Source organism: Bacteroides sp. AM10-21B, assembly GCF_003472565.1.
Classification (GTDB): domain Bacteria; phylum Bacteroidota; class Bacteroidia; order Bacteroidales; family Bacteroidaceae; genus Bacteroides; species Bacteroides propionicigenes.
The window spans coordinates 56,443-462,530 of the sequence record NZ_QRME01000002.1 but is presented as its reverse complement, the minus strand read 5'-3'; the positions used below and the strand labels follow the sequence as shown (position 1 = coordinate 462,530).

At 43.8% G+C, this 406,088-nt stretch carries 323 protein-coding genes, 10 tRNA genes and 1 pseudogene (1 of these 334 running past the window's edge); 192 read left to right on the top strand and 142 right to left on the bottom strand.

Annotated features, from left to right (window positions below):
* Positions 1-1,294: 1,294 nt before the first annotated feature.
* Positions 1,295-1,999, bottom strand: a complete 705-nt coding sequence (locus DW121_RS04010; RefSeq protein WP_117713391.1) for a SprT family zinc-dependent metalloprotease — start codon at positions 1,997-1,999, stop codon at positions 1,295-1,297.
* Between the two features lie 265 nt (positions 2,000-2,264).
* On the opposite strand from DW121_RS04010, the gene DW121_RS04005 reads away from it, so the two are divergent.
* The gene (locus DW121_RS04005; protein WP_118323109.1) at positions 2,265-3,131 is read left to right on the top strand and encodes a head GIN domain-containing protein; all 867 of its coding nucleotides are present in this window, start codon (positions 2,265-2,267) and stop codon (positions 3,129-3,131) included.
* Between the two features lie 194 nt (positions 3,132-3,325).
* On the opposite strand, the gene DW121_RS04000 is transcribed toward DW121_RS04005, so the two are convergent.
* From DW121_RS04000 to DW121_RS03980, 5 genes are all read right to left on the bottom strand, one after another.
* A complete protein-coding gene (locus DW121_RS04000; protein ID WP_117713392.1) occupies positions 3,326-3,808 on the bottom strand; it encodes a hypothetical protein in 483 nt (160 codons plus the stop codon).
* A complete protein-coding gene (locus DW121_RS03995) occupies positions 3,798-4,307 on the bottom strand; it encodes an RNA polymerase sigma factor (protein ID WP_117713393.1) in 510 nt (169 codons plus the stop codon). The genes DW121_RS04000 and DW121_RS03995 overlap by 11 nt, the downstream gene beginning before the upstream one ends.
* A 61-nt stretch (positions 4,308-4,368) precedes the next feature.
* The gene (gene argB / locus DW121_RS03990; protein WP_187120004.1) at positions 4,369-5,142 is read right to left on the bottom strand and encodes an acetylglutamate kinase; all 774 of its coding nucleotides are present in this window, start codon (positions 5,140-5,142) and stop codon (positions 4,369-4,371) included.
* Positions 5,142-7,034 (bottom strand): biosynthetic arginine decarboxylase, encoded by a 1,893-nt coding sequence (speA, locus tag DW121_RS03985; protein WP_118323091.1) that lies wholly within the window; start codon positions 7,032-7,034, stop codon positions 5,142-5,144. The genes argB and speA overlap by 1 nt, the downstream gene beginning before the upstream one ends.
* A 135-nt stretch (positions 7,035-7,169) precedes the next feature.
* Positions 7,170-7,697: a shikimate kinase gene (locus DW121_RS03980; RefSeq protein WP_118323090.1), complete on the bottom strand. Its 528-nt coding sequence runs from the start codon at positions 7,695-7,697 to the stop codon at positions 7,170-7,172.
* A 515-nt stretch (positions 7,698-8,212) separates the two neighbouring features.
* Between DW121_RS03980 and DW121_RS03975 the strand changes: the two genes are divergently transcribed.
* Together DW121_RS03975 and DW121_RS03970 are read left to right on the top strand one after the other, a co-directional pair.
* Entirely contained in the window at positions 8,213-8,602 is a 390-nt protein-coding gene (locus DW121_RS03975; protein WP_158573914.1) for a lipocalin family protein, read from the top strand.
* 53 nt (positions 8,603-8,655) lie between these two features.
* Positions 8,656-9,477: a hypothetical protein gene (locus tag DW121_RS03970; protein ID WP_118323088.1), complete on the top strand. Its 822-nt coding sequence runs from the start codon at positions 8,656-8,658 to the stop codon at positions 9,475-9,477.
* 126 nt (positions 9,478-9,603) lie between these two features.
* Here DW121_RS03970 and DW121_RS03965 read toward each other — a convergent pair whose 3' ends face one another.
* Positions 9,604-10,206: a nitroreductase family protein gene (locus DW121_RS03965; RefSeq protein ID WP_118323087.1), complete on the bottom strand. Its 603-nt coding sequence runs from the start codon at positions 10,204-10,206 to the stop codon at positions 9,604-9,606.
* A 99-nt stretch (positions 10,207-10,305) separates the two neighbouring features.
* Here DW121_RS03965 and DW121_RS03960 point away from each other — a divergent pair, with 99 nt between their 5' ends.
* Complete coding sequence (locus tag DW121_RS03960) at positions 10,306-10,950, top strand: viroplasmin family protein (protein WP_118323086.1); 645 nt, start codon at positions 10,306-10,308, stop codon at positions 10,948-10,950.
* Positions 10,951-11,481: 531 nt separating this feature from the next.
* Here DW121_RS03960 and DW121_RS03950 read toward each other — a convergent pair.
* Complete coding sequence (locus DW121_RS03950; protein WP_118323084.1) at positions 11,482-13,320, bottom strand: ABC transporter ATP-binding protein; 1,839 nt, start codon at positions 13,318-13,320, stop codon at positions 11,482-11,484.
* A 138-nt stretch (positions 13,321-13,458) separates the two neighbouring features.
* Between DW121_RS03950 and DW121_RS03945 the strand changes: the two genes are divergently transcribed.
* A complete protein-coding gene (locus DW121_RS03945) occupies positions 13,459-14,064 on the top strand; it encodes a DUF4254 domain-containing protein (protein ID WP_117713401.1) in 606 nt (201 codons plus the stop codon).
* Positions 14,061-15,164 (top strand): glycosyltransferase family 9 protein, encoded by a 1,104-nt coding sequence (locus tag DW121_RS03940; protein ID WP_118323083.1) that lies wholly within the window; start codon positions 14,061-14,063, stop codon positions 15,162-15,164. Before DW121_RS03945 ends, DW121_RS03940 begins: the two co-directional genes overlap by 4 nt.
* On the opposite strand, the gene DW121_RS03935 is transcribed toward DW121_RS03940, so the two are convergent.
* The 3 genes from DW121_RS03935 to DW121_RS03925 are packed head-to-tail and all read right to left on the bottom strand — an operon-like array spanning position 15,082 to position 17,784.
* Positions 15,082-16,080 carry a glycosyltransferase family 2 protein gene (locus DW121_RS03935; protein WP_118323082.1) on the bottom strand — a complete coding sequence of 333 codons (999 nt, stop codon included), beginning with the start codon at positions 16,078-16,080 and terminating at the stop codon, positions 15,082-15,084. The genes DW121_RS03940 and DW121_RS03935 overlap by 83 nt on opposite strands.
* Position 16,081: 1 nt before the next feature.
* A complete protein-coding gene (locus tag DW121_RS03930) occupies positions 16,082-16,867 on the bottom strand; it encodes a glycosyltransferase family 2 protein (protein ID WP_117710566.1) in 786 nt (261 codons plus the stop codon).
* 5 nt (positions 16,868-16,872) lie between these two features.
* Positions 16,873-17,784, bottom strand: coding sequence for a glycosyltransferase family 8 protein (locus tag DW121_RS03925; protein ID WP_117710565.1), 912 nt, complete (start codon positions 17,782-17,784; stop codon positions 16,873-16,875).
* A gap of 210 nt (positions 17,785-17,994) precedes the next feature.
* On the opposite strand from DW121_RS03925, the gene DW121_RS15800 reads away from it, so the two are divergent.
* Positions 17,995-19,557 carry a DUF5672 family protein gene (locus DW121_RS15800; protein ID WP_233555766.1) on the top strand — a complete coding sequence of 521 codons (1,563 nt, stop codon included), beginning with the start codon at positions 17,995-17,997 and terminating at the stop codon, positions 19,555-19,557.
* Here the strand turns inward: DW121_RS15800 and DW121_RS03910 are convergent, their stop codons facing one another.
* Together DW121_RS03910 and DW121_RS03905 are read right to left on the bottom strand one after the other, a co-directional pair.
* Positions 19,558-20,310, bottom strand: a complete 753-nt coding sequence (locus DW121_RS03910; protein ID WP_118323107.1) for a phosphotransferase — start codon at positions 20,308-20,310, stop codon at positions 19,558-19,560.
* Between the two features lie 70 nt (positions 20,311-20,380).
* Complete coding sequence (locus DW121_RS03905; RefSeq protein WP_117710564.1) at positions 20,381-20,932, bottom strand: ORF6N domain-containing protein; 552 nt, start codon at positions 20,930-20,932, stop codon at positions 20,381-20,383.
* Positions 20,933-21,043: 111 nt separating this feature from the next.
* Here DW121_RS03905 and pdxB point away from each other — a divergent pair, with 111 nt between their 5' ends.
* Positions 21,044-22,093, top strand: a complete 1,050-nt coding sequence (gene pdxB, locus DW121_RS03900; RefSeq protein WP_118323081.1) for a 4-phosphoerythronate dehydrogenase PdxB — start codon at positions 21,044-21,046, stop codon at positions 22,091-22,093.
* Positions 22,094-22,132: 39 nt separating this feature from the next.
* On the opposite strand, the gene DW121_RS03895 is transcribed toward pdxB, so the two are convergent.
* Positions 22,133-22,759, bottom strand: coding sequence for a phosphoribosylglycinamide formyltransferase (locus DW121_RS03895; RefSeq protein ID WP_117710562.1), 627 nt, complete (start codon positions 22,757-22,759; stop codon positions 22,133-22,135).
* Positions 22,760-22,857: 98 nt separating this feature from the next.
* On the opposite strand from DW121_RS03895, the gene DW121_RS03890 reads away from it, so the two are divergent.
* From DW121_RS03890 to rnc, 3 genes are read left to right on the top strand one after another with little or no spacing between them, the layout of a single operon-like run.
* The gene (locus DW121_RS03890) at positions 22,858-23,094 is read left to right on the top strand and encodes an acyl carrier protein (protein ID WP_004291965.1); all 237 of its coding nucleotides are present in this window, start codon (positions 22,858-22,860) and stop codon (positions 23,092-23,094) included.
* A 23-nt stretch (positions 23,095-23,117) separates the two neighbouring features.
* Positions 23,118-24,380, top strand: a complete 1,263-nt coding sequence (fabF, locus tag DW121_RS03885; protein WP_117710561.1) for a beta-ketoacyl-ACP synthase II — start codon at positions 23,118-23,120, stop codon at positions 24,378-24,380.
* Between the two features lie 7 nt (positions 24,381-24,387).
* Entirely contained in the window at positions 24,388-25,254 is an 867-nt protein-coding gene (gene rnc, locus DW121_RS03880) for a ribonuclease III (protein WP_118323106.1), read from the top strand.
* Here rnc and DW121_RS03875 read toward each other — a convergent pair.
* Complete coding sequence (locus tag DW121_RS03875) at positions 25,213-26,223, bottom strand: ATP-dependent 6-phosphofructokinase (protein ID WP_118323080.1); 1,011 nt, start codon at positions 26,221-26,223, stop codon at positions 25,213-25,215. The genes rnc and DW121_RS03875 overlap by 42 nt on opposite strands.
* A 129-nt stretch (positions 26,224-26,352) precedes the next feature.
* Between DW121_RS03875 and DW121_RS03870 the strand changes: the two genes are divergently transcribed.
* Positions 26,353-27,870, top strand: coding sequence for a GH3 auxin-responsive promoter family protein (locus tag DW121_RS03870; RefSeq protein ID WP_118323079.1), 1,518 nt, complete (start codon positions 26,353-26,355; stop codon positions 27,868-27,870).
* Here the strand turns inward: DW121_RS03870 and mnmA are convergent.
* On the bottom strand, positions 27,860-28,912 hold the full coding sequence (mnmA, locus tag DW121_RS03865; protein WP_117710603.1) for a tRNA 2-thiouridine(34) synthase MnmA: 1,053 nt from the start codon (positions 28,910-28,912) through the stop codon (positions 27,860-27,862). The genes DW121_RS03870 and mnmA overlap by 11 nt on opposite strands.
* 73 nt (positions 28,913-28,985) lie before the next feature.
* On the opposite strand from mnmA, the gene DW121_RS03860 reads away from it, so the two are divergent.
* The 3 genes from DW121_RS03860 to cysS all read left to right on the top strand — a co-directional run bounded on the left by DW121_RS03860 (position 28,986) and on the right by cysS (position 32,111).
* Positions 28,986-29,801: a Cof-type HAD-IIB family hydrolase gene (locus DW121_RS03860; RefSeq protein WP_117710558.1), complete on the top strand. Its 816-nt coding sequence runs from the start codon at positions 28,986-28,988 to the stop codon at positions 29,799-29,801.
* A gap of 24 nt (positions 29,802-29,825) precedes the next feature.
* Positions 29,826-30,293 (top strand): DUF6078 family protein, encoded by a 468-nt coding sequence (locus DW121_RS03855; RefSeq protein ID WP_118323078.1) that lies wholly within the window; start codon positions 29,826-29,828, stop codon positions 30,291-30,293.
* A 342-nt stretch (positions 30,294-30,635) separates the two neighbouring features.
* On the top strand, positions 30,636-32,111 hold the full coding sequence (cysS, locus tag DW121_RS03850; RefSeq protein WP_118323077.1) for a cysteine--tRNA ligase: 1,476 nt from the start codon (positions 30,636-30,638) through the stop codon (positions 32,109-32,111).
* 86 nt (positions 32,112-32,197) lie between these two features.
* On the opposite strand, the gene DW121_RS03845 is transcribed toward cysS, so the two are convergent.
* Together DW121_RS03845 and DW121_RS03840 are read right to left on the bottom strand one after the other, a co-directional pair.
* Entirely contained in the window at positions 32,198-33,748 is a 1,551-nt protein-coding gene (locus tag DW121_RS03845) for a sulfatase (RefSeq protein ID WP_117710555.1), read from the bottom strand.
* Positions 33,745-34,944 (bottom strand): glycoside hydrolase family 88 protein, encoded by a 1,200-nt coding sequence (locus tag DW121_RS03840; RefSeq protein ID WP_118323076.1) that lies wholly within the window; start codon positions 34,942-34,944, stop codon positions 33,745-33,747. Before DW121_RS03840 ends, DW121_RS03845 begins: the two co-directional genes overlap by 4 nt.
* Positions 34,945-35,121: 177 nt before the next feature.
* Here DW121_RS03840 and DW121_RS03835 point away from each other — a divergent pair, with 177 nt between their 5' ends.
* Positions 35,122-35,526, top strand: a complete 405-nt coding sequence (locus tag DW121_RS03835; RefSeq protein WP_117710553.1) for a hotdog fold thioesterase — start codon at positions 35,122-35,124, stop codon at positions 35,524-35,526.
* Here DW121_RS03835 and DW121_RS03830 read toward each other — a convergent pair.
* A complete protein-coding gene (locus DW121_RS03830; protein WP_117710552.1) occupies positions 35,516-36,427 on the bottom strand; it encodes a DUF3108 domain-containing protein in 912 nt (303 codons plus the stop codon). The genes DW121_RS03835 and DW121_RS03830 overlap by 11 nt on opposite strands.
* Positions 36,345-38,312: an Ig-like domain-containing protein gene (locus DW121_RS03825; RefSeq protein ID WP_118323075.1), complete on the bottom strand. Its 1,968-nt coding sequence runs from the start codon at positions 38,310-38,312 to the stop codon at positions 36,345-36,347. The genes DW121_RS03830 and DW121_RS03825 overlap by 83 nt, the downstream gene beginning before the upstream one ends.
* Before the next feature lie 260 nt (positions 38,313-38,572).
* Here DW121_RS03825 and DW121_RS03820 point away from each other — a divergent pair, with 260 nt between their 5' ends.
* From DW121_RS03820 to lpxA, 4 genes are all read left to right on the top strand, one after another.
* Complete coding sequence (locus DW121_RS03820; protein WP_117710550.1) at positions 38,573-39,748, top strand: efflux RND transporter periplasmic adaptor subunit; 1,176 nt, start codon at positions 38,573-38,575, stop codon at positions 39,746-39,748.
* 29 nt (positions 39,749-39,777) lie between these two features.
* Positions 39,778-43,194: an efflux RND transporter permease subunit gene (locus DW121_RS03815; protein WP_117710549.1), complete on the top strand. Its 3,417-nt coding sequence runs from the start codon at positions 39,778-39,780 to the stop codon at positions 43,192-43,194.
* 110 nt (positions 43,195-43,304) lie between these two features.
* Complete coding sequence (locus DW121_RS03810; protein ID WP_117710548.1) at positions 43,305-44,690, top strand: TolC family protein; 1,386 nt, start codon at positions 43,305-43,307, stop codon at positions 44,688-44,690.
* A 61-nt stretch (positions 44,691-44,751) separates the two neighbouring features.
* Positions 44,752-45,519, top strand: coding sequence for an acyl-ACP--UDP-N-acetylglucosamine O-acyltransferase (lpxA, locus tag DW121_RS03805; protein ID WP_118323074.1), 768 nt, complete (start codon positions 44,752-44,754; stop codon positions 45,517-45,519).
* An 85-nt stretch (positions 45,520-45,604) separates the two neighbouring features.
* Here the strand turns inward: lpxA and DW121_RS03800 are convergent, their stop codons facing one another.
* Positions 45,605-46,246, bottom strand: a complete 642-nt coding sequence (locus DW121_RS03800) for a carbohydrate-binding family 9-like protein (RefSeq protein WP_233555769.1) — start codon at positions 46,244-46,246, stop codon at positions 45,605-45,607.
* Positions 46,247-46,329: 83 nt separating this feature from the next.
* Positions 46,330-47,412: a phosphotransferase enzyme family protein gene (locus DW121_RS03795; RefSeq protein WP_117710545.1), complete on the bottom strand. Its 1,083-nt coding sequence runs from the start codon at positions 47,410-47,412 to the stop codon at positions 46,330-46,332.
* Positions 47,413-47,600: 188 nt separating this feature from the next.
* On the opposite strand from DW121_RS03795, the gene DW121_RS03790 reads away from it, so the two are divergent.
* From DW121_RS03790 to DW121_RS03765, 6 genes are all read left to right on the top strand, one after another.
* Positions 47,601-51,662, top strand: a complete 4,062-nt coding sequence (locus DW121_RS03790) for a hybrid sensor histidine kinase/response regulator transcription factor (RefSeq protein ID WP_118323072.1) — start codon at positions 47,601-47,603, stop codon at positions 51,660-51,662.
* Between the two features lie 113 nt (positions 51,663-51,775).
* The gene (locus DW121_RS03785) at positions 51,776-53,347 is read left to right on the top strand and encodes a sulfatase-like hydrolase/transferase (RefSeq protein WP_118323071.1); all 1,572 of its coding nucleotides are present in this window, start codon (positions 51,776-51,778) and stop codon (positions 53,345-53,347) included.
* A gap of 170 nt (positions 53,348-53,517) precedes the next feature.
* Positions 53,518-54,468 (top strand): tRNA-dihydrouridine synthase family protein, encoded by a 951-nt coding sequence (locus DW121_RS03780; RefSeq protein WP_118323070.1) that lies wholly within the window; start codon positions 53,518-53,520, stop codon positions 54,466-54,468.
* A 306-nt stretch (positions 54,469-54,774) separates the two neighbouring features.
* Positions 54,775-57,960 carry a SusC/RagA family TonB-linked outer membrane protein gene (locus tag DW121_RS03775; RefSeq protein WP_118323069.1) on the top strand — a complete coding sequence of 1,062 codons (3,186 nt, stop codon included), beginning with the start codon at positions 54,775-54,777 and terminating at the stop codon, positions 57,958-57,960.
* 29 nt (positions 57,961-57,989) lie between these two features.
* Positions 57,990-59,609: a RagB/SusD family nutrient uptake outer membrane protein gene (locus tag DW121_RS03770; RefSeq protein ID WP_118323068.1), complete on the top strand. Its 1,620-nt coding sequence runs from the start codon at positions 57,990-57,992 to the stop codon at positions 59,607-59,609.
* 196 nt (positions 59,610-59,805) lie between these two features.
* Positions 59,806-62,688: a chondroitinase family polysaccharide lyase gene (locus tag DW121_RS03765; RefSeq protein ID WP_118323067.1), complete on the top strand. Its 2,883-nt coding sequence runs from the start codon at positions 59,806-59,808 to the stop codon at positions 62,686-62,688.
* 103 nt (positions 62,689-62,791) lie between these two features.
* On the opposite strand, the gene DW121_RS03760 is transcribed toward DW121_RS03765, so the two are convergent.
* From DW121_RS03760 to DW121_RS03745, 4 genes are all read right to left on the bottom strand, one after another.
* Positions 62,792-64,150, bottom strand: coding sequence for a sulfatase (locus tag DW121_RS03760; protein ID WP_118323066.1), 1,359 nt, complete (start codon positions 64,148-64,150; stop codon positions 62,792-62,794).
* Positions 64,151-64,172: 22 nt separating this feature from the next.
* Positions 64,173-67,259 (bottom strand): chondroitinase family polysaccharide lyase, encoded by a 3,087-nt coding sequence (locus DW121_RS03755; RefSeq protein ID WP_118323105.1) that lies wholly within the window; start codon positions 67,257-67,259, stop codon positions 64,173-64,175.
* Positions 67,260-67,446: 187 nt separating this feature from the next.
* The gene (locus DW121_RS03750; RefSeq protein WP_118323065.1) at positions 67,447-67,956 is read right to left on the bottom strand and encodes a DUF4348 domain-containing protein; all 510 of its coding nucleotides are present in this window, start codon (positions 67,954-67,956) and stop codon (positions 67,447-67,449) included.
* Positions 67,957-68,038: 82 nt separating this feature from the next.
* On the bottom strand, positions 68,039-69,316 hold the full coding sequence (locus DW121_RS03745) for a DUF2851 family protein (RefSeq protein WP_118323064.1): 1,278 nt from the start codon (positions 69,314-69,316) through the stop codon (positions 68,039-68,041).
* Between the two features lie 96 nt (positions 69,317-69,412).
* On the opposite strand from DW121_RS03745, the gene dapB reads away from it, so the two are divergent.
* The 7 genes from dapB to DW121_RS03710 are packed head-to-tail and all read left to right on the top strand — an operon-like array spanning position 69,413 to position 76,006.
* Positions 69,413-70,174, top strand: coding sequence for a 4-hydroxy-tetrahydrodipicolinate reductase (gene dapB / locus DW121_RS03740; RefSeq protein WP_118323063.1), 762 nt, complete (start codon positions 69,413-69,415; stop codon positions 70,172-70,174).
* 6 nt (positions 70,175-70,180) lie between these two features.
* The gene (locus tag DW121_RS03735) at positions 70,181-71,665 is read left to right on the top strand and encodes a S26 family signal peptidase (RefSeq protein WP_118323062.1); all 1,485 of its coding nucleotides are present in this window, start codon (positions 70,181-70,183) and stop codon (positions 71,663-71,665) included.
* 34 nt (positions 71,666-71,699) lie between these two features.
* The gene (gene lepB, locus DW121_RS03730; RefSeq protein WP_117710534.1) at positions 71,700-72,638 is read left to right on the top strand and encodes a signal peptidase I; all 939 of its coding nucleotides are present in this window, start codon (positions 71,700-71,702) and stop codon (positions 72,636-72,638) included.
* Positions 72,639-72,672: 34 nt separating this feature from the next.
* On the top strand, positions 72,673-73,317 hold the full coding sequence (locus DW121_RS03725; protein ID WP_117710533.1) for a WbqC family protein: 645 nt from the start codon (positions 72,673-72,675) through the stop codon (positions 73,315-73,317).
* 49 nt (positions 73,318-73,366) lie between these two features.
* Positions 73,367-74,176, top strand: a complete 810-nt coding sequence (locus DW121_RS03720) for an SDR family oxidoreductase (RefSeq protein ID WP_118323061.1) — start codon at positions 73,367-73,369, stop codon at positions 74,174-74,176.
* Between the two features lie 42 nt (positions 74,177-74,218).
* Positions 74,219-75,388 (top strand): mannonate dehydratase, encoded by a 1,170-nt coding sequence (gene uxuA / locus DW121_RS03715; RefSeq protein WP_117710531.1) that lies wholly within the window; start codon positions 74,219-74,221, stop codon positions 75,386-75,388.
* Between the two features lie 27 nt (positions 75,389-75,415).
* On the top strand, positions 75,416-76,006 hold the full coding sequence (locus DW121_RS03710; RefSeq protein WP_117710530.1) for an epoxyqueuosine reductase QueH: 591 nt from the start codon (positions 75,416-75,418) through the stop codon (positions 76,004-76,006).
* Between the two features lie 9 nt (positions 76,007-76,015).
* On the opposite strand, the gene DW121_RS03705 is transcribed toward DW121_RS03710, so the two are convergent.
* Positions 76,016-77,263, bottom strand: coding sequence for a M16 family metallopeptidase (locus DW121_RS03705; protein ID WP_117710529.1), 1,248 nt, complete (start codon positions 77,261-77,263; stop codon positions 76,016-76,018).
* Positions 77,264-77,373: 110 nt separating this feature from the next.
* On the opposite strand from DW121_RS03705, the gene DW121_RS03700 reads away from it, so the two are divergent.
* From DW121_RS03700 to DW121_RS03680, 5 genes are all read left to right on the top strand, one after another.
* On the top strand, positions 77,374-77,979 hold the full coding sequence (locus tag DW121_RS03700) for an SIS domain-containing protein (RefSeq protein WP_117710528.1): 606 nt from the start codon (positions 77,374-77,376) through the stop codon (positions 77,977-77,979).
* On the top strand, positions 77,967-78,890 hold the full coding sequence (locus DW121_RS03695; RefSeq protein WP_118323060.1) for a carbohydrate kinase family protein: 924 nt from the start codon (positions 77,967-77,969) through the stop codon (positions 78,888-78,890). Before DW121_RS03700 ends, DW121_RS03695 begins: the two co-directional genes overlap by 13 nt.
* A gap of 129 nt (positions 78,891-79,019) precedes the next feature.
* Positions 79,020-80,081: a tyrosine-protein phosphatase gene (locus DW121_RS03690; protein WP_118323059.1), complete on the top strand. Its 1,062-nt coding sequence runs from the start codon at positions 79,020-79,022 to the stop codon at positions 80,079-80,081.
* 60 nt (positions 80,082-80,141) lie between these two features.
* Positions 80,142-82,076 carry a DEAD/DEAH box helicase gene (locus tag DW121_RS03685; protein WP_118323058.1) on the top strand — a complete coding sequence of 645 codons (1,935 nt, stop codon included), beginning with the start codon at positions 80,142-80,144 and terminating at the stop codon, positions 82,074-82,076.
* Positions 82,077-82,085: 9 nt separating this feature from the next.
* Positions 82,086-82,952, top strand: coding sequence for a DMT family transporter (locus tag DW121_RS03680; protein ID WP_118323057.1), 867 nt, complete (start codon positions 82,086-82,088; stop codon positions 82,950-82,952).
* Between the two features lie 79 nt (positions 82,953-83,031).
* Here the strand turns inward: DW121_RS03680 and DW121_RS03675 are convergent, their stop codons facing one another.
* Complete coding sequence (locus tag DW121_RS03675) at positions 83,032-83,520, bottom strand: Dps family protein (protein ID WP_118323056.1); 489 nt, start codon at positions 83,518-83,520, stop codon at positions 83,032-83,034.
* Positions 83,521-83,661: 141 nt separating this feature from the next.
* Between DW121_RS03675 and DW121_RS03670 the strand changes: the two genes are divergently transcribed.
* The 3 genes and pseudogenes from DW121_RS03670 to DW121_RS03660 all read left to right on the top strand — a co-directional run.
* Complete coding sequence (locus tag DW121_RS03670; protein ID WP_117710522.1) at positions 83,662-84,588, top strand: hydrogen peroxide-inducible genes activator; 927 nt, start codon at positions 83,662-83,664, stop codon at positions 84,586-84,588.
* Between the two features lie 114 nt (positions 84,589-84,702).
* Positions 84,703-85,269, top strand: a complete 567-nt coding sequence (gene ahpC, locus DW121_RS03665) for an alkyl hydroperoxide reductase subunit C (protein WP_117710521.1) — start codon at positions 84,703-84,705, stop codon at positions 85,267-85,269.
* 63 nt (positions 85,270-85,332) lie between these two features.
* Positions 85,333-85,614, top strand: a pseudogene (locus DW121_RS03660) (FAD-dependent oxidoreductase); the annotation flags it as partial.
* Between the two features lie 4 nt (positions 85,615-85,618).
* Here DW121_RS03660 and DW121_RS03655 read toward each other — a convergent pair.
* The 5 genes from DW121_RS03655 to DW121_RS03635 all read right to left on the bottom strand — a co-directional run bounded on the left by DW121_RS03655 (position 85,619) and on the right by DW121_RS03635 (position 92,476).
* Positions 85,619-87,760 carry a S46 family peptidase gene (locus DW121_RS03655; protein WP_118323055.1) on the bottom strand — a complete coding sequence of 714 codons (2,142 nt, stop codon included), beginning with the start codon at positions 87,758-87,760 and terminating at the stop codon, positions 85,619-85,621.
* A 65-nt stretch (positions 87,761-87,825) separates the two neighbouring features.
* Complete coding sequence (locus DW121_RS03650; RefSeq protein WP_118323054.1) at positions 87,826-89,196, bottom strand: TIGR00341 family protein; 1,371 nt, start codon at positions 89,194-89,196, stop codon at positions 87,826-87,828.
* Between the two features lie 9 nt (positions 89,197-89,205).
* Positions 89,206-90,651 (bottom strand): lipopolysaccharide biosynthesis protein, encoded by a 1,446-nt coding sequence (locus DW121_RS03645; protein ID WP_118323053.1) that lies wholly within the window; start codon positions 90,649-90,651, stop codon positions 89,206-89,208.
* 48 nt (positions 90,652-90,699) lie between these two features.
* Positions 90,700-91,731, bottom strand: a complete 1,032-nt coding sequence (ruvB, locus tag DW121_RS03640) for a Holliday junction branch migration DNA helicase RuvB (RefSeq protein ID WP_117710517.1) — start codon at positions 91,729-91,731, stop codon at positions 90,700-90,702.
* A 40-nt stretch (positions 91,732-91,771) separates the two neighbouring features.
* Positions 91,772-92,476 carry a DNA alkylation repair protein gene (locus tag DW121_RS03635; RefSeq protein ID WP_118323052.1) on the bottom strand — a complete coding sequence of 235 codons (705 nt, stop codon included), beginning with the start codon at positions 92,474-92,476 and terminating at the stop codon, positions 91,772-91,774.
* Between the two features lie 99 nt (positions 92,477-92,575).
* Between DW121_RS03635 and DW121_RS03630 the strand changes: the two genes are divergently transcribed.
* The 8 genes from DW121_RS03630 to deoC all read left to right on the top strand — a co-directional run bounded on the left by DW121_RS03630 (position 92,576) and on the right by deoC (position 100,854).
* Positions 92,576-93,808 carry a nucleoside recognition domain-containing protein gene (locus DW121_RS03630; protein WP_117710515.1) on the top strand — a complete coding sequence of 411 codons (1,233 nt, stop codon included), beginning with the start codon at positions 92,576-92,578 and terminating at the stop codon, positions 93,806-93,808.
* A gap of 12 nt (positions 93,809-93,820) precedes the next feature.
* Complete coding sequence (gene ybeY / locus DW121_RS03625; RefSeq protein ID WP_117710514.1) at positions 93,821-94,234, top strand: rRNA maturation RNase YbeY; 414 nt, start codon at positions 93,821-93,823, stop codon at positions 94,232-94,234.
* A 562-nt stretch (positions 94,235-94,796) separates the two neighbouring features.
* A complete protein-coding gene (gene mnmG, locus DW121_RS03620; RefSeq protein ID WP_117710513.1) occupies positions 94,797-96,671 on the top strand; it encodes a tRNA uridine-5-carboxymethylaminomethyl(34) synthesis enzyme MnmG in 1,875 nt (624 codons plus the stop codon).
* Between the two features lie 56 nt (positions 96,672-96,727).
* Positions 96,728-97,252, top strand: coding sequence for an adenine phosphoribosyltransferase (locus DW121_RS03615; protein WP_187120003.1), 525 nt, complete (start codon positions 96,728-96,730; stop codon positions 97,250-97,252).
* Positions 97,253-97,278: 26 nt separating this feature from the next.
* Complete coding sequence (gene uvrC / locus DW121_RS03610) at positions 97,279-99,099, top strand: excinuclease ABC subunit UvrC (protein WP_117710512.1); 1,821 nt, start codon at positions 97,279-97,281, stop codon at positions 99,097-99,099.
* 75 nt (positions 99,100-99,174) lie between these two features.
* The gene (gene dtd, locus DW121_RS03605) at positions 99,175-99,627 is read left to right on the top strand and encodes a D-aminoacyl-tRNA deacylase (RefSeq protein ID WP_118323051.1); all 453 of its coding nucleotides are present in this window, start codon (positions 99,175-99,177) and stop codon (positions 99,625-99,627) included.
* Positions 99,627-99,962 carry a nucleotide pyrophosphohydrolase gene (locus DW121_RS03600; RefSeq protein WP_117710510.1) on the top strand — a complete coding sequence of 112 codons (336 nt, stop codon included), beginning with the start codon at positions 99,627-99,629 and terminating at the stop codon, positions 99,960-99,962. The genes dtd and DW121_RS03600 overlap by 1 nt, the downstream gene beginning before the upstream one ends.
* The gene (deoC, locus tag DW121_RS03595; protein WP_117710509.1) at positions 99,952-100,854 is read left to right on the top strand and encodes a deoxyribose-phosphate aldolase; all 903 of its coding nucleotides are present in this window, start codon (positions 99,952-99,954) and stop codon (positions 100,852-100,854) included. The genes DW121_RS03600 and deoC overlap by 11 nt, the downstream gene beginning before the upstream one ends.
* Before the next feature lie 88 nt (positions 100,855-100,942).
* Here deoC and DW121_RS03590 read toward each other — a convergent pair whose 3' ends face one another.
* On the bottom strand, positions 100,943-101,917 hold the full coding sequence (locus tag DW121_RS03590) for a polyprenyl synthetase family protein (RefSeq protein ID WP_117710508.1): 975 nt from the start codon (positions 101,915-101,917) through the stop codon (positions 100,943-100,945).
* Positions 101,918-102,003: 86 nt separating this feature from the next.
* Between DW121_RS03590 and polA the strand changes: the two genes are divergently transcribed.
* The 3 genes from polA to DW121_RS03575 all read left to right on the top strand — a co-directional run bounded on the left by polA (position 102,004) and on the right by DW121_RS03575 (position 106,402).
* Entirely contained in the window at positions 102,004-104,862 is a 2,859-nt protein-coding gene (gene polA, locus DW121_RS03585) for a DNA polymerase I (protein ID WP_118323050.1), read from the top strand.
* A gap of 276 nt (positions 104,863-105,138) precedes the next feature.
* Positions 105,139-105,522: a DUF3836 domain-containing protein gene (locus DW121_RS03580; RefSeq protein WP_117710507.1), complete on the top strand. Its 384-nt coding sequence runs from the start codon at positions 105,139-105,141 to the stop codon at positions 105,520-105,522.
* Positions 105,523-105,775: 253 nt separating this feature from the next.
* Complete coding sequence (locus DW121_RS03575) at positions 105,776-106,402, top strand: HD domain-containing protein (protein WP_117710506.1); 627 nt, start codon at positions 105,776-105,778, stop codon at positions 106,400-106,402.
* 53 nt (positions 106,403-106,455) lie between these two features.
* On the opposite strand, the gene DW121_RS03570 is transcribed toward DW121_RS03575, so the two are convergent.
* On the bottom strand, positions 106,456-107,538 hold the full coding sequence (locus DW121_RS03570; RefSeq protein WP_199677358.1) for an alpha/beta hydrolase: 1,083 nt from the start codon (positions 107,536-107,538) through the stop codon (positions 106,456-106,458).
* Positions 107,539-107,540: 2 nt separating this feature from the next.
* Positions 107,541-108,119 carry a DapH/DapD/GlmU-related protein gene (locus DW121_RS03565; RefSeq protein ID WP_118323049.1) on the bottom strand — a complete coding sequence of 193 codons (579 nt, stop codon included), beginning with the start codon at positions 108,117-108,119 and terminating at the stop codon, positions 107,541-107,543.
* 334 nt (positions 108,120-108,453) lie between these two features.
* Here DW121_RS03565 and ychF point away from each other — a divergent pair, with 334 nt between their 5' ends.
* From ychF to lgt, 3 genes are all read left to right on the top strand, one after another.
* Positions 108,454-109,557: a redox-regulated ATPase YchF gene (gene ychF / locus DW121_RS03560; RefSeq protein WP_009121956.1), complete on the top strand. Its 1,104-nt coding sequence runs from the start codon at positions 108,454-108,456 to the stop codon at positions 109,555-109,557.
* Between the two features lie 30 nt (positions 109,558-109,587).
* The gene (locus tag DW121_RS03555; RefSeq protein ID WP_118323048.1) at positions 109,588-110,532 is read left to right on the top strand and encodes a ketopantoate reductase family protein; all 945 of its coding nucleotides are present in this window, start codon (positions 109,588-109,590) and stop codon (positions 110,530-110,532) included.
* A gap of 232 nt (positions 110,533-110,764) precedes the next feature.
* Entirely contained in the window at positions 110,765-111,673 is a 909-nt protein-coding gene (gene lgt / locus DW121_RS03550; RefSeq protein ID WP_117710598.1) for a prolipoprotein diacylglyceryl transferase, read from the top strand.
* On the opposite strand, the gene mutS is transcribed toward lgt, so the two are convergent.
* The 3 genes from mutS to DW121_RS03535 form a co-directional block, all read right to left on the bottom strand.
* Entirely contained in the window at positions 111,674-114,289 is a 2,616-nt protein-coding gene (gene mutS / locus DW121_RS03545) for a DNA mismatch repair protein MutS (RefSeq protein WP_118323047.1), read from the bottom strand.
* Positions 114,290-114,554: 265 nt separating this feature from the next.
* The gene (locus tag DW121_RS03540; protein ID WP_117710503.1) at positions 114,555-114,980 is read right to left on the bottom strand and encodes a DUF3836 domain-containing protein; all 426 of its coding nucleotides are present in this window, start codon (positions 114,978-114,980) and stop codon (positions 114,555-114,557) included.
* Between the two features lie 193 nt (positions 114,981-115,173).
* On the bottom strand, positions 115,174-116,055 hold the full coding sequence (locus DW121_RS03535) for a DMT family transporter (protein ID WP_118323046.1): 882 nt from the start codon (positions 116,053-116,055) through the stop codon (positions 115,174-115,176).
* 543 nt (positions 116,056-116,598) lie between these two features.
* On the opposite strand from DW121_RS03535, the gene leuS reads away from it, so the two are divergent.
* The 3 genes from leuS to DW121_RS03520 are packed head-to-tail and all read left to right on the top strand — an operon-like array spanning position 116,599 to position 120,919.
* Complete coding sequence (gene leuS / locus DW121_RS03530; RefSeq protein ID WP_118323045.1) at positions 116,599-119,436, top strand: leucine--tRNA ligase; 2,838 nt, start codon at positions 116,599-116,601, stop codon at positions 119,434-119,436.
* Between the two features lie 5 nt (positions 119,437-119,441).
* Positions 119,442-120,344 carry a YitT family protein gene (locus DW121_RS03525; protein ID WP_187120002.1) on the top strand — a complete coding sequence of 301 codons (903 nt, stop codon included), beginning with the start codon at positions 119,442-119,444 and terminating at the stop codon, positions 120,342-120,344.
* Complete coding sequence (locus DW121_RS03520) at positions 120,341-120,919, top strand: non-canonical purine NTP diphosphatase (protein WP_118323044.1); 579 nt, start codon at positions 120,341-120,343, stop codon at positions 120,917-120,919. The genes DW121_RS03525 and DW121_RS03520 overlap by 4 nt, the downstream gene beginning before the upstream one ends.
* A gap of 187 nt (positions 120,920-121,106) precedes the next feature.
* Here DW121_RS03520 and DW121_RS03515 read toward each other — a convergent pair whose 3' ends face one another.
* Complete coding sequence (locus tag DW121_RS03515) at positions 121,107-121,403, bottom strand: GIY-YIG nuclease family protein (RefSeq protein WP_117710499.1); 297 nt, start codon at positions 121,401-121,403, stop codon at positions 121,107-121,109.
* A gap of 207 nt (positions 121,404-121,610) precedes the next feature.
* On the bottom strand, positions 121,611-122,648 hold the full coding sequence (gene nadA, locus DW121_RS03510; protein WP_118323043.1) for a quinolinate synthase NadA: 1,038 nt from the start codon (positions 122,646-122,648) through the stop codon (positions 121,611-121,613).
* A 401-nt stretch (positions 122,649-123,049) separates the two neighbouring features.
* On the opposite strand from nadA, the gene DW121_RS03505 reads away from it, so the two are divergent.
* Positions 123,050-123,580: an RNA methyltransferase gene (locus DW121_RS03505; protein ID WP_117710596.1), complete on the top strand. Its 531-nt coding sequence runs from the start codon at positions 123,050-123,052 to the stop codon at positions 123,578-123,580.
* A 44-nt stretch (positions 123,581-123,624) separates the two neighbouring features.
* Here DW121_RS03505 and DW121_RS03500 read toward each other — a convergent pair whose 3' ends face one another.
* Positions 123,625-124,257 carry a DUF4294 domain-containing protein gene (locus DW121_RS03500; protein WP_117710497.1) on the bottom strand — a complete coding sequence of 211 codons (633 nt, stop codon included), beginning with the start codon at positions 124,255-124,257 and terminating at the stop codon, positions 123,625-123,627.
* A gap of 98 nt (positions 124,258-124,355) precedes the next feature.
* Here DW121_RS03500 and DW121_RS03495 point away from each other — a divergent pair, with 98 nt between their 5' ends.
* Both DW121_RS03495 and DW121_RS03490 read left to right on the top strand, forming a co-directional pair.
* A complete protein-coding gene (locus DW121_RS03495) occupies positions 124,356-126,380 on the top strand; it encodes a helix-hairpin-helix domain-containing protein (protein WP_118323042.1) in 2,025 nt (674 codons plus the stop codon).
* 293 nt (positions 126,381-126,673) lie between these two features.
* Entirely contained in the window at positions 126,674-127,447 is a 774-nt protein-coding gene (locus tag DW121_RS03490) for a radical SAM protein (RefSeq protein WP_118323041.1), read from the top strand.
* Positions 127,448-127,451: 4 nt separating this feature from the next.
* Here the strand turns inward: DW121_RS03490 and DW121_RS03485 are convergent, their stop codons facing one another.
* Together DW121_RS03485 and DW121_RS03480 are read right to left on the bottom strand one after the other, a co-directional pair.
* Positions 127,452-128,276 (bottom strand): DNA/RNA non-specific endonuclease, encoded by an 825-nt coding sequence (locus DW121_RS03485; protein ID WP_118323040.1) that lies wholly within the window; start codon positions 128,274-128,276, stop codon positions 127,452-127,454.
* A 25-nt stretch (positions 128,277-128,301) separates the two neighbouring features.
* Complete coding sequence (locus DW121_RS03480) at positions 128,302-129,978, bottom strand: SulP family inorganic anion transporter (protein WP_118323039.1); 1,677 nt, start codon at positions 129,976-129,978, stop codon at positions 128,302-128,304.
* Between the two features lie 328 nt (positions 129,979-130,306).
* On the opposite strand from DW121_RS03480, the gene rbr reads away from it, so the two are divergent.
* Complete coding sequence (rbr, locus tag DW121_RS03475; RefSeq protein ID WP_117710595.1) at positions 130,307-130,885, top strand: rubrerythrin; 579 nt, start codon at positions 130,307-130,309, stop codon at positions 130,883-130,885.
* A 181-nt stretch (positions 130,886-131,066) separates the two neighbouring features.
* Here rbr and nadB read toward each other — a convergent pair whose 3' ends face one another.
* Positions 131,067-132,641 (bottom strand): L-aspartate oxidase, encoded by a 1,575-nt coding sequence (nadB, locus tag DW121_RS03470; RefSeq protein WP_117710492.1) that lies wholly within the window; start codon positions 132,639-132,641, stop codon positions 131,067-131,069.
* Positions 132,642-132,749: 108 nt separating this feature from the next.
* Here nadB and DW121_RS03465 point away from each other — a divergent pair, with 108 nt between their 5' ends.
* The 4 genes from DW121_RS03465 (at position 132,750) to dacB (ending at position 136,549) form a co-directional block, all read left to right on the top strand.
* Positions 132,750-133,157: a PH domain-containing protein gene (locus DW121_RS03465; RefSeq protein ID WP_117710491.1), complete on the top strand. Its 408-nt coding sequence runs from the start codon at positions 132,750-132,752 to the stop codon at positions 133,155-133,157.
* Between the two features lie 71 nt (positions 133,158-133,228).
* On the top strand, positions 133,229-134,587 hold the full coding sequence (gene lpdA, locus DW121_RS03460) for a dihydrolipoyl dehydrogenase (protein ID WP_118323102.1): 1,359 nt from the start codon (positions 133,229-133,231) through the stop codon (positions 134,585-134,587).
* Between the two features lie 79 nt (positions 134,588-134,666).
* Complete coding sequence (locus tag DW121_RS03455; protein ID WP_117710490.1) at positions 134,667-135,104, top strand: DUF2007 domain-containing protein; 438 nt, start codon at positions 134,667-134,669, stop codon at positions 135,102-135,104.
* Entirely contained in the window at positions 135,101-136,549 is a 1,449-nt protein-coding gene (gene dacB, locus DW121_RS03450) for a D-alanyl-D-alanine carboxypeptidase/D-alanyl-D-alanine-endopeptidase (protein WP_118323038.1), read from the top strand. The genes DW121_RS03455 and dacB overlap by 4 nt, the downstream gene beginning before the upstream one ends.
* Positions 136,550-136,720: 171 nt before the next feature.
* Here dacB and DW121_RS03445 read toward each other — a convergent pair whose 3' ends face one another.
* Both DW121_RS03445 and DW121_RS03440 read right to left on the bottom strand, forming a co-directional pair.
* Positions 136,721-138,217, bottom strand: a complete 1,497-nt coding sequence (locus tag DW121_RS03445) for an acetyl-CoA hydrolase/transferase family protein (protein WP_117710488.1) — start codon at positions 138,215-138,217, stop codon at positions 136,721-136,723.
* A gap of 51 nt (positions 138,218-138,268) precedes the next feature.
* A complete protein-coding gene (locus tag DW121_RS03440; protein WP_117710487.1) occupies positions 138,269-138,649 on the bottom strand; it encodes a hypothetical protein in 381 nt (126 codons plus the stop codon).
* A 450-nt stretch (positions 138,650-139,099) separates the two neighbouring features.
* On the opposite strand from DW121_RS03440, the gene miaB reads away from it, so the two are divergent.
* Positions 139,100-140,467 (top strand): tRNA (N6-isopentenyl adenosine(37)-C2)-methylthiotransferase MiaB, encoded by a 1,368-nt coding sequence (miaB, locus tag DW121_RS03435; RefSeq protein WP_117710486.1) that lies wholly within the window; start codon positions 139,100-139,102, stop codon positions 140,465-140,467.
* A 342-nt stretch (positions 140,468-140,809) separates the two neighbouring features.
* Here miaB and DW121_RS03430 read toward each other — a convergent pair whose 3' ends face one another.
* Complete coding sequence (locus DW121_RS03430) at positions 140,810-141,214, bottom strand: DUF3836 domain-containing protein (RefSeq protein WP_118323037.1); 405 nt, start codon at positions 141,212-141,214, stop codon at positions 140,810-140,812.
* Positions 141,215-141,618: 404 nt separating this feature from the next.
* On the opposite strand from DW121_RS03430, the gene DW121_RS03425 reads away from it, so the two are divergent.
* The 23 genes from DW121_RS03425 (at position 141,619) to DW121_RS03310 (ending at position 162,079) form a co-directional block, all read left to right on the top strand.
* Entirely contained in the window at positions 141,619-143,331 is a 1,713-nt protein-coding gene (locus DW121_RS03425) for a tetratricopeptide repeat protein (protein ID WP_118323036.1), read from the top strand.
* A 522-nt stretch (positions 143,332-143,853) separates the two neighbouring features.
* Positions 143,854-144,462, top strand: coding sequence for a hypothetical protein (locus DW121_RS03415; protein ID WP_147331357.1), 609 nt, complete (start codon positions 143,854-143,856; stop codon positions 144,460-144,462).
* A 19-nt stretch (positions 144,463-144,481) separates the two neighbouring features.
* Complete coding sequence (locus DW121_RS03410; RefSeq protein WP_147331356.1) at positions 144,482-145,051, top strand: hypothetical protein; 570 nt, start codon at positions 144,482-144,484, stop codon at positions 145,049-145,051.
* A 220-nt stretch (positions 145,052-145,271) separates the two neighbouring features.
* On the top strand, positions 145,272-146,696 hold the full coding sequence (locus tag DW121_RS03405) for an MAC/perforin domain-containing protein (RefSeq protein ID WP_118323034.1): 1,425 nt from the start codon (positions 145,272-145,274) through the stop codon (positions 146,694-146,696).
* Positions 146,697-146,823: 127 nt separating this feature from the next.
* A complete protein-coding gene (locus DW121_RS03400) occupies positions 146,824-147,723 on the top strand; it encodes a class I SAM-dependent methyltransferase (protein WP_118323033.1) in 900 nt (299 codons plus the stop codon).
* Between the two features lie 4 nt (positions 147,724-147,727).
* A complete protein-coding gene (locus tag DW121_RS03395) occupies positions 147,728-148,603 on the top strand; it encodes a cell division protein FtsX (RefSeq protein ID WP_117710477.1) in 876 nt (291 codons plus the stop codon).
* A gap of 24 nt (positions 148,604-148,627) precedes the next feature.
* Positions 148,628-148,870 (top strand): DUF3098 domain-containing protein, encoded by a 243-nt coding sequence (locus tag DW121_RS03390; RefSeq protein ID WP_117710476.1) that lies wholly within the window; start codon positions 148,628-148,630, stop codon positions 148,868-148,870.
* Between the two features lie 2 nt (positions 148,871-148,872).
* Positions 148,873-149,727 (top strand): undecaprenyl-diphosphate phosphatase, encoded by an 855-nt coding sequence (locus DW121_RS03385; protein ID WP_117710593.1) that lies wholly within the window; start codon positions 148,873-148,875, stop codon positions 149,725-149,727.
* Positions 149,727-150,434 carry a tRNA pseudouridine(55) synthase TruB gene (gene truB / locus DW121_RS03380; protein WP_118323032.1) on the top strand — a complete coding sequence of 236 codons (708 nt, stop codon included), beginning with the start codon at positions 149,727-149,729 and terminating at the stop codon, positions 150,432-150,434. Before DW121_RS03385 ends, truB begins: the two co-directional genes overlap by 1 nt.
* A 72-nt stretch (positions 150,435-150,506) precedes the next feature.
* Positions 150,507-151,565 carry a tRNA preQ1(34) S-adenosylmethionine ribosyltransferase-isomerase QueA gene (queA, locus tag DW121_RS03375; RefSeq protein ID WP_117710474.1) on the top strand — a complete coding sequence of 353 codons (1,059 nt, stop codon included), beginning with the start codon at positions 150,507-150,509 and terminating at the stop codon, positions 151,563-151,565.
* Between the two features lie 7 nt (positions 151,566-151,572).
* Complete coding sequence (folK, locus tag DW121_RS03370; protein WP_117710473.1) at positions 151,573-152,067, top strand: 2-amino-4-hydroxy-6-hydroxymethyldihydropteridine diphosphokinase; 495 nt, start codon at positions 151,573-151,575, stop codon at positions 152,065-152,067.
* Positions 152,068-152,300: 233 nt separating this feature from the next.
* Positions 152,301-153,593: a methionine adenosyltransferase gene (gene metK, locus DW121_RS03365; protein WP_118323031.1), complete on the top strand. Its 1,293-nt coding sequence runs from the start codon at positions 152,301-152,303 to the stop codon at positions 153,591-153,593.
* Positions 153,594-153,778: 185 nt separating this feature from the next.
* Positions 153,779-154,366 carry a TIGR00730 family Rossman fold protein gene (locus tag DW121_RS03360; protein ID WP_117710471.1) on the top strand — a complete coding sequence of 196 codons (588 nt, stop codon included), beginning with the start codon at positions 153,779-153,781 and terminating at the stop codon, positions 154,364-154,366.
* Entirely contained in the window at positions 154,363-155,094 is a 732-nt protein-coding gene (locus DW121_RS03355) for a DUF4271 domain-containing protein (RefSeq protein WP_117710470.1), read from the top strand. The genes DW121_RS03360 and DW121_RS03355 overlap by 4 nt, the downstream gene beginning before the upstream one ends.
* 4 nt (positions 155,095-155,098) lie before the next feature.
* Positions 155,099-155,851, top strand: coding sequence for a uroporphyrinogen-III synthase (locus DW121_RS03350; protein ID WP_118323030.1), 753 nt, complete (start codon positions 155,099-155,101; stop codon positions 155,849-155,851).
* Between the two features lie 166 nt (positions 155,852-156,017).
* Positions 156,018-156,437 carry a ribonuclease P protein component gene (gene rnpA, locus DW121_RS03345; RefSeq protein ID WP_117710468.1) on the top strand — a complete coding sequence of 140 codons (420 nt, stop codon included), beginning with the start codon at positions 156,018-156,020 and terminating at the stop codon, positions 156,435-156,437.
* Positions 156,434-156,655 carry a membrane protein insertion efficiency factor YidD gene (yidD, locus tag DW121_RS03340; protein ID WP_009122051.1) on the top strand — a complete coding sequence of 74 codons (222 nt, stop codon included), beginning with the start codon at positions 156,434-156,436 and terminating at the stop codon, positions 156,653-156,655. Before rnpA ends, yidD begins: the two co-directional genes overlap by 4 nt.
* Positions 156,652-157,299, top strand: coding sequence for a TatD family hydrolase (locus DW121_RS03335; protein ID WP_117710467.1), 648 nt, complete (start codon positions 156,652-156,654; stop codon positions 157,297-157,299). Before yidD ends, DW121_RS03335 begins: the two co-directional genes overlap by 4 nt.
* Before the next feature lie 78 nt (positions 157,300-157,377).
* A complete protein-coding gene (gene tyrS / locus DW121_RS03330) occupies positions 157,378-158,670 on the top strand; it encodes a tyrosine--tRNA ligase (protein WP_117710466.1) in 1,293 nt (430 codons plus the stop codon).
* A 92-nt stretch (positions 158,671-158,762) separates the two neighbouring features.
* Positions 158,763-158,833 (top strand) — tRNA-Gln (locus DW121_RS03325).
* Between the two features lie 241 nt (positions 158,834-159,074).
* Positions 159,075-159,917, top strand: coding sequence for a 5-dehydro-4-deoxy-D-glucuronate isomerase (kduI, locus tag DW121_RS03320; protein ID WP_117710465.1), 843 nt, complete (start codon positions 159,075-159,077; stop codon positions 159,915-159,917).
* A gap of 47 nt (positions 159,918-159,964) precedes the next feature.
* A complete protein-coding gene (locus DW121_RS03315; RefSeq protein WP_117710464.1) occupies positions 159,965-160,768 on the top strand; it encodes a gluconate 5-dehydrogenase in 804 nt (267 codons plus the stop codon).
* Between the two features lie 78 nt (positions 160,769-160,846).
* A complete protein-coding gene (locus DW121_RS03310) occupies positions 160,847-162,079 on the top strand; it encodes a DUF4861 domain-containing protein (protein ID WP_117710463.1) in 1,233 nt (410 codons plus the stop codon).
* A gap of 104 nt (positions 162,080-162,183) precedes the next feature.
* Here DW121_RS03310 and DW121_RS03305 read toward each other — a convergent pair whose 3' ends face one another.
* The 11 genes from DW121_RS03305 to epsC all read right to left on the bottom strand — a co-directional run bounded on the left by DW121_RS03305 (position 162,184) and on the right by epsC (position 176,322).
* Positions 162,184-162,798 carry a polysaccharide deacetylase family protein gene (locus DW121_RS03305; protein ID WP_117710462.1) on the bottom strand — a complete coding sequence of 205 codons (615 nt, stop codon included), beginning with the start codon at positions 162,796-162,798 and terminating at the stop codon, positions 162,184-162,186.
* Between the two features lie 95 nt (positions 162,799-162,893).
* A complete protein-coding gene (locus DW121_RS03300; protein WP_118323029.1) occupies positions 162,894-166,241 on the bottom strand; it encodes a DUF2723 domain-containing protein in 3,348 nt (1,115 codons plus the stop codon).
* 163 nt (positions 166,242-166,404) lie between these two features.
* Positions 166,405-167,172: a metal ABC transporter ATP-binding protein gene (locus tag DW121_RS03295; RefSeq protein WP_118323028.1), complete on the bottom strand. Its 768-nt coding sequence runs from the start codon at positions 167,170-167,172 to the stop codon at positions 166,405-166,407.
* Positions 167,173-167,282: 110 nt separating this feature from the next.
* Entirely contained in the window at positions 167,283-168,203 is a 921-nt protein-coding gene (locus DW121_RS03290) for a metal ABC transporter solute-binding protein, Zn/Mn family (protein WP_118323027.1), read from the bottom strand.
* Between the two features lie 70 nt (positions 168,204-168,273).
* Positions 168,274-168,960, bottom strand: coding sequence for a tRNA (5-methylaminomethyl-2-thiouridine)(34)-methyltransferase MnmD (gene mnmD, locus DW121_RS03285; RefSeq protein ID WP_117710458.1), 687 nt, complete (start codon positions 168,958-168,960; stop codon positions 168,274-168,276).
* Between the two features lie 4 nt (positions 168,961-168,964).
* Complete coding sequence (locus DW121_RS03280) at positions 168,965-169,444, bottom strand: YqaA family protein (protein WP_117710457.1); 480 nt, start codon at positions 169,442-169,444, stop codon at positions 168,965-168,967.
* Positions 169,429-170,424, bottom strand: coding sequence for a hypothetical protein (locus DW121_RS03275; protein WP_118323026.1), 996 nt, complete (start codon positions 170,422-170,424; stop codon positions 169,429-169,431). Before DW121_RS03275 ends, DW121_RS03280 begins: the two co-directional genes overlap by 16 nt.
* A gap of 6 nt (positions 170,425-170,430) precedes the next feature.
* A complete protein-coding gene (gene purD, locus DW121_RS03270; protein WP_118323025.1) occupies positions 170,431-171,705 on the bottom strand; it encodes a phosphoribosylamine--glycine ligase in 1,275 nt (424 codons plus the stop codon).
* Positions 171,706-171,749: 44 nt separating this feature from the next.
* The gene (locus DW121_RS03265) at positions 171,750-173,942 is read right to left on the bottom strand and encodes a S9 family peptidase (RefSeq protein ID WP_118323024.1); all 2,193 of its coding nucleotides are present in this window, start codon (positions 173,940-173,942) and stop codon (positions 171,750-171,752) included.
* A complete protein-coding gene (locus DW121_RS03260) occupies positions 173,920-175,314 on the bottom strand; it encodes a class I SAM-dependent RNA methyltransferase (protein ID WP_117710453.1) in 1,395 nt (464 codons plus the stop codon). The genes DW121_RS03265 and DW121_RS03260 overlap by 23 nt, the downstream gene beginning before the upstream one ends.
* A 108-nt stretch (positions 175,315-175,422) precedes the next feature.
* Positions 175,423-176,322, bottom strand: coding sequence for a serine O-acetyltransferase EpsC (gene epsC, locus DW121_RS03255; RefSeq protein WP_117710452.1), 900 nt, complete (start codon positions 176,320-176,322; stop codon positions 175,423-175,425).
* Between the two features lie 158 nt (positions 176,323-176,480).
* Here epsC and cysK point away from each other — a divergent pair, with 158 nt between their 5' ends.
* The gene (cysK, locus tag DW121_RS03250) at positions 176,481-177,428 is read left to right on the top strand and encodes a cysteine synthase A (RefSeq protein ID WP_117710451.1); all 948 of its coding nucleotides are present in this window, start codon (positions 176,481-176,483) and stop codon (positions 177,426-177,428) included.
* Positions 177,429-177,592: 164 nt separating this feature from the next.
* On the opposite strand, the gene DW121_RS03245 is transcribed toward cysK, so the two are convergent.
* Positions 177,593-178,072, bottom strand: coding sequence for a pyridoxamine 5'-phosphate oxidase family protein (locus DW121_RS03245; RefSeq protein WP_118323023.1), 480 nt, complete (start codon positions 178,070-178,072; stop codon positions 177,593-177,595).
* Between the two features lie 37 nt (positions 178,073-178,109).
* Entirely contained in the window at positions 178,110-180,269 is a 2,160-nt protein-coding gene (rnr, locus tag DW121_RS03240; protein ID WP_117710449.1) for a ribonuclease R, read from the bottom strand.
* Positions 180,270-180,429: 160 nt separating this feature from the next.
* Here rnr and DW121_RS03235 point away from each other — a divergent pair, with 160 nt between their 5' ends.
* From DW121_RS03235 to DW121_RS03220, 5 genes are all read left to right on the top strand, one after another.
* Complete coding sequence (locus tag DW121_RS03235; RefSeq protein ID WP_410492037.1) at positions 180,430-181,344, top strand: cation diffusion facilitator family transporter; 915 nt, start codon at positions 180,430-180,432, stop codon at positions 181,342-181,344.
* A gap of 46 nt (positions 181,345-181,390) precedes the next feature.
* Entirely contained in the window at positions 181,391-182,398 is a 1,008-nt protein-coding gene (locus tag DW121_RS03230; protein WP_118323022.1) for an NAD-dependent epimerase/dehydratase family protein, read from the top strand.
* The gene (locus DW121_RS03225; protein ID WP_118323021.1) at positions 182,389-183,354 is read left to right on the top strand and encodes a phosphatase PAP2 family protein; all 966 of its coding nucleotides are present in this window, start codon (positions 182,389-182,391) and stop codon (positions 183,352-183,354) included. The genes DW121_RS03230 and DW121_RS03225 overlap by 10 nt, the downstream gene beginning before the upstream one ends.
* A gap of 207 nt (positions 183,355-183,561) precedes the next feature.
* Entirely contained in the window at positions 183,562-183,714 is a 153-nt protein-coding gene (locus DW121_RS15585) for a hypothetical protein (RefSeq protein ID WP_158573913.1), read from the top strand.
* 9 nt (positions 183,715-183,723) lie between these two features.
* Complete coding sequence (locus DW121_RS03220; RefSeq protein ID WP_118323020.1) at positions 183,724-184,233, top strand: hypothetical protein; 510 nt, start codon at positions 183,724-183,726, stop codon at positions 184,231-184,233.
* Between the two features lie 760 nt (positions 184,234-184,993).
* Here DW121_RS03220 and dusB read toward each other — a convergent pair.
* Positions 184,994-185,974, bottom strand: a complete 981-nt coding sequence (gene dusB, locus DW121_RS03215) for a tRNA dihydrouridine synthase DusB (protein WP_117710445.1) — start codon at positions 185,972-185,974, stop codon at positions 184,994-184,996.
* A 90-nt stretch (positions 185,975-186,064) separates the two neighbouring features.
* Between dusB and DW121_RS03210 the strand changes: the two genes are divergently transcribed.
* The 7 genes from DW121_RS03210 to DW121_RS03180 all read left to right on the top strand — a co-directional run bounded on the left by DW121_RS03210 (position 186,065) and on the right by DW121_RS03180 (position 193,318).
* Positions 186,065-187,351, top strand: coding sequence for a peptidase U32 family protein (locus DW121_RS03210; protein WP_118323100.1), 1,287 nt, complete (start codon positions 186,065-186,067; stop codon positions 187,349-187,351).
* A gap of 44 nt (positions 187,352-187,395) precedes the next feature.
* Positions 187,396-187,803: an acyl-CoA thioesterase gene (locus DW121_RS03205; protein WP_005655620.1), complete on the top strand. Its 408-nt coding sequence runs from the start codon at positions 187,396-187,398 to the stop codon at positions 187,801-187,803.
* Positions 187,796-188,914 (top strand): DNA-processing protein DprA, encoded by a 1,119-nt coding sequence (gene dprA / locus DW121_RS03200; protein ID WP_118323019.1) that lies wholly within the window; start codon positions 187,796-187,798, stop codon positions 188,912-188,914. Before DW121_RS03205 ends, dprA begins: the two co-directional genes overlap by 8 nt.
* A gap of 408 nt (positions 188,915-189,322) precedes the next feature.
* The gene (locus DW121_RS03195) at positions 189,323-190,291 is read left to right on the top strand and encodes a DUF3575 domain-containing protein (RefSeq protein ID WP_118323018.1); all 969 of its coding nucleotides are present in this window, start codon (positions 189,323-189,325) and stop codon (positions 190,289-190,291) included.
* Positions 190,288-191,253, top strand: coding sequence for a DUF5119 domain-containing protein (locus DW121_RS03190; RefSeq protein WP_118323017.1), 966 nt, complete (start codon positions 190,288-190,290; stop codon positions 191,251-191,253). The genes DW121_RS03195 and DW121_RS03190 overlap by 4 nt, the downstream gene beginning before the upstream one ends.
* A 45-nt stretch (positions 191,254-191,298) precedes the next feature.
* On the top strand, positions 191,299-192,279 hold the full coding sequence (locus tag DW121_RS03185; protein WP_118323016.1) for a fimbrillin family protein: 981 nt from the start codon (positions 191,299-191,301) through the stop codon (positions 192,277-192,279).
* A gap of 148 nt (positions 192,280-192,427) precedes the next feature.
* Positions 192,428-193,318, top strand: coding sequence for a helix-turn-helix transcriptional regulator (locus tag DW121_RS03180; RefSeq protein ID WP_117710440.1), 891 nt, complete (start codon positions 192,428-192,430; stop codon positions 193,316-193,318).
* Between the two features lie 116 nt (positions 193,319-193,434).
* On the opposite strand, the gene DW121_RS03175 is transcribed toward DW121_RS03180, so the two are convergent.
* The 4 genes from DW121_RS03175 to DW121_RS03160 form a co-directional block, all read right to left on the bottom strand.
* Positions 193,435-194,190, bottom strand: coding sequence for a succinate dehydrogenase/fumarate reductase iron-sulfur subunit (locus DW121_RS03175; RefSeq protein ID WP_005830925.1), 756 nt, complete (start codon positions 194,188-194,190; stop codon positions 193,435-193,437).
* Between the two features lie 33 nt (positions 194,191-194,223).
* Entirely contained in the window at positions 194,224-196,170 is a 1,947-nt protein-coding gene (locus tag DW121_RS03170) for a fumarate reductase/succinate dehydrogenase flavoprotein subunit (RefSeq protein ID WP_117710439.1), read from the bottom strand.
* Positions 196,171-196,205: 35 nt separating this feature from the next.
* Positions 196,206-196,910, bottom strand: coding sequence for a succinate dehydrogenase/fumarate reductase cytochrome b subunit (locus DW121_RS03165; protein WP_117710438.1), 705 nt, complete (start codon positions 196,908-196,910; stop codon positions 196,206-196,208).
* Positions 196,911-197,072: 162 nt separating this feature from the next.
* Positions 197,073-197,975 (bottom strand): helix-turn-helix domain-containing protein, encoded by a 903-nt coding sequence (locus tag DW121_RS03160; RefSeq protein ID WP_187120001.1) that lies wholly within the window; start codon positions 197,973-197,975, stop codon positions 197,073-197,075.
* Between the two features lie 113 nt (positions 197,976-198,088).
* On the opposite strand from DW121_RS03160, the gene DW121_RS03155 reads away from it, so the two are divergent.
* Positions 198,089-198,691 (top strand): phosphatase PAP2 family protein, encoded by a 603-nt coding sequence (locus DW121_RS03155; protein ID WP_117710437.1) that lies wholly within the window; start codon positions 198,089-198,091, stop codon positions 198,689-198,691.
* Between the two features lie 8 nt (positions 198,692-198,699).
* Here the strand turns inward: DW121_RS03155 and DW121_RS03150 are convergent, their stop codons facing one another.
* The 5 genes from DW121_RS03150 to DW121_RS03125 all read right to left on the bottom strand — a co-directional run bounded on the left by DW121_RS03150 (position 198,700) and on the right by DW121_RS03125 (position 205,237).
* Positions 198,700-200,313 (bottom strand): S41 family peptidase, encoded by a 1,614-nt coding sequence (locus tag DW121_RS03150; protein WP_118323015.1) that lies wholly within the window; start codon positions 200,311-200,313, stop codon positions 198,700-198,702.
* Positions 200,314-200,324: 11 nt separating this feature from the next.
* Complete coding sequence (gene coaD, locus DW121_RS03145) at positions 200,325-200,798, bottom strand: pantetheine-phosphate adenylyltransferase (protein WP_117710435.1); 474 nt, start codon at positions 200,796-200,798, stop codon at positions 200,325-200,327.
* The gene (locus DW121_RS03140; protein ID WP_369834365.1) at positions 200,795-202,702 is read right to left on the bottom strand and encodes a DNA topoisomerase IV subunit B; all 1,908 of its coding nucleotides are present in this window, start codon (positions 202,700-202,702) and stop codon (positions 200,795-200,797) included. Before DW121_RS03140 ends, coaD begins: the two co-directional genes overlap by 4 nt.
* Positions 202,703-203,083: 381 nt before the next feature.
* Positions 203,084-204,217 carry an N-acetyltransferase gene (locus DW121_RS03130; RefSeq protein WP_117710433.1) on the bottom strand — a complete coding sequence of 378 codons (1,134 nt, stop codon included), beginning with the start codon at positions 204,215-204,217 and terminating at the stop codon, positions 203,084-203,086.
* Between the two features lie 57 nt (positions 204,218-204,274).
* Positions 204,275-205,237 (bottom strand): calcium/sodium antiporter, encoded by a 963-nt coding sequence (locus tag DW121_RS03125; RefSeq protein ID WP_118323013.1) that lies wholly within the window; start codon positions 205,235-205,237, stop codon positions 204,275-204,277.
* Between the two features lie 153 nt (positions 205,238-205,390).
* Here DW121_RS03125 and DW121_RS03120 point away from each other — a divergent pair, with 153 nt between their 5' ends.
* Positions 205,391-207,196 (top strand): mechanosensitive ion channel family protein, encoded by a 1,806-nt coding sequence (locus DW121_RS03120; RefSeq protein WP_118323012.1) that lies wholly within the window; start codon positions 205,391-205,393, stop codon positions 207,194-207,196.
* A gap of 170 nt (positions 207,197-207,366) precedes the next feature.
* On the opposite strand, the gene DW121_RS03115 is transcribed toward DW121_RS03120, so the two are convergent.
* From DW121_RS03115 to DW121_RS03100, 4 genes are all read right to left on the bottom strand, one after another.
* Complete coding sequence (locus DW121_RS03115) at positions 207,367-208,299, bottom strand: metallophosphoesterase (protein ID WP_117710430.1); 933 nt, start codon at positions 208,297-208,299, stop codon at positions 207,367-207,369.
* 32 nt (positions 208,300-208,331) lie between these two features.
* On the bottom strand, positions 208,332-211,136 hold the full coding sequence (locus tag DW121_RS03110; RefSeq protein WP_118323011.1) for a TonB-dependent receptor: 2,805 nt from the start codon (positions 211,134-211,136) through the stop codon (positions 208,332-208,334).
* Between the two features lie 142 nt (positions 211,137-211,278).
* On the bottom strand, positions 211,279-212,487 hold the full coding sequence (locus DW121_RS03105) for a class I SAM-dependent methyltransferase (RefSeq protein WP_117710428.1): 1,209 nt from the start codon (positions 212,485-212,487) through the stop codon (positions 211,279-211,281).
* 37 nt (positions 212,488-212,524) lie between these two features.
* Entirely contained in the window at positions 212,525-213,277 is a 753-nt protein-coding gene (locus DW121_RS03100) for a M15 family metallopeptidase (RefSeq protein ID WP_118323010.1), read from the bottom strand.
* Positions 213,278-214,555: 1,278 nt separating this feature from the next.
* Here DW121_RS03100 and DW121_RS03090 point away from each other — a divergent pair.
* From DW121_RS03090 to DW121_RS03040, 11 genes are all read left to right on the top strand, one after another.
* On the top strand, positions 214,556-217,720 hold the full coding sequence (locus DW121_RS03090) for a SusC/RagA family TonB-linked outer membrane protein (protein WP_233514839.1): 3,165 nt from the start codon (positions 214,556-214,558) through the stop codon (positions 217,718-217,720).
* Between the two features lie 16 nt (positions 217,721-217,736).
* On the top strand, positions 217,737-219,809 hold the full coding sequence (locus DW121_RS03085; RefSeq protein ID WP_117710426.1) for a RagB/SusD family nutrient uptake outer membrane protein: 2,073 nt from the start codon (positions 217,737-217,739) through the stop codon (positions 219,807-219,809).
* Positions 219,810-220,322: 513 nt separating this feature from the next.
* The gene (locus DW121_RS03080; RefSeq protein WP_117710425.1) at positions 220,323-221,606 is read left to right on the top strand and encodes a Gfo/Idh/MocA family protein; all 1,284 of its coding nucleotides are present in this window, start codon (positions 220,323-220,325) and stop codon (positions 221,604-221,606) included.
* A 6-nt stretch (positions 221,607-221,612) separates the two neighbouring features.
* Positions 221,613-221,873, top strand: a complete 261-nt coding sequence (locus DW121_RS15795; protein ID WP_117710424.1) for a hypothetical protein — start codon at positions 221,613-221,615, stop codon at positions 221,871-221,873.
* Between the two features lie 20 nt (positions 221,874-221,893).
* On the top strand, positions 221,894-223,312 hold the full coding sequence (locus DW121_RS03070) for a Gfo/Idh/MocA family oxidoreductase (RefSeq protein WP_118323008.1): 1,419 nt from the start codon (positions 221,894-221,896) through the stop codon (positions 223,310-223,312).
* Between the two features lie 26 nt (positions 223,313-223,338).
* Positions 223,339-224,679: a DUF1080 domain-containing protein gene (locus DW121_RS03065; RefSeq protein ID WP_117710422.1), complete on the top strand. Its 1,341-nt coding sequence runs from the start codon at positions 223,339-223,341 to the stop codon at positions 224,677-224,679.
* 81 nt (positions 224,680-224,760) lie between these two features.
* Entirely contained in the window at positions 224,761-225,618 is an 858-nt protein-coding gene (locus tag DW121_RS03060) for an FAD:protein FMN transferase (protein ID WP_117710421.1), read from the top strand.
* A 145-nt stretch (positions 225,619-225,763) separates the two neighbouring features.
* A complete protein-coding gene (locus tag DW121_RS03055; protein WP_117710420.1) occupies positions 225,764-229,726 on the top strand; it encodes a hybrid sensor histidine kinase/response regulator transcription factor in 3,963 nt (1,320 codons plus the stop codon).
* A gap of 121 nt (positions 229,727-229,847) precedes the next feature.
* Positions 229,848-232,916 carry a SusC/RagA family TonB-linked outer membrane protein gene (locus DW121_RS03050; protein ID WP_118323007.1) on the top strand — a complete coding sequence of 1,023 codons (3,069 nt, stop codon included), beginning with the start codon at positions 229,848-229,850 and terminating at the stop codon, positions 232,914-232,916.
* A 20-nt stretch (positions 232,917-232,936) separates the two neighbouring features.
* Positions 232,937-234,646, top strand: coding sequence for a RagB/SusD family nutrient uptake outer membrane protein (locus tag DW121_RS03045; RefSeq protein WP_117710418.1), 1,710 nt, complete (start codon positions 232,937-232,939; stop codon positions 234,644-234,646).
* A 101-nt stretch (positions 234,647-234,747) separates the two neighbouring features.
* Positions 234,748-237,108, top strand: coding sequence for a sugar-binding domain-containing protein (locus DW121_RS03040; RefSeq protein ID WP_118323006.1), 2,361 nt, complete (start codon positions 234,748-234,750; stop codon positions 237,106-237,108).
* A gap of 162 nt (positions 237,109-237,270) precedes the next feature.
* On the opposite strand, the gene DW121_RS03035 is transcribed toward DW121_RS03040, so the two are convergent.
* The 3 genes from DW121_RS03035 to DW121_RS03025 all read right to left on the bottom strand — a co-directional run bounded on the left by DW121_RS03035 (position 237,271) and on the right by DW121_RS03025 (position 243,533).
* On the bottom strand, positions 237,271-238,431 hold the full coding sequence (locus DW121_RS03035) for a site-2 protease family protein (RefSeq protein WP_117710416.1): 1,161 nt from the start codon (positions 238,429-238,431) through the stop codon (positions 237,271-237,273).
* 613 nt (positions 238,432-239,044) lie between these two features.
* Complete coding sequence (locus DW121_RS03030) at positions 239,045-242,203, bottom strand: metallophosphoesterase (protein WP_158573912.1); 3,159 nt, start codon at positions 242,201-242,203, stop codon at positions 239,045-239,047.
* A 355-nt stretch (positions 242,204-242,558) separates the two neighbouring features.
* Positions 242,559-243,533 carry an Abi family protein gene (locus DW121_RS03025; protein WP_115502228.1) on the bottom strand — a complete coding sequence of 325 codons (975 nt, stop codon included), beginning with the start codon at positions 243,531-243,533 and terminating at the stop codon, positions 242,559-242,561.
* Between the two features lie 618 nt (positions 243,534-244,151).
* Between DW121_RS03025 and DW121_RS03020 the strand changes: the two genes are divergently transcribed.
* The 4 genes from DW121_RS03020 (at position 244,152) to DW121_RS03005 (ending at position 248,425) form a co-directional block, all read left to right on the top strand.
* Entirely contained in the window at positions 244,152-245,375 is a 1,224-nt protein-coding gene (locus DW121_RS03020) for a site-specific integrase (protein ID WP_115502227.1), read from the top strand.
* A 226-nt stretch (positions 245,376-245,601) separates the two neighbouring features.
* The gene (locus DW121_RS03015) at positions 245,602-246,108 is read left to right on the top strand and encodes a hypothetical protein (RefSeq protein ID WP_115502226.1); all 507 of its coding nucleotides are present in this window, start codon (positions 245,602-245,604) and stop codon (positions 246,106-246,108) included.
* 352 nt (positions 246,109-246,460) lie between these two features.
* Positions 246,461-247,699, top strand: a complete 1,239-nt coding sequence (locus DW121_RS03010) for a hypothetical protein (protein ID WP_118323005.1) — start codon at positions 246,461-246,463, stop codon at positions 247,697-247,699.
* Between the two features lie 72 nt (positions 247,700-247,771).
* The gene (locus DW121_RS03005) at positions 247,772-248,425 is read left to right on the top strand and encodes a hypothetical protein (RefSeq protein WP_115502224.1); all 654 of its coding nucleotides are present in this window, start codon (positions 247,772-247,774) and stop codon (positions 248,423-248,425) included.
* 277 nt (positions 248,426-248,702) lie between these two features.
* On the opposite strand, the gene DW121_RS03000 is transcribed toward DW121_RS03005, so the two are convergent.
* Positions 248,703-249,380: a hypothetical protein gene (locus DW121_RS03000; protein WP_115502223.1), complete on the bottom strand. Its 678-nt coding sequence runs from the start codon at positions 249,378-249,380 to the stop codon at positions 248,703-248,705.
* 218 nt (positions 249,381-249,598) lie between these two features.
* Between DW121_RS03000 and DW121_RS02995 the strand changes: the two genes are divergently transcribed.
* From DW121_RS02995 to DW121_RS02985, 3 genes are read left to right on the top strand one after another with little or no spacing between them, the layout of a single operon-like run.
* Positions 249,599-249,967: a helix-turn-helix domain-containing protein gene (locus tag DW121_RS02995; RefSeq protein WP_115502222.1), complete on the top strand. Its 369-nt coding sequence runs from the start codon at positions 249,599-249,601 to the stop codon at positions 249,965-249,967.
* Between the two features lie 12 nt (positions 249,968-249,979).
* Complete coding sequence (locus DW121_RS02990) at positions 249,980-251,587, top strand: phage/plasmid primase, P4 family (protein ID WP_115502221.1); 1,608 nt, start codon at positions 249,980-249,982, stop codon at positions 251,585-251,587.
* Between the two features lie 13 nt (positions 251,588-251,600).
* Positions 251,601-252,587 (top strand): BT4734/BF3469 family protein, encoded by a 987-nt coding sequence (locus tag DW121_RS02985; RefSeq protein ID WP_158573911.1) that lies wholly within the window; start codon positions 251,601-251,603, stop codon positions 252,585-252,587.
* A gap of 291 nt (positions 252,588-252,878) precedes the next feature.
* On the opposite strand, the gene DW121_RS02980 is transcribed toward DW121_RS02985, so the two are convergent.
* From DW121_RS02980 to DW121_RS02960, 5 genes are all read right to left on the bottom strand, one after another.
* Positions 252,879-252,952: transfer RNA gene (locus DW121_RS02980), tRNA-Ile, on the bottom strand.
* Between the two features lie 91 nt (positions 252,953-253,043).
* Entirely contained in the window at positions 253,044-253,355 is a 312-nt protein-coding gene (locus DW121_RS02975) for a DUF4491 family protein (protein WP_117710588.1), read from the bottom strand.
* Between the two features lie 118 nt (positions 253,356-253,473).
* A complete protein-coding gene (locus DW121_RS02970) occupies positions 253,474-253,938 on the bottom strand; it encodes an Lrp/AsnC family transcriptional regulator (protein ID WP_004291634.1) in 465 nt (154 codons plus the stop codon).
* 198 nt (positions 253,939-254,136) lie between these two features.
* Complete coding sequence (locus DW121_RS02965) at positions 254,137-255,000, bottom strand: FKBP-type peptidyl-prolyl cis-trans isomerase (protein WP_117710415.1); 864 nt, start codon at positions 254,998-255,000, stop codon at positions 254,137-254,139.
* A 13-nt stretch (positions 255,001-255,013) separates the two neighbouring features.
* Complete coding sequence (locus DW121_RS02960; RefSeq protein WP_117710414.1) at positions 255,014-255,607, bottom strand: FKBP-type peptidyl-prolyl cis-trans isomerase; 594 nt, start codon at positions 255,605-255,607, stop codon at positions 255,014-255,016.
* A gap of 196 nt (positions 255,608-255,803) precedes the next feature.
* Here DW121_RS02960 and DW121_RS02955 point away from each other — a divergent pair, with 196 nt between their 5' ends.
* The gene (locus DW121_RS02955; protein WP_117710413.1) at positions 255,804-256,514 is read left to right on the top strand and encodes an SIR2 family NAD-dependent protein deacylase; all 711 of its coding nucleotides are present in this window, start codon (positions 255,804-255,806) and stop codon (positions 256,512-256,514) included.
* A 187-nt stretch (positions 256,515-256,701) separates the two neighbouring features.
* On the opposite strand, the gene DW121_RS02950 is transcribed toward DW121_RS02955, so the two are convergent.
* Together DW121_RS02950 and DW121_RS02945 are read right to left on the bottom strand one after the other, a co-directional pair.
* A complete protein-coding gene (locus tag DW121_RS02950) occupies positions 256,702-257,448 on the bottom strand; it encodes a glycosyltransferase family 2 protein (RefSeq protein ID WP_118323004.1) in 747 nt (248 codons plus the stop codon).
* Entirely contained in the window at positions 257,441-258,706 is a 1,266-nt protein-coding gene (locus DW121_RS02945; protein WP_118323003.1) for a glycosyltransferase family 4 protein, read from the bottom strand. Before DW121_RS02945 ends, DW121_RS02950 begins: the two co-directional genes overlap by 8 nt.
* A 204-nt stretch (positions 258,707-258,910) precedes the next feature.
* On the opposite strand from DW121_RS02945, the gene DW121_RS02940 reads away from it, so the two are divergent.
* Genes DW121_RS02940 through DW121_RS02925 form a run of 4 tightly spaced genes read left to right on the top strand, consistent with a single transcriptional unit; the run spans position 258,911 to position 262,084 of the window.
* Positions 258,911-259,762 carry a hypothetical protein gene (locus tag DW121_RS02940; RefSeq protein ID WP_117710587.1) on the top strand — a complete coding sequence of 284 codons (852 nt, stop codon included), beginning with the start codon at positions 258,911-258,913 and terminating at the stop codon, positions 259,760-259,762.
* Entirely contained in the window at positions 259,759-260,511 is a 753-nt protein-coding gene (locus DW121_RS02935) for a cytidylyltransferase domain-containing protein (protein ID WP_117710410.1), read from the top strand. The genes DW121_RS02940 and DW121_RS02935 overlap by 4 nt, the downstream gene beginning before the upstream one ends.
* 20 nt (positions 260,512-260,531) lie before the next feature.
* A complete protein-coding gene (locus DW121_RS02930; RefSeq protein WP_117710409.1) occupies positions 260,532-261,572 on the top strand; it encodes an N-acetylneuraminate synthase family protein in 1,041 nt (346 codons plus the stop codon).
* A 14-nt stretch (positions 261,573-261,586) separates the two neighbouring features.
* A complete protein-coding gene (locus tag DW121_RS02925) occupies positions 261,587-262,084 on the top strand; it encodes a KdsC family phosphatase (RefSeq protein WP_118323002.1) in 498 nt (165 codons plus the stop codon).
* Between the two features lie 38 nt (positions 262,085-262,122).
* Here DW121_RS02925 and DW121_RS02920 read toward each other — a convergent pair whose 3' ends face one another.
* From DW121_RS02920 to metG, 4 genes are read right to left on the bottom strand one after another with little or no spacing between them, the layout of a single operon-like run.
* Positions 262,123-263,124, bottom strand: coding sequence for a glycosyltransferase (locus tag DW121_RS02920; RefSeq protein WP_118323001.1), 1,002 nt, complete (start codon positions 263,122-263,124; stop codon positions 262,123-262,125).
* Positions 263,125-263,131: 7 nt separating this feature from the next.
* Positions 263,132-264,034, bottom strand: coding sequence for an alpha-1,2-fucosyltransferase (locus DW121_RS02915; protein ID WP_118323000.1), 903 nt, complete (start codon positions 264,032-264,034; stop codon positions 263,132-263,134).
* Complete coding sequence (locus DW121_RS02910) at positions 264,031-265,488, bottom strand: lipopolysaccharide biosynthesis protein (RefSeq protein WP_118322999.1); 1,458 nt, start codon at positions 265,486-265,488, stop codon at positions 264,031-264,033. The genes DW121_RS02915 and DW121_RS02910 overlap by 4 nt, the downstream gene beginning before the upstream one ends.
* 48 nt (positions 265,489-265,536) lie before the next feature.
* Positions 265,537-267,579 (bottom strand): methionine--tRNA ligase, encoded by a 2,043-nt coding sequence (gene metG, locus DW121_RS02905; protein WP_117710404.1) that lies wholly within the window; start codon positions 267,577-267,579, stop codon positions 265,537-265,539.
* 237 nt (positions 267,580-267,816) lie between these two features.
* Between metG and DW121_RS02900 the strand changes: the two genes are divergently transcribed.
* The 3 genes from DW121_RS02900 (at position 267,817) to DW121_RS02890 (ending at position 271,252) form a co-directional block, all read left to right on the top strand.
* Positions 267,817-269,880, top strand: coding sequence for an acetate--CoA ligase family protein (locus DW121_RS02900; RefSeq protein WP_118322998.1), 2,064 nt, complete (start codon positions 267,817-267,819; stop codon positions 269,878-269,880).
* A gap of 82 nt (positions 269,881-269,962) precedes the next feature.
* Positions 269,963-270,154, top strand: coding sequence for a radical SAM-associated putative lipoprotein (locus tag DW121_RS02895; RefSeq protein ID WP_233514838.1), 192 nt, complete (start codon positions 269,963-269,965; stop codon positions 270,152-270,154).
* Positions 270,155-270,181: 27 nt separating this feature from the next.
* Complete coding sequence (locus DW121_RS02890; RefSeq protein WP_117710402.1) at positions 270,182-271,252, top strand: TIGR04133 family radical SAM/SPASM protein; 1,071 nt, start codon at positions 270,182-270,184, stop codon at positions 271,250-271,252.
* A gap of 39 nt (positions 271,253-271,291) precedes the next feature.
* On the opposite strand, the gene DW121_RS02885 is transcribed toward DW121_RS02890, so the two are convergent.
* The 4 genes from DW121_RS02885 to xerD form a co-directional block, all read right to left on the bottom strand.
* Positions 271,292-272,830: a YifB family Mg chelatase-like AAA ATPase gene (locus DW121_RS02885; RefSeq protein ID WP_117710401.1), complete on the bottom strand. Its 1,539-nt coding sequence runs from the start codon at positions 272,828-272,830 to the stop codon at positions 271,292-271,294.
* Positions 272,831-272,870: 40 nt separating this feature from the next.
* Positions 272,871-273,902 (bottom strand): thioredoxin-like domain-containing protein, encoded by a 1,032-nt coding sequence (locus DW121_RS02880; protein ID WP_187120000.1) that lies wholly within the window; start codon positions 273,900-273,902, stop codon positions 272,871-272,873.
* Between the two features lie 113 nt (positions 273,903-274,015).
* A complete protein-coding gene (locus DW121_RS02875) occupies positions 274,016-275,707 on the bottom strand; it encodes a tetratricopeptide repeat protein (RefSeq protein ID WP_117710399.1) in 1,692 nt (563 codons plus the stop codon).
* Positions 275,708-275,842: 135 nt separating this feature from the next.
* Positions 275,843-276,793: a site-specific tyrosine recombinase XerD gene (gene xerD, locus DW121_RS02870; protein ID WP_118323099.1), complete on the bottom strand. Its 951-nt coding sequence runs from the start codon at positions 276,791-276,793 to the stop codon at positions 275,843-275,845.
* A 66-nt stretch (positions 276,794-276,859) separates the two neighbouring features.
* Between xerD and aroQ the strand changes: the two genes are divergently transcribed.
* The 3 genes from aroQ to DW121_RS02855 all read left to right on the top strand — a co-directional run bounded on the left by aroQ (position 276,860) and on the right by DW121_RS02855 (position 279,565).
* Entirely contained in the window at positions 276,860-277,285 is a 426-nt protein-coding gene (gene aroQ, locus DW121_RS02865; RefSeq protein ID WP_117710585.1) for a type II 3-dehydroquinate dehydratase, read from the top strand.
* A gap of 100 nt (positions 277,286-277,385) precedes the next feature.
* The gene (pyk, locus tag DW121_RS02860; RefSeq protein WP_117710398.1) at positions 277,386-278,843 is read left to right on the top strand and encodes a pyruvate kinase; all 1,458 of its coding nucleotides are present in this window, start codon (positions 277,386-277,388) and stop codon (positions 278,841-278,843) included.
* Between the two features lie 89 nt (positions 278,844-278,932).
* Complete coding sequence (locus DW121_RS02855) at positions 278,933-279,565, top strand: O-methyltransferase (protein WP_117710397.1); 633 nt, start codon at positions 278,933-278,935, stop codon at positions 279,563-279,565.
* Positions 279,566-279,594: 29 nt separating this feature from the next.
* On the opposite strand, the gene DW121_RS02850 is transcribed toward DW121_RS02855, so the two are convergent.
* The 3 genes from DW121_RS02850 to DW121_RS02840 all read right to left on the bottom strand — a co-directional run bounded on the left by DW121_RS02850 (position 279,595) and on the right by DW121_RS02840 (position 284,095).
* Positions 279,595-280,827: an FtsX-like permease family protein gene (locus DW121_RS02850; RefSeq protein WP_117710396.1), complete on the bottom strand. Its 1,233-nt coding sequence runs from the start codon at positions 280,825-280,827 to the stop codon at positions 279,595-279,597.
* A gap of 24 nt (positions 280,828-280,851) precedes the next feature.
* The gene (gene rbfA / locus DW121_RS02845; RefSeq protein WP_117710395.1) at positions 280,852-281,184 is read right to left on the bottom strand and encodes a 30S ribosome-binding factor RbfA; all 333 of its coding nucleotides are present in this window, start codon (positions 281,182-281,184) and stop codon (positions 280,852-280,854) included.
* Positions 281,185-281,587: 403 nt separating this feature from the next.
* Positions 281,588-284,095, bottom strand: coding sequence for a YfhO family protein (locus DW121_RS02840; protein WP_118322996.1), 2,508 nt, complete (start codon positions 284,093-284,095; stop codon positions 281,588-281,590).
* Between the two features lie 180 nt (positions 284,096-284,275).
* On the opposite strand from DW121_RS02840, the gene DW121_RS02835 reads away from it, so the two are divergent.
* Complete coding sequence (locus tag DW121_RS02835; RefSeq protein ID WP_118322995.1) at positions 284,276-284,980, top strand: 5'-methylthioadenosine/adenosylhomocysteine nucleosidase; 705 nt, start codon at positions 284,276-284,278, stop codon at positions 284,978-284,980.
* A 24-nt stretch (positions 284,981-285,004) separates the two neighbouring features.
* Complete coding sequence (locus tag DW121_RS02830; protein WP_118322994.1) at positions 285,005-285,487, top strand: S-ribosylhomocysteine lyase; 483 nt, start codon at positions 285,005-285,007, stop codon at positions 285,485-285,487.
* Between the two features lie 162 nt (positions 285,488-285,649).
* Here DW121_RS02830 and DW121_RS02825 read toward each other — a convergent pair whose 3' ends face one another.
* Positions 285,650-287,296, bottom strand: a complete 1,647-nt coding sequence (locus DW121_RS02825) for an AMP-binding protein (protein WP_117710391.1) — start codon at positions 287,294-287,296, stop codon at positions 285,650-285,652.
* Between the two features lie 24 nt (positions 287,297-287,320).
* A complete protein-coding gene (locus DW121_RS02820) occupies positions 287,321-287,896 on the bottom strand; it encodes a helix-turn-helix domain-containing protein (RefSeq protein WP_004291603.1) in 576 nt (191 codons plus the stop codon).
* A gap of 249 nt (positions 287,897-288,145) precedes the next feature.
* On the opposite strand from DW121_RS02820, the gene DW121_RS02815 reads away from it, so the two are divergent.
* Positions 288,146-288,673: a GNAT family N-acetyltransferase gene (locus tag DW121_RS02815; RefSeq protein ID WP_118322993.1), complete on the top strand. Its 528-nt coding sequence runs from the start codon at positions 288,146-288,148 to the stop codon at positions 288,671-288,673.
* A gap of 75 nt (positions 288,674-288,748) precedes the next feature.
* Here DW121_RS02815 and rpsO read toward each other — a convergent pair whose 3' ends face one another.
* Positions 288,749-289,018, bottom strand: a complete 270-nt coding sequence (gene rpsO, locus DW121_RS02810; RefSeq protein ID WP_117710389.1) for a 30S ribosomal protein S15 — start codon at positions 289,016-289,018, stop codon at positions 288,749-288,751.
* Between the two features lie 156 nt (positions 289,019-289,174).
* Here rpsO and typA point away from each other — a divergent pair, with 156 nt between their 5' ends.
* On the top strand, positions 289,175-290,974 hold the full coding sequence (typA, locus tag DW121_RS02805) for a translational GTPase TypA (protein WP_118322992.1): 1,800 nt from the start codon (positions 289,175-289,177) through the stop codon (positions 290,972-290,974).
* A gap of 68 nt (positions 290,975-291,042) precedes the next feature.
* On the opposite strand, the gene DW121_RS02800 is transcribed toward typA, so the two are convergent.
* Together DW121_RS02800 and pckA are read right to left on the bottom strand one after the other, a co-directional pair.
* Positions 291,043-291,690 (bottom strand): nitroreductase family protein, encoded by a 648-nt coding sequence (locus DW121_RS02800; RefSeq protein WP_117710387.1) that lies wholly within the window; start codon positions 291,688-291,690, stop codon positions 291,043-291,045.
* A gap of 98 nt (positions 291,691-291,788) precedes the next feature.
* Positions 291,789-293,396 carry a phosphoenolpyruvate carboxykinase (ATP) gene (pckA, locus tag DW121_RS02795; protein WP_117710386.1) on the bottom strand — a complete coding sequence of 536 codons (1,608 nt, stop codon included), beginning with the start codon at positions 293,394-293,396 and terminating at the stop codon, positions 291,789-291,791.
* Between the two features lie 306 nt (positions 293,397-293,702).
* Here pckA and upp point away from each other — a divergent pair, with 306 nt between their 5' ends.
* On the top strand, positions 293,703-294,362 hold the full coding sequence (gene upp / locus DW121_RS02790) for a uracil phosphoribosyltransferase (protein WP_009122161.1): 660 nt from the start codon (positions 293,703-293,705) through the stop codon (positions 294,360-294,362).
* An 11-nt stretch (positions 294,363-294,373) separates the two neighbouring features.
* Here the strand turns inward: upp and DW121_RS02785 are convergent, their stop codons facing one another.
* The 4 genes from DW121_RS02785 to DW121_RS02770 form a co-directional block, all read right to left on the bottom strand.
* Positions 294,374-296,068, bottom strand: coding sequence for a SusD/RagB family nutrient-binding outer membrane lipoprotein (locus DW121_RS02785; protein ID WP_117710385.1), 1,695 nt, complete (start codon positions 296,066-296,068; stop codon positions 294,374-294,376).
* 36 nt (positions 296,069-296,104) lie between these two features.
* Positions 296,105-299,488 (bottom strand): SusC/RagA family TonB-linked outer membrane protein, encoded by a 3,384-nt coding sequence (locus DW121_RS02780; RefSeq protein WP_118322991.1) that lies wholly within the window; start codon positions 299,486-299,488, stop codon positions 296,105-296,107.
* Positions 299,489-300,073: 585 nt separating this feature from the next.
* Complete coding sequence (locus DW121_RS02775; RefSeq protein WP_009122165.1) at positions 300,074-301,078, bottom strand: 2-oxoacid:ferredoxin oxidoreductase subunit beta; 1,005 nt, start codon at positions 301,076-301,078, stop codon at positions 300,074-300,076.
* 14 nt (positions 301,079-301,092) lie between these two features.
* Complete coding sequence (locus DW121_RS02770; RefSeq protein ID WP_118322990.1) at positions 301,093-302,940, bottom strand: 2-oxoacid:acceptor oxidoreductase subunit alpha; 1,848 nt, start codon at positions 302,938-302,940, stop codon at positions 301,093-301,095.
* 166 nt (positions 302,941-303,106) lie between these two features.
* On the opposite strand from DW121_RS02770, the gene DW121_RS02765 reads away from it, so the two are divergent.
* Positions 303,107-303,178, top strand: a tRNA-Arg gene (locus tag DW121_RS02765).
* Positions 303,179-303,250: 72 nt separating this feature from the next.
* On the opposite strand, the gene secDF is transcribed toward DW121_RS02765, so the two are convergent.
* From secDF to DW121_RS02740, 5 genes are all read right to left on the bottom strand, one after another.
* Positions 303,251-306,259 carry a protein translocase subunit SecDF gene (secDF, locus tag DW121_RS02760; RefSeq protein ID WP_117710382.1) on the bottom strand — a complete coding sequence of 1,003 codons (3,009 nt, stop codon included), beginning with the start codon at positions 306,257-306,259 and terminating at the stop codon, positions 303,251-303,253.
* An 83-nt stretch (positions 306,260-306,342) separates the two neighbouring features.
* The gene (locus tag DW121_RS02755) at positions 306,343-308,427 is read right to left on the bottom strand and encodes a M3 family metallopeptidase (RefSeq protein ID WP_118322989.1); all 2,085 of its coding nucleotides are present in this window, start codon (positions 308,425-308,427) and stop codon (positions 306,343-306,345) included.
* A gap of 58 nt (positions 308,428-308,485) precedes the next feature.
* Positions 308,486-309,586, bottom strand: coding sequence for an endonuclease/exonuclease/phosphatase family protein (locus tag DW121_RS02750; RefSeq protein WP_117710380.1), 1,101 nt, complete (start codon positions 309,584-309,586; stop codon positions 308,486-308,488).
* A 9-nt stretch (positions 309,587-309,595) separates the two neighbouring features.
* Positions 309,596-310,486 carry a rhomboid family intramembrane serine protease gene (locus DW121_RS02745; protein WP_117710379.1) on the bottom strand — a complete coding sequence of 297 codons (891 nt, stop codon included), beginning with the start codon at positions 310,484-310,486 and terminating at the stop codon, positions 309,596-309,598.
* Positions 310,467-311,150, bottom strand: a complete 684-nt coding sequence (locus DW121_RS02740; protein WP_187119999.1) for a rhomboid family intramembrane serine protease — start codon at positions 311,148-311,150, stop codon at positions 310,467-310,469. The genes DW121_RS02745 and DW121_RS02740 overlap by 20 nt, the downstream gene beginning before the upstream one ends.
* 203 nt (positions 311,151-311,353) lie before the next feature.
* On the opposite strand from DW121_RS02740, the gene DW121_RS02735 reads away from it, so the two are divergent.
* Positions 311,354-311,620: an HU family DNA-binding protein gene (locus tag DW121_RS02735; RefSeq protein ID WP_118322988.1), complete on the top strand. Its 267-nt coding sequence runs from the start codon at positions 311,354-311,356 to the stop codon at positions 311,618-311,620.
* A 105-nt stretch (positions 311,621-311,725) separates the two neighbouring features.
* A complete protein-coding gene (gene argS, locus DW121_RS02730; protein WP_118322987.1) occupies positions 311,726-313,543 on the top strand; it encodes an arginine--tRNA ligase in 1,818 nt (605 codons plus the stop codon).
* 75 nt (positions 313,544-313,618) lie between these two features.
* On the opposite strand, the gene topA is transcribed toward argS, so the two are convergent.
* The 5 genes from topA to hepB form a co-directional block, all read right to left on the bottom strand.
* Positions 313,619-315,967 (bottom strand): type I DNA topoisomerase, encoded by a 2,349-nt coding sequence (topA, locus tag DW121_RS02725; protein ID WP_118323097.1) that lies wholly within the window; start codon positions 315,965-315,967, stop codon positions 313,619-313,621.
* Positions 315,968-316,102: 135 nt separating this feature from the next.
* The gene (locus DW121_RS02720) at positions 316,103-317,767 is read right to left on the bottom strand and encodes a TonB-dependent receptor (RefSeq protein WP_118322986.1); all 1,665 of its coding nucleotides are present in this window, start codon (positions 317,765-317,767) and stop codon (positions 316,103-316,105) included.
* A gap of 9 nt (positions 317,768-317,776) precedes the next feature.
* On the bottom strand, positions 317,777-320,809 hold the full coding sequence (locus DW121_RS02715; RefSeq protein ID WP_118322985.1) for a tetratricopeptide repeat protein: 3,033 nt from the start codon (positions 320,807-320,809) through the stop codon (positions 317,777-317,779).
* Positions 320,810-320,881: 72 nt separating this feature from the next.
* Positions 320,882-321,406, bottom strand: coding sequence for an NUDIX domain-containing protein (locus tag DW121_RS02710; protein WP_118322984.1), 525 nt, complete (start codon positions 321,404-321,406; stop codon positions 320,882-320,884).
* A 256-nt stretch (positions 321,407-321,662) separates the two neighbouring features.
* Positions 321,663-323,984, bottom strand: coding sequence for a heparin/heparin-sulfate lyase HepB (hepB, locus tag DW121_RS02705; protein ID WP_118322983.1), 2,322 nt, complete (start codon positions 323,982-323,984; stop codon positions 321,663-321,665).
* A 304-nt stretch (positions 323,985-324,288) separates the two neighbouring features.
* On the opposite strand from hepB, the gene DW121_RS02700 reads away from it, so the two are divergent.
* Positions 324,289-324,753 carry a hypothetical protein gene (locus DW121_RS02700; protein ID WP_118322982.1) on the top strand — a complete coding sequence of 155 codons (465 nt, stop codon included), beginning with the start codon at positions 324,289-324,291 and terminating at the stop codon, positions 324,751-324,753.
* Between the two features lie 99 nt (positions 324,754-324,852).
* Positions 324,853-325,557 (top strand): ComF family protein, encoded by a 705-nt coding sequence (locus DW121_RS02695; RefSeq protein WP_118322981.1) that lies wholly within the window; start codon positions 324,853-324,855, stop codon positions 325,555-325,557.
* Between the two features lie 54 nt (positions 325,558-325,611).
* On the opposite strand, the gene DW121_RS02690 is transcribed toward DW121_RS02695, so the two are convergent.
* Both DW121_RS02690 and DW121_RS02685 read right to left on the bottom strand, forming a co-directional pair.
* Positions 325,612-325,685, bottom strand: a tRNA-Asn gene (locus DW121_RS02690).
* Between the two features lie 25 nt (positions 325,686-325,710).
* Positions 325,711-325,784 (bottom strand) — tRNA-Asn (locus DW121_RS02685).
* Positions 325,785-325,865: 81 nt separating this feature from the next.
* Between DW121_RS02685 and DW121_RS02680 the strand changes: the two genes are divergently transcribed.
* Positions 325,866-326,849 carry an adenosine kinase gene (locus tag DW121_RS02680; protein WP_118322980.1) on the top strand — a complete coding sequence of 328 codons (984 nt, stop codon included), beginning with the start codon at positions 325,866-325,868 and terminating at the stop codon, positions 326,847-326,849.
* A gap of 7 nt (positions 326,850-326,856) precedes the next feature.
* Positions 326,857-328,554, top strand: a complete 1,698-nt coding sequence (locus tag DW121_RS02675) for a S41 family peptidase (RefSeq protein ID WP_118322979.1) — start codon at positions 326,857-326,859, stop codon at positions 328,552-328,554.
* Positions 328,555-328,674: 120 nt separating this feature from the next.
* On the opposite strand, the gene DW121_RS02670 is transcribed toward DW121_RS02675, so the two are convergent.
* The 5 genes from DW121_RS02670 to rpoN are packed head-to-tail and all read right to left on the bottom strand — an operon-like array spanning position 328,675 to position 333,690.
* Positions 328,675-330,534 (bottom strand): 4-hydroxy-3-methylbut-2-en-1-yl diphosphate synthase, encoded by a 1,860-nt coding sequence (locus DW121_RS02670; RefSeq protein WP_118322978.1) that lies wholly within the window; start codon positions 330,532-330,534, stop codon positions 328,675-328,677.
* A gap of 11 nt (positions 330,535-330,545) precedes the next feature.
* The gene (gene purE / locus DW121_RS02665) at positions 330,546-331,055 is read right to left on the bottom strand and encodes a 5-(carboxyamino)imidazole ribonucleotide mutase (protein ID WP_117710359.1); all 510 of its coding nucleotides are present in this window, start codon (positions 331,053-331,055) and stop codon (positions 330,546-330,548) included.
* 13 nt (positions 331,056-331,068) lie between these two features.
* Positions 331,069-331,449, bottom strand: a complete 381-nt coding sequence (gene gcvH / locus DW121_RS02660; RefSeq protein ID WP_118322977.1) for a glycine cleavage system protein GcvH — start codon at positions 331,447-331,449, stop codon at positions 331,069-331,071.
* Between the two features lie 25 nt (positions 331,450-331,474).
* The gene (locus DW121_RS02655) at positions 331,475-332,152 is read right to left on the bottom strand and encodes a hypothetical protein (RefSeq protein ID WP_118322976.1); all 678 of its coding nucleotides are present in this window, start codon (positions 332,150-332,152) and stop codon (positions 331,475-331,477) included.
* Between the two features lie 47 nt (positions 332,153-332,199).
* Complete coding sequence (gene rpoN, locus DW121_RS02650; protein ID WP_118322975.1) at positions 332,200-333,690, bottom strand: RNA polymerase factor sigma-54; 1,491 nt, start codon at positions 333,688-333,690, stop codon at positions 332,200-332,202.
* A 172-nt stretch (positions 333,691-333,862) separates the two neighbouring features.
* Between rpoN and DW121_RS02645 the strand changes: the two genes are divergently transcribed.
* On the top strand, positions 333,863-335,236 hold the full coding sequence (locus tag DW121_RS02645; protein WP_118322974.1) for an aminopeptidase P family protein: 1,374 nt from the start codon (positions 333,863-333,865) through the stop codon (positions 335,234-335,236).
* A gap of 74 nt (positions 335,237-335,310) precedes the next feature.
* On the opposite strand, the gene DW121_RS02640 is transcribed toward DW121_RS02645, so the two are convergent.
* Complete coding sequence (locus tag DW121_RS02640; RefSeq protein WP_118322973.1) at positions 335,311-336,816, bottom strand: sensor histidine kinase; 1,506 nt, start codon at positions 336,814-336,816, stop codon at positions 335,311-335,313.
* 93 nt (positions 336,817-336,909) lie between these two features.
* Complete coding sequence (locus tag DW121_RS02635; RefSeq protein WP_118323096.1) at positions 336,910-338,583, bottom strand: nucleoside kinase; 1,674 nt, start codon at positions 338,581-338,583, stop codon at positions 336,910-336,912.
* A gap of 83 nt (positions 338,584-338,666) precedes the next feature.
* On the opposite strand from DW121_RS02635, the gene DW121_RS02630 reads away from it, so the two are divergent.
* The gene (locus tag DW121_RS02630; RefSeq protein ID WP_117710353.1) at positions 338,667-340,364 is read left to right on the top strand and encodes a Na/Pi cotransporter family protein; all 1,698 of its coding nucleotides are present in this window, start codon (positions 338,667-338,669) and stop codon (positions 340,362-340,364) included.
* Here the strand turns inward: DW121_RS02630 and rd are convergent.
* A complete protein-coding gene (gene rd / locus DW121_RS02625; protein ID WP_117710352.1) occupies positions 340,361-340,522 on the bottom strand; it encodes a rubredoxin in 162 nt (53 codons plus the stop codon). The two genes, DW121_RS02630 and rd, sit on opposite strands and share 4 nt — an antisense overlap.
* A gap of 109 nt (positions 340,523-340,631) precedes the next feature.
* Here rd and DW121_RS02620 point away from each other — a divergent pair, with 109 nt between their 5' ends.
* The 7 genes from DW121_RS02620 to DW121_RS02590 all read left to right on the top strand — a co-directional run bounded on the left by DW121_RS02620 (position 340,632) and on the right by DW121_RS02590 (position 348,147).
* On the top strand, positions 340,632-341,762 hold the full coding sequence (locus tag DW121_RS02620; protein WP_118322972.1) for a sensor histidine kinase: 1,131 nt from the start codon (positions 340,632-340,634) through the stop codon (positions 341,760-341,762).
* A gap of 107 nt (positions 341,763-341,869) precedes the next feature.
* Complete coding sequence (locus tag DW121_RS02615; RefSeq protein ID WP_118322971.1) at positions 341,870-344,554, top strand: calcium-translocating P-type ATPase, PMCA-type; 2,685 nt, start codon at positions 341,870-341,872, stop codon at positions 344,552-344,554.
* A 4-nt stretch (positions 344,555-344,558) separates the two neighbouring features.
* Entirely contained in the window at positions 344,559-345,176 is a 618-nt protein-coding gene (locus DW121_RS02610; protein WP_118322970.1) for an HAD family hydrolase, read from the top strand.
* A 20-nt stretch (positions 345,177-345,196) separates the two neighbouring features.
* Positions 345,197-346,117 carry a bifunctional riboflavin kinase/FAD synthetase gene (locus DW121_RS02605; RefSeq protein WP_118322969.1) on the top strand — a complete coding sequence of 307 codons (921 nt, stop codon included), beginning with the start codon at positions 345,197-345,199 and terminating at the stop codon, positions 346,115-346,117.
* A 351-nt stretch (positions 346,118-346,468) separates the two neighbouring features.
* On the top strand, positions 346,469-347,254 hold the full coding sequence (locus tag DW121_RS02600; RefSeq protein WP_118322968.1) for a CPBP family intramembrane glutamic endopeptidase: 786 nt from the start codon (positions 346,469-346,471) through the stop codon (positions 347,252-347,254).
* On the top strand, positions 347,251-347,919 hold the full coding sequence (locus DW121_RS02595) for a DUF2975 domain-containing protein (protein WP_118322967.1): 669 nt from the start codon (positions 347,251-347,253) through the stop codon (positions 347,917-347,919). The genes DW121_RS02600 and DW121_RS02595 overlap by 4 nt, the downstream gene beginning before the upstream one ends.
* A gap of 21 nt (positions 347,920-347,940) precedes the next feature.
* A complete protein-coding gene (locus DW121_RS02590) occupies positions 347,941-348,147 on the top strand; it encodes a helix-turn-helix domain-containing protein (protein WP_117710345.1) in 207 nt (68 codons plus the stop codon).
* Positions 348,148-348,176: 29 nt separating this feature from the next.
* Here DW121_RS02590 and DW121_RS02585 read toward each other — a convergent pair whose 3' ends face one another.
* The 3 genes from DW121_RS02585 to DW121_RS02575 are packed head-to-tail and all read right to left on the bottom strand — an operon-like array spanning position 348,177 to position 350,555.
* On the bottom strand, positions 348,177-348,602 hold the full coding sequence (locus DW121_RS02585; RefSeq protein WP_118322966.1) for a SufE family protein: 426 nt from the start codon (positions 348,600-348,602) through the stop codon (positions 348,177-348,179).
* A gap of 19 nt (positions 348,603-348,621) precedes the next feature.
* Positions 348,622-349,620, bottom strand: a complete 999-nt coding sequence (locus DW121_RS02580; protein ID WP_117710343.1) for a M20 family metallopeptidase — start codon at positions 349,618-349,620, stop codon at positions 348,622-348,624.
* Positions 349,617-350,555 carry an LD-carboxypeptidase gene (locus tag DW121_RS02575; RefSeq protein ID WP_118322965.1) on the bottom strand — a complete coding sequence of 313 codons (939 nt, stop codon included), beginning with the start codon at positions 350,553-350,555 and terminating at the stop codon, positions 349,617-349,619. The genes DW121_RS02580 and DW121_RS02575 overlap by 4 nt, the downstream gene beginning before the upstream one ends.
* A gap of 225 nt (positions 350,556-350,780) precedes the next feature.
* Here DW121_RS02575 and DW121_RS02570 point away from each other — a divergent pair, with 225 nt between their 5' ends.
* Both DW121_RS02570 and buk read left to right on the top strand, forming a co-directional pair.
* The gene (locus DW121_RS02570) at positions 350,781-351,689 is read left to right on the top strand and encodes a phosphate acyltransferase (protein WP_117710341.1); all 909 of its coding nucleotides are present in this window, start codon (positions 350,781-350,783) and stop codon (positions 351,687-351,689) included.
* Between the two features lie 11 nt (positions 351,690-351,700).
* The gene (buk, locus tag DW121_RS02565) at positions 351,701-352,762 is read left to right on the top strand and encodes a butyrate kinase (RefSeq protein ID WP_118322964.1); all 1,062 of its coding nucleotides are present in this window, start codon (positions 351,701-351,703) and stop codon (positions 352,760-352,762) included.
* Between the two features lie 46 nt (positions 352,763-352,808).
* Here the strand turns inward: buk and DW121_RS15580 are convergent, their stop codons facing one another.
* The 6 genes from DW121_RS15580 to pnp all read right to left on the bottom strand — a co-directional run bounded on the left by DW121_RS15580 (position 352,809) and on the right by pnp (position 362,291).
* Entirely contained in the window at positions 352,809-352,949 is a 141-nt protein-coding gene (locus DW121_RS15580; protein WP_158573910.1) for a hypothetical protein, read from the bottom strand.
* 137 nt (positions 352,950-353,086) lie between these two features.
* Positions 353,087-354,712: a SusD/RagB family nutrient-binding outer membrane lipoprotein gene (locus DW121_RS02560; protein ID WP_118322963.1), complete on the bottom strand. Its 1,626-nt coding sequence runs from the start codon at positions 354,710-354,712 to the stop codon at positions 353,087-353,089.
* Between the two features lie 13 nt (positions 354,713-354,725).
* Positions 354,726-358,163, bottom strand: a complete 3,438-nt coding sequence (locus DW121_RS02555; protein ID WP_118322962.1) for a TonB-dependent receptor — start codon at positions 358,161-358,163, stop codon at positions 354,726-354,728.
* Positions 358,164-358,352: 189 nt separating this feature from the next.
* Complete coding sequence (locus DW121_RS02550; RefSeq protein WP_187120005.1) at positions 358,353-359,285, bottom strand: FecR family protein; 933 nt, start codon at positions 359,283-359,285, stop codon at positions 358,353-358,355.
* Positions 359,286-359,407: 122 nt separating this feature from the next.
* Positions 359,408-359,968, bottom strand: a complete 561-nt coding sequence (locus tag DW121_RS02545; RefSeq protein WP_117710336.1) for an RNA polymerase sigma-70 factor — start codon at positions 359,966-359,968, stop codon at positions 359,408-359,410.
* Between the two features lie 172 nt (positions 359,969-360,140).
* A complete protein-coding gene (gene pnp / locus DW121_RS02540) occupies positions 360,141-362,291 on the bottom strand; it encodes a polyribonucleotide nucleotidyltransferase (RefSeq protein ID WP_118322961.1) in 2,151 nt (716 codons plus the stop codon).
* 199 nt (positions 362,292-362,490) lie between these two features.
* On the opposite strand from pnp, the gene DW121_RS02535 reads away from it, so the two are divergent.
* The 3 genes from DW121_RS02535 (at position 362,491) to DW121_RS02525 (ending at position 364,743) form a co-directional block, all read left to right on the top strand.
* The gene (locus DW121_RS02535) at positions 362,491-363,642 is read left to right on the top strand and encodes a TlpA disulfide reductase family protein (protein WP_117710334.1); all 1,152 of its coding nucleotides are present in this window, start codon (positions 362,491-362,493) and stop codon (positions 363,640-363,642) included.
* A gap of 189 nt (positions 363,643-363,831) precedes the next feature.
* A complete protein-coding gene (gene greA / locus DW121_RS02530) occupies positions 363,832-364,296 on the top strand; it encodes a transcription elongation factor GreA (RefSeq protein ID WP_009122218.1) in 465 nt (154 codons plus the stop codon).
* A 54-nt stretch (positions 364,297-364,350) separates the two neighbouring features.
* Complete coding sequence (locus tag DW121_RS02525; protein WP_117710333.1) at positions 364,351-364,743, top strand: HIT family protein; 393 nt, start codon at positions 364,351-364,353, stop codon at positions 364,741-364,743.
* A gap of 90 nt (positions 364,744-364,833) precedes the next feature.
* On the opposite strand, the gene DW121_RS02520 is transcribed toward DW121_RS02525, so the two are convergent.
* Complete coding sequence (locus DW121_RS02520) at positions 364,834-365,919, bottom strand: mannose-1-phosphate guanylyltransferase (protein WP_187119998.1); 1,086 nt, start codon at positions 365,917-365,919, stop codon at positions 364,834-364,836.
* A gap of 156 nt (positions 365,920-366,075) precedes the next feature.
* Here DW121_RS02520 and DW121_RS02515 point away from each other — a divergent pair.
* Positions 366,076-366,159: transfer RNA gene (locus tag DW121_RS02515), tRNA-Leu, on the top strand.
* 355 nt (positions 366,160-366,514) lie between these two features.
* On the opposite strand, the gene DW121_RS02510 is transcribed toward DW121_RS02515, so the two are convergent.
* Positions 366,515-369,040 carry a cellulase N-terminal Ig-like domain-containing protein gene (locus DW121_RS02510; protein WP_118322960.1) on the bottom strand — a complete coding sequence of 842 codons (2,526 nt, stop codon included), beginning with the start codon at positions 369,038-369,040 and terminating at the stop codon, positions 366,515-366,517.
* 486 nt (positions 369,041-369,526) lie between these two features.
* On the opposite strand from DW121_RS02510, the gene DW121_RS02505 reads away from it, so the two are divergent.
* The 4 genes from DW121_RS02505 to DW121_RS02490 all read left to right on the top strand — a co-directional run bounded on the left by DW121_RS02505 (position 369,527) and on the right by DW121_RS02490 (position 373,616).
* A complete protein-coding gene (locus tag DW121_RS02505; protein ID WP_117710331.1) occupies positions 369,527-370,159 on the top strand; it encodes a hypothetical protein in 633 nt (210 codons plus the stop codon).
* 38 nt (positions 370,160-370,197) lie between these two features.
* The gene (locus DW121_RS02500; RefSeq protein ID WP_117710330.1) at positions 370,198-370,761 is read left to right on the top strand and encodes a cob(I)yrinic acid a,c-diamide adenosyltransferase; all 564 of its coding nucleotides are present in this window, start codon (positions 370,198-370,200) and stop codon (positions 370,759-370,761) included.
* Positions 370,762-370,833: 72 nt separating this feature from the next.
* Positions 370,834-371,055: a DUF2795 domain-containing protein gene (locus DW121_RS02495; RefSeq protein ID WP_002558131.1), complete on the top strand. Its 222-nt coding sequence runs from the start codon at positions 370,834-370,836 to the stop codon at positions 371,053-371,055.
* Between the two features lie 125 nt (positions 371,056-371,180).
* Entirely contained in the window at positions 371,181-373,616 is a 2,436-nt protein-coding gene (locus DW121_RS02490; RefSeq protein WP_118322959.1) for a DEAD/DEAH box helicase, read from the top strand.
* Between the two features lie 61 nt (positions 373,617-373,677).
* Here the strand turns inward: DW121_RS02490 and DW121_RS02485 are convergent, their stop codons facing one another.
* Entirely contained in the window at positions 373,678-374,169 is a 492-nt protein-coding gene (locus tag DW121_RS02485; RefSeq protein ID WP_117710328.1) for a GNAT family N-acetyltransferase, read from the bottom strand.
* A gap of 257 nt (positions 374,170-374,426) precedes the next feature.
* Here DW121_RS02485 and DW121_RS02480 point away from each other — a divergent pair, with 257 nt between their 5' ends.
* The 3 genes from DW121_RS02480 (at position 374,427) to DW121_RS02470 (ending at position 378,136) form a co-directional block, all read left to right on the top strand.
* Positions 374,427-375,011, top strand: a complete 585-nt coding sequence (locus DW121_RS02480; protein ID WP_118322958.1) for a porin family protein — start codon at positions 374,427-374,429, stop codon at positions 375,009-375,011.
* A 110-nt stretch (positions 375,012-375,121) separates the two neighbouring features.
* Positions 375,122-377,584, top strand: a complete 2,463-nt coding sequence (gene priA / locus DW121_RS02475) for a primosomal protein N' (protein WP_118323095.1) — start codon at positions 375,122-375,124, stop codon at positions 377,582-377,584.
* Positions 377,585-377,653: 69 nt separating this feature from the next.
* Complete coding sequence (locus tag DW121_RS02470) at positions 377,654-378,136, top strand: low molecular weight protein-tyrosine-phosphatase (RefSeq protein WP_118322957.1); 483 nt, start codon at positions 377,654-377,656, stop codon at positions 378,134-378,136.
* A 22-nt stretch (positions 378,137-378,158) separates the two neighbouring features.
* Here the strand turns inward: DW121_RS02470 and DW121_RS02465 are convergent, their stop codons facing one another.
* Both DW121_RS02465 and DW121_RS02460 read right to left on the bottom strand, forming a co-directional pair.
* Positions 378,159-378,926 carry a hypothetical protein gene (locus tag DW121_RS02465; RefSeq protein WP_117710324.1) on the bottom strand — a complete coding sequence of 256 codons (768 nt, stop codon included), beginning with the start codon at positions 378,924-378,926 and terminating at the stop codon, positions 378,159-378,161.
* A gap of 5 nt (positions 378,927-378,931) precedes the next feature.
* Positions 378,932-380,995 carry an HD family phosphohydrolase gene (locus DW121_RS02460; RefSeq protein WP_118322956.1) on the bottom strand — a complete coding sequence of 688 codons (2,064 nt, stop codon included), beginning with the start codon at positions 380,993-380,995 and terminating at the stop codon, positions 378,932-378,934.
* A 97-nt stretch (positions 380,996-381,092) separates the two neighbouring features.
* Here DW121_RS02460 and gltX point away from each other — a divergent pair, with 97 nt between their 5' ends.
* Both gltX and DW121_RS02450 read left to right on the top strand, forming a co-directional pair.
* Positions 381,093-382,619 (top strand): glutamate--tRNA ligase, encoded by a 1,527-nt coding sequence (gltX, locus tag DW121_RS02455; RefSeq protein ID WP_117710322.1) that lies wholly within the window; start codon positions 381,093-381,095, stop codon positions 382,617-382,619.
* A 77-nt stretch (positions 382,620-382,696) separates the two neighbouring features.
* A complete protein-coding gene (locus tag DW121_RS02450; RefSeq protein WP_118322955.1) occupies positions 382,697-383,917 on the top strand; it encodes a 3-deoxy-D-manno-octulosonic acid transferase in 1,221 nt (406 codons plus the stop codon).
* Between the two features lie 168 nt (positions 383,918-384,085).
* On the opposite strand, the gene DW121_RS02445 is transcribed toward DW121_RS02450, so the two are convergent.
* Positions 384,086-384,601, bottom strand: coding sequence for a gamma carbonic anhydrase family protein (locus DW121_RS02445; protein WP_117710320.1), 516 nt, complete (start codon positions 384,599-384,601; stop codon positions 384,086-384,088).
* Positions 384,602-384,613: 12 nt separating this feature from the next.
* On the bottom strand, positions 384,614-386,407 hold the full coding sequence (locus tag DW121_RS02440; RefSeq protein ID WP_118322954.1) for an aminopeptidase P family protein: 1,794 nt from the start codon (positions 386,405-386,407) through the stop codon (positions 384,614-384,616).
* Positions 386,408-386,610: 203 nt separating this feature from the next.
* On the opposite strand from DW121_RS02440, the gene rpsU reads away from it, so the two are divergent.
* The 22 genes from rpsU to rplC form a co-directional block, all read left to right on the top strand.
* Entirely contained in the window at positions 386,611-386,802 is a 192-nt protein-coding gene (gene rpsU / locus DW121_RS02435) for a 30S ribosomal protein S21 (protein ID WP_002558090.1), read from the top strand.
* A gap of 70 nt (positions 386,803-386,872) precedes the next feature.
* On the top strand, positions 386,873-387,757 hold the full coding sequence (gene xerA / locus DW121_RS02430; protein WP_118322953.1) for a site-specific tyrosine recombinase/integron integrase: 885 nt from the start codon (positions 386,873-386,875) through the stop codon (positions 387,755-387,757).
* Between the two features lie 16 nt (positions 387,758-387,773).
* On the top strand, positions 387,774-388,073 hold the full coding sequence (gene hpf, locus DW121_RS02425; RefSeq protein WP_005656567.1) for a ribosome hibernation-promoting factor, HPF/YfiA family: 300 nt from the start codon (positions 387,774-387,776) through the stop codon (positions 388,071-388,073).
* Positions 388,074-388,166: 93 nt separating this feature from the next.
* A tRNA-Thr gene (locus tag DW121_RS02420) sits at positions 388,167-388,240 on the top strand.
* 83 nt (positions 388,241-388,323) lie between these two features.
* A tRNA-Tyr gene (locus DW121_RS02415) sits at positions 388,324-388,406 on the top strand.
* Between the two features lie 16 nt (positions 388,407-388,422).
* Positions 388,423-388,494: transfer RNA gene (locus DW121_RS02410), tRNA-Thr, on the top strand.
* 50 nt (positions 388,495-388,544) lie between these two features.
* Positions 388,545-389,729, top strand: coding sequence for an elongation factor Tu (tuf, locus tag DW121_RS02405; protein ID WP_117710317.1), 1,185 nt, complete (start codon positions 388,545-388,547; stop codon positions 389,727-389,729).
* Between the two features lie 53 nt (positions 389,730-389,782).
* Positions 389,783-389,855, top strand: a tRNA-Trp gene (locus DW121_RS02400).
* A gap of 14 nt (positions 389,856-389,869) precedes the next feature.
* Entirely contained in the window at positions 389,870-390,058 is a 189-nt protein-coding gene (gene secE / locus DW121_RS02395) for a preprotein translocase subunit SecE (protein ID WP_117710316.1), read from the top strand.
* A 12-nt stretch (positions 390,059-390,070) separates the two neighbouring features.
* Positions 390,071-390,613, top strand: coding sequence for a transcription termination/antitermination protein NusG (gene nusG / locus DW121_RS02390; protein WP_004291287.1), 543 nt, complete (start codon positions 390,071-390,073; stop codon positions 390,611-390,613).
* A gap of 57 nt (positions 390,614-390,670) precedes the next feature.
* A complete protein-coding gene (rplK, locus tag DW121_RS02385) occupies positions 390,671-391,114 on the top strand; it encodes a 50S ribosomal protein L11 (protein ID WP_004291286.1) in 444 nt (147 codons plus the stop codon).
* A 15-nt stretch (positions 391,115-391,129) separates the two neighbouring features.
* Positions 391,130-391,828, top strand: coding sequence for a 50S ribosomal protein L1 (gene rplA / locus DW121_RS02380; RefSeq protein WP_005656564.1), 699 nt, complete (start codon positions 391,130-391,132; stop codon positions 391,826-391,828).
* A 15-nt stretch (positions 391,829-391,843) separates the two neighbouring features.
* Entirely contained in the window at positions 391,844-392,365 is a 522-nt protein-coding gene (gene rplJ, locus DW121_RS02375) for a 50S ribosomal protein L10 (RefSeq protein ID WP_009122244.1), read from the top strand.
* Positions 392,366-392,425: 60 nt separating this feature from the next.
* Positions 392,426-392,803, top strand: coding sequence for a 50S ribosomal protein L7/L12 (rplL, locus tag DW121_RS02370; protein ID WP_117710315.1), 378 nt, complete (start codon positions 392,426-392,428; stop codon positions 392,801-392,803).
* Between the two features lie 105 nt (positions 392,804-392,908).
* Positions 392,909-396,721 carry a DNA-directed RNA polymerase subunit beta gene (gene rpoB / locus DW121_RS02365; RefSeq protein WP_118322952.1) on the top strand — a complete coding sequence of 1,271 codons (3,813 nt, stop codon included), beginning with the start codon at positions 392,909-392,911 and terminating at the stop codon, positions 396,719-396,721.
* 114 nt (positions 396,722-396,835) lie between these two features.
* On the top strand, positions 396,836-401,131 hold the full coding sequence (rpoC, locus tag DW121_RS02360; protein ID WP_117710313.1) for a DNA-directed RNA polymerase subunit beta': 4,296 nt from the start codon (positions 396,836-396,838) through the stop codon (positions 401,129-401,131).
* Between the two features lie 596 nt (positions 401,132-401,727).
* Positions 401,728-402,039 (top strand): DUF3467 domain-containing protein, encoded by a 312-nt coding sequence (locus DW121_RS02355; RefSeq protein ID WP_117710580.1) that lies wholly within the window; start codon positions 401,728-401,730, stop codon positions 402,037-402,039.
* Positions 402,040-402,156: 117 nt separating this feature from the next.
* The gene (gene rpsL, locus DW121_RS02350; protein ID WP_004291249.1) at positions 402,157-402,558 is read left to right on the top strand and encodes a 30S ribosomal protein S12; all 402 of its coding nucleotides are present in this window, start codon (positions 402,157-402,159) and stop codon (positions 402,556-402,558) included.
* 156 nt (positions 402,559-402,714) lie between these two features.
* Entirely contained in the window at positions 402,715-403,191 is a 477-nt protein-coding gene (gene rpsG / locus DW121_RS02345; protein ID WP_005656559.1) for a 30S ribosomal protein S7, read from the top strand.
* Positions 403,192-403,248: 57 nt separating this feature from the next.
* Complete coding sequence (gene fusA, locus DW121_RS02340) at positions 403,249-405,366, top strand: elongation factor G (protein WP_117710312.1); 2,118 nt, start codon at positions 403,249-403,251, stop codon at positions 405,364-405,366.
* A gap of 88 nt (positions 405,367-405,454) precedes the next feature.
* Positions 405,455-405,760, top strand: a complete 306-nt coding sequence (rpsJ, locus tag DW121_RS02335) for a 30S ribosomal protein S10 (protein ID WP_004291244.1) — start codon at positions 405,455-405,457, stop codon at positions 405,758-405,760.
* A 19-nt stretch (positions 405,761-405,779) separates the two neighbouring features.
* Positions 405,780-406,088 carry the 5' end (the start) of a 50S ribosomal protein L3 gene (rplC, locus tag DW121_RS02330; protein ID WP_117710311.1) on the top strand. Its footprint extends 309 nt past the window's final position, so 309 of the gene's 618 nt are visible here — the first part of the coding sequence; its start codon is at positions 405,780-405,782; the stop codon falls past the right edge of the window.

Sequence of the window (406,088 nt, the reverse complement as noted above, 5' to 3'; positions counted from 1 at the left end):
CCATTGGCAGAATTAAGTATGCACTAAATTAATTCCGCCAACAGGTTAAAAATATATTTTCAATAGTATCATCAAACAATCTACGTCTAATAGATTATAGTACGTAAATCTTATATGTTTTTTTGTGTGTTTAATATTTTTCCATAGGCATTTTTTTACAGTTTAACAAATTCGATAATTAATAAAAAATATATTTTATTGCAAAGGACTACAATATTTTAATTTTCATGTTATATTTTTAAATAAAATACTTACACTTTTAGATATTAGTCACAAATAATTAAATGCAAAAATAGTAAAACTTTGTTTTTCATATCATAGCAAAATGCATTTTGTATATGAACAATGAATTACAACAAATATAAACTAAGATTAATATTTAAGTATATCATCATATTAAATTATCAACGTGAAGCACTACGTGTGTTTTGATTATTATTAACACAATATGGCTATAGTGAGAAAAATAATGCTAACCAGCATACGATTAAAAGCCGTCTGTACGACTACAACCTTGATAGGAATTTCCTTCTTGCCAAATTTGATTTTGTCGATTTGATAAACGCGGAAGAATAAGAGTCCGGGCATCGGGATAAAAACGGTATTCGATGAAAAAACAGCTATCTTTGTTTTTTCAAAAAAAGCAACTAGAACTTGGAAATTGATATGGGAAAAGAGAATATTGAAAATCACGATAAAATAGAACTTCGTTCAGAAAAAGTCAGGAAAATACTTGAAACAATACCCAATAGATTGGTACATTGAAGAATTGTTATCATAACAGCTATATTCATTGACTTTGATTGGAATTATACTTTGTATTGAATTTCCGCATGGTAATGGAGAAACGATTTTTGAACACATCTTTTACTGATGGAGTATATTATTCGCAGAAATAGCAATGCGGAATAGATTAAAAATCAAATCTAAATTTGTATCTTTACATTCAGAAAAAGCGTTCTTCCCATTTATGCAAGATTAAGTAATATGTAGAAAATTGCTCGTTTCTAAATCGCTACGTGTCAAGTCGGATATTTCTGTAATTCATTGAATTTCACCGATTAAGAAAGAAAATGCAATACCTTCCCAATGGCAAAGCTGTGCCAACTGACTGGCACAACATCCCGTCTCTATACCTCTCCGATAAGTAAATGTGCATAATTAGTTTATACTATCTGTCATTCAGAGCGAAGCGAAGAATCTCTTTTCTGTGTATACATAAAGAGAGTAGATTCTTCGCTTCGCTCTGAATGACAGATGCTCTTGATATAAGTTAAAATTCTATTGACCTGCCTCAGAATTCCGTCTTATACTTTCTCAGTTCGCTACGCAGAAGTTGCGCTTTACCGTCCGTCATGCCATCAAGCAACGCCCAAAAGCTCTCACCGTGATTCATTTCACGGGTGTGCGCCAACTCGTGCAGCAGCACGTAATCAATCAAATGCTTGGGCAACAGGACAAGGAAATAGGAAAGATTGATGCTTCCGCGGGCGGAACAACTTCCCCAACGCCCGCTACTGGAATTTATCTTCACACTCTTATAAGACAGATTGTGCTGCAGCGAGAGTGCATAAAGCCGGGGCGGAAGAATAATCTTGGCATTACGGCGCAAAGCCTCTTCAATTACTTTACGCAGCCAGGCTTGCAGTTCTTTATTGGAGAAATCCGCATTCGGCGGGCAGATAATCTGCATTTCTCCCAACTCCGAGCGCGAAAGGAAACGGTCACGCTCTCCACTCACCAAACTCAGCTTAAAGAATTCCGTATCAATCCGATAGTTCAAGTCAATCAACGGACGGCTTTGCTTTTGCCGCGCCACCCGCAATCGGGAACGCAATTGTTCAACGGCGTTCTTGACTTCCGCAACCGTTGTACCCGGCGGAACAGTTACATGAATAGCATCCTCGCGCGTACGAAAAGTCAAACGTCGGGCCCGGGTATTTACCCGTACCAGCAAACGTCCCAACTCCTCATCCTCCAAAACACGTTCCGCTACCATTTGTACTTCCTTTCTTAAAATATGGGCAAAAGAACGAAGAATCGCCCGAAAAAACAAACGATTATCTATCAAAAACGAACAAAGTGTTCAAAAACGGACACTGCATCTTTCCTATTATATACTAATAAACAATGACTTATGTTTATGGCATAGAATTTGAACAAGAGTTGGCAACAAAAAGTTCCCGGCAAAAAAAATCACAAGCCCCGCAACTTTTCGAGAAAAGACTGCGTCTAACAAACAAGAAAACTTAAAATAAATGAGTATGAAAAATTTAGCAACATTCCTTTCAGTCATTCTTTTGACATTCAGTACCACAGCTTGCTCTCAGTTCCGCCATACAGAACACACGGGAGCTTTCGGCGGAAAAACGGTAAAAGCCAGCAAGAACTACGTAACCAAAAGCATCAAAGTAGACAACTTCACCGGTCTGAACTTGGCGGGAAGCCCGGATGTGACCTACACCCAAAAGGCAGGAAAACCCACAGTAGAAGTATATACTTCCGACAATATCGTAGACCTTTTAGACATCAAGGTAAATAATAAGACGCTGAATATCAAATTCAAAAAAGGTGTCAATGTTTCTTTTAACAAACTGGAAATCCGCATTTCTTCCGAAACTCTCAATAATATCTCCGTGGCAGGCTCAGGAAATGTAGAACTGGCCAACGGCTTGAAAACAGATTACTTAAAGATATCCGTAGCCGGTTCGGGAAATATCAAAGCGGACAATATCACTTGCACTAACGATGTCAGTGTATCCATTGCCGGTTCCGGTGACATACAGGGCAGCAACATCACTTGCGCCAATCTTAAAACATCCGTTGCAGGCTCGGGAGACTTGAAACTCAACAATGTATCGGCTACCAATACCGAAGCATCCGTTGCAGGGTCGGGTACGGCAATATTGACAGGAACAACCCAAGAAGCCAGCTACCGTGTAGCAGGTTCAGGAGATTTGTTCGCTTCCGACTTGCAGGCGAAACGTGTCTCAGCAAGCGTAGCCGGTTCGGGAGACATCAAATGCCATGCCACCGAATTCTTGAAGGCACGCACCAGCGGAAGTGGAGACATCGGTTATAAAGGTAACCCGGAATTGGATTTTCCCAAGAAAGGATTATATAAACTCTGATTCGGTGATTCATTACAAAGGATACATAAAAGGGACGCTGCATCACGCGGCGTCCCATCTATCTTAGTTAGTTTTTATAAAATTTTGAGAGAATTGAAACTTCACAGCCTCTGTCTTGTTTTAATAAAAGCACACTAACTATATTATATTTAAAGCAAATGAAAATGTTATTTTAAAAAAGCAAATGAAAACATCTATTCCTTGATTTCCTTCCCCTTGTTTACACGATGCAGACTGTCCAAAATCTGTTTCTCGTGCGTCGCGGTCATATCCCCCGAAAGGGCAACCGACGGAGCGGAAATCTGTTTACCGATAGTATCGGCTGCGGCTACTTCCTTTACATCGGCAAAGAACGAATGTTGCATCATATTGCCCAGCGAAAGTATCACCGCCACTACTGCGGCGGCTTTGAACAACGGCATGAAACGTGCGGTCAATGTCATGCGTTTGGCTTTCACAACCGGAGCTTCAATCTCGGCAAGCACCCGTGCATCAAAATCCGCACCCAAATGTTCTTCTTGCTGAAGTTGCTGATATACAAACAAATCTTTGTAACGAAGCAAGTGTTCGGGAACATCCTCTTCCGTAAAGAAAGCACGCAACTGCGCTTCTTCCTTAAGGGAAGTCTCACACTGCCAATAGCGTTCTAAAAGTTGTTCTATATATTTAAAGTCCATAACCTTCTATATCAATAAACCGTTGTTTAACTTTTTGCCGCGCCCTGAAAAGATTCACTTTAACTTGCTCCTCTGTCAGACTCAAGACAACCGCAATTTCTTTATAGCTCTTACCTTCAACATCCCTCAGCTGCATAATCAACCGCTGTTTTTCGGGAAGCTCATTCATCAGGCGGTGTATCAAAGCCATTCGTTCTTTGCTCACCAACCTTTCGTAAGGGCTTGACGCATCGGAAGTTTCTTCCATATCGGGCGTAAGTTCCACCGTTTGAGCATCTTTCCTTTCGCTGCGGTCTATCGCCAAATTCCTTGCCACTGTCAGGCAATAGGCTTCGACAGAACCGAACTGCGTCCACTCATCACGCTTGTTCCATACCCTAATCAGTGTTTCCTGCACAACATCTTCCGCTTCCGCCCGGTCGAATGTAATTCTTAGGGCCAACCGAAAGAGCTTGTCTTTCAGAGGGAGAATGTCATTACGAAAACTGATTTCTTGCATCTCTAATTAATTGACGGTTCAGCAAACCGAAAGTTACAGTCTGCCACCACTTTTTTTTGAATTATTTTTTGATACGGGTTCCTCCGTTACTGTTTATAGCTGAAGCTAAGGTGATTACGACTTCCGCAACCCCGGCGTTCAAAGCCTCAAAAGAGTTCTCCAGCTTAGGAATCATGCCGCCTTGAATAACTCCTTCGGCAACATATCGCTTAAACTCTTCCGGGGTAATCTGAGGAATCACACTGTCGTCGTCATTCTCGTCACGCAGTACGCCTTTCTTCTCAAAGCAATACACCAGCGTCACATCAAATTGCCCGGACAATGCCTTAGCCGTTTCTCCGGCAATCGTGTCGGCATTCGTATTCAGCATATGCCCCTCGCCGTCGTGCGTCAACGGAGCCATCACCGGCACAACTCCCTTATGAATAAGGTCGCTCAAGAAAGTGCCGTTCACTTGCTTTACATCGCCTACAAAGCCATAGTCCACCTCTTTTACCGGACGCTTCACGGAACGGATTACATCCATGTCCGCACCCGTCAGACCGAGTGCATTGGCACCGCGCGCCTGCAGGCCTGCCACTATGTTTTTGTTCACCAATCCGCCATAGACCATTGTCACCACCTTCAAAGTTTCGGCATCGGTGATACGGCGTCCGTTTACCATTTCGCTTTCAATGCCCAGCCGGGCTGCGATTTTCGTTGCCGAACGTCCGCCGCCATGTACCAACACTTTGTAGCCCTCGATAGCGGCAAAATCATCCAACAACTTGCAGAGGGTGGCCTCTTCTTCCACAATTTTGCCACCCACCTTGATTACTGTCAGTTTCTCTCTCATTATTCCAAATATGTATATCCGTACAAACCGGAACGATAATTAGACAAAAATTCCTTTCCTTCCTCCAAAGAGATACGCCCTTCCTTTACCGACTGGGTTACCCATGTCTCCAGGGTACGTACCAGCTTCTTCGGGCTGTATTGCACATAATCCAAAACTTCCGCCACTGTCTCACCGTCGATGACCTGCTCTATTGTATAGCCCTTATCGCTTACAGACACGTGTACCGCATTCGTATCGCCAAACAAGTTGTGCATATCACCGAGAATTTCCTGATACGCCCCCACGAGGAATACACCCACATAATAGGGTTCCTTGCTCTTCAGAGAATGTACCGGCAAGTAATGCGAAACATTCTTGGTAGAGATGAAGTTGGCAATCTTGCCATCCGAATCGCAGGTAATATCCTGCAACGTGGCTGTCCGGTCCGGTTTCTCGTCCAAACGCTGGATAGGCATGATAGGGAATATCTGGTCTATCGCCCAAGAGTCCGGCAAAGACTGGAAAAGCGAGAAATTACAGAAGTATTTATCCGCCAGCAACTTGGGAAGTCCGCGGAATTCATCGGGCGCATGCTTCAAGCCGCCGGCTATCTGATTTACCTCACGCATGATAGACCAATACAACCGTTCAATCTTGGCACGGGTCTGCAAGTCTACAATGCCGTGGCTGAACAGGTCGAGCGTCTCTTCGCGTATCTGCTGCGCATCGTGCCAGGCTTCCAGCATCTTGTTCTGGTTCAATGTATCCCAAATGCCGTAAAGTTCCCGCAACAATTCATGGTCGTTTTCGGTTACCTCTTCATCATCGTCCCATTCGGGAAGATTGGTTGTCTCCAGCACCTCGAAAATGAGCACGGAATGATGCGCCGTCAAAGCGCGTCCGCTCTCCGTTATTATATTGGGATGAGGAATGCCGTTCTTATCGCTGGCATCCACCAAAGTAGATATAGAGTCGTTCACATACTCCTGAATGGAATAGTTCACGCTACCCTCACTGTTGGAAGAACGCGTTCCGTCATAATCCACGCCCAAGCCGCCGCCGATGTCCACAAACTCGACTTTGAATCCCATGCTGTGCAACTGCACATAGAACTGAGACGCCTCACGCAAGGCTGTCTTAATGCGGCGAATCTTCGTAACTTGGCTTCCAATATGAAAATGTATCAATTTCAGACAATCCTGCATACCCTTATCCGCCATAAAGTCGAGCGCTTCGAGCAATTCACTGGAAGACAACCCGAATTTGCTTGCATCGCCGCCAGAATCCTCCCATTTGCCACTTCCCGATGAAGCCAGCTTAATGCGAATGCCAATATTGGGTTTTACGTTCAATTGCTTCGCCATTTTGGCTATCAACTTCAGTTCGTTCAGCTTTTCTACTACGAGGAAGATGCGTTTCCCCATCTTCTGCGCCAGCAAAGCAAGCTCAATGTAGCTCTCATCCTTATATCCGTTGCAGATAATCAGCGAGTCGGAATCCATATTGATGGCAATCACCGCGTGCAATTCGGGCTTGGAACCGGCTTCCAGTCCAAGATTGAACTTCTTGCCGTGGCTGATAATCTCCTCAACCACCGGGCGCATCTGATTCACTTTAATAGGGTAGATAATAAAATTCTCTGCCTTATAGCCATATTCGTCCGCCGCCTGCCTGAAACAACAGGAAATCTTTTCAATCCGGTTGTCAAGAATGTCAGGAAAGCGGACCAGCATGGGAGCCGTCACGTCACGCAGTTGCAATTCGTCGACCAAATCTTTTAAATCAACGCCAACTCCGTCTTTACGCGGTGTTACTACAACATGACCTTTGTCATTGATACCAAAGTACGAAGTGCCCCAACCTGTAATGTTGTACAGCTCTTCTGAATCTTCAATACGCCATTTTCTCATCAGTTCGTTTACAATTTGACTATTTACAATTTACTATTTACAATCCTAATTATCACTCTAATTAAGGGGTACAAAAATACACATAAATCTGAAAAATCTTGCCTTTTCGGGCGAAAAACACACATTTACAAGGGATTAAACGTCCAACAGGCTGCGTAACTGTTGCACAGACTCTGTTATTTGGCGTCTGCTTTCCAGACGGCCGGCATCGAAACGGTAGCGGGCTTGCGAGTAAAAAGGCGTACGTTTGTCCAATGCTTCCACAATAAAAGCACGCAATTCTTCATCCGTCTTTCCTTGCAGGATAGGGCGCTGTTGGGTTGCCACGCGCAGGCGATTGAACAAAATATCGGGATGCACATCCAGAAAAACGGTTTGCCCATGTCCGTTCATGTAGTCCATATTATCAAAAAAACAGGGAGTACCGCCACCGGTCGAGATAATGACATCCTCAAACTCGGCAACCTCGTGCAGCATGTTTCGCTCCAGTTCACGAAAAGAGGCCTCTCCCCGCTCAACGAACAATTCACGAATAGATTTGTGAAAACGTTCTTCTATGTACCAGTCCAAGTCAATAAAAGGTACATTCAATGTGCGGGCAAAAGCCTTTCCCAATGTTGTCTTACCGGCTCCCATGTAACCGGTCAAAAAAATACGTATCATAATTGCTTACCGTTTGCGGGCAAAGATATGAATAATAATTGGAAATGAGCGCTGAGCATCAGAACAAAGCTGTATTAAAGCAATTTAGGATGTATCTGTGTATGATAAAAGCTATGATAAATACAAATAAAAATCACTTATACACCGTTGTTTACTAAAATCTTACTACCTTTGCAATTGGATTGAGGCGACTCTTTCCAAGACATATTAAAAAATCGAGGCGTTATGTCTTCTGCTTGTATGTGAAAAGCGTAGGAAACTAATCACTGGAAACAAGAGAGGTCGTAATGGTCTCTACGCATATGCGTGGGGCTGTTATTTCCACATCTGTTTCCAAGGTATTCCTACCACCTTCACATAGAGACGTGGATATACAGTTCCACGCTTTGTGGTTTAATAAAAAAGGTCTTTGAGGAGCTGGAAAGACAGGAGGAATAACGATGAAAAAGTTATCTTTTTTTGCGAATACACTTCAGAGAGGTGTATTATGCTTAGTTCTTTTAATGTCAACCTGTATGGTTGGTTTTACTTCTTGTAGTGACGACGACGAGGAAGACAATACTTCCACAGATATTGTCGGTACTTGGCAGTCTGTAAATATTGACAGTTGGGAAGAAGTTGACGGCGAACGCTCTGAATTTAAAGGACCGTACACCAAAATGACTTTTATTTTCACTGCCGATGGTAAACTTACTATCAAAGATGATGGAGAGACAGACTCCGGCACTTATAAACTCGCAGGTGATAAACTGACTGTTAAGTCAGAAGGCGGAATCGGTGAAATGAAAGTATTGGCACTGAACGGTGATAAATTGATAATAGAATCAGAAGGCAGTGAAATCATTGAAGATGGAATGACATATAAAGAATATATGAAGATAGAGTTTAGAAGAGTAAAGAAATGAAAGTCGAAAAATCTTATTTCTTCGTGAAACACTAATCTCATAAAATATATACGATGAAAAGAATTCTGTATATCTTCTTTGCCTGCGCCTTTTCCATGGGAATGTATGCACAGGAAACAGTAGTCACCAGCGATAACACAGACAAGACAGACTCCTTGGCACAAGTGGTCAGCAAACTTTCTGCCAAAGTACAGAAAGTAGAAGATGACAAACGCAACGAATCCATTTGGAAAAAGCGGAGTAAGTACTTTCATATCGGTTATATAAACCAAACTCTTACACATCAAGACATTTCCAGTTTGAAATGGAAGAGCGACTTCGGAGTTTCTCTGGGTTTTGGGCATACGTATTACCTGCATAGGAGAGCTTTGTTTAATATGCTGAAATTCGGATTAGACATCACATGGCTGGACATCTCCTACGCCAAATATTCACAGCCCAAAGAATGGACAGAACCATCTGAGTCTACTTATCCCGATGAAGACAGTGAAGATTTTGATTTGGGTGTGCACCAGGTGGAACTCGGGCTCCATATCGGTCCATCCATTACTCTCAATCCGATAGACTATCTCAAATTGAGCGGCTATTTCCACTTTATACCTTCGGGTTCTATCGTTATAATGAATGATGAAGCCAATGCAAGCTATGTGTCTAATTTTGCTGTAGGCGGTGCGATAGCATACAAAGCCATTTCTTTGGGCATAGAGTCACGCTGGGGAAAAGCCAAATATAATTCGTTCGCTGTAGATGAAGATGCAGTAGATACGGATGATATAGGAGGCGGTTCTGATGTAGATATAGACAATGTATTGGTTTCCGGCAAAAACCGTTTAAAAACCAAGTCACTCCGTTTCTATCTGATTTTCCGATTCTGATTCATCACAAGAAAATCAACATGAAAGGCATTCAAGGAAAAGCCCATTAAAAATGGAACTTTTTCCTTGAATGCCTTTTTATGTAAACCTCGTTTTTTCACTTTTCATAATGAAACTTCCCCTCAATCAGCGGAAAATTTTAATCCGCTCACTCAACTCCCGGAATTCCTTTTCTCCGGGGTCGGCGGTCGGCGTGCCAAAAGGCATTTCTGCTATGAGCATCCAGCTTTCGGGCAAATTCCAAGTGCGGCGCACCTCATCATCAATCAGTGGGTTATAGTGTTGCAGCGAAGCCCCCAAACCTGCATCTTCCAGCATCGTCCAGACAGCTAATTGGTGCATGGCCGATGTATGCTGTGACCAAGTCGGGAAGTTCTCGCTGTAGGAAGGGAATGCCTCCTGCAACTCCTTTACAACCGCAGTGTCCTCAAAATAGAGCACAGTGCCATGTCCGGCAGCGAAACAGCCGTCAATCTTGGCTTCTGTCTTTGCGAAGGCCTCGGGCGAGATACGCTGTTTCAAGGTATTCTTTACGATATCCCACAGTTTCGTATGCTCATCGCCCAATAACAGTACAATTCTTGTGGACTGCGAATTAAAAGCCGACGGCACATTCTTCACTGCCGTACGGATAATATGTACTACTTCCTCGTCCAAGACGGGAGAATCACTGCCAATGGAATAATAGCTGCGCCGGTGCTCCAACGCTTCTGCAAATGTTCTTTTCATATATCTTTCTTTTATTGTTAGTTTGTTATAGCAAAACAACAAGCGAAAGAGACCTATTGTTCGGATTTGTGAAATATATTTGTACCTTTGCCACAAGTTATGAAGAAAGAAAAATTCTACGTTGTATGGGCGGGCGGCACTCCGGGCATTTATACCTCTTGGACGGACTGCCAATTACAAACCAAAGGCTATGAAGGAGCGAAGTACAAATCCTTCGACTCTCGCGAAGAAGCGAAAAAAGCCTTCGCCGCTTCACCGTACGACTACATCAAGCGCAATACATCCGCAGGTAGCAAGCCGCCCAAACAATCTCAGGACATCGACGCCCCTTATCCGGCTGCCGTCCTCGAGAACAGCCTTGCCGTAGATGCCGCATGCAGCGGCAACCCCGGAGCAATGGAATATCGGGGAGTACACGTTGCCAGCCGCCAACAGATTTTTCACTTCGGCCCTATGTACGGCACTAACAACATCGGAGAATTTCTTGCCATAGTCCACGGCCTTGCCTTGCTGAAACAGAAAGGTCTCGATATGCCTATTTACAGCGACAGCGTCAATGCCATCAGTTGGATAAAACAAAAGAAATGCAAAACCAAGCTTCCCCGCAACTCCAAGACCGAGGAGCTTTTCCAACTGATAGAACGCGCCGAGAAATGGTTGCGCCAAAACACCTACTCCACCCCCATCCTCAAATGGGACACCCGGCAGTGGGGAGAAATACCCGCAGACTTCGGAAGAAAATGACAGGACGGAACACGCCCATGTTTCCATAGCAGAATACCCGAATATTCAGTGCATAATGCCGTTACGCCTGTACGAAAACAGAACTACACATTAAGCAAAACTTCGTCCCGCAGTTGCGGGCCCGACAGCCCGCAGTTGGCAACCGTGCGGCCCGCAACCGGCAACCGCAGAGCCCGCAGTTGGAAAACAAGGTTTTGCTTATAGGTTTCCCGCATTATAGCTGTATCAAAAGTGGAAAACCAACAAGGAATGCTCTTATTATATTGCATAGCCGGGGACAATACGCCCCCAATAACAGGAGATTTTAACCGCTATTAACAAGTTTCGTATCAGAGAGGTTTTATTGCTGAATATAAGGAGATTATCACGATTCAAGGCCTCTAAAAAGGAGAAAATAGAGTGTTGACAAATCTTTGTCAACACCGTCAACACGACTTGTCATCACACGCTCTATCCCTTTCCGGCAAAGGGATAGGGAACGATTAGTGACGAGTGACGACAAAAAACGCAAAAACCGACTGTCGTCTGTCCTTATCCCAAAGATTGCATATCATTCAGCTTCTTGTAGTAGCCGTCTTTAGCGAGAAGTTCCTCATGCTTGCCGCGTTCCACAATCTCTCCCTCATAGAGCACACAGATTTCATCCGCATTCTTGATTGTGGAAAGACGGTGCGCAATGGCGATAGTGGTGCGGGTTTTCATCAACCGCTCCAAAGCCTCTTGCACCAAGCGTTCCGACTCCGTATCGAGTGCGGAAGTAGCCTCATCCAAAATCAGTATAGGCGGATTCTTGAGGATGGCACGGGCAATACTGATACGCTGGCGCTGGCCTCCGGACAGCTTGCCGCCACGGTCGCCGATATTGGTATCGTAACCTTTCTCGGTATCCATGATGAAGTCGTGCGCATTGGCTATCTTGGCAGCTTCGATAACCTGCTCCATAGTGGCATTCTCTACACCGAAAGCTATGTTATTGAAGAAAGTGTCATTAAAAAGAATAGCCTCCTGATTGACGTTCCCTATCAGACCGCGCAAATCGGAAATGCGTGCATCTTTGATGTTCAAGCCGTCTATCCGTATCTCACCCGACTGCACATCGTGATAGCGGGGCAGCAAATCGACCAGCGTGGATTTTCCTGAACCGGACTGGCCTACCAATGCGATAGTTTTACCTTTGGGCACAGTCAGATTGATATGCTTCAGCACCTGACGCGAACCGTCGTAGCTGAAACTGATGTCCTTGAATTCCACTTTATCATTCAGTGAAGAAAGCGGCTTCGGCAAGGCAGGCTCCTTGATAGGGTTCTCGGCAAAGAGTATCTTGTCGATGCGTTCCATAGAGGCAAGACCTTTGGGAATATTATATCCGGCTTTGGAAAATTCCTTCAACGGATTGATAACGCTGTACAGTATCACCAAATAGTAGATGAACGAAGGGGCATCAATCGTCGCACTGTTGCTGAGAATCAATGTACCGCCAAACCACAGCACGATAACGATAACGCACGTCCCCAAGAACTCACTCATGGGATGCGCCAATGCCTGGCGGGTGGCTACCCGGTTGATGGCATCGCGGTATTCGTTGCTGCATTTATTGAAACGGTCCATCATCTTGTTCTCGGCAATAAAGGCTTTTATAATGCGCAACCCGCCCAAAGTTTCTTCCAGCTGAGACATGGTATCACTCCACTTTGCCTGAGCATCCAGCGACTGTCGCTTCAGCTTCTTGCCTACCGTACCCATTACCCAGCCCATGCCCGGAAGTACCAGCAAAGTAAACAACGTCAGTTGCCAGCTGATGGCTATCAATGTTCCGAAATAGGCTATAATCAGTATCGGGTTCTTTATCAGCATATCCAGTGAACTGGTCACGGATGTCTCAACCTCGGTAACATCACCGCTCATACGGGCAATAATATCTCCCTTCCGTTCTTCGGAGAAGAAACTCAGCGGCAAATGCAGCACTTTGTTATACACCTGCGCCCTGATGTCGCGTACCACTCCCGTACGAAGCGGAATCATCACAGCCGAAGAAGCGAAATAGGAAAATGCTTTCAACAGCGTCATCACCGCCAGGAAGACACCCAGAATCAGCAAGGTCAGCGACCCTCCCTGCGAGGCTATCATCTCGGTAACATAGTAATAGAAATTATTGGCTACTATATCTTTCAGACCCACTCCGGCAGTATCCCAAGGAATAAACTCATAGGTCTTGGTATCCATCTTGAAAAGTATCTGAAGGATAGGTATAATCAGAGCGAAAGAGAATATATTCAGAATTGCCGATAACAAGTTCAGGAACAATGCCCATATCAAATATTTCTTATAAGGCGGAACAAAACGCCGCAGGAGTCGGAGGAATTCTTTCATTCGGTCAAGCAGTTAATTCATTACATTCGTATCGGGAGGCAAAGATAGGGATAAAAAGTGAAAATTGCCCTAAATTTGGAATCATAAGAAAAATTACATAACTTTGTAAATCTAATAATAACCATACAACAGCTCATTATGAACTTTACAGAATTAAGCAACCAGATTTTCAAACGGTCTATTTTTGATTATCACAAAGCAGATCACGTTGATACGCCTATACAGAATCCATACCCTGTTAGAAGTATCGAATATTACTTATACCTGAAAAACTGGATTGACACAGTTCAATGGCATTTGGAAGACATTATCCGTGACCCGAATATCGATCCTATAGAAGCACTGAAAATTAAAAGAAGAATAGACAAGTCCAACCAAGACCGTACGGACTTGGTAGAGTTAATAGACAGCTATTTCCTTGACAAGTACAAGAGCATACAGACCCTACCCGATGCCGTCATTAATACAGAAAGCCCCTCATGGGCCATTGACCGCCTGTCTATCCTTGCACTGAAGATTTATCATATGCAACAGGAAGTAGAGCGCACTGATACCGCTCCGGAACATCACGCCCAATGTGAAACGAAATTAAACATCTTGCTGGAACAACAGCAAGACCTTTCGACCGCTATCGAACAACTGATTGCAGACATTGAAAGCGGAAAAAAATATATGAAAGTATATAAGCAGATGAAAATGTATAACGACCCGGCTCTGAATCCTGTTCTTTACGGCAAGAAATGAGACTGCTCGTCATACGCTTATCCGCACTTGGCGATGTGGCAATGACGGTACCCGTCCTTACTACATTGGCACGACAATACCCGGAAATAGACATCACAGTATTGAGCAGACCTTCCATGCAACCTCTATTTGCAGAAATGCCCTGCAATGTACACTTCCGGGGAGTTGACGTAAGCAGATACAAAGGAATCGGAGGTTTGTTCCGTCTCTTCCGCGAACTGACGAAAAAAGAACATTACGATGTTGTTGCCGACTTGCACAATGTGCTGCGTAGCAAAATACTGCGGATGTTCTTCATGCTTGCAAGCGCAAAAGTAGCACATATCGACAAAGGTCGTAAAGAAAAAAAAGCCTTAGTCCGTCCCCGGCATAAAATAATGAAACAGCTTCCCTCCTCATTTACACGATATGAAGATGTATTCAAGGAGTTGGGATATCCGATAAAGACGACTTTTCACTCTATCTTCGGGGAAGATAAAGGAGATATCGCTTTGTTTCAACAGATAACCGGAACACCGGACAACAAGCACTGGATAGGTATAGCCCCCTTTGCCGCACATAAGGGGAAAACGCTACCTCAAGAAATAACCAAAGCTCTAATACAAGAGTTATCCGCACATACTGACCGGAGGATATTCCTCTTTGGTGGAGGGAAAACAGAAAAAGAGTTGCTGGAAGAATGGGCTGCTATGGGAAGTAACATACTGTCTTTGGCAGGCAAACTAAAACTGAACGAGGAACTTGCACTGATGAGCCATCTGAAAGTAATGATTTGCATGGATTCCGGCAATATGCACCTTGCCTCCCTGACAGGTACGCCCGTTATCTCAATCTGGGGTGCCACGCATCCCTTTGCCGGTTTCATGGGGTGGAACCAAAGCATGGACAATGCCATACAAATTGACTTACCTTGCCGCCCTTGTTCCATCTTTGGAAACAAGACTTGCCTAAGAAAGGATTATGCGTGCCTAAATGGCATTACTTCCGAAAAGATTATACAACATATAGAACGAATACTTAGAACGGCCACCAACCCGTCCGGCATCTGTTCATTCGCTGGCGATTCAAGCAAAAAAGAAACAAACTCAAGTATTTATTAATCCGTTCTATCCTATAGGCATACCTGCCATCTCCCCAATAATCGGAGAACTTGGCAAATAAATCTTTCTCTACACCATGGGACACATGAGTCCTCAAAAGACGTTTGAAGAAGGAGCCATGGCGTATCAGCCTGTCATAAGCATTCAACGGAACGGCACTTTCAATATATTTAATCACATCCATCTCCTCAGAAATAGCTGTTCCGAAACGGCGTCCCTCAATAGTAGCGCTACTGCCATGCTTCCTGTAATAGTTAAGCTTCTTATAGACTTCTATCACATCTCCCGTCAAAGCTAATTGCGTCCAAAAGAGCCAGTCTCCTGTGTACCGCATTCCAAATACCGGAGATGTTTCTGACAAATCCGCACACTTCTTTCTGAAAACAGTTCCGCTTGCATTATAGACGTAGTTTTTCCAGTATAAATTACCCGCTACATACTTCTTCCCCGGGAAAACTCCATAGCCCTTACTCGAATGCCGTTGCATCCATGTCCAACGGTCGTACTCTTTCTTAAGCTTATTACCATGCCCATCAACCAACCAAGCTCCAATAAAACACAAAGCGGCATCAGGATAGGCGTCCAATAATTCTACTGCCGTTTCCAGAAAATGTTCATCGGCAAAATCATCACTCTCCGCTATCCAAATATACTTTCCTTGAGACAAGGTAACGCCCTTTTTCCATTGCAGAAAAGGCGAACCGGTATTTTTGGCATTAATATCACAGATTGTCACTTTATCACAATTCTGATAATATTCCAATATTTCTGCACTGTTGTCCGTAGATGCATCATCCAACAAGATAAGTTCAAAATCCTGATAAGTTTGTGCCAAAATGGATTCTATGCGGGTTCTTAAATATCCGGCATAGTTATAGTTAGGGACAATAATGCTAACAGTAGGTCTACACTCCATATCACAAATACTGCGCAACACCTTTCTCACACCATGTCGAGGCGCTGTTTTCTACAGCATGATAGTGTGAAAAGTTCTTGTCCTGATTATCCATATACAAGTCATTGTGCCACAAATGGAAGACAATTCCCGCAAATTTCAATGATTTCTTCTGCAGACCGGAATGGAGCATACGAATGGCAAAATCATAATCTTCGCCTCCCCAACCCACATAGAATTCATCGTAACCATTCACTTTGATAGCGTCTTCACGCCAGAAGCCCATATTGCATCCTAATCCCGGAGCCGTCTTTCTACGTACAGCCAAATATCTTGCCAGAGGCAAGCAATGAATGGCATTTATCCTGCGCATCAATCCCCTACTGAAAAAGCCAAGACGAACATAGCGCCTTTCCGAGCACAAACGGGTAGTCAGCCGATTGTCTATATTGACCCTCCCCCCTTTTACATAATATCCTCTCTCGGCGAAAAGCAAATGATCTTCAATGAAATGCTCATGCAAAACCAAGTCCCCATCCACTTGAACGATATACTCGTAACAGGCACGCGCAATACATTTATTGCGGGCCTTAGCCAACTGAAAGCCGTTATCTTCCTGCCAAATATGTATCAAAGGAACCGGTGATTTCTTTTGATATTCCCGGATAACATCAACGGTTTCCTGTTTTGATCCGTCATCACCAATGATAATCTCACCCGGCAATACAGTTTGTCGAAATATACTTTCAAGGCACAAGACCAAAGCATCCGGCCTGTTGTAGGTTGAAACAATCAGCGTAACCTTCATATAAATTAAATTTTTCTATATACATTCTTCCATCCAAATACTCCCTGAATCGAATCAAACAGCTTGGTAAACCGGAACATATAGTTGACAGGAGGACGTTCACCACTCCACTGTGTGAGATCCAGATACTTGAGGTATTCTTTCTTATAAGGATGTACGGATTTATCATGCCACGGTTTTTTCCCACCGGTAAAATGCACAATCGCAGCCTCGGGCATTTCCGCTTCCAATGCAGGGATAGAACCCGGACGAAGCTTCCTCTTCTTCCGGAAAAAACCATCTTGCATATTCCAACGGAAAGGAATAAACAGCCTGCGTGTATATAAGACCGCATTCAATACATCCTGATCATTATACAATAAACGTTCCGGATAGTCGGATATATATTCCGTTATTTCCTTCTCTATATCATGTTGCCTCCAATAATCCAAATTCACCAGCAACACTCCTGCATTAAAGTATGAATATTTTTCGGAATAATGTAAACGGGCATAATGGCTCTCTTTGGCACTCCACATATCTTCCACTGCTCCCACAGCATAACCGTCCAAATTAATATTGAACAGTGTACCAAGCGGTTTGCACACAATCAAGTCACAATCCAAATATAAAACTTTCGATATATCCGAAGGAAGAATCGTGGTCAGGAAACAACGGTAATAAGTAGAAATTGAAATATAATTATTCGTATCGATGGGACACTTCGAAAGCAAGTCTTTTCCAACCAAATAGAATGATAAGCGTTGTTTATACCGCCTCTCTACCACATCGGACAAAATATGTTGCGACTCCTCCGAAAGATTATCTGCAATAATATGGATATGCAAATTCTCATCTTTATTATTAACAAACAAGGAGGTCAGCATCACAACGCAATACTTTACATAACCGTTATCTATATTACAAACAATATCCATAAATTCTATCAGTTGTATATTATTTACTTACGCGCAAAATCTTATTTTATGCTAAACGGAGCTACAAGACGGCTACAAATGTAAACAAAAGAATTAAGAACGACCTACATAGCAATCAAATATTTCTCCATTCAACTTATTTGCAGTATCTTTGTAGACACAACATATGTAAATAGCTTTTAAACCTGAAACAAAGAAGAGAAAGCACCTATGAATATCCAACATACAGTAAAAGTCATCATTCCCGTATACAAGACTAAACTAAACGAACTTGAAAAAGTATCTTTAGACAGAATCTATCAGGTTTTACAAAAACATCCTTTAGTCGTTATCAAGCCCCAAAGCCTGAATATCACCCCTCTATTAGAGGAATACCCTCAACTGACGGTGGAAGAATTTGATGACAACTACTTCAAAAGCATCAGCGGTTACAATCGTTTAATGCTGTCGTCCGAATTCTACCAACGCTTTTCCGACTGCCAATATATTCTTATCTGCCAGTTAGACGCTTATGTATTTACAGACGAATTGATAAAATGGTGCAACAAAGGTTACGACTACATAGGTGCTCCCTGGCTTGTGCGCCCCATATACAATTTTCCGCTTTTAGCATTGGCTTCATGGATTAAAAAGCAATACTGCAATCTTTTCCATCGCCCCAACTCTCAAATCACCAACTTCAAGGTGGGTAACGGAGGTTTCTCCCTACGCAAAGTAAGCAGCCATCTGCAAGCCACTTCAAAACTAAAGCATATAATTGAAGAATATCTTGCCCATACAAAAAACCATATATTCAACGAAGATGTTTTTTTCTCTGTCGAGGTCAACCGACATGGACTATGCTTCACCTACCCCACATATTCGGAAGCTCTGCAGTTCAGTTTTGATAAATATCCGGCTCTATGCTATGAATTAAACAACAGCCGCCTGCCATTCGGTTGCCATTCATGGTATAAAAGAAGAATGAAAAAGTTTTGGTTTCCCATTATCCGGAACTATTCCGACTTACCGCAGTCCATATCTATCAGTAAAAGGTTTACCGCCTACATCAAATCACGCTACTTTCGACTGATGGAGTTATGCTTCCCATCACAGATACAGGAAGCTGTAGCCATTCCAATTATTATCAATAATTTTAACCGCCTTACGACCCTCAAACAACTTATTGCATCATTGGAGAAGCGGGGATATACCAATATCCATATCTTGGATAACGGCAGTTGCTATCCCCCGCTACTGGAATATTACAAGACTTGCCGTTACGAAGTGATATATCTACACCGGAACATAGGCTTCAAAGCTTTATGGAAAGATCGGAAAACCAGAAACAGATTTTGTTCGGACTACTACATCTATACAGATGCAGATGTAATGCTGGATGAAAGCTGCCCTAAAGACACAATCAACCATCTATACCAACTCTTAAAGAAAAACTACAAATATGCAGCCAAGATAGGTTTGTCCTTACGGATTGATGACTTGCCCGACCATTACGACCAAAAGCAAAAAGTAATTCAATGGGAAAGCCGGTACTACAAGAATCTTAATAACGACCGACTGTATCCGGCACCGGTAGATACAACTTTCGCTCTCTACCGCCCACGTGTAGGTCTTAGCCGTAGCAGAGCCGTAGAAGCCTACCGCACAAGCGCGCCTTATCAGCTAAAGCACCTGCCGTGGTATGTAGATTCCGCAAATATCTCAGAGGAAGAAAAGTTCTATATACAACATTGCAAACGAGTCACCAGCTGGAGTTCACTATCCAAAGGCTAATCAGAGTTCCAAATGAAATTTAAGCTCATGCCTTTTCTGATATCTGCTCCAAAAGACTTTGCGGTAAAAAAGTACCCGTTCCACGCAATACGCTTCATCCCAATGACGGGCGGCAGCGTAGGCCTTAGCTAATTGCACGAAGAATTGCTTTTGCCCCCATAAACGGGCAAAATTAGCACAACCGGCCTCCACACTTACTTCTCCGAAAGTCATGCGATTAAGATCGACCAAAGAAAAGTGATAGCTGTCACCAACCTTATCAAACAAGATATTTCCGGGAGAATAGTCACGATGCAGAATACCATTCTCGTGTAAGGAAGCCGTATAACACGCAAAAGCCTGGATTACATCGGCACACTCATCAGAAGTTGGATCCGCATTGCCAAACTCATAAAAATTCCTCTGATAAGGGCACTGCATACTGACGAAATAAGAATATTCTATAAGTCCGCTTTTTCTGAATTCAATATAAGCAATCGGTTCAGGCGTTTCAAACCCTTTCTGTAACAATATCTGAGGATATACAAAAGCCCTTTCCCCCTTTGGCTTCCTAAAAAAAGAATAGGCAATTCGATTAATCAGCCCCGGAATTCCATAACGCTTCACATTAATTAAAAGAGAATCTTCCAAAACCATCTCTTTAATCAAGTTTCTACGAGCATAAAGCACTCTGCCTTGCCCCTCAAACAAATCCGGTATCTGCCTTATAGATTCTTCTAAATGATTATATTTGGGATTTATAATTACTTTCATCATCACTCTATATATAGAAAGAAAACAAAACTATATAATATTTTGCAGACAGCCAAACAGTTCACTGCATTTATTCCTTATCTGTTTTCCGCTTAACCGTATGCTTTACTTTCAATACAGCAAGATTTAATTCGATAGTTGTTTCCGAATCCGTCGCCTGAAGATTGTTATCCAATAAATCGGAAAACAACTCACCGCTTTTCTCCAATAAGGATTTCTGCTGTTCCTCAGAAGCATCCGGCAAACCGTTTATTGTACGGGAAAGTTCACGCAATTTGGCAAAAGTTTCAATTATCGTAAACGTCGCATTAGTGGCACGGGAACTTTTCAAGATAGTGGCAAGCATATAAAGGCCTTTTTCGGTAAAAGCCTTAGGTTCAACTGTAGAATGTTTTAGTGCTGAGAACCGGTCGATCTTTTCGACCAGTTGCTGTTTTTCAGACACTTGCAAAGCAAAGCAATAATCCTCTGGAAATTTATCCAAGTTATTTCTAAGAGCTTCGTTTATACGCTTCGTTTCTACTCCATATAACGCAGCAACATCCCTATCCAAAAGAACTTTCTGTCCGCGAAGGGTAATTATCTTATCTTCTATTTCTTCAAAACCGGCAAGTGCATTCATCAATACATAAATTTATGATTTAAACAATTGGGCAAAGGTATGCATTATTACACCAAGAATATCTGTTCTCACGAATTATTTCTAACTTTGCCTGCAATAAACAAAAGCATTATGAAAGTAATTGTCGATAATAAAATACCTTTTATAAAAGAAGCCATTGAAAAGATAGCCGATGAAGTGGTCTACACACCGGGAAAAGATTTCACTCCTTCTTTGGTAAAAGATGCGGATGCACTCATTATCCGCACACGCACTCATTGCAACCGGGAATTGTTAGAGGGTAGTAAGGTAAAGTTTATCGCTACTGCAACAATCGGCTTCGACCATATTGATACGGAATACTGCCGTAAAGCCGGCATTACGTGGACTAATGCTCCCGGCTGCAACTCCGCTTCCGTAGCTCAATACCTGCACTCATCTTTAATTTTACTGCAGAAACAGAAAGGCATGAACTTGTCTAACTCCACTATTGGGATTATCGGAGTAGGCAATGTAGGCAGTAAAGTGGCAAAAGTGGCAAAAGAGTTGGGAATGCGCGTTCTGTTAAACGACCTACCACGTGAAGAAAAAGAAGGAAAACAAGATTTTTCCCCGTTACAATTACTTGCAGAAGAATGTGATGTGCTCACATTTCACGTACCTTTATATAGAGAAGGCAAATACAAGACCTTTCATCTTGCCGATACCGCCTTTTTCCAATCATTAAAACGACAACCCGTCATTATTAACACCTCACGTGGAGAAGTTATCAGAACCGACGCATTGTTGGGTGCATTGGAAACAGGAATGATTTCAGACGCTATCATTGACGTTTGGGAAAACGAACCGACCGTAAACCTTACCTTGTTAAAGAAGGTGTTCCTCGGTACACCACATATTGCCGGTTATTCGGCAGACGGCAAAGCCAATGCAACCCGTATGTCACTGGATGCCTTATGCCGGTATTTCAATATACAGGCAGACTACCGGATTATCCCTCCTGCCCCAAGCCAACCGCAAATTACAGCAGACAGCCTATCGGATGCCTATTTGCAAATGTATGACCCTCGACAAGACAGTGAGGCACTCAAAGCACACCCTGAGTTGTTCGAAAAGTTACGAGGAGATTATCCCCTACGAAGGGAAAAAGAGGCATATACAATTCTGAATCATTCAAAATAGTATATCAATTTTTAGGAAAAACGGCCACCCTAAAGATTATTAGTGGAGGTCAGTCAATAAACGGTCTATAACTTTCGGGTAATATTCGTACTCCAGCGCATGTACTTTCTTTGCCACATCTGCTGCTGTATCCTGCGGAAGAACAGGACATTTGTACTGTACCACAATCTCGCCCTCATCGAAGCGTTCATTCAAATAATGTATAGTAATTCCGGTTTCCGCCTCACCGGCAGCCACTACCGCTTCGTGCACGCGATCACCGTACATACCTTTACCACCAAACTTGGGCAATAAGGAAGGATGAATATTTATAATTTTATTGGGATAAGCATGCAAGATACAGTCCGGTACGCGCGCCAAAAATCCGGCAAGGACAATAAAGTCTATTTTCCGGCCTTCCAGCAACGACAACACTGCCGTCCCTTCCGTCCATTCAGCCTTGCCCATATAAGCAAACGGAACATTCAGGCTGCGTGCACGTTCCAAAACAAATGCAGTCTCCTTATTAGCCAAAACCAGCTCTACATTCACCAATTCGCTATTTTGGAAATAACGGATAATATTTTCTGCGTTTGTTCCGTTGCCGGAAGCAAAAATAGCAATGTTTTTACTCATAAACCCTCCAATCTCTGCACAAAACCGTGAAAAATGTGCAAAAAGGTACATTTAATTCATCAAATATTTGCGAGGAACGATAAATATTTATTCCTTTGCACCGCAAATTTAAAGAAATAAAACTAATTATTAATTAAAAACTTAAAGTTATGTCTGAAATTGCATCAAGAGTGAAAGCGATTATCGTCGACAAATTAGGCGTTGAAGAATCAGAAGTTACTAACGAAGCTAGCTTCACTAACGATTTGGGAGCAGATTCTCTTGACACTGTAGAACTTATCATGGAATTCGAAAAAGAATTCGGTATCTCTATTCCTGATGACCAAGCTGAGAAGATTGGTACTGTAGGTGATGCTGTATCTTACATCGAAGAACACGCTAAGTAATCTTAATCCATTCATTTCTTAGTATGGAATTAAAAAGAGTTGTAGTAACAGGTCTTGGCGCCATTACTCCCATTGGCAACACAGTACCCGAATTTTGGGAAAATCTCGTGAATGGGGTTAGTGGAGCGGGACCTATTACTCATTTCGACGCATCGCTTTTCAAGACCCAATTCGCATGCGAAGTGAAGAACTTTGATGCCAATCAATATATCGACCGTAAAGAGGCTCGCAAGATGGACTTGTATACTCAATATGCCATCGGTGTAGCCAAGCAAGCGGTAGAAGATTCCGGTCTTGATGTCGAAAATGAGGATTTGAACAAAATCGGTGTCATCTTTGGAGCCGGTATTGGTGGAATCCGTACATTTGAAGAAGAAGCAGGTAACTATGCCCTCCATAAAGAAAACGGTCCCAAGTTCAATCCGTTCTTCATCCCCAAGATGATTTCGGACATCGCTGCCGGACAAATTTCTATCTTGTACGGTTTTCATGGTCCTAACTATGCTACTTGTTCTGCATGCGCCACTTCTACCAATGCTATTGCTGATGCATTCAACCTCATCCGTTTAGGTAAGGCTAATGCTATTATCAGCGGTGGTTCGGAAGCTGCTATTGCCGCTTGTGGTGTAGGTGGTTTCAATGCTATGCACGCTCTATCTACCCGTAACGACTCTCCGGAGACTGCATCTCGTCCGTTCAGTGCAAGCCGCGACGGTTTCATCATGGGCGAAGGCGGCGGATGTCTGGTTCTTGAGGAACTGGAACACGCTAAAGCACGTGGCGCCAAGATTTATGCAGAAGTTGCCGGTGTAGGTATGTCTGCCGACGCTCATCACTTGACAGCTTCTCATCCGGAAGGTTTGGGAGCCAAGTTGGTAATGAGAAATGCGTTGGAAGATGCAGAAATGAAGCCCGAAGAAGTAGATTACATCAATGTTCACGGTACATCTACTCCTGTTGGTGATATCTCGGAAGTGAAAGCTATCCAAGAGGTATTCGGAAAGCATGCTTATGAATTGAACATCAGTTCAACCAAATCCATGACAGGCCACTTGTTGGGTGCTGCCGGTGCGGTAGAAGCTATTGCAAGTATCCTTGCTATCCAGAATGGCATTGTTCCTCCGACTATCAACCACGAAGAGGGTGATAACGACGAAAACATCGACTATGACCTGAACTTTACGTTCAACAAGGCTCAGAAGCGTGAAGTGAATGTAGCTTTGTCCAATACTTTTGGATTCGGCGGTCATAACGCATGTGTTATTTTCAAGAAATACGCAGAATAATACGGTCGTGTTACGTAACCAAATAGACAAAATAAGGCTCTTATTCCATAAGGATAGAGAGTCTTATTTTTGTTTTTATAAGATACTCGGTTTTTTCCCCCGTAATATCCGGTTCTATCAGCAGGCTTTACTGCACAAATCCACCTCAGTCCGTTCTGAGAAAGGGCGTCCGTTAAACAACGAACGGTTGGAATTCCTCGGTGACGCCATTCTGGACGCTATCGTAGGAGACATTGTATACAAACATTTTGAAGGCCGTCGGGAAGGCTTTCTCACCAATACCCGTTCTAAAATCGTACAGCGGGAAACCCTGAACAAACTGGCCGTAGAAATAGGGCTGGACAAACTCGTCAAGTACTCCACCCGCTCCTCCTCACACAACAGCTATATGTACGGAAATGCTTTCGAAGCATTTATCGGAGCTATCTATCTGGACCAAGGCTACGAACGCTGCAAGCAGTTTATGGAAGAGAAAATCCTCAAGAACTACATTGACCTCGACAAGATGTCGCGCAAGGAGGTCAACTTTAAATCCAAACTCATCGAATGGAGCCAGAAGAACAAAATGGAAGTCTCCTTTGAGTTAATAGAGCAATTTCTCGACCAAGACTACAATCCGATGTTCCATACGGAAGTCCGCATAGAGGGACTTTCTGCCGGTACAGGCACAGGCTACTCCAAGAAAGAATCGCAACAAAATGCCGCACAAATGGCATTGAAGAAAATCAAGAGCGACGAAGCCTTCAAGGAAGCCATTGAAATAGCCAAAATACAGAACCACACTGCAGAAGAAGTCATTGTGGCGGAGGAAACCGAAGCCGCCACAGAAGAATCAGCCGAAACAGATTCCCATACGCTTGCCTTGGACAACTAAGTCATGGTCTTCAGTCACTAATTTCAACTTTCCGGCTATCTCCTCCAAGGGGGCGGAAGCTATCTCATTCCCTTTCAGAGTCACCATGCGTCCAAACTGTCCTCCGGCAATCAATTCCGTAGCATGACCGCCCATACGGGTGGACAGATTACGGTCGAAAGGTGTAGGCGAACCGCCTCGCTGGATATAGCCCAAAACAGTTTCACGTGTTTCAATGCCCGTTTCATATTCTATTTCCTGTGCAATATATTCGGCAGCACGCTTCCTGCCATCCGTCTGAATTCCCTCGGCAACCACCACGATAGAATAAGGTTTTCCTTTCTTCAAACGGTTCAGGATCGTATCACCGATGTTATGGATATTATAAGAAAGCTCCGGAATTAAAATCACATCACCGCCGCCCGCCATACCGGAGTACAGCGCAATCCATCCGGCTTTATGTCCCATAACCTCTATCACCATTACCCGTTTGTGCGAGCTGGCAGTAGAATGCAGCCTGTCTATAGCATCCGTGGCGATACTGACAGCAGAATCAAAGCCGAAAGAGAAATCCGTTCCCCAAATATCATTATCAATGGTCTTAGGCACAGAAACGATATTCAGCCCCATAGCAGCCAGCTTAGCAGCCGTTTTCTGCGTGCCGTTACCGCCGATACAGACAATGCAGTCCAGTCCCAACTCTTTCACATTCTGTTCTATCAGGGCCGGCTTGTCTACATCGGACACCACCCCATTCTTCTTGAACGGTTTTTCACGGGAAGTACCCAGCATTGTACCGCCCAAATTCAGCAGGCCCGACAGAGACTTGTCCGTGAACGACTCCACATCTTTTGTCAACAACCCCTGAAAACCGCTGTGAATACCTATCACTTCCATTCCGTAGTGGTTAATAGCAGTTTTGCAAACGCCGCGAATAGTTGCATTGATACCGGGACAGTCTCCCCCTGAAGTCAGAATACCGATTCTCATAATGTTTTAGTTTAAATTACGGTTCTTTTCATCTATACGGACGTAAAGATAGAAAAAAAAGAGAAAAAAGATAGAGATGCCGATAAATAAGATTATTTTTGCGCACTTAAACAGATTTCAATAAGAACGATGAATATTACAAAATTTCTGAATAAAGTATACTTCACCCCCCGCTTGAAAGAAATCGAATTGTATACCGACCATGCGAGTGAACTGCAAGCAGGTGTCATGCGACGTCTGGTACATATGGCTGCCAATACGGAATGGGGCAAGCAATATGGTTATGCTTCTATTCGTACTTATGAAGATTTTAAAACACGCCTTCCCATACAAACTTATGAAGAAGTTAAACCTTACGTAGCCCGTATGCGTGCCGGTGAGCAAAACTTGCTATGGCCCTCGGAGATACGCTGGTTTGCCAAATCTTCGGGAACAACCAATGATAAAAGCAAATTCCTGCCGGTCAGCAAAGAATCCCTGCAGGACACCCACTATCAAGGCGGAAAAGATGCCGTCGCCATCTATCTGGGACAAAATCCCGAAAGTCGTTTTTTCTCAGGAAAAGGATTGATTCTCGGCGGCAGCCACAGTCCTAATCTGAACTCCAACCATAGTCTGGTGGGCGACTTATCGGCTATACTGATACAGAACGTACATCCATTGGTCAACTATATCCGCGTACCAAGCAAAGAGATCGCCCTGATGAGTGAATTCGAACCTAAAATGGAAGCCATAGCCAACAGTACGCTCCACGCCAATGTCACCAATCTTTCCGGAGTACCCTCCTGGATGCTGGTACTTATCAAGCATATACTTGAGAAAACCGGCAAACAATCACTGGAAGAAGTATGGCCCAATCTGGAGGTATTCTTCCATGGCGGAGTGGCTTTCACTCCCTACCGGGAACAATATAAGCAAATTATCAAAAGTTCCAAGATGCACTATGTAGAAACGTACAATGCATCCGAAGGGTATTTCGGTACTCAAAATGACCCGAACGACCCGGCTATGCTACTGATGATTGATTACGGCATTTTCTATGAATTCATCCCTTTGGAGGATGTCGGCAAGGAGAATCCGCGTATCTGTTGTCTGGAAGAAGTGGAACTGAACAAGAACTACGCAATGGTTATCTCCACCTCCGCCGGACTGTGGCGTTACATGATTGGAGACACCGTGAAGTTCACTAATAACCGTCCGTACAAATTCGTCATTACCGGACGTACAAAGCATTTCATCAATGCTTTTGGCGAGGAACTGATAGTAGACAATGCGGAGAAAGGTCTAACCAAAGCCTGTGCCGCTACCGGAGCACAGATTATAGACTATTCCGCAGCTCCCGTATTTATGGACGAGCACGCCAAATGCCGCCATCAATGGCTGATTGAATTTGCTCAAATGCCGGACAGCCTGGAGAAATTCGCCAAGATACTGGATGATACCCTCAAAGAAGTAAATTCAGACTATGAAGCCAAACGGCAAAACGACTTGGCTTTACAGCCACTGGAGGTTATTATTGCCCGTAAGGACTTGTTTCACGACTGGCTGAATAATAAAGGCAAACTTGGCGGACAGCATAAAATACCGCGTCTCAGCAATACAAGAGAGTATATTGAGGAAATGCTTGAACTGAATTCTAAAGAATAATACCGCCCCCCAACAGCAAGCCGTCTGCATCATAGAAAGCGGCGGCTTGCCCCGGAGCGATAGCCTCCAACGGCTCCAACAGCGACACCCTCAGATGTCCGTCCTCTCCTAAAGTAACTTGGCAGCGGTTGGCCTGTTTACGATAGCGTATCTTCACGATGACCGTTTCAGCATCCAATACCCGTTGTTCATTGACCAAGTTCCAGTCCTTAAGGTACATCTCGTCTTTATACAGAGAAGCGAGCGGTGCGAGCACCACCTCATTCGTTTCCATTCTGACCTCTTTCACAAATACGGCACGGTTCAGATGGATGCCCAGCCCGCGCCGCTGACCTATCGTATAGAAAGGATACCCTTCATGCCATCCTACTATTTCTCCCTTTTCATCGACAAAGCGCCCTCTTCCCGGCAAGCGGTCCGCAGGAACTTCACGTTTCAGGAAAGAACGGTAATCCAATGGACAAAAACAGACTCCTATACTGTCCTTCTTGGTGGCAACACGTGTAAACCCGCGTTTGGCGGCATAAGCACGCGCCTCCTCTTTTGCCATATCTCCCATCGGGAGCAACATCCGTTGCAAGATGTCCTGCTTCAAGCCCCACAAGAAGAAAGTCTGGTCTTTATCTCTGTCCACCGCAGGAGCGATATAGTATCGGTCCTCTGAGAATACTTTACGCACATAGTGCCCGGTAGAAATCCGATAAATTCCCTTTTCATCGGCTATTTTTGCCAAAAGCATCCACTTCAATTCATTGTTGCAGAGGGTACAGGGAACGGGAGTATGCCCTGTGAGATATTCATCGATAAAGTAACGGATGATACGCTCGCGAAAGACTTCACGCGCGTCATAAGTGATATGCTCAACTCCCAACCTCGCAGCCAATGCACGGGCATCTTCCAGATATTCCGTCCTACCGTCCACCTCATAGAAGCGGAAGGTCACTCCCGTTACTTCATAGCCGGCTTCCTGCAATTTCATGGCAGCCACAGAGCTGTCCGTACCGCCACTCATTCCCAATAACACACGTTCTTTTGACTTCATGCTGCAAAAATAGTATTTCATCCTGAGAAAACTCTATCTTTGTCACCGTCAAAAAAATAATAGATTTCAAACCATGAGACAAAACTATCGCCTGCTTGTCCTCGACTTGGACGGCACTCTGACCAATTCAAAGAAAGAAATCTCACCACGTAACCTCCGCACCCTATTGCGCCTGCAACAAAGCGGCGTACGGCTGGTACTGGCTTCCGGCCGCCCCACCTACGGCATCGCCCCGCTGGCAGAGCAACTGCAAATGAAGGAGCACAACGGGTACATTCTCTCCTACAATGGCGGAGAAATCATAGACTGGAATACCGGTGAGCTGCTATATAAGAACCTGCTGCCCGACGATGTACTGCCTATTCTCTATCAAACGGCTACCGATAGCGAACAGACCATTCTCACTTACGACAACGAGTCCATCCTCACCGAGCATCCCGATGACGAGTATGTACAGAAAGAAGCGTTCCTCAACAAAATGCAGGTACGCCGTATAGACAACTTCCTGCGGGAAACGCCTCGTCCTTTACCCAAATGTCTCATTGTAGGCAATCCGGAGCAACTCATAAAGACGGAAGCCGAACTGAGCCTGCGTCTGCAAAGACAAATCAGCGTGTACCGTTCGGAACCTTATTTCTTGGAACTCGTCCCCTTGGGTATAGACAAGGCACGCTCACTCGCCGTACTACTGGAGAAACTGGGCATGACCCGCGAAGAAATGGCAGCGATGGGCGACGGTTACAATGACCTCAGCATGATAAAATTCGCCGGACTGGGCATAGCCATGGAAAACGCGCAAGAACCCGTAAAAGCGGCAGCGGACTGCATTGCCCCAAGCAACGATGAAGACGGAGTAGCCATAGCCATAGAACAGCACTTCGTCCTTTGAATCTGACATACAAAAGAAAACATCATGGAAAATTTCAACTACAATTCCGTTCCTTTCAACTATCTGCACTGTCTCAACCCTGCCTGCTCCCGGAGTTCAAACTGCCTGCACCACCTTGCCGCACAGCATGTTCCCGCCGAAGTGGCACGCATCATGGCAGTGAACCCCGCCAACTATCCCTCGGAAGCCGAGCGGTGCATCTACTTCCGAAGCACCGAAAAGCAACGCTATGCGTGGGGCATCAGTGCCCTATTCGACAATATCCCCTACAAAAAAGCAATCTATCTGAAACGGGAGATTCACGACCTCTATCCCCGAACCACTTATTACCGTATCCTGCACCAAGAGCGCGGCCTATCTCCCGCCGAACAGGAAAGAATCAGCGGACTGTTCACACAGATAGGCATCGGCGAAGCACCCGCCTTCGACAGATACACCGAAGAGTACGAATGGGATGAGCAACATACGCCCAAAGGCTGCGTTGCACCGTAACTTGCTGACCGGATGAATGGTTGATGTCCCACCACCTTCAGTCATAGTGGGACATCCTTTCAGTCGTAATGGGAGCATGCCTCTGTCGTAATGAGAGCATACTTCAGTCGTAGCGGGAATATACCTCTGCCGTAGTGAGAATACATCTCCGTCGTAGTGTCATGCCTGAAAACAGAGGTCTCTATTGCAGTTTCATGCGTTTGCAATGTTCTGTCTGTAAAAGGCAGTACCACTTCTGAAATCTCTTTGACAGGTTGAACAACAATATTTCATACACGACACCATATATTCACAGAAATTCTGTAACTTTGTGCCTTTAACGAGAATTAAAAGACAAATGTCATGGAACAACAGCTGACCATTTACAACACCTTAGATAGAAAAAAGGAGTTATTCGTACCTCTTCATGCACCTCATGTAGGTATGTACGTTTGCGGACCGACCGTCTACGGAGACCCGCACTTGGGACACGCACGTCCGGCCATAACTTTCGACCTACTTTTCCGTTACCTCACCCACATAGGCTACAAGGTGCGTTACGTACGCAATATCACCGACGTAGGCCATTTGGAACATGATGCGGATGACGGCGAAGACAAAATCGCAAAGAAAGCCCGTCTGGAGCAACTCGAACCTATGGAAGTGGCACAGTACTACATCAACCGCTACCACAAGGCAATGGAAGCATTGAACGTGCTTTCTCCGAGCATCGAACCACATGCCAGCGGACACATCATTGAACAAATAGAACTGGTAAAGGAAATCATGAAGAACGGATATGCTTACGAAAGTGAAGGCTCCGTTTACTTCGATGTGGCCAAATACAATAAAGACCATCATTACGGCAAACTTTCCGGCCGGAACTTGGATGATGTACTGAACACCACCCGCGAACTGGACGGACAAAGCGAAAAGCACAACCCCGCCGATTTCGCTTTGTGGAAATGCGCACAGCCGGAACACATCATGCGCTGGCCCAGCCCGTGGAGCGACGGTTTCCCCGGCTGGCACGCAGAATGTACCGCTATGGGAAGAAAGTACCTGGGCGAGCACTTCGACATCCACGGTGGCGGCATGGACCTCGTCTTCCCACACCATGAATGCGAGATAGCGCAGTCTGTAGCCTCGCAAGGAGACGACATGGTACGCTACTGGATGCACAATAATATGCTGACCATAAACGGTCAGAAAATGGGTAAGAGCTACGGCAACTTCATCACATTGGAACAGCTGTTCACCGGCACGCATCCCATACTGGAGCAAGCCTATAGCCCCATGACCATCCGCTTCTTCACCCTGCAGGCACACTACCGCAGTACGGTGGACTTCAGCAACGAAGCCCTGCAAGCTGCCGAGAAGGGATTGGCAAGACTAATGGATGCCGTACACGGACTGGACAAGATAACTCCGACAGCAACTTCTACGGTGGATGTAAAAGACCTGCGCTCCAAGTGCTACGAAGCCATGAACGACGACCTGAACTCGCCGATTGTCATCGCCCACCTATTCGACGGCACCAAAATGGTGAACAATATCCTTGCCGGAAACGACACCATCACAGCTGAAGACCTGAAAGAGCTGAAAGAGACATTCCACATATTCTGTTTCGACATTCTCGGGCTGAAAGAGGATAACGCCTCCAATGCCGAACGTGAAGCCGCCTTCGGCAAGGTAGTAGATATGCTATTGGAAGAGCGTATGAAAGCTAAAGCCAACAAAGACTGGGCCACCAGCGACAAGATACGCAACGAACTGACTGCCTTGGGATTTGAAATCAAGGACGGCAAGGACAGATGTGAGTGGAAACTGAACAAATAAGAGCCTGACTAAAAAACAAGAGAGTATGCCAATCAAAGTTTTGACATACTCTCTTTTTTTACAACTTCGTACAACCGGTTATAGCTTTATTTATCGTACGGTATCATATCAGACAAAATACGCTCCCTATACCAAGGGTCATCAATCTCTTTCAATACTTTTCCCATCTCCATACACAGTTCGCTTACAATCTCCTTGTTCTCTTCCAATGGAAGATTGTTCATCTGGTAGGGGTCTTTCTCATCATCAAACAACAAACTCTTTACAAGTTTATGATTATCACGGTCTATATAGAGTGCCAGCGTATAATGAGCCGACTTAAAACCGCGTGATGAAGGGAAATAAGAACGGACTTTACCGTCCGTATCTTTCTCTCCGTCCAAATTCTGAATATAAAGCGCACCGGTAGGGCGTACAATATCCGCCTTTTCATCGAAGAACAGCGGAGCATAATTACGCCCCTGCACAGATGTAGGAATAGAGTCGGACAAGCCCGCCAAACCCAGCAAGGTAGGCATAATATCCGGAGAAGAAAGCATCAAATCATCCAAACGAGGTTGAATCTTGTCAGGAAAACGAACGATGAAAGGCACACTCATAGACTCGGAGAACGGAGAGTTCTTCGGATCATCCGTATGCTGGCTGCACATGGTTTCACCGTGGTCGGAAGAAAAGACTACAATTGTATTCTTGTCCAGTCCCAATTCTTTCAAGGCATCGAGTATCTGTCCGAAAGCGCGGTCGACACCCGTAACCGATGCGAAATAATAACGTGCGCTTTCCGCTTTTTCCATTTTGGAATCAGCATTAGGACGAACCAACAAGCTGTCCAGCGGTTGGTCTTTATATAGGTTGAAGTCCTCCTCCATGCAATCGTCCAACGAACGGTAAGGACTATGCGGCGGGTTCATACCTACCATGATAAAGAACGGTTTCTTCGGATTACGTACATTCCCCTCATTCTTCAGGTAAGAAACAACCTTGCCCGACTCGTGCAGCGGCGACCATTCATGCGGATCGTGCCGCTTACCGTCCGTATCCCAGTAATGCGGGTTCTTATGCTCATCGAATGTGCCGTAAGAGTACCAATAGTTAAATCCATGGCGGCGTTCTTTCGGTGTGTAAGCGTCCCATGCAGGTATACGGTCTTCCACATATTTACCCGGACGTTCAGGGTCATTAGGAGTTGGAAAATCGGTGTGCAGTTTGCCAAAATAAGCGCAGTCGTAACCTGCATTGCTGAATACATCGCTCACACAGTCCACATCCTCGCGCAGGGAACTGATAGGGCGGTTCGAATTACAGTTCAAAGGAACACCGCTTTTGTTTGGATACATACCCGTCAGCAATGAACCCCGGTGAGGGCTGCTCAACGGACAGTTGCTCATGGCGGATGTCAATACCAGAGATTCTCTCGCAAAGTCGTTCAGACGGGGAGTATGCACCGGGTCATTTCTAAAGTTCACTTTCTCCCGAAAGCCTTCCTGCCCCCAAAACTCCATGGCTTGGTTGCGGTACTGGTCGGGAAAGACATAAATGACATTCGGCTGTTGGGCCTGTTCAGCCTGCGGAGCTTTACAGCCCTGCAAAGCGAACAAGCCTAAACCACCTAACAATATATTCAATTGATTTTTCATTTCTCTAAGTCTCTTTTACGCATTAATGCTTCCAAGAAATAATAATCGGCATAATTCAGGGGAACATCAATTTCCGCACCATGAGGAATGCTTCCTACGGAATGCATCAGGATGAAATTGCCATTGGTTCCTACCTCTGCACGGTAAGCCGGAGAAGCAAGGCTTTCCATAATTCTGTCCGCAACTTCCTTATAATTCTTGTCAGAGATGTAAGTGCTCAACTCATAGAGCGCAGAAGCCGTACATGCTGCGGCAGAAGCATCACGAGGCTCGTTCGGAATATTAGGAGCGTCGAAATCCCAGTAAGGAACCAAATCTTCGGGAAGATTCTTGTTATTGAAGATAAAGTTATAAACCTTTTCGGCTTGTTCCAGATACTTAGAATCGTGAGTATAGCGGTAGCACATTGTATAGCCATACAAAGCCCATGCTTGTCCGCGGGCCCAAGACGATTCGTCTGCATAACCCTGTGCGGTCTGTTTCTTGCGAACCTCACCGGTCACGGGATCATAATCCACCACATGATAACAGCTGTTATCTGCACGGAAATGGTTTGCCATAGTAGTATCCGCATGCTTCTTGGCTACATTATAGAAAGTAGAGTCGCCTGAAAGCTTGGTAGCTTCGAACAACAGTTCCAAATTCATCATATTATCTATGATAACCGGACATTTCCATCCACGTTCTGCCTGCCAGCCTTTATCGGCATCCCAAGACTGGATGACGCCCGCACCCGGACGAAAGCGGGTAGATAATGATTTTGCGGTCTGAATAATTACAGGCTTGTATTCTTCCTTATTGGCGAAACGGTATCCGTTCAGATAACTGGAACCAATCATAAAGCCAACATCATGGTGCCAAGTCAGGTATTGTACCGAGTCCAACGCTTCCGTATATTTCTCTGCCAGTGGCAACCATTTCTTGTCGCCGGTCAGTTCGTATGTGTACCAGATGTTACCGGGAAAAAATCCTGAACACCAGTCATCGATAGGGACATAACGAATGCTGCCATCCTTATTGATAGTGCGCGGATTAAGGATTTTACCTGATTTCTCGATAATGTCTGTTTGAAGCGTTTCCTGTGCCACTGCATTATCAATATTTTCCTGAATGAAATCGTTTGCAGTTTGCTTTTGTCCTGCACAACCTGCCAAAACAAGAAGGGAAATACCCAATGTGGTAAGAACTGTTTTCATAATAAGGGATTTATTTATTAATATTGTCGATTTTTCGAAGGCAAATGTAGTGCGGATACAGTGAAATGACCCACCTAAATCATCCAATTAAAAGCTAAAATTGTTACATTTGCATCGGAAAGCATATATTTTTCCTTATGCCGACCGCTTATCATGAATCATTAATCGCTAAACCACATGACTCCACAAGAGTTTTTCAAAAAAGACCTGTTTGCCTGCAAGGCCGGGGTAGAACTGATTGAAATAAAAGAAGGATACAGTAAGACACGTCTCGTAATTACGGAAGAACATCTCAATGCCGGACATCGCACCCAAGGCGGAGCACTCTTCACATTGGCCGATCTGGCTTTGGCCGCAGCTGCCAATTCGCACGGCGCACTGGCTTTCTCACTGTCTTCCAATATCACATTCCTGCGCAGTAGCGGTCCGGGTGACACATTATACGCCGAAGCCCGCGAGCGATACATAGGACGCACTACCGGATATTATCAGATTGACGTCACCAACCAGAAAGGAGAACTGATAGCCACATTCGAGTCCAGCGTCTTCAGAAAGGGAGATTCGCTGCCATTTACTTTGTAACGACGGAAGTCATCGGGTAACGATTGCCCCTTACACTTTTAAGGAACGCTTTTGCCGAACCGAAATTCAGGTACATATCCAAACGTATGGGAAGGTGGTTCTTATCATCGGAAACAAAGAAAGTGATAACCTCTTTCTCTTTCCCTTTCTTGTATTCCACAAAAGAAAATACAAGGCAACGATAGATTGTATCGTTATTTGCCTCTATCTCTTCCTTTCCGCGGTAAATCAGGGTTTGTTCTTCTACCCTGCGCCCCGTTGCCATAGGAAAGAGTATTTTCTCTCCTATCTTATAGTCTCCGGGGTCGTAAGACCGTGCCTGTGCCAAAATGCTCAGCATATCAAAGATACAACGGCTGTCGCTGTATTCCATTTCCTGCGGTTCGCGTACCGGATTGTGCCAAGTGCGCCTCTGCTTTACGGTGGACACACCGTCATTGTACGAAAACCATGCCTCATCTACCGTATAGCGTTTTCCCTCCTCGGCCGCCTTACGGAAATAAAGCGGTTCGAGCTTATCGCTGACATAGCAAGTCAGCGTATCACGCATTTTAAAGAAAAAGTCCGTCTTCTTGCTGCCCACAGAAAGGAGATTGAAACGATAGGCTGGCTGGGAATGATAAGTAGTGGCATTTGTTGTCAAACTTGCCAACCCCACTTTCTTCCAGATAAACTTCCAGTTAAAATACAAGTCATACATAACGTGTTCACCTGATTGAAACGCTTCATTCTTAGCCGCACATTGTGCCTGCACAGGCATCATGCCGCCTAAGCACAAAAGTCCGGCCAGCAAGAAGATACCCAATATCCGCTTTCTCTTAATAACCATATCCCCTGCCGCTATTGCGGTTGCTGCTGTTGTTACGATTATTCTGGTTATTTTTCCTTTTCTTGTCTTCATCTGGTTTTTGTTTTTTTAATTCATCCGGTTTCTGCTTATCCAACGGTTTTCCTTTGACATTCCAATCCTGAATCAAATCAAAATTAGCTTTGAATTCTAATACCTGCGGATAGTAGTAGACCATTTCCGGCTGGCGTTTGGTAGTATAGTCGCCGGTATCCCATACGCCATTTCCATTTGTATCGTTAATGAGCCGGGCGCCATACTTACCCGGAGTCAAATAATAGAAATCAGCTTTTCCCTCTACGACCGGTACCGTCCGCACCACCTTATCCTGGGCATCCAGTAATTCTACAAACGCCAAAGAATCCGCTCCGGTAATATTGAAAAAGATCTGTCCGTATTCTTCCAACTTCTTTACGGTAAACTCTTTCTTCACTTTATCCGTAAACAGACCGTATAATCCATGAAAAGCGGTCGAATCCACTTCAAAAGCGTAACTTTCACCCGGTTGCCAGTCTGCATACAGATTGTAACGCTTCAAGTCCAGCGAATCCTGCATAAAATCGAACGGTACATCCTGCCACAACGTATCCACCTTCTGCCTTACGCGCAAGGCGGTATCATTAAAACCGGCTATCGGTTCTGTAAAGCTCAGTGTAATATAGTCGTACACATCCATTGATGAAGGAGCATACACATCCATTGCCAGAAAAGGGGTCGGTTCGGGTTCTTCCTCGCCCTTCTTCTTCCTTTTCTTCCTTTCCTTCTCGGCCTTTTCTTTCTCTTCCTGTTTCTTCTCCTGCAATTTCTTCCAACTTACCTTCGACACCATTCTCAAAGTATCTGTCCGGGGAACTAACTGATTCAGGGTATCTGTATATAAATAAGTCAGACTCATTCTCAACGTATCTTGCTGATAGAGCAAAGAATCCTTTATCCAATAATGAATCGTATCATTCCGTCCGGTTGTCTGTTCTATGACAAAAGCATCCCTTTCATCAAAATTCAACCCTTTCATCAGAGGCAAGCTATCTGCCGGAGCCGTAAAATAGAAAGAGAACTTCTCCGGAGTAAGGCGTTCCGTTTTCATCAAACGCTGGGAGAAGGCTTTCTGTTTAAAACTGCGCAATAAAACATCATCCGGCAAGAAATGAGTATATTGTCTCTCTATAATCGTATCTACGGTTAAAGTATCCTTCCAAAGGGTATCCTGACGCATGCGCTCTTCCATAGAAGGAATAATTACAGAGTCATTGAAAGCTATAACCTCTGTAGGTTGGGAGAACTTGAAGTTCTGGTCGGCATCCATCAGAGCATAAATACGGTACTTGCCCGGCGCAACTCCACGAATGGAGAACCTTCCCCGGCTGTCCGTACGTCCCACCCGGTCAAAAGGCAGTGTAGTAAAAGCGGAGTCAGCCAAATTGGCATGCAAACCCACCAACGCTCCTTTTACCGGTTCCAAATTTGACGCATCGAGCAGTGTGCCGGCAATAGCCATCGAATCGAGTTCCGCACCGGTAGAAAACGTATAAGTAAAACTTTGCATCGGATTTCCTTCATTATTATCCTGAATGGCGTCGGCAAAGTCAATGGTATATGTAGTATTTGCCTTTAATGTATCCTGCAAGTTAATCATCACTCTTTTACCGTTTGCTTTTATCTCCGGCTGCTGAACCTGAGGCGGTGAAATGACAACTTTCTCATTTGCCTTCTCCAGCTTGATAAATTCATCAAATTCGATTGATATTTTTTTCTTCTTATTATGGAGAGTACCCGGCAGCGGAGAACTCGTAACAAAACGAGGCGGTTCTTCGTCAATTGATCCACCCTCCAAGCGGCCTATGCTGGCACAAGAATATAAGACAGCCGCACCTGCCACTGCCCCTAACAACCGACGTATAAACGGTTTCATTTTATTATGATGCTTGCAATCTAACATGTTGCAAAAATAACGGTTATCCGGCAATTAGCAGTATGCTTTACAGTATTTTAATCAAAAAACGAATATTTCGCTCAACTATATATAAAACATAGTTAAAAAACAAGGATGTTCACACCTTATATACAGAGAAAAGAATAATTTTGCGACCGAAAACTAAACAAGAGTATTCAGTTTTCATCGCTATCCTTTTTTCTTCTATGATTTACACACAAAAGCTACAGATTAACCAGAACATATTATACAGAGAATAAAAGAGTATGAAGAGTAGATTAGTATTATTGGCATGTTGCCTGGCGCTGCTCAGCAGTTGCGGACAAGGCGACAAAAGCACGGGCAAAGCACCCGAATTTGCAGTGATTGCAGTAGAAACTACCACTGCCAACTTGACAAACAGTTATCCGGCTACTATTAAAGGTAAACAAGATGTGGAAATTCGCCCGATGGTGAGCGGTTTTATCACCAAGTTACATGTGGACGAAGGTTCCGTTGTACGTAAAGGACAAGTTTTGTTCAGTATCGACCCTGTGCAGTACCAAGCTGCTGTAAACTCTGCCAAAGCTGCGGTTGAGACAGCAAAGGCTGCTGTAAACACACAAGAACTTACAGTAAACAACAAGCGTACACTGAATAAAAAGAATATCATCAGTGACTACGACTTGCAAATGGCTGAAAACCAACTGGCACAAACCAAAGCACAACTGGCACAAGCAGAAGCACAATTAGTCAATGCCAAAAATAACTTGTCGTATACCAGTGTAACAAGTCCCAGCGACGGTATTGTAGGTACTATCCCTTACCGTGTAGGAAGCTTGGTAAGTCCCTCTATGGCTACTCCGTTGACTACGGTTGCCGATATCTCTGAAATGTTCGCTTATTTCTCTATGACCGAAAGACAACTTCTGGAGCTGATACGTGAGGGTGGCAGCATTAAGGACATTTTGGCAAAGATGCCTCAGGTGCAACTGCAACTGATTGACGGCACCATGTATGCCGACAGCGGACGTGTGGAAACCATCAGCGGTGTCATCGACCAGACTACGGGTGCGGTGAATATGCGCGCCCTCTTCCCCAACAAACACAATATCCTGCGCAGCGGCGGCACGGGAAATGTAGTATTTCCCAATCCCATGGAGAACGTGATTATGATTCCGCAGTCGGCTACCACAGAGATACAAGACAAGAAGTTCGTATTCGTAGCGCAACCCGACAATACACTGAAAAATACCGAAATCAAGGTGTTCAGCTTGAATGACGGCAAGTACTACTACGTTACCGATGGTTTGAAGACAGGTGATAAGATTGTGATAGAAGGTGTACAAAACTTGAAAGACGGACAAAGCATTACTCCTATCACTCCCGAAGAGAAAGAGGCTGAATATCAAAAAGCCCTCAAAGACCAGAAAGAAGGTAATATCCAAACTGCGTTCAATTAACGTTTAACGCCCCTAATCACTAAAATAACATGAAATTAGATAGATTTATTAATCGTCCGGTACTATCTACGGTAATCTCTATCCTGATAGTAATCCTGGGACTTATTGGTTTGGCAACACTGCCTATCACCCAATATCCGGACATTGCACCCCCAACGGTGTCGGTACGCGCCACCTATACCGGTGCCAACGCCCAAACGGTGTTGAATTCTGTCATTGCACCGCTGGAAGACCAGATTAACGGTGTGGAGAACATGATGTACATGACCTCCAACGCCTCCAATAACGGTTCCGCCGATATTTCCATTTACTTCAAACAAGGTACTGACCCGGATATGGCGGCCGTCAACGTACAGAACCGTGTTTCCATGGCTCAGGGTCTGCTGCCTGCCGAAGTAACCAAAGTCGGTGTAACCACGCAGAAACGACAAACCTCCATGCTAATGGTATTCTCTATTTACGACGAGAAAGACCAGTACAGCATCGAATTCCTTGAAAACTACGCTAATATCAACCTTATACCGGAAGTAAAACGCGTAAACGGTGTGGGTGACGCCAACGTACTCGGTATGGACTACTCCATGCGCATCTGGCTGAAACCAGACGTAATGGCGCAGTATAAGCTGATTCCCAACGATGTAGCTGCAGCATTGGCTGAACAAAATATCGAAGCCGCTCCCGGTCAGTTCGGCGAACGCGGCAACCAGAGTTTCCAATACACTATCCGTTATAAAGGACGCCTCCAACAACCGGAAGAGTTTGAGAATATCGTTATCAAAGCTCTTGAAAACGGTGAAGTGCTCCGTATGAAAGACATTGCTGACATAGAACTCGGTCGTCTGTCTTACAACTTCAACAATACGGTAAACGGGCATAAGGCAGTATCCTGTATCGTATATCAGATGGCAGGAACCAATGCAACACAAACCATCAGCGACTTGGAAAAAGTACTCGATGAAGCATCCGAAACATTGCCTTCAGGCTTGAAAATCAATATCGCACAAAGTGCAAACGACTTCTTGTTCGCTTCTATTCATGAAGTAGTCAAGACTTTGATTGAGGCGTTTATTCTTGTGTTCATCGTAGTGTATATCTTCCTGCAAGATATGCGTTCTACATTGATTCCCGCCATTGCCATTCCGGTAGCGTTGATTGCAACATTCTTCGTATTAAAACTAATTGGATTCAGTATTAACTTGCTGACGCTTTCGGCCATGGTGCTTGCCATTGCGATTGTGGTGGATGATGCCATAGTCGTCGTCGAGGGAGTCCATGCCAAGCTCGACCAAGGATATAAATCGGCAAGGACCGCATCCATCGACGCCATGAGCGAGTTGGGCGGCGCCATCATCTCCATCACATTGGTAATGATGTCAGTGTTTGTGCCGGTGAGCTTTATGGGCGGTACTGCCGGTACGTTCTACCGACAGTTCGGTCTTACAATGGCTATCGCTATCGGTTTCTCCGCATTGAATGCTTTGACGCTGAGTCCGGCCTTGTGTGCCATCTTCTTGAAACCGCACAACAGTGATGCCGGCGTAAAAGAGCGCATAGGCGTCGCAACCAAAGAAGCCCGCAAAATCATGTTGGCGCGTTATGCCGACTCTATGGGTAAAATGATGCGTCCCGGTCTGACGTTGCTCTTTACTACAATTGCCATTTTAGGCATGATATTCGGCTTGTTCAGCTTTGAAAACCACCCGGTACTTTGTCTCGTTATGATTGTAATCAGCGTATTGGCATTGGCGGGTATGACTACCGACAAGTTCAAAAACTCTTTCAATGCCTCTTATGACTCCATTCTGGGCAAGTACAAGAAGCAAGTGCTCCGTTTCATCCAGAAGAAATGGCTGTCCGGCGGTATTGTTGCAGGTTCCATTGTCCTGTTGATAGTCTTTATGAACATCACCCCGACGGGTATGGTTCCCAATGAAGATACCGGTACTATCATGGGTGTGGTAACACTTCCCCCGGGCACATCGCAAGAACGTGCCATGGAGGTACTGAACCGTGTGGACAGTCTGGTTGCGGCCGACCCGGCAGTAGAATCACGTACCGTAATCTCCGGCTTCAGTTTCATCGGCGGTCAGGGACCTTCTTACGGTTCGCTCATTATCAAGCTGAAAAACTGGGAAGAGCGCTCCACTATGCAAAATTCAACGGTCGTTTACGCTACCCTCTATATGCGTGCACAGAAAATTATCAAAGAAGCACAGGTATTGTTCTTTGCTCCGCCTATGATTCCGGGTTATTCGGCATCCAGCGACATCGAATTGAATATGCAGGATAAAACCGGTGGTGACCTCAATCACTTCTTCGAGGTGGTCAATAAATATACCGCCGCATTGGAAGAACGCCCGGAAATCAACTCTGCCAAGACCAGCTTCAACCCTAACTTCCCGCAATATATGCTGGATATTGATGCGGCAGCCTGTAAGAAAGCCGGCCTCAGCCCAAGCGACATTCTCAGCACCATGCAGGGATACTTCGGAGGTCTTTATGCTTCCAACTTCAATAGCTTCGGTAAGATGTACCGTGTCATGATTCAAGCCGAGCCGAACGCAACCAAGAATCTGGAGTCACTCTCCAGCATCAAGGTACGTAACGGTAACGAAATGGCCCCCATTACGCAGTTTGTCTCCATCAAGAAGGTATATGGTCCTGACATCATCAGCCGTTTCAACCTTTATACATCCATGAAGGTGATGGTGGCTCCCGCCAGCGGCTACACTTCCGGTCAGGCTCTGGCGGCTATTGCGGAAGTTGCCAAAGAAAGTCTGCCGACAGGTTTCGCTTACGAACTTGGCGGTATGGCACGTGAAGAGGCCGAAACCAGCGGTAGCACAACCGGTCTGATTTTTGTGCTCTGCTTCGTATTCGTTTACCTGTTGTTGAGTGCGCAATATGAAAGTTATATCCTTCCGCTTTCCGTATTGCTCTCCGTACCGTTCGGTTTGTTGGGCAGCTTCCTTTTCGTCAGCGGTATAGGCTCGTTGGGAAATATCCCTGCACTGAAAATGATTTTGGGTACGATGTCCAATGATATTTATATGCAAATTGCCCTCATCATGTTGATGGGTCTGTTGGCCAAGAATGCTATCTTGATTGTAGAGTTTGCCCTCGACCGCCGTAAGATGGGTATGAGTATCACTTGGGCCGCCGTGCTGGGTGCAGGAGCCCGTCTGCGTCCTATCTTGATGACATCTTTGGCTATGATTGTCGGTCTGCTTCCGCTGATGTTCGCTTCCGGTGCAGGCGCCAACGGTAACCGCACATTGGGTACTTCCGCCATCGGTGGTATGTTGATTGGTATGATATTGCAGATATTCATTGTTCCCGCCCTGTTCGTTGTTTTCCAATACTTACAGGAGAAGATTAAACCTATGGAATGGGAAGATGTGGACAACTCGGATGCAGAGCCCGAAATTGAACAATACACAAAATAAATGAAGGATGAAGGATGATGAATGAAGAATTTACCTTGCGAGATAGCTGTATGGCGCAACTCATTCATTCATCATTCTTCATTCTTCATTCATCATTAAAAAGAACGATTATGAAGAAAGAAATAATAACTCTGATGTGCGCAACTGCTTTATTGAGCAGTTGCCATATCTACAAATCATATGACAGACCCGAAGATATTACTGTGGAAGGTCTGTATCGCGACACCGTTGCCGGGGGCGATACGCTTGCCGCAGATACCGCCAACTTCGGTAATCTGCCGTGGAAGGAAGTGTTTACAGACGCTAAGTTGCAGACGCTTATCGAGCAGGCATTGACCAATAATGCCGACCTGCGTAGCGCTGCACTGACTGTAAAACAAGCTCAGGCAGCGTTAATGTCCGCACGTTTGGCTTATGCCCCGATGCTGGCTCTCTCCCCGCAAGGCACAGTAAGCAGTTGGGACAAAGGCAAGGCTACACAGACTTACTCGCTCCCGGTAACAGCAAGCTGGCAGATAGACCTGTTCGGCCAATTGCTGAACCCCAAACGCAAAGCGCAGGTTTCTCTGAAACAGACGCAGTTCTATGAGCAAGCCGTACAGACACAAGTGATTGCCAATGTAGCCAATATGTACTACACATTGCTGATGCTCGACCGTCAGCTGCAAATCAGTGAAGGCACTTGTGACATTTTGAGACGTAACCTCGAAACCGTAGAAGCGATGAAAGATGCCGCTATGGCAAACAGTGCGGCTGTAGAGCAAAGCCGTACCGCCTATGCGCAAGTAATGGCTTCCCTGCCCGACATACGCCAAAGTATTCGCGAAACGGAAAACGCATTGTGCCTGATGCTGAACCAACCGGCACAAAGCATTGCCCGCGGCACTTTGGAGGAACAGCAGTTACCGTCTGAATTCTCCACAGGCATTCCTTTGCAACTGCTATCAAACCGTCCTGATGTGAAAGCCGCTGAAATGTCGTTGGCCGCAAGCTATTACGATACCAACAGCGCACGCGCCGCATTCTATCCGCAGATTACATTAAGCGGTTCTGCCGGATGGACCAACAGTGCCGGTTCTGCTATCGTCAACCCGGGCAAGTTACTGGCATCCGCTATCGGTTCGCTGACACAGCCGTTATTCTACCGCGGTGCTAACATAGCCCGTCTGAAACAGGCAAAAGCACAGGAAGAACAAGCCAAAATTCAGTTCCAAACCACCTTGCTCCAAGCTGGAAACGAAGTAAGCAACGCCTTATATCAATACCAAATGACTTCAGACAAAGCGGTTTCACGCGAAATTCAAGTGAATTCTGCCCGTAAAGCAGCGGAAGATACAAAAGAATTGTTTAACTTAGGCACGTCAACCTATCTGGAAGTCTTATCTGCCGAGCAGTCTTACCTCAGTGCACAGCTTTCGGAAGTGGCCGACACCTTCGACCGTATGCAGTCCGTAATAAGCCTGTACCAAGCGTTGGGCGGAGGAAGAGAGAAGTAACATAAATGAAGAATGAAGAAGAATGAATTCTTCATTAAAAAGTCATTCAAAATTGGAAAACATGATTAGTCCATTAGCATCGGTAGATTCTACCGCAAAAATCGGTAAGAACGTAACCATTCAGCCTTTCGCTTACATCGAGGGAGATGTGGAAATCGGTGATGACTGTGTGATTATGTCAAATGCAAGTATCCTCAAGGGTACTCGTTTAGGTAAAGGAAACAAGGTACATCATGGCGCCGTACTGGGTAGTGAGCCACAAGATTTTCATTATACGGGCGAAGCAAGCCGGTTGATAATCGGTGACAACAACGATATTCGTGAAAACGTTGTTATCAGCCGCGCCACGCACGAAAGCGGATGTACGCGCATTGGCGATAACAACTATCTAATGGACGGTGTGCATCTCTGCCACGACGTACAGATAGGCAATCACTGCGTATTGGGCATCAAGAGTACGGTAGCGGGCGACTGCCGCATAGATGACTGCACAATTCTGAGCAGTAACGTCATCCTGCATCAGAATTGCCACATAGGCAGTTGGGTGCTGATTCAGGCAGGTTGCCGCATCTCAAAAGATGTACCGCCATATGTCATCATGAACGGTAATCCGGCAGAATACCACGGCATCAATGCAGTGGTACTTCAACACAAGCATGAGGTTACCGAGCGTGTCTTGCGCCATATCGTAAATGCTTACCGTCTGGTATATCAAGGAAACTTCAGCATACAGGATGCTTTGCAGAAGATTGAGGATCAGGTTCCGATGAGTGATGAGATACACAACATCATCAACTTTATCCGTGACTCGAAAGGGATTGTTAAGTAAGATTCAATAACAAACTTTTTTTTAATAGAAGACGCATTATCTGTTCTGCCCGAACAGATAATGCGTTATATATAAATACATCCTCCTACTCGAAACGCAACGCCCCGAAGAACTCCGGACAATGGAAATTCGGTTTCTCCAAACCGATAGGGTTCCACGACAGGAAGTGGGGAGTCTGCAACTTATCACCGCACTTATAGAAGTTGGCACGGATAGCCTTACCATCCAGCGAGGTAATATTGTGCAAGAAGAAAGCGGAATAAGGTATCACCAATGCCACCTCCCAATTACACTCTCCTACCCGTTCCTCAAAATCCTCACGACCCAAGGAAGACCAACGTTGCACTTTATCGAGTATTTCCTGTGACGCATGCTGGCGGTTGGAACGTTCCGCCCCAGCACCGATAAGCAATCGGCCCGCACAGTTACATTCCATATTATAATACACCCCGTCTCCGGCAGGAACAGAGAAAAACTCCACACAGGCATCTTCCCAAACCGGGCCGTTGTCTTTGCCTGCTACCGCACGCACACTGGCTTCTTTCACTTTAAAGTGAAGCAAAATGGCATCATCCGTATGGGCTATACGGAACTTCACGTCCGGGCAATATGGAAACGCCGTCCAGTTCACTGTATTGATTGGCTGAAAAGCCACTTTTTCTTCATCCAAAAGAGCCGGAACCGATTCTACCGGTATGCTTGCCATGCTCACTTTCTTGACATCCAATTCTTTCATTGTCTTATTTTTAGGAGTTAATGCAAATAAGGGCAAAGCGCAGCAGCCTATTACTGCCGCCGTCAGACACCTTTTTAAATGCATGAAGCTATGAATTTCTGCATTTCCGGAGTATGTTTCTCTACGCTCTGCAGCAATTTGAATTGTGCTTTTGTGCGTACCAGATTATGTTCCGGATACTGAATCTTATAATATGTATCGCCATTAATGTAGTCCGCAAGGAAACGCACACACTGCATATAGGGGAACAAAGCGGCTGCATAGGGCAAGTTCTCTATCTCTATCGGCAGCAGGAAAGATTTGGCCGACTCCAGATAGCCTTTTGTGAAAGCCTTAAATATTTCCATATTGAAATTCACATTGGCAAGTTCCTTGTCATCTTCCAATCCGGTATTGGCTCCCGAACGCAGGAAGTCACCGAAATCGGAGAATACAAAACTGGGCATCACTGTGTCAAGGTCGATGACACAAAGCACATTGCCGTTTTCATCAAACATCATATTGTTGACTTTCGTATCGCAGTGGCAAACACGCTTGGGCAACTTGCCTTCGCGGTGCAAACGTTCCGCCTTGCACATTTCATCGGCACGGCGTTCTATCTCATCCAGAAAATACTGAACTTCCTTTACACGTCCGGCAGCGTCAGCCGCAACGGCATCACGAAGCTGCTTCAAACGGAACTCCATATTATGGAAATCGGGAATCGTCTCACCCAATTTATCGGGAATATCGGCAAGCATGGCTTGGAAATTACCGAAAGCCACACCGGCATAGTAGGAATATTCGGGATTGACTGTCTCGTATGTCTTGGCATTGGGAATAAACACCATGACACGCCAATAGTTCTCTCCGTCAAACCAGTAAGTCTTTCCGGTATCGGCAGGAAGGAAATGAAGCACTTTGCGCTCAATGTCCTTCTCGCCTTTTTCTTCCAGTTTCTTGCGGATATGGGTCGTTACAGCATTGATATTGGCCTGCAACATTTCCACATCTTGAAAAATGGCATGGTTGATACGCTGCAATACACAGTCGGGAACATCGGCTTCAAGAGTGGTTACTCTATACGTGTCATTAATGAGTCCGGAACCTAAAGGTTTGATTTCTTGAACCGTACCCTTTAATTGGAAATGAGATACGATAGATAAAAGGTCTTTCATGATAATTATAGATTAATTTAATGGTACAAATATACGTTCTTTATCACATACAATCCGTTTATAATTGTTCGATGAATATCCAAAAATATACATTTAAACAAATATAACCGCAAAAACCAAATAATAAATGAGATTATTTGTACAAAATATTTATATATTTGTGACTGAAACCTTAAAAATAACTCAACGTGCAAAAGCTTGTCATCAGATTATTCCTCATTTTAGCGAGCGTAGCTTTCGTAAATGTACATGGACAGAATATCACCTTTAATCATCTTACCACCGACGACGGACTATCACAATTTTCCGTAAACAGCCTGTATGTCGATGAGAACGGTATATTATGGATTGGTACGCGCGAAGGGCTGAACCGCTACAACGGAGAAGACATAAAGACCTACAAACTGCAGAAGAATGACCCTAACAGCCTTTTTTGCAACACAGTACTGCGTATTGTGGGTAATCATAATGAAAAGATTTACCTGCTATGCACCGAAGGAGTAGCCGAATTCGACCTTGCCTCTCAAAAGTTCACCACTCTGCTGCAAGGCAATATCAACAGCATCTACTACAATAACGGCCTTTTCATCGGCAAAAAGAACGAAGTATACCGCTACAATGAAGAAACTGGAAACTTCGACCTATATTATCAACTGTCCGCCGGAAATCTGGAAATCTTTTGTATGCACATTGATAAAGGTTACCTTTGGATGGGTACTACCACCAACGGTGTGTATCGCCTGAACATTGATAAAAAAGAATTGACACACCCCATCCGGAAAGGGAACATCACCAGCTTCTATCGGGACAGTGAAGGAGAGTTATGGATTGGCAGCTGGGAAGAGGGTTTGTTCCACGTAAAGGCAGACGGAAAAATCGAAAACTTCAAGTACGACGCCAAGAACCCGCACAGTCTTTCCTCAAACTTCGTAAGGGCATGCTGTGAGGATAATCTGGGCAACATATGGATAGGAACTTTCAACGGATTGAACCGTTACAACAAAAGCACCGGCTTGTTCCAGAACCATACCGCCAATGACATACAGGCCGACGGCCTTACCCACTCTTCCATCTGGTGTATTGTAAAGGACAACCAAGGTACGCTATGGCTGGGAACTTATTTCGGCGGCGTCAACTATTTCAATCCCGAGTATGAAATCTACACCCGTCACGCCTACTCTTCCAATGAAAAGAAAGGCTTGAGCAATCCGGTCGTGGGACGTACCATCGAAGATAAAGACGGCAACCTATGGATTGGAACTGAAGGCGGCGGCCTGAACTACTATAATCGTCGTACGCGCGAATTCAAGTGGTATCGCCCGCAGGAAGGACGAAACAGCATATCACATAACAATGTGAAAGCGCTCTACTACGATGCCGACAAAGAAATTATATGGATAGGCACTCACTTGGGCGGCCTCAACAAGCTGGATATACGATCGGGACATTTTACCCATTACCGCATGGAAGAGAACAACCCGCAAGCTCTCCCGTCAGACATCATCCGCGACATCACTCCCTACAAGAACCGCCTGATTATAGCAACCCAGAACGGAGTATGTCTCTTTGACCCTGCCAACGGAAAGTGCCAACAACTGTTCAAAGACAGTAAAGAGGGAAAATCTATTAAAATGGTAGCGGATGTCCTGCTCGACTCGAAAGGTACGCTATGGATTGCCGCCACCGGAGAGGGCGTCTTCAGTTACCGTTTCGACACCCACAAACTGACAAACTACCGCCATGATTCCGCCAACCCGAACAGTCTCAGCAATAATAATGTAAACAACATAATGCAGGATAGCAAGGGTAACCTCTGGTTCTCTACTTCGGGCAGCGGTCTGGACCTCTATCGCCCTGCAAGCAATGACTTCGAGAACTTCGACAAAGAGAAAAACAACCTTGCCACCGACTGTATCTATGAGACACAGGAGTCCACCACCAGCGGCAAATTACTGCTCATCACCAATCAGGGCTTCTCCATCTTTGACTATCGGAACAAGGATTTCAAGAATTACAGTGCCGAAAACGGCTTCCCGCTGACAGCCGTCAATGAAAATGCACTCTGCGTGACCCGTGACGGCGAGATTTTTCTGGGTGGCGTGCAGGGTATGATTTCCTTCCATGAGATGGAACTGAATTTTACTCCGAAGCCTTATAAGATTGTCCTTTCACGTCTCATCGTAAACGGACAGGAAATACACGTAGGAGATGAAACCGGGATATTGCAACGCTCTCTGTGCCATACCAAAGAGATTACACTCAACGCAAACCAGAGTATGTTCAGCATAGAGTTTGCCACCTCCAACTACATACCTGCCAACAAAGACGACATCATCTATAAACTGGAAGGATTCTCCCATGAATGGACCAACACGCGCGGACTGCGTTCCATCACCTATACCAACCTGAACGCAGGTACTTACACCCTGCTCATCAAACCGGAAGGAAAAGACGAAAGCCTTTGCCCGCAAGTGCAACTCATCATCCACGTATTGCCGCCATATTACAAGACAACGCTTGCTTACTTTATATACCTTATTATAATAATAGCCGTTTTGTGGTATCTGGTACGTACCTATAAATCGAGAATTAAACTGCGTGAATCTCTGAAATATGAACAGAAACATATTCAGGACGTAGAAGCGCTGAACCAATCCAAACTGCGCTTCTTCACCAACATCTCGCACGAATTCCGTACTCCGCTGACTCTTATCGTGGGTCAAGTGGAGACTTTGCTGCAATTACAGAATTTCACACCTGCCGTTTATAACAAGATATTAGGTATTTACAAAAACAGTATCCAATTGCGCGAACTGATTACCGAATTGCTCGACTTCCGCAAACAGGAACAAGGCCATATGAAAATTAAGGTCAGTCCGCACAACATCGTAAACTTCTTGTACGAGAACTATCTATTGTTCCTCGAATATGCCAGTTCAAAACGGATTAACTTCAATTTCGAAAAAGAGACTGATGAATTGGAAGTGTGGTACGATCAGAAACAGATGCAGAAGGTTATCAACAACCTTCTATCCAATGCCATCAAGCACACAGAAGAGGAAGACACCATAACCCTTAGCGTAAAGAAAGAGGAGAATAACGTCATAATCCGCGTAAAAGATACGGGAAGCGGTATCGACGCAAAAGAAATAGACAAGATATTCGACCGCTTCTATCAGATAGATCCGGTAAACTCCACAAGCGCCGGTAAGAGCGGTACAGGTATCGGGCTGGCCCTGACCAAAGGTATCGTAGAGTTACATCACGGCAATATCCGCGTAGAAAGTGAACTTGGTAAAGGTACAAGCTTCATCGTGACCCTGCGATTGGGCAATGACTTCTTTGACGAAGAGCAAATCAACCAAAATCCGGACTGCGTACACCAGATTGAAGTGCCCAAACCGGAAACAGATGCTTTCCTGAAAACCGAACTGGAAGAGAATGCGCCTATCAAGCGTATTCCGGACGCCAAGATGCTGATTGTAGAGGACAATGACTCCATTCGCGAAATGCTTGCCAATATCTTCAGACCATTCTACCAAATACTGACGGCTTCCAACGGAGAAGAAGGTTGGGAAACGGTACGCAGTGAAATGCCCTGCATCGTGGTGAGTGATGTGGTTATGCCCAAGATGTCGGGAACAGAATTGTGCAAACTCATAAAAACCGACTTCAACACCTGCCACATTCCCGTAGTATTGCTAACCGCACGTACTGCCATTGAACTGAACATTGAAGGCCTGCGCATCGGTGCGGACGATTATATCACCAAACCATTCAATACAAACCTGCTGATATCCCGCTGCAACAACTTGGTAAACTCACGCATCCTCTTGCAGGAGAAGTTCAGCAAACAGCCACAAACGGCCGCACAGATGCTCGCCACCAACCCGATAGACAAGGATATTCTGGATAGAGCCATGACTATCATAGAAGAACATCTGGACGATACGGAATTCAATGTCAATGTCTTTGCGAGGGAAATGGCAATGGCACGCACCAACCTGTTCACCAAGCTAAAGGCTATCACCGGACAAACTCCGAATGATTTCATACTGACTATCCGCCTAAAGAAAGGCGCCCTGATGCTGCGCAACAATCTCGAACTGAACATCACCGAGATTTCCGACAAGATAGGATTCAGTTCTTCACGCTATTTCAGCAAGTGTTTCAAAGACATCTATCATGTCAGCCCGCTCGCCTACCGCAAAGGAGAAGAATCCGACAAAGAGGAAGAAGGAGAAGAATAGACAATACATCTTTTGGACTTTTTCATGCTTCTGTGTGTACTATTCTATACACAGAAGTCGAAAAAGAGCCCATATCTTTGGACACAGAAATCAAACTTTAAAGTCCAAAGACTATGAAACATTTATCTAACCTTTTACCGTATCTTCCAAGCGCGGTACTTTTGATAGGCTGTGGAAGCTCCTCTAAACAGGAAGCCCGGAATGATTCATCGCAGAAGCCGAATGTAATCTATCTCATCGCCGATGACTTGGGTATTGGTGACCTTAGCTGCTATGGCGCCACTAAAGTAAGCACTCCGAATATCGACCGCCTTGCCGGCCAGGGTATGCAGTTTACTAATGCTTACGCCACTTCCTCCACAAGTACCCCCTCCCGCTTTGGACTGCTGACAGGTATGTATCCATGGAGACAAGAGAACACCGGTATCGCGCCGGGTAACTCTGAACTGATTATCGATACAGCTTGCGTTACGATGGCAGATATGTTCAAAGAAGAAGGCTATTACACCGGAGCCGTCGGCAAATGGCATCTGGGACTGGGTCCCAAAGGCGGAACAGACTTCAACCGTGAAATCAGACCAAATACACAGGATATAGGCTTCAACTACGAGTTCATCATTCCCGCCACAGTAGACCGTGTGCCTTGTGTTTTCGTAGAGAATGCTCATGTTGTAGGTCTTGACCCTAAAGACCCTATCACCGTCAATTACGACCACAAGGTAGGCGACTGGCCCACGGGGCTTGAAAATCCCGAATTAGTGAAAATGAAACCCAGCCAAGGGCATAATAACACCATTATCAACGGTATTCCCCGCATTGGCTGGATGACCGGCGGCAAATCCGCTCTTTGGGTGGACGAGGACATCGCAGATGTCATTACCGACAAGGCTAAAGACTTCATCGTTTCACACAAAAACGAACCTTTCTTCCTATATATGGGTACGCAGGATGTTCATGTTCCCCGCGTTCCTCATCCACGTTTTGCAGGGAAGAGCGGCTTAGGCCCGCGTGGTGACGTTATTTTACAGTTGGACTGGACGGTTGGTGAAATTATGCACACCCTCGACAGCCTGAATATTGCCGATAATACAATCTTCGTATTATGTAGCGACAACGGCCCTGTCATTGACGACGGTTATCAAGACCAAGCCTTTGAACTACTGAACGGGCACACTCCGATGAAACATTATCGCGGGGGCAAATATAGCGCATTTGATGCCGGAACCCGCATTCCATTCATTGTCCGCTGGCCGGACGGAATCAAACCGGGTAAGCAGCAGGCTCTGTTCTCCATGATTGACGTATATGCCTCATTCGCAACTTTACTGAATCACCAACTTCCCGCAGGTGTTGCTCCCGACAGCCGCGACCAACTCAGTAACTTCCTCGGTACAGACACCATCGGATGCGACTATGTGGTACAACAGAATTTGAATAATACCTTATCTATCATTCAAAATAACTGGAAGTACATTGAACCAAGCGACAAACCCGCATTGGAATATTGGACTAAAATGGAAATGGGAAATAATCCCGAACCCCAACTTTATAACTTATCTATCGATCCTTCGGAAAAAAACAATATTGCCGAAGCCCATCCTGATAAAGTAAAGGCACTGTCCACCCTGCTGGAAGAAGTAAAAAACGCAAATAATCAGAAAGTTATAAAGGATGATAAGAAATAGTCAACTGAATCAATAATACAAATCTAATATGCACAATACTTCTAACCTTATTTTTATTATTAAGTAATCAAATAGACCTTAATCAATTTGATTTATGCAAGGGAGAGTGACCGTGAGGTTCCTCTTCCTTTTTTTCATACCTTTGCACTCTAATACAAAACAATAATAATATGAGTTATACACTCCCAATTCATTTCGCTCCACTTCAAGGCTACACAGATGCAACCTACCGACGAGCACATGCCCACATCTTTGGTGGAATCGACACCTATTATACCCCTTTTGTACGCATGGAACATGGTGAGATTCGTCGTAAAGACATACGTGACACAAATAGAGAATATAACTTAGGAGTACACTTAATCCCCCAACTGATTGCATCAAAACCAGATAAATTAAAGCAAATAATGTCCTTTTTCATAGAGAATAGATATAAAGATATAAATATAAATTTAGGATGTCCTTTCCCCATGTTAGTCAAAAGACATAACGGTGCAGGAATGTTACCATATCCCGAAGAAGTAAAAAATTTGCTAACTACCATAATAGAGAACTACCCCCAAATTCGCTTCTCTATCAAACTTAGGTTAGGTTGGGAGAATACAAACGAATGCCTTACACTCCTACCATTACTAAATACACTTCCATTAACGCACATCATCTTGCATCCACGTTTAGGGAAACAGCAATATAAAGGAGAAGTAAATTTAAGCGGATTTGAAAACTTTTATAATGAATGTGACAAACCATTACTATACAATGGAGATTTGCACACTATAGAAGATATACAAACTGTTACCGAACGATTTCCTAAACTAGCTGGCCTTATGATAGGACGCGGTTTACTCTCTAACCCTGCTTTAGCTTGGGAATATCAGCAGGGGGAAAAGTTACCTCTCAAAGAAATTATAGAAAAAGTTAGACTATTGCATACAGAAGTATACAACCACTATAAAGAACAGCTCGAAGGCGGAGAAAAGCAACTATTAATGAAAATGAAAGTTTTCTGGGAGTACTTATTACCAGACAGCAACCACAAAGCCAAAAAGACGATACACAAAGCTACCAAACTGACTGATTACTGGATAGCAATAAATAACCTATTTTCCTCATACAAATAAAACAATTCTCACACACGCAAACACGAATATCCATTTTTTCATATGCAAACGAGTATAATGTCAAATCTCTATTCAAAACGAAACAAGTATCTAATAAAAGACAAATTAAAGAGACTGATATTCAAGTATCTCTTTCATTAATATTACAGCTTTATAAGATGTTCACCCACAAACTGCATGTACAAAATTAGACTATTTACGAACGATTAGATTACATATTTATACTATTAGCTTAATACATTTGCAACGTTAATTTTACACGATGACGTAAAATATAACCTTAATTTATTAATTAAACTAATATTTATGAAAAAGGAACTAATCTTTCTAAAGACATTAAGTATAATATTGCTTTTTGTCTTTTCTGTAACGCGAGTTAATGCACAGGGATTAACTATTACAGGTACCGTAAATGACAACTTTGGTCCTGTAATTGGCGCATCAGTCCTTGTAAAAGGTACAAACAATGGTTGTATAACTGACCTTGATGGAAATTTCACATTATCTAATGTACCTTCCAAAGCAACATTGGTCATTTCATTTATTGGTTATCAGACGCAGGAAATCCCCGTAAATAATCAGAAAAAATTTACAATAAACCTACAAGAGGACGCTCAACAATTACAAGAAGTTGTTGTTGTTGCTGTGGGATATGGTGACGTCCGCCGCAAAGACTTAACAGGTTCTATTGCAAAAGCAGACATCAAAGAATTGACCAAAACTCCTGTTAATAATGTTGCAGAATCTTTAGGGGGACGTATTGCTGGTGTACAGGTTTCATCAACGGATGGCGGTTTAGGAGACAACTTTAATATTGTTATCCGTGGTGCTGGCTCTTTAACACAAAGTACAGCTCCCTTATATGTGATTGATGGTTTTCCGCAAGAAACATCCAATATGGGGTCTTTGAATCCTAACGACATTGAGTCCATTGATGTACTAAAAGATGCTTCTGCCACTGCCATTTACGGCTCCCGTGGTGCCAATGGTGTAGTTATTATTACAACAAAGAAAGGTAAAACTGGAAAACCGACCATCTCTTACAATGGAAGCTTCACTGTAGGTCTTGTAAACAATACTCCTGAAATGATGAATGGATATGAGTTCGTCAAGCTTCAACAAGAAATCATGGGTACAGAAGACTTTACGAATATGTATCTAAAAGATGGTATTACTTTGGAGGATTACCGTAATTTTAAATCCTACGATTGGCAGAAAGAAATTTATCGTACAGCATTAAGTCACAACCATCATGTACTTCTGAATGGTAATGCAGGTGATCTGAAATATTCTACATCAGTTTCTTATAACAATCAACAAGGTGTTATTATCAATTCAGATTTAAGCAGATATCAAGCACGTGTCAATCTGAGCCAACAATTTAATGAGAAATTGAAAATCGATGCTAATGCAAACTTTGCCAGTACGGTACAAAATGGACCTAACCCCTCAACAAATACTTCGTCCATGTCTACAGCATTCATGTACAGTGTATGGGCATATCGTCCTGTATCACCCTCTGGTGCCGATTTGATGGATGAAATCTATGACACTGATATTGATATGGCAGAAGACTACCGTTTTAATCCTGTACTATCAGCCAAAAATGAATATCGCAGAAACATCACTAATACACTACAAGCCAATCTTAGTGCAGAATACGAAATTATTAAAAACTTAAAATTCAAAATAGCTGCAGGTTATTCCAGTCGTGACATAAAAAAAGAAGAGTTTAACGGTCCCAATACACGCACTGGTAACTCTCATCCTTCAAACACACAAAGTAAGGGTATTAATGCCAAACTATATCAATATGAATTCAGAAGCTACCTAAATGAAAATACCTTAACTTATCAATTCAATAAGAACCGCCACAGTATGAATGCGCTAGTCGGTTTAAGCTTACAAAAGAACAGTGACTATGCTCATTCCGTGGCAACCGAACATATAAGTAATGAATCTTTTGGTATGGCAGGTTTAGATAAAGGTACTAACCAAACAATAGAAAGTAATCAAGGAGAAAACAAAATGATGTCCTATTTTGGACGTATTAATTATAATTTTGATTCAAGATATTACATTACTGCTTCCATACGTGCAGATGGTTCTTCTAAATTTCCAAAAAATAACCGCTGGGGCTACTTCCCATCTGGATCTGTAGCATGGGCTTTTGGTCGTGAAGCTTTCATCTCTGAAAACGCATCTTGGTTATCCAATGGTAAGTTACGTATTAGCTACGGTCAAACAGGTAATAACCGTGTAGGAGATTTCGATTACATGGCCCAATTAATAACTAGTGATGATGTATACAAATATCCATGGAATAGCTCTTTTACCCCTGGTTTTCATATCGCCAATAAAGCTAATTCACAGCTAAAATGGGAAACTACTGAACAATTTGACTTCGGTATAGACCTAGGTTTTTTTAACGGACGCATAAATCTAACTGCTGATTATTATATAAAAACAACTAAGGACTTACTTCTCCAAGCTGATGTTCCAGGGAGTTCTGGATTTACAAGTGCAACACTTAATGTCGGAAAACTTGAGAATAAAGGTTTTGAAGTTACTTTGGAAACAATCAATATGAAAAATAAAAAATTCTCTTGGAGTTCCAACTTCAACATAGCATTTAATTCTAATAAGATAACTGCTTTGACAGAAGGGAAAGGAGAAATTACCAGCTATGTAAGTTGGGATAATAAATACAAAACAATGCCTGCCTATATCAGTCGCATAGGAGAATCAGCAGGAAAAATGTATGGCTTCATTTACGAAGGTACATACAAAGAGTCTGACTTTGATATAACAACTGGAGAAAATGGAAAGATGATATATACTCTCAAAGAAGGAATTCCCTCTTATGTAAAGAACTGTCAACCTGGTGATCCCAAATATAAGGATATGCCAACTATAGATACCAATGGTGACGGTATTCCGGACACTGGTGATGGTGTTATCACTGATGATGATCGTACTACTATCGGCAACGGACTCCCTAAATGTACTGGTGGTTTTACTAATAGTCTTACCTATAAAAATTGGGACCTCAGTATTTTCTTACAATGGAGTTTAGGAAATGACATCTTAAATGCCAACCGTATGGTCTTTGAGAATCCAGCTAAAAAGAAGAATACTAACATGTTTGCGTCTTATGCAGGGCGTTGGACCCCCGAAAATTCCAATAGCAATATGCCACGCGCTGGAGCTCTTGGTTCTAATGAATACAGTTCTTTATATATAGAAGACGGTTCATTTTTAAAACTAAAAACAATCTCTTTAGGCTATAATTTCCCTACAGAAATGTTAAAGAAGGCACATATCAGTTCCGCTAGAGTATTTGTTTCCGCAGAAAACATAGCAACTATTACAGGATATTCAGGCTCCGATCCAGAAGTTTCCACACGTAATTCCGTATTAACACCTGGATTTGACTGGTCAGCATATCCCCGCTCATTTAACGCATCTATCGGAGTAAACCTTACTTTCTAACTACAAACGTATAAAATAAAAAAACAATTATGGGAAAATTCTATAATATTTTAAAAAAATCCCTTGTAATCATAGGATTATTTTCTATGGCTTCATGTGACTACCTTGAAACTGAACCTTTCGATTTCGTTTCACCCACTACATTCTATAGAAATGAGTCTGAATGCACAATGGCACTAGCCTCAGTGTATTATCCAATGGCTACCGTTTCTCTTTATGGAAATTTCTATTCAACAGAAATGACCAATATTGATGACTTAAGTTATTATACTCGCAATACAAATTTTGCAGGAAAACTATGGGCAAATGACTATACCAGCAGTACCAAAGAGATTTGGGATATTTGGGCTGAATTATACACTGGAATTAAAAATGCTAATGGACTTCTTGAAAATATAGATGGAGCAGATTTTGATGAAACTAGCAAAAACAGAATTAAAGGTGAAGCGAAGTTTCTTCGCGCTTATTATCATTTCTTACTTGTTCAAGCATTTTATGAGGTTCCTATCCGTAAACAATCTTTAGATGATATCAATGCGGCTAGTATAGCAGCTACTTCTCATACAGAAGCCCTAGATTGGATCATAGAAGAAATGGAAGACTGCCTACCTTTAGTTGACAATAAAGAATATGATAAAAGTCCATCTCACGTAAAAGAAAATACTGTATTTGGTATTCTGGCTCGCGTATGCTTATGGAGAGCTGGAGCTACATCTAACGGAGGAGAACCCTTCTACAAAAAAGCGGCTCAATACGCCAATGAAGTCTATAAGTCAAAAAAACATGATTTAAATCCTGACGTGTATGCCATGTGGAAGTGTATGGCAACAGATAAGTATGATACCAAATATAACGAATCTATTTGGGAGGTAGAATTTATAGGTACTCGCCTTGATAATAACTACACCGAGGGTCGTATTGGTAATACTATTGGCAATGCGCAAAGGAATGGAAATGCAACGGGTAAGGGTTACACCTATGCTTTTTATGCAGGTTCACTGGTTCTTTGGGATTTATTTGAAAAAAATAGTACAGATAAACGTCGTGATCTTTCTATGGCACCTTATTATTTAAATGCAAAAGACGTACAAGTAAAATGGAAAGATCATGAAATCACCATGCGCCGTTGTGGTAAGTTCCGTCGCGAATGGGAAACTGCTGAGACTAAAAACAAAAATTGGACTCCGGAAAACTATCCACTTTTACGTTATGCCGACGTATTACTAATGTTGGCAGAAGCAGAAAACGAAGCAAACAAGCAACCTACAGAGTTAGCTTATACAGCCTTAAATTTAGTACGTAAACGTGCCGGTATTCCTGAAGTAGAAAATCTATCTTATAACCAGTTCCAACAAGAAATCCGTGACGAACGTGCACGCGAACTCTGCTTCGAATCTATACGTAAATTCGACTTGGTACGTTGGGGTATTTATACAAATAGAATGCAGAACGTATTAGGAGCTGCAGCAGCTGACAAACGTTGGAATTCACAAACTCAAGATGATGTTAAAGCGGATAAGACAGGTGGTAAATACAACTTTGCTGGAACCGTTGCAGCCAAAACCGAAGAAAAACATCAATTTTATCCCATTCCCAACAAAGAATTATCAGTGAATACAAAACTAGAACAGAACAAATGGTGGAAATAGCAATAAGGAGTTTATTTTTAAACTCTATTATTGCTTAAGCAAATAGACCTTAATCAATTCAAGTGGTGAGGAATCCTTATGATTCCTCACCACATTTCTACCTAAATGGTTTTATTTCTGTTTTTGAACAATCTACTGTCTGTAACAGTACCCCACTATAATTCTTTATATTATATAAATTAACACTACTATAACTATGATACACAGAAGTTATCTATTTTTCTTAATCTTATTTTACTTTAGTTTATCAACTTTTGCACAGTTCATAGGTTTCGAAGAGAAAATTCCGCATAATTTCAAGAGTTCCAAAGAACAAGAGCTAGCTTTATCGTCATTGTATTATAAAGAAGGAAGTAAAAGCCTGGAATGGAAATTTTCCCCGAACAGCATATTGAATATCCCATCCGAATCTGTTTTTACCTTAAATGATAATAGCGGGATTACATTATGGATTTATAATGAGAAACCTCAATCAGATACCCTACGTTTTGAATTCTACTCTCCTATAGGGCAAGTTTCCTATCATTTTGGTTTTCGACTGTATGCAACAGGCTGGCGTGCTTGTTGGATAAGTTTCAAACATATGCAAGGAAACAAAAAAGAAAAAGAAATAGCCGGATACCGTATCGTTGCCCCAAACCGTACCGGACGTATTTTTATAGATCGCTTGACCTTTCCTGTAAAAAAAATTAATGACCGTACTACTCCAGATTTACAGATGCCAACTAATAACTCACTTTCCTACAGAGATCTATGGCATTGGTGCCGTGTTTGGCAATGGGAACAATATCAATACGACCTGCCTCTGAGTAATGCATTAGCCACACCTGAAAAGCAAGAGTTAGCAATCGTAGAAGCACGACTGACAGCAGCACTTGATATAAAAAAAACGTCTCAAAAAGATATAACAAAAGCTTACAGCACATTCAAAACAGCTAATATCCGTCCTTCCGGCAATGGTTTTACAGGTGCTCCTATTGTTGTTCTTGATGAGATAGATCGCCAAAAAGGCGAAATATCTTTAAATGATTTGGAAGATATGTTATCAGGTTTTGCCTACGACTCTTATTACAATCATTCAATCCAATCTACAAAAAATTATTTCCGTGTTTGGGACTACGCCATCAATCAAGGCTTTGCTTTTGGAAGTGGCATGGGTACCAATCATCACTATGGTTACCAAATAAGGAAAATATATACCACAGCATGGCTAATGCGTGATGCTATTTGGAAAAGCCCTAACAGAGATAATATTCTTGCTGCACTTACCTTTTGGTCTGCATTACAAGAAACAAGAATACCTTATCAATATGGAAGAGATGAACTATTAGACACTTGGCACACTCTATTAATGGCAAAAACCATATCGGCTCTTATGTTTGTAGATGAAAAAGAAAGAGCACGTGCCTTAGCCGGACTTTCAAGATGGTTGAGCGGTTCCTTGCAATACAGTCCCGGTACTATAGGCGGTATCAAAGTAGATGGAACAACCTTTCATCATGGAGGTTTTTATCCAGCTTATACAACTGGAGTACTTGCTATGATAGGACAATTTATTGCACTCACCAGCCATACCCGATATGTTCCCACATTAAAAGCTCGTCAAGTGCTTAAATCCGCATTTGTAGCTATGCGAAATTATTGCAACAGTTATGAATGGGGAATTGGTATTAGTGGAAGACATCCTTTCAGAGGTTCCATGAAGGATGATGATATACAAGCATTTGCTTACCTAGCACTTGCAGGTGACTTATCAGAAGAAAATAATACATTCGATCACCATTTAGCTGCCGACTATTTACGACTTTGCAACAAAGTTACTCCAGAAACAGAATATTTCAAAAAAGAGGGTATAACTCCAGCAAAAGCTCCACAAGGTTTTTTTGTATATAATTATGGATCAGCAGGTATTTTTCGTCGTAATAACTGGATGGTAACCTTGAAAGGTTACACTACTGACGTATGGGGAGCTGAAATCTACAAAAAGGATAATAGATACGGACGTTATCAAAGTTACGGTTCCGTTCAAATCATGGGATATCCATCACGCATAGCCAGCGGTTATGATGAAAACGGTTGGGACTGGAACCGCTTGCCGGGGACTACCACTATACATTTACCATTCGACTTATTGGATAGCCCTTTGCCAGGAACCACAATGGCACATTCCAAAGAGAATTTCTCCGGAAGCAGTTCATTGGAAGGGAAAAATGGTATGTTTGCAATGAAACTTATGGAACGTGATCTGAAAAACTTCACACCAGATTTTACAGCTCTAAAATCTGTTTTCTGTTTCGATAACCGTATAATATGCTTAGGTACAAATATCAATAATAGCAATACCAAATTCCCTACTGAGACAACTCTTTTTCAAAGTACCTTTCAGAAAGGAAAAACAGATATCTACGTGAACGGAAAACTGAAAAACAATTCATTCCATCAAGAATTAAACGACGGAAAATACCATTGTATTCAAGACGGATATAATAATTATTATTTAGTCAACGGGCACAATGTACATGTCCAAATAGCTCATCAAATATCACGTCATGAGAAAACCCGGATCCAAACACAAGGAAATTTTGCTTCTGCATATATTAATCATGGAGTAGCTCCGCAGGACGCTCAATATGAATATATGGTATTAATACAACCTACTCCAGAAGAGCTGAATGTTGCCTGTCAAAAAGACGCTTATCAAATACTCCGTAAGGATAGTGTCGCACACATAGTTATGGATAATCAAACTGGTATTACCGCTTATGCAGTCTTTGAAACTTATTGTCCACAAAAAGATAAAATATTCTTTTCTATCCCAGCAGAAACAATGGTTATGCAAAAACAATCAGGAAACAAACTTTTACTTAGTGTATGCGACCCTAACTTAAATATTTCTGAAAAAGCTTATACGACCAAGAAACCAAGCAGACCTATTGAAAAGACATTAATTCTAAAAGGAAAATGGAGAAGTGCAACACCACATGAGAAAGTAACCATACGTTCCAATTTAACAGAAACTGTTCTTTCTGTAAGCTGCCAACATGGACAACCCGTAGAATTTACGTTATCATGCGAGTGATTTCTTTCAGATATTCATTCAATAGGACATCACCTTTATAAAAAGAAAGCATACTTGTCTCTTAATTAAAAGACAAGTATGCTTTCTTTTTATAAAGGTGATATTACATACCCGGAATCAAATGTACTTCAGGGCGTATCTGACTTACATGGTGCAGTTTCATCCACTCATTCAGATAAGTACGATGTTGTAAGAGAATATTCTGATACTTCTTCTCTATGGCTAAATTCCGCATTTCCCCACGATCATTCACCATATCATACAGTTGCTCACGATAAAGTCCTTTGTCATACAACACATATTTATAACGTGAAGTACGCAAAGCCCAACCACGGGCAATTCCTTTATCAAATGTGGTTTCAGTAACAACATAAGGTTGATGTACCTGTTGGGAGTCGGCATTTTCCACTAAGGATTTGAAAGAGACGCCATGCAGACCTTCGGGAAGAGAAACTCCCGCCCAATCGCATACAGAAGCAAAGAAATCAACGCCTTCATTAATAAGTTGGGGCATTTCTTTACCGGCATTCTTCTTGCCGGGAAGAGTAACTATCAGAGGAACATTCACAACTTCTTCGTATAGAGCCGACTTCTGATTCCAATGATGCGCTCCTACACCGTCACCATGATCACTCGTAAAAATAACCACTGTATTTTTCCACAAATCCTTTCTGTCAATGACATCAATAACTTTACCAATCTCGGCATCTACTTTTTCAACCAACCGAAAATAAAGGCTGCGATAACGCCGCCAATCATCGGGAGAATAATGACGGGTAGGATAAGCGGAATAATTCAACGTTTGCTCATAGTCGATTACATCGGCATCATAAGGATTGCGAGCAAAATTCAAAGGCAAACCGGGCCATTCATCCTGAGGAAGTTCGGGCAAATTACCGAACGGAAGATTCTGGCTGCGTGCATACTCACAAATGTTGTGAGGATTGTCAAAACCCACCACAAGAAAGAAAGGCTTGGAATGCTTCCGCTCAAGAAAAGAGACGGAAGCCTCAGCCAGTCCGTTATCATTATGCGGATAAATAGTAGAGAAGCCGAACTCTTTATCAGGCATGGAAGGGGTATGCACATGCCATTTTCCGGCATAAGCGCACTCATAACCGGCACGCTGCATCAACCAACCCAAACTGGCGGTACGCAAAGAATCGGCCATAGGCACATTGTTTCGGGAAAGTCCGATTTCGTGAGAAGTATATCCCGTAAACATGGATGCCCTGGAAGGACCGCTTAACGGAGCGGAGCAATAAGCATTTCTAAACAAGATTCCCGCCTGTGCCAAGCGATCCATATTCGGGGTATGCAAATCCGCATTCCCCATACAGCTCATGGCGGAAGCTGTTTGTTGGTCGGTTACAATATAAATAATATTCGGCAAGTCCTTCGCTCCCAGCAAGGAAGGAGTAAAGGCAGTGGCACACAACATGATATTTTTTAGCTCTACCATAACAAAGAGATTTGATTGAAGTTTATTTACGTAATAACTCTACATCGAAGCTTGCAGCATCCTTGCACGTAAAACGGAGTACCGTTTGCTTTTTATCGGCTGAAATAAGTTTGCAGTAAGGTGTTTCCGCAACTTTCCACAAGCCTTTCAATGTAACGGTTACGGGAATTTCCCCACTATCATTATCAATCCACGGACGGGAGTAGATACTCCGCTCAATCCGTTTACCGTCTTTATCAAAAGCCTCATCACTCGGACCGCGATATAAAGCCAAGTCCGGTTGGGAAACGGTCAGTAACAGTTTATCTTTATTGTCACGAATCATTACCAGACAGGAAGTATCCGCCTTTTGCAGCAAACCGTCCGAAGGAAGCGTTTGCGGAGTCTCAAACAATACATAAGAAGTGAGATTATCCGTCAGCGAACGGACAATATGGGCATTCCGGTCTTGTTGAAGAACCTTATAGGAAGGCTTTTTTGCAAATGATTTTAAGGAAGCGGCATCTGTATGGGGCAATACGGCATATTCGTAAGAAGCGCCTTGCGGAGCCTTGCCATGTTGAAGCGTCAAAGAAACCCAATCACCCGAAGTTGGCTTCGTACTGCGTTCACCCACCGTAATCTGCGGGAAATTCTTTTCATATTTGGCACTTGCCATAGAGGCTTTGGAAAGATAATACCCCACCCCGTTCGGGTCGATATAAGTCCGTCCGTCACTTTTGTAGGCATCCCAGTATTTATGGTTTTCAGGAGTGACAGCCGCCAACTGGAAAACGGTGGTCTCCGTAGGAAATTCCGCATTCGTATTTTCAATGTCCGTACCCAGACACACTATCGTGCCATCAAAGAAATGGAAGGACTTACGGGCACGATGCGAACCGTTGTACTTGTCGTGCTCATGCAGTTTCATGCCGAAATTTCCATTCAGGCGTGCCTGAGACAATCCTCCGGCAAAAGCCTCGTCAGAATAAAGCATTTCTTCCATACCGGAGAAAACATCCACATTCAGTACTTTGGCACGCAACTGTTCAAAAGGCAGATGAATGCCGGTCCCTCCCGGAATACGGTTCCAGTCAAAACCGTTCTCCTGCCAGCCGCTCGTAGCAAAAGTTACCATTTCATCGGGTTTTCCCGTTAATATCTGCATACTTCCATGCGCCAGATAACGGCCATAGAAATTGGCTGGAAGATAATGTTCGGCAGCCCACAGATAGCGGGAATGTCCACGTACTACGGCCGCCCAATTATCCCTACGTTGTACAGAAATACAACCATAGCCTAATGCAAGATTACCTTGCGGATCGGGTTCGGGACGGAATCCCTGTGCTTCAAGCAATTCCTTCATTTTCAATTCCTGCCGGGTAGAAGCCTTCGGCAGATAATCAGGAGCATCTTCATCCGGTGTGTTGGCATAAGCTACCAAACGCAGATAGGCAGCAGCCATGTCAGCATCATATTTCTGTTTGCCGTCCGGCGTACCAGCAATAGCCATAGTGGCATACTGGATAGGTATCAACTCCCCTTTGCCGTTGGGATGGCGGCCGGACATGGAAAGCGACCATTGTTTCAAGTTACAATAGAAACGCATGGTAAGCAACACATTCTTTACCGTTTCATGTGCCAGTTCGGACAACTTGAACTCAGTACCGCTCAGTAAATAAATCATACTGGTAGCCCCGTCCAAGCCTCCTACCGCATAGGCCGGATAATTGTTGCGATGATGAAAACAAGCTCCGTCTTTCTTGAAAGAGCCCGCCAGTCCCGGTGCCGGACGGCAACCGTAGTCCAGCCAGCGGGAGAAAGAACGCAGATATTGCAGTTTTTCCGGGGTATCCTCCATTATCAGAATACTGGCAATACGTCCTTGCAGTTTAGTATTGAAAGTATCTATATCGATACCCGTTTCCGTAGGTTTGGGATATACCTCGTTTGTAATGGCGTACCAATTCAGTGTGCGTTCGGCATCCTCCAACTTACCGGCCTCACGCAGTACATCCTTCATCAGGAAATAAGACACAAAGAGCCCGCGCATACTGTAACCATAATGGTGGATATTTCCCCAGCAACTGCCATATGCAACACCTTGGTCGGTAATATGGTCGTACATAGCAAGAAACTTCTGTTTCAGTTCATCCCTTACGGCAGTATCCAAAGCATTGTTGTAAGCTATGGCAATACGCTTCATCAGGTTAAAATATTCACTCATTTCCATACCCAATCGGGTAAACATATCCTTGTCCCAATTAGGTATCATGCGTTCATAAGCCTCTGCCTGACGAACCATAAAGATAGGTAAACCGGTTACTTTCCCATCCTTATAGGCAATCTTATAGAAATCAAATTTCTTACGAATACCCTCCAACTCTTTATCGGTAAATTTGGAAGGCGTATAAAGCATATCTCTGAAACGTTTCTCTATGACCCGTATTTCCTGTTTCTGCGTATCGCTCACGGGAGCCAAAGCGATATCCGGCTTCCACAAAGAATGCTCGTAAATGACAAGCCAGTGGTTGGTAGTCCCTTTATTGACGAAAGGCACTTGCACATCGGCGGTCTGTTGGCGGGCATCCACTTTGCTGGCAGGTATGATATGGTCCAGATATAACTTGCCTTCAGTATCGGGAGCAATGATACGTATTTCATTCATTCCCTCTTCCGGTGTTCCTTCCATATCACGTTCATAGCACACCCATGCCGCACGCCAACCGGTAAAATTGATTCCGAATGGGAAAGAAGTGCATTTCTTCCCGTCCTTCAAGAACTCAAATTCTATCTTTTTGTCTTGTGCCTCTTCATTGTACACCCATACAATGAAAGCGGAAAGATATGTGTCTTTCCCGGTAGAATCTTTCTTCTCGAACTTCAGGTCTTTCTTGATAGACAACACAGCACCCGGATTAAAAGTCCAGCTCAAGCTGTGCAGCCCGTCTTTATAATGTTCCTCACTGATATCCAAACGGGATTTCGTTCCCGAAATAAACGCCGGTATTTGTTGGTCTTCAAAAGAAAGCAGTTTTTCGTTTTTTACTACTTGAGCTTCCGTATGTACCGGTAACAAAGTTCCGAGGAGTACTCCTACTCCCATTGTCCATTTACTAAATTGCATCATGTTCATTCATTTAAGGTTACTATACCGTTTACAAAGAAAGCCCTCTTTCGGGAAACAAAGAGACATAAATCGTACAGAAGAGGTCTAAAAATGTCATAGTATACGGAGTACAAAGGAATGACAGGATAATAATGAAAAATGTGCGTGTTGACACATTCATTCTCTTTTAATATAGAAACCGGCTAAGCTAAGGGTGAAGTTCTTCGAAAGTTTTATTTTCTTCCTGCATCGTGCGGACGGTCTCCTCCAATTCACTGATAGGTAAATCAAAATTATACCAATCATTATAACAATCGGTGACATACCATTTGCCGTCTACCAACTCGAAAACCACGCGAAGCGACGGTTCCGACTCATCGTATCCCGCTTCAAACTCTTTATGCGCCGGTTCATTACGGGTAAAGCGGGAAATATAGATTCCCCCTTCCTCTTCCGTAATCCGCCCTTCTTTCAGAGTTTCACTATCCAGCAATGCCCATTTATCGCGGGTAAAGGGAAATGTTTGCTCCGTTTCGCCATCGTCTTTCAACAGGACAATGGGAGATTTCAAAGGGAATTTGATACGGGAATACTGAAATGAAGCACTGGACGTGAATTTCTGGAGAAACGTCTTGAAATCCTCCCCGGCTGCCAGACTGTTAAAAGTCGATAGCATAAGCGCCGTACACAGACAAAAAACAAAGTAAATTGCCTTCATATAGATACGAATTATTTCGATTCAGAATGCAAATATACAACAAGTCAAGAATTTACAATGAAAAGCTGACAGGAATTTATACCTACTGTCGCTTACTCCGCAAATACTCATATCCGAAGCGGCAACGCAGGCAATCTTTCTTGTCGCAATACTCCTTCTGAAGCTGGAGCAAGGCTTGTGAATCTGCCGCTGTATAGACGGGCAACCCTGCACCGCTCCATAAGCGGGTAACATGATTATTCTCGGCTTTCAACGCTTCAAGAAAACGGGTGGCACGATCACAAAGCTCCTCATCTGCCTTATGCATTCCGTAAGCATAAAGAAAAGGAATGACGGTGTTGATGAGAATCAGATTCAAAGCATTCTCTCCCAACCGTTTTTCTTGGTGAGGAGAGGACTTTTTAAATGTAAAATGCTCTTCCCAATAAGTTGAGGTCTGTGCCGACAATATTTTCTTTACACTCTCCGGTGTTTCGGCCGCCATGACGCGTGAAAATAAAGACTGTTCTTTATGATACAGCCAGGCAAGCTGGGCCAAACGCACATGAGGGAAATTGCCGGGACGCAGGCGCAGAAAACGCCACAGACTATCGGACATGGGATCAGGCAATGCAAACTTATGCCGCAAATAATGAAATTCTTTCCGAAGTTTCTGATAGTAATCATCCTCTTGCCATTCTTCTTCCAAAAGTCCCGCCTGCCCTAAGAAGAACGCCTCTACCTGAAAAAGGCTGTCCCGATGTTTGTCCACCGCACGGAACGGCAAATGATTGGCCCATGCTTCAAAAGCATCGCCATTCAATCCGAAGCCAAAATTACGGGCAAGAGTAATAAAGAATACGTCCTCCCAATGGTTATTGCAACACTCCAAACGGGCGGCAATGGCCTGTGCTTTCTGTTCAAAACGTTCTACCTGCAAAGCCGACAGCCAAGAATGAACAGTCAGTTTCGGCAGGGAATCAAGGACGGAGTAGCAAGGAGGGTATATTTCTGCCTGTTGCAACTCATTATAACGCTGACGGACATTGTCCGGACAGTGCAATAATAGCTGAGGGACAATATCACCGTTGGCATGATGTACCTCGCAATCCGAATCGCCCACCACATGCAGGATAACATTATCATAGGCTCTATCCCGTTCGTGTCCATGACGAAACCAGTCCGATGCCCGCGTATGTAACTCGACGTTACCTACCCAAAGCGTACCGTCTATTTTTAATTTCGCGTTAAAGAAGTCGGGGCCTGCATTCATATTCGGCAAACCGGGATCTATCACTTCGACCGGCTGTCCGGAGGTCGTCTGGAGTGACATTAAAGGAAATATCTTATGCTTCCAGACGTAATGCAGCAATTGTTCCATTGTTAACAAGACGTTAATGTTGTGCGCAAATGTAAGAAAAAGATTACCTTTGCGACGTATAGTTTGTTGATAAACTGAATAAAAACCAAAGAAACAATGAAAATAGCATTAATCGGTTACGGAAAAATGGGCAAGGAGATTGAGAAAATTGCCTTGAACCGCGGACACGAAATTGTCAGCATCATCGATATTAATAATCAGGAGGATTTTGAATCGGCCGCATTCAAGAGCGCCGACGTCGCCATAGAGTTTACCAATCCAATGGTAGCCTATAACAATTATATGAAAACTTTCAAGGCCGGCGTAAAATTAGTTTCAGGTAGTACGGGCTGGCTGGAGGAGCACGGCGAAGAGGTCAGGAAACTCTGTACCGAAGGCGGCAAAACACTGTTCTGGTCATCAAACTTCAGTTTGGGAGTAGCCATATTCTCGGCTGTCAACAAATATCTGGCAAAAATTATGAACCGTTTCCCCGCTTACGACGTAACGATGAGCGAAACGCACCACATACATAAACTGGATGCCCCAAGCGGAACTGCCATTACCCTTGCCGAGGGAATTTTGGAAAACCTCGACCGCAAAGACCGTTGGGTAAAAGGCACACTGCAAGCACCGGACGGAAGCGTATCGGGTTCTGCCGAATGTGCAACCGATGAACTGCCTGTCAGCTCCATCCGCGAAGGAGAAGTTCCGGGTATTCACTGCATCCGTTATGATTCCGAGGCAGACAGTATCACCATTACCCATGATGCCAAAAACCGCAGCGGCTTTGCCTTAGGAGCTGTATTGGCTGCAGAATATACAGCCGACAAGCAAGGATTCTTAGGTATGAGCGATTTATTCCCATTTTTAAAATAAAGTATTATGAGAAAAGCAACACGCGCCCAATGGATTAAGTTCGGCATAATTACCTTACTCTACCTTGTTTTCCTTGTTTGGGTAAAAAGTTGGTGGGGAGTGATTATTGTTCCTTTCATATTCGACATCTATATCAGTAAGAAGATACCTTGGGGGTTTTGGAAGACATCCAAGAATCCGGCAGTACGCAGCATTATGAGTTGGGTGGATGCCATTGTCTTCGCTTTAGTAGCGGTCTACTTTGTAAACATCTACATATTCCAGAACTATCAGATACCCTCATCTTCACTGGAGAAATCATTGCTGGTAGGCGACTTCCTTTACGTAAGCAAGATGAGTTACGGTCCGCGCGTGCCGAATACCCCGCTCTCCATGCCACTGGCGCAACATACACTGCCGATATTCAACACCAAATCGTACATTGAATGGCCGCAATGGAAATATAAACGTGTACCGGGTTTCGGAAAAGTAAAGCTGAACGATATTGTCGTGTTCAACTTTCCGGCAGGCGATACGGTAGCACTCAACAGGCAGCAAGAAGATTTCTACAGCCTGGCTTATAGGGAAGGACAACGTGTTTATCCCAATAAAATCAATATGGACAGCCTGACGCGTGACCAACAGCGTACCGTCTACGACCTTTACTACAATGCCGGCCGTAATCTGATCCGTACCAACCCGCAAATGTATGGTGATATTGTAGTACGTCCTGTGGACCGCCGCGAGAATTATGTAAAGCGCTGTGTCGGTTTGCCGGGAGACACCCTGCAGATAAAGGATACACAAGTGTACATCGACGGAAAAGCCATTGAGAATCCGGAAGATATGCAGCTCAACTATTTTGTGCAGACCACAGGTCCGTACATACCGGAAGATATGTTCCGCGAACTGGGCATCAGCAATGACGACCAAATACTGATGACCGATGACTTCAATTATGAGGAAGGACTTATGCAGATGGGGCTGGACCGCCGTGATGCCCAAGGCAGGCTGACCCCCGTTTATCACTTGCCTCTTACAAAAAGAATGTACGATACGCTTATCGGTAACAAAAAGCTAATCAGCCGTATTATTATGGAGCCGGAAAACCTGTCAGGACAGATGTATCCGCAAAATCTCTACACCAAGTGGACGCGAGACAACTACGGTCCTATATGGATACCGGAAAAAGGCGCTACCGTTACCTTGACCAAAGACAATTTACCGATTTACGAACGTTGTATCGTTGCCTATGAAGGCAATACACTGGAGCAGAAACCAGACGGCATCTACATCAACGGACAAAAGACGGATACCTACACTTTCAAGCTGGATTATTACTGGATGATGGGCGATAACCGCCACAATTCTCTCGATTCCCGTTATTGGGGCTTTGTACCGGAAGACCACGTGGTAGGCAAACCTATCGTCGTTTGGCTGTCGTTAGACAAGGACCGCGGCTGGTTTGACGGAAAAATCCGTTGGAACCGAATCTTCAAATGGGTACATTAATACAGTGATTAAGGGTTAGCGGTTGGTACACACCATGAGAGGAAGGAACTGGAAGATTGCAGCTACTATAACAGGAGTGATACTGATAGTGGTATTACTCCGGGGCTGTGTTGCGACTTCCTATTTAATACCTTCCTCAGGAATGGAAAATTCACTGTACCGCGGTGAACGTATCTTAGTAAACAAATGGAGCTACGGACTACGGCTTCCTTTCATGAGTTTATGGGGATATCAGCGTTGGGCAGACAAGTCTGTGCACAAGGATGATATTCTTGTATTCAATAATCCCGCCAACCTTTCACAAGCAACAATCGATCAAAGAGAAGTATTTATCAGCCGTTGCTTGGGGATACCGGGAGACACCTTGTTGGTAGATTCTCTTTTTTCCGTAATTCCTTCGGAAAAGAATGCCCCGGACCAGAAGTTCCTTTATACGTATCCACGGAAAAAGGAAAGACAGTTGGACTCCTTGCTCACCATTCTTTCCATCTGCCCCAACGTGTTGCTGGGGCAAGATACAGCAAAGAATGTACGCAGTTTCAGCAGATATGAGTATTATCTATTAGAACAGGCCTTAGGAACCAATAATTGGATAGAGCCAGCCGATACAGAAGATTCTGTTGAAGTACTGAAACCACTCATCATCCCCGGCAAAGGAAAAGCCGTGCGCGTGTACCCCTGGAATATGACACTACTACGAAATACGTTGGTATTGCATGAAAAGAAACAGGCAGAAATCAAAAATGACACATTATATATCGAAGGAAAACCTGTACAGCATTGTTACTTTACGAAAGATTACTATTGGGTTGGCGCCAATAATTCCATAAATCTGTCAGACTCTCGCTTGTTCGGTCTTGTACCGAAAGACCATATTATCGGTAAAGCAGCCGTCATATGGTTTTCTAAAGAACAAGGAACGGGGCTTTTCAATGGATATCGTTGGAATAGAATGTGGAAAAGAGTGAGGTGATTTTTTAATTTTTAATTTTTAATTCTCAATTTAAATGACTGTCTATCTTTCTTCCGCCTATCTGGCTCCGGTTGAGTATTATACAAAATTGCTGGTATATGAGCAAGTGTATATCGAACAACACGACCATTATATCAAGCAAACCTATCGTAACCGCTGCACTATTGCCGCACCGGACGGAGAACTCGCCCTTTCCATTCCCACTGTCAAACCCGACACTCTAAAATGTCCTATGCGCGACATCCGTATCTCCGACCATGGGAATTGGCGCCATCTGCATTGGAATGCCATTGAATCGGCATACAACCATACACCTTTCTTTGAATATTACAAAGATGACTTCCGTCCTTTTTATGAAAAGAAATATGAGTTTTTAGCCGATTTTAACGAAGAACTCTGCCGCCTCATCTGTTCACTGATAGATATACAACCCGTCATAGGACGTACCTCAGAATATAAAACCGAGTTCGATTCCGACGAGAAAGATTTCCGCGAGCGCATTCATCCTAAGAAAGATTTCCGTCTGGAAGATCCGGAATTCTTTCCGCAACCTTACTACCAAGTATTCCAAGAGAGGCTCGGTTTCTTGCCTAACCTCAGTATTATCGATTTACTGTTCAATATGGGACCGGAGAGCTTACTGGTGTTGCAGCAAAGTAACAGACAGAACTATCAATAACTTGACATAATTCATATAACTAACTTTTAATTAATTAACAAACTCAATCATGAAAAACTTATTCGACATTAAAAACAAAGTAATCGTCATTACAGGCGGTTGCGGTATCCTGGGGAGAAACATCGCCAACTATCTGGCCGAACAAGGAGCTAAAATCGTAGTTTTAGATCGTGCGGAAGAAATTGGCAAGGAACTGGAAGCCGAACTTAACCAAAAGTCTGAAGCCTTGTTCCTCGTAACCGACGTACTGAATAAAGAAGTGCTGGAAGAAAATAAGAAAGCCATACTTGAACGCTTCGGCACTATCGACGTACTGTTGAACGCTGCAGGAGGCAATATGCCGGGTGCTACCATTGCTCCGGACAAGACCGTACTCGATCTGGATGTAGACGCATTCCGCAAAGTGGTAGATTTGAACCTTTTCGGTACAGTACTTCCTACCATGGTATTCGTAGATGTCATGGCAAAGAACAAGAAAGGCGCTATCGTTAACTTCTGTTCCGAATCGGCTCTCCGTCCGCTGACGCGTGTAGTAGGTTATGGCTCTGCCAAAGCCGCCATCGGCAACTATACCCGCTATATGGCAACCGAGTTAGCTACCAAATTCAGTCCCGAGCTCCGTGTTAATGCCATTGTTCCGGGCTTTCTGTTGACCAATCAAAACCGTGCGTTGTTGACCAATCCCGACGGCTCGTACACAGACCGTGCAAAGACCATAATCGCCCACACTCCATGCGGACGCTTTGCCGAACCGGAAGAACTCTTCGGAACCATCCACTACCTTATCAGTGATGCTTCCAGCTTCGTTACCGGAGCACTTTCAGTGGTAGACGGAGGCTTCGACGCTTTCTCCATTTAACTATAAAAGAATCAATTGTAAATCGTAAAAGTAATAAATACTATGATACTTTGTGAACAAACATGGCGTTGGTATGGTCCTAACGACCCTATCAGCTTATGGGATATCAAACAAACCGGAGCTACCGGCATCGTGAACGCCTTGCACCACATACCCAACGGCGAAGTATGGACAGTGGAAGAAATCATGAAACGAAAAGAAATGATTGAAGCCGTCGGACTGCGCTGGTCTGTCGTTGAAAGCGTACCCGTACACGAACACATCAAAACCCAAACCGGAGACTTCCAAAAATATATAGATAACTATAAGGAAAGCCTCCGCAACCTTGGCAAATGTGGTGTAAACATCGTTACCTACAACTTTATGCCCGTATTGGACTGGACTCGTACTGACCTTGCCTACGAGCTTCCCGATGGTAGCCGCGCTTTGCGTTTTGAGCGTGCCGCCTTCATTGCTTTCGACCTCTTCCTACTGAAACGTCCCGGTGCGGAAGCCGATTACACCGATGAAGAAAAGGCCAAAGCCAAAGTCCGCTTTGAACAGATGACGGAAGATGACAAGCAATTGCTTGTACGCAATATGATTGCCGGTCTGCCCGGTTCGGAAGAGAGCTTCACACTGGAACAGTTCCAGAAAGAACTGGACCGTTACAAAAACATCACTCCCGAGAAACTGCGCGCCAACCTGATTTATTTCCTCAGCGAGATTTGTCCCGTTGCCGATGAAGCCGGTGTTGAGTTGGTAATTCATCCGGACGATCCCCCCTGTTCAATTCTGGGATTGCCGCGTATCATGAGTTGCGGAGCCGACTTCCAGGCTTTGATTGACGCTGTCCCCAACAAGAGCAACGGCCTGTGCCTGTGTACCGGTTCACTGGGTGTAAGTAGCGCCAATGACTGCGCAGCCTTAATGGAACAATTTGGCGACCGCATCAACTTTGTACATCTCCGTAGTACACAACGTGATGAAGAAGGCAATTTCTATGAAGCCAACCATCTGGAGGGCAACGTTGATATGTATCACGTAATGAAGGCTTTCCTCGAACTGCAGCAACGCCGTAAAGTCTCCATTCCGATGCGTCCCGACCACGGACACCAAATGGTAGACGACTTAAAAAAGAAGACTAATCCGGGATATTCCTGCATCGGCCGTCTCAGGGGGCTGGCAGAACTAAGAGGACTGGAAATGGGTATTGCGAAATCGTTGCTATGAAACTAAAAGTTTAAAGTACTCATTACTATGCTGAAAATTCAAACTCCCAACGGTGAAAACAGAGTTTTGCTACATTCCTGTTGTGCTCCCTGTTCCTCTGCCATCATAGAATGTATGCTGTCAAACGGCATCTGCCCAACTGTGTTTTATTGTAATCCCAACATTTATCCGAAAGAGGAGTATGAAATAAGAAAACAGGAAGCCATTCGCTTTGTAACATCTCAAAACCTCGATTTCATCGATGCAGATTACAACTACACCCATTGGCGGAATACCATGCTGGGGCTGGAAGATGAACCGGAACGTGGCGGCCGTTGCCTGAAGTGCTTCACACTACGCCTGACGGAAACGGCACACTATGCTTCCGAGCATGGCTTTTCTGTTTTTACCACCACCCTTGCATCTTCGCGCTGGAAAAGCCTCGATCAGATAAACGAAGCGGGAAGACGGGCAGCCACCCTTTATCCCGGTACAATCTTTTGGGAACAGAACTGGCGAAAAGGCGGATTACAAGAACGTCGCAACCGTCTCCTCAAAGAGTATGACTTCTATAACCAACTATACTGCGGCTGCGAATTCAGCATGAAACGATTGGAACAACCTGAAGAAAATAAATAGAGAAGATTATCAATCGTAAATAAGTGTCGATAAGTAATCCTCTGCAAACATCTCGTTTGCCACTTCCAACAGATTTTCGGGGGTAAGTCGCTCAATACGCCGGAACACAGCCTCAGAGGTTTCATATTTATTATAGTGCAGGAAAGTCTTTGCCATACCGAGGGCATTGTTCTCGTTATTGTCCGAAGCTACACCTATTTGACCGATAAGCTGTTTCTTGGCAGCGGCAAGCTGGGAAGGAGTCATTCGGGTATCACGCAGACGCTTCAGTTCTTTATACACAAGACGGGTGCAAAGGCCTGTATCCTCAGGATCGCAACCGAAATAAATACAGAAGGTTCCGGTGTCGGTGTAGGAAGTCAGGTTGGACTCTACATTATAGACCAAACCGCGCCGTTCGCGCAAGGCTATATTCAATCGGCTGTTCATACCCGGACCGCCGAGAATGTTGTTCAACAAATAGAGTGCCGTACGCTTGTCCTCGTAGGCGTTGTACCCCCGGCTTCCAATCATGATATGTGCCTGATGAGTATCTTTATGCAAAACCAAATTTTTCGGAACATATAAAGGCGGAGGCGTACGACGGTTATCAACAACCACAACCGGAATATCAGCCAACAGTTTCTCTGCCCAGCGCACCACTTGCCTGAAATCCATATTACCCAAAACAAAGAACACCATATTGCCGGGATGATAAAAGCGTGAAGTAAAAGCGGCAGCATCTTCACTGCGGAATTTCTTCAACAGCTCCGGATTACCGAGGATATTACGCCCTAAAGGATGCTCGCGAAAGATTAGATCCTCAAAATCATCAAAAATCAGTTCAGAGGGATTGTCCTCATACGATTGAATTTCGTCTATAATAACCTCTGTCTCCTTCTCAATCTCCCGTTGCGGAAACGTGGAATGGAATACAATATCTGTCAATAACTCGAAAGCGCGTCCGAAGTGTTCGGTAAGAAATGCAGAATAAATTACGGTTTCTTCCTTATTAGTGTAAGCATTCAAATCACCGCCCACATTCTCCATACGGTTCAAAATATGCCATGCTTTGCGCTTCTTAGTGCCTTTAAAAATAAGGTGCTCTACAAAATGCGCCATACCCTGCTCGTTTTCGAGTTCATCACGCGTTCCGGCATCTATTGCAAAACCACAATAAGCCACCTTTGACAAAGACGGTTCGTGGATTATGCGCAATCCGTTCGGCAATGTGTGCAGATTATGGCGAGACGGTATTTCTTCTGTTAAATTCTTCATTCTTACGTTACAAACAATATGCGGGTACAAAAATACAATAAAACTTATTGCCGTTTATGGAAAATTACGGATATTTGCGGACTTATAATTCATAAATCAAAATTGAGACAATGATAGCATCCATTCAAGAGCTTTTGCAGAAAGAAGCGCAAGCCGTATTGAATATCCCCGTAACGGACGCATACGAAAAAGCGGTAGAACTCATCGTAGAACAAGTACACCGCAAAAAAGGAAAACTAGTAACTTCCGGTATGGGTAAGGCAGGGCAAATAGCTATGAATATTGCTACTACCTTCTGTTCGACCGGCATTCCTTCCGTGTTTCTCCACCCCAGTGAGGCACAGCATGGAGACTTGGGCATTCTGCAGGAGAACGATCTGTTATTGCTCATTTCCAATTCGGGCAAAACGCGTGAAATTGTCGAGTTGACACAATTGGCACATAACCTGAACCCAAAACTGAAATTTATTGTTATCACGGGAAATCCGGACAGTCCGCTGGCGCAGGAATCGGATGTATGCCTCAGCACAGGAAGTCCCAAGGAGGTCTGCACATTGGGTATGACTCCTACCACTTCTACGACGGTAATGACCGTTATAGGAGACATTCTGGTCGTGCAAACCATGCAGAAAACCGGATTTACTATTGAAGACTACTCCAAACGTCACCACGGCGGTTACCTCGGAGAAAAATCAAGATCATTATGCGTAAAGTAATCGGCATCGGAGAAACAATATTAGACATCATTTTCCGTAACGAGCAACCTTCGGCTGCCGTTCCGGGCGGTTCGGTATTCAATGGAATAGTTTCATTGAGCCGTACCGGTGTTCCTATCTGTTTCATCAGTGAGACAGGCAATGACCACGTGGGCAATATCATTCTCCAATTCATGCGCGATAACCATATTTCCACAGACCACGTTAACGTGTTTCCTGACGGGAAATCTCCCGTATCGCTTGCTTTCCTGAATGATAACAGCGACGCTGAGTATATTTTCTATAAGGATTATCCCAAACAACGGCTGGATGTCATCTACCCCAAACTGGAAGAAGACGACATTGTCATCATCGGTTCTTACTACGCATTGAATCCGGTGTTGCGCGAGAAAGTATTGGAACTGCTCGACCAAGCACACGAAAAGAAGGCTATCATTTATTACGATCCCAATTTCCGTTCTTCCCATAAGGAAGAAGCTATAAAATTAGCACCGACTATCATTGAGAATCTGGAATACGCAGACATTGTACGCGGCTCACAGGAAGACTTCTTCTATATGTACAATTTGCGTGACGCAGACAAAATATATAGAGACAAGATAAAATTCTACTGTCCCAATTTCCTGTGTACGGCAGGGGCGGAGAAAATAACGCTCCGCACTGCTTCCGTCTCCAAGGAATATGATATACCACCGCTGAAAGCCGTGAGTACCATTGGGGCGGGTGACAACTTTAATGCGGGCATCATCTACGGCTTGCTGAAATATGACATCCGCTATGACGACTTGAACACCATCAGCGAAGCCAAATGGGATGAAATTATCCGTTACGGTATGGAATTTGCCGCAGAGGTCTGCAAAAGTTACAGTAATTCGGTGTCACACGAGTTTGCGGAGAGATACAAATATTGATAAATCTCTCTAATCCGTACCTAAAAATAAATTATCATTTAAAAATTATAAAAGCTTCATACACGCTGTATAATCTGCAGCGAAAAACTATATATTTGCTGTAAACGACATTTAGAGAGTTTACTAATTATGTATAAGAGTCTGTTGAACTTGCTTGCTCTGGCAGTGTTGCTTCCTTCTTGTAGCGGCACAGCTCCACATATATCCATTGTATGCGAAGAAAACAATGTAGGGAACTGTATCGTTAAATGGGAAATGGTTCCCCTCATCAAAGGGAATGTGAAAGTATATGCTTCGACCGACCCCGATTTCATTCCGGAAGATGCCCCTGTTGCCCTCGCCAATATCTCGGACCTGAAAATGACCATTATCACAAACGACCCTACCAAACGTTACTATTATACCCTTTTGTTTGGGGATAAATACCGTGTAAAGATTGCCACGCGTAATGTCAACATCCCCGGCATACAAAACTTCCGGGATTTAGGCGGTTATCCCTCCTATTCTACCAAAAAACAGACGCGTTGGGGAATGATTTACCGCTCGGCGGAAATAGACAGTCTTGAATGTTCCTCACGCAGGGAACTCAAAAATCTCGGAATCAAAACACTTATTGACTTGCGGGCTTCCTCGGAAATAGACAGGCAGTCCCCGCTACAGAAAGGGTTCAATGTCGTACATATTCCGCTTGCTACCGGAGATATGGAAGATATACTGAAAGGCATACGGGAAGAAAAGATAAAATGTGATACCGTCTATCGTATGGTAGAACGGATGAACCGAGCTTTGATAAACAAATACACAAAAGAATACCGGCAGATATTCGACATCTTATTGGACAAGAACAGCTATCCGGTAGTTATCCACTGTTCTTCCGGCAAAGGACGTACAGGCATCGTTTCCGCATTGGTGCTTGCCTCGCTGGGAGTCAACGAGGACATAATCATGGAAGACTACCGGCTGAGTAATGACTATTTCAACATTCCAAGCGCCTCTAAATACGCCTATCAGCTACCCACACGCTCACAAGAAGCTATCACTACCCTGTTCTCGGCGCGTGAGGACTTCCTGAATGCCGCCAAAGATGAAGCGGAGCGAAAATATGGTGACATTGACACCTACCTGCGAAAAGGCATCGGCTTGAGCAAAGACGAAATAAAGAGGTTACGGAGTATTTTGCTCAGTGATTAGTGATTAATCACCAAAAAACTCTTATCTTTGCACCCGAATATAAAGATATACAAAGATTTAATGAAGACATTTGAAGAGCTCGGTGTGTCGCCGGAGATACGCCGCGCCATTGAAGAAATGGGATATGCGTGTCCCATGCCGGTACAAGAGGAAGTAATCCCTTACCTTTTGGGAGAAAATAATGATGTAGTAGCACTGGCACAAACAGGAACAGGAAAGACCGCAGCGTTCGGTCTGCCGCTTATACAGCAAATTAACGTAAACAATAGAATTCCCCAATCACTCATTCTCTGCCCTACCCGCGAACTTTGTTTGCAGATTGCCGGTGACTTGAATGATTATTCTAAATACATCGACGGCTTGCGAGTACTGCCTGTATACGGCGGTTCGTCCATCGAGAGCCAGATACGCGCCCTGAAACGGGGAGTACACATCATCGTGGCTACTCCCGGACGCCTGCTCGACCTTATGGAGCGCAAAACCGTCTCCCTTTCCACCATACAGAATGTAGTTATGGACGAAGCGGACGAGATGCTGAACATGGGATTCACGGACAGCATCAACGCCATTCTGGCAGATGTGCCTCAAGAGCGTAACACGTTACTGTTCTCCGCTACTATGAGCCCTGAAATTGCACGTATCTCCAAGAAATATCTGCACAACGCAAAGGAAATCACTATCGGACGCAAGAATGAGGGCACAAACAATGTGAAACACGTGGTTTTCACCGTTCACGCCAAAGATAAATACGCCGCTCTGAAGCGTATTGTAGACTATTATCCGCAGATATACGGCATCATTTTCTGCCGTACCCGCAAGGAAACACAGGAAATTGCCGACAAGCTGATGCAGGAAGGTTACAATGCCGATGCCTTGCACGGCGAACTGAGCCAGGCGCAACGCGATGCCGTCATGCAGAAGTTCCGCATACGCAACCTGCAACTGTTGGTAGCCACCGATGTTGCCGCACGCGGCTTGGACGTTGACGATCTTACCCATGTCATCAATTACGGCTTGCCTGATGATACGGAGAGCTACACACACCGCAGCGGGCGTACGGGACGCGCCGGAAAAACAGGTACATCCATCGCCATCATCAACTTGCGTGAAAAAGGGAAAATGCGTGAAATAGAACGTATTATCAGCAAGAAATTCATCCAAGGAGAAATGCCTACCGGTAAACAAATCTGCGAGAAACAGCTGTTGAAGGTTATTGACGAGCTTGAGAAAGTAAAAGTAAATGAGGATGAAATTTGTGATTTCATGCCCGACATTTACCGCAAACTGGACTGGCTGAGCAAAGAAGACCTGATTAAACGTATGGTTTCCCTCGAATTCAACCGTTTCCTGGACTACTATCGCGACCGTGAGGAAATAGAGATTGCCACCGGCAGCGAACGCAGCGCAAAAGGCGGCGAACGCAGTAACAGTACCCGTCAGGCAGCACCGGGTTTTAAACGCCTGTTTATCAATCTCGGCAAAATGGACAATTTCTTCCCGAATGAACTTATCAGTCTCCTGAACAGTAACACTCGCGGGCGTGTTGAGCTGGGCCGTATCGACCTGATGCAGAAATTCTCTTTTTTTGAAGTGGAAGAAAAAGAAGCCAACAACGTTGTGAAAGCCTTAAACCGCGCCAACTGGAACGGTCGTAAAGTTTCCGTAGAAATTGCAGGGGAAGAAGGAAAGGATACCCCCAAAGGAAAACGCAGAACCGAAGGCGGCAATTATGGCAAAAAGGAGTTTGACGGCAAAAAACGCAGTTACAAGGACGACCGCCGCAGCGAATCTGCCGGCAAGCGCAAGGACAAAACCGAATATGCTGCTACCGACAAGAAGAAGGACAAGCCCAGTCGTGAAGAACGCGGTTACACCAAAGCACGCGGTAAAAAAGACGATTGGAAACAGTTCTTCCAAGGCAATAATGAGTTTAAAGATTCAGAACCCGACTTCAGCGAAGAGGGCTGGGCAAGACGGACACCTAAAAAGAAATAAATAAGTGGCGTGAATAAAGTCAATGGTTTTTTATACGGGCTATTATCTTCCGCGAGCTTCGGATTGATTCCGTTGTTCACGATTCCTGCCATGCAGCAAGGAATGGATTTCTGGTCTATCCTATTATACCGTTTTCTTTTTGCTATGCTGGCATTGGCAGGCATATTGCTGCTCGACAAACAATCTTTCCGCATACGCCGTAAGGAGATACTGCCGCTTCTGTTGCTGGCATGCCTTTACGACAGCTCCGCCGTATTCCTCTTTTGGGGATATCAGTTCATGTCGAGCGGTGTGGCTACCACCCTTCATTTTATGTATCCGGTGCTGACCACGCTCATCATGATGATTTTCTTCCATGAGAAAAAATCCATGTGGCGTATGGCGGCTATTGCGCTTGCAATAGCCGGTGTATTCTTTCTATCCGGCGGAGATAGTACGGGAAGTATCACTTGGCTCGGCATATTCATTGTTTTGCTCTCTGCGCTGGGATATGCTCTCTATTTGGTAGCTGTAAGCCAGTTGAAGAATCTTGAAATGAAAGGGCTTAAAATGACGTTTTATGTCTTTTTATTCGGCGGCATCCTGCTATTCACAGGGACAGAAGCTTCCGGCATAGGATTGCAGGCTATTCCGGACCGCACCACATTAGGCAACCTGGTGATGCTGGCATTAGTGCCTACCGTAATATCCAATCTCGCACTGGTACGCGCCATCAAAAACATAGGCTCCACACTGACATCCGTATTGGGAGCTATGGAGCCTGTAACAGCGGTATGCGTCGGCATTACCATTTTTGGAGAACCGCTTACCCGAAGCATAGCGCTGGGTATTCTGCTCATTATCTCAGCCGTAACCGTCATTATTCTAAAAAGGTGATAAGCGAAACGATAAAATTATAGGGTGATAAAACGATGTATCATCACCTTATCACCCTACCAACTTACTACTTTATCCCCTACTTTGTACAGCTCTTAGTGCTGAAAGCAACAAGCATCCAAACCATTTTTTCCTGCTCTTTCAGGTAACTGGTCATTAAGTCGGCGGTGGCGTCATCACCGGCTTCACTGGCCAGTTCAATTACTTTTCTTTCTTCACCGATAAGATAACTATAGGTTTCGAGGATATGGTCAACAGCCTCACCGCCACAAGTAATACCGGAAATTTCTTTTACCTTGGCAGCCTTGAGATATTCGCTGAATTTATTTTCGGGTGTACCGCCTAACATCAGGATACGTTCTGCAATTTCATCCACTTTCTCTGCGGCATCATTGTACATGTCTTCAAACTTGCTGTGCAGCACGAAGAATCCATGTCCTTTAATATCCCAGTGGAAACCGCGTAAGTTGGTATAATGTACCTGAAAGTCTGCCAATAACTGATGTAATGCTGATACAACGTTGGCAACTTTCTTTTCATTCAAATGTAAGTAATCTAAAGTCTTCATAATCTTTCTATTTTAAAAATTCATACTATTTTTCTTTGTTTCTGTTGCAAAGATAATCGGCAAATAAATGCTTGTCAAACAGATAATTTCTATCTTTGCATAGAACGATTCTATATATAATATCCAAAAGCCCTGTTTACTATGACTTTACAACAACTGGAATACATACTTGCTGTCAATCAATTCCGTCATTTTGCCAAAGCTGCTGAATATTGTCGGGTTACACAACCCACTTTGAGCGCCATGATTCAAAAACTGGAAGAAGAACTGGACACTAAGATTTTTGACCGCAGCCAGCAACCTGTATGCCCTACTCCTATCGGTGTTCACATCATAGAACAAGCTCAAAATGTGTTAGTTCAAGCAAATCGTATAAAAAACATTATAGAAGAAGAAAAGCATTCACTCTGCGGAATTTTCAAACTGGGCATACTTCCCACCATAGCTCCCTATCTACTGCCACGTTTCTTCCCACAACTAATGAAGAAATATCCGCAGCTCGACATCAGAGTGGTTGAGATGAAAACAAACGATATCAAAAAGGCTTTGCAAACGGGAGACATAGATGCCGGAATCGTAGCCAGTCTGGCAGGAATGGAAGAATTCCAACAGACACCGCTATTCTACGAACAGTTCTACGCCTATATTGCACGAGAGAACCGTCTTTTCAGCAATGAAGTTATACGAACCTCGGACTTAACGGGAGAACAACTTTGGCTGCTGGATGAAGGGCACTGTTTTCGAGACCAGCTGGAGCGTTTCTGCCAGCTGAAAGCAGCCCGCGCCAGTCAGTTAGCCTACCATCTGGGCAGTATGGAAACCTTTATGCGTATGGTAGAAAGCGGTAAGGGCATCACTTTCATCCCTGAACTGGCCGTTTTGCAACTGGACGGCATGCAGAAAGAGCTGGTACGTCCTTTTGCCATCCCCTGTCCTACCCGGCAAATTATCATGCTGACTAACCAAAGTTTTATCCGCAACACACTCTTAAAAACAATCACCCAAGAGATAACAGCTGCAGTACCTAAGGGAATGCTCTCTCTGAAAGCAGCTCAGGTACTCGTATAGATTTTGTCTATCGGAGCATAAAACTTTTCAATCGGATTTTTTGTTCTACCGAGAAAAAATGCTATATTTTTACATCGGTAAAACAAAAAACTAAACCTTTTAAAAAGTATAATTATGGAACCGATTATCAACTCTCAACTCCCTGAATTCAAAGTTCAGGCTTTCCAGAACGGAAGTTTCAAAACAGTAACCAACGAAGATGTAAAAGGCAAATGGGCCATTTTCTTTTTCTATCCGGCAGACTTTACGTTCGTATGTCCTACTGAATTAGTAGATATTGCAGAAAAATACGACCAATTCCAATCCATGGATGTAGAGGTCTATTCTGTAAGTACAGACTCTCACTTTGTACATAAGGCATGGCATGATGCTTCCGAAAGCATCCGCAAGATTAAATACCCGATGTTGGCAGACCCGACAGGTACATTAAGCCGCGCATTCGGTGTGATGATTGAAGAAGAAGGTATGGCTTATCGCGGTACATTCCTTGTAAATCCTGAAGGTAAAATCAAGATTGCCGAGATTCAGGACAACAACATCGGGCGTAATGCAGACGAACTGCTGCGTAAAGTGGAAGCTGCGCAATTCGTAGCTACTCACGACGGTGAAGTTTGTCCCGCCAAATGGAAGAAAGGCAGTGCGACTTTGAAGCCAAGCATCGATTTGGTCGGTAAGATTTAATCGTACCCCCATACGACGCATATTGTTATGTAAAGACTATCTCTATTTCTTCCTTGCAAAAGCAAAAAAATTACTGTCTTCGAGTTTGCCGATACGCTGAAAGCTGATCAGGTGTTACAGGAAAAGGTCGGAAGCCTTCCTAACGTAGAGATATTCACTTCTTCACAAACTACCCGAGTGATAGGCGACGGAAAGAAAGACGCATCCTGCCGTACTACACTTCCGGGTGTTTATGCTGCCGGAGACGTGTCCGACGTACCCTACAAACAAATTGTCATGGCTATGGGTGAAGGAGCTAAAACAGCATTGCCTGCTTTCGACGACCGCATCAGAGGGATAGTGTAATCGGCTATTTTGCGGGAACAATTTTCAGTTCCCGTATCAAATTCCCGGCTTTACCGTATTTCTCTATCATGAACAAGATGTAGCGTACATCCACCCCGATGCAACGCTGCATCTTCGGTTCATAGAGTATATCGCTGCTCATCGCTTCCCAATTACCGTCAAAAGCCAAGCCGAGAAGTTCGCCTTCCGAATTGAACATAGCACTTCCCGAATTGCCGCCGGTTATATCGTTATTGGAGATAAAGCAAACGCTCATTTCTCCCTTTTCATCGGCATATTTGCCAAAATCACGGTTGGAGAACAAAGAAAGAAGTTCCGGTTGCACCTCAAAATCCACATCGCCTGCATGGGCCTTTACTTTTTCAAGAATACCTTTGGTTGTTGTATAATAATCGTATTCAGCGCCGTCAAACGGAGTATATCCGCATACCGTACCAAAACTCAAACGCATGGTGGAATTGGCGTCCGGATAGAAATTACGGGACGAATACATTCTGCGTATGGCGGCATTCAGCAAACGTTCATTACGGGCAATATTCATGACCGGTTCTCTCGTCTGCATATTAATTTCAAACATCTTGCCAATCAGGTCAATACCCAGACTTATGGCTGGGTCGTCATAGATATGATACGTGGTATCCCGTTCCAAAAAGCGTTTTAGTCCGCGAGGAGTGGTCAATTCCGAAGAAGCATACAAACTATCCACATAGGCCTTGTCATCGCCGCCGTACCGGGTAGCAATCGTACCGTAAAACTCCGGTAAATAGGTAGAATCGACCTTGGAACGATATTCTTTCAGCATGGCCGTAAAGACTTCCTTGTCGATTTCCAAATCCAGATTGGCATATTTTTCTACAATCGCTTTCAGATTGGCCACAACCGTTTTCTGCTCCCCTTCGAAATCAAAATTCAAAATGGACAATGCCAATTGTACCAGCTCGGGACCATTCAGGAAAGATTCGGCAAAATAAGCCAGTGCATGATTGGCTTCGCGGGCATTTTTATAGTCCAGTTCCAAGTCAGGGAACAACCGCAACAGTTTCTCACGTTCTTCAGGTGTCTGTTGTATCCATCGGCGAAGTTCCTGTTCCATTGCACGCTTCTTTTCCAAAATATGCAGTTTCCGGATAGCCCGGTTCACTCCGATACTGTTCTTCCAATAATTGGAACTCTCGTCATATTTGGAAGCATACTTTATGCGGATACTGTCTCTCCTATCCATTTCGCGTTTCCAGATAGCCTGCTTGATGCCCCGGACATCTATTTGCGCCTGATTATCATTATTCATCATCTCTTCAATACCAAACGAAGAGAGATAACGCTCCGTTCTGCCCGGATAACCCAATGTCATGCAAAAAGAACCCTCTTTATACCCGTCCAAAGAAATCGGCGCTACGTATTCGGGGTGATAAGGGACATTGTCCGGCGAATAATCCGCCGGGCGGTTATTCTTATCAGCATAGATACGAAATACGCAGAAATCGCCTGTATGGCGCGGCCACACCCAATTATCCGTATCCCAACCGAACTTACCTACCGAAGAAGGCGGCGCAAACACCAGCCGGACATCGTTATAGTCGCGATAAATGGACAACCAGAATTCATTGCCGCCATAGTAGGCATCTACAATCCCTACCAGAGTAGAGTCTTTATGCGCCACTTCTTCACTGATGGCAAACATCACCGAATCCACCGCACCGGAACGTTCCGATTCGTTCATCTCCGGCTTTACCGCACCAAGCACCCGCTTCGTAACATTTTCCGTCCGCAACAAGAAACGGACATAAAGTTCAGGATTCGGCAATTCTTCGCTACGGTTATGTGCAACAAAACCGTCTTTCAGATAATCATGCTCCACAGAAGAATGTTGCTGGACACAGCTGAAGCCGCAATGGTGATTCGTAAATACCAACCCGTCTGCCGACACGACCACTCCCGAGCAAAAACCGCCGAAACTGACTACTGCATCTTTCAACGAGGGGCGTTTAGAGCTGTATAGTTTGTCTGCCGACATTTGTAAACCAAGCTCTTTCATCGCGCGGCGTGTCTGCTTATTCAGGTTGCCCAACATCCACATTCCCTCATCTGCCTGTACAGCCAATGTAAAAAAGCAACAAACGGCTATAATTACGAATCTCAATTTCATCTTGTTCTTTACTTTATTTTTTTGCTATCTGTCATTCAGAGCGTACATACTCAGTTATCCGAATTTTATTCAGCAATCAGCCTCAACAGTTTGGAACCGGTGCGCGCTTTCAGCCATTCGGTTATTTTCTCCTTTTCATGAGCATCCGGATGCTTGCCGAATTTTAAAACAGCAAGTGTAACGGTATCTATCCGTACTGAATCGACCGTCAGCTCAAGCGCATGAGAAATGGAAACCGATTTAACGGAAGGATACAGCACTTTCAATTCAGGGATAATCTTTTTACCCAATTCATCGTACTTCCGGTATTGTTCCAAATTCTTCTCCAACGAAGATATTTGTTGTTTCTGCTCCACCAGACGTTGTTCGCTGTTCTTGTAGAAATCTTCCATCACCATGGCACGGATAGAAGAAATATCCACCGACTCGTTATTCATACCTTGAAGCACAACCAATTTGGTATTATCCAACTTATAATCTTTCATTTTACTGCGGGCTATGGCAATAGAGGCTTCCGGCACTTCCTGCCCTATCAAGACCACGCGTATCTCATGGCGCTTGCCTTCGTGGTGGATTTTCTTATCCAATACCTGCGTATTCTCAAAAGCAAGCTGTTCGTTTACAAAACGGTTGGCCGCACTTTCAAAGAAAGTGTCCTGAATAATCCCTACCGTAAGGTACACAGCCGGGCACATCGTAAGAACGGCTATCAGTACAATATATTTCCGTACCTTCTTTTCACGGTTCTTGTCTACAAACTCTTTGCGCTGGAAATGCATTACCCGTACACCGATAAAAGTAGCCAAACTGATAAATACGGAATTAATGAAATAAAGGTAGAATGCACCGAGGAAATAAATCAGGTTTCCCGTTGCCAGCCCATAACCTGCCGTACACAGCGGCGGCATCAGCGCCGTAGCAATGGCAACACCCGGGATTACATTACCCTTCTCCTTTGTGGAGAGAGCCACTACCCCTGCAAGACCGCCCATTAATGCGATGAATACGTCATAAATCGTAGGTGAAGTACGCGCCAGCAATTCCGACTGCCCTTCGGCAACAGGGCTGACCAAAAAGAAGATGGTAGCTGTGGTGACACTGAACAGCGTAGTTATCAGGAAGCTTTTCAGTGAGCGTTTCATCAGTTCAAAGTCATTCAGACCGACTGAAAGCCCCACCCCCATGATAGGTCCCATCAGCGGTGAGATAAGCATCGCACCGATAATTACAGCGGTGGAATTAACATTCAGACCGAGTGAAGCCATAAAGATAGCAAATATCAGAATCCACAAATTGGCTCCCTTAAACTCAACACCCTTACGGATGGAATCCACCGTTTCGAGTTCGTTGTCTTTATCTTTGCGTAAATCGAGATACTCTTTCAAAAAGTTCTTGACGGCAAATGTGTTTCTGTTAGGATTGGCCGGTTGTTCCATAAGATTAATCTATTTTCGGATAAAACGATTGATAACAGGTATTTGATTAAGCGGTAAATCACGCTTTATGATATAAGCTATAAACAAGCACAATAACAGTGTACGGAACGCCATACGCAAATAAATATTCTCAATCGGCACATATTCCGCAGCTACATAAAGCACCGCCGCCAACAACACATAGCGTCCTATCGACTTTAAATCATATTGAATCGGATACTTCTTCTGACCGACAAAATAAGAGAGTAGCATTGCGACTCCGTAGCCCGTAAACCCGGCCCATGCACAAGCCATATAACTGAATCTCGGAATTAAAAGAATGTTCATCACCACCAGAATTGTGCAACCTATCAATGAGAAATAAGCCCCCCAACGCGTTTCATCAATCAGCTTATACCAAAAAGAGAGATTAAAATAAATTCCCATAAAGATTTCCGCAGCCATTACGATAGGAACAACACGCAAACCGGGCCAATAGTCACGCCCGATGATGTGCCGGAGAATATCCAGATAGAACATCACTGCCAGAAAAGCGACCAGTGTAAAGATGATAAAGAACTTCATGGCTTGCGCATATACCTGCTTATTATCCTTATCACGACTTTTACCAAACACAAAAGGCTCGTAAGCATAGCGGAAAGCCTGTGTCAGCATCGCCATCACCATTGCAATCTTACTGGCGGCTCCATAGATACCGAGCTGTACGGTTGCTTCCGTCTCGTCAGGATACACAAAGGGAAAGATGATCTTGTCCGCCACCTGATTCAAAATACCCGCAATGCCCAACACCAACAACGGCAAGCTGTAAGCAAGCATCCGCTTCAACAGCTTTTTATCCAGCACATAAGCGAAGCCGCGCAATTCGGGTATCATGCAAAGCATAATGGTGGAGGTGCATATAAGATTGAAGAGGAATGCGTATGCTACATCATCGCCTTTCATCCAGACATAATAAATCAAGTTCAAAGCTATGTTCAGGAAAATGAACAACAACTTGAGCGCCGCAAACTTAATGGGACGTTTCTTATAACGCAAATAAGCGAAAGGAATACTTTGAATAGCATCCATTGCCACTACAATCATCATCATTCCCACATACCAGGGATGTTCTCCATACTCCAGCCAGTTGGCGATAGGTTGAAGAAACAACAGCCCCAGAGCAAGGAATGTCAGCGCACCGATACCCACACTGAGCAAAGTGGTGGAATACACGCGCATCGGATCATCTTCTCCTTTATTGGCAAAGCGAAAAAAGCCCGTCTCCATACCACACGTCAGCAGCACCAGCAACAAAGCCACCCATGCATAAATATTCGTCACAACCCCATAGCCCCCCGACTGTGCAGACAAGGCCATAGTATATACGGGCACCAACAGATAATTGAGGAAACGCCCCACAATACTGCTCAACCCATAAATGGCAGTTTCTTTTGCCAATGATTTTAATCCAGCCACGTTATTTAGTGTTTATTATACTACGTACCAACCATTTATCAGAAAACGTTAATCATTAAATAACGTCTTCTGACTGTTGTAAAGGCTTCGTCCCAAATGTTTGTAGGCCAGTTCCGTCACTTCACGCCCGCGAGGGGTACGCTTCAGAAAGCCTTCTTTTATGAGGAACGGTTCATAAACTTCTTCGATAGTGCCTGCATCTTCACCCAAAGCTGTAGCAATGGTTGTCAAACCTACCGGACCGCCTTTGAACTTATCAATGATGGTACAAAGTATTTTATTGTCTATCTCATCCAGACCGTATTTATCAATATTAAGCGCTTCGAGGGCAAAGTTAGCGATTTTCGTGTCAATACTGCCCGAACCTTTCACCTGTGCAAAGTCTCTTACACGGCGCAGCAAGGCATTGGCAATACGCGGCGTGCCACGACTACGACCTGCAATCTCCGAAGCAGCCCTTGTAGAACACGGCACATCGAGAATGCTTGCCGAACGGCGAATAATACCGCTCAACACATCGTCGTCATAATACTCCAAATGGAGATTGATTCCGAAACGGGCACGCAACGGAGCTGTCAGCAAACCGCTACGGGTGGTAGCGCCCACCAAAGTAAACGGATTCAAATCAATCTGTATGCTTCGTGCCGACGGGCCTTTGTCTATCATAATATCAATACGATAATCTTCCATAGCCGAGTACAGATACTCTTCCACTACGGGACTCAACCGATGTATTTCGTCGATGAAAAGCACATCATTCGGTTCCAAACTGGTAAGGACACCGGCCAAATCACCCGGCTTGTCGAGCACCGGACCGGAAGTAATCTTGAAACCTACCCCCAATTCGTTGGCTATAATATTGGAAAGCGTAGTCTTTCCCAATCCGGGAGGACCATGAAGCAGCACATGATCCAAGGCTTCTCCCCTGAGACGGGCGGCCTTCACAAAAATACGCAAATTGTCAACTACCTTATCCTGCCCGCTGAAATCCTCAAAGTTCAAAGGGCGGAGAGCGTTCTCAAAGTCACGTTCTTTGCTGGTCAGTTGATGCTCGCGTATGTTAAAATCTTCTTGTTCCATTAAAAATCAGTATATACAGCGACAAAGATAAAGAAATCTTTCAACGTTTCATAAACTCCTTCCTTTCTTCTTCCGGGAATTTCTCTATGGCATAACGCAACATTGTTCGCGGCATCACCTTACAATATTTCTCAAGAAACTGTACCAGCAAGTCCCTATCCCTTTTTCCCATCTCACGCAGCATCCATCCCACTGCTTTCCGCATCAAATCGTGCGGATGATGCAACAACCGTTCCGCAAGAGCCAGAATATCGATGAAATCACCATTTTTGATGAGTGTATAAGTAGAAACTACCGCAATGCGCTGATCCCAAAGCAGTTTACTGTCTGCCAAGCGATAAAGGTCTTCGCGGGATTTATCCTTCAGATATTCTCCCACAATACCCGGGGCGGACAAGTCTACCAAATCCCAGTTATTGATACGCGCCGTTTGCGAAAGATAGAAATCATAAATGAGCTTTCTCCCCTTTTCATCGCTTTTCTTAAAACGTTCCACCAACATCAGCAAAGCACAAAGCCTGCACTCGTGCCACTGACTTTGCAGCAGCTCCGCCATTACCTCAAAAGGAGCATCCTTATGCCGCTTGGCCACCAAACGGGTATTCGGAACCACTACCCCTAAAAATTTATCACCCTCTCCATACTGCCCCTTTCCCGTCTTGAAGAAACGGGGAAGATATTCCTTTTTCACCGGGTCGATATATTCTCTTATCTCCCGCTCTATCTCTTTAGCCTGCTGTCTCATATCCTTTATAATTCGTAATCTTATCCGACAAAAATAGCTATTTTTCCACGCTAAATGGAAAGATATTCCTACTTTTGCAGAAAATCAACGCGTTATTTTATGGTTTTAAATTACATCTGGGTAGCATTTTTCGTAATCGCTTTCATTGTGGCGCTCTGCAAACTCCTGTTCATGGGAGATACAGAGATATTTACGGAGCTTGTCAACTCTACATTCGACTCCTCTAAGACAGCATTTGAAATATCATTGGGACTGACGGGTATTCTGTCCTTATGGTTAGGCGTCATGAAAATCGGTGAGAACAGCGGCATGATAAATGCGCTTTCGCGCTGGCTGAGCCCTGTATTCTGCCGTCTCTTTCCGGAGATTCCAAAAGGACATCCCGCCATGGGTTCCATTTTCATGAATCTTTCCGCCAATATGCTGGGACTGGACAATGCCGCTACCCCCATGGGTCTGAAAGCCATGAAAGAACTTCAGGAGCTTAATCCGAAGAAAGATACCGCCACCAACCCGATGATTATGTTTCTGGTAATGAACACATCCGGGCTGATACTGATACCCGTCAGCATCATGATGTACCGTTCGCAAATGGGCGCTGCACAACCTACGGATATTTTCATCCCTACGTTGATTACCACCGCCATCTCCACCGTTGTCGGTGTAACCGCCGTCAGCATCGCACAACGGATAAACTTGCTGAGCAAGCCTATCCTCATTCTGATTGGCTGCATCAGCCTGTTCTTTTCCGGACTTATTTACTTGTTCACTCAAGTAAGCCGCGAAGAAATGGGAGTTTATTCCACATTGGTTGCCAATATCATACTCTTTTCTATCATTCTCCTTTTTATCCTGTGGGGCTTGTGGAGGAAAATTAACGTGTACGATGCCTTTATAGAAGGTGCTAAAGAAGGATTTACAACCGCTATACGCATCATCCCTTATCTGGTGGCTTTCCTCGTTGGAATCGCTGTATTCCGCACTTCAGGAGCAATGGACATCATAGTGGACGGTATCGGTTATATCGTCGGTCTGTTTGGAGTAGATACCAGTTTTGTAGGCGCATTGCCAACGGCATTGATGAAATCGTTAAGCGGCAGTGGAGCCAACGGACTGATGATTGATACAATGAAGGAATACGGAGCCGATTCATTTGTCGGCCGTATGAGTTGCGTGGCACGCGGTGCCTCGGACACTACTTTCTATATCCTTGCCGTTTACTTCGGCAGTGTAGGTATCACGAAAACACGCAATGCCGTTACCTGCGGTCTGATAGCCGACTTTTCCGGTATCATCGCCGCTATCATCATCAGCTATATGTTCTTCTTTTAAAAATACAATAATATGATAAGTTATCAGACAGACGGCGTTGAAATGCCTGCAATCAAGAAGCGCGAAGTTACGGAATGGATTAAAGCCGTTGCCGCCACCTATGAGAAAAAAATCGGTGAAATCGCCTATATTTTCTGTTCGGACGAGAAGATACTCGAAGTAAACCGTCAATATCTCCAACACGATTATTATACGGATATCATCACCTTTGATTATTGCGAAGGAAACCGTCTGAGCGGCGACCTCTTCATCAGCCTTGATACGGTACGCACTAATGCCGAACAGTTTGCCGGCAATGACTACGAACGAGAATTGCATCGTGTCATCATACATGGTATCCTGCATCTTTGCGGTATCAACGATAAAGGCCCGGGCGAACGGGAGATTATGGAGGCTGCCGAAAACAAGGCACTTGCCATGCGGTGAAAAGAGAAGGTTATACTGAGTTTTGAGTTTGCATTATTTCTCGTCACTCGTCACCAATTGCCTTGCATCCCTCTGCAGCAAAGGGTTTGCGGATGTGACGACAAGGGTGACAACGGTGCTGACAAATTATCCTTCGATACCAAAAACAAGCATAAGCCATTATTAATCAAAGCATTACAACAATTACAACTCTTATATAAACAAGCTCTTTTTTGCTAATTCTCCTTTCATTTCCTTGTTTTACCCTATACAAAATACCCTTTTGCTACATACTTTTCTTCGTTTTCCAACTGCGGGCTCTACGGTTGCCAGCTGCGGGCTGTCGGGCACACAGTTGGCAACCGTAGAGCCCGCAGTTGGAAAATGAAGAAAGAAATGTAGTATTAGCACATTTTACATAAAAGAGAAAGAGATTATACAGGCTGCAAGTCTGCATTACACACAAGGAATACGAAAGATTTCAAACGAAGAATTTCCTAAGAATTCACAAGGAAAAGAAAGAAATCGCGGCTACAAAATAACTTTTTAGTAACTTTGCAAGGTTTTAAAAGAGATTGAATGAATGGAGTTTAAGTATGACGTTATTGTAATCGGCGCCGGACATGCCGGTTGTGAAGCCGCTGCCGCTGCCGCAAACTTGGGTTCAAAGACCTGTCTTATTACAATGGACATGAATAAGATAGGTCAAATGAGTTGTAACCCTGCCGTAGGCGGTATTGCCAAAGGACAGATTGTACGCGAAATAGATGCCTTAGGCGGATATATGGGATTGGTGACCGATAAGACAGCTATCCAGTTCCGCATATTGAACCGCTCCAAAGGTCCCGCCATGTGGAGCCCGCGCGCGCAATGCGACCGTAACAAATTCATCTGGGCATGGCGCGAGATTCTGGAGAATACGCCCAACTTGCACATCTGGCAAGACACCGTACGCGAAATTCTCGTTGAAAACGGCGAAGTAGTCGGACTTACCACCCTCTGGGGAGTAACTTTCCGTGCCAAATGCGTTGTGCTGACTGCCGGAACTTTCCTGAACGGACTGATGCACGTGGGACGCACCATGCTTCCGGGAGGACGTATGGCAGAACCCGCATCTTACCAACTGACCGAATCCATCGCCCGACACGGCATCACGTACGGACGAATGAAGACGGGAACTCCCGTACGCATCGACGGACGAAGCGTACACTACGAGGACATGGAGATTCAAGACGGAGAGAACGACTTCCATAAATTCTCTTTTATGAATAACGGCGTACGTCACCTGAAGCAATTGCCATGCTGGACTTGCTTCACCAACGAAGAAGTACACCGCATCCTTCGTGAAGGATTACCGGATTCTCCCCTTTTCAACGGACAGATTCAAAGCATAGGTCCCCGCTATTGCCCCAGTATAGAAACCAAAATCGTAACCTTTCCCGATAAAGGACAGCACCAGCTTTTCTTGGAGCCGGAAGGTGAAACAACTCAGGAACTTTACCTGAACGGCTTCTCTTCTTCCCTGCCCATGAACATACAGATTGAGGCTCTGAAAAAGATTCCGGCATTCCGCGACCTCGTGATTTATCGTCCCGGCTATGCAATAGAATATGATTTCTTCGACCCTACCCAACTAAAACATACGTTGGAAACGAAGAAAATCAAAAACCTCTTCTTTGCCGGACAAGTAAACGGAACAACCGGCTACGAGGAAGCTGCCGGACAAGGAATCATTGCGGGTATCAATGCGCATATCAATTGCCATGGCGGAGAGCCCTTCACCCTTGCACGAGACGAAGCGTATATCGGCGTATTAATCGACGATTTAGTGACCAAAGGCGTTGACGAGCCTTACCGTATGTTTACCTCACGTGCGGAATACCGTATTCTTCTCCGCATGGATGATGCCGACATGAGACTTACCGAAAGAGCATGGAAACTGGGGCTCGCAAAAGAAGACCGCTATGAATTACTAAAGAGCAAACGCGAAGCCATTACAAACATCATAGAGTTCGCACGGAGTTATTCGATGAAACCGGCATTAATTAATCCGGTACTGGAACAGCTCGGCACTACTCCGCTCCGCCAAGGATGCAAGTTGGTAGACTTAATAAACCGCCCGCAAGTAACCCTGGAGAATATGGCAGAGAATGTCAGCGCTTTCCGTCGGGAACTGGATAAAGTTACGGACAGGAAAGATGAAATCATTGAAGCCGCAGAGATACTTATAAAGTACGAGGGTTACATAGGACGCGAGCGAATCATAGCCGACAAACTGGCCCGGCTGGAAAGCATAAAGATAAAAGGGAAATTTGATTATAACTCCATTCAATCCCTTTCTACCGAAGCCCGCCAGAAGTTAGTAAAGATTGACCCGGAAACTATAGCGCAGGCAAGCCGGATTCCGGGAGTGTCGCCAAGCGACATCAACGTACTACTGGTACTTTGCGGGCGATGAGAGCCAACGTTCCACGTGAAACAAAGAATTCAATAAACGTATTAAATAAACTGATTATGAGCAAAGAAACACTTGCTAAGAGCATTCGGGAAATTCCCGATTTCCCAATTCCCGGAATTTTATTCTACGACGTAACTACCTTGTTTAAAAATCCGTCTGCACTGCAAGAGCTTTCAGACACCTTGTATGAAATGTATAAGGACAAAGGTATAACCAAAGTAGTGGGCATAGAATCCAGAGGTTTCATTATGGGCCCCATCCTTGCCACTCGCTTAGGTGCCGGATTCGTCCCCATGCGCAAGCCCGGAAAGCTGCCCGCAGAAACAATCGAAGAAAGTTACGACAAGGAGTATGGCAAAGATACGGTACAAATCCACAAGGATGCCATCGAACCGGATGACGTAGTATTGCTGCACGACGACCTCTTGGCTACCGGCGGAACAATGGAAGCCGCCTGCAAATTGGTAAAGAAGATGAATCCCCAAAAGATATACGTAAACTTCATCATCGAATTGAAAGACCTGCACGGAAAGGATGTATTCGGCAAAGATGTAGACGTAAAATCGGTATTGACGCTGTAAAAAGGCGATAAGGCTGCAAAGTAGTAATGGAAGAACTAAAGACAAATGATTATTTGAAAGGCATCGTCCTGAACCTTCCCGAGAGTCCCGGCATTTATCAATATCTGAATGCCGAAGGGACAATCATATATGTAGGGAAAGCAAAGAATCTGAAACGCCGGGTATCTTCCTATTTCAACAGAGAACATGAACCGGGAAAAACGCGCGTATTGGTAAGCAAAATAGCCGATATCCGGTATATCGTAGTCAATACGGAGGAAGATGCCTTGCTATTGGAGAACAACCTCATCAAGAAATACAAGCCCCGCTACAATGTATTGCTGAAGGACGACAAAACCTATCCGTCCATCTGCGTGCAAAACGAGTATTTCCCACGCGTATTCAAGACACGAAGAATTATACGCAACGGTTCTTCCTACTACGGCCCGTACAGCCACATACCGTCCATGTATGCACTACTCGACCTCATCAAACACCTCTATCCATTACGTACCTGCAACCTGAATCTCTCTCCCGAAAACATCCGGGCGGGAAAGTTCAATGTATGTTTGGAATATCACATCAAGAACTGTGCAGGACCTTGTATCGGCAAACAAAACCAAGAGGAATACCTTAAAAACATCGCTGAAATAAAGGAAATACTCAAAGGGAATACTCAGGAAATAGAGCGGATGCTATATCAGCAGATGCAGGATTTTGCCGCGGAAATGAAATTTGAAGAAGCGCAGAAAATCAAAGAGAAATACCTGCTGTTAGAGAATTATCGCTCTAAATCGGAGGTAGTGAGCAATGTGCTTCACAATATCGATGTGTTCTCCATTGAGGAAGACAGTGACGAAAAGTCCGCATTCATCAATTATCTGCACATTACGAACGGAGCCATCAACCAAGCTTTCACCTTTGAATATAAAAAACGGCTGAACGAAACGAAAGAAGAACTTCTTTCACTGGGCATTATTGAAATGCGCGAACGGTACAAGAGCCTTTCCCGCGAAATCATCGTACCCTTCGAGTTGGATATGGAACTTAAAGATGTCGTCTTTACCATTCCGCAGCGCGGCGACAAGAAAAAGCTGCTTGAGCTCTCCATTCTAAACGTAAAACAATACAAGGCCGACCGGCTGAAACAAGCTGAAAAGCTGAATCCGGAACAACGCACAGTACGCCTCTTGAAGGAGATTCAGCAGGAATTGCACCTCGACCGACTGCCTATGCAGATAGAATGTTTCGACAATTCCAATATTCAAGGCTCAGACCCCGTTGCGGGATGCGTTGTTTTCATCAAAGGAAAACCGTCTAAAAAGGACTACCGGAAGTACAATATCAAGACCGTGGAAGGCCCGGACGACTATGCATCCATGAAAGAAGTCGTAAGACGGCGTTATCAGCGCGCCATTGAAGAGAATACTCCCCTGCCCGACCTCCTTATCACCGACGGCGGAAAGGGGCAAATGAGCGCCGTAAAAGAGGTTATCGACGAGCTGAACCTGAATATCCCCATTGCCGGACTTGCCAAAGACGGAAAACACCGTACCTCGGAACTGTTATACGGATTTCCGCCACAAACAATCGGACTCAAACAAAATTCTCCTCTCTTCCGCCTGCTGACACAGATACAGGACGAAGTACACAGATTTGCCATTACCTTCCATCGGGACAAACGCAGCAAACGGCAGGTAGCATCCGCCTTAGACGAGATAAAAGGCATCGGAGAAAAAACAAAAAATGCCCTGCTAAAGGAATTCAAGAGCGTGAAACGCATCAAAGAAGCCCCTGCAGAAGAGATTGTCAAGGTAATTGGCGAAGCGAAAGCAAAAATCATAAAGGAATACTTTACCGACAAATAGCCCGTCCCTTGTAGATAACAATCACAAATTTATTCGTAACTTTGCAATCTACAAGACTAATTTTAGAACTAAAACATGAGAGTAGTTATACAACGTACCGGATATGCGTCTGTTACCATTAACGGAACTTGTAAGTCCGCCATCCAAAAAGGGTTGATGATATTGGTAGGCATAGAGGAAACGGACGGCAAAGAAGATATTGACTGGTTGTGTAAAAAGATTGTCAACCTGCGTGTCTTTGACGACGAGAATGGCGTTATGAACAAATCCATACTCGATATTAATGGTGAAATACTGGTAATCAGCCAGTTCACACTACACGCATCCACTAAAAAAGGCAATCGCCCCTCTTACATCCGGGCGGCAAAACCGGAAATATCCGTCCCGTTATACGAACAATTCTGCAAAGAATTGAGTTTAGCATTAGGTAAAGAAATAGGCACGGGCGAGTTTGGAGCCGACATGAAAGTGGAATTACTGAACGATGGTCCTGTGACTATTTGCATGGATACAAAAAATAAGGAATAATGACGTTAAAAGAAGCACAACAAGAAGTAGACTCCTGGATAAAAAAATTCGGAGTACGATACTTTAGCGAGCTCACCAATATGGCCGTATTGACCGAAGAAGTAGGCGAGCTGGCGCGAGTTATGGCACGCAAATATGGTGACCAATCTTTCAAAAAAGGAGAAAAAGACAACGTTGAAGAAGAAATTGCAGACGTCCTTTGGGTACTTCTCTGCATTGCAAACCAGACCGGAGTTGACATCACCGAAGCCTTTGCACGCAGCATAGAGAAGAAGACCCGACGTGACCAAACAAGACATATCAATAACCCTAAATTATCTGACCATGGAGAATAATGAATCCACCCAGAACAAGTATGACGCCGCCTTGGCAAAGTACAACACCAATCTGAACGATGCTGAAGTAGCTGCAGAAGTAGCTAAAATAATCGCGGAAAAAGTACCTGCAAACAATACTCCGGAAGTAAAGAAATTCCTGTTCAACTGCATTGACCTCACTACACTCAACAGTACGGACAGCGATGAAAGCGTCATGAAATTTACTCAAAAGGTAAATCAATTTGATGAAGAATTTCCCGACTTGAAGAATGTTGCAGCTATCTGCGTATATCCCAACTTTGCGGAAATAGTAAAGGATACCCTGGAAGTGGAGGATGTAAAGATAGCCTGTGTATCAGCTGGTTTTCCTTCTTCACAGACTTTTATAGAAGTAAAGGTAGCCGAAACCGCCATGGCAATCATGGAAGGAGCCGATGAAATAGACATCGTAATCTCAGTAGGAAAATTCCTGAGCGGAGATTATGAAACCATGTGCGATGAAATACAAGAACTGAAAGCTACTTGCAGAGAAAATCACCTGAAAGTAATTCTGGAAACCGGAGCTTTGAAAACGGCTGCCAACATTAAGAAAGCCTCTATCCTATCCATGTATGCCGGAGCCGATTTCATAAAAACTTCTACCGGAAAACAACAGCCTGCCGCCACCCCGGAAGCTGCATATGTGATGTGCCAAGCCATTAAGGAGTACCATGCACTGACAGGTAATAAGATAGGTTTCAAGCCGGCAGGTGGCATCAACTGCGTAAACGATGCGCTGATTTACTATACCATTGTAAAAGAAGTACTGGGCGAGGAATGGCTGAGCAATGAACTGTTCCGTTTGGGAACCAGCCGCTTGGCAAACCTTCTGCTCTCTGAAATCAAAGGTGAAGAAATGAAGTTCTTTTAAGAACTGACCTTAATCGCCACTCATGAGGATATGACAGAATGATAGAGCTTTTACATTTTGACATATCCTCTTGAATGGCAGAGTGAAATTATTTTTCGCGTTCCACTACATAATCCAGATAACAAATCAGTGCTTTCTTTACGTCCGTATCTTCCATAGAATCCAATAATGAAAGCGCTTTTTCCTTAAATTCCACCATGACTTTCGTGGCATATTCAATGCCGCCATGTTCTTTGGTAAACTCGATCAATCGGGCTATTTCATCAGTTGTAGCCGTTCCGTTCTTCACTTTTACGGCAATCTCCTTCGCCTGTTCATCGCGGGTGGAATTAAGGGCATAAAGTGCAGGTAAAGTCAGCTTTCCTTCCAGCATATCATTGCCGGTAGGCTTACCGATTTCCTTGCTTTCATAATAATCGAATATATCGTCTTTAATCTGAAAGCAAAGGCCGATGTACTCGCCAAAGAGACGTGCATATTCCGCCTTTTCATCGCTGACTCCCACCGAAAGCGCACCTGCCTTCATGCACGCGGCAAACAATACAGCCGTCTTCTTGCGAATGACATCAAAGTAAATATCTTCGGAATATTCGGGGTTACTGACATTAGAAAGCTGCAGCAACTCTCCTTCCGCCAAATCCTGCCCCAAGTTGGAAACAACATCTATAATGGCGTAATTACGCGTCATCCCTACTTCTACTAAAGCCGTTGCCAGCAAATAATCGCCTGTAAGCACTGCTACCTTGTTATTAAAGATAGCATTTACAGAGAGTTGCCCCCGACGTTCGGTACTCTCGTCCACTACATCATCGTGCACCAAGCTCGCCGTATGCAGAAGTTCCAAGGCAACCGCAGCATGAAGCGTTGCCGGACAAATCTCATTGTACAGCTTCGCGGCAAGCAAGACCAAAATAGGGCGCATCATCTTTCCATTCTTCTGCCGTATATGCGCAATTACGCTATTCAGCAAAAGATTAGAACTGGAAAGGCAACTATCAAAATGCTTTTTGAAGTCTTCCAACTCCGCAGAAATCGGGGATTTTATGAGGGATATACTGTCCATACATCGCTATTTGAGCACAAAAATAGTAATAAAACAGTTAATACGGTATTTTTTTGTACTTTTACCATGAAAAAAAGGATAAATCTATGAATTCAACCGATAAACTTTTCTTGCTTGATGCCTACGCACTGATATATCGCTCTTATTATGCGTTCGTCAAGAATCCGCGAATCAACTCCAAAGGATTCAATACTTCAGCCATTTTGGGATTTGTAAATACCCTCGAAGAAGTGCTGAAAAAGGAGAATCCAACACATATAGGAGTAGCTTTTGATCCTTCGGGACCGACATTCCGCCACAAAGCTTACGAACAATATAAGGCGCAACGGGAAGAAACTCCCGAAGCTATCCGTCTTTCCGTACCTATTATAAAAGACATTATCCGCGCTTACCGTATTCCTATCTTGGAAGTTCCCGGTTATGAAGCCGATGATGTGATAGGCACACTTGCCACCGAAGCCGGAAAACAAGGTATCACCACTTATATGATGACCCCCGATAAAGACTACGGTCAACTGGTATCGGACAACGTATTTATGTACCGCCCCAAACATAGCGGCGGATTTGAAATCATGGGCATCGAAGAGATAAAAGCAAAATTCGATATTCAGTCCACAGAGCAAGTCATCGATATGCTGGGACTGATGGGAGACTCTTCCGACAATATCCCCGGCTGTCCGGGCGTGGGAGAGAAAACCGCACAGAAACTGGTAGCGGAATTCGGCAGTATCGAAAACCTGCTTGCCCACACTGACCAACTGAAAGGTGCGCTTAAAACCAAAGTAGAGGCAAACCGGGAAATGATTACTTTCTCCAAATTCCTCGCAACTATCAAAGTAGATGTGCCCATTAAGCTCGACATGAGTACACTCGTTCGCGAAGAACCGGATGAAGAAGAACTCCGCAAGATTTTCGAGGAACTGGAATTCCGTACGCTCATCAACCGTGTCCTGAAAAAGGCGGATACTCCCCTTCCCTCTTCTTCCGGCTCCGCCGCACCCGATCCTTATGCCGGAACTTTGTTTGCCCGGCCAACCGATAGCGCAGCTTCCGAAAACAACGCTCCCGCTCAAGGCGATTTGTTTGCAAATTTTGCAGACAACGGGGCGGGCGATGCAAAAAATTCAAATCTCACGCGATTAGAAATGCTCGATGTAGACTATCAACTCATTGATACAGAAGAAAAAAGAAAGGAAATTATTCAAAAGTTACTTACAACAGAAATTCTCTCAATAGATACCGAGACTACCGGAACCGAACCAATGGAAGCCGAATTGGTGGGAATGAGCTTCAGTGACACCGAAAACCGGGCCTACTATGTTCCTGTTCCGGCAAATCGCGACGAAGCGCTAAAAATCGTAAATGAATTCCGCCCTCTTTATGAAAATGAAAACTCCATGAAAGTAGGACAGAATATCAAATACGATATGATTATTCTTCAAAATTACGGAGTACAGGTGAAGGGAAAACTTTTCGACACTATGCTCGCCCATTATGTATTGCAACCGGAACTTCGGCACAACATGGACTACCTTGCCGAAATTTATCTGCACTATCAGACCATTCACATCGATGAACTCATTGGAAGCAGAGGAAAGAACCAAAAGAGTATGCGAGACCTTCCGCCGGAAGATGTGTATCGTTACGCCTGCGAAGATGCGGACGTTACACTGAAACTGAAGAACATCCTCGAAAAAGAATTGAAAGAACAGTCTGTCGAGCATCTCTTTTATGAAATTGAAATGCCGCTTGTGCCTGTGCTCGTCAATATCGAAAGCAACGGAGTGCGTATTGATACGGAAGCCCTCAAACAATCGTCCGAACATTTCACGCTTCGCCTGCAGGAGATTGAAAAAGAAATCTATGCACTGGCGGGTGACGAAACCTTCAACATCTCCTCCCCTAAGCAGGTGGGCGAAGTGCTGTTTGACAAACTCAAAATCGTAGAAAAAGCAAAAAAGACTAAAACCGGCCAGTATGTTACTTCCGAAGAAGTACTTGAAAGCCTTCGGAACAAACACGAAATCATCGGCAAGATACTTGAGTACCGCGGACTAAAGAAACTGTTAAGCACCTATATCGACGCGCTGCCCCAACTGATAAATCCACGTACGGGGCACATCCATACCTCCTTCAACCAAGCGGTAACCGCTACCGGACGGCTCAGTTCCAGCAACCCGAACCTGCAGAACATCCCCATCCGTGACGAAGACGGCAAGGAAATCCGCAAAGCTTTCATCCCCGATGACGGATGCGAATTCTTCTCCGCCGACTACTCACAGATTGAACTGCGCATCATGGCCCATCTGAGTCAAGACAAGAATATGGTTGATGCCTTCCTCAGCGGTTATGACATCCATGCCTCCACTGCCGCTAAAATATATAAGGTAGATATTAACGATGTAACCGCCGATATGCGTCGCAAAGCCAAAACAGCCAACTTCGGTATCATCTACGGCATCTCCGTATTCGGACTGGCAGAACGCATGAATGTTCCCCGCCAAGAAGCCAAAGAACTGATTGACGGATATTTCGAGACCTATCCGCAAGTCAAAGAATACATGGACAGAAGCATACAGGTGGCACGCGAAAACGGATATGTAGAAACCATCTTCCACCGCAAACGCTTCCTGCCCGACATCAACTCCCGCAATGCCGTAGTACGCGGTTATGCAGAGCGCAATGCCATCAACGCCCCTATTCAAGGAAGTGCTGCCGACATCATCAAAGTAGCTATGGCACTCATCTATCAGCGCCTTCAAAGTAACAATCTGAAAGCAAAGATGATTTTGCAGGTCCACGATGAGCTGAATTTCAGCGTTCCTGAGGCAGAAAAAGAGATTATACAGAAAATTGTAATCGAAGAAATGGAACGGGCATATCATATGCTGGTACCTCTAAAAGCTGATTTTGGCTGGGGAAAGAACTGGTTGGAAGCACACTAATCCGTTTATAACTTTATTTAACTTACAATCAGAAAGCAACGGAAGTAATCGCTTTAAAATACAGTTTGCTCATCAGAATATCCGGCATCTTCACTGTCGGATATTTTTTGTTCATTAATCTTTCCAAAAAGAAAGCATATAAACCTATCACTGTTTGACATATTGATAAAATAAATCCCAAATATTTTATTTATGTCAAAGTATTGCGTACATTTGCAGCGTAATCAATGACATATTGATAGAAAATAGCAAGTACAACTCTAAAAACATAAAGCCATGAAAACTTTAAAAACTTTGATTTTATTCTCTTTTCTTTTTGTATGTGGAATGAGCGCATCAGCAGACAACAAAAGTAACCTTATTTACAATTCGGAAGAAGTAAATGGAGTAAAGGTCGCTGAAACTGTTTATAAAATGGACGGCAGCACACTTGCCAACTATATGAAGTACAATTATAAGTACGATGACCAGAACCGCATGACAGAAAGCGAAGCCCTGAAATGGAACGCTGTTAAGAACACATGGACCAATGATATGTGCATCCGTTATGCCTATCAAGGCAAGTCGGTTACCACTACTTATTACAAATGGAACAATAGAAAGAATACATACGTCCTTATCCCTGAAATGACAGTGACAATGGATAACCCTAATATGTAATCTATCCATTCTCTCTTAAATACTCTAATTGCTAACAATAACCCAAAACCTTTCTATATAAAAAGGGGGTTGTCAAAATGTAAAAGTCCCATCATTCTGTCATTCTGAACGCAGTGAAGAATCTCTTCTCTGCATACATTAGAGAGAAGATTCTTCGTCGCAAGCTCCTCTGAATGACAGAATGATAGGACTTTTACATTTTGACACACCTCTTTTTTTTGTACTTTTGCCTTCCAATAAAGAATATAGAAGCATGATACCTCAAACACTTACCCGCTACATCGAGACAGAAATCATCCCCCGATACGAACACTTTGACAAGGCACACAGCCTCTCGCATGTACAAACAGTCATTGAGGAAAGCCTTGCTCTTGCCAGACTCTATCCCCAAGCAGATGAACGTCTTGTCTACGCCATAGCAGCCTACCACGATACAGGACTATGCCGAGACCGTGCCACGCATCACCTCGTTTCGGGAGAAATCATAGCGGCAGACACCAGCCTTCTACAATGGTTCAGCAAAGAAGAGATAAAGATTATGCGCGAAGCCGTAGAAGATCACCGGGCATCCACCGACCATGAGCCACGCAGTATTTACGGCAAAATCGTAGCTGAAGCCGACCGTATCATCGACTCTGACATCACCCTGCGCCGTACCGTACAATACGGATTGAAGCAAAATCCAACGGCAGACGAAGCATGGCACTACCGGCGTTTCCACAAACATCTGATGGAGAAGTACGCTCCCGGCGGCTATCTGAAACTCTGGTTTCCTAATTCCAAGAATGCGGAACGGCTGAAAGAACTGCAAGCCATCATTGCTGATGAAAAACAACTGAAGTCCGTTTTCCACCGACTGTATACTGAGGAAAGACAATAGAAAAATCCGCTGTATACCATTTTGTACGACACAATGATGCCCATTCCTTTGATTTATTTCAGATTCTTATTGAAAAAACTTTCTATTTTATCAAAAGGAATGACGCTAAGTCCGTCATACAAATCTGTATGGTTTGCACCTGCGACAACGACAAACTCCTTATTATCCCCTTTCAAAAGAGCGTACACATCTTTACCAAAATAGAACGAATGCGCCTTGTCGCCATGCACAATCATCACTGCGTTTTCCAATTCACCGGCATAATCAAAGAATTTGAAATTAAGAAAAGGAAGATTGGAGGTAACGTTCCAGCCGTTGTTTGAATTGAGCGAACGTTTGTGATAGCCACGTGGAGTTTTGTAGTAGGCGTAATAGTCTTTCACGAACTGGGGTACATCATCAGGCAGAGGGTCAACAACTCCACCTCCCGACTTGTAAAAGCCGTTTTTATAATCTTCGGTACGCTGCGCAGCCATTGCCGCGCGTTTGGAATTGCGTTGTTCTGCCGTGTTTTCAGAGTCAAAATATCCGTTGGCATTTACACGCGTCATGTCATACATGGTGGATGCCACAGTAGCTTTTATACGTGGGTCGTTGATAGCTGCCTGTATGGCTATTCCTCCCCAACCGCAAATACCTAAGATACCTATTTTCGCGGAATCCACGTCCTCACGGTTCATCAGATAGTCAACGGCTGCACTGAAATCTTCCGTGTTAATGTCGGGAGAAGCCACATAGCGCGGTTCCCCTCCGCTTTCTCCGGTATACGAAGGATCGAAGGCAATCGTAAGGAAACCTCTTTCAGCAAGCTGCTGGGCATACAGTCCGGAAGACTGCTCCTTGACAGCTCCAAATGGTCCGCTGACAGCGATTGCCGGAAGTTTCCCTGAAGCATTTACAGGCGCATAAAGGTCTGCCACCAGCGTAATACCATAACGATTATGGAAAGTTATCTTACTATGGTTTACTTTGTCGCTTTTGGGAAAAGTCTTGTCCCATTCTGAAGTTAGATTAAGTGTATTCATTTGATTTGCTGAATTTGTTTCGTTGTTTGTTCTGCTATTATTACAGCCCATAAGTATGCAGGAACTTATGGAGAAAGCAATGACTGCTGATTTGAAGATTTTGGTGTTCATTGTTAATCGGATTTTATATTATCAATATACTTAATTACTTTTGCAGGGACCCCTCCCACTACGGCATATGCAGGTACATCTTTGTTTACCACTGCGCCTGCGGCAATGACAGCGTCATCACCAATGGTTATACCTGCCAAAATGGTGGCATGCGCACCAATCCACACACCTTTACCTATTCGGATAGGTGCATGATACAGATTCTGCCGATCTTCGGGAGCAAAACCGTGGTTTAGTGTAGCCAACACCACACTGTGTCCTATCAATGTACCGTCACCGATAAATATGCCGCCTTGGTCTTGAAACTGGCAGCAAGAATTGATGAAGACATTCCTCCCTACATGAATATTCTTCCCAAAATCAGTATAAAACGGAGGAAACAAACGGAATGACTCATGCACCTCGCTGTTTGTGATCTGACCGAACAGGGAAACAATTTCTTCCGAGGTATGGAAAGTATTGTTCAAGTCGAACAACAAGCGACGGGTGTTGTCGCTCTGCTCACGCATGAAAGCAATCATTTTTTCGCCTGCCAACGGTTCGCCCGCTGCAATCATCTGTTGGAAATATTCTACATTCATATCATTTAGCGGTTTTTACTCATATCTATTCTATTATTAGTCTGTCTTTAAGTGCAAAAATAGTGGGAAACATTTTACGGCATAGTAGATGAATTACGGATATTATAACCCCAATTACATATTCTAAAATTGGTAAGTGGCACAGCCCCGGCATTGAAAGAATGAATTTGAGAAAGCTTAAAAACTGATATTCCGTAGACGTTCCGGTACCCGATAAAAAGAGAAAGTATAAGAAGATTACTGCGTTAGCTTAAAATTAATTATCTTTGCACCTCAAAACGAGATAAAAAAGAATAATATAACTGATTGATAATAATAAAAATACTATAGCACTATGGCATTAAAAGCTGGTATCGTAGGACTTCCCAACGTAGGGAAATCCACTCTTTTCAATTGCTTGAGCAGCGCAAAAGCACAGGCTGCAAACTTTCCGTTCTGTACTATCGACGCCCAAATGGGGCAAGTATCCGTACCCGACGAGCGACTGACGAAACTCGCCGAAATCGTTCATCCGGGACGTATCGTACCCGCCGTATGCGATATTGTCGATATTGCCGGACTGGTGAAAGGCGCCAGCAAAGGTGAGGGATTGGGTAATCAGTTTCTGGGCAACATCCGCGAGTGCGACGCCATTATCCACGTACTGCGTTGCTTCGACAATGGTAATATCGTACACGTGGACGGCAGTGTAGACCCTGTGCGCGACAAGGAAATCATCGACACCGAACTTCAGCTGAAAGACCTCGATACCGTGGAAAACCGTATCAAGCGCGTGGAAAAGATAGCCAAAGTAGGCGGAGACAAAATGGCAAAGGTGGAGTACGAACTCCTGCTGCGCTATAAAGATGCACTGGAGCAAGGACAGAGCGCCCGCACCGTAATTCCTCAGAACGACGATGAAGAACAGTGTGCCAAACAGATGTTCCTGCTCACAACGAAACCGGTGCTTTACGTCTGCAACGTAGATGATACCAGCGCCGCCGACGGTAATCAATACGTAGAACAAGTACGCGAAGCCATCAAAGGCGAAGATGCCGAACTCATCATCATCTCCGCACAGACCGAAGCCGACATTGCCGAACTGGAGACTTATGAAGAAAAACAAATGTTCCTCGAAGACCTCGGTTTGAAAGAAAGCGGCTGCAACAGACTTATTAAAGCCATCTACAGCCTGCTGAACCTCGAAACGTTCATCACTGCCGGCGAAATGGAAGTAAAGGCATGGACCTATCGCAAAGGTTGGAAAGCTCCGCAATGCGCCGGCGTTATCCACACTGATTTTGAGAAAGGTTTTATCCGCGCAGAAGTCATCAAGTACGAAGACTACATCAAATATGGCAGCGAAGCCGCCGTGCGCGAAGCCGGAAAACTGGGTGTGGAAGGTAAAGAATATGTGGTGCAGGACGGAGATATCATGCACTTCCGCTTCAACGTATAAAGACACGGATCACACCAATACACTATACAAATGGCAAATAACAATCTGAGATATCTCATTGCCGGCACAGGCGGCGTAGGCGGAAGTATTGCAGGTTTCCTTGCACTGGCAGGAAAAGACGTTACGTGCATTGCACGCGGCGAGCACCTTGCCGCCATGCGTGAGCACGGTTTGCGGTTGCATTCCGACTTAAAGGGTGAACACGCATTGAAGATACCCGCTTATACGGCAGAAGAATATACTTCCTTAGCGGAGAAGTCAGCCCGGTACAAAGCAGACGTTATCTTCGTATGCGTCAAAGGCTATTCCGTAGACTCCATTACAGAACTAATCAAACGTGCCGCACATAAAAATACGGTAGTAATCCCCATTCTGAACGTCTATGGCACAGGACCTCGCATACAGCGGTTGGTTCCCGGCGTTACGGTACTGGACGGCTGCATCTACATCGTAGGTTTCGTTTCCGGCAAAGGCGAAATCACGCAGATGGGAAAGATATTCCGTTTGGTTTACGGAGCGCACAAAGACACCATTGTTTCCCGTGAAACATTAGAAGCCATACAACAGGATTTGCAGGAAAGCGGCATCAAGGCAGAAATATCTCCCGACATCAACCGCGACACCTTCGTAAAATGGTCTTTCATTTCGGCCATGGCTGTAACCGGCGCCTACTACGACGTGCCTATGGGCGAAGTACAAAAGCCCGGCAAAGTACGTGACACCTTTATCGGACTCTCACAAGAAAGCGCCGCATTGGGACGGAAACTGGGCATCGAGTTCAAGGAAGGCATCGTAGAGTACAATCTCAAGGTAATAGACAAACTTGCGCCCGAAAGTACCGCTTCCATGCAAAAAGACATGGCGCGCGGACATCAAAGCGAAGTGCAGGGATTGCTGTTCGACATGATTGCGGCAGCCCAAGAGCAAGGAGTTGACATCCCTACATACAAGATGGTAGCCGAAAAATTCAGCTGACTTTATACCTTTACTCAATTATTTTATGCTACTTTTGTCATTCAGAGCGAATGTGGGTGTGTCAAAATACACTTGAACATTTCTTTTAGGCACGGATTTCACGGAAAAAGAATAAAGAAAATCTGTGAAATCCGTGTAATCCGTGCCTAAAAAGAAACAAGCAGTAAGCGAGTTTTTGTTTTGACACATTCCCATTCCAACATTTACTTACTAATTTTAATTACTTATGAATATGCCGACTCTCCTCTCCATCAACTGGAATCCTAATCCCGAACTGTTCAACCTTTTCGGTATCTCCATCCGATACTATGGATTATTATGGATTATCGGACTGGCCTTTGCCTATTTCATCGTACGCCAGCAATATCGCGACCGCAAGATAAGCGATGAAAAATTCGACCCGCTGTTCTTCTATTGCTTCTTCGGCATCCTGATAGGGGCGAGATTAGGGCATTGCCTGTTCTATCAGCCGGATTATTACCTGAACCATTTTTGGGAGATGATACTCCCTGTAAAATTCCTGCCGGACGGAGGTTGGAAATTTACAGGCTATGAAGGACTTGCCAGTCACGGAGGTACGTTAGGATTGATTATCGCCCTTTGGATGTACTGCCGTAAGACAAAGATGCACTATATGGACGTGCTGGACATGATAGCCGTTGCTACGCCCATCACTGCCTGCTGCATCCGCCTTGCCAACTTGATGAATTCCGAGATTGTCGGCAAACCCGCCGATGTACCCTGGGCATTTGTCTTCGAACGGGTGGATATGCTGCCCCGCCATCCGGCACAGCTATACGAAGCAATTGCTTACTTCATTTTCTTCTTAGGAATGGTTTATCTTTATAAACGCGGACAGAAAAAGCAGGAAAGCAAGCTGGAAACAGACTTCAGCACCACAAAAGCAAAGTCCACCGCAGTGCAAGCCGGAGCTTCCCTACCCTATCACCGCGGATTTTTCTTCGGTCTTTGCCTGACGGAAATATTTATCTTCCGCTTCTTCATTGAGTTCCTGAAAGAAGAACAAGTGGATTTTGAAAAGACAATGGCGCTGAACATGGGCCAATGGCTCAGCGTTCCGTTCATAATCATCGGAATTTACTTCATGTTCTTCTACGGCAAAAAAGCGGCAGTAAGATAATTACTTTCCTTTTACTATCCGTTTAATGTCATTCAGCTTGTTCAGCGCTTCGAGCGGTGTCAGGTTGTTCACGTCCAGATTCAGTATTTCGTCACGTATCTGGCATAATATCGGGTCGTCAAGCTGGAAGAAACTGAGCTGCATACCGCCGCGTGTTTCTCCCACTTCGACCATCGGTTTGCCCGATATGCCTTGCTGGCGGTTATCCGTCTCAAGTTGCTTCAATATATCATCGGCGCGTTTCACAATACTTTTGGGCATACCGGCCATCTTGGCTACGTGAATACCGAAAGAGTGCTCACTGCCGCCGCGCTCCAATTTGCGCAGAAAAATAACCTTGTTATCAACCTCCTTTACCGACACATTATAATTCTTGATACGCTTGAAGGACTTTTCCATCTCATTCAGTTCGTGATAGTGCGTGGCAAAGAGTGTACGCGCCTTGGCACGCGGATGCTCGTGGATATACTCCACAATAGCCCATGCAATGGAAATGCCGTCATAAGTAGAAGTACCGCGTCCCAATTCATCAAAGAGCACCAGACTGCGGGAAGAAAGGTTGTTCAATATATCAGCCGCTTCGTTCATCTCTACCATAAACGTAGATTCGCCTACGGAAATGTTGTCGCTGGCTCCCACACGGGTAAATATCTTGTCCACCAAACCGATATGCGCGCTTTCTGCCGGAACAAAGCTGCCGATTTGCGCCATAAGCGTAATCAAAGCAGTCTGACGAAGCAATGCAGACTTACCCGCCATATTGGGACCGGTGATAATGATTATCTGCTGCGTGCTGCTGTCCAGCATTACATCGTTAGCAATGTACTTCTCTCCTATCGGAAGCTGCTTCTCAATAACCGGATGCCGTCCCTGATGTATTTCCAACACCTCATCGTCGGAAATTACGGGACGGATATAATTATTTTCGCGGGCTGCGGTGGCAAAGGAAAGCAAGCAGTCCAGACGGGCTATCTGGTTTGCGTCAATCTGAATGGCGGGAATAAACTCGCTCAGAGACTGCACCAGCTCTGTGTAAAGCTGTGTTTCCAACACCAGTATCTTGTCCTCGGCACCGAGTATCTTCTCTTCATACTCCTTCAATTCCTGCGTAATGTAACGCTCGGCATTCACCAGCGTCTGCTTGCGAATCCACTCTTGCGGCACTTTATCTTTGTGCACGTTACGTACTTCGATGTAATAACCGAAAACATTGTTATACCCTATCTTCAAACTGGGAATGCCCGTCAGTTCACTTTCCCGCTGCTGCACCTGCAAAAGATAGTCCTTGCCGGAATAAGCTATCCGGCGCAATTCGTCCAACTCGGCATTCACACCGGGCTTTATCACACCGCCTTTATTAATGAGCAACGGGGGATCATTATTGATTTCCTTGTCGATACGGTCACGGATGGACCGGCAGATATTCAGTTGTTCGCCAATGTGGTTCAAGCTGGCATTATCAGCATCCATACAGGCTTCCTTAATCGGTTCGATTGCCTGCAAAGCTACCTTTAAAGCAACCACCTCACGAGGAGAAACGCGCCCTACGGCCACTTTGGAGATAATACGTTCCAAGTCGCCTATCAAATGCAACTGTTCTTCAATCAGTTCTTTGAAGTCGGGCTTACGGAAGAAATACTCTACCACGTTCAGTCGCTCATTAATGGGCTGCACATCTTTCAGAGGAAACACCATCCAGCGCTTCAACAGACGGGCTCCCATCGGACTGATTGTTTTATCTATCACGTTCAATAAGCTGCTGCCGCCGTCGTTCATACTGCCCATCAGCTCCAGACTGCGCACCGTAAACTTATCCAGACGGACATACTTATCTTCTTCTATGCGTGCCAAAGAGGTGATATGTCCTATCTGCGTATGCTGTGTCATAATGAGGTACTGCAAGACAGCCCCCGAAGCAATAATCCCGTTTTTGAGATGTTCTACGCCGAATCCCTTCAAATTCTTCACTTCAAAATGTTTCAGCAACTTCTCGCGTGCGGTAGTTTCCGTAAACACCCAGTCTTCCAGTTCGAAGGTAAAAAACTTGCTGCCGAAGTTACCCTCAAACATTCCCCGGCGGCCACGCTCAAAAAGCACTTCTTTCGGGGCAAAGTTATTCAACAGCTTGTCCACATAGTCGAAAGGACCTTCGGCTGTCAGGAACTCACCCGTAGAAATATCCAAGAATGCTACCCCGCAAGCCCCCTTGCCGAAATGAACGGCAGCAAGAAAGTTGTTTTCCCGGTAGTTCAGCACATTGTCGTTAATGGATACGCCCGGCGTTACCAATTCAGTGATGCCGCGTTTCACCAGTTTCTTGGTGAGCTTCGGATCTTCCAACTGGTCGCAAATGGCTACACGCTTGCCCGCGCGTATCAGCTTGGGCAGATATGTATCGAGCGCATGATGAGGAAAACCAGCCATTTCAATCGTTTTCCCTTTTCCATTGGCACGTTTTGTCAGAGTAATGCCCAGTATTTCAGCGGCCACAATAGCATCGGTGGAGTAAGTTTCATAGAAGTCTCCGCAACGAAACAGCATGACGGCATCGGGGTGTTTTGCCTTTAAATCAAGAAACTGTTTCATCATCGGGGTAAGGACAATATCTTCGTTCACAGCGGTATTTCTTTAGAGTTTACTAATAAGTAGGGCAAAGATAATCCTTTTTTAGAAAATACACACGGAGGTGGTCTAAATCCTTAGCAAGCCTTAACAAAGTGAGTATTTTTGCTAATTCATGTTATAAAACACACTTTTTTATTTGCTTTATTTGGAGATTTCCCAAAAGTCCGTACCTTTGCAATGTGTTTTTCATAGTATTAGATTTAAGGTTAACAAAGGTTGGAGTACAGCGGTACTCCTTTTTTTATGCCCATACGCCTTATTTCATGCTTGCCAACATCAAAGTGGCGTCATTATTGTTCAATTCGTAGACACAAGTTTCAACATCATTATTGTAAGCATGATCTTTGGAATTCCAACGGGCATAGTTCAAAGCAACTTCATTCTCGGTATATTCAATATTCAGTTTGAAGTAAGGAACCCATGCTTCTTGTACATTGTCCCATTTGGAAGCTTCCTTGCTGATTACACGGTTTTCATTGTCGTAACTGTAGGTATAACGCAGGTGACGGAATAAATAACCACCTTCATTACGGAAGATTGTCTTGGCTGTCAACAGCTCGCCGCTCATTTCTTCGTTTTTCACATAATCCGTAGGATTCATTGCGCTTGCAGAGAAGTTAAGTACACTTGCCATTACTACTGCTACCATTACCACTGCTTTAAGAATTACATTTGTCTTCATAATCGTTATGTTTTTATTGTTATTATTAGTTTGAATTATTGAGGATTCTTTTCTTGAACGCCTTCGACTATATATAGTCAATTGCTGTGCCAAACTAATAAACATCTGAAAATCAACGATTAATAAAAACAAAGATATGTTCGTTTCCGAACAACTGTCCGCACAAAAGCGAACAATCAGCTTTCTACCTTCACTACACTTTCCTCCCCGCCCAATACACTCCCGATAATATCAGCAATGCGCCTACAAGTCCCATCACAGTGAGTTGTTCACCCAAAAGAACGGCAGAACCTATCAACGTGAAAAGCGGATTGAGATAGATATAATTGGAAGCCTGCAACGTACCGAGCCGCTTCAATACCACGTTCCACACCACGAAGCAGACGAGCGAAGCCAATATACCGAGAAAGATAAGATTCGTCCACACAGCCGGATGAAGGAAGCCCTGAAGCGGAAACTGCCAAGGACGGAAAAAGAATGCGGGAAGTATACTCAGCAGACCGTAAAAGAATACCTTACGGGTAATAAAAGTGGTACGGTAACGCCCGAAAAGCTTCTTCATTATCAAACTGTAGAACGCCCAAGAAAAAGCGGCAAGCAACGTAAGGAAATCGCCCAACGGAGAAATCTTCAGCACAAAATGACCGTTATAAACCACTAATGCCACTCCCGCCAAAGCAAGCAACGAACCGCCTATCAACCCCACAGTTGCCTTCTCCTTCTTATAAATCAGCAAAGACAGAATGGTGGTGAGCAACGGAGCCGTACAGACTATGAACGATACATTGGTGGCCAACGTGATTTCCAACGCCGTATTCTCCGTCAGAAAGTAGAACGAACCGCCCGTAACGCCACCCAACAACAGCCAAAGTTCATCCCGCCAATTATCGGCAAACAGCTTGCGCGGAGAAATGAACCAAATGCCCAGATAGGCCATCAGAAAACGAAGCACAAATATTTCCTGCGGAGAGAGCCCGTACCCTATCAATACTTTCGTAGAGATGAACGTCAACCCCCAAATCCCCACCGTAAGAATGGCTATAAGATGATAAGCATAATTTTTCGTTGTAAACATACACCTGTTTATAAATTGTGCACAAAGATAACGCTTTCCTCTTTCTACACAATGAGACGAGCTTTTATAATATCCGAAGGATGATTTACTAAAACCCTCGCAGAGATTTACTAAAACGAGAGGGAAGATTTACTAAATCTCCGCCCGAATTTTAGTAAATCTCCGGAAACACTTTTAGAAGGGCATTTGAAGCGAGTCTGCCTTTTTATCAGAAAAATAAACAAAAAGGGACGCAATCTTCACAGATTACATCCCCTGAAATATCCTAAAAAATCTTTCTTATAAAATCCTATTGAATTAATTTAGCCATTATTTGTATTACAAACAAAAAATTAGTTTTAAAAGCACATCACAAATATAAGCAATAAAAAGCGTATCATCAAGTATTTCATACTGTTTTTTTACACCACTTCGCTACAAATCTGAAAATAAAGACTTAACTTTGCACCGTTTAATTAACAGGATATAAACCGAATTAAGCAAACTATCAACAAGTTTTAGTAAGTATATCAACAAGTTTTCAACAATATAATTAAAACCATTATGGAATACAATTTCAGAGAGATTGAAAAGAAATGGCAGAAACGATGGGTAGAGAACAAAACCTACCAAGTGACGGAAGACGAAACAAAGCAAAAATATTATGTACTGAATATGTTCCCCTACCCCAGCGGCGCAGGTCTGCACGTGGGACATCCGTTGGGATACATCGCTTCGGACATTTATGCCCGTTACAAACGTCTGCAAGGTTTCAATGTCCTGAATCCCATGGGATATGACGCTTACGGCTTGCCTGCAGAACAATATGCCATACAAACGGGACAACATCCGGCTATCACCACCGTCAACAACATCAACCGCTATCGCGAACAATTGGACAAGATAGGTTTCTCTTTCGACTGGAACCGCGAAATCCGCACCTGCGACCCTGAATACTATCATTGGACACAATGGGCTTTCCAAAAGATGTTCAACAGCTATTATTGCAATGACGAAAAACAGGCGCGTCCCATTGAAGAGCTGATAGAAGCATTCGCCAAATATGGCAACGAAGGGCTGAACGCCGCATGCAGCGAAGAACTGCACTTCACTGCCGATGAGTGGAACGCCATGAGCGAAAAAGAACAACAGGAAGTCCTGATGAACTACCGTATCGCCTATCTGGGTGAAACAATGGTGAACTGGTGTCCGCAACTCGGCACCGTACTTGCCAACGATGAAGTGGTGGACGGAGTGTCCGAACGCGGCGGTTTCCCCGTAGTTCAGAAAAAAATGCGCCAGTGGTGTCTCCGCGTATCTGCCTATGCACAACGCTTGCTGGACGGACTGGATACGATTGACTGGACCGAATCTCTGAAAGAAACACAGAAGAACTGGATAGGCCGCAGCGAAGGCGCCGAAATCCAATTCAAGGTGAAAGACAGTGATTTGGAATTTACCATTTTCACCACCCGTGCCGATACCATGTTCGGTGTTACCTTTATGGTGCTGGCTCCCGAAAGCGAATTGGTAGCCCAACTCACCACCCCGGAACAAAAAGCCGACGTGGATGCCTATCTGGAACGTACCAAGAAACGCACCGAACGCGAACGCATTGCCGACCGCAGCGTAACGGGCGTGTTCTCCGGAAGCTATGCCGTCAATCCTTTTACGGGCGAAGCGGTACCCGTGTGGATTAGCGACTATGTACTGGCAGGATACGGAACAGGCGCCATCATGGCGGTACCTGCACATGACAGCCGCGACTATGCTTTTGCCAAACACTTCAACCTGCCCATCATTCCGTTGGTGGAAGGTTGCGATGTGAGCGAAGAGAGTTTCGATGCTAAGGAAGGCATTGTATGCAATTCTCCGAAAACCGGTGTAACGCCTTACTGCGAACTGAACCTGAACGGGCTGACTATTAAGGAAGCCATTGCAGCTACTAAAAAATACGTAAAAGAACATAACTTGGGACGCGTAAAAGTAAACTTCCGCTTGCGCGATGCCATCTTCTCACGCCAGCGTTACTGGGGCGAACCGTTCCCCGTTTACTACAAGGACGGCATGCCTTATATGATTGATGAAAGCTGTCTGCCGCTGGAACTGCCGGAAGTAGCCAAATTCTTGCCTACCGAAACCGGTGAACCGCCGTTGGGACACGCCACTAAATGGGCTTGGGACACTGTTAACAAATGCGTTACTGACAACGATAAGATAGACAATATCACAATTTTCCCATTAGAACTCAATACGATGCCGGGATTTGCAGGTTCAAGCGCTTATTACTTGCGTTATATGAATCCTCGTAACCATACTGCACTGGTAGACAAGAAAGTGGATGAATACTGGCGTAACGTCGACCTCTATGTGGGTGGTACGGAACACGCTACCGGTCACTTGATTTACTCCCGTTTCTGGAACAAATTCCTGCACGACCTCGGTGTTTCCGCTGTCGAAGAGCCGTTCCAAAAATTAGTGAACCAAGGCATGATTCAGGGAAGAAGCAACTTTGTATATCGCATCAAAGATACCAATACATTCGTATCGCTGAACCTGAAAGACCAATACGACACTACCCCACTCCATGTAGATGTCAACATCGTATCAAACGACGTTCTCGATACGGAAGCCTTCAAGGCATGGCGTCCCGAATACGAAACGGCAGAGTTTATCCTTGAAGACGGAAAATACATCTGCGGATGGGCTGTCGAGAAGATGAGCAAATCCATGTTCAATGTCGTCAATCCCGATATGATTGTAGAGAAATACGGTGCGGACACGCTTCGTATGTACGAAATGTTCCTCGGCCCCGTAGAACAGTCCAAACCTTGGGATACGAACGGCATCGACGGTGTGCATCGTTTCATCAAGAAATTCTGGTCTTTGTTCTACGACCGCAACGACAATTATCTGGTGACTGATGAACCCGCCAACAAAGAAGAACTGAAATCTTTGCACAAACTCATCAAGAAGGTTACGGGAGACATCGAACAGTTCTCTTACAATACAAGCATCAGCGCCTTTATGATTTGCGTAAACGAACTGTTCGCAATGAAATGCAGCAAGAAAGAGATATTGAACCAACTCACTGTCACGCTGGCTCCTTTCGCTCCGCACGTATGCGAGGAATTGTGGGAAACATTAGGCAATACAGGTTCGGTATGCGACGCTCAATGGCCCGCATACAATGAAGAATATCTGGTGGAAAATACGGTGAACTACACCATTTCATTCAACGGAAAGGCACGTTTCAATATGGAGTTCCCTGCCGATGCCGCATCGGACGCTATTCAGGAAACAGTATTAGCAGACGAACGTTCCATTAAATGGATAGACGGAAAGAACATCATCAAGGTAATCGTAGTGCCCAAGAAGATTGTAAACATTGTTATCAAATAACAAATATGCAAATTACAAAACTAACCAAAACGGAAGTAATGAGAGAGTTGAAAGACTATATCTTCATCACTTTCGGATTAATCTCGTACGCGATGGGATGGGCCGCGTTCCTTATCCCCTATCAGATTACAACCGGCGGTACTACAGGTATCGGAGCCATCATCTATTATGCCACGGGATTTCCCATCCAGTGGTCATATTTCATCATCAATGCGGTTTTAATGACGTTTGCCATTAAAATCCTCGGGCCGAAATTCAGTATCAAGACCACATTCGCCATCTTCGGACTGACGTTCTTTCTGTGGTTCTTCCAAGTATTGGTGAACGGACCGAACGGAGTGCCTCCGCAAATCCTCGGACCCGGACAAGACTTCATGGCTTGCCTGATAGGCGCTGCCATGTGCGGTGTAGGTCTGGGCGTAGTGTTCAATTGCAACGGAAGCACAGGCGGTACGGATATTATTGCAGCCATTATCCACAAATATCGCGATGTCACTTTAGGCCGTATGATTATGATTTGCGACGTAGTCATCATCAGCTCCTGTTACTTCATATTCAACGACTGGAGACGGGTTATTTTTGGTTTTGTAACGCTGTTCATTATCGGTATCGTATTGGATTACATCGTGAACGGTGCACGACAATCGGTGCAATTCTTCATCTTTTCCAAAGATTATGAGAAGATTGCCGACCGCATCACCAAAGAGACCCACCGGGGTGTGACAGTGCTCGACGGTATAGGCTGGTACAGCAAACGTAATGTGAAAGTATTGGTTGTATTGGCTTATAAGCGTCAGTCTGTCGAGATATTCCGCTTGGTCAAGGACATTGATCCGAATGCTTTTATCTCTCAAAGTTCCGTTATCGGTGTGTATGGAGAAGGTTTCGATAAATTAAAAGGAAAATGAAAAAGAAATTTGTATTTGCAACCAACAATGCTCATAAGCTGGAAGAAGTAACTGCCATTTTAGGAAATAAAATAGAACTTCTCAGCATGAAAGACATTCACTGTCATGCAGATATTCCTGAAACTGCAGATACACTTGAAGGAAATGCCTTGCTGAAGGCAAGATATATCTTTGAAAACTATCAGTTGGATTGTTTTGCCGATGATACCGGTCTGGAAGTGGAAGCCTTGAATGGTGCTCCGGGAGTATATTCCGCACGTTATGCCGGCGACGCGCACAATTCGGAAGCCAATATGAAGAAGTTATTGCAGGATATGGAAGGTATGGAGAACCGTAAAGCGCAATTCCGTACCGTTTTTGCCCTTATCGTCAATGGAAAGGAACATCTGTTCGAAGGTATCGTAAAAGGCGAAATAACGAAGCACAGGCACGGCACTTCCGGCTTTGGATACGACCCTGTTTTTATTCCCGAAGGATATACGCAAACGTATGCCGAAATGGGTAATGAGTTGAAGAATAAAATCAGCCACCGGGCACTGGCTACGAATAAGCTTTGCAATTTCCTTTCAAAGTAGATACTATCTGTCATTCAAAACGAGGCAGATACTATCTGTCATTCAGAGCGAAGCGAAGAATCTCTTCTCTATATTACACATTGAAATGTAAAGGAGAGTAGATTCTTCGCTTCGCTCTGAATGACAGATACTCTTGATATAAATTAATTCTCAATATTTACTTATTAAAAAAATACTTTATTTTCAATTATCCATTCCACTGTAAATAACTACCTAAATCCTCTAATCGGGGATTTTTTTCTCTTATCAAATTATCTTTTTTACTTCTACTCCACCCTTTAAGAGATTTCTCTCTGGCAATAGCATATTCAATATTTTGAAATTCCTCATAATAGAGTAAAATATGACAACTGTATTTTTTAGTAAATCCTTCTATCTTACCTGATTTATGTTCATTATATCGACGATACAGATTATTAGTCACACCTATATAAAGTACTGTTCTATTAGAGTTAGACATAATATAAATACAGTATTTTTCCATATTTTACAGAATTAATCTTCCTGTCATTCAGAGCGAAGCGAAGAATCTACTCCCTTTTACATTTCAATGTGTAATATAGAGAGTAGATTCTTCGTCGCAAGCTCCTCTGAATGACAGACTATACCTTAGCGTAAAAATCAAAAAATGTTTTGAGCGAAGCTAATGATAGGGCTTTTACATTTTAATAACCCCCTATAACTCCTAAATCTACAACCCCAGTTTTGCAGAAATTTCCAACATCTTCTTGATTGGTTTCACTGCCTTTTCTGCAATTTCGGCATCTACCTTAATTTCGGGAGACTCGTCTTTCAGACAGTTATAGAGTTTTTCCAACGTGTTTAGCCGCATGAAGTTACATTCATTGCAGGCGCAAGTGCTATCATTGGGTGGAGCCGGAATAAATTTAGTCTGCGGACACTTCTTTTGCATCTCGTGCAGAATGCCGGATTCCGTAGCAACGATATATTCCTTTTCGGGATGGGCAACCGCATACTTCAATAAAGCTGCCGTAGAGCCTACTACATCCGCCAGCTTCAGAACCGTACTCTTGCATTCGGGATGTGCCAGTACCACTGCACCGGGATGTTGGCGCTTTAATTCAACAATCTTTTCAACCGAGAATTGTTCGTGTACATGGCACGCACCGTCCCATAATAACATATTTCTGCCGGTGACGGAGTTAATATAATTTCCTAAGTTTCTGTCCGGACCGAATATTATTTTCTCATCTTTGGGAAAGCTTTCAACGATTTGCTTGGCGTTGGTGGATGTTACCACTACGTCTGTAACAGCCTTTACGGCAGCTGTCGTATTCACATAGGATATAACCGTATATCCGGGATGCTCTTTGACAAACTGTGCAAACTCGTCTGCCGGGCAACTGTCGGCAAGCGAACAACCTGCCGCCATATCGGGTACCAATACCTTTTTGTCGGGACAAAGTACCTTTGCCGTTTCACCCATGAAGTGAACACCGCACATCACAATAATGTCGGCTTCCGTTTTTGCCGCCCATTGCGCCAAAGCCAGACTGTCGCCAACGTAGTCGGCTATGTCTTGTATCTCACCCTTCTGGTAGTAGTGACCCAGAATGATTGCATTCTTCTCTTTCTTCAGCTGTTTAATAGCTTCTATCAGATTATTCATAATAATAATTTTTATTTCTCTTCTTTCTTTAAAAATCCTTTGATAGTAATGATAGGCTGTTAATAGTGTGGACAAATTAATATGGTTTTTCTTGCCCATGAAGTTATTAGTATCGGATAAAACTTTATTCTTAGGTTATTAACGTAAGAAATTCAGGTTATATCTCTTGATAATAAGCTCCCTACTCTCTCATTACTTCACTTCATTAACATCTTGTTGATAAACCGCAAAGTTAATAACTTTAGGGAGATTAATCAGTGAAATAAGACTTAAAAATGTGTTTATACAGCCTTTGAAAATTAAGCTTAACTTTTTTGGTTTGTTCGTTATGCTTATGTAATATGCGTTACTTTGAATAATGCAAGTATTATTTCTAAAAATCTTTCCCTGTACTATTGACACCTTTTCAACGGTTATTAACAGGGATGTGAACGGAAAGAATTATCTTTGCACAGTGTGAATTGGCACATAGTACACAGATTGATGCAAAGTATATGATTATGAATAGAAAACTGAAGATAACCGAACTGAATCGTATTAGTACAGAGGAGTTTAAAGAAGCGGAAAAGTTGCCGTTGATAGTTGTGTTGGATAATATTCGCAGTTTGCATAATATAGGTTCCGTATTCCGTACTTCGGATGCTTTTCGCATCGAATGTATCTATCTGTGTGGAATTACGGCTACTCCACCCCATCCCGAAATGCACAAAACGGCTTTGGGAGCCGAATTTACGGTTGACTGGAAGTATGTTAATAACGCTGTTGAAGCTGTTGATAACCTCAGGAATGATGGATATACGGTCTATTCCGTGGAACAGGCAGAAGGCAGTATCATGCTGAATGAGTTGACTTTAGATAAAAATAAGAAGTATGCCGTAGTAATGGGAAATGAAGTGAAAGGTGTTCAACAGGAAGTTATAGACCATTCTCACGGCTGTATTGAAATTCCGCAATACGGTACGAAGCACTCTCTGAATGTATCGGTTACGGCAGGTATTGTTATTTGGGATTTATTCAATAAATTGAAATAAGTGTCGTCATATACTATCTGTTATCAACATACTATGAACCGGATTTAAAGTTGTCCATTCTCTACCATTAGAATAACTCTTTCGGTAAGTGCATCTTCTCCGGAAGGGTCGTATTGTTTTTTCAGACTGGCGCCGAACAATGCAGCGAAAGTTTGATAGAATCCGGCTTTGAAAGGTCCCATGAACGCTTTGACCAGTTCATAGGAAGTTGAATTGGTCTGCCTGTCCACTAACTTTATCAACAGCTTTCCTTGAGCAAAAGACAGTTTTTTCATGCGGGGAGTATATTGTTCTTTCAATCCTTTCTCCACAGCTTTCAAATGCTTTTGCCGTTCTTTTTCGGTAGGGATGGTTTGCAGATATTCGTAAGTTTCAATGATGGCACGGTTGATTTCTTTGGAAATAGGCAATACCTTTTTCACATCACGGATGAGTTTATAGTATTTCGTTATTTCACGCTTGTTTTTGAATTTGAGCGGTTTAAAGATATAGACGGTAGGAAGTTTTACGTATGGAATCGTATCACCGTTATAAACGCACATAGGAGTGAGGTAGATACTTTTGGACATATCGGTTCGGGGTTGTTGCTGGGCATGGCAAACCAAGCTTCCCGATGAGAGAAACACAATGAGTATTACTATATTAAGCCGTATGTTCATGCCGCAAAAGTACACCATTCTGTGTAATGTTGTTGCATTGCTTCCGTTTTTCCTTGTTCAATTAACTAATTTAAGGTAACTTCGCTGTCCGTAAATTTGGAAATATCCTATTATCAATGACAATAATCAAGGTAGGAGTTTTTATAAGTATGCTGTTGATAACTCCTATGCTTGTAGCTCAGAACACATCTGTTTCTCTGTGGGAAGAAAATCTGGAACAGCTTTCCATGGATGGGGAAGAGAACAATTGGGAAGACGAACTGGAAGAACTTTCCAACCGCTTGCACGAACCGGTTAATATTAATGTCGCCACCAAACGGCAATTGGAAGAATTTCCTTTCCTGACAGAACTCCAAATAGAAAATATCTTGGCATATGTATATATACACGGACAGATGCAGACTGTTTATGAGTTGCAACTGGTGGAAGCAATGGATAAACGGACTATTGAATTGTTGCTGCCTTTTGTTTGTGTAAAGGTTGTTGAAGACGCTTTCCGCTATCCTTCTTTAAAGACGATATTGAAATATGGCAGACAGGAAGTATTGACACGTATGGATGTTCCTTTCTATACCCGTAAAGGATATGAGAAATACTATCAGGGACCTGCCATTTATCATTCTTTGCGTTATAATTTTCGTTATGGAGACTATTTTCAGGCGGGGATAGTGGGAGAGAAGGATGCAGGAGAGCCGTTCTTTGCTTTACAGGATAAAAAAGGGTATGATTACTATTCTTTCTACTGTTTGTTTAAGAACTTGGGTAAATTGAAATCGTTGGCATTGGGCAATTATAAGTTGAGTTTCGGGCAGGGACTGGTGCTCAGTACCGATTTTCGGTTGGGGAAAACTTTTTCCATGTCTACATCGGAGTACCGTACAGGAGGAATCAGGAAGCATGGTTCTACGGATGAATATAATTATTTTCGCGGAGCGGCGGCAACAGTGGAACTTCTTCGTTTTTTGGAACTTTCCGTTTTCTACTCACATCGTTCTATGGACGGGGTGATAAAAGACGGGGAAATCACTTCTGTCTATAAAACCGGACTGCATCGTACGGAAAAAGAAGCGGATAAAATGAATGCTTTTACCATGCAATTGATGGGCGGTAACTTGACTTATGAGAAGAATAAGTTGAAAGTAGGCGTAACAGGCGTTTATTACTTTTTCAATCATCCTTATGAACCGGATTTAAAGAAGTATGTAAAATACAACTTACATGGAAATGATTTTTATAATCTGGGCGTAGACTATAAATACCGTTTGGGAAAACTGGTATGGGTGGGAGAGGGGGCTGTGGGAAAGCAAGGTTATGCTTTGCTGAACCAACTGAAATATAAACTATTAACAGGTTATCAACTGCTGTTAATTCATCGTTATTATTCACATGATTACTGGTCTTTCTTCGGCCGTTCATTCGGAGAAGGCAGTACGCCTCAAAATGAGAATGGCTGGTACCTTGCTGCGGAGGCAACTCCGCTGGCGCACTGGAAGTTTTTCGCTGCATTGGATATGTTTTCTTTCCCGTATTGGAAATATCGTATCAGCAAACCTTCACAAGGAATAGACGGGATGTTTCAGGTTGTTTATTCTCCTCGCAGGAACTTGACGGCATATCTTAATTATCGCTACAAACGGAAGGAGAGGGATGTTTCGGGAACAGAAGGGAAGATTACATTGCCTGTCTGCCATCATAAGTTGCGGTGCAGGTTTACTTATATGCCGGGCGGTTTTGTGTATCGCACTACGATTGATTATAATCATTTTCGTCAGCAAGACGGTGCAGGCTATAGTTTTAAGGGAAAACAAGGCTGGCAATGTACACAATCCTGTGCTTATACATTTTCCGGTTTTCCGTTGGGTGTATCCGTACAAGGCACTTATTTTGATACGGATGATTATGATTCCCGTGTTTATTCTTCTGAAAAGGGGTTGCTTTATACGTTTTATACCCCTTCTTATTATGGTGAAGGTTTTCGTTATTCCGCCCATGTGCGCTGTGATATGAACAAAACTTTTATGTTTCTCGTTAAGTTCGGGCAAACTGTTTATCGGAATCGTGAGAGTATCGGTTCGGGTAACGACTTGATAGCGGGAAATAAAAAAACGGATTTGCAAATGCAGCTCCGTATCAAGTTTTGAGTAAAAAGTAATAAGTAAAAAGTAATCAGTAAGTGTGCATAATTAGTTTATACTATCTGTCATTCAGAGCGAAGCGAAGAATCTACTCCCTTTTTTCGCATTCATAGAGGAAAGAGATTCTTCGCTTCGCTCTGAATGACAGATAGTATAAACTAATTTTCAACATTTACTTAATTGTATTGTTTTTGGAAGTACCTATATGTTTATTTTCTATATTTGCGGCATTAATTATAAATCATAATTATAAATCATAATCATAAATCATTAATTATAAATCGCTAATCATAAATAAGATGACTGTCATTTATCCGTCTCCCATATTCGGTCCTGTTCATTCCCGCCGTCTGGGAGTATCTTTGGGAATCAATCTGTTACCGGAAGACGGTAAGGTGTGTAGCTTCGATTGTATTTACTGTGAATGTGGATTTAACTCCGATCATCGTCCTAAAAAGCCGTTGCCTACACGTGAGGAAGTGCGTAAGGCATTGGAAGCACGGCTACAGGATATGCAAAAGAACGGTCCTGTTCCCGATGTACTGACCTTTGCCGGAAACGGAGAACCGACTGCACATCCGCATTTTCCTGAAATTATAGAAGATACGCTTGCTTTGCGTGATAAATATTTTCCGAAAGCGAAAGTAAGCGTGCTTACCAACTCCACTTTCATTCATCGTCCGGCTGTGTTTGAAGCCTTGAACAAGATAGATAACAATATTCTGAAATTAGATACGGTGGATGAAGCATATATCCGTGAGCTTGACCGTCCGACAGGCCATTATTCCGTGCGTGAAATAATAGAGGGGATAAAGGCTTTTAAGGGTAATTGCATTATTCAAACCATGTTCTTGAAAGGCGGTTTTAGGGACAAGGATATGGATAATACTTCCGATAAATATGTTTTGCCTTGGTTAGAGGCCGTAAAAGAGATTTCTCCCCGTCAGGTAATGATTTATACTATCGACCGGGAAACACCCGACCATGACTTGCAAAAGGCCACTCATGAGGAATTAGACCGTATTGCAGCATTGGTGAAGGAGGTGGGGATAGCGGTGAGCGTCTCTTATTAAGCAGTTATTTGTTATGCCATAAGTTTAAATTGCAGGTAGCTTCCACCTGTTTTTCAATATTATCGGGCAGAGCTGGGAAGAAATCGATACTTGTAATGCGTTCCACCTCGTCTACACTGTTGACGTAAGCATCCAACGGGTGGTTTCCTGATGTGTTTTTATAAATGAAGCCGATGGCTTTGGGAGGATTACTGTTTGTACAGAGTATAACTTTGAAAAAAGCTTCAGGTACAGTTATTTTGTGCTTTTTGCCAATGGTGCGGTGTTTTTGCCGATAAAGGACAGGACCGCAGACAATGTAGATTTTTCCCTCTTTTTTTGCCCACAGGCGGCAGGCTTCTTCCAGTTCTTTCCAGTCACCTCGGTTCAGGTTGTGGTTTTGGGGGCAGATATTGGTCATGTAGAAACTCTCCTGCATAGCTTTCCAATGCCAACGGTTGTCGCCGGCAGGACACATATGCCCTCTATCCATGCCGGAACGCTTGTAGTCGTCGGTGGTTACAGCTTGGTTCTCAGGCAGGTCGGGGTCGGGCAGGAACTTGTCTGTGCGGCTCTCGCGTTCTATCAATTTCTCGGGAGTTAGTTCCCATGCTACCCAGTTAGGTATCTTTAAATCTTTGTTGTAAGATACTGTGTAGCCTTTTCGATGCAGTATTTGTTCGGGTGTGTGTGTTAGGGGGGCGGGGTAGAGCACATCCTTTACGGCAACAGGAAGGTTAATGCGCAAAGCCTTCGTTATGGGTTCATAACAAATGAAGGCGATGCACATTAATACTATTAAATAGAATAACCCTTTGGACTGCTTCTGTTTTTTTCCTTTTCTTGCCATAATGTATCTTCTGTGGTGAAAGTCTTTATAACAGTTGCTTCGCTTTTTCCAATGCTACATTAATATTGGGACAAATGTTGTCTTTTCCAAGCAATTCATAGAAACCGGATTTCTCAAGGACATTATGTACTTTTTCGTTGACGCCTGACAATACAATTGTGATTTTCTCTTTTTGCGACATCTTACAAAGGCTTTCCAGATTATGAATACCTGTTGAATCGATGAAAGGAACCTTACGCATACGTATGATACGTACTTTGGGGCGGTCGCCAAGTTGCGCCATTACTTCCTCAAACTTTGTTGCGATGCCGAAGAAGTAGGGACCGTTGATTTCATATACTTCCACACCTTGGGGAATGATTAGATGTTCTTCGCTCGTAGCGATATCCGATTCGGCATTCGGGTCTATCTCGTCTTTGATAACCGATATTTCGGTTGTTTCCATGACGCGGCGCATAAAGAGTACGCAGGCAATGACCAAGCCCACTTCGATAGCGATTGTCAAGTCGAAGATAACCGTCAGAAAGAAAGTTATCAATAATACGGTAACATCCGATTTGGGGTTCTTCATCAATGCCCTGAATACGCGCCAGCCACTCATGTTGTAGGATACGACAACGAGCACACCTGCCAGGCATCCCATCGGAATGTATTGAGCCAGCGGCATAAGCAACAGAAGAATCAAAAGCAGCACTACCGCATGCACTATACCGGCTACGGGCGACTTACCGCCATTATTGATGTTAGCCATTGTACGGGCAATGGCGCCTGTGGCGGGAATACCTCCGAAAAGCGGAGTCGCCATATTGGCAACGCCCTGTGCTATCAATTCGGTATTGGAATCGTGCTTATCGCCGATGACACCGTCGGCTACGGTAGCCGAAAGCAAAGATTCTATGGCTCCCAATACAGCAATCGTAATGGCAACGGGAAACAGGTTCTTTATCGCTTCCCAGTCCAGTGCAGGCATTACAGCATCAGGAAGTTCGGCTTTGATGCTGAAACGGTCGCCAATGGTGTCGATACAGTCGATGCCGCCGTACATCTTCATCAGATAAACGGCTACGGTCACTACGATAATGGCAATGAGCGAGCCGGGAATCTTCTTGGAGAATTTCGGAGTAATGGCAATGATAAAGATGCTGGCAATGCTGACAACCGTATTCCACCAGTTGACAGTGTCGAAGTGGCGGAAGTAAATAATCCATTTGCCTACGAAATCGCCCGGAACTTTTTCTCCGCCGAAGTTCAGTCCGAATATGTCTGCAATCTGAGTGGTAAAGATAGTAACGGCGATACCGCTCGTGAAGCCTACGATAATGGGATAGGGGATAAACTTGATGACCGCTCCCAGCTTGAATACTCCCAGAAGAATGAGGATAACGCCCGCCATTAATGTGGCTACAATCAGTCCCGCTTCTCCGTATTGTTGGATAATGCCGTAAATAATAACGATGAACGCACCGGTAGGTCCGCCAATCTGGACTTTGCTACCTCCTAACAGGGAGATGATAAACCCGGCAATGATAGCCGTGATGATACCTTTCTCAGGCGATACGCCTGATGCAATACCGAACGCAATGGCAAGCGGCAAGGCAACGATACCTACAATGATACCGGCCATAAGGTCTGCCATGAAGAGTTCTTTTGAGTAATTTTTTAAAGCCGTGTACAGTTTTGGCTTGAATTCGAACGCTTTCATTTTTTATTTTAGAAGTTTTGTTTTACTTGCTTTTTAGGCACGGATTACACGGATTTCACGGAAAAAGGAATAAAGAAAATCCATACTTTCCGTGTAATCCGTGCCTAAAAATCCTCCTCTTTTTGAAAAGAGATTGCAAAATTAAGTAAAATAAAGCAAATAGCTATAACTATTCCATTTGTTTTTTGTTGATTTTGTCTATGAGGTGATAGATAAATCCGATGAGATAAAATACCGTTTTATTAAACTAAATGACTATTTTTGTGCTATCAAAAAAGGAAATACCAACAATCTATACGTAATTACATTAACTAATAAAAAAGAAACTATGAGCAAGAGTATCAAAGGAACTCAGACAGAAAAGAATCTGTTGACTTCATTCGCCGGTGAATCACAAGCAAGAATGCGTTACACTTATTTTGCAAGCGCAGCAAAAAAGGAAGGTTACGAACAAATTTCAGCTATCTTTACCGAAACAGCTGATCAGGAAAAAGAACATGCAAAACGTATGTTTAAGTTCTTGGAAGGCGGAATGGTAGAAATTACCGCTTCTTATCCGGCAGGCGTCATCGGTACTACATTGGAGAATTTGCAGGCTGCCGCTGCAGGCGAGCACGAAGAATGGTCATTGGACTATCCTCACTTTGCCGATGTTGCCGAACAAGAAGGTTTCCCTGCAATTGCCGCTATGTATCGCAATATTGCCATTGCCGAGAAAGGACACGAAGAACGTTACCGCGCTTTCGTGCAGAACATTGAAAACGCCGCTGTTTTCGCTAAAGAAGGTGAAGTAGTATGGCAATGCCGCAACTGCGGTTTCATTTATACCGGCAAGGAGGCTCCTCAAGTATGTCCCGCTTGTTTACATCCGCAGGCTTACTTCGAGGTGAAGAAAGAAAATTGGTAAAACGACCTTTACTGTATAAAACAAGGAGAGTGTGTCAAAACGGATGATAGTTTTGATACACTCTCTTATTTTTAACAGTTGTGCCACCAAGCTGGCACAACTTTGCCACTTTGATGGCATAAGTGTGCCAATACGGTGACAAATTTGTGCCAACTTGGTGGCACAAATTGAGATTATCGGTTTATTTCTTTTCTGCGTGCGGATAGTCTATCGTATAGTGCAGACCGCGGCTTTCCTTGCGTTCCATGGCTTGGCGGGTAATCAGATAGCCTACATTAATCATATTGCGCAGTTCGCAAAGTTCACGGGTTGCCTTGCTGCTCTTGAACAGCTTTTCCGTCTCCTCATAAAGAATATCCAATCGGTTCCATGCGCGGGTGAGGCGGGTGTTGCTGCGGACGATACCTACATAAGATTCCATAATCTGGTTCACCTCCTTCATGCTTTGCGTAATCAGCACACGCTCTTCGTTGGAGATAGTTCCTTCATCGTTCCATTCGGGAATATCCTCATTGAAGTCATAGCGTTCCAATACGCTCAGTGCGTGCTTGGCGGCTGCGTCGGCATAGACCACCGCTTCAATCAGTGAGTTGGAAGCCAAACGGTTTCCGCCGTGAAGACCGGTGCACGAACATTCGCCGATGGCATACAGGCGGCGGATGCTGGATTGTCCGTCCAAATCTACCTTGATGCCGCCGCAAAGGTAGTGTGCGGCAGGTGCTACGGGGATGTAGTCTTTGGTAATATCAATGCCGATGCTGAGGCATTTCTTATAGATATTCGGGAAGTGCTTCTTGGTTTCTTCGGGATTTTTGTGGGTAACGTCCAGATAGACGTGCTCGTCGCCGCGCTGTTTCATTTCGTTGTCAATGGCACGCGCCACGATGTCGCGCGGGGCAAGTGAAAGGCGCGGGTCATACTTCTGCATGAATTCCTTTCCGTCCATGGTACGGAGCACGCCGCCGTATCCGCGCATGGCTTCCGTTATCAGGAAACAAGGGCGGTCGCCCGGATGATAGAGGGCGGTGGGGTGGAATTGGATGAATTCCATATCCTTTACGGCGCCTTTGGCACGGTAGACCATGGCAATGCCGTCGCCTGTGGCAACCAACGGGTTGGTAGTGTTACGATATACGGCTTCGCAACCGCCGGTTGCCATAATGGTCATTTTGGAAAGGAATGTATCCACTTCTCCGGTATTCTCGTTCAGCACGTAAGCGCCATAGCATTTGATGCCCGGAGTATAGCGGGTTACGATAATGCCCAAATGGTGCTGGGTGATGATTTCCACTGCGAAGAAGTTGGTGAATACGGTGATGTTGGGATGTTGCTTTACGGCTTCAATCAGGCTGTCTTGTATTTCCGCGCCGGTATTGTCCTTGTGGTGCAGGATACGGAATTCCGAGTGTCCGCCTTCTTTGTGCAGGTCGAATTCTCCGCTATCTTTTTTGTCGAAGTTCACTCCCCATTTAATAAGCTCATTGATTTGTTCGGGGGCGTTGCGCACCACTTTTTCCACAGCTTCACGGTCGCTTATCCAGTCTCCGGCAATCATGGTGTCTTCGATGTGCTTATCGAAATTATCTACTGCCAAGTTGGTGACGGAAGCGATGCCGCCTTGTGCAAAATAAGTGTTTGCCTCTTCCAGACCGGCTTTGCAGATGAGGGCTACTGTTCCTTTATGCGCCACCTTAAGCGCAAAACTCATACCGGCAATTCCGGAGCCGATAACGAGGAAATCGAACTTTCTTACCATAGTTATGTGTATTTAGCACTGCAAAACTACAAAATAAGTACGTTCCTTGTCTCCCTTGCAAGCATTAATTCATAAAAATACCTACCTTAGCGGCAAAAACCGGATAAAATGAATCGAATTTTTCATGCACGTATCGCTGCCGGACAGTATTTGTTTATCCTCTTGGCAGGTGCAATGGCTGTTTACGGTCTTTGGGAGAAGCACATTCTTGTTGCTGTTCTGTTTATGCTTTTGTTGGTTGTCAGCATCGAGAAGTTGATTCATACTACCTATACCGTTACTGCCGATAATAAGCTGTTGTTGTTCTTCGGCCGCTTTTCGCGGGGGCAGGAGATTCTGTTGAAGGATATTACATCGGTAGAACGTACTTCTTCCATGCGGATAGGCAGATTTGCCGTTATGCGCTATGTACTGATAAGGTATGGAGAGGGCAAGTGCGTAGCGCTTCTTCCCGTTAAAGAGGAGGAGTTTATCCGGCTGTTGGAAGAACGTATATCATCTGCCGGTGATAATTAAGTGGGTTATCATGCCTTTTTTCTGAATTTCTTGTTGTATCTTGCATGCAGAAATCTATAAATGCAAGAACTATGAAATATCAAGTTGCCATTATCGGTGGAGGTCCTGCGGGATATACGGCTGCGGAAACAGCCGGAAAAGCCGGTCTGAGCGTTGTGCTTTTCGAGAAACAAAGCCTTGGCGGAGTGTGCCTGAATGAAGGGTGTATTCCTACCAAGACTTTATTGTATTCGGCAAAAACATATGATAGTGCGCGCCACGCATCCAAATATGCGGTCAATGTGGCGGAGGTATCATTCGACTTGTCCAAAATTATAGCCCGCAAACAGAAAGTAGTGCGAAAGCTGGTGTTGGGGGTCAAAGGAAAACTGACTGCCAATAATGTGACTATTGTGAATGGAGAGGCTTCAATCATAGATAAGAATCATATTCTGTGTGGCGACGAAACGTATGAATGTGACAATTTATTGCTTTGCACAGGGTCGGAAACATTTATTCCGCCTATTCCCGGAGTAGATGCGGTGCCTTATTGGACGCATCGTGACGCATTGGATAATAAAGAACTTCCTGAATCGCTGGCTGTCATCGGCGGCGGGGTAATCGGTATGGAGTTCGCCTCATTCTTCAATAGTCTGGGGGTAGAGGTCACTGTCATTGAGATGCTGGATGAAATATTGGGCGGAATGGACAAGGAACTGTCTGCCATGCTGCGTGCGGAATATGCCAAGCGCGGTATTAAATTCATGCTGGGTACGAAGGTAGTGTCACTGAACGAAAGTCTGTCGGAGGAACGGCAGGCGCAGGTAGAAGTGAGTTATGAGAATGCCGAGAGTGCAGGTTCTGTAACCGCAGATAAATTATTGATGAGTGTGGGACGCCGCCCTGTAATGAAAGGCTTCGGACTGGAGAATCTGAATCCGGAAAAAACGGAACGCGGCAGCATACGGGTTGACGGACAGATGCGGACTTCCGTTCCGGGTGTGTATGCGTGCGGAGACTTGACCGGATTTTCTTTATTGGCCCATACTGCCGTACGCGAGGCGGAAGTGGCGGTACATACTATATTGGGCGAGAAAGACTGTATGAGTTACAAGGCTATCCCCGGCGTGGTATATACCAATCCGGAGATTGCGGGTGTGGGAGATACGGAAGAGTCTTTACAAAAAAAAGGCGTTTCCTATCGTACGGTGAAGTTGCCTATGGCTTATTCCGGTCGTTTTGTAGCGGAGAATGAAGGTGTCAACGGTATGTGTAAGTTGCTGTTGGCAGAAGACGATACTGTTTTGGGAGCACATTTGCTGGGCAATCCGGCTTCGGAGATTGTCACGTTGGCAGGTATGGCTGTCGAACTTGGATTGACGGCGGCAGAATGGAAGAGGATTGTATTTCCGCATCCTACGGTGGGTGAAATCTTTAAGGAAGCTCTTTAACTAAATACGCTCTGAATGACAGATAGTATAAACTAATTATGCACATTTACTTATTCACTTAAATGAAATACGCTATATCATGAAAATCGTAAAGTTGATGACTTGCGATTCTGCAACTCAAGCCCATATTATTCAGGGAGCGTTGCAGAACGAAGGAATTGATTCTATGTTACGGAATGAGAATATGTCCACACTGCTGGCGGGATTGCAGGTAAGTAATCTGACAGGTGTAGACATACTGGTGAACGAAGAAAACTATGAAGCGGCAATCAATCTGTTGGAACAAAACCAGATGATTCCCGAACAATTGAGGTACTGTCCTTTCTGCGGCTCTTCCGACATTAAATTTGTCCTTAGAAAAGGACATCGGCTAAGAGCTGTTGCGGCAGCTGTCGCCTCTTTGCTGGCGGGTGCTGCTCCGGGTACTAACCATTGGGAGTATGTTTGTAATCAATGTAAAGGAAGATTTGAGAAGCCGGTTGCTAAAAAGCATCAGGTAATAGTTGAATCTAAATGATAGCTTGTGAGAAGATGAGAAAATGCAGCTTGTTACCGATTGTGTTCATTTTGACACTGATTCCTTGTATATTGCCTGCACAGGGAGTATCGACAGAAATAAACTCCCTTTCTTCGCAACTGGATACACTGATAAAATATAAACTGCCCGAAGGTTCCAATGTATCTGTTTCGGTGTACGATTTGAGCGCTAATGAAACGCTGTATGCTTATCAGGCTGACAAACTTTCCCGTCCGGCTTCTACAATGAAGTTACTGACTACGATTACGGCGCTTGCACGCCCTGAGGCAAACGAGCCTTTTTGTACGGAGGTTTGGTATAAGGGAGTGATTGAACGTGATACGCTGAAAGGAGATATATACGTTGTCGGAGGTTTTGATCCGGAGTTTGATGATGAAGCGTTGGACTCTTTGGTCAGTAGGGTGGCGCGTCTGCCTTTTTCTGTGCTTCAGGGCAAGATATATGGCGATGTTTCCATGAAAGACTCTTTGTATTGGGGAAGCGGCTGGTTATGGGATGATACGCCTCATTCCTTTCAGCCATATTTGTCGCCGCTGATGCTCGGCAAGGGAGCGGTTACGGTAACAGCTTTTCCCGGCGTACAGGGAGATACGGCACGCTTGGAATGTACTCCCGCTTCGTCTTATTATACACTGGCCAATACAACGAAAACCCGTACTCCCTCTGCCGGGCGTTTCCGTGTATCCCGCAACTGGCTGGAGAACGGCAATGACATAACGGTATCGGGTAATGTGGACGGGAAGCGTACCGGTACGGTGAATATCTATTCTTCACAGGACTTTTTTATGCATACGTTCTTGGAACGTTTGCAGGCAAAAGGCATCCGTTGTCTGTCCGATTATTCTTTCAATGAATTTCAAAAAGACAGTATTTCTGTGCGAATGGCATCTTATAATACTTCCGTGCAGGCAGTAGTCAATCAAATTATGAAAGAGAGCGACAACTTGAATGCCGAGGCTATGCTGTGCCGTTTAGGTGCACAGTCCACGGGCAACAGGCATATCTCTGCCGAAGACGGACTTTCGGCTATCCGCCGGTTGATAAAAAAACTGGGTCATGCTCCCGACCGCTATAATCTGGCAGACGGTTGCGGGCTTTCCAACTATAACTATATCTCATCGGAACTTTTAGTAGCTTTCTTGAAGTTTGCTTATTCGCGTACGGATGTGTTCCAAAAACTATATAAGGCATTGCCCATCGGCGGAGTGGACGGAACACTGAAAAACCGTATGAGGAAAGGAACACCTTCTTATAAGAATGTACATGCCAAAACCGGTTCCTTTACCGCTATAAATTGTTTGGCAGGTTATCTGACGGCAAGCAACGGACATCAGATTGCTTTTGCCATTATGAATCAGAATGTGCTTTCCGGCAGGGAGGCACGTAAATTCCAAGATACTGTCTGTGATATACTTATCCGATGAATTTTCGGTTGGTATGAATTGATAAGAGGTATACACCAAAACTTACTTGCTGATTTTTTCAGGCACGGATTACACGGATTTCACGGATTAAAAATACAGCATTAAATTAAAAAATCCGTGAAATCCGCGTAATCCGTGCCTAAAAAATCTTTTTGATTGAAGGGATTGCCTTTATTTGTACTGTGCCCAGTCAATATTCTTCATATCCCCGCTTTTCGCCAGTTCGGCGTGCATAGCCAAAGCGGCACGCATGGCATGAGGAGTCTGAGCCTTGCCGTCGGTCAGTTTCAGATAATCCCATAGGATATTCTTGTAGTCCGGATGAACACAGTTCTCAATGATGGCTTGGGCACGTTCTTTCGGGCTCTTGCCGCGCAGGTCGGCAACACCTTGTTCGGTAACGATGATGTTGACATCATGCTCGCTGTGGTCCACATGGGAAACCATAGGTACGATAGCGCTGATTTTGCCTTCTTTGGCAACAGACGGGCAAGTAAAGATAGAGATATAAGCGTTGCGCGTAAAGTCGCCCGAACCGCCGATACCGTTCATCATCTTCGTACCGCCGATATGGGTGGAGTTTACGTTTCCGTAGAGGTCGGCTTCGATGGCAGTGTTGATAGAGATGATACCTAAACGGCGCACCACCTCGGGGCTGTTGGAAATTTCCGACGGACGGAGAACCAGCTTGTCGCGGAAGAAGTCCATATCCTCGTATATGCCGTTCAGGCAGTCGTTGGTTACGGTCAGTGAACAAGCGCTGCCAAACTTCACGCGGCCTTCGCGAATCAGTCCGATAACGGAGTTCTGGATAACCTCTGTGTACATTTCGAATGCCGGAATTGTTTTGTCACGTCCTAAAGCGCCTAACACTGCGTTGGCGATGTTTCCTACGCCCGACTGCAACGGCAGGAAGGTAGAAGGAATAATACCGCGTTTCATGTCTGCGGCAAGGAAGTCGGCTACGTTCTGCCCGATTTTGTCAGTCAGCGGGTCGGCGGCGGCAAATGAGCGGGCTTCATCCGGCCAGTTGGTTTCTACGACACCTACAATCTTCTTCGGGTCTACCTGAATGTAAGGCTGTCCGATACGGTCGCTCGGTTTGAAGATAGGTATTTCGCGACGGTAGGGCGGGTCAAGCGGTTCGTAAACGTCGTGCAGACCCATAGCGTTTTTGCTGTGTGCGGCATTCAGTTCGATAATAATCCGGTCGGCAAGGCGGCAGATAGTAGGAGCGATACCGCCGGCAGCGGTCAGATAGATTTTACCGTCGGGAGTCACCTCACAGGCTTCGATGATGGCTACATTTACTTTTCCCATAAAGCCGTAGCGTACTTCTTGCGCCATTTGCGACAAATGGATGTCGTTGTAGGCAATCTCGCCATTGTTTACCGCTTTACGGAAATCGGGGTTGGTTGTGTAAGGAGCACGGTAGCGGATAGCTTTGACGCGTGAAAGGATACCGTCGCAGGAGTCGCCGGTTGAGGCTCCTGTAAAAATGCCTATCTGGAAAGGATTTCCTTTGGCATGTTCCGCTTCTGCGATTTTTGCCAGTTCAGCCGTAACGGCTTTGGCTGTTCCTGCGGGAGTAAATCCGCTCAAGCCGATATTGTAGCCATGTTTAATCAGGCTTGCAGCTTCTGCTGCTGAAATGTAATTAAATGCCATAATGTATAGTTATTTTTTTCGTGTAAGGAATCAATTCAACTTTCAATTGCATTAATACTTTCGTTGTAATATCTCTCCCCAGATAATAGCCTTGCGTGCTTCTTCCGCCGAGTGTATTTCAAATTCGGATGAGGCGTCGGCCGGTTCGGGAAGTGTATTGTCGGTGTTCTGATGAATGAAAGACTGTTTTGGGGCAGGTTTCTGCTGTTTTTCTGTTTTCTTTCGTGTTGCAATAGCTTCGGGCTTGGGCCCTTCCGGTATATATCCGCCGTAAGTTCCGTCGTTCCAACTTTCAGGAAGGGGATTCTCTTCATCGGGCACAGGCATGGCAGGACTGTTGCCAGCTTTCTTTTTCGCTCCTTTTTTTGCTTGGCTGACAAAACTTATAACAATAACGCCCACAACCAACAGAAATTTGAAGATGTCTTCCATAAGCCTTTCTTTATTTTTTCATCGCCAAAGGTAATTATTTAATCTGATTGTAACCAACAAATTGGCATTAAAAAAGGGCAGCTTCACAGCTCCCCTTATTTTTTTAACCTAAACCTTAACTATGAAAAAATCTAATGTTTCTTTCATTCCACAAAATTGGAAATTTATTTCAACAATGCCAAATTAACACTCGGAAAATGTTTAGTCGCTTAACATAAATTAGTAGAAACGTGTCGAGAATCAGTAGAAACATATCGAGTAGAGAGAGCTTATGTATGATTTTTCCGTAGTTTCACCACTTTATTGAGAGTGAAGATGTATCTTTGCACTCTGTCATTCAGAGCGTAGCGAAGAATCCTTTCCCTCTGACTACATAAAGGGAGCAGATTCTTCGCTACGCTCTGAATGACAAGATGTAAATAATGTAACTTGATTTTAAACGAACTGATTATGGAAAATGTGACGGGAGCAGACTTTAAATCTGCAACTGCTGATGAAAACAAAAAGTTGTTCATCGAAACCTATGGCTGCCAGATGAATGTGGCAGATAGTGAAGTGATAGCCTCTGTGATGCAGATGGCAGGATATTCGGTGGCCGAAACGCTGGAAGAAGCGGATGCGGTGTTCATGAATACCTGTTCTATCCGTGATAATGCCGAACAAAAGATTTTAAACCGTCTGGAGTTTTTCCATTCGCTTAAGAAGAAGAAAAAGAATCTGATTGTCGGTGTGTTGGGGTGTATGGCAGAGCGTGTCAAGGATGACCTGATTACGAATCATCATGTCGACTTGGTGGTAGGTCCGGATGCTTATCTCACTTTGCCCGATTTGATAGCTGCCGTGGAGGCCGGAGAGAAAGCTATTAACGTGGAGCTGTCCACAACGGAAACTTATCGTGATGTGATACCTTCGCGCATTTGCGGAAATCACATTTCGGGTTTTGTTTCCATTATGCGGGGCTGCAATAATTTTTGTACTTATTGCATCGTTCCTTATACCCGCGGACGGGAGCGTAGCCGGGATGTGGAAAGCATTTTGAATGAAGTTGCCGATTTGGTGGCTAAGGGTTATAAGGAAGTGACCCTGTTGGGGCAGAACGTCAACTCCTATCGTTTTGAGAAAGAGGATGGAGAAGTGATAACTTTCCCTATGCTGCTGCGTATTGTAGCCGAGTCGGCTCCGGGTGTCCGTGTCCGTTTCACCACCTCTCATCCCAAAGATATGAGCGATGAAACCCTGCAAGTCATTGCGGAAGTTCCCAATGTATGTAAGCATATACACTTGCCTGTACAGAGCGGAAGCAGCCGTATCTTGAAGTTGATGAACCGTAAATATACTCGCGAATGGTATTTGGAGCGTGTAGACGCTATTCGCCGCATCATTCCGGATTGTGGCTTGTCTACGGATATTTTCTCCGGTTTCCATTCGGAAACGGAGGAGGACCACCAACTTTCCCTCTCCTTGATGGAAGCGTGTGGTTATGATGCCGCCTTTATGTTTAAGTATTCCGAACGTCCGGGTACGTATGCCAGCAAACATTTGCCGGATGATGTACCTGAGGAAGTGAAGATTCGCCGTTTGAACGAGATTATCGCTTTACAAAACCGTCTTTCTGCAGAGGCCAATGCACGTTGTGTAGGAAAAACTTATGAAGTGTTGGTAGAAGGTGTTTCCAAACGCTCACGCGACCAGCTTTTCGGACGCACCGAGCAGAACCGTGTAGTTGTCTTTGACCGGGGAACGCACCGGATAGGTGATTTTGTGACGGTTAAGATTACAGAAAGCAGTTCGGCAACACTAAAAGGAGAGGAAATTTGATTCTGCGGAAAGCAGTAAGATTTTGCGGAAACTTTACCGGTAAAGTTTCCGCAAGTGATATAATATATATATAATAATATATAATCTTACTTCGTAAGAATCACTTTTAATAAAATCTCTTGAGTTAACTCTTGAAACGCCATGATTTTTGATAGTTAATGCCTGAGTTTTGTTCTTGAAACACTCGGTGTTTACTTCTGAAACGCGTGGCGTTAATTTGAAATACGAACGAGTTAAAAAGCAAAAGGGCACGATTCTCACGAACCATGCCCTTTTTTATTAATGTATTGTTAACTTTAATTTTCTGTTATTCCGCCATTGCCGGCAGGTTTTCCGTATGGCCTATGCGGTTGGCACATTCTCTTCGTTCATTTCATATACGCTTTTCTCCATATCTTTGTCGTAAGCCTTGTGAGCATTGTTCCAACGTGCATATGACATGATGATTTCATTATTTTCGTATTGGTACGACATTTTGAAGTAAGGTGTCCATTGGCTTTTCAGGCTGTCCCATTTGGAGGCGGTTTTGCCGGTCAGACGGTTTTCGTTGTCGTATGTAAATTCATAACGCATATGGTTGTAAAGGTATGTACCGTCTTGCTTGAAGATTGTTTTTGCTACTACCAAGTCATTCTTTACTTCTTCATTGGTAATGAAGTTGTCCTGAGCCTTTACTTCTGAGTTCATTACGCTTACGATAATCATTGCTACGAATGCGATTGCTTTGAATAAATTTGTAGTTTTCATAATCTTTATTTTTTTATTGTTACTATTTCCGTTTTACCTTTAGACGCTGTTTCCGATATAAAAAGTTGCCTTTCCGGATTATCTTTTTTCGAACGCCTTCGCCTAATAAAATTCAAATCCTGTGCCAAAGATGTAAGCTGTTGATTATCAATGGTTATTATATTCTCGTATATGTTCATTATCGGACACTTGTCCGCTCAAGAACGAACACAATGCTTTCTATCTTTTGCCATATTTTTGAAGTTATACGCTTTGCAGATAAGAAACAGAAAAAAACTATTGCTACATTATGGCGTAGGGGATAAATAAAATTATGATAAACAGAAGAATTAGGAAAAAGAGGATAATGGAATGCCGTAATATCACTATTTTTGCTGTATAAAATGAAGCGATAGGAGAACTCTATGAAAAACACAATTGTTGCGATTACTTTGCTTGTCATTATTTTATCAGCTTGTACGTTCCGACGCAGTTATAGTATTCGGCTTGTGCAAATAGATTCGCTGATGTCTTTATCTCCTGATAGTGCTCTTCTTATTTTGGAGAATATTCCAATTCAAGCACTGAAAACAAAGAGTGATAGTGCTTATTATGCCTTACTGCTGATACAGGCGAGAGACAAAAACTTTATTACTCAGACAGATGACTCACTGATACGTTCAGTTGTAGAATATTATGATGTACACGGTAATACAGCAATGCAGGCACGGGCACATTATTTACTGGGAAGTATTTACAGGGATTCCAATAAGCATGGTATGGCAGTGAAAGAATATCTTAAAGCCGCTTTGCTGGGAGAAGAAATCCATAATTATGAGTTGATTGGCAATATTTATGTAAATGCCGGCTACTTGTATTATTTGCAAGATATGCCCGCTAAAGCTGATTCTCTTTTTCGGCTGGGAGAACGGATAGGAAGGTGTTTAAATGATACTTGTATGTGGGTGAACGGTCTTTTGTGGCAAGGTAAGGTGGATTTTCGATGTAAGCGCTATGTTGAGGCGGAGCAGAAGTATTTGGATGTTAATCGAGCATTGGGAAATTTTGGGGATAACAGAACTCGGGCTGTTGTAGCTGGTTCACTGAGTTCTCTTTATAGTAGAATGGGAAAAAAAGAGAAAGCACTTGAATATGCACGTTTGAAGTTTTTTTTAGAAGCAGGTGAGGGGCAGGATTATTCGGATTTTCTGATGTTTGGGGATGCTTTTTATCAAATGGAGCAGTACGATTCAGCAATCTTTTATATTAATAAATGCCTTGATGCAAAGGATTTGTCCATTAAAGCAGGGGGCTATACTCGTTTGGCGGATATAGCATTGTTGTGCGGTGATTCTGTTGAATCACTCAAAATGGAGAGATTACGTTCCATCTATATGGATAGTTTGAATAATTTGTCACAAAGTAATGATATACTTACAGCAGAAAAAGAAGTCTGGATGCAACAGCAGCAGGTACGATACAGAGATTTTTTGAGTCGGTATAAATATGTGCTTTTTGCTGTTATTGTGTTTGGATGTATGGCTATTTATTGTTTCAGAAAATATTATAAATGTAAATATCATAAAAATAGAAAAGTTTTATTGGAGTTGCAGACAGCTTCTTATAGGCAATATGCATTATTTCAAGAGCAGTTAAGGCGGAAAGAGAAGGAAATAGAATTGTTGAAAAATAAGATTAATAACCGATATATAGATGAGAAACAACAGGTGATTTTATCGGAAGAATTACAGGTTAATAAGGGTGAGCATGCAGCTTTGGCAAAAGAAACATTGCTGCATTCTCCAGTGTATGTCAAGTTAAACCTTATCATTACTGATTTTAAATGGAAGGATAAATCGGATAATGTACTGAGTGATAACGAGTGGAAGCAGTTGATTATGGGAGTTAATAGTTATACTAATAATTTGGTATCTCGTGTGTCACTTCAATATAATTTATCTCCTAAGCATACTTGTCTCTGTTGCTTGTTACTTCTTAATTTTCCAGTTACTCATATAGCTTACGTAATGCACTGTACACGCCCTACGGTTTATAACTCTGAACACGATATACTAATGAAGATGGGCGAAAAATATGAAAAAGGAAAGCTAAGAGAATTGCTAAATAATGTTAAATAGTACTATTTGGGAGCTTATTTTTATATGTAAACTTTCTTTTTTACACTTGCTTTACACTATTCTGCAAGGGAATCGGTCTACCTTTGTTATCAAATCATAAAAAATAATGGTATGAAACGAATTCTATGTTTAGTGATGTTATTTGCTGTAATAGGTAGTACGACTTTCTTAAATGCCCAGATTCCAAGATTAGTGTATAAGGTGATTCCTTTGATTTATGGGTTTAGTGATAATAGATGCCTACTTATACGACTCTACAGTAAATATTGATTTAAGTGGAAACAGTAGTGGTGAGTATTTAATTGAAATAACTTCAGATGGAGTGTTACTGGAGGGTGGTTTTATTTTGTAACATCATAAATTGAAAAACACAATGAAAAAACAAATAATGGCATTTAATATATAATCCAGATTCTTTGAACTATACAGATCATTACTCCATTAAGTGGTCTATTAATAAAACAATAAATTATCCAGAAGAGGATAAATGTATGCTTATTCCTTAAATAAAATAATATTTATATGAAACAAATATCAATTATGAAAGTGAATTTATCATTTTTCTATTATATTTTTTTATTGAGCATTTTAGGTGGTTGTTCAGATGACGAATCCAATGAAGCAACCTGTTATCCGAATAGTGAGAGTGGCTATGAACTTATAGATAATATAATAGGAACACAAGAGCTTTCTGAACGTCCCTATTGTAAATCTCCTGATTCGTATGTTTATCTGTATTTAGCTTTAAATGATGATGATTTACGCTTTATACGTTCTCTTCCTACTTATCTAAGCATATTGAATAAGGATGAAACCGAAACTCATTATTTAAGTCACTTTGATCCGTTTGATGTTCTTATAAATCCTACAAGTTGGGGTGAGAAAGCTTATCATTATTGGGATATAACTGAGCATCCTTACGAATCAGAACTTTATAAAAGTAAATATATAACCTATGGTATGCGTATTCGTGTTTCAGAAGTTAGTGGGGAGTATAAGTTTGCTATTCGCCTTACACAACCTTCAACTAATACGTTTCGTATAACAAGAACATATTCATTGAAAATACTTCCGGTTGTGGATGAGGCAGGAGATATAACTTGGGGATATATTGTAAGTCTTGTAAAATGATAAATTGGGTAATTAAAAAATGAAAGGAATGAATAGGCTATATTTTTATAGTATACTTTTTAGTATGCTTGCAGGAGTTTGTGCCTGTTCGGATGATGATAATATATCTGAAACTTCTGATTATAATATGAAGTATTTGGAGAGCTATATTTACCCATCAAACCATGAAAGTAATATAGGCGTTTCGGGGCTTAGCGGGCAGATTCAATTATATATGGATTTCACAGAAGAAGAATATAAGATGTTGTCTTCTGCCCCTGTATATGGGCGTATTTTTCAGCCTGATTATGTTTATTACCTATTGAGCTTTTATACTCCGGGGTTTACCACTGAGTATGGGTATCGTATGTCTATAGGGAAAATAAATAATGCGGAAAACAGGGAGACTTATGTATCTTTCTTAGGTGTGTATTATCCGCCTGTGAAAGGTGAGTACTCTTTTGCTATATTGTTGACACAGCCGCAGACAAATACTATATATGTTACCAAGTTGCATGAATTTTCTGTTTCTCAGAAAGTGGATGAGGCGGGAGAAACAAAGTGGTACATAAGCACGAAGAAAGGTGATGTGTGGCCAACTTTTCTTTAAGAATGGGCTATATCTTATCAATGTGGGTGAAAGAAATAGAGAATATGAGTACTTTGAATATTGCCTGTTCTTTTTTGTGGTATACGCTATATTTCTATGATGATTGCATTGTGTCGTCATGAATAGGATGAATACTCCCATAACTTATAAATATTTGATTATTAATGACTATATTCATTTTTAATTCCGTATATTTGGAGGACACCAAATCTGATAAGTTATGAAAACAAGAACTTTGCTATTTACATTAGTGCTTTGTGCTTTTTTCAGTTGTGATGATGATGAAGATTCTAACTTTTATAAACCTCGGCCTTTGCAGGCCAATTCTCCCATGGAGTTTTGTGCTGTGCCGGATAAAGAACCTATTTTTAAGATTTATCCTCATAAAGATATTCAGCTACTTGGAGCGGGGTATGATATTACAAAAGATTATTTGAGTTTTGAGGCTGTAAGAGCCCCGGTCTTTGATTTGCAGTTAGTAGAGGAAAGTGAGCATACATCAATACGGATTCTTCCGTCTCGGAGCGGTTTCCCCACTAATCTTATGGGAGAAAATCCGCTGAAGTTTTTGGAGCGGGTAGCTGATATTTCTCGTGTAGAAACCTATGAGTTTTCAGATCCCCTGTTTACGGGGGCTTTGCTTAAACATCCGGAATTTCAGGCAGACTATGCGCATTCATCACAATTTTCTTTTGTCAGTTGCCAACAAACCTATACTAAATATGGCATGGGATTTGATAGTATGTTTTGGGCTCTTGATTACCAATCAGAACCTTGTTTTACCACTGATTTCAGGAATGATATTCAAAATTTGGCACCGGAAGAAATTGTCAAGAAGTATGGTACACATATTTTGAAACGTACAGGATTGGGAATGCGCTATAAGAGTTTGTTCCGTACCACCATTCCGGAATTGCTTTCATTTGGAGATAAATCTCAAAGCGTTTTATTATATTATACACTTAATAAAATGGCGGAGATAGGAATTGGGACGGGGACTATTCCAATAACAGATGAGAGACTGCCTAAAGGAGCAGGCGGGCAATTAATCATGGAATTTTGTGGGGGGAATACATCTCTGCTTTCTTTACCTCCCGTAGAAAAAGAACTTATAGAATGGTTCGGTACCGATCCGGATGAGACAAACTATGCGCTTACCTATATAGAAACGATTCCTATTTACAGAGTAATAAGTGATAAGACTAAAAAGGCACAGCTACAAGAGGCTGTGAAAGCATATATCGCTGAAAATACACTGAAAGTAGTAGCCACCGTACCTTTAATTCAGGCTTGGAGTGGGTATAATTATGCTTATTTCAATTCTTATGAGGCTTGTTCGGCAAGAAGTGAATGTAAATATGAAGGGGCTATCTGTTCCCTGTACCAAAATCAGGAAGAAAATACCGCCCCGCTCTATACTTATAAGCAGGGAATTCTTCAAAGGCTCTCTATGAATAGTGAGAAAGCGGGTAGTGATAAAGTGATGATAGGCTATATTTACGATTCACCTCAAAAGGGAAGCGTCCCTTTGTTTGAGGCTACTGACGGTAAAGGATATTATTATACTGTGGCGGATAAAGCAAGTTATGATAAACGAGGTGATTGGAGAAAAATCGGAATCGTAGGGTATGTAATGCCATTATAGGGCATCATTTATTAAATCTCCTTAATGAAAACCTTGTAAATCACTTTTTATTTGTTATTTTGCACCAAATTTAGGATAAGTGCGGTCTGTTCGGTTCAGACTGCACTTCCTTATTGGTAAACGTTCGATGAATAAACTCACTATTAAAGCTTGTCCGGTATGTGGTGGAACGCATTTGGAGCGTATCCTGACCTGCGTAGACCATTATGCTTCGGGTGAAGTATTCCACTTGTGCCGTTGCAGGGACTGTGGTTTTATATTGACTCAGGATTTTCCCGTAGAAGCGGAAATTGGACGCTATTATGAAACTCCCGATTATATATCCCATTCAGATACGAAAAAAGGGGTGATGAACTCCGTATACCATTGGGTGCGCAGCTATATGTTGAAGCGCAAAGCCCGTTTGGTGACGCATGAGGCACATCGTAAAACAGGACGTTTGCTGGACATCGGTACGGGAACCGGTTATTTTGCCGATACAATGAGGCGTTGCGGCTGGCAGGTGGAAGCTATTGAGAAGAATGCCCGTGCACGTGCTTTTGCCAAAGAGCATTTCGGCTTGGAGGTAAAGCCTGATACGGCGTTGAAAGATTTTGAACCGGATAGTTTTGATGTCATTACCCTGTGGCACGTAATGGAGCACCTTGAATCGCTGAATGAGACTTGGGAAGCGCTGAATTCGTTGCTGACGGAAAAAGGAGTGCTGATTGTAGCCGTACCCAACTGCTCTTCGTACGACGCCAAGAAATACGGAGCTTATTGGGCTGCCTACGATGTGCCCCGGCATTTGTGGCATTTCACTCCCGGCACTATCCAACGGTTGGGTTCCAAGCATGGCTTTATTTTGGCGGAACGTCATCCCATGCCGTTTGACGCGTTCTACGTGTCCATGTTGACAGAGAAAAATATGCGCCGTTCGTGCCCGTTCATGCGGGGTATGATTACCGGTACATTGGCATGGTTCCATGCGTTGGTAAAGAAAGAGCGCAGCAGTTCCATGATTTATGTGTTTCGTAAAAAAAGGTGATTTAATGAAAGCTAAACGTAATTCGGTATCCTATTTTGATATGCAGTTCATCACATCCAGCATAAGTACTACATTGGTATTGCTGTTGTTGGGCTTGGTGGTGTTCTTTGTATTGGGGGCTCACAATCTTTCCGTGTACGTAAAGGAGAATATCAACTTCTCTATTCTTATCAGTGATGATATGAAAGAGAGCGATATTCTGAAACTGCAGAAGAAGTTGGATAAAGAGCCGTTTGTGAAGGAGACTGAATATATCTCCAAGAAACAGGCGCTTCGCGAACAAACCGAGGCGATGGGGACAGACCCGCAGGAGTTCCTCGGCTATAATCCTTTTACGGCGTCCATCGAGATTAAGCTGCATTCGGATTATGCCAATTCGGACAGCATTGCCAAGATAGAGAAGAAAATCAAGAAAAATACGAATATTCAGGAAGTGCTTTATCAGAAAGACCTGATAGATGCGGTGAATGATAATATCCGCAATATCAGCCTGATGCTGTTGGGGCTGGCTGTCATTCTTACTTTCATTTCCTTTGCGTTGATAAACAATACAATCCGTCTGACTATCTATTCCAAACGCTTCCTTATTCATACAATGAAGCTGGTGGGGGCAAGCTGGAGCTTTATCAGGCGTCCGTTCTTGCGGCGTAATTTCTGGATAGGCGTGTTGTCGGCTGTCATTGCCGATGCTGTCCTGTGGGGAGCCGCCTATTGGCTGGTTTCTTATGAGCCGGAATTAATCAGGGTGATTACGCCTGAGGTGATGTTGCTGGTTTCCGTTGCCGTACTGGTGTTTGGAGTGCTCATTACTTGGCTGTGTGCGTTGCTTTCTATCAATAAGTATCTGAGGATGAAAGCGAGCACGTTATATTATATATAGGAGTTTAATAATAAATGTAAATAGATGAGTAAACAGAAGTTCGCTTTTGACAAGACCAATTTTATTTTGCTTGCTGTCGGTATGGCGGTGGTAATACTTGGTTTTATTTTAATGACCGGTCCCGTATCTACACCGACACACTTTGAACCGGACATTTTTAGTGTAAGACGCATTAAAGTGGCTCCATTGGTCTGCCTGTTGGGGTTTGTATTCATGATATATGCCGTATTGCGTAAACCGAAAACAAAAGAAGAAACAAAAGAGTGATTATGGGAGATTTGAGTACGCTTGAAGTGATTATTATAGCTATCGTAGAGGGATTGACGGAGTTCTTGCCGGTTTCTTCTACGGGACACATGATTATTGCACAGAATCTGTTGGGCATAGAGAGTACGGAATTTGTAAAAGCCTTTACGGTGATTATACAGTTCGGTGCAATCCTTTCGGTAGTTTGGTTGTATTGGAAGCGTTTTTTCCGTTTAAACCATACTCCGGTTCCGGCAGGAGCTTCTGCATTGAAGCGTTTTCTGCATAAGTTCGACTTTTACTGGAAGTTGCTGGTGGCATTTGTTCCGGCGGCTGTATTGGGATTCCTGTTCAGTGACAAGATTGACGAGATGCTGGAAAGTGTGACTGTGGTGGCTGTAATGCTTGTGATTGGCGGTGTGTTCATGCTGTTCTGCGACAAGATATTCTCTAAAGGCAGTGAAGATACTGTCCTGACGGAGAAGAAGGCTTTTAATATCGGTCTGTTCCAGTGTATTGCAATGATACCGGGCGTGTCTCGTTCCATGGCGACGATTGTCGGCGGTATGGCACAGAAAATGACTCGCAAGGCTGCGGCAGAGTTCTCTTTCTTCCTGGCTGTTCCCACGATGTTTGCGGCTACGGTCTATAAAATGTTGAAACTCTTTCTGGACGGTGGAACGGAGATTATCGTGAATAATATGCCGGCATTGATACTTGGCAATGTGGTGGCTTTCGTGGTGGCTTTGCTTGCTATTAAGTTCTTTATCAGCTTCGTGACGAAATATGGTTTCAAGGCATTCGGCTGGTATCGCATCATCGTAGGAGGGATTATCCTTCTGTTGTTGCTTACAGGACATAATTTAGAAGTAGTGTGATGATGAATTTTAAAGAAGGAGAAGTTCTGTATTTCAACAAGCCGTTGGGATGGACATCGTTCAAGGTCGTAGGCCATGCGCGCTATCATATCTGCCGGCGGATGAAAGTAAAGAAATTGAAAGTTGGCCATGCGGGCACACTCGACCCTCTCGCTACGGGAGTGATGATAGTGTGTACGGGCAAGGCTACAAAGCGGATTGAAGAATTCCAGTATCACACCAAGGAGTATGTTGCCACCATCCGGTTGGGTGCTACCACTCCTTCCTATGATTTGGAGCATGAGATAGATGCTACCTATCCTACGGAACACATCACGAGGGAGCTGGTAGAGGAGACTCTGAAAAAATTTATCGGTGAGATACAGCAAGTGCCCCCCGCTTTCTCGGCCTGCATGGTGAACGGAAAGCGTGCCTACGACCTTGCCCGCAAAGGCGAAGAAGTGGAGTTGAAGCCCAAGTTGCTGGTGATTGACGAGATTGAATTGCTGGAATGCAACCTGCCGGAAATCAAGGTTCGGGTGGTGTGCAGCAAGGGCACTTACATCCGCGCTTTGGCGCGTGACATCGGTGAGGCGTTGAATAGCGGCGCCCACCTCACGGCTTTGGAGCGTACCCGTGTAGGGGAAGTCCGTATAGAAGATTGCCTTAACCCGCTTGATTTCAAAGAGTGGATAGACGGACAAGAAGTTGTAATAGAAGAAAATTGATTATTAACATCGTGCTGTTGTCTTGCGCTTCGTCGGCACATTGGCACATCAGCATATTAGCACATTATAATTATGAAACTGTCGCAATTTAAATTTAAACTTCCTGAAGAGAAGATTGCCTTACATCCTACAAGGTATAGAGATGAGTCACGCTTGATGGTACTACACAGAAAGACGGGCGAAATCGAACACCGTATGTTCAAGGATATATTGGAGTATTTCGATGATAAGGATGTATTTATCTTTAATGATACGAAGGTGTTTCCGGCCCGTTTGTACGGTAACAAGGAAAAGACCGGCGCCCGTATTGAGGTTTTTCTGTTGCGTGAGTTGAATGAAGAGTTGCGTTTATGGGATGTGCTGGTAGATCCTGCCCGTAAAATCCGTATCGGAAATAAACTCTATTTTGGTGAAGACGATTCCATGGTGGCTGAGGTGATTGACAATACTACCTCACGCGGACGTACCCTTCGCTTCCTTTATGACGGGCCGCATGATGAGTTCAAGAAAGCCCTGTACGCATTGGGCGAAACGCCGCTGCCGCACAGCATCATCAACCGTCCCGTGGAACCGGAAGATTCGGAACGCTTCCAGTCCATCTTTGCCCGTAACGAAGGTGCTGTAACAGCCCCGACGGCAAGTCTCCATTTCAGCCGTGAACTGATGAAGCGCATGGAGATTAAGGGGATAGACTTTGCTTACATTACGCTGCATGCCGGCTTGGGTAACTTCCGCGATATCGATGTGGAGGACCTCACTAAACATAAAACGGATTCCGAACAAATGATTGTCACGGAAGAAGCTGTAAAGGTTGTGAACCGTGCCAAGGACTTTAACAGACAGGTATGTGCCGTAGGTACTACGGTGATGCGTGCGATAGAGAGCACTGTCAGCACAGACGGCCATTTGAAGGAATACGAGGGTTGGACAAATAAGTTCATCTTCCCGCCGTATGACTTTACGGTTGCCAATGCAATGGTGTCCAACTTCCATATGCCGCTTTCCACCCTGTTGATGATTGTTGCCGCCTTCGGCGGTTACGACCAGGTGATGGAAGCCTACAATGTGGCGTTGAAGGAAGATTACCGCTTCGGTACGTATGGCGATGCGATGCTGATTACAGATAAATAATTAAGTAATGAAGAATTCTTCATTCTTGATATTCTTCGGTCTGGGGACTAATCTTGGCGACAAGGAGCATAATCTTCGTCTCGCCGTCCGGAAAATAGAAGAGCGGGTAGGGAAAGTGATTTCCCTGTCCGCTTTTTACGCTACTGCCCCGTGGGGGTTCTCCTCGGAGAATACGTTTCTGAATGCGGTAGTCTGCGCGGAGACGCTTCTTCCGCCGCTGCCTGTCCTGCATCTCACCCAAGAGATAGAGCGTGAAATAGGACGTACGCGGAAATCCGCCGGGGGAGTATACAGTGATAGGCTGATAGATATAGACTTATTGCTCTGTTTTACAATTGGCGGAACTCTTGTCCGCCTTGATGCGCCCGAACTGAAATTGCCGCATCCGCTGATGTGTGAACGTGATTTTGTGATGCGTCCGCTAAAGGAAATTTATCCACCGGGGTCGGAAATTGCATTGCCTGTATGGACCGACTTGGAAGAAATGCTGCAGGGGAAGTAATAAATCTGTGTTAATCTGTGTAATCTGTTGTGGAGTATACGGAATTTCTCTTTATCTTTGCAGCCGAAAATGATATGTGGAAAGATTTGAGTAGCTTGCAACCACAGAAAAAAATGCTAAAACACATCCTTTTCTGACGGTACTACACTGTACCGGGACTTGCATACCTACTCATTGATGACGCTTCCCCCTCATTTCCGTTTTTAATTGTTCATTCTTAATTTTTAATTGAAATGGGATATTTATTCACATCCGAATCGGTGTCTGAAGGACACCCCGACAAAGTGGCCGATCAAATATCGGACGCTGTGCTTGACAAACTGTTGGCTTACGACCCCAGTTCGAAAGTAGCTTGCGAAACTCTGGTTACTACCGGACAGGTGGTGCTGGCTGGAGAAGTGAAAACCAAGGCGTATGTTGATCTTCAACTCATTGCGCGTGAAGTAATTAAGAAAATCGGCTATACCAAAGGCGAGTATATGTTCGAGAGTAATTCGTGCGGCGTGCTTTCCGCCATCCACGAACAGAGTCCCGATATCAACCGGGGTGTGGAACGCCAAGATCCTATGGAACAAGGTGCGGGCGATCAGGGTATGATGTTCGGTTACGCCACCAATGAGACGGAAAATTATATGCCGCTTTCATTGGATCTTGCTCATCGCATTCTGCAAGTATTGGCGGACATCCGTCGAGAAGGAGAGGTAATGACTTATCTCCGCCCGGACTCCAAAAGCCAGGTAACCATTGAATATGACGATAATGGCAATCCCGTACGTATCGATACAATCGTAGTTTCCACTCAGCATGATGATTTCATTCTGCCTGCCGACGACAGCGACGCTGCCCGGTTGAAGGCGGATGAGGAGATGCTGGGTATCATCCGTAATGATGTCATTAATATTCTGATGCCCCGCGTCATTGCTTCTATTCACCATGAGAAGGTATTGTTGTTGTTTAACGATAATATCAAATATCACGTTAACCCTACGGGCAAGTTTGTAATCGGCGGTCCTCATGGAGATACCGGCTTGACCGGACGCAAGATTATTGTAGACACTTACGGCGGTAAGGGTGCACATGGCGGTGGCGCCTTCTCCGGTAAAGACCCTAGCAAAGTAGACCGTAGCGCTGCATACGCTGCCCGTCATATAGCCAAGAATCTGGTTGCTGCCGGTGTAGCGGACGAAATGTTGGTGCAGGTGTCTTATGCCATCGGTGTGGCGCGTCCTATCAATATATATGTAAACACTTACGGTCGCGCTCATGTAAATATGAGCGACGGTGAGATAGCCAAGAAGATTGATGAAATCTTCGACCTTCGTCCGAAAGCTATCGAAGACCGTTTGAAGTTGCGTAATCCTATCTATCAGGAAACTGCCGCCTACGGTCATATGGGACGCGAGCCGCAAGTCATCACCAAGCGTTTCAAGTCTCGTTATGAAGGCGACAAGGATGTGACTGTTGAGCTTTTCACATGGGAAAAATTGGATTACGTTGATAAAGTGAAAACCGCCTTCGGTATCTAATTCTTCGTTCTTCATTTTTCATTCTTCATTAAACAGTAATCAGCATAGCTTTACAAGCTATTTATTATAGAAAGCTGCCTTTCTGCCTCCGGAATATTCCGAAGCAGAATGAGCAGCTTCTTTTTTCAAATCTCCTTAAAATCATATACCTTTGCAACAAGTATAATTGATATAGCTAAAAGACGATGAATAAAATAACCTCCGTATGTGTGTACAGCGCTTCAAGTACCAAGATTGACCCGGTTTATTTCGATGCGGCCCATGAGTTGGGAACGTTGCTGGGGCAGCGGCATATCCGTTTGATTAATGGTGCAGGCAATATGGGACTTATGTCTGCCGTTTCGGATGCGGCACTTGCTGCGGGAGGTGAAGTTACCGGAGTGATACCCCGTTTTATGGTCGAACAGGGATGGCATCATACGGGATTGACTGAACTTGTGGAGGTGGAAAGTATGCACGAGCGCAAGAAAATGATGGCGGATTTGAGTGATGCCGTGATAGCGCTGCCCGGTGGTTGCGGTACTCTGGAAGAATTGCTTGAAGTCATAACTTGGAAACAATTGGGACTTTATCTGAATCCGATAGTTATACTGAATGTAAAAGGCTATTTCGACCCGTTGCTCGCCATGCTCCGGAAAGCCGTAGAAGAGAATTTTATGCGTGCGCAGCATGGCGCTATCTGGCATGTGGCGGAAACAGCGGGGGAAGCTGTTGAATTGGTACATACCACTCCTTTGTGGGATGCCTCCATTCGTAAGTTTGCAGCAATATGATAAACCTGTTGATGACATGGGCGACAGGAGGAGCTGAAGGGATTCCCATTCCTTATTCTCCAAGAATGGACGATGGTCTTACCATTGTCTTGTTGTGCTGTTTTTTTCTTTCGGCCTATGTCCTTTCACGCAGCCGCCGGTTCTTGTTGCAACTGGTAAAGGATTTCTTGCTGCATCGTGAGCGCACCAGTATATTTGCCACTTCGACGGCAGGTGATATGCGCTATCTGTTGCTGTTGATTCTACAAACCTGTGTTCTTGTCGGTGTCTGTATTTTTAATTATTGCAATGATATTCAGCCGGAGTTGGTACACCATGTCCCGCCCTTTATGTTACTGGTAATTTATATCGGGGTCGGTATGCTGTATCTATTTTTGAAGTGGATTGTCTATTCCGTACTGGGTTGGATTTTTTTTGACGAAAGTGTCACGGCGCTTTGGCTCGAATCGTATTCTACCCTACTTTATTACCTCGGATTTGCCCTTTTTCCATTCGCTCTATTTATTGTCTATTTCGATTTAAGTCTGCAACTTACAGTGATAATTGGATTGATTTTAGCCTTTTTTACTAAAATATTGATGTTATATAAGTGGTTAAAGCTTTTTTGTAACAATTTACATGGCAGTTTCCTTTTAATTTTGTACTTTTGTGCCCTTGAAATCATGCCTTGTTTCATGTTATATCAGGGGATGATGCAACTAAACGATTATTTGATAATAAAATTTTAGGACGTTGAAAATTAAGAAAGTACTTGTGTCGCAGCCGAAACCGGCATCAGAGAAATCTCCTTACTACGACATTGCAGAGAAGTACGGTGTGAAGATCGATTTTCGCCCGTTTATCAAAGTAGAGAGCCTTTCAGCGAAAGAGTTCAGACAGCAAAAAGTGTCTATATTGGACCATACTGCCGTGATTTTCACTTCGCGTCATGCAATCGATCACTTTTTTCATCTTTGTACGGAATTGCGTGTGACAATCCCCGAAACCATGAAATATTTCTGTGTAACGGAGACGATTGCCTTGTACATCCAGAAGTATGTACAATACCGCAAGCGTAAGATTTTCTTTGGAAATACCGGAAAGTTTGACGATTTGTTGCCTTCGATTGTAAAGCATAAGACTGAAAAGTACTTAGTGCCAATGTCGGATGTGCATACAGAAGAAATTAAGAATTTGCTGGATAAAAGCAAGATTCAGCATACGGAAGTAGTTATGTATCGTACGGTAAGTAATGACTTTACTTCGGACGAGAAGTTTGATTACGATATGTTGGTGTTCTTTAGTCCTGCAGGTGTGTCTTCTTTGAAGAAGAATTTCCCGGATTTCGAACAGAAAGAAATTAAGATCGGAACCTTCGGTTCTACAACAGCGCAAGCTGTGCGTGACGCCGGACTTCGTTTGGATTTGGAAGCTCCCAGCGTACAGGCGCCCTCTATGACGGCAGCGCTCGATATGTTCATTAAGGAGAACAACAAAGGAAAGTGAAAGGAAGTATGAGTTATGAATTATAAGTTATAAGTCCGTTGGCTTGTGGCTTGTAGTTGTAACAATAGAAATTACGGGCTACAGGTGTGGTATTTTAGATGTCGCAAACCTTGTAGCTCGTTTTTTATAATTCTTCATTTTTCATTCCTAATTTTATAGTTTATTCATGGCAAATACCTTACATAAAGTCGAAAGACTGGATAAAAAAAAGATTATAGAGAAGATGTTTGCGGGCGGTTCGCGCTCGTTCTCGGTCTTCCCGTTGCGTGTGGTGTATTTGCCGGTAGAGGAGTTGGAGGCGGATGCTTCCATCCTCATCAGTGTTTCAAAGCGGCGTTTCAAACGTGCGGTGAAGCGTAACCGTGTGAAGCGTCAGATACGCGAAGCGTATCGTGTAAACAAGCACGGGTTGCTGAGTGTGTTGGCGGAAAAGAAATGCCGGCTGGCGATTGCCTTTATTTACCTCTCCGACCAGTTGGTAGAATCTTCCGTAATAGAGGACAGGGTGAAGACAGCCTTGGCACGTATTGCCGAGAAAGTGGCGGTACAAGATACAGATGCAGCCGTAACCCTTCCTAAACCATGAAACGCTTGCTCTCATATCTGTTGTTGCTTCCTATTTATTTTTACCGGAAGTGCATTTCACCCATGACTTCCCCGTCGTGCAGATTTACTCCTACCTGTTCTCAATACGCAGTTGAGGCCATTAAGAAGCACGGTCCTTTTAAGGGGCTTTATCTGGCGATAAAACGTATTTTACGTTGTCATCCTTGGGGTGGCTCCGGATATGACCCTGTCCCATGAAGTCTCTTGTTGACATACACGCGCATCGGTCGCCGCAAATGCCCGGAACGGCTATTGTGAACTGTTATCCCGACGTTTTTGCTCCGAAGACGGGGGAATGGTATTCGGTGGGCATACATCCCTGGCATATCCCGGCAACTGTTACTCCGGCTATTCGGCATGAAATGGATATTCTGGCTTTTTTAGCCGGGCATCCGCAGGTTCTTGCCATAGGAGAAGCCGGTCTGGATAAATTGGCTGGCGTCCCGCAGGCTGTACAGGTAGAGGTTTTTGAATATCAGGCGCGGCTGTCTATGGAACTGGGCAAGCCTTTGGTCATTCACTTGGTAAAGGCTGTGGATGAATTGCTGAAACTGAAACAGCAGATACGGCCGGCCAACCCCTGGATTATTCATGGCTTTCGCGGAAAGGCGGTCCTTGCGAAAGAATACCTGAGGCACGGGTTTTATCTCTCTTTCGGGGAGAAGTATCAGGAAGAAGCCTTGCGGATTACTCCTTCCGACCGTTTGTTTTTAGAGACTGACGAGAGCGATGTGCCAATTGCGGATTTGTATAGCCGGGCAGCTCAAGCCCGTTGCGTTTCTTTGTCCGAACTTACGGAAGCGGTGCAGGAAAATATCGCCAAAGTCTTTTTTAAACAATAAGAGTTGTTTGTTAGGATAAAGAGTCGTACTTTTGTCGCAGACAAAGTATAAATCAAATAATTAATAGTTAATCATTCGATGAATTTTGTAGAAGAATTAAAATGGCGTGGCATGCTCCACGATATGATGCCGGGTACGGAAGAACTGTTGGCAAAGGAACAAGTGACTGCATATATCGGTTTCGACCCTACGGCGGACTCTCTGCATATCGGACACCTATGCAGTGTAATGATATTGCGCCACTTCCAACGCTGCGGCCATAAGCCGTTGGCACTGATTGGCGGCGCTACGGGTATGATTGGCGACCCTTCCGGTAAGTCGGCGGAACGCAATCTGCTTACTGAAGAAACACTGCAACGCAATATGGCGGGCATGAAGAAACAGCTGAGCAAGTTCTTGGATTTTGACTCGGATGCCCCTAACCGTGCGGAGTTGGTGAACAACTACGATTGGATGAAGGATTTCAGCTTCCTTGACTTCGCTCGCGAAGTGGGCAAGCATATCACTGTAAACTATATGATGGCTAAGGACTCGGTGAAGAAGCGTCTGAACGGTGAGGCCCGTGACGGTCTTTCTTTCACTGAATTTACTTACCAGCTGTTGCAAGGCTACGACTTCCTGCACTTGTACGAAACCAAAGGCTGCAAGCTGCAAATGGGCGGTTCGGACCAATGGGGTAACATCACTACGGGAGCAGAGCTGATTCGCCGTACCAATGGCGGCGAGGTATTTGCCTTGACAAGCCCTCTGATTACAAAGGCGGACGGCGGTAAATTCGGTAAGACGGAATCCGGTAATATATGGCTTGACCCCCGTTATACATCTCCTTATAAGTTCTACCAGTTCTGGCTGAATGTGAGCGATGCCGATGCAGCCCGTTACATCAAGATATTTACTTCTCTGACTAAGGAAGAAATCGAGGCTTTGACAGCCGAGCACGAAGCTGCTCCGCATTTGCGTGTTCTGCAGAAGCGTCTGGCTAAGGAAGTTACCATTATGGTACACTCCGAAGAAGACTACAATGCAGCTGTCGATGCTTCCAATATCCTTTTCGGTAATGCTACTTCGGAAGCATTGAAGAAGTTGGATGAAGATACCTTGCTGGCAGTATTTGAGGGTGTGCCTCAGTTTGAGGTATCTCGTGATGCACTGGCAGCGGGTGTGAAGGCGGTTGATTTGTTTGTAGACAATGCAGCCGTATTTGCGTCCAAAGGCGAAATGCGTAAGCTGGTACAGGGCGGTGGTGTATCTTTGAACAAAGAAAAGCTGGCAGCTTTCGATCAGGTTGTTACAACCGCTGATTTACTGGATGATAAGTATCTGCTGGTACAACGCGGCAAGAAGAATTATTATCTGATTATTGCAAAATAATATATGGATATGAAAAAATGTCCCGAAATATTTGCATATTTCGGGACATACTTCTATCTTTGCACCGCTTTTTAACAGAAAGCACATATGTTTGGACTATGGTGTAATGGTAGCACAACAGGTTTTGGTTCTGTTTGTCCAAGTTCGAATCTTGGTAGTCCAACAAAAAAGCTCTGACAGTCTATGATTGTCGGAGCTTTTTTTATTGGTCGCATTCTTTCTTTTAAATTATTCATCAAATGTTAGGACGTTTCTAATGATTTTTTCTTTCTTTGTACAATATTGATAGATAATTGGGACAAAATAGTAATGTTTTGCCGTTTTCTTTTGCTACATTTGCAATCGTGTACGTAAACGACGTACCGCTCGGCTATTTACTTGATAACTTAAAAACGTAATAAATCATGAGAACGAACTATGAAATTCGCTACGCTGCACATCCGGAAGATGCGAAAAGCTATGATACAAAAAGAATCCGTCGCGATTTCCTTATAGAGAAGGTATTCTCTCCGAACGAAGTAAATATGGTATATTCCATGTATGATCGTATGGTAGTGGGTGGCGCTATGCCGGTGGGTGAAGTACTGCCATTGGAAGCTATCGACCCGTTGAAAGCACCTTACTTCCTGACCCGTCGTGAAATGGGTATCTTCAACGTTGGCGGACCGGGTGTAGTGAGAGCGGGTGGTGCCGTATTTGAGATGGACTATAAAGAAGCCCTCTACTTGGGTTCGGGCGACCGTGAAGTTACTTTTGAGAGTAAGGATGCAGCCCGTCCGGCTAAGTTCTACTTCAATTCCGTAACGGCCCATCGCAACTATCCCGATAAGAAAGTGACGAAAAAAGACGCGGTGGTGGCTGAAATGGGTTCTTTGGAAGGCTCCAATCACCGTAATATCAATAAGATGTTGGTTAATCAGGTATTGCCCACTTGCCAACTGCAAATGGGTATGACGGAACTTGCTCCGGGCAGTGTGTGGAACACGATGCCTGCGCACGTTCACAGCCGTCGTATGGAAGCCTATTTCTACTTTGAGATTCCGGAAGATCATGCTATTTGCCACTTTATGGGCGAAGTAGACGAAACCCGTCATGTGTGGATGAAGGGCGACCAAGCCGTCCTCTCTCCCGAATGGTCTATCCACTCGGCTGCGGCTACACATAATTATACCTTTATATGGGGTATGGGTGGCGAGAATCTGGATTACGGAGACCAAGATTTCTCTTTGATTACAGACTTGAAATAAGAGTTAGAACAGACAATCACATTTTTCAACCTAAATAAATAAACATCATGAATCAGTATTTGAATTTTTCTTTGGAAGGTAAAGTAGCCCTCGTTACAGGTGCTTCTTATGGTATCGGTTTTGCTATCGCTTCGGCTTTTGCTGAACAAGGCGCAAAAATCTGTTTTAACGATATCAACCAAGAATTGGTGGATAAAGGTATGGCTGCTTACGCCGAAAAGGGTATCCAAGCACATGGCTATGTATGCGACGTAACTAATGAACCTGCTGTTCAGGCTATGGTGGCAACAATTGAAAAAGAAGTAGGTACTATCGATATTTTGGTTAACAACGCAGGTATCATCCGTCGTGTTCCTATGCACGAAATGGAAGCTGCCGACTTCCGTCGCGTTATCGATATTGACCTGAACGCTCCGTTTATCGTTTCTAAGGCTGTTCTGCCTGCAATGATGAAGAAGGGTCATGGTAAAATCATCAATATCTGTTCTATGATGTCCGAACTGGGCCGTGAGACTGTATCTGCATACGCTGCCGCTAAGGGTGGTTTGAAGATGCTGACTCGTAACATCTGCTCTGAATATGGTGAATACAACATTCAATGTAATGGTATCGGTCCGGGTTACATCGCTACTCCGCAGACCGCTCCGTTGCGTGAAAAGCAAGCTGACGGCAGCCGTCACCCGTTCGATTCATTCATTTGCGCTAAGACTCCCGCCGGTCGTTGGTTGGATCCGGAAGAACTCACAGGTCCTGCTGTATTCTTGGCTTCTGAGGCTTCTAACGCAGTTAACGGACATATCCTGTACGTTGACGGTGGTATCTTGGCTTACATCGGAAAACAACCGAAATAATAAGGTAATTAAAGGTGGTAAGGCGGTAGGTGATAGAGGAATATTACTTTACCGCCTTTATCATATTATTTATTCAGTATGAAGAAACTTCTTTTATTATGTATGACGGTTTTGTTTTGCTTCGCTTGTAACGAGAGCAAAACGCTGACCGTTACGGTAACCAATCCGTTGGCCATGGAGCGCTCTAATGAGATGGTAGAGGTGTCTATGGAGACTGTTACAAACCGTTTGGGCTTGGCAGATACGGCGCAGATTGTCGTATTGAACGCTGACGGGCAGCAAGTGCCTTATCAGATTACGTATGATGACAAGGTTATATTTCCCGCTACGGTAGCTGCCAACGGCATCGCTACTTATACCATACAGACCGGTACGCCTGAGGCTTTTGATGTAAAGGCTTGCGGTAAATGTTACCCCGAACGTATGGATGATATGGCTTGGGAGAATGATTTGGTGGCTTTTCGTGCGTATGGTCCTGCTTTGCAGGCAAAGGGTGAGCGTGGCTTCGGCTACGACTTGTTTACAAAGCGCGATACCTCCGAGCCCATATTGGAAGCTATGTATGCCAAGGAAACTGATAGGGAAACTCGTGCCAAGCTGAGAGAATTAAAGAAAACGGATCCGGAGAAAGCTGATGCGTTACTGAAAGAAATGTCTTACCATATTGACCATGGGCATGGTATGGACTGCTATGCAGTAGGTCCCACATTGGGAGCCGGTGTAGCCGCATTGATGGTAGATGACAACATTATCTATCCGTGGTGCTATAAGAATCAGGAGATTCTGGATAACGGCCCGCTGCGCTTTACAGTGAAGTTGGAGTTCAATCCTCTGACTGTAAAGGGTGATTCGACTGTGGTAGAAACACGTTTGATTACATTGGATGCAGGTTCGCACTTGAACAGGACAGCCGTATCATACAGCAATCTGAAAGAAACATTGCCTATCGTTACAGGTATTGTATTGCATGAACCGGATGGGGCTGTCGTTGCCGACGCTGCTAACGGTTACATTACCTATGTAGATCCTACTACCGGTCCTGATAATGGCAAAATTTTTATGGGTGCTGCTGTACCTACCGTTGTCAAGGATGCTAAAACTGTACTTTTCTCCGAAAAGGAAAAGAAGGAACGTAATAATGCCGATGGTCATGTGCTTGCTGTCAGTGATTACGAACCGGGTTCGGAATATGTATATTATTGGGGATTTGCATGGGATAGAGCGGACATCAAGACCGCCGATGCTTGGAACCTGTATATGGCTGATTTCGCTCAGAAAGTACGCAATCCGTTGACGGTAAAAGTAAACTGAGAAAGCTGAAAGAGTTAAAAGTTGAGAGTTGAAAGTTAAGCTGCACGATTATGCTGTATAGCAAACTTTCAACTCTCAACTTTTAACTTTCAATTCCCATAACTCTATAGCTGTTTAAACTCGTATCCTTCTTCTTTCAGAAATTCTATTGCCCGTGGCAATGCGTATTGCAGGTTGCCGTTATTCCAAGACTTTAAGGAATCATGAAATGTAATGATAGAACCGTTGCGTGCGTATCTCATTACGTTGGCAAGCACCTGGGGACCGCGTAGCTTCTTGCTATAATCGCGCGTTACCAAGTCCCACATTATTATCTTATAGCGGCGTTTCAGTATCATATACTGTGTCCATCCCATATGTCCGTGCGGAGGACGGAATAAGTCCGTTTTCATCACTTCATTTGCTTTCTCTGCATTGGCCAGATAGTCTTTGAAGTTATATTCAAATCCCCTTAAATGGTTGAAAGTATGGTTGCCGATACGATGTCCCCGCTCCACAACCATTTGAAACTCATCGGGATGCTTACGGATATTGTCACCTACCATAAAGAAGGTGGCCTTTATACTGTATTTGTCAAGTAAATCAAGAACCCAGGGAGTAACTTCGGGGATAGGTCCGTCGTCAAAAGTCAGGTAAATGGCTCTCTCATTCGGGTCCATTCGCCAGACGGCGCTGGGATATAACTTACGAACGAACTCGGGAGGCTGTTCTATAAACACGATTAATTAGCGGTTAACGGTTATTGATTAGTGATAAGCGTGCAGTGGTGAGTGGTTAGCAAACTGTTATTTACTAATCACTCACCACTGCCCGTTTATCGCTGTTTAAGTCTTTCTACATATAAATTGTACAACTCTTCTACTTTCGGTTCGTAGATTTCCGCCAGTTTGGAATTGTATTTCTTCATAATCTTTACTTCGGCATCGAGCACTGCCCAGTGGTATTCAAACTCACGGGTAGAGATAACGAAGCGGCTGTCGTCCATGCTTAGATACCAAGTGAGATATTCCACAGCTTTGTTGGCAAGCGCTTTCATCATTTCGTCAGCCTTTGCGGAGTCGCCTAACTGATAGTATGCTTCGGCCATTTGTACGGCGCCGTTTTGCCAGTCATATGGTACGTTGTAGGCAGGAATCATTTTTTCGGCATAGTCCAGTGCGGCTTTAGCCTTATCCTTCTTGCCTTCGCGTATCAACTGCTGTACAAGTTGGGAGAAGATACGGCGATGTGAGTGGCACATACGCATCGTATTCTCATCAATGTAGATACCCGGTTTGTCGATACCGCCGAACTTGAACTTGTTCATCAGGTTGTCATACATCTTTTCGCTGTCAATCTTCACACCCAGTTTGTCTGTATCGAACGGAGTGAAACGGTAGGTAAGACCTTCCTGAATGAAGTGATTACTCATGTTCAATTGGTTTTCCGGCCCTACACTGACTGCAATATAGATAGGACGTTCCCAATTGGCTTCCGCTAGCATCTCGAGCATCATGAGTTCGCTTTTGTAGAGGGCGCGTTTACCTTTCAGCGAGATGTGCATATAGTCGGGAATGGAATCACCCGGTATCATCATGCCGCTGCGGCGTACGGCCTCTTTATCCACTTTCATTACGATGCTGTCGGTAGGAATTACTTTCAAGTCCTCATTCTTGCTGCGTATCCAGTATTTCAGGATGTTTTTAAGTTCGTAAGGATTGTCACCGAATTCTTTCTTCACGTTTATCAATGCTTCGGTATTACCGCTCAGGGCTTGTTTCTCTGCTTCGGCATACAAGGCGTCGATACTCTTCTTGTATTCGGGGCGTACCGGAATATATTCGTTGGTACCTTCCACGTACTCCATACGGTCCCACGTGATGGGCAGGGAAGGAGAGTCGTAGGCGGGACGCTTCATTTGGTCGATGTACCAGTCGGTCTGCAGGTAGCTGAGGTTACAAGTACGGGCATCGGTACGGAAGCCTTCCGTCTCTTGGTTGTACCACAAGGGGAAGGTATCGTTATCGCCGTTGGTATAGATGATGGGATTGCCCGTTTCTTGCAATGACATCAGGTAGTTCTGACCGAAGTCACGTGCCACATAACGGCCGCTACGATCGTGGTCGTCCCAAGTCTGGCTCGCCATCTGTATGGGAACAAAAAGGCAGGCTACTGAAACGATGGCTGCGGCGGGAAGCTCCTTCATCTTGGCATAATGCTGCAACAGGCGGATAATACCTGCCACACCCATACCTATCCAGATGGCGAAAGCATAGAACGAGCCCGCATACGCATAGTCGCGTTCACGCGGCTGGCTTGGCGTCTGGTTCAGGTAGAGCACAATCGCTATACCGGTCATGAAGAAAAGGAAGAACACTACCCAGAACTGCTGGATACCTTTCTGTCCGCGGTAAGCCTGCCACAACAGGCCGATAATTCCGAGCAACAGCGGCAGGCAGTAGAATACGTTATGTCCTTTGTTCTCTTGCAGCTCTTTCGGCAGCAAGTCCTGATTGCCTACGAGCATATTGTCAATGAACTTGATACCGGTAATCCAGTTGCCATGTTCTATTTCTCCGCTACCCTGCAAGTCATTCTGACGTCCGGTGAAGTTCCACATAAAGTAGCGCCAGTACATCCAGTTGAGCTGGTAGGAGAAGAAGAACTTGATGTTTTCCCATTGCGTAGGCATGGTCACCATAATCATCTCACCGCATTTGTCATAGGGCACATCATATCCTTTGATATCTTGCCAAGCTTGATATTGGTTGGCATGGGCGCTGCTGTACATACGCGGGAAAAGCATATTCTGTGCGTACTCGTACTCGATGCGTCCCGGAATTTCGATGTAGCTGTCCTTTTCGTCGTCAGTGGCTTTCTCCTTGCGGATATATTTGGTTCCGTTGTAGGAGATGCGCGGTTCGCAATATCCGTCTTTCACGTCCAAAGCTACTTGTGAGGAGTAAGCCGGACCGTAGAACAGCGGACGTGTTCCGTATTGCTCGCGTCCCAGATATTCGCCCAGTGTGAAAATGTCTTCCGGTGAGTTCTGGTCCATCGGGGTGTTGGCGGTAGAACGGATTACGATAAGTGCATAAGATGAATAGCCGATGACAATCATCATGGTGCACAACAGCGATGTGTTCAGCGTACGTGCCGATACACGGTATTTCTCTTTAATCTTCTCCTGTGTGCCCGGTTTGAGGTAGAACCATAACAGCGCGATGACGATGATGCCGATAATCACGGAACTGCCGCCATGACCGTAGAAAGGAATACCCAGCATGGCTATGGTCAGTATGAAGGAGAGCGCCATACGCGATTTGCTCTTTTCATTGTAACTTTCGTATACACCCCAAATAAGGCAAGCTGCCAGTAAGATGATATATACGATGACGCCGCTGTTGAATGACATACCGAGTGTGTTGACAAAGAACAGCTCGAACCAGCCGCCCACTTTTACAATGCCCGGAACGATGCCGTACAGCACAACCGCTACCAGCACCATAGAGGCGAGAAGCGCCAACAGAGAACCTTTTGCATTGGCATTGGGCACTTTCTTGTAATAATATACCAACACGATAGCCGGGAGACAGAGCAAGTTCAGCAAGTGAACGCCGATACTCAATCCGGTGAGATAGGCGATGAGAATCAGCCAACGGTCGGAATGCGGCTCGTCTGCTACATCTTCCCATTTCAATATCAGCCAGAATACCACCGCTGTAAACAGTGAGGAGAAGGCATATACTTCACCTTCTACGGCGCTGAACCAGAATGTGTCACTGAATGTGTATGCCAATGCGCCTACCAGGCCGCTGCCCATGACAGTAATCAGTTGTCCTTTGGTGATGTTATTCTCATCGGTGATAACCAGTTTGCGTACCAAGTGAGTGATACTCCAGAATAAGAACAGGATACAAGCGCCGCTCATCAGTGCACTCATGTAGTTCACCATTTTGGCAACGGTAGTGGCATCGGAAGCAAACTGAGAAAATAGATTGGCTACTAACATAAAGAACGGTGCGCCGGGCGGGTGTCCTACTTCCAGCTTATAGCCGGTGGTAATGAACTCCGGGCAGTCCCAAAAACTTGCAGTCGGCTCAATAGTCATGCAATAAACCGTTGCTGCAATGATAAATGTAATCCAACCAATCAGGTTGTTTACGGTTTTGTACTGTTTCATTCGGATGAAATTCGTTTTTTATTATAGACGGGCGCAAAGATAATGATTTCAGTTCTAAATAAGTGACAATAAGCCGGATTATTAGGATTGGTTTAGAGATATAGGGAGAATTTTCAGAAAAAACAAAACTTTCTGTATCATGCTGTATCACACACGATTTATCCTAATGGTGATGGTGTTCTCCTAATATCCGATGCGGCAATGTGCCATGTCCCAATAGTTCTATGGGGCAGTTGAAATTACGTTCCAGCCATTCGCCGGTGATGCCTGTATCGGGATGATAATCCAGTGTCTCGTTGACGCAGGCAATGGATTTTACTTGCTGCAACACCGTACCTATGTCGTGGCTGACGAGTATGATGGCACAGTCTTTATTGATTTCGGCCAATAATTGATACAGGCGCGCTTCAAAACGCTTGTCAATGTAAGTGCTGGGTTCGTCAAGGATGACTACTTCGGGGTCGGAGATAATAGCGCGTCCCAACAAGGCGCGTTGAAGTTGTCCGCCGCTCAGTGCGCCGATTGCACGTTCTTCCAGTCCTTCCAGTCCCATACGTACTATGACTTGACGTGCTTTTTCTCTGTGCTCCTTAGTGAAGCGTGAGGTGAGCGACTTCTTGCTGCTGAGTCCTGATAAAATAACTTCCTCGACGGTGATAGGGAATTTGCGGTCTATACTGTTGTATTGGGGCAGGTAGCCCATGGTGAGCGGAGAGTTGCCTGTCAGATGGGGAGATGCAAAAGATATGTCACCGGAAATAGGTTTGAGTAATCCCAAAATACATTTGATAAGCGTGGTCTTACCGCCTCCGTTCGGACCGATAATACCCAAAAAGTCCCTGTCGTAAACGGTGAGGTTTACGTCACGAAGTACCGTACGGTCGTCGTATCCGGCATTGAGGTTTCTTATTTCGATAATGGGAGTTGGCATGATTTCTTTTCTTGTTAAGTAGATGTTGAAATTTAGTTTATATCCGAATGACAGATAGTATAAGTTAATTATGTATATTTACTTATTTTAAAACGTTTATCTGTGAGTCTTTATAAGCCGGTTTTTAATCCGTTTAATGCTTTCGCTATATCCAGCATCTCCGCCTCCCAATCGTAGGACAGGGGATTGATGTCAACAATCCGGGTTCCGGTTTGTTTGGCAATGAGTTCGGCATTGCGGCGGTCGAATTCCGGTTGTACAAAGATTACGTGTACTTTTTCACTCTTGCAGGTATCAATCAATGCTTTCAGATGTGCGGGGGACGGCTCTTTACCTCCGGCTTCGATAGGAATCTGATGCAGTCCGTAGTCGCGGGCGAAATAGGAAAGCGCAGGGTGGTAAATCATAAAGGCACGATCTGCCCCCGGTGCGGAGAGCTGTTTGCGGATGAGGCTGTCCGTGCGTTCAATCCGTTCGCAGAGTTGCTTGTAGCGATCTATGTAGGCCATCTTGTTGGATTGGTCGAGGGCAATCAGGGCGTGAAGTATATTACGTGCGATGACTTGAGCGTTGGCGGTAGAGTTCCAAATGTGGGGTTCTACACCGTCAATGTGATGGTGTTCTTGTCCGGATGTTTCCGAGGCGTATGGCGGATGATGGGGGTGGGCATCCCCATCGATGAGTTCCACCCACTCCGACATATCGTAGAATTGCAGATGTGGTGCGTTTTCCGAGAGTTTCTCCATCCACACCTGCTCGAATCCGATGTAGCCGATGCGGAAGTATGCCTTACTTTTGGTAAGTTCGATGAGCTGCTGCGGTGTAGGGTCGTAGGTTTCCGGACTTGCACCTTTGGGAACCATACTGACTACTGTAAACAGGTCACCGGCAATGGCCTCGGTGAAGTATCGCAGAGGTTCGAGCGTAACAGTGATAACAGGTTTATCACCGGCTTTATTGCTTTGATTGCTTTTGGGCTTGCAGGAGGCTATGAGTATAGTTGCGAGTAGTAAAAAATATATCTTTTTCATCTATCTTATTTATGGCTTTTATAAATGTAATTCAGAGTAACTGTTGCTTTGTTTGTCTTCTTTCTGCGGCTTATTCCTTTGTTTTGCCGGCTCGGAGTATCTCACGTTTGCCGCCCGGCGGGCCGGGAAGGCGCTCTACCGTAAACCCAACGGCTTGTAATAGCCGGCGGATAACGCCTTTGGCGCAATAGGTGGTCAGTATGCCATTGTAGTTCATGCAGGAATATATGTTTCGGAAAAGCTCTTCGCTCCACAATTCAGGCTGCTTCTCGGGGGCGAATGCATCGAAATAAACAAGGTCGAAACTGTAATTGGCAGGCGGTTCACCAATAACCGCTAACTGTTTGTCACTAATCACTCTATTTACGTCTCCTTTTATTTTGTGTAACGTAAAGCATGGTGTAATGTTCACATCTTTATTCCATGATGCCGTATGTAACTCCTTAAATAGGGGATTGTTGCTATAATTTAATATATCAACTTCTTCCCAAGACAGAGGATAGAGTTCGATGCCGGTATAATGAACAGGTCTTTTCTCTTGTTCGGCTGTCTCCAAAGTGAGTAAGGCATTGAGTCCCGTACCGAATCCTATTTCAAGAATATGAGGTTGGATAGCGGTGGATGCCTTCAGCCCCATATCAATGAAGATATGTTGCGATTCGGTACGTGCTCCTTTTACCGAATGATAATGCTCATTCAGTTCCGGCACAAATAGTGTGGCGCTTCCGTCTTCCGTCCGTTCTATAATTCGTTTCATAGCTCTAAACACTCATCACTGATAATGCTCCCTGTAAGGCCAATAACATAGCAATATATCGTATCAGCTTGCCTGCAAACATAGAAGAAGTAGTCAGCATGACATTGCTGCGCATAAAGCCCAATGCTATGGCAATGGCTTCCCCTATAAAAGGCAGAAAGGCAAAAAAAGCCATGAGGGCTCCTTTCCCTTGCAGAAAACGTTGCATCTTGTCAATCTTCTCTTTCTTTACTTTGAAATATTTCTCTATCCAGTCTGTCTTGCCAAGTCGCCCCATATAGTAACAGGTCATGCCGCCGGCCGTATTTCCCAATGTTGCGGCAAGGACACAAATGGCAGGGCTCAGTCCTACTTTAATGAGCGCCAGCATCACCAATTCGGAGCTGAACGGAATGATACTTCCCGCCAGTAAGGCTGAGATAAAAAGCCCTACATATCCCCAGTCAATGAGAAGTTGTATCAGTGTATCTATAAAAGCGTCCATAAATTGAATCCGAATAAAGTAAATAGTCCGATGAGCATAATTATAAAGAACAGGTTGGAACTCCGACTATTGGTCAACACGAATAAATGTCCAATCAGAATGCTGGTACCGATTAACAGCAGGGATAGCAAATGAGGATATAGAGCGGGTTGTAGCCCCATATAGACAAAAATGCAGAAGTTCAGGAATATCAGAAAGTGCAGATAGCTGCGTGTACGTATCTTGTCCTCATATCCGGCAACCAAACAATGGCTTGAACTTACTATATATAAAAGGAGCAGATACCCGGCCGTAGCCAATTCCCAAGGTTGGAAACTGAATTGGACAGAATGGAAACTCACCAGTTCCAAAAACGGTTGGTAGAATAAATCCATATGTCCGGAAATGTAAGTGTAGCCCAATAGAAACCAATAAGGTACGCTCCAGCCGATGAGCGAAGCGAAAAAACTTTTAGGTTGGAGAGATTGGAAGCTATACGCCCCTATCCAAAATACGGGAACAAAGAATATCAGTTGTGGAAAAAGCAGGCTTCCCATGCCTATAAATACGAATGCATGGAATAGATGGCTTGCCGGTTTAGCTTGTTGGTAGCTTCTGAACAGAAAATACAGCGCTATCAGAAAAGTGACCGCTACCAAGTCTCCGGCATATAATATATGCATACTCGGACAGACGGAAACCAGCAGGAAATAAATGGCTGTTTGTACAGACGCCCGCATACGGATGATGGCGAATGCATTGTTCAGCCCGATAAGAAAATATCCTATGATAGAGTATAGGATAAAGCTGAAAAGACGAGTGCCCCACATCGGGATACATGAGTCACAGAATATGTTCCACAGGGGGTAATTGTCTTTTCGTATCTCCAAATCGGGTAATAGGATAGCGCTCAGTATCCAGCAGGTTACTGATATAAGGATGGCGGCGGGAAGCGTAAAGTGTCCCACCGTAACCCGATTTTGGAATCTTTGGCTTCTCATTGATAGTTAAAGGTCGAATCCGATGTCGCGACGGAAGTACTTACCCTCGAAACTTAACATATCGGCTACTTTATAACTCTTCTCCAAAGCCTCTTCTTTTGTTTCTCCATAGGAGCAAACGGCTATCACACGGCCGCCATTAGTGACGATATGACCATCCTTTACGGCAGTACCGGCATGGAACAGGATGCTGTCCGTAGCTTCGGCGAGGTTGAAGCCGGTAATGGGATATCCTTTTTGGTATGCTTCGGGATAACCGCCGCTGACCAGCATTACACAAGCTGCCGTGCGCGGGTCGAGTTCCATTGTCTTGGTATCGAGGTTTACTTTGTGTACACCTTCGAAAAGTTCCACGATATCGCTCTTAATACGCAGCATAACGCTTTCTGTCTCAGGGTCTCCCATGCGGACATTGTATTCTATCACCATGGGTTCGTTCTGTATATTGATAAGTCCCAGGAAGATAAAACCTTTGTACAGGATGCCTTCTTCGCGCAAGCCGTTGATGGTGGGCTCTATAATGCGTTCGCGCACCTTTTCCATAAACTCGTCGTTGGCGAAAGGAACGGGTGTCACGCTGCCCATACCGCCGGTATTCAGTCCTTTATCACCTTCTCCGATGCGTTTATAATCTTTGGCCACAGGCAATACTTTATAATGCTCGCCATCGCTCAGGACGAAAACCGAGCATTCTATTCCGCTCAGGAACTCCTCGATAACCACTGTTGCGCTGGCATCGCCGAACATACCGCTGAGCATCTCTTTCAGTTCTTTCCGGGCTTCTTCCAGCGTCGGGAGAATCAGTACGCCTTTACCTGCACACAAGCCATCGGCCTTCAGCACATAAGGAGCGGTGAGAGTTTCAAGAAAAGCAAGCCCTTCCTCCAGTGTTTCGGCTGTTACGCTTTTGTAGCGGGCGGTAGGAATGTTGTGGCGCAACATGAACTCTTTGGCGAATTCTTTACTGCCTTCCAACTGTGCACCCTTTGCAGAAGGGCCGATAATGGCGATGTGCCGGGTAGCGGCATCTCCTTTGAAGCAATCGAAAATACCTTGTACCAGCGGATCTTCGGGACCCACTACAATCATGTCAATCTTATGCTCAAGGGCAAAAGCCTTGAGAGCGGGGAAGTCAGTAGCTTTGATGTCTACATTCTCGCCCACTGCGCTTGTTCCCGCATTGCCGGGAGCGATATACAGTTTTTCTATTTTAGGGCTTTGTGCAATCTTCCAAGCCAAAGCGTGTTCGCGGCCACCTGAGCCAAGCAATAATACTTTCATTTTATAGATACGTTTAATTGTTTACTGTTGAAAATGCGTCCGGTTTATAAATAATCCTCGAAATATCGGGTTATCTTCTCGTGCAGATGTACACGGTCACGTCCCAATACATTGTGTTTATGCCCGGGATAGATAAACAGATCGGGATAGGTTCGTGCATCCACGCAGGCTTTCATGAAAGAAAGCGTATGTTGGGGTACACATGTATCGTCGTGGTCATCGTGGATGATAAGCAGATGTCCTTTCAGCTGCCCTGCAAGGTTCTTCAAGTCACATTGTTCGTAACCTTCGGGGTTGGTCTGAGGGGTGTCCATATAGCGTTCGCCATACATTATTTCATAATACTTCCAGTCGATAACCGGTCCGCCGGCCACGCCTACTTTGAAAATCTCCGGATAGCGTAGCATGAGGGCGGTGGTCATATGCCCGCCGAAGCTCCAGCCGTGCACGCCGATGCGGTTACCGTCCACATAAGGCAGGCTTTTCAGGTAGTCCACCCCTTTTACTTGGTCTTTACCCTCTTCAACGCCTAAGTGTCTGAAGGTGACGTTCTCGAATTCCAGTCCACGGTTATTGCTGCCGCGGTTGTCGAGTGTGAACATGATATAGCCCTTGTTGGCCATATAGATATCCCAGCCGCGTGCATCGTTCATCCAGCCGTTGGTAATCATCTGGGCATGAGGACCGCCGTATACGTAGACGATTGCGGGGTATTTCTTGTTCGGGTCGAAGTCGGCAGGCTTGACAAGGCGGTAATATAAGTCGGTCTTGCCGTCGGCAGCCTTTATCGTACCTGTCTCTATTGCAGGCATAACAAAGCCTTCATAAGGATTCTTCGCTGTCAGCAGGGAGATGCTTTTCTTGTTTTGGGTATTGACTATCTCTATCTTGCGGGGAGTATTCGGAGTGGAATACCGGTCGATGATATAATTGCCCGAAGCGGAAAGTATCCCGTTGTGTACCCCCTCGCTATTGTCCAGTGGAGTACGTTTGTTTGTATTTACATTTACTTTATATAAATTACTTTGCAAGGGAGATATTTCCGTGGAAGCGATGATGACCTCTTTCTTCTTGGCGTTGAATCCTAAAACCTTCTGCACCAGCCAGTCTCCTTTTGTTAGTTGCTTGATAAGCTTACCGTCCGTATTGTAGAGATACAGATGGTTGTAGCCGTCTTTCTGGCTCTGATAGATAAACTGGGTATGATTCCAAGGCAGGAACAGGATTGGTTGTTGGGGCTCTACATATTTGGAATGTGTCTCCTCGATAAGGGTGGACATCAATTCTCCGGTCTCGCTGTTGTATTGGCAAAGTTTTGCATGATTCTGATCACGGTTCAACTCTATGAGATAAAGGCTCTTCCCGTCGGGCGCCCAGCTGATATTGGTGAAATAACGGTTGGTAGGGTCACCGATATTCAAATAAACGGTCTTTTGAGTGTCCGGATTATAGATGCCTACGGTAACTTGGTGGCTGAGCATCCCTGCCATCGGGTAGCGTATCTTGTCCACTAAAGCTATTCTGGGAGTAATATCCACCAGCGGATAAGGGGTTACCATACTTTCGTTCATACGGTAAAAGGCCAGCAGGTTTCCTTGGGGACTCCAGAAAGTACCCTTGCTGATTCCGAATTCATTGCGGTGTACGCTCTGCCCGCACACAATTCCTTCGGGTTCTTTGGTGACGGCTTTGTTGTCTACAAAGAGATTATTCTTTACGGTATAAGCTATGTGCCCGCCTTCTGGGGTATAGTCAATGTTGGCACCGTTTCTCTCTCCGGCTTGCGGCAGACCTTTAACGAATTCATCTTTCTCGAAATCATAGATGATGTATCTCGCAGGCAACTTAATAAGCATATACGGTTTGTCCGGCCATGGAAACTCGGTATTGTAGAAATGTTGTACCTTATTTCCTTTATACTTTGATATTGCGGTTGTTTCCGTAGGAGTTATCAGTGAATTGAGCACCTGATTTACCTTTTCCCGGGTCGTGAGCAATGTCTCCTTTCCGTTTTTGGGATTGACGGCAAACAATGAATCGATGCCGGGCTTTATACATACATCTCCCCACCACTGTAAACCCGGTAAATTCTCAGCGATACGATAGGTAGCGCCACCGGGAAGAAGGTCTTCCAGAGTGGGCTTTCTCAAATCTTGTGCCATAAGCTCCATTGAAAATAAGGCGGTTGTTGCCAGTAGCAACGCCATGACTGCCTTACCGATTCTCTTTACGTTCATAGCTTCTTGCTTTTTTCGGTTTCCATTCTCCGTCTGTCGGTTTTCTGTATTCACGAGGCTTGAACTCCCGTTTATCATCCGACTTGAACTCCCTTCTTTCTCTCGGTTTAAATTCCCTTTTCTCTCCGGATTTAAACTCTCTTCTCTCCCCGGGCTTGAATTCCTTTTTCTCTCTTGGTGTGTAAGGTCTGTACTCTTTGTCACCTTCTTCACTATCCTGTTTTTTGAATTCTTTGTATTTTCCATCAAAGATTTCATATTTGCGGAATTCACATTCCAAAGCACCGTTGAACAAAGGTATCTTGGCAGTAGCTTTCAAGCCTATTTGATCGAAACATTCTTCACGGTAAGAAAGTATCCATGCGGTATTGCCTGTAAATGCGTGCTTCAGTCGTTCGCCAATCATGGAGTATAGTCCTAAAAGGTCGTTCGTTGATATACGCTCTCCATACGGCGGGTTGGTAATAATGACGGCCTTTTCCTTAGGCTGTTCAAACTGTTGGAAGGGTTGCAATTTCAACGTTACATCTTTGGACACACCTGCCGCTTTTATGTTGTGGGTTGCGATTTCGTTGGCTTTCGGGTTATTGTCGTATCCGTATATCTTATGAGCGAATTCACGTTCCTGGCTGTCATCATTATAAATCTTGTCAAACAGTTCCTGGTCGAAATCAATCCATTTTTCAAAAGCAAATTCTTTGCGGAATACGCCCGGTGCGATGTTCCGGGCTATCAGGGCCGCTTCAATGGGGATTGTACCCGAACCGCACATAGGGTCTATCAGGTCGCATTCTCCATGCCAGCCGCTCATTAATATCATGCCGGCAGCCAGCACTTCGTTCAGCGGAGCTTCTACGGCCTCTTGGCGATAACCGCGGCGGTGCAAGGACTCGCCGGATGAATCGAGAGAGAGCGTACACTTGGTTTCAGCAATATGGATGTTCAATAGTACGTCGGGCTTATTGATACGTACAGACGGGCGTTTGTTGTAGGCATCCCGGAAGTAGTCCACAATAGCGTCTTTCACTTTGTAGGAAACAAACTTTGAATGACGGAATTCCTCGCTGAACACAACTGCGTCTACAGCGAAAGTCTTGTCAACATCCAGATAATCTTCCCAGTGGATTGCTTTGATTTGCTCGTACACCTCATCGGCATTTTTTGCTACAAACTGTTTGATAGGCTTCAGGATGCGGATAGCTGTTCGCAGGCAGAAGTTAGCCTTGTACATCATTTCCTTATCTCCACAGAATGATACCATACGACGTCCTATCTGTATCTCGTTTGCCCCTAAGGAGGTCAATTCTTGTGCCAATGTTTCTTCCAGTCCCTGGAAAGTTTTGGCAATCATTTCAAATGATTGTTCGCTCATCTATTTATTTATGATTTATAATTTATGATTCATGATTTGTTTCGGTATGATTTCATCTTTACTATATGCCGCATGGCATAAATTATAACTCTGAAATCATAAGTCTTCCTACTTTTTTGCTTTGGTTTGTACTATTCTTGCACCTGCCGGCACATCTTCCGTTACCCAGATGTTGCCGCCTACGGTAGCATCCTTCCCGATGGTGATACGTCCTAATATGGTAGCATTGGAATAGACAATGACATTATCTTCCAATATGGGGTGGCGGGGAATGCCTTTGATGGGTTTGCCGTCTTCGTCCAGCGGGAAGCTTTTGGCACCGAGGGTCACACCCTGATATAGTTTTACGTTATTGCCGATGATACAGGTTTCGCCGATTACCACACCTGTGCCATGGTCTATGGTGAAATGACTGCCTATGGCGGCTCCCGGATGAATGTCGATGCCGGTTTCGCTATGCGCCATTTCGGTGATGATACGCGGAATGAGGGGCACGCCGAGCATCAGCAGTTCATGCGCTATGCGGTAGTTGCTGATGGCACGGATGGCGGGATAGCAACTGATAACTTCGCCGAACGAGTGGGCGGCAGGGTCACCGTTGTAAGCGGCTTCAACGTCTGTTGCCAGTATGCGGCGCAATTCCGGCAAATGGCTGATGAACTCGGCGGCAATGGATGCCGCCTCTTCACGTTGAAGTTCGGTGCAGCAGCTGCCTTCATCGTCACTGCCGAAGCAGAGGCCTGCCAATATTTGCTCGGTCAGCAGGTCGAACAGTCTTTCTACATTGACTCCGATATGGTAAGTTACCGTACGGCTGTTGACCGTTGAATTTCCGAAATATCCGGGGAAGATAATGGCGCGTGCAAGTTCGATAATATCGCACAATGCCTTAGCTGAAGGCAATGGATTGCCGTCTGTGTGCTGGTGAAACAGTCCTTTGTATGATTCGCTTTCCGATAGCTCATCGACTGCCTGTGTCAGGATGTGAGTAAAATTGAGTGGACTCATTATGATATCCTTTATTAATAAAGTGGCTACAAAGGTATAAAATACTCACCAATTTTCCTACATATCCCTCATTTATAGTATGGATTTACCACATTTATGGTATTTTGAATGAGCGAGCTGCGTCGTATCTTTGTCTTATCAATCATTCACTGTAAGTTATGAAAAAAATAGCACAACGCCTTACTGACTTAGTAGGCAACACTCCTCTGTTGGAGTTGAACAATTATAGTAAAAATAAGGGTCTGAGGGCTCATGTGATAGTCAAGCTGGAATACTTTAATCCCGCAGGCAGTGTAAAGGACCGCGTTGCGCTGGCTATGATAGAAGATGCGGAAACGAAAGGACTGTTGACACCTGGTGCAACGATTATCGAGCCGACCAGTGGGAATACCGGGGTGGGACTTGCCTTTGTGGCGGCTGCCAAAGGTTATAAATTGGTTTTGACCATGCCGGATACCATGAGTATGGAACGTCGCAATCTATTGAAGGCTCTTGGCGCGGAACTTGTCTTGACACCCGGTGCCGACGGTATGAAAGGCGCTATAGCCCGTGCCGAAGAATTAAAATCAGGCACACCCGGTTCATTGATTTTGCAGCAGTTTGATAATCAAGCTAATCCTGCCGTTCATGAGCGCACTACCGGACAGGAAATCTGGCAGGATACGGACGGGAAAGTCGATGTATTCGTAGCCGGCGTTGGGACCGGCGGGACGGTGAGCGGTGTGGGTACGGCTTTGAAGAAGCATAACCCCAAGATACAAGTAGTAGCCGTAGAGCCGGAAGACTCTCCGGTGTTGTCAGGCGGAAAACCGGGGCCGCACAAGATTCAAGGTATCGGTGCCGGCTTCATCCCCAAAAACTATAATAGTGCGGTAGTAGACGGAATTCTGCAGGTATCCAATGATGACGCTATCCGTACCGGTCGGGAACTGGCGAAGTACGAAGGCCTGTTGGTCGGTATCTCTTCGGGGGCGGCCGTCAGCGCCGCAACCCGATTAGCGCAGTTGCCGGAGAATGAGGGTAAAAACATAGTGGTGTTACTGCCTGATACGGGAGAACGCTATTTGTCGACGTTGCTTTATGCCTTTGAGGAATATCCTTTGTAGTGTCTTGTATATATTTATGAACGGAAACAGGCTAATTAAATATGCTTTTGCAATTTGTTGATAATCAATGGCGTAAAATTTAGGGTGTCTCAGTCGTATACTGAGACACCCTAAATATACGGGTTAGCGATAATCAAATTCCGATGCGGAAGTTTTTGTTTAGATTATTTTATTTCACTCGGTCGTAGTCCGAACGATTTGCAACTTATTTCATCCACCTTCACTTCCCAGATTTTCACGTTGCGTACAGCCGGTTCAGCATAACTGCACGCATTGTCTGTATATTGTTTCATGAGAATATCGAGTATCCGGCGTTTCTCATCCATATCTTCTATGAAGCGCACTTTGCCTTTACAGATAACACTGCGGGATTTCATGCTGTAACTGCAAGCTATCTGTTTGTGCATATACACCAGTTCGTGCCCTTCACAAAAGTTGATGCAGACCTGCGGATGCCGTGCCACCATTTCTACTTTGCTTCCTTCGGGACCCGAATGTAAATAAACGGTATCATTATCCCAAGCGAAGTTCATGGGGACTACATACGGGTTGCCCTCTTCGTCGGTAATTCCGACCGTACAATAGGGGCATTTACGGATAATATCTTCTATTTGCCCACGGTCTGTAATAGTAATTGTCTTCATGTATGTGTATGCAAGCGTTTATAACGGTGATTGTTTTTTATTCAACCAATGCGAAGTCCAATTGCTTTTTCTCCAGATTGGCACGCGCCACCTTGATGGTGATAGCGTCACCGAGGCTGTATGTACGGTTCTTCCGACGTCCGCGCAGGCAATAGTTCTTTTCATCGAATTCGTAGTAATCATCATCGAGGTCGCGAATAGGTATCATTCCCTCACATTTATTCTCGTTCAGTTCCACGTACAGTCCCCATTCGGTAACGCCGGAAATAACACCGTCGTAAGTCTGTCCCAGACGTTCCGTCATGTATTCCACTTGCTTGTACTTGATAGAGGCGCGTTCCGCATTGGCGGCAATCTGTTCCATGCCGCTGGAATGTTCGCAGAGCGCTTCGTATTTCTGTTCGGAAACGCTTCGTCCGCCCAAATCCAAGTACTTGGTCAGCAACCGGTGCACCATCATGTCCGGATAGCGGCGGATGGGAGAGGTGAAGTGGGTATAATAGTCGAATGCCAGTCCGTAGTGCCCGATGTTGTGCACGGAATAGCGCGCTTTTTGCATGGCGCGGATAGATACGGTTTCGATGAGATTCTCCTCTTTCTTCCCTTGAATATCATCCAGCAGGTGGTTGATGGACTTGGATACATCCGTTTTGGTTCCGCCGGTGCGCAGCTTGTAGCCGAAGCGGGCGATGAACTGTGACAGGTTATCCAGTTTCTCAGGGTCCGGAAGGTCGTGAATACGATAGGGGAATACTTTCGGCTTTTTGCTTTTGGGTACGCGTCCTATCTTTTCGGCCACAGTGCGGTTGGCGAGTAGCATGAACTCCTCTACCAGCTTGTTGGCGTCTTTGGATTCTTTGAAATATACGCTGACGGGCTTGCCCTTCTCATCAATTTCGAATTTCACTTCATAGCGGTCGAAGTTGATGGCGCCGGCGGCAAACCGCTTTTCGCGCAATATCTTGGCAAGTGAATCCAGCTTGAGGATTTCCTCTTTAAAATCTCCCTCTTTGGTTTCGATAATCTGTTGCGCCTCCTCGTATGTGAAGCGGCGGTCGGACTTGATAACCGTATGTACAATGCGTGAGTTTTTTACTTCTCCTTTGTCCGTCATTTCGAAGACGGCGGAATAAGCCAGTTTCTCTTCATCGGGACGCAGGGAGCAGATGAAGTTGCACAGCCGTTCGGGCAGCATCGGAATGGTGCGGTCTACAAGATAAACGGATGTCGCCCGTTTCTCCGCTTCCTTGTCGATGATGCTGCCTTCCGTTACATAATGTGTCACGTCGGCAATGTGCACGCCTACTTCCCAAAGGTTGTCCTTCAGTTTGCGGATGGACAGGGCATCGTCAAAGTCTTTGGCGTCTTTGGGGTCTATGGTAAAGGTGGTTATATGGCGGAAATCTTCACGTTTGGCATACTCCTCTGCGGGAATTTCTGCGGGAATCTTGTCCGCGGCTTTTTCCACGGATGCGGGGTAGACATACGGCAGTCCGAATTCGGCAAGGATAGCGTGCATTTCGGTGGTGTTGTCTCCGGCTTTTCCCAAGATGTCAATGACCTGGCCGATGGGGTTCTTTGCCTTGTCGGGCCACTCCACCACCTTGACGATGGCTTTGTCGCCTGTTTTTCCACCTTTCAGTTTCTCTTTGGGGATAAAGATGTCGTTGGCGAGCGTACGGTTTTCCGTGACAAGGAAAGCGTATGACTTGGCAACTTCCAGCGTTCCTACGAAGGTGTCGTTGGCGCGTTCCAGTATTTCGATGACTTCGCCTTCGGCTTCACGTCCGCGGCGTTTGGCATAGAAAGCGATGCGTACTTTGTCGCCTGCCATGGCGTGCGCCGAATTCCGTTCGGCTACGAAAATGGGGTCGCCGCCGCCTTCGGGTATAAATGAGTTCTTTCCGTTGCTCTTGCGCTGGAAAGTACCGGTCATTTCCACGCCATGATTATTCAGCTTGTATTTATGCTTGTCCACTTCGGTGATATAATCGTCATCCGACAATTCGGACAGGATATCCATACACAGCATTTTCAGCGGATGTGTGGTGAGGTGCAGTTGTTCGAAAATGTATTTCAGGGACAGTACTTCGTCTTGTTTTATGTGGAAGAAGTCCAACAGCGTTTTGACGAGTTCTTTCTTCTTCATTCGCTTGCCGGCTTTTTTCTCTTTCTTTTCTTTCTTTGTCTTAGCCATAATTTGATGTCTTTTTATCTTTCTTGCAAAGTAAACAAATAAATGTATTCACTCGTTCACTCTGCCTTCAAAATCTTTCTGTCTTACTGAAAATTATAAGGGAACGACCGGTCATAATAGATTTATGTACTATATTTGCAACGACTTAGAAAAAAAGAGCATGGCAGTACAACCTATGGATAAAGAAGATGTTGCGAGGGAAAAAGGCATTTACCGCGTAACGATTGTGGGGAGTGTAGTGAACTTCCTGTTGCTTCTGTTTAAGTTCTTTGCGGGAATCGCGGGGCATAGCGCCGCCATGCTGGCGGATGCCGTACACTCGCTGTCGGACTTTGTTACAGACATCATTGTCATTGTTTTTGTGCGCATCTCTTCCAAACCGGAAGATGAAGGACACGATTACGGGCATGGCAAATATGAGACCTTGGCAACCGCCATTATCGGTATTGTATTGCTTTTTGTCGGGTTCGGGATTTTCTGGAACGGCGCTTCATCTATCTATCGGTTTCTTCACGGCGGTTCTTTGCAGGAGCCGGGAATGCTGGCATTGATAGCGGCGTTGGTGTCCATCGCTTTTAAGGAGGCACTCTACCGTTATACGGTGTTTAAGGGAAAGAAACTGAATTCCCAGGCAGTGGTAGCCAATGCGTGGCATCATCGGAGTGACGCTCTTTCTTCCATAGGAACCGCCATAGGTATCGGCGGGGCTATTCTTTTGGGAAATCACTGGCGGGTACTCGACCCGATAGCTGCGGTTATCGTCAGTTTCTTCATTATGAAGGTGGCCATAAAACTATTGGTTCCTTGCGTGGATGAGTTGCTGGAGAAATCGTTGCCTGCCGATGTGGAAAATGAAATACAGAAGATTATCCTGTCTTTCCCCGGAGTAAGTTCGCCGCATCATCTACGCACCCGCCGCATAGGCAACTATTATGCGATAGAGGTGCACGTGCGCATGGACGGCAAAATAACACTGGAAGAAGCGCACCGTACAGCAACGGCCATTGAGAATACCTTGAAAGCGCAGTTTGGCAAGGGCACTCATGTAGGTATCCATGTAGAGCCGCTGAAATAGCGGGGAGAAGTAATTCGTAATTATCAAAATTTGCAATAAATAAAAAGTGGAGTCGGTTTTAGTAACAGGAGCAAGCGGGTTTATCGGAAGTTTCATCGTGGAAGAAGCGTTGAGGCGGGGATTCGGTGTATGGGCAGGCGTACGTTCGTCCAGTAGCCGGGAGTATTTGCAGGATAGGAAGATACATTTTCTTGAACTCGACTTTGCACATCCCAACGAACTGCGGGCGCAACTTTCCGGCCATAAAGGGACTTACAACAAGTTCGATTATATTATCCATTGCGCCGGAGCCACCAAATGTGTGGATAAGAAAGACTTTGAACGTGTAAACTATCTGCAGACCAAATACTTTGTGGATACGTTGCGTGAGTTGAACATGATTCCCAAGCAATTTATCTTTATCAGCACTTTGAGCGTATTCGGGCCGATACGCGAAAAGACATATACTCCGATAACGGGAAAAGACACTCCTATGCCCAATACGGCTTACGGTCTTAGCAAGCTGAAAGCGGAGATTTATCTGCAAAGCATACCGGGTTTCCCCTACGTCATCTATCGTCCTACGGGTGTCTACGGTCCGCGTGAGAAGGATTATTTCCTGATGGCAAAGTCCATCCGGCAGCACACGGACTTCTCCGTAGGCTTCCGCCGGCAAGATTTGACATTTGTCTACGTCAAGGATATTGTGCAGGCCGTTTTCTTGGGAATAGAGAAACAAATATCCTGCCGCGCCTATTTCTTGGCAGACGGCAAGGTCTATCGAAGCCGTGCTTTTTCCGATTTGATACGGAAAGAATTGGGGAATCCGTTTGTAATTCGTCTGAGATGTCCGTTAATTATATTGAAAGTTGTATCTTTGCTCGCCGAATATTGGGCGAAGCGCCGGAACACTACCAGTACGCTCAATTCGGACAAGTATAGAATAATGAAACAACGCAACTGGCAATGCGACATTACTCCGACCATTAAGGAACTGGGCTACAGCCCCGAGTACGATTTGGAACGGGGAGTAAAGGAGACCATTGCCTGGTATAAAGATAAAGGATGGCTTTAGACTTATTCAAGAGAGTAGAAACCCGTAACGGGCTTTTTGCGGTAGAGAAGATAACACTGATATATAACCTGTTGACTTCCATTCTTATACTGTTTCTTTTCCAAGAAATGGATCATCCGGTACAGATGCTTGCAGACCGCGCTATGATTGCGGGCATGACGTTCCTGCTGATGTATCTTTATCGGCTCGCCCCTTGCAAGTTTTCCGCTTTTATCCGTATAGCCATCCAGATGTCGCTGCTTTCTTACTGGTATCCCGATACATTTGAATTCAACCGTATCTTCCCTAATCTGGACCATGTTTTCGCATCGGCGGAACAATGGATATTCGGAGGGCAGCCTGCCGTATGGTTTTCTTTGCGGTTTCCGCAGATGTGGGTCAGCGAGCCGTTCAATATGGGCTACTTCTTCTATTATCCGATGATTCTTCTGGTGGTGGTATGGTATTTCCTCTACCGTTTTGAGCTTTTTGAGAAAGTATCGTTCGTGATAGTCACCGCTTTCTTTATCTATTACCTGTTTTATATCTTCGTGCCGGTGGCAGGACCGCAATTCTATTTCCCCGCTATCGGCAACGATAATGTGGCGCAGGGAATATTCCCTTCCATCGGAGATTATTTCAATCATAATCAAGAGTTGCTGCCCGGTCCGGGATACGAACATGGATTTTTCTACAATCTGGTGGAGGGTTCTCAGCAAGTGGGTGAGCGTCCGACGGCGGCTTTCCCCAGTTCCCATGTCGGTATGTCCACTATCCTGATGATTATGGCATGGCGGGGCAGCAAACGTTTATTTGCTTGTCTGCTCCCTTTCTATTTGCTGCTGTGCGGAGCCACGGTATATATTCAGGCGCATTACCTGATTGATGCTATTGTCGGTTTCTTTTCTGCCATTGTTCTTTATGTGGCGGTGACGTGGATGTTCAAGCGGTGGTTTGCACAGCCGATGTTCAGATGATACTGAAATCATATGCTTATGAAATACATACTCAAGCTGGTTGCCGGCTTTTATTTTTTCTTATTTGCAAGTCCTGCTTTCTCGACGGAGACTTCCATGCCCGTTTATGATAGAGAATGGTGAAGTTGCGGATGTCTTTTCCCAATGTTTATCGAAAGGATACCGGCAGGCGCTTAAGGAGAGAAATGCAGAGTCTATCTGACCCGTATGCAATCTTATGCCCGGAAGCACATTGCTGAAGCCTCTTACCATATCATGCTTTCTTGTCTGGCGCAGGCCTATTCTGATATCGGTTGTATCTATCAGCGGGAAGGAATGGATGGGGAAGCGGGCTTATATCTGAAAAGAGCTTTGGCATAGGCTGAGAAATTGGAGAAACTTGCTAAGGCAGAGAATCCTGATGTGGCAGAAATAGCTAAGTTGGCAGAGAAAAAACAGCAACTGGACAAGGATAGCGAAACGAAACTGGGGGCGGCTGCCAAGAAGTTGGTAGGTATGGAACTGCCTTATGAACTCTCCGAAGGATTGTTCTATTCTATTGCTTCCCAACCTATGGTAACTGAGGCGAAAGCTAATGGTACTGAGGATGTTACTGTTTCTGTCTCTTTCCGTATTAAAATAAATGTTCCTCTGACAATAGGCAAAGGGGAAAGTGCGGACTATCCTATCTGCTATAAGTATATGGATGCCGGAGGAAAGGTTGTAGGAGTAAGTTTGCAATATCCCTTCGGAAGTTTTCCGAATCGTGAAGCTATAGAATTGCAGGCGGAACAAGTGTTGGACAAAGATTTGAAGCTTTCTTATGACCAACCTAAATATAACGGTGTAACCAAAGTTGTCTTTATTTCTAAAGAAGAATATGATACGTTGAAGAAATAATCGTTAAGTAAATGTGCATAATTAGTTTATACTATCTGTCATTCAGAGCGAAGCGAAGAATCTCTTCTCTATGTATACATAAAGAGAGTAGATTCTTCGCTTCGCTCTGAATGACAGATGCTCTTGATATAAATTAAAATTCAACACTTACTTATTATAAATAATCATGAGTATAAGACGACTTTTAGTAATGTTCGTCGTTGTACTGACCAATTGCAATTGTTGGTAGAGGTCATGTTGCTTTCATGCCACCCCCTTCCACCCTTCCGAACCCTCCTGTTTATACGGGGTAGCGGGTGAAACCCCTGCACATTCCGGCAATTCCAATGACGCATCTCAGCTCCCTAAACCACACACCTCAGCTCCTCAAACGCCTGTGGTTTGCAGGACAAATGCCCGTGGTTTAGGGAGCTGAGGTGTGTCATTGGGGGAGTAAAAAGCGGGTTCCACCCGTTACCCCGTATAAACAGGAGGGTTCGGAAGGGTGGAAGGGGTACAGGTGTAAATTGAAATCCAAGAATATTCCCTGTTTTGATGTATATCATAATCCGTTTTGACGTATATCAAAATGAATTATGATGTACATCAAAGTATGTATGTGAGGCTGTTAAATTCCATTGAGAATCATTGCGAACGAATATGATTCACTTAAGAACTGAATGGCTTTTAGTTGAATATTTATGGCCTGTCGATAAAAAGGTGTGGGTTATGTGTTAATTATGGCCTTTGTTGGCAGGCATATGGAAATATTAACCGGGACTTAAGGAAGTAAGGGGGCTATGTCGTCAAAGATACGGTATAGTTCCTCTTTCGTTTCTGCCCGCAACATGGCGATGCGTGTATCCCGGAAGTTGGGAATACCTTTGAACAAAGGACTTGCTGCCAAGTGACGGCGTACATGCAGGATGCCTCTTCGTTCGTCCAACAGTTTTACGCTGTCTTCTACTTCCCGGCGGAGCACATTGAGCTTCCACTCCGGACTGAGGGGCGGCATCTCCTCACCCGTTTCCAGATAATGTTTCACTTCCTTGAATATCCAGGGGCGGCCAAAGCTGGCGCGGCCTATCATAATGGCATCCACGCCATAGCGGTCAAAGCATTCTTTCGCCCTTTGGGGAGTGGTTACGTCACCATTGCCGATGACGGGAATATGCATACGGGGATTATTCTTGACTTCGCCAATCAGAGTCCAGTCCGCCTCACCTGTATACATTTGGGCACGGGTGCGGCCGTGGATGGTAAGGGCGGCAATACCGCAGTCTTGCAGTTGCTCCGCCAACTCTACGATAATCTTGCTGTTGGCATCCCAGCCGAGACGGGTTTTTACGGTGACGGGTATCTGTACGGCATCTACCACGGCACGGGTTATCTCCAGCATTTTGGGGATATTCTGCAACATTCCCGCTCCGGCTCCTTTGCCGGCTACACGTTTTACGGGGCAACCGAAGTTTATATCCAGTATATCCGGACGTGCCTGTTCCACAATGCGTGCCGCTTCTACCATTGTGTCGGTATCTTTGCCGTATATTTGTATGGCTACGGGGCGTTCTTCGTCGCTGATGTTCAGCTTCTGCTCGGTCTTGCTGACAGAGCGTATCAGTGCGTCGCTCGACACGAACTCGGTGTATACCATATCCGCTCCGAAACTTTTGCACATCAGTCGGAAGGCCGGGTCGGTCACATCCTCCATAGGGGCAAGCACTACGGGATACTTGCCGAGGTCTATATCTTTAATCTTCATATTCTAACTGGATTTGCCTGCAAAAATACGGAAAAAAGCCTACCTTTGCGAAAATAAATGTGCGAATATAATAATACAAATAAATTTGTTATGCCCTCTATCAGTGATTTTGAAATTATGGCGCCGGTAGGTTCACGCGAATCTTTAGCGGCTGCTATCCAAGCAGGTGCGGATTCTATTTATTTCGGTATCGAGAATCTGAATATGCGTGCCCGTTCGGCGAATACGTTTACAATAGATGACCTGCGCGAGATAGCCCGTACCTGCGACGAGCACGGCATGAAAAGCTATCTTACGGTGAATACCATTATATACGATAATGACATTCCCTTGATGCGCACCATTGTGGATGCGGCAAAAGCGGCAGGCATTTCGGCGGTGATTGCAGCAGATGTGGCGGTGATGAGCTATGCCCGGCAGATAGGTCAGGAGGTGCATTTGTCTACGCAGCTGAATATCTCAAATGTGGAGGCTTTGCGTTTCTATGCCCGGTTTGCCGATGTAGTGGTGCTGGCGCGTGAGCTGAACCTGGAACAGGTGGCGGAAATCTATCGCCATATCTGCGAAGAGAATATTTGCGGTCCGGGCGGTGAACAGATACGTATCGAGATGTTCTGTCACGGTGCTTTGTGCATGGCGGTATCGGGCAAGTGCTACCTCTCGCTGCACGAGATGAATCATTCTGCCAACCGGGGAGCATGTATGCAGGTGTGCCGCCGTTCCTATACGGTGCGCGACAAGGAAACGGATGTGGAATTGGATATTGACAACCAATATATTATGTCACCCAAAGACCTGAAAACCATCCATTTCATGAACAAGATGCTGGATGCAGGTGTACGCGTGTTTAAGATTGAGGGACGTGCCCGCGGTCCCGAGTACGTGCGTACCGTAGTGGAATGCTATAAAGAGGCTATCCGCTCTTATGTGGACGGCACATTCACCGATGAAAAGATAGCGGTTTGGGATGAACGTCTGAAAACTGTCTTTAACCGCGGCTTTTGGGACGGCTATTACTTGGGACAACGTTTGGGCGAATGGACCCGGAATTACGGTTCTGCAGCTACCGAACGCAAGATTTATGTCGGTAAGGGCATCCGGTATTTCTCAAATATCGGTGTGGCGGAGTTCTTGGTGGAAGCTGCCGAAGTCAATGTTGGCGATAAACTGCTGATAACGGGGCCCACAACAGGAGCCGTCTTTACCACATTGGAAGAGGCGCGCGTGGATTTGAAACCCGTACAGACCGTGAAGAAGGGACGGCACTTCTCGATGAAGGCCGATAAAATACGTCCCAGCGACAAACTCTACAAACTGGTTTCCGTAGAGGAGCTCAAGAAGTTTAAAGGCTTGGATATAGAGAATAAACGCGGTTGACTATCAAATGGTAAATCGTAAACTGTTAAATAGTAAATATCCTAATGAACTATATTTATGAACTGAAGATGAAGGTTCGCGACTATGAATGCGACCTTCAAGGTATTGTCAACAATGCCAATTATCAGCATTATCTGGAGCATACGAGGCACGAGTTCCTGTTGAGCACGGGTGTCAGCTTTGCAGCGCTCCACGAACAGGGAGTAGACCCGGTGGTGGCACGAATCAATATGGCTTTCAAAACGCCGTTGAAGAGCGGTGATGAGTTCGTGTCGAAACTGGCGATGAAGAAGGAAGGCATCAAATACGTGTTCTATCAGGATATTTTCAGAGCAAGTGATAATAAGGTAGCCATTAAGGCGGTGGTTGAAACGGTATGTGTGGTGAACGGACGTTTAAGCGACAGCGAATTATTCGATAACGTCTTTGCCCCCTACCTCGACCATGAATAACGACGAACGTCTTTGCTGTATAGCTCTTACGCTTTGCCCCGGTATAGGACATATCGGGGCAAAGCGTTTAATAGACGGCATAGGTAGTGCCGTCGACGTTTTCGGGCGGCGTAAAGAGTTGCCGGAACTCCTGCCCGGCGTGAATCCTTCCATAATTGTGGCTCTTGATTGCCCCGCCGCTTTTCTCCGTGCCGAGCGCGAAATGGAGTTTGTGGAAAAGAACCGCCTGACTTGTCTCACTTTGCAGGATGAGGCCTATCCTTCCCGCTTGAGGGAGTGTGAGGACGCCCCGATTGTTTTGTTCTTCAAAGGAAACGCTGATTTTAATCGACTACATATTATTAATATGGTAGGTACGCGTCGGGCAACGGAGTACGGCAAACAGTTTTGTGCCGACTTCATACACGATTTGTCTGTGCTTCTTCCCGATGTTCTGGTAGTGAGCGGCCTTGCTTATGGCATTGATATTCATGCGCATCGTGCCGCACTTGCCGATAATATTTCCACAGTTGCTGTTCTGGCCCATGGCTTGGACCGTATTTATCCTTTTGTGCATCGTAAAACGGCTGTCGATATGCTGGCAAATGGCGGCTTGCTTACCGAGTTTCTTACCGAGACTAATCCGGACAAACATAACTTCGTCAGTCGTAACCGTATTGTGGCGGGGATGTGTGACGCAACGATTGTGGTGGAATCTGCCGCTAAAGGCGGTTCTTTGATTACGGCGGATTTGGCTGACGGCTATCATCGTGATTGCTTTGCCGTACCCGGGCGGGTGACGGACACCGCTTCTATCGGTTGCAATCAGTTGATACGGGATAATAAGGCGGCACTTGTGCAAAGCGCCGAGGAATTTGTAAGAACAATGGGATGGGGCAGTGCGGAATCTGCACTCAAGGCGGAGGGTATTCAGCGCAATTTGTTTCCGGAGCTGGCCGCTGAGGAGGAGTTGGTGGTGCGCATACTGACCCGCCAGGGAGATTCGCATATCAATACGCTTGTAGTAGAAGCGGATATACCGGTAAATCGTATGAGCGCCCTGCTTTTTGAATTGGAGATGAAAGGGGTGGTAAAAACATTGGTGGGAGGAGTGTATCACTTATTGGCATAAAAAAAAGGAGTACCGCTGTACTCCAACCTTTGTTAACCTTAAATCTAATACTATGAAAAAAATCACGTGACAAATGTATGGTTTCTTCTTATATCTTCCAAACATTTACTCTTTTTCTGAAATTCTTTTAGTTTTATTTTACGAATATTTACTGTTTTCGTACACGCTTGACTTCTTGACTCGAATAGATGGACAAATGCTGACGATATGATAATTCCTTTGAAGAGGAAGAGTTGTACGGCTCTTGATTTTCATGGAATATTCCATTTCTTATTTGTATGGAAAGTTGACAAGTTGCAAAAAGCTTCCAATCGTTTCACAAAGCCTTCCAATCGTTTAAATGAGTTAGTCTTTCTGTATTTTCTTTAACTTTAATAGCTTACTTTTGCTTTCATATAACGTAAGGTTATGGTGAATCGCGTCAATATAATTATTCTTATGATACTCTTTTTACTTTTGGTGGGGAGAGAGTATATGCGGGCTAATACATTGATGATTGTAAATAATTCGGTGAATAATTCAATGATAGAACCGGATAAGTGGGAAGAAGTCTATCAGTGGGTAACCGCTGATAAGAATGTGCCGGACAGAGAAGAAGTATTAATGTTGATTCAGTATCATTACGGAAGTTTTGACAGATTGACGGAGTTGTTGCGCTATTTAAACGGCGGTAGAGCTTATAGATATTTGTCGCAAGTTATTTTTCCGAGGATTGGCAGATGTATGATAAAGTCGGAGGAACTGCCCATAGCAGATATACGGATGCCGGAGAAGATGCTGCCTATGGTATACATAAGTGCAGAACGGATTGTTCCATCGGCTGTGTTGATGACGCAAGAGAAAAAAACGGATACATCGCGTAAGGTTATTGTGGCTCTGAAGAATAATATATTATATGATTTAGTATTGGCCCCGAATGTGGAAGTAGAGCTTTCGATAGGGCGGAAGTGGTCTTTGAATACCGAATATAAATGTCCCTGGTGGTTGAACAGCCGACATAGCTTTTGCTATCAGCTTCTCTCGGGAGGTATGGAAGTTCGTTATTGGCTGGGCAACAGAAATATGCGTGACAAGCTGACTGGTCATTTCTTGGGGGGATATACAGAAGGCGGAGTATATGATTTTCAATTGAAGGAAGAGAACGGCATTCGCGGCAAATATTACGCAGCTTCGGGGCTGACCTACGGATATGCACGCCGGATAGCCGGACGTTTGGCGATTGAGTGTAGTTTGGGGATAGGTTATTTAATGACGGAGTATCGTAAATATACCTCTTATAAAGGGGATTTAGTCTGGACGAATGGTGGACGCTATCATTTCATTGGTCCTACAAAGGCGAAAGTTTCTTTAGTGTGGCATATAACGGCAGGACGATGAATGTGATAGGAAATGCCAGATATAGTTTACTGATAGCTCTGTTCTGCCTATTTATAACTCTGTCGGGATGTAGTTTCAGAGGGGTGTTGGATGATTACCCTGTCAGTGGCGTACAGATAACGTTGGACTGGACGGAGGTGGCAGAGGAGTTACCGGAAACGATGCGGGTAATATTTTATCCGAAAGATGCCGAAGGACGGAAGGTGGAAAGTTATCTGCCGGCTGTTGGAGGGGAGGTAAAAGTGCCGCCCGGTAATTATGCAATGATAGTTTATAACTATAATACGGAGGTGGTCTGTATAGATGGTGATGGAAGTTACGAGACTATCAGGGCATATACAGAGCAGTGTATAGGTATGAATGGCGGGGAAGATATGGTCTGGTCACCGGATAACCTTTATGTTGTGGCATTGGACGATGTGGAGATAACAAAGAGTGAAACGGCCCGTGTGATGAAACTGAAACCGGAACGGGTGGTGAATAACTATTCGTTTGATATAAAGGTGAGTGGTGTGGAAAATATATCGGCTGTTGTGTGTCATGTGAGCGGGTTGAATGGCGGTTACTATCTTGGTAAAAGAATGTGTGAACCTGCCGAGATGCCTGTCTGTGTGGAGACAGATTGTAAAAATGGATTGCTATGGGGATATTTTTCACATTTCATGCTTCCGAAAGGTGTTGATACACGTATTGATAATCCAATGGTACTGACCATTAAAATTGTCAAAGTGGATAAACAGGTACAGGAAGTACAGGTGGATATTAAAGATTTGGTAGCACCTCCGATTCCTGATGAGGGAGAAGAAACACCGTCTGTTCCCGATGAGGAAATACACATTGAAGTACCTGTCCCTGATGGACAGATTACGGTAGAGGTAGATAAAGGGGAAGGTGGAAATGGTGGTATTGACGGAGATGTGAACGATTGGGATGATGAAACTAATGTAGATATTATTGTGTAAAAACAAGATAAGGAAATTAATATATTAACTAAAAAACAAGTAGTTATGAAGAAAATTTTATTGGTAGCTTTAGCTGCCGTAGCAATGGCAAGTTGCTCTGAGAATGAAGAGTTTGAGAATGTAAGCACAACAAACCAAATTAAATTTGGAACAGTGGTGAAGGCCGGAACAAAAGCGGAGGTGATTACTGCCGGTAACCTTAAAACGTTTACTGTAAATGCTTATAAAACGACAGATGCAATGGGACCGGCTGTACAGTTGAGTACAGGTTTTATGGATAATGTAGAAGTTACTAAGCCGTCTTCGGAATGGCAATATACAGGAAACTACTATTGGCCGTCTTCCGGTAAATTACAATTCTTTGCTACTTCACCGGCACAAACTTTGGATATCACTGCCGCAGGTTATCCGAAGTTTGAATATACAGTAAAAGCTGTTACTGGTCAAGAAGATTTGGTTGCTGCCAATGTAATGAATCAGATAAAGTCTGAATCAGCTATAACTCTTCCTTTTCAGCATCTTTTGACACAGGTGAATTTCTCCATTAAGGGAAGTACTCCGGATTTTACTTATACCGTATCGAAATTAGTGATTAAAGGTGCAAAAGATAAAGCTACTTTTACTTTTGATGGAAGTGCTACGGTAGGTGCTTGGAGTAGTTTGGTAGAGTCTGTTTCAGGTGTGACTTATGAATATGCAGGTACTGTAACAGTTACTCCGACTACTGCTGATCCCAATGCATCTGCATCATTTGAGACTGCCGGTAATGCCTTATTTATGTTGATGCCTCAAGATAACTTAACGGGTGTGACTGTAGAGGTTACTTATACTGCTGCGCCGAAAAATGGAGAGAAATTAGGTGAACCTACTTTTGACGGCACTAAAACAGTTAACCTCACAGGTAGCTGGGGAATGGGTAAGAACATCCGTTATACATTGACATTGACGAGTGACGCGACTTCTATCAAATTTATTCCGGAGACTGGTAAATGGACAGATGAAAATGGTACATTTACTGGACTATAAAGTTTTGATGTAAAAGTTCCAATTCTTTCATAATACATTAATATATCCCCGAAAACTTTAAAAGCATAAGTTTTCGGGGAATATTTTTTTTGTTAGATGTTTATGTTTATTTTTGCGAAAGCAAACAAACAAAACATTCTGTCCTGCTATGCATGACTCTTCCGCTTGTGGAGCGGTTAATACTGATTGTCTCAAGTGTCCCAAAGCTGTGGATAACCTCATTCTGCATGCTTCTCATAGTAGGGGATTTCATTTTGTCATGCCCAGATGTGATGACAATATCATTATATTTCTTTTGAAAGGTGAAGTCCTTATTAATAGTAAAGAGTACGCAGGAGTGACATTGCATGCGGGCGAATTTCTTCTTCAGGCTATCGGTTCAAAGTATGAAGTGCTTGCAATGACGGATGTGGAATGTATATGCTATCGGTTTTCACAACCGGAATTCTTTTGCGAGGGACGCTATCAGCATATCGTAGATAATGTGATTCCGCCTCTTATATTTTATCCTTTAAAGATTTGTTCCGAACTAAATTTCTTCTTGGAAGCTTCGAAGGCTTATTTAGTCGGAGAGAAAATCTGTAGAGAGTTGCTGCAATTTAAGCAAAAGGAACTTGCATTCATTTTGTGGCATTACTATTCGGATTACGAGCTTTCCATGTTGGTGCACTCACTGTCGAAATATACTACCAGTTTTCAGTATTTTGTGCTTAAGAACTATGATAAGGTCAAGACGGTTGAGGAACTTGCCAAATTAGGAGGATATACAACCACGACTTTCCGCCGCATATTTACTTCGGTATTCCATCAGCCTGTGTATGAGTGGATGCAGGAACGCAGAAAAGAAGGCATTCTTTATGAGCTTCAGCATACAAATTTTACAATCTCTGAGATTTGCTATAAGTATGGCTTTGAATCTTTGCCCCACTTCTCTAACTTCTGCAAGAAGAACTTCGGATTGTCTCCTCGCAGTTTAAGGAAAGAGGCTGCGAGCTCGTCATACTCTTCGGTTCAGAACTCTGTGCTTTTGCCCGTTTAAGGTTGCTTCTCAGCTTGGATAAGGGCTTTTGTTCTTGTTTCTATAATAAAAAACTCCTCTACCGGTTTCCCGATAGAAGAGTTCTTTGTGATATTAATCAAATGTAGAAAGTACGGTTAGTCTTTCAGTTTTGCGATGATGAAGTCGCGGTTCAGACGTGCGATGTTGCTGATGGAAACATTCTTCGGACATTCAGCTTCACAAGCACGAGTGTTTGTACAGTTACCGAAACCGAGTTCATCCATTTTGCTCAACATGGCTTTGGCACGGCGCAATGCTTCCGGTTTGCCTTGAGGCAACAGGTTCAACTGGCTTACTTTGGCAGAAACGAACAGCATGGCAGAACCGTTCTTACAAGCAGCTACACAAGCACCGCAACCGATGCAGGAAGCGGCATCCATAGCTTCGTCAGCGATGGGCTTCGGAATCAGGATAGCGTTGGCATCCTGAGGAGCGCCTGTGCGTACACTAACATAACCGCCGGCTTGCATAATCTTGTCGTATGCCGTACGGTCTACCATTAAGTCTTTGATAACCGGGAAACCGGCAGAACGCCAAGGTTCCACGGTGATAGTATCACCGTCGTTGAATCGGCGCATATAGATCTGGCAGGTAGTGGCACCTGTTGCAGGTCCATGCGGATGTCCGTTGATGTAGAGAGAACACATACCGCAGATACCTTCGCGGCAGTCATGGTCGAATACAACCGGTTCTTTACCTTCACTGATGAGCTGTTCGTTCAGAATATCCAGCATTTCGAGGAATGAAGTATCGCCCGGAATATCTTTCATTTGGTATGTTTCAAAAGCGCCTTTTGCTTTCGGACCCTTCTGGCGCCATACCTTGAGCGTAAATGATATATTTTTATCCATTTTCTTTAATTCTTTAAATGTTCAACTTCCCGATTAGCTCTTATAGTTACGAGTCTGTACTTTGATTGCTTCGTAAACCAGCGGTTCTTTCAGCAATACCGGAGCTTTTTCGTCAGAGCCTTGGTATTCCCAGCAAGCAACGTAGAAGAAGTTTTCATCATCACGTTTAGCTTCGCCTTCCTCAGTCTGGTATTCTTCGCGGAAGTGACCGCCACAGCTTTCGTCACGGTTCAGGGCATCGTAAGCTACTAATTCACCCATTATGATGAAGTCGTACAGACGGATGGCCTTGTCGAGTTCTACGTTCATGCCTTCTTTGTCGCCCGGAATGAAGAGGTTAGTTTCAAATTCCTTGCGGATTTCTTTCATCTTCTTCAATCCTTCTTTCAAACCTTCGGCAGTACGTCCCATGCCGACATATTCCCACATTACATGACCCAGTTCCTTGTGGATGGAATCTACAGACTTCTTACCCTTGATGTTCATCATCCAGTCAATCTTGTCTTGGATAGCCTTTTCTGCAGCGGCAAATTCAGGCAAATCGGTAGAGAAGCGGGGAACGGTAATCTGGTCGGCCAGATAGTTCTGGATAGTGTAAGGCAATACGAAATAGCCGTCGGCCAGACCTTGCATCAATGCAGAAGCACCGAGGCGGTTTGCGCCGTGGTCGGAGAAGTTACATTCGCCGATAGCGAACAGACCCTTGATGGAAGTCTGCAGTTCGTAATCAACCCAGATACCGCCCATTGTATAGTGGATGGCAGGATAAATCATCATCGGGTTCTCGTACGGGCTTACGTCGGTGATTTCTTCGTACATATCGAAGAGGTTACCGTAACGTTGAGCTACTACATCCTTGCCCAGACGGTTGATTGCATCGCTGAAGTCGAGGAATACGGCCAGGCCGGTATTGTTTACGCCGAAGCCCTTGTCGCAACGTTCTTTGGCTGCACGGCTGGCAACGTCGCGCGGAACGAGGTTACCGAATGCCGGATAACGGCGTTCCAAGTAGTAGTCGCGGTCTTCTTCGGGAATATCTTTTCCTTGCAGAGTGCCTTCTTGTAGTTTCTTGGCATCTTCCAGTTTCTTCGGAACCCAGATGCGACCGTCGTTACGCAGTGATTCGGACATCAGAGTCAGTTTAGACTGTTTGTCACCGTGTACAGGAATACAAGTCGGGTGAATCTGTACGTAAGCTGGGTTAGCCATCCATGCACCCTTGCGGTAGCAAGAAATAGCTGCCGTACAGTTACAAGTCATTGCATTGGTAGAAAGGAAGTATGCGTTTCCGTAACCGCCGGTAGCGATAACCACTGCATGAGCGGCAAAGCGTTCCAACTTACCGGTTACGAGGTTCTTTGCGATGATACCGCGGGCGCGTCCTTCAACGAGCACAACGTCCTGCATTTCATAGCGGGTAAACAGTTTTACAGTACCTACGTTTACCTGACGGCTCAATGCAGAGTATGCACCCAGCAGCAGCTGTTGACCTGTTTGGCCTTTAGCGTAGAATGTACGTGAAACTTGTGCGCCACCGAAAGAACGGTTGTCGAGCAGACCGCCGTATTCGCGAGCGAAAGGAACACCTTGTGCAACGCATTGGTCGATGATGGCGTTTGATACTTCAGCTAAACGGTAAACGTTTGCTTCGCGGGCACGATAGTCGCCACCCTTTACAGTATCGTAGAATAAGCGGTAAACGGAGTCACCGTCGTTTTGATAATTCTTTGCAGCATTGATACCACCTTGTGCAGCGATAGAATGTGCGCGGCGCGGAGAGTCTTGAATGCAGAAATTGAATACTCTGAAACCCATTTCACCGAGAGAAGCGGCAGCAGAAGCGCCGGCAAGTCCGGTTCCTACTACGATGATGTCCAAACGGCGTTTGTTGGCAGGGTTCACTAATTTTTGGTGAGCTTTATAGTTAGTCCATTTCTCAGCTACCGGTCCTTCCGGTATTTTAGAATCTATCTTAGTCATAATGCTATTACAATTTAATCATTTACAATAATTTATTAGCAAGCGCCGCTACACATCATTGATTTGATGAAGAATGCGACAACTACCAGAGCGAAGCATACAACAACGATAGTGGAATAGATGTTGGAGATACATTTCCAACGGTTGATCCATACTTTGTTGTTCCAGCCCAAAGACTGCATGGAGCTCCAGAAACCGTGAGTCAGGTGGAACCACAATGCACCCAGCCAAATGAGGTAAAGCACTACGAATACCGGGTTAGAGAAGGTGTTCTGGATGTGATAAACGCCGTTGGCTGCATAAGCCAAAGTAAGTGTGTCAGCATGCATACCCATGTTGTGCATTAGTTCGGGGAGCTGCATTTTAGCCCAGAAGTTTACCAAGTGCAGACCGAGACCTACAATTACGATGATACCCAGCACAAGCATGTTTTGAGAAGCCCATTCCACAGTTTTAGGCTTGTCTACTACGGCATAACGTTCGTTACCGCGTGCCTTGCGGTTCTGCATAGTCAGCCAGAAAGCGTAGATGATGTGGATGATGAACAAAGCAGCCAAACCTACGGTAGCTACCAATGCATACCAGTTTGCTCCCAGGAACTCACAAACCATGTTGTAGCCGTTGGCCGAAACCAATGCAACAAGGTTCATCGCCATGTGAAATGTCAGAAACAGGACAAGGGCGATACCGGTAACGCTCATCACCACTTTCCTTCCTACAGATGAATTACTTAACCACATAAATGATTGAATTTAAATTATTTAATAGTTAGAAAATATATTCTTTAAATACGGTCTTACTAATTTCTCGCAAAAATAGAGGAAATACCTTGATTAAACAAGGAATTAAAGAAATAATTCCGTAATCGGTAGGCAATGAAGTTTGCGGACAAGTAAGCTGTGCTACTCGTCCTCTTGTTCTTTATTGTGTTCTTTGCAGATTATAGTGATGTTTTCGCCGTTGGCGGCACGTTTTCGCAAGGCACGGGGAGTATCGCCAAAAGAGTCTTTGCAGAAGTGGGCGAAGTGTGATAATGAATCGAATCCATATCGGGTGCTGATTGCAGAAATGCGTTGTTTGGTATATCGCAGGTCATTTAAAATGCCCTCACGTTTCTTATCCAGAATCCATTCGTATACGGGTACGCCATACATATTTTTGAATAACCGCCGGAAAGTGGTTGTGGTATATCCGCCAAGGTGGGCAAACTCTTCTACGTTTTTCACTTTATCGTAGTTCTGCATGACGAAATAGTGGAAACTTTCCGTATACGTGCTGATTGGATAGAAGAAAGTGGAGATTTGCTGAATCGGGTAGTAGCAGGTCAGTATATAAATTATTTCCTGGCATTTGATGTCGAGATACTTGCTGCAGGCGTTCGGTTGTTCTTTGAAATATTCTGTTAAGTCATCAAGTAACCGTTCCAACTTGGGAATGGCTACCAAAGGAGTATAGGTCAGCGGAGCGTGTGCTGTTTCAAGTATTTCTTTGTAGCGTTCTTCACAGAGGAGGGGAAGTTCCGTAAACCAATAGGTAAGGTATTCAACATCGGTCAGCGCCAGTAATTCTACTTTGGAGCCGATAGCTTGCAAAATACATTGGCGGGCTTGTAAAGTAGTGCCGGGATATTCCTCACTGTTGACAAGCAATTCACCTTTCAATATGAATATTATGCAGTTTTGCGTACACTTTTCGGCAGAGAAATGCTGTCCTTTAGAGTATTGGCTATATATCAATGCTCCTTGAGGTGTTTGGGGACATAGTGCACAATCAATTTGCCGAGCGCAACAACTATTTAATGTCATGAATGGATATGTGAATTGTATTAATATGTAAATTGTGGCAACAAAGATAAGATAATTTTGCGAATACTCTAAGGATTTCGGCTATCTTTGCGTCAAACTAATAGACAGGTTTTATGAAAAGAACCATTTTTTTTGTATTTTTTGTATCCTTTGTTGTATCAAATCTCTCTGCGCAGAATTGGGATATTAATACATTGCATCGGATTAATAGTTGGGATAATAAGTTTGTCCGTAATTATAATAAATTCATTTCACGTTCGGAGCCCTATGTAGCCATTGGCGTTCCGGTGGCTATGGCGCTGACGGCATGGGCTAAAAAGGATAAGGATTTATTGAAGGATGCCATATATGTAGGGACAAGTGTGGCGGGTGCATTTGTAGTGACGTATGGCATGAAATATCTTATTGACCGCGAACGTCCGTATGACCGCTACCCGGATAGAGTGCATCCGTATAGTTACGAGAGCAGCCCCTCTTTCCCGTCGGGGCATACTGCATCCGCTTTCGCACTTGCTACCTCTTTATGTATAAAATATCCCAAGTGGTATGTGATAGCTCCTTCCGCTTTGTGGGCTTGCTCCGTCGGAGTGTCCCGTATGAACGAGGGGGTACATTATCCTTCGGATGTGCTGGCGGGTGCGGCTATCGGTGCGGGCTGTGCGGTTGTGAATATCTACGTAAACCGCTGGCTGAACCGCTGGTTGTTTGGAAAGTGATAAGGCAATCACCTTACCACTTTCTCATATGCTCCTTCATTTAGAACTTTCAAGGCTTGCAGTACGCTGTTGTTTGCAGTGTTCATTATTTGGAAGTATTCGTTCATGTCCCATAGGTCGCGGGCAATTAGCGCCTTTAGTTGGGTCTTGATGAGCGGCAGGGACTTTTGGTATTGCCCTTCATCAAACTTAATCTTCTCTTGGTCTGCGAGGGTACGCATATTCGCTAACATTTCATCGCTGATTTCAAACTTGTCATTGAACGCCTCGAACTTCTTGTACTTGCTTTGCAGCTCTTTCCGGTGATTCTCTATAAACTTCATCGTTGTTTTGATAACTACACCTTTAGCTACAAGGTTACGGTGGTAATCGGTATATTGAGTAGTGTCTATAGGGACGAAGAAATCCGGCATGATACCACCGCCGCCATAAACGGTACGCGCTAATTTCTTTGTCTGATATTTCAGGGAATCGGGGAAATGTATGCTGTCGGCATGCATCAACTCGCCATGATTAAAGCGGTCTATCAATTCTTGGTTGTACCTTTCCTGATTGTCCTCTTCGCTGAGCGTGCCGTCCGGGTTGGCGGTCTTGTCATATGGCTTCTGTATGCAGCGGCCGGAAGGAGTATAGTAGCGGGCGATGGTCAGGCGTATCATAGAGCCGTCCGGCAGGTCGATAGGACGTTGCACCAGTCCTTTGCCGAAAGTGCGGCGGCCTACAACCACTCCTCTGTCCCAGTCTTGAATGGCTCCGGTCACGATTTCACTGGCAGATGCGGAATATTCATCCACTAAAACGATGAGACGGCCGTCTTTGAAGTTTCCGTTTCCTTTTGCATAGAAATTGCTGCGGCGTGCTGCCCTGCCTTCGGTATAAACGATAAGGTCTTTTTGCTGCAGGAACTCATTGGCGAGGTCGATGGCGGCATTCAGATAGCCACCGCCGTTCCCTTGCAGGTCGAGAATCAAGTCTTTCATTCCCTTTTTCTGCAAGCCTTTCAAGGCTTTAAGGAACTCCTCGGGGGTGGTTGCTCCAAAGCGGTTGATGCGGATATAGCCTGTCCCGGGTTGTATCATATATGCGGCATCCAAGCTGAGGATAGGTATCTTATCCCGTTTCACAGTGAAGAACAAGGGTTCATTTACTCCGCGACGTACGATGGTGAGTTTGACCTCCGAGCCTTTTGCTCCGCGCAGTCGGCGCATGATGTCCTCCGTACTCATTTTCACTCCGGCGATGGCGGAGTCGTTAACGGCTATGATGCGGTCACCGGCAAGAATACCCACTTTCTCCGAGGGACCGTTGCTGACGGGCTGCACCACAAGCAGCGTATCTTCTATCATTTGGAACTGTACGCCGATACCTTCGAAGTTACCTTGCAGGGGTTCATTCATTTTCTTCACTTCTTCGGCATTGTTGTAGGTGGAGTGTGGGTCCAGTTGCGCCAGCATCTTGATGATAGCCTCTTCCACCAACTTATTCTCATCAACGGAGTCCACGTAAAGGTTGGCTATGGCAAATTCTGCCATTTGCAACTTGCGGATAGCTTCGTTGCCCATTTTCTGAGCCTGCGCCATGACGGCGCACATACATAATATAACAGCAAAAATCTTTTTCATTATCCTCGTCACTAATCACTAATCATTTCATCACTCATCTCCATTCCTTCCGGAAGGAACATGCTTATATCTTTCCCGAACTGCAACAGTTCGCGTACGGTGGTGGAGCTTACGCAGGTCAGCTCCGGTTCCGTAAAGAGCAGAATGGTCTCGATTCCTGTCAGTTTGCGGTTTATATCTGCAATGGTTTCCTCGTACTCGAAGTCCTTCACCGTACGTATTCCGCGTATAATCAGGTTGGCGTCCACTTCCTTGGCAAAGTCAATGGTCAGGCAGTTGTATGACTGCACTTTGATGCGCGGCTCATCCCGGTAGTAATCCCGTATCATCTTTTCGCGCTTCTCAATGGGGAAATGCGTATTCTTGTTCTCGTTGATACCTATTCCTATGACGATTTCGTCTATGAAAGTCAGCGCGCGGCGCACTACTGAGGAGTGGCCGATAGTAAACGGGTCGAATGTACCCGGAAAGATTGCTCTTCTCATGATGCTAAATCTTCTTCTATAACCAAGTTGTCGATGATAAAGTTTTGCCGTTCCATGGTGTTTTTGCCCATGTAAAACTCCAATAACTCTTTTACTAAGTCTGTTTTGCGTAGCGATACCTGTTCCAGACGCATATCTTTACCGATGAAATGCTTGAATTCATCCGGTGAAATCTCTCCCAATCCTTTGAATCGGGTGATTTCCGGGTTCGGACCTAACTCTTCAATCGCTTTCACCCGTTCGTCTTCTGTGTAGCAATAGTTTGTTTTCTTCTTGTTGCGCACACGGAACAACGGGGTCTGCAAGATATATACATGTCCTTTCTTTATCAGGTCGGGGAAGAACTGCAGGAAGAACGTGATGATGAGCAGGCGGATGTGCATACCGTCCACATCGGCATCGGTGGCAACAATCACTTTGTTATAACGCAGTCCTTCGATACCGTCTTCAATGTTCAGCGCGGCTTGCAGCAGGTTGAACTCTTCGTTCTCATAAACCACTTTTTTGGTCAGTCCGTACGAGTTGAGAGGCTTGCCGCGTAGGCTGAATACCGCCTGCGTGTTTACGTCGCGGCTTTTGGTGATAGAGCCGCTGGCGGAGTCGCCCTCGGTGATGAAGATGCACGACTCAGCCTCTTGGTCTTTGCCTTTTCCGTCACTCAGGTGGAAGCGGCAGTCGCGTAGCTTGCGGTTATGCAGGTTTGCTTTTTTAGCCCGTTCGCGGGCCAGCTTGGTAACTCCGGCAATGGCTTTGCGCTCTTTCTCGGAGTCCTGTATCTTTTGCAGCATGATTTCGGACATCAACGGGTTCTTGTGGAGATAGTTGTCCACTTCCGTTTTGATGAAATCGCCTACATATTTGTTTACGGTCGGGCCTTCGGGCCACATATTGTTGGAGCCTAACTTCGTTTTGGTCTGGCTCTCGAACATCGGCTCCTCCACATCGATGGCAATGGCGGCTACCAGTCCGTTGCGGATGTCGGCATACTCCTGATTCTTATTAAAGAACTCCTTGATGGTGCGGGCAATATGCTCCTTCAAAGCCGTTTGATGCGTACCGCCCTGTGTGGTGTGCTGTCCGTTTACGAAAGAATAGTACTCTTCTCCATACTGGTTGGTGTGCGTAAAGGCTATTTCGATGTCTTCTCCTTTCAGGTGGACGATGTCATAAAGTCCCTCACTGGTCATATTATCTTTCAGGAGGTCTTCCAGGCCATGACGGGAGATGATTCGCTGTCCGTTGTAGATGAATGTCAGCCCTGTATTGAGATAAGTATAATTGCGCAGCAGCGTCTCTACAAACTGGTTCTGAAAGGAGTAATTCAGGAAGAGGGTATTGTCCGGCTCAAAGAAGATGTAAGTACCGTTTTCTTCCGTGCTGCTTTGCGTTATATCGCTTTGCAGCACACCTTTTTCAAAAATCACCGCACGTACTTTTCCGTCACGATAACTGCGTACTTCGAAACGGCTGCTGAGCGCGTTGACGGCTTTGATGCCGACACCGTTCAGACCGACGCTCTTTTTGAACGCCTTGCTGTCGTATTTACCGCCGGTATTCAGCTTGCTGACCGCTTCCACCAGCTTTCCTTGCGGAATACCCCGTCCGTAGTCACGTACGCTTACGCGGAGATTCTCTTCTATATTGACTTCAATACGTTTGCCGGCTCCCATCTTGAATTCGTCGATGCTGTTGTCCATTACTTCTTTCAGCAACACGTAGATACCATCGTCGTTTTGCGAACCGTCGCCAAGACGGCCTATGTACATACCCGAACGGACACGGATATGCTCCATGTCGTCCAAGTGGCGAATGTTATCTTCGTTATATTCAACTTCACTGTTGCCGGTATTTGCACCGGTTATCTTTTCTTCGTAATCGGCGGAACTTTCCAATGGTAAAGTCATATTATTATCTTCCATAGAAAAACATCTTGTATTGTAAGCACTGATATTTCGCAAAGTTAATAAGAAAATCAATACAAAACACCTATGCAAACAAATATATGCCCTGAAACTTTTTTCAGTTTGCTTGATGGTTAATGGAGAAAAGTACGATTGAAAAGGCCGTTAGGCTACAAGTTTTTCCTCGTTTTCCAGTTGCGGGCTCGACGGTTGCCAACTGCGGGCTGTCGGGCACACAGCTGGCAACCGTCGAGCCCGCAACTGGAAAACGAGGAAAAGATACAAGCAAAAGAGGCTTATCTCCTATGGATTGCTACATTTGGAATGAAGGAAACGGATGTTTATCAATAAGGAAAGGAGAGTTTACATTATATCATAGCGATTCTATATAGCTTTGACAAACGCTCTCCTACGCTTATGCTGCTCGGTCTTGAAGTATTCCCACTGTGCTTGTACCTTGCCGTTCAGTTCCAGTTCCGGATTGCTTTCCGCAAACACGAAGCCCAACTTTTGATAGACAGGGATTAAGTCTGAGAATAGCAATGCGTTTACGCCCTTGTTCTGATACTCGGGCTTCACGGCTACCAGTAGCAAGTCCAGCATCTTGGCGCGACGTTTCATGAACAATGCTTTCAGCAGGTGATACCAACCAAAGGGCAACAGACGTCCATGAGACTTTTGCAAGGCTTCTGACAAAGAAGGCATGGAGATGCCTACGGCTATCAGCTTATCTTCGGCATCTGTAATCAGCGTCACCATACGCAGGTCCAGAATGGGCAGATACATTTTGACATATTGGTCAATCTGGCGTTGCGACAGGGCGGAATAGCCATACAGCGGGCTGTATGCTTCGTTCATCAGTTCAAAAATAGCCTGTCCGTAGTCACGGGCAATCTTCTTGGCAGAAGAATATTTCTTGATTTTAAGGTTATATTTACGTTGGATAAGGTCTGAAATGCGCTTGTGCTTGTCGGGTATGGCATCCGGGATGTAAATCTTGTATTCTACCCAGTCGGCGTCTTTTTCAAACCCCATACGTTCCATATGCTGCGGATAGTAAGGATAGTTGTAAGTGGTTGCCATTGTGCTGAGCTGGTCATAACCCTCGATAAGCATACCTTCCGCATCGAAATCGGTAAAGCCTAACGGGCCTTGTATGTGGGTCATGCCCCGTTCTTTGCCCCATTCTTCGACGGTGCGGATAAGCGCTTCCGATACTTCGGGGTCGTCGATAAAGTCAATCCAGCCGAAGCGTACCTCTTTCTTGTTCCAAGTCTGGTTGGCCTTATTGTTGATGATGGCGGCTACACGTCCTACGATTTGATTCTCCTTATAAGCAAGAAAATAGTCGGCTTCGCAAAACTCGAAAGCGGCGTTTTTCTTCTTGTTGAAAGTGTTGAGCATATCATCGTAGAGGTCGGGTACTGAATACGGATTGTTTTTGTACAGTTTGTAGTTGAAGCGGATAAATTGTTTCAGTTCCTTTTTCGTGGAAACCTTTTTAATTGTAATTGCCATAGTTGTATGTTGTTATGAGTGGGCAAAGATACATGAAAAACTTTAAAATATACGGTCTTACAGGCTATAAATGAGGAATGCCGTATATGCAATGTAGCAAAGTACCATGATACTTCCTTCAATGTGGGTGATGGTGCGCTTGGCAAAGAACAGCCCGAAGAACCAAAGCAGGATGCCCGACCCTACCAGCACCCATAAGTCCAAATTGGTAATACCCGTCAGATGCAACGGTGTGATGGATGCGCTGCAACCCAATACAAAGAATACATTGAACAGGTTACTGCCTACTACGTTGCCGATGGCTATTTCCGGATTCTTCTTTAAAGCTGCCACAATGGATGTGGCAAGTTCGGGCAGTGAGGTGCCGCCTGCCACCAACGTCAGTCCGATAACAGATTCACTCACTCCCAGGCTGCGTGCGATGCCGCTTGCGCCGTCCACAAAGAAACTGCCGCCGGCAATAAGCGCACCAAGACCGCCCAAGATGTAAAGAACGGATTTCCAAAGCGGCAGCTGCTTGATGCTCTCTTCGCCACCTGCCGCTTCTTCGGGGGTATGTGAGGCAATGGCAAAAGTGTAGCTCAAGAATATGGCGAAGAAGCACAACAATAGCAAGCCGTCAGTGATACTGAGTATATTGGCTCCGTCTCCATTCAAGAATACATCGTTGGCACAGACCAGTAAGGCTATGGAGGAGAGGATGCACAAAGGTATTTCTTTCTGCAAAGTGTTCCGGGTGATGGCAATCGGGGCAAACAGTGCGGTGCAACCTACAATCACCAGTGTGTTGAAGATATTGCTTCCCACCACGTTGCCGATAGCGATGTCTGCACTGCCTTTCAGTGCGGAAGACACGCTGACCGTCAACTCCGGGGCGGATGTTCCGAAGGCCACGATTGTCAGCCCGATAACAATGTTGGGTATATGAAAGCGTTTGGCAACGGAGGCAGCCCCGTCAGTCAGTCCGTTTGCACCTAATAAGATGAGGAGGAGTCCCCCTACGAGTAGTAGAATGTTCATGGAATATCTTTTTTGCGGACAAAGATAATGCAAACCGATAGCAGAATAAAACGAACAGGTTCATTTTTTATGAAATATGAAAAACATTCTGTATGTTTGAAGTTTTATTTAGAATAGCTATATTATAACAACAACCGATAAAAAGATATTGAAATGAAAGGGACTCGCGCCTTGTGCTTGATGCTGATGCTACTGATAGTAAACGGAGCATCCGCACAATTGGTAGAAAAAGTGCTTCGTGCCATAGAGGGAGACAGCTTGGCTCCGGTTTTAACGGTAAGGGCCGATTCCGACTCTGCGGTGTCACTGTCGGCGATAAAGCAGGAACTGGAGGCTGCCCGGCTGAACGAAGCCAATCTGCGTATGGAAATGGAGCAGCTGAAACTTGCCAGCTATGCGGCCGATTCTGTGAAACATTTGCAGCAGAGACAGCGCATCGACTCTTTGCGTAAGGTGACTCCCGGTGTTCCGGTAGTGGTGGAGGGAGATACGTTGTTCTATCTCTATGCCAAGCGTGGCGGTCATACTCCTCAGCAACGTGCCGAAATGGATGCCGCTGCCATATTGGAGCTGGGCAAGCGCTTCAACTTGCGCCCCGACTCATTATATATGGAGAGCAGCGATATTGTTACCGACCTCATGTATGGCAACAAGGTTATAGCCTCGTTTATTGACCAAGACGGCTTGTGGGAAAACTGCACCCGTGACCAGTTGGCTGCCCATAACCGAAAGGTTATTGTCGATAAGCTGAAAGAAATGAAAGATGAGCACAGTCTTTGGCAGTTGGGTAAGCGCATCCTTTACTTTATCTTGGTATTGGTGGGACAGTATTTCTTGTTCAGACTCACTATCTGGCTGTTCAAGAAACTGAAAGTGCGGATACAAAAGTTGAAAGATACCAAACTGAAGCCGTTCTCTATCCAAGATTACGAATTGCTGGACACGCAGAAACAGGTTAACTTGCTTATCTTCCTCTCGAATCTGCTGCGTTATGTCATCATGCTTCTTCAATTGCTGCTGACGGTTCCGTTGTTGTTTTCCATCTTCCCGCAGACCAAGAGCTTGGCATATCAGTTGTTCTCTTATATTTGGATTCCGGTGAAGAGTATCTTCACCTCGGTCATAGAGTATATACCCAATCTGTTTACTATTTTTGTGATATGGTATGCGGTGAAGTATCTGGTGCGCTTTGTTCATTACCTCGCCAATGAGGTGAAGTCCGAACGCTTGAAGATACGCGGCTTTTATTCCGATTGGGCGGAACCTACTTTCCACATCATCCGCTTTTTGCTTTATGCTTTTATGATTGCAATGATTTATCCCTATCTGCCCGGTTCCAAGTCCGGAGTGTTTCAGGGTATTTCGGTTTTTGTCGGATTGATAGTATCGCTTGGGTCGAGTACCGTTATCGGGAATATTATTGCAGGTTTGGTTATTACTTATATGCGTCCTTTTAAGTTGGGCGACCGCATACAACTGAATGAAACAACGGGTAACGTTATCGAAAAGACTCCGCTTGTCACCCGTATCCGCACGCCGAAGAATGAGGTGGTGACTATTCCGAACTCTTTTATCATGTCCTCTCATACCGTAAATTACAGCGCTTCTGCCCGTGAATATGGTTTAATCATTCATTCTGAAGTAAGCATTGGTTATGATGTCCCTTGGCGGCAGACGCATCAATTACTGATAGAGGCGGCGCTGAATACGCCCGGTGTGGTAGATGATCCGCGTCCTTTTGTACTGGAGACTTCGCTCAGTGACTGGTATCCGGTGTATCAGGTGAATGCGTATATAAAGGAAGCTGACCGTTTGGCACAGATTTATTCGGATTTGCATCAGAATATCCAAGATAGATTTAATGAGGCGGGCATAGAGATTATGTCTCCGCACTATATAGCCACGCGTGACGGAAGCGAGAGTACGATTCCTAAAGACGATTTGCGGGAAAAGAAATAATGATGTCTCAAAATAAAGACTCGCTTACTATTTATTTCTTTTAGGCATGGGTTACACGGGATATCACGGTTCTCTTTAATTTTATCCGTGAAATCCCGTGTAATCCATGCCTAAAAAGAAATCATCAAGTGTTTTTGCCTTTTGTAGATGGGGCTTATCTCTAAAAAGGATTATTTACTGCGTGTCACAGTGTGCAGTACATTGCCTTTCTTGTCAATCATGCGCAGTTCCAGTATTTTCTTATTGGCGGACACAATGGAGAAACCGGGTTCGGGACTGCAGAATACAGTGCCTTCAATAGGCTTGACCTTGCGACTGAGCGAGCCGGAAGTATTGGTTATATAATCTATGTCGCTGCCCGGTACGCGAACGTGCTGGAAGTTATGGATATGTCCGCAGATGTACATATCTACTTTGTGCTTGCGGAGTATCGGGTCGAGGCGTGACTGCATATCTTGGCGTTCGCTTTCGTCTTTCGGTGTCTCGGCATAAATGGGGTGGTGTCCGGCAACGATTACCCAGTCTTCTTTAGCGGCAGTCAGGACGGAGTCAATCCATGCAAGTTGCTGCTTGTAGTCTTGCTTACAGGCATCCGGGTAGGTCTCTTTTTCATTGCGGTATTTGTCTATCATCGGGGCAGTATCTACCCAAACCACCCTGATAGTCATGCCTTTGTCCGCAAAGACTTTGGTGTAATAGCGTGCAGGCATAGTCCAGCGGCGGCTGATATTTGAGTAGTCTTGTACGGCTTGCGTGTTGCCGCGGTATTCGTGGTTGCCCAGCAAGGGAAACCAGTCTATCATCAGTTCAGGGTGACTGTATATTAACTCGTAATTAGTCATCCACAGCGGGTCGTTGACAGACCGTACACCTTCAAAGTGATGTATGTCTCCTGTAGCGAGCACGAATTCCGGATCTGTACCGTTCTCTGCCATTACTCCCATGAGTTCGGCAATAGGCTTCTGGTCATAGTAGCCGTTGCGTCCCAAGTCGTTGGCCACGTAGAAGTTGAACTTGCTGTCGAATACGGAATAATCGGTGATTTGGGCAGTTGCCATATTGCCCAATAGGGCGACGAGTAATAAAAGGAATATTTTCTTCATTGCTTTTAGTATTATTCAATTTGAATTAGTGTTTAGAAATTGATTTTCACTCCTGCGTTCACTCTTACACCGTAGTACTCGGCTTGCATGGTACGGTCCTTTGTGCCTTGGTAGTAGCGGAGCGGTTGGTTCAACAGGTTGTTGGCTTCGGCATAGAAAGTTGTCTTGATTTTCTTTCCAAAGGTGTAGCTTGCGTTGAGGTCCATATAGTTCACTGCATCGTAGTAACGGTCGTAGAAAGCGGATTCACCCATTTCATCCATAAAAGCCGATGCGTAGTTGTAGCTCCAGCGGATGTTGAAACCTGCTTTCTCGAAGAAGAGTGAAGCATTGGCCGTATGTTCGGGAGACCCCGGCATACGCAGATCCTTCTCGTTTTCGCGACCTTCAAAGTTGAAGTTGTTCACGCGGCTGTAAGTATATGTGTAGTTTCCATAGAAACCGATGCACTTCAGGGCGGGAGCAATAAACCCGAAGTCACGTTGATATGCTACTTCCACTCCGAACAGATTGGCGTCGCCGGCATTGCGGGGTTGGGTAAGTACGTCGTATTTGTGATTGTTGTATGTGTAGTTGGTGATGCGCTGGTCTACGATGAAGTCATTGATTTTTTTGTAGAACAGACCGGCGCTTACCAAACCGATGCTTTTGAAATAATACTCACCACTCAAGTCGAAGTTGTAAGAAAGTGTGGGGGTCAGGTTGGGATTGCCCATTTCAATTTCATTGTCTTTGCTCTTGACCACTACATTGGGGATGAGGTTGGAGTATTTGGGACGTGCAATGGTGTTGGTGAATGAGGCGCGAAGCTTGAAATCACTGTTGACGTCATACTTCACGAGAAGAGAAGGAAGTACATTCAGGTAACTGTCGGTAATATCTCCTGTCGGGGTGAGACTTTCTTTGATGCCGTTGTCTTTGTCTTTTTCCACATATTGGTATCCGCTGTATTTCAAGTGGGTGTTTTCCAAACGAAGTCCCGCCATTATATTCCATTTCTTGCCCAGTTGCTGGTCGAAGCGCAGGTAACCGGCTGTTACAGTTTCGTGTGCCTTGAAGTTTCCGCCTTCCTCTTCCAGATTCTCTTCACCTTCAAAGTTGTCATTGTTGGTGAAGTCGAGGCGTCCGAGGTATTCTTTGGTTACGAAGTTACCGGCTTTGTAATCACCTGCCATATACCCGTTACGGTCTTGGTTTTGCAGATTGGCCATTGCATCGGCAAGGAAAGTACTTTCATAATCTTCTGTCGGTTCGTAATCATAGAAAGTGATAGTTTTCTTTTTGTCTTTGTCTACCACTTTGGCTCCGAATTTCAATTTATTGGAGAACTTGCCTTTGGCGAGCGGAAGTTCGAAGTTTGCGCTGAATTTGAGGTCTTTCTCTTTGATGTCCTCAAAGCTTTCGGTAAGTTCGTCCAGCCCGAAGTCATCGCTGTTCAGTACGATTTGGTCGGCTTTTACCGGGCGCATATAAGGCTTGCGTAAATCACTGAAGTCTGTTGTCATTTCTACACCTTCGCGGTTGAAGCCGATGTAGCGTTCATTAGGACGTTCTTCTCCGGCTTGTGCATACGATGCTTTCCAGTCAAAGCGGAGTTTACCGAAGAGGTGCTCTCCACCCAAAGTGTAGTCCATGGTGCGCTGGCGTTCCAGACGAGCGTTGCGGTTGTTCGGAGAACCGCCTTTGGTCTGGTAAATCACTTCGTATTCATTGGCGGTATCATCATCCCACTTATATGTTTTACGATAGCGGTTTTCCCAGTCGTTACGGTTGTTGAAGATTCCTTTGAAGTCCAATCGGTGATTGGCGTTGATTTCCCAGTCCAATGCCAGTGAGTAGCTTTGGCGTTCGCGGGTAACGTAGTATTGGCGCACTTCATATTCATCGATTACTATTTCGTCATTGTCGTTTTTCTCATAAGCCATTTCTACATCGTCACTTCCGGCAGGGTTGTTCTGGTAGGAAGCTGAAAGCATGACACCCAGCTTGTCATTGAAGAAACGGTCACCATAGGTAAAACCGAGATTGAGCTGTGCTTTGTCGCTTACCCAGTTGTAGCCGGTTCCGGCTGTGGCGCTGATGAAACGTTTGTAGGGAGAGTTCTTTGTTACCAGATTGATACTGCCTCCAATGGCATCGGCGTCCATATCCGGAGTGACCACTTTGTTTACTTCGATAGTCTGAATCATATCTGCGGGAATTAGGTCGAGCTGTACGTTACGGGTTTCACCTTCGGCAGAGGGTACACGGTTACCGTTGATAGTTACGGAACTTAGATCGGCGCTCGTTCCGCGGACTTGCCCGAAACGGGCTTCTCCTTGGTCGTATTGTACATTGATGCCGGAGATACGTTTCAGGGCATCACCGATGTTGGAGTCGGGGAATTTACCTACTTGGTCGGCAGATACTACATTGGTTACTCCCAAATTGCTCTTCTGAGCGTTGATGGCGCGGCGTTGTCCTTGAAAAGCGCCGCCTACAACTACTTCTTGCAGTTCGACACCTTCGTTCAGTACTACGTCTTTCTCTAAAGTGCGTCCGGCAGGAATAGTGATTTTCAGTTCTACAGGCGAGTAGCCTACATAACTCACCTTCACTGTATAAGTTCCCGGGTCGAGGTTGGGAAATGTGTAGAAGCCGTTGACGTCACTCGTCACGCCAGTGTGTAGTTTCTCGATATAGATTGAAGCACCCGGGAGAGTTTGTTTTGCCACGTCAATGATACGGCCACGTACCGTACCTTGTTTAACAACGTTTGCTTTTTCTTCAGCCATGGTCATATTGCCGGCTGTTGCGAATAGGAGCAAAAATAAGAATGCTCTTACAATTTGTTTCATACCTGTTATTATCTGTTAATAATTTGCGGCAAAAGTACAGGTATGGGGTTACGTCTGTTTTACGGGATTTTGAAGAAGGCGTAACAATACGGTTACAATTCAGTTACTTGAGGTAGCGGCTATGCCCGTTTGCCAATATACCTCAGGGTTGTTTGCCGGCAATCAATAGCTTCTTTTCATCGGCAAGGGTGGTGGCAAACAGGTAGGTGTCTCCGCCTTCCGCCAGCTTCAACCGTTTTCGCAGTTCGGCTACACTGGCGGGGAAGTTGCGCACTGTGAGGTTGGCCTTCTTTTCAGTACCTATCAGTTCTTTAAACTCTTTCTTGTTGAGACCGCTGCTACCGGTGATGTGAAATTTACGTCCGGGGAAGTCCAGTATATACTCGTCGGAGGTATAAAGATGGCTGTTAGGGTGCAGTTTTTCTACATTATATATAGATGAAATGCTGCGGAACGCCCCGGCTTTCAGAATGGATGCGTTAGGTTCGTATAAATATGCTTTCAGTGTGGAAGTGTACGGGCATGAATGCTCTTTTTCTTGCTGCCGGGTGAACAGGAGGTGTTGAGTCTTTTGTGAGGCTGTGAGATTGACGCAATGAATAGGAGTTTCCTCGGAGGATAAATTTGTTTTATGCCCTAATACAAGGAGGAGCTCTTTGCATTCATTATTAACGGAAACGATATGGGCGGCTTGCACATGTTTCAAATCATGTAATGCAAGAGCCAGGTCCAACATGGGAGACAGTTTAACCAAAACGTGCGATGCCTTCTCAAGCAGTAAGTCTTCCAAAGCGGAAACGTCGGGTTCGCAGTCGCTGATAGCGATTGTTTTTCCTCCATGTCCATCGCGTCGGGCAGGGTCTATGAATATCCAGTCAACAGGGGACATTGTTTGAAGATATCGGATACTGTCTTCATGGCAGACTGCGATGTGCTTAAGCCCTAAAAGCGGAAAATTATGAGCTGCAATTTCGCATAATGCTTCCTGACGTTCCACATAGGCAGCTTGCTTGAAGCAAGTAGACAGGAAAGCACAGTCAATACCGAAACCGCCTGTCAGGTCGGTAAAGGTTTTGCGATTGTTGTCTTCTGGTTTTAAGATTATCTCCATCTTGTAGCGTGCCGTAATCTCCGACGAACACTGTTCCATAGAAAGATGTGCCGGATAGAGAATATCTTCCCGCTCTGCCCAAGTGGGTATTTTCCCTTCAGCTGCTCGACGTCCTGCAATCTGGATGATGGCGGCAGGTATGTCTATTGTCGGATATTTGCGTGCCTGCAAGGCGAGGTTGCGTACATCGTCTTTGCGGTGTTCGCGGATAAAACGGAGGGTTTCTTCAGTCAGTGTCATGGCATTGTTTGAGTAGCGGTGCAAAGATAAAGATAATCTACAGAATTATGTGGTATTTCTCTTTGGCTATCTGCCGGCTGACGCGGTTGAAGTGCCACCATTCGCTGGGGAGCGGGTGGAAACCTGCATCTCTCATCACTTTACGCAAGAGTTGGCGATTCTTCAGTTCTTGTATGGTAATTTTGCCGGTTTGCACTAATTGTTCTTCTCCGGTGATATGGGCTTCCTTGCCGAAATAATCTACCGGAGTACCCATTGGCAGCGGTTGCCCTTGGGCATCAATGATGCTGATGTCAACAGCCAGTCCGTAGTTGTGCAGTCCGCCACCCCGTACAGGATTGGATACATATATGTATTTGGGTGTTCCTTTTACGGTATTCCACATCTTTTGCTGGACGGACATAGGACGTGCTGCATCATAAACGATGAGACTGTAATCGGACTGTATTCCTTTTAAAAGTTTTTGGGCTTGCAGCAAGCTTTCCATTGCTTCGGGATGAAGGTAAGCCTCGTGCAAATCCTCATATAATATCTGCCCGGTGAAATTATCGGTACGAGTGTACATCAGGTCTATAGCGATACTAGTATCAGCTTCGGCAATATTGATGAAACCGAGCGAATCCAAATAAGCAGCTATTTTACTCTTGCTATTGGCAGGGGATATGGAGGGTGTGGTGTCTGTACGAACCGTCTCTGTCGCAATAGTTTGTAAGGAGGATTGATGGTGACATCCGCTCAAGGTTATAGCCGATATCCAGGCAAGGAATAGGTATCTTATAAACTTTATCATATTTCAATTATTCTTGTGTGGACAAAGATAATTGAAATATGATAAAGCTGGTCTTATTATAGGTAGGGAATTATAGTGATGTAAATATCGGTGATAATGACAGAGGTAAGACTTTTGATATAAAGCATCTCCTAACATGAAATATGTTATTTTTATTTGCCAATTTTTGATAGATTTTAGATATTGTAGGTACATAACTGACTATCACAATACTGATAACTAGATTATTATTACCCTGAGAAATAATGAGAAAAATAGTGGTGAAGCCACTGGAAAAAAACATAATATTCACATACTATAGTCGAGAAGGCTAACTTTACTTTAGTGCTATAATTCTTTGCAAGTTTCTTATTTATTATTTTGATAGTACGCAGACGTTTTGGAGTTAATTATATTACGAGGTAAAGATAATTGTATAAGCCAATATAAGTTGCTGTTGTTATCGGAGCGAACAGATGTTTTACCAAAATGAGTAGAACAGAGTAGTATCATAGGTCCATCTGCGTTTTCTGCCATTATTATGGAAATACTTTTCTTTAAAGATAGTTCTGAGACGGAAGTGATAGGAATTGTTAGGAATATTTCAGTTCGGTACATTAAATAAAGAAGATATTGGCAAACGTTTTTTTCAGCAAGAAACCTATGTCACGCAATGCGTTCCCACTGTATTAGATTTAAAGTTAATAAAGGCTGAAATTGGTGATAGAGTTTATATTTTCTATATTTTTCTTATATATCTCTTGTTTAATATAAACGTGGTTTGTAAGTATTTAATTTGCAAATGCTTGTGATTTTGGTGTGTTATGTATAGAATAAGAAATGTAACATAAATAAGAAATATGTAATATTATCAAAGAAATATGTAATATATATTTTTTTATCATATAAACATATTTCATATTATTGCAATCAAAATACTATTTTAACTATTTGAGTGAAGAAGAAAATTGGGTATTGCTATGTAGAAATGCTTATGATAATAACTTCTGTATTGTTATGGTTGGCGAATTTGTGGGTAGCATGATAGGGTTGTATGCTACTATAATTGCATTTAATAATTATGTGGTACAAAATCTCTACATATGAGATTTTGCTTGTTCTTTGATAATATTATTAGTTCAGTTAGTATTTATATAGAAATATATCCCTAAGAACGCTTAATAATAATATTGTCTTCTCTATTTCTTCGATAAACGATGGTTTATCACGGGAAGGTTGTAATATTTTTATCACAAATATTACAAAATACATATTGTTATATTAACTAAGTTTTTTTTAATGATGAAAAACACTATTTTTTATTTTAAACAATTGATGTTGCCATTTTTGCTTTGTTTTGTAGCAATATGGGCGAATGCACAAAATCAAGTTGTAAAAGGTACAGTAAAAGACGTCTTAGGAGAGGCCGTGATTGGCGCTAACGTAACAGAAGTTGGTACTACTAATGGTACTATTACAGACATTAACGGTGATTTCTCTTTGAATGTTTCTCCAAAAGGAAAACTTCGAATTTCTTTCATTGGCTATCAAGTACAAACAGTGGATATTGCCGGACGAAAGAATTTAGAAATAATATTGAAAGAAGATACTGAAACTTTGGATGAAGTAGTAGTAGTAGGTTATGGTACTGCAAAAAAACGTGATCTTACAGGAGCTATTACTCAAGTAAAAGCTGAGAATTTGATGGCTACTGCACCTACTAATATACAAGAAGCTTTGCGAGGTAAGGCTGCGGGTGTTATGGTAGCCGGTGGAGGGTTGAATGATACACCTATGATTCGTATTCGTGGAAATCGTTCTATTTCAGCTAGCAATGAACCTTTGTTTGTTATAGATGGTGTACCTGTAAATGGAGGATCTGATGTGTTAAACCCCTCAGATGTTGCATCTATTGAGATTTTAAAAGATGCTTCTGCTACAGCAATCTATGGAGCGCGCGGTGCCAATGGTGTTATTTTGGTTACTACTAAAAAAGGTGAAGTTGGTAAAGTGAATGTTGAGTATAATGGATATCTTTCTATAGGTAAAGTGGATGAATATCGACGTGTGCGCAATGGAGCAGAATATTTGGAATATTTACGTGAGGCAGACCGCAATTATATATATGATGGAGAAGGCGGTTATTCTATAGATCCTAGTTGTACTTATCCTTCTATGACCCCTAATTGGGAATATGATCAAAGATTGGAATATGTAGGTTCACGTGATATTTCTGGATATGTTTTGGAGTCTGTAAAACGTGCTTGGGAAGGTGGAACATATGATCCCTCAAAATTACGTACTTTTGACTGGCAAGGTGCTGGTATGCGTGATGAAACAATTTCACATAACCATAATATTAGTATCCGTGGCGGGAACGAGAATACCAAAGTTTTCATTTCAGGTTCTTTTATGGATAATAAGGGTATCACACCACGCTCTTATCGTAAACGCTATACGCTACGTATGAATTTGGATCAAAATTTGGGTAAATATATTACCATGGGAGCTACAACTAACTTTGCTTATTGGGAATATTTCAATGGTACTGGGGTTGGTGGTAATTGGAATCCTCTTGGTACTCCGTACTATTCTCCAGGAGGTAGTGGCGATTATGGTGTAGGTGGTGATGTAACTCAAGATGGTGATCCCGCGTTAGGATTGGTTCCTCATCCAACTGGTGAAGGAATGTTATGGAATCCTTTTTATGATTTTACTGGAACAGAAGGCAAAACCAAAAGAAACCGTATTGATGCTACTCTTTATGCCATGATTAAACTGAACAATGGTCTGTCTTATCGTGTTAATTTTGGTACTGATTATTATAGTGGACAAGAACAAATGTTCTATGCTAAAGCATCAACTTCACAAGGATTTGGTAATGCTAAGGCTGAGCAAAAAGCTGTTTTTGATAGAGGTTGGACCTTGGAACATATTCTTTCATATGCTAAAACCTTTGGACAACATAGCCTGAATCTGACAGCTGTACAATCAACTCAAAAGTTTACGCAAGAACCTCTTACCGCTAGTGGTGTAGGTATTCCTTTAGAATCGCAATTATATTATAATTTGGGTAGTGCTACGACACAAGGTGTTACCAGCAATTTTACCCAATGGACCTTGATGTCATGGATGGGGCGTGCAATTTATGGTTTTAAAGATAATAGATATATGGTAACGGCTTCTTTACGTTATGATGGCTCTTCTCGATTAGCTGATGGGCATAAATGGGTAGCTTTTCCATCAGTAGCCGTTGCATGGCGTATTTCCGATGAATCATTTATTAAAGATAATATTAGTAATATTAGTAACTTAAAACTTCGTTTTGGTTATGGTAAGACTGGTAACTCAGCTGTTAATCCTTATGAAACAGTTGGGAAAATCAGTAGTAGTCGTTATACCTGGGGTAACATAGGAGCTTTAGGCTATGCACCAAGTTCACTTTCTAATAAGGTATTAGGTTGGGAAACAACCGGACAGTATAATGTAGGTCTAGATTTTGGATTTTTCAATGGGCGTATTTCTGGTAGTATTGAGTGGTATAAGCAAAATACATATGATTTGTTGATGCCACGTGCTCTTCCAGAAGTCTCAGGCTTTGGTAGTATTACAGAAAATGTTGGAGAGACTGAAAATAAGGGTCTTGAAGTTACATTAGAAACTGTAAATTTTCAAACAAAAGATTTTAGCTGGACTACTTCATTGCAATTTGCTACCAATAAAGAAAAAATTGTAAAATTAGCTAGTGGATTAAAAGAAGATGTTGCCAATATGTGGTTTGTTGGTCATCCTGTAGATACTTTTTATGATTATGTAAACACGAAATACGTGTGGGGGTATTCTAAAGAAGATATGGCAGAGATGGCAAAATTCAATGCTAATGGACATTCTTATAAGCCAGGTGATTTACGTTTTGTTGATTTAGATGGTAATTATAAAATTGATGCTTATGACCGAACTTTCCGTGGGCAGAAAATGCCTAAATGGACAGCTGGTATGGGAAATACATTCCGTTATAAAGACTTTGATCTCTATATTTTTATGTATGGTATGTTTGGACATACTATTTATTGTGATCCGGGAGTAGGTCATGATGGCCGTATGAATACTCGTTATGCAGATTATTGGACGCCAGAGAATACTCAGACTCAATTCAGAAAACCGTCTAAGGGGGATGCTGATCAACCTAATAGAGAGGCCTATTGGTATAATAAAGGAGATTTTGTTCGTATTTCAGACATAACTTTGGGTTATAGCCTTCCGAAAAATATCATTAAATATGCAGGATTGGAAAGGGCGCGTTTCTATGTACAGTTACAAAACCCTTTTACTATAACAGGTTATCCTAATAATGACCCGGAAGGTTCTGTTAAGGCGGGACGCACGTGGGATCGTAAACAAGAAGCATATAACGATCCAATGACAATGAGAAATTATATATTTGGTGTTAATCTAACTTTTTAATCAATAAATAATAAATATGAAAACTCATTTCAAGCATATATTCATTGTAGGTCTGTTAGGATTTAGCCTAACTTCCTGTTCGGATTTCCTAGATGAAAAGGGTTATAATGCAGACTACAGTCATTATGAGACAGCTGCAGGTGTAGAGTCTCTTGTTGCATCATGTTATCAGAATGGACGTGGTATGTTCTCAACATCCAATACGCCTTCGGGTATTATTTTCCAAGAGATAGGTACGGATATGTATACTATTGGTGGTGATGGAGGTACAGATTTTGCTCTTTATACCTCTACGATGAATCCCTCAAATGAAACTTTTTCAGCTTTTTGGACCGATTGTTATAATGGGGTAGCACGTGTCAATTTGGGATTACAATATCTTGCTTCAAATACGGAAATGAAAGAAGATATAAAAAATATCCGTGAAGGAGAATTAAAATTCTTACGTGCGTATTACTATTCGGTATTGGCGATTCATTATGGCGATTGTCCATTGGTGTTAGAACCGGTAGATAAACCAACATTTAATTTTACACGTGCACCTCAAAAAGATGTGTGGAAGCAAATTATAGACGACGCTACTGATGCTTATAATTTGTTACCTTGGGCGGATGCTGAAGGTAAGGTAACGGGAGATTATGGACGTGCAAGTAAAGGTGCAGCAGGTCATTTGCTAGCAAAAGCTTATATGTTTCGCTATAGCCAGAAATGGGCAGGTAATCAGTCTGATACTCATATGAATGAAGAACGAGGAGGGGAGAATACTGATCTTGATAAGGTGATTGAATATGCAAGTGCCGTGTGTCATTTCGGTGCTGGAGCTGGAAGTGGAAGTTTGCATAACTTAGCTCCGGATTATTCTGACTTATGGCGTTTTGATCCTAAAACAGGAGGTCCTACTCCTGATGATTATGCAGGTTCTGAAGTATTATTTAATATTCAATTTTCTACTGATCATTTCTATAATAATCAATTAGCTACGGATGTGAATACAGGAGGAAACTGGCTCCATATGATGTTTACTAGTCAGGCAGAAGGTATGCCTTTGAATACCGTAAACGGAAGGGGCTCTGAAACAGTAAAATGGGGTGTAAGCAATGGTATTGGACGAGATCTTATAACAGGACGCCCTTGGAGAAGAGCTTCACCTACTCCCTTTTTATATGAGGATGACGGTTTGTATGGTCCTCAATATTATATGAGTAATAAGCATGGAAAACTAATAGATGCACGCTTATATAAATCACATATTTGGGTATATTATTGTAATTCTGAGCCAAATGTCCCTTGGGAAAGTTTTTCTAATGCGGTTGGTAATTTTGATCCTACTAATATTGGAAAAATAGAAGGTAAAAATCGTTATACTATAGGAGATACTGCAATTGTATTTTCCATGGAAGACGTAGATAAGCGTTTTTCAACAGGAACAAAATCTGAGAAATTAGCTTATGCACGCGCTATAGAGCCATATTGGTATATACCGATGCAATCAATTAATAGACCAGGACTGAATGAGAGAGGAGATCGTGATGGCATTAGAAATACTTATCCTTCATTGATTAAATATTTAGACAGCCGACGCACATCGGCTAATGATCAAAGTGGTTATCGCGATTATTTCTGTTATCGTTTGGCTGAAACATATATCATATTGGCAGAGGCGTTTGCTTTGAAAGGAGATTATACCAATTCAGCTGCTGCTTTGAATGTAGTACGTGAACGTGCAGCATGGAAAGATGGGGAAATGAAAACGCCTAATTTTTATAAATATGATGGTGGAAATCTTGCAGACATTAGTAAATCTACTATTGAGGAAATGAAAGTATCGGCTGATTTTATAAGCCAAATGGATGAAGAAGAAAAACTTATATTTTTCTTAGATGAATATGGTCGTGAAATGGAAGGTGAATTGCATCGTTTTGAACAATTAGTCCGTAATGGTGCGGATTTCTTTGTGGAAAGAATAAAAGAACGTAATGAACTTGCTAGAGAAAACATTAAACCTTTTCATCGTTTTCGTCCTATTCCACAGAAACATATAGATCGTTTGGAACCGGCGGATCCTAATCCTCAGAATTATGGTTATTAATTATGTGTGATAAAATGTGTATTTAGAGTTTGTGTATTTTTGAGTATACGACTCTAAATACATATCAAATATTAGCTAAAATGGCATTTCATACCGTTTTAGCTAATATTTATTAAAGGATTGTCAGGTGTGAATAAAAGAGTTGTAATGATGTTAAGTTTGTTTTGCTCTGTATTTGGGGTAAGGCTTAATAGTTCTTCCCCGGATTTCATACTTGTCCTAGTGCTTGCTGCGTAGAAAATAATTTTTACTTAGTAAATAGTGTTTTTCTGTATTTTCCAGGAGTTTCGTTTTTTATATAGTAAGGATTTAATTTTTTGTTCAAATATTAAATTCTTTCAAAGAAGTATATTATGAGAATTGACTGTTCAAAAATATTAGGTGGAGTTATCATATAAATAAATATATTTTTTTTGATATTTTTGTAGAGTAATTGTATTCTACTAATGTTGTACAGTAAAATTGGTTTTTGATATAATTACTTGTATAACCTTATTTGCAGATGGTTTAATTATGAAAGATACATTGATTAGCCGACGTGATTTTTTGAGAAATTTGGGAATGATAGGAGCGGGAACTTTGTTGTCAGTGAGCCCATGGCTTTCGGCTTTTTCGGAAGTTGTGGAAACATCCAATGAAAAGTGCCGTTTAGCAATTGTTGGTCCTGGATCAAGAGGGCGTTTCTTAATGAGTTTCTTATTACAAAATCCCAAGGTAGAGATTGTGGCGTTATGTGATATTTATCAGCCTTCTATAGAAAAAGCATTAGTTTTAGTTCCACATGCCAAGGTATATACCGATTATCGGAAGGTATTAGAAGATAACACCATTGATGCGGTATTGGTGGCCACTCCTCTTAATTCCCATTGTCGGATAGTGTTGGATGCTTTCGATGCTGGTAAGCATGTGTTTTGTGAGAAGTCTATAGGCTTTACAATGGAAGAATGTTTTCGCATTTATAAAAAACATATTAGTACAAATAAAGTGTTTTTTACAGGGCAACAACGACTGTTCGATCCACGATATATTAAAGCAATGGAAATGATTCATGCCGGGATCTTTGGTGAAATAAATGCGATCCGTACGTTTTGGTATCGGAATGGAGATTGGCGGAGGGAAGTTCCTTCACCCGATTTAGAACGATTAATCAATTGGCGTTTATATCGTGAATATTCTAAAGGGCTGATGACAGAGTTAGCTTGTCACCAGTTGCAGATAGGAAGTTGGGCTTTGCAAGAATTACCGGATAAGGTTATGGGACATGGGGCAATAACTTATTGGAAAGATGGTCGGGAAGTATATGATAATGTAAGCTGTATATATGTATTTGAGAATGGAGTTAAACTGACATTTGATTCTGTTATATCCAACAAATTTTATGGTTTGGAGGAGCAAATAATGGGTAGTTTGGGAACGGTAGAACCTGAAAAGGGTAAATATTATTTTGAAAATATTCCTCCGGCACCTGGATTTTTGCAGATGATAAATGAATGGGAGAATAAAGTGTTTGATTCTTTGCCTTTTGCCGGAACAAGTTGGGCTCCGGAAACAGCTAATGAGAACAGTGGGGAATTTATTTTGGGTGAAAGACCTAAATCAGATGGTACATCTTTATTGCTGGAAGCTTTTATTGAAGCTGTTATTACCCAAAAACAGCCTAAGCATATAGCTGAAGAAGGCTATTATGCAAGTATGCTTTGCTTATTAGGTGATCAAGCCTTGCAAGAACAACGGACTCTTAGTTTTCCGGATGAGTACAAAATAGATTATTTAAATCACCATTCTAAAATAAGCTGACAAACTATGAAAGATACACTTATTACCGCACGTCGAAAAAAAAATGAATTATTTACTTGGCTGATATGTTTTGCGATAGCCAATTTACTGAACTTGTATGCCATAATTGCTTATAAGACTTCTTTTCAGGAACTGTTGACTTCTTTTTTTTATGTCATTACATTTTCGTGTGCGCTTTATGTACTATGGACTGTATTACGCCTCTTTTTTTATGGAGTGAGAATCTTGTTTATATTTTTTTTTAAAAAGAAAATATGCAATAAATAACTTATAAATACTGGAAAAATATGGCAACACGAAGAGATTTTTTAAAGACAATGACAATGGCTTCTGCAGGATTAGCGTTAGGAGCAGGGGATATATTGGGGGCTCAAACTTTTACATCACAAAGAAAGATTGCAGATAAAGTGAAGATTGCCTATATTGGTATTGGAAATCGTGGAGAGCAAATTATTGGAGATTTTGCTCGTACCGGTATGGTAGAAGTGGTAGCTTTATGTGATGTTGATATGGGAGCTCCTCATACTCAGAAAGTAATGAATATGTATCCGAAAGCGAAGCGTTTTCGTGATTTTCGTCAAATGTTTGATAAAGCTGGTAACGATTTTGACGCAGTAGCTATTGCTACTCCCGATCACTCTCATTTTCCCATTAGTATGTTAGCCTTGGCATCAGGCAAGCATGTTTATGTGGAGAAGCCTTTGGCGCGTACATTCTATGAGGCGGAACTACTTATGCAAGCAGCACTGAAACGTCCTAATTTGGCTACTCAGGTAGGAAATCAAGGACATTCGGAAGCTAATTATTTTCAGTTTAAGGCATGGATGGATGCAGGTATAATTAAAGATGTGACAGCTGTTACAGCGCATATGAATAACCCGCGTCGCTGGCATGGTTGGGATACCGGTATTTATAAACTTCCGGTAGGGCAGCAATTACCTAATGATATGGATTGGGATGCATGGTTGGGGGTGACTCCGTATCATGAATATAATAAAGATTATCATTTAGGACAGTGGCGCTGTTGGTATGATTTTGGAATGGGATGTTTAGGTGATTGGGGAGCTCACATTTTGGATACGGTTCATGAATTCTTAGAGTTAGGATTGCCGTATGAGGTATCAATGCAATACGCTAATGGACATAATGATTACTTCTTTCCTTATTCTTCTACTATTTTATTCCGTTTTCCACAGCGTAAAGGGATGCCTCCGGTTGATATTACTTGGTATGATGGCTTAGATAACCTGCCTCCTCTCCCTATTGGTTATGGTGTATCTGGCTTGGATCCGAATATTCCTAAAACTAATCAAGGAGATACACCGGCTTCCAAATTGAATCCGGGTAAGATTATTTATACTAAGGATCTGATTTTTAAAGGAGGAAGCCATGGTAGCACTCTTTCTATTATACCGAAAGAGAAGGCTAAAGAGATGGCTAATAAGCTTCCGGACGTACCTAAAAGCCCGTCTAACCATTTTGAAAACTTCTTATTGGCTTGTATGGGGCAGGAAAAGACCCGTTCTCCATTTGAAATTAATGGAGTATTAAGCCAGGTTTTTTCTTTAGGGGTGATAGCACAGCGCTTGAATACTCAATTGTTCTTTGACTCGCGTATGAAGCAAATTACAAATAATGAATTTGCTAATGCGATGCTGGTTGGAGTGCCACCTCGTAAAGGCTGGGATGAATATTATAGATTATAGTGGCTAATTTAATAAATGTAACCAATATGAAAAGAATTTATTTATTGTTTTTGTGTCTATTTTGTGCTTTGGCTATGCAAGCACAGAATTGGGAATATATTTTTAATGGTAAAAATTTGAGGGGTTGGAAAAGATTGAATGGAAAAGCTGAGTATAAAGTTATAGATGGTACAATTGTGGGTACCTCGAAGTTAGGGACACCCAATACTTTTTTGGCTACCCAAAAAAAATATGACAATTTTATCTTAGAGTTTGAATTTAAGATTGATGAGGGGTTGAATTCCGGAGTACAATTGCGTAGTGAAAGTAAGAAAGATTATCAAAGCGGTCGTGTGCATGGTTATCAGTTTGAAATAGACCCCTCTGCACGTGCTTGGTCTGGTGGCATTTATGATGAGGCTCGCCGCAATTGGCTTTATCCGTTGACTCAAAACCCGTTGGCCAAAACAGCTTTTAAAAATAAGGAATGGAATAAAGCTCGTATTGAAGCGATTGGCAACTCTATTGCTACATGGATAAATGGAATTCCTTGTGCTAATATTTGGGATGATATGACCCCTTCCGGTTTTATCGCTTTGCAAGTACACGCTATTGTAAATGTCGCTGATGAAGGAAAAACTGTCTGTTGGAAGAATATACGCATTTGTACTACAGATGTAGAGCGTTATGCGACAACTGTCAAAGCACCGGAAATAAATGTGATTTCTAATACTCTTTCTCCAAATGAGACGAAAGATGGTTGGCAGCTTCTTTGGGATGGTAAAACATCAGAAGGTTGGAGAGGTGCAAAATTGGATGCTTTCCCAGAGAAAGGCTGGGTAATGGAGAATGGTATTCTTAAAGTCCTAAAAAGTGCTGGTGCAGAGTCTGCAAATGGTGGTGATATAATAACAAAGCAGAAGTATAAAAATTTCATTCTTAAAGTGGACTTTAAGATTACTGAGGGTGCTAATAGTGGTATAAAGTACTTTGTTAATCCGGATATGAATAAAGGGGCGGGGTCAGCTATCGGTTGCGAATTCCAGATTTTAGATGATGATAAGCACCCTGATGCCAAATTAGGAGTAAAAGGTAATCGAAAATTAGGTTCACTCTATGATTTAATTCCTGCTCCATCAAATAAACTTTTTAACAAGAAGGATTTTAATACGGCTATGATTATTGTGAAAGATAATCGTGTAGAACATTGGCTGAATGGAGTAAAACTGTTGGAATATACTCGTCAGAATGAAATGTGGAATGCTTTGGTTGCGTATAGTAAGTATAGGAATTGGGAGAACTTTGGTAATTCGGAATATGGGAATATTCTATTACAAGACCATGGTGATGAGGTTTGGTTTAAAAATATTAAAATCAGAGTACTGTAATTAATTTTATATTTAAGAGGGTATATCTAAGAATAAGTAAAAGTTTTCTGATATACTCTCTTTTATTGTCTTAATAGAGGCATGAAGCAGAAAACTATTGGTATTATTCAGAATTATTATAAATATTCTCCTGCTTATGGTGGTATATTTTATGCCTGGTTTTCATCTATGCATACACGTACTGATATTGTACTATGCGGTCACCAGAGTAAGAAACAGTTTTTAGTTGTGGTAAATGAGATTTATGAACGGTTATGCCATATAGAAAAGTTAGGTAATTGTTATGACACAAGCAGTGAGTTGGCACGGCTAAATCAGATGGCTGCTATATATCCGCAATCGGTTAGTGATGAACTTTACAATATACTTGCATTTTGTATGGATTGTAATACCCGCACTAATGGTCTTTTTGATGTCACTGTTCATTCAGCAGATTATACTTCGGATACGATTTTAGGGGTTCAATTGTTTCCGGAGAGTCATATGCTGTTTCTTCAACATCCTGGAATCAATATTAATCTTTCTGGCTTTTTGAAGGGGTATGCTTTGGAGAATATACGTGGGATTTTGCAATTTTATGGGGTGCAGGATGCTTTAGTGAATATGGGTAACAGTTCTGTTCTTGCTTTGGGAAAACCTCCTTTGACGGATGGTTGGAAGGTCGGTTTTGGGCAGGATGTTGTTCCGCAAAAAGAAAAACAAGAGATTTTGCTTCAAAATGAATGTTTAACAGTTTCAGGTAACAATTCCTTTAAACGAAAACATATTATTACTCCTAATTCCGGAAAGTTGGTAGAAGGTAAATGGGCTGTTGCAGTAGTTACAAAAAGTGGAACAGTGGGGGAAGTGCTGTCTACAGCCTTATTTGCTGCTGATGATAGCCAATGGGGACTTTTGGAAACAGAGTTTTGTCCTCGTTTAGTATTGAAGGTGGTTTAATGGAGAGATGACGTTGGTCTATACTGATTTAGTAAAATGTAGTAACAGAACTAATATTTTTCAAGGATATAATTTATTATTTAATTAAGATATTATTATATAAAAACGAAGATTTTTCTTTAAGTTTGCAAAAAACACATCGACTATGAGATATCTTCTGCTGTTCATTTTATATGTTTGTTGTTGCCTATATGGTTACGCCCAGCCAATTATAATGTATGATGATGATAATCTATCGTGTAGTCGTATTCTTTCTTTAGAGCAAGATGCGTATGGATTTATATGGATTGCAACAGAAGACGGCTTAAATAAATTTGATGGCTATACATTTACTAACTATTATCATGATGCAAATGATTCTACATCTATAGCTTGCAATTATATAAATAAGGTCTTTTCTGATTCTCATAAACGGCTTTGGGTAGCAAGTAACAAAGGTATTCAGTATTATTTACCACAACAAAATACTTTCCGAACCATTAACCTTCCTGTCCAGTCCAATCCTAATGTTACATCAATCATCGAATTACATAATGGTAATATTTGGATTGCTGCTTCTGGATCAGGCTTGTATACTATTGATCCTCATACAGATCGGGCTGAACAACTAACTTGGATAGGAAAACATTGTGATTATTTATACGTAAATTGCATTTATGAAGATACAAAACATGATGTTTGGATTACTTATCTTGATAATCAAATAGCTCGTATTTCTCCCGAGAGCAAAGAAATAGTTACTTATACGTTGCCATATACACCTTTTCCGAAAGTATATGGTATGAAAGAAGATGCTCAAGGGAATTTGTATATTGTCACTTATAATGATGTGTTGGTAAAAACTCCGGAATCTAGTCATTTTCACTCTGTACGTACTGCAGATAATCGAAGTGTAGTAGCTCGAGGTATTACTAGAACTAAAGATGGTAAGTTATGTATAAATACAGTAAACAATGGATTGATGTTCATTGATACAAAACAGAAAAGATTATATTCAGAAGATTTCTCTAAAAATGCATTCAATGAATCAATGTATGGAGAAATCATTTGCTTTTTGGAAGATACTGAAGGCAATAAATGGTTAGCTTATCGCCGAAAAGGATTGGTGATGATACCCGATGAAGATACGCTTTTTTTAACTCTAAATTTTGCGACTTCACCGATTCAAGGTTTTCCAACTACTATTTATCAAAGTCGTGACAATCATTTATGGGTAGGTAATTGGGATGGTTTTCTCCAACAATTAGATGAAAATGGAAAACAGCTTAGCCAATATAGCCTTCCTCATTATCCTAGAGCTATTTATGAAAGTAAAGATAAAATTCTTTGGATAGGGAGTAATGATGGGGGGATTTCTCAGATTAATTTGCATACAGGTAATATTTTTCAGACTTCTTTGTTTGCTAATAAAAGTATCAATAGGATTATTGAGGGAAGTAATAATACTCTCTATCTGTCCTGTCCTGGTAATGGATTAGGTATTTACAATCTTACTACTAATGAAAGCACGCTCATTTCCTATCAAACTCCTATGAAAAATCAAGTTACATTAGGTAACGATTGGATAAATGACTTGTTATGTGATAAAGATAGCCTTATCTGGATTGCTCACTTCTTGGGAATAAGATGTTATGATAGTTCTAAGAAGATATTTCTTGATCTTCCTATTAATCAGAGTTTGAAAGACTATGTCTGTTATGTACTTCTAGAAAGTGAGGACGGATATTTATGGATCGGTACTAATAATGGTATTTATATTTATAATAAAAAAGAACAAACTCTTCAACATATTGGGAAAAAGGAAGGTATATCCAGCAATGTCATCTGTGGCTTAGAAAAAGATAAACAAGGGAATATTTGGTGTAGTACTTACAAGGGTATCTGTCGTATTGAGAAAGAAACTTATAGGATAACGACCTATTATTCAGGGAATGGGTTAAGAGATAAGGGATACATTACTGGCATATCTTTGAAAGATAAAAATGGATATATTTATTTTGGTGGACCTTACGGTATTACTCGTTTTATGCCTGATAGTATTCAATTTAGCAAACCGTTGCATATCCCGGTTCTAACAGGTCTATATGTAGATAATGTTCCACTAAATGCTTCACAATCAACGTTACATCCAGAAGACTTAATAGATACTTCGTCTGTTTATACAAATAATCTATATTTTTATCCCAAAAGCAATACTTATTCTTTTGAGTTTTCTACATTTAATTTTCATAATCAGAGGAATACTTATTTCAAGTATCGTTTGAAAGAATTGGATACTAAGTGGAATCATACGTTACTTGGAGAAAACCGGATTACTTATAATTATCTTCCATCTGGGCAATATACTCTTGAAGTGCAAGCTTATGAGAATAATATTTCATCTCCAGCGCGTAGTATTTTGATTTATATTGCTTCACCTTGGTATCTTACTCCATGGGCATGGACTACCTATTGTGCTGGGATTATTTTGACTATCATTGGGCTTGTATGTGTATATCTTCGTCATGAAAACCATAAAAAAAGAGATGAGATTAATGAAGAAAAAATTCGTTTTTTTATTAATATAGCTCATGAAATACGTTCTCCATTAACATTAATTATTAATCCGTTAAATGAACTGCTTAAGAAAAGTACAGATTCTGATATATTAAGAACGTTGAGAATGATGGAGCAGAATACTAATCGTATTATGAATTTAATAAATCAACTTCTTGATATCCGGCGTATTGATCAAGGACAAATGAAAATAAAATGTAGAGAAATAGATCTAGTTAGTTTTATTGATGAGATTTATAAAATATTCAATTATCAAGCGGCTAAACGAAATATAAGTTTAATTTTCACTCATTCATCAGAAAAACTTCTAGTTTGGATTGATGTAAAGAATTTCGACAAAGTAATTATTAATTTATTATCAAATGCATTTAAATATACACCTGATGGTGGAGAAATAGAGATAGTGCTTACTGAGGTGGAAGATCGGAAGAAAGATGCGTCATTAAAGAGTTATGCTGAAATTTGTGTACGAGATACAGGTAAAGGTCTTAATAAAAAAGATATAGAAAGAATATTTGAACGTTTTTATCAGTCGCCTTCCGACTCAATTCGTAATATAGGCTTTGGAATAGGATTGAATTTGACTAAAATGTTAGTTGAGCTTCATCATGGTACTATTAAAGCTGACAATCGCTCTGACAAGCCGGGAAGCTGTTTTACTATACAAATTCCGTTGGGAAATGGCTTTTTAGCCCAAGAAGAACGGGAAGAAATAGCAGAAGAAAGAACCCCTATTCATGATATTTCTATGGAAGAATGGGAAATGGAAACAAAGAGTATTATATCTAACAAGAAAAGCAAGTATCGAATCCTTCTTGTAGATGACGATACTGTTTTGTGTGGATATTTGCAAGATAAATTGGGAGATATCTACAAGATCACTGTCTGCCATAACGGACAAGAGGCACTTCAAATTGCAATGAGCTCAACCTTTGATTTGGTTATCTCAGATATTGTTATGCCCATAATGAATGGATTTGAATTATTACATAAAATTAAGCGAACGCCACAGATAGGATATTTGCCTGTTATTTTACTGACATCACAAACTGAACTAGAGAATAAAATTAAAGGTTACAAAGAAAGAGCAGATGCTTTTCTTCCTAAACCTTTCAACATCGATGAGTTAATCATACTTTGTACTAATTTAATTGAAAATCGTATTCTTATAAAAAGTAGATATAATAATCTGGAAAAAGACATAAAACCTATTGATATTAAAGCCAATGATGAATTATTCCTTGAGCGTCTCGTGAAAGTCATTAATGAGAATTTATCAGATGTTGATTTTACTATTGAAAACTTGGCAGAGGAAATAGGGATAAGTCGGGTACAACTTCATCGTAAATTAAAGGATCTTATGGGTGTATCGACCAGTGAATTCATACGTAACTTACGATTAAAACAAGCAACTATTTTGTTAAAAGAAAATAAAGTAAATATATCTCAGATTGCTTATGCTGTAGGTTTCTCAAACCCGATTTTATTTTCTTCAGCGTTCAAGAAAACATATGGATGTACTCCTAAAGAGTATAGAGAGCGGAATATGTAACAAAGTAGGATGTAAAATGTAACACCTGTTTACAAATAAATAAGTAACATGTAACAATAATCTATAACGTTTCATAGCTGTATAATTACTTTTGGAAGGTAATTCTAAAATTTAATTAGTTATGAAAAATGCTTTTAATTTTAAGTCATGGATAGTTCTGACTATTCTGCTGACGTATTCGTTGGGAACATGGGCTCAATCCATTACGTTAAAAGGGGTCGTAAAAGACGATTTTGGCGAAAGTATCATCGGAGCCAGTGTTTTGCAAAAAGGAACAACGAATGGTACAGTTACCGATTTAAATGGTAGTTTTACCTTAACTGTACTAGGTAAAGATGCTGTATTATCTATTTCATTCTTAGGTTATCTTACGCAAGAAATAACTGTGGGCAACCAAACGCACTTCAATATCCTTCTAAAAGAAGATACACAAAAGCTGGATGAAGTAATTGTTATTGGTTATGGTACAGCAAAAAAAAGTGATTTGACAGGGGCTGTTACTCGTGCTGATATGGGTGTGTTGGAGAAATCACCTAATGTAAATGTGTTGCAAGGCTTGAAGGGGGTTGTTCCAGGGCTAAATATCGGTATAGCAACAAAAGCAGGAGATTCACCTACTGTATCTATTCGCGGTCGTAACTCAATTTCCGGTTCTACTGAACCATTAGTAGTATTGGATGGGGTCATTTATCGTGGTAATATTTCCGATATTAACCCGAGTGATATTGCAGCTATTGACGTATTAAAGGATGCTAGTAGTACAGCAATTTATGGTTCACAAGCAGCTAATGGTGTATTAATGATTACGACTAAAACAGCTAAAAATGTTTCTAAGCCTATTATTGAATATAGTGGTTCGTTTACTTTACAGGGATTGATTAATAATGATATGAAACGCCTTGACCGGGACGGCTTTGCCACTCAAGTAGCTGATATTAAATTAGCCGAGAGTCGCATGGGGGCTGATATGTTACAGCGTAATCCAGATTTTAATCCTGCTACTTATTTTAAAGATGGAGAAGTGATTACTGGTTATAATAATGGTGTGAATACCGATTGGTGGGATTTATTAACAGAGGATATGCCATATATTCAGAATCATAATATTAGCATTCGTGGAAAAACAGAAAAGAATAGCTATTTTGTTTCTTTTGGATTTACTGACCAACAAAATTTGGTTGTTAACGATACGTACAAACGTTATAATGTACGTATGAACTTAGATAGTAAAATAACAGATTGGCTGAAGGTTGGAACTTCTTCCTATTTTAATGTAAGTGATTTTTCTGGTGTTAATACTTCTTTTAGTAGTTTGTTTAGTATTCCGGCTTCTGCCACTCCATATGAGGAAGACGGTAATACTTTGAAAATACAGCCTTTGGTAAGTACTGTAAATCCTTTATTGACAATGAATAACCCAAATAAAGATATACGTTATAATTTGTCTGGTAATGTATATGCTGATGTTAGTATTCCTTGGGTAAAAGGATTGAGCTACCGTATCAATTATGCTAATAACTGGACTATTTATAATTATTATAATTTTGATCCGTATGGTAATACATTATTGGGGCAAGCAGAGAAGAAACATACAAACCAGAACGAATGGACATTAGATAATATTATTACCTACCAAAATACGTTCGGGAAGCATTCTGTTAATGCTACATTTGTATATGGTGTTGAAAAACGTGCATACGAGTCAACTGATGCCATTGCCAAAACATTTAATGACAAAACTTTGGGCTATAATAATATGGCAATGGGACAAGCTGATTTAAATACGATTAACTCAAATGCTTGGGAGGAAAGCAGTTTATATAATATGTTACGTATAGTTTACACGTACAATGATCGTTATATTTTTACTGGAACTATTCGTCGGGATGGTTTTTCAGGTTTTAGTAGTGGTAATAAGTTTGGCTGTTTTCCTTCGGTAGCGGCAGCATGGAGACTTTCAGAGGAATCTTTTATTAAAGATAACATTAAATGGATTGATAATTTGAAGTTACGTCTGTCTTATGGTACTAGCGGGAATAGGACTAGTGGTCGCTATGCTACTATGGCACAAATGCAAAATACTAACACGTCCTATAATAGTGCAGGTTATGTATATGGTGATGGTTCAACAGGTGGTTTGATGCAACTGATGAAAACCTTACCGAATCCTGACTTGAAATGGGAAACAACTAAATCAGTCAACTTAGGTCTTGATTTCAGTGTATTAGGCGGACGCGTGTTTGGTAACTATGAATTTTATGTATCTAAAACCAGCGATTTGATATACGATGTTGAGATTCCTCATATGAATGGTATGGTTACTAATAGTATTCCTACCAATATCGGTAAGTTGCGCAATATTGGACATGAATTTAGTATTACAGGTATTCCTATTGTTAACAAGGACTTTCAATGGACTATTACCGCTAACTTCTCACTAAATAAAAATAAAGTGGAGAGTATATTGGGTATTGATGCCAATAAAGATGGTAGAGAAGATGATTTGATAGCAAGTAATATTTTTATTGGTGAACCTTTAGATCCGGTTTACGATTATAATATTATCGGTATGTGGCAAGTGGAGGATTATAATAAGGGTATTATTCCTGATGGCTTTTTATATGGTACTTACAAAATAGAAGATGTCAATCATGACAATGAATACACTGCAGAAAAAGATCGGAAAATTCTTGGCTATAAGGACCCTTTGTACCGTTTTAGTATCCAAAACAACTTTGCTTATAAAGACTTTGAACTGAATGTTTTTATAAATTCCGTACAGGGAGGTAAAAATTACTATTTAGGACAACCAGCTGGAGATTTAGCTATTCCGGATCATTTGTTGAGCAGTAGTTTTATGAAGTTTGATTATTGGACACCGGAAAATCCGAATGCCCGATATCGTCAATTGGGATTTTATACAAACTCATTGGGGCAAGGATTTTCACCTTATATCTCACGTAGCTTTGTTCGTTTGCAGGAATTATCTTTAGCATATAATCTGCCTAAAAAGTTCTTAAATAAGATTCATGTAAATCGTGCGAAAGTGTTTATCAGTGCATCTAACCTTTTTACTATAACAGGTTGGGATGGATGGGATCCGGAAGCTGGACAAGGTATTAGCTATGATTTGGATGGAGGTTATCCTACTATGAAGAGTTATACGCTGGGATTAAACTTTGAATTTTAATAAATAAAATACGTATCACAATGAAAACTTTGAAATATATATTTGCGGCTGCAACATTATCATGTTTAGGTACAGCTTGTAATGAAAGTAGTTGGCTGAGGGAGACCCCTTATGATTTCTATACACCGGAAAACTCCTATAACACAACTTCTCAATTTCAACAAGCGTTAAATTATATGTATGACCAAGTGCGTGGAATGCATTGGAAGCTAGGTGATCAACATATGGCTTTAATTTGTAGTGATCTTGCTTCTGGAGGAACCGATACTAATCCTGTTGCTAAATTTAATGATTACAAAACATTTATCACTCCCTATACTTATGTGGCTAGTTCGTTTTGGGATATAGCTTATGCAGTCATAGCTAATGCTAATACTATTATCAATCGTATTGATTTGGAGAATGAAACAGGTGAAGCAGACAAAAAAGTAATTAAAGGGCAAGCTCTCTTTTTTCGGGCTTATTTTTACAATTTCTTAGCTAACCTGTATGGTGGTGTTCCCTTGGTGTTAGAAGAGGCCACAGAACCGCGTAAAGATTATGTTCGAGCAACGCGTGGAGATACGTACGATCGAGCACGTCAGGATTTGGAAGATGCCATTAAATTGCTAAATGATATTACGAAGGCAAAGGAAGGTGAAGTGAATATTCAGGCAGCTCAACACTTGCTGGCTGAAGTTTATATCTCTCTCGGAAATTATCCAAAAGCTATTGAAGCTGCTACAGCTGTTATTACTCACCAAAGTATGGGATTGATGAAAACACGATTTGGCTCTCGTAAGGAAGAGACGGGCGATCCTTATTGGGATTTATTTCAGTTAAATAACCAAAATCGCTCAAGTGGTAATACTGAAACTATTTGGGCTTTGCAATATGAATATAAAAATTCTGGCTCTCCGTATAGTAATGAAATGCCACGTTGGTTGCTCCCTTATTATGAGGGTTTGAATGTGCCAGGCAAAGAAGGTAAAAATGTAAAAGCGTTTACTCTCAATACAATGGAAAAGGGGGGGAGAGGTATTGGAACCATTCGCCCTACCGACCATTTTCTCAAAGAAATCTGGGAAACAGGAGATATTCGTAATTCTGAACTTATGATTATACGAGATTCTCGGGTTGATAACCCTGAAGCAAAAGATTTTGGAAAATGGGTTATGGCTGATGGATTATATGATGGTTTTAATAAGGAGCAGCAAACTCGTCAATTCTATCCGTTTATTATGAAATTCAGTCAAGTGGGAACTTTAGAGGAAGATAACTATCAAAAAAATGGTGATGGTACGTACAAAACTACAGCATTGGGTGAACATGGGATAGTATATGCTTGGGGAAGTTTAAGTGCTAATACTTCTATGAAAGATGAATATATGTATCGTTTGGCAGGAACTTATCTTCTGAGGGCGGAGGCTTATTTTTGGAATAATGAGCCCAAGAAAGCTATGGAGGACTTGAATGAACTTAGAAGTCGTGCACAGACTCGCCAGATCACTGATCCAGGTGAGGTTACACTTGATTTTATTTTGGATGAGCAAATGCGTGAACTATATTTTGAGGATTTTCGTGTACCTACTTTGTGTCGTCTAGGTAAGATGGTGGAACGTTCCAGGAAATATAATCCATTTGGAATGAACGTAGGTGATCATCAAAACCTCTTTCCTATTCCATATAGCGAAATAGAAAAAAATATATTTGGTAAAATAGATCAGAATCCACAATATGAAGGATTTTAGAAATATATGTAATTTCTTTAATCTTTGATAGTGCTTCATGATGCAAGAAGCTATGTCTGCCTAAATATCAAACTCTAAAAAACATTATAACAAGTATTGTTATGAAGAAATTATTATTATTGTGTTATTTTGCAATAACGGGAATTATCGGGATATTTGCTCAGGGAGAAAGTCGGTTGAAAGATAACTTTGACTTCGATTGGAAATTCTCATTAACTGATAGCCATCAGTATGCCGATCCGACATACAATGACCAGTCTTGGGAAAATATTCAGTTACCGCATGATTGGAGTATTAAATTAAATTTTGCCCCGTCGGTTAGTGGCTCGGCGGCCCATTTACCTGGTGGTATCGGCTGGTATCGTAAAGCATTTATTGTACCAGTTTCTTATAGAAATAAATCTGTATCAATTTTATTTGATGGTATTTTTCATCAAAGTGATGTTTATATTAATGGTAAGCATTTAGGATTCCGTCCGTATGGGTTTTGTAGTATCGAGTACGATTTGACTCCGTATCTAAAGTATGGCGAAAAGAATATCATTTCTGTTCGCGTTGATCGCTCGGGAAAAGATAATATTGCTCGTTGGTACACGGGGTCAGGTATTTATCGTCATGCGTGGTTGATTGTAACTAATCCTATGCATGTAATTAATAATGGTACTTATATTACTACACCCGAAATCAGTACCAAACAGGCAAGTGTAGATGTTGTGACGAGTGTTACTAATTACTCTTCTCAAGCAGAAACCGCTACGCTTTTGCAATATATTCTGAATGAGGAAGGAAAAATTGTTGCTAAAAGTGATAACCAAAAAGTAACAATTCAGTCTAAAGATACAGTTAATATTGCGCAGCAATTAGCATTGGAGTTTCCGGTACTGTGGTCAATTGACAATCCGTTTATGTATACTATGAAAACCGTAGTGAAAATTGGACGAAAAACGGTTGATGAGTATTGTACCCCTTTTGGAGTACGTACAGTAGAGTTTACAGCTGATAGGGGTTTTCTTTTGAACGGTCAGCAAACCAAGCTTAAAGGTTTGTGTTTGCATCAGGATGCCGGCGCATTAGGGACGGCTGTGCCTGACCGAAGTAGTGAACGGCGTTTGGAGATTTTAAAAGAATATGGTTGTAATGCCATCCGCTGTGCACACAATCAGCCCTCACCGGAATTTCTGGATATGTGTGACCGTATGGGATTTATTGTGATTGATGAGGCATTCGATAAGTGGAAATCTGGATATTATGCAAAATATTTTGATGAATGGTGGCAAAGAGATCTGGAAGACATGCTATTACGTGACCGCAATCATCCATCGGTAGTTTTGTGGAGTATCGGAAATGAATTGCAGGAGGCATGGGAAAGTTCTGATGAAGGGGTGGAGCGTGCCAAAATGTTGCAAGATTTTGTTCACCGGAAAGAACCGAGCCGTATGGTAATTCTTTCAGCACAAAATAACCATCAGGAGAAATTCTCTGGTGTAACAGACGTTATCGGGTATAATTATTTGGAAGCGCGCATGTTGAGTGACCATAAGAAGTTTCCGGAGCGCCGTTTTATGATTACTGAAGAGTTGCCTTATTACAGTGGTGAAGAGGGAAATATTCGTAGCTATACTCCGTATAATCCGTGGAATATCATTGCTGAAAACGAATTTGTTGCCGGTGGATTTATTTGGTCGGGAGTAGATTACTTGGGTGAAGCAGCTAGTAGAGAGAGTCATGGATGGCCGAATGGATTGTTTGATGTTTGTATGTTTGAAAAACCTCGTGCAGCTTATCATCGTGCCATGTGGAACAACAAACCATTGGTGAGTATTGCTTTTCTAGACCCTTCTCTTGATATTGATCATGGAAGAGATTTGTGGCAATGGCCTAAGATGGCCTCACATTGGAATTTACCGAGAACGTATGTAGGACAGGTCATCCAAGTATGTACAATTACTAACTGTGAAGAAGTTGAAATGTTTATGAATGGTAAATCCATGGGGAAACAAAAGGTAGCTGACTTTACAAACAATATTATTATGTGGAACATTCCTTATCGTCCGGGAACATTGGAAGCAAAGGGATATAATGGCGGGAAAGAGGTGGCAATTTCTAAACTTACTACATCGAAAGATACAGATCACCTGACTTTAACACCCGATCGGACAATGCTTAAAGCTGATGGGCAGGATTTGTCGCATATCGCTATTCAGCTGTACGATAAAGATGGAAATCCGGTACAGACAGATGATAAAGAACTGACTGTTACAGTGGAGGGTGCTGGAAAATTTTTGGGTATTGATAACGGGGATTTGAGACGCCAGCATTCATTTAGCGGAAATACATTGAAAACCTATTTCGGTAAAGCACTGGTTGTGGTGCAATCGTTGCGTAAAGTTGGTACAATGATAGTAAGTGTGAAACTGGAAGGAAAAGAAATTCCTTACACAGTTACCATTCAGTCCAACTGATAGAAATCAAATAAATCATTAAAAGAGTGTATCTGCAAAGGTACACTCTTTTAATATCATATACGTGTCTTGTTTATAGAAAGAGAGTATTAAATGTATACGAAATATATCAGACTGCCTTTACTCGGGTAATTTAGGTAATAGGCTTACTTAGACTAACATTTATTCAGTTTCTTTTTGGGGTGAGATAGCCAGAATTGCTTTCATTTGTGCAATGTCCGAGAGAACCTCCCCTTGCATTAGGTATTTCTCTTTTTGTTGGCAGACAGTGGTATAGATTTCTTTAGCTTTGGTATAATCCTTTTCCCGATAAAGTGCTAAGGCGCAAAGTATCCGTTGCTTGGATGACATTACATTCTTGTACTGGTTGATGTATTCCTTTAGCTCATCGGTATATGCTTTTTCAGCCTGTTCCATCCGTCCGGTTACCAATGACATGAATAACAATTCGCATTTTACTTCACATATCAAAAGGCCGCCTACCTCTTTCTCGTGCTGTGCTACTTCCTGCAGTGCTTCGTATGCTTCTTCCCATTTCTTTTGGTCTTGCAGGCGGGCAATGTGTATCAATAATGTGGCAACTTGCAAGGTATCTTTGTATTGAATGCCTTCTGGTGGTCGAAACCATTCTTCGGACATATCTTTGGGGCGCATACCTTCTTGCACCAGGGCATTGATACGTAGCTGGGTGATTAGTGCCTGTTTACTTTTCTTGTTTTTGAGAAGTAAGCGTATATTGCCAGCATCATTGCAGATACCGTTTATCCTCATGGGGATACCGTTCATCATTACCATTATCAGACCTATGATAGTAACCAAGGTGAGTCCGAACTTTGGAAAAAAGGGCATTCCGTTTATGGTAATTAGAAGAGAAAGGGCAATGATGCTAGTCAATAGATTGGTAAGTACACCACCTAGATTGTATAGGATGGTTGGCACTCTTTCCAGAGGTTTTTCGGGGGGGACAAGCAGGCATTGTCCGCCTGTACCGGCAATGCTAAAACGTTTGATGCATAGTTTGTTGTCCTTCCGGATAAAAGTAAGGTTGAAGATGCGAAAAGATACGAAACGATAGCCGGTGGCCAATCCGAAGACTAAATGACCACCTTCATGCAGAATGACTTGTAGGAAAAGAGCCAACAGTAAAAGTAGTATAGACATCAGAAATATGCCTACTATTTCCCAACAGCTGATTGTGGTAAACCTATTAGCTAAGTTGTCGAATGATTCTCCGAAAAACAAGAGCTTTGCTCCCGTTACCCCACCAAAACCGATGCATGCTCCACCAAGAAATCCTCCTATAAACTTGAATGCCTTTTTCATATTGTTCTTTAATGAATGATAGTCTTTGTCACCAAAGGTAAGAATTTTTATACCTTATTATCTAAAGAATCAGTTTTTTCTTTAGAGGAAAGGCATAGAAAAGGTGCTTTTGATGTATTGTAGATTGTTCTTGCAGTAGCACAGTCTTTTTTGTAAAGAGGTGATATGCTTGATAGTATTTTCAATTTTAGATTTATCCATAATGTCATAGAATTTGTAAAGTGTATAAACAGAAAAAGTGCACCAACTTAATGATGTCCTTTCCAGTACAATTTACCGGCGTATTTCGTTTATTATTGATTATCAGCACTTCTCGGAAGCTGTGTGCAAATTGTGTGCAATGAACTTTTGTGTGCAAAGAAAAAGCCACTACAAATCTCTTTGTAACGGCTTGATTTCCTTTTTTTATGCTTTGTGGACCAGCCTGGGCTTGAACCAGGGACCTCCAGATTATGAGTCGCAAATATTTGGTTTTCAGTGATTTGTATTTTATGTCTTTTCATATCCATACCTCTTGATTTCCAAGTCCAAAGATAATATTTTCTTTTCAAATAATATCTCTTGTTTTCTTCTATTTTCTTGAGATGCGTGCAAATTGTGTGCAAAATATCTATTATTCTAGTTCTGCTTTTTCTTTTTTGAACTTTTGTATTAAAGCACTTTTGTTTATTCTTTTATTGCTGTTTTTGTTTGCATTTACTTTTATATATAAATCTGCAAGTAGATTGACTATAGAATTATCATCAGATGGTGTGGTCGATGAATAGTAATAAGCTAATAATTTGAAAAAGCAAGAGTCGGCTATATATGTTTTATTTATATTTTTTATGAAATCTCCCATGATAGCTTTATAGCCATCTCCTTTTATATCACAATAAAGATATACAGAAAGAAATTTTTCAAATTCAGAAATAACAGCTTTATTACCACTGACTTTATCAGCTTCTATTTTTTCTTTTATTACTTCAGCTAGTTTATAGGTTCCAAGATTGTCACTAATTAAATTTTGATGAATTACAGGTAAAAATCTGAGCACAAATTTAAATTCTTCTACTCTTTCTTTTGGAAATTCTTCAAAATGATTTATTATTTCCTCACAAATCATTTTATAAAGGACAACATAAGAAATGGAGTTCTTTAAGATTCTTGTATAGCTATCAGCTTTTAAATTTTCTTCATGTATTTCTTCGGAGTTTTTTAAAACATTCATTGCTAAAAGCATTAATTGTCCAAATGCAATAAACTTATTAGTATGTTTCTTCTTAATTATACCTTCTTTTTTATCTGAACTATGTTCTAACTTTGTATCAGATTCTTTCTCGCTTTCTTCCTCTGTTTTTTTATCTGGTAGTAATTCGAATAATTCTTCTGATTTAATCTGTTCAACTATGCTTTTATCTATATGAAAGAAGTCATCAATAGATTTAACTTTCGAGAAAACTATGTCATTTATAGTAATATAATCGAATTCTAACCTATCCACAACGTTTTTTAAAATCTCGGCTTCTCCTCTATGCAGTCCTGTATAATAGTTTATTTCATTACAATATTTTAGATAATTATTTTCATCTAGTACTTCTTTTTTAAATTCTGGATCAGTTTCCATCTTTTTTACAAGAAAATATTCAAAGAAGCAATTGAATCTAAATCTTATGACAGAGTCTTCTTCTACAAAAACACCTAAATTAAGAATGCCATTTATTATTTTTCTAGCACTATAAGATTTGGGGAATTTTCTAAGAGCTAGATGTCTTTCCGTAATCTTTATAATATCAGAACAAGGCAAAGAATAATTGGGCTGATCAGAAATGAGCATTTTATGAGCGATTTCTGCTAATAACCATATTTTGTTCTCATAATCAAAAGTGTCCCTTAGAATACCTTTAATATTTTTTTTATCTAAAATCTCTTCAATAAATTTTTCTATTAGCGTGGCATTATTTTGGGGTCTATATGTTTGTTGTCGCTCTATTATCCATAAAAACATAGAAACAGCAAATGGGGTTCTTGGTAAGTTTAGGGACATAAATGCATTAATTAGAGTATTCATTTTTTTAGGTGTCTCATATTGTGGACTATTGGGAAACCACTTTTGTATTAAGGTTTTGATTTGTTTTGCCTTAAACTGTTTTAATTCTAAACGCTCAAATTGCAATAAACTTTGCTGTTCCGGGGTAATAGAGAAATTATTTTCATATAATTGTAAACTTGTCGCGATAAAACGTGTTTTAGGGAACTTCTTTAAAAAGTTACTTAAGTTTTGAATTTGATTAATATTCTCTATTTCGAAGTTAATATTATCAATTAGTAATACAATATTATCATTGAGCAATAAATCATTTGTCTCATTCGTGTTTTTCTTCCAGTATTTTCGAATATTGATTGTTATATCATTTTCAATCGAGTTGAAGTCTAATAATACAGGTATTAGATTAGCCCCAGTTACTACATTCAGAATGTCATATAGAATTTTGTCTAATAAGACTGTTTTACCAGCTTCTTTAGTACCAAAAATTACAAAATTGTTTTTGGATGAAATTATCTCAGCTAAATTTTTAATTGGAGTTTCTTTAGCATCTTCTTTTTCATCACTTTCTATATCATCTTTTCTCTTTACAATATTAGGCATCACAAAAATTTCAGAAAGTGACTTAGGTGCTTGGGAAGCAGTGTTATAACTTAATAAATGTTCGTTAAGGAGAGATAATTCTTCTTTTATATCTAATATAACGCACTGCATTTGCATTTTTTTCTGTGCTTCTTCACCTACTGGTATATTAATTTCCCATACTCCATTTTTCCCTATTTCTTTATTGATTCGAAAATTGGACGAATATTCTTGAATATAAAATGTAGAAGTTGCTTTAGCTTCTTCTAAGTTGTAATCAATTAAAGAAAATCCATTTTTATAATCATTTAAAGCTGTGAGCTTATTTTTAGAAAGTACACCTGGAGCTACAAATGTGAATAGCTTTCCGTCTGGCTTTATACAATATTCCGCTTGGTTGCTATGAGTATGACCACAAAAATATATGTCGAAGTGTATGTTTAGTAATTTATCAATTATTGTATTTTCAAATTCAGCTAACCAACCGTAATGGTGGTGTGATATTGCAATTTTAACATCGCAGTCCTTTAAAAAATTATAAGAGTTAGTTATTTGTCTTTCTCCGATTAGAATTCTTCCTTTATCTTTTTCTGAATCATAACACCTCCAAGCTGAATTTAAGCATGCAACGCCTATCTTTAAGCCATCTATATATAGTTTATAGCAGGATTCATAGTTAGATTGATAGTAATCATTCTCGGAAAATACTTTATTATAAAATTTTTTTTCGAACAGTTTGTACGGCAATACTCTTTTTATTCCTTCTTCAGACTTTGATTCATAAAAAGAAATAACTTCTTCTTCTGTTGTTAAAGTCTGTGATAGCCCCATTTCAACATACTTGCTATCTGCATTTCTATCTATATCATGATTTCCTATCGTAAATAGAAAGTTATTTTTAGGAAGATTGAGTGTTTTAAGTATTTTATCTATAAATATAAGTTCAAATCCTTTAAATGCCGTGCCTATACTATCGTAAGAGCTACCTCCGGTATTTATCATATCTCCAGAATATAGGATTAGATCAATCTTTTTTTCGTTATTTATGGACTTTAAGGTTTCGGACAGCATACTTGCGATTGTAGCTGAATCATTAGCAGATTTTTTATCTAAATGGTAATCTGATATATGTATTATTCTCATGATTTTATTCTTTTCTTTCATGCAAATATACATTATTTTATTTTTTAGGTGGAATTTTCCGCCTCTTTTATTGTCTCTAAATGACTATTTTATAATTAAATTCTAGCTTAAAAACAATATTCTATAAAGGGTTGTTCAGAGTTTTCCTAAAAAAGGAAAATCTTATTAAGCAGAGTGTTTTTGTCTAATGATTCTGCATAGTAGTAATGTTAACGCATATTGTAAAGTTTGTAATAAAGGGAATTGTAGGATTTTGAACACTTGAAAAATGAATGGGGTACAGCAAACGGCTCTTTTACTTATACTAGAACTACGAGTAAAACTATCACAGTTCATCAAATTATTCATTCTACGTTATTGTAAATAAGTTCAAGTGCTAACCTCTCCATACGCCAAGATAGTTCCAATTTTCAGGGAATCCCATATCTTTTAATGATAACAATTTACCGCCTTCTGCTATTAGTCCTTTCAGATTCTTATGAAAGTCATTATTAGGACTGATTATATCCAAAATGTATTTGATACAACATAGATATGCAAATAACTTGTTTCTTTTAGTCCTTGCAATAGTATCTCTATCCAAGAACAGACGGTCTGCATTGGTTGGAAGCAAGATATTTACAATAAAACGCCTGTTCCAAACTCTACTATGATGTGCGCAACAATTTCGTAAATTAGATAGTGCATGCATCCAGTTTTCCAATATATCAACCTTGTTTAAACCTAATAGTTTGGCTACAGTCTTTTTGTTATCATCTTTATTTAATAATTCATACAAACGGCTTAGAGTACCAAAAGAGATAACTTCCAAAGTCATCCATGCAGGTGGAGTATTAGGATTGGAATACTTACTTTTATAGTGTTTGATGAAATCCTCGTTGCTTCTGTCTATTTCGTGTGTTATGTCGTCTAAAAGAGTGTCGTAAGCAAAAATCTCCTCACCATTAACTATACGTTTATTGTCCTTAAACAAAGATTCATCTTCGTACCAATGGCTATTCTTGGTGTCTTCACTATATGTTTGAACGATTTTAGTCCGAAGAGCGACCTCTATTTTTTCGATTGCATTAAATATCAGAGAACGCAAACGCCTGTCGAAACAATATAAATCAATGATGTCTTTAAAATGAATGTCTGTTCGTAAAAAGCTGTGGTCAGCTTCTGAATCCGTATTATTTTGAAAAGGATAAGTATATGCACGTAAACGATAGTAGCTGATGTTAGACAAATAGTCACCAGCTAAATTTTCATCATCTATGATTAAACCTCTTTTTTCAAGTTTTGCAACTTGTGTCTTAATTGATAAAGGCCTCTTTGTATAGGGTACTTTCTCTTCAAAATCCTCAATCATGCATATTTCTCAATGTATAGAAACTCGAAGACCTCCCCGGGTGCGCTGTTCAAATGGGAAGCGTGGGAGGTCATATTGAGTGCAAAAATAAGACTAATTTTTGGATTAACAAGCAGATAATCGGAAATAAATAGTCTGTTATATAACATTTTAACAATAAAAGTGAGCAAAAGTTTAATCAGTTAGTTAAAAACGGGATTGTATCTACATTATTATATACTTCAATTTGTATGCAGTTTTATTCTATTTTCTATGTTTATTTTGTGCTCGGAATCTTCAAACATAATTTGAAAATCAATGCGAACTCTTTAAAATAGAAGAATCGGATTCAATGGCTTTGAATGTTTAACTTTTATTATCTATTTATCGATAGCTGTATTTTTCCGACTTTTAGTGATACTTCTCAATAATGTTCTTGAAATGAGCGAAGCGTATAATTCTTATTTACAGACTAATATATATACTATGTTTTGCTATTATCGTTTTAAACCGTTTGAAACTAACGTCTAAACTACTCAAAACCAATATTTAAAAGGCTTCAAAACGTTTATATTTCCATTCAAATGAGGATATATAGACTATCGTAAGCAATTCCGCTTGCGGGTAATCACTAAAACCATGTATAATTTTTCAAAAGACGGTATCGTAGTCTCTACGGTACTTGATGCACGTACTGCCAACAAAGAAGGCAAATATCCTATTAAAATCAAGGTTTATTATCAAAGAAAGCCCAAGTATTATTCTATTGGTATCTGCATGACGAAAGAAGAATGGAACAAACTCCCGGATAGCAAATCTTCTGAAAGCAAAAAAATCAGACAAGCCATTGAAAGTAGTTTTTCTTTAGTCCGTATGAATGTTGAAGCTTTGGCAGAGAAAGGAACATTCTCTTTCAATACGCTCAATTTACGTTTGGGAAAAGCTACCGGTGATACTCTGAACAGTGCCATACGAGCTAAGATTGAGGAACTGAAAAACGAAGAAAGAATCGGGACAATGCAGTTCTATCAAACTACATTGGTAATGGTTGAGGAAGTCGGCGGCAAAGATATTCCATTTAGTACTGTTACGGTTGAATGGTTACAAAAATGCGAAAGACTTTGGTCGAAAACGAGAAGTATTTCTACAATCGGTATGCACATGAGAAATATCCGTACTTTGATGAATGAAGCCAAGAGAGCCGGCGTTATCAAAGAATCGCAATACCCATTCGGAAAAGGTCTGTTCGAGATAAAGACCGGTATTGGAAGAAAGAAAGGATTGACAAAGAAACAGTTGAAGGCCATTTTCGATTATAAGAGTGAAAATGAAACCACTAACAGATATAAAGACCTCTGGATATTCATTTACTTGTGCAACGGTATCAATCCGACAGACATGCTGAAATTGAAGTTCTCGGATATTGTGGACGGTGAAATATGTTTTGTGAGACAGAAAACAGAGCGCACGACAAAGAATAGGAAAGAGATACGTGCGGTTGTTTCTTCCCAATTACAGACAATAATTGACAAGTGGGGAAACAAGCCGTTACCCGATAATTACATATTTCCTTATATGAAAGGGCATGAAACGGCTATAGAGCGTAAAGCGATTGTACGCGATGTTGTCAAGCGAATCAACAAACGTATGAAGTTGATAGGTGAAGAATTGGGTATCGGCAATATCACCACATACACCGCAAGACATTCATACGCTACCGTATTGAAACGAAGCGGAGCCAATATCTCTTATATAAGTGAATCCTTAGGACATACCGACTTGAGGACTACGGAAGCATATCTGGCGAGTTTCGAGAAAGAGGAGCGTGCTAAGAACACTAACCTTTTGACCTCGTTTTTGTAGCCTATATAGCCTATATGGGGCTCTTCTTACTTTCCTGCCCGGTAATTCTATTCATAAAGGAAACCGGGCTTTCTTTATGCAAAATTACCGGTGCGAGAGCTTAATTCAGGTTAAGAATATAGTTAAAATACCTTTTTCTTTTATATTCCGACAAAAAAGAGGATATATGTAATGTCCGATGATTCATTTATTCGGAGTATTACTAAATTCAAAAATAAATAAAGTTATGGCACGAAAGAAAAAAGTAGAAGAAGAACAACCGGTGACTGCCGAAGTTGTAGAGACTAAAAAGAAATCTTCAAAGAAAGCACCAAAGACTAAAATGTCTGCTCAAAAAGAAAGCATACAGGAAACCGGTGTTCAAGAGCCGATTGTCAAAGAAGAAAATACGAAAGATTCTTTTAAAGAAAAAGATTATACAATCGATGAGCTTATAGATATGTTAGGACCGGATATTGATTGTGAGGATGATACAGAGTTTTCATTAACGGAAAATACTTCTTCACAAGAACAGGAATACACAATAGAGGATATGCTTTCCGCATTGGACGAGTCAATCGATGATGACGATGAAGAATGTGTTTCAGATGAAATACTTGATAAATTCGACAAGACACTCGAAGAAAAAGGTTTGGGCGATGATTATTTTCGGAAGAAAGAAGAACGGCTTAAAGAAATGGATCTGGAGCATGAACTTCACGAATTCGCCATTGATGAAATGCTGAATGAATAAGAATATCTAATTTTGTAACCTGCAACAGTCTCTTTATGAGATGTAACTTTGTGATGTGCCTTATTTTTTCTAATTTTGCATCGTCATGGCAACATGGCGGACATATTAGAAATTTAAGGTACACGAAAGTGTTTAACTGATTCTCTACGACGAAGTCTGGTAAACTATCTGTAGAACGGGAATAAGTTGGCATCTCTCGCGTCATATCCATATATGGCGTGGGGACTGTTGCTTGTTTTAGTTCAAGGTCTTACCAGAGCCCGTCGTATAAAATAAGTTAATGGCCTCACGCTTTCTGCATTTATGAACTCTTCTGATTTGAGGCTAAGGGAGAAACGACATTCTGGTAATTATGAAGAAATTTTTATTAATGTTAGGTGCGGTAGCTTTATTTACTGCATGTAGTGATGACGGTGGTTCCGGTAATGGCAATATCAATTATGAAGAAGGTTATAAATACCTTACGAATTTGAATGTGAGTGACGCCAAGATGATTTATCAGAAATCATCTGCAACAAGAGCAATAGGGGACGACTCTTATTACAAACTTGATTTATCAGGCAATGAAGTAAAGTTGTCAATCAAGGGAGAGGACGGGCAAGACCATAATATTGGTATTAGTAAGGTAGTCAAATTGAGTGATAAGATTATTCTGGTGAATCCTGTTGAACAAGATATTGTTGATTTGTTTTATAAACCCGGCCCTGATGATGATTATATATCTGTTAGCAATCAAAGTATTAGGTATCTCTCAATAGTAGATGTTCAAACAGAAAAGTTATACAGATGGCCGAAAGATGTACATATTGATTTGTATTACGGTTCATTGAAAACAATATTGGATAATCAAGGAAATATTTATATTGCTTCTTCTAATTCAAATTATCCAGAATATAGACAAATATACAAATTGAATGTTTCAGATTTCACAATGCAGAAAATGTTACCTGATGAAGTTATATGTAATAATTTCACTGTAACCGATAATGGTTTTGTTGTGTATTGGAGTAGTCAAGAACAACAACAGAATTGTCGTGTGAAATGTCCGGGTGGCAGAATTTATCCGATTTCAGATACTTATACATTCATCTTTAACGGTAATTTATATTCCATTCGCAATAATGCGATTATTCAACATAAGACTATTGGAAATAATGACTTAGAAGAAAAAACAATATGCACCATATCTGATGAACAATTCACTGGGTATGGGGAATTTGCTGTTCCTAATCATGTGCGCAAAACACTGTTGCTGAATGAATATTATGAGTTTGACGGAGAAAAATGTACAAAACTTGATAAGCAGATTAATATTGGAGATATTCGCACAAATAAAGCATGGTACAACCGTAGCAATACAACTTTCTCAAAAATAGCAATGAAAGATTATCAAGAATCTCAGTTTCAAATCTTGGACTATGAAATACAAAGTCTTTCGGCGAGTTCGGAAAGTCCAAATATCGCATTTACAGGTTTTAGATATTCGGACGGTGTAAATGTCGTAGGAACTATCACAGAAACAGATGAAGTTATTATCGATAATGTTGCAGAAAACGGAAACAAAATCATCAATCTTATTTCGTTGAACTAATATCAACTCAAAATAATATCCTCTTGTTGCTTATGCAATGAGAGGATTTTTTATACCCAAAATTTTAAAATTATGAATAACAGAATTACCCCTTATAACATTACGGAGCTGAAAGAAAATGAAATATTCGTGTTCGGTTCAAACTCAAACGGTGTACATAATGGAAATGCCGCAGCAACAGTGATGAAATTCGGAGCTATTATGGGGCAGGCTGTGGGAATACAGGGGCAGACCTATGCGCTACCTTCCAAACACATTGAGAATCTTAAAAAACATATTGATGATTTTCTGCTATATGCGGAACAACATCCGGAATATATTTTTTTAGTTACAGAGATAGGATGCGGAATATCCAAACATTCGCCATTTGAGATTGCACCGTTATTCAAAGAAGCGGTTCATATAAAGAACATCAATTTGCCTTTGTCCTTTTGGGATGTTCTGAATGGTGGCATACAAGCCAGAATCAAACAGGTTGCCGAAAAAGAATCTCCTTCCGTTTCTGATTTTTGTCAAAGAACGGGATTGTCTTTTACTATACTGATGAACATTTTATTCAGAAAAGAACTTCCTACCGTCTGGATTGTGCAAAAGATACTGATTGCCTTTCCGTCTATAAATGCAAGGTGGCTACTTTTAGGAGAAGGCGATATGAAACTCACGAAACGCAATAGTTTTTTCACAAGAATAAACGATTTTCTGCATATCCTTTTCGCTTCCAAATAGACGTAAGATTATTATTTTCCCATACCAAAAATAAGGCTGTTTTCGTCTCCTGTATTGTGCTTTTCTCCTGCCTCTAATACTCGGTATAAAGAAGCACGAGCATATCTCGAATATGAAAGAATAAATAAAAGTAGAAAAATATTACATAGTGAATAAAGTGAACTATATTTTATAAAAAGTATAAAGTTTTATATCGTTATATGGTCTATAAAATAAGAATATGCTCTATTATAAAAATATAGTTCACTTTACTCACTTTATTCACTTTTATCTTTTCTTATAAAAGGATTTCTGTAGGGCAATTCTTTATATCAAAGTTTTCTATGGCATTCCATAAATCTTCTTGATATTCATATAATGGCTCTATTAAGACTTCTGGAAAAATAGCCTTGTCTGATATTTGGGCGAGACGAAAACCGGAAGTTTCAAATTTGCGTCCAACCTCACTTTTCATTCTATAAGATTCAACGACCTCAAAAGAGTACTCTCCTAAAAACTTCAATCTGCAATATTTTTGAGGATACCAGCCGATACAGACGATTTCACCTTCAAGCAATGATGAAAACTTGAAATAGTCCATTCCATTGAATCCTTTCTCTATGTCAAAGTCCGTATTGGTCTGTTTGTATTCGTGGCAGAATGTTTCCCAATCCTTATATCCTAAAGCACGAGCCATGAAAGATAATTTTCCAACATCCGGCTTTCTTTCCTTGTCTGCATCTTTATCTCCCCAATAACGACGTAATGTATCAACGCTGATAGTTTCAGATTGCTGGATAACGCTTCCGTCTTCATATTTTGGGAGAGGAAAATTTGTATTGCTCTGTTTCTTTATATAATCGCATAGGTCAGAGTATGCATTATCTGAACTCAAATCTATATTAGAAACTCTTACTAACTCGTTTTTTAAAGTTTCAAACCTCTCTTTGTCTATCGGTATTCTTTTCTTTGCCATATTACTACATGATGTTTATGACAAAAATACAAAACGTAAGCAACTAATCAAATATATTTCATGCCTGAACGTGCCAAAATCAATAATTTCTTTTCGGTAATATATGTAACAAACTAATAATTAGTCTGATACAAACGTGCCTGAATGTGCCTGAACGTGCCTTTTTATGCCGCTTTTGGACCTTTGTATTTTTGCACCAGAAACAAAAAACAAAAGGTATGGAACATCAAAAAACAAGTTATGACACGTTGCCGGAACGGATAGATTATCTGATTCAGGAAATATCAGAGATAAAAAACATTCTGATAAACAGAATAGAAAAAAGGGAAGAAATACCAAAGTGGCTGAATAAGGAGCAAGCCTTAAAATATATTCAAAAACAAGGATATAAATTAAGTTCATCGAAACTCTATAAATTATCAGCAACAGATAATATACCTTGTCACAGGTCAGGACGTAATCTGTATTTCTTTGCTGAAGAATTGGATAAATGGTTAAACAACCAAATTGAGGAGGAAGGCAAAACGAGCCAAAATCTTTCAACTCAATCAATACAATTAATTATAAAATCGGCTCAACAAAGATAGGAGATAAATAATATGAATAGTAATAGCAACAATAATAATATTCCAATGATAAATCATCCGTATAAAACAGCAAAAGGCTTGAAACGATATGTAAGAGATATTTTGCAGCAAGTACAACAAGAGGAAACATTGAAGAAAATAATAGATATATCTTCAAAAATAGACTATCCGGTTATTTATCATCTTGATGATGATAAAAAACTTGAAAAACTTGCAGAACTACGTAGGAAAGAAAACAATGGGGGATTGTCAGAAAATGAAACAAGAGAATTAAAGGGGTTAGAGCCGGATGATGAAGTCAAATATATTATATTGATAGAAGAATTAATGAAGAACGCGGATGAGTTTAAATTGGGGCTCGGCATTGAGCCGGACAGTATTCAGCCATATATTTATACGGGCTGTTACTGGAAAAACATAACCCGTCCACTTTTGAAGGAATTTCTTGCCGTAGCGGCAAATAAGGCAGACTTCAATTATTATGATATTAGACTGAGTAGGAATCTTGAGAGATTGTATAATCAGTTTGTCGCTCTTTGCACTCTTGTACCGGACTTGAATGAGAAAAAAGATGAGGTGAAAATTAATCTAAAGAATGGGACATTTGTCATTTCAAAGGACAAACAAGAGTTGAGAGACTTTGACAAGCGGGACTTTTTTAAATATCAATTGCCTTTTGAATACAATTCTAAAGCGACTTGTGATGATTTTAAGGCTTTCTTGAATGAGGTTTTACCTGAAAAAGAATCACAAATGATTCTTGCAGAATATTTGGGATATATTTTTACTCAAAACTTGAAATTAGAAAAGTGTTTGATTTTGAAAGGTGAAGGAAGCAACGGTAAATCCGTCATATTTGAAATAGTGCAAGCACTGCTTGGAGAACACAACACTTGTTCCTATACGATAAGTAATTTATGTAATGAAAATGGATATTTTAGGGCACAATTAGGTAATTATCTGCTTAACTATTCGTCAGAACTCGGAGGAAAGAATATCAATCCTGACTTGTTCAAGAAGCTAATCAGCAATGAGCCTATTGATGCGCGTTCTCCTTATGGACATCCGTTTATTATTCGGAATTATGGAAAGTTTATGTTTAACACTAACAAATTTCCTAATAATATTGAATTTACCCATGCCTACTTGCGAAGATTTATAATCTTGAACTTTGAAGTGATTATTCCGGATGAAAAACAAGATAAACATCTCGCCAAGAAAATAATATCCAAAGAATTAAGCGGTATTTTCAATTGGGTGCTGGAGGGATTGGGAAGGTTGTTGAAGCAACAACAATTTACAGAATCGCCAAAGGCAAAAGAACTTCTTGAGGAAATGAGATTTGAATCTGATAGTGTGGCACAATTCATAGAGGCAAAAAAATACGTGCCTTCTGTATCAGATAATGATAGAGTTTTATTAAAAGATTTTAGAGAAGAATATAATGCGTATTGTTGTATAAAGAAGTTGATACCTGTGAGACGAAAAGAATTTTCAACTCGCATAAAGAGTTTGAAATTTGAGATTGAGAAAGGTGGTGGTGGGAATAATTATATTTTTGTGAAAAGTAATAATATTGCTAAACAATTTGTAGAAAATTCATTGTCTGATGGCCTGTAAAAAAGTAAGAAATATGGAAAATATCATAAAAGTATCAATGTTTGAAAGTGCGCAAAATCGTTATGCAAGCGGAGTAGTGAACTTATGGGACTGGTTGTTCTTAGAGGACTATCGTACTGTTTTAATCAAAGAACTTCGAAATGAATCTGATTTGATGAAACGGCGAGAATTGAAAGAACTTCTTCCTGCAATAACTGTCAGTTGTGTTTGTTCTGAACGACGAACTGAAAAAATTTACGAGTATACGAACTTGATTTGTATTGATATTGACGGAAAAGATAACCCGTCAATATCAAACATAGAAGACCTTAAGATTAAGTTGGGTGAACTACCTTATATTATGTATTGTGGATTGTCTGCAAGCGGAAATGGCTTGTTCTGTATCATTCCTTATGCGGACCCTACTAATCATAAGAATGTCTTTGAAGCCATAAAAAACGATTTTGAAGAAATGGGTATCATTATAGATAAAAGTTGTGGCGATATATGCCGTTTACGCTTCCTTTCGCATGATACGCAACCGTATGTCAATAAACATGCGGAAGTTTATACGTCTAAGCCAAAAACAAAATCAAATGCAGTGGAATATATTTATAAGCCAAAACAGAAATATAAAACGAAACCACCTAAACCCCGAACGCTTCTTATCCCCAATGCGATAGAAACCTTTCTTCGTCCAAATAATTTTGTTTTGGAAAGTGCCACTCCTTTAACAAAGAAACAAAAGGTTGAGCGGCTATTGAATGAAATAACCAGAAATCAAGTGGATATTACTTATTATTATGATGATTGGATTGCCATTGGCAATATCATTAAGAATATGTTTGGTGAGGAAGGTAGGGCTTTATTTCATAAGGTCAGTAGTTTTTATCCCAATTATGATTATGATGAAACTGATAGGGAATATTCCGCTATGATAATTGGACGGTATCGATATAATAGTGACCGCTTATTTGAAATAGCCGCAGAATACAAGCTCATTTCCCCAATCAAAAAATAATTTTGAGAAGAAAAGGGATGACTACCGGTGTGTAGCTTATCTCTTTTCTTATATCCGTTTGTGCAAATTATATGCGAAAACCTCATCATGGGCATAAATCGGAGAGCACTCTTGCCAATAGAAGAAACTAAAAGAAAAAGAATATCATTTACCGGTGTGTCACGTTTATCATTGATTATCACCACTTTCCAAAGGTTGTGTGCAAATTGTGTGCAAGGAGTTTTAGTGTGCAAGAAAAAAGCCGCTACAAGGTTGCTTGTAACGGCTTGATTTTCTTTGTTTTATGCTTCGTGGACCAGCCTGGGCTTGAACCAGGGACCTCCAGATTATGAGTCTGTTGCTCTAACCAACTGAGCTACAAGTCCGGTGTATCCTTGTATCGGATAGCGGGGACAAAAGTAGTATTTTCTCTTGAAATATGCAAATGTTTCAGATAAAAATACGAATGTCCTTTAGTTAGAATTTGTAAGTTCGGTTGGGATTCTTGGGAAACCAGCCCTTTTTTACCCGGTCTTCCTGTTCAAAGACTTCTTTGATGGTCCAGAATGATGAGAATGCGAATACGCCAAGGAGTGAAGCCACTAAGATATTTTCGGTGCAAAGTGAAGCGATGACACCACCGATTCCCAATAGTAGAAAAATCCACCAGCATTTAGTTCCCCAATAATATTCGGCTTTTACTACTATGGGGTGGAAGATGCCTATGATGAGGAAAGTACAGATGCCGATTACAAGCCCTGACAGGTGATATTCGTTTAAGAAATCCATATTTATAAAGGTGATAAAATTATGTGGCTGTGTCAAGACATTGATAAGCTCTACGTTCTGCATGACAGAATGTAAAGCTTATCAATGTCTTGACGCGCTCTCATTGTTTTTATTTATCTTACTTCTCCGGGCAAATAGGAATTTCTTTCTTGATGCTCTGTTCCAGTGAAATTAAAGTTTCTGTTGCGGTTACACCCGGAATTTCTTGCATCTTGTTATTCAGCAAATCCATTAAATGCTCGTTGTCGCGTGCATACACTTTGGTCAGCATGGTGTACGGACCGGTAGTAAAATGACACTCCACGATTTCAGGAATCTTTTGCATTTCAGCAACAACAGCCTTATACATAGAGCCTTTTTCCAATTTGATTCCTACATAAGTACAGGTTCTGTAGCCCAGAGACTTGGGATTGACGTGGTAGCCGGAACCAACGATAACACCCAAATCAATCAAGCGTTGTACACGTTGGTGAATAGCGGCACGTGATACGCCACATTCAGCAGCTACATCCTTAAAAGGAATACGGGCATTTTGGGAAATGATTTCCAGAATCTGCCGATCAAGATTGTCTATTTTTTCCATAATAGTAAATAAGTAAAGTTCTTGTTGTTATCAAATAGTAAGCAAATATAGGACTTTATTTTAATTTATCTATAAAATGGAACGGAAAAAAGAATAAAAGTGATAATAGGATAAAGTGATGGGGTGATAAGGTGATAAAGTGATAGGGCGGTAAAGTGTTGCCACTCTACCGCCCTATCGCCTTTTTGTTATCTCGTCTTATTTCTCGATACCTACGAGTTCTACTTCAAATATCAAAGTAGAGAACGGTTTGATTTGACCGCCGGTTTCTCTTGCACCGTAAGCCAAGTCTTGCGGGATGTAAAGTTCCCACTTAGAGCCTACAGGCATCATGGTGAGGGCTTCTGTCCAACCCTTGATAACTTGGTTGGCGCGGAATGTGGCGGGCTCTTTACGTTTGTAAGAGCTGTCGAATTCTGTTCCGTCAATCAATGTACCTTTGTAGTTTACTTTTACTTTGCTGCTATCTGCAGGGATTGCACCGGTTCCTTTGGTGATAATTTTATATTGCAGACCGCTCGGAGTGGTTACAACACCTTCTTTAGTCTTGTTTTCTGCGAGGAACTTCTCACCGGCAGCCTTGTTGTCAGCGTATTTTTTTTCCAGAGCTTTGGCTTGTACGGCTTCCATTTGAGTCTGCATAAAAGTCTGAGCTTCTGCTTTGGTCATGATGCCTTTACCGATAACTCCGGCAACGAAACCTGCCAACAGGTTCTCGCGGCTGATAGTTTGTGTAGAGTCCCCACCGAAAATCTGTTGGTTGAAACCTTCCACCCATTGTTTGCTTACCATTTGTCCGATTTGCAGACCTGCCATATAAGCGGCATCTTTCTTGTCGGTTTTTGTAGCGCCTTCGTTGAAACCTTTCAGGAAGTCAGCCATTTGGGTAGAATCGATACCCTGCTGTGCAAGATATTGGTCCAGACCTTCTGTACGTGCCATACCGATAGCGTAAGATAATGAGTCGATGTCCGTTTTCAGATTTGCTTTCGGACTTTGTGCAGTACAAGAAGCCAAACCGGCAGCTACTGCAAGAGCCATGATAAATGTTACTTTTTTCATTTTGCTTTTAGAATTATTTATTTAATACTTTAAGTAGTTCCACTTCAAATACGAGGGTGCTGTGCGGCGGAATCATTTCACCTGCGCCTTGTGCTCCGTAAGCCAGTTCGCTGGGGATGTAAAGTTTCCATTTGGCACCTTCGGGCATCAGTTGTAAGGCTTCCACCCATCCCGGAATTACCTGGTTCACGCCGAATGTAGCGGGTTGGCCGCGTTTGATGGAGCTGTCGAACAATGTTCCGTCAATCAATGTACCTTCGTAGTGGCATTGTACCTGGTCGGTAGCTTTTGCGTATGTGCCTACGTTACCTTCGTTGATAACTTCGTACTGGAGTCCGCTGGGCAGGGTAATTACGCCCGGACGCTTTTTGTTTTCTTCAAGGAACTTCTTGCCGGCTTCAATGTTGGCGGCGTTCATTTTCTGTTCCAGTTCTTCGAAGTACTTATTTACTATTTCGCGGGCTTCCGTGTGGCTGATAGCCGTTTGGTTGCCTTCCAAGACATCTTTGATTGCTTGTGCAAAGTCATCTACTGCGATGCCTTTAGCACCCATACTTAAAAGATTCTGACCTATTCCCAGGCCGATAGCATAACTGAATTTGTCCATAAAATGATTTTGTTGACGACTGAAATGATTTCTTTTCCAGTCTATTGCAAATTAACGAATGGCAAAAGTACGTCTTTTATTTGAATGATTTTGTTTTTTTCAGATTAAAAAATCTTAGCAAGTGAAAATAACTTCCCTCTTTTCGGGGATTATTCATACATTTGTATGAGTATATGAACTTTAAGGAGATATAAAGATGAAGAACTTGGTTGTTTTGTCCGGTGCAGGTATGAGCGCCGAGAGTGGTATCAGTACTTTTCGTGATGCCGGCGGGCTGTGGGATAAGTATCCGGTGGAACAGGTGGCAACTCCCGAAGGCTATGCCCGCAATCCGGAGTTGGTTATCAACTTTTACAACGAGCGCCGCAAGCAATTGTTGGATGTAAAGCCGAATGCCGGGCACATCGGGATTGCCGAACTGGAGAAGGATTTCAATGTGACGGTTGTTACACAGAACGTCGACAATCTGCATGAGCGTGCCGGGAGCAAACGCGTTATTCATCTTCATGGCGAGTTGACGAAAGTTTGTTCCAGCCGCGACCCTTATAATCCGCATTACATAAAAGAACTGAAACCGGATGAATATGAAGTGAAGTTGGGAGATAAGGCCGGTGACGGCACTCAGCTTCGTCCCTTTATCGTTTGGTTCGGCGAGGCGGTTCCTGAGATTGAGACGGCAGTCGACTACGTGGAAAAAGCGGACATATTCGTTATTATCGGTACTTCGATGAATGTATATCCGGCTGCCGGATTGCTGAATTATGTGCCCCGTGGGGCTGAAGTGTATCTGATAGACCCCAAGCCGGTAGATGTACATTCCATGCGGCAGATACATATAATCCAAAAGGGGGCATCGGAGGGCGTGCACGAGTTGAAGACGCTGCTGAAGGTGGTGCCAAAGGGTTAGAGAGTGGGGTATGTTTCCGGCATAACTGAAGCAGACTCCCAATACGACTGAGGTACCTTCCCAATACGACTGAAGTACCCTTCCGATACGGCTGAAACAGGCTCCCGATACGAGAGAGGTTATCCGGAACAAAAAGTCCCACCCTGATAGAAAGGGCGGGACTTTTTGTTTTTTGTGTAGTGAGCTGTCATTTTTTCAGCACTGCCCTCAGTACAAACCAAGTATGATGGGCTACGGTGCTTATCCAGCCGTAGTGTTGCGCCATAATGCGGAAGCGTTCTTTAAGTGAGGCTTTCCGGTTCCGGGTAGTCATGCCCTCGTCCAGATAGTCTATTATGGTAAGACGGGTGTTGTGCATGCTCTGCGCTTTCTTCATGATGCGGATGCACCAGTCGAAGTCGGCAGAAAAGCGGTACTTCAGGTTATATGGTTCCACTAAAGTGCGTTTGGCAAAGAATGCTTGGTGGCAGACAAGCATTCCTTGTTTGAAGCTTTTCCACGTCAGCACTTCCGGGGCGGAGAGACGGCGCATACGGATGAAGTGGCTTTCTTTGTCCACCAGGGCTGTTTCACCATACAGCACATCGGGCAACTCGCTTCCTGTCAACGTATGTACCATTTGTTGCAGTGTGTCATCCTCATGAAAACTGTCGCCGGCATTGAGGAAACACAGGTAATCGCCCGTAGCCAGCCGGATGCCTTTGTTCATGGCGTCGTAAAGACCTTTATCGGGTTCGCTTACCACTTGTGCGATGTGGCTTTTATAGCGGTCTGCGATAGAAAGTGTTTTGTCTTTTGAACCCCCGTCTACAATGATATACTCCACATGGTGGTAAGTTTGCGAGATTACGCTCTGGATGGTATCTTCCAATACCGCTTCGGCATTGTAGGTTACGGTGATGACGCTGAATTTGGGAGTGAGATGATTATGCATTTCTTCCGGTGACTTTATTGTACAGCTCGATATATTTCTTGGCGATAGTGCTTTCCGAGTAGTGGGTGACGGCTTTCCGGCAGGCCTGTTCGGAGAGGCTGGGATAATCCGGGTCGGTAAGCGTCCAGTAGATACCGTTGGCAAAATCTTCGGACGATTTGTATTGCGCCACATATCCGTTGTGCAGGTGGTCTATCATTTCGGGAATGCCGCCTACGTTGAAGCCTACACAAGGAATGCCGCACGCCATAGCTTCCATAATCATATTGGGAAGGTTTTCTTCCAGTGAAGGGGTGACAAAGAGGTCTACCGCATTGTAAATGTCCACTAACTGGTGTTCGTTGCTGACAAAGTCCAGCGGATAGACTTTGAAAGGCAGTAAGTTTGCCAATTGTTGCGACTCCTTGCCGAAGACAACGACACCGAGCTTTTCTTTTAGTTCAGGATGTTTCTCTGCCAGCAGCTTGCACGATTCTATCAGATAGTCAATTCCTTTCCGCTTATCGGTTATCTTTACAGAGCCGAACAGTACAAGCTTAGTATCTTGCGGCAGCCGGCATCTGTTGCGTGCTTCTTGCTTATTGTGCGGTTTGAACAAGTTGGTATTGATAGGGTTGGGGATGCAGGTAATCGTATGTCCGGCAAGTAAGGCGCTTTTCTTTGCCAATCCTTCCAGCCAATGGCTGCACGTTACGAAATTAATGTGCCGGCCTTTGTACAAGTCCTGTTTTTTGTAGAAAGTCCGGTAGGAGATATCCCTCTTGCCGCCGTTGCCGTGGATGAAAGGACAGTTATGGCACTCCTGCTGATAATGAGTGCACTCGCGGGCATGGTGACAGATGCCGGTGCACGGCCACATATCGTGCATGGTCCATACCACTGGTTTGCCCGATGCAAGAATTTTCTCGATGTTTTTCAGAGATAACATTCCCTGATTTATCCAATGAAGATGGATTACATCCGCCTGCTGGAATTCCGGGAGCGAGGTGATGTCCGTGCCTGTATTGGCTATGTCGATGGCAAAGATATTATCCCGTTTGAAGTGGTTGGCTTTCCATATGACGATACGTTCCCATACAAATTTCCATATCATACGCCAGTTGTGGTTCAATGAAACTACGGTAATCCGGTCGGTCTGCTTGTCACGTACCAGAAGTTTGGCTTTGATACCGTTATTCTTGAGCGACTCCATTAGTCTGCTGGCAGCTACGGCAGCTCCGCCGATACGTTCGGATGTATTGATTAATAGTACTCTCATTTTTGCGGAATGTTTGGACAAAAGTACTGCTTTTGCCGCTTTCTGCTCTATAAATCTTTTATTTTTTTAGTCTGTGACCGCTAAACTCCCTATCTTTGCCGAGGTGAAAAGCCCGTGATGCCGGAAACGATGGAAATATTGCCGGAGACGGCGGGTTTGTCATCGGAAGAAACCTGTGTTTCATTGGTAGAAAAAAATGTGAGTATGGGAGATAAGGCAATGAAAAAGCTGGAACAGCTGTGGCAAACTTTTCTGAGTGTGGTGAAGATACTGTTGCAATCCAAATGGAGTACGCATTTACCCTCATCGTTCAGTAATCCGGAAGAATTGTTGATATTGGCTAACGGCCCTTCATTAAACCGTACGGTACAAGAAGCTGCGGATTTTGTAAAAGGAAAGACCTTGTTGGCGGTAAATTTCTGTGTAACGTCCCCGATGTTCGAACAGCTCCGTCCGGAAATCTATCTTATTGCCGATCCTCTGTTCTGGATTGTTCCTGAAAAACGTGTACAGTTGTTTCAGACGCTTGCCGAAAAGACCGCTTGGCCGATGAATCTCTTTATTCCTGCCCGTGCCTTGAAGAATAAAGAGTGGCAGCCTATGCTGGCAGCCAACCGTAATATCCGCCTCTATATTTACAATACCACTCCGATTGAAGGTGTGCAGGGATTCTGTAACCGGGTTTTCAGTAAGGGTTGGGGTGTTCCCCGCCCCCATAATGTGTTGATTCCTTCTATTGCTATCGGGCTGCGGTTGCCTTTTAAGAAGATATATTTGGCAGGTGCCGACCACTCTTGGCTACCGGAAATCACAGTGACGGATAATAACGTGGTGTTAATGCACCAGAAGCACTTTTATGACCAAAACAAGTCGCAGGCGGCAACGGTGACGCAGGAGAACTTGCATAGCGCACGACTTTATACTATATTGTATCATATGTATGTAGCTTTTAAATCCTACTTCGTGCTCGAAGCTTATGCGCGCCGGTTGGGTAAAGAAGTGATTAACGTTACGCCGGGCAGTTATATAGACGCTTTTAAACGAATGAAATTATGAAAGATGGAATCATCATTCAGGCACGGACCGGTTCTACCCGGTTGCATAATAAAATATTGCTCCCTTTCTACGGTGGGCAACGCATTATAGACATCTTGATTGATAATATCAGGCAAGCCTGCATCGGCAAGACGATTGTTCTTGCCACTACCAACCGTCCGCAGGATGATGTCTTGGCAGAGGTTGCCCGTGAAGCCGGTATCTGCTGCTATCGGGGAGACGAAGATAATGTGCTCGACCGATTTATACAAGCGGCCGAAACCTTTCATCTCGACCGTTTTGTCCGTGTCTGTTCGGATAATCCTTTTCTGCGTCCGGATAGTTTTCTTACTTTTTTTGATGAGTATGATACCCGACCGGCTGATTACATAGCTTACGGTTTTGCAGACGGTCGCCCGACTATCAAATCTCATTTAGGATTGTTTGCCGAACTGACAACTACCGATGCACTACGTCGTGTAGCCACCGCTACACAGGAGAAACTGTATATAGAGCACGTTACGATTTATCTCTATACACATCCTGAAGAGTTTCGAGTTCGTCTGCTCTCCTTGCCGGATGAACTGGAAGGGCGGTTAGACCTTCGCTTTACGCTCGACACAATGGAAGACTTCATCTTGCTGCAAGAACTTTATGCTGCTTTCTACGAACAGACTGACCATAGCATCCATGCTTTGCTTCGTCTGGTAGAGGAGCATCCGGAATATCGTACCAAAATGTTGGAGAATATTGCGAAGAACGAGAAATGATAATTATTAGTATATAAATAATGAAAAGTACATACATTATCGGAGAAATCGGGCAGAACCATAACGGCTCCGTCGATATAGCCAAGTTGATTGTCGACTTGGTGTCACGCCCTGTACGCGAAGAAGTCTTTAATCTGGAACTCCGGCCTATGGATGCCGTGAAAATGACTAAGCGTGATTTGAATGAAGAATTGACCGATTCGCAGATGAATCGCCCGTATGACTCTCCTCACTCTTTTGGCCGCACTTATGGTGAGCATCGTGCTTATTTGGAGTTGACAGATGAAGAGCATTTTGAGGTTTACAAGCATGCCAAGTCGTTGGGTATGGATTTTGTGGAAACACTGTGCTCAAAGGGATGTATGTCTTTATTGAAACTCTTTACGCCCGACCGTCTGAAAGTGGCAAGCCGCGACCTTACTAATCTGCCGCTGCTGGAAGTCATGGCCGAAACCAAGATACCTATTATTCTTTCCACCGGTATGGCAGGTAAGAAGGAGTTGGACGATGCTTTGGATGTTATCACCCGCTATCATAGCGATATATCCATATTGCATTGCGTGTCACAATATCCCACCCAACCCGATAATCTGAATCTGAAAACGATTACTTACTTGAAACATCGTTACGGGCAGTATCATATCGGTTTTTCCGACCATACTATCGGTATTGCAGCTCCGGTGGTTGCCGTAGGTATGGGTGCGGAAATTATAGAAAAACACGTCACTATCGACCGCCGTATGAAAGGGACGGATCAGCAGGGCTCTTTAGGTCCCGACGGTGTAAACCGCATGATTCGTGATATCCGCATAGCCGAACATTGGCTGGGCGAGGAAGAATTGTATATCGATCCGGCAGTCTCTGCCGCTAAAGTAAAACTGGAGCGTTCCATCGCAACGAATAAGGCATTGCATCCCGGAGACACTATTACGGAAGAGGATATTCATTTGCTCAGTCCGGGCGACGGCTTTAAGTGGGCGGACCGTGATAAGGTAGTAGGTCATCAGGTGCAAAAGGAGATACCGCGCAACGAGATTATTTATCCCGATTTTATCATTTAATTTTTGAGATAATCATGTTACCCAAGTTAGTAATTACCGATATAGATGGCGTGTGGACTGATGGCGGAATGTATTATACAGCCGAAGGTGATGTTATGAAACGCTTCTCTGTGAAAGATGGTTGGGGAGTAATTTTCCTGCGTGAGTTGGAGATACCCGTAGCCATTATGACCGGAGAGAACACACAAATCGTTCAGAAGCGTGCCGATAAGTTGAAAATCGACTATTGCTATTTAGGAGTGAAGGACAAAGTGGCACAGGCCCGTGAACTTTGCAATGAATTAGGTATATCATTGGGTGAGGTCGCTTTTATCGGTGATGATTTAAATGACCTGCCGTTATTGCGTTTGGTGGGTTACAGCGCCTCTCCTTACAATACCCCCGAATACGTGAAGCGCGAAGTGAAGTACGTGACGACTGCACACGGCGGCTACGGTGCTTTCCGTGAGTTCGTAGAGAAACTGTTGGCGGATAACGGGATGCTGCAACCGGTGATAGAACGTTTCTTATAGGTGAAGATATTTGCGATAGCGCTTTTTTCGTACCGGTCTTAGCCGTTGATACGGGGGAGCGGTATGTACTTTGAGATGATTTCCCTTCCCCGCGTCAGTATTTTCCTGAATTGTATTTTTATCATCTTGCCGACATTTTGAGATGGTAATATCTCTTGCCGCTTCACATCGTCCAATGTCCATTGTGGCTGATACTTCAATAGCCGTTGAGAAGTTTCGGATACCTGTGCTGTTTGCCCCGCTTTCCGGTAATGGCGAATAAGGTTGAGGCAGATACCCGTATGCGCTTGGCGGATGCAATCGGACACATCAGGTCGTTTTTCTTGAAAATACTCAATCAACAGTTCACGTACAGTCAGTGCAAAATTCACTTGTCTGCCCATTCCTACTTCACTCCAGATGCCTTGTACATGCTTGCGATAAACAGCCATTGGTTTCTTGAAGTAGTATATTTTGCCATATTGGGCGTTGAGCACATGCATGGCATAGTCACACGAAGTGGCTTGGGCAAACCATTCGGGCAGCTCCGGAAAGTAGCGGCGGCGGAAAAGAGAAGATGAATTGGTGATATAGTTGCTCCGGCATAGGTCAATAATATCCGTAACAGTGGATTGGTGACCGTTAGACAGACTTTTTGTGTTATTTTCTTCGTAGTAGTTGATGACGCGGTGGAAACAGAGCGCAAAAGAGGGATGAGTATCCATGAAGTCTGTCATCCGTTGCAGTTTGTTGCAGTCGAACCAATAGTCGTCTCCATCGCAAATAGCTATGTACTCTCCGATACAATGGCGATGGGCATCCATAAAATTGCGCTGCAGACCTACGTTTTGCGGATGGCGTACTAAAGTGATTATTTCCGGATACTGTTGTTGGTAGCGCAGGCAAATGTCGAGTGTATTGTCCGTACTGCAATCTTCGCTAATGACGAGCTGGATGGCATAGTCCGTTTTCTGCCGTAGTACTCCCTTTATAGCGGTTTCTACGTATTTGCCAATATTGTAGGCCAGCATGATGACACTTACTTTGATTGTCTTTTCCATAGTCTTCTTATATTTTTATCCACTTGTCGGGCATGATGTCGGTATCCAATGTCCGAGAGTATGTTTTAGGACAGATAACAGTTTTGTCGGGATTGGAGTTCAACCATGCCCCCCACCAACTGAAAGTACTGTTAGCTATGATGTTATGTCGGCAGTGGGACATGAGGAACAAGTCTTGCCATGCGTCTTCCTTTTTGTTCCAGTCTACATAGACCGTACTCTCCGGTAATGACAAATGTTGTTTCACCCAGCTTATATCGTCAGAGAAGACGTAGAAACGGACGCCTTTCATCCGCTTGTTTATTATGCTGCAGGCTTTACAATAGTAGGTATCGTCGCAAATGTCCAATAGCTGCGGGTTGTTTAGATAGTCACCACGGCGGATATGTAAAGAAACACTGTTCGGTTCTTCTTTCAGTTCAGTCCATAGGAGGGTGGATTGGGGTGAAAGCATTTCTACTTTAAATGAGAAGTGTTTCCTGATTTCATCTTCAATGCTCGTAAAACGCTGAAACTCGCTTGTCCAATATCCCAGGTACATCTTGTACTTTTTGTTAAATATATAATCGGAACCCAGTGCTGCACGTGTGTGACGGGAGGCAGGTTCTATACATAATCCCAAGTTCAGGTAGCGGAGGAATAACAGCATCAGTTTACAGCCTCGTCCGATGAATGTGGAGCGTAGGCTTGTGTAGTATAGTTTCCAATACAAACGTGCTCTTGCTCTTCTATATTCGGTAAGCTGTATTGGAAAGATACGGGGCAATTCCAGTCCGTTATGGTCGTTGTGGTTGCTGAAAAAGTAAGTACTGACCTCTGTTTGGGGATATACCCGCTTCAGCAGTAGGAAGAAAGCATAGCCGAACATCTGGTTGCCCAGTCCGCCTTGTATGAAGACACAACGTTTCATGAGATTCTTTGTTTTTTGTTCTTTTTCAATAAATAGTTGACACTTTCTTTGAAGATGGCGGCGTCGCAAAGATACATCAGTAGTGTATAGAGGACAATGGCTATCAGTACTTTGGCTGTTAACATCTGGTAGATGTTATCAATGAAAGAGGTGATATACCAAGTGGCGGTCGTAGTGACGGCTGCAATGCCGGCAAACGGGAGAATATCTTTCAGTGCGTTCCATAAAGTGAGACGTATCAGCCTCCATACAAAAAACTGCCATATGCCTAACCAGCCGATGTTAATGATAACAAACCAACGTATCATGGTGCTGATTCCGTAAGGATAAACGGTGAGCATGACACCAAGTTGCAGCAAACCTAATAATATGGTATTCCACATATAAATGTTGGACTTGCCTTTGCTGATGATAAAACTGGTATATAAGGTTGTGATAGGTGCGAATGCTCCGCCCAGACAAAGGACTTGAAGCATTGGTACGCACTGTAACCATTTGTCGGTGATGGTGATGATGATAAATTCTTGGGCAATAAGTGCAAGCCCGAACATGGCAGGAAATGATAAAAAAGCTGTGAAGCGTAGCATTTTCCGGAAAACTTGTTGCTGTCGCTCCCGGTCATCGGCGACTTGGGCGAGTACGGGTTGGGCTACATTGCTTATCATACCGGTAATGAAGGAGTAGCCCATTGTGTTCCATTTGTAAGATTGAGTGTAGCTACCCACATCCGCTTTGGTATAGAATCGTCCGATAAGCGTGGACAGCAGATTAGTGCATATTTGTTCAAAAGTACCCGTGATTAGTATCTTGCTGCTGAAGCCGAAGAGCTCTTTTAACGGGCGAAAATCCAGCTGGAATGTAGGGCGCCACGGTGAAAAATGCCAATAACATATGGCAAGTACAAGAATATAGGTAAGGTTCTGTGTGGCAATCCCCCAATAAGACATACCGTTCCATGCCATGAAAACACCTATGCTTCCGGATATAATCATTGCGGGCATTTGAGAAATGGCCTTTTGTTTCACCATCAGATTACGGGTGAGCATGGCATTATGCACTCCGGCACTGCTTCCAATGAAAAAGGCGAGAAAGAAGTAACGGGATAATGGTATCAGTGATGGTTCGTTAAAAAAACGGGCAATAAGCGGAGCGCAAAAAAACAGTACAATATAAAGAAAGGCTCCCATAAGTATGTTGAACCAAAATACAGCATTGCAATCTCGGTGTTTAAGATCTCTTTTGTTTATTAGGGCAGCTCCGAACCCGCTCGATAGCAGTACATTGGCTATGCCTGCGAATATGGCAAGAACCCCCACCATGCCGTAGTCGGTTTTGTCCAGCAGTCGGGCGAGAGCCACCCCGAAGAGAAGATTCAGCACCTGCTGCATGCCGGTGCCAAATCCGCCCCACAGCAGACCTTTGGCTGTCTTTTGTTTCAGTGATGAGTCGCTCATGCCTTTTTACATTACTGCTTTTGCAGGATTGAGTTTTGACGCATCCCTTTATTTCACTTCACTGCCCGGCTTTACTTCTTTTAGTAATGAGGTTACCGCCAGGGAGCCATCATAGTTCTCGGCAGAAAGTATCATGCCCTCGCTCACCAGTCCGTTTTTGAATTGACGGGGAGCTAAGTTGGCAATGAACAGTACCTGCTTGCCTACCAGTTCTTCCGGTTGATAATGCTGGGCAATACCGCTGACGATAGTACGGTTTTCCAGTCCGTCGGCTATTTTGAACTTCAACAGCTTCTTCATTTTGGGCACAGCTTCGCACTCCAAGACAGTTCCCACACGGATATCCAACCTCTCAAAATCTTCAAATGAGATAACGGGCTTGATAGGATTGGCCTTGTAGCCGGCAGCCTCGTTAGCTTTCTTGGTTGCAAGCAATTTGTCTACCTGTGCTTGAATAACGTCGTCTTCAATTTTCTCGAACAATAGTTCGGGTGTAGCCAATCGGTGTCCGGCAGGAAGCAGGTCGGTATGTCCGAGTTCTGCCCAGTCGAAGCTGTCCATATTCAGCATCTTGCGGAGTTTTTCGCTGCTGAACGGAAGGAAAGGTTCGAAAGCAATGGCAAGATTAGCTACGAGTTGCAGTGAAATATTCAAAATAGTAGCAACACGTGGCATATCTGTTTTGGCAAGTTTCCACGGTTCGGTATCTGCCAAATATTTGTTGCCGATGCGCGCTAAATTCATGGCTTCTTTCTGTGCATCGCGGAATTTGAATACATCGAGCAATTTTTCTACCTCAGCTTTTACGTCAGCAAACTCTTTAAGTGTTTCACGGTCGTAATCGTTCAGCTCTCCTGCAGCGGGCACTATACCTTCAAAATATTTTTTTGTGAGTTGCAGGGCGCGGTTTACGAAATTTCCGTATACGGCTACCAACTCGTTATTATTACGTGCCTGAAAGTCTTTCCAGGTGAAGTCGTTGTCTTTTGTTTCCGGGGCATTGGCTGTGAGCACATAACGCAGTACGTCTTGTTTGCCGGGGAAATCTTCCAAGTATTCATGCAGCCATACGGCCCAATTGCGGGAAGTGGAGATTTTGTCTCCTTCGAGATTTAAGAACTCATTGCTGGGCACGTTGTCCGGCAGGATGTAGCTGCCTTCCGCCTTCAGCATGGCAGGGAATACGACGCAGTGGAATACGATATTATCTTTTCCGATAAAATGAATCAAGCGTGTCTCGGAATCTTTCCACCATTTCTCCCAAGAATCAGGTAATAGTTCTTTCGTATTGCTGATATAACCGATAGGTGCGTCAAACCATACATAAAGTACCTTGCCCTCAGCGCCTTCTACCGGAACAGGAATACCCCAGTCTAAGTCACGACTTACGGCACGTGGTTGCAAGCCCATATCGAGCCAGCTTTTACATTGACCGTATACGTTGGGACGCCATTCTTTATGTTCTTCCAATATCCACTGGCGCAGCCATGCTTCATGCTTGTCAAGCGGCAGGTACCAGTGCTTGGTTTCGCGCATTACGGGCTGGCTGCCGCTGATAGCGCTTTTAGGATTAATCAAGTCGGTGGGACTGAGACTTGTACCGCACTTTTCGCACTGGTCGCCATAAGCACCTTCTGCATGACAGTGGGGGCACTCACCGGTGATATAACGGTCGGCAAGGAAAGTTTTGGCTTCCTCGTCGTAGTACTGCATACTGGTCTTTTCAATGAATTCTCCTTTGTCGTACAGTTTGCGGAAGAATCCGGAAGCCGTGTCGTGATGTGTCTTTGAAGTTGTGCGGCTATATATATCGAATGAGATGCCAAACTCCTTGAAAGATTTTTTGATGAGCGTATGGTAACGGTCTACTACGTCCTGTGGAGTAATACCTTCTTTCTTGGCACGAATGGTAATAGGCACTCCATGTTCGTCGGAACCGCCGATAAAAACTACATCTTCTTTTTTCAGTCTCAGATAACGGACGTAGATGTCGGCCGGTACGTAAACCCCTGCAAGGTGTCCGATATGGACAGGACCGTTGGCATAGGGCAGTGCCGATGTCACGGTGGTACGTTTGAATTTCTTTTCCATTGTATATATGTATCTCTTTTGTTATGAACGCTTTTAAGATGCGCAAAGATAACGGTTTTCTCTTAAACCAACAAAAAGGGGAATACATACTTCTTCACTTCATTGTTGGTACATTGCATTTATAGAGCCTTTATTTCTCGATGTAAAAGTGATATTAAAAACGGATTATCTTCTTGTCCGTATGCATATAAATTGTATATTTGTACTATTGTCGTACTATACTAATGTGAACAGATTATGATAACAGGCCAATTGCTGCATCCTGTCAGTATTGTAGTGGTAGGAGCTTCCAATAATGTACATAAACCCGGCGGGGCTATTCTGAAAAATCTGATTAATGGAGGTTATACCGGAGAACTGCGTGCTGTCAACCCAAAAGAGACTACGGTGCAAGGTGTGAAGGCTTATGCTGATGTAAAAGATATCCCTGAAACAGACCTTGCCATTCTTGCCATTCCGGCTGTCCTTTGTCCCGATGCGGTGAAATTGCTTGCTTCGGAGAAACAGGTACGTGCCTTTATTATTCTTTCTGCCGGATTTGGTGAGGAAACACATGAAGGCGCACTGTTGGAAGACCGTATTCTGGAGACGGTGAACAAGTATGGCGCTTCGTTGATTGGCCCTAACTGTATCGGGTTGATGAATACGTGGCATCATAGTGTGTTCAGCCAGCCTATTCCCAATTTGCATCCGCAGGGTGTCGATTTGATATCCAGCTCCGGGGCAACTGCGGTGTTTATTTTGGAAAGCGCGGTTACCAAGGGTTTACAGTTTAATTCCGTATGGTCTGTGGGTAATGCCAAGCAGATTGGAGTGGAAGATGTACTGCAATATATGGATGAACATTTCGATCCGGAAAAAGACTCTAGGATAAAATTGCTTTATATAGAGAGTATAGGGGATCCCGACAGGTTGCTGTTCCATGCTTCTTCACTGATAAAGAAAGGATGTAAGATTGCAGCTATTAAGTCGGGCAGCAGTGAGAGTGGTAGTCGGGCGGCATCTTCGCATACGGGTGCTATTGCCAGTTCCGATTCGGCGGTAGAGGCCCTGTTTCGTAAAGCGGGTATTGTACGCTGCTACTCTCGTGAAGAGCTGACTACGGTAGGGTGTATTTTCACTTTGCCGGAACTGAAGGGAAAGAATTTTGCTATTATTACCCATGCTGGCGGACCGGGTGTGATGCTGACCGATGCTTTGAGTAAAGGCGGACTGAATGTACCAAAGCTGGAGGGTGAGCTTGCCGAGGAATTGAAGAGCAAACTCTTTCCGGGAGCTGCCGTTGGAAATCCAATAGATATTTTGGCTACCGGTACGCCGGAACACTTGCGCCTGTGTCTGGAATACTGTGAAGAGAAGTTTAATAACGTGGATGCGGTAATGGCTATTTTCGGTACGCCGGGCCTGGTTACTATGTTTGAAATGTATGATGTGCTGCATGAGAAGATGCAGACTTGCAAGAAGCCGATATTCCCTATTCTTCCTTCCATTAATACGGCAGGGGCTGAGGTTTCCGCTTTTCTAGCCAAAGGACACGTGAACTTTGCCGATGAGGTGACGCTGGGCACGGCATTGTCGCGCATTGTTAATGCATCGAAGCCCGCGAATAATGAAATAGAGCTTTTCGGAGTGGATGTTCCGCGTATCCGTCGTATCATAGATTCCATTCCCGAGAACGGTTACATAAAACCGCACCATGTGCAGGCATTGTTACACTCTGCGGGCATTCCGATAGTGGAGGAGTTTGTATCCGCAAATAAAGAAGAAGTGCTTGCCTTTACCCGTCGTGCCGGATTTCCGGTCGTGGCAAAGGTGGTAGGACCTGTACATAAATCGGATGTAGGTGGCGTGGTGCTGAATATAAAGAGTGAACAGCATCTTGCTTTGGAGTTTGAACGTATGATGCAGATTCCGGAAGTAACGGGTATTATGGTGCAACCTATGCTGAAAGGTACGGAATTATTTATTGGTGCAAAGTATGAAGAAAAGTTCGGTCATGTGGTGCTTTGTGGTCTGGGTGGTATTTTTGTAGAGGTTCTGAAGGATGTGTCTTCCGGTTTGGCTCCTTTATCCTATGAGGAGGCTTACTCTATGATTCATTCACTGCGTGCTTATAAGATTATAAAAGGTACTCGAGGGCAGAAAGGGGTGAATGAAGATAGGTTTGCTGAAATCATTGTCCGTTTGTCTACTTTGTTGCGCTTTGCCACGGAGATAAAGGAAATGGATATTAATCCGCTGTTGGCAACAGAAAAAGATGTGATAGCCGTGGATGCCCGCATCAGGATAGAAAAGAAATAACTTTGTGTTAAAATAGAAGCCGTTATGCAGTATTTTGTTTTTATTGACGTTTATAGAAATACAACTAGACTATTGACGTGCTATGAAGAAAAGAAAAAAACAATGGCTCCAGATTTGTAATGGAATGATGTCCGGCGCATTGGTTCTGTTAGGTTTCACATCTTGTGATGAAAATAGTACAGGAACTGGGAGATGTGAATATGGTACTCCTTATGCTAAATATGAAATCAAAGGGAAAGTAATAAGGAAGAGACAGCAAATATATAAATTTTAAACTAAAAAAGAGAGAAATATAAAAAAGGTGGGAGCCCTTTCTGTTCGTAAGCGTTTGGCACTGGAGATTGCGCGTAAGATGCGTAACAATCTGAAAGAGTTGCATCCGTTGAGGCAACTCTTTTGGGAGTGTACTCTACGTTGTAATCTGCACTGTAAGCATTGCGGTAGCGACTGTAAACGAATGCCGGATGTTAAGGATATGTCGGCAGCCGATTTCTTGCGGGTTGTTGATTCCATTACTCCATATGTGAACCCGAATGAGGTAAGCATTATAATGACCGGTGGAGAGCCGTTGATGAGAGAAGATGTGGAGGAAGTTGGACTGGAACTCTACAAACGCGGTTATCCTTGGGGAATTGTTTCTAACGGTCTTTATCTCACGGCTAAGCGGTTGGAACGTTTAATGTCTGCCGGTCTTCATTCCATAACCATCAGCTTGGATGGTTTTGAACAGGAACATAATTGGTTGCGTGGGCATCCGGAAAGTTATGGGAGGGCCGTAGACGCAATCAAGATGTTGGTACATGAACCGGAGCTGGTCTGGGATGTAGTGACTTGTATCAATAGCCGTAACTATCTGTATTTGGATGAGTTGAAAAATTACCTTTATCGTATTGGCGTTCGGCGGTGGCGCTTGTTTACAATCTTTCCGATAGGGCGTGCTGCATCACACTTGGAGTTGCAATTGAGCGACACTGAGTTTACAGGCGTTATGGAGTTCATCAAGCGTGTTCGAAAGGAAGGAAAGATGCATATTGATTATGCTTGTGAAGGTTTCTTAGGTAAGTATGAAGGTGAGGTTCGTGATAGTTTCTTTGCCTGCAATGCCGGAATCACTGTCGGTTCCGTTTTGGCAGATGGTTCTATATCTGCGTGCCCAAGTATCCGTAGTGATTTTCATCAGGGAAATATTTATCATGATGATTTTATGGATGTATGGGAAAATCGTTTTCAAGCCTTTCGCAATCGGAAGTGGATGAAGAAAGGTGTATGTAACGATTGCAGTTTTTTCCGTTACTGTGAGGGTAATGGTATGCATCTGCGTGATGATGAAGGTAAATTACTTTTCTGTCATCTCGACAGGCTTCATTGTTAGTTTGCTTATTTTTTGTTTGTTTTTTGTGAGGGGTAGATTTTATCCGGCCCAATTTTCCCTATCCAGGTTCCTATATCCGATTGCTTCTGCTAAGTGTGCGGGTTGTATTAGGTCATAGCCTTCAAGATCGGCAATAGTGCGCGAAACCTTTAGGATACGATCGTAGGCGCGTGCTGAAAGATTAAAACGGTTCATGGCGGTCTTTAACAGAACAAGACCTTTGTCATCAGGATGAGCATAGCGGGCAAGTAATTTGCTATTCATCTGTGCATTACAATATACACCGGGAATCTCGGCGTATCTTTCAGACTGAATCTGGCGTGCATATATTACACGTTCGCGAATATTAGCGCTTGACTCTCCGGGATGTGTATCTGACATTTTTTCAAATGGAACGGGGATAACCTCAATTTGCAGGTCGATACGATCGAGCAAAGGTCCTGAAATGCGATTCAGATATTTCTGCACTTGTCCCGGGCTACATACGCAGGCTTTGGTAGGATGATTGTAATATCCGCAAGGGCAAGGATTCATAGAGGCTACAAGCGTAAAACTGGCAGGATATTCTACGTTACATTTCACGCGTGAGATGGTGATTTTCCGATCTTCCAAGGGTTGACGTAGTACTTCAAGTACATTCCTGTTGAATTCCGGTAATTCATCAAGGAATAAAACACCATTATGAGCCAGGCTGATCTCGCCCGGTTGCGGAAAACTTCCTCCACCTGTCATAGCCACTGTAGAAATGGTATGATGAGGGTCGCGAAATGGGCGTTTGGAGATAAGCCCGCCTTCTTGTCCGAGCTTTCCTGCAACGGAATGTATTTTGGTTGTTTCAAGGCTTTCACCTAATGATAAGGGTGGAAGGATGGAAGGGAGACGCTTGGCAAGCATGGACTTTCCGCTACCGGGAGCACCTACTAAAAGAATATTGTGTCCACCTGCAGCTGCCACTTCTAATGCACGTTTTACGTTTTCCTGTCCTTTTACATCAGAGAAATCCAAATCAAAATTACTTTGTTGGGCATAAAACTCTTTGCGGGTATTGATATGTACTTGCTCTAATTCTCGCGTGCCATTGAAGAATTCGATTACCTCTTTCAGATTTCCCGCTCCATAAACATTCAGATTGTTGACTACGGCAGCTTCTTGCGCATTTTGTTTGGGAATGATTATTCCCTTAAAACCAAGTTCCCTGGCTTTTATTGCAATGGGCAATGCTCCTTTTATAGGTTGCAGGCTTCCGTCCAGACTTAGTTCTCCCATTAGCAGATAGTGGTCTAATTTGTCCGATTGGATGATTTCATTGGCGCCTAACATACCAATAGCCAATGGTAGATCATAGGCGGAACCTTCTTTGCGAATATCTGCCGGAGCCATATTGATAACAATGTTACTTGTTGGTATACGGTAACCGTTTACTTGTAGTGCAGAGATAATGCGTTGGTGACTTTCTTTGACGGCAGAGTCAGGAAGACCCACGAGATAAAACATACAGCCTCTGGAACTGTTGACTTCGATAGTGATGAGGGTTGCATCAATACCTTGAACAGCCGCTCCAAAAACTTTAATGAGCACGTAATTTAGTATTTAGTAATTAATGATCGGTGGATGAGGATTATCTTTTCTTTTTCTCCTCTGCCTCCTTTAATTTCTTCTCGATATCTTTCTCGCTTAGATTTTTCCCTTCAATTCTTCCGGATGGGTTGAGTAATATATTAGCGGGTAAAGTTTTTATAGCAAGTTGCTTTACAACCTCTGTATTCCAGCCGGAAAGATCGCATACTTGTTCCCACTTTAGAGTGTCTGTTTTAATCGCCTTTTGCCAGCTATCTTTATTGATGTCTAAGGAAACTCCTAAAAGCGCAAACTTCTTGTTCTTTTGTACTTGCTTATAGATTCTGCGATAAACAGCATTACTATCTCGGCTTACTGTATCCCAAGAGGCCCAGAAGTGTACTAATAAATATTGGTCTTTGAAGTTTGCACGGTTTATTTGTTTTCCGCTGGTATTGGGCAGGCGGAAATAGGCAGCAGTTTTCCCAATAGCAACCTTTTCTTGTTCTTGAATATGACTGAGTAGTTCACTAATATAGGGGCGGTCTTTCAACTCTCCCGTCATATGTTCGGTCAGTTTTTTAATTTGGGTGTAGTCCAGTTTTTCTTTTTGTACGAAGTATTTATCCAATAGGTAAATACTGGCTAAGGAGGAATGATGTTCATTGATAAATTTACCGACTTTCTCTTCTAATACTTTTTCGGATGGCTTACCTAATCCTCTCAGTTCTTTTTGGAAAGAACTTAATTCTTCATTGGGTATGTTCCCCTTTATTTCCAAATTGTTAAGTTCAGCAGCAGAGCCGTTTATTTGTATTCTATTTCCTTTATCCATAAAGAAAGGATATTGAGTGCCATCGCTGAACAATAACCAGGCAGCTACTAAAGTATCCGGAGAAAGTATTTTTGAGAACTTGCCATTTTCAACAAGCAGAGTATCCATGTGGTCATACATTTCGTCTGCACCATATATATATATGGTGTCACTTCCCAATCCCTTGATTTCTCCGCTAAGGCTGACCGTATCGGATCTCTTGCCGTCGCAGGCAGATAATATAATAAGCAGGAAAAATGCAAAATAAATATTCTTCATATGGGTTCCTTCTTCTGGTACACTGCTGCGAAAGTAGTTCTTTTTGGTGTGAATAAAAAAAAATGCCCGACATATTTCCATGTCGGGCACTTCTTTTCATCTTATAACCTTTATTATTTGATGATATTCATAAAGTCTGCATTCGTGAAGTATTTGGAGAATTCCAAGTCAGAAGCAGCCTTCTTAGCTAATGAAGAATCTTTAGCAACAGCTTTCTTCAGGTTATCAGTTACCATAGAAGTGTTGTTAGTTCTTGCACCTACAACAGCCATTAAATAGTCTGTGTAAGCGTCAGGTTTAGCGATGCTTGACAATGTGCTCTTAGCCTTGTTGTAATCCTTAGCCAAGATTTGTGCCAAAGCTGCACTGTTAGTCTTAGTATCGCCAAATGCGTTAACGGCTCTGTCGTATTGACCTTGAGCTACGTACAGGTTACCCAAAGCTTCGTTCAACTCTTTAGCGCCTGAAGCTTTACCCAAGTAAGATTCAGCGGCTGCTTTGTCACCCTTAGTCAAAGCGATAAGACCCATATTCATATTAGCTTCAGCAGAATCCTTGATAGAAAGAGATTTCTTGAAATATCCTTCAGCCTTGTCAAGGTTACCAGCTTGATAAGCCAACTTACCGAGGTTGTTGTATGCACGATAATCGTTCGGATAGATTTGAGTAGCTTTGATGAAGATAGCTTCTTGCTTAGCAGGATCATTAGTCAAAGTTGTTGCATACAGCAATTCTTCGATGTTCAGTTGCTTAGCATCGCTGTCTGCCAAAGATGCGATTTCTTCGTCAGATTTACCGATTACGTCATAGTTCAAGGTCAGACGAGAACGACGCAATTGCGGAAGGATTTCTTCAGCCAAAGTTTTGTATACAGAAGAGATGTTTTTGATTTCTTGTTCTCTTTGTTCAGGATCAGAGTACATTGACAATACGCGAAGAATCAACTCTTTGTCTTGGATGTTGGATTTGCTAACCAATTCTTGGAAACCTTCCCAGTCTTGTGCAGTGTATTTAGTATCTACAGCAGCATCAATTTTGCCTTTCTTCAGGTCTCTATTAATAATCTTAGCTGTGTTGTCCTGACGATTTTCAGCCAGGCCAGTGTTCAACTTAACACCACCATCGGGAGAAGCATATGCAGAAATTTCGATGTTGCTGATTTTCTTGTTAGCAGCCTCGTTTACATTCTTAACTTCTTCGTTGAATGCTTTAGCTGTTTTCAATTCACTTGCACGAACGTTAGCCTGTTGAATCAAGAACATGATGTTTGCATCATATTTCTCTTTGATTATACGTTGGAAAGCGTCGTCACCGTTAGCTGGGTTAGCGCTACCCAAAGTTTGGCCAATCAATTCAGAAGTAGAGATAACGCCGTCAGCTACTTTTACAGCGGGGATAGTAACTTCTTTCTTTCCAACTTTAGCTTTAAATTCCAGATATAACTCAGATTTGGCCATTTCAGGAACATAATCGAAAGAGGTTTTCATAGTGTAGCTACCACCAGTCTTGTAAGAAATACTTTGGTCGTTGCCTTCTACTTTTTCGCCTTGGAATACGGCAGGCTGACCCTTAGCTTCGCCACCTTCCCATCTCAAAACCGGAGTAACTTCTACTACAGCATTTTTCTTGAAATACTTTTCAGGGAACTTACCGTTAATTGTAGCAGGTACCTTGCCACCTACGGCTTCCAATACTTGCGGAGTCACTGTGAAATAGTCAGAAGACAGTTCACCCATTTTGCTGCTGCATGATGTCAAAACAGCAACAAGTGCCACTAACAAAGGCAGATACAATTTTTTAGTCATTTTAGATATAAATTAATTGTTTGTAATTGAAATTTGTCCATTCACAATTAGTTGCTATACTCCTATATATATAGCTTTGCAAAGATATTAATTCTCTTGGCAATTTGTTAATAATACTACCACATTTATTATAATTTAATAAACTCCATGTTCTTTTCGGTATTTAATGTTGCGCGGATGATGCTCAATAATTTCACTTCGAAGCATATTTCGGTCGATATGCGTATAAATTTCTGTGGTAGCAATGGATTCATGTCCCAGCATACACTGGATAGCCCGTAGGTTGGCGCCACCTTCTAACAGATGGGTTGCAAAGGAGTGGCGGAATGTGTGTGGACTGATATTTTTGGTGATACCGGCTTTCTCTGCGAGTTCTTTAATCATGTGGAACACCATGATGCGGGAAATATTATTGCCCCATCGCGCCAAGAATACATAATCCTCGTACCCTTTTTTTATTTTTCCCATATTGCGGTCTATAAACCAATACTTTATTTCTTTGATGGCTCTGGGTGAAATCGGTATCAAACGTTGCTTACTGCCTTTGCCCTCTACTTTGATGAATCCTTCTTCAAAATAGAGGTCGGAAAGTTTCAGGTTGCATAATTCCGATACACGTAACCCGCAGCTATACAAGGTTTCTAAGATAGCCCGGTTGCGTTGCCCTTCTTTTTTGTCCATATCTACGGCGGAAATGATTTTGTCAATTTCCTCTACGGTGAGAACTTCCGGTATTTTGAACCCGATTTTGGGGCCTTCCAGCAATTCACCGGGGTCGGCTTCCAGATAGTCGGCAACTACGAGAAAATGAAAAAAGGATTTAATGCCGGAGAGGATACGGGCCTGCGAGCGGGGATGAATGCCGATGTCGTGTAGACCTGCGGCGAAGCGTTGCAAATCATCGAGCGTAACGTCCAGCATCTCGATGTTCTCTCCCTCCAAAAAGTGCAGAAGTTTCTGTAAGTCCGTCATATAGGCATTGAACGTGTTTGGGGAGAGCGATTTCTCCAGCTTGAGATATTGCTGATACTTTCGGATTATCACTGCTCGTCTTTCCTTATTCGTTAAATTCTCTTCTACTTTCATTACTTTTTCGTATCTTTGCACCTTGAAAGAATGTTCTCTGTGGACAAAGGTATAAAAAATTGTGTTATGAGGATACAAATTATTAACGGCCCCAATATAAATCTGTTGGGAAAACGTGAACCTTCCATTTATGGCAGTGTTACTTTTGAAGACTGTCTTGCTGGGCTCCGTAAAAGGTATGTGGATGTACAGATAGACTATTTCCAATCCAACATCGAAGGAGAGTTGATAGACAAGGTACAACAAGTCGGTTTTGATGTAGATGGTATTATTTTGAATGCGGGTGCTTACACCCATACTTCCATTGCTCTGCAAGATGCGATTCGGGCAGTTACTTCCCCGGTGGTTGAGGTTCATATCTCTAATGTACATTCCCGTGAGGCATTTCGTCACGTATCCATGATAGCTTGTGCTTGTCGGGGTGTTATTTGCGGCTTTGGATTGGATTCTTACCGTCTGGCATTGGAAGCGTTGCTGGAATCAAAAAATTAAATTAAGAATTATCAATTGTGAATGCAGGATAAAGAAATACCACAGGTAATCCATAATTCTTCGCTCATAATTCATCATTAATAAATATAGGTATAAGATTATGCTATTAAAACAGACAAAAATCGTTGCAACGATTTCCGACCAGCGTTGCGATGTTGATTTTATAAAACAGTTGTTCGATGCTGGTTTGAATGTAGTACGTATGAATACGGCCCATGCCGGCCGTGAAGGCTTTGAAAAATTGATAGCCAACGTGCGTACCGTTTCCAACCGTATCGCAATTCTTATGGATACGAAAGGTCCGGAAGTGCGTACTACTGTCCTTGCCGAGCCTATTCCTTTTAAAGTAGGAGATCGTGTAAAAGTCGTAGGCAATCCCGAATTGCAAACAACCCGCGAATGTATTTCCGTTTCTTATCCTAATTTTGTAAACGACCTGAATGTCGGTGGACATATTCTTATAGACGATGGTGATTTGGAACTGGTTGTTATAGAAAAGAATGCAGACTATCTCCTCTGTGAAGTGCAGAATGAAGCTACTTTGGGCAATCGTAAAAGTGTTAATGTGCCGGGTGTACGTATTAATCTACCCTCATTGACAGAAAAAGACCGTAACAATATCCTCTACGCTATCGAGAAAGATATTGATTTCATAGCGCATTCTTTCGTGCGCAACAGACAAGATATTCTTGATATAAAAGCTATCCTCGATGCACACAATAGTGACATCAGAATTATTGCTAAAATTGAGAACCAAGAAGGAGTAGATAATATTGATGAGATTCTTGAAGTAGCTGACGGTGTTATGGTAGCTCGTGGTGACTTGGGTATTGAAGTTCCGCAGGAACGTATTCCGGGTATTCAGCGTTTGTTGATTCGCAAATGCATTTTGGCTAAGAAGCCGGTAATTGTTGCTACACAGATGCTCCATACCATGATTTCCAATCCGCGTCCTACTCGTGCGGAGGTTACGGACATTGCCAATGCTATCTATTACCGTACGGATGCTTTGATGTTAAGTGGAGAAACAGCTTATGGTAAATATCCGGTTGAAGCGGTTAAGACTATGACGAAAGTTGCTGCCCAAGCAGAAAAGGATAAACTTGCGGATAATGACATCCGTATCCCTCTGGATGAAAACGGAAACGATGTAACGGCTTTCCTTGCCAAGCAAGCAGTAAAGGCTACTACGAAATTAAAGATTCGTGCTATTATTACAGACAGTTATAGTGGTCGCACAGCTCGCAACCTTGCTGCTTTCCGTGGTAAATACCCGGTACTTGCTATTTGCTACAAAGAAAAGACAATGCGTCACTTGGCTCTGTCATATGGTGTGGAAGCTATTTATATGCCCGAACTTGCCAACGGACAAGAATATTACTTTGCTGCGCTCCGCCGTTTGCTTCAGGAAGGTCGTTTGCAACCTACCGATATGGTAGGTTATTTGAGTAGCGGTAAGGCTGGTACACAGACTTCTTTCCTTGAAATCAATGTGGTAGAAGATGCCTTGAAACACGCTCAAGATAGCGTATTGCCAAACAGTAACAGATACTTGTAAAAATATAAATTGAGAATTGGAAATTAAAAAATAAATGTTTGTTAGCGGACTATCATCTTTTAATTTTCAATTCTCAATTTCCAGCTTATATGACATTAGACGAATACATCTTGCAGCACATCGATGATGAAGGCGACTATCTGAAAGCCCTCTACCGTGATACGCATCTTAAGTTGCTCTATCCCCGTATGGCTTCGGGGCATTTGCAAGGGCGTATGCTCAAGATGTTTGTTAAGATGATACGTCCTCGGCAGATACTGGAGATTGGAACATATAGCGGATATTCCGCGCTTTGCATGGCAGAGGGATTGACGGAGGGTGGAATGTTGCATACTTTTGAAATTAATGATGAACAGGAAGACTTTACCCGTCCCTGGCTGGAGAATTCACCTTATGCTGATAAAATAAAGTTTTATATAGGTAATGCGTTGGAACTTGTTCCCCAATTGAATATAACTTTCGATCTTGCTTTCATCGACGGTGACAAGCGCCGTTACGTCGATTATTATGAAATGGTATTGAAATGCCTTTCTGAGGGCGGTTATATTATTGCCGACAATACCTTGTGGGACGGTCATGTCCTCGAAGAACATCCGCATCGTACGGACTTGCAGACAATTGGTATAAAAGCTTTCAATAATTTGGTTGCCGAAGATAACCGTGTAGAAAAAGTAATCCTTCCGTTACGGGACGGGCTGACGATTATCCGTAAGAAATCATGAGTCTGTACATTACAGAACGCGTGGTATTTCTATTTTTTAAGTAACCGTTTGCTCAAGTACCTCACCGGATACCATACTGAAAGGAATCCTACGGTAATAACCGTAATAAATACCACTATAATGTCTGTTGCGTGCACGCTTACCGGATAGGCATCCACTACAAAGTTTCCGTTACCTCCTCCTAAAGATATAAGTCCGAAATGTTGTTGCAGAAAGCATAGTAATAATCCTAAGATAATTCCGGCTATTGCTCCAAAGACGGAAATCAATCGCCCTTCGAAAAGGAAGATACGGGCTATCAATCGGTCGTCGGCACCCAAATTACGCAATGTCTCCGCATCTTCGCGTTTGTCCAGTATCAGCATGGATAGCGAGCCTATGACGTTGAAGCAGGCAATTGTGAGGATAAAGGTAAGAAATAGATATGAGATGAGTTTTTCAATCTCCATGATTCGAAATACATCTGCTTGTTGTTCGTAACGGTTTTGCACTACAAAACGGTCACCCAAGATACGTTCCATTTTCTTTTGTACGGTGTTGGTGTTGCTTCCCGCTTTTAGTTTTAGTTCGATAGCGGAAACTTCCGTATCGTAATTAAAAAGCCGTCGTGCGAAGCTCAGCGATGTAAGAACATAGCGTGAATCGTATTTTTGCTGGTTGACGACAAATACCGCTCCCGGCGAAAACAGATAATCTTGGTTGAAAGCAGCCGATGGGTTGGCAATATTTACACGTACATTCCTCTTAGGGGCATACACCCGCAACGGGTCGACAAACTGAATCCCGGTACCGAGCTCGGAGACCAGTTCCACTCCCATAAAACCATAGTCCACAACGGAATCGTTCAGTATAAATTCTCCCGTACCGTACAATAGGCTGTCTATAGACGTCAGTTGCTCGAAGTTATCTTCCACGCCTTTGATAACTGCCATTGCCTGACGGTCTTTGTATTGTATCATTGCATTCTCTTCCAGCGTTTCTGTCCAAATGTCTATTTCGGGTAGGGCGCGTACTTGCTGTATATGTGATTCGAGCGGATCAAAGACCTTCCCTTCCCGAACGGTAATTTTCAGTTCTGGATCGAAAGCCGTAAAGAATCCTGCCACCATATCCTGAAAGCCGTTGAATACGGACAGCGTACATACTAACGCCAATGTAGCCAAAGCTACTCCACATACCGAAATGCCGGATATAATGTTGATTGCATTATGCTTCTTCTTAGAGAAGAGGTAGCGGCGGGCTATGAAGAAGGGAAGGTTCATGTGTAGTCGTTAACTGCTAATCGGCTATTTCAGCAATTCGTCAATTCTTTCCAGATAGTCCAGTGAATCGTCTACAAAGAATTTCAGTTCGGGAATGATACGTAGCTGGTGACGTACGCGAGTACCCAATTCAAAGCGGATAGACTTCATATTCGCATTGATATTCTTGATGATTTCATCACTCTTCTCTGAGGGGAAGATACTGAGGTAGGCGCGTGCTACACTCATATCGGGACTGATGCGTACGGCGCTCACTGAAATCAGTATACCGGGCATTGATTTGGTCTGCAATAAGAAGATGTCGCTCAGCTCTTTTTGTAGCAGGCGGGCTATTTTATTCTGTCTGGTAGTTTCCATACTATATAGCTTTTTTTGATTTGAAGAGCAAAGTTACTGAAATATATCGTTCTGCCGGTGATTTATACCATATTTTTTCATTCTTTTCCTTATAGCAGAATTTGATTTATTACGTTATATGATTATCTTTTCATCTATACGGCATTCATTTTTGTTACGGAGAAAATAGGGTATTGGTTACTGTCAACAGGTCTGTTTACTATTGTCAACGGATTGAGTGACTACTGTCAACAGAGCTGTTGACAGTAACCAATACCCTGTTTTCTTCATAAGAAAAATAATTTTCCTTATAGCAAAACCTCGTTTCTTCCTGTGCTGCTTCTTTATAAGCTACAGGGAAAAACGAGGTTTGCGCATCTCTTTCTCTTTCGGAAGATGTGTGTGGGTGTTGCCGCTCTTAGTTTTATGCAGTCTTCTTGCGTGCCATCAGCGCGATTGCCGCAACTCCGATAACCAGCAACGCCAATGCTCCGTAGGCAATTCCTTCTGTTGCGTGCAGGCTTTTCGGGTCAAAGCGCATTTCAATTGTATGTTTGCCGGCAGGGACATACATGGTACGCAATATATAGTTCGCACGTCCCAACTCGGCGGGTTCTCCGTCGATAGTTACTTGCCAACCGTCCGGGTAGTAAATCTCGGAGAATACAGCAATGCCGTTTCCCGGATTTTCTGTTTCGTAAACCAGATGGTTCGGTTTATAGCTCGTCAGACGAATAGTAGAGAGGCTGTCTTTGCAAGCATCGGTTGTCCCTTTTAGTAGCTCCTTGAAACGGACGTCAACAATGGCAGTTTCGGTGGGAAGAACGGACTTGAGTGCATCAATTTCCTGATTGGCATTGTCTACATATTGTACGTTCTTTACAAACCAAGCGTTGCCGTTGGCATAAGGGTTGAGGACGGGAACAGTCTGCCCTTGCTGTCCGGCGGGGAAGATGAAATATTTTGTATTCAGCATATTCAGTACGCGGAATTTGGTAGCGTCCACACTGTCCATTTCTCCTCCTGCGGCGGCTATTGCTTGATAGGCTGCCTGCATTTCGGGAGAGATATGGCGTTCTATCATCTCTTGGTAGCGGCGCAGCTTGGCGGCGTGGTATCCGCCGACACTTTTGTGCCAATAGGCGGTGTTGTTTTCGTTAAAAGTATTAGTGGCAAAGTTCAGCACACGATAATCGGGTGTGGTGTCTTGCAGGATTAATTCATCGGTCTTGCTTTGGCTGAAAGTCTCGGTCTGTGTGGAACGAGGTACAAACTGGTCATCGTAAAGGTAGCGTTTGTTTACTGTCCACATATCGATGAGGCAGAGTAGAGTGATACCTGCAACAGTGAAACTTTTGCGCAATTTCCCGGTGGAGTATAACAGCAGTATGGCGCAGCCGATACTGATAATGATGAAGCTGCGCAGTGCATCGGAACTGACAAGCGCGGCACGCATTTCGGAAAGGTTGGCAAGGATGCCGGAGAGTTCTTCGGCAGGTATCATTTTTTGGTCGACTGCATTTTGCAACATTTGTGCCTCTTGCGCCGGCACAAAAGCGGAACTGAACATTCCCGGCGAGACTGTGAGCAATAAGGCTATGCCGGCTGTGAGGAGCAGACTGATACCTGTTGCTCTTTTGTCTTTCTTGATAATTGCAGGTTCTTCAAGTACACGTTTCAGGGCAAAGATGGCCAGCAGCGGAATAGTGAACTCGGCAATTACGAGGATGGAAGATACGGCGCGGAACTTGCTGTACATCGGTACATAGTCGATGAAAAAGTCGGTAAGCGGCATGAAATTCTTACCCCATGCCAATACAATGGAAAAGAATGTGGCACCTATCAATGCCCATTTCAAAGGGCCTTTTACGATGAAACAGCCCAGTATGAAAAGGAAGAGTACGAATGCACCCACGTATACAGGGCCTGAGGTCATGGGCTGGTCACCAAAGTATTGGGTCAGTTGGCTGTACAGCCCGCTATACATGGGATTTGCTTTTTCCATAGCCGTCCTGTTTTCGCTGAGGGGGACGGATGCGCCACCTTTGAAGTTGGGTACGAGTAGGGTAAGCGTCTCACCGATACCGTAGCTCCATTGTGTGATATAGTCGCGGTCCAGCCCGCTACTGGTTTGTTTGGCTGCATCGCCGGTCTGTACCAGTTCGCTTTTGCCGCGCATGGTTTCCTTGCTGTATGTATAGGTATGGTAGAGGTTGGAAAGGTTGGCGGCAACGCCGATGAGGGCGGCAACGAACAGCACAGCGCTTGCTTTGAAGAATTTGGACAGTGTCTTGTTGCGCCAGGCGTCTTCAAAGTATGCTCCTACGATGAACAGGATGACGAACAAGAAGTAGTAGGACATCTGCACGTGGTTTGACATGATTTGCAAGGCTATGAAAAAGGCTGTCAGGATGCCTCCTGCCAATAGCTTACCCCGGTAGGCAAGCACAATACCCGCTATTGTGGGCGGGATATAGGCGAGGGTGATGAACTTCCAGATATGTCCGGCTGAAATCAGAATGAAAAAATAGGATGAGAACGCCCACATGATGCCCCCTAAGCCTGCCAACCATACCGGCATACCGAATACGCGCAATAGTATGTAGAAGCCCAGCATCAATATAAATGTCAGGTTGACGTATGTAGGCAGGAAAAGCTGGTATACTTTCTGTGTCCATTTCAAAGGCGTGGTAGAGTCGTAGGACGGTGCTATCTGATAGGTTGGCATCCCTCCGAAGATAGAATTTGTCCAGCGGGTATGCTCCCCTGTCTGATTGTAGAACTGTGCGGTTTCTTGTCCGGCTCCGGCCCCGGCAGCAGTGTCGTGCTGGAACAGGATGCGTCCTTCTATATCCGCCGGAAAAAAGTAGGCGAAAGAAATCAGGGCGAATGCCAGAATGGCAATCAAGTCTGGAAGAGTTTTCTTTATCATTTTGCAGGGTTTATGTGGGGGAGTTAAAAGGGTTAAGGAGTTAACTCCCTTAACTCCTAATCTGAATTTCAGCGGCAAACTTATACATAAATATTGATTTATGCATAAGTTGAATAGATAAATCTGCTGAAATATCGTACCTTTGCCCTCCCGAAAATCATAATTCATAAATCAGTAAGCATGACGATAGGTGTTATCAGCGCAATGGATAGCGAACACCGCCAGTTGGTGGAGCGTTTGCAGGAGAGGAAAGTGACGAGTGACGGTAACTTCCGCTATGTGGAGGGAATACTCGGCAGTAATCGTGTGATACTTACGCAGTGCGGCATCGGCAAGGTGAGCGCGGCGGCGGGTAGTGCGGAGTTAATACGCCGTTTTGCTCCGGACTGTGTTGTCAGCACCGGTGTGGCGGGCGGTATTGATGCTTGTCTTAAGGTGACGGATGTAGTGGTGAGTGAATATCTGGTGTATCACGATGTATGGTGTGGCGAGGGCAATGAGTATGGTCAGGTGCAGGGGTTTCCCGCCGTGTACAAGGGCTGCGCTTCTCTGTTGAAATATGCTTTGTCTCTGAACGGTGCCGGGTTGGAAAGCCGCATTCATAGCGGACTGGTTTGTACCGGTGACCGGTTTATTACCAACCGTACCGAACTGGATGCCATCAAAGAACATTTTCCGTCCGGGCTTGCGGTGGATATGGAGTCCGCCGCCATTGCACAGACCTGTTATCTGTACAATATCCCTTTCCTCAGCTTTCGCATTATCAGTGACACACCGGGCGTGGACGACCATTCGTCGCAATATGCGGATTTTTGGGGAACAATGGCAGAACGTTCCTTCCTTACGACATGGACTTTTCTGTCCACCCTGCCCGATAGCTTATAAATCATAAATTATAAATCATAAATCATGAAGAAGATTCCCAGCTTTACTATTGACCACATTCGTTTGTTACGCGGTATTTACGTATCACGTAAGGATGAAGTGAACGGAGAGGTTATTACAACTTTCGATATCCGTATGAAAGAACCCAATCGCGAACCGGCTTTGGGTCAGGGTGCTCTGCACACTATCGAGCATTTGGCTGCTACTTATTTGCGTAATGAACCGCAATGGCAGGACAAGATTATCTATTGGGGGCCTATGGGATGCCTTACCGGCAATTATCTGTTGATGAAGGGTGACTTGCAACCGCAAGACATCGTGCCTCTGATGCAGGACACTTTCCGCTTTGTTGCCGAATATGAAGGCGAAGTACCCGGTGCAGCTCCGCAAGATTGCGGCAACTATTTGCTCCACGATTTGCCAATGGCAAAATGGGAGTCTGCCAAATATTTGCGTGAGGTATTGGAACGGATGACGGCAGAGAATATGTCTTATCCTGAAAAATAAACATACAGGCAGTTTTAGGTTGTATCAAAATGGATTTAAGCTATCATTCTGTCATTCAGAACGAAGTGAAGAATCTCTTCTCCTTACATATGAGAAAGGAGATTCTTCGTCGTAAGCTCCTCTGAATGACAGAATGATAGCTTAAATCCGTTTTGATACAACCTAAACGATTTCTATCCCTTGTTCCTTGCAAAGTTGCAGCCCTACATCTTTCAGCTTGAATTTCTGTATTTTGCCGCTTCCTGTCATTGGGAACTCTTTTACGAAGAAAATATATTTAGGAATCTTATATCGGGAAATCTTGCCGATGCAGAAGTCGCGTACATCCGACTCGTGCAAGTCGGCTCCTTCATGCTGGATAATGAACGCGCCAACGGCTTCGCCATACTTCTTGGAAGGGATGCCGGCTACTTGCACATCCTTGACACCCTCTAATTGGTAGAGGAACTCCTCGATTTCACGCGGATAAATGTTTTCGCCACCGCGGATAATCATATCTTTGATGCGTCCGGTAATTCGGTAGTTGCCGTCCTCATCTTTTACGCCCAAGTCTCCGGAGTGCAGGAAGCCGTTCTTGTCGATAACTTCGGCTGTGGCTTGCGGGTTTTTATAGTAGCCTTTCATGGTATTGTAGCCGCGATTGCACATTTCACCTTGTACACCTACCGGACATTCCTCACCGGTTTCCGGGTCGATAACTTTTACTTCGGTATGCTCAAAGTCGCGTCCCACGGTATTGCAACGTACATCAAACGAATCGTCAATTCGTGTGGCGGTCATGCCGGGAGCCGCTTCCGTAAGGCCATAAACGCTGGTCACTTTCATGTACATTTTCTCTTCCACCTGTTTCATCAGTTCAACAGGGCAGAGAGAGCCTGCCATAATACCTGTACGCAGGCTGGACATATCAAACAAATCGAACATCGGGTGGTTCAGTTCGGCTATGAACATGGTAGGTACTCCATAGAGTGCGGTACACCGTTCCTTGTGAATGGAAGCAAGAACTACAAGCGGGTTGAAGCGTTCCACCATTACTTCCGTACATCCGTGGGTCAGGCAGTTCATTGTGGCAAGTACCACTCCGAAACAGTGGAATAAAGGTACGCAGACGCATAGTTTGTCGTCGGAGGTGAACTTCATGTGTTCTCCGGTGAGGTAACCGTTGTTGGCAATATTGTAGTGGGTAAGCATTACGCCTTTCGGGAATCCGGTGGTACCTGAAGTATATTGCATATTCACAACGTCGTGGCAGGTGACTTGGCTTTTAAGTTCTTCCAGACGTGTGTCTTCTACATTATCGCCTAAAAGCAGAATCTCGGAGGTGTTGTACATTCCCCTGTGCTTTTCCTGTCCTACGTAGATTACATTTTTCATGTAGGGAAAGCGTTCGCTCTTCAGATGTCCGCGCTGGCAGGTCTTCAGTTCGGGTAGCATGGTGTAGGTCATCTGCACGAAGTCACTGTCCTTCTCGCCATTGACGATGCAGAGTGTGTGCATATCCGAGTTCTCGCACAAGTACTCCAGTTCGGCTTGTTTGTAGTTGGTGTTTACCGTTACATAGACGGCACCTATTTTGGCGCAGGCATACAGCAGCGTCAGCCAGTCCGGCACATTTGCCGCCCAGATGCCGACGTGTGTTCCCCGTTCCACGCCGATGGCGATAAGTCCTTTTGCCATGTCGTCTACCCTGTGGTTGAATTGGCTCCAAGTGAAGCGCAAATTACGGTCGGAGTAAACAATATATTCTTTGTCTGGTGTAGTTTCGGCCCAATGCTCCAGCCATTGGCCAAGCGTTCTTTCGTATAACATAGTAGAGTTGAAGCTTTCAGCTATTTAAATCGGTGTATAAATCACTGCCAGTATTTTGGCTGCCTGTCCCTCGTAGGCGTGTACATGGTGCGGTACAATGGAATCGTAGTAGATGCTGTCTCCTTCTTCAAGAAGATAGGTGTTCTTGCCATAGCTGATTTCCATAGTTCCTTCCATAACCATGATAAATTCTTCGCCTTCGTGTGATGAAAGTACGAAGTCGCTGTCGTCCGTAGGGGCTACGTCGATGATGAACGGCTCCATATGGCGGTCGGCCTTGGATTTGGAAAGGGAATGGTATTCCATGTGCTTGCGTGAGTGGATGGCATTGTTGGAGAAGCTGATGCTGTCCTTTGCTTCCGACTTACGGCATACCACAGGACCGTTTTCGTCTTGGTCGTCAAGGAAGGTTCCGAGACGTACGCCCAGTACACGGGCTATCTTGATAAGCGGTGCCAGCGAAGGCAAGTCAATATTGTTTTCAATGCGTTCAATCTGTTCGATGGCAAGTCCCGAACGTTGCGCCAACTCTTCCATGCTGATGGATTGGCTTTCGCGGAGTGACTTAATCTTTTCTCCTACAATCTTACTTGTATCCATAATTTGATAGTATTTTCAGTCTAAAAGGTTATGATTAATAACTGTAAGCTGCAAAAATAAGATATTCTTTTACTTGGTGCAACATTATGTGGCGAAAAGTTTGCTTATAGTTTTAGTAAGTTCTGTATAAGGTGGGTTTAGTTGCTTTTATTGTTATTTGGCTTTCAATATCTACCAAAATAGAGACTGTGTTTTTTGAGTAATAAAATAGATTTGATATTTTTGTATGAGAATAAAGATTGTTTAAGTATGGTATATATTGAGACTCCCCGCTTACTATTGCGTGACTGGAAAGAAGGAGACTTCATCTCTTTTGCAGAGATGAACAAGAGTCCGGCAGTGATGGAATTCTTTCTACATCCTTTATCTGAGGAAGAATCCCGTAGTCTTTTTGACACTGTCAGGGATGAGTTTCTTTGGTATGGCTATGGAGCATATCTTGTCGAGCAGAAATCGGATGGAGCTTTTGTGGGCTTCACAGGTTTCCACAACTTCGCTTTTGATGTAGACTTTGCTCCGGGTATTGAAATCCTTTGGCGACTGAAGCAGGAGTATTGGGGGCAGGGATATGCCACTGAAGCGGCAAAGGCATGTTTAATCTATGCAAAGGAGCATCTTCCATTTTCTACAGTCTACTCCTTTACTTCGTTGCTCAATAAACGTTCGCAGCGTGTGATGCAGAAAATAGGAATGATGCCGGAGAAGACTTTTCAGCATCCGTCCGTAGTCGACGGGCACCCGCTGAAAAAGCATATACTCTATAAGTCTTTGTTGTAACCCCTTGTATAAAAGTAAAGCGGGGAAGCCTCCATTAGAAGACTTCCCCGCTTTAATAAGTTTACCGCAAGTAAATTACTTACGCAAGCCGAGTTCCTGAACAATAGCACGATATCTGTTGATGTCGCGGTCTTTCAGGTAGTTCAACAGCGCACGGCGCTTACCTACCAACATTGTCAAGGCTCTTTCTGTACTATAATCTTTTCTGTTGAGCTTCATGTGCTCAGTCAGACGAGCAATACGGTATGAAAACAATGCTACCTGAGATTCAGCTGATCCCGTATCAGAGTTAGACTTTCCGTATTTGCCGAAGATTTCTTGCTTTTTAGCAGCGTCTAAATACATAATGTTTAATTAAAAAGTTGATAATTCTTTTCTCTTTCGAGCGTGCAAAGATAGATATTATCTTTTATATTGCAATGATATTCAGCAAAAAAATCTTTTCTCTGTGATGTATATACTGTAAAATTCGTACCTTTGCAGCCAAATAATAGGTATTGTATGCAAAATATTAGAAACATTGCAATTATTGCCCATGTAGACCATGGAAAAACGACACTTGTCGATAAGATGCTTCTGGCAGGAAATCTCTTCCGCAGCAACCAGAGCACAGGTGAATTAATGTTGGATAACAATGATTTGGAACGTGAACGAGGGATAACAATCCTTTCCAAGAACGTTTCTATCAGCTATAAAGACACGAAGATTAATATTATTGATACTCCGGGGCACAGCGATTTCGGTGGTGAGGTGGAACGTGTATTGAATATGGCAGACGGATGTATCCTGTTGGTGGATGCCTTTGAAGGTCCGATGCCGCAAACCCGTTTTGTGTTGCAGAAAGCTTTGCAGATTGGTTTGAAGCCTATCGTTGTTGTCAACAAGGTGGACAAGCCCAACTGCCGTCCCGAAGAGGTTTATGAGATGGTATTCGATTTGATGTTCAGCCTGGAAGCTACGGAAGACCAATTGGACTTCCCCGTTATCTACGGTTCGGCAAAGAACAACTGGATGAGTACAGACTGGCAGCAACCGACGGACAACATCTATGCGTTGCTGGACTGCATTCTGGAAAACATTCCGGCTCCTACACAGTTGGAAGGTACGCCGCAGATGCTCGTTACTTCACTGGATTACTCCTCTTATACGGGCCGTATTGCCGTAGGCCGTGTACACCGCGGTACTTTAAGGGAGGGCATGAACGTGTCTTTGGCTAAGCGTGACGGCTCAATTGTCAAGTCGAAGATTAAAGAACTGCACACCTTTGAAGGTATGGGCCGTGTGAAGGTTGCGGAAGTTTCTTCCGGTGACATCTGCGCGCTGGTAGGTATCGAAGGGTTTGAAATCGGAGATACGATTTGCGATTATGAGAACCCCGAAGCATTGCCGCCTATCGCCATCGACGAACCGACCATGAGTATGCTGTTTACTATCAACGACTCTCCGTTCTTCGGCAAGGAAGGCAAGTTCGTTACTTCCCGTCACATTCACGACCGCTTGATGAAGGAGCTGGATAAGAACCTTGCACTCCGCGTACGCAAGAGTGAGGAAGATGGAAAATGGGTGGTTTCCGGTCGTGGCGTGCTTCACCTTTCCGTATTGATTGAGACAATGCGTCGCGAGGGATATGAATTGCAGGTCGGACAACCGCAGGTAATCTTCAAGGAGATAGACGGCGTGAAGAACGAGCCAATCGAGGAGCTTACAGTCAACGTTCCCGAAGAATATGCCAGCAAGATTATCGATATGGTAACCCGCCGTAAAGGTGAGATGGTGAAAATGGAAAGTGCCGGTGAACGTGTGAATCTTGAGTTCAATATGCCGTCACGCGGTATCATCGGTCTGCGTACAAATGTGCTGACGGCTTCTGCCGGAGAGGCTATCATGGCGCACCGTTTTAAGGAATACCAACCCTATAAGGGCGAAATCGAACGCCGTACCAATGGTTCTATCATTGCCATGGAGTCGGGTACGGCTTTTGCTTATGCCATCGATAAGTTGCAGGACCGCGGTAAGTTCTTTATTTTCCCGCAGGAAGATGTGTATGCCGGACAAGTTGTAGGCGAGCACTCTCACGATAATGACCTTGTAGTGAATGTAACCAAATCCAAGAAACTGACCAATATGCGTGCTTCCGGTTCTGACGAAAAGGCTCGTCTGATTCCGCCCGTGCAGTTCTCTTTGGAAGAAGCGCTGGAATACATCAAGGAAGACGAATACGTGGAAGTCACTCCCAAGTCCATGCGTATGCGTAAGGTTATCTTGGACGAAACAGAGCGTAAGCGCGCCAATAAGAACTGATTATACAGTTTTAGTTGTTATATATAGAAAGGAGTGCTTCACCGAAAGGTGGGGCACTCCTTGTATTATCACTCTATGTATTTCACTTTGGCCGCATTTCTTGGTTTGGCGGCAGGCGCTTCGTCCGGATAGCCGAAAGCGATGCAATAGAGCAATTTGTAGCCTTCGGGAAGCTCCAGCTTTTTAAGGTATTCTGCAGCTTCGGGCGTATCGACCATAAAGCGTGTGGGACTTGCCAGACAGCAGGAACCTATTCCCATAGACCAGGCAGCCAATATCATGTTTTCACCCAGCAGGCCGCAATCTATTTGTGAACAGTCATAGGAAGTGTCATTCCCAATGAATACTACCGTAGGAGCATTGCGGAACATATTCTTGAAGTCAGGGTCTTCTGCCGCTTTCGGATTCTTCTGTTTGAAAATTTCGCTCACTCCGTTCAGGAATTCCGGGTTGTCCACCACACGTACTGCCCAAGATTGTTTGTTCTGTCCGTTGGGGGCGTTGATGCCGCAATCTAAAATAACTTTCATCGTATCTCGATTCACCGCTTCCGGTTTGTACTTGCGGATGCTGCGGCGCGACATAATCGTTTCGATTACCGCTTCCGAATTGCTCTTTTCCGTAACTGTGCTTTCATTCCCTTTCTGTACCTGCGGTCCGCATCCGGACAGCATCAATAGGCTTGCGCCTAACAGCATTAACTTTAAACTCTTCATATTCTGTGCTATATTAGTGATTCGCTTCTTTGCAAATCTAACAAAAAAAGCGGCTTCCGAAAACGGAAGCCGCCTTAAAAATATGTAATCCGGTTTTATTAGAGTTTCGGACCGGCAGCAACCAAAGCCTTACCGGCTTCGTTACCTGTGAACTTAGCGAAGTTCTTGATGAAACGTCCTGCCAAGTCTTTTGCTTTTTCTTCCCACTTGCAAGCACATTCGTAAGTGTCGCGAGGATCAAGAATCTTCGGATCAACACCCGGCAATTCTGTCGGAACAACGAAGTCGAAGTAAGGAATGACTTTTGTCGGAGCCTTGTCGATAGAACCGTCAAGGATAGCGTCGATGATACCACGAGTATCTTTGATAGAGATACGCTTGCCGCTACCGTTCCAACCGGTGTTAACCAAGTAAGCCTTAGCGCCAACCTTGTTCATCTTCTTAACCAGTTCTTCTGCATATTTAGTAGGATGCAAGCTCAAGAAAGCAGCACCGAAGCAAGCAGAGAATGTCGGAGTCGGTTCAGTAATACCGCGTTCCGTACCGGCCAACTTAGCTGTGAAACCGGACAGGAAGTAGTACTGAGCTTGTTCCGGGTTCAGAATAGATACCGGAGGCAATACACCGAAGGCATCAGCTGACAGGAAGATTACCTGATGAGCGTGAGGACCCTTAGATACCGGCTTAACGATGTTGTTGATGTGATAGATAGGATAAGAAACACGAGTGTTTTCAGTTGTACTCTTATCAGCGAAGTCAATCTTACCGTTAGCGTCAACAGTTACGTTTTCCAACAGAGCGTCACGCTTGATAGCGTTGTAGATATCGGGTTCGCTATCTTTGTCAAGGTTGATAACCTTAGCGTAGCAACCACCTTCGTAGTTGAATACACCTTCGTCATCCCATCCGTGTTCGTCGTCACCAATCAACAGACGTTTCGGGTCGGTAGACAAAGTAGTCTTACCTGTACCTGACAGACCGAAGAAGATAGCAGAGTCAGTACCTTCCATATTAGTGTTGGCAGAGCAGTGCATAGAAGCGATGCCGCGAAGCGGGTTCTTGTAGTTCATGATAGAGAACATACCCTTCTTCATTTCACCACCGTACCAAGTGTTCAGGATAACTTGTTCGTTAGTCTTCAAGTTGAATACAGTAGCTGTTTCAGAGTTCAGACCCAGTTCCTTGTAGTTGTCAACTTTTGCTTTAGAAGCGTTGAATGATACGAAATCAGGTTCTCCGTAGTTGGCAAGTTCTTCAGCTGTCGGGCGGATGAACATGTTAGTTACGAAGTGAGCCTGCCAAGCTACTTCCATGATGAAACGTACTTTCATACGAGTAGCTTCGTTAGCGCCACAGAAAGTATCTACAACGAACAGACGCTTGCCGCTCAGCTCTTTTACAGCTTTAGCTTTCAGGTCAGCCCATGCTTCTTCAGAGCAAGGTTTGTTATCGTTTTTGTATTCTTCAGAAGTCCACCATACAGAATCCTTGCTGGCTTCGTTCATTACAAAGAATTTATCTTTAGGAGAACGTCCGGTATAGATACCGGTCATTACGTTCACAGCACCCAGTTCAGTTACTTGACCTTTTTCGAAGCCTTCCAGACCCGGTTTGGTCTCTTCAGCGAACAATACATCATAAGACGGGTTGTGGATAATTTCCTTCACGTCTTTGATACCGTACTTGCTTAAATCTAAATTTGCCATTTCTTTTAAGATTTTTAAAATTGGTATTTGGTTTATAATCTCTTTCTTTTACCTTATTGCAAGGGGGCGAATCTATGAAAGAACGCACTTTTCAGTAAGACCCTTGTTTTTGCGACTACAAAAGTAATACTTTATTTTAAAAGAAACATCCAATTAGAGAAATTTTTCTGTAATAGGAAATCTTTTATAAAACCATAACAATATCTGCAAACTGAATGTTGCAAATTAAGTGGAAATCGTTTACTTTGCATTTCTATTCTATCAATATACGGAATAACCAATACATATTAATCTGATAATAAACGAATGAAAGTTATCAACTTTGCCGAGACTAACTCAGTCTTGAATCAATACGTGGCGGAAATACGCGACGTGCAAGTGCAGTCCGACCGTATGCGTTTCCGCCGGAACATCGAACGTATCGGTGAAATTATGGCGTATGAAATGAGTAAGGAACTGACCTATTCAGAAAAGCAAGTGCAAACACCGCTGGGGATAGCCCCTGTCAGCACTTTCGATGATGATGTGGTGATTGCCACCGTTTTTCGTGCGGGGCTTCCTTTGCATACCGGCTTCTTGAATGTATTTGACCGTGCAGGCAATGCTTTTGTTTCCGCTTACCGCTATTATAAAGATAAGGAGTGCCGTACGGTGGATGTGCACATCGAGTATATCGCCACTCCCGACCTTTCCGGCAAGACGCTGTTACTGGTTGACCCGATGCTTGCCACGGGCGAGAGCATGGAACTTGCATGGAAGGCTTTCCTTACCAAAGGCACGCCCGCTAAGTTGCAGATTGCCTGTGTGATTGCCAGCCAACAGGGGGTAGACCATTTGCAGAGACTTTTTCCGGGGGATGAAGTCTCTTTGTGGTGCGGCGCCATCGATCCGGACATGAACGAACACTCCTATATTGTTCCGGGATTGGGTGATGCCGGAGACTTGGCATTCGGGGATAAGTTGTAGTCCGTATTGCCTTATTTAGCCCAGAACAGCTTCTCCGTATAGGTATCCTTATCCGCTACATCCTTATAGTACGGATTATAATTCACTTCCGTGCTTGGGTATCTCCAGCGGTTCGGCACATTGGGAATAGTACCCGAGACTTCCGGGAAGACCAGTCCCGAAGGATAGCCTGTACGGCGGATATCACTCCACGCTTCGCGGCTGGCAAGGAAGCCGAAATGCAGCCATTTCTGCGTTATGATGGCATCCAGTTTGTCTGCATATGCCGTACTGTTCCATTTGGCATTGGCAAAGTCCGCAATCTCTTCATTGGCAGGAGCCTCGTAACGGCGGCAGTTTTCTCCCGACCCTATTGAGTCATAATAGTAATACAGTGCGATGGATTGGCTGACAGCCGTTTTGAATTCCTCTTCCGCTTTCGCCATATCCTGTGCCACGCCATATCCCATGGCATAGGCTTCCGCTTTCAGGAAGTGTATTTCGGGTGAAGCTATTATCAACATATCGAATTTGTCGTTTTCCCAGAAAAAGCCTCTTTGCGTAATCTGTGAGAATCCCTTGTTGGCGGTATTCACTTCATCCTGTGCTTGGGCGTTGTAATACTCCGTCAGTTCGTCTGCCACAGTGAGGTCTGTGCCGAGATAGCGGTGCTCGTCCACTTGTCCGGTTTCACGGTTGGTGATGGTGACGGGGTTGTAGTTCAGCAAGATGCGGGGATCGTCTTCGCCTTTGATGTAGACGCCGCTTAGCGGATCATTGCCGGTCATGTCATAGTTGCCGTGACTTAGCATACGGTCTATGACAGCGCCTGAAGCAAGGCGGTTTGTAACCCAGTCGCCCAATCCGCTGCCGGCAGTGAAGTTCAGCTGTCCGGACTTTTGGTTGATGATGAAGATGTTGTTCTCCTGTTCATCCACCAGCGGATAGTCGGCGGGATTTTCCAATATCTCTTTGATGGTTGCGCGGCCTTCCTCCTGCAAAGCCCCCTGTGCGGCTACGCGTATGGCAAGGCGCAAGCGCAGAGAGTTTGTATAGCGTTCCCATTTATCCATATCCCCTAAGTTGATGAAATCCTGAGTACTGAAATTCTTCGGTGTGGTTACCGAACGGAAACGCGGGGCTGTCTCTTTCAGTTCGCTAAGTATCGTTTTATAAATATCTTCCGCCTTGTCATAAGGAGCGTAAGAACCGTTTACGTCGTTAGTCAGCGGCAGGGTACACGCTTTGGAGAAGGGCATATCTCCGAAAATGTCCACTGTTGCGGCAAAAAAGTCGTACAGTTGCACTTTGGCTGCCAGCATAAAGGCTTCGTCCTGTGCTTTTTGGCTGTCGTTCTCTTCATTGTACAGTGATTCCATTTTGCGGTATTGCATCATTGCCGAGTACAGATTATCCCATTGCCCGTCTATGGCAGGCGCATATCCGGGACTGTACATGCTGCCGGAGTTGCTATATCCGAATGTCTGTGCATACTTGCCTACAAATTGTGAGTCGAAACCGAAGAACCGTCCGTACTCATAGACATCGTAATCTTTCACTTTTTGGAAAACTCCCACCATCAGGTTGCTGATAGTGACTTGATTGACCTTTGAAGGATCTTCGTACTTGCTGTCGAAGTCAGAATCCGTACAGCCGGAAGCAGCCATCAGCATAGCTCCCGATAAAACGAATGCCCTTATATGTATCTTTTTCATATCCATTGTCATTAACTTTCAATTCTTAATTTTTCAATTCTCAATTTTCTAAAAACTTGCCCGTAACGAGACGCCGAAATTACGTGTTGCCGTAGTGGAGCCGCCCACTACCGCTTGGCTTGCCCAAGATGTTCCTACGGAAGATTCTGCGTCGTAGTTCTTCAGCGCTTTGTAGAAGTAGAACAGGTTGCGGCCGAACACCGAAACACTTAGCCGCGTCATGCCCAGTTTGGAAACCAGCTTTTCCGGAAACTGGTAGCCGACAGTCAATTCGCGCAGCTTTACGTATGTATTGTCGAATACCGAGTGGTGGTACGTATATTGTTCGGGTTGAGTACCCCAGTTGTAGGTCTGGTTGTAGTAGTATCCGGCAGGGATGATGCGTGTGTTCTTCTCGCCTGTGGAAGCCACCACACCCGGCAGAATAACGCCGTCGTGGTAAATCACTTCTCCGTTAGGGCCTGCACCGAGTGAAGGGTCTACCTGTACAGGCACACCGCTGGCATTGTTGTTGCCCGGATAGTAGTAAGACAAACCGCCATGTTCCGTATCGCGGTATTGCAGCGATTCCGGTGTCAGACCCGATGCGGTGGAGTATTGGTACATTTCATTGATGACATCGCCGCCGATGCGGAAGTCGATGCTGAAATCCAAGAATATGTTCTTGTAGGAGAATGAACTGAACAAACCGCCTACACCGTCAGGGTTGATGTTACCCACTCTCTGCAGGTCCGTCTGGTTCAAGTAAAGGCCTTTGTCCGATACCAGATAATCGCCGTTTTCGTTCACTTGGGGCACTTGTACGTAGATGTCACCCATCGGACGGCCCTCTACGGCTTGTATCTTGGCTCCGCCACCGCCTATATTGGATATTTCGAGGTAGGGTACGCCCTCGGCAAGTTTCACAACCTTATTGCGATAGATGCCGTAGTTGGCTGTTAAGTCCCAGCGGAAGTCTTTGGTCAGTATCGGCGTGGCGCTTACGGAGATGTCCCATCCTTCATTGGCCACCTCTCCCACATTCATCAGCACATACTTCACGCCCGAAGTAGAGGGTTGGGGGGTGGAAAGTATCTGGTCTTTCACGCGGTTGTTGTAGTACGATACATCGAAGCCCACGCGGTTGTTGAGGAACTTGCTTTCAAATCCTATTTCGTATTCATACTTCTTTTCGGGTCGGATGTTGGCGTTGCCCCATGAAGAAGGCACATAGTTCCATGTGAAGCCGTTGTCCGAACCTTGTTCGTAGATGACGTTGGCGGCATACGTTTCCGGTGCGTTGCCTACGATGCCGTATGAGAGACGGAGTTTGCCGTGATTCCACCACGCCGGCATACGGAAAGCGTTGGAGAACAGGAAGCTGAGGTTGGCTGATGGATAGAAAAAGCTTTGGTCTTTCAGCGTGGACGAACGCTCCTGCCGTCCCGTCAGTTCGAGAAACAGGTAGTTGTCCCATCCCAGACTCAGCGTACCCATATATCCCGTTTTCAGCAGTTCCATACGCTGCAGCGTGCTGCTGGCAGTGTAACGGCTGGCGTTTAGGTCGAACCAGTTTTCCGTAACCAGACCGCCGTTGGTGGAAACGCGCATATTGTTCATGTTTTCGTAACGTCCAGTCCAACCCAGCGTGGCGGCAATGTCGAAGCGGCGGATGTTATAGTTGAAGTTCAACATTACATCACCGTACACGATGTCGTAGCGGCGGTTGATGTTCTGGAAACTGCCGCTGGGGTCGTATAGTGAGTTGGGGCGCTCCGTTTCATACTCCAATGTTTGCTTGGTGTCCGTGATGTCCGTGGCGATTTGTGCACGGAGGCTCAGCCAGTTGGTTATCTGCCAAGTGGGACGTATCATACCGATGAGGCGGTTCTCCGTCTCCTTGCTGTGGTGGTGATACATATTCCAAAGCATATTCGATACGCCGTTCAGATATCCGGGGTTGTAGGCCCATGCCTCGTCCGGCGTAAGTGTGGCGTCACCGCCTATGGCGTATGTGTTGCGATAACCCAGACTGGTGACATAGCTCTGCTTCAGGTAAGGAATATCCATGAAGGACGAAAACATATTGCTGAAACTTCCGTACAGGTTCAATGACGTTTGCGGACGGTCTTTTACGTCCTGTATGATGTAGTTCAGCGAGTATTCCAGCGTCAGCGGCTTGGCGAGTTTGTAAGAACCCGTCAGTTTGAAGTTGTGCTTTGTAAAGCTGCCCGTCAGCGCATTCGGCATTTCGTCCATAAAGGTGTAGGAGAATCGGTTGCTGCTTGTCTCCGTACCCTGCGAGATGGCGAGGTTGTACGTCTGGTTCCAGCCCGTGCGGAACAACTCCTTCCACGGATTGTCCGTAGCCGGCAGGTAGGGGCGGACTTTGCCGTCCCAATACAGCACATCGCTTCCGTCGTATTTCGGACCGAAGGACATGGTAGTGTTATACAGGCTTTTGTAGCTTTCGCCGTTCATGGTGCGCTGGTAGAAGCCGCCGGTCTGTTTCTCGTAATCACTGTATTCCGTATTGTAACGCCCCGGTCCGTACGATGTTTGCACTTTCGGCAGATAGGCGGGCAGGTTGGCGGTTACCTGTGCTGTGAAGTCCACCGTCAGCTTGCCGCTTTTGGCACGCTTGCTGGTGATAACTACCGCACCGTTCGCCGCTTCCGAGCCGTAGAGTGCTGTGGCAGAAGCGCCTTTCAGCACACTGACGCTTTCAATGTCTTCCGGATTGATGTCTACCAGCCCGTTGGAACGTATCTGCCCGTCGTTGCCGAATTCGGCGAAGTCGGTGCTTTTGCCCGTTCCGCCGTTGCGGATGGGCACACCGTCCAGAATGATAAGCGGTTGGTTGTTTCCCGTGATGGATGTCAGCCCGCGTACATTGATGGATACTGCGCCGGCAGAACCGCCCTGCGTCTGTGTGATGCGGATGCCCGGCGCCTTGCCGTACATGGCGGATGCGAAGTTGGTGGCTCCCGCCTTTACTATCTCGTCCGATTCGATGGTGCTGACGGCGTAACCCAGTCGTTTGGTATCTTTCTTGATGCCCATCGCTGTGACAACCACCTCTTTCAGTTGCTGCGAGTCTTCTCTTAGAGTCACTCTCAAATCGCCTTGCTTCTTGCGCTTTGCCAGCCTGATTTCACGGGTGGCATAGCCCATATAGGCTATGGATAGCGTTGCGTCGGCGGGTACTTTCAGTGTAAAGTTTCCGTCCACATCCGTAATGACACCGTTGTTAGTGCCTTTTTCTATGACACTGGCGCCGATAAGCGGTTCGCCCGTCACATCTCTTACAGTACCTTTGATAGTTTTAACCTCTTGTGCATAGGCGTTTCCCGCAAAAAGAAACGCCAATGCCATACCCATAATAACTAATCCCTTGTGAAGGTGCAGCTTCCAATGCGAAGCGTCGCCCCATTCTCTCTTAATGAACTTCATATTTCTACAATAATTATTGCCTTGTATAATTAAATCCGTTGGAATTTTTGCAGATAATATGGAGCAAGCGGTATGCCAAAACGGGATGCAGTGGCCTTATGCCGATTTATATAGATGATATTCAGTTATTTATTCTTTTATAAATACTTATAATATATGTATGTGTGGTGTGGATAGTTGTGGAAAAAGTCTACAAATGTGTGCCATGATTCCACAGTTACCCTTCGTGCTTTTCTCCGGGAAACAGCATGAAGAATGTTGTTTTGCCATATGCAAAATGTGATAATGCTTCGTCCTTTTCTTCGTCCCGCAGTTGCGGGCCGAACAGCCCGCATATGGCAACCGCGCGGCCTGCAGTTGGCAACTATAGAGCCCGCAGCTGGAAAACGAGGTTTTGCTATGTGTATATCGTGGTTTTATATCGTGCTTCGTTGTATTTGGAACGAAGCGTTGTGATGTTTCACTATACCTATTGGGGATATAGAGGCATAAAAAAGCCCCTTCCACTCGCTATCCCCCATGAATAAAGGGATGTGGAGGGTGGAAGGGGTATGAGTATAAATTGGATTCCTGTTCTGTGAAGAGTTATTTCACTTCCCAAGTATCATTTGTCATCAGCAGTTCTTCGAAGTTGTGGTATTTCTTCTTGGCGGATACTTCTTCGATTTGAGCATGTACGGCATCATCGTAAGTCGGAGCTTCCACATCGCGGATTACACCGAGGGCAATCGGGAAGTCGGGACCTTCCATCAAGGCGAGTTTCAGTTGCAGGGTGTTGTCCTCGCAATGAGCGTCGTGGATGAGGATGTCCTTTTCCGTAATACCGTTTTCACCGAGTTTCACCACTTTCAGTCCAAAGCCTTCCTGCATCAGCCCGTATTCGTTGTTTTCGCCGAAGAGCATAGGCTTGCCGTGTTCCAGATAAATGGCGTTCTTGGCGCGGTCTTCTTTTTTGGCAACAGAGTCGTGTGTGCCGTTGTTGAAGATTACGCAGTTCTGGAGAATCTCGCAGACACTCGTACCTTTATGGTTGTAGGCGGCTTTCAGAACCTCTATTGTTCCGGCTGCATCCGTGGCTACGGCACGTGCGAAGAAATGTCCGCGTGCACCGAAACAGAGTTCTGCCGGCTGGAACGGGTCTTCTACCGTACCGTAGGGAGATGATTTGCTGACGAAGCCGCGGGGAGACGTCGGGGAGTATTGTCCTTTTGTCAAACCGTAGATGCGGTTGTTCAGCAGAATCATGTTCAGATTGATGTTACGACGGTTGGCATGGATGAAGTGGTTGCCGCCGATGGCAAGCCCGTCACCGTCTCCGCTCACCTGCCATACGGCGAGTTCCGGATTAGTGACCTTACAACCCGTAGCGATGGCTGCGGCACGTCCGTGGATGGTGTTCATGCCATACGTATTCATGTAGTGGGGCAGACGGCTGGAGCAGCCGATACCTGAAATTACCGCTGTCTGATGAGGCGGTACGCCGATTTCGGCCATAGCCTTATGCAGAGATGCGAGGAAAAAGTGGTCACCGCAACCCGGACACCAGCGGGGTTGCCCTTTCTTGAAGTCTTTTGCTGTATATTCGCACATAGTTCTTTTCGTTTTTAGTTTTTGATAATCTCCTCAAATGCTTGTACTAACTCGTTTACCAAGAAGGGCTGACCTTTCACTTGGTTGAACTGATAAGGAACGAATCCGTCTACTTTCATACGCAGGTATCCGGCAAACTGTCCCATATTCTGTTCTGCCACCACTACTTTCTTGTAGCGTTTCATCACTTCCGCCGTATTCTTGGGCAGCGGGTTGATGAACTTGAAGTGGGCGAGGGCTACTTTCTTGCCGGCTGCACGAAGTTCGTCCATCGCAGCGTGCAGATGACCGTAGGTACCGCCGAAACCGACAATCAGCAGGTCGGCATCGTCCTTGTCGCCTTCTACCTCTACGTCGGGTACTTCGATTTTTGCAATCTTCTCGGCACGCAGACGGGTCATCAGGTCATGGTTTTCCGGGTCGGTGGAGATGGCGCCTGTCTTGTTGTCCTTTTCCAATCCGCCGAGGATGTGGGTGAAGCCTTCTGTTCCGGGGATAGCCCAATAGCGGCTGCCGGTCTTTTCATCACGTTGGTAGGGTGTCCATGAACCCTGCATTTCGGGACGTACGTAAGGAGGAACGATAACGGGATAATCGGCAAGCTTGGGCAACTTCCATGCTGCCGATCCGTTGGCAACGAAAGCGTCTGTAAGCAATACGACGGGAGTCATGTGCTCCAAAGCTATTTTGGATGCCATATAGGCGCATTCAAAGCAATCTGTCGGTGAGGTGGCGGCAAGTACGGGCATAGGGCTTTCGCCGTTGCGTCCGAAGAGCACTTGCAGCAGGTCGGTCTGTTCGGACTTGGTGGGCAGGCCTGTTGCCGGACCGCCGCGCTGTACGTCGAGTACTACCAGCGGCAACTCCATAATAACGGCGAGGTTCATCGCTTCCGATTTCAGACAGATACCCGGTCCGGAAGTGGAAGTAACCGCCAATGCTCCGGCAAAGGATGCTCCGACGGCAGAGGCGCAACCGGAAATCTCGTCTTCGCACTGTACGGTCATTACGCCCAGTGACTTGTGTTTGGAGAGTTCGTGCAGCACATCGGTTGCGGGAGTGATGGGGTAAGAACCCAAATACAGCTTCAAACCGGCTTTCTCGGCAGCGGCAATGAAACCGTAGGCTGTGGCTTTGTTGCCTGTGATGTCCATATAGCGTCCGGGCGTCTTTACCTTACTTTCAATCTTGTAAGTGTGGGCAACGGATGCGTGGGTATTGTGTCCGTAGTCGTATCCGGCGCGGATAACTTTGATATTGGCTTCTGCGATTTCGGGCTTCTTGGCGAATTTCTCGCGGATGAAGTCTTCGGCTATTGTCAGGTCGCGGTTGAACAGCCAGCATACCAGTCCCACTGCGAACATATTGCGGCACTTCAGCATGGATTTGTTGTCCATACCCGTGTCGGCAAGGCAGTCTTTCACCATTTTGGAGATAGGGGCGGCAATGACATCCTGTTTGATTCCCATTTCTTCGATGGGGTCATCTGTCTTGAAAGCTGCCTTCTCCAAATCCGACTTCTGGAATGCGTCCGTATCAATGATGATACATGCGGTAGATTTGGCAAACTTATATTGCGTTTTCAATGCAGCGGCATTCATTGCTACCAGCACATCGCATTTGTCACCGGGGGTATAGACCTTGTTTGCACCGATATGCACCTGAAAACCGGATACACCCGTCAGCGAACCTTGCGGGGCGCGGATGTCTGCCGGATAGTCAGGGAATGTACTGATGTCATTACCTACCGTAGCCGAAACTGTTGAAAAGATGTTGCCGGCGAGTTGCATACCGTCGCCGGAGTCTCCGGAGAAGCGGACTACCACTTGCTCCAGTTCTTTGACCATCATGTCGTTTGCCATAACTTACGAATTACTATGTATTATATTAGAAAAGTTACATTGTTATTTTGTTGACGGACAAATTTCGTAAAGTTAATCGGATTAACAAAACTTTTTTCGGAAAATCAGCAGAATACATTATCTTTGTGCCCGCATTCTATTGCTATATGCAGGATGTATGCAAAAAGGCTCTGTAGTTCAACGGATAGAATAGAAGTTTCCTAAACTTTAGATAGGGGTTCGATTCCCCTCGGAGCTACAAAAAAAGAGGAAATCCCATCAGGAGATTTCCTCTTTTCTTATTTATGTTATCTTATTATTATATGAAGGCTTATTTGGCTTCTTCAACAGCTACTGCTTGTTCTGCGTCTTTCTTGTTCTTCATGAACATATAAGCGATAGGAGATGCAACGAACAGAGAAGACAGTGTACCGAATACAACACCCAGAATCATTGCGAATGCGAAGCTGCGGATAGAGTCACCACCGAGGATGAAGATACACAGCAATACAATCAATGTACTCAGAGAGGTGTTGATGGTACGTGCCAAAGTTGTGTTCAGTGAATCGTTGAACAATACTTTCTTGTTGCGTTTCGGATACAGACCGAAGAACTCGCGTACACGGTCGAAGATTACCACCTTATCATTGATTGAGTAACCGATAGCTGTAAGGATAGCACCGATAAATGTCTGGTCGATTTCCAGAGAGAACGGCAGGATACCCCAGAACATGGAATATGCACCCAAAATGATAATCGTGTCACAAGCCAGTGCGCATACAGAACCGATAGAGTAGGCAATGTTGCGGAAACGGAGCAAGATATACAGACCGATGGCGATCAATGCCAGTACAACAGACCAGATAGCCGATACCTTGATATCGTCTGCGATACTCGGACCTACCTTTTGTGAGCTGATGATACTGCCGCCCGTATGGTTCTCACGGTCGATGAATGTTTCCAGTGTGATGTTCTGAGTCAGCAACGGCTTCAGAGTTTCATACAAGTATGCTTCGATTTCGGAGTCGATGTTATTACCTTCTTCTTCGATACGGTAGTTAGTACTGATACGTACGGTCTTGCCGTCTGCACCGATAGCGATAACACTTACGTTAGCATCGCCGAACTTGCTGGCAATCAGCTCACGTACTTGTTCGGGCTCTACCTTGTTTTCAAACTGTACCTTGAAGTTGCGGCCACCGGTGAAGTCGATACTTTGGCTCAAACCGCGTATGCTGAGGAAACCGATACAAATTACAACAGCTATACCGGTCAGCGTCATCCAAAGTTTGTTTCTGCCCATGAAGTCGAAATGTACATTTGCCATCAGGTTCTTGGAGATACCCGTAGAGAATGTCAGGTTCAGCAACTTGTCTTTACTCATGAAGTGCTCGTAGAACAAGCGTGTCATGAATACGGCGGTAAAGAATGAAATCAAGATACCGATAATCAATGTGGTGGCGAAACCACGGATAGGACCGGTACCGAAGTTGAACAGGATGATACCTGTGATGATAGATGTCAGGTTGGAGTCGAAGATTGCAGAGAAAGCGTTGGCATAACCATCGGCGAGTGCTTTCTTAACGCCCTTGCCTGCACGCAACTCTTCTTTGGTACGTTCGTAAATCAATACGTTGGCATCCACAGCCATACCGAGTGACAGCACCATACCGGCAATACCGGACATGGTCAATGCAGCTTGGAAAGATGAAAGGATACCCAGTGTGAAGAACATATTCAGCACCAAAGCGCCATTGGCAACCATACCCGGAATGAAACCGTACATGGAGCACATATAAACCATCAACAGAATCAATGCCACAACGAATGACATGATACCGGCGTTGATAGATGCTTGTCCCAAAGACGGACCTACGATGTCTTCCTGTACGATGTGGGCGGGAGCCGGCATCTTACCTGATTTCAATACGTTTGCCAAGTCTTTTGCCTGTTCGGGAGTGAAGTGCCCGGTGATTTGTGAATTACCGCCGGTGATTTCCTGATTTACGTTCGGTGCGGAATATACATAACCGTCCAATACAATGGCGATAGCCTTGCCTACATTTTGTTTGGTAAGTTGTGCCCAACGGCGTGCACCGTCTGTATTCATAGACATGCTTACGGCCGGTTTGCCATAGTGGTCGTATTCATCTTTTGCGTTTACAACTACATCACCTTCCAGCGGAGCACGTCCGTTGCGTTCGGTAGACTTGATTGCGTACAATTCGAAAGTCTGGGCTTTCGGATCGTATTCATAAGGAGAAACACCCCACTTCAGGCGCAGGTCTTTCGGCATTTCTGCCTGAACTTCCGGCATGGAAAGGTATTTGTTGATGTCGGCGGTATCTTTGTAGTTTGCATAACCTACAACAGGACCTTGACCGCTGGGGTTCACTTGAAGAACTGCCAGCAACGGATGTTCTTTCTTGATTTGCTCGAGATCGGCAGCTTGTGCCTTGCTTTCACCTTTCAGTGCTGCGGCGAGACTGTCGGCTGTACTGGTAGCTTGTGCCACGGCAGGAGCTTCGGCAGCTACACTGTCTGTCGCTTCTTCGGCATCTTCTGTGGTTGCCAAGATAGCACGCAATTTGGCATCGGCTGATTGCAGGTATGAAGCAACGTCTTTTGCATTGTATGTTTCCCAGAATTCCAGATTGGCGGAACCTTGTAATAATTTTCTTACACGTTCAGGCTCTTTGATACCCGGAAGTTCCACCATGATACGTCCCATTTTGTCTTCCAGACTCTGGATGTTGGGCTGAACCACACCGAAACGGTCGATACGGGTACGGAGTACGTTGAATGAGTTGTCAACGGCTGCCTTTACTTCTTCGCGCAATACTTTTTCAACTTCTGCGTCGGAAGATTTCTGGTTTACTTTGTCCTTTAATTGCTGGGTGGCGAACAGTTGTGAGAGTGAAGCGCCCGGAGCGACTTTGTGATACTCTCTGATGAATAACGTAATGACGTCGTCCTGACTGGTAGTAGCCTGTTTGGCGGCAGTTGCCAGTGCTTGGTTGAATGCTTCGTCAGACTTGTTGTCCGCCAATGCTTTGATAACATCGGGAACTGATACTTCAAGGATGACGTTCATACCGCCCTTCAAGTCCAAACCTAAACTGATCTCCATTTCACGACATTGTTTCAGCGTCCAATTGCCGAACCACACCTTCTCGTTTGACAGAGAATCGAGGTAGTCTTGTTCCACTTTCACATCGCCTTTTGCGAACTCTTTTGCCTTATTGGTATAGTGGCGAGTCACAAAAGAGAAGGAGAGATAGAACACACATACCAATGTGAGCAATATCGCAAAAACCCTTACAAATCCTTTGTTTTGCATGTTACTTTTAGTTTATTATGATTACTTTTTAATTGATTTCTATCGTATATAAGGCTGCAAATATAGCTTTTTTTTCACAATTCTTACTTCATACCGCGATTTTTTAACATCGGCTCTAATTGAGGCTCAGCCCCTCTGAAATTCTTGTAGAGTGTCATCGGGTCTTCACTGTCTCCTTTTTCCAATACATTGCGGCGGAAAAGGTCGGCTGTTGTCTTGTCGAAGATACCATGTTCCTTGAAGGCTTCAAAAGCGTCATTATCCAGCACATTTGCCCACAGATAGCTGTAATAGCCTGCGGCATAACCGCCTATGATATGATTAAAATAGGTGGTACGGTAGCGGGGAGCTATTTCGGAGATTAATCCGAGTTTGTCCATCGCCTCTTTTTCATAGGCTATTACGTCGATGTCTTTGGTGTCTGTCAGGTTGTGCAGGTTCATATCAAGAATAGCGGCTGCCAGTAACTCGGTAGTCATAAATCCCTGATTGAAAGTTTTTTGTTTCAGAATCTTTTCGATGAGATTGTCTGGAATCACTTCACCGGTCTGGTAATGCTTGGCGTACATTTTCAGAACTTCGGGTTCGGTAGCCCAGTGCTCGTTGATTTGTGACGGGAGTTCCACAAAGTCGCGCACTACATTTGTACCGGAAACACCCAGATAGTTACATTTGGTCAGCAGCCCGTGCAGCCCGTGACCGAATTCATGGAACAGAGTTTCTACCTCATCAATCGTGAGCAGGGAAGGGGTGTCGCCGACAGGTTTGGTAAAGCTGGCTACGTTGCATACCAGCGGACGGATGTCACCTTTCTGTTCACGATAGTTGCTCATCCACGCTCCACCGCTTTTGCCGGGGCGCGGGAAGTAGTCTACGTAGAAGATACCCAGTTGCGAACCGTCTGCATCTTTTACTTCAAAGACTTCTACGTCGGGATGATAAACGGGGATACCGTTGAGTTTCGTCAGCGTAATGCCATAGAGTTTGTTGGCAACGGCAAATGCTCCTTCGCGCACGTTCTCTAATTTGAAGTATGGTTTGATTTGGTCTTCTTCGAGGTCATATTTTTCTTTACGCAGTTTTTCGGTGTAATACCACCAGTCCCAGGCTTCCAGTTTCTCGCCTTTGCCTTCTTTATCCATCAATTTCTGGAGTTCGGCAGCTTCGGTCTTGGCTTTGGGCAGGGCGTATCCCCATAGGTTGTTCAGGAATTCCATTACTGTGGCAGAGTTCTTTGCCATAGTGTTATCCAATACGAAGTTGGAGTAACAGTCGAAGCCTAACAGGCGGGCTTTTTCAAGACGCAGACTGACGATGTCGGTAATGATTTTCTTGTTGTCGTTCTTGTCATTGTTATTACCGCGGTTGATGTAGGCTTTATAAATTTTTTCGCGCAATGGACGGTTGTCGGAGTATTGCAAGAACGGAATGCGACTGGCATTGTGCAACGTGAACAGCCATTTGCCTTCCTGCCCGGCTGCCTTTGCTTCTGCGGCGGCGCTTTGGCAGACCCATTCGGGGAGTCCGGCAAGATCTTCTTGCTTGTCTACAAAAAGCATGAACTCATTGTTCTCATTCAGAATGTTGTTGCTGAAAGTGATGCCCAGTGTAGAGAGTTGTTTGTTTACTTCGCGCAGGCGGGCTTGCTTCTCGGCGGACAGATTGGCTCCAGAGCGTACAAAGTCTTTATACGTCTTGTCCAGAAGTCTTTGCTGCTCGGTAGTCAGCCCCAAAGAATCCTTTTGTTGGTAAACGGCTTTTACTTTATTGAACAACTCTTGATTAAGCGAAATATTGTCTCCGTGCTCGGACAATACCGGAGCAAGCTTTATGGAAAGTTCGTTCAGGGCGTCACTGGTTTCGGCATCAGTCATGTTGAAGAAAATGGCGCTTACCCGGTTAAGTATAGGTGAACTGTTGTCGAAAGCAACGATTACATTTTCAAAACTCGGTGTTTCGGTATTGTCAATAATAGCCTGAATATTGGCATTTTGCTCTTCTATTCCTTTGAGGAATGCAGGCTCGTAATGTTCCAACTTGATTTTATCAAAGGGAGGAACTCCGTTAGGGGTTTGAAACTCGGTGAGGAACGGATTGTTTTCCGTTTGGGTAGCACAGGAGTACATCATACAACTTGCAGCTAAAATTAAGATACTTCTTTTAAACATAAATGTCAAAGTATTAGATATTGAGTTATTAATAATTTCATATTGTACTAAAGAGTATTTATTGCCGTTTGGCTATATAGCACCATATCGGATAATGGTCGGAATCTTTTATGGAACGGTCTACCGTACAGTTATAAGACTGCAGGTCCTTGCTAATTAATATGTTGTCTATCCGGAAATAGAATCTGTTCTGATTGTAGGATACTCCCAGTCCGCGTCCCGACTGGGTGAAGGCATCATCCAGATTTTGTGCTATGATGCGGTGGGTGTACGAAATGGGAGTATCGTTGAAATCTCCACAGACTATGATAGACGAATGCCGGGAAGATGCTATCTCCTTTGCAATGCTATCCGCTTGTGGGGCGCGGAGGGCGGAGGCTTCTGCCAGTTTGCGTATCAATAACTGTGCACCGCTTTTCACTTTTTCCTTTTCAGGGGCTTTCAGTATATCTTCATAAATATCTTTGTCTGCTTTTGTCAGCTTGTTGGATTCCAAGTGATTGTTGATAAGGGTAATTGTATCTTCATTCAGTTTGAGTTCGTACAGCACGGAACCGTTATAGTCGCTTGTATAGTCCAATACGCGTGCGGATAGGATGGGATACTTTGAGTAACATGCTATCTTATTGGTATAGCCGTTGCCACTGCCCACAACATTTATGCGGTGGTAAGGATAGTCTTTTAATTCCCGTTCTATATCTTTTTGGGAAAGATGCCGGGAAGATTCTTCGGAAGCATACTCTTGCAGGCAGAGGATGTCGGCATTACTCTCTTTCAAATATGTAAGTATCGGGTTTTTCCCGTCCTTTTTACTGGCTCCGTCAAATCCCATGATGTTGTAAGAGAGGAGCTTTACACTTCCTTCGGGCAGTTTGGATGTATGAAAATTGAGGGGCAGGTACGTCTGTAGTTGCGAATAGCACAATAGGAAACCTATTAAAGGCAGTAAAGCTGTCTTGTATCGTTGTATAATGAGCCAGAAAATCAGGAATCCCCCGTTGATGAATGCGAAAATAGGAAAAGCCAGTCCAAAGCAAGATTGTACCGGATGAGATACCGGTTGTATATAAGGACTATATGCTACTAATAGCAAGAGACCTGTAAATAAAGCATTGATCGCTAAAATCAAAAGTGCGACAAAATTACCGAAATGCTTCATACGTACACTTTATCGTTTACTTGCATCGAACAAGCTCTTCTTTTCTTCTGTTGTCAGACTTTCATATCCGGACTTTTTCAGTTTGTCGAGAATACGGTCTATCTCATCGGATTGAGCTTTTTTTCGGGCGTTATAGTTATAGTCTTTCTGCTTGTCAGTCCCATAATGTACTTTCATCTTAGGTTTTCGGGGCTTGAAGCTGAATAAAGAAATGACAGCATCCAAAGACTTGTTAATCCATGCTGTAATATCTGCGCCTTTGCTCAGGCTGGCCGCAAACCATAGCCCTGCCAATGCTCCGCCCAAATGGGCAATATGTCCGCCGGCGTTATCGGAAGTGATGAACAATAAATCAGTTCCGATAACAATCAGTGCCAGATACTTCAAGCGTATTGTTCCGAAAAGGAAAAGGCGTATCGGGTAGTTCGGTTCCCGGTAAGCGGTTGCTGCCACAATAGCAAGAACGGATGCCGATGCTCCCAACATGAAAGAATAGTCCGTCATCGGACGGAAATAGGGGAAAATATTGTAAGCTGCCATATATAGCAAACCACCACAAATACCTCCTAAGATATATACGCCCTGTAAATGTTTTGCAGAGAAGAAACTCAGGAACAAAGCGCCAAACCAATACAGCCAAAGCATATTGAAAAGAATATGCAACACCCCTGCGTGCATAAACATATACGTCAGGATGGACCACGGCTGAATTAGGAAGCGGGATAGTGAAGCGGGCAGCTCCAGCCATTCAAACACTCCGCCGAGACTTCGGTTAAAGAGTTGCAATATAACCTCTGTCAATGTAGTGAGGATGAATATCCCTGCATTGATGTAAATCAGTTGTATATAGATGTTCCCTCTACGGAATGATTCTTTTAAATCAGTTATAATAGTAGCCATTTCCTCTGTTCTTTTTTTTCCAGTACATTATTAGTATGAAGCCGAATATCATACCGCCCAAGTGTGCAAAATGCGCCACATTATCGCTCGGATTGTTGGCAAGTCCCGAGAATAATTCTATCAGGGCATATCCTATAACGAAATATTTGGCTCTGATAGGAACCGGCAGCGGAAAGATAAATAAGGGCTGGTTGGGAAACAACATACCGAATCCCAGCAAAATAGCGTATACGGCTCCGGAAGCTCCGACGGTAGTCATCATATTGAGGTATTCTTCCATGGGGATGACGGAATATCCGGTGTTGACACTGTCGTATGCCGAAAGAACCGTTTCGTAATGAATGTACTGTACAAGCTCTTGGATAAGTCCTGCGCCGATACCGCATGCAAGATAATAGAACAGGAAACGTTTCGGCCCCCATACCTGCTCAAGTATACGGCCGAACATCCATACGGCAAACATATTGAAGAACAAATGGGTAAATCCGCCATGCATGAACATATAAGTAATCAGCTGTGCAGCGTTAAAGTCTCCGGCAAGGAAGAAGTGCAAACCTAAATATTGGTTCAAATCGATGCCGTAACTTTGAGCTACAAGCGTGCCGAGAAACATCAGCACATTGATGATTAAAAGGTTTTTGGTTACTGTTGGTATAGTATTCATAATCTGTTTTTTTCGCTTTATTTGGCAAAAATACGAATAAATTCTGTTCTATAACAGAAAAAGGAACTCCTATTCCTTTTTTTTCTCTATTTTCCTGCCTTTTTTTAATGTTTTTATTTGATATTCAGAATTTTTGCTCTATTTTTGTAGGAAGTAGCATTGGAATTTTTCTTTTGTGTAACAATTAATTAATCATTTGTATTATGAATAAGTCAGAACTTATTAGCGCAATGGCAGCGGAAGCCGGTTTGTCAAAGGCTGATTCAAAAAGAGCATTGGATGCATTTATTGCATCAGTAACAAAAGCATTAAAGGCAGGTGATAAAGTAGCGTTGGTTGGCTTCGGTACTTTTTCTGTAACAGAGAGAGCCGGACGCGTTGGTATCAATCCTGCAACAAAAAAGTCTATTCAGATTGCGGCTAAAAAGGTTGCTAAATTTAGAGCTGGTTCGGAGTTGACTATCGAATAAATAGATCATAAATAAAACTTGATAAAAGGAGACGCATACAACGTCTCCTTTTTTATGGAATTAAAAATAGTTCGTATCTTTGCGCACAGAAAATACATTTGAATCATGAATATAGAACAGAATTTGGTAGCGTCCGTAATCAGCGGACTGAAAGCACTGTACGGACAAGATGTTCCGGCTGCACAGGTACAGTTGCAGAAAACCAAGAAAGAATTTGAGGGGCATCTTACGTTGGTGGTTTTCCCTTTCCTCCGTATGTCTAAGAAAGGACCGGAACAGACAGCACAAGAGATTGGCGAATATCTGCAGGCAAACGAGCCTTCGGTTTCGGCATTCAATGTTATCAAAGGGTTCCTGAACCTGACTATCGCTTCTTCGGCATGGATTGAATTGCTGAATGGTATTCATGCGGATGCGCAGTATGGTATTGTCGCTGTTACCGACAAGTCTCCGTTGGTGATGATTGAATATTCTTCGCCCAATACGAATAAGCCGCTCCATTTGGGTCATGTCCGCAATAACTTGTTGGGTCATGCGTTGGCAAATATCATTTCGGCCAATGGCAACAAGGTGGTAAAGACAAATATTGTGAACGACCGCGGCATTCATATCTGTAAGTCAATGTTGGCTTGGCAGAAGTATGGCAACGGTGAAACTCCCGAGTCTTCCGGTAAGAAAGGCGATCACCTGATTGGTGACTACTATGTGGCTTTCGACAAGCATTACAAGGCTGAAGTAAAAGAGCTGATGGCGAAGTTCCAAAGCGAAGGTCTGAGTGAAGAAGAGGCAAAGACCAAGGCTGAAGCTGAATCGCCTTTGATGAAAGAAGCGCGTGAAATGCTGGTGAAGTGGGAAGCTAATGATTCTGAAGTACGCGCTTTGTGGAAGAAGATGAATGACTGGGTATATGCCGGTTTCGATGAGACTTACCGTATGATGGGTGTTACTTTCGACAAGATTTATTACGAGTCGGAAACTTATCTGGAAGGTAAGGAGAAGGTTATGGAAGGCTTGGAAAAAGGCTTCTTCTATCGCAAAGAGGATGGTTCCGTATGGGCCGACCTGACCGGAGAAGGACTCGACCATAAATTGCTTCTCCGTGCGGACGGAACTTCTGTTTATATGACACAGGATATAGGTACTGCCAAATTGCGTTTTGCCGATTTCCCCATTGACAAGATGGTTTACGTGGTAGGCAATGAACAGAATTATCATTTCCAGGTGCTTTCTATTTTGCTCGATAAGTTAGGCTTTGAATGGGGCAAGGGACTGGTTCATTTCTCTTACGGTATGGTAGAACTGCCCGAAGGCAAGATGAAGAGTCGCGAGGGTACGGTTGTGGATGCTGACGATTTGATGGCTGAAATGATTAATACCGCTAAGGAAACGTCCGGAGAATTGGGTAAGCTGGACGGTCTGACCAAGGAAGAGGCTGATAATATAGCTCGTATTGTCGGTTTAGGCGCTTTGAAATATTTTATATTGAAAGTGGATGCTCGCAAGAACATGACGTTCAATCCTAAGGAATCCATTGACTTCAACGGTAATACAGGACCTTTCATCCAGTATACATACGCACGTATACAGTCCGTTCTTCGTAAGGCGAAAGAGGCAGGCATTACTGTTCCCGCACAACTTCCCGCAGGAATTGAATTGAGCGAGAAAGAAGAAGGTTTGATACAGATGGTTGCAGACTTTGCAGCCGTTGTAAAACAGGCAGGCGAAGATTATAGTCCTTCTCTGATTGCAAACTATACTTATGACCTTGTGAAGGAATACAATCAGTTCTATCACGATTTCAGCATATTGCGTGAGGAGAATGAGGCTGTGAAGATATTCCGTCTTGCTTTGTCCGAGAATGTTGCCAAGGTGGTACGCTTGGGAATGGGATTGCTTGGCATTGAAGTACCCGATAGGATGTAATCAGAAGCACTCTGATATGAAGAAGCCCTCTTTACGCATTCGTAGAGAGGGCTTCTTCATATTAGTATAGCTTCATTATTTTTTCTTCTTGGCATATTTGCCGCGTTTGGCTTTCGGTGCATCCGGGTCGCTTTGCAGTTTGATAATTTCCCTGCATGCGTCCAAACTTAAATCCTGCGGGATAATATCCTTCGGAATTTTATAATTGCTTCCTTTATAGGATATATAGGGACCGTAGCGGCCGTTCAATATTTCCAGTTCCGGCTCTTCATCAAATTTCTTGAGGTGCTTTTGGGCTTCTGCCTCTTTTTTGTTTTGGATAAGCTGGATTGCTTCGTCCAATGTAACCTCCATAGGGTCTATTGTCTTGGGAAGTGAGGTGTACATTCCGTTATTGTACACATAAGGTCCGAAGCGACCGGTTCCTACAGTAACTGTCTTGCCCTCATATTCGCCTAAAGTACGAGGCAGTTTAAACAAATCCAGTGCTTCTTCCAAAGTTATTGTCTCGATGGACATTTCCTTCTTAAGCTGGGCAAAGCGCGGTTTTTCGCTGTCATTGACAGTGCCAATCTGTACGACAGGACCAAAACGACCGATTTTTACAGACACCTGTTTGCCGCTGCCCGGTTCTTCGCCTAAGATGCGCTCGCCGGCTTTGTGGGCATTCTTGGTGGCAAGCGTATTCTCTACGGACGGGTGGAAACCCTTATAGAAATCGCCCAAGATAGCTGTCCATTTCTTTTCTCCCTCGGCTATTTCGTCGAATTGCTTTTCAACACTGGCGGTAAAGTTATAGTCAAGGATGTTGGAGAAGTACTCCATTAAGAAGTCATTGACTACCGTACCTATATCGGTAGGCATCAATTTAGCTTTTTCGGCTCCTGTAATTTCTGTTTGGGTAACGTCTGTAATCTCGTCGTTTTGCAATGAAAGTACATTGTAAGGACGCTCTTCTCCGGTTCTTTCACCTTTCTCCACATAACCGCGTTGCTGTATGGTAGAAATGGTAGGAGCATATGTAGAAGGGCGACCGATACCCAGTTCTTCCAATTTGCGTACCAGACTGGCTTCTGTGTAGCGGGGAGGATGTTGTGTGAAACGTTCCGTGGCAATAATGCTCTGATGCTGTAAAACCTGTCCTTTCTTCAAAGGAGGCAACAGACGTGTTTCATCTTCCTGTTCCGCATCATCGTCAATGGATTCGCGATATACATGGAGGAAACCGTCGAACTTTACAACTTCCCCTGTAGCATTGAACGTATCCGGTTCGTTGCTGATACCGATGTTTACGGTAGTCTTTTCAACTTCCGCATCTGCCATTTGGGAGGCTATGGTACGCTTCCATATCAAGTCATATAGTTTTCGTTCTTGTGGGCTACCCTCTATTTTGGCATTTTCCATGTAGGTAGGACGAATGGCTTCGTGAGCCTCTTGAGCGCCTTTGGTCTTTGTGGCGAAATGACGCGGATATACGTAACGTTCTCCCATCATGTCGGCAATAACCGTTTTGCTGCTGTTTACAGCCAGTTCGGACAGATTGACGGAGTCGGTACGCATATAGGTAATCTTTCCCGATTCGTACAGCCGTTGGGCAATCATCATAGTCTGTGCCACTGTAAATCCTAATTTGCGGGCAGCCTCTTGCTGCAAGGTAGATGTCGTAAAAGGAGCCGCAGGACTTTTTTTCAGCGGGCGGGTGGAAATATCATTGATGGTGAAAGTGGCTGATTGGCAACTTTCCAAGAGTTTTTGAGCTTCGGCTTTTGTCTTGATGCGGCGTGCCAGTTCGGCCTTCATCTCAACCGGTTTGCCATCGGAATCGGGTACGAGGAATACGGCGGTAACCCGATAAGATGCTTCCGATTGGAAGGCTTGTATTTCACGCTCGCGCTCTACGATAAGACGGACGGCTACTGATTGCACACGACCGGCGGAAAGTGCGGGCTTCACTTTCTTCCATAACACCGGTGAAAGTTCAAAACCTACGATACGGTCCAAAATACGGCGTGCTTGCTGTGCATCTACCAGATTGATGTCAATATTGCGTGGTTGCTCAATGGCCTTTAGAATGGCGCTTTTGGTGATTTCATGGAAAACGATACGCTTGGTATGTTCCGGTTGCAATTTCAGCACTTCGTACAAATGCCATGCAATCGCTTCTCCCTCGCGGTCCTCATCGGATGCCAACCATACGGTTTCCGCTTCTTTGGCTTCGGCTTTCAGCTCTTCTACAACCTTTTTCTTATCTCCCGGGATTTCATAATGCGGCTTGAAATCTTTATCAATATCAATACTGAACTCTTTTTTCTTCAAATCGCGTATATGACCATAGCTGGAAAGGACTTTATAGTCTTTTCCGAGGAATTTCTCAATGGTTTTTGCTTTTGCCGGAGACTCGACAATGACAAGGTTTTTCTGCATAAATTTCTGTTTTATAGTGACTCCAGCCACTAATTTGCCCGCAAAAGTAGGAAAAAACAAACTTTCCACCTTATAATATAAGGAGAATTTAGCAAAAATGACCTTTTTTGTTCGTAATGTCTTTAATCCGGGGTGTTAGAATTTGAAACTTACACCTCCGATAAAGTTGATGCCTTCGGTCGGGTATCCCCAATAATATTGATAATCTTGATTTAATAAATTGTTTATGCGGGCATAAGCGGATATTCCTTTAAAGAACTCGTAACTGCCGCTTAAATAAAGGTTGTTGACCGCGTCTATCTTGCTTCCCTCTATCTTCTCGCGTGAAATATGCTGATAGCCAAGATTAAGAAGTAAAGCGGATATAGGGTGTACATCTATATGCAGATTGGCTTCAAAGGCAGGCTTGTAGGCGAGCACATAGTCTTTGACACTAATCGGGCTGTCACCCTTTGCATCCCAACTTCGATAAGTCCCGGCTGCGGAGAATGAGAATATATTCTTATAGTCATAGCGCACCTCTGCACCGGTATAGATGTTGCTTGTGTTCCATTGGCTGATGGCAAGTGCCGGGTAGCTTCCCTCTGTGTTGTCATTGAAATCTGCCGGTTGGAAAAACAAATCATCCTTTAAGTTTTGGTATCCGCCATACAGGTTCAACCATAGGCCGGCTACCGGGCTGGCTTTGAAGCCGAGGGCGATGTTCACTTGCTCATAAGTGGCGTCCGGTTGCGAAGCGACCAGCCCATATGGACAGAATGCCTCCAAACGGCGGAAATCATTTTGAAGTCTTCCTCCTTTGGCCTGTGCGTAGAGGATGTAGCTGTCCGAAAAGTTATATTCTACCGCTACATCAGGCGCTGCCCGGAATTTCTTACCGTAACCGAAAGCCATATCAACCTGCGTGCCGATACGTATTTTCCAGTCATCGTTTTCCAAGCGGTAATGCGGGTTCAGGTTGAGTGAGGTGTAGTTCTCAAAATTATTATTCTTGTACAACACATTGTCCATTGCAAAGCCGATTCCTACGGTTTGTTCATCGGATATGCCGCCGGCAACCAGTGCTTTGGTACGGATAATGTTTTCCTGATTATCCGGTGAACCGAAGTCGTATTGGCGTTCATAGAGCATCAGGTTTGTTTCTGCGCTGAATTGTAGGGGCAGTTCCGCATCCGTGGATTTCACGCCGAAATGAATATCTCCGGAAGTAAATTTCTGTTTTCCGGCAACTGCATCAGGCAGGAAATTGAAGTTGCTCAATCCAAAGTTGCCTGCAATGTCCAAGTCTACTTTCTTGAAGCGATGCAAATAACCGATGTTGGCATGAGTGCGGTAGTAATAAGAGTTCCATTTGCCGCTATTATCAGGCAATTCGAGTTTGCCATCCATGCCGTTCATATGGAAATTCAGGTTGATGCGGTCATTGTTGGATAGCGTGAACAGGTAGCTGGCGCGCGCATCCAGATTCCCGTAATTGCCGTAGCCCAGTCTGATATATCCGGGCTGTGCCTTGGCTTGCGTTTCTTTCCCGGTATATGCCTGCATGACAGTTGCGGGAATCGTATTGGCGGGCATAAGGGTGGCGTCATACTCCACTGCCCTCTTGTTGGCGGTTGGCGGCTCTACTTTGGGGAGTACGTTTATTTTGGACGCATCCAGAATGTCGGGGTTATATTCCTGTTCCACAACAACTGTCCGGTTCACGGTGGAGTCTTTGGCCTGTTGCTGGGCATGGATGCCTAAAGGAAGGGTCATCAGCGTTATCCCGCTGAGTATATATTGTATCTTTCTCATATTCATTGTATTCTTTTATTTCAGCTTTTCCAGTCTTTCTTGAATCATTCCTTCAATATCATCGTCCGCATGATAATTCTGTTGCAGGCTCAGCAGATATTGGCGCGCATCCAGTTTCTTGTCCATGGCAACATATACGTCGGACAGGAGGATGAAGCTGCGTGCCAGCCAATAGGCGTGCGGAGTACTTTGGTCGATGAAGTTCAGTATTTCCTTTTCGGCGGTGGCGTAGTCACCGGCGTTGTACATCAGTTGTGCTGCCAGGTACTTGGCTTCCGCACCGTATAATGTACGGGTGTCTTTTGCCAGAATATTCAGGTCATTCGCCGCTTTCTTCACCGCTTTTTGGTTCAGATAGGCTTTGGCACGATAGTATAAAGCCTCATTCTGCAATTCGGGGGGGAGTTTGGCTTCGGCCAGTAAGGCGGTTGCAGCTTGTATCACTTCAATATCATCCTTCAATAACACACTGCAGCGCAGTACACCCGTGACGCCCAGTTGCCGGCGTTCGGCAGTTGTGGCGCGGGCTTGCAGTTGCTTGTAGTCTGCCAGGGCTTTTTCGTATTCCTTGTGGTTGAACAGGATTTCTCCGCGCATCAGCAAGGCTTCTTCCGAATACGGGCTGTCCGGATATTCCAGCAGTTTGCCGGTATGTTCCAGTACGGCGGTTTCGTCTTTCTGTTCTTTTCCGATAAGGCTCAGATAATAGTGTGCATTCAAGCTGAAAGCTCCGCTCGGATAGCTTTGCAGATAGCGGGTGAAACTTTCCCTTGCAGGGGTGATTTCCCCTTTCATATACACTTTTTCTGCGGCGATGTAAGTCAGCGAATCTTGTTCGCTGGGTTCAAAGCGGATAGCGCCCGGCATTTGGGCTGCAAGCGCTGCGAACTCATCCACACGGTTGGCTTCCACATAGATGGATTTCAAGTCGCGCATGGCAAGGCGTGCTTCTTCACTGCCCGGATATTTGGAGATGACGTGTTTGTAGGCCTCGATAGCGTGGCTGTAATCGTCGTTCTGATAATAGAGCAGTCCGATTTCCGTGGCAGCCTTACGACTGACGGGGCTTTCGGGATATTTGTTCAGCAACTCCCGGAAGGTAGCGATGGCTTGATTGTTGTTGCGGCTTTGCACATACGAACGGCCTTTCTCGTAAAGTGCATTGACGGCGTAGGGCGAATTCGGATATTTGTTGGCCAGCCGGTTGAGTAATGTAATCTTCCCGTCGTAGTTCTTTTGCAGGCCCGACACCAAAGCCAGCTGATAGTAGGAGTAATCACCGGCGGGCGTACCCAGGTTTTCCGCCCGGGTGTAGTATTGCTTGGCTTCGTCGAAGCGGCGGACGTGCATGTAGCAGTCGCCGATACGGTTATACGCATCGGCAAGGACGGTGGCGTCTCCGCTCTTTTGCAGTTGGATGAATTTCAGGAAACGGTCTTGCGCCGTTGCATAATCTTTCTTGTGGAAAGCTATGTATGCCAGATTGTAGTAGGCAAGGGCATACATTTCCGTATTCTTCTGCGGGGCAAGTGACAGATACTCGTTGAAGTTGCGGGCAGCTTCCTGCATACGGTTCAACCGGTAATAAGATTCGCCCCGCCAGTAAAGGGCGTCGGCTTTTGTCTGCAGATTATATTGGCCTAAGGCGATGCTTTGGTTGAAGTAATTGATGGCCTGTTCAAACTGTGTGTTGGCAAAGGACTGGGTTCCCAGTTGGAACAGAATCTTTTGTTTGGCCTCCAAGATAGCCTTCCCGGGACGTGCAATGCGTTCAATGGATTTGAGTGCGGCATCATAACTGCGGGTATTCATGTAGACCTCTACCAGATAGTTGCTTACTTTGTCGGCATATGCGGAATTGGGAAACTCGTTCAGGAAATTCTCAAAGACTGTAACCGACTCGCCGAATGCGGAATAAGACGTTTCGTGAATGCAGAGAGCATAGTTATAAGCCGCCTGTTCCTTTATCTTCAGGTCGGTACCGGATGCGGCTGCCTGTTCAAATGCCATACGGGCTTTGTTCTTGTCGGCAAGTTGCAGATAAGCCAATCCCATGTGCAGATAAGAGTTTTGTGTAAGCGCGTCTTTACCGGTAGTTACTTCACCCAAGATGACGGGAACTTGCGAATAGACCCCCGTCCGGTAATAGGACATTCCCAGCATATAAAGCGCGTCTCTTCTCCGGGTGGGTTCAGTATTGTCTTTCAGGTATCGGTTGAAAGCCTCTGCGGCTTCATGGTATTTGCCGAAATGGTAGTCGGCGGTACCTTGTATGCGGTGCATCTCCCGGGTATATTTCTGGTTGGGATAGGCGGAGAGATAGTTTTGCGCAACTATTTCCGCTTTGTCATAGTTCTTTTTAACCAAGTATATTTCTGCGATGTAATAGGGCGCGAGCGTCTTGTATTTTGCATTGTCCTGCAGGCTGAGAAAACCGCTGAGGGCATCGTCATACCGTTGTTGGGTGTAGCGGATATACGAAAGGTAATATGTGCAGTCCGCGGCATATTTGGAACCGGTGCTGCGCAATGTCTCAAACCAGATGGCGGCTTCCTTCACATTCCCTGTTTTCAGGTAACAGGTTGCCAGTCGGTAGGTCATGTCGTCCCGCTCTTCGTTGCTTAGGAGGTCGAGCCGGGCGGCATTGAACATGGCGAGTGCGTCGTCATATTTTCCCTCGAAGAAATAGGCGGACGCTATAAGGGCGTAAATACGGTTGGCATGGGGAGTGTCGGGATATGTATCAAGATAGCTCCGCAACAGTTCTATGCTATTGGGACTTTTCAGTTCGTATTCGGCGCATACCAGTATATATTCGGCTTCCTCTTTGTCTCCGGTGGCAGACAACGGGCTGCCTTCCGCATTGATTTGTTTTACAAAAGCCTGTAAGGGAGACATGGCTGCGGCGAATGCCTTTTGTTGGAACAGGTTCTGTCCTTCTTCATACAGTCGTTGCGGAGAAGTGATTTTCTCGCTCGTCTGTGCTGTGGCGAGCAACGGTGCGCAGCAAAGCGCAGTGCATACTATGCGGTAAATTTTATGTTTCATCTTCGGTATAGAATGGATGCTTTTACAAAAATACGGGTTTTGGTTTGAAAATGTTCCGGTTATTTGGCTTTTTTAGGATATGCCGGACAGAAATATCTGTAGGCCTTTACGAATGGAACCCAGTCCGAAGTCCTCCGGATGTATGTCTTTAAGGGGGAGGAAGAAAGCCTCTGCAGCATCGTCCATTGCTTTGAAATGCCGGGAATCGGCTACCGTACAGCGGAAAAACATATCCAGCGTATGTACGGAAAATCCCGAATAGATGTAGATGTTAGGCAGTGAAAACAAGTATTCGGCCTGTGTCACCGTCATGCCCGTTTCTTCTTTTACTTCGCGCGCCACGCCTTCTTCACCGGTTTCCGCCATATCGATGAAGCCGCCCGGCAGGTCCAGCGTCCCTTTTGCTGGCTCTTTGGCACGGCGGCACACTAAGAGTTCGTTCTGCCCGTTCAGTATCAGGGCAACGGTGGCGGCAGAAGAGTTGAAGTAATAGGTAAAGCCGCAGTCCTTGCACAGCTTTGATTTTTCATTATGAATCTCGAAATGTTCCGAACCGCATTTCGGGCAATATCTGAATTGAGAAAGAGGATGTTCCATATCTTTGAGTGCTTTAAGATTGCAGCAGGCAAAGATACGTAAAACTATTTATTATTCATACTTGTCGCTATTTTTCTTAACGAAGTGACTGGCTTGTAAATACTTGGTTATCAATGGTATTAAAAATGCCTTATTCAGTCGTATATTGAGCCTATCTAAGTATACGACTGAGATAGGCTCAATATACGACTGAATATAACTAATATATTATATGTGTCTATTTTTTACTAAGCATCCGTTTCCTGACGGTTGTTCGTCAGCGCAGAAATTCGTAATGTCCGGCAGCGCCCTCAAAGGCAAGGATGCCGTCGTCCGAACGAACCTCCATGGCGGGAATATATACTTTTCCGTCTTTCTTGATTTGCCATGTTCCCGGGATAAGGTCGGTTATAACGAATTTCATGGTAGTGTTTCCGTCTACTTTCACATCGACTTTACCGGACAAGGGTTGGCTGTTTTTGCTGAAAGTAACAATTCGGTCGGCTATCTGCACACCTACCACTTTCTCGGCGTCGATGCGTTTCACGTCGTTCATCTGTTTGCAAGTATTGTCTGCAACTTGCATTACATTCAGGAAGTAGTTTTCCGTAGCGGCAGCTTTGGGAGATACCTCTACGCGCCATGCTCCTCTTTCGTTGGCATCATCGGGGCGGTTGGGTAATGCGTCGTTCGGGTAGTTGGTTCCGAACACCCAGAACTCTTTTCCTTTTCCACCTACCTTCTCTATTTGGGCATCACTGATTTCGGGCAGTAACACCTGGTTTTGCAACATTCCCGTATCTCCGTTCTTGGTACGCTTGATGGTGAAACGATTATTTTCTATTACCGGCTCCTCGATGCTGTGCAGCAACCAGAACTTTTTGAACTGCGGATTGGAAGAAACCACCTTGTCGAATACGATTAATGCGGCAGGTACTTCGGTAGAGTGCAGGTTGAGGAAAACGAAAGAACGTTTTGCCTCTTTTACCTTATCTGTATAAGCTTGCGTAATATCACCTTTCAAATAAGAATAATCCGGCTTATTAAGGTCCGGCCCGAAACCGTGCACCAATGCTTTACCGGTGGTATAATCCTTGCTCAGCAGCTTTTCAAAGGAACGGCAGGTTTCCCAGCGGTCGCCGGGCATACGCTGTCCGCCGTCGTTGGCTGCGAATTCGGTCTTGCCGCCTCCGCCATAGTTCCAGCAGGCGAATTTCTCATCCGGATTATATACCAGCAGAGAGTTATGGGCGATGGTACGTTTGAAGAAATTTTTGTTGTGAGGGCTGTTATATCCGCCGGAACTTCCTTGGTAAGCTCCCGCGTCAATGGCAAGAGGACCTCGGTAGTACAATTGGAAAGAACCGCCGTCCATATGCTGGTGGTTGCCGACAAACTGTTCGTTTATCTTCATTTCGGCAATCACACTGTTCTTGTCCCATGCCGTGCGGGCTATCATCCAGCCGAAAGGACTTCCTGAGTAACGCGTCAGCGGCAGGTCATCGGGGGCTTTGGCCTTCAAATCCAAATCTCTCCACAGAACGTCGAAGATGAGGCAATGACGTTCGATATTGGGCTTGCGTTCATACTCGTATGCCAAGTAGCTGTCTTTGTAGAAACTGGAAGCCAGCATGGCGGGCAATGAATAAGAAGGCATATTTCTGCGGATAGGATTGGTGTCACCTGCCGGCATCACCTGTCCGTCCGGACGGCGGCGATAGAGGAAGTCATAAAGTACGAATTGCTGGGAAGAATCATAGATAGCTCCTGCACCCATGCGGTCTAATATCCACAAAGAGAAAAGGTCGTTGCTGAAACGTACATTTACGTAGCTTGTTCCCTGATGGTAATTATGTCCGGCATAGATATAGTTTCTTACAGGAAGATAATCCTTGAACATCATCTTGATAACGTAGTTGTACATATCGGGATATTCGTCGTAGATGGCGATACCTGCGGAAAGCATATCCCGCAGTATCATCCACTCACTGGAATGTCCGGCTATCGGTTCGTTGTTGCGTGGCGGGTAGCCGCATTCCATTGTTTTGGCTATGCGGATGAAAGATTCGATATAAGCCTTCTTTTCAGATTCTTTCATTTGGTCGTAGCACCAGTCGTATACCATTGCACCGCAGGTCAGCATCACTCCGCTGGCGCGTGACAAATCTCCTTTTGTTCCATAATTGACGTTCTGGAGCGTGTCCAGCATGGCGGTAATGGCGCTTCTGGCTTGTCTCTTGTCACCGTATACCAAATAGTCGAGTGCTTGTACTTGTACGCGGCTGGTCACACCACGCATCTCAAAGTAATAACGGAATCCTCTGTCCTTTACCTTTGCTTCTTCTTCAGGAGTACGGTCCTTGCCCAATTTCTTCAGGGTGGCAAGTACTTCTTTTACGTGCGGATGGTTCATTCGTTTTTTCAAATCCGGCACATCGGCGGAGCGTACATAAAGTCGGGGATGTACTTGCGGGGGAATGGGCACTGTGACACCTTCCATATTCTCCCAAGTAACTTCTGTCCTGTTTTGTTGGGCATTGCTTGTCAGGCAGAAAACGCAGAGGAAAAGACTCGTGATAAATAGAATGCTTTTTTTCATGTTTTTTCGTTTGGTATATTAATAAGTAGTTGTTTTTCTATTCGTTTCGGAGGGGCGGACCGTACTTAATCCTCTGTAAATGTAAATCAAAAATAATTATCCCGATAGTCTTTGGGCAGACAAAAAACTTCCGGTTCTGCATTTTTGAACATAAATGATATATGCTGGGACATTATTAGTATTGCACACCTCTTGTTCGCTCATTGTACAGGATAATTAAGGTATAAGAATTGCAGGATTTATTCGTTCCTATCATATTTATTTCTAACTTTGACGCGAATATGGAATTTTAAAACCAATAACTATGAATGTAAAAATGATTTCTATGTGCCTGGCATGTGCCGGAGCATTCTTGGTGAGTTGCGGAAACGCCCGCGAAAAAAAAGCTGAAACAGCCGATGCAGCTGAAAAAACAGAAATGGTCGGAAACGATAAGGACGAACATGGATGTATCGCTTCGGCCGGATATACATGGAGCGAGGTGCAGAAAGATTGCATCCGGTTGTGGGAGAAAGGCGTTCGCCTGACTTCTGTGGAAAATGCGGAAAATACATTGTTCATTGTGTTCAGTCCGGATTCCACTCAAGTAGAACTGTTCTTCCCGGAAGAAGGTGCTCCGAATGAAATCCTCGACCGTCGTAGCCTGCCTGCCGGCGGATATGCTTGGAATGCAGAGGATGACGATACGAAGAACGTACGTCTGGAAAATGATAAATGGACTGTCAGCCAACGTGGAAAACTTATTTATAAGCAGGCTGCGGATAAATAATCCCTTTTTGATAACGGAAGATTTAAAGGCCCTGACCGGTAACGTTTGCAATATAGCACGTACGGCAGGGCATTTTTACGACTATCTCTTCTATATAGTATGGAAAACACACTTAAAACTTGGTTCTTATCTTTTCTCCATTTGTTCTTTTCCCGTCAGTGCGCCGTGTGTGGTACGCCCTTGCAGGAGGGAGAGGAGGCTATTTGCCTGAAATGTAATATGGACCTGCCCCGTACGGACTATCATCTTCGTACGGATAATCCGGTGGAACGTATGTTCTGGGGGAAACTTCCTTTGGAGCGTGCCACTTCTTATTTCTTCTATCATAAGGGCAGTGATTTCCGCCGTATACTGCATCAACTGAAATATGGCGGTCGAAAGGACTTGGGTGAGACAATGGGCCGCTTTATGGCGGCGGAATTAGTGGCTTCGGGTTTCTTTCGCGATGTAGATGTGGTTGTTCCCGTTCCTTTGCATCCCCGCAAAAAACGGATACGCGGCTACAACCAGAGTGAGTGTGTTGCCAAAGGTATTGCAGCGGTTACGGATATTCCTCTGGACGCCTCTTCTGTAGTGCGGAACAAGCATACGGAGACGCAGACAAGCAAATCCGCTTATGAACGGTGGGAGAATGTAGACGGTATCTTTCAGCTCCGCTGTCCCGAACGTTTTGTTGGAAAGCATATCTTGCTGGTGGATGACGTGCTTACTACCGGAGCCACCACTACGGCGTGTGCCGATGCGTTTCGGGATGTGGCAGGGATACGTATCAGTATACTGACGCTTGCCGTAGCCGATTCTTGACAGATGTGATTTATGGGAAACAAAAAAGGTTCGCCGCACTGACGAACCTTTTTGCTCTTCCTCTTGGACTTGAACCAAGGACCCTCTGATTAACAGTCAGATGCTCTAACCGACTGAGCTAAGGAAGAATGTTGCATCCAAGTTTTTCTTTCGCTCTTCCTCTTGGACTTGAACCAAGGACCCTCTGATTAACAGTCAGATGCTCTAACCGACTGAGCTAAGGAAGAATGTTGTTTTTTCTCAAATGCGCTGCAAAAGTAATAGGATATTTTGAAATATGCAATATCTTTGCAAAAAAAATATCAGGAATGGACAAAATAATTGGATTGGGAAACGCATTGGTCGATGTGTTAGCAACCCTTGACAGTGATGAAATCTTAGCGGAAATGGAGTTGCCCAAAGGTAGCATGACTCTTATAGATGAAGATAAATTGCTGAAAATCAATAGATACTTTAGCCGGGTGAAAACGCATTTGGCAACCGGTGGCTCTGCCGGAAACGCAATTCGGGGGATGGCGCAGCTTGGAGCGGGCACCGGATTTATCGGGAAGATAAATAATGATTCTTACGGTAACTTTTATCGGGAAAGTTTGTTAAAACGTGGAACGGAAGCTAATTTATTACTTTCCGATACACTACCTTCGGGGGTGGCTTCTACTTTTATATCTCCGGACGGGGAGCGTACTTTCGGCACCTATTTAGGGGCGGCATCTACACTGAAAGCGGAAGATTTGTCCTTGGAAATGTTCAGAGGATATACTTATCTGTTTATAGAAGGGTATCTGGTGCAGGAGCACGACATGATTCTTCGTGCCATCGAACTGGCTAAGGAAGCCGGCTTACAGGTTTGCTTGGATATGGCGAGTTATAATATTGTGGCGGGCGATCATGAGTTTTTCTCTTTGTTGGTCAATAAATATGTGGATATTGTCTTTGCCAACGAAGAAGAGGCGAAAGCATTTACCGGGAAAGAACCCGAGGAAGCATTGGATATTATCGCTAAAATGTGTAGTATTGCCATTGTAAAGGTCGGTTCGCGCGGTTCGTTAATTCGCAAGGGGACGGAAGAGGTGTATGTTGAGGCTGTACCGGTGGAGCGGGTGGTTGATACCACAGGAGCCGGGGATTTCTTTGCGGCGGGTTTTCTGTATGGGCTGACTTGCGGATATTCTTTGGAGAAGTGCGGAAAGATAGGCGCTGTCTTGTCGGGAGAGGTAATACAGGTGGTTGGAACGGAGTTGCCGGATTCAAAATGGGAAAAGATAAAGGAAGATATTATAATGATAAATTAGAGGATATATGAAATATTTAAAAATACGTTGGATAGCCGTCCTATTGCTGGTAGTAGGCGTAAGTTTCTTTTTCGGATTTAAAAGCGGAGACAGCCGTAGTTTTCAGGTTGCAAAGAACTTGGATATATTCAATTCTATTGTGAAGGAGCTGGATATGTTCTATGTAGATACAATAGACCCGAACAAGACGATTCGTACAGGTATCGAGTCTATGCTGTATTCACTCGACCCTTATACGCAATATTTTCCGGAAGACGACCAAAGCGAGCTGGAGCAGATGTTGAAAAACTCGTATGGAGGTATCGGTTCTATCATAACTTGGAATACCAAACTGAAACGTTCCATGATAGCCGAGCCTTATGAAAATATGCCCGCAGCTACCGTAGGTTTGAAAGCCGGTGATGTTCTCATGGAGATTGACGGCAAAGACCTTGCAGGAAAGAATAACCAAGAAGTGAGCGAGATGCTTCGCGGGCAGGTGGGGACGAGCTTCAAGCTGAAAGTGCAGCGTCCGGGTAAGGAGCAGCCGTTGGAGTTCGACATCGTTCGCCGTTCCATTCAATTGCCTTTTATTCCTTATTATGCGAAGTTGGATAATAACATAGGCTACATCAATCTGAGCACGTTCTCCGGAAATCCTTCCAAAGAGTTCAAACAGGCATTTCTTGATTTGAAGAAACAGGGAATTACTTCGTTGGTTATAGACTTGCGTAATAATGGCGGCGGCTTGTTGGACGAAGCGGTGGAAATAGCCAACTTCTTCCTGCCGCGCGGCAAAACGTTGGTAACGACAAAGGGAAAAATCAAACAGGCAAGCAATACATACAAGACCTTGCGTGAACCGCTGGATTTGGAGATTCCGCTGGCTGTATTGGTGAACAGTGCAACAGCTTCCGCATCGGAAATCCTGGCAGGTGCATTGCAGGATTACGACCGTGCCGTGGTGGTGGGTAACCGTACGTTCGGAAAGGGACTTGTACAGACAACCCGTCCGTTGCCTTATGGCGGTACGATGAAACTGACAACTTCCAAGTATTATATTCCGAGTGGCCGCTGCGTGCAGGCTATCGACTATAAGCACCGCAATGAAGACGGCAGTGTAGGGCGTATTCCGGATAGTCTGACAACAGTGTTCCATACGGCTGCAGGGCGCGAAGTGCGTGATGGCGGAGGGGTTACTCCGGATATTGCCGTCAAGCAGGATAAGTTGCCTAATATCTTGTTCTACCTGGTGAATGATAACCTGATATTTAACTATGCCACAGAATATTGCTTGAAGCACCCCACAGTTCCTGCACCCAAGGATTTCAAGATTACTGATGCCGACTATGCCGACTTCAAGGCAATGGTGCAAAAGGCTGATTTCAAATATGACCAGCAGACTGAGAAAATGTTGAAGAGCCTGAAAGAGATGGCAGAGTTTGAAGGGTATTTGACGGACGCATCGGATGAGTTCAAGGCTTTGGAGAAGAAATTATCTCACAATCTGAACCGTGACCTCGACCATTTCTCAAAGGACATCAAGGATATGATTGCCGTGGAGATTATTAAACGCTATTATTATCAGCGCGGGGGCATTGTCCAACAGCTAAAAGACGATGACGATTTGAAAGAAGCCGTCAAGATATTGACAGCCCCGGAAAAATATAAAGAGATGCTTAGCGCTCCCTCGGTGAGACCGGATGAGAGCAAAAAGGAGAAATAAAAAGAGCCTTTATGGACTTTGTTTTTAAGTGAAGTATCAAAACGAATTTTAGTTCTCATTCTGTCATTCAACGGAGTGAGAACTAAAATTCGTTTTACCCTTTTCATTATGCAGGGATGATTATTTCTCAACGTAATCCCCGTTCTTCTTGATTAGTTCGATTAGCTTTTCTACAGCTTCCTCTTCGGGGATGTTCTTTTCAATGCATTCTTTCTTCTTGTAAAGGCTGATTTTCCCCCGTCCGGCACCTACATATCCGTAATCGGCATCTGCCATTTCGCCGGGACCATTGACTATACAACCCATAATACCGATTTTGAGCCCCTTTAGATGTGATGTCGCTTGTTTGATGCGGGCAATGGTACTTTCAAGGTCATAGAGTGTGCGGCCGCAACCCGGGCAGGAAATATATTCCGTCTTGCTGGTACGGATGCGCCCTGCCTGCAGAATACCGAAGGCTGTGGCATCTATCACCTTGTTGCTTATTGTTTTATCACCCTTTCCGCCGTTTTGGTTGAACAGGAAGATTCCATTGCAGAATCCGTCGATAATAAGTGCGCCCATATCGGCTGCCGACTTGATTTGCAGGTTTTCCGTTTCATTCTCGGCATAATGCTGGAAGAAAACGAGAGGGTTCTTTAATCCTTCATTAATCAGCTGATGTGCCAACGCACGATATTCGCCTAATCGGTTGGGATGGTTGCTTTGAGCCACAAGCACTACTTCCGGATGATACTTCAAGCCGGCAATCACTTCGTCATTCAGCCCCATATAGGTGATGAACAGGAACTTCAGCGACGCATTGCATCCGCTGATAAACGGCAGTTGCTCACCCTTGAAAGCCGGCCATGTATTGGCTTTCCCTTCCCAAAGGTCGGCATCAATGATGTATTGCGTTCCTTCAACAGGATGTTCGGGCAGTTGGCGTCCGACGTATACGTAATCGGGCATAAACTGCGGATTAAAATCCATGTCTCCGTCCAAACGCGCGGAAATGACTACGGGGAGATTGTCTCCGCCTATATTGTGTACGGCTGTTGTGGTTCTGCGCTCAGGAGAGAGATAATGAAAGTCCGGAGCTACCGCTCCCGGTATGTACGGATGGTTGTGGCGCTGCACAATATAGTCCGCCAACTTTCGGGCGACAGGAATTTCGGCTTCGGGAGCTTCACTTAAAGATACGCGGATAGTGTCGCCTAAGCCGTCGGCCAATAAAGCCCCGATGCCTAAGGCAGACTTGATGCGTCCGTCCTCACCGTCTCCAGCCTCCGTTACACCGAGGTGGAGGGGGAAGTGCATCCCTTCTTTTTCCATTATGTGAGCAAGCAAACGCACGGTTTTCACCATGATTACCGTGTTGGATGCTTTGATGGAAATCACTACATCCATGAAGTTTTCCGCTACGCAGATTCGCAGGAATTCCATACACGATTCTACCATACCTTCGGGAGTATCCCCATAGCGTGACATAATGCGATCGGATAATGAACCGTGATTGACACCGATGCGGATGGCTGTATGATTGGCTTTGCAGATGTTCAGGAAGGGGATGAAGCGGTCGCGTATTTTCCGGACTTCTTGTGCATACTCTTCATCGGTGTACTCCAAATGCTTGAAAGTACGTGCGGCATCTACATAATTTCCCGGATTGATGCGAACCTTTTCCGCATATTGTGCGGCAACATCGGCTACTTTCGGATTGAAATGTACATCGGCCACCAGCGGTGTCATATAACCGTCTTGGCGTAGGGCAGCGTTGATGTTCATCAGGTTCTCGGCTTCCTTGATGCCCTGAGTGGTGAGACGTACGTACTCTCCACCGGCATCCACAATGCGTTTGGCCTGCGCTACACATGCATCGGTATCCTGCGTGGAAGTGTTGGTCATGCTCTGTATGCGGATAGGATTGGAGCCGCCCATAGGGGTGGCTCCGATATTCACTTCTGATGTTTCCCGTCGGGAATAATTGAATATATCCACGTTGTTAGTGTTTAGTTTACTTTATACTCGTATCTCACTTCTTTCAGGTCTTCGTTTGCTTTCACGATTTTCTTTTTCAGACCTTCTTTGTAAGCGGTAAAGGCTTCCGCCAGTTCGTCGTTGCTTAAGGCGAGCATTTGCACTGCAAGAATAGCCGCATTCATTGCTCCGTTGATAGCTACAGTGGCTACAGGAATGCCCGGAGGCATCTGGATGATGGAATACAGTGCATCTACGCCATCGAGTACAGAGCCTTTTATGGGTACGCCGATTACAGGCAGCGTTGTATTGGCTGCAATGACACCGGGCAGGGCGGCAGCCATGCCGGCAGCGGCGATAATAACCTTAATGCCGCGCTTACGGGCGCCTTTGGCAAATTCTTCTACCGCTTCCGGTGTACGGTGCGCAGAGAGAGCGTTCATTTCGAACGGTACATGTAAATCATTGAGCAACTGTGCGGCCTTTTCCATTACAGGAAGGTCGGAAGTGCTGCCCATGATGATACTGACAATTGGAGACATATTATTTAATTTATTAATCGTTAATCAATGCTTTGTATGCTTCGGCGTCCAGCAGACTGTTGAAATCCGCATCGGCAGCAGGTTTGATTTTAATGAGCCAGCCTTCGCCGTAAGGGTCTTTATTTACCAGTTCAGGTTGCTCTTCCAACGTTTCATTCTGTTCCAAAACTTCTCCTGCAACGGGCAAGAATAGGTCGGAAATGGTTTTTACCACTTCGATGGTACCGAATACCTCATCGGCAGCCAATGTTTCGCCTACTGTCTGGATGTCGACAAATACGATGTCGCCCAGTTGCTCTTGGGCATAGTCTGTGATTCCTACATAAGCTACATCACCTTCCAGGCGAATCCATTCATGCTCTTTCGTGTACTTTACATCATTAGGAAAATTCATAATCGTTAGTTTTAAGAGTTAATATTTAAAATAAGAATATACTGAATAAACGGAACATCAATTTACTGAAGGGATGCAGTACCAACAGAGAGCAAACCAGCCCTACGGCAAATCCTCCCATTACCTCGCCAAGCGTATGGTGCTGCAGGATGATTCGTGCCGTACCCAATACGCCTGCAATAAGGATGAAGATACATAACCAGCTTATCGGATTATACCCGAACAAGGCGCTGAAAGCAACCAACCCGCCTATTATGGCGCCGGCTCCTGCCATATGCTCGCTGAGTTTCCATTTCAGGTTGATAATAACGCAGATAACCATCATGATAAGAGCAGCGAGGATAATCCCTGTCATATACCAGGGAATATTCAACCGGTGCATCATGAGAAGGCAGAATATATAGGAAGTAATGGTCAGAATGAAAGGTACATATCTCCGTTTCCGTTCCGTTAAGTCTTCGGGACTGAATCCGTTTATCTTGCGAAAAAGGAAAATAGTCAGTGTGGGCATAAGGATTGTAAAGCAATACACTACTCCCAGTACAATCAGCTTGTATTGCAGGGGCATGATGCGCAAGTATGAGAATACAAATAGAATCAGGAATGCCAAGAATGGTATGGAAAACGGTGTGAATATCACCGAAATTATCTTAGCCGTCCTGATGAGGGTTCTGTCAGTTATAATATGTTGTTCTACTGCCATTTCTTTATTTTTGCATTATCACTCTAACACTTAATCGCCTTTTGCCTCTACTTTCGCAGCCTCGCTACCGGAATATTCAATTGTTGGCGGTATTTGGCCACGGTACGGCGGGCAATCGGATATCCTTTTTCCTTGAGTATCTCGGTCAATTCATCGTCGGTGTAAGGCTTTTTCTTGTCCTCGTTGTCGATGCACTCTTTGAGAATTTTCCGTATCTCCCTAACGGACATTTCCTCACCGTCTTCCGTTACGTATCCGTCATTGAAGAAGAATTTCAATGGATAAATGCCGTAGTTGGTCTGTACGTATTTACTGTTGCTGACACGGGATATGGTTGAAATGTCAAGTCCCGTACGTTCGGCAACATCTTTCAAAATCATGGGGCGGAGCAATGACTCATCGCCTTCGAGAAAGAAGGGACGCTGCAGGTCGATGATGGCCTGCATGGTAGTCATCAGGGTATTCTGGCGTTGCTTGACGGCATCGATAAATCCCTGTGCCGCATCCATTTTCTGTTTCAGAAACATCATGGCCTCTTTGGATTCTTTGGACTGATTTGCCCTGTTCTTGGTGTGTTCCTCTACCATTTCGGTGAAGTCGCGGCTCATACGGAGTTCGGGTACGTTCCGATTGTTGAGCGACAGGTTGATAGTGCCGTCGTCATACGTATCTACAATGAAATCGGGCACGATTTGTTGCAGGTTTTTGCCGATAGCTTCGCCTAATGATGCACCCGGACGCGGATTCAGTTTGCAGATTTCTTTTATGGCTTGCTGGAAGGCTTCTTCTTCCAAACCAAGTTTCTGTTGTATCTTGTCCCAATGCTTGCGGGTGAACTCTTCGTAGCATTCGGCTATAATAGCTTCTTCGATGTAAAGCAACGGATTGGGGGTAAAGTGTTGCTGCTCTATCTTGCGCCGTATCTGGATAAGGAGGCATTCTTGCAAATTGCGGGCTCCCAGTCCTGCCGGGTCGAAATCTTGGATAATCTTCAATACTTCTTCCAGTTCTTCAGTGCTAGCTTCAATGCCTGCATAGATGGCAAGTTCATCGCTGATACTGTCTAACGACTTGCGCAACAGACCGTCGTCGTCCAATGAACCGACAAGGTACTCGGCCAGTTCATGTTGATGCTCGGTGAGATTGCGTTCGCCCAACTGTTCCTTCAAGGTTTCATAGAAAGAAGTTGCGTCGGAGAAAGGGATTTCCTCGGCTTGTTCTCCTTTACTGCGGTTGTTTTCCTGTAATTTATAGTCGGGTATGTCGTCTTCGTTGAGGTAGTCGCTTAACGAATCATAATCGGTGTCTCCGCCGTCTTCTGCGTTGGAGTCTGCATCGGGAGTATCGGAGTATTCATCACTGGCAGTATCATCCTTTCCTTCTTCCAGTGCAGGGTTTTCCAGAAGTTCGGCACGTACACGGTCTTCCAGTTCTATTGCCGGAAGTTCCAATAGCTTTACTACCAGAATCTGCTGTGGCGACAGCGTTTGTATCTGCTGTTGCGCCTGGGTCTGTATTTGTCGGGAGCCTTGTGCCATACTTTACTTTATTTACATGCTGCAAAGATAAGTTTTATCTTCGCACTTTTTGCAAAAATAGTGAATAGTTCGGGAACGAGAAATCTTCTCTTATTATATTTAACAAGAAAGCCACAGCTTGGTTGCATTTTTGTTCTTATCTTTGCTGTATGAACTAAAAAACAGAAACGTTATGTTTGCTAAAGAAACGTATATGCAGCGTCGAGCCCTGCTGAAGAAAAATATAGGCTCAGGAGTGTTGCTGTTCTTGGGTAATGACGAGCAAGGACTGCATTATGAAGATAATACTTTCCGTTATCGGCAGGATTCCACATTCTTGTATTATTTTGGTTTATCGTTTGTCGGTTTGTCGGCGATTATTGATATTGACGAGGACAAGGATATTATTTTTGGAGATGAACTGACGATTGACCATATTGTCTGGATGGGTACTCAGCCCACCTTGAAAGAGAAGAGTGAACGTGTGGGAATAGCGGACGTGATGCCTTCTTCCGAAATTGTGAACTATCTTCATAAAGCGGTGCGTAAAGGGCAGACTATACATTATCTTCCTCCTTATAGGGCGGAACATAAATTGAAACTGATGGACTGGCTGGGTATTCCGCCGGTACGCCAGGAAGGTTCTGTCCCTTTTATTCGTGCGATTGTGGCGCAGCGCAGTTATAAGTCTGCCGAAGAAATAGAGGAAATAGAAAAGGCGTGCAATGTGACGGCTGATATGCATATTACGGCGATGAAGGTGCTCCGTCCGGGCATGTACGAATACGAAGTCGTAGCGGAAATGAACCGGGTGGCGGAATCCAATAATTGTGAGCTTTCTTTTGCAACGATTGCTACTATCAATGGGCAGACTTTGCACAACCACTATCATGGCAATAAGGTGAAGCCGGGAGATTTATTCCTGATTGACGCCGGTGCGGAAGTGGAGTCGGGCTACGCGGGTGATATGTCTTCCACCATTCCTGCTGATAAAATATTTACTCCGCGCCAGCGCGCCGTTTATGAAATTCAGAATGCAATGCATCTGGAATCGGTCAAGGCGCTTCGTCCGGGCATTCCTTACATGGATGTTTATGATCTTTCCGCCCGCGTTATGGTAGAGGGAATGAAAGAACTTGGCCTGATGAAAGGTAATGCCGAAGATGCCGTGTGCGAAGGTGCGCATGCCTTGTTCTATCCTCATGGATTGGGACATATGATGGGACTGGATGTGCATGATATGGAAAACTTCGGAGAGATTTGGGTAGGTTACAACGGTCAGCCTAAGAGTACGCAGTTCGGTCGTAAGAGCCAGCGCCTTGCTATCCCTCTGGAACCGGGCTTTGTACATACCGTTGAACCGGGCATCTACTTTATCCCCGAACTGATAGACCTTTGGAAAGGAGAAAAGAAGTTTAAAGATTTCATCAACTATGATAAAGTGGAAGAGTACCGTAATTTTGGCGGTATCCGCAATGAAGAAGATTATCTGATAACGGAAACCGGTGCACGCCGCTTAGGCAAAAAGATTCCATTGACACCGGAAGAAGTGGAAGCGTTGAGGTAGTTGAAAGCTGATAGTTGAGAGTTGAAAGTTAGCTGCGCTATTATGCTGCATAGTAACTTTCAACTCTCAACTATCTAAGCGTGTAACTCCAATATAAATCGTGCCCCTTTCGTATAGCTGCTGTCCAGTGTCAAGTTGCCGTTCATTTTGGTGGCAATCAGCGAACAGATAGGCAGTCCTAAACCGTCGCCTTGCGTCAGGTCTTTTACTTCGGTGAAAGGTTTGAATATCTCTTCACGTTGTTCTTCGGGGATGCCGCAACCGGTATCACTGATAATGAACTGGTGAGTGTGGGCGCCGCGCTTCTTGAAGTCCAACCATATCTTTCCACCTGTGGGGGTATATTCGGCAGCATTCTCCAATAAATGCACTAAGATACGTTCCAAATGTTCCGGATTGAGTTTTACATTCAGCTTGGGAGCATTTACAGTGAGAGTTACGTCTTCTTGTACCTTACCCCGTATTTTGTCCATAACGTTTTCACAGAAAGTTGAAACATTCTTTTCCTCCATTTCATATGGTTCTGATAAGCTGTTTTCCAACTCGGATAACTCTTGGATGTGACCGGAGAAAGTATGCAATGCCTGTACACCGGGTAGTTTCGGGTCAAGGGTGTCTAAAGTCGGCTTCATTTGGGCAGAGATATTCTGAATGAACTTGGTTTTTAATTCATTGTGCTCATTGGCTATGCTGATTGCCTTCTTTTGTTTACGTGTCAATAGGATGAAACGTAACAATATGATAGTTCCTATCACTAATGCTGCCGCTAAAATGGCTGCCAATATGCAAAGTCCGATGATAATGTATTGTTTGGCGGAGAGGGAATCGTCTTTTTCCTGAATGGTAGCCAGACTTTCATCGTATTTCCTTTTCAGTACATTCAGTTCATCTTGCGCGGTGAGTGCTTTGACTGAGTCTGTCCAAATAATATATTTATCATAGGTGCGTGCCACCAAGCCCGCATTGTTTGCTTTACGGGCAATGCCTATGAGGGTTTTGTAGCATTCGTCCACTTTGGCATAATTCTTTTGTTGCTTGTACTGCTCTATCAATTTCTTGAAAGCTGTGTCTCCCTGTGAATTCATGCCGAAAGTATAGTAATAGTTGGCTTGGGTATACAGGAAATCATTGTTTAGGGAGTCGCTTTTGGCTGCCTGTGCTGCTTCTCCCAACTTATTCAACTGTTCCTTAGCGCGAGATGGATTCTTGGTATTGATGTACATTTGCAACCGCTCTTTAGTGATGTGGAAACGCAGATTCGGGAGACTCTTTTGAAGTTTCTGTTCGCCGGTTCCTACTAACTGTTCGGCACTGCGCAGTAGCTCGAAAGCTTCTTTATAATAATTTTCGCGATGGTAAAGTGCACTGGCATTGACGCCGCATTCTACAGCTGGAGCGTATTTCTCTTGTGAGGCAAAAGAGTTGTAGGCTTGTAAGAAGAGGTAGCGGGCTTTGATATATTCTTTTTTGGCAAGGCTTTCTTGCGCTTGTTTCATTAGTTCATCAGCACGACTTTGTGCATAGGTTTGGGCATACAGGAAAAAAAGTGCCGTAAAAAGTATTGTAATGATTCTTTTCATTATACGTATGTTTGTTTTATTTGCACACAAAGTTAAATATTTCTTTGCTATGTTGTATACAAAAGTCTATAAATTCCCTTATTGATGAATGAACTAATATTTGAAGCTGCTGCCGCCTAAGAATTCCCTTAATAAAGATGTTGGCGGAATTTCCTTATCCTGTACCGGTGTAAAGTATTTGATGAACTTCATGAGGCGGTAGGCTTCGGCATATTCGGGGCAATTGCGCGGCACACCGGTGAGTATGGGCTCTGCATGGCAACGTAGTACGGCAAACTCAAACAATAAAGCTGAATTAAACATGACATCGGCATTCTCTTGATAGGGGAATATCCATTTGTCCTCTCCTGCACGTACACTGGGCCAGCGTGAAATAGTTTCTTGAGCTGAATATCCACGGTAGTTGAAGTCACGGATAATGCGACGCAACAAACGGTTGTCCGTTGTTGGAATCCAGTTGTGGTCATCGAGTGAAATAGTGGTTAATGCGGAAACATAAATTTTGTATTTGTTTTCGGCGGGTATCTGCGGAGTAAGTTCCGGGTTCAGAGCGTGGATACCTTCCAATATAAGAATGGTGTGCTCGTCAATGCGTAATTTATCTCCTTTATATTCTTTCTTGCCGAGTGTGAAGTTGAATCGCGGCAACTCTACCTCTTCTCCCCGTAGTAAAGCTTGCAATTGATTGTTGAATAATTCCAAATCGAGTGCGTAGAGGGATTCATAATCATAGTTACCATTTTCATCAAGCGGCGTTTCTTCGCGGTCTACAAAATAATTATCTAATGAAATGGGATAAGGGCGTAGGCCGTTGGTCATTAATTGGACAGAGAGTCGTTTGCTGAAAGTTGTTTTTCCTGATGAAGAAGGACCGGAGATTAATACCAGTTTTACGCGGTTTCCATTTTCTCCTCGGTGATAGATTTCATCGGCAATCTGAGCTATTTTCTTTTCTTGAAGAGCTTCCGCTACATTAATCAAGTCGGTTGCATGTCCTTCTTCGCAAGCAAGGTTGAAGTCGCCCACATTGCTTAGTCCCATGATATAGTTCCAGCGTAGATGCTCTTTGAATACATCAAGCATTTTCTCTTGCTTCACCACTTCTTCCAGCACTGTAGGATTTTCTTTGTTTGGGATGCGTAGTAAGAGACCGTCATAATACTTCACGATGTCGAACAGCTTGATAAACCCCGTACTGGGCAATAAATTACCGTAATAGTAATCTACAGTGCTTCCCAGCGTATAATAATAGGTATATATAGAACCGGATGTTTCCAGCAATTTTACCTTGTCGTTCATTCCTCGTTCGCTGAATACCCGCACAGCCTCGGTAGTGTGGCATTCGGTACGGTGAAATGGGATATCTTCGGCAATAATTTCCTGCATCCTTTTTTTGATGGCAGATACATCTTCCAATTCAATAGGACGTCCGATGCGAAGATTACAGAAGTAGCCTTTGGATACGGGATGCTCTACAAACAACTTTCCTTCCGGAAATAATTCACTGACAGCCTTATATAAGATAAAGCAAAGTGAACGGACATAAGTACGCATACCGGAAGAATCTCGCACATCCAGAAATTCTACATCTTTATTATTATATACCCGAAAATTTAGTCCTTCGGAACGGTTATTTACCTTAGCACTGACTACTTGGTAGGGAAAATTAAGATTAAAACCGTAATAAATATCCAAAAGTGAGCTTCCTATAGGGAATTCTTTATAAATATTATTATTTTTGCAACAAATTTGTAACATATGTTTCATGATGTCTTTTTTTGGAGTGATTAACACGTTAAATATAAGACATAATAACAAATGGCACAACGAAACACTTTAACTAATTAAAGATGGAATATTCTTTTTATGATTTTTTAAAGCTGCTTGGCTCATTGGCATTGTTCCTCTACGGGATGAAAATTATGAGTGAGGGACTTCAAAAATTCGCCGGCGACCGCTTGCGGAAGATTTTAACCGCTATGACGACCAACCGGGTGACCGGTGTTCTGACAGGTGTGCTTATTACGGCACTTATCCAGTCTTCCTCAGCAACTACCGTTATGGTGGTGAGTTTTGTCAATGCCGGGTTGCTGACTTTGTCACAGTCTATCGGTGTAATTATGGGAGCCAATATTGGTACTACTGTTACAGCCTGGATTATTTCTGCATTAGGATTTAAAGTAGACATCGCAGCTTTTGCCCTCCCTCTTTTAGCCTTTGGCATTCCTCTCATGTTCTCTCAAAAAAGCGCCCGTAAGTCCATCGGTGAATTTATTTTTGGTTTTTCTTTCCTTTTTATGGGGCTTTCTTTATTGCAGTCCAATGCTCCCGACTTGAGACATAATCCTGATATGTTGGCTTTTGTACAGGATTATACCGATATGGGCTATTTATCTATTCTTTTGTTTGTATTCATAGGAACTATATTGACCATGATTGTGCAGGCTTCTGCAGCAACGATGGCAATAACCCTTATTATGTGTGCTAACGGTTGGATTAGCTTTGAATTGGGAGCTGCATTGGTTCTCGGTGAAAATATAGGTACAACCATAACAGCCAATCTTGCAGCTCTGACCGGTAACACGCAGGCTAGGAGGGCTGCATTGGCGCATCTGGTATTTAATGTATTCGGTGTAATATGGGTGTTGTGCCTGTTCGTGCCTTTTACTCAAGGAGTAGCTTGGTTTGTAGACAATGTAATGGGAACTAAAGATCCGGCTGTTGCCGTTTCATTTAAACTGTCAGCTTTCCATACTTGTTTTAATATATGCAATGTGCTGATATTAATATGGTTTGTGAAGTTTATAGAACGTACGGTTTGCGCCATTATACCACAGAAGGAACAGGACGAAGAATATCGTTTGCGCTTTATTACGGGTGGTATGCTTTCTACAGCAGAACTTTCCATTCTGCAGGCAAGCAAGGAAATTCATTTGTTTGCCGAACGTACGCATCGTATGTTCGGTATGGTACGTGACTTGTTGCATACCGATAAAGATGATGATTTCAATAAATTGTTCAGCCGGATAGAGAAATATGAGAATATCAGTGACAGTATGGAACTGGAGATTGCGAATTATCTGAACCAAGTGTCAGAAGGGCGTTTGAGTTCTGAAAGTAAGTTGCAAATCCGGGCTATGCTGCGGGAGGTGACGGAGATAGAAAGCATAGGTGACAGCTGTTATAACTTGGCGCGTACTATTAATCGTAAGCGTCAGGCGAATTTGGAATTTACAGAGAAGCAATACGAGCATATCCATTTTATGATGAAGTTGACTGACGACGCTCTTGGACAAATGATTGTGGTAGTAGAACGTTCGGAACATCAAGGTATTGATGTGAATAAATCGTTTAATATTGAAAATGAAATCAATAATTATCGCAATCAGTTGAAGAATCAGAATATCCTTGATGTTAATAACAAGGAATATGATTATCAGATGGGTGTCTATTATATGGATATTATTGCTGAATGTGAAAAGCTGGGCGACTACGTAGTCAATGTAGTGGAAGCCAGTAGTGATATAAAAGAAAAGAAAGCGTCTTAGGACGCTTTCTCAAATTCATCTTTGCCTACTCCACATAGAGGGCAAACCCAATCATCGGGAAGGTCTTCAAATGCAGTTCCCGGTTCTATTCCGCTTTCCGGATCTCCCTGTTCCGGGTCATAAACATATTCACAAATAGTGCAGATGTACTTTTCCATAATGTTCTTTTTTAAAATTCTTCTTTAATAACAATTAAAATACCCTTTTTGTTTATTGTTCAATTAAAAAAAGGTACATTTGTTATCTCAACCTTAAAAACACACCTTTATGGAGATGACTGATGGGCTTTTTCGGGCAATAATGCGAAACATTCATGCCTATGTTCTACTGATAAACCGCGATTTTACGGTATTTTATACTAATTATTATGATATTGTCGGAGTACCCAAGCCCTCCATTACACAACGGGTGGGAGATTTACTTAGATGTAACAATGCAATGTCTTCTACCAAAGGATGCGGTACGCATGAGTTATGTGGACAATGTCCTGTAAGACGGACAATTGAGAATACTTTCCTAACCAAGCAATGTTTCACCGACTTGGATGCTATCTTGAATATAAGAGGAGCGCAGGATAGAGTTGCTGAATGCGAAGCTCATATTTCCGGTGAGTTTATGCAAATAGAAGGTAAGGATTGTATGGTAATAACGGTACATGATATTACCCATTTGAAACAGGTGGAAATGGAATTGAAGGAAGCGAGGAAGAAGGCAGAACAGGCGGATTATTCCAAATCGGTCTTTTTGGCGAATATGAGTCATGAGATACGTACTCCTTTGAATGCGATTGTAGGTTTCTCAGAACTATTGGCTTCTGCTTCTACTGATGAAGAGAAAGCGCAGTTTATGGAGATTGTACGCACCAACAATGAATTATTGCAGCAATTGATAGCGGATATATTGGATTTATCGAAAATAGAAGCGGGCACACTGGAATTTGTTTTGTCTGATGTGGATATTAATCAGCTTGTGTTTGACATAGAACAGCAATTCAGGATGAGGCTGAATGAAGAACGTTCTGCTGTTAAAATCGTGCGTGAGGTTTCGCAGTCAGAATGTATGATGTATACGGATAGAAACCGAATCGCACAAGTCATTTCTAACTTTATGACGAATGCTATGAAGTTTACGTCGGAAGGTAGTATTACACTGGGATATCGGTCTTGTGAAAGCGGACTGTATATTTATGTGAAGGATACAGGAAGCGGGATTCCCGAAGAAAAGGTTGCTCATATATTTGACCGTTTTGTAAAACTGGAACAGACGAAGAAAGGTACGGGACTCGGACTTTCCATTTGCCAGACAATCGTTCGCAAATTGGGTGGTGAGATAGGTGTTGAGTCAAAACTTGGAGAAGGCTCTACTTTCTGGTTTACTTTGCCTTGGAAATTGGAATAATTAAAAAAGAGGAGCTGAATTTGTAAAACCTATAAAAAGATTTAATAACATTCGCTATACAAATTATTGTTGTATTTTTGCAATTCAATTTAAACCTAACGATTTGCATGACTGCAACAAAGGATGATTTTTATCACGTCGGGCTTACTGACGATGAAGTACGGAAGAGTCGTACTGAACATGGTGTAAACCTTTTGACGCCCCCGAAGCGTCCGTCTTTGTGGAAACTATATTTAGAAAAGTTTGAAGATCCGGTAGTAAGAGTACTGCTCGTTGCCGCTTTCTTTTCTTTGATTATTTCCATAGTGGAGAACGAATATGCCGAAACAATCGGTATCATAGCCGCTATTTTATTGGCCACCGGTATCGGTTTTTTCTTTGAATACGATGCCAATAAAAAGTTCGATTTACTGAATGCGGTAAACGAGGAAACCTTGGTGAAGGTTATTCGTAACGGACGTGTACAGGAGATTCCCCGTAAGGATGTGGTAGTCGGTGATATTATTATTCTGGAAACCGGAGAGGAAATCCCTGCTGACGGTGAGCTGTTGGAAGCCATCTCTCTGCAAGTAAATGAATCCAATCTTACAGGTGAGCCGGTGATTGCCAAGACTATTATAGAAGCCGATTTTGATGAAGAAGCCACTTATGCTTCCAATCGTGTGTTGCGCGGAACAACGGTAGTTGATGGACATGGAGTTATGCGTGTAGAGTCTGTAGGTGATGCTACGGAAATTGGGAAAGTAGCCCGTCAGAGTACGGAGCAAAGCACTGAGCCAACCCCACTGAATATTCAGCTTACAAAACTTGCCAATCTCATAGGAAAAATCGGTTTCTCGGTAGCCGGTCTTGCATTTGCTATCTTCTTTATTAAAGATGTAGTTCTGGTTTATGATTTTGTATCTTTCCATACTTTTGAGCAATGGCTGCCTGCTCTGAAAGCTACTTTGCAGTACTTTATGATGGCGGTAACTTTGATTGTGGTTGCCGTTCCGGAAGGTTTGCCCATGAGTGTGACGCTTAGCCTGGCGTTGAATATGCGCCGTATGCTTTCCACCAATAACCTGGTGCGAAAGATGCATGCTTGCGAAACGATGGGGGCGATTACCGTCATCTGTACGGACAAGACGGGTACGCTGACACAGAACCTGATGCAAGTGTACGAACCGAACTTTTACGGATTGAAGAACGGACGGGAAATAGGAGAAGATGATTTAAGTAAACTGGTAATAGAGGGCATCAGTGCCAATTCCACTGCTTTTCTGGAGGAAATGGTTCCGGGAGAGAAGCCCAAAGGAGTAGGTAATCCGACCGAGGTGGCTTTGCTTTTGTGGCTCGACAGCCAAAAGCGTAATTATCTGGAGTTGAGGGAGGCTGTAAAGGTACTTGACCAGTTGACTTTCTCTACGGAACGGAAATTCATGGCAACATTGGTACAGTCTCCTCTGATTGGAAAGAGAATACTTTATGTAAAGGGTGCTCCCGAAATCGTATTGGGAAAATGTAAGGAAGTGCTTTTGGATGGGAAGCGAGTGGATGCGGTAGAATATCGTTCTACGGTAGAGACTCAGTTGCTGAACTATCAGAATATGGCGATGCGTACGCTTGGTTTTGCCTATAAGATAGTAGATGATACGGAACCGGTCGACTGTGTGGCATTGGTTGCAGAGAATGATTTGTCTTTCCTCGGCGTTGTGGCTATCAGTGACCCTATACGTCCGGATGTGCCTGCGGCAGTCGCAAAATGTCAGTCGGCGGGTATCGGTGTCAAGATAGTTACGGGAGATACGCCGGGTACGGCAACCGAAATAGCACGACAGATTGGTTTGTGGAAACCGGAGGATACGGAGCGTAACCGTATTACAGGCTCAGCTTTTGCAGACCTGACGGACAAGGAAGCTCTCGACCGGGTGCTGGATTTGAAGATTATGTCGCGTGCCCGCCCTACCGACAAGCAACGTTTGGTTCAGCTATTGCAACAGAAAGGCGCAGTGGTAGCCGTGACGGGCGACGGAACAAATGATGCTCCGGCCTTAAACCATGCACAGGTGGGATTGTCTATGGGAACAGGAACATCTGTTGCCAAAGAAGCAAGCGATATCACATTGTTAGATGACTCTTTCAACAGTATCGGTACAGCTGTGATGTGGGGACGTTCATTATATAAGAATATACAGCGTTTCATCGTATTTCAGTTGACGATTAACTTCGTGGCATTATTCATTGTGCTGCTTGGCTCGCTGGTAGGTACCGAGTTGCCGTTGACCGTAACACAGATGCTGTGGGTGAACCTGATTATGGATACATTTGCCGCTTTGGCTTTGGCATCTATTCCACCCAGTGAAAGTGTGATGAAAGAGAAACCTCGTAAAAGCACTGATTTCATAATAACCAAGTCCATGAGGATTTATATTCTCGGTATGGGTATGGCTTTCCTTGTATTGCTTATGGGTATGCTGTTCTGGTTTAATAACGAAGAAGGCGGTATGACCGTACAGCGTTTGACTATCTTCTTCACTTTCTTCGTTATGCTGCAATTCTGGAATCTGTTCAATGCGCGGGTGTTTGGAACGTCGGATTCTGCCTTTAAAGGCATTTCCAAATCTTATGGTATGGAGTTGGTGGTACTTGCCATTTTGGGTGGTCAGTTTGTTATCGTGCAGTTCGGTGGGGCTGTATTTCGTACGGAGCCGCTTGATTTTACAACTTGGGTGATAATTATTGCTTCTACCTCTTTGGTGTTATGGGTGGGCGAAGGTATTCGTCTTGTCCGACGTTTAATGCAAAAATGAAATAATGAAAAGAAAAGGATTTAAAAACCTTATAGTAGACTTCGGTGGTGTACTGATTGATTTAGACCGCCAACGCTGTTTGAAGAATTTTAAAGAGTTGGGATTGCCCGATGTAGAGCATACTCTCGACATATATCATCAACAGGATTTCTTCCAGCAGTATGAGAAAGGTCTTATTTCCAGTGATGATTTTCGGAATATAATACGTGAAAAAATAGGAAAGGACGTTACAGACGCTCGGATTGATGCTGCGTGGAATAGCTTTCTGGTGAGTATACCGACTTATAAGTTGGATTTATTATTGGCTTTGCGTAAGGATTATGTAGTGTATCTGCTGAGCAATACCAATGAAATCCATTGGAAGTGGTCTTGTGAACATGCTTTTCCCTATAAGGCATTCCGCGTGGAAGATTATTTTGAGCATATTTTCCTTTCTTATAAGATGAAGATGGCAAAACCCGGTGAAGAAATCTTCCGGAAAGTGCTGGATGATGCTGGTTTGGACCCCAAAGAAACTTTCTTTATTGATGATTCGGAAGCCAATTGTATGACAGCCCAATCATTAGGAATTTCCACTTACACTCCGAAAGCCGGTGAGGATTGGAGGCATTTATTTAAATAAACCAACTGTATAAAGTGAGTATGCGGCTATGCACCGGAACATCTGGTAAAGAACTCCTGCCCAACGTAGCTACTATCGGCTTTTTTGACGGAGTGCATCAGGGACATCGGTTTTTGATAGAACAGGTGTATAAAGCTGCGGCTATACGTGGGCTTGCTTCATCGGTAATTACTTTTCCGGTGCATCCCCGCAAGGTAATGCAACCCGATTTTCATCCCGAGTTGCTTACTACTTGCGATGAGAAAGTCACCTTGCTTGCCGATACCGGTATCGATTATTGCGTCATGCTTGATTTTACTCTTGATTTGGCCCGTCTTTCCGCTAAACAATTTATGGCTATATTAAAACATGACTATAAGGTACAGGCTTTAGTAATAGGTCATGATCACCGTTTCGGGCATAATCGTAGTGAGGGATTTGATGATTATGTACGTTATGGGCAAGAGTTGGGAATAGAAGTGCTACTGGCGCAGGCTTATTTTACTGATACAATGACGGTCAGTTCCTCGGCTGTCCGCCGTCTTTTGCTGGAAGGAAACGTTTCGGAAGCGGCAAACTGCCTGGGGTATTATTTCTTTTTGAACGGTATGGTTGTGAACGGTTATCATGTTGGGCGTAAGATAGGCTTTCCGACCGCTAACCTATGTGTCAACGATTCCGAAAAGCTGATTCCGGCTGACGGAGTATACGCCGTTTATGTTTTTCTCGGCGAGAAGAAGCATACGGGCATGTTGAGTATCGGTTACCGCCCGACATTAAATAATGGCATAGACCGTAGCATCGAGGTGCATATCTTTAATTTTGACGCTGATATTTACAATCAACCTATGCGGTTGTCTTTTGTTCGTCGCACCCGCCCTGAACTGAAGTTCGATTCAATAGAAGAATTGATAGAACAACTTCATAAAGATGAGGCGGAAATCACTGCTATTCTTTCATAACGCTGCTTCTTAAGTTTCCATTATAAGGCTCTTTCTTGTGTATTTATTGAAAAACATATTGTTTTTATTGTTTTTCGATAAAAAAATGCTGTTTTTCTTTGTCCTTTCAGAAAAAGCTCCTTTATTTGCATATCGAAAAACGATAAATTATTATTGAAAAACAGAATTTAAGATAAGAATAAGTACTGATTATAAAAAGTCCATGGTTATGAAAAGAGCCTTTATGAGTATTACGTTGCTGGTACTGTCACTTTCTATGGTGATGATGTTATTAATGGGAGTTGTTACTACTGCTTGACGAATTTGTAGGAAAATGTGTATCTTTACACGTTTTTATAAAAGAAGAAAACGATGAAAACAGCGATAAAACTGGTTTTGATTTATTTTGTGATGCAGATTTTGGCTGCATTATTGGTGATGCCTTTCACAATGCTTTATTCTTATGCGGTCAATGGTACGATAGATGATATGAGTGCCGTAGCTTTGGCTCCGAGTATGTTGCTGGGGTTTGTAGGTATGGGAGCTTATCTGTGGAGAAAGGGGTATCTGAAAGGAGATAAAAGGATATGGTCTCCGGTGTCGGTTGCCTATCTGGGATGGAGCATCATTATAGGTTTTTCCACTATTTTCCTGATAGAATTTGTGATGTCCAAATTGTCTTTCCTGCCTGATTGGATGGGAGCTACATTTGATATATTGCAATCGGGTTGGCTGGGTATTATCTGCATCTCGGTATTGGGACCTATTTTAGAGGAAATGTTGTTTCGCGGGGCAATTACTAAAGTGCTGCTGCACAAGTATAGTCCGGTGAAGGCTATTATCTTTTCCGCTCTTATTTTCGGAATTTTCCATATTAACCCGGCACAGGTGGTGGGTGCTACATTATCGGGTGTCTTGTTTGCCTGGCTCTATTACAAAACGGGTAGCCTCGTTCCCGGAATTTTGGTACATATCCTGAACAACAGCCTGTCGGTAGTCCTCAGTCTGCATTATCCGGATGTGAAGTATACATCCGATTTGTTGGGAGAGCCGGCTTATTGGATATGTCTGGCGGTAGCGGTGGTGTTGTTTGTTGTTTCTTGCAAAGTGATGAGTTCCTATCGGTTGCCTGATTCTAATATAACTTTTAAGGTATGAAAAGAAGACTGAACATTCTTTGTGTGATTGTGGTGCTCGTACTGAGTTATTCTGTTTTTGAGAGTGGTTACTATTTTGCAGTTGGAGTAAAGGCAGGGGTAGATGCCGGTGCTGAAAGTACAGTTTCTGCGGAAAATCAGAAAGAGTTGATAAATATGAAATATATCAGCCTGTTGCCGGAACAGCTTTCTAAGGTGGGGGATAGCGGGCTTTTTCAGGATTCCGTTTATAATGAGAAAAGCGGAGAATATGTACCGGTTTCTTTCAGTTCGATGATGGTCAGTGTTGATACGAAGTCTACGACTTTGGAACAGGTTGCTTCCTCTTTGTTGAATTTGCTTCATATAGCTATATGTATATGGGCTATCGTACTTTTTGTCCGTTTGGTAATCTCTATCAATAAGTCTGACATTTTCAATTGGAAGAATGTACGCCGTCTGCGGCTTTTGGGAACGGCATTGATTATCAGTTTTTGTACGGCTCTCCTTCCGGCATACCTTACTTTTAGAGGGGTAGGAAAGGTTTTTTCCGTACACGGTTACAATTTGGATCTTTCAGATATGGTGAATACCACCACATTGGTATTGGGAATTTCCACTTTGATTGTAGCCGAAGTATTTGCTATCGGGTTGAAGATGAAAGAAGAGCAGGACCTGACGATTTAATGGAATATTGAGAAAAAGAAAATGATTATAGTAAACCTTGACATAATGATGGCCCGAAGGAAAATATCTTTGGGAGAGTTGGCGGAGAAGATTGACATTACGCCGGCAAATCTTTCTATTTTGAAAACAGGTAAGGCAAAGGCTATTCGTTTTTCTACATTAGAGGCAATCTGTAAGGTACTGGATTGCCAGCCGGGAGATATACTGGAATACGTGGTTGGTGATTAGGGGTTAATGAACTAACCCCTAATCGCTAATTATTGTTCTGCTTTTGCCTTAAATGCCAGCGCATACATTCGCATCTGTTTCACCATAGAGAGCAATCCGTTGCTGCGTGTAGGTGAAAGATGTTCCTTTAATCCTATCTTGTCTATAAAATAAAGATCGGCATTCAGAATTTCATCCGGTGTATGCCCGGATAGTACTTTGATAAGAAGTGAAATAATTCCTTTCACAATTAAGGCGTCACTTTCAGCTTGGAAAATGATTTTACCATTTTCTTCGTCAGCTTGCAGCCACACACGACTTTGGCAGCCTTCAATCAGATTTTGTTCTGTCTTATATTTATCGTCAAGCGATTCCTGTTCGTTTCCTAAATCGATGAGGAGTTGATAGCGATCCATCCAATCGTCGAAATCATTGAATTCAGCAATTACTTCATCTTGTACTTCGTTGATACTCATAATAATTTATCTTTAGTATTTATTTCTCTTTGTAAATAACTTCCATCACCGTCTGCCCTACGGCTTTCAAGGTATTGCGGTCGATGCCGTCCATATCATCCTTCAGGGTATGCCAGTTCTCGTAGAATCCCGTTTCCTCGCTATATTGAATGATGTCGATGGTAGGAATCCGCGCATTTCGGTACACAAAAAGGTGATCGTCCGTTACGGTAGTTCCTTTTTCTTTTACGAAATAACGTCCGTAGCCCAGATTATTGGCGGCATTCCATACTTTCCGGTTAATGTCTTTGGCAAACTCTTCGGAATATCTTTCGTAGAAGAATGTAGCGTCTTTGGCACCCACCATATCCAGAAGGATGCCGAAGCGCGCATTATACCCTTGTACATGGGGATTCTGCGCCCAGTACTGTGAACCGAGTCCCCAGTACTCTTCTTTATGATTACCTGTATAAGATTGGTGGGGACCGTAGTCTTCGGCATCCACCAATACAATGTCAATACCCAGTTCGGGTTGTTGCTTGTGAAGTTGGCGGGCTATTTCGAGCAATACGCCTACACCACTTGCTCCGTCGTTAGCACCAAGAATGGGAGTATGTCGTTTTTTCTCATCGGGGTCGGCATCCGCCCAGGGACGGCTGTCCCAGTGCGAGAGAAGCACGATACGCTTCTTCGTTTCGGGCTTGTAGCTGCCGATGATATTGCGTGCTTTTAACAGTGTACCGTCATAGGCGATTAAGTCTATTTGCTGATTGTATACTGTGGCTCCGAATTGTTTCAGCTTCTTTGCGAGATACTCTCCACAGGCTTTGTGGGCTGCGGTATTGGGTACGCGAGGTCCGAAATCCACTTGTGCTTTGACGTACTGATAAGCGCTGTCTGCATCGAAGAGGGGGACGTTGACCGTACTTTTGGGTTGTTTGTCCTCACTGTCCGCGTTGTTTTTGCTTTTGCTGCTGCATGCCACCATGGCTATGAGTAACAGTAGGGACAGGGGGATGATTGTATAATTCCGTTTCATTCTTTGTAGGTATTAAAACTTAGTTTCACTTCTTTCTTCTCGACCTTCAGTGTGACCTGTGCACCGTTAATCATCGGCACATTCATTGTGACGTGTCCCACCGGAAATCCGAAGCATATGGGATAATCGTATTCTTTTACCAAATCGGCCAATGCACTGTACAAGTCTTTGCCTAAAGACATATTCTCCTCGTATTCGGTAAACTGTCCGATGATAAGCCCGGACAGCTTTTCGAGTACGCCGCCCAGTTTCAGATTGTACATCATGCGTTCCACCGCATGAGGACGCTCGCCTACATCCTCTATGAAGAGTACCGTACCTTCTGCCGGGATGTCATAAGGCGTACCGCGTAGCCCGTAGAAAACAGATATGTTTCCACCTCGAAGGATGCCCGTGCCCTCACCTCTGCGGTTGAGCTTGTGTGCCGGGCAAGTGTAGCTGAATGAGGTTTCTTCTTGCCGATTGCTGCCGAACAAGATGTCCCTTAAAGCCCGGGTGCAAAAGTCATCTTCCGGTTCTACGGTGAGATGTCGTGCCATGGGAGCGTGCAGCGAAGCGAAGCCGTTTTGCTGGAACACATTGTGCAGGGCGGTGATGTCACTGAAGCCGATAAGCCATTTGGGGTGTTGGCGGAACTTGGTAAAATCAAGCTGCCCCACTAGATGCACAGCGCCGTATCCGCCGCGGCTGCAAAAGATAACTTTGGCTTTTTCGTCGTCCATGGCTTCCTGCAAGTCCTTCAACCGCTGCTGTATGCTTCCTGCATAGGTACCGTGCGCACTGCCTGCATGCTTGGCGATGACGACCTTCAGTCCCCATGAACTCAGCCGCTTTTTAGCTCCTTTCAGGAAAGACTTGTCAATCTTGCTGGAAGGCGAGAGAATAATCACCCGGTCGCCCTCGTGCACGTATGGCGGAAAAATAAGGCTGTTCATATATCTATCTGTATTTATGGCAAAAGTACACAATTCACCACAGAGAACACAGAGTTTCACAGAGTTTTAACACAGAGGGAATGAAACTTCATCTTCTCTGTGTTAAAAAAATGATGCTCCCTTTGTGTCGAACTTATCAAAATGATATTAAACATTGAAAATAAAATGGGGTGTAACGTTTATTTTCTCGACATTTTTTTAGATATTTGCTAAAAATCTAACGTTATGGAACCTATTCGGAACTTTGATCAATTAACTTCTCATCTGAAAACTTTGAATAAAAGGAAGCGCATTGCCGTAGTTTGTGCCAATGACCCTAATACTGAATATGCTATAGCCCGCGCTTTGGATGAAGGCATTGCAGAGTTTCTGATGATTGGCGATTCGTCCATCTTAGAAAAATATCCTACTTTGAAGAAATATCCCGAGTATGTACAGACTTTGCATATTGAAGATAAGGATGAAGCCGCGCGTGAGGCTGTACGCATCGTGCGCGAGGGCGGTGCAGATATTCTGATGAAAGGTATAATCAATACGGACAATCTGCTCCATGCCATTCTTGACAAGGAGAAAGGATTGCTGCCCAAAGGCAAGATATTGACACATCTCGCCGTTATGCAGATTCCTACTTATGATAAGCTGTTATTCTTCTCGGATGCTGCTGTTATCCCCCGGCCTACTTTGCAACAGCGGATAGAGATGATTTGGTACGCCATCCATACCTGCCGCCATTTCGGTATCGAGCAGCCGCGTATTGCACTTATCCATTGTACGGAAAAGGTCAGCGCCAAGTTTCCTCATTCATTGGATTACGTTAATATCGTAGAACTTGCCGAGGCCGGTGAATTTGGAGACGTTATCATTGACGGTCCGCTGGATGTAAAGACTTCTTGCGAAAAAACAAGTGGAGATATTAAAGGCATCGTATCTCCCATCAACGGGGAAGCGGATGTGTTGATTTTCCCTAATATCGAATCGGGAAACGCCTTTTATAAAGCTGTTTCCCTGTTTTCCCATGCCGATATGGCAGGATTGCTTCAAGGTCCTGTCTGTCCCGTTGTGCTGCCGTCGCGCAGCGACTCCGGTCTGTCCAAATATTACAGTATCGCCATGGCATGTCTAACTTGTAAATAGTAAATACTTAGATGAAGCTACTCGTCATCAACCCCGGTTCCACTTCGACAAAGATTGCCGTATACGAGAACGACGTTCCCCGCTTGGTGCGCAATATCCGTCATACGGTAGACGAACTGTCTGCCTTCTCACATATCATCGACCAGTTTGAGTTTCGGAAGAATTTGGTGTTGAAGGAGTTGGAGACTAATAATATTCCTTTTGAGTTTGACGCCATAGTGGGACGCGGCGGACTGCTGAAACCCATACCGGGCGGTGTGTATGAAGTGAATGATGCCATGCTGGACGATATTCTTCATGCCATGCGTACCCATGCCTGTAACTTGGGATGCCTCATAGCTTCCGAGCTTGCGGCATTGCTTCCGGGCTGCCGCGCATTCATAGCCGACCCCGGTGTGGTGGACGAACTGGACGGGATAGCCCGCATCACGGGTTCTCCCCTTATGCCGCGCATCACTATCTGGCATGCGCTGAACCAACGAGCCATTGCCCGCCGCTATGCAGCCGAGCATAATACGCATTATGAAGATTTAGACCTGATTGTCTGTCATTTAGGCGGCGGCATATCCGTAGGGGTTCATCATCATGGCAAGGCCATCGACGTAAATAATGCGCTCGATGGTGAAGGTCCGTTCTCACCGGAACGTGCAGGCACACTTCCTGCCGGGCAGTTGATAGACCTCTGCTGTTCCGGTCGCTACACAAAAGACGAACTTAAAAAACGCATTTCCGGTCGTGCCGGACTGACAGCCCATTTGGGCACGACCGATGTTCCTGCCATTGTCCGTCGGATAGAGGAGGGGGACAAGCACGCCGAATTGGTCTTGAATGCCATGATTTATCAGATTGCCAAAAGCATCGGTGCGGCTTCTGTTGCGCTGTATGGTGAGATAGATGCCATTCTTCTGACAGGTGGCATGGCGCATTCCGATTATATCATTTCCCGTTTGAAGGAGCGCATTTCATTCCTTGCTCCGGTTCACGTCTATCCGGGTGAGGACGAGATGGAAGCACTGGCGCTGAACGCGCTTGGGGCATTGAGAGGAGAACTGCCGATACAGGAATATAAATAATTCTCATAGCGTTTACAATCAATAAGATACATGTACCAAGTTTGTATCACCCTTTGGTACACCTTGTACCCACCGATTGGTATTTGCCGTACCACCCTTTGGTATTTGCCGTACCACCCTTTGGTATTTGTCGTACCACAGGTTGGTATTTGTCATACCACTCGTTGGTACTTGCCGTACCAACCATGGATACATCCCAAAACCTCCGAGTTTGAAATAAAAGAAGGAGCAAAGCCCCCCGACTTTGCTCCTTACAATCTTTTTTCCCGTAATAAACTAATACGGAGAAAATACCACTAATCAAAAAATATACCTTTGTATCCTCTAAAAGTTATTCCGTCCGGCATCCCACCAAAGACGTGTGCCGCCATTGTCTGCACCACCCAGTTTGCTTACTAAAGCGTCATACAATGCTTTGTTGTCCGTTTTGTAGTCTTGGTTGAAGAATACGCGGCGGATCATGTCTTCGGTGCTGATGGTATTGCCGCTGTTGTTCACTACAACCTTGAAAAGCTGGGGATAACCGGTGCGGCGTTGTTCCGCCCACGCTTCGCAGCCTTCCGGATAGAGTGCCAGCCACTTTTGGGTAATGATTCTTTCTAATTTCTTTTCGGTGGTGGCGCTTTCATCCCATTTGGGAGTAATGTCCGTTGTGGCGGCAGCATCAAATTCCTTGTCGAATGTGTCTGTATAGGGCGCGGGTTTTAGGTCATTTTCAAGGTATTCGCTTACGCCGCTGGCATCCCATTGGGAGAAAGATACGGTGATACCTTGCTTGTAACAGCTTTCCACATTCTCGGAAGTGTAGCCTCTTAAGGCGGCTTCTGCACGCAGGAACCATACCTCGGCAGCACTCATGATAACAATCTTACTGCCGGTCGTAATAGTGGTTTGAGAGTGGGTAGAGTAGCGGTTGTCTGCTACGCCTGTTCCCTGACGGATACCTTTGTACGCATCTTCAATACTGTTCAACTGTTTCACGCCGGCCACTTCTTTGGTTATGTTTCCGTCTTTGTCTCTACCGTCTTGTGCAAGGTTGAAGTAAGATTTGATGCGAGGGTCGTTATAGCCTTTTAAGAAAGACTCCAGATTAGCGTTCATATAGACTTCGCTCCAACCGGAAACACCGCCCAGCGGGTTACGGATGCCATATTCGCCTACCGTTTCGTTGGCTGTCTCCAGTACGCCGCCGTTGGTTGCATCCAAAGCCGCTTTAGCTTGTTCCTCTGCCAGTGCGGGAGCTACGTTGGATACGCGCATTGCCAGGCGCAGGCGGAGGGAGTTGGCGAATTTCAGCCATTGTGCGGGGGTACGTTTGCCTTCGGGCATCATAAAGTCGGCACTTTCAAAAGATACGCCGCCTTTATAATCTTTCAGAATGTTTACCGCTGTGCCCAAATCTTCGAAGAAACGTTTGTAAACTTCTTCTTGGGACTGCGGTTTCTGGTCGGCTGTCCCAAATCCGTCGTACAGGATAGGACCGTAATAGTCGCTCACGCGGTGCAGGGTTGCTACTTTCAGAATTTTGGTGATGGCATGATAGAGCGGCCACTCCTTTTCTGTATTCAGCGCTTCCGCATCGGCGATGGATGGCATGACATACCCGTAGGTATATACCCACATGGCGCTTGTCCAGCCGTTATTCAAGTTGTACGTGGAGTTGTTGGCGTTGAATGAGCCTACCATGTCGTGGAAATATCCGCAGAACATATCTGCCGCTAAGTTCTGTATGATTTGGTATTGCCAGTCTGTTCCGTCTATACCCGTTTGGTAGATGATACCCTTCTGGATGGTGGAGAAGGGAACGAGATTGGTCTGGTTATCGTACTTCTGCAATTCGTCTGTATAGGCTCCGTCGGTGCTGTTGAAGTCTGCGAAGTTATCGGTACAAGCTGTGAAGCTCAGGAGACCGCCGAGGAGTAGTGCGGTTGTATATTTTATCTTATTCATATTGTTCGGGTGTTTAGAAGGTAAATTTAATGTTGAATCCGATGTTTCTCGTTGAAGGCATACCGAAGGTGTCCAAACCTTGGTTATCATTGCCTACCGACATGGTCGCATCCGGGTCGAACGGAGCGTCTTTGTAGAAGAAGAACAAGTTGCGTGCTACCAGTGACAGGTCTACACCTTTAATGAAGCCTGTTCTTTCGAGCATCTGTTGCGGGAAGGAATAGCCTAATGAGATTTCGCGCAAACGGATGTTGGTTCCGTCATAACAGTAGAATTCTGTTGTACCGTTGCCTCGGTCGCCCACCATTTGATAGAACTTTTGTACATCGTCAATCTTTTGTCCTTCCAGCATATAGTAGCCTGCGTTGCGGGCATCGCCGGTGACCTTGCTTACACCTGCGTAGTCCAGTGCGGCCTGTGTCAGCGAAACTACTTCACCGCCTACACGTGCGTCAATCAGGAAATAGAGGGAGAAGCCCTTGTATGTTACGGTATTGCTCCAGCCCAGTGTCCAGTCGGGATTGAAGTTGCCGATTTTGGCGGCTTTGTCGGTTGTTACTTGTGGCAGACCGGCTTTGGCATTGGGATTTCCGTCTTTGTCTGTTGCGGATTCCAGCAAGATTTTGCCGTTTGCATCGCGTACGAATACATTACCGTAAATGTCGCCCAGCGAACCGCCCTCTACAACCATCATCTTATAAGGCATACTTACGTTGCCCGAAGCATATTGGAAGTTGGGTGTGCCGCCCAAAGAAACAATCTTGTTCTTGTTGGTGGCAAAATTGAACTGGGTTTTCCAACGGAAATTATCGTTCATCAGCGGGGTGGCTCCTAAGGTGATTTCAACACCCGTATTGCGTATCTTACCTGCGTTAATCCAGCGGTAAGGACGCTTTTCTGCGGTAGTGTTTACGCGAATCAGCTGGTTCTTGGTGTCTGTACGGTAGAATGTGAAATCAAAATCCAGACGGCTGTTGAGGAACTTCCATTCGGTACCTACTTCGATAGAGTTGCTGATTTCAGGTTTCAGGTCTTCTGCAAAGTAATAGTCGATGGGTTTCACTACACCGCCTGCCGTGATGGTCTGTGCGGGACTGGTGATGCCGATGGGCAGGTCGTTACCTACTTGTGCCCACGAGGCGCGTACTTTGCCGAAGCTAATCCATTCCGGCAGATTGAGTGTCTTGTTGAGAATCCATGAAAGACCTACCGAGGGATAGAAGAAGCCGGAGTTTTCGCTCTTGGTATTGGCAAGCGTGGAAGACCAGTCGTTGCGTGCGGTGACATCCAGATAAACGCTTTCTTTCCAACCGATTTGTGCGGTGGCGAATATGGACTGGATGGTGCGTCTTTGGTTGGCTGTCTCGTCTATGAATGAAGTGCCTGCACCGCTGAGGTTCATGTTGGGAACTGTAAAGACATTGGCTTTGTACAAACCCGATTTACCGGAGTCAAGGCTCAATGAGTTCACTTTGGTGGTATTGATGCTGCTGCCTATGGCTGCATTCAAACTCCAATCATTCCATGTTTTGTTGAACATAGCCATGAAGTCGCCGTAAACCATAAAGTCTTGGCGGTTCATTTTTATGTAACGGCCGTTTTGGTGTGCCACGTCGGCAGCTGTACCGGCATACATTTTCTGGTCGTAGTTATCATTGATGTAGTCCACGTTGCCGCGTGCCTGGACGCTGAACCAGTCGGTTATCTTCAGATTGGCGCTTAAAGAAGCCAATGTACGGAAACGCTTGTCGGTACCGGTTACTCTGTTTGTCAGCCAATAGGGGTTCTGGGAGAATCCGTTGATTTCTGTATACCAGTTTTGCAGGGGCATGGCTCTGCTTTCATCGTATTTCTCAAAACCGTTGTTGTTGCGGTATACTCCGAGGTCTTCACCGCGCGGAAAGGTGTACAGACCTACCAACGGGTTCATGTAATATCCGCCGGAAGTAGGACGGTTCTTGATTTTCTGGGTCATCAGGTTTACGTTGGCATCCAATGTCAGGCGGTCGTTGAATAAGGAGGCTGTTTCGCGGAACGTGATATTATGCTTTTGCAGTTTGTTTACGTCGACAATACCTTTGGCGGTGGTGTTGGCGTAAGAGAAGTAGGTCTGCATTTTTTCCTTACCTGTCATGATAGACAGGGAGTTGGTGGCGGTAACTCCGTTACTGAAATAGTCGCCAACGTTGTCGTAAGCCTTTATGGGTTTGGAGTTTGCGTTTTCCGAACTTGCCCCCCAGCTTGTAGCCCCGCTTGCGCCGTATCTGTCTTGGAATTCGGGCAGGCAAATGGCATGGTCTACGGTCAGGTTGGAATTGAATACGATGCGTTGCATACCGGCTTTCCCTTTCTTGGTGGTAATCAGGATTACGCCGTTGGCGGCTTGGGAACCGTAAAGGGCGGCTGCGGAAGCGCCTTTCAGAATGCTCATGCTTTCAATATCATCCGGGTTTAAGTTGGAGATGCCGTCGCCGGAGTCGCGGTTGCCGGCATCGTTGTTGCCGCCCATGGCGGAGAACGCCTGTTCGGCTACACTGTTCAGCATGGGTACGCCGTCGATGACGTATAGCGGTTGGTTGTTGCCGTCGGCATTGGCGGAACGGATACCACGAATGGAAACTTTAGCGGAACCGCCCAGACCGGAAGAGTTGCGGGTGATGGATACACCTGCCGTTTTGCCGGCAAGAGCGTTAATCATATTGGGGTCTTTGGCGCGGGTCAGTTCATCGCCGCCTACTTGTTGGGTAGAGTAAGTCAGGGAAGCTTCTTTTTTCTTGATACCCATAGCTGTTACAACAACGGTTTCCAGGGCCAAAGCTTCTTCTTTCATTTGGATTTTTAGCGATGTGCGACCGTTGAGTACAATGTTTATGGGTTCATAACCTATATAGGAGATAATTAAAGTGGCATTGACAGGCGCATTGAGGGTGAATTCACCATCGAGGTTGGTAATGATGCCGTTTGTCGTTCCCTTTTCCAGTACGTTTGCACCGATAATCGGTTCGCCTTTGGAGTCGGTGACAACACCTTTTACGGTAACTCTTTCTTGTTGTGCTCCGGTGGTATTTTCTATATTTTCACCTTTTTTGGTCAGGACAATGTTCTTGCCTTCCATTACATATTTAATGTTTGTTCCGGCAAATACTTCATCCAAAAGTTCGGACACAGACAAGTTTTCCGCTTCTACATTGACGGTGCGGCGAACATCTACGTTCTTCTTGTTGTACACAAACAAATACTCTGTTTGTGACTCGATTTTGGACAGTACCTGACCTACTCTCAACTGGGAATTGGGGATACTTACTTTGGCATTCTGCGAGTAACTATTCCCGCAGTATGCTTGGAATGTTACAAACAGGAGAAGGAATAGTGTGATCTTCATGGTACGCAATAATTGCTTAAATTCAAAACTTTTTGGACAAAAAAGCCCGTTCAAAGAAATTTTTCTCATATCTTTGTCACTGTGTTAAGTTAATAAATTGATTAAGGTCGATTTTTGACTGTTTCGGATCGGAAAGTATGGGGGTACTTTCCGATCTTTTTATATCAAAAAGGGAAGGTGAAATTTTAGTCTGTTTCTGCTATGGTTTCATATTATTTGTTTTTAAGGGGGTTGGTACTAAATTCAAAGGTTCTTTATTTATTCATATATGATTATCGAGTCTTTGTCTTCATTGATACTGAACTTGAACGGATGCTCTTTGGAGATGGTCCGCAAGATGTGCTCAATACCGTCCTGCTCTCTGAACTTACCGGTCAGACCTTCGTGAGTCAGTAGTCTGGGGTTAGTAACGGTTATTTTTACATTGTAGTATTTCTCAAGTTTATCTAAAATACCGCTGAACGGAACATCGTCGAAACAGTATAATCCTTCTTTCCAACGAAGATATTCGTAGGAAGGAAGAATCGTTTTCTTGCAACGTCCGTCGTAGTTGGCAAAGAATTCATCCTTTTGCAGGCGAGTAATCACTTGGTCATTGCAGCTTGGATAAATGTCTACAATACCTTCTACCAAAGTAGTTTCAAACTCTCTGCTGCCCTTGTATGCGCAAACATTGAAGCAGGTTCCGACAACTCTTACTTTATTCATCTCTGTATGTACGTAGAATGGCAGTTTCTTGTTCTTGGCAACCTCGAAGTAGGCTTCACCGTCCAATTTCACATTGCGTTCGTTGCGGCCGAAGTCGGAAGCATAGGTCAGTGTTGATTTAGCGTTCAACCATACACGTGTACCATCGGCAAGCGTGATTTGGGCACGCTGTCCGGCAGGCACAGTGATGGTTTGGGGCTGTGAGTCTCTATTATAGATATAATCTGTGGTCATATAGTAACCGGATACAGCTATGATGATAGCTGCTGCAATACGCGCAGTCCAACGGAGCATGGGTATGAGACGTATCGTTTTTTTCTCATTATCTTGTTTGGTGGAGAATAAAGATACATCGAACAGCATACGTTCTTTCAGGTAGGTTTCCCGGTTTTCCTCGGAGGCTTCAACCCAATCCAAAATCTGCTTTTCTTCTTCAATAGAAGTTTTTCCTTTAAAATACTTATATAGTAATTCTTGATTTATCATAATAAAAGTTATTTGTTTAAGAAAGGACTTTCAGGACCCTTCTGTATACATAACCGCTGAGACGGAAACAACCCTATTGAAAAATGAAACTTTTTTTGAATAAAGGTGAATTTAACGTTTTAGAGGAGTATAGAAGCCAAATAATCTTTTAATTCCAACCGCAATATGCGTAAAGCTTTGGTGATGTGTGCCTCTACGGTTTTCAGTGAAATATGCAGTTGTTCGGCTATTTGCCTGTTGGGAAGATTCTGATAGCGGCTTAGCATGAAAATAGTCCGGCTCTGTTGTGGCATTTGCTCCAACGCTTTATGAACGATGTGTTGTATTTCGGCATCGAATATCAGTTCGGGTTCACAAGCTTTCAAAGTAGATATACGTAAATTCAGCTCCCGCTGGCTGTGACTGTTGATGTCTTCTTCCGCACGCAGACGGATTTGCTTGTGTTCCAGAAGGTTGAGCGCTTTGTTCTTGATGATGGTCAGCATCAGCGCTTTTAAGTTGCTTCCTTCTTCCCATCGTTCTCGGTGCTCCCATAGGGAAATCATGGACTCCATCAATACATCCTCGGCTTCTGCTTTGTTTCTGAGGTAGGAATAAGCAAAAGTCAGGAACTTTTCTTGGTTCTCTTGAAAAAAACGTGAGAAAAGGTCCATTGTATGTAATTTGGTAGAATCGGACATTTAGCTGAGCTTTTTTGTGCGATTTAAGGTTTCACATGACAAAACAACGCAATCTTTTCGTAATATGCAAACAATATTCATTGTTTTTATAACTGTCATTGGCGGGCTGGAACAAAAAGAAAGCCCGGCAGACTACTGCCGAGCTTATTAATCCTGATATGTTTAATAAGGATTATTTTTCTTTCTTTTCCGGTCTTTCTTGTTTTTCCGGTCTTGGAAGCAATACTTTGCGGGAAAGTTTGAACTTACCTGTCTTCGGGTCGATGTCGAGCAACTTCACGTCTATTTCGTCACCTTCCTTAATTCCGGCTTCTTCTACTGTTTCCAGACGTTTCCAGTCGATTTCGGAAATGTGGAGCAAGCCGTCCTTGCCCGGCAAGAACTCAACGAATGCACCGTAAGGCATGATGGAGCGTACTTTGCCTTTGTAGACTTCGCCTACTTCCGGTACAGCTACGATACCTTTGATGATACGCATTGCATCGTCAATGCTTTTCTTGTTGGTTCCGGCAATTTCAATTCTACCGATGTTGTCTATTTCTTCAATGGTGATTGTTGCACCGGTTTCTTCCTGCATACCCTGAATAATCTTTCCGCCCGGACCGATTACGGCACCGATGAATTCTTTAGGAATAGTCATGGTTTCGATGCGAGGAGCATGCGGTTTCAGATCATCATGCGGTTCTGCAATACATTCAGTGATTTTGCCCAAGATGTATTCGCGACCTTCTTTAGCCTGCAACAACGCTTTTTCAAGAATCTCATAAGACAGACCGTCTACCTTGATATCCATCTGAGTAGCGGTGATACCGTCTTTTGTTCCGGTTACCTTGAAGTCCATATCTCCAAGGTGGTCTTCATCACCGAGGATGTCGGATAATACGGCATATTTCTCTTCGCCTGCGTTCTTAATCAATCCCATTGCGATACCGGATACGGGTTTCTTGATTTTTACGCCGGCATCCATCAGCGCCAGTGTACCGGCACATACGGTAGCCATAGAAGAAGAACCGTTTGATTCGAGTATATCGGATACTACACGCACTACGTACGGATAGTCTGCAGGAATTTGTCCTTTCAGTGCACGCCATGCAAGGTGACCGTGACCGATTTCGCGACGGCCTACACCACGCTGTGCCTTCGCTTCGCCCGTAGAGAACGGCGGGAAGTTGTAATGCAACAAGAAACGTTCTTTTCCATGTTCCAGAACATCGTCGATAATCTTTTCGTCCAGTTTGGTACCTAAAGTAACCGTAGACAAAGACTGGGTTTCACCACGTGTGAAGATAGCGGAACCGTGAGGACCGGGCAGGTAACCGATTTCGCACCAAATAGGACGGATTTCGGTGGTCTTACGTCCGTCAAGACGCTTGCCTTCGTCCAAGATGGAACGGCGCATAGCTTCTTTCTCAACATCGTGATAGTAACGGTCGATAAGCGGAGCTTTTTCTTCCAGTTCTTCTTCACTGAACTGCGCTTTGAATTCTTCGCGGATAGCATCGAAAGCGTCCATACGTTCGTGCTTGTTCTTGTTGCCGGAAGCGGCAATGGCATAAGCCTTGTCATAGCAAGCATCGTGAACAGCCTTGCGGAGCTCTTCGTCGTTTACTTCGTGGCAGTATTCGCGCTTAACGGTAGAACCAACCTCTTCGGCAAGTTCCATTTGGGCTTTACATTGTATTTTGATTGCTTCGTGAGCAGCCTTCATGGCTTCCAGCAAATCTTTCTCGGAGACTTCGCTCATTTCACCCTCTACCATCATGATGTTCTCATAAGTAGCGCCTACCATAAGGTCCATGTCGGCTTTTTCCAGTTGCTCGAAAGTAGGGTTGATAACGAATTCGCCATTGATACGTGCTACACGTACTTCGGAAATAGGTCCGTTGAAAGGAATATCTGAAACTGCAAGGGCAGCGGAAGCTGCAAGTCCTGCCAACGCATCCGGCATATCAACGCCGTCTGCGGAAAAGAGGATGATGTTTACATATACCTCTGCGTGAAAATTATCGGGGAATAAGGGGCGGAGAGCACGGTCAACGAGTCGGCAAGTAAGGATTTCATAATCAGAAGCGCGACCTTCGCGTTTTGTAAAACCTCCGGGGAAACGTCCGAATGCGGAGAATTTTTCTTTGTACTCTACCTGTAACGGCATAAAATCTGTTCCGGGAACTGCGTCCTTGGCGGCACAAACAGTAGCTAAAAGCATGGTGTTGCCCATACGAAGCATTACAGAACCGTCTGCCTGTTTTGCCAGCTTTCCCGTTTCGAGCGTGATGGTTCTGCCATCAGGAAGCTCGATCGTCTTAACAATTGGGTTAATCATAAAAAATGTTTTATATCTATTTTCTTTCAAAATTCCCGCAAAGATACATATTTTATTCGTGTAATGCGGTGGGAATGAGATAAAAAGTTTGTATTTAGTTGTTTTTTGCACTTTTATAAGTGTAAGAAGCGGGAAAATGCTTTGACTAACCGTGAAAAGAAGTATATTTGCACGTTCTTTTTAGAAAAATACACGAAATATGAAAAAGATTCTTTTTGTAGCGTTGGCTGTTTTAGGGCTTAGCGCATGTGATTCTGAACCGAAATTTAAAGTGGAAGGCGAAATATCCGGTGCTGATGGTAGGGTTCTTTATTTGGAAGCTTCGGCTCTGGAAGGTATCGTTCCTTTGGACTCTGTCCGGCTGAAAGGCAATGGTACATTTGCTTTCAAGCAGACACGTCCGGCATCTCCGGAGTTTTATCGTTTGCGGGTAGATGACAAGGTTATCAACTTTTCCATAGATTCTACAGAAACTGTCCGGGTGGATGCACCGTATACGGATTTTTCTACAGCTTACTCAGTAGAGGGTTCGGCAAATAGTGTGAAAATAAAAGAACTTACCTTGAAGCAAATGCAGCTTCAAACCAATGTGAATGCGTTGATTCAGAGTATGCAAGCCCATCAGATTGGAGCTGATATGTTTGAAGACAGCCTTGCCACACTGATGAAGAACTACAAGGATGAAGTGAAGATAAGCTATATTTTTGCAGCTCCCAATACAGCTGCAGCTTATTTTGCCTTGTTTCAGAAATTGAATAATTATCTGATATTCGATCCGTTGAACAATAAGGATGATATTAAGTGCTTTGCTGCTGTGGCGACCAGCCTGAATAATTACTATCCGCACGCCGACCGTTCAAAGAATCTTTATAATATTGTGATAAAGGGGATGAAGAATACCCGTGCTCCGCAGCAAAAGGTTGTGGAATTGCCTACGGAAGCTGTTTCGGAAATCGGTATAATTGACATTAACCTGCGTGATATGAAGGGTAATATGCACAAATTGAGTGATCTGAAGGGCAAAGCTGTTCTCTTGGATTTTACGATTTATCAGAGTGCGGTTTCTCCTACACATAATTATATGTTGCGCGATTTGTATGATAAGTATGCCGCTCAGGGTTTGGAGATTTATCAGGTTTCTTTGGATGCTGATGAGCATTATTGGAAAACAACTGCTGATAACTTGCCATGGGTGTGTGTACGTGATGCTAATGGAGTATATTCCAGTATAGCTGCCGCTTATAATGTACAGTCGCTTCCTGCGGTTTTCCTTATAAACAAGAAGAGCGAATTGAGTGCTCGCGGTGAGACAATTAAGGATTTGGATGCAGCAGTAAAGGCTTTATTATAACGTGTTATAAATTAGAAGATTTCATTTAAATATGTTACAAAGCAGTACTTTTTGCTTGACACGCATTATTTAAAAGTCTATCTTTGCAAAGGAAATAGGAAAGAGGGTTCCAGCATGCTGACCATGTTGGAATTCTTTTTTGTTTATAGTACCATTAAAAAATACATATAAAATAAGGAGGAAAAAAGTATGGCTTATATGTCAGAAGAAGGCTACAATAAGTTGTTGGCCGATTTGAAACAGCTGGAAACGGTAGAGCGCCCGAAAATTGTGGCAGCTATTGCAGAAGCGCGAGACAAGGGAGACTTGTCTGAGAATGCAGAATATGATGCAGCAAAGGAAGCCCAAGGTCTTCTTGAAATGAAAATCAATAAGTTGAAACAGGTGATTGCCGACGCTAAGATTATTGATGAATCTAAATTGAAGACTGACAGTGTACAGATATTGAATAAAGTGGAACTGAAGAACGTGAAGAATGGTATGAAGATGACTTATACTATTGTTTCTGAAAGCGAAGCTAACCTGAAAGAGGGAAAGATTTCTGTAAACACTCCGATTGCGCAAGGTTTGCTTGGTAAAAAGGTAGGAGATGTTGCTGAAATCAAAGTACCGCAAGGTATGATTAATCTGGAAGTAGTAAACATTTCATTTTAAAAGAAAGGCAGGTCCGTATGCGGGCTTGCCTTATTTTATATATATTATAAAGTTATGGCAACAATATTCAGCAGAATTATCGCAGGTGAAATACCTTGCTATAAGGTGGCGGAGGATGATAAATTCTTTGCATTTCTTGATATTAATCCATTGGTGAAAGGTCATACATTGGTCATTCCCAAACAGGAAGTAGACTATATATTTGATTTGAGGGATGAGGATTTGGCTGAGATGCATGTCTTTGCAAAAAAAGTGGCGTTAGCTATCGGTAAGGCTTTTCCTTGCAAGAAAGTGGGTGAAGCCATTTTAGGCTTGGAAGTTCCTCATGCACATATTCATTTGATTCCTATGCGGAATGAAAAAGATATGCTTTTCTCTAATCCTAAACTGAAATTGACAGATGCAGAATTTAAGGTAGTAGCCGAAGCTATTCGTATGGCACTCTAAGAGATTTAATTTCCTCCTCTGTATAAAAGCGGTAGTTGAAAACAACAACTACCGCTTTTTATTATGCTTAAAGATTTACTTCATTATTTGTTAAATATAATCCTCTCCCAGTTTTATTTGGGCATCATTTACATATTTACGGATGGAATGTTCTTCATCTTTCTTGCAAATTAGTAGCACATTATCTGATTCGGCAATGAGGTATCCTTCCAAGCCGTCAATAACAGCAAGTTTGTTTTGAGGAAGGACAACGATATTATTCTTGCTGTTATACAGTAAAGACTGACATTTCAAAGTGACATTTTCCAACTCGTCTTTTTGAGAAAGGTCATACAGAGAACCCCATGTACCTAAATCGGACCAACCGAAATCTCCTAATGATACATATACATTATCAGCTTTCTCCATGATGCCGAAATCAATAGAGACATTAGGGCATGCCGGGAAATTCTCATCTATGAATTTCTTTTCCTCAGGTGTTCCATATACGTTCTTCCCGGCTGTCAGTTTGGTCGCTAATTCGGGTAGGAGCAACTCACCGGCTTTGATAATGCTATTTACATTCCACATAAAAAGACCGGCATTCCAGTAAAACTCTCCACTTTCTACGAACACTTTGGCTAATTCCAACTCAGGCTTTTCAGTGAAAGTCTTTACTTTATAGAAGTTACTGTCTATATGTTCTGCAATTTGTATATAGCCATATCCTGTTTCGGGACGGTTAGGCTTGATGCCGAGGGTTAATAATTTGTCTGATTTTGAAACAAATGCCAAACCTTTTTCGATAGCGGTAAGAAATTCACTTTCTTTAAGGATAAGATGATCTGAAGGAGCTACTACAATGTTGGCATTTGGATTCAATGCACGGATATGATAGGCTGCCCATGCAATGCAAGGTGCCGTGTTCCTGCGTGTAGGTTCTAATAAAATTTGTTCAGGCTTTAATTCGGGAAGCTGTTCTTTTACTAAGTCTGCATATAGGTCATTTGTTACGACCAGTATGTTTTCTGTAGGTATTATTTTACTGAAGCGATCAAATGTCTGTTGCAATAATGAACGCCCTGTGCCAAAAAAATCCAAGAACTGTTTTGGAAGAGTTTTGCGGCTGAAAGGCCAGAAGCGACTGCCAATTCCACCACCCATGATTACACAGAAATTATCCTTATTGGTCATCATATTAAATGTTTTAAAAGTTTCTGCTAAAGTACTGCATATTTTATAAACAAGGAATGCTTCCTGCATATTTTCTTACTTTTTTCGCCTTTTTTTGATAAAAGTATTGCAGGTTTCAAAAAAAGCCGTATCTTTGCACCGCAATTGAGAAATCAAGATGCCCAGATGGCGGAATCGGTAGACGCGCTGGTCTCAAACACCAGTGGATTCACTTCCATCCCGGTTCGACCCCGGGTCTGGGTACTGAAGCGGAGAAAGTTGAAAAACTCTCTCCGTTTTTCTTTTCTACTTCTCGTAACTCATTGGTTTGCTGATATATTAAGGGATCAACGTAAAAACCTGAGGGATTTTCTTTTTTATGCATACAACATAGTCAGTCTATATAAAAAGAAAGCCTTATCTTTTACCCCTCTGAACTGCGCCCTAAAGAACCAACGTAAAAATGCCATATGAGATGATAGGAAACGGTCTACCTTGAAGATAAGAATGTTGTTCCTAAGAATCTGGGGCAATGTAAAAGAAGGTTTTATATGAACGGAGGGGGATTCGATTTTTTGAATCCCCCTCCGTTGTTTGTTAATATTCAGATCTTAATAGATTAGTTTACCAGATCTTTGAAGGCATGACCGAAAATTACATAACTTGTATTTCCTGCGATAGTGCCTTCATTTTGTCCCCATAGAAATGGCCAATCATCATAATTTTCAAAGTGGTCGGGTTGTCTGAATAATACACCGGGAGCCATATTGCCAGGGATAAAAGAAAAGTCTGCTCGGTTGTTACCATAGAAGACCTCTTTGGGGCGGGTGGCTCCAACGGTTGCTACAAATGAATAGTTGTGGTAAGGGTGGCAACCATATAGCCAGTTGGCTACTTTGAATGCATAGCTGCTGTCTATGATGTCAGGGAAATATTTACTGGCAAAGCAGACTGTGGTGCCAAAATTGACCATGCCGCCGTTTCCTGCCCAATTACCACGTCCAATTGGCAATCCGTAAGGATTGTCTTGGTTCAGGTTATCAAGATATTCCTTGTATTTTGTAACGTATGGACGGAGTTTTTCTTTATATGAGGTATCCATATAAGGAATAGCATCCATGGCAGTCATGATATTGTAGTTGACATTATGTTCTAATGATTGCCATATTTCCTGCGTGAAGTGTTCCAGATAATTCTTTTCTCCGGTAGATACGTATAATTGCAGATTTGCAGCCATATCCTCTGTAGTTTTCTGTCTATTGTTTTTAGGAGAACTTTTTGCCATCAGTTCCGTAGCTTCTTTCAGTAGTCTTTTCGACTGCTTCAGGGCTCTTTCCGAAAGATCATCATTGTAACCCTTCAAGGCGCGACTTGCGGCAGCAAACATGGTAGCTGCCCGGAAGTCCAAACTCGGATTGCGGCTTGTAAAGGCCCACATATCATCCGGAGTACCACTTGATTTTCCATCAGCTGATTTTTCATAAGGGGCTAATTTAGGGTCATAATGGAGCCCATCAGTGATAGATGCTGCGTCTCCCAAGTGATGATAATTATCGAGTACGGAATTGGAAAGGGTCTGTGACATATGCCCTATGTTCTCAGCTTGTGCTACAAGGTTTAATACTCCATGTTCTATGTATTGGATAATGTCGGGAATGCTGTCTGGGCGGTGGAGATCTACGTAACGTTGTTTTTCGTTGATGAATGTTTCGTCGCGTAGCGGTTTGAAGAGTTCCCAGGTTCTGACAAAATTTTGAACGACATTGATATTGGCGCCGGTTTCTATATCAAAATCACCTGCATCAAAGTAGCCGCCTACGTTTAATCCGGGAATTAGTTCCAGTGCCTTGTATTTGGTATCGGTGGTTGGACCTTGACTATGCAGGTCAAAATGGTCTGTACTGGGAGGAGCCTGCAGATAACCTTCTTTGAAAGGTTCACCATGCCAAATACGATATCCTTCATTCACTGTCACGTGATTCATGTGGATAGGAATCCATACATCGGTGGTGGCATCGGTGATATGGTTGTACACTGTTGGGTCAATAAGGAAATTGTTTGTTTTCACATTACCGTACTTGATATAGTATATACCTGGGTTTTTAACTTCCGAGAAGTCGAATTTTGCATAGTTGTATTTGAAGTAGGTCCCCCACGTAGAGGTCTCCCCGGTGAACACTTCTACTTCTGATCCATCTTCTTTTACTTGGTAGACAGAGGCTTTAGAGATTATTTTGTCTTTTTTGTCCAGCTCTATAATGGCTTCTTTGGGCTGTGATGGAAGATAACCCACTTGAGAGAAGCCGATGTTAGGCTCTCTGATCCAGTCTTTGATGGCATTTGGCTCTACAGTCCACGTCAGTACTTTACCGGTTTTGCCGGGAGGCAGAATGCTTCGTAATACGAACCATCCGTTTTGGGCTAACATACGTCCATCAAAAAGCATCAGATCGGTATCTTGGGAAATTACTTTTACGGTTCGTTCGGGAGCATCGGGAGCCAGTATCATGGTACGTCCGGTGGATAATGGTAGCGGATCTACGAATCTGCCTGTTCCCCGGTCATCATAAGTTTTATATCCTTTAAATTGCTTGATTTTTTCGGAGTTGGGGCGAGTAATGGTATTGCTGACGGCATAACGCGGGAAGCGGTCGGGCTGTCCGTCCATGATATAAGTTTTTCCCCAATATTGTGAAGGCAGAAATTCAAGGTTGAATCCAGCGTCTCCTTCCAATTCTTGTGGAAGAGGTTTGTCCAGATAAACGGAAATTTCCACAGCTTTGCCTCTCCCTGTCACTACTATACGGGAGTCGAAGTTGAAATCATCATATCGGAGGGTTACTTCGATGGAATTATCCTTAGTATTTACTTTTCTTGATGGGGTGGAAGGAACCAAATCCCATTGCTCAGGAGTATTGGAAAGCCTGATGGCTCCACCTTGTGCAGTGCGTACACCATGGTGGATGAGTTCGATACCGGAGTTCTTCTCATCATTGAATCCTCCTGAAAATAAGTTGCTGTACACTAGTACGTTGACCCCTTGGGTTTCAAAGTACTCAAGTTCGTTCAGCCTTAAGTTTTGGTCAGGACTATTACTACATGCTGTGGCTAATAGTACGGAACATGCTAATAATACTTTTTTCATTCTGTGTTTTTTTTAGTGGTTAATATGAATTTTGTATGAGTTTTTGTTGTGCATTATTTTAGTGGTGGTTACAACAAGTTGTTGCTGCGAAATGCATATAAAAGGATAGGTAAAGATGTTTTCATAATATTGATCTTAATGTATTTCTGATAATTAAACGTGATACTTTTACCTGCCTAAATATCAAAAGTATAACAATGGTACTGTCTTGCTCTTTGTGTTTGGTTGTGCCGTCATAGCATCTTTTTACTTGTCTAAGTTATAAAAAATATTCTTTATTAACAAGTAGTCACCTTCTTTTTAGTCAATTTACTTCCAATACCTCTGTTACAAAATATATGTTTGAATCTATTTATTTGATGATAAGAAGAAATTGTTTTGTTGACTTAGGAGAACTTTTTGAAGAATATTGAAGGAAAACTCCATGATTGACTTCCATTTCCGGTTTTTCTGTATTTTTGCAGTGTAATAAAGAATCAACTTGTAATGAACCGTATATTGCTTGCGCTGAAACGTCCTTTTATTTGGCTGTACCGCTTCCGTCACCGTTGCGGTTATGGGGTACATTCGCCTTTTGCTTTCAATCTGATAACATACGTTATCTATGAAACCACTCCTTATTATAAATATAGGGATTTGGCTGATGAACAAAAGAAACTCTCGTCACAGAAAAACCGGAGATGGGGTTATGAATCAATAAAAGTGAAGCGGCTTCTGTTTCGTTTAGTGAATTATGCACAGCCTGTTACAATTGTAGATGCCGGTGTTTCGGCTGCCTCTTCCCTTTATCTGAAAGCCGGTAAGGAAGGAGCGGATTATACTGTGGCTTCCGATTTGTCCGAACTTTTTTTGGAGAGCGGTACATCGGTCGATTTCCTATACCTTCACGATTATCGTCGTCCGGATTTTGTAGAAGAAGTATTACGCATCTGTGTTGCCCGCACAGCAGAAACATCGGTTTTTGTAATTGAGGGCATTCATTATACCTCACAAATGCGTGCTGTTTGGAAACGCATCAGGCAGCATGAAAAGGCGGGTATTACTTTCGACCTGTATGACCTTGGCATTATCTTCTTTGATAAAACCAAGATAAAACAAGACTATATTGTCAACTTTTGATTACCTTTAGGCGTTTCAAAGGAAAAAAATGATTATTTATGAAGAAGAGCCTTGTATATACAAAGACCGGAGACAAAGGAACCACTTCTCTCGTGGGTGGTACGCGTGTTTCTAAAACTCACATCCGCCTTGAAACCTATGGTACGGTGGATGAGTTGAATTCCAATTTGGGGTTTCTCATTACTTTCCTTACCGATGAGCATGACAGACACTTCTTGCAGCAAGTTCAGGATAATCTGTTTGCGATAGGTTCTTATCTTGCAACAGATCGTGAAAAGACCAAACTCAATGAAGTAAGCGTCATTACTTCTGAACAAGTGGAAACGATAGAGCATGAGATAGACTGTTTAGACGAGGGGCTTCCTCCATTGACTTCTTTCGTTTTGCCGGGAGGATGTCGGGGAGCTGCCGTTTGTCATATTTGCCGTACGGTTTGTCGTCGTGCCGAGCGGCGCATTCTTACTTTGGCAGAACAGGTAGATATTTCTTCAGAATTATTAGCTTATGTCAACCGTTTGTCTGACTATTTGTTCGTTCTTTCGCGAAAAATGAATCAAGACGCGAAAAAAGAAGAAATATTTTGGAATAATAGTTGCAAGTGAAATATTTTGTTATACTTTTGCCGAAAAATAAAGATTAGGAATTAATATTCACAATTTTAATACTTAGAAACTATGTATTGGACATTGGAATTAGCATCTAAATTGGAAGATGCCCCTTGGCCGGCAACTAAGGATGAACTGATAGATTATGCCATGCGTTCGGGTGCTCCGCTTGAGGTTATTGAAAACCTGCAAGAGATGGAAGATGAAGGCGAGATTTATGAAAGTATTGAAGATATTTGGCCTGATTATCCCAGCAAAGAAGATTTCTTCTTCAACGAAGAGGAGTATTAATACGCTTTGATTAAATCTTATCCATTGGTTTGCGGATAAGACAAATTATAGAAAGAGGTAGTACGAAGGCCTTTGCTATGGCTGGAATACTATCTCTTTTCTTTTTTTAATCCCCCATTGCATCAATGATGACACAAACAAAAGAGGTACGCCGCTTGCCGGATTTGAAAGAACGCCATTTGCCCGAAGACTGCCGGCAAGGTGTAACGGAACTTTTAAGAGATACATACGGTTACGATTGCTTCCGTAACCTTGAAATTTATGATGATTTGTTTAAAAGCAGGGAAACCCTCTGTATTTCTCAGGGGCAACTGATTGAGAATGTGATTCGGGAAGCTGAAAAGGCGCAGAAAGAGGAGACACAGCCGGATAATATTTTGCTGACTGCCCCTACCGGTTCAGGAAAGTCGCTGTTGTTTCAACTTCCGGCCATCTATTTGGGCAAAGAATATAATCTGCTGACTATTGTTGTCTCTCCTTTGAAAGCGTTGATTGTCGACCAAGTGGAAAGTTTGCAAGATTTGGGCTACGAGCGTGTGGCGTATGCATCTTCCGATCTTTCGCCGGAGCAGAAGATGGAGGTTTACCGGGCGGTACGTGAGGGAGAGATTGATTTATTTTATCTTTCGCCCGAACTGTTGCTTTCCTATGACATCAAGCATTTCATTGGCGGCCGCCGTATTGGTATGGTCGTTATTGACGAGGCGCATACGGTAACCACTTGGGGGAAAGAGTTTCGTGTGGATTATTGGTTTTTGGGACGTTATTTGAGCGCTTTGAAGCAGAGTCTCGGTTATACGTTCCCGTTATTTGCACTAACCGCCACTGCCGTATGGAATCCCAAAGGCGGTAATGATATGGTGTTCGAGACTATTCGTTCCCTGCAAATGGAGCCCTGTGTGCTTTATGTGGGTACGGTAAAACGCAAGAATATTAGTTTTGATATCCGCCGGCTTACCTTGGAAGAGGGAGAAACCTATGATAAAGGTAAGCAGCGCGTTATATCCGAGCGTGTGGAAGACTTTCTCGACGGGCATAAAACGCTGCTTTACTATCCTTTTGCGGGCAGTATAGATATGCGTATAAAGACCTGGGTGCACTCTGCTGACTGGCGTTTGGTGGCTTCTTACTACGGAAAGAAAGATAAAGAGCAGAAAGCCGCCATTGTACAAGAGTTTAAAGAGGGTACGAAGCGGATGATTGTTGCCACGAAAGCTTTCGGCATGGGAGTGGACATCAGCGATATTGATCGAGTTTATCATGTGGCGCCTTCCAGTACGTTCGTTGATTATATTCAGGAGATAGGCCGTGCAGCCCGTGACGTTGATGTTCACGGTGTTGCTGCCACCGATTATCACGAACGCGACTTTTATTATATGAAGCGTCTGCACCAGACCGGTAGTATTGCGCAAGAGCAGTTGGAACTTATTCTGAAAAAGCTTATGGAAGTATATCGGATGAAAGGGGCGAAAGAAGAGATTCTTGTATCGCTGTCCGATTTTGAGTTCGTGGTAAAACTGCCGCGCACCAAAAACAAACTGGAATATGAAGCTGAGCTGGGACAACTCATAAAGACTGCCCTGCTGTGGCTGGAAGATGATTTGTCACAGCGCTACGGAATGCGTTTGTTGGAAGTCAGTCCGCAAAACCTGTTGACGGAGGGTTATGTTCAAGATAAGACGGGTGATGCCTTTGCGCGTGAGTTCCAAACCTACCTTACGAAGGTGGAAGGCGAAGAAGGAGTCTATCGTGTACGTTTGGATAGCCTTTGGGAGGAACGTTTTCCCGAGCTGGGGTATAGGGAATTCAAGCAGAAACTGAATAGCGGTACACTGTGGGAAGGTTCTCGTGCAGTTTCCGTAGGCAAGCATGAAGTGTTGCTGAAAGAAGATGCCACAATTATTCGCCAGCGCATGGATGCCTTGTTCAAGAGTCTGGTAACGATGCTGAAAACAGCCTTGTTGAAATCGAAAGGACGCTTTGATGAAGAAGAACTGCGTGCGGTATTTGCCGAGCATGGCATGGATGTGCCGTCTGCCAAGCGTTTCATAGGTTCGCTATTGGAAAGCCGTACTGAAGAGGGGCGTAGCGTGAGTTACATCAGCAGTATCAAGAAGAAAGATTCTAACGAACTCTCGTTTGCGGTTACCAAAGGGTTCGACTTGCTTCTGTCTCGTTATCAGAAGTTGTTCGCTCAGCGTATCATTGGTAATAAGGGCAAGCGTCTGCAGTTCTATTGCACCCCGTTCTCCGATTTGAATATGTTGCTCAATCTCCTTTCCATGCTCGACTGTCTTTCGTTCAGCGTAGAGGGAGGCGGTACGCCTTGTGTGCATATCCGGTTCGATAATCCGGAACTTCTGCAACAGTTGGCGGACTCTAACGAATACCACAATCTCATTCTGGATACGAACGAAAGGATTTTTGAAGAACAGATAGACTTGTTCTCTTCTTTCTTCGGCACAGATACCTTGACGGACGAACAGCGTTGGGATTTTGTGGAAGAGTATTTCACCGGAACGGGTGTGGACGAGTTGAAAAAGAAGTATATCAGTCGTTAAGTTGCAGACGGTTCATCATACACGATAACTGTCTGCAGCTTGGGAGACTTCATATACTCGTTTACAGTTTCTGGAAAGCCAGCCGTTCGTCGCCGTTCAGTAGGTAGATGATGCCGCAATATTGGAAACCATGCTTTTTGAGTATATGTTGCAAGATGCGGTTGTCGCGGTGTGTGTCGGCACGCAGGTTGGGTATTTGGCGGTAGCACCATTGCAGGCAGGAGGATGCCACGCCTTTGCTGTCTTCTGTACTTGCCAAGCGGTGGATAACCCCGTAGGGACGTGTGTTGTCTATCCATGCGCCGTCATAGATTTGTGCATAGGTGGGGTCTTCCCCCGGTATAAAGGCGAAAGTTCCTACGATGTTCTGTCCCTCATCAAGGCATATATGGCAGTTCCCGTTTTCAATATCTTTCCTGACGATTTCTTCGGTGGGATAGCCACCGGTCCACTGTTTCATGTTCCCGTCTTTACGCATGATGCGTTTTCCTTGCTCAAAGATGTCCATAAGGATACTGAGTTCTGCAATATCTGCTTTTCTAATCTTTATCATAATCTGTAGGAGTACGTTCCGAATGAAAAAAATACGTTGCAAAGGTAGTCAATTTTATAAGGCATATGTACATTATACATGAGGTATATAGTCTTTTTCTATAGGCGATAGAGGAGGATTCCTACTTTATGATTACTACCAAAGTACCGCGTTTGACGGTTCATTGTTATGGTAAGGGTGAACAATTTGGAAGACTCATTGTTCATTTTAGGAATAATTTACATATATTTGTCCCGAAAATTTAAACATATTGAATTATGAAAAAGATTTTTAGTGTTTTTATGATAGCTATATGCTGTTTGGCAGTAGCTATGCCTGCTCAGGCTCAACTTATAAAGTTTGGTGTTAAAGGTGGTGTGAACCTGACTAAAGTAGATTGGGATGGTGGATATGACGGTAATAAGGATAATGCTACCGGCTTTTTTATCGGTCCGATGGCGGAGGTGACCATTCCTGTTGTTGGTTTGGGAGTAGATGGAGCTTTGTTATTTTCTCAGAGAGGTAAGGATGACGGAAAACAGACTGGATTGGATATACCTATTAATTTAAAATATACTATTGGATTAGGTAGTATGCTGGGTGTATTTGTTGCAGCTGGTCCTGACTTCTTCTTTAACTTCAGTGGAGATAAGAAATACATAGACGAAGCTATAGAACTGGAAAAGAAGAAGGCGATGGTAGGTATTAATATCGGTGCTGGTGTGAAGTTGATTAAACACTTGCAGATAGGTGTTAACTATAATATTCCATTGGGTGATTCTTATAAATGGAAAGCTGTAGGCGAATCAGTAATCGGTGGTAAGAATAAAACTTGGCAAATTTCAGCCGCTTACATTTTCTAAGTACTGACAGATATTATTATATGAATAGCGTTGCTGACTTTTGTTATGCAACGCTATTTTTTTCTCCTCTGTCCTCCTTCTTTCTGAAAAGTGCTATCTTTGCCGCTGTAATGGAAAAATTTGTAGATGTCATATTGCCCCTTCCCCTGCATAGCAGCTTTACGTACTCACTGCCGGAAGATATAGCCGGAGAAGTACAGATTGGCTGCCGGGTAGTAGTACCTTTCGGACGAAAGAAGTACTATACGGCCATTGTACGAAACGTACACTATTCTGCACCGACTGAATATGAGGTGAAGGAAGTGAGCGTCCTGCTGGATGCACATCCTATCCTGCTGCCCGAGCAGTTCAAGTTTTGGGGATGGCTGGCAGATTACTATCTCTGTACGCAAGGTGATGTCTATAAAGCGGCGCTTCCTTCCGGTCTGAAGCTGGAAAGTGAGACAATAATAGAGTACAATCCTGACTTTGAATCAGATGTGCAGTTGCCGGAAAGAGAACGGAAGATACTGGATTTGCTCTCCGTAGAACCGGAACAATGTGTCACAAAATTGGAGAAGGAGAGCGGTATCAAGAATATTTTGGCTGTGATAAAGTCCTTGTTGGATAAAGAAGCGATTTTTGTAAAGGAAGAATTGAAGCGTACCTATAAACCTAAGACTGAGACTCGCGTGCGTTTGACGGAAGCGGCTGGTAACGAACGCCGCTTGCACTTCTTCTTTGACGAACTGCAGCACCGTGCTCCCAAACAATTGGACTTGCTGATGAAGTATATAGAACTCTCCGGTTGTTTGGGCAAGACACCGAAGGAAGTCACAAAGAAAGAGCTTTTAGTGCGGACTTCCGCTACTCCCGCCGTGTTCAATGGGTTGGTGGAACGCGGAGTCTTTGAGGTCTATCAGCAAGAAATTGGCAGACTGAATACGATTTCTGCCAAGACAACGTTTCCTTTAAACCCTTTGAACGAGCATCAGCAGCGGGCGTACAATGATATTGTAGAAAGTTTTCAAACTAAGAATGTCTGTTTACTGCATGGTGTTACGTCCAGTGGCAAGACGGAGATTTACATTCATCTGATACAAGAAACCATCCGGCAAGGAAAACAAGTGTTGTATCTGTTGCCGGAAATAGCTCTGACTACACAAATTACCGAGCGTTTGCAACGGGTGTTCGGTTCCCGTCTGGGCATCTACCATTCAAAGTTTCCGGATGCCGAGCGGGTGGAAATCTGGCAGAAGCAGCTCTCGGACAGTGGGTATGACATTATTCTGGGGGTACGTTCTTCCGTATTTCTGCCTCTCCGCAATTTGGGCTTGATTATTGTAGACGAGGAGCATGAGAATACGTATAAGCAGCAAGATCCTGCGCCCCGCTATCATGCACGCAATGCCGCTATTGTGCTGGCTGCGCTGTATGGCGCCAAGACTCTGTTGGGTACAGCGACTCCGTCTATAGAGACCTGGCACAATGCCACGTCCGGCAAGTATGGATTGGTGGAACTGAAAGAAAGGTACAAGGAGATACAGTTGCCGGAGATTATTCCGGTGGATATAAAGGAATTGCAACGCAAGAAGCGGATGAACGGTCCGTTCTCTCCCCTGTTGTTGCAATATATCCGTGAGGCGTTGGAACAGAAAGAACAGGTCATTCTGTTTCAGAATCGCAGGGGGTTTGCTCCGATGATAGAGTGTCATACATGCGGCTGGGTTCCCAAATGCAAGAACTGTGATGTCAGCCTGACATATCATAAAGGACTAAACCAGCTGACTTGCCATTATTGCGGATATACCTATCAGCCGCCCCGCATCTGTCCGGCTTGTGAAGGGACGGATTTGCGTAACCGCGGTTTTGGTACGGAAAAGATAGAAGATGACATCAAACTTCTGTTTCCCGAGGCAACCGTTGCACGTATGGACTTGGATACAACCCGCACGCGTGCCGCCTACGAGCGTATCATTGCGGATTTTGAACAGGGAAAGACGGATATTCTTATCGGTACGCAGATGGTTTCCAAAGGACTGGATTTCGATCATGTGAGCGTGGTGGGCATTCTGAATGCCGATACAATGTTGAATTATCCGGACTTTCGTGCCTATGAGCGTGCTTTCCAGCTTATGGCCCAAGTGGCAGGACGTGCGGGACGGAAGAATAAGCGGGGCAGGGTAGTGCTGCAAACCAAGAGCATCGAGCACCCCATCATTCCCCAAGTGATTGCCAACGATTACGAAGGTATGGTGGGCGGCCAACTTGCCGAACGGCAGATGTTTCATTATCCCCCTTATTATCGCCTTGTGTATGTGTACTTGAAGAATCGCAATGAGACTTTGCTCGATTTGATGGCTCAGACTATGGCGGGCAAGTTGCGTGCTGTTTTCGGGAATAGGGTGCTGGGCCCGGACAAACCGCCTGTGGCGCGTGTGCAAACCTTGTTCATCCGTAAAATCGTGGTAAAGATTGAAACGAAGGCTCCTATGGCGCGTGTCCGCGAATTGCTGTTGCAGGTGCAGAAAGAGATGGTTATGGAAGACCGCTTCAAGTCGCTGATAGTGTATTATGACGTAGACCCGATGTAGGGGGAAATTAAGAATTAAGAATTGGCGTACTTCATGGATGTAAACTGATAATTTTATACTATATATAATATGTTACAAACCAAAGGAAAAACAAAGATATTGTTCGTGTGTCTCGGTAATATATGCCGTTCTTCTTCGGCGGAAGGAGTGATGAAACACTTGATAGAACAAGCCGGGCGTGAAGATGAGTTCGTTATTGACTCGGCAGGAATCCTTTCCTATCATCAGGGGGAACTGCCTGACAGCAGGATGCGCGCCCATGCTGCGCGTCGAGGTTACGACTTGACACATCGTTCCCGACCTGTACGTACGGATGATTTCTATAATTTCGACTTAATCATCGGAATGGACGACCGCAATATTGACGATTTGAAAGACCGTGCTCCTTCCACCGAAGAGTGGAAAAAGATACATCGCATGACGGAATATTGCACGAAGTTCATTCATGCCGATCATGTGCCCGACCCTTATTATGGCGGAGCCGAGGGCTTTGAATATGTGCTCGATGTCTTGGAGGATGCTTGCGTAGGGCTACTGGATGCGATTGACTAATCATTACTCTCCCAATCACCGGTTAATGTCTTTCATCTTGATAAAAGCGCTTGCTGTCGTTGAGGCTGCATGTTGCGTCTACTCCGGCTTGCTGCAACCGCTCGGCTATTTCATTCAGTTTCTTTCTTGAAACCCTGCCGATGTAGAAAAGGCGGTAACGATAGTCTTTATCAAGCAATTCCATGATGTGGGTAAATGTCTGTTCCCGGGCAAAGTCAAAGTTTACCTTCCGCAGGTCGGCATAGGGATAACGGATTGTCCTGCCTGCGCTGTGTATGGTAAGGGCTTCGTTGTCCAATGCCAAATAGCAAAACCGGGTCATCAGCATACAGATGAAGAAAAGGCTCAGTCCGAAAGACAGTATGGCCGGAATGAATCCCCACCATGCGTCGCCGCTGATGAAGTAGTACCCCAATATCAGAAACATAAGGAACAATATGAAGAACCAGAACATATACAGTGAGGGACGCTGGTAAGTTTCTGCCGGAAGAATGTCCGCACTCCGTTCACGCGGGGTATAGTTGGTAAAAGGTATGCCTTGAGATACCAAAAAGCGGACGAGGGATGAAGGATGTTTGAAAGGCGGCAGATACAATACTTTATCCTGTTTTTCCTTCAGATGAAAAACGAATATCCCCGGACCATATTTGTCTTTGCCTGTCGGGACATCCTTGTGTGATGCCTGATGATACCGTTCCATGAAACTGAAACTTTCAATCCGGTGCAGCTGAATCCGTTGGCTTTGCAACAGATGTTCCGCTCTTTGTCGTTCTTTGGCGCTTACTTCCATAGGTTTTATTTTTTAAGTTCCGGGTAACTGATGCGGGTGTGGTAGATTATTTTCAACTTCTCTTTGAAAACGGCTTTCACTGTTGCTATGTCCTTGAAGGTGATGGGACATTCTTTGAAATAACCTTCCTCCACTTGCGAATCGATAATCTTATCTACCAGATTGCTGATGCTCTCTTCCGTATATTCGGGCAGGCTGCGCGATGCTGCTTCTACGGAGTCGGCCATCATCAGGATAGCTTGCTCTTTGGTGAACGGGTTGGGGCCGGGATACGTGAATAACTCGTCATTGGGTTCCTCGCCGGGATGTTCGTTCTTCCAAGATATATAGAAATATTTTGTCTTTCCGCGACCGTGGTGAGTGGTGATGAAGTCTTTGATGACTTTAGGCAGATTGTTTTTTTCTGCCAGTTTCAGCCCGTCCGTCACGTGGCTGATAACGACTTGCGAACTTTGCTCGTAGCTGAGGTTCTTGTGCGGGTTGACACCGCCCGACTGGTTTTCGGTGAAGAATACCGGATTTTCCATCTTGCCGATGTCGTGGTATAGAGCGCCTGTACGCACCAACTGGCTCTTTGCGCCGATGCGGTTGGCAGCTTCGGCGGCAAGGTTGGCCACTTGCATGGAGTGTTGGAATGTACCCGGTACGGTTTCAGACATTCGTCGCAGCAAGCTGTTGTTGATGTTGGAAAGTTCCACCAAAGTAACGTTCGATGTGAAGCCGAAAGTTTTTTCTACCAAGAAAAGCAGCGGATATGTAAAGAGCAACAATACTCCGTTTACAACGAAATAAGTGTACATACTGCCGTTCAGCTTCGACAAGTCGTTTTCCGTTATCAGTTCAAAGGCAAAGTAAACGGCTACATAGGTCAGAATCACCAGAATAGCGGTACGGAATAGCTGCGAGCGTTGCGACAACTCTCTCAAACTGAAAATGGCGACCAGTCCTGCCGTAAGCTGCAATAAGATAAACTCATGCGGATAGCGTAGGCAGATGGAACAAATCAGTATCGTGACGACCTGTGTGAGGAAGGCTGTCCGTGAGTCGAGGAACACGCGGATGATGATAGGCAGCATGGCATAAGGGATGATGTACACATTGAATATGTTGTTTGTCACCATAACGGCCGTTACCACACAGTAAAACATGATAAGGGCGAAGAGCAACGAGAGGCTGCCCTTACGGTTATAATAGTCCTTGCGGAAAAGGTCGAGATAGAGCATAAAGCACAGCATGAAGATGCTGACGTATAACACTTGCCCTGCCAGCATCAATCGTTTCTGTCCGACGGATTCGCTGCGTTGGATGGACTCCTTGCGCAGGCTTTCGAGGATGTTGTAGGTTTCTTGGTTCACTATCTCGCCGCGGTCGATGATTTTCTGTCCGCTCAGTACGATGCCGTTTGCCCATGAATAGTTGTCGAGGACCTCTTTCTTGGCGGTTTCTGTCCGCGGGGCATCGTAGGTGAGGTTGGGGGACAGATACTCGTTGAGAGAGCACTGCCGGAGGATGTTCGGATGATAGTGCGTGGTATCGGCGGTAAGGAGATAGGCGTATGCCTGTTTTACGGAATAGAGTCTGTCGATATTCCGTTGGTTGGCAAGCTTGTCGTCTATCACCATGATGGCGGACGTGCTGTCTTTGTGCAGTTGCGCAAGTTCTTCGGTGGAAAGTATTCCCGCCTGATATACTTCGGAGAGTATCTTTTCTATATGGCGGATGTAGTCGGTAGAAGGCAGGACACCGCGCAGATGCGTCTGATAGTCGTTTTTCAGCTTTTTGAGTGCCAGTTTCTCCGTGCTTTTGTCCAGCTGGAAATAAGGTTGGAAAGAAGCCAGAATGCTGTCTTGCTCCTTTTTCACTACTTGGTCGTCTTTGTAGATAGGGAAGTCGAAGGTAGCCATCAGTTGTCCGTACTTCCAGGGTTTGTCAATATCGAACTGATAATTGAACTTGCCGTCCCTCGGCAGGAAGTACACAATAACTCCGACGGTACCTATAAAAATAAGCGCCTTATATATCAAATCTCTGAATGAGAACTCTTTGTTTTTACCTTTGAAATAACTCATATCGGTTGAAATTTTTGCGAAAAGTACAAAAAAAAACAATAGTATGGAAAAAAAGGTTTAATTTTGCCGTCTAATTTATTTATAAGTAAGATAGATTATGACAGAAAGAAAAGTCAGAGTCCGTTTTGCCCCAAGTCCTACGGGGGCGTTGCACATCGGCGGTGTGCGTACTGCGTTATATAATTATCTCTTTGCGCGTCAGCATGGAGGAGATTTAATTTTCCGTATTGAAGATACTGATTCTAACCGGTTTGTGCCGGGAGCGGAAGAATACATATTGGAGTCTTTCAAGTGGCTGGGCATTCCTTTTGATGAAGGAGTCAGCTTTGGCGGTGAGCATGGTCCGTACCGTCAGTCCGAACGTCGTGAAATATACAAGAAGTACGTGCAGGTGCTGTTGGATGCCGGCAAGGCTTACATCGCTTTTGATACTCCGGAAGAGCTGGATGCCAAGCGTGCGGAGATAGCCAATTTCCAGTATGATGCCTCTACGCGTATGCAGATGCGCAATTCGTTGACGCTCTCCAAAGAGGAAGTGGATGCGCTGATTGCAGAGGGCAAACAATATGTAGTCCGCTTCAAGATAGAGCCGAATGAAGATGTGCATGTGAACGACTTGATTCGCGGTGAAGTAGTGATAAACTCGTCTATCCTTGACGATAAAGTTCTTTATAAATCGGCAGACGAACTGCCCACCTACCATTTGGCAAATATAGTGGACGACCATTTGATGGAAGTCTCTCACGTTATCCGCGGTGAGGAATGGCTGCCTTCCGCTCCGTTGCACGTGCTGTTGTATCGTGCTTTCGGCTGGGAAGATACGATGCCGGCTTTCGCGCATCTGCCGTTGTTGCTGAAGCCCGAAGGCAATGGCAAACTCAGCAAGCGCGACGGTGACCGTCTCGGTTTCCCGGTATTCCCGTTGGAATGGCACGACCCCAAGTCGGGTGAGGTGTCTTCGGGCTATCGCGAATCGGGTTATCTGCCCGAGGCTGTTATCAACTTCCTTGCCTTGCTGGGCTGGAATCCGGGCAACGACCAGGAACTGATGTCGATGGACGAGCTTGTGAAACTGTTCAATCTGAGCCATTGCAGCAAGTCGGGCGCTAAGTTCGACTATAAGAAAGGTATCTGGTTCAATCATGAATATATTCTTCAAAAATCGGATGAAGAACTTGCTGAACTTTTCAAACCGGTGCTGAAAGATAATGGCGTAGACCCAGAAGCATACAGCGATACATTCCTTACTACGGTAGTCTCTTTGGTAAAGGGACGCGTCAACTTTGTAAAAGAGTTGTGGGAGCAAACCCGTTTCTTCTTTGTCGCTCCCCGTCAATATGCCGAGAAAGATGTGAAGAAGCGTTGGTCGGAAGATACTCCGCGCATCATGACAGAGTTGATGGAAGTGCTTCGCGGCATTGAGGATTTCTCGTCAAAACCGTCGGAAGATATTGTAATCGGCTGGATTACGGAAAAGGAATATCACATGGGTAATGTGATGAATGCCTTCCGTCTGGCAGTGGTGGGAGAGTGCAAGGGACCGCATATGTTTGATATTACTGCGTTGCTGGGCAAGGAAGAAACGCTTTCCCGCATTCAGCGTGCTATCGAAACATTGAAATAAATAATCAAGAATGAAGGATTTCTTGTCATACGGTTTTCATTCTTAATCCTTCATTCTTCATTCTTAATTGAGGTAGTATGCTTTATAATTTAGCAATAATAATCTACGATATTGTAGTGCATCTGGCTGCCCCTTTCAGCCGCAAGCCGCGGAAGATGATGAAGGGGCACTGGGTGGTGTACGAACTTCTCCGACAGCAGTTGGAGAAGGATGCGCGCTACATCTGGTTCCACGCAGCCTCTCTGGGCGAGTTTGAACAGGGACGTCCGTTGATGGAGAAGATACGTGCCAAATATCCCGATTATCGTATTTTGCTGACATTCTTTTCGCCGTCGGGCTACGAAGTGCGTAAGAATTACCGGGGGGCGGATATTGTTTGCTACCTGCCTTTCGACAAGCCGCGCAATGTGAAGAAGTTCCTCGACTTGGTGAATCCCTGCATGGCATTCTTCATCAAGTATGAGTTTTGGAAAAACTATCTGGATGAGTTGCACAAGCGTCGTATCCCTGTTTATAGCGTGTCTTCCATCTTCCGCCGCGGGCAGGTTTTCTTTAAATGGTATGGCGGAACGTATAGAAACGTGCTGCGTAATTTCGACCATATATTTGTGCAGAATGAACGTTCCAAACGCTATCTGTCTAAAATCGGCATCAATCGGGTGACTGTGGTGGGCGATACCCGCTTCGACCGTGTACTTCAAATTCGGGAAGAGGCTAAGGACCTGCCGCTGGTTGAGCTGTTCAAGAATAATACAATGACTTTTGTTGCCGGAAGTTCCTGGCAACCCGACGAGGATTTGTTTATCGAATACTTTAACCGGCATCCGGAAGTAAAGCTGATTATTGCTCCGCACGTAATCGATGAAAATCATTTGGTGGAGATTATCCGTAAACTGAAACGTCCGTATGTGCGATACACTCGTGCAGATGAGAAGAATGTCCGTAAGGCGGATTGTTTGATTATAGACTGTTTCGGGCTGCTTTCTTCTATCTACCGCTATGGGGAGATTGCTTATATCGGCGGTGGTTTCGGAGTAGGCATTCATAATACGCTGGAAGCTGCGGTGTATGGTATTCCGGTAATCTTCGGCCCGAAATATCAGAAGTTTCAGGAAGCTGTCCATCTTTTGGAAGCGAAGGGCGGGTTCTCTATCAAGAACTATGAGGAGTTGAAAACATTGCTCGACCGTATGCTGGAAGATGAAGTCTTTCTTCGTGAAGCCGGAATGAATGCCGGAGCTTACGTCACCGATAATGCCGGAGCAACGGATAAGGTGCTGAGCATGATAAATTTTTAAGTCCGTTCTTACTTCTCTTTTTATGTTTTGAAACGGGCAGGTAAACCCTCCTCAAAGATTTACTAAAACTTTACCGACGATTTACTAAAACTTTACCGACGATTTACTAAAACTCCGCCGACGATTTACTAAATCGTCGGCGGAGTTTTAGTAAACGGCCGGAGCGTCTTATTCCTTGTACCAATTTGAGTACATCAGATAGTTGTGCGCAATTTTCTGATTCAATTCTTTAGCCTGTTCAGGGTCTACCTTCTTGATGAACTTGGCAGGTACGCCGCCCCAAATGCTTCCCGGCTCTATTACGGTATTGCTGAGTACCAATGAACCGGCGGCTACAATAGCGCCTTCGCCTACTACGGCATGGTCCAGAATGGTGGAGCCCATGCCTACGAGTGCATAGTCTTTGATGGTGGCTCCGTGGATGGTTACATTGTGTCCCACGGAAACATGGTCTCCTATCTCGATTGTAGATTTCTCGTATAAGGTGTGCAGCACGCTTCCGTCTTGAATGTTTACGCCGTTTCCGATACGGATGGAGTTAACGTCTCCCCGCAATACGGTACTGAACCAAATGCTGCAATCCCGTCCCATTTTTACATCTCCGATGACAACGGCGTTGTCAGCTAAAAAACAGTTTTCTCCGATTTCCGGAGTGAATCCTCTTACTGATTTTATTAAAGCCATTTTATTAAGTGATTAGCGGTTAGTGATTAATGGTTTGCACGCTTCTTTCAACCATTCTCTTTCCTCATTGTTCAAGTCCGGTGCCAGTTTCTCGTATACAGTCCGGTGATACTCATTTAGCCATTCGATTTCTTCTGTTGTCAGCAGTTCTTTGATGATGCCTTTCTGGCAGATGGGGCATAGGGTGATGGTTTCAAACTTCAGATAGTTGCCGAACATACCTTCGCCGGCAGGAACGGTCAGCAACAGGTTTTCGGTGCGGATGCCGTGACTTCCGGCTTTGTACACACCGGGTTCGTTGGAAGTAACCATACCCGGTTGCAAGGCAACGGGGTTCTCGTTCATCCGGATGCTTTGCGGACCTTCGTGCACGTTGAGGAAATGTCCCACTCCGTGGCCGGTTCCATGCAGATAGTTCATGTGTTGCTTCCATATCGGCATACGTGCCAGTGCATCCAGTTGCGCTCCGCGAGTGCCTTCGGGGAATACAGCCATTGCCAGTGCGATATGTCCTTTTAATATTAAGGTGTAATCGGTCTTTTCTTCCTCCGTCAGATTGCCGAGAGCGATAGTGCGGGTAATGTCCGTTGTCCCGTCCAGATATTGCGCTCCGGAGTCCAGCAGCAGGAAACCTTCCGGCTTTAGCGTCACATCCGTTTCGGGCGTGGCTTCATAGTGGACGATGGCTCCGTGTTCTTTGTAGCCGGCAATCGTATCGAAACTCTCTCCCATGTAGAGCGGTTGTGCAGCCCGGAAGGCGTGCAGCTTTCTGTCTACACTGATTTCTGTCTCCCGACCCGTAGGAACGGCTTCTTCCAGCCATTTCAGAAACTTTACCAATGCTACACCGTCTCTTTGCATCGCTGCGTGAATCCCCGTTATCTCCTGTTCGTTGCGAATGGCTTTCAGCAGAGTGACAGGCGATGCCCCGCTAATTATCCGGCATCCGGGGTGGATGGCCGAATGGATAGCATAATTTGTTTTTGCGGGATTTACCAGTATGCTTTTCGCATTAAAGTTGTTGAGGTAATCTTCAATTTCTTCGTATACATGTACGGAAATGCCGTTTGCGTTAAAATATGAAGCCAGTTCGGATGTGACCTTTTGCGGTTGGATGAAGTAATGTACTTCGTATTCCCCAATCAGCAGATAACTCACGACAACCGGGTTGCAATGTACGTCATTTCCCCGGATGTTGAGTAGCCAGGCTATCTCGTCCAGTGCCGACAGCAGCAAGGCCTCTGCACCCGCTTTTCCCATCTCTTTCCGGATAGTCGACAGCTTTTCCGTAAAACTCCTGCCCGCATACCTCGTGTCGTAAACAAATGCCGGAGCCAACGGCATTGCCGGCCGGTCGCTCCATAACAGTTGCATGGGGTCGGCAATGCTTTTTACACGGATACCGCTTTTCTCCAGTTCCCGTTGCAGGTGTTGCACTTCACTGGCAGAGAACATTTTCCCGTCTATGCCCACAGTATCGCCTTCCTTCAGCTGTGAACTCAGGAATGTGGGAATACTCGGTGTCTCGGGCAGCATCTCTTTAAATAATGTGATGCCGGTTCCCTCTATTTGCCGGGCAGCTTGGAGGAAATAGCGGGAATCTGTCCACAAACCGGCCTCTTGCGCCGTGACAACTACCGTGCCCGCAGAACCTGTAAAACCTGAAATCCACTCTCTCGACTGCCAGTGTGGCGCTACGTATTCACTAAGGTGAGGGTCTGTACTTGGAATAATGAACGCCTGTATATCTTCTTTGGCGATGTGCGCCCGTAGGGCGGAAATACGTTCGTTTATTGTTGAGTTCATATTATATAAGGTGTTGGTAAGTGCTTTCAAAGATACTCACTTTACTTTAATTATGGAGTAGATTCAGAAAGAAAGGCGGATATTTTGTATTGGGATTATCGTTTTTTTCGCCGAAAGTTTTGTGAATAAAGAAAGTATGTGTAATTTTGCCGCTCAATTTGATCGTGAGATTTTATAAACCATTAAATTTTAAAAACAAAAAAATGATTGTAGTACCTGTAAAAGAAGGCGAAAACATTGAAAAAGCGCTGAAGAAATTTAAAAGAAAATTTGAAAAAACTGGTATCGTTAAAGAGTTGAGAAGCAGACAACAGTTTGATAAACCGTCTGTAACTAAAAGACTTAAGAAAGAACGTGCAGTTTACGTTCAGCAACTTCAACAAGTAGAAGATTAATAATTCGTAATTTCCTTTGAATTATTGGATTCTTTTTCATACATTCGTTGCATGATTTAGATGTAACGATATGTTGTTGACAGATTCTTTTCTTGATTATCTTCTGTATGAACGGAACTATTCCAAAGGTACCGTAAGGTACTATCAGGCAGATATTCTTGAACTGCAGAAGTTTGGTGAAGAATTGTTGGGAGATTTAACTCCGTCGGATGTGGATGCGGGGCTTGTTCGTGAATGGATTACTTCCTTGATGGATAAAGGCTGTGCTTCTAATACGATAAACCGAAAGTTGAGTTCTATCCGTACTTATTATAAATACCTTTTGCGAAAGGGGGAGGTGGAGCTGGATCCGTTACGGAAAATAACGGGGCCGAAGAAAAAGAAGCCGCTTCCGACTTTTTTGAGGGAGGGTGAATTGGATAGGTTATTGGATGATATGGACTTTGGGGAAGGATTTGAGGGGTGTCGCGACCGTATGATTATCGAAATGTTTTATGCAACCGGCATACGGCTTTCGGAATTAATCGGGTTGGATGATAAAGATATTGATTTTTCAGCTTCCCTTATTAAAGTGACGGGAAAACGAAATAAACAACGTCTGATACCTTTTGATAAGGAGTTGGAGTGCTCTATACGGGAATATGTCAATGTACGGAATGAAACGTTTCCGGTTCGTTCGGATGCTTTTTTTCTTCGAAAGAACGGTGAACGGCTTACTCGTAGTATCGTAGCATATATTGTGAAACGGAACCTGTCAAAAGTAGTAACTGTAAAGAAAAGAAGCCCCCATGTGTTGAGGCATACCTTTGCAACGGCTATGCTGAATAACGGTGCTGATTTAGGCTCGATAAAAGAGCTGCTCGGACACGAAAGCCTGGCGACTACGGAAGTTTATACGCATACTACTTTTGAAGAGCTTAAAAAAGTGTATAATCAGGCTCATCCTCGGGCCTAAAGAAAAGGAGGTAAGTATGATAGTTAGAATTCAATCGATTCACTTTGATGCGTCAGAGCAATTGCAGGCTTTTATTCAGAAGAAGGCTGCCAAGTTGGAGAAATTTTACGACGATATAGAGAAAGTAGAGGTGTCATTAAAGGTAGTTAAACCGGAAACAGCCGAAAATAAAGAAGCCGGAGTGAAAGTATTGGTTCCCAACGGTGAACTTTATGCCAATAAGGTTTGTGATACGTTTGAAGAAGCTGTGGATCTTTGTCTGGAAGCTTTGGAAAAACAACTGGTTAAGTACAAGGAAAAACAACGGAGCAAATAAAATTCCGCTAAAATTTTGCGGGTAAAAAATAAATGCCTAAATTTGCAGCCGTTTCGCTCGCACTAGAACGTTACGGTTGCATTTTTTAAGCCTGCCTCTTTAGCTCAGTTGGCCAGAGCACGTGATTTGTAATCTCGGGGTCGTTGGTTCGAATCCGACAAGAGGCTCAAAAGAAAGTGAATTATCGTCGAAAGACTTTAAAAGATGTCTTACGAGGATTCCGGTAGAGGGAAAAAGAGTTCTATATATTGGGCAAATACCAGAGTGGCCAAATGGGGCAGACTGTAAATCTGCTGGCTTACGCCTTCGGTGGTTCGAATCCATCTTTGCCCACAACTCCGGTTTCCCTGCTGTTATAGCTCAGCGGTAGAGCACTTCCTTGGTAAGGAAGAGGTCCCGGGTTCAAGTCCCGGTAACAGCTCATAAAGATGTAAAAGCTGATTATTAATCAAATAAATAACAAGTAAAGCTATGGCTAAAGAGAAATTCGAACGTACCAAACCGCACGTAAACATTGGTACAATTGGTCACGTAGACCACGGTAAAACCACGTTGACTGCTGCTATCACTACAGTGTTGGGCAAAAAAGGTTTTTCTGAAGTAAAATCATTCGATCAGATTGACAACGCTCCTGAAGAAAAGGAAAGAGGTATTACTATCAATACTTCACACGTTGAGTATGAAACTGCTAACCGCCACTACGCTCACGTAGACTGTCCGGGTCACGCCGACTACGTTAAGAACATGGTAACTGGTGCTGCTCAGATGGACGGTGCTATCATCGTAGTTGCTGCAACTGATGGTCCGATGCCTCAGACTCGCGAACACATCCTGTTGGCTCGTCAGGTAAACGTTCCCAGACTGGTTGTATTCATGAACAAGTGCGATATGGTAGATGACCCTGAAATGTTGGAACTCGTTGAAATGGAAATGCGTGAACTGCTTTCAGCTTACGAATTCGATGGCGACAACACTCCTTTCATTCAAGGTTCTGCTCTTGGCGCATTGAACGGTGTTGAAAAGTGGGAAGAAAAAGTTATGGAATTGATGGACGCTTGCGACACTTGGATTCCATTGCCTCCGCGTGACGTTGATAAACCGTTCTTGATGCCGGTTGAAGACGTATTCTCAATCACTGGTCGTGGTACTGTTGCTACTGGTCGTATCGAAGCTGGTATTATCCATGTAGGTGACGAAGTTGAAATCCTTGGTTTGGGTGAAGATAAGAAATCAGTTGTAACTGGTGTTGAAATGTTCCGCAAACTGTTGGATCAAGGTGAAGCTGGTGACAACGTAGGTTTGTTGCTCCGTGGTATCGACAAGAACGAAATCAAACGTGGTATGGTTCTTTGTAAACCGGGTCAGATTAAGCCTCACTCTAAATTCAAAGCTTCTATCTACGTTTTGAAGAAAGAAGAAGGTGGTCGTCACACTCCGTTCCACAACAAATACCGTCCTCAGTTCTATTTGCGTACTATGGACTGTACAGGTGAAATCACTCTTCCGGAAGGAACTGAAATGGTAATGCCTGGTGATAACGTAGAAATCACTGTAGAATTGATCTACCCGGTAGCATTGAACGTAGGTTTGCGTTTCGCTATCCGTGAAGGTGGTCGTACAGTAGGTTCTGGTCAGATTACTGAAATTCTCGACTAATAACCAAATATCTTAATCAGTTCCCGGTATTGCTGGGAACTGATTATGTTCACACGGGAGTAGCTCAGTTGGTAGAGCACCGGTCTCCAAAACCGGGTGTCGGGAGTTCGAGCCTCTCCTCCCGTGCTAATATTTTTGAAATGAAGAAGATAGTAGCTTATTTTAAAGAAACTTACGACGAACTTGTTCATAAAGTGTCGTGGCCTACGTATTCTGAACTTGCTAACAGTGCAGTAGTTGTTTTATATGCTTCCCTGCTTATTGCATTGGTAGTGTTTGCGATGGACTTCTGTTTCCAACATTTAATGGAATTTGTTTATCCACATTAAAAAGAAGGAGAAATGTCTGAGATTGAAAAGAAATGGTACGTTCTGCGTGCTATTAGCGGAAAAGAAGCTAAGGTAAAGGAATACCTTGAAGCTGACATTAAAAACAGCGACCTTGGTGATTATGTATCTCAGGTATTGATTCCTACCGAAAAGGTATATCAGGTTCGCAATGGTAAGAAAATTGTGAAAGAGAGAAGTTATCTCCCTGGTTACGTTTTGGTGGAGGCTGCTCTGGTGGGTGAGGTAGCTCATCATCTGAGAAATACTCCTAATGTGATAGGGTTCTTGGGTGGTTCGGAAAAACCCGTTCCTCTGAGACAGTCAGAAGTGAATCGTATACTTGGTACAGTTGATGAATTACAGGATGCCGGTGAAGAACTGAATATCCCGTATGTAGTCGGCGAGACTGTAAAGGTGAATTACGGTCCGTTCAGTGGATTCAGTGGAATCATTGAAGAAGTGAACACCGAGAAGAAGAAACTGAAGGTCATGGTAAAGATATTCGGACGGAAAACTCCGCTCGAATTGGGCTTTATGCAAGTAGAAAAAGAATAGTACAGGTGTTACGCTGTAATATTCTTCATTAATGTTTATATATAAATCAATTAAAAAATGGCTAAAGAAGTTGCTGGACTAATCAAATTACAGATTAAAGGAGGCGCGGCAAATCCATCACCTCCCGTTGGACCTGCTCTGGGTTCTAAGGGAATCAACATCATGGAGTTTTGCAAGCAATTCAACGCCAGAACCCAAGACAAAGCAGGAAAGATTCTTCCTGTGATTATCACTTACTACGCAGATAAGTCTTTCGATTTTGTAATCAAGACTCCTCCCGTTGCTATTCAATTACTTGAAGTAGCTAAGGTAAAGAGTGGTTCTGCTGAGCCTAACCGTAAGAAAGTTGCCGAGATTACTTGGGAACAGGTTCGTACGATTGCTCAGGACAAGATGGTTGACTTAAACTGTTTCACTGTAGAAGCTGCCATGAAGATGGTTGCCGGTACAGCTCGTAGTATGGGTATCGCTGTAAAAGGGGAGTTCCCGGTTAATAACTAATAAACTTCAATTAGAATGAGTAAACTGACAAAAAATCAAAAGTTGGCTGCAGAAAAAATTGAAGCAGGGAAAGCATACTCTCTCAAAGAAGCTGCTCAGTTGGTAAAGGAAATTACTTTTACTAAATTTGACGCTTCTCTGGATATCGACGTACGTTTGGGCGTTGACCCGCGTAAGGCTAACCAGATGGTGAGAGGTGTTGTATCACTTCCTCACGGTACTGGTAAAGTTACACGCGTTTTGGTGCTTTGTACACCGGATGCTGAAGCTGCTGCAAAAGAAGCCGGAGCTGACTATGTTGGTCTTGACGAATATATTGAAAAGATCAAAGGTGGATGGACTGATATTGATGTAATCATCACTATGCCGTCTATCATGGGTAAGATTGGTGCACTCGGTCGTGTGCTCGGTCCTCGTGGACTGATGCCGAACCCGAAGAGTGGCACTGTAACTATGGATGTTGCTAAAGCTGTAAAAGAAGTGAAACAAGGTAAGATCGACTTCAAGGTTGATAAGAGCGGTATTGTTCACACTTCTATCGGTAAAGTTTCATTTAGTGCTGATCAAATTCGCGACAATGCGAAAGAATTCATCTCTACTTTGAATAAATTGAAACCGACCGCAGCCAAGGGTACATATATCAAGAGTATTTATCTTTCTAGCACGATGAGTGCGGGTATCAAGATTGACCCGAAATCTGTAGAAGAAATCTAATAAAACGGAGTAATAATGAGAAAGGAAGATAAAAGTACGATTATTGAGCAGATTGCTGCTACAGTTAAGGAATACGGTCACTTCTACTTGGTAGACACTACTGCTATGAACGCAGCTGATACAAGCGCGTTGAGAGCTTTATGTTTCAAGGCTGACATCAAATTGATGGTAGTTAAGAACACATTGCTTCACAAAGCATTGGAGAGCCTGGAAGAAGATTATTCTCCGCTTTACGACTGCATGAAGGGTACAACAGCTGTAATGTTTTGCAACACAGCGAATGCACCTGCTAAATTGCTGAAAGATAAAGCTAAGAACGGTATTCCCGGATTGAAAGCTGCATATGCAGAAGAAAGCTTCTATGTTGGTGCTGACCAGTTGGATGCTCTCGTAAGTATCAAGAGTAAAAATGAAGTTATTGCTGAAATCGTTGCCTTGCTGCAATCACCGGCCAAGAACGTTATTTCTGCTCTGCAATCAGGTGGTAACACCATTCACGGAGTTCTCAAGACTCTCGGTGAACGTCCCGAAGCGTAACTTCGGAAACAAAAAAACATCAATTTATTTTAGTAATTAAACAATTAAAATCATACAAAAATGGCAGATTTGAAAGCTTTTGCAGAACAATTAGTTAACTTGACAGTAAAAGAAGTTAATGAACTTGCAACTATCCTGAAAGAAGAATACGGTATTGAACCTGCTGCTGCAGCTGTTGCTGTTGCTGCTGGTCCTGCAGCTGGTGGTGCTGCTGCCGCTGAAGAAAAATCTTCTTTCGATGTAGTATTGAAGAGCGCTGGCTCAGCTAAACTTCAAGTAGTTAAAGCCGTTAAGGAAGCTTGCGGTCTTGGTTTGAAGGAAGCTAAAGACATGGTAGACGGTGCTCCTAGCGTAGTAAAAGAAGGTTTGGCTAAAGACGAAGCAGAATCATTGAAGAAAACATTGGAAGAAGCTGGAGCTGAAGTTGAACTTAAATAACATTAACCTGTAAATCAGGTAATTCGGTAAGGAACCCTTCGTGAAAAGGGTTCTTTACCTTTTTGTGTATATATTTAAAATTAAGTTCTACAAATCCATTAACAGATGTCTTCAAATACTGTAAATCAAAGAGTTAATTTTGCTTCGACTAAGAATCCGCTGGAATATCCGGATTTCCTGGAAGTACAATTGAAGTCATTCAAAGACTTTTTACAACTGGATACCCCACCCGAGAAACGTAAGAACGAGGGACTGTATAAAGTATTTGCTGAAAACTTCCCCATTGCCGATACAAGAAATAATTTTGTTCTTGAGTTTTTGGACTACTATATTGATCCGCCGCGTTATACTATAGATGAATGTATAGAGCGAGGGCTTACTTATAGTGTACCCTTAAAGGCAAAATTAAAATTATATTGTACCGACCCCGACCATGAAGATTTTGATACGGTTATTCAGGATGTATTCCTGGGTCCGATTCCTTATATGACGGATAAGGCTACGTTCGTCATCAACGGTGCGGAACGCGTTGTTGTATCACAGCTTCATCGTTCGCCGGGTGTATTCTTCGGTCAGAGCGTACATGCCAACGGTACTAAGTTATACTCAGCCCGTATTATCCCGTTCAAGGGTTCTTGGATTGAGTTTGCTACCGACATCAACAATGTCATGTATGCCTATATCGACCGTAAGAAGAAGTTGCCGGTAACCACATTGCTGAGAGCTATCGGTTTTGAGAATGATAAGGACATTCTTGAAATCTTCAACTTGGCAGAAGATGTGAAGGTGAACAAGACGAATCTCAAGAAGATTGTAGGTCGTAAGTTGGCGGCACGTGTATTGAAAACATGGATTGAGGATTTTGTAGACGAAGATACCGGTGAAGTTGTTTCTATCGAGCGTAACGAAGTCGTTATCGACCGCGAAACCGTAATCGAGCCGGAACATGTTGACATTATATTAGAGTCAGGTGTTCAGAATATCCTTGTACATAAGGAGGAACCGAACCAGTCTGACTATTCCATTATATACAATACTCTGCAGAAGGACCCCAGTAACTCGGAAAAAGAAGCTGTGCTTTACATCTACCGCCAGTTGCGTAATGCAGATCCTGCTGATGATGCCAGTGCGCGCGAGGTTATCAATAACCTGTTCTTCTCAGAAAAGAGATATGACTTGGGAGATGTAGGTCGTTATCGTATCAACAAGAAGTTGAACTTGACGACTGACATGGACGTTCGTGTCCTCACCAAGGAAGATATTATTGAGATTATCAAATATCTGATTGAGTTGATTAACTCAAAAGCGGATGTCGATGATATTGACCACTTGAGCAACCGTCGTGTACGTACAGTAGGCGAACAGTTGTCAAACCAGTTTGCTATCGGTTTGGCACGTATGTCACGTACTATCCGTGAGCGTATGAACGTTCGTGACAATGAAGTCTTCACTCCAATTGACTTGATTAACGCCAAGACTATTTCTTCCGTTATCAACTCATTCTTCGGAACGAATGCCCTGTCACAGTTCACGGACCAGACCAACCCGCTTGCCGAAATCACTTACAAACGTCGTATGTCTGCCCTGGGTCCTGGTGGTTTGTCACGTGAGCGTGCCGGTTTCGAGGTACGTGACGTACACTATACTCATTACGGCCGTCTTTGCCCGATTGAAACGCCTGAAGGTCCGAACATCGGTTTGATTTCTTCACTCTGTGTGTTCGCTAAAATTAATGAACTTGGTTTCATTGAGACTCCGTACCGTAAGGTGGCTAACGGAAAAGTGGACCTTTCAGATGAAGGTTTGGTTTACCTCACAGCAGAAGAAGAAGAAGAAAAGATTATTGCTCAGGGTAATGCACCTTTGAATGATGACGGAACTTTTGTTCGCGACAGAGTAAAATCACGTCAGGATGCCGACTATCCGGTTGTAGCTCCTGATGAAGTGGAATTGATGGACGTATCTCCCCAGCAGATTGCTTCTATTGCAGCATCTTTAATTCCGTTCTTGGAACATGACGATGCTAACCGTGCGTTGATGGGATCAAACATGATGCGTCAGGCAGTTCCTTTGTTGAAAAGTGAAGCTCCGATTGTAGGTACAGGTATCGAACGCCAGCTTGCACGTGACTCTCGTACGCAGATTACTGCCGAGGGAGAAGGTGTGGTTGATTTCGTAGATGCTACGACTATCCGTATTCTGTACGACCGTACGGAAGACGAAGAGTTCGTAAGCTTCGAATCTGCACTGAAAGAATATACTATTCCTAAATGGCGTCGTACCAACCAGAATATGACGATTGACCTTCGTCCTATTTGCGAGAAGGGTCAGCGCGTAACGAAGGGACAAATCCTTACCGAAGGTTACTCTACCGAACAGGGTGAGCTTGCTTTGGGTAAGAACCTGTTGGTTGCCTATATGCCTTGGAAGGGATACAACTATGAGGATGCTATCGTATTGAACGAACGCGTGGTTCGCGAAGACCTTTTGACTTCCGTACACGTAGAAGAGTACTCTTTGGAAGTTCGTGAAACGAAGCGCGGTATGGAAGAGCTGACTTCCGATATTCCTAACGTAAGTGAAGAAGCCACAAAAGACCTCGACGAGAATGGTATCGTTCGTGTGGGGGCCCGCATCGAGCCGGGTGACATTTTGATTGGTAAGATTACTCCGAAGGGAGAATCCGATCCTTCTCCGGAAGAAAAGTTGCTTCGTGCCATCTTCGGTGATAAGGCCGGTGATGTGAAAGACGCTTCTTTGAAGGCATCTCCCTCTTTGAAGGGTGTTATTATCGGCAAGCGTCTGTTCTCTCGTGTCATCAAGACTCGTAGTTCTAAATTGGCGGACAAAGCATTGCTGCCGAAGATTGACGATGAGTTTGACGGTAAGGTAGCCGACCTGAAGAAGATATTGGTGAACAAGCTCCTGAAGCTCACTGAAAACTACACATCCGAGGGTGTGAAGGACTATATGGGAGCCGAAGTAATCAGCAAGGGTGCTAAGTTCTCCGCTTCTGACTTCAGTGACATGGATTTCACTGCCATTCAATTGAGTAACTGGACGAAAGATGAACACACCAACGGATTGATTCGTGCATTGGTGATGAACTTCATCAAGAAATATAAAGAGCTCGATGCTGAGTTGAAACGTAAGAAATTCGCTATCACCATCGGTGATGAGTTGCCTGCAGGTATCATTCAGATGGCTAAGGTCTACATTGCCAAGAAACGTAAAATCGGTGTTGGTGATAAGATGGCCGGTCGTCACGGTAACAAGGGTATCGTTTCGCGCGTGGTACGTCAGGAAGATATGCCGTTCTTGGCGGACGGTACTCCGGTAGATATCGTATTGAACCCGTTGGGTGTGCCTTCACGTATGAACATCGGTCAGATATTCGAGGCAGTTTTGGGACGTGCCGGAAAGAATTTGGGTGTTAAGTTTGCTACGCCTATCTTTGACGGTGCTACGCTGGATGATTTGAATGAATGGACCGATAAGGCCGGTCTGCCTCGCTATGGCAAGACTACTTTGTTTGACGGTGGTACAGGTGAGGCATTCGAACAACAGGCTACGGTAGGTGTGACATATATGTTGAAACTCGGCCATATGGTTGAAGACAAGATGCACGCGCGTTCTATCGGTCCGTACTCGCTTATTACGCAACAGCCGTTGGGCGGTAAGGCACAGTTTGGTGGTCAGCGTTTCGGAGAAATGGAAGTTTGGGCGCTTGAGGCATTTGGCGCAGCACACATCCTGCAAGAGATTCTGACTATCAAGTCTGATGATGTTGTCGGACGCTCCAAGGCTTATGAAGCAATCGTTAAGGGTGAGCCGATGCCTGCTCCGGGTATACCCGAATCACTGAATGTATTGCTGCATGAGTTGAGAGGTTTAGGCTTGAGCATCAACTTAGAATAAATTGAAATTTGAGAATTGAGAATTGGGAGATGATACTTCTCAATTCTCAGTTCCCGACTTATCAACGTTTATTTTTCAATTTTTAATTCTCAATTATCAATTATATATAAAAGTATGGCTTTTAGAAAAGATAACAAGATAAAGAGTAATTTCTCGAAAATCTCTATCGGTTTGGCTTCTCCCGAAGAAATCCTTGAGAATTCGAGTGGTGAAGTTTTAAAGCCTGAAACCATCAACTATCGTACGTATAAGCCAGAGCGTGACGGTTTGTTTTGCGAGCGCATCTTCGGTCCTATCAAGGATTATGAGTGCCATTGCGGTAAGTACAAGCGTATCCGTTATAAAGGCATTGTCTGCGACCGTTGCGGTGTGGAAGTAACAGAAAAGAAAGTACGTCGTGAGCGTATGGGACATATCCAGTTGGTTGTGCCGGTGGCTCATATCTGGTATTTCCGTTCACTTCCTAATAAAATCGGTTACTTGCTGGGATTGCCTACCAAGAAACTTGATGCCATTATCTACTACGAGCGTTATGTCGTTATCCAGCCGGGTGTTTTGGAAGGCGAGGTAGCACAGTTCGATTTGCTCGAAGAAGGAGAATATCTGGATTTGTTGGACAAGTTGCCAAGCGATAACCAGTACCTCGAAGATTCAGACCCCAATAAGTTTATTGCCAAGATGGGTGCGGAAGCCATTTACGACTTGCTGTCACGCATCGACCTCGACTCATTGTCTTATGAACTGCGTAACCGTGCGGGCAGCGATGCTTCACAACAGCGCAAAACTGAAGCCTTGAAGCGGTTGCAGGTAGTTGAGTCTTTCCGTGCATCACGTGGACGCAACAAGCCCGAATGGATGATTGTGCGTATCGTGCCGGTTATCCCGCCGGAACTTCGTCCGTTGGTACCGTTGGATGGAGGACGTTTTGCCACTTCCGACTTGAACGACCTTTACCGTCGTGTCATCATCCGTAACAACCGCTTGAAGAGACTGATTGAAATCAAGGCTCCCGAAGTGATTTTGCGTAATGAGAAACGTATGTTGCAGGAAGCTGTAGACTCATTGTTCGATAACTCCCGTAAATCAAGTGCGGTGAAAACTGATGCCAACCGTCCTTTGAAGTCACTTTCCGACAGTTTGAAAGGTAAACAGGGACGTTTTCGTCAGAACTTGCTGGGTAAGCGTGTCGACTATTCAGCACGTTCCGTAATCGTTGTAGGTCCGGAATTGCGTATGGGCGAGTGCGGTATTCCTAAACTCATGGCAGCTGAACTTTACAAGCCGTTCATCATCCGCAAACTTATTGAGCGCGGCATCGTGAAGACGGTGAAGAGCGCAAAGAAGATTGTAGACCGCAAGGAGCCCGTTATTTGGGATATTTTGGAACACGTAATGAAAGGACATCCGGTATTGTTGAACCGTGCTCCGACACTTCACCGTTTGGGTATTCAGGCTTTTCAGCCTAAGATGATTGAAGGTAAGGCAATCCAGTTACATCCGTTGGCATGTACAGCATTCAACGCTGACTTCGACGGTGACCAGATGGCCGTTCACTTGCCTTTGAGCAATGAAGCTATTTTGGAAGCGCAAATGCTGATGCTTCAGTCACATAATATCTTGAACCCTGCTAACGGCGCGCCTATCACAGTGCCTGCACAGGATATGGTACTCGGTTTGTACTACATTACCAAGTTGCGCAAGGGTGCTAAAGGTGAAGGTCTTACTTTCTATGGTCCCGAAGAAGCGCTTATTGCCTATAATGAAGGTAAATGTGACATCCACGCACCTATCAGTGTTATCGTTAAGGACATTGACGAAAACGGTAATGTAGTAGACAAAATGATGCACGATACCTCAGTAGGTCGTGTCATTGTAAACGAAATTGTACCTGCCAAAGCGGGTTACATTAATACGATTATCTCCAAGAAGTCACTTCGTGACATCATCAGCCACGTAATTAAGGTTTGTGGTGTGGCAGAGGCAGCCGACTTCCTCGACGGAATCAAGAACCTCGGTTATCAGATGGCCTTTAAGGGTGGTCTTTCGTTCAACTTGGGTGATATTATTATCCCTGAAGAGAAGGAAGCGCTGGTACAGAAGGGCTATGAAGAAGTGGAGCAGGTAATCAACAACTATAATATGGGTTTCATCACCAACAATGAGCGTTACAACCAGGTAATTGACATTTGGACACACGTAAACTCCGAGTTGTCAAACATTCTGATGAAAACCATTTCGAGCGACGACCAGGGATTCAATTCCGTATATATGATGTTGGATTCGGGAGCCCGTGGTTCTAAGGAGCAGATTCGTCAGCTTTCCGGTATGCGTGGTTTGATGGCGAAACCTCAGAAGGCAGGTGCCGAAGGCGGTCAGATTATTGAGAACCCGATTCTTTCTAACTTTAAGGAAGGGCTTTCCGTGTTGGAGTACTTTATCTCTACCCACGGTGCTCGTAAGGGTCTTGCCGATACCGCTTTGAAGACAGCCGATGCAGGATATTTGACTCGTCGTCTGGTTGACGTATCTCACGATGTGATTATCAATGAAGAAGACTGCGGTACGCTTCGCGGGTTGGTTTGTACAGCCTTGAAGAATAACGATGAAACAATCGCTACGTTGTACGAACGTATTTTGGGACGTGTATCCGTACATGATATCGTTCATCCCACAACCGGTGAATTGCTTGTTGCCGGCGGTGAAGAAATCACCGAGACCATTGCACAGAAGATTGAGGACTCTCCGATTGAGAGCGTTGAAATTCGTTCTGTATTAACTTGCGAATCTAAGAAAGGCGTTTGTGCCAAGTGTTACGGACGTAACCTTGCTACCAGTCGTATGGTTCAGAAGGGTGAAGCTGTCGGTGTAATTGCTGCACAGTCTATTGGTGAGCCGGGTACACAGTTGACATTGCGTACGTTCCACGCTGGTGGTACGGCAGCCAATATTGCTGCCAACGCAAGTATCGTTGCTAAGAATCCTTCACGTTTGGAATTCGAAGAACTCCGTACAGTAGATATTATTGACGAGGCCGGTGAACCTGCAAAGGTAGTAGTAGGCCGTTTGGCCGAAGTGCGCTTCGTAGATGTCAACACTGGTATCGTGCTTTCTACACACAACGTACCTTATGGTTCTACACTCTACGCAGCCGACGGTGAAGTGGTAGAGAAAGGCAAGCTGATTGCCCGTTGGGACCCGTTCAATGCAGTTATCATTACCGAAGCTACCGGTAAGATTGAGTTTGAAGGCGTTATTGAAAACGTTACCTATAAGGTAGAGTCCGATGAATCTACCGGTTTGCGTGAAATCATCATTATCGAGTCTAAGGACAAGACGAAGGTTCCTACTGCGCATATCATGACCGAGGACGGCGAACTTATCCGTACTTACAACCTCCCTGTGGGTGGTCACGTGGTAGTGGAAGACGGACAGAAAGTGAAAGCCGGTGAAGTAATCGTGAAGATTCCGCGTGCTGTTGGTAAGGCGGGTGATATCACGGGTGGTCTTCCCCGTGTCACTGAGTTGTTCGAGGCACGTAATCCGTCCAACCCCGCTGTGGTTTCCGAAATCGACGGTGAAGTTACAATGGGCAAGGTGAAACGTGGTAACCGTGAAATTATCGTTACCTCCAAGACCGGAGAGGTTAAGAAATACCTTGTGCCGCTGTCTAAACAGATTCTGGTACAAGAAAACGACTACGTGCGTGCCGGTACTCCGTTGTCCGACGGCGCCACTACGCCGGCCGACATCCTTGCTATTAAAGGTCCTACGGCCGTACAGGAATATATCGTGAACGAAGTACAGGACGTTTACCGTCTGCAGGGTGTGAAGATTAACGATAAGCACTTTGAAATTATCGTTCGTCAGATGATGCGTAAGGTTGAAATCGACGAGCCGGGCGATACCCGCTTCTTGGAACAACAGGTGGTGGACAAACTCGAGTTCATGGAAGAAAACGACCGCATTTGGGGCAAGAAGGTGGTAGTCGATGCCGGAGATTCCCAGAATCTGCAACCGGGACAGATTGTTACTGCCCGTAAGTTGCGTGACGAGAACTCCATGTTGAAGCGCCGCGACTTGAAGCCCGTTTCAGTGCGTGATGCAGTGCCCGCTACTTCTACACAGATTCTTCAAGGTATTACTCGTGCCGCTTTGCAGACTTCGAGCTTCATGTCTGCCGCGTCCTTCCAGGAAACGACAAAAGTACTTAACGAAGCCGCTATCAATGGTAAGGTAGACCGTTTGGAAGGCATGAAAGAGAATGTTATCTGCGGTCACTTGATTCCTGCTGGTACCGGTCAGCGTGAGTTTGACAAGGTAATTGTCGGTTCAAAAGAAGAGTACGATCGTATGCTTGCCAACAAGAAGACGGTGCTCGACTATGCTGTGGATGATAAGGTAGAGGAGTAATATACTACGCTAATACAATCATTGATTTTTATAATGGAAGAAGAGAATCCTCGCTGGTTCTCTTCTTTTTTTATGTCCTTCCTTTTATTTGCAATGTTTCAGCATATACTTTATCGGTGGTGTATAATCTCCGATGAAAGTCATGTTTCTGTTGCGTTTCACCGTAACACAGTGCTTTGCCATCATAATTACACTAGACTTTCTACCAGTATGCATCTGAATTCGGCTTCTACACGTATAGAGGATGCTATGGAATTTGTAGACTTGTAAACTAATCTGGAGTCACAGAAAGGTATTGTAAGATTATTTTAGACTGAGTGAGCGCATCAAGGAGATGCACACCGAAATGTTCTCGTTAAAGATGGAACTGGTAAGGGCCTGAGCTGGCACTGTGTGAAAAGGGGAGGAGTATAACAAAAAAGTAGTCGGAGAGTATGGTGGTAGTATAAAGTTCTCGCTCTCTCAGGTTGATATACTTGAGGAAGCGTGCTTTTTTGTTCTTTACGAAGACTAATCGCTTTTAAGCTGGAGTATCTTGCGTGTTCTGAATGAAAGAAGTATATTTGTCTCTCAATCATATAATAATGTATAGCAATATGGAAAATCAAGAGAATAATAACGGACAATTGCAAGTCGAATTGAAAGAAGAAGTGGCCCAAGGCACGTATGCTAACCTTGCCATTATCACTCATTCTAGTTCAGAGTTTATTATGGATTTTGTACGGGTAATGCCGGGGATGCCCAAAGCCGGAGTGCAGTCGCGTATTGTGCTGGCACCTGAACATGCCAAACGTCTGCTGCGTGCGCTCGAAGAAAATATAGGTAAATACGAACGTGCTTTCGGTCCTATCCGTATGCCGGACGAGCAACCCTTTCCTCCGTTGCCCAACATCAAGGGTGAAGCATAAAACCAAAAAAAAACTTGTAGTGCATTGATTATTCAAAACTTATTAGTATCTTTGCAGCCCAAAAGTGTATAGTTTTGAATTAATATAAACAATAATATATAACTAAAAACAATTACAATGCCTACAATTCAGCAATTAGTAAGAAAAGGACGCGAGGTTTTGGTAGAGAAAAGTAAGTCTCCCGCCTTGGATTCTTGTCCTCAAAGACGTGGCGTTTGCGTGAGAGTGTATACAACCACTCCGAAAAAACCGAATTCAGCTATGCGTAAAGTAGCTCGTGTACGTTTGACTAACGGTAAAGAGGTGAACTCTTATATTCCGGGAGAAGGCCATAATTTGCAAGAGCACTCAATCGTATTGGTACGCGGTGGTCGTGTGAAAGACCTTCCGGGTGTGCGTTATCACATCGTTCGTGGTACTTTGGATACCGCGGGTGTGGCCAATCGTACTCAAAGACGTTCCAAATATGGCGCTAAACGTCCGAAACCGGGGCAGGCAGCTCCCGCTAAGAAGAAATAATTGAAGCGGCCGAAACTTATAAACAGTAAAATTAAAAGTAATAACTTACGTTTTAGTTTGTTGGAAATGCTAAAGGTTGAGTAAACACTCCGGAGGGAGAGTTGAAGAAGACAGAAGTAAACAACCAAGAACGAAAAACATTATTCTTTCAGACAAATGAGAAAAGCAAAACCTAAAAAACGTATTATCCTTCCGGATCCCGTTTTTAATGATGTGAAAGTTTCCAAGTTCGTGAACCACTTGATGTATGACGGAAAGAAGAATACCTCTTATGAAATCTTCTACGCCGCTTTGGAAACAGTGAAGAATAAAATGCAGAATGAAGAGAAATCTGCTCTTGAAATCTGGAAAAAAGCTTTGGACAACGTTACCCCTCAAGTGGAAGTGAAGTCTCGCCGTGTGGGTGGAGCTACTTTCCAAGTTCCTACTGAAATTCGCCCTGACCGCAAGGAATCAATCTCAATGAAGAACTTGATTATCTTTGCACGCAAGCGTGGTGGTAAGTCTATGGCTGACAAGCTGGCAGCTGAAATCATGGACGCTTTTAATGAACAAGGCGGTGCTTTCAAACGTAAAGAAGATATGCACAGAATGGCTGAAGCTAACCGTGCATTTGCCCATTTTAGATTCTAATACTATAAGAGACTAACCAATCGAAGATTAAAAACTTAAAGTAAAAGGAATTAGAAAATGGCAAAGAATGATTTACATTTGACACGTAATATCGGTATCATGGCTCACATCGATGCCGGAAAGACAACAACCTCTGAACGTATTTTGTTTTATACGGGTTTGACCCACAAAATCGGTGAGGTACACGATGGTGCCGCTACAATGGACTGGATGGAGCAAGAGCAAGAACGTGGTATCACTATTACTTCTGCTGCTACTACTACTCGTTGGAAATATGCCGGTGATACTTATAAAATCAATTTGATTGATACTCCGGGACACGTTGACTTTACCGCTGAGGTAGAACGTTCTTTGCGTATTCTTGACGGTGCCGTTGCTGCTTATTGTGCAGTAGGTGGCGTTGAACCGCAATCTGAAACCGTTTGGCGTCAGGCTGACAAATATAACGTACCACGTATCGCTTACGTTAATAAAATGGACCGTTCAGGTGCGGACTTCTTTGAGGTTGTTCGCCAGATGAAGGACGTTTTAGGCGCTAATCCTTGTCCTATTGTTGTACCTATTGGTGCTGAGGAATCTTTCAAAGGCTTGGTAGACCTTATCAAAATGAAAGCTATTTACTGGCATGATGAAACTATGGGTGCTGACTATACAGTAGAGGAAATTCCTGCTAACTTGGTAGACGAAGCTAACGAATGGAGAGATAAAATGCTCGAAAAAGTGGCTGAATTTGACGATGCTTTGATGGAGAAATATTTCGATGATCCTTCTACTATCACGGAAGAAGAAGTGTTGAGAGCTCTCCGCAACGCTACAGTGCAAATGGCTGTCGTTCCTATGCTGTGTGGCTCTTCATTCAAGAACAAGGGTGTGCAGACACTGCTTGATTATGTTTGCGCATTCTTACCTTCTCCGCTGGATACAGAAAATGTTGTTGGTACAAACCCCGAAACCGGTGCTGAAGAAGATCGTAAACCGAGTGAAGATGAAAAGACTTCTGCTTTGGCATTCAAAATTGCAACAGACCCGTATGTAGGCCGTTTGACTTTCTTCCGCGTTTACTCCGGTAAGATCGAGGCTGGTTCTTATATCTATAATTCTCGTTCTGGCAAGAAAGAGCGTGTTTCTCGTTTGTTTCAGATGCACTCAAATAAGCAAAATCCTGTTGAGGTGATTGGAGCTGGTGATATTGGTGCCGGTGTAGGTTTCAAGGATATTCATACTGGTGATACGCTGTGCGATGAGACTGCACCGATTGTATTGGAATCTATGGATTTCCCCGAGCCGGTAATTGGTATCGCGGTTGAGCCCAAAACTCAGAAGGATATGGATAAGCTCTCTAATGGTTTGGCTAAATTGGCCGAAGAAGATCCTACGTTTACAGTTAAGACTGACGAGCAAACAGGTCAAACTGTTATCTCCGGTATGGGTGAGCTTCACTTGGATATCATCATCGACCGTCTGAAACGTGAGTTCAAGGTTGAATGTAATCAAGGTAAACCTCAGGTTAACTATAAGGAGGCTATTACGAAGACTGTTAACTTACGTGAGGTCTACAAGAAACAGTCTGGTGGTCGTGGTAAGTTTGCTGATATCATCGTAAACATTGGTCCGGTTGATGAGGACTTTACTCAAGGTGGTTTGCAGTTTGTTGATGAAGTGAAGGGTGGTAACATTCCTAAGGAATTCATTCCGTCTGTACAGAAAGGTTTCACAACAGCAATGAAGAATGGTGTGTTGGCCGGCTATCCGCTGGATTCATTGAAGGTAACTCTGCTTGATGGCTCTTTCCATCCAGTTGACTCTGACCAGTTGTCATTTGAGATCTGTGCTATTCAGGCGTATAAGAACGCTTGTGCTAAGGCAGGTCCGGTATTGATGGAGCCTATCATGAAACTGGAAGTTGTTACTCCGGAAGAAAATATGGGTGATGTTATCGGTGACTTGAACAAGCGCCGTGGTCAGGTGGAAGGTATGGAATCAAGCCGTTCCGGTGCTCGTATCGTGAAGGCAATGGTTCCCCTGGCAGAAATGTTCGGTTACGTAACAGCACTGCGTACTATTACCTCTGGTCGTGCAACTTCTTCAATGGTATATTCTCACCATGCTCAGGTTTCTAACTCTATTGCCAAGGCAGTATTGGAAGAAGTAAAAGGTCGCACAGACTTAATCTAAAAATAACTAAAGTCCGTAGGTTAGCGAATGACTCTTAACCTACGGAACTTTATCTTATATAATAACACTATTAATAATTAAGACAGTAATGAGTCAAAAAATTAGAATCAAACTGAAATCTTACGACCACAACTTGGTTGACAAGTCAGCTGAGAAGATTGTAAGAACGGTGAAGACAACGGGCGCCATCGTTAGCGGTCCAATTCCTCTTCCTACGCATAAGCGTATCTTTACCGTAAACCGTTCGACTTTCGTTAACAAGAAGTCACGTGAACAATTTGAACTCTCTTCTTACAAGAGATTGATTGACATCTATAGCTCAACAGCTAAGACAGTAGATGCTCTGATGAAGTTGGAGTTACCGAGTGGTGTGGAAGTAGAAATCAAAGTGTAAGTATTAAAAAATTAGTGAAATGCCAGGATTATTAGGAAAAAAAATCGGAATGACATCCGTTTTCAGTGCCGAGGGTAAGAATGTACCATGCACTGTTATCGAAGCAGGTCCTTGTGTTGTTACTCAAGTGAAAACTGTAGAAAAGGATGGCTATAAAGCTGTTCAGTTGGGTTTCCAAGATAAAAAGGAAAAGCACACTACAAAGCCCCTTATGGGTCACTTTAAGAAAGCTGGAGTAACTCCCAAGAAACACTTGGCTGAGTTCAAAGAATTTGAGACAGAATTGAATCTGGGTGATACTGTTACCGTAGAATTATTCGAAGGCGCT

Excerpts from the sequence above, each read along its gene's own strand:
- DW121_RS03260 (WP_117710453.1), bottom strand. The coding sequence starts at position 175,314 with ATGAGCGAACAATCATTTGAAATGATTGCCAAAACTTTCCAGGGACTG.
- DW121_RS03525 (WP_187120002.1), top strand. The coding sequence starts at position 119,442 with ATGCAAATTACAAAACTAACCAAAACGGAAGTAATGAGAGAGTTGAAA.
- DW121_RS02970 (WP_004291634.1), bottom strand. The coding sequence starts at position 253,938 with ATGGAAAAAATAGACAATCTTGATCGGCAGATTCTGGAAATCATTTCC.
- kduI (WP_117710465.1), top strand. The coding sequence starts at position 159,075 with ATGAGAACGAACTATGAAATTCGCTACGCTGCACATCCGGAAGATGCG.
- DW121_RS03735 (WP_118323062.1), top strand. The coding sequence starts at position 70,181 with ATGAGAAAAGCAACACGCGCCCAATGGATTAAGTTCGGCATAATTACC.
- DW121_RS03570 (WP_199677358.1), bottom strand. The coding sequence starts at position 107,538 with ATGAACACCAAAATCTTCAAATCAGCAGTCATTGCTTTCTCCATAAGT.
- DW121_RS02915 (WP_118323000.1), bottom strand. The coding sequence starts at position 264,034 with ATGAAACGTTGTGTCTTCATACAAGGCGGACTGGGCAACCAGATGTTC.
- DW121_RS03060 (WP_117710421.1), top strand. The coding sequence starts at position 224,761 with ATGAAGCAGAAAACTATTGGTATTATTCAGAATTATTATAAATATTCT.
- ahpC (WP_117710521.1), top strand. The coding sequence starts at position 84,703 with ATGGAACCGATTATCAACTCTCAACTCCCTGAATTCAAAGTTCAGGCT.
- DW121_RS02955 (WP_117710413.1), top strand. The coding sequence starts at position 255,804 with ATGAAGAACTTGGTTGTTTTGTCCGGTGCAGGTATGAGCGCCGAGAGT.
- DW121_RS02770 (WP_118322990.1), bottom strand. The coding sequence starts at position 302,940 with ATGGCAAACGACATGATGGTCAAAGAACTGGAGCAAGTGGTAGTCCGC.
- DW121_RS03195 (WP_118323018.1), top strand. The coding sequence starts at position 189,323 with ATGGTGAATCGCGTCAATATAATTATTCTTATGATACTCTTTTTACTT.
- ruvB (WP_117710517.1), bottom strand. The coding sequence starts at position 91,731 with ATGGAACAAGAAGATTTTAACATACGCGAGCATCAACTGACCAGCAAA.
- DW121_RS03140 (WP_369834365.1), bottom strand. The coding sequence starts at position 202,702 with ATGACTTTACCATTGGAAAGTTCCGCCGATTACGAAGAAAAGATAACC.
- DW121_RS02675 (WP_118322979.1), top strand. The coding sequence starts at position 326,857 with ATGAAATATTTAAAAATACGTTGGATAGCCGTCCTATTGCTGGTAGTA.
- DW121_RS03615 (WP_187120003.1), top strand. The coding sequence starts at position 96,728 with ATGAGCAAAGAAACACTTGCTAAGAGCATTCGGGAAATTCCCGATTTC.
- rpoN (WP_118322975.1), bottom strand. The coding sequence starts at position 333,690 with ATGGCACAAGGCTCCCGACAAATACAGACCCAGGCGCAACAGCAGATA.
- DW121_RS02500 (WP_117710330.1), top strand. The coding sequence starts at position 370,198 with ATGAAGAAGAGCCTTGTATATACAAAGACCGGAGACAAAGGAACCACT.
- DW121_RS03795 (WP_117710545.1), bottom strand. The coding sequence starts at position 47,412 with ATGAAAGACCTTTTATCTATCGTATCTCATTTCCAATTAAAGGGTACG.
- DW121_RS02820 (WP_004291603.1), bottom strand. The coding sequence starts at position 287,896 with ATGGATACAAGTAAGATTGTAGGAGAAAAGATTAAGTCACTCCGCGAA.
- pnp (WP_118322961.1), bottom strand. The coding sequence starts at position 362,291 with ATGATTAACCCAATTGTTAAGACGATCGAGCTTCCTGATGGCAGAACC.
- DW121_RS03875 (WP_118323080.1), bottom strand. The coding sequence starts at position 26,223 with ATGAGAATCGGTATTCTGACTTCAGGGGGAGACTGTCCCGGTATCAAT.
- DW121_RS02840 (WP_118322996.1), bottom strand. The coding sequence starts at position 284,095 with ATGATAAAGAAAACTCTTCCAGACTTGATTGCCATTCTGGCATTCGCC.
- DW121_RS02710 (WP_118322984.1), bottom strand. The coding sequence starts at position 321,406 with ATGGAACATCCTCTTTCTCAATTCAGATATTGCCCGAAATGCGGTTCG.
- uvrC (WP_117710512.1), top strand. The coding sequence starts at position 97,279 with ATGGAAGAACTAAAGACAAATGATTATTTGAAAGGCATCGTCCTGAAC.
- ychF (WP_009121956.1), top strand. The coding sequence starts at position 108,454 with ATGGCATTAAAAGCTGGTATCGTAGGACTTCCCAACGTAGGGAAATCC.
- DW121_RS02615 (WP_118322971.1), top strand. The coding sequence starts at position 341,870 with ATGACTGCAACAAAGGATGATTTTTATCACGTCGGGCTTACTGACGAT.
- gltX (WP_117710322.1), top strand. The coding sequence starts at position 381,093 with ATGACAGAAAGAAAAGTCAGAGTCCGTTTTGCCCCAAGTCCTACGGGG.
- DW121_RS03005 (WP_115502224.1), top strand. The coding sequence starts at position 247,772 with ATGAATAACAGAATTACCCCTTATAACATTACGGAGCTGAAAGAAAAT.
- coaD (WP_117710435.1), bottom strand. The coding sequence starts at position 200,798 with ATGAGAAGAGCAATCTTTCCGGGTACATTCGACCCGTTTACTATCGGC.
- DW121_RS02995 (WP_115502222.1), top strand. The coding sequence starts at position 249,599 with ATGGAACATCAAAAAACAAGTTATGACACGTTGCCGGAACGGATAGAT.
- DW121_RS03385 (WP_117710593.1), top strand. The coding sequence starts at position 148,873 with ATGGGAGATTTGAGTACGCTTGAAGTGATTATTATAGCTATCGTAGAG.
- DW121_RS02910 (WP_118322999.1), bottom strand. The coding sequence starts at position 265,488 with ATGAGCGACTCATCACTGAAACAAAAGACAGCCAAAGGTCTGCTGTGG.
- DW121_RS02535 (WP_117710334.1), top strand. The coding sequence starts at position 362,491 with ATGAAAAAGATTCTTTTTGTAGCGTTGGCTGTTTTAGGGCTTAGCGCA.
- DW121_RS03465 (WP_117710491.1), top strand. The coding sequence starts at position 132,750 with ATGAATCGAATTTTTCATGCACGTATCGCTGCCGGACAGTATTTGTTT.
- DW121_RS02830 (WP_118322994.1), top strand. The coding sequence starts at position 285,005 with ATGAAGAAGATTCCCAGCTTTACTATTGACCACATTCGTTTGTTACGC.
- dusB (WP_117710445.1), bottom strand. The coding sequence starts at position 185,974 with ATGAAGATTAAAGATATAGACCTCGGCAAGTATCCCGTAGTGCTTGCC.
- DW121_RS03770 (WP_118323068.1), top strand. The coding sequence starts at position 57,990 with ATGGGAAAATTCTATAATATTTTAAAAAAATCCCTTGTAATCATAGGA.
- DW121_RS03410 (WP_147331356.1), top strand. The coding sequence starts at position 144,482 with ATGAAAGGAATGAATAGGCTATATTTTTATAGTATACTTTTTAGTATG.
- hpf (WP_005656567.1), top strand. The coding sequence starts at position 387,774 with ATGATAGTTAGAATTCAATCGATTCACTTTGATGCGTCAGAGCAATTG.
- lgt (WP_117710598.1), top strand. The coding sequence starts at position 110,765 with ATGCCGACTCTCCTCTCCATCAACTGGAATCCTAATCCCGAACTGTTC.
- DW121_RS02775 (WP_009122165.1), bottom strand. The coding sequence starts at position 301,078 with ATGTGCGAATATACAGCAAAAGACTTCAAGAAAGGGCAACCCCGCTGG.
- DW121_RS02620 (WP_118322972.1), top strand. The coding sequence starts at position 340,632 with ATGGAGATGACTGATGGGCTTTTTCGGGCAATAATGCGAAACATTCAT.
- DW121_RS02785 (WP_117710385.1), bottom strand. The coding sequence starts at position 296,068 with ATGACAATGGATATGAAAAAGATACATATAAGGGCATTCGTTTTATCG.
- lpdA (WP_118323102.1), top strand. The coding sequence starts at position 133,229 with ATGAAATATCAAGTTGCCATTATCGGTGGAGGTCCTGCGGGATATACG.
- DW121_RS02880 (WP_187120000.1), bottom strand. The coding sequence starts at position 273,902 with ATGAAGAATATTTATTTTGCATTTTTCCTGCTTATTATATTATCTGCC.
- DW121_RS03930 (WP_117710566.1), bottom strand. The coding sequence starts at position 16,867 with ATGAAGGTTACGCTGATTGTTTCAACCTACAACAGGCCGGATGCTTTG.
- pyk (WP_117710398.1), top strand. The coding sequence starts at position 277,386 with ATGCTATTAAAACAGACAAAAATCGTTGCAACGATTTCCGACCAGCGT.
- DW121_RS03925 (WP_117710565.1), bottom strand. The coding sequence starts at position 17,784 with ATGGATATTGTTTGTAATATAGATAACGGTTATGTAAAGTATTGCGTT.
- DW121_RS02985 (WP_158573911.1), top strand. The coding sequence starts at position 251,601 with ATGGAAAATATCATAAAAGTATCAATGTTTGAAAGTGCGCAAAATCGT.
- DW121_RS03765 (WP_118323067.1), top strand. The coding sequence starts at position 59,806 with ATGATACACAGAAGTTATCTATTTTTCTTAATCTTATTTTACTTTAGT.
- DW121_RS03045 (WP_117710418.1), top strand. The coding sequence starts at position 232,937 with ATGAAAACTTTGAAATATATATTTGCGGCTGCAACATTATCATGTTTA.
- DW121_RS03310 (WP_117710463.1), top strand. The coding sequence starts at position 160,847 with ATGAAGAAACTTCTTTTATTATGTATGACGGTTTTGTTTTGCTTCGCT.
- yidD (WP_009122051.1), top strand. The coding sequence starts at position 156,434 with ATGAAACGCTTGCTCTCATATCTGTTGTTGCTTCCTATTTATTTTTAC.
- argS (WP_118322987.1), top strand. The coding sequence starts at position 311,726 with ATGAATATAGAACAGAATTTGGTAGCGTCCGTAATCAGCGGACTGAAA.
- DW121_RS04010 (WP_117713391.1), bottom strand. The coding sequence starts at position 1,999 with ATGGTAGCGGAACGTGTTTTGGAGGATGAGGAGTTGGGACGTTTGCTG.
- DW121_RS03540 (WP_117710503.1), bottom strand. The coding sequence starts at position 114,980 with ATGAAGACAAATGTAATTCTTAAAGCAGTGGTAATGGTAGCAGTAGTA.
- DW121_RS03760 (WP_118323066.1), bottom strand. The coding sequence starts at position 64,150 with ATGGTAGAGCTAAAAAATATCATGTTGTGTGCCACTGCCTTTACTCCT.
- greA (WP_009122218.1), top strand. The coding sequence starts at position 363,832 with ATGGCTTATATGTCAGAAGAAGGCTACAATAAGTTGTTGGCCGATTTG.
- DW121_RS02680 (WP_118322980.1), top strand. The coding sequence starts at position 325,866 with ATGGACAAAATAATTGGATTGGGAAACGCATTGGTCGATGTGTTAGCA.
- DW121_RS02990 (WP_115502221.1), top strand. The coding sequence starts at position 249,980 with ATGAATAGTAATAGCAACAATAATAATATTCCAATGATAAATCATCCG.
- DW121_RS03480 (WP_118323039.1), bottom strand. The coding sequence starts at position 129,978 with ATGAAAGCGTTCGAATTCAAGCCAAAACTGTACACGGCTTTAAAAAAT.
- DW121_RS02630 (WP_117710353.1), top strand. The coding sequence starts at position 338,667 with ATGGAATATTCTTTTTATGATTTTTTAAAGCTGCTTGGCTCATTGGCA.
- DW121_RS03830 (WP_117710552.1), bottom strand. The coding sequence starts at position 36,427 with ATGAAGACAAGAAAAGGAAAAATAACCAGAATAATCGTAACAACAGCA.
- DW121_RS03785 (WP_118323071.1), top strand. The coding sequence starts at position 51,776 with ATGAAACATTTATCTAACCTTTTACCGTATCTTCCAAGCGCGGTACTT.
- DW121_RS02445 (WP_117710320.1), bottom strand. The coding sequence starts at position 384,601 with ATGGCTTTAATAAAATCAGTAAGAGGATTCACTCCGGAAATCGGAGAA.
- DW121_RS03090 (WP_233514839.1), top strand. The coding sequence starts at position 214,556 with ATGATGAAAAACACTATTTTTTATTTTAAACAATTGATGTTGCCATTT.
- miaB (WP_117710486.1), top strand. The coding sequence starts at position 139,100 with ATGGAAAATGTGACGGGAGCAGACTTTAAATCTGCAACTGCTGATGAA.
- argB (WP_187120004.1), bottom strand. The coding sequence starts at position 5,142 with ATGAGAGAGAAACTGACAGTAATCAAGGTGGGTGGCAAAATTGTGGAA.
- ybeY (WP_117710514.1), top strand. The coding sequence starts at position 93,821 with ATGATAAGTTATCAGACAGACGGCGTTGAAATGCCTGCAATCAAGAAG.
- DW121_RS03775 (WP_118323069.1), top strand. The coding sequence starts at position 54,775 with ATGAAAAAGGAACTAATCTTTCTAAAGACATTAAGTATAATATTGCTT.
- DW121_RS02545 (WP_117710336.1), bottom strand. The coding sequence starts at position 359,968 with ATGTCCGATTCTACCAAATTACATACAATGGACCTTTTCTCACGTTTT.
- DW121_RS03820 (WP_117710550.1), top strand. The coding sequence starts at position 38,573 with ATGAAGAGTAGATTAGTATTATTGGCATGTTGCCTGGCGCTGCTCAGC.
- DW121_RS03130 (WP_117710433.1), bottom strand. The coding sequence starts at position 204,217 with ATGGCAATTACAATTAAAAAGGTTTCCACGAAAAAGGAACTGAAACAA.
- DW121_RS03115 (WP_117710430.1), bottom strand. The coding sequence starts at position 208,299 with ATGAAGAAAATATTCCTTTTATTACTCGTCGCCCTATTGGGCAATATG.
- DW121_RS02755 (WP_118322989.1), bottom strand. The coding sequence starts at position 308,427 with ATGTTTAAAAGAAGTATCTTAATTTTAGCTGCAAGTTGTATGATGTAC.
- rplJ (WP_009122244.1), top strand. The coding sequence starts at position 391,844 with ATGAGAAAGGAAGATAAAAGTACGATTATTGAGCAGATTGCTGCTACA.
- DW121_RS03040 (WP_118323006.1), top strand. The coding sequence starts at position 234,748 with ATGAAGAAATTATTATTATTGTGTTATTTTGCAATAACGGGAATTATC.
- DW121_RS03150 (WP_118323015.1), bottom strand. The coding sequence starts at position 200,313 with ATGAAAAAGATTTTTGCTGTTATATTATGTATGTGCGCCGTCATGGCG.
- xerA (WP_118322953.1), top strand. The coding sequence starts at position 386,873 with ATGTTGTTGACAGATTCTTTTCTTGATTATCTTCTGTATGAACGGAAC.
- purE (WP_117710359.1), bottom strand. The coding sequence starts at position 331,055 with ATGTCTCCAATTGTCAGTATCATCATGGGCAGCACTTCCGACCTTCCT.
- DW121_RS03600 (WP_117710510.1), top strand. The coding sequence starts at position 99,627 with ATGACGTTAAAAGAAGCACAACAAGAAGTAGACTCCTGGATAAAAAAA.
- DW121_RS02925 (WP_118323002.1), top strand. The coding sequence starts at position 261,587 with ATGTTACCCAAGTTAGTAATTACCGATATAGATGGCGTGTGGACTGAT.
- cysS (WP_118323077.1), top strand. The coding sequence starts at position 30,636 with ATGGAACAACAGCTGACCATTTACAACACCTTAGATAGAAAAAAGGAG.
- DW121_RS03580 (WP_117710507.1), top strand. The coding sequence starts at position 105,139 with ATGAAAACTTTAAAAACTTTGATTTTATTCTCTTTTCTTTTTGTATGT.
- epsC (WP_117710452.1), bottom strand. The coding sequence starts at position 176,322 with ATGAGTCCACTCAATTTTACTCACATCCTGACACAGGCAGTCGATGAG.
- DW121_RS02605 (WP_118322969.1), top strand. The coding sequence starts at position 345,197 with ATGCGGCTATGCACCGGAACATCTGGTAAAGAACTCCTGCCCAACGTA.
- rpsO (WP_117710389.1), bottom strand. The coding sequence starts at position 289,018 with ATGTATTTAGACGCTGCTAAAAAGCAAGAAATCTTCGGCAAATACGGA.
- DW121_RS03225 (WP_118323021.1), top strand. The coding sequence starts at position 182,389 with ATGGCTTTAGACTTATTCAAGAGAGTAGAAACCCGTAACGGGCTTTTT.
- DW121_RS02850 (WP_117710396.1), bottom strand. The coding sequence starts at position 280,827 with ATGAACCTTCCCTTCTTCATAGCCCGCCGCTACCTCTTCTCTAAGAAG.
- DW121_RS02780 (WP_118322991.1), bottom strand. The coding sequence starts at position 299,488 with ATGAAGTTCATTAAGAGAGAATGGGGCGACGCTTCGCATTGGAAGCTG.
- speA (WP_118323091.1), bottom strand. The coding sequence starts at position 7,034 with ATGAGAAAATGGCGTATTGAAGATTCAGAAGAGCTGTACAACATTACA.
- DW121_RS03725 (WP_117710533.1), top strand. The coding sequence starts at position 72,673 with ATGACTGTCTATCTTTCTTCCGCCTATCTGGCTCCGGTTGAGTATTAT.
- DW121_RS04000 (WP_117713392.1), bottom strand. The coding sequence starts at position 3,808 with ATGGACTTTAAATATATAGAACAACTTTTAGAACGCTATTGGCAGTGT.
- rnpA (WP_117710468.1), top strand. The coding sequence starts at position 156,018 with ATGGCAAATACCTTACATAAAGTCGAAAGACTGGATAAAAAAAAGATT.
- DW121_RS03520 (WP_118323044.1), top strand. The coding sequence starts at position 120,341 with ATGAAAAAGAAATTTGTATTTGCAACCAACAATGCTCATAAGCTGGAA.
- priA (WP_118323095.1), top strand. The coding sequence starts at position 375,122 with ATGGAAAAATTTGTAGATGTCATATTGCCCCTTCCCCTGCATAGCAGC.
- mnmD (WP_117710458.1), bottom strand. The coding sequence starts at position 168,960 with ATGAAACGAATTATAGAACGGACGGAAGACGGAAGCGCCACACTATTT.
- DW121_RS03155 (WP_117710437.1), top strand. The coding sequence starts at position 198,089 with ATGAAAAGAACCATTTTTTTTGTATTTTTTGTATCCTTTGTTGTATCA.
- pckA (WP_117710386.1), bottom strand. The coding sequence starts at position 293,396 with ATGGCAAATTTAGATTTAAGCAAGTACGGTATCAAAGACGTGAAGGAA.
- DW121_RS03695 (WP_118323060.1), top strand. The coding sequence starts at position 77,967 with ATGCGTAAAGTAATCGGCATCGGAGAAACAATATTAGACATCATTTTC.
- DW121_RS02560 (WP_118322963.1), bottom strand. The coding sequence starts at position 354,712 with ATGAATAAGATAAAATATACAACCGCACTACTCCTCGGCGGTCTCCTG.
- metG (WP_117710404.1), bottom strand. The coding sequence starts at position 267,579 with ATGGAAAAGAAATTCAAACGTACCACCGTGACATCGGCACTGCCCTAT.
- DW121_RS03440 (WP_117710487.1), bottom strand. The coding sequence starts at position 138,649 with ATGGAAGACATCTTCAAATTTCTGTTGGTTGTGGGCGTTATTGTTATA.
- DW121_RS03275 (WP_118323026.1), bottom strand. The coding sequence starts at position 170,424 with ATGAGAAGCCAAAGATTCCAAAATCGGGTTACGGTGGGACACTTTACG.
- DW121_RS02835 (WP_118322995.1), top strand. The coding sequence starts at position 284,276 with ATGACGATAGGTGTTATCAGCGCAATGGATAGCGAACACCGCCAGTTG.
- pdxB (WP_118323081.1), top strand. The coding sequence starts at position 21,044 with ATGAAAGTAATTGTCGATAATAAAATACCTTTTATAAAAGAAGCCATT.
- DW121_RS03720 (WP_118323061.1), top strand. The coding sequence starts at position 73,367 with ATGAAAAACTTATTCGACATTAAAAACAAAGTAATCGTCATTACAGGC.
- DW121_RS02460 (WP_118322956.1), bottom strand. The coding sequence starts at position 380,995 with ATGAGTTATTTCAAAGGTAAAAACAAAGAGTTCTCATTCAGAGATTTG.
- DW121_RS02465 (WP_117710324.1), bottom strand. The coding sequence starts at position 378,926 with ATGGAAGTAAGCGCCAAAGAACGACAAAGAGCGGAACATCTGTTGCAA.
- lpxA (WP_118323074.1), top strand. The coding sequence starts at position 44,752 with ATGATTAGTCCATTAGCATCGGTAGATTCTACCGCAAAAATCGGTAAG.
- DW121_RS03430 (WP_118323037.1), bottom strand. The coding sequence starts at position 141,214 with ATGAAAACTACAAATTTATTCAAAGCAATCGCATTCGTAGCAATGATT.
- DW121_RS03205 (WP_005655620.1), top strand. The coding sequence starts at position 187,396 with ATGAACTATATTTATGAACTGAAGATGAAGGTTCGCGACTATGAATGC.
- DW121_RS02895 (WP_233514838.1), top strand. The coding sequence starts at position 269,963 with ATGAAGAAAAGAAAAAAACAATGGCTCCAGATTTGTAATGGAATGATG.
- DW121_RS02735 (WP_118322988.1), top strand. The coding sequence starts at position 311,354 with ATGAATAAGTCAGAACTTATTAGCGCAATGGCAGCGGAAGCCGGTTTG.
- DW121_RS03575 (WP_117710506.1), top strand. The coding sequence starts at position 105,776 with ATGATACCTCAAACACTTACCCGCTACATCGAGACAGAAATCATCCCC.
- DW121_RS03890 (WP_004291965.1), top strand. The coding sequence starts at position 22,858 with ATGTCTGAAATTGCATCAAGAGTGAAAGCGATTATCGTCGACAAATTA.
- DW121_RS03175 (WP_005830925.1), bottom strand. The coding sequence starts at position 194,190 with ATGGATAAAAATATATCATTTACGCTCAAGGTATGGCGCCAGAAGGGT.
- DW121_RS02610 (WP_118322970.1), top strand. The coding sequence starts at position 344,559 with ATGAAAAGAAAAGGATTTAAAAACCTTATAGTAGACTTCGGTGGTGTA.
- rplL (WP_117710315.1), top strand. The coding sequence starts at position 392,426 with ATGGCAGATTTGAAAGCTTTTGCAGAACAATTAGTTAACTTGACAGTA.
- DW121_RS03235 (WP_410492037.1), top strand. The coding sequence starts at position 180,430 with ATGGCAGTACAACCTATGGATAAAGAAGATGTTGCGAGGGAAAAAGGC.
- DW121_RS03675 (WP_118323056.1), bottom strand. The coding sequence starts at position 83,520 with ATGAAGACTTTAGATTACTTACATTTGAATGAAAAGAAAGTTGCCAAC.
- DW121_RS02355 (WP_117710580.1), top strand. The coding sequence starts at position 401,728 with ATGGAAAATCAAGAGAATAATAACGGACAATTGCAAGTCGAATTGAAA.
- DW121_RS02740 (WP_187119999.1), bottom strand. The coding sequence starts at position 311,150 with ATGAATACTATACCAACAGTAACCAAAAACCTTTTAATCATCAATGTG.
- dapB (WP_118323063.1), top strand. The coding sequence starts at position 69,413 with ATGAAAATAGCATTAATCGGTTACGGAAAAATGGGCAAGGAGATTGAG.
- DW121_RS03125 (WP_118323013.1), bottom strand. The coding sequence starts at position 205,237 with ATGAACATTCTACTACTCGTAGGGGGACTCCTCCTCATCTTATTAGGT.
- DW121_RS03710 (WP_117710530.1), top strand. The coding sequence starts at position 75,416 with ATGCTGAAAATTCAAACTCCCAACGGTGAAAACAGAGTTTTGCTACAT.
- DW121_RS03355 (WP_117710470.1), top strand. The coding sequence starts at position 154,363 with ATGATAAACCTGTTGATGACATGGGCGACAGGAGGAGCTGAAGGGATT.
- DW121_RS02505 (WP_117710331.1), top strand. The coding sequence starts at position 369,527 with ATGAACCGTATATTGCTTGCGCTGAAACGTCCTTTTATTTGGCTGTAC.
- DW121_RS03415 (WP_147331357.1), top strand. The coding sequence starts at position 143,854 with ATGAAACAAATATCAATTATGAAAGTGAATTTATCATTTTTCTATTAT.
- DW121_RS03895 (WP_117710562.1), bottom strand. The coding sequence starts at position 22,759 with ATGTACCTTTTTGCACATTTTTCACGGTTTTGTGCAGAGATTGGAGGG.
- DW121_RS03020 (WP_115502227.1), top strand. The coding sequence starts at position 244,152 with ATGTATAATTTTTCAAAAGACGGTATCGTAGTCTCTACGGTACTTGAT.
- DW121_RS15580 (WP_158573910.1), bottom strand. The coding sequence starts at position 352,949 with ATGGTTGGTACGGCAAGTACCAACGAGTGGTATGACAAATACCAACCT.
- DW121_RS02975 (WP_117710588.1), bottom strand. The coding sequence starts at position 253,355 with ATGGATTTCTTAAACGAATATCACCTGTCAGGGCTTGTAATCGGCATC.
- DW121_RS03980 (WP_118323090.1), bottom strand. The coding sequence starts at position 7,697 with ATGATACGTATTTTTTTGACCGGTTACATGGGAGCCGGTAAGACAACA.
- DW121_RS03030 (WP_158573912.1), bottom strand. The coding sequence starts at position 242,203 with ATGAAAGAAAAGAATAAAATCATGAGAATAATACATATATCAGATTAC.
- DW121_RS03105 (WP_117710428.1), bottom strand. The coding sequence starts at position 212,487 with ATGACACTGACTGAAGAAACCCTCCGTTTTATCCGCGAACACCGCAAA.
- DW121_RS03110 (WP_118323011.1), bottom strand. The coding sequence starts at position 211,136 with ATGAAACAAATTGTAAGAGCATTCTTATTTTTGCTCCTATTCGCAACA.
- truB (WP_118323032.1), top strand. The coding sequence starts at position 149,727 with ATGATGAATTTTAAAGAAGGAGAAGTTCTGTATTTCAACAAGCCGTTG.
- DW121_RS03210 (WP_118323100.1), top strand. The coding sequence starts at position 186,065 with ATGCCCTCTATCAGTGATTTTGAAATTATGGCGCCGGTAGGTTCACGC.
- DW121_RS03400 (WP_118323033.1), top strand. The coding sequence starts at position 146,824 with ATGAATAAACTCACTATTAAAGCTTGTCCGGTATGTGGTGGAACGCAT.
- DW121_RS02875 (WP_117710399.1), bottom strand. The coding sequence starts at position 275,707 with ATGACTAAAAAATTGTATCTGCCTTTGTTAGTGGCACTTGTTGCTGTT.
- rnr (WP_117710449.1), bottom strand. The coding sequence starts at position 180,269 with ATGGCTAAGACAAAGAAAGAAAAGAAAGAGAAAAAAGCCGGCAAGCGA.
- nusG (WP_004291287.1), top strand. The coding sequence starts at position 390,071 with ATGTCTGAGATTGAAAAGAAATGGTACGTTCTGCGTGCTATTAGCGGA.
- DW121_RS03705 (WP_117710529.1), bottom strand. The coding sequence starts at position 77,263 with ATGAAGAATTTAACAGAAGAAATACCGTCTCGCCATAATCTGCACACA.
- DW121_RS02930 (WP_117710409.1), top strand. The coding sequence starts at position 260,532 with ATGAAAAGTACATACATTATCGGAGAAATCGGGCAGAACCATAACGGC.
- DW121_RS03815 (WP_117710549.1), top strand. The coding sequence starts at position 39,778 with ATGAAATTAGATAGATTTATTAATCGTCCGGTACTATCTACGGTAATC.
- DW121_RS02440 (WP_118322954.1), bottom strand. The coding sequence starts at position 386,407 with ATGAACTCAACAATAAACGAACGTATTTCCGCCCTACGGGCGCACATC.
- DW121_RS03650 (WP_118323054.1), bottom strand. The coding sequence starts at position 89,196 with ATGGAACAACCGGCCAATCCTAACAGAAACACATTTGCCGTCAAGAAC.
- nadB (WP_117710492.1), bottom strand. The coding sequence starts at position 132,641 with ATGGTAAGAAAGTTCGATTTCCTCGTTATCGGCTCCGGAATTGCCGGT.
- DW121_RS02520 (WP_187119998.1), bottom strand. The coding sequence starts at position 365,919 with ATGATGACCAATAAGGATAATTTCTGTGTAATCATGGGTGGTGGAATT.
- fusA (WP_117710312.1), top strand. The coding sequence starts at position 403,249 with ATGGCAAAGAATGATTTACATTTGACACGTAATATCGGTATCATGGCT.
- DW121_RS15585 (WP_158573913.1), top strand. The coding sequence starts at position 183,562 with ATGCAATCTTATGCCCGGAAGCACATTGCTGAAGCCTCTTACCATATC.
- DW121_RS02595 (WP_118322967.1), top strand. The coding sequence starts at position 347,251 with ATGAAAAGAAGACTGAACATTCTTTGTGTGATTGTGGTGCTCGTACTG.
- DW121_RS03690 (WP_118323059.1), top strand. The coding sequence starts at position 79,020 with ATGTATAAGAGTCTGTTGAACTTGCTTGCTCTGGCAGTGTTGCTTCCT.
- rpsU (WP_002558090.1), top strand. The coding sequence starts at position 386,611 with ATGATTGTAGTACCTGTAAAAGAAGGCGAAAACATTGAAAAAGCGCTG.
- DW121_RS03750 (WP_118323065.1), bottom strand. The coding sequence starts at position 67,956 with ATGAAGGCAATTTACTTTGTTTTTTGTCTGTGTACGGCGCTTATGCTA.
- rpoB (WP_118322952.1), top strand. The coding sequence starts at position 392,909 with ATGTCTTCAAATACTGTAAATCAAAGAGTTAATTTTGCTTCGACTAAG.
- DW121_RS03950 (WP_118323084.1), bottom strand. The coding sequence starts at position 13,320 with ATGAAAGAATTCCTCCGACTCCTGCGGCGTTTTGTTCCGCCTTATAAG.
- rpoC (WP_117710313.1), top strand. The coding sequence starts at position 396,836 with ATGGCTTTTAGAAAAGATAACAAGATAAAGAGTAATTTCTCGAAAATC.
- DW121_RS02485 (WP_117710328.1), bottom strand. The coding sequence starts at position 374,169 with ATGATAAAGATTAGAAAAGCAGATATTGCAGAACTCAGTATCCTTATG.
- DW121_RS02745 (WP_117710379.1), bottom strand. The coding sequence starts at position 310,486 with ATGGCTACTATTATAACTGATTTAAAAGAATCATTCCGTAGAGGGAAC.
- rplK (WP_004291286.1), top strand. The coding sequence starts at position 390,671 with ATGGCTAAAGAAGTTGCTGGACTAATCAAATTACAGATTAAAGGAGGC.
- DW121_RS03855 (WP_118323078.1), top strand. The coding sequence starts at position 29,826 with ATGGAAAATTTCAACTACAATTCCGTTCCTTTCAACTATCTGCACTGT.
- hepB (WP_118322983.1), bottom strand. The coding sequence starts at position 323,984 with ATGAAAAAAAGCATTCTATTTATCACGAGTCTTTTCCTCTGCGTTTTC.
- mnmA (WP_117710603.1), bottom strand. The coding sequence starts at position 28,912 with ATGAAGTCAAAAGAACGTGTGTTATTGGGAATGAGTGGCGGTACGGAC.
- DW121_RS03390 (WP_117710476.1), top strand. The coding sequence starts at position 148,628 with ATGAGTAAACAGAAGTTCGCTTTTGACAAGACCAATTTTATTTTGCTT.
- deoC (WP_117710509.1), top strand. The coding sequence starts at position 99,952 with ATGGAGAATAATGAATCCACCCAGAACAAGTATGACGCCGCCTTGGCA.
- rpsJ (WP_004291244.1), top strand. The coding sequence starts at position 405,455 with ATGAGTCAAAAAATTAGAATCAAACTGAAATCTTACGACCACAACTTG.
- DW121_RS03590 (WP_117710508.1), bottom strand. The coding sequence starts at position 101,917 with ATGGACAGTATATCCCTCATAAAATCCCCGATTTCTGCGGAGTTGGAA.
- dprA (WP_118323019.1), top strand. The coding sequence starts at position 187,796 with ATGAATAACGACGAACGTCTTTGCTGTATAGCTCTTACGCTTTGCCCC.
- DW121_RS03500 (WP_117710497.1), bottom strand. The coding sequence starts at position 124,257 with ATGGTGTACTTTTGCGGCATGAACATACGGCTTAATATAGTAATACTC.
- DW121_RS03755 (WP_118323105.1), bottom strand. The coding sequence starts at position 67,259 with ATGATGCAATTTAGTAAATGGACAATGGGAGTAGGAGTACTCCTCGGA.
- DW121_RS02900 (WP_118322998.1), top strand. The coding sequence starts at position 267,817 with ATGATAACAGGCCAATTGCTGCATCCTGTCAGTATTGTAGTGGTAGGA.
- DW121_RS03055 (WP_117710420.1), top strand. The coding sequence starts at position 225,764 with ATGAGATATCTTCTGCTGTTCATTTTATATGTTTGTTGTTGCCTATAT.
- DW121_RS03780 (WP_118323070.1), top strand. The coding sequence starts at position 53,518 with ATGAGTTATACACTCCCAATTCATTTCGCTCCACTTCAAGGCTACACA.
- DW121_RS03280 (WP_117710457.1), bottom strand. The coding sequence starts at position 169,444 with ATGGACGCTTTTATAGATACACTGATACAACTTCTCATTGACTGGGGA.
- DW121_RS03070 (WP_118323008.1), top strand. The coding sequence starts at position 221,894 with ATGGCAACACGAAGAGATTTTTTAAAGACAATGACAATGGCTTCTGCA.
- DW121_RS02920 (WP_118323001.1), bottom strand. The coding sequence starts at position 263,124 with ATGGAAAAGACAATCAAAGTAAGTGTCATCATGCTGGCCTACAATATT.
- DW121_RS03300 (WP_118323029.1), bottom strand. The coding sequence starts at position 166,241 with ATGAAACAGTACAAAACCGTAAACAACCTGATTGGTTGGATTACATTT.
- DW121_RS03170 (WP_117710439.1), bottom strand. The coding sequence starts at position 196,170 with ATGACTAAGATAGATTCTAAAATACCGGAAGGACCGGTAGCTGAGAAA.
- DW121_RS02800 (WP_117710387.1), bottom strand. The coding sequence starts at position 291,690 with ATGAAGAGTTTAAAGTTAATGCTGTTAGGCGCAAGCCTATTGATGCTG.
- DW121_RS02700 (WP_118322982.1), top strand. The coding sequence starts at position 324,289 with ATGAATGTAAAAATGATTTCTATGTGCCTGGCATGTGCCGGAGCATTC.
- DW121_RS03965 (WP_118323087.1), bottom strand. The coding sequence starts at position 10,206 with ATGAAAAGAACATTTGCAGAAGCGTTGGAGCACCGGCGCAGCTATTAT.
- DW121_RS03810 (WP_117710548.1), top strand. The coding sequence starts at position 43,305 with ATGAAGAAAGAAATAATAACTCTGATGTGCGCAACTGCTTTATTGAGC.
- gcvH (WP_118322977.1), bottom strand. The coding sequence starts at position 331,449 with ATGAATTTTCCTAATGATGTAAAGTACACGAAAGAGCATGAATGGATT.
- DW121_RS03835 (WP_117710553.1), top strand. The coding sequence starts at position 35,122 with ATGACTCCACAAGAGTTTTTCAAAAAAGACCTGTTTGCCTGCAAGGCC.
- DW121_RS03860 (WP_117710558.1), top strand. The coding sequence starts at position 28,986 with ATGAGACAAAACTATCGCCTGCTTGTCCTCGACTTGGACGGCACTCTG.
- DW121_RS03505 (WP_117710596.1), top strand. The coding sequence starts at position 123,050 with ATGAATAGAAAACTGAAGATAACCGAACTGAATCGTATTAGTACAGAG.
- DW121_RS15800 (WP_233555766.1), top strand. The coding sequence starts at position 17,995 with ATGAATATCCAACATACAGTAAAAGTCATCATTCCCGTATACAAGACT.
- upp (WP_009122161.1), top strand. The coding sequence starts at position 293,703 with ATGAAAGTTATCAACTTTGCCGAGACTAACTCAGTCTTGAATCAATAC.
- DW121_RS03845 (WP_117710555.1), bottom strand. The coding sequence starts at position 33,748 with ATGAAAAATCAATTGAATATATTGTTAGGTGGTTTAGGCTTGTTCGCT.
- DW121_RS03565 (WP_118323049.1), bottom strand. The coding sequence starts at position 108,119 with ATGAATGTAGAATATTTCCAACAGATGATTGCAGCGGGCGAACCGTTG.
- DW121_RS03335 (WP_117710467.1), top strand. The coding sequence starts at position 156,652 with ATGAAGTCTCTTGTTGACATACACGCGCATCGGTCGCCGCAAATGCCC.
- DW121_RS03000 (WP_115502223.1), bottom strand. The coding sequence starts at position 249,380 with ATGGCAAAGAAAAGAATACCGATAGACAAAGAGAGGTTTGAAACTTTA.
- DW121_RS03635 (WP_118323052.1), bottom strand. The coding sequence starts at position 92,476 with ATGAGACAGCAGGCTAAAGAGATAGAGCGGGAGATAAGAGAATATATC.
- DW121_RS02600 (WP_118322968.1), top strand. The coding sequence starts at position 346,469 with ATGAAAACAGCGATAAAACTGGTTTTGATTTATTTTGTGATGCAGATT.
- DW121_RS02640 (WP_118322973.1), bottom strand. The coding sequence starts at position 336,816 with ATGAAAAGAATCATTACAATACTTTTTACGGCACTTTTTTTCCTGTAT.
- DW121_RS02715 (WP_118322985.1), bottom strand. The coding sequence starts at position 320,809 with ATGAAACATAAAATTTACCGCATAGTATGCACTGCGCTTTGCTGCGCA.
- DW121_RS03700 (WP_117710528.1), top strand. The coding sequence starts at position 77,374 with ATGATAGCATCCATTCAAGAGCTTTTGCAGAAAGAAGCGCAAGCCGTA.
- typA (WP_118322992.1), top strand. The coding sequence starts at position 289,175 with ATGCAAAATATTAGAAACATTGCAATTATTGCCCATGTAGACCATGGA.
- DW121_RS03290 (WP_118323027.1), bottom strand. The coding sequence starts at position 168,203 with ATGAAAAAGATATATTTTTTACTACTCGCAACTATACTCATAGCCTCC.
- DW121_RS03670 (WP_117710522.1), top strand. The coding sequence starts at position 83,662 with ATGACTTTACAACAACTGGAATACATACTTGCTGTCAATCAATTCCGT.
- DW121_RS02960 (WP_117710414.1), bottom strand. The coding sequence starts at position 255,607 with ATGGACAAATTCAGTTATGCTATCGGCCTGGGAATAGGTCAGAATCTT.
- cysK (WP_117710451.1), top strand. The coding sequence starts at position 176,481 with ATGAAAAAAATAGCACAACGCCTTACTGACTTAGTAGGCAACACTCCT.
- rpsL (WP_004291249.1), top strand. The coding sequence starts at position 402,157 with ATGCCTACAATTCAGCAATTAGTAAGAAAAGGACGCGAGGTTTTGGTA.
- DW121_RS03245 (WP_118323023.1), bottom strand. The coding sequence starts at position 178,072 with ATGAAGACAATTACTATTACAGACCGTGGGCAAATAGAAGATATTATC.
- DW121_RS03485 (WP_118323040.1), bottom strand. The coding sequence starts at position 128,276 with ATGGCAAGAAAAGGAAAAAAACAGAAGCAGTCCAAAGGGTTATTCTAT.
- DW121_RS03185 (WP_118323016.1), top strand. The coding sequence starts at position 191,299 with ATGAAGAAAATTTTATTGGTAGCTTTAGCTGCCGTAGCAATGGCAAGT.
- DW121_RS03085 (WP_117710426.1), top strand. The coding sequence starts at position 217,737 with ATGAAAACTCATTTCAAGCATATATTCATTGTAGGTCTGTTAGGATTT.
- DW121_RS03745 (WP_118323064.1), bottom strand. The coding sequence starts at position 69,316 with ATGGAACAATTGCTGCATTACGTCTGGAAGCATAAGATATTTCCTTTA.
- xerD (WP_118323099.1), bottom strand. The coding sequence starts at position 276,793 with ATGAAAGTAGAAGAGAATTTAACGAATAAGGAAAGACGAGCAGTGATA.
- DW121_RS02575 (WP_118322965.1), bottom strand. The coding sequence starts at position 350,555 with ATGAACAGCCTTATTTTTCCGCCATACGTGCACGAGGGCGACCGGGTG.
- DW121_RS02590 (WP_117710345.1), top strand. The coding sequence starts at position 347,941 with ATGATTATAGTAAACCTTGACATAATGATGGCCCGAAGGAAAATATCT.
- DW121_RS02555 (WP_118322962.1), bottom strand. The coding sequence starts at position 358,163 with ATGAGAAAAATTTCTTTGAACGGGCTTTTTTGTCCAAAAAGTTTTGAA.
- DW121_RS03100 (WP_118323010.1), bottom strand. The coding sequence starts at position 213,277 with ATGATAAAGTTTATAAGATACCTATTCCTTGCCTGGATATCGGCTATA.
- DW121_RS03655 (WP_118323055.1), bottom strand. The coding sequence starts at position 87,760 with ATGAAATTGAGATTCGTAATTATAGCCGTTTGTTGCTTTTTTACATTG.
- fabF (WP_117710561.1), top strand. The coding sequence starts at position 23,118 with ATGGAATTAAAAAGAGTTGTAGTAACAGGTCTTGGCGCCATTACTCCC.
- DW121_RS02510 (WP_118322960.1), bottom strand. The coding sequence starts at position 369,040 with ATGAAAAAAGTATTATTAGCATGTTCCGTACTATTAGCCACAGCATGT.
- tyrS (WP_117710466.1), top strand. The coding sequence starts at position 157,378 with ATGAATTTTGTAGAAGAATTAAAATGGCGTGGCATGCTCCACGATATG.
- DW121_RS02855 (WP_117710397.1), top strand. The coding sequence starts at position 278,933 with ATGACATTAGACGAATACATCTTGCAGCACATCGATGATGAAGGCGAC.
- DW121_RS03315 (WP_117710464.1), top strand. The coding sequence starts at position 159,965 with ATGAATCAGTATTTGAATTTTTCTTTGGAAGGTAAAGTAGCCCTCGTT.
- DW121_RS03405 (WP_118323034.1), top strand. The coding sequence starts at position 145,272 with ATGAAAACAAGAACTTTGCTATTTACATTAGTGCTTTGTGCTTTTTTC.
- DW121_RS02525 (WP_117710333.1), top strand. The coding sequence starts at position 364,351 with ATGGCAACAATATTCAGCAGAATTATCGCAGGTGAAATACCTTGCTAT.
- rbfA (WP_117710395.1), bottom strand. The coding sequence starts at position 281,184 with ATGGAAACTACCAGACAGAATAAAATAGCCCGCCTGCTACAAAAAGAG.
- DW121_RS03870 (WP_118323079.1), top strand. The coding sequence starts at position 26,353 with ATGAATATTACAAAATTTCTGAATAAAGTATACTTCACCCCCCGCTTG.
- DW121_RS03490 (WP_118323041.1), top strand. The coding sequence starts at position 126,674 with ATGACTGTCATTTATCCGTCTCCCATATTCGGTCCTGTTCATTCCCGC.
- lepB (WP_117710534.1), top strand. The coding sequence starts at position 71,700 with ATGAGAGGAAGGAACTGGAAGATTGCAGCTACTATAACAGGAGTGATA.
- secDF (WP_117710382.1), bottom strand. The coding sequence starts at position 306,259 with ATGCAAAACAAAGGATTTGTAAGGGTTTTTGCGATATTGCTCACATTG.
- DW121_RS03495 (WP_118323042.1), top strand. The coding sequence starts at position 124,356 with ATGACAATAATCAAGGTAGGAGTTTTTATAAGTATGCTGTTGATAACT.
- mnmG (WP_117710513.1), top strand. The coding sequence starts at position 94,797 with ATGGAGTTTAAGTATGACGTTATTGTAATCGGCGCCGGACATGCCGGT.
- DW121_RS03160 (WP_187120001.1), bottom strand. The coding sequence starts at position 197,975 with ATGACATTAAATAGTTGTTGCGCTCGGCAAATTGATTGTGCACTATGT.
- secE (WP_117710316.1), top strand. The coding sequence starts at position 389,870 with ATGAAGAAGATAGTAGCTTATTTTAAAGAAACTTACGACGAACTTGTT.
- queA (WP_117710474.1), top strand. The coding sequence starts at position 150,507 with ATGAAACTGTCGCAATTTAAATTTAAACTTCCTGAAGAGAAGATTGCC.
- DW121_RS02580 (WP_117710343.1), bottom strand. The coding sequence starts at position 349,620 with ATGAAACGGAATTATACAATCATCCCCCTGTCCCTACTGTTACTCATA.
- DW121_RS03165 (WP_117710438.1), bottom strand. The coding sequence starts at position 196,910 with ATGTGGTTAAGTAATTCATCTGTAGGAAGGAAAGTGGTGATGAGCGTT.
- DW121_RS03945 (WP_117713401.1), top strand. The coding sequence starts at position 13,459 with ATGAACTTTACAGAATTAAGCAACCAGATTTTCAAACGGTCTATTTTT.
- DW121_RS02965 (WP_117710415.1), bottom strand. The coding sequence starts at position 255,000 with ATGAAAAAAGTAACATTTATCATGGCTCTTGCAGTAGCTGCCGGTTTG.
- DW121_RS15795 (WP_117710424.1), top strand. The coding sequence starts at position 221,613 with ATGAAAGATACACTTATTACCGCACGTCGAAAAAAAAATGAATTATTT.
- DW121_RS02815 (WP_118322993.1), top strand. The coding sequence starts at position 288,146 with ATGGTATATATTGAGACTCCCCGCTTACTATTGCGTGACTGGAAAGAA.
- uxuA (WP_117710531.1), top strand. The coding sequence starts at position 74,219 with ATGATACTTTGTGAACAAACATGGCGTTGGTATGGTCCTAACGACCCT.
- DW121_RS03120 (WP_118323012.1), top strand. The coding sequence starts at position 205,391 with ATGAAAGGGACTCGCGCCTTGTGCTTGATGCTGATGCTACTGATAGTA.
- DW121_RS03825 (WP_118323075.1), bottom strand. The coding sequence starts at position 38,312 with ATGTTAGATTGCAAGCATCATAATAAAATGAAACCGTTTATACGTCGG.
- DW121_RS02655 (WP_118322976.1), bottom strand. The coding sequence starts at position 332,152 with ATGGCAGTAGAACAACATATTATAACTGACAGAACCCTCATCAGGACG.
- DW121_RS02825 (WP_117710391.1), bottom strand. The coding sequence starts at position 287,296 with ATGTTATACGAAAGAACGCTTGGCCAATGGCTGGAGCATTGGGCCGAA.
- DW121_RS02935 (WP_117710410.1), top strand. The coding sequence starts at position 259,759 with ATGAAAGATGGAATCATCATTCAGGCACGGACCGGTTCTACCCGGTTG.
- rbr (WP_117710595.1), top strand. The coding sequence starts at position 130,307 with ATGAGCAAGAGTATCAAAGGAACTCAGACAGAAAAGAATCTGTTGACT.
- DW121_RS02495 (WP_002558131.1), top strand. The coding sequence starts at position 370,834 with ATGTATTGGACATTGGAATTAGCATCTAAATTGGAAGATGCCCCTTGG.
- DW121_RS02480 (WP_118322958.1), top strand. The coding sequence starts at position 374,427 with ATGAAAAAGATTTTTAGTGTTTTTATGATAGCTATATGCTGTTTGGCA.
- folK (WP_117710473.1), top strand. The coding sequence starts at position 151,573 with ATGAAGAATTCTTCATTCTTGATATTCTTCGGTCTGGGGACTAATCTT.
- DW121_RS02720 (WP_118322986.1), bottom strand. The coding sequence starts at position 317,767 with ATGAATATGAGAAAGATACAATATATACTCAGCGGGATAACGCTGATG.
- rplA (WP_005656564.1), top strand. The coding sequence starts at position 391,130 with ATGAGTAAACTGACAAAAAATCAAAAGTTGGCTGCAGAAAAAATTGAA.
- dtd (WP_118323051.1), top strand. The coding sequence starts at position 99,175 with ATGAGAGTAGTTATACAACGTACCGGATATGCGTCTGTTACCATTAAC.
- DW121_RS03065 (WP_117710422.1), top strand. The coding sequence starts at position 223,339 with ATGAAAAGAATTTATTTATTGTTTTTGTGTCTATTTTGTGCTTTGGCT.
- DW121_RS03975 (WP_158573914.1), top strand. The coding sequence starts at position 8,213 with ATGGTTGGTTTTACTTCTTGTAGTGACGACGACGAGGAAGACAATACT.
- rd (WP_117710352.1), bottom strand. The coding sequence starts at position 340,522 with ATGGAAAAGTACATCTGCACTATTTGTGAATATGTTTATGACCCGGAA.
- DW121_RS03685 (WP_118323058.1), top strand. The coding sequence starts at position 80,142 with ATGAAGACATTTGAAGAGCTCGGTGTGTCGCCGGAGATACGCCGCGCC.
- DW121_RS02470 (WP_118322957.1), top strand. The coding sequence starts at position 377,654 with ATGTTACAAACCAAAGGAAAAACAAAGATATTGTTCGTGTGTCTCGGT.
- DW121_RS02750 (WP_117710380.1), bottom strand. The coding sequence starts at position 309,586 with ATGAAGCATTTCGGTAATTTTGTCGCACTTTTGATTTTAGCGATCAAT.
- DW121_RS03535 (WP_118323046.1), bottom strand. The coding sequence starts at position 116,055 with ATGTTTACAACGAAAAATTATGCTTATCATCTTATAGCCATTCTTACG.
- purD (WP_118323025.1), bottom strand. The coding sequence starts at position 171,705 with ATGAAAGTATTATTGCTTGGCTCAGGTGGCCGCGAACACGCTTTGGCT.
- DW121_RS03425 (WP_118323036.1), top strand. The coding sequence starts at position 141,619 with ATGAAAAACACAATTGTTGCGATTACTTTGCTTGTCATTATTTTATCA.
- DW121_RS03555 (WP_118323048.1), top strand. The coding sequence starts at position 109,588 with ATGGCAAATAACAATCTGAGATATCTCATTGCCGGCACAGGCGGCGTA.
- DW121_RS02635 (WP_118323096.1), bottom strand. The coding sequence starts at position 338,583 with ATGAAACATATGTTACAAATTTGTTGCAAAAATAATAATATTTATAAA.
- DW121_RS03970 (WP_118323088.1), top strand. The coding sequence starts at position 8,656 with ATGAAAAGAATTCTGTATATCTTCTTTGCCTGCGCCTTTTCCATGGGA.
- DW121_RS02950 (WP_118323004.1), bottom strand. The coding sequence starts at position 257,448 with ATGCATAATCATCTCACTCCCAAATTCAGCGTCATCACCGTAACCTAC.
- DW121_RS03630 (WP_117710515.1), top strand. The coding sequence starts at position 92,576 with ATGGTTTTAAATTACATCTGGGTAGCATTTTTCGTAATCGCTTTCATT.
- DW121_RS03080 (WP_117710425.1), top strand. The coding sequence starts at position 220,323 with ATGAAAGATACATTGATTAGCCGACGTGATTTTTTGAGAAATTTGGGA.
- DW121_RS03015 (WP_115502226.1), top strand. The coding sequence starts at position 245,602 with ATGGCACGAAAGAAAAAAGTAGAAGAAGAACAACCGGTGACTGCCGAA.
- DW121_RS02695 (WP_118322981.1), top strand. The coding sequence starts at position 324,853 with ATGGAAAACACACTTAAAACTTGGTTCTTATCTTTTCTCCATTTGTTC.
- DW121_RS03995 (WP_117713393.1), bottom strand. The coding sequence starts at position 4,307 with ATGCAAGAAATCAGTTTTCGTAATGACATTCTCCCTCTGAAAGACAAG.
- DW121_RS03265 (WP_118323024.1), bottom strand. The coding sequence starts at position 173,942 with ATGAACGTAAAGAGAATCGGTAAGGCAGTCATGGCGTTGCTACTGGCA.
- DW121_RS03050 (WP_118323007.1), top strand. The coding sequence starts at position 229,848 with ATGAAAAATGCTTTTAATTTTAAGTCATGGATAGTTCTGACTATTCTG.
- metK (WP_118323031.1), top strand. The coding sequence starts at position 152,301 with ATGGGATATTTATTCACATCCGAATCGGTGTCTGAAGGACACCCCGAC.
- buk (WP_118322964.1), top strand. The coding sequence starts at position 351,701 with ATGAAGCTACTCGTCATCAACCCCGGTTCCACTTCGACAAAGATTGCC.
- DW121_RS03840 (WP_118323076.1), bottom strand. The coding sequence starts at position 34,944 with ATGAAAACAGTTCTTACCACATTGGGTATTTCCCTTCTTGTTTTGGCA.
- aroQ (WP_117710585.1), top strand. The coding sequence starts at position 276,860 with ATGAGGATACAAATTATTAACGGCCCCAATATAAATCTGTTGGGAAAA.
- nadA (WP_118323043.1), bottom strand. The coding sequence starts at position 122,648 with ATGGGCAAGAAAAACCATATTAATTTGTCCACACTATTAACAGCCTAT.
- DW121_RS03360 (WP_117710471.1), top strand. The coding sequence starts at position 153,779 with ATGAATAAAATAACCTCCGTATGTGTGTACAGCGCTTCAAGTACCAAG.
- DW121_RS02585 (WP_118322966.1), bottom strand. The coding sequence starts at position 348,602 with ATGAGTATCAACGAAGTACAAGATGAAGTAATTGCTGAATTCAATGAT.
- DW121_RS03010 (WP_118323005.1), top strand. The coding sequence starts at position 246,461 with ATGAAGAAATTTTTATTAATGTTAGGTGCGGTAGCTTTATTTACTGCA.
- DW121_RS02570 (WP_117710341.1), top strand. The coding sequence starts at position 350,781 with ATGGAACCTATTCGGAACTTTGATCAATTAACTTCTCATCTGAAAACT.
- DW121_RS03445 (WP_117710488.1), bottom strand. The coding sequence starts at position 138,217 with ATGGCATTTAATTACATTTCAGCAGCAGAAGCTGCAAGCCTGATTAAA.
- DW121_RS03910 (WP_118323107.1), bottom strand. The coding sequence starts at position 20,310 with ATGAAAGTAATTATAAATCCCAAATATAATCATTTAGAAGAATCTATA.
- DW121_RS03025 (WP_115502228.1), bottom strand. The coding sequence starts at position 243,533 with ATGATTGAGGATTTTGAAGAGAAAGTACCCTATACAAAGAGGCCTTTA.
- DW121_RS03295 (WP_118323028.1), bottom strand. The coding sequence starts at position 167,172 with ATGCCAACTCCCATTATCGAAATAAGAAACCTCAATGCCGGATACGAC.
- DW121_RS03035 (WP_117710416.1), bottom strand. The coding sequence starts at position 238,431 with ATGAAAAAGGCATTCAAGTTTATAGGAGGATTTCTTGGTGGAGCATGC.
- DW121_RS02945 (WP_118323003.1), bottom strand. The coding sequence starts at position 258,706 with ATGAGAGTACTATTAATCAATACATCCGAACGTATCGGCGGAGCTGCC.
- DW121_RS03940 (WP_118323083.1), top strand. The coding sequence starts at position 14,061 with ATGAGACTGCTCGTCATACGCTTATCCGCACTTGGCGATGTGGCAATG.
- DW121_RS04005 (WP_118323109.1), top strand. The coding sequence starts at position 2,265 with ATGAAAAATTTAGCAACATTCCTTTCAGTCATTCTTTTGACATTCAGT.
- DW121_RS02645 (WP_118322974.1), top strand. The coding sequence starts at position 333,863 with ATGTTTGCTAAAGAAACGTATATGCAGCGTCGAGCCCTGCTGAAGAAA.
- DW121_RS02940 (WP_117710587.1), top strand. The coding sequence starts at position 258,911 with ATGGGAGATAAGGCAATGAAAAAGCTGGAACAGCTGTGGCAAACTTTT.
- topA (WP_118323097.1), bottom strand. The coding sequence starts at position 315,967 with ATGCAGAAAAACCTTGTCATTGTCGAGTCTCCGGCAAAAGCAAAAACC.
- DW121_RS03395 (WP_117710477.1), top strand. The coding sequence starts at position 147,728 with ATGAAAGCTAAACGTAATTCGGTATCCTATTTTGATATGCAGTTCATC.
- tuf (WP_117710317.1), top strand. The coding sequence starts at position 388,545 with ATGGCTAAAGAGAAATTCGAACGTACCAAACCGCACGTAAACATTGGT.
- DW121_RS03905 (WP_117710564.1), bottom strand. The coding sequence starts at position 20,932 with ATGAATGCACTTGCCGGTTTTGAAGAAATAGAAGATAAGATAATTACC.
- DW121_RS03960 (WP_118323086.1), top strand. The coding sequence starts at position 10,306 with ATGAAGAAAGAAAAATTCTACGTTGTATGGGCGGGCGGCACTCCGGGC.
- dacB (WP_118323038.1), top strand. The coding sequence starts at position 135,101 with ATGATAGCTTGTGAGAAGATGAGAAAATGCAGCTTGTTACCGATTGTG.
- DW121_RS02490 (WP_118322959.1), top strand. The coding sequence starts at position 371,181 with ATGATGACACAAACAAAAGAGGTACGCCGCTTGCCGGATTTGAAAGAA.
- DW121_RS02450 (WP_118322955.1), top strand. The coding sequence starts at position 382,697 with ATGCTTTATAATTTAGCAATAATAATCTACGATATTGTAGTGCATCTG.
- DW121_RS03935 (WP_118323082.1), bottom strand. The coding sequence starts at position 16,080 with ATGGAGTGTAGACCTACTGTTAGCATTATTGTCCCTAACTATAACTAT.
- DW121_RS03180 (WP_117710440.1), top strand. The coding sequence starts at position 192,428 with ATGCATGACTCTTCCGCTTGTGGAGCGGTTAATACTGATTGTCTCAAG.
- leuS (WP_118323045.1), top strand. The coding sequence starts at position 116,599 with ATGGAATACAATTTCAGAGAGATTGAAAAGAAATGGCAGAAACGATGG.
- rpsG (WP_005656559.1), top strand. The coding sequence starts at position 402,715 with ATGAGAAAAGCAAAACCTAAAAAACGTATTATCCTTCCGGATCCCGTT.
- DW121_RS03455 (WP_117710490.1), top strand. The coding sequence starts at position 134,667 with ATGAAAATCGTAAAGTTGATGACTTGCGATTCTGCAACTCAAGCCCAT.
- DW121_RS03515 (WP_117710499.1), bottom strand. The coding sequence starts at position 121,403 with ATGGAAAAATACTGTATTTATATTATGTCTAACTCTAATAGAACAGTA.
- DW121_RS03190 (WP_118323017.1), top strand. The coding sequence starts at position 190,288 with ATGAATGTGATAGGAAATGCCAGATATAGTTTACTGATAGCTCTGTTC.
- polA (WP_118323050.1), top strand. The coding sequence starts at position 102,004 with ATGAATTCAACCGATAAACTTTTCTTGCTTGATGCCTACGCACTGATA.